We start from the raw sequence: 461,373 nt of genomic DNA, 5'->3' as shown, positions 1-461,373 counted from the left end.
GGCGATCGCCGAATCGTTGCCGACGGCCGCCGTCATCGGCGATATCGACGGGCTGGCGCGCCGGTTGCAGGCCATCGCCGAACACTCCGAGGAAGCGGCCGCGCACGCCAAGGAGGAAAAGGAGCGCGCCCGCCACGAGCACACCGAGCGCAAGGAGGCGCTCGCCGCCGAGGCCGAGCGCATCGCCGCCGAATCCACCCAGTGGAAGGCGGCAGGTGATCGGCTGCGCGAAATCCTCGAGGAGTGGAAGTCCATCCGCGGGGTGGATCGCAAGGTCGACGACGCGCTCTGGAAGCGGTACTCGAAGGCTCGGGAGGCGTTCAATCGCCGTCGCGGCGCCCACTTCGCCGAACTCGACCGCGAACGCGCCGCCGCCAAAACCCGCAAGGAAGAGCTCTGCGCACGAGCCGAGGAGCTGTCCGGGTCCACCGATTGGGCAGGCACCGCCGCGGTGTTCCGGGATCTGCTGGCCGAATGGAAGGCCGCGGGCCGCGCGCCACGCGAGGCCGATGAAGCGCTGTGGCGCCGGTTCAAGAGCGCCCAGGACGTGTTCTTCGCCGCCCGCAATGCCGCCGCCTCCGAACGGGACGCGGAATTCGAGCAGAACGCCGCCGCCAAGGAAGAGCTGCTCGCCGCCTACGCCCATATCGATCCCGCACACGGGCTCGACAACGCCCGCGCCGCGCTACGCGAACTGCAGGACAAATGGGACGCCATCGGCAAGGTGCCGCGTGAGCGGATGCAGGAGCTGGAGGGCAAGCTGCGCGCCATCGAGAAGCGCGTACGTGAGGCCGCCGACGCGCAGTGGCGGCGCACCGATCCCGAGGCCATGGCGCGGGCCGCGCAGTTCCGCGAACGCGTCGCACAGTTCGAGGAGCAGGCCGCCAAGGCGACGGCAGCAGGGAAGACCCGAGATGCCGAGAAGGCACTCGAGCAGGCCAAACAGTGGCGGGAATGGGCCGAAGCGGCCGAGGGCGCGGTCAGCAACCGCTGACGGCGAGAGCTAGGACAAGGCGCACCCGGGCAAAGTTCCGGGTGCGCCTTCTCGTTGAGGGGCGCCGGGTGACACCGGCGTTTCCAATCTGACGGTGAAGGGCGAATCGAGCGGAGCTGCGATGGCGTCGCAGAGGCCGGCGGCGCCGATCAAACCCGCATGGCCGCTTGACGCTGAGCCGATCTCAGGAGTCGTCGCCCTGCAACCGGCGCCGCTCCCGCTCCTCCTCGGCGGCGGCCGCGATACGGCGCTGTTCCTCGGCGGCCAACTGCAAGGCCGTGCGGCTCCAGACCACGCGGACCCAGTGGAAGGTCAGCACCACCGCGGCGATAGTGCCGATCACCAGGCCGATACCCGGACCGGCACCGATGTAGTTGTTGAGGCCCGGGGTCTGCCGGTGCCAGATCGAGAACACGCCGAACGCGCTGGCGATCGCCGAGCCGGCCACCGCGATCCAGGCCAGCACCCAGCGCCGGGTCATCAGCGCCAGCAGCGAGAACCCGATGCCGAACACCACCACGAACCAGACGAAGATGCGCGAAGGCAGACCGATGTGCTCGGTCGAGGCGACATCCGAGCCGAGCAACACATCGAACCCGCGCGCCGCGCCCGCATGCGAGAGCACCAGCGATACCAGCAGGGCGAACACGGCACCGGCCACCACCATGGCGCGCACACCCGGATCGATCTCGCCGGCGATCCGGCGCTCGACGGCGTCGAGATCGTCGCGGAACTGTTCGAATTCGTCAGTCTGCTCGACCGAGCTCACGGGATCCTCGTTTCCTTCGGCTGCGTCTTCGGGTTCGGGGGTCGGTTCGGCGGCGCCGTCGCCGGGCCGTTCGGAGGCGGATCGGGACGAGACGCTGGCGGATGCACCAGGGGCACTGGCATCGTTGTCGACCGACCTTGCTGACTCGCTGGGCGCAGCCGCCCCGGCACCGTCGCCGCGCGCTCCGGTCGAGTCGTCGCCACGCGCTCCGGTCGAATCGTCGCCGCGCGCTCCGGTCGAATCGTCGCCGCGCGCTCTTGTCGAGTCGTCGTCGCGCGGACCGGCCTGGTCCCCGCTGGGCGGGCTGTTATCCGGGCCGTTCCCGGTCTCGCCGGAACGGTCCGCGTCGCCGGGATCGCGAGGGTCCTGGCTCATGTCCCGCATCCGGTGGCGCAGCCTGCGGCCGCGACCGGTTCCGGGGCGGGGGCGCCGATCCGCGGCAGGCCGAGGCCGACGCCGATGGGTTCGGTCTTGGGGGTGGTACCGCGTTCGTGGGCGTCGCCCGCCCGGGTGCGGCGGTGGGTGCGCAGGGGGGCGTCGGCGATCAGGTGGTGCGGTGCCGCGCCGGTGATGTCGACGGTGACGATGTCGCCGGGGCGGATCGGATCGGCGGATTCGGGCCGGAAATGCACCAGCCGGCCGTCGCGGGCCCGTCCGCTCATCCGCGCGGTCGCCGCGTTCTTCTTGCCCGCGCCCTCGGCGACCAGCAACTCCACTTCGGTGCCGATCAGCGCACGGTTGGCCTCGAGCGAGATCTCTTCCTGCAGGGCGATCAGCCGGTCGTAGCGTTCCTGTACGACCTGCTTGGGCAGCTGATCGGGCATATCGGCGGCCGGGGTGCCGGGCCGCTTGGAGTACTGGAAGGTGAACGCGCTGGTGAACCGCGCCTGCCGGACCACCTCGAGGGTCTGTTCGAAATCTTCCTCGGTCTCGCCGGGGAAGCCGACGATGATGTCGGTGGTGATGGCGGCGTGCGGCATCGCGGCCCGGACCTTCTCGATGATGCCGAGGAAGCGGGCCTGGCGGTAGGAGCGGCGCATCGCCTTGAGCACCCGGTCCGAACCGGATTGCAGCGGCATGTGCAGCTGCGGGCAGACGTTCGGGGTCTGCGCCATCGCCTCGATGACGTCGTCGGTGAACTCGGCCGGATGCGGCGAGGTGAACCGCACCCGCTCCAAGCCCTCGATGCCGCCGCAGGCGCGCAGCAGTTTGGCGAACGCGCCACGATCGCGCGGCTGCTCCGGGTCGGCGAACGAGGCACCGTAGGAGTTGACGTTCTGGCCGAGCAGCGTCACCTCGAGCACACCCTGATCGACCAGCGCCTGCACTTCGGCGAGCACGTCACCGGGTCGGCGGTCGACCTCTTTGCCGCGCAGCGAGGGCACGATGCAGAAGGTGCAGGTGTTGTTGCAACCGACCGAGATCGACACCCAGCCCGCGTAGGCCGATTCCCGCTTGGCGGGCAGCGTCGACGGAAACGCCTCGAGCGATTCGAGGATCTCCACCTGGGCCTCGTCGTTGTGCCGGGCGCGTTCCAGCAGCACCGGCAGCGAGCCGATGTTGTGTGTGCCGAACACCACATCCACCCAGGGCGCCTTGCGCACCACGGTGTCGCGGTCCTTCTGGGCCAGGCAGCCGCCGACGGCGATCTGCATGCCCGGACGCCCGGCCTTGATCGGCGCCAGATGGCCGAGAGTGCCGTAGAGCTTGTTGTCGGCGTTCTCGCGCACCGCGCAGGTGTTGAACACCACCAGGTCGGCCGTCTCACCCGCGGCCGCTTTTACATAACCAGCATCCTCGAGCAGGCCGGACAAGCGCTCGGAATCGTGCACGTTCATCTGGCAGCCGAAGGTGCGGACCTCGTAACTGCGTGCGTCCGTCTGCGCCGGGACCAGGGCGGGATGCGCTACTGCCTGTCCGATCGAATCCACCCGTCCAGGGTACGGGCTGGGCCGCGACGAGTTACCGCCGCATCGGCCCCACCCGGCCACCGTGCCGCAGGTCACCGGCCGCGCGCCGAGTCCTGCGGTCCGGGGTGCGCGCGATGACCGCACCGGCTGACCGCCAGGTTACGGCGACATGTCGATTCGGCGTGGCGACTCGGTGTGTCACGGAAAGCCGGGCAAATCCCGGATTTCCGCTTAAGGTCATGGACCATGACCGACGCCACCGACGCGCCCGGAACGACCGGGGCCGCCGACAGCGGGGACGCCACCGCGCCACCGATGATCTCGATGCGCAACGTCAACAAGCACTTCGGTGCTCTGCACGTGTTGCGTGATATCAACCTCGAGGTGCCCAAAGGGCAGGTCGTGATCGTGCTCGGCCCCTCGGGGTCCGGCAAATCGACGCTGTGCCGCACCATCAATCGGCTCGAGCCGATCGACACCGGCGACATCAGCATCGACGGGATCCCGCTGCCCGCCGAGGGTCGCGGGCTGGCCGCGCTGCGCGCCGACGTCGGCATGGTCTTCCAGTCGTTCAACCTGTTCGCGCACAAGACGATCCTGGAGAACGTCATGCTCGCGCCGATCAAGGTGCGCAAACTGAAGAAGGACGAAGCCCGCACCAGGGCGATGGGACTGCTGGAACGCGTCGGCATCGCCAACCAGGCCGACAAGTACCCGGCCCAGCTCTCCGGCGGCCAGCAGCAGCGCGTGGCCATCGCGCGCGCACTGGCGATGAACCCGAAGGTGATGCTGTTCGACGAGCCGACCTCCGCACTCGACCCCGAGATGGTCAACGAGGTCCTCGACGTCATGGTGTCGCTCGCCAAAGAAGGCATGACCATGCTGGTGGTCACCCATGAGATGGGCTTCGCGCGCAAGGCGGGCAACCGGGTGCTGTTCATGGCCGACGGTCAGGTGGTCGAAGACGCCACGCCGGAAACGTTCTTCACCACACCGAAGTCCGAACGGGCCAAGGACTTCCTCGGCAAGATTCTCAGCCACTGATTTCGCCGAGCTGCACCGCCCACCGACCACGGCCATCGAAAACCAGAATGAGGGAAGAAGGAAATCGATGAGGATCAACCGTGCGCTCCGTCTCGGAGTCGGGGCCATCGCCCTGGCCCTGACCGCCGCCACCACCGCGGGCTGCGGCAGCGGAGACGACAAGACCGCTCTCGACCATGCCAAGGAAGGCAAGCTGACCATCGGCATCAAGTTCGACCAGCCGGGTCTGGGTCAGCGCAACACCGACGGCACCTACAGCGGCTTCGATGTCGAGGTGGCCCGCTTCGTCGCGGCCAAGCTCGGCGTGCAGCCCGACGGCATCACCTTCAAGGAAGCTCCGTCGGCGCAGCGCGAAACGCTGATCGAGAACGGCCAGGTGGACTTCATCGTCGCCACCTACTCGATCACCGACCAGCGCAAGGAGAAGGTCGATTTCGCCGGGCCGTACTACGTGGCGGGTCAGAGCCTGCTGGTGAACGCCGACAACACCGACATCACCGGCCCGGAGACCATCGCGGGCAAGACGGTCTGCTCGGTCAAGGGTTCCACCCCGGCCCAGAACATCGAGAAGAACTTCCCCGACACCCAGTTGCAGACCTACGACACCTACTCGCTGTGCCTCGAGGGTCTCAACAGCGGCGCGGTCGACGCGATGACCACTGACGACATCATCCTCGCCGGTTACGCCGCGCAGACCCCGGGCCGCTACAAGCTGGTCGGCAAGCCGTTCACCACCGAGAACTACGGCATCGGCCTGAAGAAGGGCGATCAGGAAAGCCGCGACAAGATCAACGACGCCATCGAGGCGATGATCACCGAAGGCGCCTGGGACAAGGCCTTCCAGGATTCGGTCGGGCGCGCCGCGAACTACCAGACTCCGCCGGCTCCGCAGGTGGACCGGTACTGATCCGATGATCGATCGCGGTGGGCGCCGGTGATGCGCCCACCGCGCGGTCATCCGATCGCCGGCCCTGCCCTCACTTCATGATCGGAGGCGCGCACCCACCGTGTTCGATTTGATCTCTGAGTACGATGACCAACTGCTCGACGCGTTCTGGGTCACCATCAAGCTGACCGTGCTGTCCGCGATCGGCGCGCTGGTGCTCGGCACCATCGTGGCCGCCATGCGGGTCTCGCCGGTCCCGGTGGCGCGCTGGGTCGGCACCGTCTACGTCACCGTTTTCCGCAACACCCCGCTGACGCTGATCCTGGTGTTCTGCTCGCTCGGCCTGTATTCGACGCTGCGCGTCAAACTTGCCGCCGACGGGCCGAATTCGCTGGCCGAGAACAACTTCCGGTGGGCGGTCGTCGGCCTGAGCGTCTACACCGCGGCGTTCGTCTGCGAGTCGCTGCGCGCGGGCATCAACACCGTGCCGCTGGGCCAGTCCGAGGCCGGGCGCTCGCTCGGCTTGGGTTTCCTGCAGAACCTGCGGCTGATCGTGTTGCCGCAGGCGTTCCGCTCGGTGATCGCGCCGCTGGGCAGTGTGCTGATCGCGTTGACCAAGAACTCCACCGTCGCCTCCGCCATCGGTGTGGCCGAGGCCTCGTTCCTGATGGCTAAGATGCTCGACACCGAGGCGGCACTGCTGTCGATCGGTGCGATCTTCGCGCTCGGCTTCGTGGTCCTGACGCTGCCGACGGGTCTGCTGTTCGGTTACATCGCCAAACGATTCGAGGTGGCCCGATGAGGCGGGAACCGTCGGTTCTCTTCGACGCACCCGGCCCCGCCGCACGGGTGCGCAACATGATCTATTCGGTGATCGTGCTCGCCGTGGTGCTGCTGGCGGCGTGGTTCGTCTACCGCGGCTTCGACAGTCAGGGCCAGTTCGACGCCGAGAAGTGGAAGCCGTTCCTGGAAGCCGACGTCTGGACGACGTATCTGCTGCCCGGTCTGCGCGGCACCATCGTGGCCGCGGTGCTGTCGATCGTCTTCGCGATGGTGCTCGGCATGATCTTCGGCATCGCCCGGCTCTCCGATCATCGCCCGGTGCGATGGGTGGCCGGTGCGGTCGTCGAGATCGCTCGCGCGATTCCGGTGCTGATCCTGATGATCTTCCTGTTCGCGCTCTACTCCGAGTACAACGTCTTCGAGTCCGAGTATCTGGCGCTCGGTGCGGTGGTCACGGCGCTGACCATCTACAACGGGTCGGTCATCGCCGAGATCGTGCGCGCGGGTATCCGCTCGCTGCCCAAGGGGCAGACCGAGGCCGCGGCCGCGCTGGGTATGCGCAAGGGCCAGTTGATGCGGTTGATCCTGCTGCCGCAGGCCATCACCGCCATGCTGCCCGCGCTGATCTCGCAGATGGTCGTGGCGTTGAAGGACTCCGCGCTGGGTTATGTCATCACCTACGAAGAGGTGGTCCGCAACGGCTTGCAGCTGGGTGCCGCCGATTCCAACACCATTCCGGCGTTGATCGTGGTCGCGATCATCATGATCGTGCTGAACATGACGCTGTCGCAGGTCGCGACCTGGCTGGAGCGGCGTCTGCGCGCCGGCCGCCGCAAGGGTGGCGGTGCGGTGGTGGCCGCCGATTCCATCGTCACCGATGGTGCGCCCGGGGTGGATATCACCAAAGCCCCGTAGCCGTAGCGTCTTTCGGCGCGCAGATCGCTGAATCGGCGATCTGCGCGCCGTTGTCGTTTCCATCCTTGTTCACGGGCATCGGCGGTGGGTATTCCATCGGCGAACTTCCGACATTGAGGAGCAGGTGATGACCGGTCGCGAAGAAGCTCGACGGTGTTACGCCTTGGCCCGCAAGGAATCACGGACGCCACCGCTGCGGACTGAACCCGATACCGCGGCGATCGCCCGGCTCACCAGGGCGCGCAACGAGTTATGGGCAGCGTTTCACGCCGCGGAGGAGCAGGGCCGGTCGCGCGCACAGGAGGAATTCCTGGCTTGGCACCCGGGCCCGATGCGGCTGCATCCGGCGACCTGGGCGCTCGGGAAACGCTGTGCCATGCTGCTGATCCCCCGACGCTATACGTGGTCGGAAGACAGACAGCGTTCGGCTCGGTTGGCGGCGCGGCATGAATTCGAGCAAGACTATTTCCGCCGTCACGGCCAGTCCTTCTACGCCCGGTCCGAACAGATCGACGCCGAGCTGGAGCGGGCCCGTGAGCCGGAGACGCGGCCGCACGCGTGGGAACAGATGCGGGAAGCGGTGGCTGTGCTGTACCGAGACGAGGAGATGAGCGTCGAGGAGATCGCCGACTATCTGGGCGAGGATCCGCTTCATGTCGGAAACCTGCTGCAGCTGGTACGGGTGCCTGGCCCGCTCGGCAAAGGCCATGAATGGCTTCCCTCCTCGTCCTTCGGGCACTTTCTCCCCTATTCCGCAGGCAGGTACTCCGGCGGCCGAGGAGGTAGCAGCATCGGCGGCAACCTCGGCGGCGGTTTCAGTGGCGGTGTCTGAACGTCGCGGTTCGGCGTGGCAGTTGAGGCGGGCCCGTACGAGCACTACTGCGGCGCCGCGTCGGTGTCGTCCAGGGCATGCTCTGCACCAGCGGCGTCGAGTTCGGCTTTGACGACGGCGTAGGCCGTGGAGGAACTGTAGCCGCGGCGGGCGAGCATGCCGACGAGGCGGCGGATCGTCTTGTCGCGGTCGAGGTTCGCGGGCAGGGAACGCAGTTTGCGGCGGACCAGTTCGGTGGCGCGCTCGTGTTCGTCGTCGGTGGTGACGGCAGCGAGGGCAGAGTCGGCGTCGTCCTTGGATACACCTTTGCGGCGCAGTTCCTGAGCAAGGGCTTGGCGACCCTTGCCGGAATAGGTGTGCCTGGACTGCACCCACTGCTGGGCGAAGGCGGCATCGTCGATGAGCCCGACCTCGGCGAGCCGGTCGAGAGCCTGCTCGCTCACCTCGGCCGTATATCCCTTGGCGGCCAAACGTTGTGCGAGTTCGGCGCGGCTGCGGGCGCGGACGGCGAGCAGCCGCAGGCACGCGTCCTTCGCCTGCTCGAGGGTGCCGCCACCGGGCTCGGCTCCCGCCGACCCGGATCCGCCGTCGACGCGCGACCCGGCACGAGTGCCCCTGGCGGAACGCTTTCGCTTCGGCGCGGATCGCTGCTGCGAGTCGTTACCAGATGTTGCCCAAGGCCTATCGCTGTCGGATGGGTGCCGCCGGTCGCCCGGCACACCCTGGTCGGCATCCGCGCCGGGCTCATCCCACGATCGGTTCTGAGCCGGCGAGTAGTCATCGGAGGCGAACCGGGGGCTTTCAGCGCTCCGCCGGCGGCGTTTGCTGTTCGCCCGAAGAACGCCTCTTCCGGTGTCGTCGCCGTCGCGATCGTTGCTCGATCGCCGACGACGAGTCCCGGAGAACTCGGCCGGACGTGTCCGCTGCGGATCGGACGCGTCCGACCGAGTACCCGCTGTGTTCGCCTCGGCCGAACCACCATCGGCCGGGCGAACCGGGGCCGGCTCCTGACCGTCGGGCCGGAAGCCGGTGGTACTGGTGACCTCGACGCCGAGGCGGGCCAGCTGCTGCCGCATCGCTGCGACCGGATCAGCGGGCGCCGCCTCCGCTACCTCGCCGGGTGCGGGGCGCCGGGGTGGCCGCGGATCAGAAATCGGCGGGGACCTCTTCGCTCGCCGTCACGTCGGCGCCGATGCCGAGCTTCTCCTTGATCTTCTTCTCGATCTCGTCGCGGACGTCGGTGTTGTCCAGCAAGAACTTGCGGGCGTTCTCCTTGCCCTGCCCCAGCTGGTCGCCCTCGTAGGTGTACCAGGAGCCGGACTTGCGGATGAAGCCCTGTTCGACGCCCATATCGATGAGCGAGCCCTCCTTGGAGATGCCGTGGCCGTACAGGATGTCGAACTCGGCCTGCTTGAACGGCGGCGAGACCTTGTTCTTGACGACCTTGACCCGGGTGCGGTTGCCGACCGCGTCGCTGCCGTCCTTGAGGGTCTCGATGCGCCGCACGTCCAGGCGCACCGACGCGTAGAACTTCAACGCCTTACCACCGGTCGTGGTCTCCGGCGAGCCGAACATGACGCCGATCTTCTCGCGCAGCTGGTTGATGAAGATGGCGGTGGTACCGGAGTTGTTGAGCGCGCTGGTCATCTTGCGCAGCGCCTGGCTCATCAGGCGGGCCTGCAGGCCGACGTGGCTGTCGCCCATTTCGCCCTCGATCTCCGCGCGCGGCACCAGGGCGGCCACCGAGTCGATGACGATGATGTCGATGGCACCGGAGCGCACCAGCATGTCGGCGATCTCCAGCGCCTGCTCACCGGTGTCGGGCTGGGAGACCAGCAGCGCGTCGGTATCGACACCGAGCTTGCGGGCATAGTCCGGGTCGAGCGCGTGCTCGGCGTCGATGAACGCCGCGACGCCGCCTGCGGCCTGGGCATTGGCCACCGCGTGCAGGGCGACGGTGGTCTTACCCGAGGATTCCGGGCCGTAGATCTCCACCACGCGCCCGCGCGGCAGACCACCGATGCCCAAGGCCACATCCAGCGCGATCGAGCCGGTCGGGATCACCGACACGGGCTGGCGGGCCTCCTCGCCGAGCCGCATCACCGCGCCCTTGCCGAAGCTCTTCTCCACCTGAGCCAGGGCGAGCTCGAGCGCCTTGTCGCGGTCGTACGCCTGTGGTGCCATGTCCTGATCCCCTTTTCGACGGGTGAGTCTCGTTCTGTGGTTGGCGCCCACATTAGAGGGCGGCACCGACAAGTTCTGGCGACAAGGTTAGCCGAACAGATGTTCGAGTCAAGCGACGCGCCCGAAGGTGGTCACCACTGCGGCAGTGGTGTCCGGTCCCCCGCCGGGCGCGGCCCGAAGATGCGCCGCTCGCCGGCGTCGATGCGGACATCGTTGATGCTCGCCTCACGGCGCGCCATCAGCCCGTCGCCGGCGAATTCCCACTGCTCGTTGCCGTAGCTGCGCCACCACCGGTGGTCTTCGTCGTGCCATTCGTACTGGAATCGCACGGCGATGCGATTGCCGTCGAACGCCCACAGTTCTTTGCGCAGCGCGTACCCATTCTCCTTCGCCCATTTGCGGGTCAGGAACTCGACGATGGCCGCGCGCCCGGTGAAGTGTTCGTCACGGTTACGCCAGACCGAATCCGGCGTGTAGGCAGCGGCGACCCGCTCGGGGTCGCGGGTGTTCCAGGCGTCCTCGGCGGCGCGCACCTTGGCCTCGGCGGTGCTGCGGTCGAACGGGGGCAGTGGGGGTCGCATGGACCATTCCTTTCGTGGAGTCGGATCAGGGATTGACGGGTGAGAGTTCGGCGGGCCCCCAGCGCAGCGGGCCCGTCGCCGAGGTGTCGACGACCTCGGTGACGGTGAATTCGATCGAGCACTGGGCGCCGGCAGTGAATGCGGTTTCCTCCCATACCAATTCCGCGGTGCCGGTGAGCTGGAGGCTGCCGCCGGTAGCCCAGTCCGGGATGAGAATGCCGCAGCGGGGGTTCACCGCGATATTGCCCAGGGTCATGAACATCGAGTTGCCGCGATAGTCCGGCCAGCGCAGCCGATCGGGTGCGAGCACTTCGAGAAATCCGGGATTGCCGCCGCGATGGGAGGCATCGGCATGGCCGTCGGTGTCGGCGGTGGCAAGGAAGAACGTATCGGCGGCGGTGATGGCGGCGCATTGCCGCTCATCCAGCGCGACGCTCCGGCGCGGCTCGGCCCGCACCGTCGGGTCGTAGGAGCGAATCTCTCTGCGCGAGATGTATTTCGGGCAGTTCGAATACACCTGGTCGGTGACGATGCGCAGGCCGTCGTCCTCGGGTGTCGCGGTGCCGTTGACGCGCATGCGCCTGCGTCGCTGGGGTTGCAGCGCGATCATGCCGACACCGATCTCATGCGCGCTCGCCTCGTGCAGCGGGTCGCCGGGCGCGGGTCGCGCGTCGACCAGCACGGTGTCCGCCCCGGCCGCCCGCAGGAACCCCGGCGGCCCGGACAGCTGACTCGCCCACATCCGGCCGTAGGTGTCGGCGGCGCCGAGCACCACCATCGACTGTTCGGCCAGGAAATCCGCGGCGACCGCGGGGATGTCGCGGCGGATCATCCGGCCGACCCGGCCGGCGATATCGGCCTGACCCATCCGCTGTTGCACCATGCGCTCGCCGGCATGGAAGGGCGTAGTCATGTGTGTCTACCTCACTGCCCGGACCGTCGGCGGCCGTGGATCAGAAGAATCCGCAGGTGGGTGCGGCGCCGCTGGGGGCGGGTGCGGATTCGGCGCCACTGGGGGCGTAGACCTCGAGCCGGATGCCGTCCGGGTCGGCGAAGAAGATCCCGCCGGAGGACGCTCCTTCGCCGTGCGCCACCACACCGTCGTAGGCGAATTCCACCGAGAGCTCACGCAGGGTCGCCTCGACCGACCGCACCTGCTCGAGGGTGTCGACCTGGAAGGAGAGGTGGTGCAGTCCCGGGCTCGAGGTGGTGAACACGCCGTCGCTCTGCTGCCACAGGGTCAGCACCAGTGCGCCGTCGGCGCCGAGGAAGGCCCATTTCCGGTTGTCATCGGTGCTGGCCACCAGTTGCTGGAAGCCGAGCGCGCGGCAGTAGAAGTCGACCGATCGGGTCAGGTCGGTGACGTTGAGACCGACGTGGCCGGTGGCGAGCTGGGGTGTGGTCATGGTTCCTCCTCGGGATTGTCAAACCGTCATAGTTTGTTTGACTGGTTAGAACGTAGAGATACGGCTACACATCTGTCAACCGTCTAAAATGATTTAACTGGTTAGAAGGAGGTGGTTGTCACGCCTCGCGGCATGGAGCCGTTACCCTCAGGCATGCTCGATCCACGTCCTCACCTCGGTGAACCCCTGGCCCTGGATCTGCTGAACACGCGGTGGATGAGCGACGGCCCGCAGGATCTGCTCACCGATGTGGCCGGGCTGCGGATCTGGCTGGAGACTGCCGAACTGACCGGCCGCGCCCGCGCCGACGCCGCGACCTTGGACGCTGTGCGGGCCGCGCGCGCCGCCATCTACGACACCGTCCGCCACGGCCGCCGCGACGCGCTCAACGAGGTGCTCGACCACGGCCGGATCCGCCGCTCACTCGCCGACGCCGGCCCCCTCGACACCCCCGAAATCGCCGATCCGGCCTGGCTGCCGGGCTGGCTGGCCGCCGACAACCTGCTGAACCTGCTGGCCACCGCCCCCGACCGCATCCGCCAGTGCGCCCACCCCGACTGCGTGCTGTTCTTCTACGACACCTCCAAGAACGGCACCCGCCGCTGGCACTCCATGGCCACCTGCGGCAACCGCACCAAGGCCGCGCGCCACTACGCCAAGAAGTCCTGACCGCCCCGAAAGCCGCCCGGCTCAGAACAGTTCGTCGAGCAGCCGGTAGTAGTCGAGCTTGCGCTGATCCGGCTCACCCAGCCCGTAGGCGTCGAAGAACTCCCTGACCTCGCCCGCCCCGAAGTCCTCGCGCAGATCCCGCGCGGCCAGCGCGAGATCACGGTAGCGATCGGCCACCCCGAGCGCCCCGACGTCGATCAGGATGCCACCCTCGAGCACATTCGCCGGCGTGAAATCACCATGCGCGACAACCAGATCCTCGTCCTCCGGCCGCTCGTCGACCAACCGCCGCAGCACCTGCTCGGGCGTCAGCGGGTTGTCGTCGTCGAAATCCTCCGCATCGACCAGCCCTTCCAGCACCCGCCTGCGCGCCTGCGGCAGCATCACCTCCAGCCGCCCGTCGAACGGGCACTGAGCAGTCGGCACCTCATGCAACACCCGCAATGCCTCCCCCATCACAGCCCCGACCCGACCACCCCGCCGCGCCAGACTCGACACCCCCACATCCGCGAGCACCAGCACGTCCTCGTCGAACGCCGCCACTTCGGGTACGGAAATCCCGCGCCCGGCCAGCCAGCGCAGCCGTTCGCACTCCGCAATGGCCTCCGGGCCCCGCTTGACCCAATACCCGCCGGCGAAAACGACGCCGCCGCTCATCCCCTCGTGCTCATCCGACCAGCTCGGCGAATCACCGAGGAGAGCCGCGACGGCCGGCGGCAGCGGCGCATCCCACCCTGCCGGTGCGGCGTTCACCAGCGGGAGCGGGGGACGTCGAATTCGGCGCAGAGGGCGCGCCAGACGTCGCGGGGGTCGACGCCGGCTTCGATGGCGGCGGCGCCGGTGCGGCCGCCGAGGGCGGGGATGACGTGGTCGGTGAGGAGGGCGTCACCGCGGGACACACCGAACTCGGTGTGCAACAGCTCCTGGAATTCGGTCAATCGCACTGTGTCGAAGATACCCGCGTCGGGCGGCAGCGTCAGCGGGCGGTGGCTAGGACCGTGTGGCAGACCTCGACCGGGTCGGTCACCTCCGACACGCCAGCGGCGGCCTGGGCGGCGGCTGCGGCGAAACCGGGTTCGGCGAGGATACGCAGCACCGCCTCGCGGACGGCGTCCGCGCTCAGCGGACGCACCAGCAGCGAACTTCCCTGGCGCGCGGCGCGATTGGCCAGCTCCCATTGGTCGCCGCCGCCGGGCACGGTCACCACGGGCACGCCGGCCGTCAGCGATTTCGCGAGCAGCCCGTGGCCGCCACCACCGACGACGACCGAGGCGTGCCGCAGCAGTTCGTCCTGGCGGCCGAGCCCCGCGGTGGCCCAGGACGGCAGGTCCGCGGGCGGCTCGTCCAGCATCGAGACCGCGACTCGCACACCGGTGCCGTCCAGCCCGGCCAGCACCGTCTCCACCATCCCGGCCACACCGGTGTGCGCGGTGGACGGCGCCACCATGACCAGCGGACCGTCACCCGGCGGGGGTTCCAGCACGGAGTCGGTCGGCTCCCACAGCAGCGGCCCGATCAGATGCGCGATCTCCGGCCAATCGGGTCGCGGCACCTCCAGGGCGGGCAGGGTCGCGATCAGCCGGGCGATCGGGCCGGGATCTTCCCCCGGCAGCCCGACACTTTCCCGTGCGCGTGCGCGCTGGCGGCGTCCCTGTTCGATGGCACGGGCGGTCATCGTCCGCAAGAACCCGTCACGGATCCGGCCACGCAGCCCGGTACCGGGTGCGAGCCCACTACCGATGGGCGGCAAGGCCTTCGAGGGCAGATACAGCGGGTGCGGCGACAGTTCCACCCACGGCACGCCGAGCCGCTCGGCCGCCATCCCGCCGCCTGCGGTCAGCACATCGGAGACCACCAGTTCCGGCAGCATCGCGCTGAGTTCGGGCAGGATCTCGGTCGAAATGTGCGCGGCGCGTTCATGGATCCGCTGCCCGGCGTCGCGGTCGTCATCGATCTCGCGCGGCGCCAGCCCTTTGAGCCTGCGCACACCGATGCCGGCCGCGCGGGCGGCGTCGAACCAGCGCGGCCCGGTGAACAGCACCGGCTCGTCACCGGCGGCGGCGAAGCGCAGGCACAGCGCGATAGCGGGAAACGCGTGGCCCGGGTCCGGGCCTGCGACGACGGCTACTCGCATCCGCCCAGCCTGCCACACCGCTCATCGACGCCGACGGCGCACGGCGGGCTCAGCCGCGGAAATGGAACAGCTCGAAGCCCACCGCGCGTTCGGCCGGGAAACCCTCGATGGGGCCGGTGGTCATGTCAAGGACGGCCCGCACCTGGTCGGCGACCGGTTCGTCGCTCAGCGCCTCCAGGTAGCGTCGGTGCTCGGCCAGCGAGGCCTCGGCCTTGCCGATGGTGTCGGTGACGTCGACGGCGTGGGTGACCTTCGGCCCGGCCACCGCAGCCCAGCGCGCCGTCCACGGCTCGAGCTCGGCCAGTTCACGGAAGATCCATTCGTTGCCCGCATCCGAGACCGCGTCCAGCGCCGCCCGGCCGACAGCGCGGTGATCGGCGCTGTTGACGTATCCGGGCGCCCACACGTCGCCGAAGTTGAACAGCACCACCATCTCCGGGCGGTGGCGCCGGATCGCGGCGGCCAGGTCGCGCCGCAGGGCCAGGCTCTCCTCGACCCGTCCGTCGGGGTAACCGAGGAACTCGACCTCGCTGACGCCGACCACGGCGGCCGAGGCGATCTCCTCACCTTCCCGCAGCGGCCCGGCATCGGCGGGTGGCATCCCGGCGATCCCGGCCTCCCCCGAGGTCGCCAGGACGTAGCGGATGTCCTTGCCCTGGCCGGTCCAGCGGGCGACGGCCGCGGCGGCGCCGTATTCGATGTCGTCGGGATGCGCGACGATCACCAAACCGCGCTGCCAGTCTTCCGGTAGCTGCTCCATACCCGCCATTCAAACACGAGCCCGAGACGACAACGGGCCGTGCGTCTTCCGTATCGGGAAGGCGTACGGCCCGTTCGGCGCGTGGTGGGTCAGAGTTTGCTCACGGTGTTGTTGTCCGAACCCGACACCGCCTTGTACAGCAGGTAGAGGCCGAACACCACGGCGCTGATCATCAGGATCGGAAACAGGCCCTTGATCAACGCACCGATGACGGCCAGTGCGATCCAGACAACGGCGACCACGCCAATGATCTTCCACAGCATTTCGTGCCTCCCAGCAATTCGTCGTCCCCCCGAGCATGACACCGGGTAGCCGATAAATCACCAGGTGAGAGCCGATATCGGGGTGAAGTTCAGGGTTCACCCCTAGCCGTGGCGGCCCGCGCATCGACCGTCAGAATCATCGCGAACACAAACCTCGCCCGCGGGCCCGCACGCCCTTACCGTCGCGGTCATGACTACTTCCCCGGCGCGGACGGCCACCGCACTCAACGACATCGCCGACGCCACCGCCACCGCGGTCGCCGAGGATTCCCGCAACGCACAGGTGGTGTTCCGGGCGGCGGCGGTTCCGCAGGGCCAGGTCGCCAGCTCGATCACCGCGCGCTCGCACACACTGGTGGTCGATGAGCCGCCGACGCTCGGCGGAGACGACACGGCCGCCAATCCGGTGGAGGTGTATCTGGCTGCACTGCTGTCCTGCCAGGTGGTGACCTACCGGTTCTGGGCGCAGCGGCTCGGCCTCACCGTCGACGAGCTGTCGCTGACGGCCGAAGGCGATCTGGATGTCCGCGGCTTCTTCGGCCTGGACGAATCGGTGCGCCCGGGTTTCCAGCAGGTCCGGGTCCAGGTGCGGGTGCGCGGCCCGGAGACCGATGAGCGTTACGCCGAACTCCAGCAGGCGGTGGAGGCGCACTGCCCGGTCCTGGATCTGACCACCGGCGTCACCCCGGTGCATTCGACGTTGGAGATCACTCGCTGAGCGTTGCGCTCCGCTCCAGCGGCGAATTCGGGTCCAGGACCACGCCCACGGTCCGCAGATGGTGGTCGATCAGCAGCCAGGCCTGGGTGGTGAGCAGTTCCACCAGCTCCGCACGTGAGGTGTCGCGGTAGGACAGCCACCACTGCACCGTGGCGTCGATGAGGCCGAGCAGGGCGACGACCAGCCGGTCCGCGGCGACCGGGTCGGCGTCGAAACGCGGAATGTATCGGACCGCCGCCGCGGAGATCTCGGCGGCGAACGCGCTGCCGCCGATGCGCGGCATGTCCTTGCCCCGGTAGTAGTTGCGCCCCAACAGGAACCGGTACAGGTTGGGATGTTCGTCGGCCCAGCCGACATGCGCCACGATCGGGGCGCGGATGGCGTCGAGCGGCGTGCCGTCGACCACGAGCGCCGCGCGGATCCGCTCGGTGATATCCAGGTGCGCACGCTTGGCCACCGCCCAATCCAGCTCCGCCTTACTGGCGAAATGGCGATAGAAGTGGGTGCGATTGAGACCGGCGCGGTCGGCGATCTGCCCGGTCAGCGCGTCGGGGCCGTGTTCGGCGATCGCGGCGATGGCGGCGTCGACGATCGCGGCGCGCCGTTCGTCGCGCGCCGAGGAGTCCGCACCCGAACGTCGGGTTTCTGCGGTGTCGGTCCATCGCTGTCGTTCCACGTCGGGCCACGCTATCGCAGTTCGGGGCCGTCCCCGAGACGGTGGGGCTTGTCACACCGGCCGGTGTGGGACACACTGTACCCGTTATTCCCGGTAACGAATACCGTCCCCGGGGCCGCTCAACGGGAGGACACCCGATGACCACCTACCGGTCGTGTTGGATGAACGAGGACCTCGACGCGCTGCGCGAGCTCGCGCGGGCCTTCTTCGAGAAGGAGGTCGCGCCCAACGTCGACAAGTACATCGAGCAGCACCACGTCGACCGCGACCTGTGGAACAAGGCCGGTGAGCTCGGGCTGTTGTGCCTGTCGATCCCGGAGGAATACGGCGGTGGCGGCGGCACCTTCGCCCACGAGGCCGTGCTGATCGAGGAGCAGGCCCGCGTCGTGGACACCGCGTGGGGGCAGAGCCTGCACAACGGCATCGTGGCGCACTACCTGCTGGCCTACGGCACCGAGGAGCAGAAAAAGCACTGGCTGCCGAAGATGGCCAGCGGTGAGGTCGTCGGCGCGATCGCGATGACCGAGCCGGGCACCGGATCGGACCTGCAGAACGTCAAGACCAAGGCGATCCGCGACGGCGACGAGTACATCGTCAACGGGTCGAAGACCTTCATCACCAACGGCGCGCAGGCCGATCTGATCATCGTGGTGGTCAAGACCGACACCAGCCAGGGCGCCTCCGGCATCAGCCTGGTGCTGGTCGAGGCCGACCGTCCCGGTTTCCGGCGCGGGCGGGTGCTGGACAAGATCGGCCAGAAGGGCCAGGACACCTCGGAGCTGTTCTTCGAGGACGTGCGCATCCCGGTGAGCAATCTGCTCGGCACCGCGGAGGGCCAGGGCTTCATCCAGCTGATGCAGCAGCTGCCGCAGGAACGGCTCATCATCGCCGTCGGCTCGGTGGCGGGCATGGAGGTCGCGCTCGAGCACACCCTGCGCTACACCAAGGAGCGTGAAGCGTTCGGCCGCTCGGTGTTCGGTTTCCAGAACACCAAGTTCAAGCTGGCCGAGGTCGCCACCGAAGCCAATATCGCCCGGGTGTTCACCGATGACTGCATCGCCAAGCACATCGCGGGCGAGCTCGACATCCCGACGGTCGCGATGGCCAAGTGGTGGACCACCGAGCGCGCGATGTCGGTGGCCAGCGAATGCTTGCAGCTGCACGGCGGCTACGGCTACATGACCGAGTACCCGATCTCGCGCATGTGGGTCGACAACCGCGTGCAGATGATCTACGCGGGCACCAACGAGATCATGAAGGAAATCATCGCGCGCTCCCTGTGAGCGGGGCGTCGGAGATCGCGATGATCTGGGGCGCCGGGTTAGTCACTCCCGGCGCCCCCACCGCATTCCGGTGACGATCACCGCCCGTGCGGAGGTAGCGGGGCCGGGGCCTGCTTGTCGGCGATTTCGGTGAGCGCCTGGGCCCAGCCGTCGAGGCGGTCGGCGGCGTGCTGGAGTTCGGCGACGATGCCGTTGAACTGGTAGGCGACGACGGCGCTGTCGGGCACCGCGAGCACGCGGCCCGCGGCGGCGACGAGTTGTTCGTATTCGGCGACACCGGATTCCAGCCGCTGGACCGCCGCGCCGACGTTGGCCGTGAGCGAAGCGCCTGCCTGCGGGTTCGTGCGGCCGACGGTGGCCGCGGCGCGCTCCATGGCGACGATATCGGCGGCCAGCGCGTGCAGCGCGGCCGCGCCGGAGCGGGCGGTGTCGAGCAGGTCATCGAGTTCGTCGGGCGGAAGCCGCCGCGATCGCGCGATCTGCGCCCCGAGATCGTGCATGGCCCGCTCGGCTTGTATCAGTGCGACGATCGGGGCGCGCGCCGCCGAACGCACTCCCGGCGCCTTACGAGCGATGAAGGCCGCCTGGGGCAGCGGCTTTCCGCGCAGCCGCAGATAGCGGCGCGCGCTGAGCGCGGTGCCCGTGACCAGGGCCACGGCGCCACCGCCGACGACCACCACTGCCCAGGCGGGAGCCGAAAGAATCACCAGCCCAACGGTTCCCACCGTAGTGAGACCGGAGACGGTGCCGAGTTGCATGCTGCGCCTGCGGGCGCGGCGGCGTTTGCGTAGTTCGCGTTCGCGCGGATCGGCCCAGCGGCGCACCGCCACGAGTGCGTGCTCGCCCACATCGCGCAAGGTGTCGGGGAGATTGGCCTGCCCAGTCCCGAAGGCCGGTGATCCGAAGATGTTCATGCCGTCGACGCGGCCGCGGGAACCGTTGCGGCTCATGTCAATCCTTCCGCCGACACCACTACGACCGCCCCGCCGGGCGGCCGGCATTCGGGGCGGGTGCGGGCGCCGATCGGTCTACCGGACGCCCGCACGCTCGCCACCATTATTCTTCCCCGCCGCTACTGCTGGGCGGTCTGGCCCTTGTTCATCTGCGGTTGCGGCTGCGCCGGATCGGCCTGCGCCTGCGCCGGGTTGATCGCCGGTGCGGCGCCACCGGAGGGCAGCGCATCCCCGCGCATCGAGGCGCGGATCTGCTCGAGCTTGCTGTGCCCGGCCATCTGGATGCTGGCCTGCTGCACCTCGAGCATGCGGCCCTGCACGGAGTTCTGGGCGAGTTCGGCCGAGCCGAGCGCGGTCGCGTAGCGGCGTTCGATCTTCTCGCGCACCGCGTCCAGGCTCGGCGTGGAGCCGGGGGCCGACAGCGTGGAGTCCATCTGCTGTAGCGAGGCGCTGACCTGCTCCTGCATCTTGGCCTGCTCGAGCTGGCTGAGCAGCTTGGTGCGCTCGGCGACCTTCTGCTGTAGCAGCATGGCGTTCTGCTCGACCGCCTTCTTGGCCTGCGCGGCGGCCTGCAACGACTGATCGTGGAGCACCTTCAGGTCTTCCACCGACTGCTCGGCGGTGACCAGCTGCGCGGCGAAGGCCTCGGCCGCGTTGGTGTACTGGATCGCCTTCTCGGTATCGCCCGCGGCGGTCGCCTGATCGGCCAGGGTGACGGCCTGACGGGCGTTGGCGTTGAGCTTCTCGACCTCGTCGAGCTGACGGTTCAGCTTCATCTCCAGCTGACGCTGGTTGCCGATGACCGACGCGGCCTGCTGCGAGAGGGCCTGGTGCTGGCGCTGCGCTTCCTCGATAGCCTGCTGAATCTGGACCTTCGGATCCGCGTGCTCTTCGATCTTGGAGTCGAAGAGGGCCATCATGTATTTCCAGGCCTTGACGAACGGATTAGCCATCGATTGATCCCGCCTCCATCTGCTGCGCCGCTGTGCGCGACTCCAGTGCGCGACCGTCACGCACCCGATATGTGCCTATCCTCCACCATGAGGCGCCTGGACCGGGCCAACCCCGCGAGTAGGGTCGGCCACGGTCCGCTTCCGCCGCCTATGACGAATCTATCCGCTCTTGCCGGTGGGCCGCAGCGTTGCCACGGCACACCGCCGATTTCCGGCTCACGCGCTCCTCACCAGAACCAGGGTGTCCGAACGCGGCGCGGGGATGACGATCCTGGTGTCGCCATCGATGTACGGGCGCACCTCGGCACCGGCCACCGACATCGTGGCGGTGGCGGGCTCGGCGGGCGCGGCATCGGCCTCGTCGGCGGCCGCCGGGGCCTGCGCCGCACCCGGGCCCGCGGGCACCGCGACGGCGGGCTCACGCACATCGTCCACACCGGCCATGATCGTGCTCACGTCCCACAGCACTCGCGACAACGGAACATCGAGGGCCTCGCAGATCGCGGCCAGCAGCTCGCTCGAGGCCTCTTTGCGGCCTCGTTCGACCTCCGACAGGTAGCCCAGGCTCACCCGTGCGGATGTGGACACCTCCCGCAGAGTTCGCTGCTGGGCGAGACGCGCACGCCGCAGACTGTCACCGATCGCTTCTCGCAGCAGCGTCATCTCGGTCTCCTCACTCCCTGTCTCCAGGCGTCGGCGCGCATGCGCCGCTTTCTGGCACAACGTCCAGGTGCGTGCGGTTGGTTCCCGAGCGAGAGATCTCGCCGCGAATCAGTCCGCCGCCGCCGGAGCCCGCACACATCGCAGCAGCTCGGCGACCGCGGCCCGCGCCGCACCGAGTCTGATGTTCCACCGGTCGCCGGACAGTTTCAACCGCATCACCTCGGTATGCCCGGGACCAGCCAGTCCGAGGAACACTGTGCCGACCGGGTATCCGCCCTGCCGGTCCGGCCCGGCGACGCCGGTCAGGCCCACACCCCAGTCGGCGCCGCAGCGGGTGCGCGCGCCGACGGCGAGCTGTTCGGCGGTGCTGGCGGCCACCGGCCCTTCGGTGTCGAGCACGTCCGAGCCGACTCCGGCCAGGCTGTGTTTGAGGTCGGTGGCGTAGACCACCAGGCCGCCGCGCAGCACCGCGCTGGCACCGGGAACGCCCGCGATGGTGGCGCTGAGCAGGCCGGCGGTCAATGATTCGGCGGTGGCGACGGTCTGGCCGGCTTCGGCCAGCGCGGCCACCAGTTCGGCGGCGGGCACCTGCGGGGTGAGCGGATCGCTCATCCGTTGCGGTGACGGGGAGATCCGGCGAACCACACGCGCGCCGCCTGGCCGACGTAATCGAGTCCGGTGGCCACCGTGAGCACCAGCGCCAGCCACATCAGCGCCATCCCCGCGGTGGCGAATCCGCCGGACAGCGGCAGCACGAGCACCGCGATGGCCAGCGACTGCACCAGGGTCTTCAGCTTGCCGCCGCGACCGGCCGGGATGACGCCGCGGCGCACCACCACCAGCCGCAACAGCGTGACGCTCAGTTCGCGACCGCAGATCACGATCGTCATCCACCAGGCCAGATCACCCAGGACCGACAATCCGATCAGCGCGGAACCGATCAGCGCCTTGTCGGCGATGGGATCGGCGAGTTTGCCGAAGTCGGTGACCAGGCCGTATTTGCGGGCCAGTTGCCCATCGAATCGGTCGGTGATCGCGGCCAGCCCGAACAGCGCCGCGGCGGTGATCCGCCAGGCGGTGTCATGACCGCCGTCGGCGAACAGCGCGAGCACGAACAGCGGCACGAGCGCGATCCTGGCCATGGTCAGCACGTTCGCGATGTTCAACAGCGGAACGGCGGGCTCGGCGGGCGGCGGCACCAGACCCGGGCGCAGCGGCGCCGGGCCGGACCAGCCGCGATCCATTTCCTCGGGCTGCACGCTCATAGCCGCCTCTGAATCCAGTCGCGCTGCCCGGCGCGATGCGTTGAGCGGTACGACTGGGTGTGCGGCACATCTCCAGCCTATCGGTAGCGGGGCCGACTACTGTGCACCCCATGACCTCACGGGGACCACTGAGTGGTTCGACCAGCGACGCACCCGCCGCGGTGCCCGCCGATCCCGCAGGCGCGGCGCCGCCCGACGCGCCCGCCACCGCATCGGCAGGCACGCATGATCGTGTCCCGACGGTGCGCCGTGCCCGAACCTCGGACGTCCCGGCGATCAAAGCCCTGGTGGACGTCTATTCGGGCCGGATCCTGCTGGAGAAGAATCTGGTCAACCTCTACGAGGCCGTGCAGGAATTCTGGGTCGCCGAACAAGACGGCAGGCTGGTCGGTTGCGGCGCGCTGCACGTGCTGTGGGCCGATCTGGGTGAGGTCCGCACGGTCGCGGTGCACCCGGATGTGAAGGGCCAGGGTGTGGGCAAGCTCATCGTGCGCCGGCTGATCGAGGTGGCCAGGGAGCTGGAGCTGAGCCGGGTGTTCGTGCTGACCTTCGAGGTGGAGTTCTTCTCCCGGCACGGGTTCGTCGAGATCGACGGCACGCCGGTGACGGCCGAGGTGTACGCCGAGATGTGCCGGTCCTACGACACCGGTGTCGCCGAATTCCTCGACCTCAGCTACGTCAAGCCGAACACTCTCGGCAACACTCGGATGCTGCTCACCCTCTGAGCGGCTCCTGCCCACCTTCGACAGAAAGCGATCCGACGTGCCGCTGTTCGCCGTCCACTACACCTACACCGCCGACACCGTGCCCGGGCGCGACGAGTATCGCCCCGAGCACCGTGGCTGGCTGGCCGACCGGCTGGCCGAGGGCGCGCTGCTGACCTGCGGCCCGTACCCGGACGGTTCGGGTGCCCTGCTGGTGTTCCGGGCCGACGACGAGCCAGCGCTGCGCACCCTGCTGGCCGAAGACCCGTTCGCCCGCGAGAACCTGATCACCGAGGTCCGGGTGCAGGAGTGGCTGCCCATTTTCGGGGCCATGAGCCAGGTGTGAGCACCGGCGGTGCCGGCCGGGACACCGGCCGGCACCGCCGGGTTGCCACTACTTTGCCGCCTTGTTCGTCTGTTTGGTGCGCACCAGACTGGCCACCGTCGCGATCACCAGGATGCCGATGATGACCGACAGCGAGAACGCGGTGGAGATCTCCGGCACCGAGACGTGTTCACCGCCGTTGATGAACGGCAGCGTGTTCTCGTGCAGGGCGTGCAGCACCAGCTTCACGCCGATGAAGGCCAGGATCGCCGACAGGCCGTAGGACAGGTACACCAGCCGGTCGAGCAGGCCGCCGATCAGGAAGTACAGCTGACGCAGGCCCATCAGCGCGAACGCGTTGGCCACGAACACGATGTAGGGCTGTTCGGTCAGGCCGTAGATGGCGGGGATGGAGTCCAGCGCGAACAGCAGATCGGCGAAGCCGATCGCCAGCAGCGCCAGCAGCATCGGGGTGACGGCGCGACGGCCGTTGATCTTGGTGATCAGCTTGTCGCCGTCGTATTCGTCGGTCGTCGGCACCATCTTCTTGGTCAGCGCGACGATGCGGCTGTCGCGTTTCTGTTCCTCCTCGACCTCGTGGCCGCTCTCACGCAGCAGTTTGACCGCGGTGTAGACCAGGAACAGGCCGAACAGGTAGAACACCCAGCTGAACGCGCTGATCGCGGCGGCACCGACGGCGATGAACACACCGCGCATGACCAAGGCCACCACGATGCCGATGAGCAGCACCTTCTGCTGGTACATCCGGGGCACCGCGAAGGTGGACATGATGATCAGGAACACGAACAGGTTGTCCACCGAGAGCGCCTTCTCGGTGACGAAGCCCGCGTAGTACTCCCCGGCGAAGGTTCCGCCCCACTTCCAGGCGATGAAACCACCGAAGGCCAGCGCGAGGCCGATGTAGACCGCCGACCAGAAGGCGGACTCACGGAAGGTCGGCTCGTGCGGGGTGCGTACGTGGGCGAAGAAGTCGAAGACGAACAAACCGAGGATCACCGCGATGGTGATCCCCCACTCCAGCGCGGTCACCTGCATGGTGCGCTCCGATCGGCAGTAAGACTCATGGCGTCAATCATGCCCGATTTGCCCGATTCACTCGGCTTGCGGGTTGGTTGCTCACCATGATTTCACATCCCGCGCAGGTCACCGCGCGGCGTGATGTCCGTCTCGTCGGGGTGGGTTGCAATGGACCCGACGCGATCCGCACACCGACGGCCGTGCCGACGGTGTGCGGATCGCCGAGCGGGCTGGCGCCCAGGTGTTCGACGACCCACCGCTGCACCAGCATTCCCGACTCGACAATTATTCACCGCCGAAAAACTCTTTTCTGGAACGTTATTCGGCTGCTACCGTGGAACCCGTCATCGAAACACCTACCTGAGACGAAAGGCCGGACCATGAACGTGCAGCGCATTCACGAGCGGCAGATGCGCCGTCTCGGCGTCGCACGCCGACTCGGTGAATTCGTCATGCCCGAGGCCACGCTGAACTGCGACAGCCTCGCTCGCGCCCGGAGCAGCCCCTAGCCAGACCTTTTCGGATCCGGCAGGGGTCATTCCAGGGCGACAGCCAGGAATGGCCCCTTTTTCGTGCGCATTTATATTCGCATGAAGAATTGCGGGGCGCCTGGGTCCGCAAAACGGCCCAATTGTTCCGGTTCGTTGATTCCGGAATTGTCATGCCATTTCGCGCTCGTAGCTCAACGGACAGAGCGTCTGACTACGACTCAGAAGGCTGGAGGTTCGAATCCTCCCGAGCGCACGCGGGCCGAGCGCCGTCCAGCGCTCGGCCCATGGCTCACGCAGGTTGCCGCCGGGGTCTCATAAGCCCCGGTCGCGTGGTTCGACTCCACGGTGAGCCTCGACGGAGGTCACTCCTCGTCCGATCCCGCCCGCGCCCAGCGAGCGGATCGGCCAGAGCAAACCTTCCGGACAAGAGCCGACCGGTCAGTCCTCCGGCTCCGGCGGCGGCTCGTCACCACCGCCGCGGATCGACCACAGCAGCCCTTCGAGCTCATCCGGTTTCACCAGCACATCACGCGCTTTGGAACCCTCGCTGGGACCCACCACATTGCGGGTCTCCATCAGGTCCATGAGCCGGCCGGCTTTCGCAAATCCGACCCGCAGTTTGCGCTGCAACATCGAGGTGGAACCGAACTGTGAGGTGACCACCAACTCCACCGCCTGCAAGAACAGGTCCAGATCGTCGCCGATATCGGGATCGACGTCCTTCTTCTCGCCCGCCTTGGCCGCGGTGACGCCCTCGGTGTACTCGGGTTCGGCCTGGTTCTTGGTGAATTCGACGACGGCGTGGATCTCTTCGTCGCTGATATAGGCGCCCTGCAAGCGGGTCGGTTTGCCCGCACCCATCGGCAGGAACAGGCCATCGCCCATACCGATGAGCTTCTCCGCGCCCGGCTGGTCCAGGATGACGCGCGAATCGGTGAGCGACGACGTCGCGAACGCCAGCCGCGAGGGCACATTGGTCTTGATCAGGCCCGTTACCACGTCCACCGACGGACGCTGCGTCGCCAGCACCAGGTGAATGCCCGCGGCGCGCGCCTTCTGGGTGATCCGCACGATGGCGTCCTCGACGTCACGCGGTGCGGTCATCATCAGGTCGGCCAGCTCGTCCACGATGGCCAGGATGTAGGGATACGGCCGGTAGACCCGCTCGCTGCCCAGCGGCGCGGTGATCGCGCCCGACTTCACCTTCTTGTTGAAGTCGTCGATATGGCGGACCTTGTTGGCCTGCATGTCCTGATAGCGCTGTTCCATCTCCTCCACCAGCCAGGCCAGCGCGGCCGCCGCCTTCTTCGGCTGGGTGATGATGGGCGTGATCAGGTGCGGAATGCCCTCGTAAGGGGTCAGTTCCACCATCTTCGGGTCGATCAGGATCATCCTGACCTCCTCCGGGGTGGCCCGCTGTAGCAGCGACACCAGCATCGAGTTCACGAAGCTCGATTTACCGGAACCAGTGGAACCGGCGACCAGCAGATGCGGCATCTTGGCCAGGTTCGCCGCCAGGAACTCGCCTTCGATGTTCTTGCCGAGGCCGATCACCAGCGGATGGTGATCATTGCGGGTCGAGGGCGCCTTGAGCACATCGGCGAGGCGCACGAGTTCGCGATCGGAGTTGGGCACCTCGATACCGACCGCCGACTTGCCGGGGATCGGCGCGAGCAGCCGGACATTCTCGGTGGCCACCGCGTAGGCGATATTGCGAGCCAGCGCGGTGATCTTCTCGACCTTCACACCAGGGCCGAGTTCGACCTCGTACCGGGTGACCGTCGGCCCGCGCACGAACCCGGTGACCGCGGCGTCGATCTTGAACTGCACCAGCACCTCGGTGATCGCCTCGATCATCGATTCATTGGCGGCACTGCGCTTCTTGGGCGGATCACCATCGGTGAGCAGGCTCATCGGCGGCAGCGTGTAATCGCCTTCGATGACCCGGTCGGTGACGAACTCCGGTTCCTTCGGCGGCGGCGGAGTCTGGTCGACGGCCTTGGCCGGCTTCGGCTTGGCCCTGGGCTTCGGTGGTTCGGCCGGGGCTTCGGTGGCGATCGGCTTGGCGTCACGCAGCGGCGGTTCGCCCAGCGATTCGGTGATGGCGTCGGATCCGGCGAACTCGTCGGCCGGGTAGTTCTCCTCGGGCGTGCGTCCGCGGCGACGGGAACCGCTGCGGGTGAGCGGGAATCCGTCCGCGTCATAGCCGCCGGAGGCGAATTCTGGGTCGTAATCGTCGTATTCGTCGCCGCCGCTTGCGGTGCCGAAGTAGTGCCGGAACAGCGCGGGCAGCTCACGCACGGTGGTGCCGGTGACCAGCAGCACACCGAAGACGATGGCCAGCAACAGGATCGGCACCGACAGCCAGGCCGTCAGCCCGTCGGTGAGCGGGCCACCGACCACGAACCCGACGAAACCGGCCGCGCGCGACCGCCCGTGCGCATCGGTCGGGGCGCCCGCGGCGATATGCCAGAGCCCGAGCATCGGCAGCCCGACGAGCAAACCGCCTAGGACCAGCCGGGGCCGGATCTCCGGATGCGGTTCGGTGCGCATCAGCACCAGCGCGATTCCGGCCGCGACGAACGGCAGTGCGGCCGAGGCCGACCCCGATACCGCACGGATCGCGTCGTCGACGAAGTGCCCGATCGGGCCGCCCGCCGAGAGCCAGACCGCCGCCGCGATGACGCCGCTGAGGGCGATCAACGCCAGCGCGATCCCATCGCGACGGTGCCCGTGCTCGATCTCCCCCGCCCGGCTCAGCGTGCGGGTGGTGGCGCCGAGCCCGCGGGCCAGCATGGTCCAGCCGCCGCTGATCCCGCGCCCGATGACGGCCAGTGGTGCGGTCTGTGACCGGCGCGCCGGGCGGCGCGACCCCGTCCCGCGGACCCGGCCTGCCGAAGCGCGGCCGCGGGCCGCCGAGGTGCGGCCGCGGGCGGCCGAACCGGTGCGAGTCGCCGAACGAGATGGGTTCGTCGCCGAACGAGTGGAGGCTGCCGTTGTCCGCCCCCGTGCCGATCCCGCCCGCGCACGTGCCGTAGTGGTGCTGCGGGACTTACCTGCCATGAACTCAGGCTAGCCGTAAACGCACCATCAGGACCATCCGCAACACTGGTATCGCCTGTAACTTGTGCTGATGAGCGGGGCGAATGCCCAGGTGATGGGGTTCATCATGCACCGGACCGCGACGCCGGACACGCCGACACACCGGTGCCGCCATGCGTGCGGCAACAGAAAACCCGCCGGACGACTGCTCGTCCGGCGGGTTGCCCGCGAGATTTCAGACCCCGATGACCGTCGGCACGATCATCGGCCGACGCCGGTAGGTGTCGGCCACCCAGCGCCCGACCACCCGGCGCACGCCCTGGGCGATGCGATGAGTATCGGTGATGCCCTCGCCGGCCAGGCGCAGCAGCTCGGACTCGACCAGCTGCGCGGCATCCGACAGTGCGGTGGGATCGTCGGAGAAGCCGCGACCGCTGACCTCCGGCGTGCTCACCGCCTTGCCGGTGGTCTCGTCGATCGCGACGGTGATGGCGATGAAACCGCCCTCCCCCAGCACCAGACGGTCCGACAGGGTGGATTCGCCGACATCGCCGACCGACAGGCCGTCGACGTAGACGTGACCCACGGGGACTCGGCCCACGATCGAGGCGATGCCGTCGACCAGGTCGACCACGACGCCGTCTTCGGCCAGCACCACCCGGTCCTCGGGCACACCGGTGGCCACCGCGAGCGCGGCATTGGCGCGCAGATGCCGCCATTCGCCGTGCACGGGCATGGCATTGGTGGGCCGGACCGCGTTGTACAGGTAGAGCAGCTCGCCCGCGGACGCGTGCCCGGAGACGTGCACCTTCGCGCTCTGCTGGGTGATCACCGAGGCGCCGAGCCGGGCCAGGCCGTTGACCACGGTGAACACCGAGTTCTCGTTGCCGGGGATCAGCGACGACGCCAGCACCACCAGGTCGTCGGCGCGGATATTGATCTGGCGGTGGTCGCCGCGCGCCATCCGCGACAGCGCCGACAACGGTTCGCCTTGCGAGCCGGTCGAGATCAGCACCAGCTTGTCGCTGGGCAGGGTGGCGGCCTGATCCAGTTCGACGACCAGGCCGTCGGGCACCGTCAGATAGCCGAGATCCTGGGCGATCTGCATATTGCGGACCATGGACCGGCCGACGAAGCAGATGCGGCGCCCGTACTTCTGGGCGACGTCGACCACCTGCTGGATGCGGTGCACATGGCTGGCGAAGGAGGCGACGATCACCCGGCCCTTGGCCTTGCCGATCACCGTGTCGAGGACGCCGCCGATCTCGCGTTCGGGGGTGACGAAGCCGGGGACCTCGGCATTGGTGGAGTCGACCAGGAACAGGTCGACGCCTTCGTCGCCGAGGCGGGAGAATCCGGCCAGGTCGGTGAGCCTGCCGTCCAGCGGCAGCTGGTCGAGCTTGATATCGCCGGTGTGCAGCGCGACGCCGGCCGGGGTGCGGATGGCGACGGCGAGTGCGTCCGGGATCGAATGGTTGACCGCGAAGTATTCACAGCCGAACGGGCCGTGCGTGGTGTGCTGGCCTTCGGTGACCTCCACCAGCTTCGGATGCTGGCGGTGCTCCCGGCATTTCGCCGCCACCAGGGCCAGGGTGAACTTCGAGCCGATGACCGGGATGTCGGGCCGCAACCGCAGCAGGAACGGCACGGCGCCGATGTGGTCCTCGTGGCCGTGGGTGAGCACGACCGCGACCACGTCGTCCATCCGATCCTCGATCGGGCGGAAGTCGGGCAGGATCAGGTCGACGCCGGGCTGCTGGTCCTCGGGGAACAGCACGCCGCAGTCGACGATGAGCAGCTTGCCGCCGTACTCGAAAACGGTCATGTTGCGGCCGATTTCGCCGATACCGCCGAGCGCGAAGACCCGCAGGCCGTTGCTCGGCGCCTTCGGCGGAGTGCCGAGGCGGTCCTGCGGTGCGACCGCGGCCCGCGGATCGGGCTGCGGCGCGGACTGATCGCCGCGGCCGCGGCCACTTTGCCGGGACCTGCTCTGCTTACGCGGGCGGTCCTGGCCGGTGCGGGATTCGGTGGCCTTCGCAGGCGCGGCGGCTTTCGCGGGCGCGGTTTTCTCCGACGCGGTCTTCTCCGGCGCGGCCGGCTGCACGGGCGCGGCGGGAGCCTCGGCCTCGCTCGGCGCGGGAGGCGTTGTGTCAGCGGGCTTTTCCGGTGCGGCGGGCGGCTGCGGCGGACGCGGCGCGGCCGGGCCGGCACCGCGGCTGGCGGAACGGCGGGGACGACGGCCTAGCGGGGCCGTCATCCGAGCACTCCGGCCGCGCGCAGATCGGCGCTGAGCAGGTCGAGCTGATCGGGGCCGGGCATGAGCTGGGGCAAGCGCGGCTCGCCGACGTCGATGCCGAGCAGACGCAGGCCCGCCTTCGACATGGCCACCCCGCCCAGACGCGCCATCGCGGCGTTCAACGGCACCAGGCCGGCATTGATCTCCCGGGCGCGCACCACGTCACCGGCGGTGTAGGCGTCGACGAGTTCGCGCAGTCGTTCCGGCACCAGATGGCCGATGACGCTGATGAATCCGGTCGCGCCGATCGACAACCACGGCAGGTTCAGCGTGTCGTCGCCGGAGTAGAAGGCCAGGCCGGTGGTCGCGATGAGTTCGGCGCCGGCATTGAGATCGCCCTTGGCGTCCTTGACCGCGACGATGCGCGGGTGCTCGGCCAGGCGGCGGATGGTGTCGGAGGCGATCGGCACGATCGAGCGCGGCGGAATGTCGTAGAGGGTCACCGGAAGATCGGTGGCGTCGGCGACCGCGGTGAAGTGGGCGATCAGCCCTTCCTGCGTGGGCCGCGAGTAGTACGGCGTCACGACCAGCAAACCGTGGGCACCCGCCCGCTGCGCGTTGCGCGCCAGCTCCACCGAATGCGCGGTGTCGTAGGTTCCGGCGCCGGCGATCACGGTGGCGCGCGAGCCGACGGCGTCGACGACGGCGCGCAGCAGATCGGCCTTCTCCGACTCGGTGGTGGTCGGCGATTCACCGGTGGTGCCGGAGATCGCGAGCAGGTCGACGCCGCGGTCGACCAGGCGGGCCGCCAGCGCGACACCGGTATCGATGTCGAGCTTGCCCTCGGCACTGAAGGGGGTCACCATCGCGACGCCGACGGTGCCGGAGGCACGCAGCCGACTCGAATCGCCGGCGCTGCCGGGCCCTGGGTGGTTACGCATACTGCCGCCTCCGGGCCTGCGCCTCGCACCGCGGTGTCGGCGTCGATTCACCGTTCGTCATGGTCAGAAAGGCTACCCGGTCCGGGACACACCCTCGACACCCTCGTCGCCGTTCGGGGGCGGCGGGCACATGATACCCGTCTCATGGCATCGCGGTGACGCCAAAACGTTGCTTGAAAGACATCATCGATGGCGTCACACTGATGTCATGGATCTGGACACCTACACCGCCCGCCTGCGCGCGGATCTGATCGCCGCGGCTGCCCTCGGCGACGAGAAAACCCAGGCCACGGCCGCCGCCCTGGCCGCGGCCGTGGAGAGTTCAACACGGCTGGTGCTGCTGTCGGCGCTGTCGGATATGGCCGCCGAGGTCAGCGCGGCACTCGGTGACCGCACCGTGCATGTATCGATGGACGGCACGAACGTCGCCGTCGATGTGCGCAACAATTCGGCCACCGACTCCGAGCACCCCACTTTCGAAGAGATGACCGGCGATATCAGCCGGGTCACCCTGCGTCTGGTGGAGCAGCTGAAATCCCGGGCCGAGGAGGCCGCGGCACAGAGCGGGCAATCGCTGAATTCGTGGATGTCGGGCGTGGTGTCGGGAGCGTTGCGCGATCAGATGCGCGGATACGGTGGATACGGTGGCGGGCCCAAGCGGCATACGAGCAGTTCTCGCGATGCCGGCGGTTCCGGTGGTGAGTCCAGGGGCTCCGACTCCGACCGCGATGCCGGTGACGGCCGGGATTCCGACCGAAGCACCGGTAGTTCCGACTGAAAGCGGCGGGGACGGGCCCCGCGGCTGTTGCGTCGCCGAGAACACAACGCCGGCGACGCCCATCCCACGGCGCCGGGCCACAGCCCGGGCGACGACCGGGACAAGCGCCCGCGTCGGTCGTGTCAGCCGGCCCTGTGCAACAGCGGTGCGAGGTCGCCCCGCTCACCGATGACGATGTCGTCGAGTTCCAGCCAATCGGCCATCTCCCGCAGCGCCGTCCACAACGCCTGCGCCGTGTGCGCGTCGCAGCGGCCCGGTTCGGCGAACGCGCCGGGCACCAGCAGCCGTCCGGCGCCGCGTTCGGCGCGCAGATCGACGCGGCCGACGAGTTCGCCGTCCAGCAGGAACGGGAACACGTAATACCCGTGCACCCGTTTGTGTTCCGGGGTGTAGATCTCGATCCGGTAGTGGAAGCCGAAGACGCGTTCGGTGCGGGCCCGGAAGAAGATCAGCGGGTCGAACGGACACAGCAGGGCGGCACCGCCGATCCGGCGCGGCGTGGTGACGCCGGCGCGCAGATAGGCCGGTGCTCCCCACTCGGCGATATCGACCGGGATCAGCTCACCCGCGTCCACGAGATCGGCGATGGCGGGTTTGGTCTGCGCACCGGCCAGCCGGTAGTAGTCGCGCAGGTCGGGCTCGGTGGCGACGCCGAGGGCGGTGGCCGCGCGCAGCACCAGTTCCCGGACGGCCTCGTCTTCGGGGACCGATCGCTCGAACACCGACGCGGGCAGCACCCGTTCGGCGAGGTCGTAGTGACGGGTGAAGCCCACCCGGCGGCCCACCGAGAGCTCGCCGGCGGCGAAGAGTTGCTCGCAGATCATCTTGGTGTCGCTGAGGTTCCACCACGATCCCGGCGGACGCGGTTTGTCCAGCTCCAGATGGCGTTCCACCTCACCGGCGCTGGCCGCACCGACCTCGGCGATGACGTCGAGGATGTCCTTGCCCAGTGTGGGGTTGCGTTCGAGCACAGCGCGCGCACCACCCCAGCGACCGTGCCGGTAGCGCTGCATGCGCCAGCGCATCAGCGGCCAGTCCTCGACCGGGATCAGCGCCGCCTCGTGCGCCCAGTACTCGACCAGCGTGCGCGGCCGACGCGTGCCGGTGTGCCAGGCAGCCTCGTCCAGTAGCCCGCGGTCGTAAGCGCCGATACGGCTGAACACCGGTGCGTAATGCGCCCGGACCACCGCCGAGACCGAATCCAGTTGCAGCAGTTGGGTTCTGCCCAGCACTCCGGCAATGGTGCGCCGGGTCGCCTTGGCCGGCCTCGGTTTACCGAAGCCTTGCGCCGCCAGCACCGTTCGCCGCGCCGCCGCCGCACTCATCGTCCGCATACCCGCACCCTGCCATGGGGGTGTGACAGATACCGACTGCGCGCCACCCACCGATGGACACTTTCGGCCTCCAGCAGCAACGATGCGGTCGGCCCGCCCGAGCACCACCGGACCGGATCAGGTGGAGACGGTGACCTGCCCGGCCAGATCGATCTCGGTGCGACGGTCCTCCTCGGGCGCGTTCGCCAGCACCGTCGCCAGGATGCGGCGACCGGTCGGCAGGATCCGCACGGTGACCGAGCCCGCGTTGGCCGCGTCCAGTTCGCGGATGGCGGCCTCGATCACGCGACGACGCACCGAGCGCGGCACTCCGTCGAATCCGCCGTCGTCGAGCAACACCACCTCGACGCCCCGTGCGCGTGCCCCTCGGGCTGCGCTGTTGAGTTCGTCGGTGGCCAGCTGGGGTGCCCGCAGGCCATCGCGCAGTTCGGCCTCGAGCAACCGGCATTGTTCGCGCTCGTAAGGGGTGAGTTCGACACCGTCGGCGATGCGCTCCAGGATCGGGCGCGCCACTTTGTCCAGCCGGGCCAGCTGACGATCGCGTTCGCCGTTCTCGGCGGCCATCGTGGCTTCGGCGGCCGCGCGCATGGTGGCCTCCTCGCGCAGCAGCCGCAGCGACCGCTGGGTGGGCCGCATGATCAACGCGCACACCGAAACCCCCGCGACGGTGGCGACCGGCACGATCGAGCCGACGATCACCCCTGCCGAGAGCCCGGCGACCGCGCCCACCACCGCCACGACGACGGCTACCCCGGCGACGCCGAGCCAGGCCGCACCCATACGCCCGCGCAGCACCAGCACCGCGAGCACATACGACGACGCGAAGGCCGTCCACACCTGGTTCGATGCGTACTCCTGCACATCGAAGGTGGTCAAAGCGGTGGCCAGCGGTCCGGCGATCACGACATAGGAGGTTGCGGGCCAGGGCAGCGGTTCGTGCGGCGCCATCAGCACCACCACGCCCGCCACCACCAGCAGCACCAGCGCGGCCGTGGCGGGCACGGGCGAGGCCTCGCTGAAGTTGCGCGCCATGTACAGCACGATGGTCAGCTCCAGAATGGCCAGGAACAGCCAGCCCGCGGCACCGCGCAGGCCGAGCAGATCACGCAATCCGAAATCCGCGCTCGTCTCAGCCATCGCCACCCCAGACCAAGGTCACCGTGGTCCCCTCGCCCGGCTGCGATTCCACGAACGCGGCGCCGCCGGCGAGCTGACGCATCCGGCCGAGAATGCTCACCGAAATGCCGAGCCGGTCCACCGGCACCACGTTCTGATCGAATCCGGCGCCGTCATCGCGCATTTCGGTGCGGATGCCGCCGGCGCTGACCGTCACGGTGACGCTGCGGTGCACCTCGCGGCCGGGCACCGTGGCATGGCGCAGGCTGTTGCGCGCGGCCTCGGCCAGGGCTGCGGCGATCGTGCTCGCGGCGGGCACCGGCAGGCGTAGGTCATCGAAACCGGCGGTGCGGCGGGCGGTGAATTCGATACCTGGATTCACCTCGTGCACCGCCGATCGCAGGAAACCGATCGCCGACTGCGCGTCCAGATGGTCGGGATCGGTGCTGCCTGCCCGCGATTCGTCGAGCTGTTCCAGCGTGCGTTCGGCCTGACGGCGCAGCACCGGCGATTCGGTGCCGCCGCGCGAGGCGTCCAGCAGGGTGGACAGCACCGCATCGTGGATGAGGGCGGCGAACCGGGCGCGTTCCCGGTCCCGCGCGGCGGCGCCGGCGACGGCGGCGGCCCGGCGGCCGGCAACCTCCGATTCCCGGTCGACCCGGATGCCCGCCTCCCTGGCGTAGACCACACACCAGAGGAACAGCGCGCACAGTCCGGCCGCCCGCGCGAAATCGCCCGCCGTGGTCAACGCGGAGACATCGGGCACGACGAACAGGTTGACCACGGCCGACAGCGCCGAACCGACGAACAGATAACCGATCGCGGGCCCGGTGGGCCATGCCAGGGCAGCCGCGAGCACACCGAGGGCGAGCACGCGATACACCCACACCGAGCCCGCGGCGTCGGTGGGCTGGGAGTAGGCCAGAATGATCACCACCATCGCGCCCAGGAAACTGATCGCGGCCGCACCGCTGACCAGGCGAATGGTCCGTGGACGCGCACCGATGGAGACGAAGGCCAGCACTGGGAACATGCCGAACGCCAGCAGCACCGCGGTGATCGTCCAGCCGGGCGCGATATCGCGGCTCTGATCGGCGATCTCGGGCAACTCGACCAGGGCGGCGATCACCCCGGCCAGGCCCACGACCAGCCCGAAGCGGCGCAGGATGCGTTCGGAGGCACCGTCGGCTGCTTGGTCTCGCGACACCGCGGCCAGCCCACGCCACCAGCGGGTCGCGCGAACTCGGTCGAGCGGGGTGGGCGAGGTCGGGGCGGTGTCCAGCAAGCCGGACGCGGTCACGGGCGCGGATGCCGCTCGGGGACCGGCAGCCATCCGTCCTCCACCGCACGCTTGTACAGGTCCGTCTTGGTGGGCGCGGGCCGGCCCGCATCGGCGTACTTCTGCCGGATCCGGCCCAGATAGTCGTTGACGGTCTGTTCCGACAGACCGGTGAGCCGAGCCACCCGCGAGGCCTTCTCCCCCGACGCGTAGAGAGTGAGCACCTCTTCCTGGCGCGGGCTCAAACCCACACTCGACAACTGCGGGTCACCATCGATCGCGGCAGCCCAGTCGGTGGTGACGACCTGCTCACCGGAGGCCGCCCGGCGCACCGCGGCCACCACGGTGGGCACATCCTCGGATTTGCGCACCACCCCGAGCACACCCGCACGCGCCGCCGAACGCACCAGGAAAGCGTTGTCGGCGCCGGTGAACACCAGCACTTCCATGCCGCGCTCACGCAGCGCGCGCACATTGTCTTCCGGGGTCGACCCGTCGGCCAGCCGCAGATCCAGCACCACCAGATCCACCGGCTCGGCCAACGCCGGATCGGCGAGCAGCTCGGCTACCGTGCCCGCCGTCGCCACCAGGTCGAGATCAGGATGCGGGGCGAGCATCGCCGCCAAGCCGATCGCGACCGATTCATGGTCTTCGACCAGCCCTATCCGGCGTGGAGTGCTTTCGACCCCTTCGGCCCACGTCACCTCGACAACTCCCATCCCGAGCAACCCGGCCCACCGCGGACCGCCAACTTGTTCTCCAGCAGTATGCCCGCCGAAGCCGCGCGTGGTCAGCCACCAATATTCGGGGGCGCGTCAGGGCGCCAAGCCCGCCGCGAGCGTCGCGCCGAGTTCCCAGCAGGCCTCCAGGTTCTCTTTGCTCGGCTTGCCCGAGACCACCAGGTAATCGGCCGCCTTCACCCAACCGAGCCCGGTCGTGATCGACGTGACGCCCTTTTCCGCGCCCTCGGTGCCCTCGTTGCCGTGGAAATACGCACCGAATGGCCGTCCGCGCGTGGAATCGAGGCACGGGTAGTAGATGACGTCGAACGCGTGCTTGAGGGCCCCGCTCATGTAGCCGAGGTTGGCCGGGGTGCCGAGTAGATAGCCGTCGGCGTCGAGGACGTCGGACGGGGAGACCGCGAGTGCGGCGCGGCGCACGACCTCCACGCCCTCGATCTCCGGATCGGTCGCGCCGGAGACCACGGCCTCGAACATCGCCTGCATGAACGGCGACGGGGTGTGATGGATGATCAACAGTCGCGACACGACGACGAGGGTATCCCGGTGTTACCCGCGCTGCTCGCGTTCGTGACGTTCCAGCTCCACCGCGCGGCGCATGGTGGCCCTGGCGCGGCCGCGGTCACCCGCGTAGTCGTAGGCGCGGGCCAGCCGGTAGGAGACCCGCCAGTTGTCAGGGTCGGCTTCCCATTCCTGTTTGACCTTCAGGAATAGCTCGTCGGCCGCAGCGCGTTCGATGCGCCCGGACGGCCGGCGCGGCAGCTCCGACACATCGAGTTCGAGGCCTTCCTCGTGGATGCGCCGGGCCAGATGCTGGTGCGCGAGCGCGGCCCGCACGGTGGCGTAGACGATCCAGACGCCGAGCACCGGCAGGATCAGCACGCCGATGCCGATGGCGACCGCGGCGCCGTCGCCGGAGCCGATCAGGCTGATCGCGATCTTGCCGAGCAGCAGGAAATAGAAGACGAGCACCAGCACGAGCGCCGCCACCATGGCGACGACCTTCACCACATCCCGGCTCGGCCCGGCGCCTGCCGATTCGGCCGGATCCTGCGCGCTCACAGGTCCAGCAGCGGATCGAGCCCGACGGTGAGTCCGGGACGGTCGGCGATGCGGCGCACCCCGAGCAGGACACCGGGCGCGAAGGAGGACCGGTCGATGGAGTCGTGGCGGATGGTCAGCGTTTCGCCCTGGGTGCCGAAGAGCACCTCCTGGTGGGCGACGAGCCCGGCCAGGCGCACCGAATGCACCCGCACACCGTCGACGTCGGCGCCGCGCGCGCCCTCGAGTTCGGTGCTGGTCGCGTCGGGGCTGCGGCCCACTCCCGCCTTTTGCCTGGCCTCGGCGATCAGCCCGGCGGTGCGGTAGGCGGTGCCCGAGGGCGCGTCGGCCTTGTTCGGGTGATGCAGTTCGATGACCTCGACCGACTCGAAGAACCGGGCCGCCTGCTCGGCGAACCGCATCGACAGCACCGCGCCGATGGCGAAGTTCGGCGCGATCAGCACGCCGACGTGCGGTTTGCCGACCAGCCAGCCACGCACCTCGTCGAGCCGGGCGGCGTCGAAACCGGTGGTGCCGACCACGGCGTGGATGCCGTGCTCGACGAGGAACTTCAGATTGCCCATCACCACGTCGGGGTGGGTGAAGTCGACCACGACCTGGGTGCCGGTCTCCAGGAACTTCTCCAGCGGATCACCCTTGTCGACGCCCGCGACCAGCTCCAGATCGGCGGCGGCCTCGACCGCCGCGCAGATCGCCTGTCCGACCTTGCCCTGCGCGCCGAGCACACCCACCCGAATCGGTGCGGTCACGATTGGTCTCCCTACTTCTCGTCCGGCTGTTTCCGCCGAGCCTAACGCTCCGGAGCGGCGCGTTCGGCGGCCCCACCTGCGGGCCTGGTCACAGTCTCCGGATGCGGCCGGGGCGCAAGCGAAATCGGGGCTTGGCAGCCGAGCGGAACAAACGTTAATGTGATCTGTCGTGACGGTGCTCCCGTTGGCCGCCTTGTACCGAGCCCGGGGTCGGGACCGTCACTACTCGAGGAGAAACTCCCCTGTCAGTACAGTTCAATCACACCATTGTCGGATGTCAGGACAATCGCGTATCCGCCGAATTCTGGGCGGACATTCTGGGTGTGGACATCGGCACCGAATGGGGCCCGTTCATTCCGGTCACCACCGGTAACGGCGTCACCTTCGATTTCGCCAATGTCCCGCCGGGTACCAACGAAATCCAGCCTCAGCACTATGCGTTCCTGGTGTCGGAAGCCGAATTCGACGCGGCCTACGACAAGATCCAGCGCTACGAGCTCGAGTACTGGGCCGATCCGCATCAGCATCATCCGGGCGAGATCAACCACAACGACGGTGGCCGAGGCATCTACTTCCTCGACCCCAGCGGGCACTACATGGAGCTGATCACCGTCCCGTACGGCGGCTGGCCCCAGTAGCGGATGGGGCCGGGTGGCGACACCCGGCCCTTTCGCGTACTACTCGCACGGCAACATCTCACGGCGGCAGCGAGGCACCGTGGGCGAACCAGTACGCGAAGAATGGATAGCGATGGGCACCGATATCGAGTCCGCAGTCGAAGAATTGCACGACGACCTCGCCACCTGGCTGGGGTCCGAAGCGGACGTTTCGGTTTTCGAGCGTTTCGCCGCCGCCCAGCACCGATCGTTCTCGATGGTGACGACGACAGGCGAAATCCTGCGGCGAACCGAACTGCTGGACCGGCTGCGCGGCGCGCGCAATGCCAGCCCCGGACTGCGCATCGATATCAGCGAATTCGAAGAACTCGCCGACGAATCCGGAATGGCGGTGGTGCGATTCCTGGAATCGCACCACCACGCCGGACAGATCGCCCGTCGCCGGGTGACGGCGGTGCTGGCGCCCGCCGACGGTGAGCCCGGCCTGCAATGGCTGGCCGTCCACGAAACACCGGCCGACTGATCGGCACCGCCGCGTGCGCCGGCTCAGGCCGCGGCTTTCACCTCGGCCCGCCCACGGCGCACGCCGAGACCCGCGGCGATCAGGCAGGCCACCGCCACCGCACCGACGAACCACGGAAACACCGTGCTCAACCCCCAGGTCGTCGCGGCCCAGCCGGCGACGACCGTGGGTAGCGCCATCGCCGAGTACGCCAGCAGGTAGTACGCCGACATGGTCTCGCCGCGCTTGTGCTGCGGCACGACGTTGGACAGGTGTCGCAGGGACCCGCCGAAACCGAGTCCGAAGGTGGCGCCGAGGGCCAGCCCGATCCCGATGACGGCCACCCAGTTGTGCGTGGCGAGGGCGGGGACGGTCAGCAGCAGGGTGATCGCCATGCCGATATCGCCGATGATGGCCGCCGCCCTGGCGGGCACCCCGGTGGCGAACAGCTGCGCCAGCGCCGCCGACAGCGCGGTCGAGGCGACGACCAGCCCACCGAACACCAGGTTGTGGATGCCGGTCTTCTCCGCGGCCAGCGACGGATACAGCGACAGCAGCACACCGAGCACCGACCAGGCCGCCATCACCCCGATCGCGGAGAACCAGAAATCACCGCGAATCTCCTGCGGCACCGCGGGTTTGGCGATCCGGATCCGGCCGGCGACCCGCGCGACATGCGGTTCACGCAATGCCAGCACCCCGACGCCGATGATCAAGCAGATCACGCTGATCACCACATACGGCGTGCGCAGCGGATTCGGCGCGTACTGCGCGAGCAACGCCGACCCTAGAATCGCCACCGCCATCCCGACGTTGAAGGCGACGCCGGTGAGCTGCCCCGAGCGCGCGCCGCGATGCGGCCGCAGATCCAGCAGGGCGGCCGCCCCCGCCACCACCGTCGCGCCGACAGCGAAGCCGTGCAGCGCCCGCGCCAGCAACAGCATCGGCACCGTATCGGCCAGCACGAAGACGATCAGCCCGACGATCATCGTGGCGAACGCACCGAGCAGCACGGGCTTGCGCCCGACCACATCGGAGATCCGGCCGGAGACCAGCACCGCACCCAGCGCCGCGACCGCGTAGACGGCGAACACGATCGTGGTGGTGAGCGGCGACAGATGCCATTCCCGCTCGTAGATGCCGTACAGCGGGGCCGGTACCCCGGAGACCCCGAGCGCGACGCCGCTGGCGGCCAGCACCAGAGCGTATGCCCACGACTGCGCGGCCCGCTCCTGGCCGGGCACTGCCGTTGTCGCTGCCATCGAAACCCCGATCAGGTAAGTTTGATAATGATCGAACCAAATCGACCATAACGCACGGTACGACGATCATCAAACCCCCCAGTGAGGTAGATCATGACGGACACCACAGCGGTCACCGGCGCCGAGGTCCACCCCGTGGCCGCGCTCCCCGTTGTGCTCGGCGCACTCCAGGATCCGGTGCGCCTCGAGATGGTGCGCCGGCTGAGCAATGCGGGCACCGCGGTGCGCTGCGGCGCGCTCTACGACGTGATCAACAAGTCCACCGCCACCCACCATTTCAAGATCCTGCGCGAGGCCGGCGTCATCGAACGGCTGGTGATCGACGGCCAGACCTGCCAGCGCTTGCGCACCGACGCCCTCGACGAGGCGCTGCCCGGGTTGCTGGCCTCGGTGGTCGAGGCGGCCAACCGGGCTCAGGGCGACGCTGTGGCCGACCATCAGCCGCCCGAGGGCTCGCACCATCAGCAGCACGCATCCGGCCGCCGGTAGCAACAGAACCGGCAGCGCCACCGCCCGGCCCATCCGGTCTGTGCCCGCCACGAACGGCAGCGCCGTCGAGCGCGGCCGGCGCATCGCTCCGTGATCCGGTGGGACGACGATCCACGTTGCCGGCCGAGCGGATCGGCGCGCTGCTCGTCCGTGATCAGCCCTCGACGAGCCGCCGCACCGAAGCAGGCAATTCCCGGGTGCGTCGATACGGCCCCGCCACCGATGCACCGAACGGCCGCGCCAGCAGCGTGCGGGCGATCTCGCTGACTTCCTCGGTGGTGACCGCGTCGATGCGGGCCAGCGTCTCGGAGACGCTGCGGTGGTTGCCGTAGCTGAGTTCGCTGCGCCCGATGCGGTTCATCCGGGACGAGGAATCCTCGAGCCCGAGCACCAGTCCCCCGCGCAGTGAGCCCTTGGCGCGGGCGCATTCGGCGTCGGTGATGCCGTTCGCCGCGACCTCTTCCAGCACGCCGCGCGCGAGGGCGGCGACCTCGGCCAGGTTCTCCGGCTGGCACCCGATGTACACCGAGAAGGCGCCGGTGTCGGCGAAGGTGTCCACACTCGAATACACCGAGTACGCCAGGCCGCGTTCTTCCCGGATGCGTTGGAACAGCCGCGAACTCAGTCCGCCGCCGATCACGGTGTTGAGTACCGACAGCGGCCAGCGGCGTTCACCCTCATGCCTGCCGAAGGCGCGCACTCCGAACACCAGATGCGATTGTTCGCTGTCGCGGTGGCTCCAGTGCAGTTGCGGCGCCGACCGCGTGCGGAACCGGCCCTCGCGCCGCGGCATCGGCTCGGCGGTGGGGTCGAGCCGGTCGGCGAAGGCGCGGTGCACCAGCTCCACGGTGTGCTCGTGCTCCACATTGCCCGCGACCGCGACCACCATGCGGTCGGGGCGGTAGCGGCGCTGATGGAACGAACGCAGCTGGGTGGCGCGCATCCCCTCGATGGACTCCACCGAGCCGATCACCGGACGCCCGATCGGATGATCGCCGAACAGCGCGGTCAAGAACGCGTCGCCGACCAGGTCTTCCGGGTCGTCGTCGCGCATGGCGATCTCTTCGAGCACCACCTGCCGCTCGATATCCACATCCTCGGACCTGCACAGCCCGTTGAGCACCACATCGGAAACCAGTTCCACCGCCAGCGGTAGATCCTCGTCCAGCACATGGGCGTAGTAGCAGGTCTGCTCCTTGGCGGTGAACGCGTTCAACTCACCGCCCACCGCGTCCATCGCCTCGGCGATATCGAGCGCGGTCCGGGTGGGTGTGGCCTTGAACAGCAGGTGCTCGAGGAAGTGCGCGGCGCCGGCGACGGTCGGGCCCTCATCACGCGAGCCGACACCCACCCAGACGCCGATCGAGGCCGAACGCACCCCGGGAAGATGCTCGGTCACCACCCGCAACCCACCGGGCAGCACCGTGCGCCGGACTCCGGTCTCAGTCGCCGTCTCCGTTTTGCTCACCCGCCAATTCGATGACGAACCCCCTTGCCCGTTCAGGAGCAAGGGGGTTGCCGAGTTCTGCTTCGTCACACCGTCAAGTACTACTCGCCCGCGGGCGCGTCCGCATCGCCGGAGGGCTCTTCGGTGGTCTCCTCGACCGGGATCAGCGAGATCTTGCCGCGGTTGTCGATATCGGCGATCTCCACGCGCAGCTTGTCACCGACGTTGACCACGTCTTCGACCTTGGCCACCCGCTTGCCGTTGCCCAGCTTGGAGATGTGCACCAGACCGTCACGGCCCGGCAGCAGCGAGACGAACGCGCCGAAGGCGGTGGTCTTGACGACCGTGCCGAGGAAACGCTCGCCCACCTTGGGCAGCTGCGGGTTGGCGATGGCGTTGATCTGGTCGATCGCGGCCTGCGCCGAGGGGCCGTCGGTGGCGCCGACGAACACGGTGCCGTCGTCCTCGATGGAGATGTTGGCGCCGGTCTCCTCGGTGATCTGGTTGATCACCTTGCCCTTGGGCCCGATCACCTCGCCGATCTTGTCGACCGGGATCTTGATCGCGGTGACGCGCGGGGCGTAGGGGCTCATCTCGTCCGGGGTGGCGATGGCCTCGGCCATCACGTCCAGGATGGTGTTGCGCGCGTCGTGCGCCTGGCTCAGCGCGCCGGCCAGCACCTTCGACGGGATGCCGTCGAGCTTGGTGTCCAGCTGCAGCGCGGTGACGAAGTCGCGGGTACCGGCGACCTTGAAGTCCATGTCGCCGAAGGCGTCTTCGGCGCCGAGGATGTCGGTCAGCGCGACGTAGCGGACCTCGTCCTCACCCTTGTCGTTGGTGACGGTGTCCGACACCAGGCCCATGGCGATACCGGCGACCGGCGCCTTGAGCGGCACACCGGCGTTGAGCAGCGCCAGGGTGGAGGCACACACCGAACCCATCGAGGTGGAGCCGTTGGAACCCAGCGCCTCCGACACCTGACGGATGGCGTAGGGGAACTCTTCCTGGCTGGGCAGCACCGGGATCAGCGCACGCTCGGCGAGTGCACCGTGGCCGATCTCGCGCCGCTTGGGCGAGCCGACGCGGCCGGTCTCACCGGTGGAGAACGGCGGGAAGTTGTAGTGGTGCATGTAGCGCTTGCTGGTCTCGGGGCCCAGCGAGTCGACCTGCTGGGCCATCTTGACCATGTCGAGGGTGGTGATGCCGAGGATCTGGGTCTCACCGCGCTCGAACAGCGCCGAACCGTGCGCCCGCGGCACCACGGCGACCTCCGCGGACAGCGCGCGGATATCGGCGAGGCCACGGCCGTCGATGCGGAAGCCGTCGGTGAGGATGCGCTGACGCACCAGCTTCTTGGTGACCGAGCGGAACGCCGCGCCCAGCTCCTTCTCCCGGCCCACGAAGTCCTCGCCGAGACGCGAGAGCACATCGAGCTTGATCTCGTCGATCTTCGCCTCGCGCTCCTGCTTGTCGGCGATGCTGAGCGCCTCGTTCAGCTCACGTTTGGCGGTGCCCTCCACGGCCTCGAAGACATCGGCCTCATACGGCGGGAACAGCGGGAACTCGCCGGTCGGCTTGGCGGCCAGCGCGGCCAGATCGGCCTGCGCGCGGCACAGCCGGGCGATGAACGGCTTGGCGGCCTCGAGGCCCTCGGCCACGACGGCCTCGGTGGGCGCCTGGGCGCCGCCGTCGATCAGCTCGATGACCTTGTCGGTGGCCTCGGCCTCGACCATCATGATGGCGACGTCACCGGAGTCGACCACGCGACCGGCGACGACCATGTCGAACACCGCGCCCTCGAGCTGCTCGACGGTCGGGAACGCGACCCACTGGCCCTCGATCAGCGCCACGCGCACGCCGCCGACGGGGCCGGAGAACGGCAGTCCGGCGATCTGGGTGGACGCCGAGGCCGCGTTGATCGCGACCACGTCGTAGAGGTCGTTGGGGTCGAGGCTCATCACCGTGACCACGACCTGGATCTCGTTGCGCAGGCCGTCGACGAACGACGGGCGCAGCGGCCGGTCGATCAGGCGGCAGGTGAGGATCGCGTCGGTGGAGGGGCGGCCCTCACGACGGAAGAACGAGCCGGGGATGCGGCCCGCGGCGTACATGCGCTCTTCGACGTCGACCGTCAGCGGGAAGAAGTCGAACTGGTCTTTGGGGTGCTTGCCGGCGGTGGTGGCCGACAGCAGCATGGTCTCGTCGTCGAGGTAGGCCACGACCGAGCCGGCGGCCTGACGGGCCAGACGGCCGGTCTCGAAGCGAATGGTGCGGGTGCCGTAGCTCCCGTTGTCGATCAGCGCGACGGATTCGAAGACTCCGGGCTCGACCTCGACGGCCGTGCTGTGCGCGCGTTCGGTGGTTTCGGACATTTTTCTTCTCTCAACCTCTCGTCTCGCCGGACCCGGCGCCCATTGGCGCGATCCGGCTGTGTCAGCCGTACCTGACGGGGCACGCGGCAGCCCTCCTGGCTGCGACGCGCACACCCGGCCGGTATCCCCTTGGATACGGCGACGCGGAGGCGGTCATCGATCGAAGCCCTCCGGCGGTATGCCACCGGCCGAAAAGCCACTACCGAAGACCGACGCCACGGGGACGGGTGCATACGGCTGTGTTGTCGTGCAGGGGTTATTCCTCCCCCGGGCACGAAAAAGCCAACGGGGAGATTGTAAGCCTCCACGTTGGCGGGGTCGTCGACCGGCTTGCAAAACAGCGTGTCGGTCCGCAGAACACGGTCGACGAGATTGGTCAGGCGACCATAGACAACGGCGGGTCCGACGCTCGTTTTCGAGCGAAGCGAGACCGAGCATCTCAGTTCGCGGCCCGTCTCGTGTTTCCGCTGCCGCTGCGCACGCCGAAGGCAAGCAGCGGTAGCGGAAACACGAGACACAAAGGGGCCGCGAACACGCGGTGCCGCAGGCGCCGCCAAATATTACCGACGCAGACCGAGGCGTTCGATCAGCGTGCGGTAGCGGGTGATGTCCTTGTCCGCGAGGTACTTCGACAGACGCTTGCGGCGACCGATCAGCGCCATCAGGCCGTGGCGGGTGTGGTGGTCGTGCTTGTGCGTCTTGAGGTGCTCGGTGATGTCGGAGATGCGCTTGGACAGCAGCGCGATCTGCGCCTCCGGCGAACCGGTGTCGGTCTCGTGCAGGCCGTACTCGGCGAGAATCGCCTTCTTCTGCTCGGTGGTCAACGCCATGGGGCATCCACTCCTGTTTCTCAGTTCCGCGCTCGAGGATCCGGCGAACCGGTGGGGTGCCACCGCGGACCGCAGCAAACCCGAGGATCCACCTTACCCGACCAGGCGCGCCGGACCGAATCGCGTGGTCGCCGGGCTCAGGTCTCGGCGCCGCCGAGCACTTTGCGCGCATTCGCGACGTCGCGGCGCATGGCCTCGATCAGGTCGTCGAGCGTGTCGAATTTCTGCATGCCGCGCAGGTGCTCGACGAAGTCGACCGCCACGTGCTGGCCGTAGAGATCGGCTTCGCCGTCGAGCACATAGGCCTCGACGGTGCGGGCGCGGCCGGAGAAGGTGGGGTTGGTGCCGACCGAGATGGCGGCCATGGCGCGTTCACCCGGGGTGACGGTGCCGATGGACGGTCCCGGACCGAGCACGGTGAACCAGCCGGCGTACACGCCGTCGGCCGGGATGGCGGCGTGCATCGGCGGTGCGACGTTGGCGGTGGGGAAACCGAGTTCGCGGCCGCGCCCGTCACCGTGCACCACCACGCCCTCGACCCGGTGCGGGCGCCCCAGCGCCTCGGCGGCCGCGGCCATATCACCGGCGTCGACGCAGGCCCGGATGTAGGTGGAGGAGAAGGTGACGGCGTGCTCGCCGAGCAGGGTCACCGCGTCGACCTCGAAGCCGAAGCGGCGGCCGAGTTCGCGCATGGTCTCGACGGTGCCCGCGGCCTTCTTGCCGAAGGTGAAGTTGTCGCCGACCACGACCTCGGCCACGTGCAGGCGTTCGACCAGCAGGTCGTGCACGTAGCGGGCGGGGGTCAGTTTCATGAATTCCTGGGTGAACGGCATGACGCAGAAGACGTCGACGCCGAGTTCCTCGGCCAGTTCGGCGCGGCGGGTCAGCGTGGTGAGCTGGGCGGGATGCGAACCGGGACGCACCACTTCCATCGGGTGCGGGTCGAAGGTCATCAGCACCGCCGGAACTCCGCGTGCGGCAGCCGACTTGACGGCACGGCTGATCAGCTGAGCGTGCCCGCGGTGGACCCCGTCGAACACGCCGATCGTGAGCACGCACCGGCCCCAGTCCGCGGGAACTTCGTCGAGACTTCGCCATCTCTGCACAGTGCGCAGCCTACGCAAATCCGGTGTCGAACAGTATTCCGGCATGCCCGTCGCACCGCCTCGGTGCCGCCGCGGTGAGGCGCCGGCGAACGGCGGGTTTCTCGCGCATGGCGTGATGTGTGTATCGGTGCTCCTATGCCTAAGCTCGATGATGTGCCCGGTAAACGAGATATCGCCACCCGGCGGGAACTGGCCGATGCCCTCACCGGCAACCCCGACGCGAGCCACGCCGGTGCGACCACGATCGCACCGGTGCTGTCGTCGGTGGCTCAGGACTACCTGAAGGTCATCTGGACCGCGCAGGAGTGGTCGCAGGAGAAGGTGTCGACCAAACTGCTCGCCGAGCGCATCGGGGTGTCGGCCTCGACGGTGTCGGAGGCGGTGCGCAAGCTGGCCGATCAGGGTCTGGTCGAGCACGCCCGTTACGGCGCGATCACACTCACCGAGCACGGCAGGCTGGCGGCGGTCGCGATGGTGCGCAGGCATCGGTTGATCGAGACGTTCCTGGTGAACGAGCTCGGGTACGGCTGGGACGAGGTGCACGACGAGGCCGAGGTGCTCGAGCACGCGGTCTCGGATCTGCTGATGGCCCGCATCGACGCGAAACTCGGGTATCCGGACCGCGATCCGCACGGTGATCCGATTCCGTCGGTCGATGGCGCGGTGCCCACTCCCCCGGCCCGTCAGCTCAGCGATTTCGGTGACGGCGAAGGCGGCCGGGTGGCGCGCATCTCCGATTCCGATCCGGCCATGCTGCGCTATTTCGACGAGGTCGGCATCGCCTTGGACACCCCGATCACGGTGGTGGAGCGGCGCGATTTCGCCGGAACCATCGCCATCCGGGTGGGTGCGGACGATCAGCCGGTGGATCTGGGCACCCCGGCCGCGGATGCCATCTGGTTGACCGCGCTCTGAGGCTACCCGCGGCCGAGTGCGCTGCCGCGGCAAGGGACGCGCCGAGCGCGCTCTCGCTCTGTGAACTACCCCCGGGACAGGGCAGCCGCCGCTGTCGCGGCGATGGCCGCGCCGAGCTCACCGGTGGTCGCGGTGCCGCCCAGATCCGGCGTCAGCACGGTCCCGGCGCCGAGGACCTCGCATACCGCCCGGTCCATCGCGGCGGCCGCCGAATGCTCCCCCAGGTGCTCGAGCATCATCGCTGCCGCCAGGATCTGCGCCACCGGGTTCGCGATGCCCTGTCCTGCGATATCGGGGGCGCTGCCGTGCACGGCTTCGAACATCGACGGCGCCGTGCCGTCGGGGTTGAGATTGCCCGAGGGTGCGAGGCCGAGTCCGCCGGTGACCGCGGCGGCGAGGTCGGAGAGGATGTCGCCGAACAGATTCGACCCGACGATGACGTCGAGCCGGTCCGGATGCAGCACGATTTCCGCCGCGAGGGCGTCGACGTGCATATGCCGCACCGGTACCTCCGGATAGTCGGTCGCGACCTGCTCGACGATGCTGTCCCAGTACGGCATCGAATGGATGAGCCCGTTGGACTTGGTGGCCGAGCACAGTCCTCTGCCGCGCTCGCGGGCCCGGTCGAAGGCGTAGCGGATGATGCGTTCGCAGCCGACGCGGGTGAACACCGATTCCTGGAGCACGAATTCGCCGGGGCGCCCGCGCTGGTGCACGCCGCCGATCTCGGAGTATTCGCCCTCGGAGTTCTCCCGGACGATCAGCAGGTCCAGATCGGCGGCGCTGCGATCACGCAGCGCGGAGGTGGTGCCGGGCAGCAGCCGCACCGGCCGCAGGTTGACGTATTGGCCGAAGGCACGCCGCAGCGGAATCAGCAGGCCCCACAGCGAAATATGGTCGGGCACACCGGGAAACCCGACGGCGCCGAGCAGGATTGCGTCGAACGCGGCCAGCTGGTCGACGCCGTCGGCGGGCATCATCGCGCCGGTGCGCAGGTATTGCTCGCAGGACCAGTCGAATTCGGTCCATTCGACGCCGGGCAGCACGGCGTCGACCACCTTCACCGCTTCCGCGGTGACGTCGACGCCGATCCCGTCGCCGGGGATGGTCGCGATCCGGTAGGTCACAGGTCGACTCCGATGTATTTGGTTTCCAGGAATTCGTCGATGCCGCTGGTGCCGCCCTCGCGGCCGAGCCCGGATTCCTTGACCCCGCCGAACGGGGCGGCAGGATCCGACACCACCCCGCGATTGAGTCCGACCATGCCGGTCTCCAAAGCCTCGCAGACCCGCAGCCCGCGCCGCAGGTTCTCGGTGAAGACGTAGCCGACCAGGCCGTAGGGGGTGTCGTTGGCCCGGGTGATCGCCTCGTCCTCGGTGTCGAACACCGAGATCGCCGCTACCGGGCCGAAGATTTCGGTGCGGGTGAGCAGTGCGTCGTCGCCGACGTCGGTCAGGACCGTCGCCGGGTAGAAGGTGCCGGGTCCCTGGCTCGGCGTCCCGCCGGTGCGCACGGTGGCGCCGCGGCCGACGGCGTCGTCGACCAGTGCTTGCACCTTCGCGACAGCGGCCTCGTCGACCAACGGGCCGACCACCACGCCCGGTTCGGTGCCCGCGCCCATGGGCAGCGCCGCCATCCGAGCGGTGAGCCGATCGGCGAACTCGACAGCGATACCGCGGTGCACCAGAAAACGATTCGCGGCGGTGCAGGCCTGGCCGATATTGCGCATCTTGGCCGCGATCGCGCCGTCGACCGCGGCATCGAGGTCGGCGTCGTCGAAGACGAGGAAGGCCGCATTGCCGCCGAGTTCCATCGAGGTTCGCATGACGGTGCCGGCGCACTGCTCCAGCAGTTTCTTGCCCACAGCGGTGGAGCCGGTGAAGGAGAGTTTGCGGGAGCGGCTGTCGCGGATCATCGGTTCCATCACCGCGCCGGGATCGGAGGTGGTGACCACATTGACCACGCCGTCGGGCAGGCCGGCCGTGCGCAGGATTTCGGCGAGCGCCAGCGTCGACAGGGGCGTCTGCGCGGCCGGTTTGATCACGCAGGTGCAGCCGGCGGCCAGCGCAGGGCCGATCTTGCGGGTGCCCATGGCCATCGGGAAGTTCCACGGGGTGATGAGCAGGCTCGGGCCGACCGGCTGGCGGGTCACCAGGAATCGGGAGCCGCCGCGTGGTGCCGGCCGGTAGCCGCCTTCGATGCGGACGGCCTCTTCGGCGAACCAGCGGAAGAACTCTGCGGCGTAGGCGATTTCGCCGCGCGCCTCGGACAGCGGTTTGCCCATTTCCAGGGTCATGATCAGGGCCAGGCGCTCGGTGTCGTCGAGCAGGGCCTGGTGAGCACGCATGAGCAGGTCGGCACGGTCACGAGCGGGAGTGGCGGCCCATTCCGCCTGCGCGTCGGCTGCGGCTGCGAGCGCGTCGAGGCCGTCGGCGGGGCTCGCATCGGCCACAGTGCATAAAACCTCGCCCGATGCGGGATTGGTGACGGGCAGTTCGGCGACGGTCGTGCGCCACTGGCCGCCGATGAACAGGCCGGTGGGCACCGACCCGATAGCGGTGCGTTGCGCCTGGTCGGGACTGATCTCGGTGAGCATCGACGCGAACTCCCTTGTTCGGGCGGATTCAGATCATCGCGAAGAACGAGGCCGCCCGATCCATTGCTGCGACCCCGGCGACCATGTTATGCATATTGTCAACAATCCTACAACCCGACGATCATCGGACGCGGGCCTCGCCCGCACGCCCGGGAGGCCGAGCACCATGACCGCGTTATCGCCCATCCTCAAACAAGCCACTCCGGTGACCGTCGACCACGGCGCGGGCTGCTACCTCTACGACACCGACGGCCGCCGCTACCTGGATTTCACCGCGGGCATCGGCGTCACCAGCACCGGCCACTGCCACCCGCATGTGGTGGCGGCCGCGCAGGCCCAGGTCGCGCGGCTCATCCACGGCCAGTACACGACCGTCATGCACCGTCCGCTGCTCGAACTCACCGAGCGGCTCGGGGCGGTGCTGCCCGAAGGGCTGGATTCGCTGTTCTTCGCCAACTCGGGCAGCGAGGCGATCGAAGCGGCGCTGCGGCTGGCGCGGCAGGCCACCGGTCGGCCGAATGTCATCGTCTTCCACGGCGGATTCCACGGCCGCACGGTCGCCGCCGCCTCCATGACCACCTCGGGTACCCGGTTCTCCGCGGGTTTCAGCCCGTTGATGGCGGGCGTGCACGTGGCGCCGTTCCCCACGGCCTATCGCTACGGGTGGACCGAGGAGGAGGCGACGGCCTTCGCGCTGCGTGAACTCGACTACCTGTTCGCGACGCTCAGCGCACCGGAGGAGACCGCGGCCTTCATCGTCGAACCGGTGCTCGGCGAGGGCGGCTACGTGCCCGGCAACCGGGCGTTCTTCCGCGGCCTGCGCGAGCGCGCCGACCGGCACGGCATCGTGCTGGTGTTCGACGAGATCCAGACCGGTTTCGGCCGGACCGGAAAGTTCTTCGGCCACCAGCATTTCGACGTCGCACCCGATGTGATCACCATTGCCAAGGGGTTGGCCAGCGGGTTCCCGCTGTCGGGGATCGCAGCCTCCCGCGAGCTGATGGCCAAGGCCTGGCCGGGGTCGCAGGGCGGCACCTACGGCGGCAATGCGGTGGCCTGCGCCGCCGCCATCGCCACGCTGGAGGTCATCGAATCGGAGGGTCTGGTGCACAACGCCGCCGAGCGCGGCGCGCAGCTGCTGGCCGGGATGCGTGAGCTGGAGAGCAAGGCGATCGGCGATGTGCGTGGGCTCGGCCTGCTCGTCGGCGCGGAATTCGTCACGGCGGCAGGCGAACCCGATCGGGAGACCACCACCAGGGCGCAGCAGCTGGCGGTGCGGAAGGGCCTGCTGCTGCTCACCTGCGGCGCGCACATGAACGTGGTGCGCATGATTCCGCCGCTGGTGGTGAGCCGGGAACAGATCGACGACGCGCTGGAGATCTGGGCCCAGGTGCTGGCCGAGCTCCCAGGCACCTCCCAGCCCTAGCCGGTACCGCGCGATCGGAGAGCAGACTTCATGAACCGCTACATCACCATCACCCTCACCAAGGCCGGCGTCGGCTGCCGGGCCCGGCTGCTCGACGCCGAGGCGCCGCTGACCTGCGCGGCGGTCTGGGATGCGTTACCCCAGACCGGCGACGCCTACCACGCGAAGTACGCACGCAACGAGGTCTACACGCTGGTCCCCCGGATCACCGCGGCGCCGCATCGCGAGAACCCGACCGTCACCCCCATTCCCGGTGACGTCTGCCTGTTCGATTTCGAGCCGTGGGAGATCGGCAACCCCGCCTACGGCTACGAACCCGGCTCCACCGCCCACCACAACCAGGGCGCGACCGATCTGGCGATCTTCTACGGGCGCAACAACCTGCTGATCAACGGCGACCTCGGCTGGGTCCCCGGCAATGTCTTCGCCACCATCGAGGATGGGCTCGCCGAGATCGCCGCCGCCTGCAACGACCTGTGGCGCTACGGCGTCGAGGGAGAAACGCTCGCCTTCGCGAGGGCGTAGCCACGGCAACGGTTCGCGGAGAGTGGCTCGGGTCCCGAGGGCCGGCGCTCAGGACCCGAGCACGTACTCCGCGTAGCGAGCGACGGCGAGCACGAGGTCGTCGGAATGGCGTGGGCCCACGATCTGCAACCCGACCGGCAGCCCGTCAGCGGTGGTTCCCGCCGGGATGCTGATGGCGGGCTGCTGGCTGAGGTTGAACGGGTAGGTGAACGGCGTCCACTGCGGCCAGCCGGTCAACCCGCTCCCGGGCGGAACGTCGTGGCCCGCGGGGAAGGCGGTGATCGGCATGGTCGGGGTGATCAGCACGTCGTAGGCGGTGTGGAACAACCCCATGGCGATGCCGACGGACGCGGCGACATCGCGGGCCGCGAGATAGTCGACGCCGCTCACGGATTCACCACGTTCCCACACTTCCCGCAAACCGGGATCGACCTTCTCCCGCGCACCCGGCGGGAACGAGGCGAGCATGGCCGCCGCACCCACCGACCACAGCACCTCGAATGCCTCGCGCGGATCGCCGAAGCCGGGATCGGCGGGCACGACCCGCAATTCGGCCTCGCCCAGGCGCATCACCGCGCGTTCTACGATCGCCGCCACCTCCGGGTCCACCTCGGCGAATCCGAGCGTCGGCGACCACGCCACGGTGATGCCACGCACGTCGCGCTGCATCTGGCTGCGGAAGGTGGTCAGCGTCGGGGCCAGCGCGGTGGGGTCGCGGGGATCGGGCAGCGACAGGATGTCCATCAGCAGCGCGGCGTCTTCCACGGTGCGCGCCATCGGCCCGGCGTGGGCCAGCGGCCCGAACGGGCTGGCCGGGTAGAGCGGAATGCGTCCGTGCGTCGGCTTGAATCCGACGATCCCGCAGAACGACGCCGGAATGCGCACGCTGCCACCGCCGTCGGTGCCCACCGAGACCGGGCCGAGTCCGGCGGCGACCGCGGCCGCGCTGCCGCCGGAGGAGCCGCCCGCGGTGAGTGCGGGATCCACCGGATTGCGGGTGACGCCGGTGAGCGGGCTGTCGGTGACCGCCTTCCAGGCGATCTCGGGCGTGGTGGTCTTTCCGAGCAGCACCATCCCGTCCTCGCGCAGCCGCGCGGCCACGGGGCTGTCCACCGGCCACGGACCCGCCGCACCGATACAGGTGGAACCGCGCCGGGTCGGCCAACCCTCGGTGAGGAACACGTCCTTGATCGAGATCGGCACGCCGTCGAGCAGCCCGCGCGCGTACCCGGACTGCCAGCGGCCCTCCGATTCCTTCGCTTGCACCAGCGCACGGTCTGGATCCAGCAGGCAGTAGGCGTTGAGCGCGCCGTCGCGTTCGGCGATCGCGGCCAGGATCGCCTCGGTGGCCTCCACCGGCGACAGGGCGCCCGAGGTGTAGGCGGAGACCAGTTGCACCGCCGTCATCGCGGCGGGATCGGTGGGACGGTTGATATCGGGGTAGCTCATGGCTTGGCCCTCCTTCAGCCGGGCACGTACCCCAGCGTCTTGTCGACCACGTTGTGCAGCGGACGGCCATCCATCCACCGATCGAAGTTCTCGGTGAACGCCCGGACGACCTCGGTGCGCCAGCCGATGACGTCACCCGAATTGTGCGGGGTGATCTGCACATTCGGCATATCCCACAGCGGATGTCCCGGCGGCAGCGGCTCCGGGTCCACCACATCCAGCGCCGCCCCGGCGATCGCCCCGTTCGCGAGAGCGCCGACCAGATCATCGGTAACCACGAGTTCCCCGCGCCCGACATTGACAAACCTGGCATGCGGTTTCATCGCGGCGAAGGCCCTGGCGTCGAACATCTTCCTGGTCTGTTCGGTCAGCGGCGCGATCGCGACGACGTAGTCGGCCCACGGCAGTTCCGCGTGCAGGTCCACCCCGACGCTGCCGAAATCCGGGTCCTCGCCGCGCGCTCGCCTGCCGACCCCGCGCACCCGCATCCCCACCGCCCGCAGCAAGCGCGCGATGGTGCGTCCGATGGCGCCGGTGCCGACGATCAGTACGGTGGCACCCGCGACTCGCTCCGATTCGCGGTGCCGCCAGTCGTGGTGCTGTTGCAGCCGCACCGAGGCGGGCAGGTCCTTGGCGAAGGCGAGAATCTGGCCGAGCACGTATTCGGCGATGGCCGCGTCGAAGACGCCACGGGTATTGGTGACCACGACCTCGCTCGCTCTCAGCTCGGGAAACATCACCGGATCCACGCCGGTGGCGCCCATATGCAGCCAGCGCAGCCGGTCGGCCGCATGCCAGGCGCCGGGCAGCGCCCGGGTCAGGAAGTCGTAGACGAACAGCGCCTCTGCCCCGCGCAGTGCTTCGGCCAGCCCGGATGCCTCCGTGTAGCGCACTGTGGCCCGGGCGCTCACCCCGGCCATCAATTCCGAGTCGGGCACACTGTCACTGTGCAAGACGGCGACAATAGGGCCCTCTTTCACATTGACACCGTAAGATCACATCGTATGATTGTCAACAATCCGATCGGGTTCGGAGGTCTATCCAGCTGAGCGCGAGAGGGGCCGCAGTGGACATCGGTTTCCCCGATATCGAAGGCCCGGTCGCACAACGGGGAATCGGCATCATCGCACCGTTCGACCTCGCACTCGAACGCGAACTGTGGCGCTGGGCTCCGCTCGAGGTGAGCCTGCACCTGGCTCGCACACCCTACGAACCGGTCCCGGTATCGCTGGCCATGGCCGAATTGGTCTCCAACCCGGCACATCTGACCGCCGCCACCCGCGACGTGCTGCATGTGGAGCCCGAAGTCGTTGCCTACCTGTGCACTTCGGGCAGCTTCATCAAGGGACTAGCGCACGAGCGGATGCTGCGGGAGATCATCTGCCGGGCCGGCGCGCAGGACGCGGTCACCACCTCCGGTGCGCTGGTGGAGGCGATCCGGCATCTGGGGGTCTCGCGCATCTCGGTCATCACCCCCTACGACGAGGTGCTGACCGGCAAACTGCACGAGTTCCTCGGCGAAGCCGGCTGCACCGTGGTGCGTTCGGATCACCTCGGGCTCGGCGGCGGGATCTGGAAGGTCAACTACCGCACCATCGCCGAGCGCATCTTCGGCGCCGACCATCCCGAGGCCGAGGCGATCTTCGTCAGCTGCACCAACCTGCCGACCTACGACATCATCGAGCCGCTCGAAATGGCGCTCGGCAAACCGGTGTTGACCGCGAATCAACTCACCATGTGGGCCTGCCTCGGCCGGATGAAGCTGCCGATGATGGGCCCGGGAAAGTGGTTGCTCGATGTGTTCTGAAGACCGATCTCCGGCCCGAAAGAGGTGGCAGATGCGCACTCCGACGGTAGGTTTCATCTACCCCGACCATGCGGCCGAGGACGACTACGCGCTGGCCGCCCGCGCGCTGGACGTGCGGCTCGAGGTCGCCCACATCTACGGCACCGACCTGCACGCGGTGCCGGAACTGCTGGATCTGGGTAGTCCGGCCAAGCTGCGTCACGGCGCGCGCCTGCTCGCCTGGCACCGGCCGGCCGCGCTGATCTGGGCGTGCACCTCGGGCAGTTTCGTCTACGGCCCGGAGGGTGCGCGCGAGCAGGTTCGGCAGTTGTCGGCGTACGCGGGGGTGCCTGCCTCGAGCACCAGCATCGCGTTCGTCGAGGCGGCGCGGGCGCTCGGGGTGCGCACGGTCGCGGTGGCCGCCAGCTACCCCGACGAGGTGGCGCGGCTGTTCGTGGAGTTCCTCGCCGATGCGGGCATCACCGTGGCCGCGATGGCGAGTGCGGGGATCGACACCGCCGCCGAAGTCGGCACCCTGACCACCGACCAGGTCCTGGATCTGGCGGTGCGCAATGATCACCCCGACGCACAGGCACTGCTGATCCCCGACACCGCCATGCACACGCTGGCCGTCGTCGCGCAACTGGAAGCGGCGCTGGGTAAACCGGTGCTCACCGCGAACCAGGTCACCGTCTGGGAGGGTCTGCGATTGAGCGGCGGCCTGCGCAGCAGCACCCAGTTCGGCGCACTGTTCACCGGCATGTCCCGGACGGATACCGAAAGGCCGCGTTATGCCCGTCATTGATTTCGAGCCGGTCAACCGGCAGTCGACCGCCGAGATGATCGCCGACCGGCTGCGTGAGGCGATCATGCGCGGTGGGCTGGCGCCGGGCGATCAGCTCGGTGAGGCCGAGCTGGCCGCCCGCTTCGGGGTATCCCGCGGCCCGGTGCGCGAGGCCATGCAGCGGCTGGTGTCGGAGGGTCTGGCCACCAGTATCCGCAATCGCGGCATCTTCGTCGTCGACCTGACTCTCGACGATCTGGTCGACATCTACCGCGCGAGGTCCGCCCTCGAAGGTGGCGCGCTCACGCTGATCCTCGACGGCCGCCGCGAGATCGCCTATCAGGCTTTGGAACCCAGCGTCACCGCCATGCTCGCGCACGCCGAACAGGGCGAGGCGACCGCCGTCTCCGATGCCGACCAGGCTTTCCACGAAGCGCTCGTCGAGAGTTCGGGCAGCCCGCGCCTGGTGCGCGCCGCCCGCACCCTGCTCATCGAGACCCGCATGTGCCTGGGCGCCCTCCAAACCACCTATCCCGACCTGCTCGAACAGGCCCGCGAACACATCGAACTGCGCGAAGCCATCGGTTCCGCGCCCGCCACCACCGCGCAGGCGATGCTCGCCGAGCACATGGACGACGCGGTCCGCAGGTTGCGTGATCGATACGCGGACTGAGACAGCGAGTCCGATAAGCGACGCCGCTTCCGGCACGGAATGGCCGCCAGACCGGGCAGTCACGCTCGAAGCGAGCGGGCACGCCGCCCGATCACACGAGTGCGGGCATCAGCTGCTGCCGGCGCTCGACGGCCGCCGCCAGCGCGAAGAACACCGGCGGCAGCACGAGCTCGATGACGGTGAGCACGATCTGGAACCAGTGCGGCCACCCGTGCACCGCCAGCGAGATCAACCGCCCGACCGCGCCGAGGGCGAAGATCGCGGCCAGCCAGCGCACCGCCCACAGGTTGAGCGGCGACTGGCGTACCGCCCAGATCCAGGCCAGCCCGTAGCCGACGAAGATCGCGCCGAAGAACCGGCTCTGGCTGTCGGCGGTCACCCCGTTCCACTCCATGTCGGGCACCGAATCCTTGCCGAGGCCCAGGTGGTAGCAGCCGATGGCGACGCACGCGACGCCCATCGTCCAGGTGAGCCAGGTGAGTGCGCGAGTCATGGGGACCCTCCGATCAGCATGCCGTCGCCGGCGTGAATTCGGTTGCCGCGCCATGGGCTTCCGGCCCGGCGGCTTAGTAGACGTGCGTCTACTAAGACCATACGATCGTTGGTAGACACGCGTCAACTAAGGTGTGTGGATGAGCACCCGCCGCCGACTCGCCCCGGAGCAACGCCGCCGCCTGCTCGTGGACGCCGGTGCCCGCCTGTTCGCCGAACGGCCCTACGACGCGGTGCTGATGGAAGACGTCGCCGCGGCGGCAGGGGTGTCGCGCGCATTGCTCTACCGGCACTTCCCCACCAAGCGTGAGCTGTTCGCAGCCGTCTACGAGCAGGCGTCCGCAGACCTGCTGGTAGCCACCGAACTCGATCCCGCCAGACCGTTCGCCGAGCAGCTGGCCGCCGGTTTGGACGCCCACTTCGACTACTTCGAGGCCAATGCCCATTCGGTGATCGCCGCCAACCGGGTGCTCGCGACCGACCCGACCATTCAGGCGATCATCTCCGGTGAGCTGGGCGAACTGCGCAGGCGGTTGCTCGATGTCCTCGGCGTCGAGGGCCGGCTTCGTGAGGCCACCTCGGCGGTGCTGATGTCCTGGCTGACCTATGTGCGGGTGCTGACGATCGACTGGCTGGACAACGGCAGCCTGACCCGGGAGCAGATGCGTCAGGTGAGCGTCGGCGCACTACTCGGCGCCCTCCAGCCACTCCTGGGCACGGCCGAACGCCCGCCGGGCTGACGTGCTGCGACCGCCGAGCGGTTCAGACCAGTCCGCGTGGACGGACCACCATCACCGGCGCGGCGCGTTTGCCCTTCTCCTCCAGCAACGCGATGGCGGCGCCGTCCTCGGTCAGCGCCGCGTACACCCCGGTCAGGCCGATCGGATCGAGCCAGCGACCGTCGCGCAGGGATTCGGCCTGGGCCGCATCGATGCCGCGGTGCGGGAAGGCGGTGCGGACCGCGGCGTCGATATCGAGGCTCAGCCCGGGATCATCGGCGAGCTGATCGAGGGTGCGGGCATGGTCGAGAGTGAACGGCCCGACGCGGGTGCGGCGCAGTGCGGTCAGGTGGCCGCCGACGCCGAGTGCGGTGCCCAGGTCGCGGGCCAGCGCGCGCACGTAGGTGCCCGAGGAGCATTCCACGACCACGTCCAGGTCGACGAAATCCCCGACCGCCCGCCGAGCCAGCAGCTCGAAGCGGTGCACGGTGACCGGCCGGGCCGCCAGCCGCACCTCCTCGCCGGCGCGGTGGCGGGCGTAGGCGCGTTCACCGTCGACCTTGATGGCGCTGACGGTCGCGGGGATCTGCTGGATCTCGCCGGTGAGCGCGGCGATCCCGGCGGCGATATCGGCGTCGGTGACCGTGCCCGCCGGCGCGGTGGAGACGATCTCGCCTTCGGCGTCGTCGGTGGTGGTGGCCTGGCCGAGCCGGATGGTGGCGGTGTAGGCCTTGGTGGTCAAGGTGAGCAGGCCGAGCAGTTTGGTGGCGCGTTCGACCCCGAGTACCAGCACACCGGTCGCCATCGGGTCGAGGGTGCCCGCATGGCCGACCTTCTTGGTGCGCAACAGCTTCCGGCAGCGCGCGACCACGTCGTGGCTGGTCAGGCCGCCGTCCTTGTCGACGATCAGCAGACCACCGAGCCCGTCCGGGCCGAGCACCGGCTTGTCGGCGGCCATCAGGCGTGCACGATCGCGGTGAGGATGAGACCGTCGGCGATCTGCCAGCGGCCGTCGAACGAGGTGAGCGGCACTCCGCCGTCGGTGACCTGACCGGGGACGAGCAGTTCGCTGCGGAAGGTGCCCGAGGCCTTGTCGGAGGAATCGTCGACGGTGAAGGTGATGTGGGCGTCCTCGAAACCCAGCCAGCGCCCGGTCAACGGGAACCACGCCTTGTAGGTGGCCTCTTTCGCGCAGAACAGCAGCCGGTCCAGGTGCAGGCCGGAATCGTTGGCCCGCAGCCATTCTCGCTCCGCGGGCAGGCTCACCGAATCGAGGACGCCGTCGGGCAGGGCGTCATGCGGTTCGGCGTCGATGCCGATCGAACGGAAGCGCAGCTTGTGCGCCAGCGCGGCGGCCCGATAGCCGTCACAGTGGGTGAGGCTGCCGACGATCCCGCGCGGCCACACCGGCGCACCCCGCTCCCCCTTGCCGATCGCGACCTCCGGCTCCCCCAGCTGCGCCAGTGCCAGCCGGGCACAGTGCCGCGCCCCGATGAAGTCGCGGCGGCGCTTGTCCACCGACTTCGCGATCAGATGCTCTTCGGCCGGATGCGCCCGCAGGCCCTCCGGGTAGGTCAGCAGCTCGGCCGACGCGACCCCGGCGGGCAGAATGTTCTCGATCATCGCGACCGAGCCTAGTAGGTGCGCCGAGCGCTTCCGTCGCAGCCCGGGGCACCCCGCGTATCCGGCGAACCGATCGCCCTGCGGCGCTATATCCCCCGGCGGCGTTGCGCCTTGCTGCGCATCTCGGCGGCGGCCGCCTCCATCTCCGGGGTGACCTTGAAATGCCCGCCCCAGGAGTTGAGCGTGCCAGGCGGGTACTCCGGCTCGGGCAGGATCTGGCGCAGCAGACGTTCGGGCATGCCGCGCCGCTGCCATTCGCGCGGATAGCCCAGCGACACCTCTTCGAAGCGCACACCCTCGTAGTAGGTGGTGCGGGGAATGTGCAGGTGGCCGTAGACCGAGCAGACCACGTTGTAGCGGATATGCCAGTCGGCGGTCAGGTCGGTGCCGCACCAGAGCGCGAATTCGGGGTAGAACAGCACATCGGTGGGTTCGCGGACCAGCGGGAAATGGTTGATCAGCACCAGCGGCGTGCCCTCGGGCAGCGCGTTGAGCTTGCGCTCGGTCACCTGCACACGCGCATGGCACCAGGCGTCGCGGGTGAGGTACGGGTCGGGCGAGAGCAGGAATTCGTCGGTGGCCACGACATTGCGTTCCCTGGCCAGGGCCAGGCCCTCGGCCTTGGTCTTGGTGCCCTCGGGCAGGAACGAATAGTCGTAGAGCAGAAACATCGGCGCCAGCGTCACCGCGCCGCCGTAGGGCTCCGAACCCGCGCCACGCCACACCGGGAACGGGTCTTCCGGGGTCAGCACGTCCAGATCCCGGCAGATCGACACCAGGTACTCGTAGCGCGCGACGCCATGCATCTGCACCGGATCCTTGGCCGTGGTCCACAGTTCATGGTTGCCCGGCACCCAGATCACCGTCTTGAAGCGGCTGCGCAGCAGTTCCAGCGCCCACCGGATGTCGTCGGACTTCTCGGCGACGTCACCGGCGACGATCAGCCAGTCCTCCGGCGAGTCGGGCCGGATCTGTTCGACGACGGGACGATTGCCCTGGTGCCCGACATGAATGTCGCTCACCGCCATCAACTTGGGTATCACCACACCCACCTTGGCATACCGGCGCGGCTCGGGCGTGCGGGGACCACCGTGGCCGCAACGCGGCGACCGGTCGGCACGGCAGGAAGGCGCCGGATCAGGTCGGATTCCAGCGGGTCGATCTCAGCGTTCGGCACGCGGCACCTCGGCGCCGACCCTCGCCCAGCGCCCGGACAGCGCGCGCCAGACGACGGCAATCAGCCGCAACACCATGAACGCCACCAAACCGGACCAGATACCGGCGATCCCCCAGTCGAAGGCCAGCGACAGCCAGATGGCGGGCAGGAAGCCGAGCAGCGCCGCACCGAGGGTGGTGGTGCGCAGGTAGGCGGCGTCACCGGCACCCAGCAATACGCCGTCGAGCGCGAAGACGATGCCCGCCACCGGGATCAGCGCGACGAAGAACCACCACACGACGCCGGTGCGGTCCAGCACGGCGGCGTCGTCGGTGAACAGCGGCGGAATCACCGCGGCACCGGCGGCGAAGATCGCGGCCAGCCCGAGCGCGAAGATCTCCGACCACCCGGTGATCCGGCGGGCCAGGCCCCGCGCGCCCGAGGCGTTGCCCGCGCCGAGCGCCGCACCGACCAGCGTTTGCGCCGCGATGGCCAGCGAATCCAAGGTCAGCGCGAGGAAATTCCAGAGCTGCAACACCAGCTGATGGGCGGCGACCGACGCCGCACCGAACCGCGCGGCCACCGCGGCCGCCGAGACGAAGCAGGCCTGGAACGCGAGGCTGCGGGCGATGAGGTCGCGGCCGAGCACCAGCTGCGCCCGCATCACCGACGGATGCGGTCGCAGCTCGACCCGTTCGCGCACCAGCGCCGACACGAACAGGCCCGCGGTCACCGCCTGACCGACGACGTTGGCCACCGCCGAACCGGGCAATTCCATCCGTGGCGCGCCGACGAGCCCGTGCACCAGCACCGGGCACAGCATCGCCGACAACGCCAGCCCGGCAACGACATACGTCAGCGGGCGCCGCGTCTGCTGCACCCCGCGCATCCACCCGTTGCCCGCCATCGACAGCAGGATCAACGGCACACCGAACAGCGCGATGCGCACCCAGTCCAGTGCCTCGTCCGCGATATCGCCGCCCCCGGAGATCGCCCCGACGATCGGCGCGGCGAACAGCTGCACCACCGCCACGATCACCAGGCCGATCCCGGCCGCCAGCCAACTGGCCTGCACCCCTTCGGCTACCGCCCCGCGCTCGTCACCGGCCCCGTGCCGTCGCGCCGCCCGCGCCGTGGTGCCGTAGGCGAGGAAGGTCAGCTGCGAACTCACCTGCGCCAGAATCAATCCGCCGACGGCCAGACCCGCCAGCGCCAACGCACCCAGCCTGCCGACCACCGCTAAATCGAACAGCAGATAGAGAGGTTCGGCGACGAGTACACCCAGCGTCGGCAACGCCAGCCCGAGAATGCGGCGTGGCCCGGCAGCAGCGGCCGAATCGGTCGCGGGCGTCGCGTTGCGGCCGGCACGCCCGGCCTCGGCACCCGGATCGGGGCTCGGGTTCGCGGGATCGGTACTCGACCGGGTGCGTGCCGCCGTCTGCCCACCCGGACTCTCGGCGGAGCCCGCCCCGGTGCCGGAACCCGTGGGCATCGCGGTGCTCCCACGTCGGGTGCGATCCGCGCGTGCGCCGCTTTCCGGTGTATCCGCCGCGTTCACCGTGTCTCCGGTGGGGTTGTTCGCATGCCATGGCCGCAAGCCTCGGCCCGCCTCCGCCTCGGCGCACTCACCCCAGACCCGCCAGCAGTTCGGCGACGATCTCCTCCGGTGTCCCGTGCGCGGTGTAGCCCGCGGCGTAGCGGTGCCCGCCGCCGCCGAGCGCGGTGGCGACGGCGGAGACATCGAGGCCGTCGTGACGGTCGGGGCCGCTGTCCTTGGACCGCAGCGACACCGTCCAGCGGCCGGGCTCGGGTGATTCCTTGAACACCGCCGCCACCCCGGCCTCGGCGGTGGTGCGCACGATATCGACGACGCTTTCGGCTTCCTCCTGCGTCACACCGTCCAGGTCATCGCGCCGGACGAACGCGTACACCAGACCCACACCGCCGTGTACCTCCGGTACCAGCCGGGCCGAGCCGAGCACCCGCGAAAGCATCGGCAGCCAGCCGAACGGATGGGTATCGAGCAGGGTTTGCGCGATCTCGGCGCCGTCGATGCCGGTGGCGAGCAGCCGTTCGGCCAGTTCATGGGTGCCGGGGCGGACCCAGCGGAACGATCCGGTATCGGTCACCAGCCCCGCGTACAGGCAGTGCGCGACGGGCCGGTCGATGGGCTCACCCCAGGCATCGAGCAGCCGAGTGAGCACGCTGGTGGTGGATTCGGCCGACGGATCGATGAGATTGATCGTGCCGAAACGGGTGTTGGACCGATGATGGTCGATGACGAGCGTGCTACGAGCACCGGCGAGCCGGTCGGCCAACCCACCCAGCCGCGCGGCACTGCCGCAGTCGACGGCAACGAGCAGGTCTGTCTCGTCGGGGACCTCGGCCGGCGCCACCAGATGCTGCGCACCGGGTAGCGAACGCATCGACACCGGCAGCTGCGCAGGTTCGGCGAACGACACCCGCACCGCGACCCCACGCCGATGCAGCACCTGCGCCAGCGCCAGCCCGCTGCCGATGGTGTCGGCGTCGGGCTGCACATGGCACAGGATGGTGACCGACTCGGCGGCCGCCAAGGCCCGCGCCGCCGCCGTGAAATCGGCGGCACCGGGCCGCGCGTCATCCGAGCCGTCGACCGGTTCGGGGGGCTGTCCGGCCGCTCCCGCTCGCTGTCCAGTTGTCGTCATCGACTACCGCGAGTCCGGGTCATCCCCGCAGGCGCGCGGAGCGCTGACGACGATTGGCGCGCGAGGACCTAGTCCTCATCGGAATCCACCTTGTACGGGTCCGGCTCACCGGCGTGGGTGGCGTTGGCCGCAACCTTCGCCACCTCGTCGTCGGCGGCCCTGGCCTTGGCCAGCAGGTCCTCCATCTGCCGCGCCGCATCCGGCACGGTGTCGAGGACGAACGCCAGCGTCGGCGTGAACTTCACCCCGGTGCCGGCACCCACCTTCGAGCGCAGTACGCCCTTGGCCTTCTCCAGACCGGCCGCCGCGGCGGTGTAATCCGGTTCGGCGTCGACGGTTTCGCCCATCACCGTGTAGTACACGGTGGCGTCACGTAGATCGCCGGTCACCTTCGCATCGGTCACGGTCACGAACCGCAGCCGCGGATCCTTCACCTCGTATTCGATCGCGGTGGCCACGATCGCCGAGATCCGCTTGGCGAGTCGGCGTGCCCTGGCTTGATCCGCCATGGCCGCTCCTTCCTCACTGAAAAATTAAGATCAATCTTCGGGCCCGAAGACCCGGCGGCGTACCGCCAGCAACTGTAACTCCGGACGTGCCGCGACATGCCGTTCACACTTGTCGAGCACCTCGGTCAGATGGTCCATACCGGCACTGACCATGGCTACTCCGAGCAACGAGCGGCGGTAGCGATCATGTTCCCCGCCCTCGGCGGCACTCACCCCGAAGCGCTGCAACTCGGCCAGGATGGGCCGGATCACCGAGCGCTTCTCTTTCAGCGAATGCACGTCTCCGAGCAGGATGTCGAACTCGAGTGCACCGAGGTACACACAACCTCCAGTTTCGAGCGACGCGACCGGGTGAGGCGGCGGATTGTCGAATCCGCCGCCTCACCCGATGTTCGTCACGATCAGTCGCGCGGCTTCTCGCGCAACTCGTATGCCTCGATGACGTCGCCTTCCTTGATGTCGGAGTAGGTGAGCGTCATACCGCATTCGAAGCCCTCGCGGACCTCGGTGGCGTCGTCCTTCTCCCGCTTGAGCGAGGAGATGGTGACGGTCTCGGCGATGACCACGTTGTCGCGGAGCAGGCGCGCCTTGGCGTTGCGCTTGACCGAACCCGAGGTGACCATGCAGCCGGCGATGTTGCCGACCTTCGAGGACCGGAAGATCGCCCGGATCTCCGCGCGGCCCAGCTCGACCTCTTCGTAGATCGGCTTGAGCATGCCCTTGAGGGCCTTCTCGATCTCGTCGATGGCCTGGTAGATCACCGAGTAGTACCGGATGTCGACACCCTCGCGGTTGGCCAGCTCGGTGGCCTTGCCCTCGGCACGGACGTTGAACCCGATGATGATCGCGTTCGACGCCGAGGCCAGGTTGACGTTGGTCTCGGTGACGCCACCGACACCGCGGTCGATGACCCGCAGACGCACCTCGTCGTCGACCTCGATACCGAGCAGCGCCTCTTCGAGGGCCTCGACGGTACCGGAGTTGTCGCCCTTGAGGATCAGGTTCAGCTCCGAAGTCTCCTTCAGCGCGGCATCCAGATCTTCCAGGCTGATCCGCTTACGGCTGCGTGCGGCCAGCGCGTTGCGCTTGCGCGCGTTGCGCCGGTCGGCGATCTGACGGGCGATGCGGTCCTCGTCGACGACGAGCAGGTTGTCACCGGCGCCGGGCACCGAGGTGAAACCGACGACCTGGACCGGCCGCGACGGCAGCGCCTCGGTGACGTCCTCGCCGTGCTCGTCGACCATGCGGCGCACGCGACCGTAGGCGTCGCCTGCCACGATCGAATCGCCGACGCGCAGCGTGCCGCGCTGGATCAGCACCGTCGCGACCGGGCCGCGACCGCGGTCCAGATGCGCTTCGATGGCGACACCCTGGGCGTCCATGTCCGGGTTGGCCCGCAGGTCCAGCGCCGCGTCCGCGGTGAGCAGCACCGCTTCCAGCAGGGCGTCGATATTGGTGCCCTGCTTGGCGGAGATGTCGACGAACATGGTGTCGCCGCCGTACTCCTCGGCCACCAGGTTGTACTCGGTCAGCTGCTGCCGGATCTTCTCCGGGTTCGCGCCTTCCTTGTCGATCTTGTTGACCGCGACCACGATCGGCACGTCGGCCGCCTGGGCGTGGTTGATCGCCTCCACCGTCTGCGGCATGACGCCGTCGTCGGCGGCGACCACCAGGATCGCGATGTCGGTGGCCTTGGCACCACGGGCACGCATGGCGGTGAACGCCTCGTGACCCGGGGTGTCGATGAAGGTGATCAGGCGATCGTCCTCACCGAGGTGGGTCATCACCTGGTAGGCACCGATGTGCTGGGTGATACCGCCGGCCTCGCCCTCACGGACGTTGGCCTTGCGGATGGTGTCCAGCAGTCGGGTCTTACCGTGGTCGACGTGACCCATGACGGTCACCACCGGCGGACGCTGCTCGAGGTCTTCCTCGCCGCCTTCGTCCTCGCCGTAGCTGAGGTCGAACGACTCCAGCAGCTCGCGGTCCTCGTCCTCGGGGCTGACCACGTGCACGACGTAGTTCATCTCGCTGCCGAGCAGCTCGAGGGTCTCGTCGTTCACCGACTGGGTGGCGGTGACCATCTCACCGAGGTTGAACAGGGCCTGCACCAGCGAGGCCGGGTTCGCGTCGATCTTCTCGGCGAAGTCCGACAGCGAGGCGCCGCGGGCGAGCCGGATGATCTCGCCGTTGCCGCGCGGGAGCCGCACACCACCGACGGCGGGCGCCTGCATGTTCTCGTATTCGGCGCGCTTCGCCCGCTTCGACTTGCGGCCACGACGCGGAGCGCCACCGGGACGGCCGAACGCACCGGCCGCACCGCCGCGACCGCCGGGACCACCCGGACGACCGCCGCCGCCACCGGGACGACCACGGAAACCACCGGCCGCGGGTGCACCGGCACCGGCACCGGGGGCACCGCCACCGCCACCGCGGTAGCCGCCACCGCCGCCGCCACCGGGACGACCGCCGGGTCCACCCGGGCGACCGCCGCCGCCACCGGGACGACCCGCGCCGCCGCCGGGGCCGGGACGCGCGGAACGCGCGGGCATGGCACCGGGGCTGGGACGCGGAGGCATGGAGCCGGGGCTCGGACGCGGACCGCCGGGACGCGGACCGCCGCCCTGCGCGGCAGCCGGACGCGGACCACCCTGACCGGGACCCGGGCGCGGACCGCCCTGAGCCGGTCCGGGACGCGGACCACCCTGACCGGGTGCCGGACGGCCCCCGGCCTGGCCGGGAGTGGGACGGGGTGCCGGGCGCTCACGCTCGGGCGCCGACGAGAACGGGTTGTTGCCGACCCGCGGGGTCTTCGGACCGGGCTTGGGGCCGGCCGGACGCGGCGCGGCCTGCGCGGGAGCGCCGGGACGCTGCTGCGGCTGACCGGGACGCGGCGCACCCGGCGTGGGCCGGGTACCGGGCTGGGCCTGCGGGGCGGCCTTGGCGGCCGGGGCCGGGCTGGGCGCCTGCGCTGCCGCTTCCTTGGCGGGAGCGGGCGCGGGACCGGGCTTGGCGGCCGGGCCGGGACGCGGAGCCGGAGTCGCGGGCGCCTCGGGAGCGGCGGCCTGCGCCGGAGCCGGGGTACGCGGACCCGGACGCGGACCACCCGCGGCGGGTTTGGCGGCCGGACGGGCCGCGGTCGACGGACCGGGCTTCGCCCCGGCCTTGGCACCGTTCGCGGGTGCGGATTTCGATGCGAACGATTCACGCAGACGGCGCGCGACGGGTGCTTCCACCGTCGACGACGCCGACTTCACGAACTCGCCTTGCTCCTTGAGCGTTGCGAGTAGTTCCTTGCTCGTGACACCGAGTTCTTTGGCCAACTCGTGCACGCGGGCCTTGCCTGCCACTGCTCTCCTCACTGAGAGGTCGAGCAGCGCCACCGTTGTTCAGGGGACGGCGGCCCGCACGACCTCGGGTTATCTCCGATGGACGTTCATCGTTGGTACTTCACGGTGTGCTCATGAGTGCTCGTGCCTGTTCTCGAGGTAATGCTCCAGGGCTGAGATATCCAGATGTCCGGACACTCGTAGTGCTCTGCCGATCGCTCGGCGCCGAACCGCGAGGCTCAGACAAGCCGAAAAGGGGTGCAACCAGGCACCCCGTCCGGGAAGTCTGCGCCGCGGGTCGGGCACGATCTCGACAACGTCTCCGCTGCCGTTCCGGGCCACGATCCGCAACAGATCGGCGGCCAGCTCGCGCTTACGGCATCCGATACACGTTCGCACCGGAGCTGCCGGGCGCTGGGGCGCCTGGGGATGCTCGGTGGTGCGTTCGGGCGGGGAAGCCGGTGGCTCGTGCTGAACCTTGGACCACTCTACCGCTGCCACGGTCCGATCACCGAACCCCGCCCCTGCCGAAGTTACCAACATGTCATCCCGGCCGGTTGTTCCCCGCGGCGCCGCGCCGGGCCGCACGCGTCGCGAGTGGGTCAACTGTGCTGGGCCTCCGTGCGCACGCCACCACCGGTGTCGGGGGCCGCGTCGCTGCGGATATCGATGCGCCAGCCGGTCAGCCGGGCGGCCAGGCGGGCGTTCTGGCCCTCCTTGCCGATGGCCAGCGAGAGCTGGAAATCGGGGACGACGACGCGCGCGGCCCGCGCGTCCGGGTCCACGATTGTGACCGACACCACCTTCGACGGCGAGAGCGCATTACCGACGAAGGTCGCCGGATCCTCGGCGTAATCGATGATGTCGATCTTCTCCCCGGCCAGCTCGCTCATCACGTTGCGCACGCGCTGGCCCATCGGGCCGATGCACGCGCCCTTGGCGTTGACCCCGGCGACGGTGGAGCGGACCGCGATCTTGGAGCGGTGCCCGGCCTCCCTGGCGACGGCGACGATCTCGACCGACCCGTCGGCGATCTCGGGCACCTCGAGCGCGAACAGCCGCCGCACCAGGTTCGGGTGCGTGCGCGAGAGCGTGATCTGCGGGCCACGCGGGCCGCGCGAGACGCCGACGACATAACACTTGATCCGGTCGCCGTGCTCGTAGCTCTCGCCCGGCACCTGCTCGGCGGGCGGGATCAGGCCCTCGGCGCCGTGTAGTTCGCTGCCGATGCGCACCACGACGGTGCCGCGGGCGTTGGCGCGCGCATCGCGCTGCACGACACCGCCGACGATATCGCCCTCGTGGGTGGAGAATTCGCCGAAGGACTTCTCGTTCTCGGCGTCACGCAGCCGCTGCAACACCACCTGGCGGGCGGTGGTGGCGGCGATGCGGCCGAAACCCTCCGGAGTGTCGTCCCATTCGGAGATGACGTTGCCGTCGGCGTCGAGTTCGCGCGCCATCACCCGGACCACGCCGGTCTTCTGGTTGATGTCGATGCGCGCGTTCGGCTGATGGCCCTCGGTATGCCGGTAGGCGGTCAGCAGCGCGGACTCGATCGCGGAGATCACGGTCTCGATCGAGATCCCCTTGTCGGCGACGATCGCGCGCAAGGCTTCGATTTCGATGTTCATTCCACGGTCCCTTCGATCGAATCGGACGCTGCTACAGGCTGGGGCGACGCCCCGCTGGTTCCTCTGGTGTCCGCGGCGTCCTCTCCCGCGGGAACAGTTGTGGCCGGCTCGCTGCCGGGGATCGGCCTGCCCGGCGCGACGCCGCCGGCGAGTTCGAGTTCGCGGGGGCTCGGCGGGGAGAACTCGACTTGGACGACGGCGGTGGCGATATCGGCGAGCGGGACGTTCACCCGGTGCGGTTTGGCCTTGCCGCCGAGAACCAGCGCGATGGTGTCGCCGGACAGCTTGCCGACGCGCGCGTCGAACGTCGCCTTTCCGCCCGGATCCGGGGGTTCGGCGCCGGGGCGCAGCGTTACTCGCGCCTTGCGGCCCTGGGCGCGCCGCCAATGCCGTTCGGTGCTCAGCGGGCGGTCGATGCCCGGCGTGGAGACCTCGAGCAGGTAGGGCGATTCGCCGAAATCGCCGGCGTCGTCGAGCTGGGCCGAGAGTTCGTTGCTGAGTTCGGCGATGGCGTCGAGGTCGGCCGGGTCGTCGCTGTCCACGATCACCCGAACCCGAGCCTGGGCATCGGCATGCCGTCCGGCCGTCGAGATCTCGACGCCCTCGAGATCGAATCCCCGGCGTTCGACGGGGCCAGCAACGAGCTGGCTCACCCTTTCCTCGGTCGGCATGGGCATGTGGGGCGGCTCCTGGTTCAGTTGTGGCGCGAGCGGAAATTTCTGTACCGAAGGTCTAGCGTAACGCGCCCGGAGAGTGTAAAGGACGATCGGCTACAAGCAAGTTTCCCCAGCGCGTGGCGTCGCCGCCGGGGCGCGCAGCGGTGGAAGGGGTGGCGGCGACGGACCGGGCGCCGTCCGTGCGCGGTCGACACCCGCGCGTCTGGCACGATAGTGCGGTGCCCAACCGCCTTCCCATCCGGTCCGAGGCCGGGTGCATTTCCGGCATACCGATCGATCGGCACGATTCCCGCTTCCGCCCGGTGAACCGGCGCACCGCGCTACGGCTGGCCGGTGCGGGCGCGGCCGGTGCCGCCGCGCTCGCCGCGGCCACCGGATGCGCGCAGGAATCGGAGCTCGAACCCGATCCGCTTCTCACCCAAGAACTTCTGGCGCGCACCGATGCCGCCGCCGCGACCGCGGCCATCGCCCTGGATCCGCAGCGGCACGGTGCGCTGACGCTGATCGCCTCCGAGCGCACCGCCCACGCCGAGGCGCTGCGGACCGAGATCGACCGCCTCGTCGGCGTCTACGGCGACGGCACACTGCCCAGCCGTCGCCAGCCTCAGGTGACCGTCGCACCCGCGGCGCCGGTCGACGTCGCCACGCTGCGCGACCAACTGGCCGCCTCCCAGCGCTCGGCCGCCGATCTGGCCGCGACCCTCGCCGACTACCGGGCCGGGTTGCTCGCCTCGATCAGCGCCGCCTGCGCGGTGCACGCCGGAGTGCTGCTGGCATGAAGCCGCTACCCGCACCCGCCATGAAGGACGCCGCATGACCGAGTCCGAACGCCGCGCACTGCTCGACGCCTTGAGCGCCGAACACGCGGCCGTGTACGCCTACGGCCTGATCGCCGCCTACGCCTCCCCGGAGCGAGGCCGGCTGGTGGCCGAGAACACCGCCGCCCATCGGGCCCGCCGCGACACCACCATCGACGCCGTCGAGGCGGCGGGCATCACGGCGCCACCACCGGATGCCGCCTATACGGTGCCGTTCCCGGTGACCGATCCGGTCGCCGCCGCCCAACTCGCCGCAACCGTCGAGTCCGATACCGCGGTGGCGTGGCGTTCGGTGGTCGAACAGGGCGAGTCGGAACTCACCCGCCGCATGGGCACCGACGCGCTGACCGAATGCGCTCTGCGCCTTGCGGTCTGGCAGTCGATTCTCGGCGTCTCGCCGCCCACCACACCGTTCCCCGGTCAGCCGTAACACCGGCGGCGGACCAAGCGCGTTCCACATCGCATCGGTGCGCGACTACAGGTCGAAGGCAGCGGCGTTCTCCTTCGCCCACTGGGCGAAGGTGGTGGCGGGACGCCCGGTGAGCTGTTCGACGCTGCCGGTCGGGGCGGTCGGATTCTCTTCGCCGCCGCCGAGCACATTGTCGACGTACCATTCGGCGTTCTCGCCCATGCTCGGCGTCAGCGCGACCACCGCTTCGTCGCGAGAGACCCGCAGGAACTCGATCTCGCGGCCGAGGGCCGTACCGAGCTGACGCACCAGCTCCCGCCTGGACAGGATTTCGGGGCCGGCCAGCCAGTGGGCCTTGTCGATGTGGGCGTCGCTGTCCAGCAGCGCCACCGCGGCGACGGACGCGATATCGTCCATCGCGATCGGCGCGCTGGCGATGTCGGGGTAGGGTTCCCGCACCGCGCCGGTATCGCGGATCTGCTGTGCCCAGGTCTGGGTGTTCTCCATGAAGTCGCCTGGCCACAGGTGCGTCCACGCCAGCCCGCTGCCCTCGACCGCGGCTGTCACACTCCCCCACCAGCTCTCCGGCTCGCCCGACAGGTCGACCACGTGTCGCACGCCCGCCGCCCGGGCCAGCGCCAATACCTCGCCTACGGTATCGGGGGCCGGCGCGAGGTACATACTGTCCACGCCCTCCAAGGCGGCGGGCAGAGTTTCGATCCACCGTACATATCCGTGGGCCACTTCGACTTCCGGAGGCAAGGCCGCCTTGGCCGGGTTGTTGGTCAGGGCGCGCACCCCGGTCGCACCGCGAGCCAGCAGCTGATCCACGACCTTCCGGCCGATGTTTCCGGTCGCGCCGGTCACCAATATCGTCACCGCGAATTCTCCCTGATCGAATGAGCCTGCTCCGCCATTGTTGCCAGGGTTCACCGGCGCGCGCACATGGCGATTTTCGCCCGAGACACCAGCACGCCCCCACCGAGTCGGTGGGGGCGTGCTGGGACCTGTTCGGCTGCCCTATCGCCTGATCCGGCGTGATAGGACTCGGATCCGCGTTCAGGGGCGCATCGCGTAGGCCCCGTCGTAGGAGGCGACCTCGCTCCACACCCGGTCGAAACGGTCCCGGTCGGCCGCGGGCGTGCGCAAGGCGCCGAGTGCCCACTGCTGCTGGGTCTCGGTGGCCGACGGCTTGCCGTAGAGAGTGGTGGCGTAGGTGTTGAAGTCGCGGATCTGGAAGTCGAAGATCTGGGCGAGCAGGTCCGGGTTCAGGCCGGTGATGGCGGCTTGCTCCAGGATCAGCTGGCCGTAGACCACCAGGGAGAACAGGTGGCCGATGGTGAGCATGAAGTCCAGGTCGCGCTGCTGATCGTCGTCGGGAGCGGCGGTGGTGAGCAGGGTGCGCAGCGCCTGGGCCTGCTCGTAGAAGCGGGCGACGTTGGGGATGTCGGTGTGCTTGTCGTAGACCTGGGTCCAGTCCGCGAACTGCACCTTGCCCGCACCGCGCGCGGGGCCCTGACGCCAGAAGAACTCGTCGTCGGCGGCGTCGAGGCGAGTGCCGATCTCCGGGTATTCCTTCGGGTTGAACAGGTAGTTCGGCATGAACTTCAGGATCTGGCCGACATTGACGTGCACGGTGCCCTCGAGCCGGGGCAGCGTGTTGATCAGCCGGGCGACCTGCGCGAAGTAGGTGGTGTTCTCGAAACCCTTGGCCGCGAGCACATCCAGCAGCAGGGTCATCACGACCTCGCCCTCGGAGGTCACCTTCGACTTGGTCATCGGGTTGAACAGCAGGTAGCGGCGGTCGTCGAGGCTCGCGCTGCGGAAGTAGTCGACGGCGCGGTCACTGAACAGCTTCATCGCGACGATGCGGGCGTAGGCGTCGACGAAGTTGGTGCGCACATGCGGGAAGTCGGTGACCGGGTTGCCGTAGAGGATGCGGTTGTTGGCGTGCGTGATCGCCTCGTAGAACGAATGCTCGACCATGCCGATGCCGCCGTGGCAGAGGTTGAACTTGCCGACGTTGACGGTGTTGAGCGCGGCGCTGAAGGCTTCCGGGCCGGTGTGCAGGATGTCCTCGGCGCGCACCGGGTAGTTCTCCAGCCGGAAGGTGCTCACGTACATCTGCTCATGAACCACGTTGCGGATCAGGTGGTAGTTCTCGTGCCTGCTGTCGGCGGCGAACCAGACGTAGCCGTCGGCGCCCTCGATATCGGCGCGGCGGGAGAACACCGACACCATGCTCGCGACATTGCCGTTGCCGATGTAGTACTTCTCGCCGTTGGCGCGGAACAGGATGCCGGCCTCGGCGTCGGCGCTGCCCGGCTCGGTCGGGGTGAGCACCAGGTCGGTGTTGTAGATGTCGGCGCCGTGCTCACGTTCGGACAGCGCGAACGCCATCACCTCACCGGCGGCCAGATCCCGGGCCGCGCGCTGCTTGGCGGCCTCGTTGTCGCTCTGCCAGATCGGGCCGAGCCCGAGGATGGTGACCTGCTCGGCGTACCAGTAGGCCAGCCCGTAGAAGCCGAAGATCTCCGACAGCGCCGCATTGCGCGCGGCGTCCCAGCGGCGGTTCGGGTCGCCGTCGGCGTAGGCGGACGGGGTGAGGAAGGTCGCGAACAGCTTCTCCTGCTTGACGAACTCCAGGAAGTCGGCGGTGAACACCGCCTCGTCGTCGTCGGCGAGCAGCCGCGTCTTCCCGCGCTGCTCGAACCACTCGATGGTCGCCCGCAGCAGTCGCCGGGTCTCGGCATCGAAGTGCTGCGGATCGTAGGTGGCCGGATTGAACAACAACGCCTCAGAGCTCGTCATGAGCGTCAACCTACCAGTGGGTAGCGCGCTTTCACCGGCCTGACCAGCCCATTCCCCTACGTAACCGTAGGTTCGGCATTGCCCGGGTGCGGTTGCCCGGGTGCCGCTGCCGTTGTGACCGGCGGTCCCGGCCCCGCGACCCGGCCGAAGGCCAAGGCGTCGGCAATGTGGAATCCGGCCGTCCTCGGCCGATCGGGAGCGACCGAGAACGATCCCCTGGTGCGCCGACGCCCGCGGTCCGAGTGGGCGGAGCCGGGGGCGCGGGCAACCCATCACATTCAGGCGCGGATCTTGGCGATCACCGCGTCGACGGCGGAATCGGCGGGGATGTCCTCGGATTCGCCGGTGAACCGGTTGCGCAATTCGACCTTGCCGTCGGCCCAGCCGCGGCCGATGACGAGCACCCACGGCATGCCGAGCAGTTCGGCGTCCTTGAACTTGACGCCGGGCGAGGCGGTGCGGTCGTCGAAGAGGACGTCGAGCCCCTGAGCGTCGAGACCGGCGACGACGGCTTCGGCGCCTTCGCGGGCGGCGGCGTCCTTGTTGGCGATGACGACGTGGACGTCGAACGGCGCGGCCGCGGCCGGCCAGCGCAGGCCCTTGTCGTCGTGCTGCTGTTCGGCGATCACCGCGACCATCCGGGAGACGCCGATGCCGTAGGAGCCCATGACCAGGCGGACCGGCTTGCCGTTCTCGCCGAGCACATCGACCTCGAAGGCGTCGGTGTATTTGTAGCCGAGCTGGAAGATGTGGCCGATCTCGATGCCACGCGCGGACACCAGCGTGCCGCGCCCGTCGGGCGAGGGATCGCCGTCGCGGACCTCGGCGGCTTCGATGGTGCCGTCGGGGGTGAAATCACGTCCGGCGACCAGGCCGACCACATGCTTGCCCGGCTCGTCGGCGCCGGTGATCCACGAGGTGCCTGCCACCACGCGCGGGTCGACCAGGTAGCGGATGCCGTTGGCTTGCAGCGCCTTCGGGCCGATGTAGCCCTTGACCAGGAAGGGGTTGGCGGCGAAGTCGGCGTCGGTGAGCAGCTCGACCTCGGCCGGCTCCACCGACGCACCCAGGCGTTTGTCGTCGACCTCGCGGTCACCGGGGACGCCGATGCCGACGATCTCGGACTTGCCGTCCGGATGCCGCAGCTTCACCATGACGTTCTTCAAGGTGTCGGCCGCGGTCACCGGCCGCCCGTAGCGCTCGGCCAGGCCCGCGTTGTTGGCCCAGTCGACCAGGGTCGCGATGGCCGGGGTGTCGGGGGTGTCGTGGACAACGGCTTCGGGCTGTCCCTCGATGGGCAGCGCGGGCGGCGCGGGGGTGACCACGGCCTCGACATTGGCGGCGTAACCGGATTCGGGGCAGCGCACGTAGGTGTCCTCACCGACGGGGCTGTCGGCGAGGAACTCCTCGGACGCGCTGCCGCCCATGGCGCCGGAGGTGGCAGCCACGATGACGTAGGAGACGCCGAGCCGGTCGAAGATGCGCTGGTAGGCCTCGCGGTGGGCGTTGTAGCTGGCCTTCAGGCCCGCCTCGTCGAGGTCGAAGGAGTAGGAGTCCTTCATCACGAACTCGCGCCCGCGCAGGATGCCCGCCCGCGGACGTTCCTCGTCGCGGTACTTGTCCTGGATCTGATAGAGCGTGACCGGCAGATCCTTGTAGGAGTTGTATTCCCCCTTGACGGTGAGCGCGAACAGCTCCTCGTGGGTGGGGCCGAGCAGATAGTCCGCGCCCTTGCGGTCCTTGAGCCGGAACAGCGCGTCGCCGTATTCGGTCCACCGGTTGGTGGTCTCGTAGGGGTCGCGGGGCAGCAGCGCGGGCAGCGAGATCTCCTGGGCGCCGATGGCGTCCATTTCCTCGCGCACCACCTGTTCCACCTTGCGCAGCACCCGCAGCCCCAGCGGCAGCCAGGAGTAGACGCCGGGCGCGACGCGGCGCACGTAGCCGGCGCGCACCAATAGCTTGTGGCTCGGCACCTCGGCGTCGGCGGGATCGTCTCGCAGGGTGCGCAGGAACAGGCGGGAGAGGCGGGTGATCACGGATGCACAGGGTAGTCGCTGGTCCGCGGCCGATGACACCGGATTAGGGGTTCACGCCCCGACCGCGATCCGGGCGGCCACCGAAACGATCTCGGCACACGAACAGGAAATTGAATTACCCATATGCGGATACCATCAAACTTTAGATCACAAAAATATCAATTCTGCCATGCGAATTAAGGTTTCTGAATACTGTTGAGGAGTCGAAATACCGGGACATACAACCACATAACGGGCCGCTGACCTGCGGGGGTGTCGATAATTCGGGCCGCCCGATCTCCTCCGCGAAATAATGGCCAGCCACCCCTGTCGAAAGGTGAGGCAGTGGTCGACACACACCGGAGAATGATTCGCTGGGCCGCGGCGTTCGCGGCGGCGTCGTTGTCGGCGGCGATGCTGGCCGGCTGCACCAAGACCGATACCGCCGCCGAAGGCGAGCTACTGCGAACGCTGCAAGACCGCGGCGCCATCACCGTCGGGTTCGCCGGCGAGGCGCCGTACTCGTTCGAACAGGACGGGCAGTTGACGGGCGCGACGGTCGCCCTGCACCGGGAGATCTTCAAGAATCTGGGCATCGACACCGTCGACGGCGTGCAGACCGAGTTCGGCGCGCTCATCCCCGGTTTGCAGGCCCAGCGCTTCGACGCGGTGAGCGCGGGCATGTCGATCCTGCCCAAACGCTGTGAGCAGGCCGCGTTCAGCGAACCCGAATTCATGTACACGACCGCGCTGATGGTGAAGTCCGGCAATCCGCTGAATCTGTCGGATATGCAGTCGGTCAAGGACAGCGGCGCGCGCATGGCGGCCATGACCGGTGCCATCGAATCCGATTACGCCGCCTCGCTCGGCATCGACGCCATGCTGGTCGGCAGCCCGCAGGACGGGCTGGACGCGGTCACCTCCGGCCGCGCGGACGTGTTCGCGCTGACCGCGATCTCGTTGAACTGGTTGAAGAACCACTCCCCCGGCGCCGAGGTGGAGGTGACGCCGTCGTTCGTGGCGGTGATCGATGGCAAACCGCAGATCGGGGCGGGTGGCACCGTCTTCCGTACCGGCGACAGGGACCTGCTGGATGCCTATAACGCCGAGTTGAAGAAGATCACCTCCGACAAGGAGCGCTATCTGGCGATCGTCGGGCCGTTCGGATTCACCGAGCGAGAACTGCCCGACCCGAATCTGACCACCGAACAGTTGTGCAAGGGCGAGGTCTGATCGAGCGGTTCGCGCGATGAACAACGTGGACGCCTTGCGCGAGGCGCTGCCGGGCATCTGGGACGGCATCCTCGTGACATTGCAGCTCACCCTCGGCGGCGCCGCGCTGGGCTTCGTCATCGCGCTGCTGCTCGGCACCGTGGTGCGGGTGCGCAACCTCGCGCTGCGCGGCACCTCCCGGGTGTTGATCGAGTTCTTCCGCGGCACCTCGCTGCTGGTGCAGATCTTCTGGCTGTTCTATGTGCTGCCGCTGTTCGGCTATCAACTCGAGCCGGTGTTCTGCGGAATCCTGGCGCTGGGCCTCAACTACGGCGCCTACGGGGCGGAGGTGGTGCGGGGTGCGCTCAACGCGGTGCCGCGCACCCAGTGGGAGGCGGCGGTCGCGCTGAATTTCAGCCCGTGGCAGCGGTTGCACCGGGTGTTGTTCCCGCAGGCGTGGGCGCTGATGGTGCCGCCGCTGACGAACCTGCTGATCCACCTGCTCAAGGGCACGGCGGTGGCGTCGTACATCACGTTGCAGGACTTGACCTTCGAGATCGGCAAGCTGCGCCAGTCCACCGGTGACACGTTGTTCGCCTTCGGCGTCGGCCTGCTGATCTATTTCGTGCTCGCCTATGTGCTGACCGTGGTGATGAACCTGGTGGAGACCCGCGCCAAGGCCAAGCTCGGGCGCGGGCCGACGTTGCGGGAGATGTTGCGGCTGGCGCCGGACGAGCCGGTCGAGGCGGTGGCGCGATGACCGTCGAGTGGAGTTGGGAACGCGCCAGGGAATCGCTGCCGGTGCTGTGGGACGGGTTCCAGATCACGCTGCTGGCCACTGTCGTCGGGTTCGCGATCGCGGCGGTGATCGGGCTGGTGATCGCGATCGTGCGGCGGTCGTTCCCGCGCTGGGTGGCGGCGCCGGTGCACGCGCTGGCCGAATTCGTCCGGCTCACACCGCTGGTGGTGCAGCTGCTGTTCGCCTACAACCTGCTGCCGCAGTTCTCCGCATTGCAGATCGGCATCACCGTGCTCGGCATCCACTATTCGAGTTATCTGGCCGAGGTGTATCGGGCCGGGATCGAGTCGGTGCCGACCGGGCAGTGGGAGGCGGCGCGGGCGTTGTCGCTGCCGCCGTACCGCACCTGGCGCGCCGTTGTCCTGCCACAGGCCATCCGTGCCAGTGTGCCCGCGCTGGGCACGAATGCGGTGTCGATGTTCAAGGACACCCCGTTCCTGTTCGCCATCTCCGTGGTCGAGCTGGTCACCGCGGCCCAGCAGTTCGGGGCCCGCAACTTCCAGTATCTGGAGCCGCTGACCTTGGCGGGCGTGTTCTTCCTCATCGCGAGTTACCCGACGTCTGTGCTGATCAGAAGACTGGAGAAGCGCCTTGCCTACTACTGACGGCCCCGGCCTCGACAAGGACGTGATGATCCGTTTCGACAAGGTGGTCAAGCGGTTCGGCACGCTGGTGGTGCTCGACGACCTCGATTTCAGCGTCGGGCGCGGCGAGAAGGTCACGCTGATCGGCCCTTCCGGTTCCGGAAAGACCACGATCCTGCGGCTGCTGATGACGCTCGAGCGGGTCAGCGGTGGCGTGATCTGGGTGGACGGGCAGCCGCTGACCCATGAGCAGCGCGGCGCGAAGCTGGTGCCCGCCAAGGAAAAACATCTGCGTGCGGTACGCAAGAAGATCGGCATGGTGTTCCAGCAGTTCAATCTGTTCCCGAATATGACGGTGCTGGAGAACATCACCGAGGCGCCCATTCATGTGCTCGGCAGGTCGAAAGACCAGGCCAACGGCCGCGCGATGGAGCTGCTGGAGATGATCGGGCTCACCGACAAGGCGCACGCGCATCCATCGCAGCTGTCCGGCGGCCAGCAGCAGCGCGTCGCGATCGCGCGGTGCCTGGCGATGGACCCGAAGGTGATGTTGCTCGACGAGGTGACCTCGGCGCTGGACCCGGAACTGGTGGGCGATGTGCTCGACGTGCTGCGCGATATCGCCGAATCCACCGATATCACCATGCTCATCGTCACCCATGAGATGCGTTTCGCCCGCGACGTCTCCGACCGGGTGATGATGTTCGACGGTGGTCGCGTGGTGGAACAGGGTCCGCCGCAGCAGCTGTTCGAGGATCCGCGCAGCGAGCGGACGCGGGCCTTCCTGCGGGCCGTGCGCTAGCAGCCGGGGTGGTCGCCGTGCGGTAGCCGGGCGCCGATTACCGTTGTCGGTCGTGCTGGTGCTGCTGCCTCCTTCCGAAACCAAGTCCGATGGTGGCTCCGGTGCGCCGCTCGAGCTGGGCGAGCTGGCGATGCCGCAGCTCACCGCGGTGCGGGAGCGGCTGCTGGACGAACTGGTGCGGCTGGCCGGCGATCCACAGGCCTCGCGGACCGCGCTGGGGCTCGGCAAGGGCGCCGACGCCGAGATCGCGCGCAATGCCGCCGTGCGCACCTCCCCCACCCGGCCGGCCCTCGAGCGCTACACCGGCGTCCTCTACGACGCACTCGACGCGCGCTCGTTCACCAAGGTGCAGCGGGCCAAGGCCTATGCCCGCCTCGGCATCGGTTCGGCCCTGTTCGGCGCGGTGCGCGCCGGTGACCCGATCCCGGCCTACCGCCTCTCCGGCGGCTCCAAGCTGCCCGGCCTGCCCACCTTGTCGGCGGTGTGGCGCGATCACCTGCCCGAGGCGCTGCGGGCCGAGGCGGGCGAAGAGCTGGTGATCGACCTGCGTTCGGGCACTTACCAGCAGCTGGGCCGCGTGCCCGGCGCCATCACCGCGAACGTGCTCACCGAACATCCCGACGGTTCCCGCACCGTCGTCTCGCATTTCAACAAGCACCACAAGGGCCTGCTGGCCCGCGCGCTGGTACTCACCCGCGCCGAGCCCACCGACATCCGGTCCGTCGCCCGGATCGCGACCAAGGCGGGGCTGCGCACCGAGATCGCCTCGGCCACCGAACTTCTCATCATCACCTGATCCTCGCGGTTGGAATGCGCCGCAGACCCGAGGTGTTGGCGAGTGTTGTGAGCACAACTACAGCCGTTTTGTCCGATGACCTGAAGAAGTACGTGGACCAGGAGCGCGTCTACGCCACCGTCGCGACCGTAGGCACAGACGGGCATCCGCATCTGACCGTCGTCTGGATCAAGCGCGACGGTGAGGACCTGGTGTTCTCCACCACCGTCGACCGGGTGCAGGGCCGCAATGTCCTGCGCGATCCGCGGGTGACGGTGATGATCAACCCGCCCGATCGGCCTTTCCTGTACGCCGAGATCAAGGGTTCGGCCACGGTCACCCCGGATCCGGAGCGGGCGCTGCCGGACGAGCTGTCGCTGAAGTACACCGGCAAGACCTACCGGGACTTCAATCCCGCCTGGGTGAACGACGGCGAGCGGATCATCGTCCGCGTGACGCCGCACAAAGTAGCGGGACGACTCTGAGCCGGCGCCGCTGCCGGACTCAGGCCTGCTGGGCTTCTTCCTGAGCGTGCTGAGCCTGCGCGACTTCCTGCGGGGTGTAGCGCAGGGTCAGCGCGAGCAGCCCGACCAGCAGTGCGCCGATGGCCGCCACGAACAGCACCAGGGTGTATCCGCTGCCGAGCGCGACGAGTTCGGCCGCGGTCATATCCGCGGGCTTACCGGTGCGGCCGCCTTCGGACAGCGTGCGCGAGGCCGCCAGCGGTGTCAGCAGACCGATCGCGATCGGGGTGCCGAGGCTCAGGAACATCTGGCCGATCGCCGAGAGCGGACCGATCTCGTCCTGCGGCACCCCGACGAGCACGCACAGCGGGATGAGCACGATGGCCAGGCCCATGCCGAAACCGATCACCAGGAACAGCCCGAGCAGGGTCGGCACATAGCTGACGTCGCCGTCGAGTGTGGAGCCGAAGCCCAGCCCCGCCACCAGGATCACGGCGGCGCCGCTGAGCAGCCAGCGCGGCGCGACCATCATCGCCAGCTTCGACGACAGCGCACCGCCGATACCGATGCCGACGGTGAACGGGATGAACGACAATCCCGCCACCAGCGGGCTGTAGCCGACCACGTTCTGCACGAACAGTCCGGCGAAGTAGGTGGTGGCGCCGAGCACGCCGCTGGCGAGCAGGATGATGACGAAGGTGGCGTTGCGGTCGCGGTGATCGAACAGCGACCACGGCAGCAGCGGGTTGGTCACCGCGCGTTCGGCGAGGACGAACACCACCAGCAGCACCACACCGCCGATCAAGGAGCCGATGACGTAGGGGCTGTCCCAGCCGAACTCCGGCCCCTCGGTCGCGCCGAACACGATCAGCGCGCAGGCCAGGGTGCCGAGGATCGCGCCGCGCACGTCGAGGGTGAGCCGCTGATGGGTGGTGTCGCGCAGGGCGATCACGGCGCCGAGGATGATGAGCGCGCCGATGGGCACATTGATCAGGAAGATCCACCGCCAGCTCACCTCGGTGAGAGCGCCGCCGATCACCAGGCCGCCGACCGAGCCGAGCGCCGCCATCGACCCGAAGATCGCGAAGGCCTGGTTGCGCACCGGCCCCGGTGCGAACGTGCTGGCCACCAAGGCGAACGCGGTGGGGGCCGCGAGCGCGGCGCCGGTGCCCTGGAAGGCGCGGGCCGCGATCAGCATGCCTTCGTTCTGCGCCAGCCCGCACAGCAGCGAGGCCAGCGTGAACAGCGAGACACCGAGCAGGAACATCCGCCGCCGCCCGAAGGAATCGCCGATCCGGCCGCCGAGCAGCATCAGCCCCGCGAAGGGCAGGCCGTAGGCGGTGACCATCCAGGCGCTGCCGGAGCTGGACAGCCCCATCTCCTCCTGCAACCGCGGCAGCGCCAGGATCACCACGGTGCCGTCGAGCACCACCATGAGCTGGAGTCCGCTCAGGACGAGGATCGCGAGCCCGAAGGCCCGCCGCGTCACGGGGTACTGCGTCGTAGCAGCGGCTTTGTCGAGCACAGGGAGTCACTGTAATCGACGGTCACAAGCATGCCGCCCGGTACGTCGGGCGGGGCTGCTCGCGCGTCCGGTCGTTGCGGTCGGCCACCTGTCCTGCCGAGGGCGCCGGCCGTGGCCCGGACGACTATCGGCGGGCGGCCGATACCGCTCAGTCGCGGGCGGCGGAGTCCACGGAGAAGCCCGCGGTGGGTCCGATCACCACGATCGCGGGCGGGCGGATGCCCTCGGCGCGCACCCGCTCGGCGACGGTCGCCAGATCGGCGCGCAGCACCCGCTGAGTGCGCAGCGTGCCCTCCTGGATGACGGTGGCCGGGGTGTCGGCGGGCCGCCCGCCCGCGAGCAGCACATCGGCGAACTGTTCGATCCGCTCCACGGCCATCATCAGCACCAGGGTGCCGCGCAGCCGCGCCAGCGCGGGCCAGTCCACCAGCGAGTCCGGGTGATCCGGCGCCACATGCCCGCTGACCACCACGAATTCATGGGTGACCCCGCGATGGGTGACCGGGATACCGGCGGCCGAGGGCACCGCGATGGGGCTGGTGATGCCCGGCACCACGGTGACCGGTACACCGGCGGCCACACACGCCTCGACCTCTTCGAAACCGCGGCCGAACACATACGGGTCGCCGCCCTTGAGCCGCACCACGAACTTGCCCGCCTTGGCGCCCTCCACCAGCGTGGTGTTGATCGCCTCCTGCGCCATGGCCCGCCCGTACGGGATCTTGGCGGCGTCGACGACCTCGACGTCGGGGCCGAGTTCGGCCAGCAGTTCCGGCGGTGCGAGCCGGTCGGCGACGACGAGATCGGCGCGCGCGAGCAACCTCCGGCCACGCACGGTGATCAGGTCCGGATCGCCGGGCCCACCGCCGACCAGTGCGACGCCCGGCGCGACCGGGGTCGAATCATCGGTCACCACACCCGATTGCAGCGCTTCCAGCAGCGCGTTGCGCACCGCCGCCGAACGCTTGTGCCTGCCGCCGGCCAGCACACCGAGGGTGAGGCCGTCGAAGCGGGCGGTGGCGGGGGTGACGGCGGTGCCGAGCCGGGCGTTGTCGGCGCGCACACAGAAGACGCGGCGGCGTTCGGCCTCGGCGACCACGGCCGCATTGGTCTCGGGTTCGTCGGTGCAGGCGATCGCGTACCAGGCGCCGTCGAGATCGCCGTCGGTGTAGGCGCGCAGGGTGAGCGTCAGCTGACCGGAGGTGGCCATGCCTTCGACCGCCGGGGTGGCCTCGCGGCTGATGACGTGCACGTCCGCACCAGAGGCGATGAGCAGCCCGAGCCTGCGCTGGGCGACGGTCCCGCCGCCGACGACGACAACCCTTCGCCCGTTCAGATCGAGCCCGACCAGGTAGTTCGGGTCGCCCGCTGGCTGGTCCTCGGTATCGGCTGACGTGTTCGGCACAAGTGTCGAGATTACGGGGCGCGTCCGGCACCGGCCGCAGGTACCCGGGCGGACCGCACCCGAAGCGCCTCGCACCCCTGCCGCTCGGCGTATCGTCGAGCCGTTCCGACGGTCACACCCCGGGTCAGGTGGTGCACGATGAGCGACGACGAGAACATGGGTACCGGCGATCTACCGGCACCGGTGGAGCGCGCCCGCAATCCGTTCATTCATTCCCCGCGAGGCGGTCGCACGTTGAGTGCGTTGCAAGCACCGCTGTTCCGGCTGCGGACACCCGCCAACTTCGGGATCCTCACGACAACCGGGCGCAAGTCCGGCAAGCCGCGCAGCCGCTGCGTGCGGGCGGTCCTCGACGGCGACCGGGCCTATCTGGTGATGCTCGGCCCGATCATGACCGGCCTGCCCAAGGAACAATCGATCGCCGCCTGGCTGCGCAATATCCGCGCCGACCCGAAGGTGCGGCTGAAGATCCCCGGCGGGACCAGGACCGGCGTCGCCAGGGAGATCACCGACCCGGTCGAGGCCGCGCATGCGCGACAGATCTACACCACCGCGGTGAAGCCGTTCGACTACGCCGAGTATCGCTTTCATGTCGCGGGCAGACCGACGCGCGCCAAGATCCAACGCCTGCATCAGCATTGGTTCGACAACGGGATTCCGGTCGTCATCGACCTGACGCCGGTGTAGCGGCGGGTCGGCGCGCCGCGCTCAGGGCGCCACGGACAGGAAGTCCGCGAATCCGGTCGGGTCGTGCCGTCCGATGCTCGCGTGCTCGAACAGTCCCCAGCCTTCGGCCTCGCCGCAGCGGGCGTGCGCGACATGGTCGATGACGCCGTACGGGATGCGCCCGGCGACGGCGGGGTCGGTGAGGTCGTAGCGGTCGCTCGAGCTCCAGTCGCGGCCCTTCCACTGCCCGTGCTGCCAGTCCGGGTCGCCGCCGTAGCCGCAGCCCACGTGCAGCGGGATATCGGTCACCGTCCGGACTTCCACGTCGAGCGGTTTGCCGTCCGGTGTGGTCAGTTCGATACGGGCCGCGGTGGGCAACCGGGTGCCGGAGCGGTAGTCGATCGAGACGCGCGGCCAGCCGAGCTGCTCGATGCGTCCATCCGGCCAGACCCGGGTGGCGTCGTTGAGGGTGCGCCTGCCGTCGGGTTCTTCCTGCACGATGACGACGATCGCGAAATCGTCGAAGCGCAACGGCATGTACAACCACCAGAATCCGCCCGACGGTTCCGCGGCCGCCCGCCCCGGCGGTTCGGATTCGCCGACGGGCCGGATGCCCCAGGACCGGTCCCTGGTGCCGGTCCAGACCGCGGGATCGACGGTGACCTCGCGGCCGTCGAGATGCAGGGTGCCCGACCAGGACCCGACCTGCGCGAACCGCGAGGCCTCGATGATCGGCCGGTTGCCGTTGAGGATCAGATGCGGCTGCTCCTGCACGGTGGGGAAGGCGCCGGTCCAGGTCAGGTCGGCGGCGAGCTCCTCGTGCTCGCACACCAGCCGCAGCCGCCGCAACGGTTCGAGCACCTCGATGCGGTAGCCGCCGACCCGCATGTCCAGGCTGCGGTCGCCGAGGGCGTCCGAGAAACGCACCGTGCGTACCGTATTCCCGTCGCGCAGCGCGAGATACGCGTCGGTGACACCGAGGTTCGGGTAGACGCCGAACCCGGTGACCAGCATCGTGCCGCCGTCGCGGTCGTGGGCGTTGAAGTAGCTGCGGTCGTAGAAATTGCGGTCGCTGCTGGCCACCCGGGCCAACGACAGCGGCGTCTGGTGGATGGGAAATTCGTCCAGGGGTGCCGGAGACGAGCCGGGGACGCGGGAGGAATCGGTCATGGTGTCGCTCAATCCCATTCGTAGGTTCCGTCGAGCAGCGCTTCCAGGCTCGCCCGGTGCATCACGTAGTCGTCGCGGTCGTCGGTGTCGGTGTCCTCGCCGAAATGGATCATCCGGCGCTTGATCCTGGCCATCACGATGGCGTGCCGCAGCGCGGTGTAGACCAGGTAGAAGTCGAGATCGCGCACGGTATGGCCGCTGACAGCCTCGTATTTCGCCACCACGTCCGACCGCCGCAGGAAATCGGGCAACCCGGGCTGGTCGAAGCGGGTGGCGATGTCCTGGAAGAACCGGTGCAGGAAGATGATCCAGGCCACGTCGAGTTCGCGCGGGCCGATGGCGGCCATCTCCCAGTCGAGCACCGCGGCGGGCTCGAATCCGTGGTAGATGATATTGCCGGGGCGGGCATCGCCCCAGGTCAGCACGTCGGGGCCGGGATCGGCGGGCCAGTGCGCCTCGAGCCACTCGAAGCCGCGCTCGATGATCGGGATCCGGTAGCCGTCATCGGCGAGGGCCCAGCGGTACCAGGCGCGCTGGGCGTCGACGTGGCGGCGCAGCGCGTCGCCGGGCCCGGCCAGCATCGGGAACCGCCGCACCGGATCGGGAATGGCGTGCACCTTCGCGATGACCTCGACCGTGGCATCGGTCAACCGCGCCCGCTCCTCGACGGTGGCGTCGAAGAGCCAGCCGACGAAGACATACGGCGGGTTATCCGTCGGCACCCGGCCCTCGACCCGGTCCATCACGAAGAACGGGGTGCCCAGTACGCCGGGATCGTTCTCCAGCCAGCGCAGCCGCGGCACCGGCAGATCCGTCGCTTCCGCGACAGCGGCCATCACCTGGTATTGCGTTGCCAGATCGTAGGTTTCGAACACCGGGAACGATTCGTCCTCCGGCGCCATCCTGGCCACGAACGATCCGCCCTCGCGCTGACCGGACACGGTCCACTCGGCGTCGAAGAGCACCGTCGAACTCGACATCCCGCCCGCCTGCGGCCGGGACAGACCGGAGATCGACGGTGGCGCGTCGGCGCCGACGCGTTCGCCGAGCCAGCGCGCCAGGTCGGCGGCGAACGAGTCGAGATCACGATCGCTGGTGGTCAGCCGACGCTGTTCGGTGGGTGCGGGATCGTCGGCCATCATCGTCCTCCTGATGCCGTACAGCCGGGCGCGCGAGCCGGCGCCTCCGGCGTCATGCCGTGGATGCGGAAACTGTAACGCGTTTCAAGTTTGCCTTCGGCGAAAGCGGGAAATAGGTGCGCGGCCACCGATCGCACAGGCGGCATACGCCGAAAGGATGACGCCACATACATCCCATGAATGACTCGAAAATGGGGGTTTCACTCGGGGTTTCTCCGGTGGTGGACCGCGCCCGGTTGTCGATACGTTCGGCACACGCATCGGATCGGCACAGTAAGGGGCTGCCAGTGGTCGGCGTCGAAGTTCTCGAGCGGCAAGATGGTGCGGCTCCCGCCGAGGCGGCCGAGCCTCGCCCGTGGCATCCGCTCACGCGCATCGCGTTCCGGTTCTGCTTCGCCTATTTCGGGTTGTTCTGCCTGTTGTTCGCCCAGATCACCTTCGCGTTCACCGGCATCGTCGCTCAGTGGCTGCCGGAGCGGGCGGTCATGTGGCAGATGGATCTGCTGTCGCCGGCGCTCGAGTGGGTCGGGCGCGAGGTGTTCGGCGTCGATGCGGTGTTGCACGAGGATTCGGGTAGCGGCGACCAGACCGTCATCTGGTTGATGATGTTCTGCATTCTGATGGTCGCGGTGGCGGCGACGCTGATCTGGTCGGTGCTCGACCGGCGCCGCACCGGCTACCCACGGCTGAGTGCCTGGTTCTTCACCGTCATCCGGCTGTGCCTGGCCGGTCAGATGCTGTTCTACGGCATGGCCAAGGCCATCCCGACGCAGATGCCCGAGCCGCCGCTGACCGCACTGCTGCGGCCCTACGGCGATTTCAGCATCACCTCGGTGCTGTGGTTGCAGGTCGGCTCATCGCCGGCCTATCAGGTGCTGCTCGGGATCGCCGAGGTGCTGGCGGGCCTGCTGCTGTTCTGGCCGCGGACCGCCACCCTCGGCGCGATGCTGAGCGTGGTGAGCATGGCGCAGGTGTTCGTGCTGAACATGACCTTCGACGTGCCGGTCAAGATCCTGTCGTTCCATTTGCTGTTGCTGTCGTTGCTGCTGCTCGCACCGCAAGCGCGGCGGCTGGCCGACATCCTGGTCCTGGAGCGGCCCTCGGAGCCCGCGACGCAGCCGCGCCTGTTCGGCAGCGCCAAGGCCAACCGGATCGCCGCCCTGGTTCAGGTATTGATCGGTGTCTGGATGCTGATCGGTGTGGTGGACACGACCTGGCGGGCCTGGGACGAGTTCGGCGGTGGCCGGGAGAAATCACCGCTGTACGGGATCTGGAACGTCAGCGAGTTCAGCACCGCGGGCCAGCCGGTACCGCCCATGCTGACCGATGAGACCCGCTGGCAGCGCGCGGTTTTCGAAGATCCCGGAGTGATGTTCATCCAGGGAATGGACGGTGAGTTGACGCCCGTCTCGGCCACCATCGATACCGGGGCGCACACCCTCACTCTCACCGCGCCGCCGACGCCGGATACGCCGCCGGCGCCGATCGCCACCTTCACCTTCGACCGCCCGGCTCCCGAGCAGTTGCGCTTGACCGGCGAGCTGAACGGCGCCCCGACCAGCATTGTGCTGAACCAGATGGACCTGGAATCTTTCCCGTTGCGCAGCGGCGGATTCCGCTGGGTCCAGGAATACCCCGACTTCCGCTGAGACCCCCGAAGACCTGTGCACCCGACGATGGGGGCACAGGTTTTCCCGGGCGCGGCGCACCCCCGATCTGACATAGCGTGCCAGGGCGACCTCATGTGAGGTGCGGAGTCGGGAAAGGTGAACAGTGGCAACCCTGGTCGAGTCGCAGGCACCGGTGCGAGAACAGGATGACGGTCCCCCGGCCGCGCCCGCGTGGCATCCGGCGACCCGCGTGCTGTTCCGGTTCGTGTTCGTCTATCTCGGGATCGGCACCGCCGCCCAGTGGCTGCTCGCGCAACTGCTGCGCTCGGTCGGCGTTGAGGAAACAGCGGTGCTCACCCTCGGCCGGTGGTGGTCGCTGCCGCCGCTGACCGACTGGTTCGCCGCGCACCTGTTCGGGATCGAGGAACCGCTCGGGTACGCACCGACCGGCAGCGGCGACACCGTCACGCTGTGGGTGGCCGCGTTCAGCTGGCTGGTCGTGGCGGCCGTCGCGACAGCGATCTGGAGCGTGCTCGACCGGCGACGCACCGATTACCGCCGCCTGGACGGCTGGTTCCGGGTGCTGCTGCGGTTCGCGCTGGCCGGGGCATTGATGCTGTACGGGATGGTCAAGGTCATGCCGTCGCAGATGACCTTCGCACTGCACCGGCTGATCGAACCGTTCGGCGATATGACCCCGATGGGTGTGCTGTGGTCGCAGACCGCGGCGTCCGAGCCCTATGAGATCGCGCTCGGCTGCGCGGAGATCGGCGCCGGGCTGCTGCTGATCCTGCCCGCGACGGTCACCGCGGGGGCGCTGCTGTCGACCGTCGCGATGGCGCAGGTGTTCCTGCTCAATATGACCTTCGATGTGCCGGTGAAGTTGTTCAGCTTCCACATGCTGCTGCTTTCGCTGGCGTTGCTCGCTCCCGAAAGCCGGCGTCTGGCAACGGTGTTGTTCTCCGGCCGGGCAGTCGCGCCGTCCACCCCTGCGCCCCTGTTCGGTACCGTGCGAGCGAATCGCTTCGCCACGGCCGCACAGGTGCTGTTGGGCCTGTGGCTGCTGGTGACGACGGCGCTCGAAGGCTGGGATGCCTGGCATGCCTATGGTTCGGCACGACCGCGATCACCGCTGTACGGCATCTGGACGGTCACCGAGTACTCCGTCGCCGGTCAGCCGGTGCCGCCGCTGCTCACCGAGCCGAATCCCTTCGCCGACCCGACCGCCGGCCGGCTGCGCCGCATCGTCTTCGACACCGTCGACGGCGTCCACCTGCAAGGCATGGACGACGCGCTCACCTGGGTGCCCGCAGAAGTGGACCCCGGACAGCGCACCATCACCTTGTTCCGCGACCCCGCCGGCCAGTGGCAGCTCGGCAGATTCACCTATGAGCAACCGGCGCCGGACCGGCTGATCCTCGACGGCACCTTGGGAATTCGGCAGGTGCATATGGTGCTGGACGAGATTCCGCTCGAGCGGTTCGCACTGATCGAACGCGGATTCCACTGGACTCAGCGGGCGCCGCATCTGGAATAGGACGGGGCTCTGCGCGAACAGCGCGCGCAGGCCGGTGCCGCCTTCGCCCCCCGGGACAGCTTCGTGGCGAGCACCGGTGCCGGTGAGCAGCGACCATCTGCGCAACCCGGCGGCTGATGGTCAGTGCCCAACCGCGGGGACGCCGTTCGGCCTCGGCGCGGCTACGCGTCGGGCACCTGTGAACCGTCAGCGGCCGCGGCAATCACCACACCGGCGACGATCCGACGGCTGAACACCAGTCCCCCGGTCCCCGCCAGCAACGCCGCCGCCTCGGCCACGCCGGGGATACCCAGCGCATCCATCGCGTGGGCGGACGGATTCGGTACCTGCACAGCGGCAAGCTCGGCGGGCGTGAACGAATAAAGGGGGACGCCGAATTCGGCGGCGGCGGCCCGAAGCCCCGGCTCGGCCGCACGCCGGTCGACGGTGGCGAGGCAGGCGATCGGGTGTGCGCCGAGCACGGTTCGGACCGCGGCGATGATTCGCTCGGCCGTCGTCCCTGGGCGCAGCCCCAGCCCGACGGCCAGCTCGAGCCGACCAGCAGGTGCGCTGTCACTGGCCCCGCTGCTCCGCTCGGGTAACGGAATCGGTGCGGGCGAATTCGGCGGCGGCACCGATCCGTCGCCGATGTCACGATCCAGTCGGGCTGACGCCGGCGCGGGCGATGCCGGCACCTGCCTCTCGCCGATGCCGCTAGTCGACCCGTGTGACGGCATCGGCGCGGGCGAAATCAGCGGTGGCGGTGACGAATCGGAGGACCGATTCGGGGTTTCCGGCCGGGTGGGTGTGCAGGTAGGAGGCGTGGACCCGGTGCACGACGGCGCCTTCGCGGAGCCGGGCACCGGCGGTGTGCCAGCCCCAGGCCGGTTCGTCGGCCCCGGTGCCGATCAGCCGGGTGCGGTGGAATTCGTGGCCTCGTACGCGTTCGCCGGCGCGCCACAACGGCGAGTCGACCAGGGCGACGGCGTCGCGGTAGCCGAGGGTCAGGCGTGGGCCGAATTCGGCTGTGGCATCGATGACTCCGGCCATGGCATGCCCGTCCAGCGAGCGGGTGAGATACAGCAGTCCCGCACATTCGGCGTGGATCGGCATCCCCCGCTGCGCCGCTGCCGCCACCGCCGCGAGCAGTCGGGTGTTCGCGGCGAGGTCGGCGGCATGCTCTTCCGGGAACCCTCCGGGCAAAACCAACCCCGCCGTGCCCGCGGGAAGTTCGTCGTGCAGCGGGTCGAACACCGCCACGCGTGCGCCCGCCGCGTCTAGCAACTCCCGGTGCTCGGCGTACCCGAACGTGAACGCCGCTCCCCCGGCCATCGCGATCACCGGGCCGTCGCCGGTCATCGCGATCAGCCCGCCGTCACTGGTCGTCGCGATCAGCCGACCGCCGGGTGAGGCGATCGCGCGGTCGGGATCGGCCGGGCTCGCGGTGCCGAACGCTGCCGGTTCCTGGGCGGATCCAGCGACTGCGCGGCTGCTATCTGACCCATCCGCCGCCTCTTCGTGAATCGCAGGACCACGGGACCTCCCGTGCACTGGACCAGAGCTGCGGCCATCGTCGCCGCTCTCGGCGCTCCGGTCGAGCTCGTTCGCTCCTTCGGGGTGAGGCACACGGCGGAATTCGCTTGTCGCCCCGGCATACAGGGCCGCTTCCGGGCTCCACGCCGGACCGGCCGCCGAGGACGCGGCCAGGGCCGCAATCGCGCCCAGATCGACGTGGGCCGCGACCAGATCGGTCATCGCGGACACCGCGGCGGTCGCGGCAGCCCCGTGTTCGACGGCCGGGATCAGCCCGAGGTGGCGGGACGGGACTTCGAGTTCGGCCATGCGCGGCAACGAGCCGAGCACGGGTAGTCCCACCCGATCGCAGGCCGCGCGCAGCACCTGCTCATGGCGTTCGCTGCCGACCCGGTTGAGGATCACCCCGCCGAGCCGGATGGAGCTGTCGTAGGTGGCGAATCCGTGCAGCAGCGCGGCCAGGCTCTGGCTGTGGCCCCTGGCGTCGACCACCAGCACCACGGGCGCGCCGAGCATCGCCGCGACCTGAGCCGTCGACCCCTCGGCCACCGGACTGACGTCGGCGGCGTCGATGCGGCCGTCGAACAGGCCCATCACGCCCTCGACCACCGCGAGATCACATCCGGCCGACCCGTGCCGGTACAGCGGCACCACCCGCTCGGCGCCGCACAGCACCGGGTCCAGGTTGCGTCCAGGACGCCCGGCCGCGAGCCCGTGATAGCCGGGGTCGATGTAGTCGGGGCCGACTTTGAACGGCGCCACCCGATGCCCGGCGCGCCGCAACGCACCGACGAGGCCCGTCGCCACGGTCGTCTTGCCGCTGCCCGAGGCGGGAGCGGCGATCACGATTGCGGGTGCGCTCATCGCGGGCTCCGAGAAGTCGCGCCGACCGCAGCAGCGATATCAGCGGCGGCGGGAACAGCGCCGACACCGGCATCAGGAACCGCGCCGGCACAGGCCCCGGCGGCTGCGGCTGCGGCTCCGGCTGCGGCTCCGGCTCCGGCTCCGGCTCCGGCTCCGGCTCCGGCTCCGGGACGATACCGGTGCTCGAGCCGGATCGGCTCAGCGACGGCGGCGCGTAACTGTGTGGGACGCCGGCGTGGATTGCCGCCCCGATCCTCGCGCCCCCACCGCGCCGAACGGCACCGGCCCCCGCGTCCGGCTCTCACCATTCGATCCCGCGCTGGCCCTTGCGCCCGGCGTCCATCGGGTGCTTGATCTTCGTCATCTCCGTCACCAGGTCGGCGGCCTCGATCAGAGCGGGCGGGGCGTCGCGGCCGGTGATCACGACGTGCTGGTTGCCCGGGCGGTTACGCAGCGTCTCGACCACCTCGTCCACCTCCACCCAGCCCCATTTGAGCGGGTAGGTGAACTCGTCCAGCACGTAGAACCGGTGCTGTTCGGCGGACAGGCGCCGGGCGATCTCCTGCCATCCGGCCAGTGCGGCGGCGGCGTGATCTTCCTCGGTGCCGTGCTTGCGGGTCCAGGACCAGCCCTCACCCATCTTGTGCCATTCCACCGCGCCACCGGCGCCGGTCTCCTCGTGCAGGCGGCCGAGGGTGCGGAAGGCCGCCTCCTCGCCGACCTTCCATTTGGCGCTCTTCACGAACTGGAACACCGCGATATCGAAGCCCTGGTTCCAGGCCCGCAGCGCCATCCCGAACGCGGCGGTGGACTTGCCCTTGCCCGGACCGGTGTGCACGGCGAGCACCGGCTGGTTACGGCGCTGTCGCGTGGTCAGACCGTCGTCGGGAACCGTCTCCGGCACACCCTTGGGCATCGAATCTCCTCACTGATTCCTGTATTTCGCAGTCGCACACGCGTAGCCGGTCAGCTGCGCAGCGTCTGCCAGGCGCATCCCGCTCCGCACCGCTGACTCGGCCTGGTGCGAATCCGATCGCACGCCGGCTCACGACGTCCATGACGGTCGAGCCGCGGCCCTGGGACTGCGCGCCACGTGCTCACGCCGCCCGGATCGCCCCGCCGACTCGCGCGGACTCTCGCACCACCCCGGCCACCGCCTCGCCGGTCAGCTCACCCAGGCGCACGCAGTCACCGCGCAGTTCGCGGGCCAGTTCAGCGGCCAGGCCGAGCCGGATCATGCCGCGCTCGCAATCGACGACCATCGCCGTCACCGCCTCGGCCGCGAGCAACCTTGCCGCGGCACGCGCCCGGAGGACCGGATCGGTGCCGCCGGTGGCGCGACCGTCGGTCAGCAGCACGAGCATCGGGCGGCGGCGCGGATCGCGCACTCGCTCGCGCAACACCACCTCGCGCGCCTTCAGCAGCCCGGCGGCGAGCGGAGTCTTTCCGCCGGTACGCATTCCGGCCAGCCGCCGCACCGCGATATCGACCGATGACGTCGGCGGCAGCACCAGCTCCGCCTCGGCCCCGCGCACGGTGATCACCGCGACCTTGTCCCGCCGCTGATACGCATCGCGCAGCAACGCGACCACCGCGCCGGTCACCGCCGAGAGCCGATCACGCGCCGCCATGGATCCGGAGGCATCGACCACGAAGACCACCAGATTGCCTTCGCGCCCTTCGCGATAGGCGCCGCGCAGATCCTCGGCCGCCAACCTCAGCGGCCCGCCGGCCCGGCCGCGCGCATGCTGATGTGGCGCGGCGGCGAAAACAGTCCCGAGCAGATGCAAACCACCGGTGGTGTCGGTGTCCGGGCGGACCATCCGGCCCTGTCTGGTCTGTGCGCGCGAGCGACGGCCCGGAGCGCCTTCGCCGACGCCGGGCACCTCCCAGCGCGGTGGCTTGGCCGACGTCGTTGCGGGGGTACCGGTGCGGCCCTGCTTCGACTGCCCGCCCTCGCCGCTCTTCGGCGAATCCTGGCCGCCGCCAGGGGGATCCGGCGGGCCCTCGGGATCGTCGTCGGGCTCTTCGGTGTCGGGGGCGTTGCCTGCGGCAGGGTCGTTCTCGGCGGGCGCGTGCTCGGACTCGGGTTCGGTTTCCGGCTCGGGCGCCCGCTCGGCTTCTTCGCCGGCCTCGCGCATGGCCTCGTCGAGCTGGTCGTCGCTGATCCCCGGCTCGTCGAACGGGTCGCGCCTGCGCCGGTGCGGCAGCGCGAGTTCGGCGGCCACCCGCACATCGTCCTCGGTGACGGTGTCACTGCCGCGCCAAGCGGCGTGCGCCGTGGCGGTGCGCGCGACCACCAGATCCGCCCGCATACCGTCGACGTCGAAGGCGGCACACAGGGCCGCGATCCGCCGCAGCTCCACATCATCGAGCGCGACCTCGGGCAGCCGGTCGCGGGCGGTGAGAATGCGCTCGGCGACCTCGCGGTCGGCGGCGGCGTAGCGGGCGGCGAACCCGTCGGGATCGGCCTCGTAGTCCAGGCGGCGGCGTACCACCGCCATCCGCACGTCGACGTCGCGGGAGGCGGCCACGTCGACGGTCAGCCCGAACCGGTCCAGCAGCTGCGGCCGCAGCTCGCCCTCTTCCGGGTTCATGGTGCCGACCAGCACGAAACGCGCGGGATGCGAATGCGAGACGCCGTCGCGTTCGATGTGCACCCGGCCCATGGCGGCGGCGTCGAGCAGCACATCCACGAGGTGGTCATGCAGCAGGTTCACCTCGTCGACGTAGAGCACGCCGTGATGGGCGGCCGCCAGCAGTCCGGGCCGGAAGGCCTGCTCGCCGTCGCGCAGCACCCGTTCCAGGTCGAGCGAGCCGACCACGCGGTCCTCGGTGGCGCCGACCGGCAGTTCCACCAGCCGGGCCGGGCGTGCGCCGGTCTCGTCCACGACCGGCGGCAGCAGCTGGGCCAGCGCCCGCACCACCGTCGATTTGGCGGTGCCCTTCTCGCCGCGCACCAGCACTCCGCCGATGCCGGGGTGCACCGCGCACAGGATCAGCGCCAGTTGCAGCCGTTCCTGCCCGACGACCGCGGAGAACGGGAACCCGGCCTCGTCACCGTTACCGGTTCCGCTCTGCGGGCGGCCTGCGGCGGACGACGACTCTGCGGTTTCGACATGCGACACGGACACACATCGACTCTAGGCGGGCCGACCGGCCGGTCCGACGCCGACCTCCGGAACCGCCGCACGCCTGTCGATGCCCCGGCACGGTGATCGGGGCATGGCTTTCGCTGTCCCGATCTGCGCCGGTGCCGACTCGCGTTCGCGAACTGATCGATACCGGCGCAGACGATCGGGCGTCAGCCCTTGCGCATGGGAACGTGCGGGACCCCGTCGTCGACGAACTCCTCGCCGTCGACCTCGAACCCGTGCTTGCTGTACAGGTCGATCAAATAGGTCTGCGCGTTGATGCGCACGGTGTCCGAACCCACTTCGGCCAGCGCGGCTTGCAACAGCCGGGTCGTGTAGCCGTGCCCGCGGGCGGGGACCGCGGTGCACAGCCGTCCGATGCGGAAGGACTTCACGCCGTCGTGGTGCTCTTCGAGCAGCCGAAGGGTCGCGATGACCTCGCCTTCGTCATCGAGCCAGAAGTGGCGCGTTTCCGGTAGCAGGTCGAGTCCGTCCAGCTCCGGGTACGCGCATTTCTGTTCTACGACAAAGACTTCGACGCGAAGTTTCAACAGCTGGTACAGGGTGGCGGTATCGAGATCCTGTGCCCATGACCGTTTGAGAGCAACCGTTGACATCATCGCGTCTTGCTATCACACCTACGCCGTCGGCGCGACCCCCACGGTCCCCGGCGTGGCGGTGGAATCGAGCTGCAGGGCCTTGGAGGTCCAGTCCCAGACCTCCTGGAACAGCGCCTGGTTCTCCGACAGCTTCACCCCGAGCGAGGGCACCATTTCCTTCAGCTTCGGCGTCCAGTCGGCGTACTCGCGGGGGAAGCAGCGCTGCAGCACATCGAGCATCGCGGTGACACAGGTCGAGGCGCCGGGCGAGGCGCCGAGCAGACCGGCGATGGTGCCGTCCTGGGCCGCGATGACGGCGGTGCCCAGTTCGAGCACGCCGCCGATGCCCTTGCGGCGAATGATCTGCACGCGCTGACCGGCGGTGATGATCTCCCAGTCCTTGGCCTCGGCGCGGGGGATGAACTCCTCCATGGTGTAGACCTTGCCCGCCTCCGACTTCAGCAGCTCGGACACCAGGTACTTCACCAGGCCCAGTTCGGTGACGCCGACGCCGAGCATGGGGGCGATATTGCCCGGGCGGATCGACTTGAACAGGTCGGTGTACTTGCCGTCCTTGAGGAACATCGGGGTCCAGCCGGCGTACGGGCCGAACAGCAGGCCGGGCTTGCCGTTGATGACGCGGGTGTCCAGGTGCGGCACCGACATCGGCGGGGCGCCGACCGCGGCCTTGCCGTAGACCTTGGCGTCGTGGCGGGCGATCAGCTCGGGGTTGGTGCAGCGCAGGAACTGACCGCTGACCGGGAAGCCGGCGAAGCCCTTGATCTCCTTGATGCCCGACTTCTGCAGCAGCGGCAGCGCACCGCCACCGGCGCCGACGAAGACGAACTTCGACACCACGGTGCGGGACTTGCCGGTGCGCAGGTTGCGCACCTTGACCCGCCAGGTGCCGTCGGACTGCTTGCTGAGGTCGCGCACCTCGTGGCCGAAGGCGATATCGGCGCCGGCGGAGCCGATGTAGGCCAGCAGCTGCTTGGTCAGCGAGCCGAAGTCGATATCGGTGCCGCCATTGGTCCAGTTCAGCGCGATCGGTTCGGAGAAGTCGCGGCCACGCGCCATCAGCGGCAGGCGGCGGGAGAACTCGTCGGGGCTGTCGATGAACTCCATGCCCGCGAACAGCGGATGCGGGGCCAGCGCCTCGTAGCGCTTGCGCAGGTACTGCACATCGTCGGCGCCGTGGGTGAAGCTGACGTGCGGGATCGGGTTGATGAACTGCGACGGATCGCCGAGCACACCGTTCTCCACGGCGTAGGCCCAGAACTGGCGCGAAACCTGGAACCGCTCGTTGATGTCGACGGCCTTGCTCACGTCGACCGAGCCGTCCGGCTTCTGCGGGCTGTAGTTGAGTTCACACAGCGCCGAGTGGCCGGTGCCCGCGTTGTTCCAGGGGTCGCTGCTCTCGGCCGCGGCGGCGTCGAGGCGCTCGAACACCGTGATCGACCAGTCCGGCTGCAGCTGACGAAGCAGCGCACCCAGGGTGGCGCTCATGATGCCGGCACCGATGAGTACTACATCGGTCTTTTCAGTCAGGTCAGCGTTCGGCACGGGTAGATCGACTTCCTTGTCCTGGTGCGCGGCCCCACCGGCTGAGGTGGCTCCGCCTGGGCACGGGCACTATGCGGTTGTAACGACATCCCGTGTCGTCACCGACACGGGCGTCGGCGGGATGTAGGTTACCCGCCGTTCACCTACCGCCAATTGTGCACCTCACCACCGCGCAGACCAGCAACGAACCCGGCGAATGTGACAAAGATTCCTCCCGGCGCGTCGCTGCGCCCGGTCGGCGGGGCGGCCGCTCGCCCGCGATCGCGGTGTCGCTTAGATTGAGGTGGTGACGAACGAGACCTCGGTCGATTCCCGCACCGGCACCCGGACCGCCGACTGGCAGCCCGATATCCTCGGCGCCGATTACGAGCAGCGCACCCTCGACTTCGGTGCCGACCCCGACGGTGAGGGCCGGGCCGTCGCCACCCTGGTGCGCCACGTCCCCGCCGGTGGCGACGCCGCGGCGAGTACCGAGAGCGCGGTGCTCTACGTCCACGGGTTCACCGACTACTTCTTCCAGCGGCATCTGGCCGAGCATTTCGCCGACCGCGGGCACCAGTTCTATGCCCTCGACCTGCGCAAGTGCGGCCGGTCGCTGCGCGAGGGGCAGACGCCGCACTATGTCAGCGATCTGGCGCTCTACGACGCCGAACTCGACGAGGCATTGCGCATCATCCGCGCCGAGACCGGTAAGGAAGTGCTGCTGGTGGCCCACTCGACCGGTGGGCTGGTCGTGCCGCTGTGGCTGGACCGGTTGAACCGGGCCGGTGGCACGGCGGCCGCCGGGATCACCGGGCTGGTGCTCAACAGTCCCTGGTTCGATTTGCAGGGCCCGTCCTACTACCGCACGGTCGGCACCCCGATCATCCACGCGCTCGGCCGTTTCCGGTCCCGCGACGAGCTGCCGCTGGCCAAGACCGACGCCTACGGCGCCAGCCTGCACCACACCGCGTCCGGCGAGTGGGACTACAACCTCGATTGGAAGCCGCTGCACGGTTTCCCGGTGCGCTTCGGCTGGTTGCGTGCCATCCGCCGCGGACACGCGCAACTGCACGCCGGTCTCGATATCGGGGTGCCGTCGCTGCTGCTGCGGTCCCGGTTGACGAAGTTCGCCCGCAAGTACGGCCCGGCCGTGGACGTGGCCGACGCGGTGCTCGATGTCAGGCAGATCCAGCGCTGGGCCGGCTGCCTGGGTGATCGCACCTCGATCGTGCCGATCGACGGCGCGCGCCACGATGTGTTCCTGTCCTCGGCGCAGCCGCTGGCCAAGGCATTCGAGGAACTCGATGCCTGGCTGGACTGGCTGACGAGCTACCGGCGCAGCCTGGCCGCCTCACCAGAGGCTGGTGCGTAGCACGATCTCGGTGGCCAGCTCGTGGTCGGCTTCGAGGGCGACATTGTCGACATCGAGGGCGACCACCCGGTACTCGCCGTAGACGTAGCGGCCCGAGGTGTCGGCCACCGACCGCGGCAGCGACTTGGTGACCAGCACCGTGGTGGGCAGTTCGACCGCACGGCACTCCGGGTCCAGCACCGCGCCGTCGGCGTCCGGCACGGCGGGATGGCCGCGGTCGGCGACGACCAGGCTGATGAACCGGCCGAATCCGGTGGCGCACACCTGCCAGGCGACGCTGGCGCCCGCACCGCGCCCCGCGACGTTCACCCAGGGCACGCCGAGCTCGTCCAGGATGGCGTAGACGCCGGTGGTGTCGAGCCGATCGATCGTCTCCACCGCGATGGTGCGCAGATCGGAATTGTGCAGCCGCGCGCACACCCGGTCGAAGACATCGGGCGGGTCCCCGGCGTCGGGCAACAGCAGGACGCTGTGCTGAGTTTCCGGGCCGTCGACCCGTACCGTCCATTCCCGGTCGCCGACCGCAATCCGCCGAGACTTCATGCCGAAGGACGCTACACCGCGGGCGCGAACCGTAGGGAGTTGTCAGCTGAAACCGCTGGTCCGGGCGGGTTTCAGGAGATGAGCGCGCACCGGCGGTCCCGTGCGCGGGCGCGAGGTCAGCCAGTCCGATCGACGGCCAGCCGCGGCTGCCGGATCAGCGCACGGCGCCGACCGGCTCGCGCACGGGTGCCGACTGGGTCGCGCACGGGTACCGACCGGATCAGCGCCCGGTACCGACCGCGTCGATCCTGGTAGCCGCGACGGTCAGCAGGTCCGCCGGTGCTCCGGTCGCGATCAAACGCTCGAGCGCGTCCGGGTCGAGATGCCGCTCCACCAGATCGGCGAGCAGATCCAGTTGCGCGAGCCGCACGGCGGCGACCGAGGTGTCGGGCGCGACCCGGAATCCGGTGCGGCCGGCGCGGGCGGCGACCTCGGTGAGCCAGGACCGGCGGAAGGCGTCGGATTCCATCAGTCCGTGCACGTGGGTGCCCCACACGGCGTCTCGGACACTGCCTTCCGGTGTTCCCGGCCGCAGACCATCCGCGTCGGCGAGACGGATACCCGCGGCGCCGGACCCGCCCGCTGCGGCGCGCGGTTCCGGTGTCCCCGCGTCACTCGGGGCAGGTTCGGCAGCCTGTCGCGGCCCCGGCCCGTGGCCGTCCTCCGGCAGCAACCGCAGCCAGTGATGTTCGCCGTTGCGCCGGACCCGCCCGTGATGGATCTCGTAGCCGTGCACCGCGATTCCGGCCGATTCGCCCGCCACCTGCCGCAGCACCTTCGGTTCGCCGAATTCCACCTGGAGGTCGAGCAGCCCGAGCCCGTCGACCGTCCCGGCCCTCGACTCCACGTCGTCCACGATGCGCGTGCCGAGCATCTGATAGCCCCCGCAGATGCCGAGGATCGGCCCGCCCGCCGCAGCCCGCTCACGCAGCGCGTCGGCCAATCCGGTGCGGCGCAGCCAGCGCAGATCGTCCACGGTCGACTTGCTGCCCGGCAGCACCACCAGGTCGGCGCCGGTCAATCGCGACGGCTCGCTCACCCACCGCACGGAGACGCCCGGCTCGCAGGCCAGGGCCTCCACGTCGGTGGAGTTGGAGATGCGCGGCAACCGGATGGCGGCGACGGTCAGCCATTCGCTGCCGATGGGCGGGCGCGGACGCCCGACCGGGGCGTCGGCGACGGTGCCGAGCGAGTCCTCGGCGTCGATCCACAGCTCGTCGCTGTAGGGGATGACGCCGAGCGTCGGGCGGCCGGTGAGCGCGGTCAGCTGATCCAGTCCCGGGCGCAGCAGCTCGACGTCGCCGCGGAACTTGTTGATCACGAACCCCGAGATCAGCTGCTGGTCTTCCGGTTCCAGGATCGCCAGCGTGCCGAACAGGTGCGCCAGCACCCCACCGCGGTCGATATCGCCGACCACCAGCACCGGCAGCCCGGCCGCACGCGCGAGTCCCATATTCGCCAGATCGGTCGCGCGCAGGTTGATTTCGGCGGGTGAGCCCGCACCCTCGCAGATCACCACGTCGAATTCGGCTTTCAGCGCGGCGAGTTCGTCGGCGACGACGCCACGCAGCCACTGCCGATGCCGGAAATAGTCGCCCGCGCCGACGGTATCGACGGCCTGTCCGCGCACCACCAGTTGGGAGCGCCGGTCGCTGCCCGGCTTGAGCAGGACCGGATTGAACCGCACGCTCGGCTCGAGCCCGCAGGCCCGCGCCTGCAAGGCCTGGGCGCGCCCGATCTCTCCGCCGTCGAGGGTGACGACCGAGTTGTTCGACATGTTCTGCGCCTTGAACGGCGCCACCCGCACCCCGCGCCGGGCCAGCATCCGGCAGATACCGGCCACCAGCACGCTCTTACCCGCGTCCGAGGTGGTGCCCGCGACCAGCAGCGCGCCCTTCACGGCCGGCCCGCTCACGTTCGCGGCCGCCTGTGCGCGGCGGGCACCGCACGCACGGCCGACCCCGATCCGCGCGCGGCGGAACTCGCGCCGACCGCCGCGTTCACGGCAGGGTCAGGATTTCCGCGCCGGCATCGGTGACGACGAGAGTGTGCTCGAACTGCGCGGTCCACTTGCGGTCCTTGGTGACCACGGTCCAGCCGTCGTCCCAGATCTCGTAGTCGATGCCGCCGAGGTTGATCATCGGCTCGATGGTGAAGGTCATGCCCGGCTCGATCACCGAATCCACCGCGGGCTGGTCGTAGTGCAGGATCACCAGGCCGCTGTGGAAGGTGGGACCGACGCCGTGGCCGGTGAAGTCGCGGACCACGCCGTAGCCGAAGCGGTTGGCGTAGGACTCGATGACGCGGCCGATGACATTGAGCGCACGCCCGGGCCGCACCGCCTTGATGGCGCGCATGGTGGCCTCTTCGGTGCGCTCGACCAGCAGCCGCACCTCCTCGTCGACATCGCCGGCGAGGAAGGTCTTGTTGGTGTCGCCGTGTACGCCGTCGATGTAGGCGGTGACGTCGATATTGACGATGTCACCGTCCTCGATGACGGTCGAGTCCGGGATGCCGTGGCAGATGACCTCGTTCAGCGAGGTGCAGCAGGATTTCGGGAAACCCTTGTAGCCCAGCGTCGACGGGTAGGCGCCGTGATCGCACAGGTACTCGTGCACGATCCGGTCCAGCTCATCGGTGGTCACGCCGGGCGCGACGGCCTTACCGGCCTCCTCCAGCGCCCGCGCCGCGATCCGGCCGGCGACCCGCATCTTCTCGATCGTCTCCGGCGTCTGCACCCACGGCTCGTGGCCTTCGTTGACGGTCTTCTTCCACGCGTATTCCGGGCGCTCGATGGCGCGCGGAACCTCCCGGATCGGCGATTGCGTACCGGGAACTAGCGGCTGACGGGTGCGCACGGACATGGGTCCACCCTAGCGGCCCGCACTGCCGGCGGGCCGTCGCCCACCCGCGCTCGACCTCGTCCCCTGGTGGATCGTGCCACCGCTACCGGTACTGCTCGCACCGCCCGAGCGGCAGGGCGCGGCGAACGTCGTCCTGCTCGGGCGGCCAGCTGAGCAGCGAGCGTTCCTCGGCGATGGTGGCGAGCAGTTCGGCCCCGGCGAGCACCGACTCCACCCCGGCGACGCCATGGGGCTGGTGCGCGGCAAGCGCCGCGCACAGCCCTTCGGTGCCCATGCGCACCACGGCCGCGGGGAACATCTTCCGCACCGCCGCGACCATCCCGAATCCGCCGCAACGGCCGGAGATTCCGGTCCACACGACCGTGCGGGCCGGTCCGTCGATCCGCCCGGCGCACGCGATCCCGACTGCGGTGACCTCGTCGTCGCCGGCGACATCGAGCAGCAGCTCGCGGCAGGACCACCACGCCGGCGTCGCGGGTAGCGGCTTGTAGCGGATGGCGTGGACGCCTCCGGCGCGCACCCGGCCCGCCGCGAGAACGTCCGGGCCGATCGCCAGCGCCAGCACCGTCATGATTCGGCCTCCAGGGCAGCGAGGCCCGCCACGAACCAGTGGTGGGCCACCGGCGACGCCGCAACGATCATCCGAGCAGGTGGGCGGCGAGGAAGGCGCGTGCCGCGCCCGCGGCCCGGTCGAATTGTTCGCCGTAGACCGAGAAGTGACCGCCCGGAATGAGTTCCAGCTGTTTGGGTTCGAGCGCTTCCTGGTAGCGAGCCAGCGCGATATCGGTCGGTGTGAGGGTGTCGCGATCGGCGACGATCATGAGCAACGGAGTAGGCGATACCCGTCGGATGAACGCTTCCGGAGCATAGGACTGGAACTTGTCGACGCTGGACAGCGTCACCTCATTGCGCCAGGTGGCGACGCGCGGGCCGTTGTCCATCAGCCACTGGTACACCTCGAGGCCGGGCATGGCGACCATCTCGGTGGGGTCGTCGGAGGCCGCCTTGATCGTCTGATGCGGTTTACCGGCCGCGACGGCGAGGCGGTCCGCGGCGATGGCCTCGTGCAGGACCGGGATCATGTGCGGCGGCACGAGGCGGCTGAAGGTGGACCAGCCATCGGTCAGCGGCACCTGGGAGACCACGGCGCGCACCCGCCGGTCGGTGGCGGCGACGACCAGCACATGAGCGCCGGCGTAGCTGGTGCCCCACACCGCGATCCGATCCGGGTCGATACCGTCGAGGTTCTGCGCGAAGGTGATCGCGTCGCGGTATCCGTCGATCTGGGCCTGCGGGTCCACCTCGTATCTGGGCGCGCCGTCCGACGTCCCGAAGCCGGGATGGTCGTACACCAGGCATGCCAGGCCCGCGGCGGCCAGGACCTCGGCGAACGGCGCCACCCATTCCTTGACACCGGCGAACCCATGCGTCATGACCACCAGTGGTGCGCCGGTCGGCGGGCTGGTCTGCGGCCGGTACAACCAGCCGCGCAGGGTCACGCCATTGCTGAGGAATTCGGTATCGACCCGCATCACGCCTCCAAATAAATTACGTGTCGTAACGTAATTGAGAGTAGAGGCAGGAAAATGTGGCGTCAACCACATCGACGGATCAGTTACGCCCACCCCGGTAGCCGAGCGCATCCAACGCGGATCGGACGGTCAGCCGCACCAGCTCGTCATCGATCGGGCCGAGCGATGGCACCAGCGCCCGCATCAACATCGGACCGGTGATCAGATCGCAGATCCATTCCGGGTCCACGCCCGGCGCGATCTCCCCGCGGGCAACCGCGCGTTCCAGAATCGAGGCGGTGGAGACGCGGCGAGGAGTGAGGAACTGCTCCTGGAAACGACGGGCCGCCTCGGGATTGCTCGCCAGATCGGCCAGCAACCCGGGCAGCGCCTTGCACAGCACCGGTTCGGTGAACAGGTCCCGTTGATGCCGCTGGATCGCCAGCAATTCCGCTTCGAGGCCACCGAGATCCAGCCCGCCCGGCTGCAAACCGAAGCGATCGATCAGCACGGCCATGACGAGCTCGGCACGGTCGGCGTAGCGGCGATACAGGGCCGGTCGGCTCGTCTCCGCCTCGTCAGCGACCGCCTGAAGCGACAACGCGGCATAGCCACGCTCGACAACCAACCGTGCGGCGGCCTCGAGCAATGCCGCATCCACATCACGATCGCGGGGGCGGCCCACTCGAGGCGAGGTCGTTCCTGGCATATCTGCACGGTACCGATTCATCCTGCGAACTCCCGCGCTCGATCAGCGCGCCGGAGGTAGCGGCTCCCGACCAGCGCGGCGCCGGACATCACCGCTCCAGTCGCGCCTCGAACGCGATGCGGTCACCGCGATACAGCGACCGCACCCGCTCGATGGGCCGCCCCTGCGGATCCACGCTGCGCCGGTTGAGCAGGATCAGCGGCAGCGCGGTGCTGCATTCGAGCAGGGCGGCCTCACGGGGGGAGGCGGGCACGGTTTCGATGCGCTCGGTGGCGGCGGCGAATTCCACGCCCGCGGCGCGGATGGCCGCGTACAGCGACGTGGTCGGGTCATAGCTGCCGCGCAAGCCGGCGAAGCGGTCCAGCGGCAGATAGGTGCTTTCCAGGCCGATGCGTTCACCGTCGGCCAGCAGCACCCGTTCCAGATGCATCACCTCGGTGCCGGGCTCGAGGCCGAGGTCGCGGGCGGTATCGGCGTCGGCGGGCACGTCGCGCCAGTCGACCACCAAGCGCCCCGGTACCCGCCCCAGGCTCAGCGCCGCCTCGGTGTAGGACTGTAAGGCCAACGGCTGCACCATCTTCGGCCGCGACACCACCGTGCCCCGGCCCTGCCGTCGAATGCGGCCCTCCACCAGCAGATCGCGCAGCGCTTGGCGCACCGTCTCGCGCGCGACCTCGAACCGGGTGGCGAGTTCACGCTCCGAGGGCACCGGATCGCCGACATCGAGGTCGTCGAGGATCCGCTCGATCTCGGTGCGCACCTGGTAGGCCTTGCCGACGACCTTGGGCATCGCCGTCGGAAAAGCCTTGGGCCACCGGGAATCCACGCCTGCCACATCCGTCGTGTCCATGCCCTCAGCGTACCCGCAATTGGTCTATACCAATTGTTAACCCAGCGTTCGCCCGACCCACACCCATCGGTCTAGACCAATGTGCACGATGGGCTCATGCGATTGGTCATCATCGGCGGCGGCATCCTCGGCACCGCGCACGCCCTTGCCGCGATCGGGCGCGGCCACCAGGTCGTGCAGCTGGAGCGCGAACCCGAGGCCCGCGGCGCCACGGTACGCAACTTCGGCCTGGTCTGGGTCTCCGGGCGCTCGGAAGCGGAGCTCGAGCTGACGCTGCGGTCGCGGCAACTGTGGGAAGAGATCGGCGGCCGGGTTCCCGGTGTCGGCTTCCGGCCGTCCGGTTCGCTGACCCTGGTGCGCACGCCCGCCGAACTGGCCGTGGCCGAGGCCGCCGCCGCGGGCCCGACCGCCGGGCAGCGCGGTTTCGAACTGCTCGAGCCCGAGCAGGTGCGTGCGCTCAATCCCGCGCTGCGCGGCAAGTTCCTTGCCGGACTGCATTGTTCGGCCGACGCGGCGGTGGAGTCGCGCCAAGCGCTGCCCGCGATGCGCGCCTATATGGAAGCCACGGGCCGCTATACCTTCCACGCAGCCACCGAGGCCAGGACCGTCGAGAACACCGCGGGCGGCGCGATCGTGCGCGACGACCAGGGCCGGACGTTCGAGGCCGATCTGGCGCTGGTGTGCGCCGGTGCCGCCCACACCGGCCTGACCCGTGATCTCGCCGGTGAGCTGCCGGTGCGCCGGGTGCGTTTGCAGATGATGCAGACCGCGCCGCTGGGCGAGGCGCTCACCACCGCCATCGCCGACGGCGACAGTTTCCGCTACTACCCCGGTTTCGCCGGTCCGCAGGTCGAGGCACTCGAACGCGAGCAGTCCCAAACCGCCACGGCCGCCGAGCACAAGATGCAGTTGCTGTGTGTGCAGCGCCTGCACGGCGGCCTGACCATCGGCGACACCCACGAGTACACCGAACCGTTCCCCTTCGATGTCGACGAGGCGCCCTACGAGCACCTCACCGCCGTCACCGAGGAATTGCTCGGCCGCAAGCTGCCGCCGATCGTGCGCCGCTGGGCCGGGGTGTACAGCCAGAGCGTCGACCCGGACGCGATCGTCACCCGCGCCCGCGCCGACCAGCACATCTGGGTGGTGACCGGGCCCGGCGGGCGCGGCATGACCCTCGGACCCGCGCTCGGCGAAGAGACCGCCGACCTGCTGAACCTGTGAGGATCACCATGCCGGACACCACCATTCAGCTCGCCGTCCTGGATATGGCGGGCACCACCGTCGCCGATGGCGGACTGGTGCTGCGCGCCTTCGAGGAGGCCGCAACCGCCGCCGGGATCCCCGCCCACGGCCCCGAACGCGACCGCGCCCGCAGCTACGTGCTCGACACCATGGGGCAGTCGAAGATCGCCGTCTTCCGCGCCCTGCTCGGCGACGAGGACAAGGCGCACCAGGCCAACCGCGCCTTCGAAACCGCCTACGACGCACTGATCGCCGACTCCGACGTCGCCCCGATACCCGGCGCCGTCGAAACCATCCGGTCCCTGCGCGCCGCCGGGGTGAAGGTCGCGCTGACCACCGGATTCAGCCGCAGCACCCAGGACCGCCTGCTCGACACCCTCGGCTGGCACGAACTCGCCGACCTGACGCTGGCGCCCTCGGACGCCGGTCGCGGCCGCCCCTACCCCGATCTGGTGCTCACCGCGCTGCTGCGCCTCGGCGCCGACGCCGTCGACCGGGTGGCGGTGCTCGGCGACACCACCAGCGATATCGCCACCGGTCTGGCCGCCGGCGCCCGGATCGTGGCCGGCACCCTCACCGGCGCCCACGACGCGGACGCACTGCGCGGCGCCGGTGCCACCCACGTGGTGGCGTCGGTCAGCGAGTTCGCCGACCTGATCCTGCACTGATCCCTCCTCCGTCCCTTCGACTCCTCACTCGCTTCGAACGAAAGTTGCAGTCATCGTGCGTACTTCGAATACACCGGGCCGACGCCTGGCACGCACCCTGTCCCGGACCGCGCTGCTGGTCGCCGCCGCCACCACCGTCGCGTTCACGGCAGCCTGCGGCGGAACCGGCGCCGAGGCCACCGGCGGGAAATCGGTCACCGTCTACTCCGCCGACGGCCTGGCCGGTTGGTACGGCAAGCGGTTCGCCGAGTTCACCGAGCAGACCGGCATCGCGGTGAATCTGGTCGAGGCCGGCTCCGGCGAGGTGGTCAACCGGGTGACCATGGAGCAGAACAACCCGCAGGCCGACGTCCTGGTGACGCTGCCGCCGTTCATCCAGAAGGCGAAGAGCTCGGGCCTGCTCGCCGCCAGCGGCATCGATACCGCCGCCGTACCGGACGCCGACAAGGACCCCGACGGCCAGTACGTCACCCTCGCCGAGAACTACCTGTGCTTCATCGCCAACCCGTCGGTCCAGACCGCCGGACTGACCTGGGACGACCTGCTGAAGCCGGAATACAAGGGCAAGCTGCAATATTCGACACCCGGCCAAGCCGGTGACGGCACCGCCGTGCTGATCCTGTTGCAGCAGTTGCTCGGCAAGCAGGGCGCGCTCGACTACCTGGCGAAGTTGCAGGCCAACAATGTGGGCCCGTCGTCGTCGACCGGCAAACTACAGGCCAAAGTCGACAAGGCCGAGCTGCTCATCGCCAACGGCGATATCCAGATGAACCTGGCCACCATCGCCGACAAGGGTTCGAAGTTCTCCATCTTCTTCCCCGCCGCCGCCGACGGGAAGCGTTCCACGGTCGCGGTTCCGTATGTCATGGGGCTGAGCAAGACCGCACCGCACCAGGCCGAGGCGAAGCAGCTGATGGAGTTCCTGCTGTCGGCTCCCGCGCAGCAGACCCTGGCACCGGAGGCGTTCGCGGTGTCGGCGCGCGCCGAGTTGCGCAACGCACCAACAGGTACCGAACCCTCGCCGAGCAGCCTGCTGGCCGGTGTCGAGGTGGTGCCGGTCGATTGGAACACGGTGCTGACCGAGCTGGACGGCGATATCGCCGCCTACCAGCGGGCCACCGGCAGTTGAGATCGCCGACGACGACAGGAGCCGACAATGTCCGCCGGTGACGCGCTCACGACCACTACCACCACGAAGGCCACGACTGGCACGGCCGAACCCGCGATCGTGTTCGACCGGGTGGGCGTCAGTTACGGCCGCGGCCGCACCGCGACCGTCGCCCTGACCGACTTCTCGCTGCGGGTGGCGGCGGGTGAGACCGTCGCGCTGCTCGGGCCGAGCGGTTCCGGCAAGTCCACCGCGCTCAAGGCCCTGGCCGGTTTCGTCCGGCCGACCTCGGGCGCGGTGCGGCTGGCCGGACGCGAGGTCACCGGCCTGTCGCCGGCCAAACGCGGCATCGGCGTCGTCGTCCAGTCCTACGCGCTGTTCCCGCATATGACGGTGCACGGCAATGTGGCCTTCGGGCTGAAGGCGCATCGGGTGCCGCGCCGGGAGATCGGTACCCGAGTGACCGAAGCCCTGGAGATGGTCGGCATGGCCGGCTACGCGAAGCGGCTGCCGCGCGAACTGTCCGGTGGCCAGCAGCAGCGGGTGGCCATCGCCCGCGCGCTGGCCATCCGGCCGCCGGTGCTGCTACTGGACGAGCCGCTGGCCGCCCTCGACGCACAGCTGCGCCAGTCCATGCTCGGTGAACTGCAACAACTTCGGCAAGCGCTGCCCGATACGGCGATGCTGTACGTCACCCATGACCAGACCGAGGCGCTGGCGCTGGCCGACCGCATCGCCGTGATGCGGGACGCTCGCCTGGTCGATATCGACACCGCGGCGAACCTGTGGCAGCGCCCGCCATCGGAATTCACCGCAGCCTTCCTGGGTGGTGCGAACCTGCTGCCCTGCACCGTGAACCGGGTTTCCGGCGGCAGCGCGCTGGTCACCGCGGGCACCGCGACCCTGCGTGCCCAGGCGCCGGAACCGGGTGTCGGGCGACCGGCGTGGGCTCCGGATTCCGAGGCGCTGCTGTGCGTTCGGCCGCACACCATCCGCCTGATCGGGCCCGGCGAACGCGGCGCACTGCGCGCCACGGTGCTCAGTGCGGTCTGGCGCGGCGCGTCCACGCGGGTGCGGATGAGCGTCGACGAGCTGTCCGGTGAACTCACCGCCGACGTCCCGGGACAACTGGAGACGCAGCCGGGCGCGGTGGTCGGCGTCGGGCTGCCCGATCCGGCGGGCGTCCTCATTCCGCCGCCGATGGGCGGCACCGGCGGGAGCCGGTCATGACGATATCGCCGAAACAACCACCAGCATCGGAGCTTCCGGTTCGCATACCGATGGCGACGGGGAGCGCTCCGTGGACGCCGCCGAGCTCGGCCGGCGTCCCGGAACCGGGCGAGGAGACGACCGCGCGGACCACGCCGCTCCCCGGCGCCGACGCACAGGACCAGGCGCACCGATCGCTGTTCGCCGCTCTCGGAACGAGGCGAGCCCGATGAGCGCGCCGGTCCTCGATCGCCCTGCCGCCGAGACCATCCCACCGCGGTGGTCCCGGCGACACCTCCGCCCGATCCTCTGGGGCCTGCCACCCGTACTGGTGGTGCTGGTCATCGCGGTGTACCCGATCCTGCGGGTGCTGACCGAATCGACGGTCACCCCCGACGGTCGCGGCACCGGCACCTGGTCGCAGGTCCTCGGATCCGCGGCCTTCCGGGACGCGTTGTGGCGCACGATATCCATCGCGGTCTGCTCGACGGCGGGCTGTCTGGTGCTCGGCACCTTCCTGGCGATCGTGCTGGCGTTCGTCCCGTTCCCCGGCGCGTCCGTGGTCGGCCGTCTCATCGATACAGTGCTGACGCTGCCGTCGTTCCTGATCACGCTCGCCTTCACCTTCCTCTACGGCACGGCCGGCGCTGTCAACGCGCTCATCGGCCGTATCACCGGACGTGACGGCCCGGCACTGGACTTCCTCACCACACCCACCGGGGTGATCCTGGCCGAGATCACCTTCTTCACCCCGTTCGTGGTGCGTCCGCTGCTGGCCGCGTTCGCCCAGCTGCCGCGGGAACAACTCGACGTCGCCGCGAGCCTGGGTGCGAGCCCATGGCGGGTGCTGCGTCAAGTGGTATTGCCCGAGGCGTGGCCCGCGCTCGCCGCCGGCGGCAGCCTGGTACTGCTGTTGACGCTCAACGAATTCGGCATCGTGCTGTTCACCGGCGCGAAAGGGGTGATCACCCTGCCCGCGCTGATCTACACCCGCGGCATCGTCACCTTCGATCTGCCCGGTGCCGCGGTGCTGGCCACCGTCCAGGTCGCGCTGTCGCTGACCCTGTATCTCGGGTATCGGCTGATCTTCGCCAAGGTCACCGGTCCGTCCCGGAAGGAGCGCTGAGCATGCTGGTGTGGACCGGGCGCGGACGTGCGCTGGTACTCGCGGTGTTCGCGGTGGTGGTGCTGGTGGTCTTCGCCGCCCCCATCGCGACGGTGTTCGCGGCGGCGCTGGCCGGCAGCTGGACCGGGCCGCTGCCCTCGAATCTCGGCACGGCCAACCTCGAACGAGCGCTGTCGGGTGAGCAATTGGCCAGTCTGTCGGTCAGCGTGCAAACCGCGCTGCTGGCGGGCGCGGTGTCCCTGGTGCTCGGCACCTGGGCGGCCCTGGCGGGACGGGAGGCGCCGCGGTGGTGGCGGCGGCTGACCGACGCGGTGTTCCACCTGCCGGTCGCGGTGCCGTCGGTGGCGATCGGCCTCGGCGTGCTGATCGCGTTCAACGAGCGGCCGCTGTTGCTGGGCGGCACCAAATGGATTGTCATCGTGGCGCATTCGGTGCTGGTGCTGGCATACGCGTTCAGCGCGGTGTCGGCCGCCCTCGACCGCCTCGATCCGGCCTACCGGCAGGCCGCCGAATCGCTCGGCGCGGGCCCGGTCCGGGTGCTGTGCCAGGTGACGCTGCCACTGCTGCTGCCCGCTCTCGGCGCCGCCGCGGGCCTGGCCGTCGCACTGTCCATGGGTGAACTCGGCGCCACCATCATGGTGTACCCGGCCACCTGGAAAACGCTGCCGGTCAGTATCTTCGCGCTCACCGATCGCGGCGAGGTCTTCGACGCCGCAGCGGGCACCACCGTGCTCGTGCTGATCACCCTGCTCGCGCTCATCCTGCTCGGCCGGATCAAGGGCCGCGCCGCACTGCGCTGAACAACGACAGCGGCCGGTGGAGGTCCGTCGGGACCTCCACCGGCCGACCGAGCAACTGTCCAGAGGGCTGGACGCGGCCGCGGTGTTACTGCTCCGGCAGCCGCCGACGCCCGCCGGTCACCTCGGCGATCAAATCGGTGTAACCGTCGACCAGCTCGGCCAGGTGATACCAGTGCTTGTGCGTGTTGTCGCTGCGCGCACCATTGATATCGATGGCCTGGTTGGCGTTGACCCAGCTGCGCGCCATCCGGTCGATCACCGCCCCGAGGCTCTCGGTGTGCAGTGTGGCGCCGTTGCGATGCTGCGGCACCTCCTGGGTGATCCACTCGTTGATGTCATCGACGAGTTCCACCCTGCGACAGTCGATTTCGGCGACCAACGCCGTATCACGCAGTTGGGCGCGGCGCTCATGCAGCTCGACCAGCGCATGCGCCGAACGCAACATCTCGCGGTCCTGGAACCGCCGCCCCTGGAAGGCACACAACAATTGCGGCGCTGTCGGCAGAACCCCCACCGTCGGCGCGCTCATCCCCACACCCCGAACTCACCCGACACCATCACACTTTGTACCAACATGATTGGCTCTCTGTTCGGTTATCCGGATCGGATCGCTTGTTCACAACAAGGATAGGAGGATTTTGCACTTACGGATGCAAGAACACAAGACCTCAGAACGCAATATTGCGAACTACTTTGTGCGTACCGGACGGTCGGTCTGCCCCACTGGCGGGAGGCAGTTCAGCTGCCCGTCTCCGAGTCGGTGAGTATGATCAGCGCTGCTCCGGGCCAGCGCACGGACCCGCCCGGATTCAGGCAGCACGTTCGTCGTATTCGTGTTCTACACATGGAGTCACCTCATTGACCACACCACACGAACCACGCACCCGGTCCTCCGCCATGTGGCATGAGACCCCGGCCCCGACCTCTACCGAGCTCTTCCGATTCCCGATGTACTCCGAGGAGTTCGCCGCCGACCCGCACCGGGTCTACGCCGAGATGCGCCGTCGATACGGTTCGCTGGTGCCGGTGGAGCTGTCTCCCGGCATTCCCGCCACGCTGGTGATCGGTTACAGCACCGCTGTCCGAATCTGCAACGACGAGGCGCACTTTCCGGCAGACCCACGGGCCTGGCAGAAAGACGTGCCGAACGACTGCCCGGTCAAGCCGATGATGGAATACCGCCCGAACGCGCTGCGCAGTTCGGGGCAGGAGCACCGGCGCTTCCGTAAGGCGAGCGTTGACGGCATCGAGGCGATCAATCTGTTCAGTCTGCACAACGACATCGAGCAGATCGCCATCCCGCTGATCAACGCCTTCTGCGGTGACGGCGAAGCCGATCTGCTGAGCCAGTACGCCTTCCCGCTCACCTTCGCTGTACTCAACGCGATGGTCGGGTGCCCGGCCGATATCGGGCAGCAGGTCGCCCAGGGCATGGCGATGATGTTCGAGGGCAACGACGCCGAGGAGGGCAACGCCCTGTTCGCCAACGCCCTTGCACACCTGGTGGCACTCAAACGCCGCGAACCAGGCGACGACGTCACCACCCGGCTGGTGCATCATTCGGCAGAGCTGACCGACGAAGAACTCGTGCACCAGCTGGTGACGATCTACGGTGCCGGCATCGAGCCGCTGACCAACCTGATCACCAACACGCTGCTGCTGATGCTCAGCGACGACCGGTTCTCCGGATTCCCGGCGCTGACCACCCGCGACGCACTCAACGAGCTGTTGTTCAAGGATCCACCGCTGGCGAACTTCGGGATCACCTATCCCGCCCAGCCGATCCTGATCGATGAAACCTGGTTGCCCGCCAAGCAGCCGGTGGTCACCAGCATGGCGGCCTGCAACAACGACCCGGCGATCGTCGGCGAATTCACCGACAACAACTCACATCTGGCCTGGGGAACCGGTCCGCACACCTGCCCCGCGCAGGACGTCGCCTATCCGGTGGCACAGAACGCCATCGACCAGCTCTTGGACGCGCTGCCCGAGATGGCGCTCGCCTGCCCGCCCGACCAACTGACCTGGCGCCCAGGACCTTTCCACCGGTCGCTGGCCGCGCTGCCGGTGCGGTTCACCCCGTCGCCGCCGCTCAACTTCCGCTGACGAGCGACGGCCCCGGGATGTCGTTCGGACATCCCGGGGCCGGTGTCAGGGCAGCTCGGCTGTCCGATCGGCTATTCGGCTGCCGCGCCCAGCGCGGTGGCGTACTGGGCGATGTAGGTATCGACACCGAAGGCGGTGCGCAGCAACCCGCTCGGCAGCTCGAACGCGTCGACGAGGTCGGTGAGGTGCGGAGCGAGCAGGTCGTGCAGCTCGCGGCGCATCTCCGTCAGCGACTTCGACGTCTTCGGCAGCGGACCGTCCGGGAGCAGCTCGGCGGCGTGCGCCTGGTACTGACGCAGCGCGAACAGCACGATGAGGTTCTCCACCACCTTGCGCGGTCCGTCGGCCAGTCCGCGGGCCCGCTCGGCGAGTTCCCGGATCGACAGGTTGACGATATGCGCCTCTGCCGCCGCGAGCGCCAGGTCGTACATGCTGTCCCAGCGAGCCTGCCGGTCACCGGTGGCCTTGGCGTAGGCCTCCAAGGCCTGATGCTGCAGGTAGGCCTCACGCGCCGACAGCCACGCCAACCAGTTGTCAGGGGTGTCGACACCGCACGGTTCGAGGCTGTCCCCGAGACCCGGCGTCCACTCGTCCGGCGCGGACAGGCGCCGGTAGGCCGCTTGCAACGCGATGACGTAGCTGTCGCCTTCGGCCGTTGCGGCAGCGTCGCGGAGCGCGCGGTATTCCACGATCTTGTTGTGCGCGAAGACGCCCTGGGCACCGAGGCGATCGCGCACTTCGCTGGTGACCCGCAGTGCGGTGTTGGTGGTGAGGTACTTGGTCAGCGAGACGAGGTCGGTGATCTGCGGCGCCTGCTCGTCGGCCGCCTCCGGGAACGCCCGCAGCGCCACCTCCACCGCCATGCCCGCCACGTAGGTGTCGGCCACTGCGTCCAGCAACCGGCTGCGGTGCGCGGGCACATCGGCCAGTCGGAGGCGTCCGCCCGCCATGCCGGCGATATCGCGCTGGGTGGCGTGCTCGACCGCGGTGGCCAGGGCCGCCCTCGACACGGCCGCGGCCATGGCCGAGATGCACATCCTGCCGAGCCGGACCCGGCTGATCGCGCGCCACACCTGGTTGTCGGCGGGAATCGGTGAGACCAGCTCACCGTCGTCGTCGATGTAGGTGCCGGTATGCGACAGCAGGCATTCCCGGCTCAACCGCACATTGTCGAAGCGCGTGATCGCGTTGTCCATACCCAGGCCGGGCTTTTCGGGCAGCGGGCGGATGCTGATGCCGGGTCGCAGCGTGCCGTCGGCGTCGGCCATCCGGACCAGGAACGGGTAGTTGCCGCGGCTGGTCCCGTTCAGGATCAGCCGAGCGAACACGATGCCGAACCGGGCGATCCCCTCCACCGGCGGCGGTGCGGTGGTCGGCATGAACTTCACCGCCGAGTCCGTCGGGGTGTGCAGCACGAAGCTGCCACCGTCTGCCGGGTCGTATGTTGCCGTTGTCTCCAGGTTCGGTAGGTCGCTGCCGTGGCCGACCTCGGTGAGCACGTAGGCACCCACCGCCGTACCGTCCAGAAGTTCCTGCAGCGCCTTCTCGACCTCACCGGTGCGCGTGTGCTGCTCGAGCAGCGTTCCGAGCACGAGGTTCACCTGCACCGTGAGCAGGGCACCCAGGTGCGGATCGACAACGGTGGCCTGTTCGTGCAGCGCCACCAGGTCGAGCAGTTCGGTCGCGGTTTCGGTGGCCGAAAGTTGAGGCAGCAGTTGCAGATAGCGTTCGTAAGCCCGCTTTCCCGGGTTCTGCGTGGCCCCCCACCAATCCTGGTCGAACGCGTCCGCACCGAACATCTTGTTGTACCGCTGAGCGTCAGCTCGGCGGTCGCCGAACAACAGATCCGCGAAGTCGCTTGCATACGCATTGTCGTGCGAAACCATAACTCTGCCTTCTTCTCATTTCCGATCCCAAGCGCCCCTGTCTACGCCGCTGGGCATGAAACAGGCCGCCTGCCGGATACAGGCCCTGACCGGCGCCTCTCGCGAACGCGCTGTCACCGCGCGCGAAAGCCACCGGTCACAGCGAGCGCAGCGTCCGGAAGATCGACCTGTGGAAAGTTCAATGCACTACGGGCCTTCGGCGCGAGATCACCGAGAGGCCGGTTACGCTACCCACCCCCAAGCCGTGTCGGCGGGCGAGACCAAGGCGTGGTAACGCACCGATAGTGTTGGGCCGCAGGAGTTTCGGCCTTTCACAGCTCCGAGTCCCGGGGAGCTATCCGCTCCGTCCGGGGGTTCCGGTTCGGCAAGCTCGGTATCGGAGGGCTGCACCGGTGCGTTCTGCTCGACTGTCCGGATACTCACGGCAACTTGCAACACCGCCGGTGCTGCAAGGTTGCTATGGCCAGACTGAGACACGAAAGATATTGTGCCACAAACTCACCCCTTCGGCGCGTGATCTGCGGGGTCCGCAGGCACCAGAATTCTGCTACTCGGCAGTAGCCGAGCGCGACCAGCAGGAACTATCCGGCAGCGTCGAGAGTTCCTGCAAACCAATGGCTTCGGCGAATCCGACCGATGTTCATCTCGGTGTCACCGAACCACATGCGACCGCCGGACGACCACCTGCCGGGGCCACGCGTCCTCGATCGCGGCACCACCACCCGAACGACGTTCTACCTACAGAACGGCGGTGACTCACACACTCCGATCACACGTCAACGCCGCCTCGACCGCCACCGTCTCACCGGCTGCTTCGATCCGCACCCGATCACGCCCGAAGGCATGCAGCAGCAGTTCGGCGGGTTCGCCGCACAGCACGACCTCGTCGCTGCCCGCGCGGGCGGTGATTCTGCGGCCGTCGGGGGTTTCCAGGACGACGGCGACAGGGCAGTTGCGGTAGGACATGCGCGCGGTGCGGGTGAGCAGTTTCCAGAGCTGGTCCTGGTCGGCGGCGGCGAGTTCGCGGGGTTCCCATTCGTCGCCGGCGCGGCGGACGTCCTCGTGATGGATGAACATCTCGGACAGGTTCACCAGGGCATCGACCGGGCGCAGCGGCGACCACCACGGGGGTCCCGTACGGACCTGGTCGATGAGTTCCGGGAACGGGCGGATGGCGGCTTTGGCCTGGACGCGGTCGGTGTAGCCGGCCAGCCGCTTGATCAGGATGCCGGGCGCCGCGTCCGGGCGGCGTTCGCGAACGACCAGATGGGCGGCCAGATCTCGGACGGTCCATTCCCCGCACAGGGTCGGCGCCTCGGGTCCGGCGGCGATCATCGCCTCGGCCAGGGCCTGTCGTTCGCGGCGAGCCATGCTCATGTGTCGACCCTAACACCGGGCATCGGGCGGCCAGGGGCGTCGTCGGGGGCGCCCTCGGGCGGTGAGAGGGCGATTCGACGGGCGGCCCGACAGCAGCGGTCGACCGCATGCGCGGGCCGTACAGCGCCGGGGAATAGCCCGGCTACCGGCCGCGTTCCCTTGGTTGCCATGTCCACCAACTCGGTGGACGAGAGGAGGAGGGCATCGTGCAGTTCGGAATCTTCACTGTCGGGGACGTCACCGTCGACCCAACGACCGGTCGCGCCCCGAGCGAGGCCGAACGGATCAAGGCCATGGTGGCGATCGCCCTGAAGGCCGAGGAGGCCGGGCTCGACGTCTTCGCCACCGGTGAGCACCACAATCCGCCGTTCGTGCCGTCCTCGCCGACGACGATGCTCGGCTATGTGGCCGCCCGCACCCAGAACCTGCAGCTGTCCACCGCGACCACCCTGATCACCACCAACGATCCGGTGAAGATCGCCGAGGACTACGCCATGCTGCAGCACCTGGCCGACGGCCGAGTGGACCTGATCCTCGGCCGCGGCAACACCGGGCCTGTCTATCCGTGGTTCGGCAAGGACATCCGCGACGGCATCGCGCTGGCCGTGGAGAACTACCACCTGCTGCGCAGGCTGTGGCGGGAACCGAAGGTCGACTGGCAGGGCAAGTTCCGCACGCCCCTGCAGGGCTTCACCTCGACGCCGGCTCCGCTGGATCGGACCCCGCCGTTCGTCTGGCACGGCTCGATCCGCTCCCCCGAGATCGCCGAGCAGGCCGCCTACTACGGTGACGGCTTCTTCCACAACAACATCTTCTGGAACAAGGAGCACACCGCGCAGATGGTGGCGTTGTACCGGCAGCGCTTCGAGCACTACGGCCACGGCGGCGCCGATCAGGCCATCGTCGGGCTCGGCGGTCAGGTGTTCATGGCCGAGACCCAGGCCGCGGCCAAGAAGTTCTTCCGCCCCTATTTCGACAACGCACCGGTCTACGGGCACGGCCCGTCGCTGGAGGAGTTCACCGAACTGACTCCGTTGACCGTCGGCACCCCCGAGCAGGTCATCGAGCGGACCCTCGGGTTCGCCGACAACGTCGGCGACTATCAACGTCAGCTGTTCCTGCTCGACCATGCCGGGCTGCCGCTCGAGGTGGTGCTGGAGCAGATCGACATCCTGGGTCGCGAGGTGGTGCCCACGCTGCGCCGGGAGTTCGAGGCGCGCCGTCCCGCGCACGTGCCCAGCGATCCGCCCACCCACGCGAGCCTGGTGGCGGCCGGTCCGCAGGCACCGCATCACCTGGTCGAGCCCGCGCGCGAACGCGTGCTCGCCGCCGCGAGCGAGGAGTGAAGCGATGACACGACGAGTCGTGGTGCTCACCGCCGGGCTGTCGCAGCCGTCGTCGAGCAGGCTGCTGGCCGATCAGCTGGCCGACGCCGTCGCGGCCGCGGTGACCGCGCGCGGTGAGGCCGTCGAGTTCGAGGTGGTCGAACTGCGTGAGCTGGCCACCGAGTTGGCGACCACCACCATCACCGGTGGACTGCCGACGGCCGCGATCGCCGAGGTCAGGGCGAAGGTGTCGGCCGCCGACGGCGTCATCGCCGTCACGCCGGTATTCGCCGCGAGCTACAGCGGCCTGTTCAAGATGTTCATCGACGTCCTCGATCCGGAAGCGCTCAACGGCATGCCGGTGCTGATCGCGGCCACAGCGGGCACCCCGCGGCATTCGCTGGTGCTCGACCACGCCATGCGCCCGCTGTTCACCTATCTGCGCGCCGTTGTCACGCCCACCGGAATCTTCGCGGCCACCGAGGATTTCGGATCGACCGGGCTCGCCGAGCGGGTGCGCCGGGCGGCGGTGGAATTCGCGACGCTCGTCGTCGCCGAACAGAACGCCGTCGCCGGATTCGTGCCGGAGCAACCACGCAGGCAACGCCACTCGGGGAACACTCTCGCCACACCCGCGCCGTTCGCCGAGCTGCTGGCCGGCCATACCGGCGACGTGGCGGCGCCGAATCACCGGCCCGGCCTGGTGCCGCGCAGCTGAACCCGACACTGCCGCAGCAGCGGGCCGCCTCGCGGATCCGTACGCCGTATCTTCCCCATCCGCTCGTAGAACCGCTTCCGACGTCGTAGATTCGAGACAATACGCGTCTGGTATCGGCGGCGGACGGGCTGAGCCCGGTGGGTGCCGGACGCGCCACGAGCCGGGAACGATGACGCGACCGCGGGCGGCCGCGCAGTGAAGGGGTTGTCATGGCGGGCAAGCGCACCATCCTCACCGCGGGCCTGCGGCGGCTGTCGGTGCTGCTGACCGAGATGCGTGAGCAGGCGAATCTCACCAAGGAAGAGGTCAGCGCCAAGACCGGGATCAACGTGACCACGCTGTACCGGATCGAGCGCGCGCAGGCGCGGCCGCAACGGCGCACCCTGCTGACGATGCTCGACCTGTACGGCGTCGACGAGGCTCGCCGCAAGGACGCGCTGGAATTGCTGAGCGATGCGCAGAAGCCGGGGATGTCGCGGCCGTACGAGGCCAGTCTCACCGAAGTCTATGCGGCCTATATCAATTTCGAGTCCGTGGCGCTGTCGGCGCGGCACTACCAGACCTCCTATGTGCCGGGACTGTTGCAGACCGAGCAGTACGCGCTGGCGGTCATCGACACGACCATGCCCAAGGTCGACGCCGCGGTGATGGAGCGCCGGGCCCGCGCCCGGATGGACCGTGCCGCGGTCCTCACCAAGGACGATCCGCTGGAGCTGTGGGTGGTGCTGGACGAGGCCGCGATCCGGCGGGTGGTCGGCGGACCGGAGATCATGCGCGGGCAGCTGCACCGGCTGCTGGAAGAAGTGTTGAAGAAGAACGTGATCCTGCAGATCCTGCCGTTCGACGCGGGCGCCCATCCGGGCATGGCCGGTGCGTTCACCCTGCTGGACTTCCACGATCCGGCCGATCCGGAACTGGTGTATGTCGAGGGCATCGCGGGCGACGCGCTGATCGAGGGGCACAACGAGATCCGGCGCTTCGGCGTCATCTTCGATCAGCTGCGCGCCATGGCGTTGAGCCCACGCGATTCGGCCGCGCTGATCTCCGAGGCCGCGAGCGCCCTGAGCTAACGCCTGCTGGCCCGGCGGTAGCCGATCGCCGCGGGGATCGCGAACACCACGATCGCGCCCACCGACCAGGCCAGCGTCGCCAGCAGTGGTTCGCGCACCGGCCCGCCCAGCGACAGCCCGCGCATCGCGTTGATGGCGTGGCTCATCGGCTGGTACTCGACGATCGGGCGCGCCCAGCCGGGATAGGCGGCCAACGGCACGAAACCGGTGCTGAAGAACATCATCATCGACGAGCCCAGCGAGATCGCCTCCACCACCGCCGTTCTCGCACCGAACACCGCGACGGTGGTGACCACGGTGGCGAAGGCGAGCCCGAACAACAGCGGCACCCCCAGCAGCGCCACCGCCGCCGCGAAGCCCTGCTCGAACCGGAATCCCAGCGCCACCCCCACCGCGAACAGCACCACCGTGCAGGTCAGGATGCGAACACCTTCGGCAACGATGCGGGCCGCGAGACCGGAGGCCCGGTGCACCGGAAGCACCCAGAATCGGGCCAGCAGCCCGGCGTCGCGTTCGCGGCCGAGAGTGATCGCCCCGGCCAGCGAACCCGACATCACCCCGACCAGCGCCACCATCGGCACCGAGCCGTAGAGCGCGCTGGCACCGGAGAACGCCGAGATCTGGCGTCCGAGCACGGTCTGCAATATCACCAGCAGCAACGCCGGGAACAGCAGCGACTGCATGAGCGTGAGCGGATCACGCCACCAGCGCAGCAGCAGCCGCTGGGTCTGGATCAGCGTTTGCGGCACCACCCGGCGCAGCGACTCGGTGGATTCGCTGATCCTGGGCAGCTCGTGTACCCGGGTGGGCTCCGGCGTCGCGGTGGTCATCGCCTGCGCACCGATTCCGCGACGGCCAGGCTGCCGAAGACCAGCATCAACCCGCAAACCCAGGCCAGCGCCGGCCCCATGGTCGGCCAGTCCACCGCGCCCGCGTTGGCGGTGGAGTCACCCGCGAGGGCGCGCAGGGCGTCGATGAACCGGGAGATCGGCTGGTAGGTGGCGAAACCCTGGATCCAGGACGGGAATTGCTCGGCCGGGGCGAATCCCGTCGACACCATCCCCAGGATCAACTGCGGCAACACCAGGAACTGAGTGGTCGCCTCCGGGTTGCGGGTGAGCCGGCCCAGCCAGTCCGCGCCGAGCGCGAACGCCGCCGCGATCAGCAGGGCCAGCACGACGAAACCTGCCGTGTGCCACCAGCTGCCGTAGAACCGGAACCCGATCACCGTGCCACACACCACCGCCGCGGCCAGCGACACCGCGGTGCGGTACAGCGCCGCCGCCATCCGCGCGGCCAGCGGCACCGCCGCGGCGATCGGCATGGAACCGAATCGGGCGTCCAAACCGTCACGGGCATCGGTGGCCGCCCGCAGTGCCGCCGAGCCGGCGCAGAAGGCCACCGACTGCATCACGATCATCGGCATCAGGAACTGCGCGTAACTGCTGAGTCCGTGGCCGTAGAAGCTCATCACCAGGTTCAGCGGGACATAGAAGCCGAGGGTGAACACCGTCGGCGCGAGCACCGCGGTCAGCAGCTCGCCGTTGCGCCAGGACGGCCGGATCAGGCGGCGGGTGAGCACCCACCACTGCCGGACGGCGCCCGGATGCGCCGCCGTCCGGATCCCGGTCGGCGCGCTCACCAGCACGGTCCTGTGCTCGACACTCGCTCATCGTCCTCCGTTCGGGCGCCCGCGGCCATCACTTCGCGGTCACGGCGTGGTGGACGCATCGGTCCGGGCGTGTGAATTCCCACTGCCCGCGTGCCGACGACGGCCTGCACGACGCTTCGGCGCAGTGTGATCACCACCCGAAATCCGCTTCTGCCCAGCGGTTTCGAAGCCGCAGATGTTCGGCGTGCCAGACGTGCGCGAGCCCGCCACGAAGGTGACGGGACAAGTCCGGATCGGTAACGTGTTCGGCGATGAACAGCATGGAAGCCCGGTTGGGTGAGGCGGCGCGGACGGTACCGCTGCCGCACCCGTGGGACCTGAACGCCTACCTCGCTCAGGTGGCCGCCTACCGGAGCAGGCCGCTGTCGTTGCAGCCCGTCCATCGGTCGGCCCTGGCCGATATCGGTTGCGGCGGCAACGGGCTGTGGATCGCGCGCAAATACGACGACATCATCGTCTACGACGCGGCGGCATCGGGGCGCAATGCCGAGCACATCGTGTTGCACGCCGTCGGTCATATGCTGCTCGGGCACGGCGACCTGGACGGGCCCGCCGCGGAACTGTCCCCGGCGCTGGCCTCGGTGGTGTCGTCGATGTCGCCCGGCGCCGTCGCGCATGTGCTCGGCCGCGACGATTTCGGCCCCGAGCGCGAACGCGACGCCGGGGTGTTCGCGGAAATGACCATGGTGTACGCGACGCTGCCGCGTCGCAAGCAACGCTCGTTCCGGTTGTTCGGCCGCGGTCGTTAGCTGCGGCCTCCGCTCACCACTCCCCCGCCGCGTCGGGCAGTCGGCGGTTGCCGTCGAGCACTTCGATGATGAGGTCCTGGTAGCTGTCGGCCACCTCGTGCAGACGCACCCACGCGTCGTAGTACACGGTGTCGGGAGCGTGCGCCGAGGCCACGAAGGCCTGGACGGTCAGCTGCGCCATGCGGTCGACGATGCTGCCGACGGTCTCCGAATGCAGCCGGGCCGAACCGTGCGGGATCGGCGTCGCCAGCGTCACCCAGCGGTCGATGGCCCGCACCAGCTGACCGCGCCTGCGGTCCAGCTTCGCCAGGGCGCTCACGGGGGTGCGCTCGCGTTGCTCGTGCAGTTGAGTGAGCTCGCCTGCGGCGTCGAGCATCGGGTGATCAGCGTGCGGCAGCCCGCGGCAGGCGGCGAGCACCAGCTCTTTACTCGGGATCACCACGACCACCGCACCCTCGCGCCCGCGCGGCGCAGTAGCGAGCCGGGCCCCGGCTGTCGCCGCTGCCCCGGACCCGCTGCACCGTTCACCCCGATAGCGTCCACCACTTCCCGGCAGCCGTCACCGTTTTCCGCAACTCTCGGTGTCACCGAACCGCGAGCCGCCCGATTCGCCGGTTTCCGGCAGCGGTTCAGGCGGACACGCGCTCCGGTCCGCCGGTCAGGTAGTCCGGTCCGCCGACGTAGGTGGTGGTCCCGGACGTCGCGGTGCTCGAGGCCGCCGCCGCGACCGCCTCGGCGAATTCGGCGATCGTCGGCAGCTCGGCCTGATCTCGGCGCGCCGAGACCGCCGCCGGGTCGCGCCGCTCCAGCAGCCGCACGATGATGGTGCCGTCGATCATGTCCCCGGACACCACCAGCAGCCGGATCCCGCGCTCGGCCAGTTCCGGGATCATCGCGCGCAACGCGTCCTCACCGGCGCGTTTGCTCGCCGCGATGGGCTCGTAGTCGGCCGGCACCGGCTTACGGCCATGGAAGTGCGCCTGATGGCTGGTGACGAACACGATCCGGGACCCGGCGGGCATATGCGGTAGCGCCGAGCGCACCAGTCGCACTTGCGCGTCACGGTTGATGGTCATCGGGTAGTCCGGTGCGGCACCGCGTTCGAGCCCGCCCGAGGCATTGAGCACCAGCACGTCCACCTGCCCGTGCCGCCGCACCACCTCATCGATCATGGCCTGCGCGGACGCCTCATCGCAGATGTCGGCGCCCACGGTCGAGGCGGAACCACCGGCGGCGATGATCTCGGCCGCGAGGGCGTCGGCCCGCTTGCGCTTCTCACGGAAATTGATGACGACGTGGTCACCGCCCGCGGCCAGCACCCGGGCCGTCTCGGCGCCGATGCCACGCGACGCGCCGGTGATCACAACCGTGCGCCGTCCGGCCTTCGCCTCGGTCTCGCCCACCTCGCCTGCCTTCCGTCCGCGCCGCATCCCGGCCCAGTGCTTCTGATTTAGAATCACTATCGTAGTTCTGAATGAGAAGCGCAAGTGAGCCGACGCCGTCGCGCGGCCAGCACGATCCTGCCGACGCGCCGATGCTGGCCGCCATGGACCTGCTCGGGCAACGCTGGGTGCTGCGGGTGATCTGGGAGCTGGAACCGGGCAGGCTCGGGTTCCTCGAATTGCGCAGGCGGATGGGCAATTGCTCGTCCAGCATGTTGTCGACCCGTCTGCAGAATCTGCAGGCCGCGGGGCTGGTGACCAAGAACGCGGACAAGTCCTATGAGCTCACCGACGCGGGCGTCGAACTCGGTGAGGCGCTGGAACCGCTGTGGCGCTGGGCCGAACGCAGGCAACCCACGGTCCCCGACTCGCCGAGTGGGACCTGAGGTCCACTCGGCGAGTCGACGGCTCACTTGAGGCGAATGCTGGAGAAGTGCGCCGTCTTCGGCGTCGGCGCGGCGGTCAGGTACAGGGCGTCGGAATCTCCGAGCGACGCGCCGTCGCCGAACTCGAGCCCGCGCAGGCCCGGCACCCACAGCGGGGCACCACCGGTGTCGCGGAGGTAGTCGACGAACTCGCCGGTGGTGTCGTCGTAGGCCAGGATGTGGCCGGCACCAGCGGTATTGCCGATCAGCAACTTGCCGCTGAGCGGGCCGAAGGTGGACGGAGTCACGGTGACCGCCCACGGCGCGTTGAGCCTGCCACCGTCGTCGAGGATGCGCACCAGCGAACCGTCGGCCGCGAACTCGGCGACCTTGCCCTTACCGGGCTTGCCCGCGGCCGCGCTTTCACCGTCGGCGTCGGCCACCTCCCGCTCGCCCACCGCGAACTGCTCGGCGTCATCGGAATCGGGCCTGGTCACCGCGTACGAGACGAATACCCGGTCGCCGATGGTGGTGATATTGAACGGCGCCGGATCGCCCGGCACCGCCTTGCGGCCGAGTTCAGGCTTGTCCGCGTCGACCGCCTCGCCGGTGGCGAAGGGGTTGGCGAATCCGGACGTCGGCACCAGCTGCCAGTTCTTGTCGAAGGTGCGCACCTGGGGTTCGGCACCGAAATCGGCGGCCAGCAGCTTGTCACCGGAGGGCGCGAGCGCGATGCCATAGAACGCCATCTTCTGCGCCGACCCGTCGAAGACCAGGTTGGCCGGACCGTCGTGCCGGATGACGGCGCCATCGGGTGCGATATCGGTCCAGGCCGACAGCGTGCCCGAATCGGTGGCGATGATGTTGCGCGCCGAGCCCGTCAGCAGCAGCGGCGGCACACCCTCGAACGGCACCGGCTGATCGCGCACGACGAACGCATCCGAGTTCGGCGGCGCCGGATTCGCCACCACACCGGTCACGGTGCCGCCGCTCTTGTCGGAGGTATCGGCATCGGCGCCGGGCACGGTCATGGCCACGAAGCCGTCCTGGGACAGCGTGTGCAGCTCGGGCTTCGCCGCCGAGCGCACGTCACCGAGGAAACCGAAGGCCTTGCCGCCCGCGCCGACGAGGAAATGGCCGCCGGGACGATCGCTGAAACCCCACGCGTTCACCAGGTCGGACACGGTGACCGCGGCGTGGGCGTCCTTGTCGCCGGATGCCAACGCGGTGACGACGTACCGGTTGCCATCCAACGCGACCTCTCCGGTCGCGGCATCGGAGTCCGAGCAGGCCGCGGCGATCACGACCGCGGCGGCGAGCGCCGACACCCGCAGCAGGGTCGTGCGCGAGCGCCAGTTACCGGAATCGGCCCGGTGTCCGTACAGCATTCTTGTCCCTTCCGACAACACAGCCCCTCACCCATCGGGCGTCGCTCACCTTAGCGTGTAAGAAACCGGGGAGCCGGGAAACATCGTCTCGGCCATGGGTTTAAGCTGACCGCCGTGGTCGAACCCCAGCCGCCCGTCGCACCCCACCCCGCTATCGCCCCGCTGGCCCCACTGCTCGGCACCTGGCGCGGCGAAGGACATGGCGAGTATCCGACGATCGAGCCGTTCGACTACCTCGAGGAAATCCACTTCGGTCATATCGGCCGGCCATTCCTGACCTATCGGCAACGCACCCGCGCCGCCGACGACAACCGCCCGCTACACGCCGAAACCGGATATCTGCGGTGTCCGCAGCCCGATCGCGTCGAGCTGATTCTGGCCCATCCCACGGGTATCACCGAAATCTGTGAAGGCACGCTGAGCGTCACCTCCGACGAGATCCGCTTCGAATTCGAATCGACGAATATCGGCCTCAGCGGCACGGCGAAATCGGTCACCGCTCTCGGGCGCTCGATTCGGCAATCAGGCGACGTCATCGACTACACGCTGCGCATGGCGGCGGTGGGCGAACCGCTGCAACATCATCTGTCCGCCACATTGCGTCGCGCGTGAATCTTTCCCGAAACAACGTACTCGATAACAAGGCGGTCACGAATCGGCCGTGCCTCGAGTAACGATTTCCGGTCCGGCACACGGTCGCTCCACATTTTTCTTGTCTGCGCCTGCGCCGAGCGCTTAGGTTGGCCTCAACAGCAAACATTCGGTCACCATCTGGCGAATTCACTTGCCGCAACGAGGCTGCGACACGAGCTCTTCCCGCACACCCTGATTCGAGGGAGCCGGCCATGAAGCGTTCCACCCTTGTTCTCATCACTGCCGGAATGATTTTGGGCGGCGCCGGCGTCGTCGAAATCCTCGGCACCGACACGGCGGCTTCCGGTGGTGCCGTGCACCCGGCCGTGGTCCGTGACATTCAACCGGCCGGCGAATCCCCGCGAAGTTACCCGAACGCGACCGTCCAGCCGGACACCGCGACGCAACTGTTCTCCGTTGCCCATCATTTCGCCGCCCAGCAACCGGCAGGCTCGGCCGCGGACACAGCGCCCGCCGACGGCGCGCTCAGTACCCCGTGGGTAGCGCCGCGAACATATCCCGGGTAACGGCGACCGCGTTATCGGAGCTTCCGCCCTTCACCAGCAGCGTCGCGAACGCGAGGTCGCCGCGATAGCCCACGAACCACGAATGTGAACCACCCTCGACCTCGGCTTCACCGGTTTTGCCGTACACCTCGCCCTGATCGGCGATGCGGCCCGCCGTACCACCGGTGACGACCTTGCGCATCATCATTCGCAGGCCGTCGATCACCTCCGGATCGATCGATGGCCGCTCACCGTCCACGGTGGTCTCGCGCCCGGCGATCAGATACGGCACCGGCACCGAACCATTGGCCACAGTCGCCGCGACCAGCGCCATCGCGAACGGGCTCACCACCACCCGGCCCTGCCCGATACCGTCCTCGGCGCGCTGGACCTCGTCCTCGGCCGGTGGCACCGAACCGGACGCCGTCGGCAAACCCGCCACGGTGTATGTCGGCCCGATCCCGAAGGCCGCGGACATATCGTGCAGCGCCGAGGCCGGCAGCCCGCTGGCCAGTTTCGCGAACGTGGTGTTGCAGGAACGCTCGTAGGCGGTGGCCATCGGCACGCTGCCCACCGTGAACAGGTTGTAGTTGGGGATGGTGCGTTCACCGATCACGGTCTGGCTCGGGCACGGCAGCACGGTGTCGGGGGTGGCCAGGCCTTCGTCGATGGCGGCCGCCGCGGTGACGGTCTTGAACACCGACCCCGGCGGGTACTGGCCGATGGTCGCGATCGGTCCGTCCCGGTCGGCGGCCTCGTTCTGCGCGACGGCCAGAATCGCGCCGGTCGACGGCTGAATCACCACCATCATGGTCTGCTCGGTGCGCAGCGACACCGCGCGCTGGGCGGCGTTCTGCACATTGCGGTCGACGCTGAGCGAGAACGACGGCGCCGGCTGCGCGGCCACCTCGGTCAGCACCCCGACCTGCGCACCGTTGGCGTTCTCGAGCACGACGCTCCAGCCCGCCTTGCCGTCGACCTCGTCGATCACGGTCTGGCGGACCTGCGTCATCAGGTCGGGTGCGAACTCACGCTGGGTGGGGACCAGATCCCACTCCTGGGTCAGCGTCACTCCCGGCAGGCCGATGAGTTCGATGCTCACCTGGTCGAATTCGAACTCGCTCAGCTTCGCGACGGTGTAGGCACCCTGCGCCTGCCGCGCCGCGTCGAGGATGGCCGACGCGGTGAGGTCTTTGTCGAAACGGATCAGCGCGGCCGAGAGCGCCTGCGCCACCGAACCCGGGTCGGTGGCGTCGGCGGTGCGGAACACCACCCGCGACACCTTGCCGGGCACCAGCACATCGCTGCCGGATTGTTCGTTGACCCTGGCCCGTGGCGCCGGTTCGGCGCGCAGCTCCATCTTCTGGGTGTCGCCGAGTTCGGGGTGGATGTTCGACGAGGTCCAGCGCACCGTCCAGCGTCCGTCGGTGCGGGCCATCTGCAATGTGCCGGAGTAGGTCCACACCCGGTTCTTCGGCAGCACCCATTCGTAGGTGTAGTCGACGGTCGCGGTGTCGCCGGTGACGCGGGCAGCGCCGGTACGTGCGCTCAGCTGTTCGGCCTGCAAACCCTCCCACGCCGAAGCCAAGGCCTGCCGTGCCGGTTCGGGTCGGCTGGTGTGCGCGGCGGCCGCGTCGACATCGTGGGCGGCGAAAGCGCTGACGAAGGCCTCGGCTGCCGCGGCCGGCCCCTGCGGGCCCGCCGTGCAGCCGGTTGCGGCGACCGCGAGCGCGGCGACGGCAAGCACGAGGAACACGCGAATCGACATCGGCACCGATGGTAGCGGCCATCAGCGGGCAAACACCTGTGGCGCACCGCAGTTCGGGCCGGGCGACCTCAGTCGAGCAGCACGGTGGTGAAGGTGGCGATCTGCCGGAACCCCACCCGGCGGTAGGCCTTGCGCGCGATCTCGTTGTAGTCGTTGACATACAGGCTGGCAGTGCGCCCGGAGGCGATCACCGCATTGGCGACAGCAGCGGTCCCCGCGGTGCCGAGGCCGTTGCCGCGCCGATCGGGATGCACCCACACACCCTGGATCTGGCCGGTGCGCCGCGACAGCGAACCCACCTCCGCCTTGTACACCACACGCCCGTCCTCGAACCTGGCCCAGGCGCGGCCGGATTCGATCAAACCCGCGACTCGGCGACGGTAGCCGCGGCCGCCGTCACCGGCACGCGGGTCGACGCCGACCTCCTCGATGAACATGGCGATGGCGGCTTGCAGATAGCGGTCGAGTTCCTCCACCCGTACCCGGCGCACCTGCGGATCGGGTGCGGCCGCGGGCGGCTCGTCCAACGCGAGCAACGGCTGGTCGGCCCGCAGTTCGCGTGCGGGACCCCAGTGCTGGGCCAGCATCTCCCACAGCGGCAGCGCCAGCTCTTGCCTGCCGACCACCGAGGAGCAGACGCGGGGCCAGCGGATGGCCCGTTCGGCGAAGGCGCGCAACGCGTCCTGATCGCCGAGCAACGGAACCAGGTTGACCCCGGAGAAGCACAGCGACTCGGCCGGCCCGCCGCGACTCCACAGCTCACCCAGCCCGCCGCTGCTATCGATACCGAATTCCTGCAACCGGGCCGCGACCATACAGCAGGCCACGGGATCGGCATCCAGCACTCGCAGGACCTGCGCCAGGTCCCGCTTGGCGAGCTGACGCGCGGGGAGATTCTTCGCGCGTCGCGTCGGCTCCAGCAGACTCCGCACGTCTCACAGCCTGCCATGAACCGGGGCCGCGCGCCCCGGGTATGCCGAAACCCCTGGTCCGGTGCGGGGTTCAGCCGACGGTGACGACCGGTTCCCCGGCGCCGACATCCTCGCCCATCTCCTCGGCGATGCGCATGGCCTCTTCGATCAGGGTCTCCACGATCTGCGCTTCCGGCACGGTCTTGATGACCTCGCCCTTGACGAAGATCTGTCCCTTGCCGTTGCCGGAGGCGACCCCGAGATCGGCTTCGCGCGCCTCACCCGGCCCGTTGACGACGCAGCCCATCACGGCCACCCGCAGCGGCACCTCCATGCCCTCCAGTCCGGCGGTCACCTCGTTGGCGAGGGTGTACACGTCGACCTGGGCGCGCCCGCAGGACGGGCACGAGACGATCTCGAGCTTGCGCGGGCGCAGGTTCAGCGATTGCAGGATCTGGCTGCCGACCTTGATCTCCTCCGCCGGCGGCGCCGACAGCGACACCCGGATGGTGTCGCCGATGCCCTCGCTCAGCAACGCACCGAAGGCCACCGCCGACTTGATGGTGCCCTGGAAGGCCGGACCCGCCTCGGTGACGCCGAGGTGCAGCGGGTAATCGCATTGCGCGGCCAGCTGCCGGTAGGCCTCCACCATGATCACCGGGTCGTTGTGCTTGACCGAGATCTTGATGTCGCCGAAGCCGTGCTCCTCGAACAGGCTCGCCTCCCACAGCGCCGACTCCACCAGCGCCTCGGGGGTGGCCTTGCCGTACTTCTCCAGCATCCGCTTGTCCAGCGAACCGGCGTTCACGCCGATGCGGATCGGGATGCCCGCGTCACCGGCCGCCTTGGCGACCTCCTTGACGCGGCCGTCGAATTCCTTGATGTTGCCGGGGTTCACCCGCACCGCGGCGCATCCGGCGTCGATCGCGGCGAAGATGTAGCGCGGCTGGAAGTGGATGTCGGCGATCACCGGGATCTGCGACTTGCGGGCGATGGTGGCGAGCGCGTCGGCGTCTTCCTGGCGCGGACAGGCCACCCGCACGATGTCGCAGCCGGACGCGGTCAGCTCGGCGATCTGCTGCAATGTCGCGTTGACGTCGTGGGTCTTGGTGGTCGTCATCGACTGCACCGAGATCGGGTGATCGCTACCCACACCGACGTTGCCCACCATCAGCTGACGGGTCTTGCGGCGGGGAGCCAGCACGGCCGCGGGCGCGGTCGGCATCCCCAATCCGATTGTGCTGGTCACCTTCGGCTGCCTGCTTTCGTCTGGTTCGGGCCTACTCGCCTGCGAGTCTAGTCGCGCACCGGCGACGTTCTCGTGTGACCACCGTGACAGCGCGACGGCCATCCGCCGAACATCCGGCGCGCCGGTCAGGGGAATAGTTCGATCGGGTTGACGATGTCGGCGACCAGCGTCAACACCATGTACGCACCACCGATCACCACCGCCACATAGGTCACCGGTAGCAACTTCAGATAGTCGACCGGCGCACCAGGCGCCAGCCCCTTCCAGCCGCGGACGGTGTTGCGCAGCTTCTCGTAGAGCACCACCGCGATATGCCCGCCGTCCAGCGGAAGCAGCGGCAGCAGGTTGAAGGCGCCGAGGAAGAAGTTCAGGCTGGCCAGCACCAGGATGAACAGGCCCCACAGGCCGCGCTCTGCGGTCTCGCCACCGATCTTCGAGGCACCGTACACGCTCACCGGGGTTTCCGGGTCGCGCTCGCCGCCGGTGACAGCGGTCCACAGGTCGGCCACCTTGGCCGGCATCTTGGCCAGCGATTCGAAGGTGCGCACGAACATGTCGCCGGTGAAGGCCCCGGCCGCCGGGATGGCGGCCAGCACGTTGTACTTGACCGGCTCGTAGTAGTCGGAGCCGACGCCGACCGCGCTCACCTCACGTCCGGGCCCACCGTCGGACGGGTAGCGGATGACGCGTTCGGGGGTGACCGGAATCGTCAGGATCTGGCCGTCACGCTCGATGGTGTAGGTGAACGGCCCGGTCTGGTTCTGGGTCTCGGTCTGGAACTCCCGCCAGGTCTCGACCTCGACACCGTTGACGGCCTTCACCACGTCACCGCGCTGTAGCCCGGCCCGCTGCGCCGGTCCGGTGCCGGTGCACTCGGCCAGCGTGCCGTCCGGATTCTGCGGGGCGACGCAGCTCATCTCGCCAAGCGCGGTGGCCGGTGGCTGGTTGAAGTTGGGCAGCCCCCAGCCGACGGCGAGCACCACCACCAGCAGGAAGCCGAGCAGGAAGTTCATCGCGATGCCGCCGAACATGACGACCAGGCGCTTCCAGGTGGCCTGGCGATACATCGCCCGGTCCAGCTCCTCGGGTTCGAGCTCGTCGAGCGCGGTCATACCCGCGATATCGCAGAACCCGCCCAGCGGCAGCGCCTTCAGGCCGTACTCGGTCTCACCGCGCCGGAACGAGAAAATGCGCGGCCCGAAGCCGATGAAGTAGCGGCGCACCTTCATCCCGGTCGCTTGTGCGGCCCACATATGCCCGCACTCGTGTAGTGCGATCGAGATCGTGATGCCGAGGGCGAACAGCGCGAAACCGAACGCGAACACCATTTGCTCTACAGCCCTCCTGCGTTGCGCAGCTCGTCAGTTCCCGGCACGCACGCGTCCTTGGTCGGCCGCGAGCACGCGTCCACAGTACCGGCAGCGTTCGGCGGTGACCGGACGCGACTACCTGGCGGCACTCGGTCCCGGCGGTGCGAGCCGAGCCGGGACGGCGATCTTCGGCAGCGGAGCGCGCGTGCCGACTAGGTGAGCACCAGTTTCCGCGCGTACTCACGCGCCCAGGCGTCGGCGGCGAGCACTTCCTCGAGGCTGGTCGGTTCGGCGCGCCAGTCGTCGGCGGCGGCGACCGCGAGGCCGACGGTGCGCACGATCTCGGGGAACCGGATCGCACCGTCGAGGAAGGCCTGCACCGCGACCTCGTTGGCCGCGTTGTACACCGCCGTCACGCAGCCGCCCGCGGTACCGGCCTGCCTGGCCAGCTCCACCGCGGGGAAGACCTCGTTGTCCACCGGCTCGAATTCCCAGGTCGTGGCGGTCGAGAAATCGCAGGCCGTCGCGGCGCCGGGCACCCGGTCGGGCCAGCCCAGCGCCAGCGCGATCGGCAGCTTCATATCGGGCGGGCTGGCCTGGGCCAGGGTCGAGCCGTCGGTGAAGGTGACCATCGAGTGCACGATCGACTGCGGATGCACGGTGACGTCGATGCGGTCGTACGGAATGCCGAACAGCAGATGGGTTTCGATCAATTCGAGGCCCTTGTTCACCAGCGAGGCCGAATTGAGCGTGTTCATCGGGCCCATCGACCAGGTGGGATGGGTTTTCGCCTCGGCCGGGTTCACCGCTTCCAGCATCTCGGTGGTCCAGCCACGGAACGGGCCACCGGAGGCGGTGAGGATGAGCCGGTCCACTTCCTCGGCGCGCCCGCCGCGCAGGCATTGCGCCAGCGCCGAATGCTCCGAATCCACCGGGACGATCTGCCCGGGCGCCGCGGCTCTCGTCACCAGCGAGCCACCGGCGACCAGGGATTCCTTGTTGGCCAAGGCAAGCCGGGCACCCGACTGCAACGTCGCCAGCGTCGGTTCCAGGCCCAGCGAGCCGACCAGCGCGTTCAGCACCACATCGGCCTCGGTGCGGCGCACCAGTTCGGTCACCGCGCCCGGACCGCCGAGTTCGACACCGAGCCGCTGGGCCGCGGCCGGATCGGCGACCGCCACATTGGCGGTGCCGGTGGCCGCCATCTGCGCGGCCAGCAGATCGGCACTACCGCCGCGCGCGGCCAGGCCGACCACCTCGAACTTGCCGGGGTTGGCGGCGATCACCTCCAGCGCCTGGGTTCCGATGGAACCGGTGCTGCCGAGCAGGAGAACTCTTACGACGTCGGACACCCGCACATTCTGACCGACACCGCACCCTGCTGGCTACGACGACCGGTCGTATGCCACGATATCGGGCAGTATCCGATTCTCGAGCTGAGGAGCGATCGTGGCCGCCACGGAACTCGAAACCACCACCAGTGACCGCGCCGTCACCACCGTGGATCCCGCTGAGGTTCCGTCGGCCGCATGGGGCTGGAGCGGCGAGTCGCGGCGCACCTTCCGGGTCGCGGGCTGGATCGTCGTGCTCGCGCTGCTGGCGATGCTGTTCGAGGGCCCGCAGGGCGCCTCCTCGGGTACCGGCAACGTCGGCTACATCTTCCTCATCGCCTCCGCCGTCGGCCTGGCCATCATCCTCATCCGCGACAGCATCCTGCGCCGCAAGCCGCGCTAGTCCCAGCGAGCGCGTACTCGATCACCGGTGCCCCGGCGGCGCGGTCTCCCGACCGCCACCCGGGGCACAGTCCACTTCGAACGGCTCAGCCTTCGGCTGCCAGCTGCCCGCAGGCCGCCGCGATCTCCTGACCACGGGTATCGCGCACCGTGCACGGCACACCCTTGGCATTGACTCGCCGCACGAATTCCTGTTCCACCGGCTTCGGGCTGGCATCCCACTTGCTGCCCGGAGTCGGGTTCAGCGGGATCACATTGACGTGCACGCGCGAGCCCAGCGCCTTGTGCAGCTTCTCCCCCAGCATGTCCGCCCGCCACGGCTGATCGTTGATGTCGCGAATCAGCGCGTACTCCACCGACACTCGGCGACCGGTCTTGTCGGCGTAGTAGCGGGCGGCGTCGAGCACCTCGGCCACCGGCCAGCGGTTGTTCACCGGCACGAGTGTGTCGCGCAATTCGTCGTCGGGGGTGTGCAGCGAGACCGCCAGCGTCACCGACAGGCCTTCATCGGCCAGTTTGCGGATCGCGGGTGCGAGGCCGACGGTGGAGACCACCACGTTGCGTTGGGAGATGCCGAGACCGTCCGGCGCCGGTGAGGTGATGCGACGCACCGCGTTCAGCACCCGCTTGTAGTTGGCGAGCGGCTCGCCCATACCCATGAAGACGATGTTCGACAGCCGGCCCGGACCGCCGTGCACCTCGCCGTCCCGCAGTGCGGCGGCCGCGGCCCGCACCTGGTCGACGATTTCGGCCGTCGACAGGTTCCGGGTCAGCCCGCCCTGACCGGTCGCGCAGAACGGGCACGCCATACCGCAGCCGGCCTGGCTGGAGATGCACAGGGTGGCCCGGTCCGGGTAGCGCATGAGCACGCTCTCCAGCAGGGTGCCGTCACCGGCCCGCCACAGCGTCTTGCGGGTATCGCCGCCGTCGCAGGCGACATGCTTGACCGGGGTCAGCAGCGGCGGGAACAAGGCCTCGCCGACCTTCGCGCGCAGCGGCGCGGGCAGGTCGGTCATCTGCTCCGGGTCGGCCTGCAACCGCCCGTAGTACTGGCGGGCGATCTGGTCGGCGCGGAAGGCGGGCAGCCCGAGTTCGGCCATCGCGGCGCGGCGGCCGTCGGCATCCAGATCGGCCAGGTGGCGCGGCGGCATCCCACGGCGCGGGGCATCGAAAACCAGGGGCAGGGAGACGGTCATAGTTTCTCCAGTGTCCCATCCCCTGGGCCGTCGACCACATCACATCCCCTCGACGGACCCGCTGAGGCGGTAGGAGCGCGCCGTAAGGCGGGAAATCCGTGCGTTGGCGATAGCTATCGGGAATGATCGATATATGTCGACCCACGCCGCTGACCAGGTGCCCGAGCCGGAGCCGATCCCGAAGACGGAACCGGCCGTCACGCCTCGCCCCCGCCGCAGGCTGGAGAAGTCGAAAGCGGGATACACCTGGGTCGGCCTCGTCGTGGCCGCGCTGCTGGGTATCGTGCTGATGATCTTCATCCTGCAGAACCTGGAACGGGTGGAGGTCGACCTGCTGTTCTGGACCTTCGGGATGCCGCTCGGGGTGTCGGTGCTGCTGTCGGTGATCGCCGGTGCGCTGGTGATGGCGCTGGTCGGCGGCGTGCGCATCATGCAGTTGCGCCGCGCCGCCAAACGACCCTGACGCCGGCCTCAGAGCAGGGTGCTGAGTACCAGCCACGACACGAACGCCGAAGGCAGCATCGAGTCGAGCCGGTCCATGATGCCGCCGTGGCCCGGCAGCAGCGTGCCCATGTCCTTGATGCCGAGTTCACGCTTGATCTGCGATTCGATGAGATCGCCGATGGTCGCCACCAGCACCAGGCCGACGCCGAGCACCACACCGATCATCGAATTGGCGTCCAGCAACAACGTCACGGTGAGCAGGCCGCCGATGACGCTGAACACCAGCGAACCGCAGAAGCCCTCCCACGACTTCTTCGGGCTGATCGACGGCACCATCGGATGCCTGCCGAACAGCACCCCGGCGACGTAGCCGCCGACGTCGGAGCAGACCACCAGGATCATGAACGTCAGCACCCGCAGGTTGCCGTCCGGCTCCAGCAGCAGCAGGACCGCGAACGAAGCGAGCAGCGGAATCCAGGCGAGGGTGAAGATCGCGATCGAGGTGTCGCGCAGGAAGTTGCGCGGGGCCGTGGTCAGGCCGTGGTCGAACAAGCGCCACACCATGCAGACCAGCGCCGTCGCCGCAAAGGCCCCGGCCACCCCCTCGGACCCGAACGGCCAACCCAGCCAGAACACCGCCTGACCACCGACGATCAACGGAATCCGCGGCACCAGGACATCGGCCTCACGCAGCCGCTTGGCGACCTCCCAGGTGGCCACCGCGATCGCCGCGCCCGCCACCCCGATGAACACCTTCGGCACGAACAGCAGGATCGCGATGAGCGAGAGCCCGAGACCGAAGCCGACGATCAACGCCGCCGGTAGATTGCGACCGGCCCGCGACTTGGGCGCGGCCGGTTCCGGCGCGGGCGATTCGCTCACGCCCGGCGTCGCGTCCGCCGCACCGGTGGTAGCGGCGTCATAGGGGCCGTCATCCGGTGCCTGTTGTCCCGCCGCACCGGCCGCAGCGGTGTTCTCGGCCACGATTGTCCCGTCGCTCAACTCGTCGTTTCCGTTTCGTCCCCCGCCCGGGCGGGCCCGCCAGATCTGGGTCAGACCTCGAGCAGTTCGGCTTCCTTGTGCTTGACCAGCTCATCGACCTGGCCGACATATTTGGCGGTGGTCTTGTCGAGTTCCTTCTCGGCCCGCCCGACCTCGTCCTCGCCCGCCTCGCCATCCTTCTGGATGCGCCCGAGTTCCTCCATCGCCTTGCGGCGCACGTTGCGGATCGCGACCTTGGCGTCCTCCCCCTTGGACTTGGCCTGCTTGACCATCTCGCGGCGGCGCTCCTCGGTGAGCTGCGGAATCGAAATCCGCAGGATGTCACCGTTGTTGGTCGGGTTCACGCCGAGATCGGAGTTGCGGATCGCGGTCTCGATCGCACCCAGCTGCGACTGCTCATAGGGCTTGATCACCACCATCCGGGGCTCCGGCACGGTGATACTCGACATCTGGGTGACCGGGGTAGGCGATCCGTAGTAGTCGACCAGCACCCGGGAGAACATGCCCGGATTCGCCCGACCGGTGCGGATGGTGCCGAGATCGTCCTTCGCCACCGAGACGGCCTTCTCCATCTTCTCCTCGGCGTCGAAGAGCGCTTCTTCAATCACGACCGTTTCCTCCACAGCGTCGTCATCGTCATGATCCGCGGGCTCGCGGGGTCAGGAACGAACCAATGTGCCGATCTTCTCACCGGCGACAGCCCGGGCGATATTGCCCTTGGTCAACAAATTGAACACCAGGATCGGCATCTGGTTGTCCATGCACAGGCTGAACGCCGTGGCGTCGGCGACCTTCAGGTCGCGTTCGATCGCCTCTTTATGGGTGATCTCGGTGTACATCGTGGCCGCCGGATCGACCCGCGGGTCGGCGGTGAACACACCGTCGACGGCCTTGGCCATCAGCACCACATCGGCGCCGATCTCGAGCGCGCGCTGCGCCGCGGTGGTGTCGGTGGAGAAGTACGGCATGCCCATACCGGCGCCGAAGATCACCACGCGGCCCTTCTCCAGATGCCGCTTGGCCCGCAACGGCAGATACGGCTCGGCGACCTGGCCCATGGTGATCGCCGTCTGCACCCGGGTGTCGATGCCCTGCTTCTGCAGGAAGTCCTGCAGCGCAAGGCTGTTCATCACGGTGCCGAGCATGCCCATGTAATCCGAGCGTGCCCGTTCCATGCCGCGCTCTTCGAGTTCGGCACCGCGGAAGAAGTTGCCGCCGCCGATCACCACGGCCACCTGCACACCGGTCGCGACGATCTCGGCGATCTGCTCGGCCACCGTCTGGACGACGTCCGGATCGAGCCCCACCTTGCCGCCGCCGAACATCTCACCGCCGAGTTTCAGCAGTACCCGGCGATATCCTGGGCGGTCGGTCCCCGGGTCGGTCATCGGTCTGGGTCTCCTTCGGCGATCGGCATGTTCTCGGCTGGCGCCTGCCCGAGATCCGGGCCCGGCGGCATCAGACAGTCGGCAACGCAGAGCGTCCCTATCCTGCCCTATTCGGTTGGAGCGGCAGCAGAAGGCCCCCCGTCGACCGGATGATCGGTGCGACGAGGGGCCTTCTCGCTCTTCGCGCGAGGGCTCTAGCTCGCGCCGACCTCGAACCGGGCGAAGCGGGTCACGGTGACACCGGCCTCGTCCAGCAGGGCCTTGACGGTCTTCTTCGAATCGGTGACCGACGCCTGCTCGAGCAGGACGACATCCTTGAAGAAGCCGTTGACGCGGCCCTCGGTGATCTTCGGCAGCGCGGCCTCGGGCTTGCCTTCCTCGCGAGCGGTCTGCTCGGCGATGCGGCGCTCGTTCTCCACGATGTCGGCCGGAACCTCGTCGCGGGTCACGTACTTGGCCTTGAGGGCGGCGACCTGCATGGCGGCGGCACGCGCGGCCTCGGCGGCGGCGTCACCGGAACCGGTGTACTCGACCAGCACGCCGACGGCCGGCGGCAGGTCCGAGGCCCGCTTGTGCAGGTAGGTGGCGACCGGGCCGTCAAAGGAGACCACGCGGCGCAGCTCCAGCTTCTCGCCGATCTTGGCGGCCAGTTCCTGCACCGCGGCGTCGACGGTCTTGCCGCCCAGGTCCAGCGCCTTCAGCGCCTCCAGGTCGGCCGGCTTGGCGGCCGCGGCGGCGGTGACGATCTGGTCGGCCAGCCCCTGGAACTCGGCGTTCTTGGCGACGAAGTCGGTCTCGGAGTTGATCTCGACCATGACGCCGTCCTTGGCGACGACCAGGCCTTCGGCGGTGGTGCGCTCGGCACGCTTGCCGACGTCCTTGGCGCCCTTGATGCGCAGCAGCTCGACGGCCTTGTCGAAATCACCGTCGGTCTCGGCCAGCGCGTTCTTGCAGTCCATCATCCCGGAGCCGGTCAGCTCCCGGAGCCGCTTCACGTCAGCGGCGGTGTAGTTCGCCATCGGGGGCGAGCCTCCTTCGAAAAGGTTGAGGTACCGGGCAGTGGTGGCCACGATGGCAGTGCCAGGTGGCCACCACTGGAACAGCGGATGACGCCGAAACTCAGGCCTCGGCCGGGGTCTCGGTCGGAGCGGCCTCGGCGGCGGGAGCCTCGGCGGCGGGGGCGGCCTGCGCCAGCAGCTCCTGCTCCCACTCGGCCAGCGGCTCGCCTGCGCCCGCCTCGGGCTTGTCGTCACCGGCGGCGCGGCCGGCGCGGGCCTGCACGCCCTCGGCGACGGCGGAGGCGACCACCTTGGTCAGCAGCGCGGCCGACCGGATCGCGTCGTCGTTACCCGGGATCGGGTAGTCGACCAGGTCGGGGTCGCAGTTGGTGTCCAGGATCGCGATGACCGGGATGTTCAGCTTGCGGGCCTCGCCGACGGCGATGTGCTCCTTGTTGGTGTCGACGACCCAGATGGCCGAGGGCACCTTCTGCATGTCGCGGATACCGCCGAGGGTGCGGTCCAGCTTGTTCATCTCACGCGTGAGCATGAGGATTTCCTTCTTGGTGCGACCCTCGAAGCCACCGGTCTGCTCCATGGCCTCGAGCTCCTTGAGGCGCTGCAGGCGCTTGTGCACGGTGGAGAAGTTGGTGAGCATGCCACCCAGCCAGCGCTGGTTGACATACGGCATCCCGACGCGAGTGGCCTCGGCCGCGATCGACTCCTGGGCCTGCTTCTTGGTGCCGACGAAGAGCACGGTGCCGCCGTGGGCGACGGTCTCCTTGACGAACTCGTAGGCCTTGTCGATGTAGGTCAGCGTCTGCTGCAGGTCGATGATGTAGATGCCGTTGCGGTCGGTGAAGATGAACCGCTTCATCTTCGGGTTCCAGCGGCGGGTCTGGTGCCCGAAGTGTGCGCCGCTGTCGAGCAGCTGCTTCATTGTTACGACAGCCATAGCTCCCGTATCTCTCTTTCGTTGCCGGTTGACGCAGCACGCCGGCGGCCTGCTGCCCTGGCGCCCCGAACCGCCGGACCCGATCTCGTGATCGGGACCAGCCGACGATTCCCCGTCCATTGCTGCGCTGGCGCGACCGGGCACACTTCTCGCGAAGTGCGGCCGGATCGATCAGCGCCATACGAACGAGCACGGTGGCGCGCGAAGTCGGTCCATGGGAAACACAGACCGCGCGATCAGTCTACGGCGTGGATCACCACCATTGAAATCGCCCTGGTGAAAGAGGGTTTATCCACATCAGTCGGGGTTGTCCACAGGCGGTGGATCGGGGCCGTTCGGCGGCTCCCGGGCACGCCACAGTTGAGCCATGACACCTCCCTGTGACTCCTCATCCGCACCATCGATTCGGCCCGCCCAGCCGCTGGCCGCAGTCGCATCACCGCCCGGCGACAGGGCGTTGGACGGCGGTAGCGCGTCGGGCGGCGGTAGCCCGTTGGCCAGCAGTAGCGGCATGGCCAGCAGTAGCCGCGTGGCCAGCCGTAGCGGCACGGCCAGCAGTAGCCGCGCGGCCAGCCGTAGCGCCGAACGCAGCGCCGCGCCGGGCCGATGGTCCGTCGGCGGCTCGCGCGGCGCCGGTGGTGCCCGAATCGTGCGCAGGCTGCTGTCGGGCCTGCTGCCGTTGGGGCTGCTGGTCGGGCTGTTCGTCGCGACCGGACCAGACGGTGAGGTGGCCGCCGCGCCACGACACCGCCAACCCGAAGGGTGTGCGGCGCTCAGTAGCGGATCGGCCTGTGTACTCGGGCCGTTGCTGCGGGGCTTGGTGCGAACTGCGCCGCTGCCCCGCACGCCGTCCGGATCACGATGAGCGCCGGTGAGTGGTACAGGTGGGCCGGTCTCGTCAGGGGTAGCCGGGCTACCGGGTTCCCGGGTGGCGGCCGGGCGGCTGGCTTGTCTGCTGCTGGCCGGGGCGCTACTGGCGGCGGGTGGGCAGGTTGCCGGGGCGGCGCCGGCCACGCGATTCGATTGGCCGTTGCGGCCGCGGCCCGCGGTGGAGCGGCGGTTCGAGAAGCCGCCGCAGAACTGGCTCCCCGGGCATCGTGGCGTAGATCTGGCGGGTTCGCCCGGGCAGCCGGTGCTCGCTGCGGGCGACGGGATCGTTGTTTTCGCGGGGTCGGTGGCGGGCAAGCCGGTGGTCTCGATCGATCATGCGGGCGGGCTGCGCACCACCTACGAGCCGGTGACGGCCGAGGTTTCGGTCGGTCGTCGGGTGGTGCGGGGCAGCCGGATCGGGGTGTTGGAGGCCGGGCACGAAGGCTGCGCGGCGGCGGCATGTCTGCATTGGGGGCTGCGGCGCGAGTCGACCGGCCGGGGTGGGCGCGAATACCTGGATCCGCTCGGACTGTTGCAGCTGGGCCCGATGCGGTTGAAGCCGTTGCGTGGAACTTCCCCGCCGGCAGTGCACAGGCCATGATCGAGGCATGCAGAACCCGGAAGACGCGCCGTTTACCTACGCCGAGGTCGGTGCCACGAAAGGCCCGCTGCCGGCCGGCTATCACCAGTTCTCGCTGCGCAGGCGCATCGGCCACGGCCGGGAGCTGTTCGATCTCGCCGGTGACGCGGTCATCGCGTATCGCATGCAGCGCGGCACCGGCATCTTCCGCACCGCGAGCACCCTGACCGCCGAGCCGGGCACCCTGCTCACCGTGCGCCTCGGTGTCGGGCCGCTGGCGATCACCGCGCCGTGCCGAGTCGTCTATGTGCTGGACGAGCCGAACCGCCGTGGCTTCGCCTACGGCACCCTGCCCGGCCACCCGGAGTCCGGGGAGGAACTGTTCGCCGTCGAATACGACCCCGCCGACGACAGCGTCTACGGCCTCGTCACCGCCTTCTCCCGCGCAGCCGCCTGGTACACCCGCCTCGGCGGCCCGGTGGCCCGCCTCGTCCAACGCGTCATCGCGGGCAAATACATCGACGCACTACCGAGTTCCGCCTAGCGCCATGCCCAGTCGCACGCGTGGATGTGAACTGCGTGCGTCGGAGTGAGCCCGATCCCACGGTCACCGCCGGCGCACCCCACTCGGTGCAGCGCATCGGCGCAGGGGCGCGTCGCACGAGATGGCGCGGTACAGCAAAGCCCTGCGCGACCTGGTGGGCTGCGTGCGGCGCGGCGCGGTCCGATGTGGGGTGGTGCGGTTCGATCCGGTGCGGACTAGGTGTCGGTCGCTAGCGGAGCGGATGCGTCATGCCGATCACTACCGCGACCAGCGCAGTGAGAGCGGTGGAGGCCATTGCCAGGCGGATGGCGAGGGTGCCGTGCCGGTTACGGCCGTGGCGCAGATCGTGGCTGCGCAGGGTGCCGACCACTGCGAGTACGGCCATGGTGAGTGCGGCGGCGAGCGGGGCGATCGAGGTGGCGCGCCAGCCGTCGGCGACAGCGGCGTTCAGCAGCAGCATCGTCACCGCGGTGGCGCCGAGGGCACTGCGACGCCACGCCAGTGCCGTGCGCTCGGCGGCCAGGCCCGGGCGCGTCATCGCAGGAGCACCGCAATGCAGGCGAGCAGCGCGATGACGGTGATCCCTGCGGACAGGATCGGCACCAGAACGGTGCCCGGCAGCGGGCCTCCCCGTCGCATGGCTTCACCGACGCGACGCCAATGACTGTAGGCGCCGACGGCGAGCACGAAGGCCAAAACAAGACAGCACAGCACGATCGCGCGCCGGAATCCGGCCAGGTGGAACGGTTCCACCAGGGTGTGCACGGCGACGCCGCCCGCGAGCAGGCCGAGCGAAGTGCGCATCCAGGCCAGAAAGGTTCGTTCGTTGGCGAGGGTGAATCGGTAGTCGATCTCCTCCTCGTCATCGTCGGATTCGGCGTCCGGGTTCGGCAGGGTCATGACTGCCCTCTCACGCGCGGGGATGCGCCTGGTCGTGCACCTTTTTCAGCCGCTCGACCGAGACGTGGGTGTACAGCTGTGTGGTAGCCATACTGGCGTGGCCGAGCAGTTCCTGGACGACGCGCAGATCGGCTCCGCCTTCGAGCAGGTGTGTGGCGGCGGTGTGGCGCAGGCCGTGCGGCGCCATGTCGGGTGCACCGGGAATGGCCGAAATCACCTCGTGGACCGCCGTTCTGGCCTGGCGGGGGTCGAGACGGCGGCCGCGCCGGCCCAGTAAGAGGGCGCGGCCGGATTCGGCGGTGGCGAGATCCGGGCGGCCGAAACGCAGCCAGTTGCCGATCGCATCGTCGGCCGGGGCGCCGAAGGGGGCAGACCGTTCTTTGTTGCCTTTGCCCAGGACCCGCACCAGCCGGCGTTCCCGGTCCACGTCGTCGATATCGAGCCCGCAGAGTTCGCTGACCCGTATCCCGGTCGAATACAGCAGCTCGACGATGAGCCGGTCCCGCAGCGCCATCGGATCACGCTGTAGCGCACCCGATTCCGCGGCGTCCATCACGGCGGCGGCCTGCTGTTTGCCCAAGACAGCCGGAAGTACGCGATGCGCTTTCGGCGAACCGAGCCGCAGTCCGGGGTCGACACCCAACCGTCCGGTCCTGGTGAGCCACGCGGTGAAGGTGCGGGCCGACGACGAGCGGCGCGCCATCGTGGTCCTGGCGGCACCCGCGGCGGACTGTGCGGCGAGCCAGGAGCGCAATAACGCCAGATCCAGTTCCCGCACCGACGAATCCGGCGAGCGCGCCACCAGATGCGTCAGCAAGGACCGCGCGTCGGCGACATAGGCGCGCACAGTGTGCGGTGAGCGGTTGCTTCCCAGCCGCAGCGTCCGCCCGTATTCGGCCAGCAATTCCTCCAGGTCCTCGGGCAGCGCGTCCATCTGTCCACCGTCACCCGCCACACCGCTGTTGGCAAGTCGCCGCGCCGCCTCCCCGCTCACAACCCGTTTTGCCTGCTCGGAGTGCCAGTTACCACAACTCTGGCGTCCGAACTGCGAAGATTGCCCGGTTCGATCAGTCGATTCACCGATGCTCACAGAAAGGGACTACCCGTGCGTCATATCGCAACTGTGTGTGCTGTCGCAGGAACACTGATCCTCACCGCGGCCGGGACCGCCTCCGGTGCCGAGGGATTCCTCGTCATCAATGGCACCGAGCATGAGAATCCCACCGGCTGCATCCGGGTCCACGATCGGCCCACCCGTTTCCACATTGGCAATGAAACCGACAGCCTGGCCGTCGTCTATATGAATGCCGGCTGCAACGGCCGGATCACCGAAGAGGTGGAACCCGGCACGAATATCGAGACATACGGTTCCTCGGTCCGGATCGAGTGAGGCGGACTCGCCGATTCGTACCGGCAAGCGATCTCGTGGCGGTGTTCCTTGGCTCCGGGGACACCGCCGCATTCGTCAGGACTGGCCTTGCCCGCGGGCACCTGACCGCTGCCGCCGATCGGCGGGCTGCCCGGCAAACCATTTCGGCGCCGAAAGTACGAATCGGGCCGATGCCCGGCTCCGCTGCACAGCGGAAACCGCTGGCGCCCACCGTATCGTCGGTTCCGGCGCGGCAGCATACGACACAAGCGTCGTCGCGCACGAGGCCAGCGCCTTGTCAAAGGTGGCGGTGAAGTCGATATCCAGGTGCGCGGTGAGGGCGTTGTACTCACCGCGCGGCCGACACCTCGCATCAGGAGACCGCCTGGCCCGCGATGCCGAGCAACCTTCGTGGGGCCGAGCGCTGACAGATCATCCGACTCCCGGCCCCGGCTCGAAGCCGACCCGATACCACCCCTCTCCCCCGAGCCCCACCAGCCCCGCCAGCTCGAGTTCGGCCAGCACCGCTCGCACCGTGTGCACCGGCAGCGAGGTGCACGTTGCCAGCTCGTGCGGGACGCGTGAACCGGCGGCCGGTAGCGCGGCGTACACCAGCTGTTGGTCGCCGGCGAGTTCGTCGCCCGGATCGGTGGCTCGCGTGGTCGGTAGCGAAAGACGCAGAGGTCCGGCCTCATCGATGACCTCCTCGGGCCCCGTGACCAGCAGGGCCTCGCCCTCACGGATCATCCGGTGACAGCCCACCGAGGATGCCGAGGTGATCGGGCCGGGCACGGCCAGCGCCGGACGCCCCAGGCGGCGAGCCCATTTGACGGTGTTGCGCGCACCGCTGCGCAGCCCGGCTTCGACCACCAGTACGCCGTCGGCCAGCGACGCCACCAGCCGGTTGCGGGCCAGGAAGTGATGCTTGCGCGCGACGGTGCCGGGCGGATATTCGCTGACCACCAGCCCGGTTTCGGCGATCTGGGCGATCAGCCGGTCGTGCTGGGCCGGATACGGCCGGTCCACGCCGCAGGCGAGCACCGCGATCGTCGCCCCGCCGACCGCGAGGGCGGCTCGGTGGGCCATGGCATCGATACCGAAGGCCGCGCCGGAGACGATGGTCCAGCCCTTGGCGGCGAGTTCGCCGGCGATCTCGCCCGTCGCGCGATCGCCGTAGCCGGTACTGCACCGCGCGCCGACCACGGCCAGCGCTCGTTCGCTGGCGCCGAGCAGAGATAGGGGCCCGCGGACCCACAGCACCAGCGGCACCGCCCCATCGGCGTCGCGCCCGGGTTCGAGCTGACGAAGACCCAGTAACCGCCACGCCGGCCACTCCGGGTCCTCGGGCGTCACCACCCGCCCGCCCAGCCGCCGGATACGGTCGATGTCCTCGGCCGCCACATCGACCGCACGCCGAGTCTCCGTCGCCGCCCGCAGCACCTGCGGCAGGCGGCATTCCCGCACGGCCCGGGCAGCTTCCAGCACACCCACTGAATCGATCAAGGCCGTCAAAGGTGCGCAGGGGCCGAGCACGACGCGCGACAGGTACACCCAGGCCAGCAACCGTTGCTCGGCCTCGTCGCGGCTTCCGGCGCCGAACCCGGCATAGCAGGATGTGCCCGCGACGCCGGGCTCGTCGCCACCATCCACGTCATCGGCCACCGAGCACAAGGCAACCGCCACGCCGGCCCCGTCGCATGTCTCCGGCGCCACAGAACTCGCCATGACGGCACCACCGGCCTCATTGCCACCATCCACACCGACGGCCTCAGATGACGACGTAACTGCCACGCCGACCCCTTCGCAGCTTTCTCGACGGAGCGCCACAGAACCGTGCGCAACCACAACACCGACTCCATCACCACGACCCGCCGCAGTACACGGCGTAATCTCCACGCCGGCCTCGTCGCCGCTTTCCGGACGGAGCGCCACAGAACACGGCGCGGCCGCATTTCCGGCCCCGTCACCACCATCCGGACCGACCGCCGCAGCACACGGCGCGGCTGCACCTCCGGCCTCATCACCACCATCCGGACCGACCACCGCAGCACACGACGTGGCCGCAGTGACGGCCTTATCGAGACCTTCCTGGCCGAACGCCGGAGAGCAGGGCGCGACCACACTGCATGCTTCGTCGCTGTGCGCACCGGAGCCTGCCGCGCTCACTGCGCGCCCCGCTGCCGGAAGTTCAACGCCTGCATGACATCCTGCGCACTCGGCACCTCCCCGCCACGTAGATCGCAGATCGTCCAGGCCACTCTGATCGCGCGGTCCGCGCCGCGCGCCGACAGTCGGCCCATCCGCAACCCGGCTTCGACCGGCGCCGTGACCTCTGGCGGTAGCCGAAAACGTTGCCGCAGCACATGTCCGGGGACCTCGGCATTGGTGAGCCAGCCGAATTCCCGCCACCGGTGTGCGGCGGCCCGGCGCGCGAGGGTCACTCGTTCGCGGACCGTGGCACTGCTCTCGGATTCCTCGGCGCCGAAGGTACCGCCCGCCATCCCGTACATCTGCACCCAGATATCGATTCGATCCATCAACGGCCCGGACAGTTTGCCCAGGTACCGCCGCCGGGCCAGCGGCGCGCAGATGCAGTCGACGTCACGAGCCGGCGCACAAGGACACGGGTTCGCTGCCAGCATCAGCTGAAACCGCGCCGGATATCGTGCGACCCCATCGCGGCGGGCGATGCGCACCTCGCCTTCTTCCAGCGGGGTCCGCATGGCTTCGAGCACCTTCGTGCCGATCTCGGCGCATTCGTCGAGGAACAGCACCCCGCGGTGGGCTCGGCTCACGGCACCGGGACGAGCCGAGCCGGACCCGCCGCCGACCATCGCGGTGGCGGAGGTGGAGTGGTGGGGAGCGACGAACGGCGGCATCGTGATCAGCGGATGGTCGCCGGACAGTGTGCCCGCGACGGAATGGATCGCGGTCACCTCGAGCGCCTCGGCCTCCGACAGCGGCGGCAGCAATCCCGGCAGGCGCTGTGCCAGCATCGTTTTGCCGATGCCCGGCGGCCCAGTCAACAGGATGTGATGCCCGCCGGCCGCGGCCACCTCCAGCGCCCAGCGCGCCTCGTGCTGCCCGACGACCTCGCTGAGATCCCCGATGACGCGCGGCTGCTCGGGCAGGTCGCGATCGGGTTCGGTGAGATCGGCTTCGCCGCGCAGCCAGGCCAGCGCACTGCGCAGCGTCGCCGCTCCGAGCACCTCGATACCGTCGACCAGGCCGGCTTCCGCCAGGGCCGCTTCCGGGACCACGACCGTCGCACAGCCCGCTTTCCTGGCGGCGAGCACCGCGGGCAGGATGCCGCGCACCCGCCGGATGCGCCCGTCCAGGGCGAGTTCGCCCAGCAGCACGGTGCGTTCGAGCTTCTTGGACGGGATGGCATCGGAGGCATCCATGACGGCCGCGGCCAATGCCAGGTCGTACACCGAACCGACCTTCGGAAGCGTTGCGGGCGATAGGGCGAGGATCACCCGTCCGTCGGGCCATTTCTCACCGGAGTTGGCGACCGCCGCGCGAACCCGGTCGCGAGACTCCTGAAGCGAGGTATCCGGTAGCCCGACCAGATGCACCGACGGCAGCCCCTGGCCGATGTCGGCCTCGATCTCCACCAGCTGCCCGTCCACGCCGCTCACCGCGACCGAACAGGCCCGCCCCAGCGCCATCAGAACACCGCTTTCAGGTGTTCGATCACCGGTTCGCTCTCGCGGGACACCAGGACCGAGACCACGTCGAAGCGGATGCGCTGCCAGGGACCGTCCTGTTCGGACAGCCACAGCAGCGCCAGTCTGCGGATGCGTTGCCGTTTGGTGAAGGTCACCGCTTCGGCGGGCGTGCCGAACCCGAGCCCGGCTCTGGTTTTCACCTCGATGAACGCGGTGATGTCGCCTTCGCGGGCGATCAGGTCCAGTTCGCCGTAGCGGCATCGCCAGTTCCGGCAGACGATATCCATGCCCGCGGCTTCCAGGAATCGTGCCGCCAGGTCTTCCCCGTGTGCGCCGAGCGCCAAGTTGTGTGCCACCCGGTCAGCTTGCGGTGCCGGCCGTCCCGCGCCGGACCGCTCACCTGGGGAAACAGAAACCCTGGGGATAACCCGGGCTTGTGGATAACTATGGCAGCGCTACTCCGGCAACCGCAGGTCCGGCTTCTCCAGCTCTTCGATATTGACGTCCTTGAAGGTGATCACCCGGACGTGCTTGACGAAGCGGGCGGGCCGGTACATGTCCCAGACCCAGGCATCGCTCATCCGGACCTCGAAATACACCTCGCCATCGGCGTTCTGCGGTCGCAATTCCACGGAATTGGCCAGGTAGAAGCGACGCTCCGTCTCCACCACGTACGAGAACTGCCCGACGATGTCCTTGTACTCGCGGTACAGGGACAACTCCATCTCGGTTTCGTACTTCTCGAGGTCCTCGGCGCTCATCGGGTGGGACGTCCTCCTTCTCGCGGCACTGCGTGTGCTGACATCATCGCGTATGTAACGCTTCGGTAGCCAGTCGGTCGGACGTGACCTGATCCACGATGACCGAACCGGAGGACACCACCACCTCGTGCCGCACCGGCCTCCCGCCCGCCCCCGCGGGCTCGTGCTCGCGCACATTGCGCCACGAACGCCGGTGTTCGACACACGGTCCGAGCTGCCGCAATGCGGCATTGTGCTCGGGCGTGTTGTAGCCCTTGTGGGCCGCGAAACCGTAGCCGGGCAGCCGCTGATCCAGCTCGACCATCATCCGGTCGCGGGTGACCTTGGCGAGCACGCTGGCCGCCGCGATGCAGGCCGCGGTGGCGTCGCCACCGACCACCGGCAGCGACGGCACCGGGATGCCGGGCACCCGGAACCCGTCGGTGAGCACATAGCCGGGTGTGCGCCCCAGCCCGGCGACCGCGCGGCGCATCCCTTCGAGGTTGGCGACGTGGATGCCGATCGCGTCGATCTCCCAGGCCGGGATGACCACCACATGCCAGGCCAGCGCCAGCCGGGTGATCACCGGATACAGCTCCTCGCGGGCCGCCTCGGTGAGTTTCTTCGAGTCGTCGAGCCCGGCCAGCGCATCATGCGCCTTGGGCGACAGCATGCACGCCGCGACCACCAGCGGACCCGCGCTCGGACCGCGTCCGGCCTCGTCGACGCCGGCGACCGGGCCCAGACCGCTGCGGTTCAGGGCCGCCTCGAGGGTGCGTAGCCCACCGGCCCTACGCATGACCACCCGTGGCGGCCAGCTGACACGCTCCACGCTCGGCAGGCGACGCTGAGTTCGGGCCATCGGCGTCACCGCCGTCCAGTCGTGCAGGTCGAACCGGTCCACACAGCCCACAGACCGATTATCGCGCGAACAGCCATCAGTTGGTTTGCGGATCCTGTGCTCGGACCGGGCCGATGCGCCCGGGCGGCCAGATCTTGAACACCGCCTTGCCGCGGACGTTGTCCACGGGGACGGTGCCCTGGAGTTCGTCGCCGACGTGGGCGCGGGAGTCGGCGGATTCGTTGCGGTTGTCGCCCATCACCCACAGGTGCCCCTCGGGCACGGTGACCGGGCCGAACACCCGCCCCACCGGGTAGGAGGCGTTCTTCTCGCCGGGGACCCACGGGAAGTCGTCCTCGACGTAGGGCTCGTCGAGCGGTTTGCCGTCGACCATCACCCGGCCTTGCGCATCGCAGCATTCGACCGTCTGTCCGCCGACCGCGATGACGCGCTTGACGAGGTCGTTCTCATCGGGCGGGACGAGGCCGAAGAAGGAGAAGAAATTCTGCACCCCGCGCACCACCGGGTTGTCCGAGCGGATGGAGCGGTAGTGGGTGTTCCAGGAATCGGGGCCGACGAACACCACGACGTCGCCGGGTTGCGGCTCACCCCAGTAGTAGCTGAGTTTCTGCACGTAGATGCGGTCACCGGTGCAGCCGGCGCAGCCGTGCAGGGTGGGTTCCATCGATTGCGACGGGATGACGTACGGGCGTCCGACGAAGGTCACCATCAGTGCGGCGATGACGGCCGCGATGACCAGCAGGATCGGCAGTTCCTGCCAGAAGGGCCGCTGCTTCTTGTCTTTGCGTCCGCGTCGGTCGCGCCGTGCGCGACGTCCCTGCGGTTGCCCGTCGTCTGCACCGGGCACGGTCACCGGCCCACTCTCGTCTGCCACGCCGAACAGATTAGCCCGGCACCGCGAGAAAGCGTGCGGTGCCGGGCTATCCGGGAATTTCTGTGCGCTACTACCGCTCCGGGCTGGACCGGTGTAGCGGCGCGGAGCAGCAGCTCAGCGCTTTTCCTTGATCTTGGCGGCCTTGCCACGCAGGTCGCGCAGGTAGTACAGCTTGGCGCGGCGGACATCACCACGGGTCACCACGTCGATGTGGTCGATGTTGGGGCTGTGCACCGGGAAAGTGCGCTCCACGCCGACACCGAACGACACCTTGCGGACGGTGAAGGTCTCGCGGATACCGCCACCCTGGCGCCGGATGACGACGCCCTTGAAGACCTGGATGCGCTCCTTCGAGCCTTCGATGACCTTCACGTGCACATTGAGGGTGTCACCGGGCCGGAACTCGGGGACATCGCTGCGCAGCGACTTCTCGTCGACGAAGTCAAGGGTGTTCATGTTCATCCTTCTGGAGTTCGCGCGAACAGAGGAACCTGGCGGCACGTGCTCTACCGGTTCATGCTCCGAATAAGGGGTGCGCCGGGGCAGATATCACCCAGGGCAACCTGTGCATTGTGCCAGATGGGCGCGGCGGGTCGGAAATCGGCCGGTGCGCCCTGGCCGGACTACACCCTACCTGCCCCGTTCAGCGCGGTGTGTCGTGCTCGTGCGGCCACAGCGCGTGGTGCCGGTGCGGCGCCGGTGGCGCGGGGACGACGGTGCGCTGGAGTTCCGCCTCGGCGGCCGAGCGCACGTGTTCGACGTCGGGTTTGCCTGCCACCAGGTCCTGGACGAAGATCTTGGCGCGGATCACCGGACGCCGATAGCGCCGTTCCCGCACGATGGCCCGGTACATCAGCCTGCGCCGGTCGCCGTAGCGCCACCGGGCCCACGGCGCGCCCGGCCGGCTCAACCGCAGTGCGCCCACGACCAGCAACGGCAAGAAGAACATGCCGAACAGCCCGGTCCAGATCTTGCCCTTGGCGATCACGATGGCGGCCAGGATCAGGTTCACCACCGCGAACGCCACCACGAGCGCTCTGGCCGCGATGCTGGGGTCGTGGCGGAAATCGTTGATGTCGAGCAGCCACAGCGGATGGAAGCCCAGCAGCAGCAGTCCGGTGACGGCCAGCGCGACGAACACCGCGTCGACCGAGGTGCGTCCCTGTTCCTCCCAGTACACATCGCGCAGGTAGTAGATCAACGCGAATTCGTCGAGTACCAGCGCCGCGCCCACGCCGAACAGGGCCGCCAGCAAGGCGCCGGTCGCGCTGCTGCCGTCGTCGAAGGTGCTGATCATCCCGAGGCCAGAGGTGAGCACCAGGATGACCCCGAACACCATGTGGTGGATGTGGGTGTCGCCCGCGCGTAGATTGCCCGGCCACCAGCGAACCTGGGCCCGGATCAGCCGCACGCTGACCCGGATCACCAGGAAGCCGAGGATGAAGCCGAGCAGGAAGCACAGCAGCGGGAGCCGGCCCTGCGCGATCACATCGTCGTCGAGCCATCGCCGCATACCTGCCCCCGCTCCCGTAGTCGGTCGCTACTTCCCGAAACCGGCCCGGCGCAGCGCATCGGCCATGGCGCCGTTGGCCGGTGCGGCCTCGCGGCGCTGATTGCGGCCCTGGCCTTGGCCCTGACGTCCTTGACCCTGACCTTGACGCCCCTGGCCCCGGTTCTGCCCCTGACGGTTCTGCCCCTGACTGCGGTTACCACCCTGGCCACGACCCTGCGCGGACTGCCCGTCGGCACCGCCACGACCGCGTTCGCCCGTCCCGCGACCACGTTCGGGCTTACCCGCACCGGGTTCGTCGTCCAGCCGCAGCGACAGCCCGATGCGCTGACGGGCGACGTCGACCTCGAGCACCTTCACCTTGACCACGTCCCCCGATTTCACCACCTCGCGCGGGTCCTTCACGAAATTGTGCGACATGGCCGAGACGTGCACCAGGCCGTCCTGATGCACGCCGACGTCGACGAACGCGCCGAAGGCCGCGACATTGGTGACCACGCCCTCGAGCACCATGCCCGGTTCCAGATCGGCGACCTTCTCCACGCCCGCGGCGAATTCGGCGGTCTTGAACTCCGGGCGCGGGTCGCGGCCGGGCTTCTCCAGCTCGCTGATGATGTCGGTGACGGTGGGGACACCGAAGCGCTCATCGGTGAACTCCGCCGGGCGCAACGCCCGCAGCGCGCTGGTGTTGCCGATGATCTCGGTGATGGGACGTCCGGTGGTGGTGAGGATCCGCCGCACCACCGGGTAGGCCTCCGGGTGCACGGCGGAGTTGTCGAGCGGGTCGTCGCCGTCGCGGATGCGCAGGAAGCCCGCGCACTGTTCGAAGGCCTTCGGGCCCAGTCGCGCCACATCAAGCAGCGCGCTGCGGCTGCGGAAGGGACCGTGCTGATCGCGGTGGGCGACAATGCTTTCGGCCAGGGATCCGGCGATGCCGGAGACCCGCGACAGCAGCGGCACCGAGGCAGTGTTCACGTCCACGCCGACGGCGTTCACCGCGTCTTCGACGACGGCGCCGAGCGAGCGGGCCAGCAGCGTCTCGGAGACGTCGTGCTGGTACTGGCCGACGCCGATGGACTTCGGGTCGATCTTCACCAGTTCGGCCAGCGGATCTTGCAGCCTGCGCGCGATCGAGACCGCGCCGCGCAGCGACACATCCAGGTCGGGCAGCTCCTGGGAGGCGTAGGCCGAGGCCGAATACACCGAGGCGCCCGCCTCGGAGACCACGATCTTGGTCGGCTTGTTCTCCGGGATGCGGGAGATGAGTTCGGCGGCGAGAGCGTCGGTTTCGCGGGAGGCGGTGCCGTTGCCGATGGCGATCAGTTCCACCCCGAACCGGGCGACCAGCGCGGCGAGCACCGCCAGCGACTTCTCGGTCTGACCTTGCGGTTTGTGCGGGTAGATGACCTCGGTGGCGACCACTTTGCCGGTGCCGTCGACCACGGCGACCTTGACGCCGGTGCGGTAGCCCGGGTCCAGGCCCATGGTGGTGCGGGTGCCGGCCGGTGCGGCGAGCAGCAGATCGCGAAGGTTGGCGGCGAAGACCTCGACGGCGTCCTTCTCGGCCGACTGCCGCAATCGCATCCTGGTGTCGATGCCCAGACTCACCTGGAGCTTGGTGCGCCAGGCCCAGCGCACGGTGTCCAGCAGCCAGCTGTCGGCGGGACGGCCCTGGTCGGCGATGCCGAAGCGCACCGCGATGCGGCCTTCGTAGATGGTGCGCTCACCCGGCTGCGGCTCCTCGGTGTCGGGATCGAGGTGCAGGGTGAGCACCTCTTCCTTCTCACCGCGCAGCAGCGCGAGGATGCGATGGGAGGGCAGCTTGCTGAACGGCTCGCTGAACTCGAAGTAGTCGGCGAATTTGGCGCCGGCCTCTTCCTTACCCGCTCGCACGGTGGAGCGGATCTGGCCGCGCTCCCACATGAGTTCGCGCAGCTCACCGACCAGGTCGGCATCCTCGGCGAAGCGTTCGACCAGGATGGCGCGGGCGCCGTCGAGCTGCTCGGCGGTGTACTGCGCCGGATCGGTGGATGGGTCGCCGATCAGCGCGTCGGCGACGGGTTCGTGACCGGCTTCGCGGGCGATCTGGGCCTTGGTGCGCCGCTTGGGCTTGTAGGGCAGGTAGATGTCTTCGAGGCGGGCCTTGGTCTCGGCCAGCATGATCTGGCGGTGCAGTTCGTCGTCGAGTTTGCCCTGCGCGCGAATCGATTCCACGATCGCGGCGCGGCGCTCGTCGAGTTCGCGCAGGTAGTGCAGCCGCTCTTCGAGCGTGCGCAGCTGGGCGTCGTCCAGGCCGCCGGTGACTTCCTTGCGATAGCGGGCGATGAACGGGACGGTCGAGCCGGCGTCGAGCAGTTCGACGGCGGCACGGACCTGATTCTCACGCACCGCCAGCTCGTCGGCGATGCGACGGCTGACGGTAGCGGACACCACCGGGCCTGCCCCGGTGGCTGTGGTCTGGTCGGTGCGGGTCGTCGTCTCGGGACTCGAGGTCTCAGGCGCTGTCGTCACGACCCGCACACTACCGTCGCCGGGCGACAGGTGACCGGCGCCGGGGCCGTCGGACCGCGCTCGACCTATTCCGGCGGTGTCACGGTGGTGATGCAGAACGGGTGACCCGACGGGTCGAGCAGCACCCGCCACCGGTCGCCCGGCTGCATGGGCGCCACGGTGGCACCCAATTCCACGGCGCGGTCGACACATTCGTCGAGATCGCGTTCGTCGTCGGCGGCCAGGTCCAGGTGCACGATCGACGAGCCGGGCCAGACCGGCCGTTGATGGTCGGGGACGCGGTGCGCGATGAGGGCGAGGCCGGACGAGATCCGCACCCCCACGCTGCTTTCCTTGCGCCACAGCGTCTTTCCGCCGAGCAGATCCAGGTAGAACTGGGCAAGGGTTTCGGGGTCGGCACTGTCGAGGGACAGTCCGACTACTCGCAACGGCGGCACGGCGGTGAGTATAGAGGCGCGGCGCGCGCTGGTCCGAACGCGGGCCGGACAGTGCGGAGAACGCGAATTCTGCGGCGCCTCAGGGGATCAGGCCGAGTCGGCGGGCGGTCACGACGGCCTCGTGCCGGGAGTGTGCGTCGAGCTTGTTCATGGCGCTGCGCAGATAGCTCTTGACCGTTTCCGGACCGACGGACAGGCGCTGAGCCACCTCCTGATTGGAGCAACCCAGCGCGACCTGGACCAGCACGTCGAGTTCGCGGCGCGACAGCTTCGGCGCGTCCGGAGCGGGCCCGCCGGACAGTGCCCTGGTCAACCGGGCGCCCACGGCGTGCAACCGGTCGCGCAGCTCCTGGTCGGCCGCCGAATGCGCGATGTCACGCAGTTCGGCGTGGATATCGCGCAGCTCTTCGACGACGACGCCGGTGTTCGCCTGTGCCGGGGTCGAGGCGGCTTCCAGCAGTCGCAGCCGGCGGTCCACTTCATCGCGGATGGTGATCTCGGTGGCGAGTCTGCGTCCGGCCTGTAGCAGCGCGTCGGCGGTGCGGTCGCCGAGGGCGCCGTTGCCGCGGGTGGCCGCGTACAGCACCGCTCGCGGGTTGTCGTCGACCACCACGGGCACAGCGACGACCGAGTGGATGCCTTCGCTCATCACCGGGCCGTCGTAGTGATGGGTGATCGTCGGCGCGTTCCGGTAGTCGGCGACCAGTCCCGGCCGCCCGGAGTCCATCACCTGCCCGCCGAGCCCGGAGGTCCGCAGGACCGACAAGCCGCGCAGGCCGTTGGTGCGGACTCCGAAGAACTCGCTCAGCAGCAGCGTGTCGGCGTGCACCTCGCCGCCGAACAGCACCGGGACCCCGGTCACGCTCGCGACCCGCCGGATCTCGGCGCGCAGTGCGTCGCCGTCGCGTGGACGTAGCAGCGGTGACGGGTCGGTCATGGGAGTCACCCCTTTTCGGGGGTAGTGCCGGGTCAGGTGTGACCTACATCCTATGGCAACAGCCCGGTGAGCTGGATCATGACCGAGGAGATGCGAGATGGGGATCGACCCGAACGCGCGGGTGCGCGAGCTGCTGGATTGTTACGACCGCGCCGATGCGAGTGCGGCCTGGCTGCTGTGTGACCGGCATCCGGCCGACGCCGTCGCCTTCACGATCATCGACAGCGATCTGTCGTCGACGGATCTGACCTACGGTGAGCTGCGCGCGAAGTCCGAGCGCTTCGCGGCCGCGCTGGCTCGGCTCGGGGTCGAGCCGGGTGATCGGGTCGCCACGCTCATGGCGAAGTCGGAAGACCTGGTGGTGGCCTTGCTCGGGATCTGGCGGCGCGGTGCGGTGCACGTGCCGCTGTTCACCGCGTTCGCGCCGCCGGCGATCGCGTTCCGGCTGGCGGCCAGCGGCGCATCCGTCGTGATCGCCGACCCGGATCAGGCGGGCAAACTCGCTCCCGGCGACGACATCCCGGCCGATCCGCCGTGGCGCACCATCGTCACCGGCGACGAGCCGGCCCCTGGCGGGCTGCGCATGCGCGACCTCATGGCCGACGACGCGGACGTCGAGCCCGCGGTGGCGGTCGGCGGCGACGGTCTGCTGGTCCAGTTGTTCACCAGCGGTACCACGGGCACGCCGAAGGGTGTGCCGATTCCGGTGCGCGCGCTCGCGTCCTTCCACGCCTATCAGGAGTTCGCGCTCGACGTCCGCCCCGACGACGTGTTCTGGAACGCCGCCGACCCGGGCTGGGCCTATGGCCTCTACTACGCGATCCTCGGGCCCCTGGCCAGCGGTACCCGCAGCCTGCTGCTGCATGCCGGCTTCTCCCCCGCGCTCACCTGGCAGGTCATGGACAGGTTCGGCGTCACGAACTTCGCGGCCGCACCGACGGTCTACCGCGCCCTGCGCGCCGACAGTGCGGCAGCGCCGAAGGTGCGGTTGCGGCGGGCTTCCTCGGCCGGTGAGCCGCTCACCCCCGAAGTAGTGGCCTGGTCCGCCGACACCCTCGGCGTCGCGGTTCGTGATCACTACGGTCAGACCGAGCACGGCATGGTGATCTGCAATGCCTGGCACGACGATCTGAACACCGAGGCCCCGGCGGGCTCGATGGGCCGGTCGCTGCCCGGTTGGGCGTGCGCGGTGCTCGCCGACGACGCCGATACCGAGGCCCCGACCGGACAGCTCGGCCGCATCGCCATCGACACCGAGCGCAGCCCGCTGCTGTGGTTCCTCGGCTACCTCGACGCACCCGAACGCACCGCGCAGCGCTACACCCCCGACGGCCGCTGGTACCTCACCGGTGACGCCGGCTCGCAGGATGCCGACGGGTTCTTCCATTTCTCGGCCCGCGACGACGACGTGATCATCATGGCCGGCTATCGGATCGGCCCCTTCGAGGTGGAAAGCGTGCTGGTGCTGCACGAGGACGTCGCCGAAGCCGCGGTGGTCGGCATGCCCGACGAGCTGCGCGGTGAGGTGCTGGAGGCGTTCGTCGTGGTGCGCGAGGGCGTCGAGGGCAGCGCTGAACTGGAGGCCGAACTCCAGACCCTGGTGAAGAAGAAGTTCGCCGCGCACGCGTACCCACGCCGGGTGCATTTCGTACCGAGTCTGCCCAAGACGCCCAGCGGTAAGGTGCAGCGGTTCCTGCTGCGTCAGCAGGGGGTGCGGTGATGACGACTCCCCTGCCCAGCTACACCTCGGGGATCTCCGAAACACCACTGCTCGGTGACACCATCGGCGCGAACCTCGACCGGACCGCGGCCGCGTTCGGCGACCGGGAAGCCTTGGTGGACTGCCCTTCCGGGCGTCGCTGGACCTACCACGAGTTGCGCGCCGCGGTCGACTCGCTGGCCACCGGGCTGGCCGGGCGTGGCATCGCCGCCGGTGACCGGGTGGGCATCTGGGCGCCGAACTGCCCGGAGTGGTTTCTCATCCAGTACGCGACCGCGAAGATCGGCGCGATCCTGGTGAATATCAATCCCGCCTACCGCACCAGCGAATTGCAGTATGTGCTCGAACAGGCGGGCGTACGAATGCTGGTGTCGGCGCCGGAGTTCAAGACCTCGAACTATGTGGCGATGATCGAACAGGTCCGTCCGGCTTGCCCCGGCCTGGAGCAGGTGCTGATCCTGGACACGCCGGCATGGGAAACGCTGGCGCGCACCACCGCCGACCAGGAACTGCTGGCGGCGCGGGCGGCGCAGCTGTCCATGGACGACCCGATCAATATCCAGTACACCTCAGGCACAACGGGTTTCCCGAAGGGCGCCACCCTCAGTCACCACAACATCCTCAACAACGGCTATTTCGTCGGGGAATTGTGCGGATACACCGAACAGGACCGGATCTGTGTTCCGGTGCCGTTCTATCACTGCTTCGGCATGGTGATGGGCAATCTGGCGGCCACCAGTCACGGTGCGGCGATCGTGATTCCGGCGCCCTCGTTCGCACCCGCCGCAACCCTCGCAGCCGTCGCCGCCGAACGCTGCACCTCGCTCTACGGCGTGCCCACCATGTTCATCGACATGCTGGCGCACCTCGACGAGCAGGAGGCGGATCTGTCGACGTTGCGCACCGGCATCATGGCCGGATCGCCGTGCCCGGTCGAAGTGATGAAACGCGTCATCGATCGGATGGGCATGCGCGAGGTGTGCATCTGCTACGGCATGACCGAGACCTCACCGGTGTCCACCCAGACCCGCCGCGACGACAGCCTCGACCGCCGTACCGCCACCGTCGGCCGGGTGGGCCCGCACCTCGAGATCAAGATCGTCGATCCGGTGACCGGACGCACCGTCCCACGCGGTGAGCCCGGTGAGCTGTGTACCCGCGGCTATTCGGTGATGCTCGGGTACTGGAACGATCCCGAGCGCACCGCCGAATCCATCGACGCCGCCCGCTGGATGCACACCGGAGATATCGGGGTCATGGACGAGGACGGATATGTCGCCGTCACCGGACGGATCAAAGACATGGTCATCCGCGGTGGGGAGAACATCTATCCCCGCGAAATCGAGGAATTCCTCTACACCCACCCCGATATTCTCGACGCCCAGGTGATCGGTGTTCCCGACCCGAAATACGGTGAGGAACTGATGGCCTGGGTTCGCCTGCGCGAGGGCGCGGCCCCGCTCGACGCCGACGCCCTCCGCGTGTTCTGCGCGGGCAAGCTCGCGCATTTCAAGGTCCCGCGTTATGTGCACGTCGTGGACGAGTTCCCGATGACGGTCACCGGGAAGGTGCGCAAGGCCGAAATGCGGGAGATGGCACGGTCATTGCTCGGGCTCGCTGAATGAGGTCTGCGGGCCGGGCTTACCCCGGCCCGCAGATCACGCGACACGTTTCAGGGTTGCTCCAGAACCGCGAACGGGATCGTCGCCTCCACCGGTTCGTCGAGTAGCAACACCCGCCGGTGCACCGCATGGGCACGGTAGCGGCGCCCCGACCAATCGAGCCGGTACTCCTCGATCTCCTCGATCCGTTCCTCTTTCTGATCGAGCCGGACGATCAGGTACCGGGGAATACCAGCGGCGGCGTACTGGATTCGCTTGTCGGTGATATCGGTGTCGATCGTCGACTCGGATGTCACCTCGACCACCAGGAGCAGGTGGTCACGTACGGTGTTGACGTCGTAGAGCTCGCAATCGCGAATCCACACGTCGGGGTACCGGATGTTCAGACGCCGATCCGCGGCAGCCGAATCCGCATCCGCGAACCGGGCGGCCACGTCGGAATCCACCACCATGCACGGCCCACCGTCCCGCCTGGCTGCCTCGAGCAGCCCCGCCAGCCGCCGCACCACCCGGCTGTGCAGCGGACTCTGGGCCATCAGACGCACAACGCGCCCGTCGACGATCTCGATATCGCCGAGCTCTGCGGCCGCACCCTCGGCGAATTCGTCAGCCGTCAGGCGCAGCTCATTCGGCGGATTCGGATCGCTCATACGACAGATCGTTACAGGAAGAATCCCGAGTCGTCACTACGGACCCCTGCGGTTCCCGGCATGCGCCGAATTCAGCTGGCTACTCCGAACCTGGCTCGTCGGTCTCGCGCAGCAGATCCGGTCGACGCTCACGAGTCCGGATCAGCGACTGCTCGCGCCGCCACGCGGCCACCTTCGCATGGTCACCCGACAGCAGCACCGGCGGGACGTCGAGGCCGCGCCAGCTCACCGGACGGGTGTAGCTCGGGCCCTCCAGCAGTCCGAGACCTTCGGACCCCGGCTCGACGGAAAACGAATCCTCTTGGTGGGATTGCTGATTGCCCAGCACGCCGGGAATCAGGCGGACCACGGCCTCGGTCATCACCAGCACCGCGGCCTCACCGCCGATCAGCACGTAATCGCCGATGCTGACTTCCTCGACGCGGACCCGGCGGGCGGCGTCATCGAAGACGCGCTGGTCGATGCCCTCGTAGCGACCGCAGGCGAAGACCAGATGCTTTTCCTTCGCCCAGCGGTGGGCGGTGGCCTGGGTGAAGGGCACGCCCGCCGGGGTGGGGACCACCAGCAGGGCGTCGTCGGGGCAGACCTCGTCGAGGGCATCGCCCCACACGGTGGGTTTCATGACCATGCCCGGGCCGCCGCCATAGGGGGAATCGTCGACGGATTTGTGCACGTCATGGGTCCAGCGACGCAGATCGTGCACATCGACGGAGATCAGGCCCTTATCGATGGCCTTGCCGAGTAGCGCGGTGCGCAGCGGCTCCAGATACTCCGGAAAGATGGTGACCACGTCGATCTTCATGGCCTCGACCGCCTCATTCGGGATCCAGCAGGCCCTCGGGCGGATCGATCACGACCAGTCCGTCGGCCACCGACACGGTGGGCACGATGGCCATCACGAACGGGATCAGGATCTCGCGGCCATCGTCGGCGGCGCGCACCGACAGCAATTCCCCTGCCGCCGAATGCAATACCTCGGTGACGGTGCCGACCGCGGTGCCGTCGGCGAGTTCGACGCGCAGGCCTTCGAGTTCGTGGTCGTAGTACTCGTCGGGGTCCTGCGAGGGCCCGAGGTCGTCGCTGTCGACCAGGAACAGCGTGCCGCGCAACGCGTCGGCGGCGGTGCGGTCCTCGACGCCGCTCACTTGCACGAGAAGCCGGCCCGAGTGCTCCCGGGCCGACTCCACCGTGAATTCACGAACTTCCTTCGACCGCGCCAACCGGCCGCGCAACGTCGAACCGGGCGCGAACCGCGCCTCCGGTTCGTCGGTGCGCACCTCGACGACCAACTCACCGCGCACGCCGTGCGACTTGGCGACACGACCTACGACGAGTTCCATCAGGCGTCGGTGTCCACCACGTCGACCCGGATGCCCCGGCCGCCGATACCGGCGACGAGGGTGCGAAGGGCGGTCGCGGTACGTCCACCGCGGCCGATCACCTTGCCCAGGTCATCGGGGTGGACGTGCACCTCGACCGTCCGTCCGCGCCGGCCGGTGATCAGCTCGACGCGCACGTCATCGGGGTTGGCGACGATGCCGCGAACCAAGTGTTCGACGGCATCGGCGACGACTGCACTCACGACTCCACCTCGCTGGCGCTCGGCTCCGTCGTGAGCGCAGGGCGCGCTGTGTCTTCGGTTCGCTCGCTGCGCTCGCTCACGATTACTCGGCAGCCTCAGCCGACTCGGCGCCCTCAGCGGCGTCGTCCTTCTTGGCGGCCTTCTTCTTCGGGGTGACGGCCTCGGCGACGGGCTCGTTGTCGGCGGCGGCGAGCGCGGCGTTGAACAGGTCCAGCTTGGACGGCTTGGCTTCCTTGACCTTCAGGGTGCCCTCGGCGCCGGGCAGGCCCTTGAACTTCTGCCAGTCACCGGTGATCTCCAGCAGGCGCTGCACCGGCTCGGTCGGCTGCGCGCCGACACCCAGCCAGTACTGCACGCGCTCGGAGTCGATCTCGATCAGCGAGGGCTCTTCCTTGGGGTGGTACTTGCCGATGGACTCGATGGCCCGGCCGTCACGACGGGTGCGGGCGTCCGCGACGACGACGCGGTACTGCGGGTTGCGGATCTTGCCCATGCGGGTGAGCTTGATGCGAACAGCCATGTGCTGATCTACCTTTCGGGGTTGGTCACGGCGCAATTCGGCGACCCGCATGGTCTGCGAGCCCGGTTTTGCGGTTGAAGTGTGTGACCGCCGCGCGGTGCGTAACCGGAGACGGGCTGACACTGTCCATACGGACGATCGATCATTGTGCCAGACGGCCCGCCCGCGCCAGAAATCGGTCCTGCGCGCACGCGAGCCGGCGACGTGCTTTCCTACTTGTTCGGGAACTTCAGCTTCGACAGATCGAAGCCCTCGAGACCCGGCGGGAGCTGGTCGAGGCCGGCGGGCATGCCGGACAGGTCGGGCATGCCCGCGGGCATACCGGGCATGCCGCCGGGGAAACCGCCGCGCACCTTCGGTGGGGTGGGGCCGCGGCCGCCCTTCTTGCCCTTCTTGCCCTTCTTGTTGCTGCGGCGGTTCGCGCCGGGCATGCCCATCTGGCGGCCCATCGCGGCCATCATCTTCTTGGCCTCGAAGAACCGGTCGACCAGCTGGTTGACCTCGGAGACCTGCACGCCGGAACCGTTGGCGATGCGCAGCCTGCGGGAGGCGTTGATGATCTTGGGGTTCTCCCGTTCGGCCGGGGTCATACCGCGGATGATGGCCTGCACGCGGTCGAGCTGCTTGTCATCGACCTGGGCCAGCACATCTTTCATCTGCCCGGCGCCGGGCAGCATGCCGAGCAGGTTGCCGATCGGGCCCATCTTGCGGATGGCCAGCATCTGGTCGAGGAAGTCCTCGAGGGTGAGTTCGCCGCTGCCGATCTTGCGCGCGGCTTCTTCGGCCTGCTGCTGGTCGTAGACCTGTTCGGCCTGCTCGATGAGGGTGAGCACATCGCCCATGCCGAGGATCCGGCTGGCCATGCGGTCGGGGTGGAAGACGTCGAAGTCCTCGAGCTTCTCACCGGTGGAGGCGAACATGATCGGCGCGCCGGTGACATTGCGGACGCTGAGCGCGGCACCACCGCGGGCGTCGCCGTCGAGCTTGGTGAGCACCACGCCGGTGAAACCGACACCGTCACGGAACGCCTCGGCGGTGGTGACGGCGTCCTGACCGATCATGGCGTCGAGCACGAACAGCGTCTCGTCCGGCTGCACCGCGTCGCGGATGCCGGCGGCCTGGGCCATCAGCTCGGCGTCGATACCGAGGCGACCGGCGGTGTCGACGATCACCACGTCGTACTGCTTCTGCCTGGCTTCGGCCACGCCGGCCTCGGCCACGGCGACCGGATCGGCGGCGCTGACACCGAGGGCATTGTCGCCACCGCCGATGGACGTGCCCGGATGCGGTGCGAACACCGGAACGCCCGCGCGTTCGCCGACGACCTGAAGCTGGGTGACGGCGCCGGGGCGCTGTAGGTCACAGGCCACCAGCAGCGGCTGATGCCCTTGCCCCCTGAGCCATTTGGCGAGCTTGCCGGCGAGGGTGGTCTTACCCGCACCCTGCAGACCGGCGAGCATGATCACCGTCGGCGGTGTCTTGGCCAGGGTGATGCGGCGGGTCTCACCGCCGAGGATGCCGACGAGTTCCTCGTTGACGATCTTGACGACCTGCTGGGCCGGATTCAGCGCCGCGGAGACCTCGGCGCCCTTGGCCCGCTCCTTGATCTTGGCGATGAATTCGCGCACCACCGGCAGCGCGACATCGGCTTCCAGCAGCGCGAGGCGGATCTCACGGCAGGTGGCGTCGATGTCAGCCGGCGACAGACGTCCCTTACCGCGTAGGTCCTTGAGGGCACCGGTAAGCCGGTCGGACAGGGATTCGAACACCGATCGCGCTCCTGATCTCGAGTGACGTCACTGCATCCCAGCGTAATGGGATCACCGGACTGCGCATGCAGCCGGTGTGTGCCGGGTGGGCGAGGTTACTCCGGAGTGCGCCGGCGCGGGGTGCGGATGCGCCGATAGTCGTGGTTTTCCCTGGCCACCATGAACGCGGCCTCGCGACCGGTCAACCCGAGCTCGAGAGCGAGACCGTCCAGCGCGGTACAGTCCCCCTCCACCGGCAGACCGGAGGTGGCCACGGTAGCCGCGATGGTCATCGCGGTGACGGCCTGGCGGCCGGTCAGGGTGCGGCCCGGTAACCAGGACACCACCCAGAGATCACCGCCGACGCAGCGGGCCACGTGCGGGGTCACATCACTGGTCATGATCGACGAGGCGACGACTTCGATTGCCACCGACCTGCTCCCCTCGTGTGCGAGCCCGACCCACCGATCCTAAGGGCCGCCGACCATGCCGTAGGGATTTCCAGCAAATCATGCGCAAAGGACTGATTTTCGGATAACGGCGAGGTCACAGCGCTGTTCGCCGCCGGAATCACGAAAACCGCCGTGGCTCAGGAACCTTCGTGCGTCCCGTTGTCTCCGGGTTTCTTCGGCGCGGGTCGCGGCACCACCGCCATGATCGCCTCTTCGATCCGCGCGCGACGGGCAGGCCCGGTATTGGGGCCTAGATCCAGACAGAACGCGTCGACCACGGCGGTGCCCATCGTCACGACCTTGGCCCAGCGCACATCCGCACCGCACTCGGCCAGCGCGGCGGCGAGCCTGCTCAACAGCCCGATCCGGTCCTCGGCGCGCAGCTGCATGATCACCTGACCGGGGGTGGCGGTCTCGGTCCACAGCAGCCGCGGCTGCGCCTTGGCGTACGGACTCAGCTGGGCGCCGACGGCCTCGCGTTCGCGTTTGGCGAGTTGACCGCGTAGATCCAGATCACCGGCGATGGCCCGGATCAGCTCCTGGCGTAGCAGGCCGGGGTCCGGCGGATCGCCGAATTTCGGCGACACCACGAAGGTGTTGATCGCCGAGGCCCCGGCACTGCCGAGCGCCGCCGACAGCACACGCAGCGAATGCAGCGCCAGCACTCCCGCGGCCTCGGACAGCAGCCCGGGCGTGTCGGGCGCGATGACGGTGACGACGTGGGTGTGTTTGCCCTCGCCGGGCGCGAGCGTCACATGCACGCCCCCGGCGGCGGCCTTGTCCAGCAGTTCCGGCGCGATGGGTTCGGGTTCGGGCAGTTCGTCGCCGGCCATGACCATGCGGCAGCGCCGCACCAGCTCACCGATCAGCGAGGCCTTCCACTCACCCCACACGCCGGGCCCGGTGGCCAGCGAATCCGCTTCGGCGAGGGTGTGCAGCAGTTCCAGCAGCTGCGCGTCGCCGTCGAGCGCGTCGACGACCAGCTGGACGGTGGCGGGATCGTCGAGGTCGCGGCGGGTCGCGGTATCGGGCAGCAGCAGATGGTGGCGCACGATCGCGCTGAGCGTGCGCACATCCGAGGGCCAGAGTCCGAGCCTGCGCCCGATGTGGGTGGCCAGTTCCGCGCCGACCACGCTGTGATCGCCCGCGCGGCCCTTGCCGATGTCGTGCAGCAGGGCACCGAGCGCGAGCAGATCCGGCCGGGCCACCCTGGTGCTCAGCGCGCTCGCGTACGCCACCGTCTCCATCAGGTGCCGGTCCACGGTCCAGGTGTGCAGCACATCGCGCGGCGGCAGATCGCGGACCGCGCCCCACTCCGGCAGCAGCCTGCCCCACAACCCGGTGCGGTCCAGCGCCTCGATCGCGTCGATGGTGCCCCGGCCCGCGCCCAGCAGCACCAGCAGATCGTTCAGCGCGTCCTTCGGCCAGGGTTCGCGCAGTTCCGGCGCGTCCTCGGAGAGCCGGTTGAGCGTATTCGCCGACATCGGCAGCCCGGTCTGCGCCGAGGCCGCGGCCACCCGCAGGATCAGGCCCGGATCGCGTTGCGGGCGCGCGTCGCGCGCCAGCACCACCTCACCGGCGTGCTCGACCACCCCCTCATCGAGTGGTCGGCGCACCGGCATCCGGCGCAGCCGGGCCAGGCCGCGCCGCGGCAGCGCGTTGGCGGCGGTCCGCAGCCCGACGTCCACCGAGTAGCTGACCGTGCGGGCGCAATCGCTGAGCGTGCGCGCCAGATCGAAGCGATCGCCGATCCGCAGCGCGGCACCGATCTCGTCGGCGTCCTGGGCCATCAGCTGATCGCGCGAGCGTCCGGCCACCCGATGCAGTTCGGTGCGCACATCCAGCAGCCTGCGATGAGCCTGGCGGACCCCGCCGCCGGGCACATCCGGACCGAGCCCCGGCATGGCATCGGTGAGCTGGGCGATGGCGAGGGCGTCGAGCAACTGGATGTCGCGCAGTCCGCCGCGGCCGTTCTTCAGATCCGGTTCGGCGCGGTGGGCGATCTCGCCGCTGCGCTCCCAGCGGGCCTTGGCCTGGGCGATCAGATCGTCGAACCGGGACCGGATGCCGGTCCGCCACTCCCGGCGCACCCCGCCGATGAGCAGGTTGCACAATTCGGCGTCGCCGACGATATGCCTGGCCTCGAGCATGCCGAGCGCGGCGATCATGTCGTCATTGGCCACCCGCAACGCCTGCGGGACGGTGCGCACACTGTGGTCGAGCTTGATGTGGGCGTCCCACAGCGGATACCAGAGCTGGTCGGCCACCTCGGCCACCCGCGCGGGGTCGACGTCGTCGTGCAGCAGCACCAGGTCCAGGTCGGAGTAGGGCAACATCTCCTTGCGCCCGAGCCCGCCCACCGCGACGACCGCGAGCCCGCTGTCGGCGGTGATCCCGAGTTCGGCGCCCTTGCTGGTCAGCCACAGTTCGTACAGGTCGACCAGCGCCGAGCGCAGCGATTCGGCGTCCAGGCGCGGATTGCGCGGCTGCCCGCCCTCGAGCAAGCGCCGCCGGGCCTTGACCAGATCGGCCGCGCCATTGGACACCACTGTGTTCTCGGCGGCCGGCTTGCCGCCATCGCCGTGCTCTCGCCGACTGCTTCCCACTGGCCCACACCACCCATTCACGCGGGCGGCCCCGCCCCGGCCGGAGGTCCGGCGGGAGCGGGGCCGCCGCTCGATTCGACTTCCCGCTACAGCGCGTCGGTGCCGCGCTCGCCGGTACGGACCCGGATGATCGTCTCGACCGGGGTCACCCAGACCTTGCCGTCGCCGATCTTGCCGGTGCGCGACGCCTCGACGATCACCTCGACGACCTTGTCCACCGAGGCATCATCGACGACGACCTCGACTCGAACCTTCGGTACGAAATCCACCGAGTACTCCGCACCGCGGTAGACCTCGGTGTGCCCCTTCTGCCGGCCGTAACCCTGCACCTCGCTGACGGTCATGCCCAGCACGCCCGCCTGCTCGAGACCGGTCTTCACGTCCTCCAGCGTGAACGGTTTCACGATTGCGGTGATCAGTTTCATGTCGTCATGCCTCCTTGACGGCCGAACGTGCCGTGCCACCCACAGCAGCGAAATCGTATGCGGTTTCCGCGTGCTCGGACTCGTCCATGCCGACGGACTCGCCCTCGGCGTCGGCGCGCAGGCCGATCGTGAACTTGATCAGGTAGGCGATGACGGCCGTGGCGACCAGCGAGTAGGCCAGCACCGTGAACGCACCGACGGCCTGCAGCTTCAACTGCTCGATGCCACCACCGTAGAACAGACCCTTCACCGCCGCGGGCGCTTCCGGCGCCGCGACCAGGCCGACCATCAGCGTGCCGAGCAGACCGCCGACCAGATGCACGCCGACCACGTCGAGCGAGTCGTCGAAGCCGAAGCGGAACTTCAGCCCGACAGCCAGGGCGCACAGCGCGCCGGCGACGATGCCGATGGCGAGGGCACCGACGACGTTGACCGAATGGCAGGCGGGGGTGATAGCGACCAGACCGGCCACGATGCCCGAGGCCGCACCCAGCGAGGTGGGCTTGCCGTCACGGAACTTCTCCACCACCAGCCAGGCCAGCAGCGCGGCACCGGTGGCGACGACCGTGGTCAGGAAGGCGGCACCGGCGATGCCGTTGGAGCCCACCGCGGATCCGGCGTTGAAGCCGAACCAGCCGAACCACAGCAGACCGGCGCCGAGCATGACGAAGGGCAGGTTGTGCGGACGGAACGGGGTCTTGGGCCAGCCGTTGCGCTTGCCGAGCACGATGGCGAGCACCAGGCCCGCGGCACCGGCGTTGATGTGCACGGCGGTACCACCGGCGAAGTCGATCGCCTTCAGGTTGTTGGCGATCCAGCCACCGGCCTCGGCGGTGACGCCGTCGAAGGCGAAGACCCAGTGCGCGACCGGGAAGTAGACGACGGTGGCCCAGACGCCGGCGAAGATCAGCCAGGCACTGAACTTCATGCGGTCGGCGACCGCACCCGAGATGAGGGCGACGGTGATGATCGCGAACATGGCCTGGAAGGCGACGAACACCGTCAGCGGGATGGTGCCCGCCAGCGGGATCGCGGCCTCGGCGCCGGACTCGGCGTCGGCCAGATACGCGCCACCGAAGATCTGCTTCAGCCCGAAGTACTGACCGGGATCACCGATGAGGTTGGCCTTGTCGTCACCGAAGGTGAGCGAGAAGCCGTAGAGCGCCCATAGGACGGCGACCAGGCCCATGGCGCTGATGCTCATCATGATCATGTTCAGCACGTTCTTGGAGCGGACCATGCCGCCGTAGAAGAACGCGAGTCCGGGTGTCATCAGCAGCACGAGTGCTGAACTGGCCAGCATCCATGCGGTGTCACCGGCGTCCGGCGCGCCGATTACGGGAAATGCCACCTTAATGTCCTCCTCATCTCGGGCCCCGCCGATTCCGGCGAAATGGACCTGCACAGAAGGTTGCTCATTCGGTGTTTCATCCGTGCCGCCCCCGTGTTTCACCTACGTGAACGGATGGCGCCCCCGTGTTGCTACCACGTTTCCAACTGTGCACAGGAGGTTTCCCCGAGGCTGTGAGCGGCGTGTCGTAACAGCGAACCCGCAGCTAACAGGGGTTCTCGGAGCGAGAAGGTGGAATCGGCGCGGCTCGCGGCGCGCCGCGCACGGCCCGGATCGGTGAGGTGCTCGATCCGGGCCGCGGCGCGGGGTCTCAGCCGAGCAGTGCGTCGACGAACGCGCCGGGCTCGAAGGGCGCCAGATCATCGGCCCCTTCACCCAGGCCGACGAGCTTGACCGGCACGCCGAGCTCGTGCTGCACCTGGAAGACGATGCCGCCCTTGGCGGTGCCGTCGAGTTTGGTGAGCACCACGCCGGTGATGTCGACGACCTCGGCGAACACCCTGGCCTGCATAAGGCCGTTCTGGCCGACGGTGGCGTCGAGGACCAGCAGCACTTCGTCGACCGCGGCCTTCTTCTCCACCACCCGTTTGACCTTGCCGAGCTCATCCATCAGGCCGGTCTTGGTGTGCAGGCGGCCTGCGGTGTCGATGAGCACGGCGTCCACGCCACGTTCGATACCGGCGGCGACGGCGTCGAACGCGACGGCCGCGGGGTCGGCGCCTTCTTTACCGCGCACCGTGTCCGCGCCGACGCGTTCGCCCCAGGTCTGCAACTGGTCGGCGGCGGCGGCGCGGAAGGTGTCGGCGGCGCCGAGCAGCACCCGGCGCCCGTCGGCCACCAGCACCCGGGCCAGCTTGCCGGTGGTGGTGGTCTTCCCGGTGCCGTTGACACCGACGACCAGCAGGATCGACGGATGATCGGGATGCGGCAGCGCCCGCACCGAACGGTCGAGCTCCGGACGCAGCGCCTCCACCAGCACGTCACGCAGCACCGCGCGCGCCTGGTCGGTGGTGCGCACGCTGCGCGCGGCCATCTCCTCGCGCAGCCGTTCAACGACGGCCGCCGTGCTCGCGGTGCCGAGATCGGCCAGCACCAGAGTGTCTTCGACCTCTTCCCAGGAGTCCTCGTCCAGATCGCCGCCGCCGAGCAGGCCGAGCAGGCTCTTGCCGACCGCGTTCTGCGAGCGCGACAGGCGCCCGCGCAGCCGGACCAAACGGCCCGCGGTGGGTTCGATCTCCTCGAGTGCGGGAGCGGGTTCGGCCTCGGCGATGGTGTGGGGCACGGCCGGAGCCGCGGGTGCCGTGTCGGCGGGCGGGGCGGTGTCCGCGGGGACGGTGTCTGCCGGTGCGGCACCGGTCGGTGACGTGTCGGTCGGTGCGGTCTCGGGGGCGGTCTCCGGGACGGCGGTCTCCGGTGCGGTCTGCTCGGCAGGCGCGGCCGTCACGTCGGTGGTGCCGGTAGCTGTCTCGGCCTGCTCCGCCTCGGGAGCGACCGTCTCGGGCGCCTCGGCGGTGGTCGTGTCCCCCGCGGGCGCTTCGGCCAGGTCGGTCGGTTCGGGCAGCGGCACATTGGTGATCCCGCGCCGCGGCGCGTCGCGCGGAATCGCCGCGTCGTCGCCGATATGCGGCTGGCCCTCGGTGTCGGTGCGTTCGGCGGGCAGCGGCTCGGGCCGGGTGGCGGTGGCCGTACCGCCCTGACTGAAATTGAAGCCCCCTGAGGCCTTATAACCGCCGGACTTGTCAGTCAGCTCCTTGTCTTCGGTCGGCGCCGTCAGCGATACCCGCCCGCTGCGATACCGGACGAATCCGACAACGAGCGCGACGAGTAGGACGGCGGCGATAGCCGCGATCAGAATCCAGGCTTCGGAACTCACGCCGACCATCCTTGCAGAACGAGTTCTCGCCGGTCATCGACCCGCCCGGAGCAGGACAGGCGTCCAGACACAGCCCGTGAGATTTCTTGTCCTGCGGAACTTCTCGCGGCGTGCCAATAGGATCGGCGACGTGACCGATCGAAACGTGCTTGGGGGTCCGCTCGAAGAGTGCGGCACCGATCCTCTGACCGGCTTCTACCGTGACGGCTGCTGCAGCACCGGCCCGGAGGATCTGGGCAGTCACACCGTGTGCACGGTCGTCACGACCGAGTTTCTGGAACACCAGGCTTCGATCGGCAACGACCTGAGCACCCCGCGCCCGGAGAACAATTTCCCCGGACTGCAGCCCGGGGACCGGTGGTGTGTCGTGGCGGTGCGCTGGTTGCACGCGCACGAGGACGGTGTCGCCGCACCGGTGGTGCTCGCGGCGACCCATGAGAACGCCCTGGAAGTGATCTCGATGGACATCTTGCGCAAATACGCCGTCGATGTCCCCGACGACGTCAGCGATCTGCTGTGAACAGTTGAGTACAGGTCCGGCGACCCGCCGCATGCGGGTCGCCGGTGTGGTCGATGCGTACCGAAGTGCTAGCAGTCCTCGAATTCGCGCCGCAGATCCTCCACGACCTGGTCCGGGTTCTCCCCCGGCAGCGGGTTGGCGGCGAGTGCCTTGCGGATGTCTTCGAGTGCTTCGACGCGGTACTGCCTGCGCGCCGAGGCGATCAACTGCTCGCGAATGTGTTCTTCCAGTGACAGCCCGGCGGCCGCCGCCCGCTGTCGGAGTACCTCGGCATCGTCGTCGGGAATGTCGCGCACTTCGATGGTGACCATGCCGACGACGATAGTGGCGCGAACACCCCCGCGCCGATCTTGTCCCGTCCGCCCCGCGGGCGCTCGGTGTCGGCCGGCTCAGCCCGACGCCGCGCCCACCGGAGCCAGGTTCTGCCCGCGCATCCGCTGCGAGATCACCTGGGTGATGCCGTCACCGCGCATGCTGACGCCGTAGAGGGCGTCGGCGATCTCCATGGTGGGCTTCTGGTGGGTGATGACGATCAGCTGGCTCTTCTCCCGCAGCTGTTCGAACAACCCGATGAGCCGGCGCAGGTTGGTGTCGTCGAGGGCGGCCTCCACCTCGTCCATCACATAGAACGGCGAGGGGCGCGCCCGGAAGATCGACACCAGCAGCGCGACCGCCGTCAGCGACTTCTCACCACCGGACAGCAGCGACAGCCGCTTGACCTTCTTGCCCGGCGGTCGGGCCTCCACCTCGATGCCGGTGGTCAGCATGTCGGAGGGGTCGGTGAGCAGCAGCCTGCCCTCGCCGCCGGGGAAGAGTTTGGCGAATACCTGCACGAACTCGCGTTCCACGTCGGCGTAGGCGTCGGTGAAGACCTGGAGGATGCGGGCGTCGACCTCGGCCACCACATCGAGCAGGTCCTTGCGCGCGCTCTTGACGTCCTCGAGCTGGGTGGCCAGGAAGTTGTAGCGTTCCTCGAGCGCCGCGAATTCTTCCAGCGCAAGCGGATTCACCTTGCCGAGGGTGGCCAGATCCTTTTCCGCCCGCTTGGCCCTGCGCTCCTGGCTCGCGCGGTCGAACGGCATCGGCGCGGGCGGTGTCACGTCCTCGCCGCGTTCCTTGGCCTGTTCGTATTCCTGCCATTCCAGCGCCGATGGCGGCAGCGGGACGTCGGGACCGTACTCGGCGATGAGGTCACCGAGGGCGATGCCGAACTGTTCGGCAATGGTGGCCTCGAGCTGTTCGATCCGCAGCGCCGCCTGCGCCTTGGCCACTTCGTCGCGGTGCACGGCGTCGGTGAGCTGGGCCAACTGGGCGGTCAGGGCGCGCACCCGCTCCTTGATCTGATCCACCTGGGCGGCGCATTCGGTGCGGCGACGCACCAGCTGATCGCGACGGGCGGCGGCCTCGGCGACCACCACCTCCAGTTCGGCGGCCACCTTCGCCCCCGATTCGGCGACGGCGGCGGCCACCGCGGCGGCCTGCTTGCGGGCGGCCTGGGCACGTTCGGCCCTGGCGCGCGTCTCACGTTCGGCGCGGGCAGCGCGACGCAGCCCGTCGGCCTTACCGCGCACCGATTCGGCGCGTTCCTCGGCGGTGCGCACGGCCAGCCGCGCCTCGACCTCCATGGAGCGGGCTTCGGCGAGCGCTGCGGCGGCTTCCTCGCGGGCCCGGCCTGCCGCCTCGGTGCTCGCGGCGCCGAGTCCGTCGTCGTCGATGCCGGATTGTTCGAGTTCGGCGTGGCGCAGCCGGTCCTCGAGTTCGGCGAGGGCGGCCAGCGCCTGCTCCCGGCCGTCCTCGGCTTCGGCGCGCTGGGCGGTGAGCCGGTCGATATCGGCGTGCGCGCTGCGTGCGGTGTGGCCGAGCCTGCCGAGCCGCTCGTAGATCGCGACCAGGGCCTGGTCGGATTCATGCAACGCCATCAGGGCGTGGTCGACGGCGTCCTTGCGATCGGTTTGTTCGGCGAGGGCACCGGCCAAGGCGGCCTCCAGCTCCTCGGCACGGCGTTTGGCCGCGACCAATTCGGCTTCGGCGGCGTCGATATCGGCCTGGATCTCGAGCTGGCTGGGTGCCCGGTCGGAGCCGCCGAGCACCCAGCCGGTGCCGGCGAGATCACCGTCGACGGTCACCGCCCGCAGCTGCGGGCGCGCCGCGAGTAGGTCGGCCGCGGCAGCGAGGTCGTCGACCACGACGACGTCGGCCGTGAGCGCGGCGACGGCGGCATGCACGGTATCGGCACAGTCGACCACCGCCCCGAGCCAGCGCGCGCCCGCGGGGAGAGCCCCACCGTCGGCTTCCGCGGCGCCGCGAGCGGGCCTGCGCTCACCGGTCGATCCAGCGCCCGCTGCGGTCGCACCGGCCTCGGTGGTCGCATCGCCCGCCCCGGCCGTGCCGAAGACGAGCGCGGCCCGGCCCCCGTCGGCGGCCTTGAGCGCGTGGACGGCGGCATAGGCGGTGTCGCCTGAAGCAGCCGCGACGGCATCGGCGAGCGGACCGAGCACCGCGGCCACGGCGGCCTCGAATCCGGGATGCACCCGGATCAACGTCGACAGCGGGCCGAGCAGGTCCTGCCCGTGATGTTCGGTGAGCCAGCCCGCACCGTCACGACGGGCCAGGTTCATGCCGAGCGCTTCGATCCTGGCGGTCAGCGAGGCGACCCGCTTACCGGCGTCGCGATCCTGCTCGCGCAGTTCGTCGACGCGCTGGTCGGCCAGTTTCAACGCCTGCACGGCGTGTTCGTGCTGTGCGTCCAGGCCCGCTTCACCGGCGTCGAGATCATCGAGTTCGGCTTGGACCGCATCGAATTCCTCCTGGGCCGCCTCGCCGCGCTGCCTGGCCTCGGCGATGGCGACCGACAGCCGGGAGATCTCGGCGTCCACCGATTGCGCGCGGGTGCGCAGGGTGTCCACCTGCCCGGACAGCCGCGCCAGACCCTCGCGCCGGTCGGCGATGGCGCGCACGGCGGCGAGGTGGGCCTGCTCGGCGGCCTTGGCGGCGTGTTCGCGTTCGGCCAGCGCATCGCGGGCGGCTTCGAGGGTCTCGGTCGCCATCTCCACCGCTTCGCGCAGTTCGGCCTCTTCGGCCTCGACCCGATCGGCTTCGGCTTCGAGCTGGTCGGGGTCGCGGCCGGTGCCCACGGGGGTGCTGGTGTCCAGGTGACGGGCGCGGTCGCCGGCGATGCGGATGGTCGCGTTGACCCGTTCGGCCAGCGCCGAGAGCTGGAACCACAGCTGGGCGGCGGCCTCGGCGCTCGGGGTGAGTTTGCCGAGCTGGAATTCCTGCTGGGCCAGCGCGGCATTGGCGGCGTCCAGTTCGGACTGCACGGTGATCTGTTGTTCGCGGGCGTAGGCCTCTTTGCTCTGCTGACTTTCCAGCTCGCGGCGCCTGGTCACCAGGTCGTCGGCGGCCAGGCGCAGCCGGGCATCGCGCAGGTCGGCCTGCACGGTCTGCGCGCGGCGGGCGACCTCGGCCTGCCTGCCGAGCGGTTTGAGCTGACGGCGCAGTTCGGTGGTGAGGTCGGTGAGCCGGGCCAGATTGGCCTGCATGGCGTCGAGTTTGCGGACCGCCTTTTCCTTGCGTTTGCGGTGCTTGAGCACGCCCGCGGCCTCTTCGATGAACGCGCGACGGTCTTCCGGGCGCGATTCCAGGATCGCCGAGAGCTGGCCCTGTCCCACGATGACGTGCATTTCCCGGCCGATACCGGAGTCGCTGAGCAGTTCCTGCACGTCCATCAGCCGGCAGGAGCTGCCGTTGATCTCGTATTCACCCGCGCCGTCGCGGAACATCCGCCGGGTGATGGAGACCTCGGCGTAGTCGATGGGCAGCGCGCCGTCGGAATTGTCGATGGTCAGCGTGACCTCGGCGCGCCCGAGCGCGGCCCGGCCCGCGGTGCCGGCGAAGATGACGTCCTGCATCTTGCCGCCGCGCAGCGCCTTGGCGCCCTGCTCGCCCATCACCCAGGTGAGCGCGTCGACGACGTTGGACTTTCCGGATCCGTTCGGCCCGACCACACAGGTGATCCCCGGCTCGAACCGCAGCGTCGTCGCGGACGCGAAGGACTTGAACCCCTTCAACGTCAAGCTCTTCAGATGCAAATCCGGCGACCTTTCCCGTGTACTGCCGTGGAGAGCACTGGCCCGGCACCGCCCCGTCGTATCCGGCGACCAGTCATGGTAGCCGCCCGCGACGGGGCGCGGTCCACCCCAGGCTAATGACCGGCCGCCGAATCCCCGGCATTTCACCGGCGGCGCGGGGCCACCGAAGCGGTGGTACAGCACACCGGCAGCATCCGCCGCCGGATCAGGCCGAGCGGCAGGACCGCCCGGATTCGAAGCCGGTGAGTGCGCGGAAGGCCAGCACCGCGCCCCAGGGCCCGATCACCCAGATCGGCCACGGGTAGGTGAATTCGCCTGCCGCCAGCGAGATGGTGCCCCAGATGACCAGCACCAGCACGCTGACCGACACCCAGGAAGCGGCTTCGATGCGCTGCCAGACCGGGATGCGCGGCCGCTGCGACTTGTCGGCGGGCGCCTTCGGCAGTTTCGGCAGGTCCGACAGCACGAGGCCGAGGTCGTCGCGGGTGGTGGTGGCCCACACCGTCGCCACGCGCTGGTCGTATTCGGCGAGGTCGAGCCGGCCGTCGGCGAGGTGCCTGCTCAGCAACTCCACGGTTTGGGCGCGTTCGGCGTCGGAAGCGCGGGTACCCGGCGAGATGTCCATGGCTGCTCCTAATACAACAGGGCCCGGGGTGCGAACGATCGAGCCACATTCCACAGTGGAATACGGAACAAGAATGCGCCTTCCACAGTGGAATGTCAAGAGGTGCTGCGACGGCCCGAGCCACCGCGACCGCGAGCGATCAGAGAATGGCGAACGCGACGACCAGGCCCAGCGCGAAATGCGCGGCCGCGACGATCAGGGCCTCGATGGCGAACCGCTCCGCGTGGATGACCGCACCGATATCGATGCCGATCGCCTTCTCCACCACCCGCACCGAGACGATCTGCGCGATGATGCCGACCAGCCCGAAGACCGCGGCCGCGATCAGGCCCTCCAGCAGCCGACCACCGGCGGAGAAGATCGCGAGCACCACGATGAACGCCATGCTGATCATGCCCGCGGCGGTGACCACGATGGCATTGGGCCGCCCCTGCGCCACCAGCGCTCGCAGCCGCCCTGGAGTGGTCAGATCGATGCCGTAGAAGCCGATCACCATCAGCACCAACCCGACGACGGCGTAGAGCAAAATGGCCCCCACGCCGTCCGCCAGCGAACTCCAGTAGCTCGAATCGAGGGCCAGAGCGGTCATCGTGATCCTTCCCAGGGACGTCGAATGCGGCGCGGTGCGCCCACGCAATCTATTCGGTGATGATCCGATGCGGTACGAAGGCGGCGCCGTCGTCGGTGATCAGGCCCGCGGTCTCCCGGATACCCAGTCCCGCCGCTTCCTCGCCGACCACCCAGGTTCCGAGCACCGGACGCATGTCGTCGAACACGGGCAGCGGATCGAGCAGCTGGTAGACGTAGCCTTCCTCGCCGTACACCCCGCCGGTGGCGGTTTCCAGGCCGGCACCGACGATCGTCATATTCGCGCCTTCGCGGCCGAGCTTGGGTTTGCGGATGTATTCGGTGAGCTCGTTCGGCTGATCGAGATAGGCGGGCAACAGATTCGGGTGACCGGGATACATTTCCCACAGCACCGCGAGGATCGCCTTGTTGCTGAGCAGGGTCTTCCACAGCGGTTCGATCCAAGCGGTCTCGGGCAGCGAGTCGACCACCCGCTTACCGAATTCGTCGTCGAGCACCCACTCCCACGGATACAGCTTGAAGATCGCACCGATCGGCGCCTCGGCCAGATCGACGAACCGGTCCAGTTCGGTGTCGTAGCCCACTTCCTCGATCGGCAGCGCGATGGTGTCGAAGCCGGCCTCGGCAGCGGTTTCCTGCATGTAGGCGGTGGTGACGTTGTCCTCGCCGGTGGCGTCGGCACCGGACCAGGTGAAGTGCAGATGCGCACCGGGCAGCGCGCCGCGCAGATCCGACCAGCGCTGCACCAGCTTCTCGTGCAGCGAATTCCATTGATCCCCACCGGGATAGCGGTCGGTGAGCCAATGCCACTGCACGATCGCCGCTTCCAGCAGGGAGGTCGGGGTGTCGGCGTTGTATTCGAGCAGCTTGGCCGGGCGCCGGGCGTCGTAGCGCAGATCGAAGCGGCCGTACACGTACGGGTCACCGCGACGCCAGGATTCGGCGATCGGCCCCCAACTCCATTCGGGCAGCCCGAAATCGCCGAAACGCTCGGTGAGTACGACATGCTCGACGGCGTTCAGACACATCGAATGCAGCAGTTCGACATCGGCTTCCAGGGCGAGGATCTCGTCCATCTCGAACTCGTAGTGCACCGATTCGTCCCAGTACGGTCGCGGATTACCGCTGGCGTCGCGGCCGGGCGCACCGTAGACCAGGCCCTGGTCCTCGGTGATCTGCTGCCAGCCCGGACGGGGGGTGTCGCGGACCCGCCGCATCAGGAACCTCCGCCGGATTTGCTGCCGAGCCCGCCGCGCTGGATGACGGTGCCGCTCTTGGTCGTGATCTCCGCGCCCTTGGGTTTGACCGTGGTCCCGCCGGTGGGCGTTTGGCCGACGGTGTTGTTGCCGCCGTAGTAGTAGCGGTACTGCATGCCGTTGTAGATGAAGATGCCGCCGACGCCGGCATGCCCCGACGAACTGGCCCGGCTGCACCTGTCGTCCTCGACCACGGTCTCTTTACCGTTCTCGTCGATGACAGTGCAGTAGGCGGTGACCCGGTCCGGCGCGGCAATCGCCCGGTAGGCCAGATAGCCACCGCCGACCAGCGCCGCCACGCCCACCACGGCCGCGCCGCCGATCATGACGCGCTTGCGGGTGCGGCGAGCGGCTTCCTCGCGTGCGGCGGCCGCCTGCGCCTCGGCTTCGGCCTTCCTCCGGGCCTTGTCCCTGGCCCGCGCCTCGGCGACCGTCGGCGGACGCGGCTGGGTCAGGCCGGGTTCCTGGCGATGGATGCTGCCGGGCCGAGGAGGCTGGTCGGGCTGCGCGGGTTCCCGCGGTTGCGACGGCTTCGACCGGGACGGACGACCCGGCTCCGGCTGAGGCTCCGGTCGACCGGATTCCGGCTCGCCTGGCACCGGCTGACCGGGCGGCCGCGCAGTCCCCGCCGCCGAACCGCTGTCGGCGTCACCCGAGTTCTCCGGTGGGCCGCCGGTATTCGGAGTCTCGCTCATCTGTGCTCTCCTCCCCGCCCGGTCGGTGGATCTAGCGCTCCTCGAATCCGTTCAGATCGCCGCGCGCGGGCTCCCAGTTCTCCACCACCAGGGTGACACGACCGGGCGTCTCGCCGCCGCGCAGCAGGGCCAGCAGACGTTCGCACGCGGCCCGCGGCCCCTCCGCGACGACGTGCACGCGGCCGTCGCGAGCATTGGTGGCGTGCCCGGTGAGGCCGAGTTCCAGTGCGCGCGACCGGGTCCACCAGCGAAAGCCCACGCCCTGCACCAGACCGTGCACCCAGGCGCTGAGCCGAACCGGCTGCGTGGCCTGCGACATCAGTCGGCGGTGTCGATATCGAAGGACAGGGTGACGTTGGTGCCCGCCTTCAGAGTGCGTCCGACGGTGCACACCTTGTCGATGGCGCGCTGCACGGTCACCAGCAGCCGCTCGCGGGCCTCGGGGTCGAGTTCGCTGAGGTCGAGTTCGAAGACCTCGTCGAGCTGCGGGTAGACCTCGTTCTCGCGGTCGGCGGCACCGGAGACGCGGATCGTCGCGTCGTAGTTGTCGCCGAGGCGGCGCGAGAGCGGGAAGTCCGAGCTGAGCCCGGAGCACGCGGCGAGTGCGATCTTGAGCAGCTCACCGGGGGTGAACACGCCCGGCACGTTCTCCGATCCGATCAAGACCTCGGCTCCGCGCGAGCTGCGTCCGGTGTAGCGCCGGGTCCCGGTGCGCTCCACCCACAGGGTGGTCGATCCGGGTGCGGCATTGTTCGTGGACGTGGTGGTGCCCGCGGGTGCGGCGGTGTCGGTCACGGGTGCGGCGGTGTGTTCAGCCATGGGCTCGATCCTGCCATCTCGGTTCGGCGGCGATGCACGCCTGCCAACATCGCGGCCGGCGCGCTCATTCCTGGAAGCGGTAACCCATGCCCGCTTCGGTGAGCAGATGCTTGGGCCGCGAGGGATCGTCTTCGAGCTTGCGACGCAGCTGAGCCAGGTAGACGCGCAGGTAGTGGGTCTCGGTGGCGTAGGCCGGACCCCACACCTCGCGCAGCAGCTCCCGGCGCCCGACCAGCTTGCCGCGGTGGCGCACCAGCATCTCGAGCATGCCCCATTCGGTGGGCGTCAGATGCACGTCGGCGCCGTTCTTGGTGACCTTCTTCGCGGCGAGGTCGACGGTGAACGAGGCCGTCACCACCACCGGGTCGCCGGAGTCGCCGTCGACGGCGCCGCGCCGCACGGCCGCGCGCAGCCGGGCCAGCAGTTCGTCCATCCCGAACGGCTTGGTGACGTAGTCGTCGGCGCCGGCGTCGAGGGCTTCGACCTTGTCGGAGGAGTCGGTGCGCGCCGACAGCACGATCACCGGCGCCGAGGTCCAGCCGCGCAGGCCGGCCAGCACCTCGATGCCGTCCATATCCGGCAGCCCGAGGTCGAGGATCACCACATCCGGATGCCGGTCCGCGGCCACCCGCAGCGCGGCCGTCCCGGTGCCCGCGGTGAAGACCTCGTATCCGCGCACGGACAGGTTGATCCGCAGGGCGCGCACGATCTGCGGTTCGTCGTCGACCACCAGCACCTTGGTGGCGATCGCGTCGGGCGACTTGTCGGTCATCGCGGCTTCCTGGTCGAGTCGGAGGCACCGGATGTCCCGGTGCGTGCGGTCGGCGGCGGCGGTGCTGGTCATGTGACTTCGGCGTGGTCGGTGCCCTGGGCCGGATCGTCGCCGCGTGTTCGGCCCGCCGCATCCATTGTCGCCGCAGGTTCGCCGGCAGCGTCGCCGTCACGCACCGGGTCCTGCGCTGGGGCCGCGTCCTCGCCGGCCGGCAGTTCCACCAGCATGGTCAGCCCACCGCCGGGCGTCGGTTCGGCATGCACCGTGCCGCCCATCGCCTCGACGAATCCGCGCACCACCGACAAACCGAGCCCGACGCCGGTGGTGTTGTCCCGGTCGCCGAGCCGCTGGAACGGTTCGAACAGCTGTTCTTCGGCACCGGCCGGGATGCCGGGCCCGATATCGACCACGGCGATGGCGACCTTGCCGCCGTCGCGTTCGGCGGTGATCCGGATCGGCGTGCCAGGGGTGGAATGGCGCAGCGCGTTGTCGATGAGATTGGCCAGGACGCGTTCGAGCAGCCCGCCGTCGGCGCGCACCGACAGCGCGTCCACCTCGACCTCCACCCGGTCCATCGCCGCCCGCCGCAGCCCGCGCGCGCCCATCCCGACGCCGACCAGCGCGCGATGCACCACCTCGTCCAGGTAGACCTGCCGCAGCTGCGGCGACACCACCCCGACCGCCAGCCGCGACGAATCCAGCAGGTTGCCCACCAGTGCGGTGAGCTGGTCCACCGATTCCTCCACCGTCTCCAGCAGTTCGGCGGTGTCCTCGGGCGAGAACTCGACGTCATCGCTGCGCAGGCTCGACACCGCCGCCTTCGCCCCCGCCAACGGGGTGCGCAGATCATGGCTGACCGCCGACAGCAGTGCTCGCCGCAGCCGGTCGGCTTCCAGCAGCGCCGCCGCCGCGCCCGCTTCCTCGGCCAGCCGCGCCTGCCGCACCAGCCCGACGGCCTGGTTGGCCACCGCGGTCAGCACCGGACGGTCCCCGGCCGCCAGTGGATGCCCGGCCAGCAACAACCGGTGCACCGTGTCGCCGGCTTCGATGGTGGTGTCGGCCTGATCCGGCTGGGCGGGCGGCTCGGCACCCACGGCGGCCAGCACGTGCTCCCCCGCGACCAGCGCCACCGCCCGCATGCCGTAGGTCTCCCTGACCTGTTCGAGCAGCTTCAGCAGATCGGCACCGTGCAGCACCGCGCCGGCGAAGACGGTCAGCAGCTCGGCCTGCCGGGAAGCCTTGCGCGCCTGCCTGCTTCGCGCGGCGGCCCGGTCCACCAGCGCGGCCATCGCCACCGCGACGATGAGCAGTACCGCGATGGTGAAAATACTGTCGGGTTCGTTGACGGTGAGGCTGTAGCGCGGCTCGACGAAAAACCAGTTCAGCAGCACACCCGACAGCAACGCCGACATCGCCGCGGGCAACACGCCACCCAGCAGCGACACCAGCACCACCGCGACGAAGAACATCGCGCTGAGCCCGCCCAACTCGAGCGCGCCGTCGAGGAACCAGGCACCGATCGCGCACACCAGCACCGGCACGACCAGCGCCGCGAGCCAGGCCCAGACCGGGCGCCGCAGTATCGCCCAGGACCTGCGCAGTCCGCGGTTGGCTTCCTCGTGGGTGACCATGTGGACGTCGATCTTGCCGGACTGCTGCACCACCGCGGAGCCGATGCCCTCGTCGAAGATGCGCGCCCAGCGGGAACGCCGTGAGGTGCCGAGCACGAGCTGGGTGGCATTGACCTCGCGGGCGAATTCCAGCAGCGCCGCGGGCACGTCCTCCCCGGTCACGGTGTGCAGTGACGCGTCAAGGCTGGCGGCGAGTTCGCGCAATCGGGCCAGCCGCGCGGTGGACACCCCGGCCAGGCCGTCACCGCGCACCACATGCACCACGACCAGATCGGCGCTGGACTTGGTCGCGATGCGGCTGGCCCGGCGCACGATCGTCTCCGATTCCGGGCCGCCGGTCACCGCGACCACCACCCGTTCGCGGGCCTCCCACAATTCGGTGATCCGGTGATCGGCCCGGTATTTCGCCAGCGCCGCGTCGACCTGGTCGGCCAGCCACAGCAGGGCCAGTTCCCGCAGGGCGGTGAGGTTGCCGGGCCGGAAGTAGTTGCGCAGCGCGGCGTCGACCTTCTCGGCGGCGTAGACGTTGCCGTGCGACATCCTGCGCCGCAGCGCCTCCGGGGTGATGTCGACCAGTTCGACCTGTTCGGCGCCGCGCACCACCGCGTCCGGCACGGTTTCGCGCTGCTGGATGCCGGTGATCTGCTCGACCACGTCGTTGAGACTTTCCAGGTGCTGCACATTGACCGTGGAGATCACGTCGATGCCGGCGTCGAGCAGTTCCTCGATGTCCTGCCAGCGTTTTTCGTTCTTGCTGCCCGGCGCGTTGGTGTGGGCGAGTTCGTCGACCAGCACCACCGCGGGTGCGCGGCGCAGCACCGCCGCGACGTCGAGTTCCTGGAATGCCGTGCCGCGGTATTCGATGATCTTCGGCGGAATCCGCTCGATGCCGTCCAGCAGGGCGGCGGTCTTGGCGCGGCCATGCGTTTCGACGACGGCGGCCACCACATCGCGGCCGCGTTCGAGCCGCCGGTGCGCTTCGCCGAGCATGGCGTAGGTCTTGCCGACTCCCGGCGCGGCGCCCAGGTAGATCCGCAGATGCCCGCGCTTCACTCGTCCATCATCGCGCGTCGCGCCTGCGCTGCTCGGGCGGGGCGCACGGGCAGCACCCGCAGGTGGCGGCGTTCCTGTCGCAGGCTGATCATGCGAAGGATCAGCGCGCAACAGAGGAAGCCGAAAACGACCACAAGGGTCACAGCCGACACGAGGAGCTCCTTCCACAACCTGTGCACCGGTCGCGTGCGGGATTCCGACTGGCCGGCGTCCCACTTCTACCGCGCGTTTCGGGCGCGAGCCGCGTCTTTACGGTCTCCTTACGGCCTGGCCGTCGTCTTTGACAGCTTCCTTCCGGATGACCGGATGAGGTGTCAACGAAACGCAAATGCCGCGCCCGGCGGCGCCAAGAAGTCGTAAGGAAAGGCCTCGACTGCCCTTCTGGGCGCTTGACTCGATCTCCGGCGCGCTTCACCTGACGAAGCGCGAAGGAGGTTGGAACTGATGTCTGTGGTGGTGTACGCCGTGCTGACGATCGCGTTGTTCGCGATTCTCGGCCTGATCCAGCGCGGGGTGGAGCGGCTGTGATCGCCAATCTCGTCGGCCTGGTGCTCGCTGTCGCGGTGGCCGGGTTCATGGTGGCCGCGCTGCTGTTCCCGGAGAGGTTCTAGTGAGTACCACTACCGCGGGGATCGTGTTCGTCGTCTCCCTGATCGTCGCGCTGGCCCTGGTGCACGTGCCGTTCGGCGATTTCATGTATCGCGTCTACAACGGCACCAGGCATTCGCGGGTCGAGCGGATGGTGTATCGCCTGATCGGTGTGCAGCCGGAGGTCGAGCAGACCTGGCCGGTGTACGCGCGCAGTGTGCTCGCGTTCTCCGCGGTCGGCGTGCTGCTGCTGTTCGGATTCCAGCTGGTCCAGGGTGTGCTGCCGTGGCATCTGAACGATCCGGGCACCGAGATGACACCGGCGCTGGCCTGGAACACCGCGGTCAGCTTCGTCACCAATACCAACTGGCAGAACTACTCCGGTGAATCCACCCAGGGCCATCTGGTGCAGATGGCGGGCCTGGCGGTGCAGAACTTCGTCTCCGCGGCCGTCGGCATGGCGGTGGCGGTGGCGCTGGTGCGCGGTTTCGCCCGCAGGCACACCGGTGATCTGGGCAATTTCTGGGTCGATCTGGTGCGCGGGACCCTGCGCATCCTGCTGCCGATCGCGTTCGTCGCGGCGATCGTGTTGATCGCCGGCGGTGCGATCCAGAACTTTCACCTGCACGATCAGCTCGCGCAGACCGTCGTCGGCGGCGAGCAGACCATTCCCGGTGGGCCCGTGGCCAGCCAGGAGGTCATCAAGGAACTGGGCACCAACGGCGGCGGCTTCTACAACGCCAATTCCTCGCATCCGTTCGAGAATCCGGCGACCTGGACCAACTGGCTGGAGATCTTCCTGATCCTGGTGATCAGCTTCTCGCTGCCGCGCACCTTCGGGCGCATGGTCGGCAGCCGCAAGCAGGGTTACGCGATCGTGGCGGTGATGGGCACGATCGCGCTCGCGAGCGTGACGCTGACCAACCTGTTCCAGCTCCAGCACCATGGCACCGTCCCGACCGCGATCGGCGCGTCGATGGAGGGCGTGGAACAGCGCTTCGGCGTGGCGCATTCGGCCACCTTCGCGGCCTCGACCACGTTGACCTCGACCGGCGCGGTGAATTCCTTCCACGATTCCTACACCAGCCTCGGCGGCCTGATGACCATGTTCAACATGCAGCTCGGCGAGGTCGCGCCCGGCGGTGTGGGCGCGGGCCTGTACGGCATGCTCATCCTGGCGGTGATCACCGTGTTCGTCGCGGGCCTGATGGTCGGGCGCACACCGGAATACCTCGGCAAGAAGATCACGCCACGCGAAATCAAGCTGGCCGCAGCGTATTTCCTGGTCAGTCCGCTGATCGTGCTGGTAGGCACGGCGGTCGCGATGGCGATGCCCGGACAACGAGCGAGCATGCTCAACTCCGGCCCGCACGGCTTCTCGGAAGTGCTCTACGCCTTCACCTCCGCCGCCAACAACAACGGCTCCGCCTTCGCCGGGCTCACCGGCAACACCGAGTGGTACAACACCGCGCTCGGTCTGGCCATGCTGTTCGGCCGGTTCCTGCCGATCATTCTCGTTCTCGCGCTCGCCGGTTCACTGGCCCGCCAGGGCAGCACCCCCGCCTCGATCGGCACGCTGCCGACCCACCGCCCGCAGTTCGTCGGGATGGTCGTCGGGGTGACGGTGATCCTGGTCGCGCTCACCTTCCTGCCCGCGCTGGCGCTCGGGCCGCTCGCCGAAGGAATCCACTGATGACCACCTCTGTCACCGAAACACCCGGCCCCGCCCCGGCGCCGACCGCCAAACGCGCGGTGCCGCGCGGGGTGCTGGACCCGGCGTTGCTGCTGGCCTCGCTGCCCGAGGCGCTGCGCAAGCTCGATCCGCGCACGCTGTGGCGCAATCCGGTCATGCTCATCGTCGAGGTGGGCGCGGTCTGGTCGACAGTGCTCGCGCTCGCCGATCCGAGCTTCTTCGGCTGGGCGATCGTGGTGTGGTTGTGGCTGACCGTGCTGTTCGCCAATCTCGCCGAGGCCGTCGCCGAGGGCCGCGGCAAGGCACAGGCCGACACCCTGCGCAAGGCCAAGACCGATACCGTCGCCCGCAGGCTGCCCGGCTGGGCGCCCGGCGCGCGGGTCACCGAGGAGCGGGTCGCCGCACCCCAGCTGCGACGCGGCGATTACGTGGTGGTCGAGGCGGGCGAGGTGATCCCCGGCGACGGTGACGTGGTCGAGGGCATCGCCTCGGTCGACGAATCGGCCATCACCGGTGAATCCGCGCCCGTCATCCGGGAATCCGGCGGCGATCGTTCGGCGGTCACCGGCGGCACCACCGTGCTCTCCGATCGCATCGTCGTCGAGATCACCCAGGAACCGGGTGCCAGCTTCATCGACAAGATGATCGCGCTGGTCGAGGGTGCGAGCAGGCAGAAGACGCCGAATGAGATCGCGCTGAACATCCTGCTCGCCGCGCTGACGATCATCTTCGTGTTCGGGGTGGTGACCTTGCAGCCGATGGCGATCTTCGCCAAGTCGAACAATCCCGGCGTACCCGACAGTGCCGCGCTGGACGCGCACGGGATCACCGGGATCGTGCTGGTGTCGCTGCTGGTCTGCCTGATCCCCACCACCATCGGCGCGCTGCTGTCGGCCATCGGCATCGCGGGCATGGACCGGCTGGTGCAACGCAATGTGCTGGCCATGTCCGGCCGCGCGGTCGAGGCGGCCGGTGATGTGAACACGCTGCTGCTCGACAAGACCGGCACCATCACCCTCGGCAATCGACAGGCCGCGGACTTCGTGGCCATGCCGGGCATCTCCGCCGACGCGCTCGCCGACGCGGCGCAACTGTCCAGCCTGGCCGACGAGACGCCCGAGGGCCGCTCCATCGTCGTCTTCGCCAAACAGGCCTACGGCAAACGCGAGCGCACCCCCGGCGAGCTGACCGGGGCGAGCTGGGTGGAGTTCACCGCGCAGACCCGCATGTCGGGCGTGGATCTGGCCGACGGACGCAGTCTGCGCAAGGGCGCGGCGTCGGCGGTGACCGAATGGGTTCGCGGCCATGGTGGTTCGGTACCCGACGAGGTCGGCGCGATCGTCGACGGCATCTCCGCCTCCGGTGGCACACCGCTGGTGGTGGGCGAGCTCGTCGACGGGCAGGCCGAGTTGCTCGGCGTGATCCACCTCAAGGACGTCGTCAAGCACGGCATGCGGGAACGGTTCGACGAGATGCGCCGGATGGGCATCCGCACCGTGATGATCACCGGCGACAATCCGCTCACCGCCAAGGCCATCGCCGACGAAGCCGGCGTGGACGATTTCCTGGCCGAGGCCACCCCGGAAGACAAACTGGAGCTGATCAAAAAGGAGCAGGACGGCGGCCGTCTGGTGGCCATGACCGGTGACGGCACCAATGACGCACCGGCGCTGGCGCAGGCCGACGTGGGTGTCGCCATGAACACCGGCACCTCGGCCGCCAAGGAGGCCGGCAATATGGTCGATCTGGATTCGGATCCGACCAAGCTGATCGAGATCGTGGAGATCGGCAAACAGCTGCTCATCACCCGCGGCGCGCTGACGACCTTCTCCATCTCCAACGACATCGCCAAGTACTTCGCGATCATCCCGGCGCTGTTCGTCTCGCTGTTCCCCGGCCTGGACGCGCTGAATGTCATGCGGCTGGCGAGCCCGCAGTCGGCGATCCTGTCGGCGGTCATCTTCAACGCCCTGGTGATCGTGGCGTTGATTCCGCTGGCCCTGCGCGGGGTGAAGTACCGGCCGAGCAACGCTTCGGCGCTGCTGAGCCGCAACCTGCTGGTCTACGGCCTCGGCGGCATCATAGCGCCGTTCGCCGGCATCAAACTCATCGACCTCGTGGTCCACCTCTTCCCCGGGATGTCCTGATATGTCTGTGTTCTCGATGCGGAAATCCACCTGGATCCGCCAGCACCTGGCCGCGGTACGGGCGCTGCTCATGCTGACCGCCATCACCGGAATCGCCTATCCACTCGCGGTCTTCGCGGCGGGCCAGTTGCCCGGATTGAACGACAAAGCCGAGGGTTCCCTGCTGCACGCCGACGGAAAACTGGTCGGCTCCAGCCTGATCGGCCAAGCGTTCACCGACGCCGACGGCCATGCGCTGCCGCAGTATTTCCAGTCCCGCCCGTCCGCCGCGGGCGACGGCTACGACCCCCTGTCGACCTCCGCGAGCAACCTCGGCCCCGAGGACATCGTGGACACCGCCGACCGCACCAGCCTGCTCACCACCGTCTGCACCCGCAGCAAGGAGATCGCCGACCGTGAGGGGGTCGACGGTTCCCGCCCGTTCTGCACGAAAGACGGGGTAGGCGCGGTGCTCTCGGTGATCGGGCCGCGCGACGGCACCGGTGAGGTGAGCGCACCGGTGCGGGTGGTCAGTGTGAACGAGCTGTGCCCAGTCGAGCCGTTCGTCAGCAGCTACCTGGGTGTCCCGGTCGAATGTGCCGAACCCGGCGCCGATTACTCCACCGGCCGCATCGTCCCGATCCGAGGTGACGCACCCGAGGCCCCCGCCGTCCCCGCGGACGCGGTGACAGCGAGCGGCAGCGGCCTGGACCCGCACATCTCCCCCGCTTACGCCGCGATCCAGATCCGCCGGATCGCCGCCGCCCGGCACATCACCGAGGACCAGGTGCGCACGCTGGTCGAGACCCACACCGACGGCCGGACCCTCGGCTTCCTGGGCGAACCGCGAGTGAACGTCGTCGAACTCAACCTGGACCTGGACCGCACCTATCCGTTCCGGACCTGATCGGCACCCGCCGGTGGCCGTCCGGCGATACCGACCACTGCGCCGCCCGCCCGGTTCGTCCGGGCGGGCGGCGCTCACCTGCCGAGGCTCACGAGCCGTTCAGCTCGGACCGGTCGATGACGATCTCGCCCTCCTCCCCCGGCAGGATGAACGCAACCAGCGCCGCGGCCTCGTCAAGCACCGCCTGCTCGATGGCGGCCGTGAGTGGATGCCACGGCAGGATCCGGATCGTGGTGCCGTCCAGCAGCCACCGTCCGTGCACGAATCCGTCGACCAGATACGCCGGTATCCCGGCGGACGCTTCCTTGGCGGTGCGTTGCCGGTCCGGTTCGGAGATCACGCGGCGACGGTCCTTGTGGCCGAGCAGCGCGTTGTCGAAGGCGGGCAGGAAGCGCACCGGGACGGGGAGCTCGCCCGCGGCGATGGGCGCGTCCGGGACGTCGAAGAGTTCGCGGCCCTCCTCGTCACGGAAGACCCGCAGCTGCGGGCGCAGCCGGGCGATCACGGCGGCGAGGCGGGTGGTGCCGGACCAGGCTTGGATATCGGCGACCGTGGCGGGCCCGAAGCCGGCGAGATAGCGCAGCACGAGGGTGTCGAGATCGGCCTCGGCCAGCGGTGCGCCGATCCATTCCTCGGCGAGCCCCACGGTGACGTAGCGATTGCGCCAGCGCCCCCACGCCGCCGTATCGGCACTGTGCGCCAGCGGCACCAGCACCTCGACGGTGTCGGCGAGGCGGCGGGTGTGCCGGTCGGGGAAGTGCTCGGCGAGCATCTTGCCCAGTTCACCGCGCGCGAGCATCCGGCCGGTGAGCAGGCGCCTGCCGTGCGCGGCGAGCGCGGTGAGGTCGACGCCCTCGATCTCGTCGCGGTAGTAGGCCGCTTTCAGCAGCGAATCGACCCACGGCTGGAGGGTCGGGCGCAGCCACCGGTAGTCCTCGGCGGTGGCCAGATGCATGGTGCGGCGGATCAGAGTGGAACGCACCACCTTCTGTGCCCGCAGCAGTTCTTCGAGATCGGCATGCCGGAACCCGTTCACCCGCGCCCACAGCCCCACATAAGGCCAGTTCGGATCCTGCCCCTGTACCGCCACCAGATGCCGGATCACCTCGAGCGGCGCGTCGTCGACACGTTCGGCCAGCCGCTGGCGCACCAGCAACGTCCGATTCAACTCACGTAACGACAACTCCCGCATGGTCGTCGATTATGGCCGAACCCACCGACAGGTTCGGCCACCGAACTCATGGGAACGGACGGCACATCGACGGGTAGGCCAGATCCCGGCACGGCATGTTCCCGGCGGCCCGGATCACGTCTTCCCCACCGGCCTCGGTGAGGAACCGCAGGAAGCTCGCACCCAGCGAGCCGGGCGCGAAATCGCCGTAGCTGTAGGCGTACTCGATGCCCCAGAACGGATAGATGCGGTTGGCGGCCGCTTCCCTTGTGGCCCGCTGACCGTTGATGGTCACCGTCGCGACCTGCGTGGATTCGGCGGCGTCGGCGTGCTCGGCGTAGCCGATCGCGCCGGGTGTCTCGGCCACCGCGGCCAGCATGTCCTTGGTGACGGCCACATCGCAGCGGCCCGGTCCCGGCTCGCGGCGGATCTCCCGGCAGGTGGCATCGCGCGCGGGCGGCTGCTCACCATCGAGCAGCCTGGCCTCGAAGGTGCGGCGCGTACCGGACCCCGGATGCCGGTTGATCAGCCGCACCGGCAGATCCGCGCCGCCCAACTGGCTCCAGTTCTGCACCCGCCCGGCGTACAGATCGCGGATCTGCTCGACGGTCAGGTGCCGGATTTTCGTTCCGGGGTGCACGATGACGCTGAACAGCGACAGGGCCAGCGGCCGCTCCACCAGCTCCGGATAGTCCACACCCATCGGACCGTCGGCGATGGCGAGCAGTGCGGGATTGTCGTTACCCTCGGATTCCAGCCGGTTCATGCCCGGCTCGCTGCCCTCGAAGGCGAATTCGAATCGGGCGCCGCGGCAGCTGTGCTTGTAGACGTCGGCCGCCTGCCGTATCACCTCTTCGAAGGCTGTCGACCCGACCACGGTCAGCTTCCCGTCGGCGCATCCGAGCGGCGCCTTCCCGCGCTCGACCGCCGCGACGATGAATTGCGCGACGATCACCACCACCAGAAACGCGATGAGCGCGATCATGAACAACGGAATACCGGTCTGGCTGCGGGTTTCGGTGACCCGGCCGCCCTTGATCATGCCTTGCAACCGCGGCGGCGGATACTCCCCCGTACCCGCCGACCGTTGCAGGATGGCCAGGATCTTGTAATGGTCGGCCCGATTCAGGGGCACCCGGGGCAGGTCGATGATCCCGACATTGTCGGAGGTCTCCCGCACCGCGATGCCAGAGTCGGGTTCGAGCAGATCGCCGAGCGCGGGATCGCTGAGTTCGGTGACGGCCATACCGATCACCCGCCGCTGCGGGAACCGCAGGTGCAGCCCGGCGCGGCCGTTGTCGGGGACGCCGTAGTCGGCGCTGTCGAGCGAGGTGGCGCCGCTGTTCTCGATCCGCATCAGGACCACCGACAGGTCCTTCAGATCGGGGCTGGCCCCGTCGGCCTGCGGCCGCAGCTGCGGCAGCACACCGGGAAACACCGATTCGATCTCACCGGTGACCGGTGTATCCATCTGCACCCGGTAGCCGAGCTGTTTACGCCCGACGAAGACGAACTCCCACAGGAAGGCCCCGACCGGCACCGCGATACCGATGAGCGCGAGCACGATCTCTAGCGGAAAGCCGCCCACTGGATGTCCCTCCCCAACGAAAATGCGTGGCAATCATTTTCGGCCACGCCCGGCGCAATTCACCAGCGTCGGCCGGATTGTTCGCCAACAGTTAATCAAACTCCGCGCGCGATCAAGCCCCGGATTGTCGCGTCCAGGCCAGCAATTCGTCCACCGGACGGGTATTGATGACACGTTCGGGCGGCACTTCGTTGGCGACGGCGCGGGCACAACCATAGCCTTGCCAATCCAGTTGGCCGGGAGCGTGCGCATCGGTGTCGACGGCGAATTCACAACCGATCTCGACCGCGAGCCGCATCAACCGGCTCGGCGGGTCCTGCCGTTCGGGCCTGCTGTTGATCTCGACCGCGGTGCCGAAGCGCCGGCACGCCTCGAAGACCAGCTCGGCGTCGAAATCCGATTCCGGCCGGGTGCCGCGCCCACCGAGCACCAGCCGCCCTGTGCAGTGCCCGAGCACATCGACCAGCGGATTGGCCACCGCGTAGACCATCCGCTTGGTCATGGTCTCGCGGTCGTCGCGCAGCCGCGAATGCACGCTGGCCACCACGATATCCAGCTCCTTGAGCAGGTCGGGGTCCTGATCGAGGCTGCCGTCGTCGAGGATGTCGACCTCGATGCCGGTGAGGATGCGAAACGGCGCGAGTTCGGCATTCAGCTCCGCGACCACGTCGAGCTGACGCCGCAGCCGCTCTGCCGAGAGCCCGTTGGCCACGGTCAGTCGCGGCGAATGATCGGTCAGCGCACAGTATTCGTGGCCCAGCGCGGCCGCGGTGCGCATCATCTCCGCGATCGGGCTGCCGCCGTCGGACCAGTCGGAGTGGGTGTGCAGGTCACCGCGCAGCAGCCGCCGCAACGACCTGCCTTCGATGCCGATCGGTTCGGCGGCGGCGCGCAGCTCGGTCAGATACCGCGGCACCACACCGGAATACGCCTGCTCGATGACGGCGGCGGTCTTCGGCCCGATCCCCGCCAGCTCCTGCCAGCTGCCCGCCGCCTGCCTGGCGGCGCGTTCGTCCTCGCTGAGCCCGTCGACGATATCGGCGGCCCGTCGGTAGGCCTGCACCCGATGCGTCTTCGCCCGCTCCCGCTCGAGCCAGAATCCGATCTCGCGCAGTGCCGCCACCGGCCCCGGCACTGTAGCCGGGTCCGGTGTTCCGGTCGGATCGCCGTCCACCCCGGCCTATCGGATCCTGGCGTACTTCACGAAGGCCACCCCGTCCTCGAAGACCTGGCTGGTGATGACCCGGAACCGGGTCGGCTCGGGCAGCTTGGGGCCATCGCCGAAGAGCGAGCGGCCGCGGCCGAGCACGATCGGATAGAGCTTGAGGAAGATCTGGTCGATCTCCGGCAGCAGCACCTGGGCCAGTTCGCCGCCGCCGCACAGCCAGATGCCGAGCCCCTTGTCGCGTTTGAGTTCGCGCACCCTGGCCAGCGGGTCGGCCGAGATCAGCTCGACGGCCGGGTCCGGGCTTTCGGTCATGGTCGTGGAGACCACGAACTGACGCAGATGCGCGTACGGGCTGGAGGTGCCGGTGCGCACCCCGAAATCGTGGGTCTTGCGGCCCATCAGCACCGTATCGAAGTTGGCGTTGCGCTTATCGATCCCGAGCGCCTCGCGCACTTTGGTCGGCAGCGTCTCGGGGTACTGCGCCGTGATCGCCGGGCCGTGGTCGCCGCCGACCGGGAAGAAGTCGACCGACCCGTCCTCGGTGGCGATGAACCCGTCGATGGTGGATGCGACGTAGTAGGTGAGCTTGCGCATGTGTCCTTCCTGCACGGCCGGTGTCTCGGTAGAGCCGTATGCAGAAACGGTAGCTCGCTATCGGGTGCCGCGGCGAGGCTTCGGCTGGCATCGCGGACACGAATACGAGGAGCGGTTCATGAACTTCTCCCGCACGATCGGCGCACCGCAGCGTGGACACGGCCGGTCGGCGCGGCCGTAGACGGCCAGGGAGCGCTCGAAGTAGCCGGAATCGCCGTTGACGTCGACATACAGCGCGTCGAACGAGGTACCGCCGGCCGCGAGAGCATCACGCATGACGGCCGCGGCCTCGGTGAGCAGCGTACGCAGCACCGGTCTGGTGAGCCCGGTGGCGAGGCGGCAGCCGTGGATCTTCGCCCGCCACAGCGCCTCGTCGGCGTAGATGTTGCCGACGCCGGAGATGACCGTCTGGTCGAGCAGCACCCGTTTGATCTCGGTGCGCTTGGCCCGGATCGCGGCCACCACCGCCTCGGCATCGAAGCGCGGATCCAGCGGATCGCGGGCGATATGGGCGACCGGTTCGGGGATGCGGGTGCCGTCCACCTCCACCAGATCGGCCAGTGCCCAGCCGCCGAAGGTGCGCTGGTCGACGAAACGCAGCTCGGAGCCGTTATCGAGGGTGGCGCGGATGTGGGCGTGCTTTTCCACCGGCGCGTCGGCCGGGCGGATCAGCATCTGGCCGCTCATCCCGAGATGGACCACCAGCGCGAGGTCGGGGTCGTCGAAGGTCAGCCACAGGTATTTGCCGCGCCGTTCGGCGGCGGTGACGCGCAGGCCGGACAGTCGTGCGGCGAGGTCGGCGGCGCCTTCGAGATGACGGCGGACCGAGCGCGGATGGCTGACGGCCACCGCGTCGATGACATGGCCGGCCACATGGCCGGCCAGCCCACGCCGCACGACCTCGACTTCGGGGAGTTCGGGCACGTCAGGATTCTGCGGTGAGCGCCTGGTAGGCGGCTCCCGCGGCCTTCTGCTCGGCTTCCTTCTTGGATCGGCCGACGCCCTGACCGTAGGCCTGACCGCCGATCACCGTGGTCGCGGTGAATTCCTTGTCGTGGTCGGGCCCGGTCGAGGTGATCTCGTAGCTGGGCACGCCGAGACCGCGTTCGGCGGTGAGCTCCTGCAGGCTGGTCTTCCAGTCGAGCCCGGCACCCATCCGGGGGCCACGCTCGAGCAGGTCGGCGAACAGCCGCAGCACCACGCCGCGGGCGACCTCGATGCCGTGCTCGAGATGCACGGCACCCAGCAGTGACTCCATGCCGTCGGCGAGGATGCTCGGCTTGTCCCGGCCGCCGGTGAGTTCTTCACCCTTGCCGAGCAGCAGGTGCGCGCCGAGCCCGCCCTCGCCGAGACCGCGGGCGACCTCGGCGAGCGCGTGCATATTGACCACGCTGGCGCGCAGCTTGGCGAGCTCGCCCTCGGATTTGTCCGGGTGCTCGTGGTAGAGCCGTTCGGTGATGCTCAGCCCGAGCACCGAGTCGCCCAGGAATTCCAGGCGCTCGTTGGTCGGGAGTCCACCGTTCTCGTACGCGTACGAGCGGTGGGTGAGCGCGAGCGTCAGCAGCTCCGGCCGTATCTCGACACCGAGTGCGGCGAGCAGGCTCGCGTGGTCACCGGAGGGGCCGAGTTCGTCCTTACCGGCGGTCACGGCTGATCTGGTGCTCAGACCGCAGAGGTGACCTGGCGGCCCTTGTAGGTGCCGCAGGACGGGCAGGCGATGTGCGGCAGGGTCTTCTCGCCGCAGGCCCGGTTCGGGCAGGTGACGAGGGTAGGCGCGACAGCCTTCCACTGGCTGCGCCGCGACCTGGTGTTGGAACGGGACATCCGGCGCTTGGGAACGGCCACGACTACTTCTCCTCTGTCTGTGTCTCTGCCCGGTCGGCAGTGTCTGCCTGTTCGGCGGAACGGTCTGGGGTGGCGGCACCCTCATCGGGGCTGCCGGTGCTGGGTGAATCGGCGGCGAACTTCGCCAGCCCGGCCCAGCGAGGGTCAAGTATCTCATGCCCATGATCAGAACCCGCAATCGCCATCCGCACGCCGCATTCCGGGCACAGTCCGGCGCAGTCGGGCGTGCACAGCGGTTGCAGCGGGAGCTCGACGCCGAGGGCGTCGACGATAACGGGCTCGAGGTCGATGAGATCGTCGGCCATCCGGTACACCTCGTCCTCGGAGGTGGTCTGCTCGGTGGTGCTGTCGGGGTAGGCGAACAGCTCGGTCAGCGACAGCGCGATCTCGTCGTCGAACGATTCGAGGCAGCGCGAGCATTCGCCGACCAGCGACGCCGACACCGTTCCGGTGATCAGCACACCCTCGGAGACCGACTGCAAGCGCAGATCGAGCTCGACTTCGGTGCCGACGGGGACGGCGATCAGGTCGAGTCCGAGACGATCGGTCGTGGTCACCGTGCGGCGCAGCTCGCGCATCGACCCGGCGCCACGGCCGAGATTACGGATGTCGAGCACGAAACCCGCGTCGGACACCGGGTGTGAGCCGGTACGCGAACGCGAGGCGGAACCGGAACCGGCGGGCATAACGAATTCACCTTCACGATCAGGGGGAATGGGCAACCACTCCACAATACGCGACGGCATGCATCAGGCCAAAGTCGAGCCGATCAGCGCACCGTGCGGAACCGCGGCCCGCTCCGTCGAATGTGTCGCGGGGCTCAGCGGCGGTAGTCGGAGGCGTAGTCGGGCATGCCCATCCCGGTACGCAGCTGCTGACGGCCGCGGCCGACGATGCGCAGCGTGCCGTTGAGGGTCTCCTCGAATTCGGCGAGCTTGGAGTCGACGTAGTGATCGCACTCCTCGCGCATCCGGTCCGAATCGGCCTGCGCGGCGTCGATGAGCCGCGCCGATTCGGCGTGCGCGGCGCGCACCACTTCGGTCTGCGCGACCAGCCGATCCCGCTCGGCCTGGCCCTCGGCGACCGAGCGCTCGTAGGCGGCCTTGCCCGCCTCGATCATCCGCTCGGACTCCGCGCGGGCCCGTCCGGTGAGGGCCTCGTATTCGGCATTGCCGTCGGCGACCACCCGGGCGGCCTCGGCCTCTGCGGTGTCGACCAGATGATCGGCGTGCGCGGTAGCCTCGGCGACCATGCGGTCGGCGTGCGCTTTCGCGTCGGCGAGGATTCGGTCGGCCTCGGCTCGCGCGTTCTCGATGGTCTCGGCGGCCTGTTCGTTGGCGCCGGTCACCGCCGTTTCGGCGGCGTTGCGGGCATCGGTGACGATCTTGTCGCGGTGATCGAGAACGTCCTGGGCGTCGTCGAGTTCGCCGGGCAGGGCGTCCCTGACGTCGTCGAGCAGTTCCAGCACATCACCGCGCGGCACGATGCAGTTGCGCGTCGGAGGGATCCCGCGCGCCTCTTCGACGATGGCGACCAACTCGTCGAGTGCTTCGAATACGCGATACATGCTCACTTACCCCGCTCTCCAGATCGACGGCGAACTTCCGTCGTCGCCCAGTGTGCCCTTCGCCACGGCCTGTGCCGAGTCCCTTTCCGGTGTGTCGTGCCAGTGTCTCGCAGACCACAGAAATCAAGTGGAGTAAGGGCCTCCGCTTCGTGCTAAATTCGTTCCCGAAGCCACAAGATCTTCATAAGCGGACCGCAGGCACACCCTGCGACCGTGCAGTGAAGCAGGCCGACGAGCAGGACACCTCGACATCGACGTTGACAGGTTTCGTTTGTTCAGTACACACTGAACATGCCGTACACGAAGCCTGGCGTTCACGCCGGCGGGAAGGAATGCGAAGACCCTCGCAGTTGTCTTACCTGTTGGCTCACGTTCGATCGGAATGACCATGACCGTCCTGGAACTACCGCGACCGGCACTGCCCACCGCGCGCGTTCTCACGCCGCTGGCCGGGCCGTACCCGGATATGCGGGAAGCGTCGAGCAGGCGGCTGGGCCGCGCGCTCGGATACCTGCGCGGCGATCGGGCATTCCCCCAGCTCATCCGGTTCGCCCTGGTCGGCGGCTGTAGCAATATCGCCTACGTGCTGCTGTTCTTCGGGATGCTCGGCATCGGGCCGCTGGTGGCCAACGTCGTCGGCTCGGTCGTCAGCACGATCATCGCCAACGAACTGCATCGTCAGCTCACCTTCCACGCCGCCGATCGTGTCGGCTGGTTCACCGCCCAGTGGGAAGGCGGCGGGCTCGCGCTGGCCGGGCTCGGCATCTCCACCGCGGGTCTGGCCGCGCTCGATTTCTGGGCGCCCGGCCTCGACAGCACCTTCCAGGCGGCCGCTGTCCTCGGCATCACCGCCGCGGTCGGCGGACTGCGCTTCCTGGCGCTACGCGGTTTGGTCTTCTGAGTTCACACGTCCCACAGATTCGCCCCGGTGCACGCGAGTGGACCGGGGCGAATCCGTGAATGCGGTCAGCTCGCGCGTTCGGCGATCCGTTCCATGAGCCGCTTGTGCACCGCGGGCGGCAGCATGTCGCTGACGTCGCCGCCGTAGGTCGCGACTTCCTTGACCAGCGAGCTGGACAGGTAGCTCAGCGACGGGTTGGTGGCGATGAAGAAGGTGTCGACGCCGGCCAGCTTATGGTTCATCTGGGCCATCTGGAGTTCGTACCCGAAGTCGCCCGCGTCGCGCAGGCCCTTGACGATCGCGGTGATGCCCTCTTGCTTAGCGAAGTCGACCGTCAGGCCCTGCCACGACGCGACGCGCACGTTGGGCAGGTGGGCGACCGATTCGCGCAGCAGTTCCATGCGCTCGTCGACAGTGAACATGCCCTGTTTCTTGGGGTTCACGTTGACCGTGACGACCACCTCGTCGAACTGCGCGGCCGCGCGGGCGAACACGTCGAGGTGACCGTTGGTGACCGGGTCGAAGGATCCTGGGCACAGTGCTGCAGCCATGGTCAAACGCTAGCACCGAACTCGGCGAGCTCGATTCTGGTCTCCCCGTACTTGCGCAGCTTCACCGGCGCATAGCCTGCGGGCCAGGCGATTTCGGGTGTGCGAATGGATCGCTCCACGATCACCAGCGCCATCGGGGCGAGCCAGCCGTTGGCCGCCAGTGCCGTGAAATCGGCAATCACGTCCTCGACGGGCACGTCGTATGGCGGGTCGGAGAAGACCAGATCGTAGGGACCGGGCGCGGTGTGCGCGAGCACGCTCGCCACCGACCCGACCCGCAGCTCGGCACCGGGCAGTCCGAGATCGGCGATATTTCCACGCACCACCGCGGCGGCCTTGCGATCGGATTCGATCAGCAGCGCCCGCGCCGCACCACGCGAGAGCGCTTCCAGCCCGAGCGCACCGGACCCGGCGTACAGGTCCAGCACCCGGGCGCCGTCCAGGTCCAGCCGGGCGTCGATCGCGCTGAACAACGCCTCGCGCACCCGGTCCGAGGTGGGCCGGGTGCCCGCGGGCGGGACGCGCAGGCGGCGCCCGCCCGCGGTCCCGGCGACGATGCGGGTCATTCGGATTCGCGCACGGCCAGCTCGATCAGCAGGTCACCACCCTCTACCTGCTGCACCTTGCCGATGGCGACGCGGCCGACCAGGCCGGCGCGCGGCGCGGTGATGGCGGCCTCCATCTTCATGGCTTCGATGGTGCCGATGGTGTCGCCGGCTGCCACGGTGTCGCCCTCGGCGACCGCGAGGGTCACCACACCGGCGAACGGCGCGGCGATATGGCCGGCGTTGTTCTTGTCGGCCTTCTCCGCGGCCGGGATCTCGCTGGCCACCGAGCGGTCGCGCACCGACACCGGCCGCAGCTGGCCGTTGAGGATGCACATGACCGTGCGCATACCGCGTTCGTCGGGCTCGGAGATGGCCTCCAGGCCGATGAGCAGGGTGACGCCCTTCTCCAGCTGCACGCGATGTTCTTCGCCGCGGCGCAGGCCGTAGAAGAACTGGTTGGCCGACAGGCCGGTGGTGTCGCCGTATTTGTCGCGGTGGGCGAGGAATTCGGCGGTGGGCCCGGGGAACAGCAGCCGGTTGAGGGTGGCGCGCCGCTGCTCGGAGGTGCCCGCCAGGCCGGCCTCGTCCTCGGGGGTGAGCGGGGTTTCCGGTTTGGCGTTTCCGCGGCCGGCCAGCGCCTTGGTGCGGAACGGCTCGGGCCAGCCACCGGCCGGAGTGCCGAGTTCACCGCGCAGGAATCCGATCACCGAATCCGGGATGTCGTAGCGGCCGGGGTCGGCGGCGAAGTCCTCGATGTCGACGCCGGTGCCGACCAGCGCCAGCGCCAGATCGCCGACGACCTTCGACGACGGCGTCACCTTCACCAGCCGGCCCAGCAGCCGGTCGGCGGCGGCGTATTTCGCCTCGACCTCTTCGAAACGATCGCCGAGGCCCAGCGCGATCGCCTGCTGACGCAGATTCGACAGCTGACCGCCGGGGATCTCGTGGGTGTAGACGCGGCCGGTCGGGGCGGGCAGCCCGGACTCGAACGGCGCGTACACCTTGCGCAGCGCCTCCCAGTACGGCTCCAGATCGCAGACGTTCTGCAGGTTCAGGCCGGTGTCGTGCGGGCTGTTGGCCGCGGCCGCCACGATCGCCGACAGCGCGGGCTGGCTGGTGGTGCCCGCCATCGCGGCACTGGCGCCGTCGACGGCGTCGGCGCCGGCCTGCCAGGCCGCCAGATAGGTGGCCAGCTGACCACCGGGGGTGTCGTGGGTGTGCACGTGCACCGGCAGGTCGAAGTTGCTGCGCAGCGCCGAGACCAGGGTCGCGGCGGCGGGCGCGCGCAGCAGGCCCGCCATGTCCTTGATCGCGAGCACGTGGGCGCCCGCGTCGACGATCTGCTCGGCCAGCTTGAGGTAGTAGTCGAGGGTGTAGATGTTCTCGTCCGGGTTGGACAGGTCGCCGGTGTAGCTCATCGCGACTTCGGCGACCGCCGTACCGGTTTCGCGTACCGCGTCGATGGCCGGACGCATCTGGTCGACGTTGTTGAGGGCGTCGAAGATGCGGAAGATGTCGATGCCGGTGGCGGTCGCCTCGGAGACGAACGCCCTGGTCACCTTCTCCGGATACGGCGTGTAGCCGACGGTGTTGCGGCCGCGCAGCAGCATCTGCAAGCAGATGTTGGGCACCGCCTCACGCAAGGCCGCCAGCCGCTCCCACGGGTCCTCATAGAGGAAGCGCAAAGCGACGTCATAGGTCGCGCCGCCCCAGCACTCGATCGACAGCAGCTCCGGGGTCAGCCGGGCGACGTGGCCCGCGACCGCGAGCAGTCCGCCGGTGCGTACCCGAGTGGCCAGCAGGGACTGGTGCGCGTCGCGGAAGGTGGTGTCGGTGACCGCGACCGCGTCCTGTTCGCGCAGCGCCCGCGCGAAACCTTCGGGGCCCAGCGTCAGCAGCCGCTGGCGCGAGCCGTCCGGCGGCGGCACCGACAGGTCGATGGCGGGCAGCTTGTCGTGCGGGTAGACCGCAGTCGGGCGCTCACCGTGCGGCTTGTTGACGGTGACGTCGGCCAGGTATTCGAGGATCTTGGTGCCGCGGTCGGCGGAGCGACGCAGATCCAGCAGCTGCGGCCGTTCGTCGATGAACGAGGTGGTGACCTTGCCCGCCCGGAAATCCGGGTCGTCGAGCACCGCGAGCAGGAACGGGATGTTGGTCGTGACGCCGCGGATGCGGAACTCGGCCAGCGCGCGCCTGGACCGCGCGACCGCGGTGGAGAAATCGCGGCCGCGGCAGGTGAGCTTGACCAGCATGGAGTCGAAGTAGGCGCCGATCTCGGCACCCAGGTTCGCGCCGCCGTCCAGCCGGATGCCCGCGCCGCCCGGGGTGCGGTAGGCGGTAATACGGCCGGTGTCGGGGCGGAAGCCGTTGGCCGGGTCCTCGGTGGTGATCCGGCACTGCATGGCCGCGCCGCGAATGGCGACGGTGTCCTGGCTCAGGCCCAGATCGGCCAGCGATTCACCGGCGGCGATGCGCAGCTGCGACTGCACCAGATCGACATCGGTGATCTCCTCGGTCACCGTGTGCTCGACCTGGATGCGCGGGTTCATCTCGATGAAGACGTGCTTGCCGCGCTCGTCGAGCAGGAACTCCACGGTGCCGGCGCAGCTGTAGCCGATCTCGCGGGCGAACGCCACGGCGTCGGCGCAGATGCGTTCGCGCAGTTCGGGATCGAGGTTCGGTGCGGGCGCCAGCTCGATCACCTTCTGATGCCGTCGCTGCACCGAACAGTCGCGCTCGAACAGGTGCATGACGTTGCCCTGCGTGTCGGCCAGGATCTGCACCTCGATGTGGCGCGGATTCACCACCGCCTGCTCGAGGAAGACGGTCGGATCGCCGAAGGCCGACTCGGCCTCGCGGGAGGCGGCTTCGATGGATTCACGCAGCTGCGCGGGCGCGGCCACCCGGCGCATACCGCGGCCACCGCCACCGGCGACGGCCTTGACGAAGACCGGGAACTCCATTGATTCGGCTGCCGCCAGCAGCTCGTCGACGTTTGCCGACGGTTCGCTCGATTTCAGTACCGGCAGCCCCGCGGCTTTGGCCGCCGCGATGGCGCGCGCCTTGTTACCGGCGAGCTCGAGCACCTCCGCGGAGGGGCCGATGAAGGTGATCCCCTCGCGCGCGCAGGCGGCCGCGAGGTCGGGGTTCTCGGACAGGAAGCCGTACCCCGGGTAGATGGCGTCGGCCCCGGCTGTCTTGGCCGCCTCGATGATGGCGTCGATGGACAGGTATGCCCGGACCGGGTGGCCTTCCTCGCCGATCTGATAGGCCTCGTCCGCCTTCAGGCGGTGCACCGAGTTGCGGTCCTCATGCGGGAAGACAGCCACGGTCCCGATGCCGAGTTCGTAGGCCGCACGGAAGGCGCGGATGGCGATTTCGCCGCGGTTGGCAACCAAGACTTTCGAGAACATTGACCTAAGGTACCCGCCCCCGCACCGTGGGCCGACAGGGAAGTCCCCTTCGCAGTAATCTTCACAACCGGTCCTTGCACGGTTGCGAAGTTGCGTTCATCCGGCCGTCATATCTCACCGCGGGGCCCGGCGGATCGTGCGGTGAACTCCACGCCATAGCTACCGGCGGGTTACCTACTGGCGAGTCACCACCAGTGCAGGGTGCGATGCCGCAGGCCACCGCGCAGCTGGCCCACCCCGACGCCCATCAGCAGGCCACGCTCCTCGCCGGTCAGTCCGCGCGTGAACGCGAGCCGCACCAGACGGATCAGCACCTCGGGCAGGTGGATCCGCGGCAGGCCGTTGTCCGGGAACTCCGCGTTGAGCCGGGCCAGTCCGATGCCGCGTGCGCGGCCCTGCCGCAATCCCGGGCCGAAGCCACGGCGATAGCGGTAGGCGACCAGCGCTTCGGGTAGGAACCCGGTGCGGAATCCTTCGCGGTGGGCTTTCCAGCCGAAGGCGAGATCTTCGTTGGCGGCGTAGGTGACATCGATGCCGCCGAGCTTGCGGTAGACATTCGCCCGGCACGCCATCGCGCAGCCGACGATCACCGGGGCGAACACTCCGGCCGGCTGGAACTGGTCCGGTGCGGGCACTTCCGCGATGCCCCGCCGGTTGCCGGCATTGAGCGAGTGGCCCTCGACCGCGCAGCTGACGAGGTCGTAGCCCTCGTCGAGGAAGGACAGCATGCGGCGCATCCAGTCCGGATGCACGCGGTCGTCGTGGTCGCAGAACAGCAGGACGTCGCCGGTGGCGTGCTCGGCGCCGATATTGCGGGCGTGGGCCGCGCCCACCGTTTCCGAGGCGGGGACACAGCGCAGGTTCAGCCGCGTGCGCAGTGGGTGGTTCGCGAGGTGAGCCTCCAGGCCGGGCGCGCTGCGATTGTCGGCGACGACGACCTCGAATTCGCCGTCGTGATCCTGTTCGGCGAGCGCGGCCAGCTGCTCGTCGAGATGGCTTCGATCGGCGTCGGTGACGATGTGTGCGGGAATGACGACCGAGGTCATCGTAGGTTCGGTTGCCGGCACAACCCCTCCTCCTGCCGTTGTGTGAAAGACCAGTGTTTAGGTTAAGTCAGGCCCGGGTGGCTCACCACCGGAGCGCCGCCCCGACTATCGTGGGCACCGCAGCTGGTTCGCCGGCAGGACGACAAGGAGCCCCGAACGTCCGCCCCGGCGTCGAAGCCCGCCCCCTGGCGGGTGAGAGGGAACCCGGTGGAAATCCGGGACTGTCCCGCAGCGGTGAGTGGGAACGACCGCCGTCATCAGCACTGGGCACACCGCCTGGGAAGCGACGGCCAGTAGGTCGGCCGTATCGGCCGGTGCCCGCGAGTCCGAAGACCTGCCCGTTGTGCCGGATACGCCGTATCCGGCGGCCATCGCCTCGTGGACCGGGCGCTCGCCACCAGTGGTGCCAATACGACCCGTCTGCCGGGTCGTTCGGGGTCTCATCGGTGCCGTGCGTTTTCCGAAACGGCGATTGCTGTCGAACTTCAGCACTGGAGAAACACCGTGACTGTTCATACGCACAACCCGTTCACCGCAACGGTTCTCGGACTTCCCCGGGTGGGGCCACGCCGGGAACTCAAGCGCGCCATCGAGTCCTACTGGGCCGGGCGCATCGACGCGGCGCGGCTGCACGAAGTAGCTCGCGAGCTGCGCCGCGCGCAGTACACCGAATTACGCGCCGCCGGAATGGATTCGATTCCGGTCGGCACCTTCTCCTATTACGACCAGATGCTCGATACCGCCGTGCTGCTGGGCGCGCTGCCGCCGCGGGTGGCCGGTATCGCGGACCCGCTGGACCGCTATTTCGCCGCCGCGCGCGGTACCGACGCGGTCGAACCGCTGGAGATGACGAAGTGGTTCGACACCAACTATCACTACCTGGTGCCGGAGATCGGGCCGCAGACGTCGTTCACCCTGCACCCGGAGACTGTCCTGGACCAGCTGCGCGAGGCGATCGACCTCGGGGTGCCCGCGCGGCCGGTGATCATCGGGCCGGTCACCTTCTTGAAGCTGGCCAAGTCGGCCGGTCCGGCCGCGCTCGAACGCATCGACGAACTGGTGCCGCTGTATCGCGAACTGCTGCGCCTGCTTGCCGAAGCCGGCGCCGGCTGGGTGCAGATCGATGAGCCGGTGCTGGTCACCGATCTGACCGAGGACGAGCTGGCCGTGGTGCGGCGGGTCTACACCGAGCTCACCGCCTCCGGTGATCGCCCGGCTGTGCTGGTGGCCACCTACTTCGGCACCCCCGGCCCCGCGCTCGCGGCGCTGGCCGATACCGACGTCGAGGGTGTCGCGGTCGATCTGGTCTCGGGCACCGCGGTCGACGAGGTGGCCGGTGTACCGGCCCTGGCGAACAAACTGCTGGTGGCCGGTGTTGTCGACGGACGCAATGTGTGGCGCACCGACCTCGACGCCGCGCTCACCACTCTCGGCACTCTGCTCGGCTGCGCGAGGTCGGTGGCGGTATCGACCTCGTGCTCGCTGCTGCATGTGCCGTATTCGCTCGCGGTCGAGACCGGGCTCGACGACGCGCTGCGTTCCTGGCTGGCCTTCGGTGCGGAAAAGGTCGGCGAGGTGCGGGTGCTCGCCACCGGCCTGAGCGCGGGCACCGACGCGATCGCCGATGAATTGTCCGCCGCCCGTGCGGCTTCGGCGAGCCGTGCCGCCGACCCGCGCATCCGTAACAGCCGGGTGCGAGCCCGGCTGGCAGCTCTCGGCCCCGACGCGCTCCGCCGCGCTCCGGCCGAACAGCGCAGGCAGGTGCAGCGCGAACGTCTCCAGCTGCCACCGCTGCCCACCACCACCATCGGTTCCTATCCGCAGACCTCGGCGATCCGGTTGGCCCGCGCGGCACTGCGTTCCGGTGAGATCGACCGCGCCGATTACGAGCAGCGGATGCGCGACGAGATCGCCGACGTCATCGCGTTGCAGGAGAAACTGGAGCTCGATGTGCTGGTGCACGGCGAGCCGGAACGCAACGACATGGTGCAGTACTTCGCCGAGCAGCTCGACGGTTTCGCCGCGACCGAGCTGGGGTGGGTGCAGTCCTACGGCACCCGCTGTGTGCGTCCGCCGATCCTGTTCGGCGATGTGGTGCGCCGCGCGCCGATGACCGTCGAATGGATCACCTTCGCGCAGTCGCTGACCGATAAGCCGGTCAAGGGCATGCTGACCGGTCCGGTGACCATCCTGGCGTGGTCGTTCGTCCGTGACGATCAGCCGCTGGCGGATTCGGCCCGGCAGGTCGCGCTGGCCATCCGGGATGAGACGGTGGATCTACAGCACGCCGGCATCCGGATCATTCAGGTGGACGAGCCGGCGCTGCGAGAGTTGTTGCCGCTGCGGGCCGCCGAGCAGCCCGCCTACTTGGACTGGTCGGTGCATGCGTTCCGTTTGGCGACTTCCGGCGTCGCCGACGCCACCCAGATCCACACCCATCTGTGCTACTCGGAATTCGGTGAGGTGATCGACGCGATCGCCGGCCTCGACGCCGACGTGACCTCGATCGAAGCGGCGCGCTCGCACATGGAGGTGCTCGACGATCTGAACGCCGCCGGTTTCGATCTCGGTGTCGGGCCCGGCGTCTACGACATCCACTCGCCCCGCGTGCCCAGCGTCGAGGAGATCACTTCGTCGCTGCGCGCCGCACTGAAAGCCGTTCCCGCCGAACGGCTCTGGGTCAATCCCGATTGCGGATTGAAAACCCGTGGCCCTGCCGAGGTAGAAGCATCACTGCGCAATTTGGTCGCCGCAGCGCGCGCCTTGCGGTGATCGGCCAAACCGAGTGAACAAGCTGGGCCACGCCCCAACAGCGTGACCCAGCCTCCGGTCGGCCACATCCTGTGGCACGTCCCTCAGCCCTCCGTCTCTCCTGTCGCCCCCGTTTCCCGCCGTCGGCCGCGCTTGACCACGCACCCCTGGCATCTACGCCCGGCCCGCAACACCGGTCGCTCCCGAGAATCGGGCGCCACAACCCCGCGCCACACCGCCCGGCATCCATGATTCCGCTCCATGCGCCTGCCCCTCCTCACACATCTGTTTCATCGTTTCGCCAGGTTGGACGGGCCGACGACGGCTTTGGTTCCCTTCGCCACCAACAATTTTCGACGCGCCGTACGACACGCCGACAAGTTGCGAAACTGTCAGTGCCCTGCCGTAGCTTCGCCGCCATGCCGTCACAGGTGCACGAGGTCTTCGTCGATATGTTTCGCACGGATCCGGAGCTGGCCGCCGGACTACTCGCCGACGTCTTCGACATCGACCTACCCGACTACCGGCACGCTCGCGCTTCCTCGTGCGACTTCACCGACGTTTCGCCGGCCGAGTTCCGCGGCGATACGGCGCTGGTATTCGCCGACGCCGCAGGCGACCCTGTGCTCGGGATCATCGTCGAGGTCCAACTACGAAAGGACCGCAGCCGCCAGTGGAGCTGGCCGGTGTACCTCGCCACCCTGCGCGCCCGTCTTCGCTGCCCCACGTACTTGATGGTGTTCTGTCCAGACCGTGGAGTTGCGGCTTGGTCCGGGCGTCCCATAGATCTCGGGCATCCCGGCATGATCCTGCGACCCCTGGTTCTTGGTCCCGAGGTCATACCAGCCGTCACTGATCCAGAGTTCGCCAAAGCCGCGCCTGAACGCGCGGTACTGTCGGCCATCGCCCATGCGGACGGCCCCAACTCCGCCGCGGTATTCGAATCCCTGGCCGCAGGCCTGGACAAAGCTGCCGACGACGTCGGCAAAATGTACTATGACCTGGTACTCGCGTTGCTTTCGCCGGCAGCCAGGCACCGTCTGGAGGAATACATGAAGACCGTAGCCGCCAAGTACGAATACCAGAGCGACTTCGCCCGCAAGTACGTGGCCGAAGGCCGGGCCGAAGGCCGGGCCGAAGGCCGGGCCGAAGGCCGGGCCGAAGCGCACGCGGAGGCGGTCGCGGCGCGAGTCGATGCCCTGCTGACGATCCTCGAAGTTCGGTGGGGCACGATTCCCGCCGACGTTCGGGCCCGTGTCGCCGCCAGCACAGATCTGGACCAGCTCAAGGCCTGGACAGAACGCGCGAAGACCGCGAACAGCTCCGATGAGCTGTTCGCGGATCGCTAGCGAAAGCACGCCTCACGCGACGACTAGTTGACGCTGGTCGACGCCCACATACTCCGACAGCGGGCGAATCAAGGCGTTCGACTGCGCCTGTTCGACGATGTGGGCGGTCCAGCCGGTGATGCGGCTCAGGACGAAGATGGGGGTGAACATCGCTATGTCGAAGCCCATCAGGTGGTAGGTGGGGCCGGCGGGGAAATCCAGGTTGGGTTTGATGCCGGTGGCTTCGGCCATGGCGTTTTCGAGTTCGGTGTAGATGCGCAGCCAGCGGTGGTCGCCGGTTGCTGCGCTCACCTCGTCGAGGGCGGCTTTCATGGTGGGGACGCGGGAGTCGCCGTTCTTGTAGACGCGGTGGCCGAAACCCATCACCTTCTCTTTGTTCGCCAGCTTGGTGCGCAACCAGGACGCGGCGCGTTCGGGGGCGCCGATGGCGAGCATGTCGTGCATGACGGCCTCGTTGGCGCCGCCGTGCAGTGGGCCCTTCAGAGCACCGATCGCGGCGGTCACCGCGCTGTAGATATCGGACCGGGTGGAGGTCACCACGCGCGCGGCGAAGGTCGAGGCGTTGAAGCTGTGCTCGGCGTAGAGGATGAGCGAGGTTTCGAAGGCTTTCACGATCCGCTGGTCGGGCACGGTCCCGAAGCACATGTGCAGGAAGTTCTCCGCGAACCCCAGATGTGAGTGCGGCGCAACGGGTTCCAGTCCGCGCCTGCGCCGCATGTCGGCGGCGACGACGGTGGGTAGCACCGCCGTCAGCCGCAGCGCCTTCGCGAGCAAAACCTTGGCATCGGGAGCTCCGGATAGGTCGTCGGCCGGATCCTCGGCCCCGAGATAGCTGACCACGGTGCGCACCACATCCATCGGATGGCAGCTGTCGGGCATCTTCTGCACCAGCGACAGCAGCGACCGGTCGGCGCGCCGCTGCGCCCGTCCACGCTGACACAACAGTTCCAGCTGTCCGGCATTCGGCAGCTCGCCGTACCACAGCAAATAGGCGACCTCTTCGAAGCAGCAGTGCCGCGCCAGATCCTGCACGGCGTACCCGCGGTAAGTCAGCGAATTGGTCTCGGGCACCACTTTCGAAATGCTGGTGGTATCCACCACCACACCGGCGAGGCCCTTCTTGATCTCGGTCATATCGATCACTCACTCACGGTGAAATTGAAGATTCCGGAATCGAAGTCGTTGTAGCGCTGGTACTCCAGCAGTTCGTATAGCCGCGATCGGTGCTGCATGACATCGAGCAGACCGGTTTGCGTTCCGGCGGAGTCAATTTCACGCAGGCCGTGTTCGACAGCGAACATCGCCAGCCGCAGAGTTGTCACCGGATAGATCACGGCGTCGAAGCCGATCGCCTCGAGTGTTCCCGCCGAGATCAGCTGCGATTTGCCGAATTCGGTCATATTGGCCAGCAGCGGCACATCCACCGCCGCACGGAATTTCGCGAACTCGCTCTCGCCGGCCAGCGCCTCGGTGAAGATCAGGTCCGCGCCCGCGTCGGCATAGGCTTTGGCCCGGTCGATGGCCGCGTCCAGCCCCTCGACAGCCCTGGCGTCGGTGCGAGCGCAGATGACGAAGTTCGGATCCCGGCGCGCCGAGACCGCGGCCCGCAGCCTGCGCACCATCGCGTCGCGGTCGACCACAGCCTTGCCGTCGAGATGCCCGCAACGCTTCGGGTTCACCTGGTCTTCGATATGGCAGGCCGCCAGCCCGGCGTCTTCGAGCAGCGTGACGGTGCGCGCGGCATTCATCGGTTCACCGAATCCGGTGTCGGCATCGATCAACACCGGCAGATCGGTCACGCGCGCGATCTGGCAGCCACGCTCGGCCACCTCCGTCAGCGTGGTCAACCCGATATCGGGCAGCCCCAGCTCGGCCGAAACCACCGCACCCGACACATAGACACCCTCGAACCCCAATTCCTGGATCAGCTTCGCCACCAGCGGGTTGAACGCGCCAGGCAGCCGCAGAATCCGGTCAGAGGCCAGCCCGTCCCGCAACGCGATCCGCTTCTCGGCCGCACCGGTGGCGGCCGCGAGCAGGCCCGTCATCAGAACACGCCCTCGGGGATCGCGGGTGCGGCGGCGAGCACCTGTTCGGACACGGTGAAGGTGAGCTGGTCGAGTTCGCCGGCGGCCAGTTCGGGTGCCCGTTGCGCGACGTCGAGGAAGCGGCGCTGTTCGGCGTCATCCAGCACGCCCTCGGTCAGGATCGTGAACTTCTCGATGTACTGCTCACGGGCGAACGGCCGCGCCCCCAGCGGGTGGGCGTCGGCGACGGCCAGTTCATCGGTGATGGTCTCGCCACTCTTCAACGTCACCACGGCCCTGGCGCCGAAGGCCTTCTCGCCAGGATCGCTGGAGTGGTAGCGCCGGGTCCATTCCGGATCCTCGACCGTGGAGATCTTGCGCCACAGCGCGATGGTGTCGGGCCGCTGTGCCCGTTCGGGCGCGTACGAGCGCTCGTGATGCCAGCTGCCGTCCTGCAAGGCGACCGCGAAGATATAGGGCACCGAGTGGTCGAGGGTTTCCCGGCTGGCGTGCGGATCGAACTTCTGCGGATCGCCGGATCCGGTGCCGATCACGACATGGGTGTGGTGGCTGGTGTGCAGCACGATCGAAGCGATTTGATCGAGATCGCCGATCCGTGAACGCATCCGGCGAGCAAGATCGATCGGCGCCTGGCTCTGGTACTCGGCCGAATGCTCCTTGGTGTAGCTGTCCAGGATGGCGAGTTTCGGCTCGCCGGGACCGGGCAGCGGGACCTCGTACTCGGCATCGGGCCCGCCGAGCAGCCAGGCGATCACGCCGTCGGCGCCCTCCCAGATCGGCGACGGCGCACCCTCCCCGCGCATCGCGCGATCGACCGCTTCGATACCCATCTTCCCGGCGAAGGCCGGCGCGTACGCCTTCCAACTCGAGATCTCGCCCTTGCGGGATTGCCGGGTGGCGGTCGTGGTGTGCAACGCCTGGCCGATGGCCTGGTAGATCGTCTCGCCGTCCAGGCCGAGCAGGGTGCCGAGACCGGCGGCGACGGACGGTCCCAGATGGGCGACATGGTCGATCTTGTGCTCGTGCAGGCAGATACCGCGCACCAGATCCATCTGGATCTCGTATCCGGTAGCCAGCCCGCGGATCAGCTCGGCGCCGCTGCGGCCGGTGTGCTGGGCCACGGCCAGAATCGGCGGAATGTTGTCGCCCGGATGGGAGTACTCGGCGGCCAGAAAGGTGTCGTGGAAATCGAGTTCGCGCACCGCGACGCCATTGGCCCACGCCGCCCACTCCGGCGATACCACTCGCTCCGTCGGCAGCCCGAACACCGTGGCTCCCGCACGTCCGGCCCGCGGCAGACAGCCCGCCGCCAGGGCCTGCGCCCGGGCCGCGGCCACCGGCCTGCGCACCAGTGACGCCGCCGCCACCGCGGCATTGTCGATGATCCGGTTGACGATCATCTCCCGCACCGCGTCGGTCACCTCGACCGGATCGGTGGCGACCTCGGCGATCTTGGTGGCCAGATGCTCGGCCCGCGGGAAGTCTTCCGCGGCTCCGCGGGCACGTACGATGTGGGTCTTCATGCGTCCTCCGCACTGTGGGTGTTCTCTACCGATACTTCGCACGCTACGCAGCGCACGCCTAGCGCAAAACATCTTGCACGCGTGGATTTTTGTGGGTAACAACCGGCGTTTTTGCGATGTTTGCGAAGAACCGGGGGTACGATCGCTCGCCGTGCGGAAGATGTACGCCGGGGCCCGGCTGCGACGGTTGCGCGAAGAGCGGCGCATGACCCAGGCCGCGCTCGCGAAAGCGCTCGACCTCTCGCCCTCCTATCTCAATCAGCTCGAGCGCGACCAACGCCCGCTCACCATCCCGGTCCTGCTCAAGCTGAACTCCACCTTCGACCTCGATGTGCAGTTCTTCGCCGCCGATTCCGATGCCAGGCTGGTGTCGGATCTGCACGAGGTCCTCGTCGACGCGGCGGGCGGCGAGAGCGCGCCGCTGACCGAGATCGAGGAGCTGGCCACCCGGCAGCCGGAGATCGCGCGCCTGGTGGTGGCCATGCACCGGCGGTTGCGCACCGCCACCGACCAGCTCGATCTGTTCTCGGCGCGGGTCGCGGCGCCGGCGGGCGCGGCCGGCATGCCCGCGCCCTACGAGGATGTGCGCGACTTCTTCTACGACCATCACAACCACATCGGCCGCCTGGATCTGGCCGCGGAACGACTGTTCGACGAATGCGGGCTGTCGATCGGGTCGCTGGACCGGCAACTGGCCAGGGTGGCCGAAGAGCGGGCTGGTGTGACGGTGCTGGTGCGCGGCGACGGCGCCGATTCCTCGGTCCCGAAGCGCCGCTACGACCCCGACAGCCGCACTCTCACCTTGGCCCGCCGGTTGCGGCCGGGGCAGCGTGCGTTCCAGATCGCGACCACCCTGGCCTTCCTGCTCTACGGACAGGAACTCGACGCGGTGCTCGGCGAGGCGCCGTCGCTGGTCGGTGAATCGCGCACGCTGGCACGGATCGGGCTGGCCAACTACTTCGCCGGTGCGCTGGTCCTGCCGTACGGTCGGTTCCTGCGGTCGGCGGAGGAGCTGCGCTACGACATCGACCTGCTCGGCCTGCGTTTCGAGGTCGGCTTCGAAACCATCTGCCATCGGCTGAGCACCCTGCAACGCCAGGGTCAGCGCGGCGTACCGTTCTTCTTCGTGCGCACCGACCGGGCGGGCAATATCTCGAAACGCCAGTCCGCCACCGCCTTCCACTTCTCCCGGGTCGGCGGAAGCTGTCCGCTGTGGGTGGTGCACGAGGCGTTCGCCCATCCCGGCCGCATCCTCACCCAGGTCTCCGAAATGCCCGACGGGCGGCGCTACTTCTGGATCGCGCGCACCGCGATGATGGCGCCGCAGGGATTCGGCACCATGGCCAAGAACTTCGCCATAGGCCTCGGCTGCGATATCGAATACGCCGACCGGCTGGTGTATTCCAAAGGCATCCAACTCGACGATCCGGCCAACGCCGTGCCGATCGGCGCCGGCTGCAAGGTCTGCGACCGGCCCGCCTGCCCACAACGGGCGTTCCCGCAGATCGGCAGCCCGCTGGCGGTCACCGAGGAGGTGTCGGCCGATCTGCCGTACCCGCGGGTGCGGGCCTGACCGCGATCAGGACTTGGCCAGGTACTCCAGGCGTTCGGAGTCGACGGCGGCGTGCATCATCGCCGCCAGACCCGGGTGGTGGGTCAGGCCCGGGTCCTGCTCGACCAGTTCACGCGCGAGTTGCTGTGCCGCGGTGATCACTTCGAGGTCGTCGAGCAGCGACAGCAGTCGCAGCGATCGTGCCGTACCCGACTGCGCCGAGCCGAGCACATCGCCTTCGCGGCGTTGGCGCAGATCGAGGACTGCCAGCTCGAACCCGTCGGTGGTCGCGGCGACCGCCTCCAGCCGGGTCATCGCCGGACCGCCCGGGGCGGCGTCGGTGACCAGCAGACACAAACCCGGATGCTTGCCGCGGCCGATCCGCCCGCGCAACTGATGCAGCTGGCTGACGCCGAACCGGTCGGCATCGACGATCACCATCACCGTGGCATTCGGCACGTCCACACCGACCTCGACCACGGTGGTGCACACCAGCACATCGATGCTGCCCTCGTTGAACTCGCGCATCACCTGGTCCTTGTCATCCGATGGCAGGCGCCCGTGCAGCAACCCCACCCGCAGCTCGGACAGCGGACCGGTGCGCAGCTGATCGAAGACGTCGAGCACGGCCTGCGTAGTCGGCCCCTCTTTGCCTTCGGGCTCGGACTTGCCGTTGCGCGATTTGCCGCCGCCGTTGCCGTCCTCGTCGTCGCCGATGCGCGAGCACACCACATACGCCTGCCTGCCCTCGCGCACCTCCTCGGTGATCCGCTCCCAGGCCCGGTCGACCCAGTTCGGATGCACCCGGCGCGGTACCACTTTCGAGGTGATCGGTGAGCGGCCGCGCGGCAGCTCGGTCAGCGTGGAGGTCTCCAGATCGCCGAGGGTGGTCATGGCGATGGTGCGTGGAATCGGGGTCGCGGTCATCACCAGCAGATGCGGTGTGGAGCCGGCCTTGGCCTTCGCGCGCAACGCGTCTCGCTGTTCCACGCCGAAACGGTGCTGTTCGTCGACGACGACCATCCCCAGATCGAAGAACTCCACCGCGTCCTGGATCAGGGCGTGGGTGCCGATCACGATGCCTGCCTCACCGGTGACCGCGGCCAGCAGCGCCGCGCGTTTGGCGCCCGCGGACATGGACCCGGTCACCAGCGTCACCTGGGTGGCGTTCTCGGCGGCGCCGAGTTCGCCCGCCTGCCCGAGTTCACCGAGCATCCCGCGCAGCGACCGATAGTGTTGCGCGGCCAGCACTTCGGTGGGTGCGAGCAGCGCGCACTGCTGCGCGGCGTCGATCACCTGCAGCATCGCGTGCAGCGCGACGATGGTCTTACCGGAGCCGACCTCACCTTGCAGCAGCCGATGCATCGGCTGTTCGCGGGACAGGTCGGCGGAGATCTCGTCGATCACCTGCCGCTGCCCGGCGGTGAGCTCGAACGGCAACCGCTGGTCGAAGGCGGCCGCGATGCCGTCGGTGCGCGGCGGGCACGGCTTCGCGGTCCGGGCGGAGACCTCGTGCCTGCGTTCGGCGAGCACCAACTGCAACGCGAGGGCCTCGTCGAAACGCAGCCGCTGCTTCGCCTGTTCGATATCGAGCTTGTGCTCGGGCAGGTGGATCAGCCGCAACGCGTCGGAGACCGCCATCAGCTGATGCTCGTCCCGAACATGTTGCGGCAGTGGATCATCGATCGGGTCGAGCTGATCGAGCACCTGCCGCACACAGGCCAGGATCTCCCAGCTCTGCACCTTGGCCGTGGCCGGGTAGACGGGGATGAATTCGCGTTCGAAGAACGACATGTCCACTCCACCCGCGTCTTTGGCGCTCTGCGCGATGCCACGCAGGTCGCCGCCGCCGCGCACGGTGGTGAGGGTCGGCGTCTCGTCGTCGGCGCCCTCGGGCAGGATCAGGTAACCGGGATGGCTCAGATTCCACTGCCCGGGCCGCCAGTAGTTCACCGTGCCCGACATCATCGCCCGCACGCCCTCGCGGACCACGTATTTCACCTTGTCACCGTTGAAGAAGGTGACGTCGACGCCCTTGCCCGTTCCGGTATCGAGCACCACCTTGAGCAGGGACCCGCGCCGCTGGCGCATCGGTTTGAGTTCGGCCTTGGTCACCCGGCCGATGACAGTGATGTGCGAGCCGTCCTCGGGCTCGTCCTCGGTGAGCGGCTGCCCCTGGGTGGCGTAGCGCAGCGGGTAATGCCGCAGCAGATCCTCGACGGTGTGCATATCGAACGCGTCGGCCAGCGACGCCGCCGCTTTCACGCCGAGTAGATGGTCGAGCCGATCGCTCAGTGTTGCCATGACCTCGTTCCCGCCGTCGCCTGCTTCGTGCCGCGCATCGTCATTCGACTCCGATCTGGATCAGATCGGCATGCTGGCCCCCGGAATACACCATGATCTCCACCCCCGGAAAGCCCGCGGCGACATGGTCGGACAGCTCCTGCGCCAGCCCCTCCGGCGCCGCCGCCCCGACCAGCAGGGTGACCAATTCCCCACCGAGCCCGAGCATCCGATCCAGCAGCGTCTGCCCGGCGGCACGCACGTCACGGTCGATGACGATGACGTCATGGCCGACCAGCCCGAGGCCGTCGCCGGGTTCGCAGGTGCCGACCATGGTCAGCGCGCGCTCGGTGGCCGCACGCAGCGAACCCCACCTGGTCGCGGCGGCCGCCTCGGACATGGCGAACGCGTCGTCGACGGCGATCCGGCCTGCGTCGTGCACGGCCAGCGCGGCCAGCCCCTGCACCATGGAGCCGCTGGGCAGCAGCAGCACGTCACGGTGGTCGTCGCGGGCGGCCACACCGACGGCGACCAATTCCTGCGCCGGCAGCGCGCCGTTGGGCAGCACCAGCACCTCCCGGTGCGGCAGCCGCCGGATCGCGGCGAGCAGCGCGGCCGTGGTGACAGCCGGTTCGCCGGGAACCACCTCCGCACCCGCATCCCGGAACAACGCCATGGCACCGGACCCGGCCGCGACGGCCACGATCGCGCGGTCGGCGGGCTCGGATCGTCCACCGGACTCGCTCGCGCTGTCTACGGGTGACGAATCAGGAAGTCCCGCACCGGATGTCTCACCATCGCGCCCGGCCCCGGAGCCCTCGGCAGCCGCCTCGCCAGGCACTCGACCGTCGAGATCGCCGATCTCGGGCTCGCTGTGCCCCGTACATCCGGGTGCGCGCAGGTCACCGCGCTCGTCGTCGGCGTCGGACGCGAACGACTCGATCCGTACCCCGCTGAGTGTTCCCGCCGCGATCCCGGCCTCGATGGCGGCACCGGCGTCGACACAGTGCACATGCGCCGACCAGCTGTCCGCCCCGTCGCCGACGACCACCACCGAATCCCCCAGCTCGGTCAGCCGGTACCGCAGCGCCGAGATCCGGTCCGGATCCGAGTCGTCGAGCCGGTACATCACCTCGTACCGAGCCGGTGGCGACGGCACCGCCTCCGGTCGCCGCTGCGGCGAATCCCCGGCCGGCCGGTACACCGGCCGCTCGGGCCGTTCGCCGGTCACTACCTCGACCAGACCGTCCAGCAGCACCACCAGTCCCCGCGCGCCCGCGTCGACCACACCGGCCGATCGCAGCACCGTCAACTGGGCGGTGGTCTCGCCGAGCGCCTCGGTCGCACCGTCGGCGGCCGCGCGCACGACCTCGGCCAAGTCGGGGTCCGCGCACTCGGCAGCCGCTGCGGCCGCGCGCTCGAGCACCGTGAGAATCGTGCCTTCCACCGGGACGCTCAGCGCCTCCCGCACCAGCACCGCGGCCCGATCCAACGCTGATCGCATGGTGCCCGCGTCGAGTGGGGCGCCACGGGTCGCCTCCGCGATCCCGCGCAGCACCTGGGAGAGAATGATTCCGGAATTCCCGCGCGCACCCGAGGTCGCTCCACGCGCCATCGCGGCCGCCACCAGCGCAGCCGGAACCGCACCGTCGGGGTCGAGCGCGCCCGGCTTGCCCGCTACCGGCCCAGCTCGCTCCCCTGTCGCCGCCGAGCCGTTCGGCGAGCCGTCCGATCCGCCGACGCCCGCCCTGGTCCGCACGGCGTCGACCACCTCGCGCCACAGACTCTGGGCAGCCGGGATGTCGGCACCCGGTTCCTGATCATGGCTCCACGCGTGCGGTTGCCCGTTTCCCCCCGGGAACGCCCCGCCGTGCGCGGACAACACCGCCACCTCGGCGCACGAGACGGCCGCGCGCATGGTGGCCAGCAGATTGGTACCGGTGTCGGCGTCGGCGACCGGGAAGACGTTGAGGGCGTTGATCTCCTCGCGCCGGTTGGCCAGCTCGTCCAGGCACAGCCGGCCCCAGCGCATCAGCGCCGTGCCGTTGAGCGCCTCCGGCCGCAGGGCCGCGTAACCGCTCGCCTCCCACGATTCCGGCACCGCGCTCCTCCTCTGGCCACCTCGACACCCGACACCACTGCTGGCCAGATTAGCCGGATCGGCCGACATCGCCGCGGCTGCCGGCGAGCACGCCCCGGTGTGGCGCACAGCACCCGATCGGTGCGGCGACGGCGGCCGGTTTGGTGGATCGCGGGGCGGGCGGTTAATCTTGCAGGGTTGCCTCGCGCGGCCGCTTCGGCTTGCGCTCGCCGGTTCATTCCGGCAGGGCACTACGACATTGTTTCCGGACATGCTGTGTTGTGTGCAGCGGTCCCCCTATGACATGAAGGAGTTCGCGACTATGGCTGCCGTCTGCGACGTCTGCGCCAAGGGCCCCGGCTTCGGGAAGTCGGTCTCGCACTCGCACCGGCGCACCAACCGTCGCTGGAACCCGAACATCCAGACCGTGCGTGCGCAGGTCGCGCCGGGCAACACCCGCCGGATGAACGTCTGCACCTCCTGCCTGAAGGCAGGCAAGGTCGTTCGCGGCTGATCCGCCCGACGCACCACCTATAAGTACAGCACCGCGCCCCGGCACCTTTCGGTGATCCGGGGCGCGGCCATGTCCGGACCCGTCCGGATCCGGGACAGAATGGGGACATGACCGCCCCGCGCCCCTACCGCATCGTGCCCGCGGCCGCCGAGCATGCCCGCGGACTCGCGGAATGCCACATCGTGTGCTGGCGCGAGGCCTACCGCGGGCTGGTCCCCGACCATGTGCTCGACGCCTTCGACATCGGTCAACGCACCGACATCTGGACCCGCAGGTTGAACGAGTACCCGGGCCGCACCACCGTCGCCATCGCCGACGACACCGTCATCGGGTTCATCACCCTCGGCCCGTCGGTGTACCGCCCGGTGGTGACGCCGCTCGAGCTGAACGCGCTCTACGTGCGCTCACCGTGGTACGGATCCGGCGTCGCCGACGACCTGGTGCAGACCACGCTCAACCCGGACATCCCCTGCTCGCTGTGGGTGTTCGAACAGAACCCGCGCGCCATCGCCTTCTACCGCAAGTACGGTTTCACCCCCGACGGCGCCACCCGTACCGAGTATTTCGCCGCCGTCACCGAGCTGCGGATGGTGCGTCCGGAGGGCGCGATAGGGTCGTGGCCATGGCCACCACCGAACAAGCCGAGTACGTGAGCACCGTCGACGGCGTCCTGCAGATCACCATTGCCACCGCCGCCAACGGCACCTCACTGGATTTCACCGGTGTCGACGCGGGCACCGCGGCCCTGCGCGAACTCGATCCCCAGGTGGGGGCCGTCCTGCTGACGGGCACCGGCGCGAACTTCTGCGCCGGCGGCAACGTCCGCGGTTTCGCCGCCGCCGATGACCGCTCGGCCCACCTGTACGACCTCGCCGACCGGCTGCACCAGTTCGTGCGCGCGCTGGACGCGACCACCGTCCCGGTGGTGGCGGGCGTGCAGGGCTGGGCGGCGGGGGCCGGCATGAGCCTGGTGTGCGCCACCGACATCGCCCTCGGTGGACCGTCGACCAAGCTGCGGCCCGCCTACCCCGGCGTCGGCCTCAGCCCCGACGGCGGCATGTCCTGGACGCTGCCCCGCATCGTCGGCAGCGGCCGGGCCCGCGAAATCCTGCTCACCGACGCGATCCTGGACGCCGAGGAAGCCGTGCGCCTTGGCATCCTCAGCCGCCTGGTCGCCGACGAATCCGTCCGCGACGAAGCGCTGGCGCTGGCCACGTCGCTGGCCAACGGCCCGCGCAGCACCTACGCGAGCATCAAGACCCTGCTGCACCGCTCCACCACGGCGACGTTGAGTGAGCAGCTCGACGACGAGCGCGACGCCATCTCGGCCGCCGCGGGCACCCCGGCCGGGCGCGAGGGGGTCGACGCTTTCGTCGGCAAACGCGCACCGGACTACCGCGGGCTCGCCTAGCCCGATCTACACCGGAGCGGCCCGGCCCAGCACCCCTCTTTAGGCCATCTTCGACGGGAAAGCGTCCGGTTCCGGCACGGATGCCGGACGCACCCGACCGTTGTGAATGGCGGTGATCCGCCGGCCCGCCGGCGTGCGCACCAGCACCACCGCCTGCCGGGAGAGCCTGCGCTCGGGCAGCCGGGAACACTACTGCGCCCGATGTCCACCAGGTACAGACCAGCCAGTTGGCCGAACGGGATGCGCAGGACCGAGATTCAGTCGCCGAGCGTGAGGATGAATTCGGCGACGGCGTCGGTGAAGGCGTCGTTGTCGTCGCCGGCCGCGGTGTGGGCGGCCCCGCCGATCTCCACGATCCGCGCATGCGGCACCAGTTCCTGGAACGCCGCCGCCCCTTCGGCGCTGACCACATCCGATTGCAATCCGCGCACCAGCAGCACCGGAATGGTGAGCGTGCGGGCAACTTCTTCCATCCGGCCGGTGATCTCGGACGGGTCCTCGGCGCGATCGGCGAGCATGTCCGGATCCCAATGCCAGTACCAGCGGCCGTCGCGCTGACGCAGATTGCGGCGCAGGCCGTCGACGTTGTCGGGACGCGGACGGTGCGGCATGTACTCGGCGACCGCGTCGGCCACCTCGTCCAGGCTGTCGAACCCGTCGCGGTGCTTGCCGAGGAAGTCCAGCACCCGCTGCACGCCCTCGGGCTCGGGGCGGGTGACGATATCGACCAGCACGAGCGCGCTGATCTGCTCGCCGCCTGGCACCGCGGTGGCCAGCAGTCCGGTGACTCCGCCCATGCTGGCTCCGACCACCACGGCCGGACCGCCGAGTTGGCCGAGTACCTCGATCAGATCCTCGACCATGGTTTCGCGCTTGTAATCGCGCTCGGCCGACCATTGACTGTCGCCGTGCCCACGCGCGTCGAGAGTGACCACCCGCATCCCGGTGGCGGCCAGCTTGGCGCCGGTCTGCTTCCACGAGTGCCGGGTCTGCCCGCCGCCGTGCAGGAACACCACGAGCGGGCCGTCGGCGGGCCCGTACTGGTCGGCAGCGAGTTCGATCCCGCCCGAACCGCGCAAGCGCAGCCGGACGGGATCGACGAGATTGTTCGCACTACTCACGATCTGAGGATCGCACAGCCGCCTCGCGGCACCGGAACGAACCCCCAGGATTTCTGGAACGGGTTTCAGCAGCCCAACGTTCCGGTGAAGATCACGCAGGCGAACTTCGCGTGCACCGTCGCCGAAATGGTGGACGATCCGGACGAGGTGTACTGCTCGGAGACCGGCGCGGTGCTGGTCTCGGTGGCCGGTTCCAGCGCCAGCGGCGCCGCACCGGCACTGGCCGCACCGGCGGCGAGCGCGGCACCGACGGCCAGGGTGGCGGTGGTGCCGCGTACGACGCTCCGGACGGTTCTGGTCTGCATGTCTTTAGCTCCTCACTTGTTTCCTATCGACGCCCGGTTCAGGGCAGACGCCAATCCACCGGTTCGGCTCCCAACTCGTCGAGCAGCTCGTTCACCCGCGAGAACGGGCGGGAACCGAAGAAGCCGCGCGACGCCGACAACGGCGAGGGGTGCGCGGATTCGATATAGGGCACCTCGGCCTCGGCCAGGGCGGGCTTCAAGGTCTGGGCATCGCGGCCCCACAGGATCGCCACCAGCGGCTCGTCTCGCGCGACGAGCGCGCGGATGGCCTGCTCGGTGACGATTTCCCACCCCTTGCCGCGATGCGAGGCCGGCTGGCCGGGCGAGACCGTCAGCACTCTGTTCAGCAGCAGCACACCCCGATCCGACCAGGGGCTCAGATCACCACACTTGGGTGTCGGATGGCCGAGATCCTTGCTGTACTCGGCGAAGATGTTGGCCAGGCTGCGCGGGATCGGCGAGACATCCGGCGCGACGGAGAAACTCAGACCCATCGGATGCCCTGGCGTGGGATAGGGGTCCTGGCCGACGATCAGCACCCGCACCGCGTCGAACGGGCGCTGGAAGGCGCGCAGCACGTTCTCACCCGCGGGCAGGTAGCCGCGTCCGGCGGCGTTCTCCGCGCGCAGGAAATCGCCCATGGCGGAGATCTGATCCGACACCGGTTCCAGTGCCTTCGCCCAACCCGGATCCACGATTTCCGACAGTGGTTTCGCGCCCATGACCGGACAACCTATCGCGATCCGGGCCGCTGCGCCGAGTCCGCCCCGGCGAACGATTCCCAGCCACCTCGCCCGGCCGGGCGCACACCGTCGACGGTGACGCCCTGACCAGCGCCGACCACGCCGATTCTGGTCCAGCCCGCGGGCAGTGCCGTCCCGGCGGGCCAGGCGGCGGCGAAGGCGTGGTCCTCCCCGCCGGTCAGAATCCATTGGGCCGCATCGGCATCCAGCGCTTCTGCGAGTTCTTCCAGATAGCCGTCGATGAGCGCGCCACCGTCGAGGTCGATGGCGATGTCGGAGGCGGTGGCGATGTGGCCGAGGTCGGCCAACAGGCCGTCCGAGACGTCGGTGAGTGCGTGCGGGGCGAGCCCCGCCGTCATCGCGTCGAGCACCGCCCGATACGGCGGGCTCGGAACCCGATGTGCGGCAACGGCATCAGCGAATTCCGTGCGCTCCCCCGATCCCGCGCTCAGCGCCGCGAGTCCCGCCGCCGACCAGCCCAGCCGCCCGGCCACCGCGATCACATCGCCGGCCCGCGCACCACTGCGCAGCACCGGCTGCGGCCCGATCGGATCACCGAATGCTGTCACCGAGAGCACCAGATGCGTATCGCGCACCAGGTCACCGCCGGCGATGGACCCGCCGCTGACGGCCGCTTCGGCCCACAGACCGTCGGCCAGGCCGTCGATCACCGCGACCGGTGTTTCGCCCGGGCATCCCAGCGCGACGACGAAGCCGGTCGGCACCGCCCCCATCGCGACCACATCGGCGGCGTTCTGGGCGATGGCCTTCCGGCCTATCTCGTAGGGGCTCGACCAGTCCAGCCGGAAATGGCGATCCTGCACCAGCATGTCGGTGGTGACCACGAACCGGCCACCGGGTGCGGCCAGCAGCGCGGCGTCGTCACCGGGGCCGAGCAGTACCGCGGGCGTCTGGGTGCGTCCGGAGTTGATGCGCTCGATCAGCGCGAACTCGCCGAGTTCGGCCACGGTCCGCGGCTGCGTGCTGCTACTGATGGCCTGCCCTTTCCGTCTGCGGATCCGCGCTGGTCGACGCGGGCGCGCCGCCGAAGCGGATTCGCCCCGACGGTACCCTGTGCACGGGCCGTCGGGTTACCGCCCGGTATCGCGGCCTGCCCGGATCGCCGGGGCGGCGCCGCGAACGGCCGGACCGATGGCGGCACAGTCGGCTACCAGCAGTGAGACCAGGAAGGATCGGTGCGCGCATGGCGAGCACGCCGGACCACGATTCACCCGAATCGCCCGAAGACACCGGCGCATCGGCTGCGTCTGCCGAATCCGGCGGGAGCGAACAGGCCACCACGGCGGACGCGGGCGCGTCGACCTCGGCTGATGAATCGGTAACCGCCGATGACTCGGCGTCTGCTGAGAAGTCCCCCACCACCGACAAGCCTGCACCGGCCGACGAGTCCACAGCCGGCGAACCACGCACGGGCGACGGCACCGCCGGGTCGGATGCGTCCGGGTCCGACACCGACGAACCGGCTGCCGAATCACGCGGCTCCGGCTATCCGCCCGCCCTCATCGCGACCGCCGTCGCCCTCCCGGTGGCTCTGGTGATCGCGGTCCTGGTCGCCGCGATCATGGCCCGCAATATGCCCGTCGATCGCGAACCGCTGGTGCTGGGCCCGGTTCCGGCGCCCGCCGCCGACAGCGAAGCGTGCGCCACGCTGCTGCCAGCGCTGCCCGCCGACCTGGGCGATTTCACGAAGTCCACGCTCGTCGAGCCCGCACCTCCTGCCACCCGCGCCTGGCAGCACCCCGACGGCGGTGAGCCGATCGTGCTGCGCTGCGGATTGGATCGGCCGCTGGAGTTCAATCGCGCCTCCCCCATCCAGATGGTGAACGGGGTGCAGTGGTTCGAGATCCCGGATCCGGATGCCGATGCCAGCACGTGGTTCGCCGTCGACCGCGCCACCTACATCGCGCTGACGATTCCCGGTGGTTCGGGACCGACCCCGTTGCAGGAAGTGTCCGACACCATCACCGCGAATCTGCCCGCCCAGCCGCTGGATCCGGGTCCGCTACCCAACTGAGCCGCCCGCTCAGTCCTTGCGCAGCGTCGCTTTTCCGGATCGCAGATCGACGCCGACGTCGCCGGGTGCGCCCTCGCCCGCGTCTTCCCGGTACATGAGCACCATCTGCTGCTGTTCGAATTGGTGTTGCCGACCCGCGGCGAATACCGCGTCGAATTGTTCCAGTCCGATGGCGCCCGCACTGCGTCCCTCGTCGTCACCACGCATCCACGGCAGGGCCGTTCGGCCGGTGATCCGCCGGTACATCACATCGCCGAAAGCGACCGCGATGATGAGCAGGGCGAGTCCCGGGATGGTCATGGCCATCAGCATGGGACCGAGGGTACGCGCGCTCAGCGCAGTCCGGTGCCGCGTGCCAGCGCCGTCTCGATGAGCGTGGATACCAGCGTGCGGTAGTCGATTCCGGTGGCGTCCCACATGCGCGGGTACATCGAGATCGCGGTGAATCCTGGCATGGTGTTGATCTCGTTGATCACCGGACCGTCGGCGGTGACGAAGAAGTCGACTCGCGCCAGTCCCTGGCAGTCCAGTGCGCGGAAGGCTCGCACCGCCAGCGCCCGGATCTCGTCGCTGACGGCGTCGTCGAGTTTGGCGGGGACGTCGAATTCGCAGACGTCGTCGAGGTATTTGGTCTCGAAGTCGTAGAACTCCGGCGCCGCGGCCTCCACCTCGGGCATCCGGATCTCGGCGATCACGCTGGCTTCGATGCGCCCGTCCGGGAATTCCAGGACACCGCATTCGACTTCGCGGCCGACGATGCCCGCTTCCACGATCACCTTCGGGTCGTGGGCGCGCGCGGCCGCGATGGCCGCATCCAGATCGGCCCAGTCGGTGACCTTGGTGATGCCGATGGAAGATCCACCGCGCGCGGGTTTGACGAAGACCGGCAGCCCGAGCCGTTCCCGGTCGGCCTCGCTCACCGTGACGTCACGCGCGCGCAGCACCACCTGGGTGCCGATCGGCAGGCCCTCGGCGGCCAGCAGTTTCTTGGTGAATTCCTTGTCCATGCCAGCAGCACTGGCCAGAACACCGGGACCGACGTACGGGATGCCCGCCAGTTCGAGCATGCCCTGCACCGTGCCGTCCTCACCGAACGGACCGTGCAGCACCGGGAACACCACATCCACCGAGCCGAGGGCCGCACCGGGATCGCCGACCGGGATCAGATCGCCGGACCGGCTCGGATCGGTGGCCAGCAGCAGTTCGGTGCCGGTGCCGTCGACCTGGGGCAGACTGTGCTCACCGAAGCCGAGCGCGGCCACGTCGGCGCCACCGAGCATCCACGTTCCGTTGGGGGTGATGCCGATCGGGACGGCCTCATAGCGCTGCGGATCCAGGTTGCGCAGCACGGCGCCGGCCGACACACAGGACACGGCGTGCTCGTTACTGCGCCCGCCGAACACCACAGCCACCCTGATCCGGTTCGTCATGCACGGAACCGTACCCGTTGCGGGGCCGGGTACACGCGCCGGACTACTCCGGTTTGATCCGCCGCCCCAGCAATTTGCCGACCGCCTCCGGTACCGGCATTCCCTCATGACAGACCTGGTGCACGGCGTTGGTCAGCGGCATCTCCACATCGTGCGCCGCGGCCAGCGCCCGCACCGATGTGCACGACTTCACACCCTCCGCGACCTGGCCATGAGTCGCTTCCTGGGCGGCCTGCATCGAGCCGCCTTCCCCGAGCACATGACCGAAGGAGCGGTTACGTGACAGCGGCGAGGTGCAGGTTGCCACCAGATCGCCGACACCGGCCAGCCCGGCCAGCGTGACCGGTTCGGCACCGAGAGCTACGCCCAATCGGATGATCTCGGCCAGACCCCTGGTGATGAGGCTGGCGATGGAGTTGTCGCCCAATCCCATGCCGGCGGCGATACCGCAGGCGAGCGCGATGACGTTCTTGCAGGCCCCGCCGATTTCGCAGCCGATGACGTCGGTGTTGGTGTAGGGCCGGAAGTATCCGGTGGCGCAGGCCTGCTGGACAGCGACCGCGCGATCGGCGTCGCTGCACGCCACCACGGTGGCCGCGGGCTGCTCGGCGGCGATCTCCCTGGCCAGGTTCGGTCCCGACAGCACCGCGACCCGGCTCGGTTCGGCGCCGGTGACTTCGGAGATCACCTGGCTCATCCGCAGCAGCGTTCCGGTCTCGATGCCCTTGGCCAGGCTCAGCAGTGTGGTGTCGGGGCCGATGGCGGGCTTGAACACCTCGAGATTGGCGCGCAGCGATTGCGAGGGCACCGCGAGCACGACCAGTTCGGCGCCGTCGAGGGCGAGCTGGAAATCGTCGGTGGCCCGCACCGGCGGCAGCTGGATTCCGGGCAGGTAATCCGGGTTGCGGTGTTCGGTGTTCAGCGTCTGCGCCACCTCTGATCGGCGCGCCCAGATGGTGACCTCCGATCCCGCGTCCGCCAACACCTTCGCGAATGCGGTTCCCCACGATCCCGCACCAAGCACTGCCGCCCTCGTCATCAGCCCAATATGCCATGGAAAGATCGGGGCTATGCGTTCGCACACCGTGCACGCCGTGATCGCGGTGAAGAGTCTCGACCGTGCCAAGTCCCGCCTGGCCGATCGACTGCCGCCGCGCGAGCGCGCGGGCCTGGTGCTGGCCATGTTCACCGATACCGTGCGCACGGCGACGGCAGTCGCGCAGCTTGCCTCGGTCACCGTGGTCACCCCGGATCCGGCCGTCGCCGAACGGGCGGGCAGGCTCGGTGCGCTCGTGCACCCCGAACCCATGACCGGCTCCGGCGGCCCCGGCGATCCCGACGGGCTCAACTCGGCCCTGCGCGCGGCGGCCGACGAGCTGCGGCACCGGCACGGCCCGGTCGATGTGCTGGCGTTGCAGGCGGATCTGCCCGCGCTGCGCCCGGACGAACTCGCCGGCATGCTCGCCACCGCGCCCCGCGATGCCCGCTCGGTCGTGGTCGATCACGCGGGCACCGGCACCGCCGCGCTGCTGGCCCGCGCCGCGGTGGCACTGGATCCGGCCTTCGGTCCCGGGTCGGCGCACCGGCATATCGCCGCGGGCGCGGTGCGGCTCGACGGCGACTGGCCGGGCTTGCGCCTCGACGTCGACACCGCCGCCGATCTCGACCGCGCGATCGCCCTCGGCACCGGTGCCGCGACCCGCTCGGTGCTGCACGACATCGGCTGGTGCGGTCGTGTTCACGACCCGGTTCCGCACGTGTGCTAGCCGGTCGCCACGGCCGGGGTGATTCGCGTGGCAATCACGGTGTCAGGCTGCACACCGCCCGGTTTGTAAGGGATGATCGTTGGCGTGAGCGATACCGAAACCGTCAAGCAGCAGCAGGTGCTTCCCACTCCACCGCCGGCGGCGGCACCCTTGCAGCCCGGTTCGCCGGCCCAGCGGTTGCCGGCCGATCGCTACCTCAATCGCGAATTGAGCTGGCTGGACTTCAACGCCAGGGTGCTGGCCCTCGCCGAGGACGCCTCGCTGCCGTTGCTGGAGCGCGCCAAATTCCTGGCCATCTTCGCCTCCAACCTGGACGAGTTCTACATGGTCCGGGTCGCGGGCCTCAAACGCCGTGCCGAGACGGGGCTTTCGGTGCGTTCGGCCGACGGCCGCTCCCCCAGTGAACAGCTGGAGCTGATCGCGGCACGAGCCCAGGAGATCGCCGACCGCCACGCGCGCGTCTTCCTCGACGACGTGCTGCCCGCGCTCACCGCCGAGGGCATCGCGATCATCGACTGGTCCGATCTCGACGAGGCCGAACGCCGCAGGCTCTCGGCGCACTTCCAGGATCAGGTGTTCCCCGTCCTCACCCCGCTCGCGGTGGACCCGGCGCACCCGTTCCCCTACATCAGCGGCCTGAGCCTCAACCTCGCGGTGACGGTGCAGGACGCGACCACCGGCGGTGAGCATTTCGCCCGCGTCAAGGTGCCCGACAATGTCGACCGGTTCGTGCGGGTGCGCCGCACCGATTCCGGTTCCGGTGCGGTCGCGGCGTTCCTGCCGATGGAGGCGCTCATCGCCGCGCACCTCGACCAACTGTTTCCCGGGATGCGGGTGGTGGAGCACCATTCGTTCCGCATCACCCGCAACGCCGATTTCGAGGTCGACGAGGACCGCGACGAAGATCTGCTGCAAGCCCTGGAACGGGAACTGGCCCGGCGCCGGTTCGGTTCGCCGGTGCGCCTCGAGGTCTCCGACGACATGACCGAGCACATGCTCGAACTGCTGCTGCGGGAATTGGAGGTCGACCCGGGCGACGTCATCCAGGTGCCGGGACTGCTGGACCTGTCGTGCCTGTGGCAGGTGTACGGGGTGGACCGGCCCGGCCTCAAGGACGCGCCCTACGTGCCCGCCACCCCGCCCGCGTTCGGTGAGCGGGAGACCCCGCGCAACGTCTTCGCCGCGCTCCGCGAAGGCGATGTGCTGGTGCATCACCCCTACGATTCGTTCTCCACCAGCGTGCAGCGGTTCATCGAGCAGGCCGCCGCCGACCCGCAGGTGCTGGCGATCAAGCAGACCCTCTACCGCACCTCCGGCGATTCGCCGATCGTCAACGCGCTCATCGACGCCGCCGAGGCGGGCAAGCAGGTCGTCGCGCTGGTGGAGATCAAGGCCCGCTTCGACGAGCAGGCCAACATCAAATGGGCCAGGACGCTGGAGCAGGCGGGCGTGCACGTGGTCTACGGCCTCATCGGCCTCAAGACCCATTGCAAGACCTGCCTGGTGGTCCGCCGCGAAGGTGCGACCATCCGCCGCTACTGCCATATCGGCACCGGCAACTACAACCCGAAGACCGCGCGACTCTACGAAGACGTCGGATTACTCACTGCCGCACCGGAAATCGGCGCCGACCTCACCGATCTGTTCAACTCGCTGACCGGGTATTCGCGCAAGTCCGATTACCGCAATATTCTCGTCGCGCCGACGGGCGTGCGCGCCGGAATCATCGAGCGAATCCAGCGGGAGATCGAACTGGCGCAGAGCGGGCAGCCGGGCCGAATCCGGCTGAAGGCCAATGCGATCGTCGACGAACAGGTCATCGACGCGCTGTATCGCGCCTCGCAGGCCGGGGTGCCGGTGCAGGTGGTGGTGCGCGGAATCTGCGGGCTGCGCCCCGGCGTGCCGGGAATGAGCGACAACATCGAGGTGCGTTCGATTCTCGGCCGGTTCCTCGAGCATTCGCGGATCATGCATTTCCGGGCCCAGGACGAGTACTGGATCGGCAGCGCCGACATGATGCACCGCAATCTGGACCGCCGGGTGGAAGTCATGGCCCAGGTGAAGGATCCGAAACTGCGTGACCGGCTCGATTCGGTATTCGATTCCGCGCTCGATCCGATGACCAGGTGCTGGGTGCTGCAACCGGACGGCAGCTGGCAGGCGTGGCCCGAGCGCACCGGCGCCGACGGCGCGCAGGTCCGCGATCACCAGGCGTATCTGATGCGATTGCGGCGGCCGGATCAGCAGTGAGCGCGACGACCGGTTTCGCCACCAATGGTGGGTTGTTCCGGGATTCCCGGATGCAGGCCAATATCCACGCCGCCGGTGCCGTCGTCTGGCGGCACACACCCGACGGGTCCGGTGCGGTCGAGATCGCGGTGATCCACCGCCCGAAATATCAGGATTGGTCGCTACCGAAAGGCAAACTCGATCCCGGCGAGACTCCGGTGCTCGCCGCGGTGCGCGAGGTCGCCGAGGAGACGGGCCTGCGCTGCCGCCTGGGCCGCTATCTCGGGCACGTCACCTATCCGGTGCCGGGGCATCGCAAGCTCAAGCGCGTCTATTACTGGGCGGCCGAGGTGGTCGACGGCGGCTTCGAAGCCAATGCCGAGGTCGACGAGTTGGTCTGGCTGCGCCTGGATCAGGTGATGGATGAGCTGTCGTATCCGATGGACCGGCAGGTGGTGCGCGCATTCACCCGGCTGCCCGCCGCAACCAGCACGCTACTGCTGGTCCGGCACGCGAAAGCCGGGCGCCGCGACCGGTTCAACGGCCCGGACGATCAGCGCCCGCTCGAACGTGCCGGACGCAAGCAATCGCTGGCCCTGGTGCCGAATTTGCTCGCATTCGGCGCGAACGAAATTTTCTCCGCCGATCCGTTGCGCTGTGTGCAGACGGTGCAGCCGCTGGCCGAGGAATTGGGTGTGGATATCGGAATCGAACCGCTGCTGTCGGAATCCGGTTATGCGGCCGCACCGGACCGGGCCCGCGAACGGGCCCGCGAACTGGTCTCCGATTCCGCCGTGCGGGTGCTGTGCAGCCAGGGGGCGGTCATTCCGGATCTGATGAGCTGGTGGGCCGATCGCGACGGTGTCACGCTGCCACCGGCGCGTAATCGCAAGGGCAGCGTATGGGTCCTGTCGTTCGTCGACGGCCGGTTGGTGGCCGCCGACCATCTGGACCGGTCGCTGTCGATCGATGTGGGTCCCGCCGCCCCTGAGTGAGACGCGCTGTTTGCTGAATACGACGAACGGCCCCGGGGATCTCCCGGGGCCGTTTCGCGTTCGGTATCGCGGGTGGAGGTATCCACCCGTGGGACTGGCGTCCGCGCGCGACGGGCTGAGTTACGCGCCTGACGTCGGATCAGCGTGCGCGGCGGGCCGGAGCCTTCTTCGCCGCGGTCTTCTTGGCGGTGGTCTTCTTGGCCGCCGTGGTGGTCTTCTTGGCGGCGGGAGCCTTCTTGGCGGCGGTCTTCTTCGCGACCGTCGTCTTCTTGGCCGCCGTCGTCTTCTTGGCCGCCGTGGTGGTCTTCTTGGCGGGCGCCTTCTTCGCGGCCGTCTTGGTGGCGGTCGTCTTGCGCGCGGTGGTCTTGGCCGGCGCCTTGGTCGCTGCCTTGCGAGCCGTGGTCTTGGCGGGGGCCTTGGTGGCCGCCTTCTTGGCCGCGGTCTTCTTGGCAGCGGTCTTCTTCGCAGCCGTTTTCTTGGCCGCGACCGGCGCATTCACACCGCGTTTCACCGCGGGCCCGGTGGCCGCCAGCTTTTGCTTTCCGGCAATGACGGCCTTGAACTGGGCACCGGGACGGAACGCGGGCACCGAAGTGGGCTTCACCTTGACGGTTTCGCCGGTGCGCGGGTTCCGCGCGACACGGGCCGCGCGCTTGCGCTGTTCGAATACTCCGAATCCGGTGATGGTGACGCTTTGACCTTTGTGCACCGCGCGCACGATGGTGTCGACCACATGCTCGACTGCCGCGGTGGCCGTGCGCCTGTCAGTACCCAACTTTTCGGTCAGAACGTCGATCAGTTCCGCCTTGTTCATTGAATCCTCCGCAGACTAATGGCCCGTCGTCGGACCGACTAGGTACCACGGTAAACCCACTTTGGGCAAGAGTCTATGTGCCACGCCAAAATTCATGTGGTTTAGCACACGTACAGCTACCGCCCCGGTCGGCGCCCAGCTAACCGCCGCAGGTGATTACGTCTGCGAAATATGCGCCGGAAGGGTTGTGGGTTTCCAACTTGGCCTTGCCTTTTCGAACTCGGCGATCTGCTCGCTGCGCCGCAGGGTCAGCCCGATGTCGTCCAAACCTTCCAGCAGACGCCACCTGGTGTAGTCATCAATATCGAACGGCAACACGATGGTTCCTGCCGTCACCGTGCGCGCCTCGAGGTCCACAACCAATTCCAGTCCGGGCTGTTCCTCGAGCAACTTCCAGAGCATTTCGACATCGTTCTGTGACATCTGCGCGGCCAGCAGACCGCCCTTGCCCGCATTGCCGCGGAAGATGTCGGCGAAACGGGAGGAGATGACCACTCGAAAGCCGTAGTCCGACAGTGCCCATACCGCGTGCTCACGGGAGGATCCGGTACCGAAATCCGGACCGGCCACCAGCACACTGCCCCGATTGAAGGGTTCGGTGTTCAGAATGAAGTCCGGATCCGTTCGCCAGGCCGCGAAGAGTCCGTCCTCGAATCCGGTTCGGCTGACCCGCTTCAGATAGACCGCCGGGATGATCTGATCGGTATCGACATTGGATCGGCGCAGCGGAACCCCGATCCCCTTGTGCACGGTGAAGGCTTGCATCTGATTCTCCTGAGTCTGATTCGGCTTCGACGGGGCGACTTACTGGCGGGTCAGTCCAGATCCGCAGGCGAGGACAGCGTTCCGCGCACCGCGGTGGCGGCGGCGACCAGCGGCGACACCAGGTGGGTCCGGCCGCCCTTGCCCTGCCTGCCCTCGAAGTTCCGATTCGAGGTGGACGCGCAGCGCTGACCGGGCGCGAGCTGATCGGGATTCATTCCCAGGCACATCGAACAACCGGCCTGGCGCCATTCCGCGCCGGCGGCGGTGAAAATCTCGCCGAGTCCTTCTTTTTCCGCCTGCGCTCGCACCCGCATAGAACCCGGTACGACCATCATTCGGACCCCGTCGGCCACCTTGCGGCCCTTCAAAACCTCGGCCACCGCCCGCAAATCCTCGATCCGGCCATTGGTGCACGATCCGACGAATACGGTGTCGACGGCGACCTCACGCAGCGGGGTACCCGGCGCCAAATCCATGTATCGCAGTGCCTTCTCCGCGGACTCACGGGCCGATTCATCGGCGATCTGGGCGGGATCGGGGACCCGGTCGCCCAGCGGTGCGCCCTGACCGGGGTTGGTGCCCCAGGTGACGAACGGGGTCAGCATGTTCGCGTCGATGTGCACCTCGGCGTCGAAAACCGCGTCCTCGTCGGTCTTCAGCGCCTCCCAGGCGGCCACTGCGGCGTCCCAGTCGGCCCCCTGCGGCGCATGCGGGCGGCCTTTGAGGAATTCATAGGTCGTCTCGTCCGGAGCGATCATGCCGGCCCTTGCGCCCGCCTCGATGGACATGTTGCAGATGGTCATCCGCGCTTCCATCGACATGTTCCTGATGGCCTCGCCGCGATATTCCAGCACATAGCCCTGGCCGCCGCCGGTGCCGATCTGGGCGATCACGGCCAGGATCAGGTCCTTGCTCGTGACGCCGGGCGCCAGCGTGCCGTCGACGGTGATGGCCATGGTTTTGAACGGGCGCAGCGACAATGTCTGGGTGGCCAGCACATGTTCGACCTCGCTGGTGCCGATTCCCATGGCCAGCGCGCCGAAAGCACCGTGGGTGGAGGTATGGCTGTCGCCGCACACCACCGTCATTCCCGGCTGGGTCAATCCCAGCTGCGGGCCGACCACGTGCACGATGCCCTGATCGAGATCGCCCATCGGATGCAGGCGTACCCCGAATTCCGCGCAATTACGCCGCAGCGTTTCCACCTGGGTGCGCGAGACCGGATCAGCAATCGGTTTATCGATATCGATCGTCGGGACGTTGTGGTCCTCGGTCGCGATGGTCAGGTCAGGCCTGCGCACCTGGCGTCCCGCGGCGCGCAGACCGTCGAAAGCCTGCGGACTGGTCACTTCGTGCACCAGGTGCAGGTCGATGTAGATCAGGTCGGGTTCACGCGCGGCGCCTTCACCTTCACCACGGGCGACGACGTGCTGTTCCCATACCTTCTCGGCCAGCGTGCGTGCCATGTATCGATCACCTTTCGGGCTGGCATCCGGTGCGCCGCTCTGGGCTGTCGGCGGCGGATGCGCGACATGAGGGACATTCGCATTCAGCGATCCGAGAGCCCGGAATCCCGGTACCTGGAACCCGAGGCTAGGAATCTCAGCATGCGAGACGCTAATATCGTTCTATGAGACAGCATAGCGGTATCGGCGTCCTGGACAAAGCGGTGGCCGTGTTGTATGCGGTGGCCGAGCAACCGTGCGGCCTCAACGAACTGTGCGAGCGCACCGGGCTGCCCCGCGCCACCGCCCACCGGCTGGCCGTGGGCCTGGAGGTGCACCGGCTGCTGAGCAGGGACAACAGCGGTTCCTGGCGGGCCGGTCCGGCGCTGGCCGAGCTGGCCGCGGGCGCCAGCGACCCATTGCACGACGCCGCGTCGGCCATTCTGCCGCGGTTGCGTGAGATCACCGGCGAGAGCGTGCAGCTGTACTGCCGCGACGGCAACGCCCGCGTCTGCGTCGCCGCGCTGGAGCCGCCCGCGGGCCTGCGCGACACCGTCCCCATCGGCGCCCGGCTGCCGCTCACCGCGGGTTCGGCGGCGAAGGTTCTGGTCGCGTGGGCGGATCCGGAATTGCAGCGATCCATCCTCGCCGACGCCGTCTACAGCGAACGTGCCCTGGCCGAGGTCCGCAAGCGTGGCTGGGCGCAGAGCGCGGCCGAACGGGCCAGTGGGGTGGCCAGCGTCTCGGCGCCGGTGCGCGATCCCGGCGGTTCGGTGGTGGCCGCGGTGTCGGTGTCCGGGCCGATCGATCGCATGGGACGCAGGCCCGGAGCCAGGTGGGCGGCGGATCTGGTGGCCGCGGCCGACGCCCTGCACAAGCGGCTCTGAATCGGCTGCCGCACCGCGACAACCGGCCGTCCGGTACGGCTCGCTCTACCCGAGGGCACCCGCCCTCACTACAGTCGACCCATGGGAGTCAACCAACGGTCGCAGATCGTCATGTCCGACAGTGAGATCACCGATTTCTTGACGCGTAGCCGCGTCGCCACGCTGGCCACCCTCGGCGCGAACGGCGCTCCGCATCTGACCGCGATGTGGTACGCGCTGATCGACGCCCCCGATGGCGGCCTGCCGGAGTTGTGGTTCGAGACCAAGGCCAAGTCGCAGAAAGCGGTGAACATGCGCCGCGATCCGCGGGTGACGTGCATGGTGGAGGCCGGCCAGACCTATGACACGTTGCGCGGTGTGTCGATCGAGGGCCACGCGGAGATCATCGATGATCCGGAGAAGCTGTTCGCAGTCGGTGTGAGCGTCTGGGAGCGCTATACGGGCCCCTACAGCGAGGAGATGCGCCCGTTCGTGGAGACCATGCTCAACAAGCGGGTGGCGGTGCGTGTCGTCGCCGACCGGATCCGGAGCTGGGATCACCGCAAGCTCGGCTTGCCCGAGATGCCGTTGGGCGGCACCACCGCGCACGCCCTGGACGACTGAGTTCGCGCGCTGACGCGTTCGGGCAACGGTTAATCCACCTGACAGGACCGCCGCGGCGGGCTAGCGTCGAGGTGTTCGGCACGTTTCGGCCGGGCACCGCCCCGCTCGCCGGGCGCGGCCTCGGCCCGACCACAAGGAGCACACCATGTCGGAATCGAGTGGTTCCCATAGCAGCGCCGATGAAGTGAAGCGCAAATTCCGGGAGGCACTGGAACGCAAGAACGAGCACCACGCCCGCGCCGCCGATCACCTCGACGGCCACTCCAAGGCGACCGCCCCCCACGGCAACGCCAGCCACAAACGCGAGTTCCGCCGCAAGAGCGGATAAGAACCCCCAGCCGCCGGCCTGGCGCAGAACCCAGCCAGGCCGGTCGGCAATCAACCTCGGCCGCGATTCACAAAGCGCGGCAACCACCCGCGGCAACCGGCAACGGCCCAGCCGGCGAAGTCTCGAAATCCAGCTCGCTGCAAGAGCCACCCCAGCTGCGCACACCAGCCACAGAGACCCTCGGCGTGACTGACAGTGGCCGGCTGGAAACGTCCGCCACACCACAGTCACCGTCCACGCGGCTCCCCCACGACGCATCCACCAACTCCCCCGCTACGAAGCACCCCGGGAAGAGTCTCGGGCGAAGCAGCCCAGGAGGGTGTCCGGGAGCGAAGCAACCCAAGAGCGGCTCCAGAAGAGTGGCCGGGGCGTAACAGCCCGAGAGGGGCTCCAGAAAAGGAGCCAGGGCCGAGCAACCCAAGAGCGGCTCCAGATAGGGCGCCGGGGCCGAAGCAACCCGAAAGGGGCTCCAAAGGGGGTCCGGGGGCCGAAGCAGCCCAGGAGCGGCTCCAGAAAGAGGTGCCCGGAGCCGAAGCAACCCGGGAGGGCTTTGGGGAGGGGCTCCGGCGGCGAAGCAACCGAGAGCGGCTCCAAAAGAGGGAGCCGGGGGGCGAAGCAACCCGAGAGGGACTCCAGAAGGGGGTCCGGGGGCGAAGCCCTCCGGGCGGGGTTTGGGGGTTGCACCCCCAAAAAACACGCGAAGCAGAAAAAAGGCTCACGCTCTCCGTGAGCATGAGCCTTCTATTTCTGCGTAGCCCCGACGGGATTCGAACCCGCGCTACCGCCTTGAGAGGGCGGCGTCCTAGGCCGCTAGACGACGGGGCCAGGACTTGGATCAACCTCTGGCTGAGGTGTATCCGGGTGATCTTTCGATCGTTCTGATCTCTCGATCAGGCTCGGCAAGCTTAACCGGCCGAGGCTCGGCGACCAAATCGCCTGGATGAGCGTCCGGCGAACCCGCTCGCCGTCGCGAGGAGGATTCTTCTCGGGCCTTGTGGGCATGAGTCGAAGCTGGAGCTTTCTCCGCTGGGGTACCAGGACTCGAACCTAGAATGGCTGAACCAGAATCAGCTGTGTTGCCAATTACACCATACCCCAATGACCAGCGCTTTCGGCCTCGTGTCTGGGTGACTCCGAGGCCGTGTTCCGGCCGAGAAGAAGAGTACCAAACGATTGCCGGGTGACTACAAATCGCCTGGTCAGAGGCCGGTTTTCGGGCAGTGGGCGGCCTTGTGCGCACATGCCGCCCACTGCCCGAGCCGTTTCCGGGCCCGCGGCTCAGCCGGCCGGGGTCTGCGCCCGCGCGGACCGCAGCCGGGCCATGGTGCGGTCGCGGCCGAGCAGTTCCAGCGATTCGTAGAGTGGTGGGCTGATGTGCGAACCGGTCACCGCGACCCGTACCGGCGCGAAGGCTTTACGCGGTTTCAGGCCCATATCGTCGATCAGCGCGGTTTTCAGCGCTTCCTCGATAGCGGAGGTGGTCCAGGCGCTCAGCGAGTCCAGTGCGGCAATGGCGGCGTCCAATACCGGTGCCGCATCGGCGCCGAGATTCTTCGTGGCCGCGGCCGGGTCGATGGCGAACTGTTCGTCGGGTGCGAACAGGAATCGCAGCAGGTCCCATGCGTCGGCCAGTACGACAATCCTGGTCTGCACGAGTTCGGCCGCCACGGCAAACGTCTTCTCGTCGATTTCGGCGCCGATATGCCCGTGTTCGGTGAGGTACTCACGCAAACGGTGCATGAAATCGCCCACATCCAGCAAACGGATGTGCTCGGCGTTGAGTGCGTCGGCCTTCTTCTGGTCGAAACGGGCCGGATTCGAATTCACGGTCGAAATGTCGAAGGCGGCGACCATCTCCGACATCGAGAACACGTCGCGATCATCGGCGATGCTCCAGCCGAGCAGCGCCAGATAATTCAGCAAACCCTCGGGGATGAAGCCGCGGTCGCGGTGAGCGAACAGGTCGGACTCGGGATCGCGTTTGGACAGTTTCTTGTTTCCGGGGCCCATCACGAATGGCAGATGGCCGAACTCCGGAGTGAATTCCGCGACACCGATCCGTTGCAGCGCGGCATAGAGCGCGAGCTGACGCGGCGTCGAGGACAGCAGGTCCTCGCCGCGCAGCACATGGGTGATGCGCATCATCGCGTCGTCGACGGGGTTGACCAGGGTGTAGAGCGGGGCGCCGTTGCCGCGGGTGAGCGCGAAGTCGGGCACGGTGCCCGCCTTGAAGGTGGTTTCGCCGCGCACCAGGTCGGTCCAGGTGAGGTCGGTGTCGGGCATCCGCAACCGCACCACCGGCGCACGGCCCTCGGCCCGGTAGGCCTCGATCTGCGCGGGGGTGAGATCGCGGTCGTAGTTGTCGTAGCCGAGTTTGGGGTCGCGGCCGGCGGCCAGGTGGCGTGCCTCGACTTCCTCGGGGGTGGAGAAGGACTCGTAGGCCTCCCCCGCCTCCAGCAGCCGCCGCACCACGTCCAGGTGCAGATCCTTGCGCTCGGACTGCCGGTAGGGCCCGTACGGTCCGCCGACCTCGGGACCCTCGTCCCAGGTGAGCCCGAGCCAGCGCAGCGCGTCGAGGATCGCGCGGTAGGACTCTTCGGAATCGCGTGCCGCGTCGGTGTCTTCGATGCGGAAGACGAAGGTGCCGCCGTGATGGCGGGCGTACGCCCAGTTGAACAGCGCCGTCCGAATCAGGCCGACATGGGGCGTCCCGGTGGGCGACGGGCAGAATCGGACCCGTACTTCAGTCATGGCTCTCTTTCGATCAGCGTTTGGCGGCAACGGGATTGGTCAACGTGCCGATACCGGACACGGTGACGGAGACGGTCTGCCCGGCGGTCATCGGACCGACTCCCTCGGGTGTCCCGGTGAGGATGACATCGCCTGGCAGCAGCGTCATCACGGTGGTCACCCATTCGATGAGCTTCGGAATATCGTGCAGCAGAAGCGAAGTACGGCTGCGCTGGCGCACCTCACCGTCGAGTTCGGTGACGATCTCCAGATCCGAGGGGTCGAGCTGGGTTTCGATCCACGGGCCGAGCGGGCAGAAGGTGTCGTACCCCTTGGCCCGTGTCCATTGCCCGTCGTGGCGCTGCTGGTCGCGGGCGGTGACGTCATTGGCGACGGTGTAGCCGAGGATCACATCGAGCGCGCGGGCGGCGGGCACATCTTTACACGGGCGTCCGATGACGATGGCCAGCTCGCCCTCGTAGTCGACCTGAGAGGAGCTGGGCGGCAGGATGATCGGCGCGTTCGGCCCGACGATCGAGGTGCTCGGCTTCATGAAGATGACCGGATCGGCGGGAGCCTCGCCGCCCATTTCGGCGGCGTGCGCGGCGTAGTTCTTGCCGATGCAGATCACCTTGCTGGCCAGGATCGGCGCGAGCAGGCGCACATCGGCCAGCGGCCAGCTGCGCCCGGTGAACGTCGGGGTGCCGAAGGGGTGTTCGGCGATCTCCTTGGCGACGCTGTCGCCACTCTCGCCCTCGATGCTGACGAAGGCGACTCCATCCGGACTGGCAACTCGACCTAGACGCATGGTCGGAGTCTATCGACCCGGCTCCACCTGCCCGAACGCGGCGGGTTGCGCTGCCCGCCGGGTGGGCCACGTCGCATGTGGGCACCGCCGGAGCGCAGGTGGTCTTGTTCACATCGGAGCAGGGTCCGCACCCGGGCAGATGTGAGCCGTCAGACACCGGCCGATGGTTCAGCGGCTCAGGGCGCCGGGTGTACGGTAGCTACGGCTGTTCACTTCATGAGATCAGCGTTCCATATATTGAGATGAGGTGGGGCTACCGATGGCCGTGAACGCTCCCGCAGCGACCACACCGCAGGTCGACGCGTTTCGACGGTGGTCGATGCTCGGTCTCGGCGTCTTCGCCCAAGCCTCCAGCGCGGTCTTCGTGCACGGCGTCCCGTTCCTGCTGCCCGCGCTGACCGATCGGGGAATGCCCTTGGCGACCGCCGGGCTGCTGGTGGCCATGCCGACCGTCGGGCTGGTCTGCACGCTGATCGCGTGGGGCTACGTGGTCGACCGGATCGGCGAGCGCAAGGTGCTGGTCGCCGGGCCGCTGCTGATGTTCGTCGCGGGTGTGGCGGCCGCGACGACGTCGAGTTATCCGGCGCTGGGCGTGCTGCTGTTCCTCGGTGGCGTCGGCGCCGCGAGTACCAATGGCGCCAGCGGCCGGGTGATCGTCGGCTGGTTCCCACCCCATCGGCGCGGACTGGCGATGGGTATCCGGCAGACCGCGCAGCCGTTGGGCGTCGGTGTGGGAGCGGTGGCGATTCCGTTGGTGGCCGGCGCGCATGGTGTCGCGGTGGCGATCCTGGTGCCTGCTCTCATGGCCGCGGTCGCGGCGGTGGGTTGCCTGGCCGGCATCGTCGATCCGCCCCGGCCGAAGGGCTCAGCGGCCGACCGGGCAAACCCCTATCGGGGCAGCACGACCCTGCTGCGCATTCACCTGGTCTCGGTGTTGCTGGTGTTCCCGCAGGCGACGGTGTGGACGTTCGCGTTGCTATGGTTGCATCGCAATATCGGCTGGTCGCTGACGGTGGCGGGGATTCTGGTCACCGCGACTCAACTGCTGGGTGCGGCAGGCCGGATCGGTGCGGGCGCATGGTCGGATCGCGTCGGGAGCCGATTGGGCCCGCTGCGCTCGGTGGCGATCGCCGCGGTCCTGACCATGGCCGCACTGGCCTTGGCGGCCTGGGCGCAGTGGTGGTGGCTGGCCATTCCTCTACTGGTGGTCGCCTCGGTAGTCACCGTGTCCGATAACGGGCTGGCCTTCACCGCGGTGGCCGAGATCGCCGGACCGTACTGGAGTGGGCGCGGATTGGGCATCCAGAACACCGGGCAGAATCTGGTTCTGGCGATGGTGCCGCCGGTCTTCGGCGCGCTGATCACCTATGCCGGATTCCCGGCGACGTATCTGGCCGCTGCCGCGCTCGCCGTCATCGCGATTCCGTTGGTGCCCAAGGAGCCTGCGCCGCGCTGACAGCTCGGCGACGGCACGGGCCAGGCAGCCGTGTGCGGACCTTCTCATGCGGCCACCCGACGCCCGGATCCTCTCCACCGACAGAAGTCACGGAGCCGCGCGGGAACACAGCCACCGCACAACAGCTATTCGACAGTCCCCGGCGGACGAGCAAGCAGCATTGCCGCTCGATGACGAGGCCCCGCGCTCGAAAGAACGCGGGGCCTTCCTGTATTCGTGCGTTAGACCGAGGCAGCGATCCGGTCGCCGATCTCCACGGTCGAGGCCGCCCCGGTGCGCGAGGCCAGATCCTTGGCGACCGCGGCCTCCACACGTGCCGCGGCTTCGGTGTCACCCAGGTGATTCAGCAGCAGCGACAGCGACAGGATCGCGGCGGTCGGGTCGGCCTTGGACTGGCCGGCGATATCGGGGGCGCTGCCGTGCACCGGCTCGAACATGCTCGGGTTGGTGCCGGAGGCATCGATATTGCCGCTGGCGGCCAGGCCGATACCACCGCTGACGGCGGCGGCCAGGTCGGTGATGATGTCGCCGAACAGATTGTCGGTGACGATCACGTCGAAGCGGCCCGGATCGTTGACCATGTGGATGGTGGCCGCATCGATGTGCTGGTAGGCCACCTCGACGTCGGAGAATTCCGCGCCGACCTCGTCAACGGTGCGCTGCCACAGCGATCCGGCGAAGCTCAGCACGTTCGTCTTGTGCACCAGCGTCAGATGCTTGCGGCGCTGCTGCGCGGTGGCGAAGGCGTAGCGCACGACCCGCTCGATGCCGAATCGGGTGTTGGTGCTGACCTCGGTGGCCACCTCGTGCGGGGTATTCACGCGGATCGCGCCACCGGTGCCGGTGTAGGGACCCTCGGTGCCTTCGCGCACCACCACGAAGTCGATCTCCGGGTTACCCGCGAGCGGGCTGGTGACGCCGGGGAACAGCTTCGACGGGCGCAGGTTCACGTGGTGATCGAGCGCGAACCGGGTGTGCAGCAGCAGACCGCGCTCGAGCACGCCGCTGGGCACCGACGGGTCGCCGATCGCGCCGAGCAGGATCGCGTCGTGCTGCTTCAGTTCCGGCAGCACCGATTCGGGCAGGATCTCGCCGGTGCGGTGGTACCGCTTGGCACCCAGGTCGTATTCGGTCTTCTCGACCCCGGGTGCGACCACGTCGAGCACCTTGAGGGCTTCGGCGATGACCTCGGGACCGATACCGTCGCCCGGGATGACAGCGAGTTTCATGAAAGCAGTGCTCCGTTTCCGATGATGGCGCCCGTGAACATCGCAACGATAGCCGGTGCCCCGAACCGGGCCGCGACCAGGGCGAACTCGTCCCGGACACTGGGAAACCGGTGTTGTGCGCAGGCGCCTGCGATGATCGTGGGCGCGGCGCGATCATGCCACCCGGCCGATGCAGTCGAGCCCCGCTCCAGACGGAACGGGGCTCGGCTACACAGTTCGGGCAGTGCCCGGCGACTCAGAACAGGTCGACCTGGACCACCTTGGTGGCGCCGACGGATTCGCCGATCGCGGCCTGCACCTCGGCGGGCACCTCCTTGCCGACCCGCAGCATGACGGTGGCGCCTTCCTTGTCGACGTCCTGGGTCAGCTGCGCGGCCAGGATGTCGATCTCGGCCGCGCCGAGCTTCATGCCGATCTTGCCCAGCGCGCCCGGCTTGTCCTCGTAGTTGAGCACGGCCAGGTTCAGGCCCTCGGCGCGCATGTCGTAGTTGCGGCCGTTGATGTTGACGATCTTCTCCACCTGAGCGGGCTCGGTCAGCGTGCCCGCCACGTTCAGGGTGCGGCCGTCGCCGAACACCGCGCGCAGGTCGACGACGCTGCGGTGGCTCGGGCTCTCCGAGACCGTGGTGACCTCGGTGCTGATCCCGCGTTCCTGGGCCAGCGCGGGCGCGTTCACGAAGGTGACCTGGTCCTCGACGTGCGCGGAGAAGATGCCGCGCAGCGCCGACAGTTCCAGCACGCCGACCTCGCTGGCGGCCAGCTCGCCGCGCACCTGGATCTCCACGCTCACCGGCAGTTCGTCGGCCAGCGCGCCGAGCAGCACACCCTGCTTGCGCACGATGTCGAGCCACGGGGCGACCTCGTCGCCGACGACGCCGCCGGTGACGTTCACCGCGCCGGGCACGAACTCACCGGCCAGGGCCAGCAGCACCGACTTGGCGACATCGGTGCCCGCGCGGTCCTGGGCCTCGGTGGTGGAGGCGCCCAGGTGCGGGGTCACCACGACCTGCGGCAGGTCGAACAGCGGGCTGTCGGTGCACGGCTCGGTCTCGAACACGTCGAGGCCCGCGGCACGCACGTGGCCGGACTTGATGGCGTCGGCCAGGGCCTGCTCGTCGATCAGGCCACCGCGGGCGGCATTGACGATGATGACGCCCGGCTTGGTCAGCGCGAGCTTCTCCTTGCTCAGCAGACCCTTGGTCTCCGGGGTCTTGGGCAGGTGCACCGAGATGAGGTCGGCACGGCCGAGCAGCTCCTCCAACGTCACCAGCTCGATGCCGAGCTGGGCGGCGCGGGCCGGGGAGACGTAGGGGTCGTAGGCGATGACATGGGTCTCGAACGCGGCCAGGCGCGCGGCGAACAGCTGGCCGATGCGGCCCAGGCCGACGACGCCGACGGTCTTGCCGAAGATCTCGACACCGTTGAACTTGCTGCGCTGCCAGGTGCGCTCGCGCAGGGTGGCGTCGGCGGCGGGCACCTGACGGGCCGCGGCGAGCATCAGCGTGACGGCGTGCTCGGCGGCGGTGTGGATATTGGAGGTCGGCGCGTTGACGACCATGACGCCGCGCTCGGTGGCGGCGGGCACGTCGACGTTGTCGAGGCCGACGCCGGCGCGGGCGACGATCTTCAGGTTCTTACCGGCTTCCAGCACTTCGGCGTCGACCGTGGTGGCCGAGCGCACCAGCAGCGCGTCGGCCTCCGGAACGGCGGCCAGCAGCGCCGGACGGTCGGGACCGTCGACCCAGCGGACCTCGACACCGTCACCGAGCGCGTCGACGGTCGACTGGGCGAGCTTGTCGGCGATCAGAACTACAGGACGGCCTGCTTGGCTCACTGTGGGTTACTCCTGGGGAAGAAATGGGGGGTCGGCAGTTACCGGGGACCAGCTTAGTTGGCGCGATTTCCGCACGACCTACCGCCTGGTAGGCGCCCGTCGTCAGTCGGCCTGCCGAGGTCCGAGGCGGTCGTTCCGCCCCGGACACGGACCTGCCCCGGCCTCTACGAGGAAGGCCGGGGCAGGAGTCAGGTCGCGTCCGCGACCGCAGCGTGTGATCAGCCGCCGAACGAGCCCGTCCACAGGGTGTTCACCAGGCCGTGCAGGGCCGCACCCAGGGTGTCGAAAAGACCGTTCACAGCGGCGCTACCGGTGTCGATGATAACGGGGATCATGAAATTACCTCTCGTCGGAATTCATTCCAGTCGAACTGGCTGACACACGGTCCATCGAGGCGCGCACAGAATGGGTTACGGAAAATCACTGATTAGTGACGCAAGCCACATTCGACACGAATCTGTGAGCCAGTGCGCGCCGATGCAGGCCCCCTATCAGCGCAAACGACCGGAACCCGCAGGTCACGGGCCGATTACGGCGCCTACCCATGACGCACCGTGGATAAACTGAGAAATTGCTTAACGCCGCGCCCACAATGTCATGGGCAATTCGCGAAAATCTGCCGCTGCGCTCCTGGTCGCAGTACGGCAGGGCCCGACAAATTAAGCGGATCGTTATTCCGGGAATTCCGTTGTCACTGTCATATTCGCCGCGCCGGCCGCAATGCTCCGATCCGGGCTGTCGCGCACCGGTTTCAGCGTCCGTCGGATGCGCACGCCGCGGATCGGGCTCGTCGCCGCCGAACGATGCCGACTCGTGTGACGGCTCGGGCAGTCGTCGTGCGCCGACATTCCGAATCCGCAGGGCCGGCAGCGAACCTCTCACCCGGCGCATGCGTCCCCTCGCCGATAAGGTGAGCGGCGGATTCCACCCTCGCCCCAGGAGCCGCCGTGCCCCGCCAACCGTCGAACCAGCCGAGCCAGCAACGACTGCACAGACGCCTGGGCCTCGCCGATGCGGTCATGATCGGCCTGGGCGCCATGCTCGGCGCCGGCATTTTCGCCGCGTTGGCCCCGGCCGCGAACGCCGCGGGAAGCGGGCTGCTGCTCGGGCTCGGCGTGGCCGCGGTGGTCGCGTACTGCAATGCGACGTCGTCGGCCCGGCTGGCCGCGCGCTATCCCGACTCCGGCGGCACCTACGTCTACGGCCGCGAAAGGCTCGGCCCGTTCTGGGGTTATCTGGCGGGCTGGAGTTTCGTGGTCGGCAAGACCGCCTCGTGTGCAGCCATGGCGTTGACGGTCGGGGTGTATCTCTGGCCGGGTCATGCGCATGCGGTGGCGGTCGCCGCGGTGGTCGCCTTGACGACGGTGAACTATCTCGGCGTCCAGAAGTCGGCACTACTGACCAGGGTGATCGTTGCCGTCGTCCTCGCGGTCCTGGCGGCGGTGGTCGTCAGTGCCACGACTTCGCCCGAGGCGGATCCCGGCCGCTTGGCATTCGGATCCGACATCACGCTGCTCGGCGTGCTCCAGGCCGCGGGTCTGCTGTTCTTCGCATTCGCCGGCTATGCCCGCATCGCCACCCTCGGCGAGGAGGTGCGCGATCCCGCCCGCACCATTCCGCGCGCCGTCCCGATCGCCTTGGGTATCACCTTGGTGGTCTACGCGGCCGTGGCCGTCGCCGCGCTGCTGGCACTCGGACCGCACCGCCTGGCCGAATCCACCGCGCCGCTGGCGAGTGCGGTCCAGGCCGCGGGCGCCGACTGGCTGTCCCCCATCGTCCGGGCCGGTGCCGCGGTCGCCGCGCTCGGTTCGCTGCTGGCATTGATCCTCGGCGTCTCCCGCACCACCCTCGCCATGGCCCGCGACCATCACCTGCCCCGCACCCTCGCCGCGGTCCATCCGCGCACCGGCGTCCCGCACCACGCCGAAATCGCCGTCGGCGCCGTCGTCGCCCTCGCCGCCGCCACCGCCGACCTGCGCGCCGCCATCGGCTTCTCCTCCTTCGGCGTCCTGCTCTACTACGCCATCGCCAACGCCTCCGCCTTGACCCTGACCCGAGACGAAGGCCGCCCACCCCGCGCCGTCCCGATCGTCGGCCTCATCGGCTGCCTGCTCCTGGCGTTCACACTGCCGGTGGAATCGGTCCGCGCCGGAGCGGTCGTCGCCGCCGTCGGCGCGGTGGCCTACCTCGCCCGACGAGGTGCGGGCCGCTCCGGCACGTGAGCGCCGAGACCGACCCGCTACGCACAACGCCGGAAATGTGCAGCGGCAGCACTGCTTCGGTGCCTAGCATTCGCCCATGTCCCTGCGCACAATTCCCGTCTCGATGGACCCGAAGATCGTCGCGTCCATCGACTCGACGTTGGATCGCGTCGAGCGCGAGCATCACGCACGGGTTCGGCTGGCGATCGAAAGCGGCAGCCGGGCATGGGGATTCCCCTTACCGGATTCCGACTACGACTGCCGGTTCCTGTATGTCGCGAGCCTCGATGCGTATCTGTCACCGTGGCGGACACGGGATGTGATCGAGACGCCGCTGGTCGGGCTGCTCGACGTCAACGGCTGGGATCTCGGTAAAGCGTTGCGGCTGCTGGTGAAGGGCAACGCGGTGCTGATCGAATGGTTGCAGTCACCGATCGTCTACCGCGGGGACGATCGGTTCCGCGCCGAACTGCTCGAGCTGGCCGAGGCCGTCGCCGACCGCAACCGGGTGGCGCGACACTATCTGCATCTCGGCGATCGCCAGTGGAAGCTGTTCGAGCGCAACGGATCGTTGAAGAAAGTGTTCTACTCGCTGCGTCCGGCCATGGCACTGCGGTGGCTGCGCGAGCATCCCGGCGCCGCGGTAGCGCCGATGCATCTGCCGACATTGATGGCGCAGTGCGAGTTGCCCGCCGACCTGGTCGCAGCGATCACCGAACTGACCGAGGTGAAATCGCGGACCCGCGAAATGGGCAGCGGCTCGGCGCCGGAGCCGATCGCCGCCTTCATCGCCGCGGAGTTCGACCTCGCCGACAGCGCGTTCCCGAAGACGATCGACCGCGATATGGCCTCGATCAAGGAGCTCACAGCGGCGTTCTTCCGCCGGGAAGCAGCGGGCGCACCCGCGTAACACACACCTGCCCGCGGCTCAGCCGTTCACGCCTACTGCGGCGGCGTACGCCGCCGCCAACCGTTCGCTCGGCCGTGGCGCCGACGGATCGGGGCGGGGCGTGCCGAGATGTTGTTCCCGCAGCTCGTCCATGAACTCCTCCCACAGCTGCGGACCGCCCTCCTCCAGCAGCTCCGCACGCACCCGCAGCCGGTGGCTGGTCTCGCGGTGACGCAGTCCCCATGACCCCAGATGCGCCATGATCGGCACGAGCTGGATAGCGGACTCGGTCAGCCGGTATTCGGCCTTGCGGCCCGGGCCTGCGTCCTCCCGGCTCAGCAGTCCGGCGGCGACCAGGCGCTTGAGCCGGTCGGACAGGATATTGGAGGCGATACCTTCCTCGGAGCCGGCCAGCAGCTCGCGGAAGTGGCGGCGATTGCCGAACATCACGTCACGCAGCACCAGCAGCGTCCACCGGTCGCCGATCACCTCGATGGTTGCGTTGATCGGGCATCCCGAACGTCCGTCTTCGCGCATGCGGTCCTCCTTCGATCCATCTCCACTGCTTGCAATATACAACCACCTGCCGCTACAGTTCGAGTCAACCGATTGCAAACAGCAACCACATTCCGCGAGGAGGCCATCATGCCCAAGGTCCGAGCCAATATCTCCATCTCCCTGGACGGCTTCGTCGCAGGGCCGAACCAGAGTGTCGAGAACCCCCTCGGCGAGAACGGCGAACGCCTGCACGACTGGATCTTCAGCACCCGCGCCGGCCGCGCGATGATGGGCGAGGAGGGTGGCGGCACCGGTATCGACAACGATCTCGTCGCCACCCAGGAAGACGGCATCGGCGCAACCATCATGGGCCGCAATATGTTCGGGCCAGTCCGCGGCGCCTGGCCCGACCACGACTGGACCGGCTGGTGGGGCGAGAACCCACCGTTCCACCACGACGTCTTCGTGCTCACCCACCACCCGCGCCCCTCGGTGCCGATGGCGGGCGGAACCACCTTCCACTTCGTGGACGCGGCACCGGAAGAGGCCCTACAACAGGCCTTCGCCGCCGCCGGCGGACAGGACGTCCGCATCGGTGGCGGCGCGGCGACCCTGCGCCAATTCTTCCGGGACGGCCTGATCGATGAGATGACCCTGTCGGTGGTGCCGATCCTGCTCGGCGCCGGCGAACGTCTCTTCGACGACCTCGGCACCCTCCCCGGCTACCAGGTCGCCGTGCTCGGCAGTTCGCCCGCCGCATCCCACCTGAGCATCGCCCGGCAGTAGTCGGCCCGGCCCGGAGCACGCACCCGCCCGCTCACGATGATCGGATCGCTCGACCCAATCGCTGTCTCGTTTCCAGCCTGAGGTGCACCCGGTCACGGCGGAGTCCTGGCTTTCCCTGAGCCGGATTCGCCCCGCGCTTCGGCGCGTCGCTGCCGGGGACCCACAGATTGGGTGGGGGGTTCGGTGCCGCCGGCCAATGGTTATCGGGCACACGACCATGCCACGACCGGATTTTGTCCGCGCTGCCGGTCATCGGATGCGGCCTGGTCGTCAAACGTGAACTGCAACAACAGAAATGGCGGAGTAGCGATGCCGTCTACCGCTGGGAGTCCGGCCTCTACCACTTGATGTCCGAATCGGATAAGGCCGCATTCGAGCACGAGTTCGTCGTCCACGACCGGCAGCGACTGCTCTGACACCCGCCCCCAGAAAGGGGCAAGCCCCGCACCGTACGGTGCGGGGCTTGCGAAAGTCACGCTGTTCAGATAGCGCGGACGTCCTGAGCCTGCGGACCCTTCTGGCCCTGCCCGATCTCGAACTCCACACGCTGACCCTCTTCGAGGGTCCGGAAACCCGACCCGGAAACTGCCGAGTAATGCACGAAGACGTCAGGGCCGCCTCCGTCTTGCGCGATAAAGCCGAAGCCCTTTTCGCTGTTGAACCACTTCACGCTGCCTTGAGCCATGTTCTGTACTTCATACTTCCTGTAGATGAGCCGAGCAAATGTCAAGCCCGGTCTCGCCTACAACGATGCCATGCTTTGCGATATTCCTCCACCTCTAGAGCACGTGACTGTGAGGTAACTATCCCTCGGCGCATTCCACTATGGAGTGTGGACGATTGCCCAGGTTACGAGCGTGTCACGGCCGGACGCGGCCACAGCGCCCCTGCACCGATGAATTTCGGTCCCGGCCGCCGTCCCTATCCCTGTGGGCCGACAGACAGGAGCGCAGGCATGACGAGGCCGTTTCGATTCGGGGTCGTAGCCCCGCTCAGAACCGATCCGAGCACGTGGCGAGATCGGGTACGCCGCATCGCCGACTACGGCTACTCGACGCTGCTGGTGCCCGACTTCCCGCAGACGCAACCGGCACCCGGCCCGATGCTCGCCACCGCCGCTGCCCTGACCGACATGCGCGTCGGCACCTGGGTGTATGCCTCTCCCCTGCGTCCCGCGTGGCTGACCGCATGGGAAGCGCACTCCCTGACACTGCTCACCGATGGCCGATTCGAGATGGGCATCGGCACCGGCAGGCCGGGAATCGAGGACGAACTCCGCGACAAGGGCGTACACGCCACCCCACCGACCGAGCGACTGAGCGAGATCCGAAAAACAGTCGACACGCTGCGCGATCTCGACGGACACGATCATCACACCCCCGTGGCGATGGCAGTGTACGGCCCGAAGGCACAAGCGCTGGCCGCCGAGGTCGCCGACATCGTCACCTTCACGCTCGGTGATCAGCCTCGCAGCGAAGTCGCCCGCATAGCACGGGATTTCCGCACCGCCCGGGACATCGAGCTCGCCCTCCACGTGCCGGTCATCGGCGACACAGTCGCGCCCCATATGGCCCACCCGGCCACCGACCCCGCAGCCCTCCGCGCGGCGGACGCGCTGACCGTCCTACCGGAGGACCCAGTGGCAGCCAAAGATGAGATCCAGCGACGCCGAGAGGAAATCGGCTTCTCCTATTTCGTCATCGGCGCCGACTTCGCAGACCGATTCGCTTCGGTCGTCGCGGAGCTCGACGGACACTAGCGTGGGAGCCTGGATCCTTAGGCGTTGCAGTAGCGCCGCGTGATCTCACTCCCCGTCGTGCGGCCACCAGATCGCAGCGGCTATCACAAGAACCGGGAGTCCCACAGCGATGGTGTATACGGCAGGAAGTACCCAGCCGCTCACGTCCGCGTCCCATGGATCGAAGGATCGGCCGCGTCCCGGCAGCGGGGCCGGTCAGCAGCTTTGTCGAGGGAGAGAGCTTGTGGCTATGGCACTTTCAGCTCGTACTCGTCGGAAATGCCACGTCAATACTCGAGCCTGACCACTTCGGCAAGGTCGCGCATCTGCGGTGTGAGCGTGCGCCGCTTGGTGATGATGCGGCTCAGGATTTCTCGCGCCAATCGCTGTTCCACGAACCACGGCCGTGCTTCGTCCGACAGCTTCGCCAGCACATCGACCGCCCGGTCGTAGCGCCGCAAATCGACCTGCGCCGCGGCGACGTCGAGCAGATGGCGGTTGCGGTTGTCCGAGGTCGGGCGCAGATCTGGCGGTATGTCACGCGCGAGACGCAGCGCGATGTCCGGCCGGTCATCGATCACGGCGTTCTCGACCCGTTTCATCGCGACCGTTGCGGGGTCGAAGGTGGTCCAGTACTGGTGGTACGGGCTGCGTTCGGGCCGGATCGCAACCGCTCCCGCCGCGGCCAGCCGCATCATGTCCTCGGCCTCGTCCGGCCGATTGTCGCGGACAGCTGCCGCCGAACCACGCAGCAGGAGCCAGCCCCAGGTGGATATTTCACGCGTCGTTGCCGCTGACAACCGTGGCTCGATCCGGTCGGCCCACTCCGTGGAGAGTCGACGCACCTGGTCGAACCGCCGTTCCACGATCAGCGACCAGCACAGTGTGACGACAGCGGACGCCGCATCCAGCACGTTGCCGGTGGCTTCTGCGTCCGACACCGCAGACTCCAAGGCCAGTCGCGCAGGTTCCAGCTGACGCGTTTGGACCAGCACCGACCCGGCGAGTTGATGCACCCGCGATCGCAGCAGCGGTGGAGCACCGTTCCCGTCCTGAATCAAGCGCGGCAGAATTCGGGCGAGCTGTTCGTACTCGTTGTCGTGATACAGCCGCGTGGCATGCGCGAGCACGGCCTCCAGCCCAGGTGCCGGCGCGGCCACATCCTCTGCCGGTAGCCGCAGCGCTGCCAGGGTCGGCGCCCACCGCGCATCGGCGGAGTCGCTCTCCGGAAGGTCGGGAGCGGGCCCGAGCAGCGCCGTCAACGGACAGCCGAGCGCGACAGCCAGTCGGCGTAGCGTATCGATCCGGGCATCGTCGCGCTCCCCTTGCTCGACCTTCCGAACAAGCGACAACGACACCTTGGCGGATTCCGCCAGCTCACGCTGAGTGAGCCCCCGCCGCTTCCGGATACTCTGGAGCCGCTCCCCGAGGTCCATGTGTTCCAGGCTAGCGGCAAGGACGACTCCCGCAATCGTGAATCTCGCAGACTCTCATGTCATTCGAACGTGTTCCTTGTACCAGCTCGAGCCGTAATCCCATGGCACACTGTGCATGTGAGGCTGGATCAGGAGCATGCGCTGCGGTTGGAGATATTCGATGCATTAAGCGAGCTGGTCGACGCAAGAGGCGGTTTCGTTTCGCGTTCCGATTTGGCAGAGTTTTCGATCAGAGGAGCCAGACTCCCGCTGATCGATCGCAATCGAGGCATCCGCAATCCGGCGGATTTCACCGCCACGCTATCCATCTTGTCCAAGCCGGATAGTCCCTACGCCGATGCCGAGGTCGGTGACTCGCTGTTCAGCTACGACTACCGCGCCGGACACATCGACAAGGGCGACAACGTCAAGCTTCGCAAGACCGCGGAAACCGAGCTCCCATTCATCCTGCTCCGATGGATCAACGTAGGAAAGATCATCCGGTACGTTCCGATCTTTCCGGTCTACACCATCGACGACGACTCGGTGAACCGACGGATCCTCATCGCACTGGACGAATCATTGCGGAAGGTCAGCAATCCGCGCGACCTCACACCGGTCGAGCGCAAGTACGCCCAACAGGTCACCAACAAGCGCTTGCACCAACCCCAGTTCCGTAGCCAGGTGTTGATCGCGTATGCGAACCGGTGCGCGATGTGCCGGCTGGGCCGACCGCGGTTGCTGGAGGCCGCACATATCGTTCCGGACGCACATGAGCACGGAGCCGCCGATATCTCGAACGGTCTGAGCCTGTGCCGCATCCACCATGCCGCCTACGATCACAACCTCATCGGTGTGTCCCCAGACATGAAAATTCACGTCGGTCCGGAGATCATGTCGGCCACGAATGAAGGGCCGATTCTCGAGCACGGCCTACAGGACCTGCACCAGGTCGAGCTCCAGCCGCCGATATCCGAGGACTACCGCCCGTCAAGACAAGGGTTGGAGCTGCGTTTCGAGGAGTTCAAGAATGCGGGCGGCACCCTCGGACAGGACACCGATATCGCCCTGCCGCGCTCCACTGCGGACATCAAGGTGACCAAAACGATGATCACGCAGAAGGAATTCGCGGCTGACCGCTGACACTCGGCCGCGTCCTTGCCGTAACGGCGCACCGACGAGCACGGCTCTAGCCGTCGGCTCCCTCGCCGACCTCCACGATTGCCGAATCATCACCGGAGTCCACAGCGGTGAACCGAATGACGTGCCCGTCTCGACCTGTCGCCGAGGCAGGTGCGACGAAGCCGAATGCCATTACCAGCTTCCCGGGATCGATCTGCATGTCCGCCGTGATATCGCTGCGATGCCGTGGCTCGACGACCGGATGCACCATGACCGCACCCCGTCGTGGGCGCACCAGCGCCTCGGTAGCGGGATCGCCACATGACGGGAGGCCTCCCGCGATGCGGATCGCGATCGACCGATGACGGTTCGTACTGATGGCACCGAAGAGCGGGTCGCGGCGACGAACCCGCTCCCACCGGGTGAACAGGCGAGAACCGACACGGAGTTCCTTGTCGCGCTGGGGCCGTTGCGGTGCCAGCACCACCCAGTCGTCCACCTGCCGCGCTGCGCCAGTCGAGATGCTGCGCAGGTACTCGAGATGCGGCGCGAATTGTGCCGGCGCACGCCACCGATTGCTTTCGACAATGGCCAAGAACTCGTCGGCGTTAAGGAGGCCGATCAGTGCAGATAGCCGATGTACTCGGCCTTGGTCTGCGAAGTGGTAGGCGAAATCTGTCGTCGAGGCGGAAAGCCGTTCGAACACCGGCTCCCACAACGCAGTGTTGTGCCGCAGATCGGCCGATGACGTCGGGTAGGCAAACGGTTCTCGCCACCGCCCCGGAGACCGGATCTCGATCAGCTGTGCGTTGTACATCTTGTTCGGGCTGGTCGGTCTGAGCAGTGGCAGGTGCTGCGAAACCAGCGGGGGCACCTTCGCCGGCGTCAGTTGCGGCGAACCGTCGACCGGCGCCGCATACTGCACGAGCTCGGCGCGGAAGGCGTCTTCGTCCATGCATACGGCCTCGAACGCCCGATACAGGTCGATCCCTTTCGACCCGCTCCCCTGTTCCTCCCGACCGATATACAACCGCACCAGATCCCGGTAACCCTCGCGGAATCCGAACCAGCGCCCCATCTGCATCAGGGCGGAAACGTTGGCGGCTCGGCGGCGGAAGTAGGAGATGGTGAGGCCTTCGACAGTGAAGCCGCGCGAGAGTTTTTGGCCGCCGATGAGGATTTTCCAGATGCGGCGCTTGTCGAAATCGGCCTCCCCGGTTTCGATGTCCTTGTCGCCGTTGACGACGATGATCGGTTTGTTGTCCTGGCCGATCTCCATGACGGCGGGGCCGATGTAGGGCATGAGCTCGTCGTAGGACTGCAGTACCGAGTACCTGCCGGCGCGGGCGGCGGAGACGGGAGCCAGGTCGGTGTCGAACAGGGCGCGGAGACGGCGGTGGCCGGCTTCGCCGAGATAGCCTGCGTTCCACCAGAGTTTGGTGACGCGGGCCAGCAGTTCTCGATGACTGTGCACCCAATTCGCCTCGTGGATGAGCATGGTGTGATGCTTGAATTTTTCCTCGCCCAGACCGTCGGCCTCGGCGCGGAAGAGCTTCATCGCCGCGGTCAAGACGAACATGTCCATGGCCTGTTCTAGGCAGGCGACATCGTCATCGTCGGAGACCACGACGTCACGCACATGGGCGAGCTCATTGGAGTTGGCGACAGTGCGCTCTTCCTCCGGAATATCGGAATCGAGATCGTGGAAGTCGCTGGCGCCCATATAGCCCGCGGGGCGCGGGAGCGAGATGATGAAGTCCTTGGGGAAGATGTCGGCGGTATCGCTGGGATCAATGAAGACGTTCGCGTACGGGGTTGCCGTGTAGCCGACGTACTGCGCTCTCGGCAGCATGGTGAGCAGTTCGGAGATCTTCTGATTGATCGCGGTGCGCTCGGCATCCGGTTTAGGGCGCGAGGTGTTGACCGAGGCCTCGTCGGATTCGTCGTCGATGATCAGGACCGGGATCTCCGACAGCGGTGTCTTGATTTTGTTCAGGTCCTTGACGAGCTTGGACAGCACGGTCTTGTTCTTCTTGACGACCATGAGTCGGGCCGAGGAGCGGTACAGATTGCGCTCGTCGTAGAGCGGAAGCGCCGGCTCTTGCTTCTCGAACTCGAGTGCCACGATGCCTTGCAGCAGGCTCTTGTAGTCGTTGTCGCGCGTTGTCATGCGCACGATATCGAAGGCGCCGAGGGCTGACGGCAGGCCGCCGAATTCCACGAAACGACCACGGGCCCAATCCGGGTCGTCGGCGTAATCGGAATCGAATTCACTGGCTCCGCGCAGGATGTTCTCTCGGCCGACCAATTCCATGTCCAACCTACGTTGGGTCTGAGCCCGCAGGAGGTTCAAGGTGCCGCCGAGCACGATGATCAGGCGATATCCGGCGTCGACAGCCTTGGCGATGACGCCGGTGAAGTTGGCGGTTTTACCCGACTGGACGTAGCCGACGACCAGACCCTTGGACTGGTACGCCATTGCACTCGCGGGATCGGCAAGCCGCTCGACGACGTTATCGGTAGCGACATTGAGGTCTTCAATCGCTTCGTCCGACCAGCCCTTGGTTCGGAGCAGCTGACGGTAGGCGGGCCAGTACCACGGACGTCCACGTTGTCCCACGGAGTCGTACCAGGGCACGAATTCCTCGCTGATCACCACCGGAAGTTCCGCCTTCGAGACCGGAACCAGCGCTTCCAGCAGTTTGGCGGTGGAGGTGTCGATTTCCAGCAGTCGATAGATATCGGCGCGGCGCCCATCGGTTCGTGCCGGCTCGGACGACCACGCAGGCGCGTCCGTGAAATCCCATTGCGTCAGCTGTTTGCGCCACATGTCGACGATCGGATCGCCGGGCTGCGCGTTCAGCAGGGTCTCACGGAAGTCTGTCTCGTCGGCGAACGGTGCGGCTGCGTCCGGAAGGTCCTCCGCCTGGTAGGCCATCGCACGCGCCAGTCGCTTGGGTCGACTGCCTGCCATATCGGCCAGCACAGCCGTATGCAACTCGATACGCAGGGCGGGTTCACTGTTCATTGCTGCCCTCCGGATTCCGAGATTTCCGCCAGCTCGGTCCGGGCTGCCGCGACCAGCACCGCCTGCCACAACTGCAAGTTGTCCTTGACTCGCCGCCCGCTGTACTCCTTCTGGAAAACCTCGTGCACCAGCAGGTACAGCAAGGCCTTCATGGTGGGAGCATCGTTCAGGCTGCCTGCCCTGCCGCCGAGGATCGCGGGGCGGTAGCGGCGGTTCAGCGCAATGACCCGGTTCTCGCGATCGATGTCGAAGAACTCGTCGCCGGCTAGCTTCTGCCACAGGATCGAAATCGGCTCCTCGCCCGGGATGAGTGGCAATTCCTCCTCGATCGTCTCGCGCACTTCGGGTCCGAACCCGCGGCCGGGCGGGATGACCGCCTTACGCGTCGCGCCCGCTCTTTTCCGGGCCTCCCGGTAGGTCTGCTGGGCATCGGCGAGATAGTCGACGAAAAGATTTCCACTGGCGTCGGCAGCGGATTCCAAGGCGGTAAGGAATTCCGGTGAGGACTCCACGCCCTCCTTCTTTACGCTGAGCCGGAACACATCGCCAGGTTGGTCAGGCACATCGATGGCCACCCGCGCAAGCGAAAGATGCTGTTCCGGCTGCCGAAAGTTGTTCCAGCCGCCGGCCTGGACGACCCGACCGTTGCGACAAAAGTAGAAGCCCTGACGGTCGATGACGCTGCCGACCGCCCGGTACTGGTCGACGTTCGATTTCGGCGGCCAGATATGGGCAGTCAGAAATACCGGTCCGAGCGACGGGACCTCGGCCACGAACTTGCGCGGATAGTCGGCGTGGCCGGTGACCGGGTAGCCGAACGGATCCAGCGGCTGCACACCGAAGTTCATGTAGATCGCACCGGTACGGATGTCCTCGACCGCGATCGTGATGTTGAAGTCCGCCCGCGCAAGGAAGCGATGCAGTTGCAGGCCCAGGTGCAGCCCCAGTTTATTGATGGTGCGGTGCAGGTAGCGGTCGGTCTGACCGCCCCCACCTCGGGTCGGGAAGTTCTTCACCCCATCCCATCGAATCACGGTGCCGTTCCACCGGATCGGACACTGGTCATAGCGATCGATCAATGACATCGCGTATTCAGGCGCAACGATATCGCACTGGAAACCGGCCAATGCGTGTTCCATCACCCAGCGCCGACCGGCAGGGCGCGTTGTTTTGGTGCGGCTGACGACCGTGACGGCACTCGCGTGGCTAAGGGAGGCGGATTTGAGGCCGGTGCCGAACATGCCGAGAGCGCCGGGCTGGTAATTCCGGCGGCCGCCGACGGTCATGGCGATATCGAGCTCGTCCTCGGACATGCCGCGCCCGTCATCGATGACCAACAGGCTGACCAGGCTGTCCCCGTCGCGCAGGAAGTGAATGACCACATCCTTGGCGCCTGCGTCGATGGAGTTGTCGACGAGGTCGGCGATTGCGGCTTCGAAACCGTAGCCCTGGCTGCTCAAGGCCTCCATATATCGCGGGTCCGGCGGAAGATGCTTGGTCCCCGTCGTCGGGACGTCGAAACTCCACTCCTGCGCATTGTCCACCCTGCCCGCCTCACTACACCCGCGCCGCTGCTTTTTCGAGGAAACTCGTGCGTGAAATCTTCCCCGACTCGGGTGGTGTTACAGGCGGGCCGACGCCCGCGCTCACGCGGGCAGGAGTCTGCCCACTACCTCAGCCAACTGCACCACGTTCCGGCACTCATGCATCGTGACGTGCTCCGCGTAGAGATGGGCCGCGGAATCCCCGGTGTTCCAGGAGCGGGCCGGTTCGGGGTTCAACCAGTAGGCGTGTTTGGCCTTGTCGAGCATGAGGGTCAACGCGGCGAGATTCGGGTCGGTGCGGTTGGTGCGGGCGTCGCCGAGGATGAGGAGGGAGGTGCGGGGGCCTAGGGCGTCGAGGTGGTTGGTGACGAAGCCGGCGAGGGCTTCGCCGTAGTTGCTGCTGCCGAAGCGGGTGACGCCGGATTCGCGGATGATGCGGGCGGTGAGGTCGGGGGTGGGTGGGGTGCCGGGGGTGAACCAGGGGGTGATTTCGGCGCAGGTGTCGATGAAGCCGAAGCTGCGGACGCGGCTGAACTGGTCTTGCAGGGCGGACACCAGCAGGAGGGTGAATTCGGCGAAGCCGGTGACGGAGCCGGAGAGGTCGGCGAGCACGACGAGGTCGGGGCGGCCGTGTTTGCGGGCGCGCAGGACGGGGGTGACGGGGACGCCGCCGGTGGACATGGAGGCGCGCAGGGTGCGGCGCAGGTCGATCTGGCCGCGGACGGCCTTGCGGCGGCGGGCGGCCAGTCGGGTGGCGAGCTTGCGGGCCAGCGGGTGGACGAGGCGGCGCATCTCGGCGAGGTCCTGTTCGCGGGCGCCGAGGAAATCGATGCGGTCGCTGCTGGATTCGACGCCGCGGCGGGCGATGTAGTCGGTGCCGCGCAGCTCGGCGGACCGGATGCGGGCCTCGGTTTGCAGGGCGGCGCGGAAGGCGCGCAGGCGGCGGTCGGCTTCGATGGTGTGCACCGCGGTGTCGAATTCGCTGGTGGCGCTGCCCATTCGGGAGACGATGCGTTCGGCGAGGTCGTCGGGTCGCAGCGCCTTCAAGGTCAAGTACGACGACCAACCTGCGCCGGAGGCTGTCGTGACAACACCCGATGCGCCTGCGCCCTGTCCCCCGCTGCCATAGCCGCCGAGTTCAGTGAGGGCGCGGCGGGCGAGTTCTGTTGTGGCATCAAGGTTGTTGGCGGCGAGGGTGGTGACGAGTTCGTCACGCAGGGTTTCTATGGCGTTGGAATTCGGTTCGCGCACTTCGCCGAATCCGGCTCGGCCGAGGAAGTAGAGGTCGAAGAGCTGATCGAACACCGAACGTTGGCCGTTGCGGCGCAGCAGGGTTGCGGCCAGGCCGGAGCGTAACTGATCAGGGTTGTCGGTGCCGAGGGCGACGATGGCTTCGGCGGCGTCGATGGTTTCGCTGGGGCCTGCGGTGATGCCGTGCTCGCGGAGCAGGGTGACGAAGGCGACCAGGCGGTCGGTCATCGATTCGTGGCGTGATCCGGCCGTGTGATCACCGGTTCGCTGTGTCGACGGCGTCACCTATCGGCCCTACCCTGCGAAACGCGGCGCCGCGCACGAGTGCGAACAGGCCACCCACAGGTCGCCCTCACGCCGGCTCTCCCGTCGTACCTGACTCATCCAGCTCGAGCCGCTCCACCGCGACCCGATGATCGGACTGATGCTTCAACAACACACCCAGTGTCGACCGCACCATCGTGCCGGTGAGCCGGCGCGCCCCCAGCGCGACGAGAGTCCTTGCCCAATCGACGGTTTCGGCGACCGACGGCGCCTTGCGCAGCGGGAGTTGGCGGAGCGCGCCGACCGTGCGCACGACAGGTTCGGTCAGTGCCGCATCGAGTTCGGGAACCCGCAGCCGGACGATGGCGCGTTCCAATTCGGCGGTTGGATAGTCGATGTGCAGATAGAGGCAGCGGCGCTTCAATGCCTCCGACAGCTCGCGATTGGCGTTGGAGGTCAGGATGACGAACGGCTTGCGGACCGCGCGAATGGTGCCGAGCTCGGGGATGCTGACCTGGTAGTCGCCGAGCACCTCGAGCAGCAGGCCTTCGAGTTCGACGTCGGCCTTGTCGAGTTCGTCGATCAGCAACACCGTCGGCTCCGGGTTGCGGATGGCGGCCAGCAGCGGGCGCGAGAGCAGGAACTCTTCGGTGAAGACATGCTCGCGGGTGCTGTCCCAGCCGTCACCCTCGGTGGCGGTGATGCGCAGCAACTGCTTGGCGTGGTTCCACTCGTAGAGGGCGCGCGCTTCGTCGATGCCTTCGTAGCACTGCAAACGGATCAGCTCGGCCGCGGCGGTGGCGGCGATGGCCTTGGCCAGTTCGGTCTTGCCGACGCCGGCGGGGCCTTCGATGAGCAGCGGTTTGCCCAGATGGCCCGCCAGGAACACGGCGGTGGCGATATCGGTGGACGGCAGATAGCCGGCGGCGGTGAGCCTGCGGGTCACCTCGTCCACCGAGGCAAAGAAGTTACTCATCGGTAGACAGTGTAAAACGCCTCGGTCAGGGCCCAGACGTCACCATGCGAGCGGAGACGAACGCAGCTCGGCGATCGAGACCCCCCGGCGCCGCTTCACCAGGCCCCGCAAGGTCCCCGCGTTCAGGTACCCGACCCGCGAGGCGACCGCGTCCAACGTCAGATCGGTGGTGCGTAGCAGCTGCGCGGCACGTTCCAGCCGGATGTCGTTGACGAAGTCGCGTGGTGACATGCCCAGTTCGGCCTGGGTGGCGCGCTGCAAGCTGCGTTCGGTGACGCCGATCGCCTGCGCGGCGGTGGAGATCAGGAACTGCTCGGCCAGATGGTCGCGCACCCAGCGTTCGAAGGCCGCAGTGACCGAATTGCCGCGGGCGATGATCTCGGGCAGCACGAAGTCGCTCTGCTTGCGCCCGTTGCCGGCGACCATGTACCGGCTGGTGAGTTCGGCCAGCGCGGGACTCACCGATTGCACAAGCGACAGCGCGAGATACATGTGCGACAGCGCGGCGCCCGCGGTGCTGACGCGCGGGCCGCGGCAGAGGATGCGGCTCTCGTCGAGCGCGATCTGCGGGTACCGGCGCCGGAACGTCGGGCCGAGCCACCAGCTGGTGGTCGCCGCGGATCCGTCGAGCACACCGGCCTCGGCCAGGAAGAAGGTTCCCGAGCAGGCGCCCGCCACATGCGTGCCGTTCTGGTGGACCTGCCGGATCCGATCCAGCACAGGCTTGCTGCGGGCCGAGGCCACCAGCTCTACCAACGGTTCGGGATCGAGCACCTGCACCGCGGGCACGATCATCATGTCGGGTTCGGCCGCACCGTCGGCCAGCGCTGTCGTGGCGATGGTGTGCCCATGTCCGGAGGTGACGCTGTCGCCGAACGATACGGTGCGCACCCGCCACGGGGCGGGCGGCGTCTCGAGCTGGTCGCGAGCGGCATTGGCGGTGTTGAACGTTTCCTGCAATGCCGCCAAACCGAAGTCGGCCACACCATCCATCACGAACACCCCGACATCCATGTCGGGAATAGTACTGAACATGTCGTTTCCGACACTCGGTAATGGCGGACAGGCCGCATAGTGTCGATTCCAGTGACGGCCCGCACAGTTGTTCGGCCCCCTCACCTCGGCAGCCCCGAGCCGTCGTCCGCCGATCGATCACCCCCTCGGAGTCCCGCATGTCGCTTGCCACCAGCCTCGTCCACCACATCCGTTTGACCGTCACCGATCTCCAACGCTCGCGTGAGTTCTACGAAGACGTGCTCGGCTTCGAGGTGGCGGCCGAGTCGCCCGGAAACCCGGCCGACCCACTCGTCCGCGCCGACCCCTTCCAGCTCTACGGCGGCGTCGTCTTCCAGACCCCCGGCGGAATGCTGCTCGGGCTGCGACCGGTCGCCGACCCGGACGATCACTTCGATTCCGAGCGCGTCGGTCTCGACCACCTCAGCTTCACCGTCGATTCCCGCGAGGACCTGATCAAGGCCATCGCCCGCTTCGACGAGGCGGGTGTGGAGCACGGGGACATCGTCGAGATGGACCAATTCGGCATCGCGATTCTCGGCTTCAACGATCCCGACAGTATCCACCTCGAACTGACCGCGGCGATCTGATGAGCCTACGGACACGCACCTGTACCGACGTCGATCTACCGCCGTTTCCGCAGCTCTGGGCCCGATGGGCGGCGATGTCGGCTGCCTTCGCCGCCTCGGGGTCGCAGTGGGGGCCGCGCATGTTGCCGTCGCTGGCATGGTTCGAAAGCTCCGGCAACAGCGGCTCTACGCTGTACGCCCTGCCCGGCGGCCGCGCGGTGCTCTCCGGTGGCGTGTGGACATCGGACGCTCTGCGATTCGACGACGATGCACCGCCACCGGTGCACCCCGAGCCGCCGGACTGGGCCGTCGACCCGATGCTCAATCCACACGCCGACACCGGTCTCACCGCGTTCTGCTACTGGTGGGATGCCGGGCGTTGGTGCCGCGCCGACTCTCCCTCGGTGGCGCAGTCGGCTTCGGCGCTGCCCGGCCTGTGGACCACCGATTCGGTCGCCGAGCTGATCACCTGCCTGGCCACCGGCCGCCCCAACGACGAACAACGCGCGCACGCGATCACCCTGATCTGTGCCGCCGAGATCGGCGCGGTCACCCATGACACGGTGGCGAATGTCTTCGGCGACAACGACATATTCGATCTGGACGCCGCCATGGATCAGTTCGAGATGGCGGGACTCACCGCGCATCAGACCGCGACCCGCGCGGTCACGCAATGCCTGCGCGGCCCGGCCACCCCGCGGTTCAGTACGGGTTCGCCGCAGCTTCGACGCGTCCGGATTCGATGGCCTCGACCAGCGCTCGGTGATCGCTGACGGTCTGATCGGCGTAGGCGAGGGCGAAGGCGGCCATGGCTCGGTCGAACGCATCGCCGGACCCGAGATAGTCGGCGATGGCGATGCGGTCGCCCGAGCGGGCATGGGCCCGGGCGAGGGTGTGCCCGCACAGTGCGGCGTACTGGCGCAGGCCCGCGCGTGACATCGCGTCGATCTCGGCGGAGCCCTTCATATCGCGCAGCTGCCGCCAGTAGAAGTGGCGGCCCTGCGGTCCGGCGATCCAGCCGAGGAAGATATCGCTCGCGGTCTGCATCAACCGCTGCCCGTGCACCACGCGGTGGCCGTGATTGTGGAACACACTCGGCGCCAGATGCGCTGCGAGCACCGATTCCTCGGCCTCCTTCACCTGCAGAAACAGCGGGCCGCCGGTATCGCGGTCGATGAGCAGCACCACGAAACAGCGGGTGCCGACGCTGCCGACGCCAACTACTTTGCGCGCGAAATCCACGATCCGGTACCGGTTCACCAGCACCCGGCGTTCCTCGGGCAGCGAACGCCGATAGGCGGCGAAGACCTCCTCGACGGCATCGGCGTCGGCGTCGGCGACCGGGGTGAGCAGTGACGGTTGCTGCCGGATGCGCAGACGACCGTCCGGACCGAGCTCGGTGAGCTTGTGCAGCGCCTGGAGGCTGGTACGGCGACGGGCGGCATCCAGGCTCTTCTCGACGTTCTTGCGGCGCTTCGGTTTACGCACCAGATCGACTAGGGTGTCGGCGTCGACCTGCTCGTACCAGACCTCGAGGGAGTCGAGTCCGGCCAGCCGTCGCATGCCTTCGCGGTAGGCCGCTGCCGCAGTGCGCGCCGACCCGGCGGCCTCGTCATCGGTGCTGCCGTTGGCTCGTGCGGCGACCGCGATGCTGGCCACCAGCCGTTTCACGTCCCATTCGAAGGGACCGGGCAGCGTTTCGTCGAAATCGTTGAGGTCGAAGACGAGCGAGCGTTCCGGCGAGGCGAAGACACCGAAGTTGGACAGGTGGGCGTCGCCGCACAGTTGCACCGTCAGGCCGGTGTTCGGGGTGGCCGCCAGGTCGGCGGCCATGATCGCGGGCGCGCCGCGCAGGAACGGGAAGTGACCGGCGGCCATCCGGGCATAGCGGATCGGCACCAGCTCGGGGACCCGGGTGGCCGCCTGCCGTTCCAGGATGGCGATCGGGTCGCGATCGGCGGGCAGGCGCACCTCGCCCAACGCGGAACGCGGCACCTGCGCACGCACCGCGCGACCATCGTGCTCGCGTATCGACGGCGGAGCATCGACCACCGTATTCGTCATCCACACAGTCTTGCCCGCCACCTGCGACAACACAATGACACCGCGAAATCCGGTGTGTCCCCTATTGCCCCCGACCCGTCCGGCGTGCCCGGATGGGTGGCGTCTCATCCATTCGAATGATCCTCGAACACAAACCTGCCCACACCCGTGACCTTTGCGCTGAAGTGCGCAAGAGTAGGACATGTGTCACCGCTGCTCGGCCCTCTCGTCGACCTCGTCGGCCGGCCGGGATCCGGTGTCATCCGAGCCCGAACCGCCTCGGCCCGCGTGCGCGCTCACGCCTCGTCCGCGCGAACCACGCACATCCCGGACATACGGTCAGGGTCTCGAGTCACGGCGAAGGGCTGCGATCGGCAAGCATCGCGGCCGGCTGGAAAGGAAACGACAGTGTTCACGACTACCTCGTCCACGGCGGTACGCCGGACGGCGGCCCGCGTCGCCATCGCAGGCGCTATCACGGTGTTTCCGCTGGCAGCGGTTGCGGCCCCGGCCGCGGCCGACCCCGCGACGGCGCCTCCGGGTGTGACCCAGGTCGACCGGCCGCATCACGGCTGGGACAACCCATGGGAGCACGACCGCAAGTGGGACCATGACCGCAAGTGTGGTCACGACAAGTGGGACCACGACCGCAAGTGCGATCACGACCGGAACTGGGATTGGGATCGCGGCCGCGGCAACGACCCACTGTGGCGGCTGCTGCAGCAGCTGCTGCCGAGCGGATCGTTCGGCCGGTGATCTGATCACCCCATGCGAAAGGGCCCGTCCGCCATCGGCGAACGGGCCCTTTCTCGCGAGCGGAACTTACGCGGTCTCGGTGATCGGGCGATCGACCCAGCTCATCAGGCCGCGCAGCTTGGCGCCGGTGACCTCGATCGGGTGCTCGGCGTTCTTCTTACGCAGCGCCTCGAGCTCCTTGTTGCCGCCCTCGACGTTGGCGACCAGGCGCTTGACGAAGGTGCCGTCCTGGATGTCCTTGAGGATGTCCTGCATCCGCTTCTTGGTGTCGGCGTCGATGACCCGCGGGCCCGACAGGTAGCCACCGAACTCGGCGGTGTCGGAGACCGAGTAGTTCATCCGCGCGATGCCGCCCTCGTACATCAGGTCGACGATCAACTTCAGCTCGTGCAGCACCTCGAAGTAGGCCATCTCCGGCGCGTAACCGGCCTCGACCATGACCTCGAAACCGGTCTTGACCAGTTCCTCGGTGCCACCGCAGAGCACGGCCTGCTCACCGAACAGGTCGGTCTCGGTCTCTTCCTTGAAGGTGGTCTTGATGACGCCCGCGCGGGTGCCACCGATCGCCTTGGCGTAGGACAGCGCCAGCGCCTGGCCCTCACCCTTCGGGTCCTGATCGACCGCGATCAGCGCCGGAACACCCTTGCCGTCGACGAACTGACGACGCACCAGGTGGCCGGGGCCCTTCGGCGCCACCATGCCGATGGTGACGTTGGCCGGCGGCTTGATCAGGCCGAAGTGGATGTTGAGGCCGTGGCCGAAGAACAGCGCGTCGCCGTCCTTCAGGTTCGGCTCGATGTCATTGGTGAAGATCGACGCCTGGGCGGTGTCGGGGGCCAGCACCATGATCACGTCGGCCCACGCGGAAACCTCGGCGGGGGTGCCGACGGTCAGCCCGGCCTCCTCGGCCTTCGGCCGCGACTTCGAGCCCTCGGCGAGGCCGACGCGGACCTCGACACCCGAGTCGCGCAGGCTCAGCGAGTGCGCGTGGCCCTGGCTGCCGTAACCGATCACCGCGACCTTGCGGCCCTGGATGATCGACAGATCGGCATCGTCGTCGTAGAACATCTCGACTGCCACTGTTGTGGTTCCCTTCGGATCATCCCCGCAGACGCGGGGAACACGATGTGCGCGACGTGCGCGCTTGTACAACGGTTTGTGTTCGAAACCCCGCCTGCGCGGGGAGCAGCGACGAGGCCGAGCCGTCGATCGCCACCAACTTTAGCGGGTTGCCGTGATCGACTTCGGCCCGCGTCCGACCGCCACCACACCGGACTGCACGATCTCACGGATGCCGTACGGTTCCAGCATCCGCAGCAGCGCGTCGAGCTTGGACCGGGTTCCGGTCGCCTCGACGGTGAGCGCGTCCGGGGACACGTCGATGACCTTCGCCCGGAAGAGCGTAACGGCCTCGATCACCTGGGTGCGCACGCTGGCGTCGGCGCGCACTTTCACCAGGATCAGCTCGCGGGCCACCGAGGCCTCGGCGTCCTGCTCGACGATCTTGATGACGTTGACCAGCTTGTTGAGCTGCTTGGTCACCTGCTCGAGCGGCAGATCCTCGACGGTGACGACGATCGTCATCCGGGAGATGTCGGGAACCTCGGTGCCGCCGACCGCCAGCGATTCGATGTTGAAGCCGCGGCGAGAGAACAGGCTCGCCACTCGCGCCAGCACGCCCGGTTTGTCCTCGACGAGGACGCTGAGGGTGTGGGTGCTGCTCATTCTTGGTTCCCCTCGCTGGTCTGTGCGCCCGCGTCGGCGGGACGGCCGGCCTGGCTGCGGTCATGGGACAGGGCCTCGTGGATGACGGCGGGCTCGGCGGCGGTCTCGTCCTCGTCGAACAGCGGACGGATGCCGCGGGCGGCCATGATCTCGTCGTTGCTGGTGCCCGCGGCGACCATCGGCCACACCTGGGCGTCCTTGCCGACGATGAAGTCGATGACGACCGGGCGGTCGTTGATCGACTGCGCCTCCCGGATCGCGGCCTCGACGTCTTCTTCCTTCTCCACCCGGATGCCGTGGCAGCCCAGCGCTTCGGCGAGCTTCACGAAGTCCGGGATGCGCAGGGTGTGGGTGCCGAGGTCGGTGTTGGAGTAGCGCTCCTCGTAGAACAGGGTCTGCCACTGGCGGACCATGCCGAGGTTGCCGTTGTTGATCAGCGCGACCTTGATCGGCACGCCCTCCACCGCGCAGGTGGCCAGCTCCTGGTTGGTCATCTGGAAGCAGCCGTCACCGTCGACCGCCCAGACCTCCTTGTCCGGTGCGCCCATCTTGGCGCCCATGGCGGCCGGGACGGCGTAGCCCATGGTGCCGAGGCCACCGGAGTTGAGCCAGGTGCGCGGCTTCTCGTACTTGATGAACTGGGCGGCCCACATCTGGTGCTGGCCGACGCCGGCGCAGTAGATCGCGTCGGGTCCGGCCAGGCGGCCCAGCGCGTCGATGACGAACTCCGGCGACAGCGAGCCGTCGCTTGGCGCGGTCCAGCCCAGCGGGTAGGCGTCGCGGATGCCGTCGAGGTAGGTCCACCATTCGGTCAGCTCGAACGGCATGGTCTGGGCCGGATCGGACTTCAGGGTCTCGATCAGCTCGATGATCACCTCGCGGCAGTCGCCGACGATCGGGACGTCGGCGTGCCGGTTCTTGCCGATCTCGGCGGGGTCGATATCGGCGTGGATGACCTTGGCGCCGGGCGCGAAGGAGTCCAGTTGACCGGTCACCCGGTCGTCGAACCGGGCGCCGAGGGTGATCAGCAGATCCGACTTCTGCAACGCCGCCACCGCGGCCACCGACCCGTGCATGCCGGGCATGCCGCAGTGCAGGCGGTGGCTGTCGGGGAACGCGCCGCGCGCCATCAGCGTGGTCACCACCGGGATGCCGGTCAGTTCCGCCAGCTCCAGCAGCTCGGCCGAGGCGTCGGCCTTGATCACACCACCGCCGACGTAGAGCACCGGAGCCTTGGCCTCGGCGATCAGCCGGGCGGCCTCACGCACCTGCTTGCCGTGCGGCTTGGTAACCGGGCGGTAGCCGGGCAGCCGCATCTCCGGCGGCCAGCTGAAGGTGGTCTGCGCCTGCAGCACGTCCTTGGGGATGTCGACCAGCACCGCGCCCGGACGGCCGCTGGAGGCCAGGTAGAACGCCTCGGCGATCATGCGCGGGATGTCGGCGCCGTCGGTGATCAGGAAGTTGTGCTTGGTGATCGGCATGGTGATGCCGGAGATGTCGGCTTCCTGGAAGGCATCGGTGCCGATGAGCCCGCGACCGACCTGACCGGTGATCGCGACGATCGGCACCGAGTCCATCTGGGCGTCGGCGATCGGGGTGACCAGGTTGGTGGCGCCGGGACCGGAGGTCGCCATGCAGACACCGACCTTGCCGGTGGCCTGGGCGTACCCGGTGGCGGCGTGACCGGCGCCCTGCTCGTGGCGCACCAGGACGTGACGCACCTTGGTCGAGTCGAACAGCGGGTCGTAGACGGGCAGGATGGCGCCGCCGGGAATGCCGAATACGGTGTCGACGCCGAGCTCCTCGAGCGAGCGGACGACCGACTGCGCGCCGGCGACCCGCTCGGGCGGGAGCTGGCGGCGGTTGGCCGTGGTCGTCGCGGGAGTACCGGCAGCTGCCGGCTGGTTCGCCGAAGGCGCTGGCCTGCGGGCCGAGGGCCCGGGCCGGGCGGTTGGTGCGCTCACCGTCTTGGTTCCTTACCTCTTGTCGTTATGACCCCGGGCGAGCCGCGAGTGGCGGTGCCTGCCCGTCCGGACAGCGGTCATGGTCCGAACACAAAAAAGCCCCCGACAGCACATGGCTGTTCGAGGGTGGCGCGTCGCAGTGCGAGCTGACGTATCAGGTAGTCGGGCTCAACGCTGGACGCGCCGGCCGATTACGAGCAACTCGTTTCGATTCACGCGCATGACGGTATTTGTGCGTGAGGTGAAGAGTCAAACTGCTGGCCTACGCCGTCCCATTATGTGGGACGACAGTGGGTGCTCGAGTCCGTCCACCATGATGCGAGGATGGTGGTGTGTCATCACCGCATCAGTCCGTGCCACCGGCTAAATCGTCCCACACGTCCGACGCGGCGCCGGATACGGGTGGTCAGGCGAGCGAGGGCACACCGGCCCGTGTCATCCGCATCACACGACTGAACTTCATCGGCGTGTTGGTGCTGGTGCTGTGCGTGTTCTTCCCGTTCGTCGGCTGGCCCGCCGCGCTGTGGTGGCTGTTCGCGCTGCCGATCGCGGTGTCGGTGTGGATTCTGCGCACCCAGACCACGGTCTCCGGCGCCGGACTGGATCTGCGCACGGTCTTCGGCTCCCGCCATATCGACTGGGCGCAGGTGCGCGGCATCCGTATTCCCAAGCGTGGGTATGTCCGGGTGCACCTCGACGACGACAGTGAGGTCAAATTGCCGGCGGTAAGCTACGACCGGTTGCGCGAACTGGTGGACGCTTCGGGCGGACGAATCCCCGACCCGTTCGCCGGGCCCGCGGAGCCGATCGAATCGGCGGAGGCCACTACCGATGGCACCACCGAGCCCAGTTCGGGCGCCGACCCGACCACGGGCGGCGACACACCGACCCCCAGCGAGGCCGATACCGCGGCCGCACGCGACACCGACACCACCCCGGGCAGCTGATCCCCGCTCCCCCACCGGCACACAGCCCGTGCCAGGTGCGGGAGTAACGTCGAGGAAACGCCGAGCAGTGCGTCGGCCGGACCGCCGGGCATCCCCGGCTGATCCGCCGAGCCGCTCGACGTCGTCGCATCCCAGCCCCCGCGACCCACCGAGGACCCACCCATGCCACCGCTTCGTTCACGAACCACCACCATCGGCCGCAATGCCGCAGGCGCCCGCGCCCTGTGGCGGGCCACCGGTATGACCGACTCCGATTTCGGTAAGCCGATCGTCGCCATCGCCAACTCCTACACCCAGTTCGTGCCAGGGCACGTGCACCTCAAGGACGTCGGCGAGATCGTCGCCGACGCGGTGCGCGAAGCCGGCGGTGTGCCGCGCGAGTTCCACACCATCGCCGTCGACGACGGCATCGCCATGGGCCACGGCGGCATGCTGTACTCGCTGCCCAGCCGCGAGATCATCGCCGACTCGGTGGAATACATGGTGAACGCGCACACCGCCGACGCGCTGGTGTGCATCTCCAACTGCGACAAGATCACCCCCGGCATGCTCAATGCCGCCATGCGGCTCAACATCCCCGCGGTGTTCGTTTCCGGCGGCCCGATGGAGGCCGGCAAGGCCGTCGTGGTCGGCGGTGTCGCGCAGGCCCCGACCGACCTCGTCACCGCGATCTCGGCGAGCGCCAACTCCGCGGTCACCGATGAGGGACTCGACGAGGTCGAGCGCAGCGCCTGCCCGACCTGCGGTTCATGCTCGGGCATGTTCACCGCGAACTCGATGAACTGCCTCACCGAAGCACTCGGACTCGCCCTGCCCGGCAACGGATCCACCCTCGCCACCCACGCCGCACGCCGTGCCCTGTTCGAGAAGGCGGGGCGCGTCATCATCGACATCGCCACCCGCTGGTACCGCGACGACGACGCCTCGGTGCTGCCGCGCAATGTCGCCAATGCCAAGGCTTTCCGCAATGCGATGGCCCTCGACGTCGCGATGGGCGGTTCCACCAACACCGTGCTGCACACCCTGGCCGCCGCGCAGGAGGGTGAGATCGACTTCGACCTGAACACCATCGAAGAGATCAGCCGCCGGGTGCCCACCCTGTCGAAGGTGGCGCCGAACTCCGACTACCACATGGAAGACGTGCACCGCGCCGGCGGCATCCCCGCGCTGCTGGGCGAGCTGCGGCGGGCGAACCTGCTGGAAACCGATGTGACCACGGTGCACACCGCGAGCTTCGACGAATGGCTCGACACCTGGGACATCCGCTCCGGCAAGGCCTCCGAGGAGGCCATCGAACTGTTCCACGCCGCGCCGGGCGGGGTGCGCACCACCGAGCCGTTCTCCACCGACAACCGCTGGTCCTCGCTCGACACCGACGCCGCCAACGGCTGCATCCGCGACCTCGAGCACGCCTACACCGCCGAGGGCGGACTGGTCGTGCTGCGCGGCAATATCGCCCCCGACGGCGCGATCCTCAAGACCGCGGGCATCGACGAGGAACTGTTCACCTTCCAGGGGCCGGCCGTGGTGGTCGAATCCCAAGAGGAGGCCGTGTCGGTGATCCTGGCCAAGAAGATCAAGCCCGGCGATGTGATCGTGGTGCGCTACGAGGGTCCGGCCGGCGGCCCCGGCATGCAGGAGATGCTGCACCCCACCGCGTTCCTCAAGGGCTCGGGCCTCGGTAAGGAATGCGCGCTGATCACCGATGGCCGCTTCTCCGGCGGCACCTCGGGCCTGTCGATCGGCCACATCTCCCCCGAGGCGGCCAGTGGCGGCGTCATCGGTCTGGTGGAGGACGGCGATCAGATCCGCATCGACGTCGCCAGCCGCACCCTCGAGGTGCTGGTCGACGACGCCGTGCTGGCCGACCGTCGCGCCAAGATGGAGGCGCGGGAGAACCCGTGGCAGCCGGTCAACCGGGACCGGCCGGTGACCACCGCGCTGCGCGCGTACGCCGCGATGGCGACCTCGGCCGACAAGGGTGCGGTGCGGTACGTGAAGTAGGCGCGCGACTTCGGCCATGAAGAAGGGCGCTCCCGTCAGCTGACGGGAGCGCCCTTCTTGTTGCTTCGCGCGTTCGCTCAGTCGAAGGGGCCGATGCCGACCAGAGGGTTGCCGCCGTGCAGGTACCAGTAGGCGCCCGCGGCCGCGGCGATCGCGAGCAGCAGCACGACGAACGAGCCCCAGGCGGGACGGGTGGCCCAGCCGCGGTTGCGGTCGAGGGCCCAGCGGCCGGGACCGGTCAGGATGATGACCGCGGCGGTGCCGGCGAGGATGGTCTCCAGCTCGACCGCGCCGGTGCCCTGCGTGTACTGGAAGTCTGGGTGCATGCCCTGCTTCCAAGCCCAGGCGTCCAGAATGACGGCCAGCACGGCGCCAGCGGCCAGCGGCGTGGCCAAGCCGAGGATGAGCAGGATGCCGCCGCCGACCTCACCGGCGATGAGCATCGCGGCCGACAGCGACGGATGATCCCAGCCGCCCTTCTCCATCATCTGGCGGGTGCCGTCGATGCCGGGGCCGTCGAACCACCCCGCCAGCTTCTGCATGCCGTGATAGAGGAAGGTGCCGCCGACGACCAGCCGCAGCAGGAACAGACCGAGATCGAGGGTGCCGCGCCGGTTGTCGCCATTGCGGCGACGCACTCGGTTGGCCGCGGCGCCGGTGGGCGGCGCAGCGGCGGGCGGAATGCTGGCATAGGCGTAGGTGGCGTCCGGGTCGGTGCTCTTCGCATCGGAGTCGTTCGCGGCGGCGTCCTTCGCGGAGGCGGCGCCGGAGCCGGGGGCGTCGACCTCGGGGTCTAGCCCCAGCTCCTCTTCGGTGCGCGGGATCTGCTTGGTCATCTTCGGGCGCTCGTCGCCCACCGCGGGGAACTCACCGGTCGGTGAATCGTAGGGGCTGCCGACGCCGCCCTCCGACGATGACACCGCACGCTGCTCCGCCGTGCTCGCAGCGGATTCGGGCTCGTCTTTCGACTTGTCGCTCACCCGTTCAGCCTAAGCCGCGCGCGCCCGCCGGTTAACCCTCTCGAGCGACGGCGTGTCCGGTTGACCTGTTTCGGCCACGCGGGTGGGCAGGCGCGCGGGCGGAGGTTTCCGTTACGTTTGGGGGTATGAAGTCGGTTGGCGCGAGGCGCTTGGTGGTGGGGGTGGTGCTCGGCTCGATGCTGCTGGGTGGCTGCGCGCGGTTCGACGATTCCGCGTCCAGTCCGTTCACGCCCGAGCCGACGCTGCACGGCGCGAATATCGAGCCGAAGAAGCCCGATCGGCCGCCGACCTCGACAACCCGCCCGAGCGGACCGTGCATCGACCCCGATCCGGCGGTGGTGGCGACGTGTCTGGACACCACCGGCGGCCTGGTCTCGCTCGGCGGGTCCGCGCTGGTCACCGAGCGGCGCACCGGACGGATCATGAAGGTGGTGCCCGAGCAGCCGCCGGTGGAGATCGCGCGCGTCGAGGTCGACGGTTCCGGCGACGGCGGACTCACCGATCTCGCGCTCTCGCCCACCTACGGCGAGGACGGCCTGCTCTACGCCTACATCACCACCGGCAGCGATAACCGGGTGGTGCGGATCGCCGAGGGCGGCGGCGCGCCCAAGCCGGTGCTGACCGGAATCCCGAAGGGCGCCACCGGTAATCGCGGGGCCATCGAGTTCACCGCACCGGACCGGATGCTGGTGCTCACCGGCGACGCGGGCAATCCCGGCGCGGCGGCGGCGCAGTCGTCGCTGGCGGGCAAGCTGCTGCGGGTGAATTCGCCCAGCCCCAACGGTTCGGCGTCACCGGAGGTGGTGATCTCCGGGATCGGCACCGCGGGCGATATCTGCCTCGACAGCACCCAAGGTGTCTGGATCACCGACCGCACCGCCACCGAGGACCGGTTGCAACGGCTGGCACCCGACGGCGCCGTCAGCACGGCGTGGACCTGGCCGGATCGTCCCGGTGTCGCGGGCTGCGCGGCGGCGGCCGACGGAGTGGCGATCGCACTGACCGGCGCGAAGGCGCTGGCGCTGGCCGTCACCGATCCGGATACACACGCGGTGACCGCGGCGCCCACGCTGGTGGCGCAGGACAAGTACGGACAGCTCAGCGGTGCGGCCTCCGGCGGCGACGGGACGATCTGGGTGTCCACCGTCAACAAGAACGAGGGCGGCACGCCGGGGCCGTTCGACGACCGCGTCGTGCGAATCCCGCCGCCGGCCGCAGGAGGCGGCGGGCCGGACTGATCCCGCTCGCCGGTCCGATCATCGCGAATGGTCGCGGTGATCGGACGGCTCAGGAAGTGAATCGGGCGCAGCGGAGGTAGCCGGCCCAGCAGGTGCACGGCACGCCAGATGAAGCCGCAAGCCCGGAAGATGCGGCCCACAACGCAGAAACGCCCTGCCCGCTGATCCAGCGGACAGGGCGTTTTCGGCTGCGATAGATCAGGCGCCGCAGGCGGCCAGCACGAGTTCGCGGACGCGGGCCGCGTCGGCCTGGCCGCGGGTGGCCTTCATGACGTCACCGACGATCTTGCCCGCGGCCTGCACCTTGCCCGAGCGGATCTTGTCGGCGATATCGGGGTTGGCGGCCAGGGCCTTGTCGACCTCGGCCTGCAGGGCGCCCTCATCGCTGACCATGCCGAGGCCCTTGGCCTCCACGATCTGCGCCGGATCGCCCTCACCGGCCAGTACGAAGTCCACGACCTGCTTGGCGACCTTGTTGTTCACCGTCTTGGCCTCGACCAGCGTGATCACCTCCGCCACCTGTGCGGGGGTGATCGGCAGATCCTCAAGCGCGACCTCGCGTTCCTTGGCCTTCTCGGTCAGGTAGGCCACCCACCAGGAGCGGGCCTCGTTGGCGGGTGCGCCCGCGTCGACGGTGGCGATGATCAGGTCGAGGGCGCCGGCGTTGACCAGATCGCGCATCACCTCATCCGACAGGCCCCAGTCGGACTGGATACGGGCGCGGCGCAGCCACGGGTATTCCGGAATCGTGGTGCGCAACTGCTCGATCCACTCGGCATCCGGGGCGACCGGACGCAGATCCGGCTCGGGGAAATAGCGGTAGTCCTCGGCGGTCTCCTTGCGGCGCCCGGGCGAGGTCGAGCCGTCGGACTCGTGGAAATGCCTGGTCTCCTGCACGATCGAACCGCCGGAGGCGAGTACCGCTGCCTGGCGGCGCATCTCGTAGCGGACCGCCACCTCGACGCTGCGCAGCGAGTTGACGTTCTTGGTCTCGGTGCGGGTGCCGAATTCGGTGGCGCCGACCGGCATCAGCGAGACATTGGCGTCACAGCGCAGCGAGCCCTGCTCCATCTTCACGTCGGAGACGTGCAGCGACTTCAGCAGATCACGCAGCGCCGTCACATACGCGCGGGCCACCTCCGGCGCCCGCTCCCCCGCACCGGTGATCGGCTTGGTGACGATCTCGATCAGCGGCACCCCGGCCCGGTTGTAATCGAGCAGCGAATGGCTGGCGCCGTGGATGCGGCCGGTCGCGCCACCGATGTGCACCGACTTGCCGGTGTCTTCTTCCATATGCGCGCGCTCGATGTCGACGCGGAAGGTGCTGCCGTCGTCGAGCACCACATCCAGGTGCCCGTCGGTGGCGATGGGCTCGTCGTACTGGCTGATCTGGTAGTTCTTCGGCTGGTCCGGGTAGAAGTAGTTCTTGCGCGCGAACCGGCCCCACGGGGTGATCGAACAGTTGAGCGCCAGACCGATGCGGATGGCCGACTCGACGGCCTTCTCGTTCACCACCGGCAGCGAGCCGGGCAGGCCGAGGCACACCGGGCACACCTGAGTATTCGGTTCGGCGCCGAACTCGGTGGGGCACCCGCAGAACATCTTGGTCGCGGTGGACAGCTCGACGTGAACCTCCATGCCGAGCACCGGCTCGTACCGGGTCACGACATCGGCGTAATCCATCAGCTCGACGGTAGGTGCGCTCATGGCGAACAGTCTATGTAAGGGCTACCGGCGGGCGCGCCGACGGTCCACGCACGCGCGGCACGCGGTTATTTCGCCGGCACCCGCTGGATGAGCCAGTCCTGCACGTAGTCGAGCACCTCCGGCGCGATGGTGGTCTCGATGGTCGAATATTCGCTGGGCAACCCGGTTCCGGCGGGCTGCATCAGGTGGTTGAGTCCCGGGAAGGTGTGCACGGTGGCGTCCGGGTTGCCCGCGAGCAGATCGCGCATGGGCTGTTCGTTCTGGCTCGGCAGCACCTGCAGATCCTTCTCGCCGAAGAAGGCGAGCACCGGCACCCGCAGCGCCGACAGCGCGGGCGCGGGGTCGTAGCTCATGAACGACGTCATCGACGGGGTGAGCAGCGCATCGATCTGTTCGTCGGTCATCCGCTGGCCTTCCGGCAGCGTCTCGTTGTGCTCGCGCGCCACCTGCCTGGCCTTGTCGAGATCGCCTGCCCGCATCGCGTCGGCCAGCGCGGTGATGTAGTCGACCTGCGCGTCGGTCTCCTCCGGCGACGCCCCGCCCGCCGCGAACAGTGCGCGGTTCTGTTCGATCAGCACATCCCCGCCGGGGACGGAGGGGCCGGCCATCAGGATGGCGAACGCCACCCCGCTGTCGGGCTTCGAGGCGACCAGCGGGGCGAGGTAGCCTCCCTCGCTGTGCCCGAACAGGCCGACGCGCGCCGGGTCGATATCGCCGCGGCTACGCAGATAGTCCACGCCGGCCGCGGCATCGCCCGCCAGGTCGTCGTAGGTGGCCTGGTCCAGGTTGCCGCTGGTGCCGCCGACACCACGGTCATCGGTGCGCAGCACGGCGTACCCGGCGCGGGTGAGGGTATCGGCGATCAGCAGAAACGGCTTGTGCCCGAACAGTTCCTCGTTGCGATCCTGCGGGCCGCTGCCGGTCAGCATCAGCACCGCCGGAAACGGGCCCTCGCCGTCCGGCTTGGTGAGCGTGCCCGCGATGGTGATGTCGCCGTTGGAGTAGGTGACGTCCTCGGAGACGTACGGGAACGGCGGTTTCGGTTCCTGCGGCCGGGCGGCGGCGGCAATCGCGCCCCTGTCCATCACCAGCTTGAACGTCTGCCCGGACTGGGTGAAGTCACCGGTGATCTGTCCGGCGGCGGAATCGAGACGGCCGTGGAAGGTGGGATCACCCGGTATGTCGGGAATGGTGAACTCCACCTGGTCGGCCTTCGCGGTGACCGCCGACAGCGGGGCATCGGCGACGCCCTGGGACGGGATGTCGATCGTCGCGCTGTCGACGGCGCTGAAGTTCACCCCGACCTCGAGCGGCTGCCCGGGCACGTCGATCTTGCCGTGCCAGTCGCCGAGCACCGGGTTCTCCACACTCGAGCCGGGATCGGAGCCCGACCCCGAATCCTCCGAGCAGCCGGCCACGAACATCGCGGCCACCACGGACAGCACCAGTACCGCCACTCGTCGCGCACGCATGATCTTCACAGTACTGATCGCGCACGCGTTTCCGGGGAAGGTTCGCGGCGATGCGGCGCCGGGCGGATCGCTCAGCCGAAGAACGCCTCGGCTTCCCGATACCGCTCGGCCGGGACCCGCTTGAGCTGCTTGGTGGCCTCCGACAGCGGCACAAGGCCGATCTCGGTACCGCGCAGCGCGACCATCTGCCCGAAATGCCCGGCGTGCACGGCCTCGGCGGCATGCAGGCCGAAACGCGTGGCCAGCACCCGGTCGTAGGGGGTGGGGCTGCCGCCGCGCTGCACGTGCCCGAGCACCGTGGTGCGGACTTCCTTGCCGATCCGGCGCTCGATCTCCACACCCAATTGCTGGGCGACGCCGGTGAACCGCTCGTGCCCGAACTCGTCGATTCCACCTTCACGCAGGGTGAATCCGGAATCCGGCGCGGGATGCGATCCTTCGGCCACCACACAGATGAAATGCTTGTCGCCGCGCTGGAAACGGCGCTTGATCATCGCGCACACCTGCTGCACGTCGAACGGAACCTCCGGTACGAGCGTGAGGTGTGCGCCCGCGGCCATGCCGGCGTGGATCGCGATCCAGCCCGCGTGCCTGCCCATGACCTCGACCAGCATGACCCGCTGATGCGATTCCGCGGTGGTGTGCAACCGGTCGATCGCCTCGGTGGCGATGGCCAGCGCGGTGTCGTGGCCGAATGTGACGTCGGTGCAGTCGATGTCGTTATCGATGGTTTTGGGCACGCCGACGACCGGCACACCCTCGTCGGACAGCCAGCTGGCCGCGGTGAGGGTGCCTTCGCCGCCGATCGGGATGAGGGCCTCGATGCCGTTGTCGTCGAGGGTCTGCTGGATCCGGCCGAGCCCGTCGCGCAGCACGTCGGGATTGGTGCGTGCGGTTCCGAGCATGGTGCCGCCCTTGTTGAGCAGCCGGTCGGTTCGGTCGTCGTTCAAGATCTGGATCTTGCGATCCTCGAGTAGGCCGCGCCAGCCGTCCTGGAAACCGACGATCGCGTCACCGTAACGCCCGTTCGCGGTGCGTACGACGGCGCGGATCACAGCATTCAGCCCTGGGCAGTCTCCGCCTCCGGTCAAGACTCCGATGCGCATGGCCGCTATCTTGCCTCGCATCGGGCCTCGATGGAGCCCCGCCCCCGTGAACGATGAGTAACAGTGACCGCCGGACTCAGGCCGGGCACTGCCCGCCGCTGAGTTCGCGCAGATGCTGCGAAATCAACGTCGCCATCTTGTTCAGCATGGTCATCCCGTCGGAGAAGTTGCCCGACGCGGGCTGGGCGGCGAACGCGACCGCGATCTGCCCGCCCGCCGCCGGGACCAGGCCGAATTGGCGCACCAGATAGGCGCCTTCGGCATCGGGGCCCCAGCCGCCCTTGAAATCGGCGGTCTCGAAGACCGAACCCAGCCCCCACTGGTGATTCGGAATGATCTGTCCCATCAAGGCGACGACCTCCGCCGAGTCCGGCAGGCACGGCAGCCGCGAGGCGAAGCGCACCTGATCGGCCAGTGCCCATTCGGCCTGGCCGAAGGCCGAGAACTCCGCCCTGGCCTTGGTGGCGGGAACGGTGGTGACCGCGTCACCGCCCTCGCGCAACACCGACTGCACCGCCTGCGCCGCCTCCTGCGGGGTGCCCAGCGACTGCCACAGCGCGTCGGCCGCGGAGTTGTCGGAGGCGGTGATGGCGGCGGTCGTCGAATACGACGGGCTGCCCTGGCTCTTGCGCAGCGCGGCAATGGCCAACGGCACCTTCATCGTCGACCACGCCGGACCGGTGGTCCAATCACCGAAGGTCACCAGCTTTTCCCCGCCGACCGGCATGATCGCCAGGCCGAGCCGCCCCTGCTGGCTCTTGCTCAGCTCGGCGATGTCGGCGGCCAGCGTCCCGGGGACGACGATCGACAGGCCCTCGTGCTCGGCCTTGGCCGCAGCCTCGGTGACACTCGGCATGGCCGGGGTCTCGGGCTCGGTCTCGCTGCCGCACGAGACCACCAGTAGCGCGGTCAGCACGGCGACGACCAGGGCCGTCCGCTGTCGCATCTTCGGGAAGCGTCCCGCTTGTTCAGTTGGCATGTTTCGACACATTCTGGTTGCGATCTCCCCCCGGTCTCGGTGTCGGTGCAGCATCCGAAAACCGTACTCGTCCGGCGCCCGGGCCGCCTGTTGCGTTGCTGCGGCAACGGCCCGGGGCGCCGAGAATACCCGATGGCTCGCGACCGAACCCGGTTACGCACAACCGATCTCGCCGTCGCGACTGCTGGACAATCGACCGGATTCGCCTGACCTCAGTACACGTACACCACGGCGTTGTCCCCGCCGGTGCAAGTGACGAGCCGATCCTGCTCCGAACAGCTCATGGTGTAGGTCCGGCCGGTGATAGGGCTGGCGGCGACGACCGACGCGGGCGCGCTACCGCGTCCGCCGCCGGCTGCCGCGGCGTAGGCCTTGCGGACCTCCTCGGCGAACTCGCAGCTGGTCACCTGGGTGCCTGCCGCGGCATTGGCGAAGGCGACCGTCTGCGGCGGACCGCATGGACGGGCGCCCGGTGGCAGCGCGATCGGTGTCGGCCGGGCCGAGGTGGTCGAGGTCCTGGCCGAGCCCGTGGCACCGCCGGTGCGCGCCGCTGCCGACGTGGGCGCGGCGGCGGTGGTCTGCGCGGTGGTCGATTCGGAGTCATCGGAGCCGAACATCTGCAGGCCGACCACGGCGCCGATGGCGATGACGGCGACCACCAGCACGCCGATCACGATCGGCAGCACCACGGAACGGCGGCGGCCCTGTGGTGCGTACGGGTCGTGCGCGTAGGGGTCGGGTGCGTAGGGATCGGGCTGGTATCCGGCGGGCGGGTAGCCGCCGGGTGGGTAGCCACCCTGGTCGGCGGCGTATTCCTCGCCGTAGCCGCCGCCGGCAGGTCGATCGGGCGTCCCGTATCCGGCGGGCTCGCCGTACGACGGAGGCGGAGGTGCGCCGTAGCCGGCGGGCTGGGGGTAGCCCGGCGACGATCCGTAACCGGGAGCCGGTTCCACGGGTGCGCCGTAGATTCGGGTTTCCTGATCGGCGGGGTAGCCGCCCGAGGGCCGGTCGTCCGGGCGATCGTCGTCAGGGCCGGTACCGAAGCCACCGGCACCGAAGACGCGGGTCTCACGATCTGCCGGATAGCCACCGCGATCGGGTTCGTCACGGTAGTCGCCTGCGCCAGGATGGCGGGCGGTGGGCGCGGATTCGGCGGCGCCGTAGACGCGCGTCGTCTCACTGGGCGGATATGGCGCATCGCTGCCGCCGCGGCCGCGCATTCCGGCACCCGACTCGTCGCCGGCGCCGGTGGATGCCGCGGCGGCGAGCCCGCCGAGCAGGGTGGGGGCGGCCGGGCTCGCATAGTCGTTCATATCCGCTCGCGCGGCGGGATCGACCGCGGGATGCAGTTGCGCGCCCTCGTACAGGTGTGCGTCGGGGAACGGGCGCACCTGCGGCACCGGGCCGGTTCCCGGCGCCACCCCGATCTCCTGGGTCGGCAGGGTGAACTGGGTTTCGGTGGGGCTCACCTCGGTCGGTCCGCTCGGGCGGATGACGGGCAACGACACTTCGCCGGTCGACTCCGGTGCCACCGCGCTGAGCTCACCGGTCCGCGACGGGTCCGGAGGGCGCACCACCAACCTCGCGAAACCGCCTGTCGCGGGAGCCGATCCGGCGGCAGGCGCACCGGCCGCGGCAGGCAGCGCGGCCCGCGCGGCGCGAGCGAGTTCGGTCGCGGTGGGGAACCGATCGTTCGGGTCCTTGGCCATGCCGCGCGCGATCACCGCGTCCAGTGCGGCGGGCACGCCCGGACGTTGCACGCTCGGGCGGGGAGGTGGTTCGGCCAGATGCGATCGGATCAGCACGCTCATGCTGGCCGCCGGGAACGGCGAGGCGCCGGTGAGGCATTCGTGCAGCACGCAGGCCAGCGAATAGATATCGGCGCGGCTGGTGACCGGGCCGATGTCGAATCGTTCCGGGGCCATGTAGGTGTAGGAACCGATGGCGACGCCGACCATGGTGATGGCGCTGTCGCCTTCGGTGTGGGCGATGCCGAAATCGGCGAGGTAGGCGAAGCCGGCCTCGGTGACCAGGATGTTGGCGGGTTTGACGTCGCGGTGCACGAGCCCGTCGGCGTGCGCGGCGTCGAGGGCGGCGGCGATCTGCTCGATGACCGACACCGCGCGATGCGGGCTCAGCGCGCCGCTGGTCTGCAGGATGGTGCGCAGATCCGAGCCCGGCACCAGCCGCATGTCGATGAACAGCCTGCCGTCGATCACGCCCCAGTCGTGAATGGGGATGATGTGCGGTTCGGCCAGCCGCGCCGCGGCCTGCGATTCGCGCCGGAACCGGACCTGGTACTCCGGATCCTGGGCCAGCTCGTCGGAGAGCAGTTTGAGCGCGACTACCCGGTCCTTGACCGTGTCGTAGGCCTCGTAGACCTCACCCATACCCCCCTTGCCCAGCAACGACCGCAACTCGTACGGCCCGAACCGTTTTCCCACGTCGGACCCAGGTGCCACCACCGGTGTCAATCCTCCACTCCCGGGCGCTGGTCGCGGCCGCCTGCGACCGTGCGGTCTGGACGCCGAACCTGCCCGTCAGACAGTGGATTGTCCTGGTGAGACCACCCCGTGGTCAAACGCGAACACGATCGCGGCGGCCCGGTCGCGCAGATCCAGCTTGCCGAATATGTGTCCGACATGGCTTTTCACGGTGACCTCGGAGATGCCGAGTTCACGTGCGATTTCGGAGTTGACTCGGCCGCGGCCGATGAGCTCGAGGACTTCGTACTCGCGGGCGGTCAGCTCGGCCAGCCTGGCATCGGTCGGTGTCGCCGGGCGCACCGTGCGGTAGGCCGATAGCACCCGGCCGGTCACCGCCGGGTCGAGCCAGGCGCCGCCGCCGGCCACGGTGCGCACGGCGCGGATGAGATCTTCGGCCGGGGAATCCTTGAGGATGAATCCGGCCGCACCGGCGCGCAGCGCCCCGGACAGCAGTTGATCGTCGTCGAAGGTCGTCAGTACCAGCACCGGCGGTGCGTCGGGGCGCATGCGGACCAGCCGGGTGGCCTCGATGCCGCCGACCCGCTTCATCCGCAGATCCATCAGGATGACGTCGGGAGGTTCGGCCGAGATGGCAGGAACGACCTCGTCGCCGTCAGCGCATTCGGTGATGAGGAAACCGTCGCGGCGGCGCAGGATCCGGCGCAGACCACCGCGCACCAACTCCTGGTCGTCGACCACCAGTACCGCGATCGTGGTCTCCGTTGCCGCAGTGGTCACGCGTTCTCCTGCCTGATGGGCTCACTCGGCCCGAAGGCCACATCATGATCGCGCCGCTGCTTCGGCCCAAGGGTGACCGGCAGCCCGCCGGTCAACCACCCGCAGAGGGCGCTCGTCCGTGGCGGGGCGTGCGGAAATCGCGCCTCGACCGACCAGCCGTCGCCGTCGGGGCCCGCGGTCATCCGGCCGCCGAGCAGTTCGGCCCGGTGGCGCATCCCGGTCAGCCCCATTCCTGTCCCGACGGTGAGTGAGCCCGCGGGCAAGGTGTTGGCGATCGCCAGGGTGACCGTCGCGGGATCGACCGTCAGCCGGAAGCGGACGTCGGCGCCGGGCGCGTGCTTGGCGATATTGGCCAGCGACTCCTGGCCGATGCGGAAGAGCGCGAGGCCGACGGCGGCGGAGACCGAGTCGAGGTCGCCGGTGATCTTCGCGTCGATGGACAGCCCGGCCCGCGCGAAATCATCGATCAGGGCGGCGAGGTCGTCGGCGCTCGGTTCGGCCAGGTGTTTGGACGGCCCGTCCAGCAACCCGACGGTGCGGCGGATATCGGCCATGGCCTGCCGGCCGAGACGTTCGGCGTCGGTCAGCGCGTCGACTGCCTCGTCGACATCGCGGTCGGTCTGGAGCGAGTGCCGTGCGGCGGTGAGATGCAACAGGGTGACGCTGAGCGAATGCGCGATGACGTCGTGCACCTCGCGGGCGATGCGCCTGCGTTCCTCGGCGGCCGCCTGAGCAGCGCGGATGCCCTGGTATTCGCGTTCCTGATAGAGGAACCGTCGCTGTGATTGCAGCATCACGCCGACCATCCAGCCGAGCACGATGCCCAGCGCGTACATCGGCATGCCCTCGAAGGGCACCGAATCCTCGAGCCAGGGCAGCTTGCCGAAGCTGTCGAACACCACGAGCATGCCGATCGAGGCCACCACGAAAGGCACGCTGACCCGTTTCGAGGAGATCGCCGCGACCTCGCCTGCCGCGACGACCAGCACGAAGGGCGCGAAATCGGCGGGAACGGGCTGTGCGAGATACATCCCGGTGGCGACCAGCGAGGTCACCATCAGCTGGGCCGGTGTGGGGACCACGCCGAGGAACGCGAACAGCGGCAGCGAGGCGAACAACAACACCAGCGCCAGCAGCGGCAGCGCCGAAGGGAAGTATTCGTGCCGCTGGATGGTGGCCGCGATGCCGGTGAGCAGGAACGCCAGGTCGGCGATGATGACCACGCCGGGCGGATAGTCGAACGGCAGTTCGTCGAGATTGCGCCGGAACACCGCCCGCGGACTGCGCACGAACGCCACGATCCGATCGCGGATGCGCCCGCTCTCGCGGAACGGCGCCACCGGGCCGACGAACCCCGGCTCGGGTGTGACGCTGCTCGCACTCATCCTGTCAGGATATTCGCCCCGCCGGCTCCGGCACATCGTCCCGGGAACGGCCCGGCCTCCACCCACGGTAGGAGAAGGATTCGCGTCCCTGGCACGACGACAACGCCACGGCCGCGTTTGTAGCGTGAATTCCACGCACTCGAGTGTCGTGGATCCCCACACAAACCCGAAGGCCCAGCTCACGAAAGGCCAGAAGCCATGACCTGGGAAGACCAGCACACCCGCATCGACATCATGCACACCGTGCTCGCTCGCGCTGCGATCGATCCGCACCGCCCGGACCTCTTCGACGGCCTGCCCGACCTCGACCGCCTCTTCGGCGGGCAGGCGGGGCTGCTGCTGGCTCTGCGCAACAGGTGGAACGTGCACCTGGAAGCCAAGCTGGACGAGGCATACGAGCAGGGCAGGCCCGAACTCGAGGCCTACCTCGAACTGTGCGCGGAGCAACCCGAACTGCACGCCCTGCTCGAGGGCCCGAACAGACGCCACCCGAGCGCATCCGAGGCGATGGCACGGTAGCGTCGCACCGGCCGATCCCGGAGGCGTGTTCGAACACGCGCCTACCCAACGAAATACACGCTAGAGAGAGGGCGGGGAACGCGATGACGCAACCAGCCGTGCTGGAACTGTCGAACGTCAACAAGGAGTATCTGGTCGGCGACCAGGTGGTACGCGCCCTCGACGGGATCAGCCTGAACATCGCGGCGGGCGAGTTCACCTCGATCATCGGTCCGTCCGGCTCGGGCAAGAGCACGCTGCTGCATCTGCTCGGCGCGCTCGACAGTCCCGACTCGGGCTCGATCCGATTCCAGGGTGAGGAGATCGGCAGCCTCGACGAGGAGCGTCAATCCGAATTCCGCAGGCACCGGGTCGGTTTCGTGTTCCAGTTCTTCAATCTGCTCCCTACGCTGTCGGCCTGGGAGAACGTCGCTATCCCGAAGTTGCTCGACGGCACCGGACTACGCAAGGCCAAGCCGCGAGCCCTGGAGCTGCTGGAGCGGGTCGGTTTGGCCGAGCGGGCCGAGCACCGGCCCGCGGAATTGTCCGGTGGCCAGATGCAGCGCGTGGCGGTGGCGCGGTCGCTGATCATGGACCCACCGCTGATCCTGGCCGACGAGCCCACCGGCAACCTCGATTCAAAAACCGGCGCCTCGATCCTCGAATTGCTCGGTGAGGTAGCCGGATCCGGCAATTCGGTGGTGATGGTGACCCACGATATGGGTGCGGTCCGCTACTGCGACCGGGTGATCACCCTGCGCGACGGCAAGATCGGCTCCGACGAGCGCGCCGAGCGGACGGTCAACGCATGATCCGCGCCGCCTGGGACCGGCTACGGCTGTTCAATATCGGCGAACTACTCGCCCACCGTGGGCGCACCATGATGTCGCTCACGGTCATGGGTGTCTCGGCCGGCCTGCTGGTGTCGGTACTGAGCATTTCGGGCTCGGTCACCGGATCGGTCGACCGGCTCACCCGCGGACTCGGCGGCGACGCGGTCCTCGAGATCACCGGCGTCACCGACGCGGGCTTCGAGCAGGCGCTGCTGGCGCCGATAGCCACCACACCGGGCGTCGACCGTGCGGTGCCGATGTTGCGCGCCCAGGTCGGCACGGGCGACGACCGCGCGTTGCTGATCGGCGCCGACGCCTCCGTGGCCGCCCTCGGCAGCGAACTGGCCGGGCCGATGAGCGCCCAGGCCGGGAAACTGCTCTCGGTGCCCAACGGGGTACTGGTCGGCGACGGGCTCGGCCGCGCCGAAGGTGAACGGTTCCAGCTGGGATCGGCCACCGTCACCGTCGCCGGGGTGCTCGACCCCGAGACCTCCGGCAAACTCAACTCCGGCCATATCGTGGCCGCGCCGTTGCCGCTGGCACAGCAGATCACCGATCGGGCGGGGCGGCTGGATTCGGTGCAGATCCTCGCCGCACCCGGCGCCGATATCGATGCGTTGCGCGCCGCGCTGACCGATGCGGTCGGCGGGCGAGCAGTGGTCGCCGATCCGGGATTGCGCACCGCGCAGGCCGGCGGCGCGATCATGATCGTGCGGTATTCGACGCTGATGGCCTCGGCCGCCGCGCTGATCGTGTCGGCGTTCCTCATCTACAACGCGATGAGCATGGCGGTGGCCCAGCGCAGGCCCACCCTGTCGCTGCTGCGCGCGATCGGCGGCAAACGCGGGCCGATGGTGCGCGATCTGCTGGTCGAGGCCGCCCTGCTCGGCTTGTTCGGCGGTGCGGTGGGCGCGGTGGTCGGCATGTTCATGGGCCGGGTCTCGATCGAACAGTTGCCCGCGGCGATCGTGCAATCGGTCGAGGCGCGCACCGAGTACATGGTTCCCGGTTACGCGGTGCCGCTGGCGATCGCGGCGTGTGTGCTGGCCAGTGTCGCCGCCGCGAGTATCGCCGCACGTCAGGTGTACAAGGTGCAGCCGATCGAGGCGCTGGTGCCGATCGGGGTCGGCCGCAGCGATGCCGCGAGCCCGGTGCTGCGCTGGGCCGCGGCCGTTCTCGGTACCGGGCTGGCCGTCGCGGCGGTCGTCATCGCACGCACCGATCTCGGTCGCTATTCGCTGGCCGCCATCTCGCTGTCGTTCGCCGCCGCGGTCGCGCTGTGTTTCGCCGCGACCGGTCCGATCGTGCGCGCGTCGGCCGTGGTGGCACGCTGGTTCGGCGCACCCGGTGCGTTGGGCGCGACCACGCTCGAACGGGCGCCGCGCCGGGTGTGGGCGACGATGATGACGGTGATGATCGGTGTCGCGGCCACCGTCGCGATGGGTGGGGCGTCGAGCAATATGGTCGACTCGGCGACCGCCTCGTTCGAGGATCTCGGCGATACCGATCTCTACGTGAGCCCGGTGTCGATGGAACAGTTCCCGACCGGCCCGCTGCTACCGGACGGCCTGGTGGACAAGATCGCCGCCCTCCCCGAGGTGGAGCAGGCGCGGGCGGGACAGATGGCGTTCGCGACCCTCGGCACCGGACGGGTGATGTTGCAGGGATACCCCTCCGACGTCGTCACCCAGGTGCAGGGCTCGATCACGCCGTCCAGCGCCGAGCAAATGGGCACCGGCGCGGGTGTAGTACTCTCCCGCGATGTTTCGCGCTCGCTCGGCGCCGAGGTGGGCGACGAGTTGACGCTGCCGACCCCGACCGGCGACCACACGGTGCGGGTGGTGCAGGTGATCCCGTACTTCTCGGTGATCTCCGGCATTGTGGTGATGGACATTTCACGACTGCACGAGTGGTATCAGCGGCCCGGTGAAACGATCATCGGCATCGATCTGAAACCGGGCGTGGACGTCGCAGCGGCGAAAGCCACGATCCGGGAACTGGCCGGGCCGGATGTGAGTATCCAGACCGGAGGCGAAGCCGTGGACGCGATTTCGGCGAGCCTGCGGCAGGGCACGTCGATGAGCAATGCCATCCTCTGGATCGTGGTGCTGGTGGCGACGGTGGCGCTGCTGAACACCTTGATGCTGTCGGTGCTGGACCGGCGCCGCGAACTCGGTGTGCTGCGGGCCATGGGCACCGGACGCAAGTTCCTGCTGCGCTCGGTGCTGGCCGAGGCGGCGGGCATCGGCATCACCGGCGCGGCCATCGGTCTGGTGGTCGGCGTGGTGGTGCAGTACCTGTCCACCACCGCCATCGGCCATGCGATGACCATCGACATCGTGTGGGAACCGAGCCCGCTGCTGCTGGTCTACGGCATCATCGCCCTGCTGCTCGCCCTGCTCGGCTCCATCCCGCCCGCACTGCGCGCGGCGCGGATGCCGATCGTGGAGGCATTGGCCGTCGACTGATCCGAAACCCGAACGGCCCGGTGCGCACATCACCGCGCTCCGGGCCGTTTGCTTTCGAAGCGGCCCGCGGCTTACAGCGGCGCGTCCGCCCACCACCGCATGACGGCGTTCTCCGAGGACAGGCGGCCGAATTCGTCAGCGATCGGCCCCGAATAACCCACCGAGATCAGGGCATTCGCGCGGACCGGGTCACTGCCGCCGAAGCCGACCACCAGATGCGTGGTGGTGAGCGGCCCGGGCGGATCCGGCTCGATCCAGTGGTAGGCGGTATACGGTGCACCGCTCTTGGCGCCGGTGCTGCGGGAGTTGGGCGGGAGTTCCCCGAGCACGGCACGGGCGTCGTCGGCGTCCTCGTACACCACGATGGTGTAATCCATATACGCATCGGATTCGACGCGGCGGCGGCACTCCCACACCGCCTGCCAGGGGCGCGACGACAGCGCGCGATCGTCGATGCGCACCTGATCATCGGGTTCGTAGGCCGTGCACATGGCACCCTGATAGCCCTGGCCGCTGTCGGCGGTCCCCTGCGGCAGCAGGCTCGGGAAGATGCGGCGGCTGCGTTCGACCGGATCCTCCTGCGGGGTGATGTCTTTCGCCGGAGTGAACGTCGAAGTGGGCCCCTCCGAGGCGGCCGCTTCGTCGCCGTCGTCGTCGCCCACGACGATCATCACGACCGCGAGCACCAGCAGCACCACGAGCAGGCCGACGATGGTGAACACCGCGATCAGCACCGGGCTACTGCCGCGCTTGACCGGAAAGCGAGGCCCGGCACCGTGATTCGGGGGGTATGGCGGCATGCCGCCGTAGCCTTGGCCCTGATTGGGCGCGGCCGGTTGTTGTTGTCCTTGCGCGGGCGCCGAGGCCGGGCCGCCGGATGCGCCTGCACCATTGTCCGACGGGACAGGTTGTGCGGGTTCATCTTTGAGCACCAGCGAAGACGTGCCCCGGGTACCCGCATAGGCGGTCACGGTGGTCGGATGGTTGCTGTTGTCGTCGGTGCCGCCGGCGGCGTCGCTCGCACCGTCGGATCCACCCGGATGGCCGGAGCCACTGCTCGAGTCGTCCGCGGTCACCGGGCCGGAAACGGCGCCAGAGTCCCCGGCGCTGCCCCCCGCAGTCGACGCGCTGCCTGCCTCCTGCCGATTCGGCTCGGCTTCAGCCACCCCGGCCACGGGATCGGGCTGCCCGCCGAGGGCGGATGCCGACGCCGAACCAGATTGTTGTCCACCGCTTTCCGCAGGCACCGGCGGGCCGTCCGGGTGCGCCGGACCTGTCGGCGCATACGTGGCACCGGCCTGCCCGGAGGGTGCGGCGACTCCCGGCGACTGCGCGGGAAGTCCCGGCGGCATCGATCCGGTCGGCTGCGCAGGATGAGCGGCCGGGGCGACGGCCCCCGGATGCGCCGGCGGCCCCGCCGGACCGCCCGCGTGGACGGCCTGATTGGGCATGCCCTGCGGCGCCGGATACGCGGGCGGTGGCACAGCCGGCGCCGGTGGCACAGCCGCCGGATACTGCGGCACCGGCGCGCCGGCCGGTGCCTGGGCTATCGGCGGATACCCCGCGACGGGCGGCGGCGGGTAGGCCGCCGGTGGCGCATTGCGCGCGGGCACGGGCTGATACCCCGGGTTGCTCAACGCGTGACGGGCGGCGGCAGCGAATTCCACGCAGGTGCCGAAACGCTGGCTCGGATGCTTGGCCATCGCGACCGCGAGCACCGCGTCGAGGGACAGCGGCAGCCCGCGCCGTTTGACCGCCAACGGCGGGGCGGCCAGCTGCAAATTGCCGTGGATGATGTCGGCCGGGTTCGGCGAATCGAACGGGGCCATGCCGGTGAGCAGCCAATACAGCGTGCACGCCAGCGAATACTGGTCGGAGCGGCCGTCGAGTTCGGAGCCGGTCATCTGTTCCGGCGAGGCGAACGCCAGGGTCGCGGTGAACATGCCCTGCTGGGTGAGCTGGGTGGTCTGCGCACGCAACCGGGCCAGGCCGAAATCGGTGAGGAACACCCGTTCGCCGTGGCCGGCGCTGGAGCGGGCCAGCAAGATGTTGCCCGGCTTCACATCCCGGTGCAGCACGCCGATGCCGTGCGCGTAGTCGAGGGCGTCGGCGACCCCTTCGATGATCTGCACCGCACGCTCCGGCGGCAGCGTCAGCGCGGTCACCGACGACGCGTCGGCGCCGTCGATGTACTGCATGCTGATCCACTGCTGGTCGGCTTCGGTGCCACGGTCGTAGACCGCGACGATGCTCGGATGGTCGAGCTGGGCGGCCAGATCGGCCTCGCGTTCGAAACGCGCGCGCACCGAGGCGTCGGCGAACAGATCCCGGTTCAGCAGTTTGAGCGCGGTCTGCTTGTCCAGCCGGGGATGACGGGCCAGGTACACCGATCCCATGCCCCCTTGGCCGAGCAGTCGCTCGATGGTGAACCCGGCGAAAACGTCACCGCTGTTGAGCAACGCGACCCCCTTCTGGTGACAGACGGCCCCGTGAGCCTACCGGGCCGCGGGGCGGATGCGGCCAAGGCATCAACCAGGAGTGACGAGCCCGGATTCGTAGGCGAGCACCACCGCCTGGGCGCGGTCGCGCAGGTCCAGTTTGGCGAACACTTTCGACACGTGCGTCTTGACGGTCTGCTCGGCGACGAACAGGGCCTCGGCGATCTCGGTATTAGACATGCCCTTGGCGATCAGCTCGAGCACTTCCCGTTCGCGCGGGGTCAGCGCGGCCAGGGCGGGGGCGGGTTTGGCGCGGGCGGCGGCGCGGCGGCTGGTGACGTCGGCGATGAGCCGGCGGGTGACGGTCGGCGCGAGCAATGCCTGGCCGTCGGCGACCACCCGGACCGCGCGCACCAGCTCCTCGGCCGGTGCGTCCTTGAGCAGGAACCCGCTGGCGCCGATGCTCAGCGCCTCGTAGACGTAGTCGTCGATGTCGAAGGTGGTGAGCATGAGCACCCGGACCGGCGGATCGAAGCCGGCCGCGAGGATGGCGCGGGTGGCGTCGAGACCGTTCATCTCGGGCATGCGCACATCCATCAGCACCACATCGGGCCGCAGCCGTTTGGCCTCCGCCACCGCGACCTTCCCGTCGGGCGCGTCACCGATCACGCTGATATCGGGTTGCGCGGCGAGCAGGGCGCCGAAGCCTTGGCGCACCATCGCCTGGTCGTCGGCGATCAGAACCGTTATAGCCACGCGCCCACCCTAATTGCCGCCGGGACACGCGAACCGCCCAGCGCCCTCCATGGTCGGGCGCGACGACGGGCACGGGCAGTACCGCAAACGCCCGCCGATCACAGCCCCGGTGGTGATCCGGTCTCAGCCCACCGACTCGACGCTCGTCGAATCCAGGACGCCCACCGCCGGACCGGGGCCGATCGGCAGCCGGGCGTGCACCTCGAAGCCGCCGTCCTCGCGCGGACTCGCGGTCAGCTCACCACCCGCGGCCAGTGCCCTGGCCCGCATACCGGTGATGCCGTGCCCGCCGTTGCCGACCGGGCGGGCCGCGGTGGCGCCGGGGTCGTTGCTCACCACGATCTCCACATCGGCGGACACGGTGATCCGGACATGGACGGCGGCACCCGGCGCGTGCCGGGAGGCGTTGGACAGCGATTCCTGCACGATCCGGTACAGCGCGAGGCCGGTGGTGTCCGAGACCGCCGACAGCGGCCCGTCCACGGTCCAGTCGATCGCGACGCCGGCGCGGCTGGCGCCGAGGAACAGCGTCTCGACGTCGGCGGCGGTGGGCTGCGGCGCGTGTTCGGGCAGCTGGCCGTCGCTGCGCAGCACGCCGAGCATGCCGCGGATCTCGTTCAGCGCTTCGCGGGCGGTGGACCCGATGGATTCGAATTCGGCGCGGGCGGCCGGGGTGACGCCCTCCACCCGGTAGGGCGCGGTCTGGGCCTGCACCACCACCAGCGACATGTGGTGAGCCACCACATCGTGCAGGTCGCGGGCGATGCGCGCCTTCTCCTCGAGGATCGCTCGGCGCGCCCGTTCCAGTTCGTTGGCCTCCTCCTGCTGGGTGAGCAGCTGGCGCGACTGCACCAGCCACCGGATCAGCAGCGCGAACAGCACGATGGCGCCGAAGGACACCGGCCACGCCCACACCGACTCGGAGAACGCGCTGTCACCGCCCATGGTGGTACCGAGCAGCAGCGACGTCGCGCCCCACACCACCGCGATCATCGGCATCGGCGCGCGCAGCGCCACCGCGAACAGCAGTACGTGCAGGGTGATGATGTGCACCACCTGGAACGGGATGTCGTTACCCGGTGTGTGCGGGATGGCAAGGGCGATCACCAGCGCCGAACCCGCCGAGATGGCCCAGCCCAGCGACGGGTTGAGCCGCACCAGCAGGATCGGGAAGGCGGCGAGCGCGGCGAGGAACGGCTGCACGGCCGCCGGCACATCATGGGTCAGGTGCAGCGTCGGCCAGGCCACGGTGAACAGCACCACGGCGGCCAGCACGGTGAACAGGTCGAACCACATCCGGGCGTTCAGCTGCCGCAGCCGGGCGCGGCGCCGGGCGGCGGGGGTGCTGAGGTCGGTGGTCGCGACAGTCTGGTCCGTCATAGCTACGACAGTAGGAACTCCGGCCCGCCGCGGCCTCATACCGGCGGGTGAATTCCGACCCCCTACCCAGGTCCTAGCCCGGGTGGCCGCTCCCCCGCAGGCACGGCCCGCGAACCGCTCCACGGCGGGACGCCCCGGTAGACCGCGCATTCCTAGCGTCGATGATCATGAGCACACCGACCAGCGCCCGTCGCGGTGTCCGCCCGTCGACGCCGGCCGAGCACGCCCATCCGGGCCGCCCACGCCCGCACCGTGGCCGCGTCGCCGCCCTGACCGCGGCCGCGCTGACGACCATGGCGGCCACCGTCATGCTCGCCCCCGCGACACAGGCCGCGAGCCTCACGCCTGCACCCCAGGACCCTTCGGCAGGTGCCGCGGTCACCGACCTCACCTCCGGTGGTCCCGGTTCGCCCGCCGCTGTCCCCGCTGATTTCGCCGACGTCATGGGCTACCGGCCCGCACTGGTCGACGGACTGCTGGTCAACCCGTACGGCGACTGTTCGTCACCGGTGCCGCTGCCCGCCGAGTTCGACACCGCCTGCAAGGCCCACGATCTCGGCTACGACCTGCTGCGCTACGCCGACCGGCAGGGCGCGCCGCTGGGCTCGTGGGCGCGGCAGGCGATCGACCGGACGCTGGGCGAGCGGATGCACTTGGCCTGCGATACCCGCGATGAGGCCTTCGCGAGGGGACGCTGCCAGGTCATGGCGGCCGTCGCGGACACCTTCGTCGATCTGAACTCGCGCCGCCAGGACTACGGCGTCCCGGTCACCGAAGCCTTCCTCGGCGCCGCGGCCGCGGATACACCCGCGCAGCCCTGGTTGTTCGGCGGGGCCGCGATCGGCGCCACCGCGGTCACCGGTGCCGTGGTCCTCACCCGTGCACGTCGCGGCGCCACGCGCACCCGGTCGATCGGTCGGCCGTCGTGGACCGCAGTGCCCGTTCCGGCGACGTGACCACGGCAGCGCCCGTACCGCCGACGTGACCACCGCCGCGCCCGTTCCGCCGACGTGACCACGGCAGCGCCCGTTCCGCCGACGTGACCACGGCGGTGCCCGTACCGCCGACGTGACGTGACCAGGCGCAGAAACCCCGACGCACCCAACAGCCCCTTCCGCCACCGACGCCATTCCTTTCAGCACAGCAGAGGTTGCCCGATGAGCGATTCCACGACCACGGCCACACGAGACGGCAGGGCTTCCGCGCCCACAGATACCGCACTGCACGGCCGGCGTGTTTCCGCGCGAACGTCCTCCTTGGAACCGGACACCGATGCCGGCAGCCTCGCTCCGGACGACGCTCGGCGACCGGCGCGCGCGGTACCGTGCACCCGTCCGGCGACCGGGCCCAGCGAACCGGCACCAGCTCCCGCCGCGACACCGGGTGCCCTCGACCCGATGAAGAGCGGCGGCGATCGACAGCCGAGCAGCCGAACGCCGGTAAGCGAGCCCCACCATCCTCCGTCGAAAGCCCTCGTCGTCCAGGATGCTTCCAGAGGAGTGTCCGGACGCGGACGTGAGCCGGCTGCCCGACAGCCCGCGAGTGCACATGTCACACGACAGGGTGCTGATCCGGCAGCGGATCTTCGTGACGAGATCGACTGTCCGTCACGACAATCCCGGGCTACCGATCTCACGCGCGATCGAGAGAACCGCAGCCGGCTCGGGCGGTTCCTTCACCCACCACGGAGCGCCACCACGCTCGCCATCGGCACCGGAGTACTGGTCTCGCTCGCGCCCGGCCTGCTACCGCGCACCCCGATGGCGCAGGCGGTGCTGACGGGTCTACTGGTGGCGATCACGCTGGGGATCACCGGCATCGCCCGGTTCGTGCTGCGCAAGTGCGGCGTGCTCCGGGATCGGTCGCGCTGGCGGATGCCAGTACTCGGCGCGACAGCACTGCTGATCACCGGCGCGGCCGTCCACGCGAGCCACTGGCAGAACCGGCTGCGCGCCGCGATGGGTACCCCGGCGATCGGACCGGACTACTGGCTGTGGTGCGCGCTCGGAGCGACGATGATCGCGGGTCTACTGTATGGCCTGGCGCGCGGAATCGGCTGGGTGGTGCGCACTCTCGGGCGTACCCGCGCGGTCGCCGTCGGCGTGGTGGCGGCCGCGGTGCTCGGTCTGGTCGGCGTGCCGTCGATCGTCGACTGGCGGCGCGGCGCCTACGCCACCGCCAACGCCGCGATGGACCCCGAGGTGCCGCGCCCGGTCTCGGCGACGCGTTCGGGCAGCGCCGATTCCGTCATCAGCTGGCCGTCGCTGGGCGCGGAGGGCAGGCGGTTCGTCTCCGGGGAGCCGCTCGGGCCGGTACGGGTGTATGTCGGGCTGGAGTCAGCGCCCGATCTGGAATCCCGTGTCGCCCTTGCCGTTCAGGAATTGGAGCGCTCCGGCGGGCTGACGCGATCGCATGTGGTGATCGCAGTCCCCACCGGGTCGGGCTGGATCGACGCCAATGCGATCAAGGGTCTCGACCAACGCTTCCACGGCGACGTCGCACTGGTCGGGCTTCAGTACTCCTATGCGCCGAGCTGGGCGACGTTCCTGTTCGGGCGCGACGCCGCCGCCGAATCCGCGCGGGCCCTGTTCACCGCCGTCGAACAGCGCATCGCCACCCTCGCGACGAAGCCGCGCCTGCATGTCTACGGCCAGAGCCTCGGTGCTCTCGGTGGCAGCGCGATCTTCGCCGACGCCGCCGAGCAGGACCGCCGCACCTGCTCGGTGCTGTGGGCCGGGCCGCCTGTCGGGTCCGTGCACCGTACCGGCGCGACCGTGCTGGCCAATACGTCCGATCCGGTGGTGCACTGGTCGCCGTCGCTGCTGTGGCGGGCGCCGGATCTGCGCGACGCGCGCGTGGACGCCCCGGTGCCGGGCTGGCTGCCGGTGGTGAGCTTCGTGCAGACCACCGCCGATCTGCTCGCCGCCCTGGACGCCCCGCCCGGGCACGGTCACCGCTACGGCGCCGATCAGGGCACCGCCCTGCCCGACTGCTGAGCCCGGGGGTTGACCCCGCTATGAAACAGGTTCTAGTTTTGGGTGTGTTTGTCGTGGACGGAACAGTCGAGATAGCCGCACCCGCCGATGTCGTGTGGGGTGTGATCACCGGATTCGAGCGGTACGGCGAATGGAACCCCTTCGTCAGCGAATGCCGCTCCACCCTGGAGGTCGGCGCGCCGATCGACATGGTCGTCCACCTGACCGGGTCGAAGCCGCGGCGCCAGCGCGAATTCATCACCAGCCACACTCCCGGCGAGGAGTTCAGCTATTCGATGAAGCCGGTGCCGTTCGGCGCGCTGCACAGCAGGCGCACCCACACCGTCACCGCGCTCGGCCCCGACCGCACCCGCTACGAATCGCATTTCGAACTCGGCGGCTGGCTGCAGCCGGTGGTCGAACTCGCGCTCGGCAAGGCGCTGCGGCGCGGGTTCACCGGGATGACCGAAGGTGTTGCGCGGCAAGCCGAGAGCTTGCACGCGGCCTGATCGGTGAGACCCGCACCGGGGAACGCGCCGGTGCGGGAAGCTCCGAACTCAGGCGATCGGCCCCCGCGCGGCCTCGTACGCCGCACCCACCCGGTACAGCCGGTCGTCGGCCAGCGCCGGCGCCATGATCTGCAGGCCGACGGGCATGCCGTCGTCCTTGCTCAGCCCCGACGGCACCGACATGGCCGGATGCCCGGCCAGGTTGGTGGGCAGGGTGCACAGGTCCGACAGGTACATCGCCAGCGGATCGTCGACCTTCTCGCCCAGCTTCCACGGGGTGAACGGGCTGGTCGGCGAGACCAGCACGTCGACCTGCTCGTAGGCAGCGTCGAAATCGCGGGCGATCAGGGTGCGGACCTTGAGCGCCTGGCCGTAGTACTCGTCGTAGTAACCGGCCGACAGCGCGTAGGTGCCGATCATGATGCGGCGCTTGACCTCGGGGCCGAAACCGGCGGCGCGGGTCGCGGCCATCACCTGCTCGGCGCTGTGCGTGCCGTCGTCGTCGACGCGCAGGCCGTAGCGCATGGCATCGAAGCGCGCCAGGTTCGACGACACCTCACTCGGCATGACCAGGTAGTACGAGGACAGCGCGTATTCGAAGTGCGGGCACGACACCTCGATCACCTCGGCGCCGAGTTCCTTCAGCACCGCGACGGCGGCGTCGAAGGATTCCAGCACACCGGGCTGGTAGCTGTCGGAATGCAGTTCCTTGACCACACCGATCTTCACCCCGCGCAGATCACCGCTCGCACCGGCGCGCGCGGCGGCGACCACCGGCGGGACGGGCACGTCACGGGAGGTGGAGTCGCGCGGATCGTGGCCGGCGATCACCTCGTGCAGCAGCGCGGTGTCGAGCACCGTGCGCCCGCACGGACCGCCCTGATCCAGCGACGACGCGCAGGCCACCAGGCCGAAACGCGAAACGGTGCCGTAGGTGGGCTTGGTACCGACGGTCGCGGTCACCGCGGCGGGCTGACGGATCGAGCCACCGGTATCGGTGCCGATCGCCAGCGGCGCCTGATACGAGGCCAGCGCCGCGGCCGAACCGCCACCGGATCCACCCGGAATGCGGGAGGTGTCCCACGGGTTCTTGGTCGGCCCGTAGGCGGAGTTCTCGGTGGACGACCCCATCGCGAACTCGTCCATGTTGGTCTTGCCGAGGATCGGGATACCCGCCTCGCGCAACCGCGTGGTCAGCGTGGCGTCATACGGCGAGACCCAGCCTTCCAGGATCTTCGACGCGCAGGTGGTGGGCATATCGGTCGTGGTGAACACGTCCTTGAGCGCCAATGGAACTCCGGCCAGCGGGGAGACCGGCGCCTGCCCCGCGTCCAGCGCGGTGTCCACGGCCGCGGCTGCCGCGAGCGCCTGTTCACCGGCGACGTGCAGGAAGGCGTTGTACTCGCCGTCGACCTCGGCGATGCGGTCCAGATGCGCCTGGGTGACCTGCGTGGAGGTGACCTCGCGGGAGTGGATCTTGTCGGCCAGCTCCGCCGCCGACAGCTGCGTCAACTCACGCCCACCCGTCGCCCGGCCGCCACCCCTCATGGAATCGCCTTGCGATGCTGAACTCATTCTGCTTCTCCCAGGATCTGCGGCACCATGAACCGCTGCTCTTCGACCGCGGGCGCACCCGAGAGCGCCTCGTTCGGGGTCAGGCCGGGCACCACCACGTCCGGGCGGGTGACATTGGTCGCCGGGTTGGGCGAGGCGGTGGCGGGGACGTCGGCGGCGGCGACCTCGGAGATGGTCCGCACATGGCTGAGGATCGAATCCAGCTGACCGGCGAACTGATCCAGTTCGTCGTCGGTCAGGGCGAGCCTGGACAGCCGGGCGAGGTGGGCGACCTCGTCGCGGGAGATGGCGGGCACCGCGGACCCCTTTCGAAAGTTGCGCGTGGACGGGCTTGCGTTGCGTGTATGTACATCTACTGCGCTATACGCAACGGCACGCATAGCCTAGCGACCTGCCCGCACCGCATCGCCGCTGCCCGGCACCGAGCCGCGACCGTTCCGCCGGCGGGCCCGCTCGATGCGACCGCCGTTCCGGCCGGCCCGCCCTCGATTCGGTCGGCTCCGCAACCGCCGCGCCGCGCCGCGGGCGGCATCCACAGCTCCGGCTACTCGACCGATCCCGCGTCGTTCACTACTGGTTCATGTTCGATACACCTATGAGACATCGAGCCGACATGCTGAAATCACCGGAAGCATCGGCAAACCGAGTGGATTCCGGAAACTTTCGACTCGATAACCGGCGCTCGAGGGTGTAAGGATTGCCAGACCGGGTATACGTTCGCCAGGCTCGGCCGCCAAGGAAAGGACAGCACGTGTCTTACCTGCTCCGCGTGCAACTTCCGGATCGTCCGGGAAGCCTCGGTGCACTCGCACTCGCACTCGGCTCCGTGGGCGCCGACATCCTCTCGCTGGATGTCGTGGAACGCGGGGCAGGCTTCGCGGTCGACGATCTGGTTGTGGAGGTGTCGCCAGGGGCATTGCCCGACACCTTGATCACCGCCGCAGAATCGATCAGCGATGTGCACGTCGATTCGATCCGGCCGTACTCCGGAGTACTGGACACCCACCGTGAGCTCGAGCTGATCGACCAGGTCGCCAGCGCCCGCGATGACCGATTACAGGTGCTGGTCGACGGCGCGCCCCGGGTGCTGCGCGTCGGCTGGAGCACCATTCTCGATCTCGGCCCGCAGGGCGCCTACCGCGTCGTCGGCAGCCAGAGCGCCCCGGAAACCCAGGCGTCCTCGGCGCCGTGGATGCCGTTGAACAAGCCGACCGTGCTCGACCCCGAGGCCGACTGGGTGCCCGAGATCTGGCGCGATATGGACACCAAACTCGCCGCGGCCCCGCTGGGCGATTCCAGCAAGGTGCTGCTGCTCGGACGCCCCGGCGGGCCCGACTTCCGGCCGTCGGAGGTCGCGCGGCTCGGCTATCTGGCCGGCATCGTGGCGACGGTCCTCGGCTGATTCGCGACTCGGCTCGACGGCCGGACTCGCTGCTCAGCCGGCAAGCGGCAGACGCAACACCGTGAGAGGCTGGCCGTCCTCGGTGCGCCAATCCCGTTCCGGCACCGCGACGAAACCGAACCGGTCGTAGATACGCCGGGCGTCGACCATCGGCGCCATCGTGGTCAACACCACCGCCTCGAAACCCTGCGCCGAGGCCATCTCGATCACCGTACGCACCAGCGTCGTCCCCACGCCGAGCCCGCGGGCCCGCTTACTGACGGCGAGCATCCGAAACTCCAGCTCACCGGCGCGCGCGATCTCCGCATACGGCGTGCCGGGGCGGGCGACGGTCAACGAGCCGACCACCCGATCCTCATGCACGGCCACCAGCACCTGCGCCGACGCCGCGCGGTGCTCCACGTCGGCCAGCTCGTGCACATACGGGTTGCCTGCGGGAACGTAGCCCTCGCCGACGTAGACCTCGACGGTCAGCTCCGACACCGCCGCGTACTCCGTCGGCAGCGCGTCCCGGACGATCAGATCGGCGTTCACACCCATGCCCGCATCCTGCCATCGCGGGCGCCACCGATGCCTGGTCAGGCGCCGGGCCCCGCCGCACCCGGGCTGTACAGCTGCCATTTGTCCGGTTTGCCCGGCGGGTAGGCGACGGTGAAGGTGTCGCCGATGGACGGCCAATTGTTCACGTCCCAGGCGAAGCGGCCGTAGACGACCGCACCCTCGACCATCGGTCCGGTCAGGTTGCCGGTGATGGTGACATACTGCTCGCCGGTGAGGTCGTCGGGGCGCGGACTCACCCCGGTGACGTAGAGCGTGCCCACCTCGGGCTCGGACAACCGGACGCCGCGACGGCCGCGCAGGTACAGCGCGATCATCCCGGCCAGGGCGCCGATCATGATCACCAGCATCGCGAATTCCAGCATGAGCACAGCCTAGTGGCGGTTCGAGCGGCGGCCGCGCTCAGCGCGGGGCGAGTTCGCTGGTGCCGTGTTCGGTGCGGCGCAGCTGCCAGACCGAGGAGCGGGTCCGGCTGGAACGGCCGTTTCCGCGATCGATGAGGGTGCGGTTGTTGGTGGTGAAGATCAATTGGGCGCCACGGGCATTGGTTTCCGGGTTCTGGAACAGCTGGATGAGCCGGTCGGTCTCCTCGGCGGGAAGCTGCCCGCCGATATCGTCGACGGCCAGCACCTTGCCCGAGTCGAGCGCGTCGAGCATCGTCGGCAGCAGCCGCAGCAGGGTGAGTGTGGCGGTGGATTCGTCGCCGATGTGGAACGGGACGTCGATGCCCTCGTGCACCAGCCGCAGCCCGACACCGCGCCGGTCCACCATCCGCTCGTAGAGGGCGTCGCGGGCGTTCTTCAGGTTGGTCAGCTCGCGTTCGAGCAGCACCGGGGTGACGCCGTTATCGCTGAGCAGCGTCTCCGCGTAGGCGGGTGAGGACGCCGCGCGCTCGGCCTGCTCGGTGAGCCCGGCGATGTCGACGTCGAGTTCGCGCAGGTAGTCGGCGTAGAGCGGATCGTTCTCGGCGATCAGCAGATCGGTGATGCCGAGGTCGACGGTGCGCAGCAGGGTCAGCAACCGGGCGGCGTTCTCGGCGGAGCGGGAGATGTGGCTGCCCACCAGATATTCGACCCGCGCCGGCTCGGCCGGCCCGCACTGCACCTCGAGCATCGATTCGAACCACCGATAGGCCGGCACCAGCGCCTCGGCATACATCTGGCCCGCCAGGCTCAGCAGCAGCGAGTTCGGGCGCACCAACGGAGCGAGCGCGGCGATCCCGTAGCGCGCCGCCTCGAACATCGGCCCGATCTTGATCTGCTCACCGGTCCGCTCGAACACGATCCGCTTACGCGAACGCGGGTGCGCGTACAGCCATTCCGCGATGACGTCGGCATTGTCGAGCGCGAAGCCGTAGGTGTACGGGCACCCCTCGGCCACGAACGAGGCCACGAACTCCGTCGGCCGATCGGCGAACCCGAGATGCGGTGAACGCACCGGCCCCGCATACGGATCCCAGCCGGTCACCGAATGCAGCACCGCGTCGCGCATCTGGCCGAGCGCGTCGATCAGGCTGGTCTTGCCCGCACCCACGGCGCCGTGGACCGCAGTCACCGGCACCGCGACCGGGCCCGACCCGCGACTCAACCGCAACTCCTGCCGGTCGGCCAGCGATTTGTGATTGGTCACCTGAAAACTGCGCAGCATGCGGGTCATCCTTCCCGCTCCGCGCGGTTATCGCGACATCGGCTCGCGGCAGGCGCCGTTAGTGTCCTGCGGCGGCCCGGCCCGCGCGGCGACCGAAGAAGGTGCCGTCGCCGAGAGACGTTCCGCTGATATAACCCCACGAGTGCAGGCCGGAGGTGGCGCGACCGGCGGCGAAAAGGCCGATGATGGGTTCGCCGTCGAGATCGAGAACGTGTCCGTCGACGCTGGTGCGCAGCCCGCCGATGGTGAACACCTCCGCGCCACCGCCCGCGGTCCCGCCGTCACCGTATTCGGGTGGGGCCATGCCGCGGCGCACGTCGATCGCGGCGAACGGCGATCGCAACGGCCGCAGCCAGCGCGCCGACTTGTGGAAGTAGGGGTCCTCGCCGCGTTCGGCGTGCCGGTTGTACTCGCCGACGGTCGTTTGCAGGGCGCCTGTCGGCATGCCGATCTCCTGTTCGAGTTCGGCGAGGGTCTCGGCGACGAAATGCGGCCGCACGCCCCAGCGTTCGTCTTCCGGCACTTCCTCGTAGGCCTGTTCGTCGAGAATCACCCACACCCGCAGGTTGTGCTTGAACAGTGCCGCCTGTCCGACCAGACCCGGGTAGACATCCTCGTTGATGAACCGCTGCCCCACATCGTTGACGATCATGCCGCGCACCATCATCCCCGGCACCAGCGAGATACCGACCTGACCGGCCGACATATGCTTGACCGCCGCACCGACAGCTTGCGCGATGACGATGCCGCGGCCGTCGTCGCCGCCGTCACTGTTGACGCCGAGCCCCACCAGTTGCGGTGCGTGCTGGGCGAGCATCTCCGCGTTGTCGGCGAACCCGCCGGTGGTGAGGACGACCCCGCGGCGCGCCCGGTAGGTCATCGTGTCACCGAAATGCCGTGCCACCACGCCGACCACGCGGTTGCCGTCGACGATCAGCCGCAGCGCGGCGGTATCGGTGTGCACTGCGATATTCGTGCGGTCCACGGCCTCGCTCAGTACCGCCATGAGCACCTTGCCGCCGAAACCGTCGGAGGTGACGCGGTGCCCGCGCGGGGCCGGGGTGGCGATCTCGTTGAACGGGTAGGCGTTCTCCCCCATCCACATCAGGCCGTCATCGGTGGGCGGCACCCACGTCGGCGAATCCCACAGCGAAGGCTTGAACGGCACGCCGTGGCCGGTCAGCCACTGATAGTGCGCGACGCTCTCGCGGCTGTAGAGCCCCACCTTCTCCTGGTCGGCGTCGGGCCCGAGCGCGGCGAGCAGGAATTTCTCCATCTCCTCTGCGGTGTCGTCGAATCCGCAGGCCTGCTGGATGGGTGTGCCGCCGCCGAGATACATCTCACCGCCCGACAACGCCGACGATCCACCGCCGCCGCTCTGCCGTTCCAGCAGAATCACCTCGGCTCCTGCGGCCTCGGCATCGAGTGCCGCAGCGGCTCCCGCGCAGCCGTAACCGACCACAAGCACATCGGTTTCGTGGTCGTAGGCCGCGATATCGGCGGCGGCGATCGGGGTGACGGGGACGCGGGCGCTCATCCGGTTCTCCTGTGCTCGGCAACAACCTCATCGGCGTGGTGCAGGTCACAGTAGGGTCGGCGGATCGGCGGAGGCTGTGAGGCGTCCGGTCAGTGGGAGGTCGGGTTCGGTGGCAGGCACGCCACTTGGCACCGACGCGGCGGCCGCCGGCGGGCGTCGAAGCACCAATACGGAGTTCCTCGAACCCGGGTCTCGGATCGGCAGGCCGGGTGCGGGCCCGAAGGCGGCGATCAGTGCGGCTGGTCGAGCTTGTCCAGGTCTGCCAAGACTTTTTCGTGCCAGTCGATCTCGCTGCGGATGCGCATGCGGGCGTGCTCGGCGATGAGGTCGTCGGCCGCGCTCTGATCCGGCCAGCGGCGGTCGAGGAGGTGTTCGATATGCGAGGCGCGAGCCTTCAGGGCTGCGATGCGGTCTTCGAGATAGCCGCGCAGCAACTCCCGGTCGAGATCGGCGCTGACGGCCAGGGCGAGATCGACCGGGTCGGGCCGGATATCGATCTCGGTGAACGCTTCATCGCGGAGCGCGCGCAGCTCCCGCAAGCCCTCGTCGGTGACCTCGTAGACGGTGCGGGCCGGTAGGGCCCCGGGCTGCTCGGTGCGCAGCGCGCGGATCAGGCCCTCGTCGGCCATCCGGTGCAGCGCGCTGTAGAGCGAGCCGGGTTTGACCCGCGACCACAGGTCGGCGCGGTCGAGCCGGGCATCGCGACGCAGTTGGTGGCCGTGCATGGGTCCGCGTTTGGCCAGGGCGGCCAGGACGAACAGCCGAGTCTCGTTCACGAAGCCAGTCTGCCACGAGTACTCGGTTTTGAGTACTCTGCGATGTATGACTGTGCGACCCATCCTCATCGCGGGCGATCCCCGGCTGACCACACCCGCCACCCCGGTCACCGTGTTCGACGACGAACTGCGCGCGTTCATCGACGACCTGTTCGAGACCAATACCGCGGCCAACGGCGCCGGTCTCGCCGCGAACCAGGTCGGCGATCCACGCGCGGTGTTCGTCTACGACCTGGTCGACGAGGGCGTCCATCACCGCGGACATGTGATCAACCCGGTTCTGGAAACCTCCGCGCTGCCCGAGACCATGCCCGACCCCGACGACGACCTCGAAGGCTGTCTGTCGGTCCCCGGCGAATGGTTCCCCACCGGCCGCGCCGGGTACGCGAAGGTCAGCGGCGTCGACGTCGCGGGCAATCCGATCACCGTCGAAGCAACCACCGCCTACCTGGCCCGCTGCTTCCAGCACGAAACAGATCACCTCGGCGGTCATCTCTACCTCGATCGCCTGATCGGGCGTAACCAGCGCGCCGCGCGCCGGATGATCAAGGCCAACAAGTGGACCGAGCCCGGCCGTTCATGGCTGCCGTCTGAGCAGGTCCGCTGAGATTCTCGCTCGCACATCGGCTGGAACCGCGCGCCTCATTCGGAGTGGCAGGCAGGCGGAAACGGCCACTGCCGCCGGGTGATCTGGTCCGGGAACGGCAGATGGTCGTACCGCCGATACTGCGATCCGCGCCGATACTCCGCTCCAGCAGCGGACTACACGACATTTCCCGGTCCGTGCCCCTGCGCGGTCGGCATGTAACGCCAGGGAAGCAGTAGCGAACTCGCGACGACGACGATCGCGGCGACAGCGGCGGCGAACCGAAGTCCGGCCGCGGCCGCGAGCAGGCCGCCGACGGCGATGAACACCGGCCGCATACATCGCGGAGTGGCGGTACCGAGGCAGGACTCACCCCGCCGAGCCGCGTGCCGCGCAGTCGGGGCCGGGTCGCATCCGACCCCAGGGCAGCAGCAGTGAACTCGCGACGATGATGGTCGCGGCGACACCGATCGCGAACCGGAGCCCGGCAGCGGCGGCGAGCAATCCACCGGCGGCGATGAACAGCGGCTGCGCGCATTTTGAGCTGATCGACCAAGCGGTGCCGACTCGCGCCATGTGCCCGTCGGCGGTGTTGTTCATGCGGAAGGTGATGAACACCGGGTTGAATACGCCCGCACAGAACAGCAGCAGTGTTTCGGTGGCGATGATGACGACCAGGCCGATCGTGTTCGGCCCCGCGAGCAGCAGCGGCGCGAGCCAGCAGGTACGCAGAACGCCGAACCCGAGCAGCACGGCACGCTCCCCGAACGCACCCACAAGTTTCGGCGCGCACACCGACCCGATCAACCCGCCCAGGCACGGCAATCCGAGCGAGAGCGCGTATTGCCAAGGCGCGAAACCCAGTTCGCGCAGCATGAGCAGCGCCATCAGCGGTGTGGTCATCAGGATGGTCCCACCGAAGACCATCGCATTCCAGAACAGGCGGTGCAGCGCGGGATGTCCGAAGATATAGGACCAACCGCTGCGCAGGTCGGCCAGGCGTGCCCGTTCCGGGCGACGTCCGGGCGGATCCGGTTCGGGGGTGCGGATGCTGCGGATTCCGACGGCGGCAAGCAGATAGCTGACGGCGTCGATGAGCACGGTGAGGGTGAGGCCGAAGGTCGCGATGAGCGCACCGCCGACCGGAGCACCGAGGGTGGAGGCGGTCCAGAACGTCGTCTCGAAGCGGCTGTTGGCGGTGATTCGCTGATGCTGCGGCACAAGCGATTTCAGATGGGCACCGTTGGCCGCGTTGAAGACGATCGCGCACACCGTCTGCACCGCGACGACCACGCACAGCTGCGCGTAGGTGAGCACACCTAGCCAGGCGGCCGCGGGCACACTGGCCAATGCGGCGAAGACGAGCAGGTCCGCCCACACCATGATCGGGCGTTTGCGATGGAATTCGATGAACGGGCCCATCGGCAAGGCGATGGCCGCGCTCGCGACACCCGCCATGGCCGCCATCAGCGACACCTGGAGATTCGAGGCCCCGAGCACCAGGATCGCCACCATCGGAAGCGCGCCCGCACCGAACGCGCTACCTATCTGACTGACGGTGAATGCGCCCCACAGCCGGTAGAAATCCGGTGCGAGCCGGTCGGCCGGTGCCGTGACAGCGCCGATCGACCGGCCTCGCTGATCGAGTTGTCCCCCCATTCCGTGTGCTACTCGGCGGGCGTTTCGATCTCACTCGGGGCGGGGCGGACCGCGTCCGGACCTGATTCCAGCAGGGTGCGGAAACCGTCTTCGTCGAGGATGGGGACGCCCAGTTCCTCGGCCTTGGCGGCCTTGGAGCCGGGGGAATCGCCGACTACCACGAAGGCCGTCTTCTTCGACACCGAGCCGGCGGCCTTACCGCCGCGCACCATGATCGCTTCTTTGGCGCCGTCGCGGGAAAAGCCTTCCAGCGAACCGGTGACGACGATGGACAGGCCCTCCAGATTGCGTTCGATGGATTCGTCGCGTTCGTCTTCCATCCGCACTCCGGCGGCCCGCCATTTGTCGACGATGGCGCGATGCCAGTCGACGGTGAACCATTGCGCGACCGCGACGGCGATGGTGGGGCCGACGCCGTCGGTGGCCGACAACTCCTCGACCGAGGCCTGGCTGATGCGCTCGAGGCTGCCGAATTCGGCGGCGAGCGCGCGGGCGGCGGTGGGGCCGACGTGGCGGATGGACAGCCCGACCAGCACCCGCCACAGCGGGCGGTTCTTGGCCGCGGAGAGATTGTCGAGCAGCCGGCGCCCGTTGGTGGACAGCGTGCCGTTCTTGTTGACGAACAGCGAGGTGGTGAGCAGACGCTCCTCGGTGAGATCGAACAGGTCGCCCTCGTCGGTGATGGCTCCGGATTTGAGCAGGTCGACGGCCGCTTCGTAGCCGAGCGCCTCGATATCGAAGGCGCCGCGCCCGGCCATATGGAACACCCGCTCCCGCAGCTGCGCCGGGCAGTACTGCTGGTTCGGGCAGCGGATATCGGCGTCGCCTTCCTTTTCCGGTGCGAGTTCGGTGCCGCATTCGGGACAGTGGGTGGGCATCACGAAGGCGCGTTCGTCGCCGGTGCGGGCGTCGACCACTGGGCCGAGCACCTCGGGGATCACATCGCCCGCCTTGCGGATGGTGACGGTGTCGCCGATGAGCACACCCTTGCGCTGCACCTCCGAGGCGTTGTGCAGGGTCGCCATCGCGACGGTCGACCCGGCGATGGTCACCGGCGCCATCACCGCGAACGGGGTGACCCGGCCGGTGCGGCCGACATTGACCTGGATATCGAGCAGCTTGGTGGTGGCCTCTTCGGGCGGATATTTGTACGCGATCGCCCAGCGCGGGGCCCGCGAGGTGGAGCCGAGGCGGCGCTGCAACGCCATCTCGTCGACCTTGACCACGAGGCCGTCGATCTCGTGCTCGATATCGTGGCGGTGCTCACCCCAGTACGCCACCCGTTCCAGCACCGCATCGACGCCCTGCACCAGCTTGGTGTGCGTGGACACCGGAAGCCCCCAGGCGGCCAGCGCGTTGTAGGCCTCGTGCTGGGAGCTGGGCGTGTACCCCTCGATGCGGCCGAAGCCGTGGCAGATCATCCGCAGCCGCCGCCGCGCGGTGACCGAGGGGTCCTTCTGGCGCAGCGAACCGGCGGCGGTATTGCGCGGATTCGCGTACGGCGGTTTGCCTTCGGCGACGATGGCGGCATTGAGGGTCTCGAAATCCTCGAGCCGGAAATACACCTCGCCGCGTACCTCGAGCAGATCCGGTACCGGGTAGTCGGGGTGCGGGGTGAGTTCGCCCGGAATGTCGTCGATGGTGCGGGCATTGAGGGTGACGTCCTCACCGGTGCGGCCGTCGCCGCGGGTGGCGCCGCGCACCAGCCTGCCCTTCTCGTAGACCAGGTTCAGCGCGACACCGTCGATCTTCACCTCGCACAGGTAGTGCAGGCCCGACCCCGTCTCGGCCTCCACGCGCGCGGCCCAGGAGCGCAGCTCGTCGAAATCGAACGCATTGTCCAGCGACAACATGCGTTCGAGATGGTCGACCGCGGTGAAATCGGTGGCGAAACCGCCGCCCACCAGCTGGGTCGGCGAATCGGGTGTGCGCAGATCCGGATGCGCCTCCTCCATGGCCAGCAGCCGCTGGAACAGCGCGTCGAATTCGCCGTCGGAGATGATCGGAGCGTCACGCACGTAGTAGCGGAACTGGTGCTCGCGCACCTCGTCGGCCAGCCGCTGCCATTCCTGGCGCTGCTGCGAGCTCGCGGACTCGGCAGCCGGCGCGGCGGCATCCATGGCTGGCACGGTCTCCTCGGGCGCTGAGGTGGCGGGGCTTCCGGTGTCACTCACGAGTCGAACATTAGCCGAGCCCACCGACAATTCCCGCTACGTTCGCGCACGTCCACGCGCTGCCGACGCCGCGAATCGGCCTCGTTTCCGGCCATGCGAGCGGCTTCGGCGCGATCCCGCCTAACCCTCGAACGTCAGCGACTCCGGTTCGTCGGCGTAGGCGGTGGCGACGTCGCGGGCCAGGGCCAACGCGCGCCTGGCCCAGTCCAGCGGCGCGGTTGCCAGCCCGCAGGCCGGCGACACCAGGATCTGGTCGGCGAGGGTGCGCCGGGGGAAGCCGAGCCGGTCGATCAGCCGCACGCCCGGTTCGGCGATCTCGCGCCAGCCGGGCGGCGTGGGCGGCGCGCTGGTCGGGACCAGGCCGAGCACGAGCTGTTTGCCGCCGTCGAGGAATTCGCCGACGGCATCGAGTTCGGCGGTCGCGATGGTGGTCAGATCGAAGCCGACGGCGGTGGCCGCGCAGCGCCGCAGCAACGGCAGGGCCGGCGGGACGGCGCAGGTGTGGATCAGCACCGGGACGCCCTGCGCACCGATGACGTCGTCGAGCAGCGCGAGCGCTTCCGGCTCCGGCAGTGCGCGCACAGTGTTGAGCACGCTGGCACCGCGCAGCGATCCGTTCAGCACGGCGGTCAGATCGGGTTCGTCCAGTTGCAGCACGACCTCGGCGTCGAGGCGTTTGCCCACCTCGGCCACGTGCTGGGCCAGGCCCTCGGCCAGCGAGGCGGACAGATCGCGCAGGGCGCCCGAATCGGTGAGCGCGCGGTGCCCGGACCGCAATTCGACCTCGGCGGCCAGCGTGAGCGGGCCGACGGCCTGCACCTTCACCGCGCGACCCGAGCCGCGCAGGCCCGCGATCTCCCAGGCTTCGTCGAGCGCGTCGATATCGGTGCGCAGCAGATCCGTGGCGCGGCGCGAGGTCGCGCCCGGCCGGTCCGCGAGCCGGTAACCGCGGGGTGTGGTGTCGAACCGCAGGTCGACCAGCAGTGCCGAGGCCCGGCCGATCATGTCGGCGCCCACCCCGCGGGCGGGCAGCTCGATCAGGTGCGGCAGACCTGGCAGTTCGCCGACCGATATGGCGGCGGCCTCGCGCGGGTCTGTGCCCGGCCACGAGCCGACCGCGGTGGCGATCCCGGCCGGCAGGCCGCCTCGCGTTTCAGTGCTCACAGTTCACCCTCATCGACGACATCGCAGCTCACGACAACCAGTCCCGGCCCGCGGGCGAAGACGGTATCGATCACCGATGCGCGCCGGACGCAACCGCGCGCGCGGTCGCGGCGATGGTGCCGCTGCCGATCACCCGATCGCCGTCGGCGTCGGGCTGATACAGCACCGCGGCCTGGCCGCGGGCGACACCCGTGAGCGGCTCACGCAGCCGCACCGTCAGGCCGGAACCGGTGGCCTCGGCGACCGCGGGGGCGGTGCCGCCGTGCGCGCGCACCTGCACCACGCACTCGATCGGCCCGTCCGGCGCCGAACCCGAAGTCCAGATCGCGCGGTCGGCCTCGATCGTCCAGACCTGCAACTCCTCGGCCGAACCGACCGTCACGGTGCCCGAATCGGGGTCGATCCCGGTGACGTAGCGCGGCTTGCCGTCGGCGGCCGGGCCGGGCAGCCCGAGGCCCTTGCGCTGGCCGATGGTGAAGCCGTGCACACCGTCGTGGGTGGCCAGCTCGGTGCCGTCGGAATCGACGACGGCGCCGGGCCGGATACCGATCTTGGCGCCGAGGAACGCGCGGGTATCGCCGGAGGGGATGAAGCAGATGTCGTGGCTGTCGGGCTTGTTCGCGACGGCCAGTCCGCGTTCGGCGGCCTCCGCGCGGATCTGCGGCTTCGGAGTGTCGCCGACCGGGAACATCGCACGCGACAGCTGCTCGGCGGTCAGCACGGCCAGCACATAGGACTGGTCCTTGTCGGCGTCCACCGCGCGGCGCAGCACGCCGTCGGACAGGCGCGCGTAGTGGCCGGTGACGACGGCGTCGAAACCGAGGGCGATCGCGCGATCGGCGAGTGCGGAGAACTTGATCTTCTCGTTGCAGCGCAGGCACGGGTTCGGGGTCTCCCCCGCCGCGTAGGCCGCGACGAAATCGTCGATGACGTCTTCCTTGAAGCGGTCGGCGAAATCCCAGACGTAGAAGGGGATACCGAGCACATCCGCGGCCCGGCGGGCGTCACCGGCGTCTTCCTTGGAGCAGCAGCCCCTGGAACCGGTGCGCAGCGTGCCCGGTGTGGCCGACAGCGCCAGATGGACGCCGACCACCTCGTGGCCGGCGTCGACGGCGCGCGCGGCGGCCACCGCCGAATCCACACCACCGCTCATCGCGGCGAGTACTCGCATCAGAGGCCTCCCTTCGCACCGGCCAGGCCCGCGGCCCTGGCTCGTTCGACGACTTGCGGCAGCACTTCCAGCAGCGCGTGCACATCGGCGCCGGTACTGGTGTGCCCCAGCGAAAAACGCAATGACCCGCGCGCCTGCCACGGCTCGACGCCCATCGCGATCAGCACGTGACTCGGCGAGGCGACCCCCGCATTGCAGGCCGAGCCGGTGGAGCATTCGATGCCGGCGGCGTCGAGCAGCATCAGCAGCGAATCGCCCTCGCAACCGGCGAAGGTGAAGTGCGCGTTACCCGCGAGCCTGCGCTCGTCGTGCGGGCCGTTCAGCACGGCGTCGGGGATCAGCCGCTGCACGCCCGCGATCAGCTCGTCCCGCAAGCGCGCCAATTCGACGGTGCGCGTGGGCAATTCGGTGACGGCCGCGTGCAGCGCGGCGGCAAGACCGACCGCACCGGCCACATCGACCGTGCCCGACCGCAGGTCCCGCTCGTGCCCGCCGCCGTGCAGCAGCGGCACACACGGCACCTGCCTGCCCAGCAGCAGCACGCCGACCCCGTGCGGCCCGCCGACCTTGTGCCCGGCGAAACTCGCCGCCGCCAGCCCGCTGGCACCGAAGTCGATCGGCACCTGGCCCGCCGCCTGCACCGCGTCGCTGTGCATGGGCACTCCGAATTCGTTTGCCACCGCGGCGAGTTCGGCGATCGGCTGGATCGTGCCGACCTCGTTGTTGGCCCACATCACGCTCACCAGCGCGACCTCGTCGGCATGCGCGGTCAGCTCCGCGCGCAGCGCGGTCACCGACACCACACCGTCGGCGTCGACGGGCAACCACGTCACCCGGGCGCCCTCGTGCTGTTCCAGCCACTCGACCGTATCGACCACCGCATGGTGCTCGACCGCGCTCGCGATGAGGCGGGTGCGGCGCGGATCCTCATCGCGGCGAGCCCAGTAGATCCCCTTGACCGCGAGATTGTCGCTCTCGGTACCGCCGGCGGTGAAGATCACCTCCGACGGCCGCGCGCCGAGGTCGGCGGCGATCGATTCGCGCGCCTCCTCCACCCGCCGCCGCGCCGCCCGCCCCGATCCGTGCAGTGACGACGCGTTCCCGACCAGGCCGAGCGCAGCCGTCATCGCCTCGATGGCGGCAGGAACCATGGGTGTGGTCGCCGCATGATCGAGGTAGACCGTCGTGGGCGCAGCGTTGACCGGACCCGGGAAACCCGACTTCATGACCAGTAAAGGATAGCCGTCACCGGCATGCGGTTATTCCCGGCCGCTCGACGCCGGACTCGGGTGAGCCGGGCCACCGCATCGAATCCAGATCGTGTACCTATTGATCGTACCGTTATTTATCGGTACATTACTCGTCGATAGATGGTTGCGGCTCGGCCGATCGGGCCAGCGATCACCACCGCCGGGCCGTTCCCGCTCGGCGACCGTATCGAACGAGGTAAATCCGATGAGCCGAAACACTCACCTGAACAGCCGTACCCGGCGCGCGCTCGCCCGCGTCGCAGTGGCCTCCGCCCTGGTCCTCGCGCCGGTCACCGCGCTCGCGGTGCCCGCGTTCGCCGCACCCGTTGCGCTGGAACCGGCCGACGGACTCGACGCCGTCGAACGGCCCGGTCACGGGCGTCATGGTCACGGACACGGACACGGTCGGGGCCACGGGCACGGTGGGCATGGGAGCTGGAATCGCGGTCACGACCATGATCACGACTGGGACCGGGATCGCGGTCGGCACGGCAGGCACGACTGGGATCGCGGGCATCACGGTCGCGGGCACTTCCCGTTGCCTTCCACCGGTAGCGCGTTCTGATCCCGCCGTTCACCAGCGGTCCCGCCTGCACCGAGCATCGTTCAATCAATGCTTGAATCACTGATTGAACCGTGCTCTACTCGGTGTCATGAGTCGAGTCGACACCGACACCCGGGAGCGGCTGCTCTCGGCCGCCGAGCGCCTGCTGCTCGAGTCGGGCTATGAGCGGGTATCCATTCGCGCGGTGTGCGCCGCGGCGGAGGTGAATCCGGCCGCGGTGCACTACCACTTCGGGTCGAAACAGGCGCTGGTGGCAGCGCTGTTGCAGAGCAGGCTGGGCCCGCTGTGGGAGGCGTCGCTGGACGATCTGGCCGGGCGCGCGGCCACGGTGGCCGAATGCGTGGACGCGGTGATCGACCCGTTGGTGCGGCTGGCCGATGATCCGATCGGCCGGCTGCACATCCGGCTGCTCGCGCGGCTGGTACTGAGTCGCCAGGACATCGCCTGGACCGCACGGTGGTTCACCCTCGACCCGTTCGCCGACCTGCTGCGTCAGCGGTATCCGGCGCTGTCCGCGCAGGAGGCGCGGGCCCGCTGGATGCTGGCCTTCGACCTCGTTCTCGGCCAGTTCGGTTCGCCGCTGGCCGAGGATCGCGATCTGTCCCCGCAAGCGGTCGCCACCCTGCGGGCGTTCGTGACCGCGGGCCTGTGTGCACCGGCAGAGGCGCGATGACCACGGTGTTCGCCCCCGCCCGGCTCGGTCCGATCACCCTGCGCAACAGGGTGATCAAGGCGGCGACCTTCGAGGGACGCACGCCGGACGCGCTCGTGACCGACGATCTGATCGACTACCACCGCGCACCTGCCGCGGGCGGCGTCGGGATGACGACGGTCGCCTACTGTGCCGTCTCCCCCGAGGGCCGCACCGACCGGCACCAGATCTGGATGCGGCCGGAGGCGGTGCCGGGCCTGCGCAGGCTCACCGACGCCATCCACGCCGAGGGCGCGGCCGCGAGCGCGCAGATCGGGCATGCGGGTCCGGTCGCCAATGCCGCGTCCAACCGCCTGCCCGCGCTCGCGCCGGGGCGGATGTTCAGTCCGCTCGGCATGGCGCGCACGGTGCGCCCGGACGCGGCCGAATTGCGGCGCGTGGTGCGCGCCTTCGCCGATGCCGCCCGCACCGCCGAGGAATCCGGATTCGACGCCGTCGAACTGCATTTCGGGCACAACTACCTGATCAGCTCCTTCTTCAGCCCGCTGCTCAACCGCCGCCGCGACGCGTACGGCGGCAGCCTCGTCAACCGCGCACGGCTGGCGCGCGAGGTCGCCGAAGCGGTGCGCGAGGCGGTCGGCGGACGGATCGCGGTGCTGGCGAAACTGAACATGGACGACGGTGTGGTCGGCGGGCTGCGCCTCGAGGAGAGTTTGCAGATCGGGCGCTGGCTCGAGGAGGACGGCACCCTCGACGCTCTGGAGCTCACCATCGGCAGCTCGCTGCTCAACCCGATGTACCTGTTCCACGGCGACGCCCCACGCATGGAGTTCGCGAAGGCCTTCCCCGGTGCGATGAGCTGGGGCATGCGACTGGGCGGACGATTCTTCCTGCGCGAATACCCCTATCGCGAGGCCTACATGCTGGATATGGCGCGCCAGTTCCGGTACGAGCTGAAGCTGCCGCTGGTCCTGCTGGGTGGCATCGCCAATGCCGAGACGATGCAGCGGGCGATGGATGAGGGATTCGAGTTCGTCGCGATGGCGCGGGCCCTGCTGCGTCAACCGGATCTGATGCTGCGGATTCAGCAGGACGCGAACACGCCGTCGCTGTGCACGCACTGCAACAAGTGCATGCCGTCGATTTTCAGCCGGACCACCTGCGTGCTGACCGGGCCGGACCTGCCTGCGTCGAGATGAATCACCTACTGGCGGTTATCAACTGACCAAGCATCGGCCGCACCGCACCTTCTCGGCTGGCACCCGGTCGATCCTGGCTTCAGCGTTGGCCCACCAATACCACCCGCCGCCTGAACCAGCTGCGTGCCGATCCCATTGCGTCGCCTCCGCGCCGGTGTGGCCTGATGCGTCCCCTGCCGGGTAGCCTGCTGCCTGCCGGCGCCACAGCGTGTCTGTGACGGTCTCCCCGGCGAGTCCACTGCACCCTCCCGCAACGGCGTTCATCTGCTGCGCCCTCGCGCCTCGCGCGCCTGCCGCTTCAGCACGACGTGCGCCCGCTATACCCCCATGTCAGCGTGCGCCCGCTCCGTCCGCGCGACAGCGTCGGCCAAGTGCGAGGTCGCCGCCGCGAGGGCCGAGCGCGCGCCATCCGACAGCTCCGGTGCGCGCATCAACTCTTCGCACCGCCGCGCGAGTTCGCGCCGGTCGGTACCGGGCTGCTGGACCGGCTCGAGCACGACCTCGGCGACGATGCCGCGCGAGCGCAGGATGCGCCGCGCCGAGGTAGCGAAGGTGTCGTCGCCGACGAAACCCGTTGCGGTGCATGGCTCCCCGTGCGCGTCGAGGTAGCGCAACCGGATCGGCTGGACCGGCGTGCCGGTGTCGACGGCAGCCTGGAACAGCGCGGGGCGCAGCTTTCCGTAGGCGCGCCCACACCACGTGGTGCCCTCCGGGAAGGCCGCGACCCGTTCTCCCGCGGCGAGACGTTCGGAGATCTGCGCGACCACGCCCGGTAGTGCCCGCAATCGCTCACGTTCGATGGGAATGATCCGCATCAGCTGGGCCAGCTTGCCGAGCATCGGCCAATCGATCAGATCGGCCCGCGCGACAAAGCTCAGCGGCTGGACAGCGGCCAGCACCACGACATCGGACCAGCCGATATGTCCGGCGACCACCAGGACGCCTTGCCCAGGCGCCGCATAACGTGCCTCGCGCCCCGCGTCGGGCGCCTGCGCTCGGCCCGGCGATGAGCGATCCACCGCGACAGCTCCCGGCACTGCCGCCGCGCCCCGGTTGTCGATCACGCGAAGCTCGATACCGCAGCTGCGCAGTACTGCGCGCGCGTACTCGCGCTGCAACCGCTCCCGGCGCCCGGCGGCGGTGAGCATATGCGCGGCCGGATAGCTGGCCAGCAGTCCGGCCAATCGAAGGGCGCGGCCCACCACCCGGGCCGTACCCGCGGCGTCGACCGGCTGGACACAGCCCGTGCTACAGGGACTGATCGGCATCCAGGAGTGCGCGGCGGTCGCGGGCGGAGCGTCGAAGACCATGACCGCTCACCGCCCGCTGTCGAATCCGGCGGCGGCGCCCTGCAACCGCTCCAGGTACCGGGTGTTGATGGTGTCGAGGCCGAGCAGCGCGACGAAGTCGGCGACCGCGAAATCGGGATCGTGGGCCGGTTCACCGCAGATCTCGGCGCCGAGGCGCAGATAGCCGCGCAGCAGCGGCGGCAGCTTGGGGCGCGCGGGCGGGGTGAGCTCGTCGAGCGACTTGCCGTCGACCACGACCGGGCGGTACGGGTCCACCCGGCGTTCGGGATCGCAGGCGTGGCGGCCGAGCAGCAGGTCACGCACGCCGCGCACGTTCACGCCGGCCGGGTCCTCCGGGGTGTCGCGCATCGGCACCGACACGCAGCCCATCACCCATTCGTATCCGGTGAGCTGGATGTAGTGCAGGATGCCCGCCCACATGAGGGTCAGCACCGAGCCGTTGCGGTGGTCGGGCACCACGCAGGCGCGGCCCATTTCCACGATCCGGTGGCCGGTGGGATCGAGGCGGGTGAGGTCGAACTCAGTGGCGGTGTAGTAGCCACCGGCGGCGGCGACCTTGTCCGGCGGCAGCATCCGGTAGCAGCCGACGAACTGTTCGGTCAGCTCGTCGCGGACCAGTAGATGATCGCAGTGCTCGTCGAAGCGGTCGGCGTCGAGACCGGTTCCGTCATCGGGTATCTCGAAGCCGGGTTCGGCGGCGAAGACGTCGTAACGCAGGCGCTGGGCGGCCGTGCGGTGCTCGGCATCGGAGGAGACGACCAGTGCATACCGGGACCGTTCCACCCCGGTGTCCGTCGGTCGAGCCGGGGCTGTCAACACGGACGTAATAGTCATAGCCGTTATGAGGCCAGCCGCAGACTGCGCCGGGGCGTCCGCCGAGTGTCGCGTGTATGCCCGTTCGGTGAACGAGACGGCCGTCACACCCGGTGTTCACCGCGACGTCGGCGGGCGTTCCCTGCGACGTCGGCCGCACACAACCGATCGCGTTGTCCCGCTGCGGGACAACGCGATCGTGGCACGGTATAGAGCCTGGTCAGGCGGCTATGGGTGGCTGTTGCCCGGCGGCGGGGCGGCCCCTGTCGATCTCGGCGAATCCGGGGCGGCCGTTGCCGGTGAAGGCGACCAGCCAGCCCATCACCGCCATGAACCGGTTGCGGAAGCCGACCAGGTAGAACAGGTGCACCGCCAGCCACATGTACCAGGCGATCAGGCCCTTGAACTTGATCTTGTCGCTCACCTTGGCGATGGCGCTGCGCCGGCGGATGACCGCCATGCTGCCCTTGTCCCAGTACTCGAACTCGGTGCCGGGCAGCTTCTTGCGGCGGATGATGTCGGCGGCGTGCCTGCCCTCCTGCATGGCGACCGGCGACTGGCCCGGGTAGCCCTTCAGCGAGGTCATATCGCCGATGGCGTAGATGTCGGCGTAACCGCCGACGGTCAGGTCCGGGTTGATCAGCAGTCGTCCGGCGCGGTCGGTCTCGGCGCCGGTGGCCTCGGCGAGGATCTTGGTGAAACCGCTGGCCTGCACACCGGCCGACCAGACGACGGTCTCCGCGGCGATCCGGTGCTCGACGCCCTGCTTGTCCTTGACGGTCGCCTTGCCGGGTTCGATATCGGTGACGAAGGTGCCGAGCAGCACCTCGACCCCGCCCTTGGTCAGCGACTGCTTCGCGTACTCCGACAGCCCGCCACCGAACGGGGGCAGCACCTCACCGGCACCCTCGACCAGGGTGACCGACACGTCCTGGTGGTAGTAGCGCTTGGCGAGTTCGGCCAGCTGGCCCGCCACCTCGACACCCGTCGCACCCGCTCCGACGACGACGAAGCTGAGCAGCCGTTCGCGGGTCTCCCTGTCGGCATGCTTGGCCTGGGTGAAGACATGGTCGATCTGGGCGCGCAGCCGCTTGGCGTCGTCGATGGTCTTGAGCGCGAAGGTCTTCTCGGCGAAATCGTCGCGACCGAAATACGACTGGTTGGCGCCGGTGGCGGCGATCAGCGAGCCGTAACGGATGCGGCGCGGGCCATCGGCGGTCTCGTAGACGAGTTCGGCGGCGTCGGGATCGATGGCGGTGACCTTACCCAGCCGGACATCGCCCTTCTCGTGCCTGCGCAGAATCGAGGCGATGGGCGGCGCGATCTCGTCGGCGGCCAGCACGCCGGTGGCGACCTGGTACAGCAGCGGCTGGAACAGATGTTCCGGCGTGCTCGAGATCAGCACATAGGGCACCCCCGATTTGGCCAGCTGCTTGGCGGCGGCCAGGCCACCGAAGCCCGATCCGACGATGACGACTTCGACGAACTCCGGTTCCGCGGCCCGTACGGCTTCCGTATTACGCATCCTCACAACACCCCTGTTGATCATGACAGCCTGTTCATCATGAAGAACCGTTATCAGGAGTCGAGATATTTCACCCGTCAGGGCGCATAATTCAGATGACTCTTATCTGAATCACTAATTAATGGAGGTAACGGTGGAGCTGCGCCAGCTCACCTACTTCGTCGCGGTGTGCGAGGAGCTCAGCTTCAGCAGAGCCGCGACCCGCTGCTTCATCTCGCAGTCCGCGATCAGTCATCAGATCGCCCGGCTCGAACACGACCTCGGCGTCCAGCTCTTCGAGCGATCCACCCGATCGGTCGTCCCCACCGACGCGAGCACCAGGCTACTTCCACTGGCCAAGCAAATGCTCAGTTTGGAGTCTGCCATCCGCGCCGCGGTGCGCACCTCGCGACCGCGCATCCGGCTGGCGGCGAACATGTCGTTCGCGACGCGCTCGCTCTCGGCGATCGCCGGCGCCCGCGACGCCCACCCCGGCGCCGAGATCGAGTTCGTCATCAAACCCTTCCGCCAGCGTATCGCCGCGGTCGCCGACGGCGACTGCGACCTCGCTCTGATCCGCGGCAGCGTCGACCAGCCCGGGCTGACGGTCGAACAGCTCTGGGTGGAGGACCTGATGATCGCCACCGCGCCATCGCATCCGCTGGCCGGCCGCACCGACGTGACACTGACCGAACTCAGCGCCTATCCCCTGCTGCTGCCGCCGGAATCCGAACAGGTGCTGCTGCACAACGTGGTGCGCGCAGCCTTCGCCGACCAGCCCGCCGGGCCCACCTACGGCCCGCCCATCCCGCCGGACCACACGGCGACCATGGAGCTGATCAACCATCCGGACGCATGGACGATCCTGTACGCCAATAGCCCCACCGAAGGCATCGCGACGTTGGAGTTGGCCGGTCATCCGTTGCGGGTGCCGGTGTCAGCGGTGTTGCGCACGGGTGCGCGCCGATCGCCAATCCTGACCACGCTGCTGGCGGCGCTGCACTGTGCGTGAGCGGTCGGGCGCGGTGCGATGTCCCGCGGGCTCACCGACTACGAATGGGGGCTGCCACCGAACGGCGCGCCGATCAGCTCGAGGTCCCAGTCGCGGCAGCGCGCCGCCACGAGTTCTGGGAGAGCCGCCAGCCAGCGTTCACCCGCCTGGTCGAAGAAATCGCGGATCGATTCGGCGACCTCCGGCGGCAGTGCGATCGTCACGCTGTCAGCCTGCGGCTCGGCGCCGCGCCGGGCAAGCGAATTCCGCGTGCGAGTCCGGCGAAGTCGGGTTGCCGCGGTGGATTCGGCTGTTGCCGAGCCATGGAACGCTGAGCCGCGCCAACTCCAGCGACATTCCACCGCTGCTCGGTGGCACCGGTGCTCAGCGCCAGCGGGGAGCCGCGCGCTGAGCGACCCGATAGGCGATCCACCGTTTGGTGGACGGGGATATCGCACAGATCAATGCGGTGCCAACGATAACCAAGATCGGGAAGTATCCGAGCAGCGCGGGCCATACCCCGGTGACGGCGATCGCGATGCACGCGATGACGCCGAGTAACGTCGCGATCGCCGAACATATGATCGTCAGGATCCGGCCCGCGGGTCTGCCCCCGAGTAGGAGCAGACCGGCGGCATTCCACAGCAGGGCGATGATGGTCACCAGGCCGAGCGCCAGGAGATTCTCCTGCAACAGATGGTCGCGGCCGTCGCCGAGCGCCTTCACAGTTTCCACCACGCCGAGGACGAAAATGCCTGCCGCGAGCACGCCGAACAGCTGCGTGATGATTCCCGCGGTCAGCGCGGTCTTCATCGACGGTTTCGCGCCGTACGCCGGATTCCAGGCTGCCGGGCCGTAGCCGGGCGCGGCGAACCGTGCGTCGGGTCCCGGCACCGGGGCACCGCTGTGCGGCGCCCACCCGGCGGGAGGGCCGGCGACGCGCGCGCCGCCGACCGGCTCGATCGGCCCGGCCTGCACAATCGTCGGCGACGACGGCAGCACCGGCATTGCCATATGCTTCCCCTCGAGCGCATCGCGCATCGCGGCGGTGAATTCCCCACAGCTACCGAACCGTTCATCGCGCCGCTTGGCCATGGCGCGGCCGAGCACGACGTCGACGGCCGGCGGCAGATCCTTGCGGAAATCGGTGAGCCGCGGCACCGGCTGGGAGATGTGTCCCATCACCACCTGGCCCGGGTTGGTCGACTCGTACGGCGAGCGGCCGCCGAGGATCGCGAACAGGGTGCAGGCCAGCGAGTACTGGTCGCTGCGCGCGTCGACCACTTCACCGGAGAGCTGTTCGGGTGACCCGAAGGCGATGGTGGCGGTGAAGGTTCCGGTAGCGGTGAGTTTGGTGTTGGCGTCGGTGAGCCGGGCGATCCCGAAATCGGTGAGTACCGCGTGTGATTCACGGTTGGCGTCGGCGGCGGCGAAGAGAATGTTGGCGGGCTTGATATCCCGGTGCAGCACACCCTGACCGTGCGCGTAGTCCAGCGCGGCCGCCGTATCGCCGATCAGCCGCACCGCCTCGGTCGCCGGCTGCGCCCGGCCGTCCCACGATGCCGCGTCGGTGCCGCGAATGTACTGCATGGCGATCCACAGATGCCCATCGTCGACGCCACGATCGTAGACCCCGACAATCCCCGGATGATCCAGCCGCGCAACCACATCGGCTTCCAGTTCGAACCGCCGCACCAGCTCCGGATCGTCGGACACCGCCCGGTTCAGCAGTTTCAGCGCCACACTGCGCGGCAGCCGCGGATGCCTGGCCAGATACACCGTGCCCATTCCGCCCTGTCCGAGCACACCTTCCAGCTGATACCCGGCGAAGGTCGTACCCACCCCCAGCACGCCTGCTCCTTCCGATCGCGGTCGAACACCGCGACGCTACCGGACAGGCCTGGAAGAACCGGAGCCCGCAGCGCGTAGTTCAGAAGGCGAGCGCCACCCAAGGGATTTCGATCGGGAAGGGATATCTGAACGACACGCCAGCTTCGTCGCCATGATCCCATTCGCCGACCAAGCGATAATCGGCACGGTGCAGCGGACGCACACCCTCCGGCAAGGTGGCAACGCCGGTTTCCAGACCATAGGCGCGGATCTTCGCGATTGCGCTGACATCCGGCTGCAGGGTCACCTCCCAGTACCACGGAATGCCCGCACCCGCATACCGCGACTTCTTGGCCTCGATGTCGGTCTGCTTGTTCGACGGCGAAAGAATCTCACCCACCAGCAAGGTGTCGGACGCGCGCACATCCTGATACGCCGAACCGAGACAGCGATGGACGAGGAAATCCGGGGTAAGGAAGTCCGACTTTCCGTTTCTCCCCAGGAAGATGTTGGTTTCGAGGTTGACGCGCCAGCAGCGTTCACCATCAGCTGCCATATCGTCGCGCGCACAACGTTCGAGCTCATTGGTCAACCTGCGCATGAAGACCTGATGCTCGCCGGGCCCCCGCCGGACCCATACCACCCGGCCCTCCCATAGCTCGATCTGATCGGCAATCTCCTCGGGTAGACGCTCCAACTCCTCCCACGTCATGTATTCGGGGAGTTCAGGGCGCTCGATGCGAGGCAGGGACATGCGGCCATGATAGCCCGGAAAACACCCGTGGCCTCGACTGTTTCCAGCCGAGGCCACGGGCGATGCGCTCAGGCGCGGGCGTTCAGCCCTTGTGCGACTTCACGGCTTCGGTCAGCTGCGGCGCGACGTTGAACAGGTCGCCCACGATGCCGTAGTCCGCGATCTCGAAGATCGGGGCCTCTTCGTCCTTGTTGACCGCGACGATGGTCTTCGAGGTCTGCATACCGGCGCGGTGCTGGATGGCGCCGGAGATGCCGAGGGCGATGTAGAGCTGCGGGGAGACCGTCTTACCGGTCTGGCCGACCTGGAACTGGCCCGGGTAGTAGCCGGAGTCGACGGCGGCACGCGAGGCACCGACGGCGGCGCCGAGCGAGTCGGCCAGCGCCTCGACGACCGAGAAGTTGTCGGCCGAACCGACACCGCGGCCACCGGAGACCACGATGGCGGCCTCGGTGAGCTCCGGACGGTCACCGGCGACGACGGGCTCGCGCGAGGTCACCTTGACCACGCCCTCTTCCTGCGCCGGAACCTCGACGGTCACCTTCTCGCCGGCACCGGCCTGCGGGGCGGCCTCGATGGCGCCGGGACGCACCGAGATCACCGGCACATCGCCGGTGGCCTTGGCGTCGACGGTGAAGGCGCCACCGAAGATGGAGTGCACGGCCGAGCCGTCGGCGTTGATGCCGATGACGTCGACGAGCAGGCCGGAGCCGATGCGCGCGGCGAGGCGGCCCGACACCTCCTTGCCTTCAGCGGAGGCGGCGACGATGACGGCGGCGGGCGAAGCGGCCTCGACCAGACCGGCCAGCACGTCGACCTTCGGGGTCACCAGGTAGTTCTCGACATCGTCGGACTCGGCGATGTAGATCTTCTCGGCGCCGGCCGCGGCGAGCGCGTCGGCCAGCTTCTCACCGGTGCCCGCGGTGCCGAGCACCACGGCGGACGGCGAGCCAAGGGTACGGGCGGCGGTGATCAGTTCGGTGCTGACCTTCTTGACCGCACCGTCGGCGTGCTCGACGAGCACAAGTACTTCTGCCATTTGTTCTGTCTCCTAAGCAGTCTCGTACGAGCGGGATCAGATGATCTTCTGACCGATGAGGTACTGGGCGATCTTGGTGCCGCCGTCGCCCTCGTCGGCGATCTTCTCGCCCGCGGTACGCGGGGGCTTCGGGGTCGACGCGGTGACCACGGTGCCGGCGTTGGCCACACCAACGGTGGAGGGGTCGATGCCCAGGTCGGCCAGGGTGAAGGTCTGCACTTCCTTCTTCTTGGCGGCCATGATGCCCTTGAAGGACGGGAAGCGCGGCTCGTTGATCTTCTCGGTGACCGAGACGATGGCCGGGAGGGTGGCCTCGAGCTTGAACACGCCTTCGTCGGTCTCGCGCTCGCCGGTGATCTTGTCGCCGTCGACGGTCAGCTTGCGCAGGTGGGTGAGCTGCGGGATGCCCAGGTACTCGGCGATGATCGCGGGCACGGCACCGGCGCGGCCGTCGGTGGCCTCGTTACCGGCGATGACCAGCTCCACGCCTTCCACCTGGCCGAGCGCGCCGGCCAGCACCCACGCGGTCTGCACGGCGTCGGAGCCGTGGATCGCCGGGTCGTTGATGTGGATGGCCTTGTCGGCGCCCATGGACAGCGCCTTGCGGATGGCCTCGGTGGCGCGGTCGGGTCCGGCCGACAGCACGGTGACCTCGCCGCCCTGCGCCTCCTTGATCAGCAGCGCTTCCTCGACGGCGCGCTCGTTGATCTCGTCGAGCACCGCGTCGGCGGCCTCGCGGTCGAGGGTGAAGTCACCATCGGAGAGCTTGCGCTCGGACCAGGTGTCGGGAACCTGCTTGATGAGTACGACGATGTTCGGCATCGGTCTTCGTCGACCTCCTGTTCTGGGTACACGGGGTATGGGCGGTCGGTCGCACGATCCGGCGGGCCGTACGTCCATGTGAGTCGCTCAGGGCGTGACACTACCCTACGTTAAGTTACTCGTGGGTAACTTACTCCGCGAGGGTCCTGAACACCAGACCGGAAACAAGTTCACCCAGCCGTACCAGTAACGTCGGACCGATGAGTGAGGCTGTGATTCCTGCCGCAGTAGGCGAACCGGCACCCATGACCGCCGCGACGCCGGGCGCACTCGACCCGCTGCCGTTGACCGGCGAGCGCACCGTGCCTGGAATCGCCGAGGAGAACTACTGGTTCCGCAGGCACGAGATCGTCTACGCGCGGCTGCTGGAGCGCTGCGTCGGCAAGACCGTGCTCGAGGCCGGTTCCGGCGAGGGCTACGGCGCCGACATGATCGCCGGGGTCGCCACCCGCGTGATCGGGCTGGACTATGACGCGAGCGCGGTCGAGCACGTGCGCGCGCGCTACCCGCGTGTGGAGATGATCCAGGGCAATCTCGCCGACCTGCCGCTGGACGACTCCTCGGTCGACGTCGTGGTGAATTTCCAAGTGATCGAACACCTTTGGGATCAAGCACAGTTCCTGCGCGAATGCCTGCGGGTGCTGCGTCCCGGCGGCGAACTGCTGATCAGCACGCCGAACCGGATCACCTTCTCCCCCGGCCGCGATACCCCGCTCAACCCGTTCCACACCCGGGAACTCAACGCGGCCGAACTCACCGAGCTGCTGGTCGAGGCCGGTTTCGAGGTATCGCTGATGACCGGTGTGCACCACGGCGAGACGCTGAAAGCGTTGGACGCCAAGCACGGCGGCTCGTTCATCGACGCGCAGATCGAGCGCGCGCTGGCCGGCGAGCCGTGGCCGGCCGAGCTCACCGCCGACGTCGCCGCGGTGACCATCGACGACTTCGCCCTGACCACCGACGACATCGATGCGAGCCTGGATCTGGTGGCCATCGCGGTGAAGCCTTGACCGGCAGCACCGCACCCGTGCCGGGCCAGTTCACCCTGGTCCTGCATTCGCACCTGCCCTGGCTGGCCCATCACGGGCGCTGGCCGGTGGGCGAGGAATGGCTCTACCAGTCCTGGGCGGCGTCCTACCTTCCGGTCGTCGAGGTTTTGAGAACCCTTGCCGCCGAAGGACGTTCGCATCTGCTGACACTCGGCATCACGCCGGTGCTGGCCGCCCAGCTCGACGATCCGCACTGCCTGGCCGGCATGCATCACTGGCTGGGCAATTGGCAGTTGCGCGCCGACGAGGCCGCGATGGCGGGCAATATCGCGCTCGGCAGGCATGAGCACCGGCTGGCCGCGGCCGCGCTGGCGGAGTTCGAACAGCATTGGCGTCACGGCGCCGCACCGGTGTGGCGGCAGCTGATCGACGCCGAGGCGATCGAGCTGCTCGGCGGCCCGCTGGCACATCCGTTCCAGCCGCTGCTCGATGCGCGGCTGCGCGAATTCCAGCTCACCGAAGGGCTCGCCGACGCCCGGCTGCGCTGGGGCCACACCCCGTCCGGAATCTGGGCGCCCGAATGCGGTTACACGCCCGGCATGGAGGTCGGCTACGACGCCGCCGGTGTGACGCATTTCATGGTGGATGGGCCCGCGCTGCGCGGCGATTCCAGCCTCGGACGGCCGGTTCGCGAGTCCGAGGTGGTGGCCTTCGGGCGCGATCTCCAGGTCAGTTACCGGGTCTGGTCGCCCAAGTCCGGCTACCCGGGCCACAGTGCCTACCGAGATTTTCATCACTACGACCACGCCACCGGTCTCAAACCGGCCCGGGTGACCGGCAAATCGGTCGCCGGACCGGACAAGGCGCCCTACGACCCGGAGCTGGCCGCGGCCGCGGTGCGCGCCGACGTCGACGATTTCGTCGCCACCGTGCGCGAACGGCTGATCGGCGAGTCCGAGCGGATCGGCAGGCCCGCGCTGGTGGTGGCCGCCTTCGACACCGAGCTGTTCGGGCACTGGTGGCATGAGGGTCCGCAGTGGCTGGCCCAGGTGCTGCGGGCGCTGCCGGAAGCGGGCGTCACGGTCGGCACGCTGGCCGACGCGCGGGCGAACGGGTACGTCGGCGAGCCGGTGCAGCTGACCGATTCGTCCTGGGGCTCGGGCAAGGACTGGCGGGTGTGGGCCGGCGATCAGGTGCGTGACCTGGTGGAACTCAACGACGACATCGTCGCCCTGGCCCTGGACACGGTGGACAAGATGCGCGCGGAATCCTCGGCGACCGGTCGCGACCAGGTGGCCGACCAACTCCTGCGGGAAGCGATCCTGACCGTGTCCAGCGACTGGGCGTTCATGGTCAGCAAGGACTCCGCCGCCGGGTACGCCCGCGAACGCGCACATCAGCACGCGCACGCCGTTCGCGAGATCGCGGCGGCCGTCGGGGCCGGTCAGCTCGCCAAAGCACGGCAGTTGGCGGCAGGATGGGGGGCGGCCGACGGATTCTTCCCGGCCCTGGACGCGCGCCGATTGCGCGCTGCCACCTCAGAAGGACATACATGAAGATCTTGATGGTGTCGTGGGAGTACCCGCCGGTGGTCGTCGGCGGGCTGGGCAGGCACGTCCATCACCTGGCCACCGAGCTCGCCGCCGCGGGCCACGAGGTGGTCGTGCTGGCGCGCCGCCCCACCGGCACCGACCCGTCGACGCATCCCACGCACTCCTACATCGCCGATGGCGTGCTGGTGGTCGCGGTCGCCGAGGACCCGCCGTTCTTCGATTTCGGCGAGGACATGCTCGCGTGGACGCTGGCGATGGGCCACGCCATGGTGCGCGCGGGCGTCGCACTCAACAAGCCCGGCATAGGCGAGGGCTGGACACCCGATGTGGTGCACGCCCACGACTGGCTGGTGGCGCATCCGGCCATCGCGCTGGCCGAGTACTACGACGTGCCGCTGGTCTCGACCATCCACGCCACCGAGGCCGGACGGCACAGCGGCTGGGTCTCGGGCCGGGTGAATCGTCAGGTGCATTCGGTGGAGTGGTGGCTGGCCAACGAATCCGACGCGCTCATCACCTGTTCGGCGTCGATGCAGGACGAGGTGGAGCGGCTCTACAACCCCGACCGCATCCCGCTGACCGTCATCCGCAACGGTATCGACGTCGGCGCCTGGACCTTCCGTCCGCGCCCGCCGCGCACCGGACCGCCGCGGCTGCTGTATGTAGGCAGGCTCGAATACGAGAAGGGTGTGCAGGACGCGATCGCGGCGCTGCCGCGGATCCGGCGCGCCCATCCCGGCACCACCCTCACCGTCGCCGGGGTCGGCACCCAGTTCGAATGGTTGCGTGAACGGGCCCGGGTGCACCGGGTGGCGCGTGCGGTGAATTTCGCCGGCCAGCTCGACCATGCCGAACTGCTCGGCTGGTTGCACGGTGCCGATGCGATCGTGCTGCCCAGCCGCTACGAACCCTTCGGAATCGTCGCGCTGGAGGCGGCCGCGGCGGGGACCCCGCTGGTCACCTCCACCGCCGGTGGGCTCGGTGAGGCCGTGATCGACGGCGTCACCGGTGCGTCGTTCGAACCGGCCGACGTGGACGGACTCGTCCAGGCGGTGCGCGCAGTGCTCGACGATCCGGCCGCCGCCCAGGAACGCGCCTACGCCGCCCGGGAACGCCTGACCGCCGATTTCTCCTGGGACGTGGTGGCCGCCGAGACCGCGCAGGTGTACCAGTCCGCCAAGCGGCGGGTGCGGACCCCGCTCGGGCGTCCGGTGATCACCATGCGCCCGCTGCCCGAGCGCGATCCGAATCAGCCGGTCTGACCGGCCGGTTCACTCCTGCGGCGCGAAGACGAAGATCTCGCCGATCCGGGTGGCCACGACCACCTCGCCGTCGGCGCTGACCGACGTTCCGGTGGTGGTGCCGCTCGCGCCGGGCAGCACGTCGGAGTCGAGGGTCTGCCCGGTCTCGGTGTCGAAGGTGATCAGGTTGAGGCCTTCGCCGATCGCCGCGACCGTGTAGCCGGTGTGGCCCGCCGTTTGTGCGGGCGTGCCGCGGTGGGCGAGATCCTTACGCTCCCAGACCTGTTCGACGCTGTCGCCGTTGTCGCGCAGGGCCAGCAGATAGCCGTCGTCGCCGGCCGGGATGATCAGCCCGTCGCCGGAGACGGAGATGCCGCGACGCGGGGTCCACGCCAGCGGGTGCACCCATTTGGTGCTGCCCTCCACGGCGTCGACGGCGATCAGCCGGTCGCTGTTGTCGCCGACGTAGACGGTGCTGCCATCCGCCGACAGGGCCGGGCTGGTGGCGCTGCCGCCCTCGAGCATCTCGGCGCTCCACAGTTGCTCGATCTCGCCATCGGCGTATCGCAGGGCCACCAGCGAGGCCCTGGCGTCGCCCGGACGCCAGACGGTCGCGTAGAAGCGCCCGGAATCGGTGTCGATGGGCGAGACATTGGCGATCGCGCACTGCGGACCGCCGGTGGGGCAGTCGGCGAGGCCGTCACCGGACGGCGGCCAGCTGAGGGCGGGAAGTTCGAGCGGATCGGGCTGGCCGAGCAGCTGCATGGTGGGCACCAGCCGCTGACCGGTCTGCCGTGACAGCACATCGATCTGGCCGGCCTGGGTGATGGTGAGCAGATTGCTGTCGCCGGTGAACTGCAACGAGACCGGCACGCCCGCCACCGCGGTGCGCCAGCGCGGCTGGCCCAGATAATTCATCGATGTCACGCCGCTGTCGTCGCCGACGTAGACGTTGCTGAGGCCGTCGATGAGCGTCGGGGAGGAGACGGCGTTCGGCCCCATCGGATTACAGAACCGTTTGCGGCCGGTGGGCATCTGGAAGGAGAAGATATTGCAGCCCGACGGCGTGCGGGTGGTGACGAACATCTGGCCCTCGGCCGCGACGCCGACCGGCGTCGCGATCGGCCCGCCCACCGGACGCGACCATTTCAGCTCCAGTGCGTGGGCACCGGTGACCGGGCTGGTGCCGCTGTTGCGGGCGTCGTGATGAGCGCCGGGCCAGCCGAGACCGGGGCCGACGGTGATGTCGTCGACGTCGGTGCCGCAGCCGGTGAGCATCACCGCGCCCACCGCCAGTAGCGCCGCCGCCGTATTCACTCGCAGCCGTGGCCGCCCGGATACAGCTCGTACGCTGCCGATTCGCACCTGCTGCTCTCCTTCACACGCGATCTGCCGTGATCATCTCCCCGCGCGCCCGCGCGTGCCAGTGAGGTTAGCCGACGGGTATCGATCCGTTCGGGGCAGCACGTCAGTAGGCTGTGTGCGCGATAGGCGGACACACGACGGGAGAACAGTTCGTGACGAGCATGTGGGGCGCACCGTTGCGTTCACGGTGGCGGGGATCGCGGCGCCGCGATCCGCAGCAGGCACGCTTTCTCACCCTGGCCTCGCTGCGCTGGGTGATCGCCAACCGTGCCTACACCCCGTGGTACCTGGTGCGCTACTACCGGCTGTTCAAGTTCCGGCTCACCAACCCGCATATCGTGTTGCGCGGCATGGTGTTCCTGGGCCGCCGGGTGGAGATCCACGCGACCCCGGAGCTGGGCCGGATGGAGATCGGCCGCTGGGTGCACATCGGCGACGGCAATGCCATCCGCTGTCACGAGGGTTCGCTGCGCATCGGCGACAAGGTGGTCTTCGGCAAGGACAACGTCGTCAACACCTACCTCGATATCGAGATCGGTGAATCGACGCTGGTCGCGGACTGGTGCTACATCTGCGACTTCGACCACAAGATGGACGACATCACCATGCCGATCAAGGATCAGGGCATCGTGAAGAGCCCGGTCCGCATCGGCCCGGACACCTGGATCGCGGCCAAGGTGACGGTGCTGCGCGAGACCCGCGTCGGCCGCGGCTGTGTGCTCGGCGCGCACGCCGTGGTGAAGGGCGAGATCCCCGATTACTCCATCGCCGTCGGCGCCCCGGCCAAGGTGGTCAAGAACCGCAAGGCGGCCTGGGAGTCCGGCGCCGAGCAGCGCGCCGCCTACCTGGCCGCGCTCGAGGACATCGAGCGTAAGAAGAACGGCGCCACCGCCCAGGCCTGAGCGGCCGGGCCCGCCACCTGCGCGGGCCCGTGTCAGCGGCGCGAGCAGCATCCGGTTGTCGGCCCGGTCTACTACGGTCTGCCTCATGACGAGGTACGCGGCGCTGTTGCGCGGGATCATGCCGAGCAATCCGAACATGAGCAACGAGAAGCTGCGGGGCGAATGCACCGGGCTCGGTTTCGACGCGGTCGCCTCGGTGCTGTCCAGCGGCAATATCGTCTTCCGCACCGATGAGACCGATCCCGCGCAACTCGAGGACCGGATCCAGGAAGCGCTGAACCGGGAACTGGGTATACCGGGCGGCACCATCATCCGCGACTACGACGAGCTGCGCACCCTGCTGGACTCCGACCCGTTCGAGGGCCTCACCCATGGCCGCGGCACCTACCTGACCGCGACCTTCCTGAAGAGCACCAGTCACGAGCCGATCGAGCTGCCCGAGGATCCCGATCCGCTCACCCGCGTCGTCGGCTACGACCCGGCCGCCCGGGTCTTCCTGTTCGTCGTCGACAACAGCACGCCGCGGACACCCGATTTCATGGCGTGGCTGGAACGCACCTACGGCAAGGACATCACCACCCGCACCTGGCTGACGGTGCAGCGGGTGGTGAAGAAGATGGAAGCGATCGCCTGACGCGGACCCGAGGCCTGCGGCGGTCTGGGACGAATCCCGCGTTCGCTGCCTGATCGAACGGTTCACCGAGCGGCGACCGTCGGGCCGGACCGGCACGTGCTCGCCGTCGGCGACCGCGCCGACAGTTATCGAGCGGATGCGGCCTCGCACAGGAATACCGTCGCGTCGCGTCCGATCCGGGTGATCACGAGTGAATAGGGCTGGGAGCCGGACGGTTTCAGGCGGCGGCGCAGTTGGTCGGGGTCGACGTCGACGCCGCGCACCAGGATTTCCAATGCGCCGCAATCGCGGCGGCGCAGCTCGGAGCGCAGTGACTTCTCCCGGAAGGCGAGCTGGTCGAGCACCCGGAAGCCGCGCACACCCTCGGGCACCCGGTCGCCGGTGAGGTAGGCGATGCGCGGGTCCAACTGCCACAGACCGTGTTTCGCCGCGTAGTGGCGGACCAGGCCGGCCCGGACGATGGCGCCGTCGGGGTCGATGATCCATTCGCCGGGGGCGCGCTCGGGGATGTCGTCGGGTTCGGCATCGGTGAGGGTGCTGGATCGGCCAGAGGTCGTCAGCACCGTCGCACGGCGGGTGACGCCGGAATCGGTCAGTCCGGCCGACCACAGGCAGGCTTCCCGGACCGAACCGTCCAGGGATACCACTTCGATCTCCCCGGTCCAGTCGAGGCTGTCGAAATCCAGTCCGGGAGCACACTTCACGGCCATATCGCGACCGGAGTAGGCCGCGAGCAGATCGGGCAGCGGTGGTTGTAGCTGCGCCGGATCGTGGGTGCGTTTGCCGACGGCACGGCGCGCGGGGTCGGCGATGATCACCGTGTCACGGCTGCACGGAACCAGCGCATCTGCCCGGGCCAGCACCACATTCCGGGTGCGGGCATTGTGCCGCGCCATCGCGAGGCGAACCTCATCCAGGTCGCTGCCGATCACGGCCGGGCACACCCGTGCCAGCTCGGCCAGCTCCGCGCCGATCGAGCAGGTGACGTCGTGTACCGCGCGACCGGCCAGCCTGGCGGCCCGACGCCGCGCGACCAGCGTCGGTGTGGCCTGTTGCAATGCGTCGTCGGTGAACAGCCACTCCCCCGCACCGATGAGCTTGGCGGCGGCCCGGCGGCGCAAGCGCACCGTGTCGATCAGTGCCGCCGCCTGGTCGCCATGCGCGCGGCGCACCCGCGCGAGATCGCGCAGGTGCGTCGCCGGGGTCAGCTCCAGCCGGTCCACGTCGGCCAGTGCGGCGGCGCCCGCCGCACCGGCCAGGAAGACGACGTCCTCGTGGCTGAAGCCGTAGCCCACTACTGGCCCGGAGCGCCCGGCTTCACACCGGTGATCATGGCGTTGTAGAAGAACTGGCGCGGCACCACCCGGCGCATCACGTTCTCGTCCACCCAGCTCAGGCCCAGCCACGCCTTGTACATGGCCATGCGGTAGCGCCAGGTGAGCTTTTCGGCGGGCACGGCGGCCTCGAAGGTGCGCACCGGCCAGCCCCACAGCGCGGCGGCGAATTCCTCGGTGTGCGCGGCGACCTCGACCGCACCGGCCGAGCGGGCCATCGCCTCGAGCTGATCGGGGGTGAAGGTGTGCAGGTCGACGACGGCCTCGAGGGCGGCGGCGCGGGAGGACTCGTCCAGCTCCTCCTGCGGACGGCGCCAGCTCGCCAGACCGGGCAGCTTGGTGAGGTTGGTGGTGGCGCCCCAGGTGATGCGCCCGAGCCAGCGCGCGTAGAAATTGCCCGCGGTGGTGGGCTCGCCGGCGAAGACCAGGCGCCCGCCCGGCTTGAGCACGCGCAGGCATTCCTTCAGCGCGAGTTCGACATCCGGGATGTGGTGCAGCACGGCGTGGCCGACGACCAGATCGAAGGTGTTGTCCTCATACGGGATGGTCTCGGCGTCGGCGACGCGACCGTCGACGTCCAGGCCGAGGTTCTGCGCGTTGCGCAGCGCGACCTTCACCATGCCCGGCGACAGGTCGGTCACCGAACCGCTCTTGGCCACCCCGGCCTGCATCAGGTTCAGCAGGAAGAAGCCGGTGCCGCAGCCGAGTTCCAGCGCCCGGCCGTAGGGCAGCGCCACCGGCCCGACCGCGGCGTCGAAGCGGCCGCGCGCGTACTCGATACACCGTTCGTCATAGGAGATCGACCACTTGTCGTCGTAGGTCTCGGCTTCCCAGTCGTGGTAGAGGACCTGGGCGAGTTTGGTGTCCTTGAGCGCGGCTTCGACCTCGGCCTCGGTGGCATGCGGGTTCGGCGCGGGGTCGTCGTGGCGTACCGTCATGGTGGCCTAGCCTAAACCCTCGCTGTAGGTCGTCTCATACCAGTGGGTGGGATCGCGCGCGAGCCGGCGGATCAGCGTCCGACGAACTCCGCGGAGCCGGGCCCGTCGGCCAAATAAGAACGTGTTCCTATCAGGCGATCTTCGGTGCCGAACAGCTCCGACCACGCGATTCGGGCCCGATCGTGGCCGTGCGGGCCGGCCTCGAAGACCGCTTTCGCCGCCGCCAAGGCACGGGCCGGGCCGTCGAGGAAACCGCGCGCCCAGGCCACCGCCGCGGTGTAGACGTCGTCGGGTGCGACGACCTCGTCGACCAGTCCGAGGGCGCGCGCCTCGTCCGGCTCCACGAAGCGGCCGGTGTACACCAGATCCTTGGCCGCGCCGGGTCCGATGAGCGCGGTGAGCCTGCGGATCCCCCCCAGCGGGATCAGGCCCGCCTTGATCTGCGGCAGCCCGAGCTTGACGTTGTCGCCGATGACGCGGCGGTCGGCGCCGAGCGCGAGTTCAAGGCCGGATCCGAGCGCGTAGCCACTGATCGCGGCCACCGTCGGCTGCGGCAGCCGGGCCAGGCAACCGAGCGCGTGCTGGAAATCGGCGGCGACGGCGGCGGCCTGTTCCGCCGAGAGCGCGGCCAGTTCGGCGAGGTCGTCGCCGGCGCAGAAGACGCGCTCGTCGCCGTAGACGACCACCGCGCCGATTCGCCGATCCTCGCCGATCGCGTGGGCCGCGGCGGCCAGCTCCCGCACCACCTGGATGTTCAGCAGGTTCATCGGCGCACGGGCGATACGCAGTACCGCCACCCTGCGTTCGGTGTCGCCGTCCAGCTCGTCCACGGTCACGAATTCGGCCATGGCTGGCAACCTACCGGGTGCGCGCCGGATCTCTTATTCGCGCGTGGAGCCCTGGAGTTTGCGCTGATCGGGCAGGTCGTCGAAGTAGCGGTCGCAGTCGGGGAAACTGAGCGCATTCTTGCCCTGCGCCGCGCTGAACACCGGTTCGATCGGGTCGATGTCGCGGTCGGCCGCCAGGATCTCGGCGGTGGAGGCGTAGCCGGCCAGCGCGTCGAGTTGGGCCCAGGTGGGCGGCAGCAGGATGTCGGCCCCGGCCCGCCAGCGATCCAGCGCGTCGGCGGGGGTGCGCCACTGGACCTCGGCGGCTTCGGAGGTGGCGCCGTCGGCGCGCTGGCCGTCCGGCAGCACCGCGACGAAGAACCGGGTGTCATAGCGGCGCTGCTCCACCTCGGGGGTGATCCAGTTGGCCCACGGGCGCAGCAGGTCGGCGCGCAGCACCAGGTTCTGCTCGACCAGGAATTGCGCCAGCGACAGCTCGCGCCGCTCCAGCTTGCCCCTGGCCTCGCGATATCCGGCGGTGTCGGCGACGACCTGATCGGCGGCCGGGCCGGCCAGCAGTACCCCGCACTCTTCGAAGGTTTCCCGCACCGCCGCACAGACCAGGGCCTGCGCGCGCGGTTCGGTAGTGCGGAAGCGTTCGGCCCACCAGGCCGGTTCCGGTCCGGCCCAGGCGATGTCGGCGGTCGCGTCGGAGGGGTCGACGCCGCCGCCGGGGAATACGGTCATGCCCGCGGCGAAGGCCATGGCCCCGACGCGGCGCTGGAGGAACACCTCGGGCCCGGTGGCCCCGTCGCGCACCAGCATCACCGTCGAAGCGTCCTTGGGCAGCACCACATCACTCATTCCTGCACCCTAACGCTCGCTTGGGGACGGGCGATCCGACGGCGTCGGGTTCAGCGGAGCCGAGCACCGGTACCGGCGTCTGTTCGGCGGCAGGAACGAACGGAGGCCGGTCGCCTCATGGCACGCGGTGTCCGCCTCGCAGGTGCCGGGCGGCCTTACTCGGTGCGACTCAGCGGGAGCGGTGCTTGCCGAAGCGGCGGGCCCGGCGGGCGAAGTACCGTCCGTCGACGCGATCGAGGGCGATGGACTGGCTGAACGCTTCGCTGAGGTTCTCGGCCGTCAGCACATCCGACAGCAGTCCCTGGGCGACCACCGAGCCCTCGTTGAGCAGCAGACCGTGGGTGAACCCGGGCGGAATCTCCTCGACATGGTGGGTGACCAGCACGATCGCGGGCGCATCCGGATCGGCGGCCAGATCACCCAGGCGTTCCACCAGTTCCTCGCGGCCGCCGAGGTCGAGGCCGGCGGCGGGTTCGTCGAGTAGGAGTAGCTCGGGATCGGTCATCAGGGCGCGGGCGATGAGCACGCGTTTGCGTTCGCCCTCCGAGAGCGTTCCGTAGGTGCGGTCGGCCAGGTGTTCGGCGCCGAGGCTTTCCAGCATGTCGATGGCGCGGTCGGTGTCGACGTCGTCGTAGCGTTCGCGCCAGCGGCCCAGCACCGCGTAGCCGGCCGAGACCACCAGATCGCTGACCTTCTCCTCGCGCGGCACCCGGCCCGCGACCGCGGCCGAGGACAAGCCGATGCGCGGGCGCAGTTCGCCGACGTCGACCTTGCCCAGCACCTCGCCCAGCAGATGCGCGGTGCCCGAGGTGGGATGCACTTCGGCGGCGGCCATCCGCAGCAGCGAGGTCTTGCCCGCGCCGTTGGGGCCGAGCACGACCCAGCGTTCGTCGAGCTCCACCTGCCAGGTGACCGGGCCGACGAGGGTGTGGCCCGAGCGGCGGATGGTGACGTCGGTGAAATCGATGAGCAGATCGGGATCCGGTTGCGGCACGCGCTCCATCTTGGCCCAAAACGCGGACGCGCGTACGACCGGCCCGCGTACCGGCGGTGACAGATACCGGCGGATTCAGCGAGTGAGCAGGCCGGGTGTGGCGATCACCGTCATCGAACCCGGTGCCACTTCGGTGAATCCGGCATCGCGCACCGCGACCGCCGTGCCCGCCGCCACCGCACGGCTGAGCTCGGCCCAGTGCTCGGGACCCGATTCGCGCACCGCGCAGTCGAACTCGCGCTCGGCCCAGGCCAGCGCGGCACGCTCGGGCAGCGCGCCCGCGAGCAGCATGCTCGCGTGCCCCACCTGGGCCGCGGCTTTGCCGAGGGTCATGCCGAGGGCCGAATTCACCCACAGCACGGGCAGTTCGGGGTCCGGCGGGCCCGGGTCGTCGTGGTCGAGGTCGGTGCCGCCGATCTGTAGCTTCCTGATCCGGGGGTCGATCGCGCCGACCGGACCGGGGACGAGCGCGCGGGCCTTGGCGCCGCCCAACTCCACGGTGACGCCGTCGACCTCGTTCGCCGCGTCCCACTGCGCCCCACGCGCACGCCGGGCGACCTTGCGGATCCGGGACCGCTTCCAGGCCAGGTACCGATCGGCCCATTCCCCGCCCGGACCGACCCGCGGATCCAGGCACAGCGCCACCGCGGATGCCGCCGCGGCCGCCAGCAGCGCACTGCGGGCGGGCGGGTCGGCCTTGGGCAGGTACAGCACCATCTGCATGGCCTGCACCATCGCCGGATCGTCGGGGTCGCCCGCACCGCCGTATCCGGCGGCGAGTTCGGCGTGCCTGGCGGCGAAATCGCCATCGGTCGGGCGTGGCCGGGCGGGCGCCGGGTCCTCGATCTCCTCGACCGGGGAGACCGGCTCCGGGATGTTGGTCATCGCCTCAGCCCAGCGGAACCCGGCGCAGCAGCCCGTCCTTGGCGTCGGCCGCCTCCACCTCGTCCCTGGTGACGCCGAGGATGAACAGCACCGCGTCCAGGTAGGGGTGCGACAGCGCCGCGTCGGCGATCTCGCGCAATGCCGGCTTGGCATTGAAGGCGACGCCGAGTCCGGCGGCATTGAGCATGTCGATGTCGTTGGCACCGTCGCCCACCGCGACGGTCTGCTCCATCGGCACCCCGGCTTCGGCGGCGAACTTGCGCAGCGCGGTGGCCTTGGCGGCCCGGTCGACGATATCGCCGACGACGCGTCCGGTGAGCTTGCCGTCGACGATCTCGAGGGTGTTGGCCTGCACGAAATCCAATTCCAGATCGTGGGCCAGCGGTTCGATCACCTGACGGAAGCCGCCGGAGACCACACCGCAGCGGAAGCCGAGCCTGCGCAGGGTGCGGATGGTGGTGCGGGCACCGGGGGTGAGTTCGATCCGTTCGGCGACCTCCTCGATCACCGACTCGTCGAGGCCCTCCAGGGTTGCCACCCGCTGACGCAGCGATTCGCCGAAGTCGATCTCGCCGCGCATCGCCGATTCGGTGACCCGGCGGACCTCGTCCTCGACGCCGGCGTGCGCGGCCAGCATCTCGATGACTTCGCCCTGGATCAGCGTGGAGTCGACGTCGAAGACGATCAGCCGCTTGGCCCGGCGCGCCAGCCCGGCCCGCTCCACCGCGACGTCGACCTCCTCGGCCACCGCGACGTCGGCCAGTGCGGTGCGCAGCCGGGAATCGGTGTCCTCGCCGGTATCGACGGCGCTGACCATCAGCTCCATGCCGGTCACCGGGTAGTCGGCGACGCCGCGGATGGCGTCGATATTGGCGCCGAGCGCCGCGAGCTGGCGGGAGACGGCGCTGAACGCGCGGGCGGTCACCGGCGCGCCGAGGATCACCACGGCGTGGGTGGGTACCGGCGCGCGGACCGGCTCGGCATCGATGTCGACGTCGACGTGCATGCCGACGGTGTTCATCGCCTCTTCGAGCTCGTCCTGCAGTTCTTCGGGATCGTTCGGGCAGGTCACCAGCACACCGAGGGTCAGCCGACCCCGGATGACGACCTGCTCCACATCCAGCAGGCTGACCTGATGTCGCGACATCGCCGTGAGTAGCACCGACGTCACACCGGGCCGGTCGGGGCCGGTGACGGTGACGAGAACCGTGGTGTCTGCCAAATCCCTGCGCTCCAGTCTGTGTGCCTGATCAGGCGGGACCACCGCCCTCACCAAACGAGTGTGCACCCGCTGGTCACCCCAGCAGGTGCACACTCATCCGGAATGCTGTCTTCCGCCGTCTACTTGGTCAGCGCGCCTTCATGCACCTCGGTGGCATGCTTGCCCGAACCCCAGCCGACGTGGGCCTCGGCCCGCATCCGCTCGACCATGTGCGGGTAGTGGAGCTCGAAGGCCGGACGCTCGGACCGGATGCGCGGCAGCTCGTAGAAGTTGTGCCGCGGCGGCGGGCAGGTGGTGGCCCACTCCAGCGAGTTGCCGTAGCCCCACGGATCGTCCACGGTGACGACCTCGCCGTAACGGTAGCTCTTGAAGACGTTCCACAGGAACGGCAGCATCGAGGCGCCCAGCACGAACGCGCCGATGGTCGACACCGTGTTCAGCGTGGTGAAGCCGTCGCTGGGCAGGTAGTCGGCGTAGCGACGCGGCATGCCCTCCGCACCCAGCCAGTGCTGCACCAGGAAGGTGGTGTGGAAGCCGATGAAGGTGGTCCAGAAGTGCCACTTGGCCAGGCGCTCGTCCATCATGCGTCCGGTCATCTTCGGGAACCAGAAGTAGATGCCGGCGTAGGTGGCGAACACGATGGTGCCGAAGAGCACGTAGTGGAAGTGCGCGACCACGAAGTAGGAGTCGGTGACGTGGAAGTCCAGCGGCGGGCTGGCCAGGATGACGCCGGACAGACCACCGAAGAGGAAGGTGACGATGAAGCCGATGGAGAACAGCATCGGCGATTCGAACGTCAGCTGACCCTTCCACATGGTGCCGATCCAGTTGAAGAACTTCACACCGGTCGGGACCGCGATCAGGAAGGTCATGAACGAGAAGTACGGCAGCAGCACCGCGCCGGTGGCGTACATGTGGTGCGCCCACACCGCGATCGACAGGGCGGCGATACCGAGGGTGGCGTAGACCAGCGTGGTGTAACCGAAGATCGGCTTACGGCTGAAGACCGGGAAGATCTCGGAGACGATGCCGAAGAACGGCAGTGCGATGATGTACACCTCGGGGTGGCCGAAGAACCAGAACAGGTGCTGGTAGAGCAGGATGCCGCCGGTGGCCGGGTCGTAGATGTGGCCACCGAGGTGGCGGTCGTAGGCCAGGCCGAACAGGGCGGCGGTCAGCAGCGGGAAGGCGAGCAGGACCAGGACGCTGGTGACAGCGATGTTCCAGGTGAAGATCGGCATCCGGAACATGGTCATACCGGGGGCACGCAGGCAGACCACGGTGGTGAGCATGTTGACGCCACCGAGGATGGTGCCCAGACCCGAGACCGCCAGGCCCAGGATCCACAGGTCGGTGCCGACGCCCGGCGAGTGCAGGATGTCGGTCAGCGGGACGTAGGCGGTCCAGCCGAAGTCGGCGGCGCCGCCGGGGGTGATGAAGCCCGCGGTCGCCATGGTGGCGCCGAACGCATACAGCCAGTAGCTGAAGGCGTTCAGTCGCGGGAAGGCGACGTCGGGGGCGCCGATCTGCAGCGGCAGGATGATGTTGGCGAAGCCGAACACGATCGCGGTCGCATAGAACAGCAGCATGATCGTGCCGTGCATGGTGAACAGCTGGTTGAACTGTTCGGGCGAGAGGAACTGCAGACCCGGGCGCGCCAGCTCGCCACGCATCATCAGCGCCATCAGGCCACCGATGAGGAAGAAGACCATCGACGTCGTCAGGTACATGACGCCGAGGACCTTCGGGTCGGTCGTGGTGACCATCTTGTAGATGAACGACCCCTTGGGACCGGTCCGCGCCGGAAAAGGCCTAGTCGCTTCTAATTGAGGGACTGGCTGGGGCTCTACGGCAGTCACTGATCCTCCTGAAGGTGCCTTTAGGTCGCTCCGCAGGCTCCACTGTCAGCATGTGTCCGGTGGCGCCCGGGCACACGACGGTTAGCTTGCGCTCTTCGAATCGTAAACCGTGCTGCCGCAGGCGACCGAGCGGGTCCTACTCTGTGTCGTATTCGCGGCCCGTCGGGACCTGTTTCCGCTGCCCCGGCGTGGTGTGTCGGCCTCGCGGGCAGCGCTGAGTCCGGGACGCGGCCTACGCCGGTCGGCCGGCCGCGCCGACCCCAACGGTGCTCGTCGCGGCCTCGGCGGCGACAAGGGCTGAGCACCGGCCGACCTCACCTGCGGATCGAGGGCGCGCGCATGTACCCTCACCGGCATGCCGGTGAGCGCGAAGGGTCATGGACGCACCCGAATCCGCACGATCATGGGCGCCGTCGTCGTCGGCTGCGCCGCGGTGCTCGGCGCGGGTTGCGCGACGCCCGCCGATGATTCGGCCTCGATCATCCGCACCACCACCAATATCGCCGGTGCGGGCGTGGTCGGGCTCGAGCGCGACACCGCGCACGCGTGCAGCCTGCCCACCGCGCCCGACCCGGCCGCCGGCGCCACCCGCACCGTCACCCATCCGTTCGGCGTCACCGAGGTGCCCGCCGACCCGCAGCGCATCGTGGTGTTGAGCACCGCGGCGCTGGACGCGGTGTGCGCGGTGGGCCTGTGGGAGCGGGTGGTCGGCGCCGCGACCGTCGATGGGCCGAGCCCGCAGCCGAGCTACCTGGGCACCGGCATCTCCGAGATTCCCGGCGTCGGCACGGTGGCCCACCCTGATCCGGCCCTGATCGCGGCCATGAACCCCGATCTCATCATCGGTGACGTGCCCGCCCCCGGCGCCGATTTCGGTGCGCTGTCGGGGATCGCGCCGACGGTGCTGATCGGCGACAAGACCGACTGGCAGGACCAGTTCACCACCCTCGCGGCGGCCATGGGACGGTCCGGGGCCGCGGAGACCGCGTTGGCGAACTTCCGCACCGAGGCGGCCGACGCCGGAAACGCCGTGGCCGCCAATCTCACTCAGGCCTCCATCGTCCGCTTCACCGCCGACGGCACCCGGGTGCTCGGCAACGAGACCATGCCCGCGCAGGTGCTCGCCGCCACCGGCGCCCACCGGCCGACCGCCCAGCGCGGTGGGTCGTTCGACGTCGACGAATCGGACCTGACGCCGGTGGAAGGCGATCTGATCTACGTCATGTTCGCCGGCCCCGAAGGCCGCGAACACGGCGAGGCGGTGCTGCGTTCGGACGAGTGGAAGGCGCTCGGCGCCGCCACCGACCGGCGGGTCTTCGCGGTGGACGACACGATCTGGCACACCCAGGGCCTGACCGCGGCCCGCGCCGTCCTCACCGACCTGCGCAACACCCTCAACGCCTACGTCAACGACTGATCCCGGCCTGCCGTGCCCACCCTGGGTGGGCAAACCTCCACCCTGAGAGGGTGTGAGCCCGCGCCTTGGGGTGCTGCCGCCGCGGCCTCGCGACGGCCAGAGTGGAAGACAACGAACAGCGCCTTCCATTCCTCCGAGGGGAACACCATGCACACTCCAGTCGAATCGCACACCGGCAACGTCACCGTGCTGCCGACCGCCCGGCCCGCCGCGGTCGACCCGCAGGCGGTCGTGCTGGCCGCCGCGGATGTCGCGCTGTCCTACGCCGAGCTGGACAGCTGGTCGAACCGACTGGCCAGGCTGCTGCTCGAGATCGGGGCGGGCCCGGGTATCCGCGTCGCGATCGCCGTCGACGAGCCGGTGGAGGCCGTGGTCGCCGAACGCGCCATCGTCAAGATCGGGGCGATCCCTATGACGATGCGCGAGGGCGAGTCCACTGTTTTCGGCACCGGTATCGGTGTCACCACCAAGCAGGAACGTCCGCATCTCGACGATCGGATCAGCTGGCTGGTGCTCGATGACCGGTCGACGTTGCGGCGCTACCTGGCCGGCTCGGACGCCCCGCTGACCGCGGCGGATTTCGCGGTCATCGCGCGCTCGGCCTGATCTGCGCTTTCCTTCGCACCACGCCACGCGGCCAGGACCGGAAATTCGGGTCGCGCAGTGTGGCCGATACGCCCACGGCGCACCCCGCGCCGGTTCACACTGGACTTGTCGTGTCGATGCTGCGCGGCGAGTACTACCACCACCGGGGTCGCTCGGGGGCGACTGCCCCGGTCGGCTACAGCGCGGTCGGAACGTAGGACTTCCATGACACAGCTATCCTCCGCACCCACCGACTCCGCACCCGCTCTCCCGACGGGCGCGTTCCCGCTCTCTGCCGCCCAGCGCGGTATCTGGTTCGCCCAGCACGTCGCGGGCGACATCCCGATCTCCATCGCCCAGTACATCGAACTGGCCGGGCCGATCGACGCGAAGGCTCTTGCGGCGGCCGCGCGGCAGGCCGGACGCGAGTTCGGCACCGGGTATCTGCGGCTGATCGACGTCGACGGACATCCGTTCCAGGTTGTCGATCCCACCCTGGACGACAGCATCCTCGAGCTGGACCTGCGCGGGGAGCCGGACCCGGAGGCCGCGGCGCACACCTGGATGCGTGCCGAATACTCCGCGCCGCTGGAGCTGACCCGGGATCGGCTGGTGCGGATGGCGATGCTGCGGCTCGGCGACGATCGCTGGTTCTGGTACTCGCGCATCCACCACATCGTGCTCGACGGCATGGGCGCGCTGGCCATGGTGCAGCGCACCGCCGAGCTGTACAACGCGGCCGTCGAGGGCAGGCAGGCGCCGCCGTGCAAGGCCGAGGACCTGCGCCGCATCGTCGACGCCGATCTGGCCTATCGCAGCTCCGACCGGTTCTCCGCCGACCGTGAGTACTGGCGTGAGCACCTGGCCGGGATGGCCGATCCGGTAAATCTGGCCGGGCGCACCGCCGAGGTCGACGCGCATCCGGCCCGCGTCGCGGGTGCGCTGCCCGCCGAGACGGCAGCCCTGCTGGACGAGGTGGCCGAGGCGGCGGGTTCCGGGATGGCGCCGACGGTGGTGGCCGCGTTCGCCGCCTATCTGTCGGCGATGACCGGGGCGGGCGAGGTGGTGCTGAGCCTGCCGGTGTCGGCGCGGATCACCGCGACGCTGCGGCGTTCGGGCGGGATGATCGCCAATGTGGTGCCGCTGCGGCTGAGCCTGTCGCCGGCCATGACGGTGGGTGCGACGATCCTGGCTGCGCAGAGCGAGCTGACCGGTGCGCTGCGGCGCCAGCGCTATCGGCAGGAGGACATCGTCCGTGATCTCGGCTGGTCCATGGACGAGGCCGCCTCCTTCGGCCCGACGGTGAATCTGATGATGGCCGATACCAGGATCGCGCTCGGCTCGGTCGTGGGCCGCCTGAACGTGCTCACCTCCGGGTTGATCGACGACCTGTTCGTCAACCTGTATCCGGGCGTCGGCGGGGAGAGCACCCATATCGACTTCCAGGCCAACGCCAACCTCTACAGCGACACCGAACTCGCGGCCCACCACGAACGGTTCCTGCACTTTCTGCACCAGTTCCTGGCGGCCGGCATCGACGCACCGCTGGCCGCCATCGAGCCACTGACCCACGCCGAGCAGGGCGAGCTGGTGCCAGCGCATGGCCCGGCCGGTGGTGCTACACATACGCTGCCCGAACTGCTTGCCGCGGTGCGCGACCCGGAGGCTGTCGCGCTAGTCGGCGGCGCGGCGCGCCTGACCTATCGTGAGGTCGACGAATACACCAACCGGCTCGCCCGCGTGCTGATCGCGGCCGGGGCCGGACCCGAACGCGGTGTCGCCGCGGCCATCCCGCGTTCGGTGGAATCGGTGCTGGCGATGTTCGCGATCGCCAAGACCGGCGCGGCGTTCGTGCCCATCGATCCGACGTATCCGACCGACCGTATCGAGCACATGCTCGACGACAGCGGTGTGGTCGCCGGCGTCACGGTGGCCGACGCGCGCGAGGCGCTACCGGAGTATGTGGATTGGCTGGTGCTCGACGATTTCGCCACCGCCGAATCGGTGGCCGCGCAGGATCCGGCGCCGGTGCGGGACGCCGACCGCCGCGCACCCGTCCGGCTGGATCAGGTCGCCTACATCATCTACACCTCCGGATCCACCGGTTTGCCCAAAGGTGTGCTGGTCACCCATCGTGGGCTCGCCGATCTGGCCGCGGGCTCCGGTGCGGGTTTCGGGGTGGACGCCGATGCTGTTGTCGCACATGCCGTCTCGCCCAGCTTCGACATCTCGGTCGAGGAGATTCTGATCGCCTACACCGCCGGTGCCACGCTGGTGGTGGTGCCGCCCGCCGCGTTCGCGGGCGAGGAGCTGGCCGAGGTGCTGCGCACCTTCGAGGTCACCCATCTCAATGTGACGCCGACGGTGGTGGGATCGCTGGATCCGGCGACGCTGCCGCGGCTGCGGACGGTGGTCGTCGGCGGTGACGCCTGCCCGCCGGAACTGGTGACCACCTGGGCGGGCCGCGCGCTCATCAACGGCTACGGGCCGACCGAGACCACCGTCACCGCCACCCTCACCGCGCCGATGACGCCCGGCGCCCCGGTCACCATCGGCAGCCCCGCGCGCGCGGTCCGTGCGGTGGTGCTGGATTCGTGGCTGCGCCCGGTGGCGCCGGGCGCCGTCGGCGAGTTGTATCTCGCGGGCCCCGGGGTGGCGCGCGGCTATCACCGGCGGACCGGGCTGACGGCGAGCAGGTTCGTCGCCGACCCCTACTCCCCCGGCGAGCGCATGTACCGCACCGGCGATTTGGTGCGCTGGATCGCGGCGCACGGGCGGCACGAGCTGGAATACCAGGGCCGCAGCGACTTCCAGGTCAAGATCCGTGGTTTCCGGATCGAGCTCGGCGAGATCGACGATGCGCTGCAACGGCAACCGGGGGTCGAGTTCGCCTTGACCATCGGCGCCGAAACACCTGCTGGGTCAACGGCTCTGGTGTCGTATGTACTGGCCGCCGAGGACGTCCATCCGGAGGCTCTGCGCGCGGCGGTGGGCCGGAGCCTGCCCGCCTACATGGTGCCTTCGGTGATCATGATGCTCGACCGGGTGCCGCTCACCCCGCTGGGCAAGGTGGACCGCAAGGCGCTGCCCGCACCGGATTTCACCCCGGCCCCGACCACCGGGCGGGCCCCGTCCACTCCCACCGAGCACACGCTCGCCGCCCTGTTCGCCGAGGTCCTCGGCCTGGACGCGGTGGGCGTCGACGACAGCTTCTTCGCACTCGGCGGTGACAGCATCGTCTCCATCCAGCTGGTGTCGCGGGCCAAGGCGGCCGGATTGGCCTTCAGCGCGCGCGATGTGTTCGAGCGAAAGACGGTGGCCGCCTTGGCCGCTGTCGCCACCGAGGTGGCGTCGGAGGAAATCCGTGAACTGCCCGGCGGTGGGGTCGGAAGCATCGACCTCACACCGATCGTGTGGGCGATGGTGGAGCAGGGACGCCCGTGGCATCGGTTCGCCCAAGCCGTGCTGATCGGGCTGCCGGACGGGTTCACGCGGGATCGGCTGAGTGCCGCGCTGGGGACTGTCATCGACCACCACGATGTGCTGCGGTCGACATTGCGGCCGGTGGGCGATGAGTGGGAATGGGTTGTCGCGGCACCGGGTTCGGTCGACGTCGACGCGCTGATCGACGTCATCGACGCGGGACCCGACCCCGAAACCATTTGTGAGCGCGCCCTCCAGGACGCCGCCGACCGACTCGATCCCGAGGCCGGTGTCGTGGCCCGCTTCGTTGTCATCGAGCACGCCGACGCCGAACCGCTGTGCTGGCTGGTGCTGCATCATCTGGTCACCGACGGCATCTCCTGGCGCATCCTCCTGCCGGATCTGGCCATCGCGGCCACCGGCGGCGCACTCGCGCCCGTGGGCACCTCGTTCCGGCGCTGGGCACGCGCCCAGACCGAGCAGGCCGCGGCCCGCGCGGCCGAACTGCCGGTGTGGCAGCGCATCCTGTCGACCGACGATCCCGCGATCGGCCGCCGCCGACTCGATCCCGCGGTCGACGTGGTCGCCACCATGGGCCGCCATCAGATGACGATCCCGGCCGAGACCGCCGACGCCGCGGTGAGCACGGTGCCCGATCGTTTCCATTGCGGCGCCGACGATGTGCTGCTCGCCGCACTGACGATGGCGCTGTGCCGCTGGCGGTCCCGCACCGTCGCGCTGATCACCCTCGAAGGGCACGGGCGGGCCGAGCAGATACTGCCCGGCGCCGATATCGCGCGCACCGTCGGCTGGTTCACCAGCGTGTACCCGGTCGCGATCGACCTGACCGGCATCGACCTCGACGACGCGTTCGCCGGTGGGGACGCCGCGGGCGCCGCGGTGAAGGCGGCCAAGGAACAGTTGCGCGCGGTCCCGGACAGGGGCGTCGGCTACGGCATGCTGCGCTACCTCGCCCCCGACACCGCCGCGGCCCTGGCCGATGCACCGCAACCGCAGCTCGGATTCAACTACCTCGGCCGGGCCGGCACCGCTACCTCCGGCGCCTGGCTGCCCCGCCGCTTCGCCGCCACCCAGGACGAGCGCGCACCGCTGCCCGCCGTGGTCGATATCAACGCCGTGCTGACCGCGGACGGGTTGGAGGTGACCTGGGACTACGCGGGCCACCTGCTCGACGCCGACGAGGTGAGTGAACTCGCCGAGCTGTGGGGTGAAGCCCTGCGAGCACTGGTCGCGCATGCCGGCACACCGGGCGCCGGTGGACGCTCGCCGTCGGACTTCGACCTCGTCACGGTCACCCAGGCCCAGATCGACGACTGGGAGCGGCGCTACCCCGATCTGGTGGACGTGTGGCCGCTGTCGCCGTTGCAGTACGGGCTGCTGTTCCATGCCCGCTACGACTCCGACACCGCCGACGGTTACACGGTGCAGTCGCTGCTCACCCTCGCCGGCGTCGTCGACGCGGACCGGCTGCGCAGCGCCGCGCAAGCGCTGGTGGACCGGCACGAGAATCTGCGGGTGGCGTTCACCGAAACCGAGGACGGTCCACGTCAAGTGGTGCTCGGGGCAGCCGAGGTCGGCTGGCAGGAGATCGATCTCACCGCTGCGGGCGACACCGAACGCGATCGTGAACTGAACAAGCTGATCGCCCTGGACGCGAACACCCGATTCGATCTGACCCGACCGCCGCTGCTGCGGTTCACCCTGATCCACACCGGGCCCGACACCTACCGGCTGATCATGACCAACCACCACCTGGTGCTGGACGGCTGGTCGACGCCACTGCTGGTGCGTGAACTGCTCACCCTCTACGTCACCGCGGGCGACACCAGCGCGTTCGCACCCGCCCGGTCCTACCGCGAATTCCTGGCCTGGCTGGCCGAACAAGACCAGGACGCGTCGATCCAGGCGTGGTCGCGGTATCTGGCCGGCGTCGACACGCCCACCCGAGCGGTCGCGTCGCTGGCCGATATCGAATCCCCGCAGACCGCCGAGATCTCCGCCGAACTCACCGCGCAGACCCTCGCCCGGCTGGAATCGGCGGCCCGTGACTGTGGGGCCACGGTCAACACGCTGGTGCAGGCGGCGTGGGCCATGCTGCTGGCCATGCTCACCGGCCGCACCGACGTGGTGTTCGGCGGCACGGTGTCGGGCAGGCCGCCCGAACTCGCCGGCGTCGAGGACATGGTGGGGCTGTTCATCAACACGCTGCCGGTGCGGGTGCGGTTCGAGCCGGGTGAGTCGATCGCGGACCTGCTCGCCCGCATCCAGGCCGATCAGGCCCGGCTGCTCGACCATCAGCATGTCGGACTCGCCGCCATCCACCAGGCCGTCGGGCTGCCGGAACTGTTCGACACACTCGCGGTGTTCGAGTCGTATCCGATCGATCGGGAAGCACTGTCGCAGGCCCTCGACATCGCCGGGATGCGGGTGCTCGATGTGGCAGGTACCGATGCCACGCCGTATCCACTGAACCTCATGGTGATTCCGCTGCGCGGGCTCGACGGCCGCGATTGCCTGCGGATCACGCTGAAATACCTCGCCGACCACTTCGACGCGAGCGAAGCGGGCCCGCTGCTGGATCGTTTCGTCCGGCTGCTCGTCCAGCTCGCCGACGATCCCCAGCGCCCGGTGGCCCGGCTGCGCTACTGCGACGACGTCGAAGTGGCCGCACTCGCACCGGTGCAGGGCCCGCCGTCGGCGCCGCAGCGGCCGCTGCCCGACATCCTCGCCGACGGCGCCCGCCTCGACAGCGCCGCCATCGCGGTGGACGCCGGCGAACTCACCATGACCTACGGCGATCTCGACGCCTGGTCGAACCGGTTCGCCCGGGTGCTGCTGCGGCGCGGCGTGGGCCGCGAGGTGTTCGTGGTGCTGGCCTTGACCCGATCGCTGGAATCGGTGGTGGCGGTGTGGGCGCTGGCCAAGACGGGCGCGGCGTTCGTGCCACTGGATCCGAGTCATCCGGTGGAGCGGATCGAGCACATGCTCACCGATTCGAAGGCCCCCATCGGCGTGACCGTGACCGAGATCGGCGCGACCTTGCCCGGCACCATCGACTGGCTGCTGCTCGACGACCTGCCCACCATGCGCCGCGCCATGACCGTCTCGGCCGAGCCGATCACCGACGACGAACGCGGCGGCCCGATCGACCTGGACCAGACCGCGTATCTGATCTACACCTCCGGTTCGACCGGCAAGCCGAAGGCCGTCCTGGTGAGCCACCGCGGTATCGCGAATCTGGCTGCGGGCAAACGGGAATCGCTCGGCATCGATGCGTGGGCCGCGGTGTTGCAGGTGGCCTCGCCGAGTTTCGACGCGTCGGTGTCGGAGCTGGTGATGGCGCACAGCGCGGGCGCGCGGCTGGTGGTTTCCCCGCCGGAGGTATACGGCGGCAGCGAACTCCAGCAGCTACTGCGCAGTCGGCGGGTCACGCACGCGGTGATCACGCCGTCGGCGCTGGCCACCATGGAACCGACCGATCTGTCGGACCTGCGGGTGCTCGCCGTCGCCGGTGAGGCCGCGACCCCGGAGCTGATCGCGCGCTGGGCCCCGGGCAGGCGCATGGTGAACGTGTACGGCCCCACCGAGTTCAGTGTGTGGGCCACCGGACCCGCCGAACTCACCGCGGGTGCGCCGATCACCATCGGCGGCCCGATCCGCGGGGCGTCGGCGCTGGTGCTCGACACCTGGTTGCGTCCGGTTCCGGTCGGTGTCGCGGGCGAGCTGTACCTGGCCGGCCCGGCGCTGGCCCGCGGCTACTTCAACCGGCCCGCCTTGACCGCAGGGCGTTTCGTCGCCTATCCATCGGGCGACCCCGGCGAGCGGATGTACCGCACCGGCGACATGGTGCGGTGGGTGCGCGACGGCGACTCCGGCCTGGCGCTGGAGTATCTGGGGCGCAGCGACTTCCAGGTGAAGATCCGTGGCCTGCGCATCGAACTCGGCGAGATCGACGCGGTGCTGTCGGCGGCCGGCGACGTCGAGTACGCGGTCACCATCGGCCGGGCCGGACCGGCCGGGGCGACGGTGCTGGTGTCGTATGTGCTGCCCGTCGCGGGAGCGACGCTCGACCCGGAACAGCTGCGCGCCAGGGTCGCCGCCGAACTGCCCGGCTACATGGTGCCCGCCTATCTGGTGGTGCTGGACGAGATCCCGTTGACGCCGGTCGGCAAGCTGGATCGCGCCGCCCTGCCGGTGCCGGATTTCGCCGCGGCCCGCCGCCCCTACCTCGCCCCGCGCGGACCGGTGGAGCAGGCCGTCGCCGAGGTCTTCGCCGACGTGCTCGGCAGCGAACGGGTCGGCGCGGACGAGTCGTTCTTCGAACTCGGCGGCAATTCCCTCAGCGCGACCAGGGTGGTGGCACGGGTCAACGCGGCACTCGGCTCGACCATCGCGCTGCGCGATCTGTTCGACGCGCTGACCGTCGCCCAGCTGTCGGCCCGGATCGTGCCCGCCACCGACGGCGCGCGCGGCCGGTTCGTGCTCGCGCCACGGGTGCGCCCGGACCGGGTACCGCTCTCGCCAGCCCAGCAGCGCATGTGGGTGCTCAACCGGATGGACCCGGCGTCGCCGGCCTACAACATCGCCGTCGCGCTGCGCCTGACCGGCGAACTCGATCTCGCCGCCCTGCGCCGGGCACTGCGCGATGTGGTGGCCCGGCACGAAAGCCTGCGCACGGTCTATCCCGCCGACGCCGAGGGGCCGCGTCAGGTGGTGATCGGCGCCGAGGTCGCCACGCCGGCACTCGAGATCACCAATACCGATGACGGTGCGGCGCTGCGGGTCCGGATCGCGGAGCTGACCGGGGCCGGTTTCGACATCACCGAGCAGCCGCCGCTGCGGCTTGGCCTGTTCCGCCTCATCGGCACGCCCGAACCGACGCATGTGCTGGTCCTGGTGGTACATCACATCAGTGCCGACGGATTCTCCATGGCGCCGCTGGCCACCGATCTGATGGCCGCCTACTCCCGGCATCGGTCCGTGGCAGTGGGTGGGCCGTCGACGGAGACCGAGGTCGAAGAGGCGCCGCTGCCGGTGCAGTACGCCGACTTCGCCCTGTGGCACCGGGAGCTGCTCGGCAACGAGTCCGATCCGGAATCCCTGGCGGCCCAGCAGATCCGGTACTGGACCGACACCCTCGCCGGCGCCCCCGATGTGCTCGATCTGCCCGCCGACCGGCCGCGGCCCGCGGTGCAGTCGATGCGCAGCGCGGATGTGCCGCTCACCATCGACGCCGCACTGCATCGCCGCCTCACCGAACTCGCCGCCACCACCGAGACCAGCGTGTTCATGGTGCTGCACGCGACGCTGGCGGCCGTGCTCGCCCGGCTCGGCAGCACCGACGACATCGTCATCGGCACGCCCGTGGCCGGTCGCGGCGATCAAGCGCTGGACCGGCTGGTCGGCATGTTCGTCAATACTCTTGCCCTGCGCACACCGGTGGATCCACGCCGGGGTTTCGCCGAGTTCCTCGCCTCGGTGCGTGGGCGAGATCTGGACGCGTTCGCCGCGGCCGATGTGCCCTTCGAACGGCTGGTGCAGATCCTGGACCCGCCGCGCTCGACCGCGCACCACCCGATCTTCCAGGTGTCGCTGTCGTTGCAGAACTTCGTCGAACCGGTGCTCGAACTGCCCGGCCTGCGGGTGGAGGTGCAGGACTTCCAGCGCGACACCGCGCAATTCGATCTCATTCTCGACCTGCGCGAACGCTTCGGCCCCGGCGGGCCGGAGGGTGTGCAGGGACTGTTGACCTACGCCACCGACCTGTTCGAGCCCGAGACCGCGGCGACGCTGGCCCGGCGGTGGGTGCGGCTGCTGGCCGCCGTCGTCGCCGATCCCGAAGTGGCGCTTGCCGAGATCGATCTTCTCGATGATGCCGAACGCGCCGAGCTGGTGCCGGTGTGCGGGCCCGACAGCGCGGGAACCTCCACGCTCGCGCAGATCCTCACCCGGGCCGCCCGGCAGTATCCGGACCGTCCCGCGATCATCGCCGACGGGCGGATGCGGACCTATCGCGAGCTCGACGCCGACGCCGACCGGCTCGCCGCGCAACTGACCGAGGCGGGCGCGGGCCCGGAAACCGTTGTCGCCCTCGGCATGCCACGCTCGGCCGCGCTGCTCACCGCCGTCTGGGCGACCGCGAAGACCGGTGCGGCGTTCCTGCCGGTCGACCCGAAACATCCGGTGGACCGGATCGAGCACATGCTCAGCGATTCCCGCGCCCGGCTCGGCGTCACCGTCTCCCCCCACCGGTCCGCCCTGCCCGACAGCACACAGTGGATAGTCCTGGACGAGATGACCACGTCGCAGCAGCCGACACCGGGTCCCGTCGCGCAGCCCCACCCGGATCAGCCCGCCTGGCTGATCTACACCTCCGGCTCGACCGGCACCCCGAAAGGCGTCACCGTCACCCACCGCGGGCTCGCCGATCTCGTTGCTGCACAAGGAGAGCAGCTCGGGCTGGACGCGCGGGCCCGTGTCCTTCAGGTGGCGTCGCCGAGCTTCGACGCCTCGATCTTCGAGGCGCTGATGGCGTTCGGTTCGGGTGCGGCGGCGGTCGTCGCGCCGCCGGAGGTCTACGGCGGCAGCCCGCTGGCCGAGTTGATCGCCACCGAGCAGGTCACCCACCTGGTGATCACGCCCTCGGCGCTGGCCACCGTCGACGCCGACGCGGTATCGAGTGTGCGGATGCTGGCGGTGGCGGGCGAGGCGGTGGGCGCCGAGCTGGTCGAGCGCTGGTGCAGCGGACCCCATCGGCGGATGCTCAACCTGTACGGGCCCGCCGAATTCACCATTTGGGCGACGGCGTCGCGGCCGCTGCTGCCGAACTCGCCCGTCACCATCGGCACGCCGATTCGCGGGGCTGCGGTGCTGGTGCTCGACGATCATCTGCGCCCGGTCCCGGTGGGCGTCGCGGGCGAGCTGTATCTGACCGGATCCGCGTTGGCGCGCGGCTATCACAACCGGCCCGGGCTCACCGCCGCGCGATTCGTCGCCGACCCGTTCGGCGCGCCCGGCACCCGCCTGTATCGCACCGGCGACCTGGCCCGCTGGGTGCGGACGAGCACGGGCACGGTGGAGCTGGAATATCTGGGGCGCACCGACTTCCAGATCAAGGTGCGCGGCCAGCGGGTCGAGCTCGGCGAGATCGACGCTGTGCTGGGACGCGCCGATGGCGTCGACTTCGCCGTCACCCTCGGCGTCCCCGGCCCCACCGGATCCACCGCGCTCGCGGCCTACCTGGTGCGCGCGCCGGGCGCCGAGATCGACCTGGCCGCGGTGCGGGCATTCGCCGCCGACATCCTGCCGTCGTACATGGTGCCCGCGGCATTCGTCGTGCTGGACGAGATACCGCGCACCGCCGTCGGCAAATTGGATCGCGACGCGCTGCCTCCGCCCGTCTTCACCACCGAACAGACCGCCTACCGCGCGCCGCGCACGCCGACCGAGCAGGCCCTCGCCGAGATCTTCGCCGAACTGCTCGGGCGGGACCGGGTGGGCGCCGACGATTCGTTCTTCGCGCTGGGCGGCGACAGCATCCTGGCCATCCAGCTGGTGTCGCGGGCGAAACTGCGCGGCATCGCCTGTACGCCGTTGCAGGTGTTCGAACATCGCACCGTCGCGGCGCTGGCCGCGGCCGCCGACGCGGCAGGGCCCGCGGTCACGCTGGAGGAGCTGCCCGGCGGCGGTGTCGGCGAACTGCCGCTCACCCCGATCGTGCGCTACATGATCGAGCGGGGCGGCGATTTCGCCCGGTTCGCCCAGACCGCGGTGCTCGAACTGCCGCCGGGCATCGACCGCGAGCAGCTGGTCACGACCCTCACCGCCGTGGTCGACCGGCACGACATGCTGCGCTCACGACTGCACCATGACGGTACGGACTGGCAGTGGAGCGTCGCGGCCCCTGGCGCGGTCGACGTCGGCGCTCTACTGCACCGGATCACCTTCGACGCCGGGGCGGATACTGTCGAGCTGCACGAATTCGCGGTGACCGAACTGGATTCGGCGCTGCACCGGCTCGACCCGGCCGAGGGCGTCCTCGCGCAGTTCCTCTGGCTGGATCCGGTCGGCGCGGCCGGCAGCCGGACCGCATCCGGCCGGTTGATCGTGGTGCTGCACCATCTCGCCGTCGACGCGGTGTCCTGGCGCATCCTGGTGCCCGACCTGATCGCGGCGTGGGCGCAGGTCAGCACCGGATCCGCGCCGGTGCTCGCCGAGACCGGCACCTCCATGCGCCGCTGGTCGTACGCGCTGACCGAGCAGGCCCGCACCGAGCACCGCATGGCCGAACTGGACTACTGGCGTGCGATCGTGGACGGCCCTGATCCGCTGCTCGGACCGCGCGCACTGGATCCGGCGATCGACCTGTCCGACACCCTGCGCACCGTCGACATCGACGTCTCCGCCGACGTCACCGCCACCCTGCTCACGAATCTGCCGCGACTGTCGGGCGGCGGCGTCAACGACGGCCTGCTCGCCGCGCTCGCCCTGGCCCTGATGCGCTGGCGCGCCCGCCGCGGCACCACCGAATCCACCGCGCTGATCCGGCTCGAAGGCCACGGCCGTCAGGAGGAGGTCGTTCCCGGGGCCGATCTGTCGCGGACCGTCGGCTGGTTCACCAGCCTCTACCCGGTGCGGCTGACCCTCACCGGCATCGATACCGACGAGGCGTTCGCCGGCGGCCACGCGATGGGCGCCGCGCTGCGGGCGGTCGAACGCACGCTGCGCGCGGTGCCGGACAAGGGCATCGGCTTCGGCCTGCTGCGCTACCTGAATCCCGAGACCGCGCAGCGGCTTCCGCGTGAGCTGCCGGGACAGATCGCGTTCAACTATCTCGGCCGCTACTCCACCGGCGACATCCCGGCCGGCCTGGAGGGCCTCGGCTGGCTGCCGACCGACGACCTCGGGGAGCTGCCCGCCCCCGAACATCCCGATGTCCCGCTGATGTCGGCGCTCGCGGTGGATTCGGTGGTCATCGGCGACCGGTTGCACGCGACATTCGGCTATCCACGCACCCTGCTGGACGGCGCCGACGTCACCGAACTGGCCGATCTGTGGGTAGAGGCGCTCGGCGCACTCGCCACCTACGCGCGCTCACCCGAAGCCCAACTCACCGAGGCCGCACCGCAGGCACCCGCCCCGACATCGGGTCTCGGCCTCGACGTGCTGCTGCCGATCCGCCCCGACGGCAGCGAACCGGCCCTGTTCTGTGTCCACCCGTCCTCCGGCATGGCCTGGAGTTACCTCGGTCTGGCCGAACGGCTGCGCCCCGGCCGCCCCATCTACGGGCTGCAAGCACCCGATCTATCCGGTCGCGAACCCTCGGCCCGCTCCATCGACGAGTTCGCCGACCGCTATATCCGCGAGATCCGCGCCCTTCAGCCCGACGGGCCCTACCACCTGCTCGGCTGGTCCTTCGGCGGACTGATCGCCCACAACATGGCGGCGAAACTGCGCGCGCAGGGCGCGACGGTCGGCGTGGTCGCACTGCTGGACGCCGACACCGCCGATATCGACGGCGACAGCATCGAGCGGCTCACCCCCGGCGGATTCGTCAACAGCTTCGGCACCGTCTTCGGCATCGACAACGTGCCCGCCGACGCCACCGCACAGGAGGCGGCCGAGCTGATCCGCGAACGATTCGGCGGCGTCACGATCATCGATGCCCCCACCATCGAACGCATGGCGGCCTCCTACAACGCCTCCGCCCGCACCCGCACCGGCTACCAGCGCCCGCGCTACGACGGCGACCTGCTGTATTTCAGCGCCACCGTCGACAGCTCCGACATCTTCGGGCCCGAGGGCTGGCGGCCGTATGTGACCGGGGCCATCACCAACCACGACGTCGACGTCACCCACGACGAAATGACCACCCCCTACGCGCTCTCGATCATCGCGCAGGAGCTCGATACCCATCTGGGAGGCCCGCAATGAGTCCCGACCACGGCGTTCTCGTCGAAGGCATCGAGAAATCGTTCGGCGCCGTCCACGCCCTGCGCGGCGTCGACTTCCACGCCGCACCCGGCGAGGTGCTCGGCATCCTCGGCCCCAACGGCGCGGGGAAGACGACGATGGTGAACATCCTGTCCACCCTGATCCCGCCGGATCGCGGACGCGCGGTGGTCGCCGGGCACGATGTGGTCGCCGACCCGGCCGCGGTGCGCCGGTCCATCATGCTGACCGGCCAGTACGCGGCGCTGGACGACATGCTCAGCGGCTACGAGAACCTGGTCATGTTCGGCAGGCTGATGGGTTTGCGCAAACGCGCCGCCCGCGCCCGCGCCGACGAACTGATCGCCGCCTTCGACCTGGTCGCTGCGGCGGGACGGCGGGTCGGCACCTATTCCGGCGGTATGCGGCGCCGCATCGATATCGCCTGCGGGCTGGTCGTGCGCCCGGATGTGGTGTTCCTGGACGAGCCGACCACCGGCCTCGATCCGCGCAGCAGGCAGGGGGTCTGGGATCTGGTCGGCGGATTCCAGCGGGCGGGCATCACCACCCTGCTCACCACCCAGTACCTGGAGGAGGCCGACGCGCTCAGCGACCGGATCATCGTCATCGATCACGGTGTGGTGATCGCGGCGGGCACCGCCGACGAACTCAAGGCCCGCACCGGCGGCAGCTACTGCGAGGTGGTGCCGCTGGATCTCGGTGATCTGCCCGCCATCGCCGACGCGCTCGGTGCGCTGCTGCCGGAAGGGAATCGGGCGATGTTCACCACCGAATCCGACCGCATCGCGATCCCGGCCCCGGACGGTGCGAGAACGCTGGCGGAGGCGCTGCGGCGGCTGGACGCGGCCGGGGTCGAACTGGTCGATATCGCGTTGCGCCGCCCGTCACTCGACGATGTGTTCCTCCAGCTCACCGGGCACCTCGCCTCCACCGAGCCGACGGCCGAGCCGGAACCCGCTGCGGCACAGGCGCTGCCATGACCGCCGCCGTCTGGTCGACGGGCGCGCGGGCCCGGCCGGTCACGACCGCGCAGTGGTGGGTGCTCACCGCCCGGTTCATCGTGCCGTCGGTGAAATCCGGTGAAATCCTGTCCTCGATCCTCGCACCGGCCGCCTTCACCGCCAGCTTCTACCTGCCGCTGAAGACGGTGATGATGTTCGCCGGCACCGGATTCAGCAGCTACGCCCAGTTCATGATGCCGATAGTGATCCTGCAAGCGGCCGCGTTCACCGCCATCTCGGCGGCGTTCCGGTCGGCCACCGATGCCGTCGCCGGACTCAACCGGCGCTTCGGCGCCATGCCGATCAACCCGTTCGTCCCGGTCGCCGCGCGCATGTCGGGCAATGTCTTCCGGTTGATCATCTCGCTCACCACGGCGCTGGTGTGCGGGTACGTCATCGGGTTCCGGTTCCGCCTCGATGCCGCGCATACACTCGGATTCCTGCTGTTCGCGCTGCTCGTCGGCATCGCGTTGACGCTGGCGGCCGACGTCATCGGCACGCTGTCGAAGAGCCCGGAAGCCACCACGCAGGCGCTGGTGCTGCCGCCGTTGATCCTCGGCATGCTCTCCACCGGACTCGCCCCCGCGGCCCAATTCCCCGAGTGGGTGCAACCGTTCGTGCGTAACCAGCCGGTCTCCCAGTTCGTCATCGCCTTGCGCGCCCTGGCCGGCGACACCCTCGGCAACGCAGGCGAAGTGTCGTGGTCGCTGATGGGGCCGCCGCTGGCCTGGGCCTTCGGCATCCTGACGGTCTGCGCGCCGGTGGCGGTGCGACTGAGTGCGCGGAGGCGATGATGACCCTGCCCGCCGCCCGCCCCATCGACCTGCTCGCCGCACCGGAAACCTCGGCGGCCGCGTTGATCCGGCACACCGTCATCCAGACCCAGCGGCTGCTGCTGCGCTGGGCCCGCAACCCGATCACCCTGCTGGAAACCCTGCTCATCCCCTGCCTGCTGCTGCTCATGCTCGACATCGTGGTGGGCGGGCAGATCCAGAAGTTCACCGGCCAGGACGCGCTCTACGGATCGGTGCCGATGGTCGCCGTCGTCGGCGCGCTGTCGGGTGCGGTCGCCGGCGGGGTGCTGCTCGGACGCGAACGCGATGCCGGGCTGCTCGCCCGGTTCTGGGTGCTTCCGGTGCACCGCGCGTCCGGTCTGGCGTCGCGGATCCTCGCCGAGGGCTGCCGGATCTTCGCCGGAACCATCACCGTGGTCCTCGTCGGCTACCTGCTCGGCTTCCGCTTCCAGCAGGGCCTCGCCGCGACGGTCGCGTTCCTGCTCGTGCCGACCCTGTTCGGCCTGGCCTTCGCCACCGTGGTCACCGCCGTCGCCGTCTACACCGCCAAAGCCACCCTGGTGGAGGCCATTACGATCCTCACCTCGCTGATGATGTTCTTCAGCACCGGCTTCGTCCCGCTGGCCGCCTACCCGCAGTGGCTGCAACCGATCGTGCGCAACCAGCCGATGTCGACCGCCGTGGACACCATGCGCGCCCTGGCCCAGGGCGGTGAACTGGCCCGGCCACTCACCCTGACGCTGCTGTGGTCGGCCGCCGCGATCGTGCTGTTCGCGGTGCCCGCCACCATCGGATACCGGCGGGCCAGCAGGCGGTAACAAGCACCGATGAACATCGGATCATCAGATCAGAATCATCAAATCATCACACCTTCTAGCATTGATGTATGCGAACTACGGTGACCTTGGATGACGACCTGGCACTCCGCCTAGAACGCTGGCGAATACAGCGCGGGTCTACGTTCAAGGACGTACTCAACGAGGTGATCCGGCGCGGACTCGATGCCCTGGACGCTCCGGCACCGCAACGCGCCGACATCGACATCCGGCCACTGCCGCTCGGCCGCCGCGTTGTCGATATCGACAATGTCTCCGAAGCCCTGGCCATAGCCGACGGCGAGGACTTTCACTGATGTACCTGGTCGACGCGAACATCCTCATCTATGCCACCGATGAGCAAGCGCCGCACCACGAACAGGCCCGTGACTGGCTCGCCGAGGCACTGGCCGGCCCGAGCCAGTCGGTCGCACTGCCGTGGCCGAGCCTGTTGGCCTACTTGCGGATCACTACCAATCCGCGAATCTACTCGCCGCCGGCACCCATCACCGAGGTGTGGGATCGCATCACGACATTCCTCGCCGCACCAGCGGCGTGGACTCCCGCGGCCGGCCCGAGGCACCAGCAGCTGATCGATCAATTGATCGGCGAGGCGCGGCCGACCGGAAACCTCATCCCAGACATGCACCTTGCCGCACTGGCGATGGAACACGGCCTGACCGTGGTCTCCACCGACTCCGACTTTGCCAAATTCATCAATGTTCGCTGGCTCAACCCCTTCCGGGAGTCCTGAGGACCGGCCCCGGACTCACGGCAAACCTCTCCCGGCGAGTCCCGCACATCCCCGCGAAGGGCAGCGGCTCTCCCGACGGCGGAATCACCGCGGCCCGCACCATCGGCGTCGCGGAACGACACGCCAACACCTACCCGGACAGCGGCGCCCCCGGCGGGATGCCGCTGGGCGCCGGTAACGGCCGGCCCGCGGGATCCCACCCAGCGGCACCCGCCCGCAGCCGGGGCAACTGAGTAGTCCGCACGGGTCCGGGCATGCCCCGAAACACCCCCACCTGCGGGTCCGGCAAATCCTCCGCGATCGTGCGCGACGCACCCGGCACCGATGCACGCCCCGGCCCGGCGATGGCGGACAATGGGCGAACGGCAGCGGCCGTCACAGCTCCTCACCGCATCGGTGGGGATGGTCGCTCGACACAAGGTGTTGTGTTGTCTGGAGTTGTCACCCACAAGGAGTAGTGTTCTGGGTGTAGGGAATTCCGTGACAGCAGCGTGCTCGGATGTGCGCGGGAAAGGCGTGGAGGCAGGATGAAACTGATCGATCGGGTGTCGGCCATCAACTGGAATCGGGTGCCCGACGAGAAGGATGCCGAGGTCTGGGACCGGCTGACCGGCAACTTCTGGCTGCCGGAGAAGGTGCCGGTGTCCAACGACATCCCGTCGTGGAACACCTTGACCGCCGACGAGAAGCAACTGACGATGCGGGTCTTCACCGGCCTCACCCTGCTCGACACCATTCAGGGCACGGTCGGTGCGGTGAGCCTGATCCCCGATGCGCTCACCCCGCACGAAGAGGCGGTGCTCACCAATATCGCGTTCATGGAGTCGGTGCACGCGAAGAGCTACAGCTCGATCTTCTCCACGCTGTGCTCGACCCGCGAGATCGACGACGCCTTCCGCTGGTCGGAGGAGAACCGCAACCTCCAGCGCAAGGCCGAGATCGTGCTCGACTACTACCGCGGCGACGAACCGCTCAAGCGCAAGGTGGCCTCCACGCTGCTGGAGAGCTTCCTGTTCTACTCCGGTTTCTACCTGCCGATGCACTGGTCCTCGCGGGCCAAGCTCACCAACACCGCCGACATGATCCGGCTGATCATCCGCGACGAGGCGGTGCACGGCTATTACATCGGCTACAAGTACCAGAAGGGCCTCGAGCAGGTCACCCAGGCCGAACGCGACGAGCTCAAGAACTACACCTTCGAGCTGCTGTTCGAGCTCTACGACAACGAGGTCGAATACACCCAGGACCTCTACGACGAGGTCGGCCTCACCGAGGATGTCAAGAAGTTCCTGCGCTACAACGCGAACAAGGCGCTGATGAACCTCGGCTACGAGGGCCTGTTCCCCAAGGACGAGTGCGAGGTGAACCCGGCGATCCTGTCGGCGCTCTCGCCGAACGCCGACGAGAACCACGACTTCTTCTCCGGATCCGGTTCCAGCTACGTCATCGGCAAGGCCGTCAACACCGAAGACGAAGACTGGGAGTTCTAGACCCGGCGGTCTGCTCGAGCCCGGCGTCCACGATTCGATCGTGGCGTCGGGCTCGAGTTATTTTGTCCTCGAGACCGGTCCCCCTCGGTGGGTCGGCGTCCACCCGAGGGAGTTTCGTTGTTGCGTCGCCTGGCAATCGTTGCCGCAGTAGTGATCGGCGGCGCCGGCTGTCAGCAGCAGAGCGCGTCGAGCCCGGTCGATGAGATCTGGTTCACTCCCGCCGTTTCCGAGGCGCAGGTCTCCGAGGTGTTCCAGCGGATTCGCACCGTCGATGCCTGTGCGCTGGTGCCGCGGTCGGCGCTGGAAGAACACGGGGCCGTCAGCGAGGTGCACGTCGGCGGGCAGACGATCCACGGCTGCCGAGCCCGCCTCGACGCCGCCGGATCGCCCGTCGAAGCCACCTGGTCGCTGGCGTGGGCGCCGGCCGCCAGCGCCGTGCAGGAGACCCGGCGGGTCGGTGAGGTCAAGGTCGAGGTGATCTCGCCGGAGGATCTCGGATCCACCGCGGACCCGAAACAGTGCTGGGTGACCGCCGAATTCCCGTCGATGGCGCAGATCGTGCTGACGGTCCAGGCACCGACGCCGGTCGACACCTGCGCGATCGGCAACGCGGTAATCGACACCGCGATCGAGCAGCTGCCGGAAAGCCCCGGCTACGGCTCGTCTCCGGATTCGGTGCGCACCGTGCTCACCGGCGCCGACCCGTGCGAGGCGCTGCCCAAGCTCGCCGCCACCCCGCTGCCGGTGCACGACTACCAGACCGCCCAGACCTGCCGCTTCGGCACCGCGTACGCGCCCACCGCCATCGAGTACGGCTATCAGGCCGAAGCCGAGATCCCCCGCGACCAGACCATCACGATCGATAACCGCACCGTCTACGTGGGCCGCGTCGGCGGCGGCCAATTCATCGGCTACACCTTCGCGGTCGGCCCGGAGTTGCCCGGCGGCGCGCTGCCCGTCATCACCGTGCTCGGCACGAACCAGCCGGAGGTCGAGCGGGCCCGCGACCAGCTGATGACGATGTACCCGCTGCCCTGAGCGCGGCGGCCCGGCTCAGATGCCGAGCACCAGCTTCGCGGTGGTGAAGTAGATGATCAGGCCGGTCGCGTCGACCAGCGTGGTCACCATCGGCGCCGACACCACCGCCGGGTCGATCCGCAACCGCTTGGCCAGCAGCGGCATGGTGCCGCCGATGGTCGCCGCCCACCCGCAGATGATGATGAGCGTGACGCCGACGACCACCGCGATGCGCGGGCCGACGAAGAAGGCGCCGATCACCACACCCGCCCCGGCCAGCATGGACCCGAGCACCAGCCCCACCCGGCATTCGCGCCAGATCACCTTCAGCAGGTCGCTGCCGCGCACTTCGCCGACCGCCAGCGCACGCACACACGCGGTGGCGGCCTGCGCACCTGCATTGCCACCCGCGCCGATGAGCAGCGGGATGAACAGCGCCAGCTGCGCGGCCTGTTCGAGGGTGCCCTCGAAGAAATCGGTCACGCTGACGGTCAGGGTCGCGGCCAGCAGCAACAGCAGCAACCACAGCGCCCGATACCGTGCGAGCTGAAACACCCCGGCGGCCATGTAGTGGCCTTCCCACGGCGAGGAACCGGACTGCTTGGCGACGTCCTCGGTGTCGGCGGCCTCGATGACCTCCACCGCGTCGTCGAAGGTCAGCAGCCCGACCAGGCGGTCCTCACTGTCGACGACGGGGAGGTTGAGGTCGTTGGTCTCGCGCATCAACCGGGCGGCCTTCTCCGCGGAGTCGGTGGCGCGCACGAACGCGGGCGCGGTGACGACCAGATCGGCCACCATCGTCTCGGGGCTGCTGAGCACCAGCTCCCGCAGTTCCACGATGCCGCGCAACCGGCGTCCGTTGTCGACCACCGGCAGGGTGTAGACGGTTTCGGCGCCCGCGCCCTTGAGCTGCACGGTGCGCAGCGCTTCGGCGACGGTCAGATTGCCCGGCAGCGCAACGACTTCCGGCGTCATGTAGCGACCGACCGAGCCCTCCGGGTAGCCGAGCAGGGCGGCGGTCATGCGGCGTTCGCGCGGGCTGAGCCCGGCCAGCGCCTTCTTGGCGACCTTGGCCGGCGCCTCGCGCAGCATGCGGGCGCGGTCGTCGGGCGCCATGGCCTCGACCAGTTCACGGAAACTCTGATCCCGCATGCCCTGCAGGATCTGCTGCTGGTCGACCGGCTCGAGCTCTTCGAACACCGCCAGCGCGAGGTCCTTGTCGAGCAGCCGGAACGCGACACCGGCGCCGACGGCGTCCATGCGGGCGATCTCATCGGCGATGACGTGCGGTGGGTGGGTGTCGAGCCAGTGCAGGGCGGCGTCGACGCGGTGGCGTTCGACGACATCCTGCAGGGATTCCGACAGCGTGGGACGCTCGTGGATCAGTTCGGTCTGCGACATGGCAAAGTCCTCGGCACAGCAGTGAGTTGGCGAGTGAATCGGAAAATCGACATCACACCGCGGGCGCTCACGCCAGTCGCTACCGCCGGAAGAACCTGCTACCGGGAATGCGAAGGCGCGGCGCCGCGCGGCCTTCGACTGGGAGGTTCGCTGCGCATCGCAACACCACCTCCTCCGGAATTCGCCGCCGCGTCACATCGCGGCCGGTCCCCTCTACCGGCGGACGGTCGCCCACCGGTTCTGATGCAAACGCATTCCCGTGCAGGATACATCCCATCTGTCCCGCCCGCGCACCGACTCGTTCGTCACACGGCGTTTCTCCTCCCGGGCGTGTCGGACGAGCTGTTCCCGACTCCGGCCGTCACATCCGCTGGGCACCTGTGGACACCGCACCGGGTAAGGCACTGGTCGGGTTCGGATTACGGCGCTGCGGCGCCGCCCCGCCGAGCCGGTGGGATCTTTGTCACGGCGTGGTCGCTCGGGTACTTGCGGTTGCCGGGACCTCCGGCGATCGCGATGGGTCTCACACCTGTGGCAGGTAGCTGATCTGCACCAGCTCGGGTGGGCGGGAGCGGGTGACGTAGGTGCCGCGGCCGGGGGGCTGGGTGGTGGGTCGGACGTTGGCGAGCAGGGCGCCTTCTTCGGGGGAACCGCTCAGCACCACGCCGTCGGCGCCGAGGTCGCGGAGCCGGCCGAGGACGGGGTCGTGCAGGGCCAATGCGGCGCCGGCGCTGGCGCGCGCGATGATCACGTGCAGGCCGATGTCGTGGCCTTGGGCGAGGTATTCGGCCAGCGGCGCCAGCGGATTGCCGGTGGAGGCGGCGCAGACCCGCTCGTAATCATCGACGATGACGAACAATTCCGGCCCGCGCCACCAGCTGCGGTCACGCAACTGCTGCGGCGAGACATCCGGACCGGCCGTGCGTTTCTCGATGAACTGCACCACGGTGTCGACGGCCTCGGTGATCGTCTGCGGCGTGGGCGAATAGCGCGCCACCTGCGGCAGCCCGGAGGATATCTCCAGCAACCTGCGCGCCGGGTCGATGACGACGAGCGCCGCCTCGTCCTTGGTGGCCGCGCGGCCGAGGCCGTCGACGATATTGGCCAGCAGCGTCGTTTTCCCGGATTCGGCGTCCCCGAAGACCACGAAATGCGGCTGTTTGGCGAAATCCAGGGACAGCGGGGCGAGGTCGGTCGCGCGCAGGCCGATCACCACATGGCGGGCGCTCTGCTCGATGCCCTCCGCATCGGCGATGGCCAGCAGATTCTCCCGCGCCACCCGCATCGGCAGCGCCCGCACCTCGGGTGCGCGCCTGCCCGGGTAGCGCTGGGCGAGCATGCGACCCGACGACAGCAGATCACCGGCGGGGGCACTCAGCTCGGCGCCCGACTCCAGCCGCGGCATCGCGATCATCATCGATTTGATCCTGTTCCCGGCGCGGACCAACCCGCGGCCCGGCGTGCCCGGCACTCGCGCGGCATCGTTCTTGTTGAACTCCGATTCGCCCGGATCGTCGAGTCGCAGTTCGAGTTTGGTGCCGAAACGTTCACGGAACACCGGACGCAGATGGGCCCACCGCACCGCCGACACGATGACGTGCACCCCGTAGCCGAGGCCGTCGGCGGTGAGATCGATCAGATGCTGTTCGAGCGCCTCGTCGTGGCGGCGGGCGTAGCCCCAGTCGTCGACGACGAGGAAGACATCACCGAACGCGTCGGCCCGCGCCGGATCCGGCATCGTCGCGCGCCGTCGCCGGTACTCCGCCATCGAGGCAATCCCCAATTCCTGGAACAGCTGCCGCCGCCGGCTCAGCACCGCGGCGACTTCGGCGACGGTGCGGCGCATCCGGTCCGGCTCGCCGCGCCCGACCACCGCACCCACATGCGGCACCTGCTCGAGGTCGGCCAGCACCCCGCCGATATCGAGCACATAGAACTGCACTTGCTCGGGTGTGTGGGTGGCCGCCGCCGACAGCACGATCGTGGCCAAGGTGGTGGACTTGCCCGATCGCGTCCCACCTACGACCGCGACGTTGCCGTCTTCGCCGCCCAGCGAGAGCACCAGGGCGCGTTGCAGCTGCTCGAACGGATCGTCCACCACACCCACCGGCAGTTCCAGCATGCCGAAGCCACCCGGCGCCCAGCGGTGGTCGGTGATCAGTTCGTCGATGGTGGCAGGCTCCGACAGCGGCGGCAACCAGATCCGGCGCGCGGGCACACCGGCCGCACGCACCTGCGATACCAGCGAATCCAGCAGGGTTCGTTGCACACCGCGCGCCTCGGCGTCCTGGTCGTGGCGCCGCTCGGGCCGCGCCAGGTAGGCGGTTTTGAACCGGATGGGTGCGGCCGCATCGGCTTTCAGATACGCGAAGCCGGGCGTACTCGGCAACTCGTAGGCATCCGGTACCCCGAGCACCATGCGCGATTCGGCCGCCGAGAACATGCGCAACCCGATCCGGAAGGACAGGTAGGCCTCGAACGGGCCCAGCCGATAGCCCTCGAGACGCGCCGAGGACAGCAGCAGATGCAGACCGAGCGCCCGCCCACGGCGGGCGATGGCGACCAGCGTGTCGCCGAAATCCGGCTTCTGGGCGAGTAATTCGGTGAACTCATCGATCACCAGGACCAGCGCGGGCAGGGGCTCGAGGTCGCGCCCGCGCCTGCGGGCGGAATCGTAGGCGGCGATGTCGGCGTAGTTGTGCCTGCGCAGCACCTGCCTGCGCCGTTCGATCTCACCGGCGAGGGTGGCCATCAGCCGATCGACCAGCGGCAGCTCCGCGGCCAGGTCGTTCACCACGGCCGAGACATGCGGCAGCGGCTGGAGTCCGTCGAAGGTTTCGCTGCCGCGGAAGTCCACGAGCAGGAAGTTCACCGCGTCCGGCGGATGGGTGACGGCCAATCCGAGCACGATGTCTTTGAGCAGCATCGATTTACCGGATCCGGCCGCGCCGACGATCAGCCCGTACTGGCCCATCCCCGATTCGCCGACCTGCTTGAGGTCCAGCTCCACCGTCTCCCCCAGATGGGTGACGCCGATCGGGATGCGCAGCCGCTCGTGTTTGGAGCGGTGCTGCCAGGCCACTTCGAGGTCGAGCCGGTCGTCGGCGCCGATACCGAACAGGTCGGCGAAATCGACATTGCCGTCGAAGGAGGGGCGGCGGATCTCACCGTCGGCCGGGCGCGCCGGCCAGGCCGCAGCGACCCGGCTGACCAGTTCGGCGGCGCCGTCGGCCAGATCCGGCAGCACCATCTTGTCCGGCGGCAGTTCCCGCAGGTCGGGCATGGCGATGCGGAACGGGCGGCCACGGTACAGCGCCCAGCCCGGCCCGTCGGGCAGGCGGGCGGCCCGTTCGGGGTGGATCCGCGATTCGTGCGGACGGTGCAGCCGCAACTCGATATGAGACGGCAGCAGATCCGCCAGCCAGTCCGGCGCCTCGCTCCAATCGCGCACCGTCGCCACCACGTGCACGCCGTATTCGGGTCCGGCGCTGGCCACTTGACGCAGTATGGCGGCGAAATCCGGGATCTGCTCGCAGAAATCGCCCCACCGGTCCAGCAGCAGGAAGATGTCGGCGGCGGGCCCGCCGACCAGCACCGACCGCGCCGCGCGCAGGCTGGCGGGTGAGTCGATGTTGTTGGCGCGGTACATCTTCTTGCGGGAACGGATCTCGGCCACGATGGTTTGCAGCAGCGACAGCACCTGCTCGGGTTCGTCGTCGCCCGCGACGCCGGCGATATGCGGCAGCGCGCCCATCGATCCGAGCCGGTTGCTCGATTCCAGGACGTAGATCTGCGCTTCGTCGGGGGCGTGGGTGAGCGCGAGCGAGCCGGTGAGGGTGCGCAGCAGCGTGCTCTTGCCCGCACCGGCGCGTCCGACGACGAGCAGGTTGCCGTCGGGTCCCGCGAGGTCCAGCCAGACCGTCTCCCCCGCCGCGCCGTCGGTGCGGCGTTCCTGACCGACCGGGACCTTCAATCGCCCGGTGCCCCACCAGGCCTCGGCCCGCAGACCGAGGGTCGCGTCCTGTTCGAGGCGCCCGAGCAGCCCGCCGAGCTGCACCCGGTCGCCCACCTCGACCGCGCCGGGATGCCTGCGCCGCACCTTGGCGATATACACCTCGTCCTTGAGCAGGCCGTAGTGGTTCGGCGTCTGCCTGCTCGTGCGGGCACGCACTTCGGCGAGGGTGTAGGTCCACAGGTCGTGGGCGCTGATGCGGCCGCTGCCGTTGTCGGCCAGGCCGGTGCCGATGCCTTTCACCATGGCGGCGGTGAAGATCGATAGCGGCGCCGACTGGTCGGCGCCGCCGCGCCCGTCCTCGGCGGTTTCCACCGCGCTGGTCGCGGTGAGCACGCAGATGCCCTCGCCCGCGGCGAGTTCCTGGCCGACGTCGTCGATGGTCGGGGTCGACTTCATCACGTCGGCACCGAGGAAGGCGCCGCTGTAGCAGCAGTCGAGCAAGATGACCTTCGCCGCGGCCGCGGAATCCTTGATCAGCTCCCGGATGAAGGTGGCCGAGATGCCGGTGCTCGACAGCAGTTGCGGATCGGTGTTGCTGGTGGCCAGGTACAGGTTCTGCCGGGTGCGCAGGCCGTGGCCGGAAAAATAGAGCAGCACCACGTCGTCGGGCCCGGCGCCGCGGAACAGGCGCTCGATACTGCGCTCGATTTCGGCCTTGGATTCGTTGATCAGCAGGTCGGTGGGCCGGAAGCCGCCGATTTCCGGATCGCGCAACAACTCTCGCAGTTGCTCGGCGTCGGAGACCGGCGCGTAGAGCCGCGACAGCCCGTCGAAATGGTAGGTGTCGTTGGCGATGAACAGCGCGATGCGTTGTCCGGCCGGACTATTCATCGGTCAGCAGGTCCAGCAGCCGGTCGATCTGTTCGGCCGAGGCGGCGGTGATGGTGACCTCGCGCTTGCCCTTCTTGACGGTGATCGACCGCGCCTGGGCCCGGTCGATGAACTTGGCGACGATATCGCGCACCACCCACGCGGCCGTGCCGAGCGCGCCGCCGGAGACCGCGAGCTGGCCGATCTGTTCCACCACACCGGATTTCGCGCCTTCGGGAGCCGGTGCGGGCACGGTGCTCACCCGCACACCACGAATCTCCTCGAGGTCGGCCCGCAGCTCGCCAGTGACCTGGTCGAGCCAGTCCGGCCCGCGGCGACCCCCGCCATCGATCACGAATACGACATCACCCATGGCCGCCGCCCCTCTGGTCACACACTCCCTATGCGACCACAATAGCGCCGGCCACCGACAACGTCGCCAAAAGAAATGGCGCGGACCGGTGTTCACCGATCCGCGCCACCGGCGTGCGGGGGTTATCTCACAGCATGCAGCTGACGCAGCCCTCGACCTCGGTGCCCTCCAACGCCATCTGCCGCAGCCGGATGTAGTACAGGGTCTTGATGCCCTTGCGCCAGGCGTAGATCTGGGCCCGGTTCAGATCGCGGGTGGTGGCGGTGTCCTTGAAGAACAACGTCAGCGACAGGCCCTGGTCCACGTGCTGGGTGGCCGCGGCGTAGGTGTCGATGATCTTCTCGTAGCCGATCTCGTAGGCGTCCTCGTAGTACTCGAGGTTGTCGTTGGTCATGTAGGGCGCCGGGTAGTAGACGCGCCCGATCTTGCCTTCCTTGCGGATCTCGATCTTCGACGCCACCGGGTGGATGGAGCTGGTGGAGTGGTTGATGTAGGAGATCGAGCCGGTGGGCGGCACGGCCTGCAGATTCTGGTTGTAGATGCCGTGCTCCATGACCGAGGCCTTCAGCTCACGCCAATCGTCCTGGGTGGGGATGTGCACGCCGGCCTCGTCGAAGAGCTGACGCACCCGATCGGTCTTGGGCTCCCACACCTGGTCGGTGTACTTGTCGAAGTACTCGCCGCTGGCGTACTTCGATTCCGGGAAACCGCCGAAGTAGCTGCCGCGCTCGATGGCGATCCGGTTCGACGCCCGCAGCGCGTGGTAGACCACGGTGTAGAAGTAGATGTTGGTGAAGTCGATGCCCTCTTCGGACCCGTAGTGGATCCGCTCGCGCGCCAGAAATCCGTGCAGGTTCATCTGCCCGAGACCGATCGCGTGCGACTGGTTGTTGCCCTGCTCGATGGAGGGCACCGAGTAGATGTGGGTCTGGTCCGAGACCGCCGTCAACGCCCGGATCGCGGTCTCGATGGTCTTGGCGAAGTCCGGCGAGTCCATCGTCTTGGCGATATTGAGCGAGCCGAGGTTGCAGGAGATGTCCTTGCCGACCTTCGAGTAGGACAGATCGTCGTTGAACTCCGACGGGGTGGAGACCTGAAGGATCTCCGAGCACAGGTTGGAGTGGGTGATCTTGCCCGCGATCGGGTTGGCCCGGTTCACCGTGTCCTCGAACATGATGTACGGGTAGCCCGATTCGAACTGCAGCTCGGCGATGGTCTGGAAGAACTCGCGCGCCTTGATCTTCGACTTGCGGATGCGCTTGTCGTCGACCATCTCGTAGTACTTCTCGGTGACGTCGATATCGGCGAACGGCTTGCCGTAGATGCGTTCCACGTCGTACGGCGAGAACAGGTACATGTCCTCGTTCTTCTTCGCCAGTTCGAAGGTGATGTCGGGGATCACCACACCGAGCGAGAGGGTCTTGATGCGGATCTTCTCGTCGGCGTTCTCCCGCTTGGTGTCGAGGAAGCGGTAGATGTCGGGGTGGTGGGCGTGCAGGTACACCGCGCCCGCACCCTGGCGCGCACCCAGCTGGTTGGCGTAGGAGAAGGAGTCCTCGAGCAGCTTCATGATCGGGATGACGCCGGAGGACTGGTTCTCGATCTTCTTGATCGGCGCGCCGTGCTCACGGATATTGCTGAGCAGCAGCGCCACCCCGCCGCCGCGCTTGGACAGCTGCAACGCGGAGTTGATGGAGCGCCCGATGGACTCCATGTTGTCCTCGATGCGCAGCAGGAAGCACGACACCGGCTCGCCGCGCTGCTTCTTGCCCGAGTTGAGGAAGGTGGGGGTGGCCGGCTGGAAGCGGCCGTCGATGATCTCCTCGACCAGCTCGCGGGCCAGCTGCTCATCGCCGGCGGCCAGCGTCAGCGCGACCATGCACACGCGGTCCTCGAACCGCTCCAGGTAGCGCTTACCGTCGAAGGTCTTGAGCGTGTAGGAGGTGTAGTACTTGAACGCGCCGAGGAAGGTCGGGAACCGGAACTTCTTGGCGTAGGCCTGCTGGAACAGGCTCTTGATGAACTCGCGGCTGTACTGGTCGAGTACCTCGCGCTCGTAGTAGTTCTCGTCGATCAGATAGTCCAGCTTCTCGTCCAGGTTGTGGAAGAAGACGGTGTTCTGATTGACGTGCTGCAAGAAGTACTGGTGGGCGGCCTCGCGGTCCTTGTCGAACTGGATCTCGCCGTTCGGGCCGTACAGGTTCAGCATCGCGTTGAGGGCGTGGTAGTCGAGTACCTCGCCGCCCTCGGCGCCCCGGATCGGGGCCTGCTCTAGGCGGGCCGTCTTACCGGTCGGTGCTGTCGTTGTTGCTGCCAAAACAATCCCAATCCCTCTCGGACGCGCTCGACGTCCTCCGCGGTTCCCATGAGTTCGAAGCGATACAGGTACGGCACCCCGCATTTGCGCGAGATCACCTCTCCCGCATAGCAGAAGGTCTCGCCGAAGTTCGTGTTGCCGGCCGCGATGACCCCGCGCAGCAGGGCGCGGTTGTGCGGATCGTTGAGGAACTTGGCGACCTGCCGCGGTACGAAGTCCTTGTCGGACCGGCTCCCCCCGAGTACGTGCCGACCGCCCCCGTAGGTGGGGACGATCAGCACGTAGGGTTCGTCGACGCGCAGCGAATCGGCGGTGTGCAGTGGTATGCGAGTCGCCGGGAGACCCAGCTTCTCGACGAAACGATGTGTGTTCTCCGACGCGCTGGAGAAGTAGACCAGCGCGTTGCCCGAGGATTCGGAAGTCCCGGACATGGCCACCTCCCTCTCACATCGGAAGGACGGATGCGTCGGATCAGGCCGCGACGGCCAGCGACTTGATGCGGTCGGGCCGGAAACCGGACCAGTGCTGCTCGCCCGCGACGACCACGGGGGCCTGCAGGTAACCCAGCGCCATGACGTAGTCACGCGCCTCGGCGTTCTCGGAGATGTCGATGACTTCGTAGTCCACCCCGGCCTTGTCGAGGGCCTTGTAGGTGGCATTGCACTGGACGCAAGCGGGCTTGGTGTACACGGTGATGGTCATTGATGATGTCCCTCTCTCCTATGCCTGATCCACAGCCGGTGATCCGTATGCAGTGCCTGTGACAGCAAGATCCTGTGTTGCTGCGCAAACTCCTGGATCTGGCCCGAAATCCCCTGCTCGGGCCGGTCCTCACTGGGTCGGGCTAGGTGCTCTCGCTTGCCCCGCTCCAGTACCGAAGACACTACACCTAGTGGCCGACACTTTGGAACAACACGACATGTTGCGAGTCACAAGAATGAAATTTCGTCGCCGTAAGTCCCAGGACAGTCGATTCGCAAGCCGACACGACCGTGGCGCAGATCACAATTCGATACCTCGGCGCTTCCCCAGCAAACCCTTCCATCACGCCGGTCACAAGCGTCTCGATGGCCTCTCTGCGTCCATCACGCCCCATCGCCACCACCCTAGAAGGGCGCTCGCGCGACCCGGAGACGACAGCGCCGCCCGCCTCCCCGAGAGGATGCGGACGGCGCTGTCGGCAGTCGGGTGATCAGGCCGAGACGAGCTCGTCTCGCGCGGCACCGAGCAGCTCGGTGAGCGTGGCCGACAACTGGGTCAGCGCTTCGGCGTCCTCACGCGGATGCGTGTCGGCGAAGCGCTCGCCGATGGTGGCGAAGTGCAGATGCGCGGTCTCGACGACTCGCCCGCCCGCGACACCGACCGACTTGACCGCGTCGCCGTGCGCCCAGCGCGCCGCGTTGGGGCTGATGGAGGCGCTCACCACCGCGACCGGCTTGTCCTTGATGGCGCCGGCACCGTAGGGCCGCGAGAGCCAGTCGATGGCGTTCTTCAGCACGGCGGGCAGGGTGCCATTGTACTCGGGGGTCACCAGCAGCAGCGCGTCGGCCTCGACCGCGGCGGCGCGCAAGGCCTGTGCGGCGGCGGGCACCGCACCCTCGACGTCGAGATCCTCGTTGTAGAACGGGATCTCGGCGAGGCCCTGGTAGATCGAGATCGCGGCGCCCTCGGGCGCGATCTGCACCGCGGCTTCGGCGAGCCGGCGGTTGATCGAGCCGGCGCGGAGGCTGCCGACGAGGGTGAGAATACGGGTCTGGCTCATGGTTTCTCCTGGTCTACTGGTAGCGACTACCGATGTAAGCTATGGTTTCGATAACCGGACCACGGTCCGAATAATTCCTACCGGAGTAGGCGAGCCACCCGTGAGCTACAACACCTCTGTGCCCGAACCCCTCGCACCAGGTGCCACCCCGCCCGCCGACCGCGCCCACCCCCGCGCGCGGGCGGGCGTCGCCGGACCGCTGCTCGACCTCGGCGCGCCGCTACCGGGAGCTGCCGAGCCCACCGAGCGCGCCGACGCCGCGCGCAACCGTCAGCTCCTGCTCGACGCCGCCCAGCAGCTGGTGCGCGAGCACGGCGTCGACGGCCTCACCATGGATGCCCTCGCCAAACGCGCCGGCGTCGGCAAAGGGACGGTGTTCCGCCGCTTCGGCAACCGGACCGGGCTGATGCTGGCCCTGCTCGACCACTCCGAACGCAAGTTCCAGGAAGCGTTCATGTTCGGGCCGCCCCCGCTGGGCCCCGGCGCTTCGCCCGTGCAGCGGCTGGTGGCGTTCGGGCGGGCTCGACTGCTCGATATCGAGGTCGAGGGCGAGGGCGAGCTGCACCGGGCGGCGGAGATGGGTTCGGCCGACGAACACTACGGTGGACGGCCCTACAACCTGCGCAAAACCCATGTCTCGATGCTGCTGCGCGAGGCCGGAACCCCCGGCGACATCCCGCTGCTGGCCGATTCGCTGCTCGCCGCGTTGAGCGCCGCGCTGGTGCTGCACCAGATCCGGGCTCAGGGCTACACCAGAGACCGGATCGGCGATCACTGGGAAGGTCTCGTTCGGCGTGTGGCGGGCCCGCTCCCGCCAGTAGAGTGAGCGGCTATGGGGAACCTGCGTGCACAGATCATCGCCGAGCTCGGCGTCCAGCCGTCCATCGAGCCGAAAACCGAGGTCCGGCGCCGGATCGATTTCCTCAAGGACTACCTGCGCGCCACACCGGCCACGGGCTATGTCCTCGGTATCAGTGGCGGCCAGGACAGTGCGCTGGCAGGGCGGCTGTGCCAGCTCGCCACCGAGGAGCTGGTGGCCGAGGGTGTCGAGGCCACCTTCATCGCGGTGCGGCTGCCCTACGGCGTGCAGGCCGATGAGGCGGACGCGCGGATCGCGATGAATTTCGTCTCGCCGCAGCGCTCGGTCGTGGTCAATGTGCGGCCGGGCGCGAATGCCGTTGCCGCCGAGGTCGCCTCGAGCTTGCAGGTGCCGAAGCTGCGCGATTTCGTGCGCGGCAATATCAAGGCCAGGGAGCGGATGGTGATCCAGTACGCCATCGCCGGCCAGGAGAACCTGCTGGTGGTCGGCACCGATCACGCGGCCGAGGCGGTCACCGGCTTCTTCACCAAGTTCGGTGACGGCGGCGTCGACCTGACCCCGCTCACCGGCCTCACCAAGCGTCAGGGCGCGGCGCTGCTGCAGGAGCTCGGCGCACCGGCCTCCATCTGGTCCAAGGTGCCGACCGCCGATCTGGAAGACGACCGCCCGGCCCTGCCCGACGAGGAAGCACTCGGCCTGCGCTACAGCGAGATCGACGACTACCTCGAGGGCAAAGAGGTCAGCGCCGAGGTGGCCGAGCGGGTGGAGGACATCTTCCTGAAGACCCGGCACAAGCGCACGGTGCCGGTCACCCCGCTCGACGACTGGTGGCGCTGAGCCGCGCGGCCTGACGGCTCCGCCGGATCGCCGAATGCGCGCGGCGCGGCTGCGGTGAGCGACTCCGATTGCGCCGTTCGGGCGTGCGTCCGACCTCGCTGAATCGTCGTCAGTCCGACGCCTCCGTTTGCTCGACGGCGGTCACCTCGGCGAGGCGGCGGCGCAGGAACCGCGCCGCCGGATCATTGCCGACCCGCGCCAGGGCCTCGCGATAGTGTTGCGCCGCTTCGCGATGGCGTCCGGCCCGGCGCAACAGATCCGCACGGGTGGCCGGCACCAGGTGGCTGCCCGCGAGTCTCGGATGGTCTGCCACCTCGTCCAGAGCCGCGAGCCCGGCCTCGGGACCGTCCCGGAAGCCGATGGCGACGGCGCGGTTCACCGCGACCGCGGGCGTCCAGGCCTCGGCTGTCAGGTCGTCATAGGCGGAAACGATGGCGCCCCAATCGGTCTGTTCCCAGCTCGGCGCCACGGCGTGCGCGGCGGCGATCCGCGCCTGCGCGAGGTATTTTCCGCCGCCGCCGTCCTCGGCGGCCGCGACCAGGCAGGACAGTCCGGCGCGGATCTTCGACCGGTTCCAGCGGCGGCGATCCTGCTCCTCGAGCGGAATCAGCTCGCCGTCCGCGGTTCGGCGTCGGTCGCGGCGGCTGTCGGTGAGCAGCATCAGCGCCAGCAGCGCCCGCGCCTGCGGTTCCCGGGGCATCAGCTCGCACAGCAGGGTGCCGAGCCGAATCGCCTCATCGCACAGCTCATCTCGCACCGCCTGCGGCCCCGAGGTGGCGAAGTAGCCCTCGGTGAACACCAGATAGATGCAGGCCAGCACGGCCGCAGTGCGTTCGGGCAGCAGCTGCGCGGACGGCACGCGCAGCGGGATGCCCGCGTCACGGATCTTGGCCTTGGCCCGGCTGAGGCGTTGCGCGACCGTGGATTCCGGTTGCAGGAAGGCCCGCGCGATCTCGGCCGTGCGCAGCCCGCACACCAGCCGCAACGTCAGCGCGACGCGCGACTCCGGGGCCAGCGCCGGATGGCAGCAGGTGAAGATCATCCGCAGCTGATCGTCAGCGATCGACACCACTTCCGGCTCCTCGTCCTCGGGTGCGAGTCGGGCGGCGGCGTATTCCTTGGCCTCGCGGGAAGATTCGCGCCGCAGCCGATCGAGGGCCCGATGCCGGGCAGCGGTGGTGATCCAGGCGCCCGGGTTGTCGGGTCTACCGCGCTCGGGCCAGGTGCGCAGCGCGTCGGCGAACGCCTCCTGCACGGCGTCCTCGGCGGCACCGATATCGCCGGTCAACCGGGCCAGCGTGGCGACCGCCCGGCCGAACTCGGCGCGGTAGACGCGATCGAATTCGGCCGGATCAGTCGTCATCGAGCGCCGCTACTGCCCGAGGTCGACGATCTGGCGCAGTTCGGTGCGGCCCTTGGCACCCAGCGGGATCTGGGCGGCGATCTCCGAGGCCGCCTGCCGGTCGGGGGCCGCGAACAGGTACAGCCCGTCGACGACCTCAGCGGTCTCACCGAAGGGACCGTCGGTGATGGACAGTTCACCCTCACGCATGCGCAAGGTGGTCGCCGACGACGGCGGCCGCAGCGCACCACCACCGCGGATCGCGTCACCGACACGCTCCGCGAAGCGCTCGTGCTCGGCCAGCGCGGCCGCCCATTCCGGGGTGTCCGGCGCGATCACCGCGTCGGCGCGATCCCAGAGCAGCGCCATCCACCAATCGGCGCCTGGGACGTCGTGCGGATTCCACTGCACCAGCGGGCGCAGCTCGATCGCACCGGTCTCGACCGCGGGAAGCTGCCGGGCCAGTCCGATGGCCTCGTCGAGGTCGGCCACATCGAAGACGTAGAACCCGCCGACCACCTCGGCGCCCTCGGCGAACGGGCCGTCGGTGATCAGCGTGGTGTCGCCGTCGCGGGTGACGTTCACCGCCGTACTGGATGGATACAGGGCCGCGCCGCCCGCGATGGCCGCGGTGACCCGCTCCTCGAATTCCGCATACCGCTGGACCTCCGCGTCGAACTCCGCGCTGCCCGGAAGGGCTTCCGGATCGTCATCGCGCCCGACGAGCAATGCCAGGTACTGCATGGCGTCATCCTTCCTCGAATCGGAGGAGCCCGATACCCCTCTCATCTGCACGACGGTCGGAGTTCGCGGTTCTCGACATCGCTGGCGGAAATTTTCGTCGGATCAGGCTCGCCAGCGGCCCGAGCGGGCGGACAGCGAGATCAGCCGCCGGCGAACGGCGGCAGCACGTCGACGCGCGGGGTCAAGGCCGTGGCGGCGTCGCGGGTGAGTTCGTCACCGACGAGGTAGGCGCAGACATCGAGCATCTTGTCCAGGTCGGGGCCGTACTCGCGGGCCAGGGCGGTGCGCAGATCGCCGACGGTGGCGCCGGCGGGGAGGTCGAGCGTTTCGGTGTCCTTGCCGACCGCGTCGGCGATGGCGGCGAAATAGCGGACCTCAACCACCGATGGCTCCCATCGTCCGTTCGGGTGGGACGAAACCGGCCGCGTCGATACCGTGGCCCGCCCACTTCTGCCACATCGCGCCGCGCCACAGCTGCGCGATCTCGGCGTCGTCGGCCCCCGAGCGCAGCACCGCGCGCAGGTCGAACTCCTGATCGCTGAACAGGCACGAGCGCAGCATGCCGTCGGCGGTGAGCCGGGTGCGGTCACAGGTGTCGCAGAACTTCCTGGTCACCGACGCGATGATGCCGACGGTCGCGGGGCCGCCGTCGACCAGCCAGCGTTCCGCCGGCGCCGACGGATCGGATCGTCCGGCGGCGGTGAGTTCGAATCGGGTGCCGAGCACGTCGAGCAGTTCGGCCGCGGTCACCATATTCGCGCGCGCCCACTCGTGGTCGGCGTCCAGCGGCATTTCCTCGATGAACCGCAGCTCACAGCCCTCGTCCAGACACCAGCGCAGCAGATCCGGCGCACCGGCGAGCGTCTGGCGCATGAGCACCGCGTTGACCTTCATCGGGGCCAGGCCCGCGTCGCGGGCGGCGCGGATCCCCGCGAGCACCGAGTCGAGCCGGTCACGACGGGTGAGGGTGGCGAAGCCGAATCGGTCGACGGTGTCCAGCGAGACATTGACCCGGCCCAGCCCGGCGCGCGCCAACCCGTGCGCCCGATGCTCCAATCCGACCCCGTTGGTGGTCATGGCCAGCGGCGTCCCGGGCACCTGTTCGTGGCAGCCCGCGATGATCTCTTCCAGGTCGCGGCGCATGAGCGGCTCGCCGCCGGTGAAGCGGACCTCCCATATGCCCAGCTCACGCACGGCGAGGGTGACCAAGCGCACGATCTCGGGGGCGGTCAGCAATTCCTCACGTGGAATCGCGGGCAGGCCCTCTTCGGGCATGCAGTAGGTGCAGCGCAGCGAGCATTTCTCGGTGATGGAGACCCGCAGATCGCGGGCGACGCGGCCGAATCGGTCCACCAGCAGCGGTGTTTCGGGGCGGCCGTCGAGCGAGGGACGCCCGGACCGCACGGCGGGGATGCCCATCTCGACCAGCGTCACCCCTCCATTATGACCCGTCGGCCGCTGGGCACCACGGCGCCGTCACCGTCACCGCACCTCACAATCGCCGCCTTCCGCAGGTGAGGCGATGGCCGCGACCATGCCCGCGACCTGCGATTAGGCTGATCGCATGACTTCCCGGTCCGCTACCGTCGCCGTCCGGTCCGTCGACGATTACCGCGACAGCATCGAGGCGCTGCTGCGTCCGCTCGCGGCGCGACCGGTCGAGACCGTCGCCGTGTCCGCCGCGCTCGGCAGGCAGCTGGCCGACACCGTGCACGCCCCCGTCGACCTGCCGGTATTCCGCAACTCCGCGATGGACGGGTACGCGGTGCGCGCGGCCGACGTGGCCGTCACACCGGTGACGCTGCCGCTGTCGGGTGTGGTCGCGGCCGGCGATCCCGGCCTGGAGCCGCTGGCGCCCGGCACCGCGCGGAAGGTGATGACCGGCGCGCCGGTGCCGCCGGGCGCCGACTGCGTGGTTCCGGTGGAAGACGCGCGCGGCGAGGCGGGCGCCGTCGTCGTCGAGCGTGGGCGCAGCCGCGGCGAATTCGTGCGGGAACCGGGCACCGATGTGCGCGCCGGTGACGAACTGGTCGCCGCGGGCACCCTGCTGGCGCCCCGGCATATCGCGGCGCTGGCGGCGGTCGGACTGGCGAGCGTGCGGGTGTTCGAGCCGATCCGGGCGGTGGTGATCACCAGCGGTGACGAACTGGTCCCCGCGGGCACCGCGCTGGCGCCGGGCCAGATCTACGATTCCAATGGCATCGCGCTGGCCGCCGCGCTCACCGCCAACGGCGTCACCGTCACCGGCGTCGAGCACAGCGGCGACCAGCCCGCCCAGTTCCGCCGGATACTCTCGGCCGCAACGCGTTCGGCGGACGTGGTGTTCACCACCGGCGGGGTGTCCAAGGGCGATTTCGAGGTGGTCAAGGATGTGCTGGAACCGATGGGCGGGCAGTTCGGCTCGGTCGCGGTGCAACCGGGCGGCCCGCAGGGGCTGACCGTGGTCGACGGCGTCCCGGTGCTCAGCTTCCCCGGTAATCCGGTCAGCGCGATGGTGTCGTTCGAGGTGTTCGCGCGGCCGATGCTGCGCCGGCTGGCCGGGCTGCCCGACGTGGAGGTCTTCGAACTGCCGCTGCTGAGCGCCCTCCGCTCGCCGCAGGGCCGCCGCCAGTTCCTGCGTGGCCGGCTGGCCCATAGCGCGGGCGGGCCGCGGGCGGTGGAGGTGGTGTCCGGGCCCGGCTCGCATCTGGTGGCGAGCATGGCGGCCGCCGATGTGCTCATCGATGTGCCCGCCGAGGTCGGTGCCCTGCCGGTCGGCGCGACTGTGCGAGTGTGGTCGCTGTGAACGAGCTGTCGCATGTGGACGCCGAGGGCCGCGCCCATATGGTTGATGTGAGCGCCAAGGCCGAGACCACCAGGGTCGCGGTCGCGGCGGGTGAGCTGCGCACCACCGCCGAAGTGGTCGCATTGGTGCGCGCCGACGATATGCCGAAGGCCGATGTGCTCTCGACCGCGCGGATCGCGGGGATCGCGGGTGCGAAGAAGACCTCCGAGCTGATTCCGCTGTGCCATCAGCTGGCGTTGTCGTCGGTCAAGGTGGCGTTCGGGTTCACCGAGGATTCGATCACCATCGAGGCCACCGCGAAGACCAAGGGTCCCACCGGTGTCGAGATGGAGGCGCTGACGGCCGTCGCGGTCGCCGGGCTCACGCTGCACGACATGGTCAAGGCCGTCGATCCGGCGGCCGTGCTGACCGGGGTCAGGCTGCTCACCAAAGACGGTGGTAAGCACGGGCATTGGCAGCGGCCCGGGGCGGAGTCCGATGGTGTCGATCAGGCAGCGCCGGTCAGCGCACCCGAAATGCGGGCGGCCGAGGTGTCCGCCGATTCCGCGCAGCCGGGCAAGTCGGCCGTCGTGCTGGTCGCCTCGACCGGTGCGGCCGCCGGAACCCGGACCGACACCACCGGGCCCGCACTCACCGAATGGCTTCGCGGCCTCGGGTTCTCGGTGCGCGGACCGCTGATCCACGCCGACGCCGATATCGCGGCTGGTCTCGCCGAGGCGCTGCGCGAGGCGCCCGCGCTGGTCGTCACCACCGGCGGCACCGGCGCCTCCCCCACCGACGCCACCCCGGAAGCCACCCTGGCCGTGCTGGATCGGGAGCTGCCCGGCGTCGCCGAGGCCATCCGGCAGCGCGGCACCGCGAAGTTCCCGCTCGCCGCGTTGAGCCGCGGGGTGGCCGGGCTGGCCGGCCGGACGGTGATCGTGAATTTGCCGGGCTCTCCCGGCGGGGTCAAGGACGGTATCGCGGTGCTCGAGCCGTTGCTCGGGCATCTGCTGGCTCAGGTCGCAGGAGGCGGTGACCATGACAACGGGTGATCTGGTGCGGCTGGCCGAGATCAGCGATCGGCCACTGGATCCGGCGGTCGCCGACGCCGCCGTGGCGGGCCCCGAACACGGCGCGGTGGTCGTGTTCACCGGGGTGGTGCGCAATCACGATGGCGGGCAGGCGGTGTCGGCGCTGGAGTATTCGGCGCATCCGGAGGCGCAACGCTTTCTGCGCCGCTGCTGCGCAGCGCAGGCCGAATCCTCGGGATTGCCGGTGGCCGCGGTGCATCGGGTGGGCAGCCTGACGATCGGCGATCTCGCCATCGTGGTGGCCGTCGCCGCACCGCATCGGGCCGAAGCGTTCGCCGCCTGCGCCGAACTGGTGGACCGGATCAAACACGAAGTGCCGATCTGGAAGCGGCAAATGTTCGCCGACGGGCTCTCGGAGTGGGTCAACGCCTGCGGCTGAGCGTTCGACCTGCGGCGGAGCATGCGTGGTCGCGGCCGGACTGTCGTTGCCGGGACAGCTCGGCGCACTCGCGAGATGTCGCACACGGGACAGATTTTCCGCATTTACTCGGGAATTCCATCGGGTAAACTCTCGCCGCATTCAGTGACGAGTCATGGGATGTCCGTATACGGTGGCCGTCAGGTGCTTCCAGATCTCCCGCAGGAGAGGGCATGCGTACTGACCAGGTCACGTTGCATCGGTTCGTCATCGGCGAGCTCACCGCGGCCGGATTGGACCGGAACAAGCTGATCCGGGATATCGGACTCCCCTCATGGGCCCTGGCCAGCCCCGAGGCCTACGTGCCGAGCGAGATCTTCGCCCGCCTGTGGGAGGTCGCCGAACACGAGCTCGGCGATCCGGCCGTTCCGCTGCGGGTGGCAGGCAGATACAGCATGGGCGCACTCGGCCTCTACGACTACTTGTTCTCCACAGTGCCCGATCTCGGCTCCGGACTACAGACCCTCGGACCCTATGTCACCGCCGTGACCACCAACCACCGCTGGGGACTGGCCGCCGAGAACGACGACGAAGTCACGCTGTCGATCGAGATGGTCGACCCTAATGGCCACAGCCGGGACCGGATTCACCTGTGGGGGTTGGCCGCCGTGGTGGCGCGCAGCCGGCTGGTGATCGCCGCACCGGTGGTCCCGGTGCGGGTGCGGTTGACCCAGGCTCCGCCGAAGTCACTGGACGCCTATATCGAACTCTTCGGCACCACCGATATCGAATTCCGGGCGCCGATCGACGCGGTCACCTTCCGTGCCACCGATATGAATCTGCCGCTCACCTCGACCGATCCGACCCTTGCCACGGTGCTCAAGCCCTTGGCCGACGCCCTGCCCCCGCCTCCGCCGCTGGCCACTACCTGGGCGGATCAGGTGGCCACGGCCTTGGCCAAGGCCCTGGAAGTCGGTGAGGTGTCTCTGGAAGCGGTGGCGCGCCGAATGGCGACCAGCCCGCGGACCTTGCAGCGACGACTCATGGAGGCAGGCACCACCTGGCGCCAGGAGGTGGACCGGGCACGCGCCGCGCGACTGGCCGAGGCCGCCGCGACCGGTCCGATCACGCGGGCCAGGCAGGCGCAGCTGCTCGGCTATACCGATCCGGGTTCGCTGCGGCGTGCGGCGCGGCGCTGGTCGATCACCGCCGCGCACCGCCGGTGCGAGCAGTTGGACTGAACGTCGCCGGCCCGACCCGAGGCCGGCGACGTCCGGTCGATGCGGGTGTTACTTCAGGAATCTAGCGGCGATGCGCCAGAAGGTTCCGCCCTCGATGGACCGGAAGTCCCAGCTTCTGGCGGCCGCGTGGGAGGCGGCGACGATCGCGGGAACGTCGAAATCGTAGCGGGTGGCGGTTCCTTTGGCCTCCAACGCGGCGATCACATAGGCAGTGGCAGTTTCCCTGGTCGCGTACATGACCCTCTCCCCTCGTCGAGCGAACTTCGAAACTGTCCGCAGTGCGCCGGGGGCCCACAGAGGCGACACGCCTAGTGCGGCGACACGACGAACATGTTTACGAGTTTTGTGCGACGGGTACGGTCGCGCCAGCGCCTATTGCGCCACTTTGGTGATAAACGCGCCAATTTCGGATTATGCGGAACGCGACTCAATGCGGAACGCATCGCCAGACCGGCAGCATCGAGGGCTCGTCCAGCAATTCCTCGCCGGTGTGCACCGTCTCGTTCAGGCGTTTCAGTGCCAGTTCGGTATCCAGGCCCGACCCGATGAGAACCAGTCTGCTGCTGCGATCCTCGCCGCGCCGCCACGTGGCGGGCTCGCACACGAGATGTCTTCCTACCATGTGCAGTACGAATTTGCGATGTTCACCGGCGACGGCGAAGGCGGCGAACCCCTTGGCGCGGAACAATCCCGGCGGCGGATCCTCGAAGAACCCGATCAGCTGCCTCGGATCGAGATCGCGGGAACTGGTGAACGACACAGTCACGTATTCATCGTGCAGATGACGATGACCGTCGCCGGGATCATGCTGATGCTCGGCGAGCAATTCGTCGAAACTCAATTGCTGCGCCACCCGCGGCGCTTCGCGCAGCGGTTCGTCGAACAGCAGCCCCGGCTCGATCCGGCCGTGGCTGGTCGCGTACACCGGAGCCGGCTCGATGAGCCCGGCGATCTCCGCGCGCAGCGCCGCGAGCTGCGCGGGTTCGACCCGATCCGCCTTGTTGACCACCACGAGATCGGCCAGCCGCAGATGATCGGCCAGTTCCGGATGACGCTGCCGGTGCGCCGGAAACTGTTCGGCGTCGACCACTTCCACCAGCCCGCCGTAGCGGATGCGCGGGTTCTCGCTGGCGGCCACCATGCGAATCAGGTTGCGCGGTTCGGCCAGGCCGCTGGCCTCGACCACGATGACGTCGATGCGAGCACTGGGCTGGGCGAGCCGGTCGAAGAGTTCATCCAATTCGCTGACGTCGACCGCGCAGCACACACAGCCGTTGCCGAGCGAGACCATGGCGTCGACCTGGCCCGCGACCAGCATCGCGTCGATATTGATCGCGCCGAAATCGTTGACGACGACCCCGATCCGGGTGCCGCGGTTATCGCGGAGCAGATGGTTGAGCAATGTCGTCTTGCCGGACCCGAGGAACCCGGCGACGATCACGACAGGAATCGACTGGGCCACCCCGACACCCTACTGGCATCCGCCGACGCCCTCTCCCCACGGCCGGTGCGGGCCGCCGGTCAGTCGGTCGGCGCGAACAGGGCGGCGGCCAGCGTGTAGGCCAGGTTGATCAGCTCCGCGGTGATCGCGGTGTCGTCCATGCCGAGTGCCTTCGCCAGCGGCATCAGCAATTCCATCACCGTGCCGACGATGCCGTCCTCGGAGTCCTTGGTGCCCGCCTCCGGGGAAGTGCTGCTGGACCCGCTCGGCGGCTTGGTGGTGCTCGGCGTCGACTTCGGTGTGGTCGTCGGCGCGGACCGGTCCTGCGGCGCGTTGGCGCCCGGAGCCGTCCTGGAGCTGTTCACACCCGGCCGTTGCGCCGGAGCCGCCGGGGTGGTCGTGGTGGTCGGCGCCGGGGAGGTTGTCTGCGCGGGAGTCGGCGACCCGGCCGGTGCCGGCGCCGGCGCCGGTGCAGTCGTCGTCGGAGCGGCGGTCGTCGTCGGGGCAGTCGTCGCCTGATCCTGCGGTGCGGGCGCCGCCGCCGGGGTATCGGCGCCGGTACCAGGCGCCGCGGCCGGGGTATCGGCCGACGGCGGTGCGCCGAGCAGGAAGCTCACCAGTCCGGTGGTGATGGCGATGGCGTGCTTCAGCTGCCCGTCGCCGGATTCCAGCAGCGCGGCATCCTCGGGGTTGGCGCCGTTGCCCATCTCGACGAACACATCGGGCACGGTCGTCAACGCGGGCCCGGCGACGTCGGCGCGGGTCTGCAAGCCGTCCACCACGCCCGCGTAGTTCGCCGCCGGGAAGCCCGAGGACACGTAGGCATCGCGCATCGCCTTCGATGCCGCCAGCCCGGCCGTGGACTGCACCTGATCGGCGGTGGGATCGGGGATCGGCAACTGCGGCACGATGACGTGGAAGCCTCGATACTGCGCGGGCGCGCCGTCGGCGTGGATGCTGACCGCGACGGCGGCACCGGAGGCGTTGGCGGCCGCGGCGCGTTCGTCGATGCATCCGCCCCAGCCGCTGTCGTCCTGGCGGCTCAGCACCACCCGGGCGCCGAGACTTTCCAGCGAGGCCTTGACCAGCTGGGCGACATTCCAGTTGATGGTGTGCTCGGCGACGCCGTTGAGCGTGGTCATGCCGGTGGTCTGGCAGTCCTTTGTGCCGCCGCGACCGTCGCTGACCTGCCGCGACAGGTTCTCGGTGTGATTGGGGCCCTGATGGCCGGGATCGAGGAAGACGATCTTGCCCGCCAGCTTGGTGGCCATCTCCGGCGATATCGGTTCCGCGGATGCGAGGAGGCCGGATGGGGCGAGCGCCATGGCCGTGCTGACGACGGCGCAGAGACCAGCCTTGACGAAGTTCGGCTTCATATGCGGTCGGCGCTCCGGGACGGAGCGCCCCTCCCTTCCCACTAGCTTCCCACTAGCAACACCAAACCCAGTGGTTCACTCTGGTCACAGCGGCAACCGCGGCGCAACCCTCGTTATGGAAGTGTGATCTGAGTCACGGACGTTTCTCGCCGTCACCGCAGGAAGGGATGTCAGTGCAGGTCAGGCCGCATCCGGAAGCTGCCGCAGGGTCCGCAGCGCGTAGTGCACCCTGGTCTTGACCGTGCCCACCGGGACGCCGAACTCGGCCGCGACCTCCTGATAGGCGCGATCGCGCAAGATCACTTCGACCACCGCGGCCCGCTGCGGATCGGTCAATCGGGCCAGCAGATCGTCGACCAGCAAACCGTCGACGAGGCCGTCGGCGAAGTCCGGATGCGAATAGCGGACATCGCTGAGTTCGGAGACCTCTTCCCAGCCGGTGTCGCCGGGCCTGCTCGCGCGCGCCCGTGCCATATCGATGAGGACGTTGCGCTCGATGGCCAGCAACCAGGTCCGCAGGCTGCCCTTGCGCTCATCGAACCGGGCACAGGACCGCCAGGCCCGCAGCAGCGTCTCCTGCACGGCCTGCTCGGCCAGGCCCTGATCGCCGAGCGCGTGCATGGCGCGCCAATGCAGTAGTGCGCGGTCCTCGGCCAGCACAGACGCCAGGCCGTCGTCGGTGCACAATCGAGCGCACCGTGTCCCACACGCGGATCCGGAAACCATTCGAGCCGAGCGACAACCTGTCATGTAAGAGATATCGCGCATGAACGCCTCGGTGACATCACTCACACCGATGAATTTGTGCGAATCGATGAGAAATCCCCGATTCGCCCGAATGGGATGCGCCGTTCTGGTAGATCTGCCGGGGGAGATTCGGGGATCTCAGACCGGCCGCCCAGGGCGGCGATCATGCGGGATTCGAGGAGACATCGTCATGCGTGCAGGCACGCTGGTCATCGCCGGAGCCATCGCTTCGGTCACCACATTGCTCGGCAGTGGGACCGCCGCTGCGGCACCGGCCACCGAGATGCCACACGACGGCGTCTATATCGTCGGCGTCGATATCAGTCCAGGACTGTGGGAAGCCCCGGGTACCCCCGACCCGGCGCACGGCTGCGATTGGCGGCGGCTGTGGAAGGTCGAAGGCGACAACACCGATATGCGCTATGTCCGGGCCAATAATTACACCCGCGAGCGCCCGGTCCGGGTCTTGATCGAGGCACACGATGTGGCCTTCCGGACGGTGAATTGCGGCCCGTGGCGACAATTGCCGACGCCGCCGAACAGTGGATCCGCCGGCGCACTCCCGACTCGCGGCTGATCGAACCGCACGGGCCCACCGGGCCGCTATCGAGCACCGTTCAACAGCGCTAGGGTCGGGTCATGACGAGGACCAAGATTCTGATCACCGGCGCCAGCGCGGGACTCGGCGCGGGCATGGCGCGGGAATTCGCCGCCAAGGGCCGTGATCTCGCGCTGTGCGCGCGCCGACTGGACGCGCTGGAGGCCTTGCGCGACGAACTGACCGCCGCCCACCCTGGCATCACCGTCGCGGTGCGCGCGCTCGACGTCGACGATCATGCGGCGATCCCTGGCGTCTTCGGCGAACTCCGCGAGGAGCTCGGCGGACTCGACCGGGTGATCGTGAACGCCGGGATCGGCAAGGGCGCCAAGATCGGTACCGGCCGCCCGGATGCCAATCTCGCCACCGCCACCACCAATTTCGTCAGCGCGCTGGCGCAGACCGAGGCGGCGCTGGCGATATTCCGCGAGCAGAACGCCGGCCATCTGGTCCTGGTCTCCTCGATGAGCGCGGTGCGTGGACTGCCCGGCAAGAAGGCCGCCTACGCGGCGAGCAAGGCGGGTCTGGCCGCACTCGGCGAAGGTCTCACCGTCGAACTGGCGAAGACACCGATCGCGGTGACGACCCTGCTGCCCGGTTTCATCGCCACCGATATGGCCGCCAAGGCGGGCGACGCGAAGATGGTGGCGCCGCTGGAGAAGGGTGTCGCCGCGATGGTCTCGGCGATCGAAGCCGAGCGGGTGCGAGCCTGCGTCCCCGGATGGCCGTGGCGGCTGGTCGATCTCGTGATGCCGCGACTCCCACGTGCGGTGATCGCCAAGTTCGGCTGACCGGTTTCGGGCACACTCGTGATCATGATCGATACCGAAGGCACCAAGCTGTTCCACCAGACCATGCCGTTCACCGAACGGCTCGGCGTCGAAGTACTCGAACACGGTCCCGCCCTGGTCCGCAGCAGGCTCGCCTGGGACGAGTCGCTGTGCACGCTCGGCGGGGCGATGCACGGCGGCGTGCTCATGTCGCTGGCGGATGCGACCGCGGCGGTGTGTGCGTTCCTCAACCTGCCCGAGGGCGCGAGCGGTACCACCACCGTCGAGTCCAAGACGAACTTCGTGCGCGCGATCCGGTCCGGACACGCGGTGGCCTCCAGCACCGTGCTGCATCCGGGCCGGAAGTTCATCGTGGTGGAAACCGAAATCCGCGACGACGCCGACAAACTCGTCGCGAAGGTGACCCAGACCCAAGCCGTGCTGTGATCGCGCCGATCAGCCCTTAAGCCGGCCTTAAGCCCGCCTCGAGGGTCCGGCGGCATCGTCATCGGTGCCGGCCGGACCTGTTCCGAGAGGGGGGAGCAGGTCCGGGCGGTGCGCAAAATCGCACGGCGGCAACCTTTCCGCGAACTCCACCGGGCTCCGCTCGCCCAGCTCGACGGGTTGCGGGGGGCTCGCCCGGCATCCTACGATCCCGCTCGGCCCACCGAACACCAGCAGAGACGGGATTGTCTTGCCGAACGCGCATCCGGGACCCCACAGTCCGCGCCGTCGCTTCACCGGCCGCCGCCTCCTCGGCGCACCCGCTGCCGCATTGCTCGCGGTCGCTGCCGGTTTCCTGGCACCGGCTCCCGCCCTCGCCGACCCCGCCTCGTGCCCGCCCGCCGCGGTATCGACGGCGACGGCCGCGCGGATCCCGCTGCTGGACTGGTCGGAGAACGTCGGCTTCGACGCCAACGGAAACCTTTGGGTTTCGCGCATCTTCCGCAATGTCGTGGAGCGCTACGACCGGGCGGGCAACCTCACCGCCACCGTGCCGGTCACCTTCCCCGGCGCCGTCCGGCCGGGCCCGGACGGGCTGATGTATGTCAACTTCGGCAACATCACCACCAGCACGATCATGAAGACCGGCGGCGTGGTGCGTTTCGACCCCGCCGCGGCGAACCCGGTGCCCGAGGTCTTCGTCGACAACATCGGCATGGCCAATGGCGCCGCCTTCGACGACGACGGCTACCTCTACATCACCGACACCGGCGGCGGCATCATCCGGGTGCGCCGCGACGGCAACATCGACCGTGAGTGGACCGCCGCCGCACCACAGGATTTCGGTCTCAACGGCCTCGTGGCGCACGGTGACGCGCTGTATGTGACGCTGCTGTCCAGCCCGACCGCACGGGTGCTGCGCGTGCCGATCGCCGATCCGGCGCATCCGAGCGTGGTGGCCGATCTATCGCCGCACTCGAATCCGCCCGCGCTGCCCGACGATCTCACCATCGCCCCGGACGGCATGCTCTACGTGAGCACCGCGACCGGCAGGCTGGTCCGCGTGGACGCGACCACCGGCGCCACCTGCACCGTGGCCACCACCCAGCCGATCACCGCGCTCGCGGTGTCCCCCGGTCCGGACGCAACGGTATTCGCCGGGACCGAAGGCGGCGACGTGCTGCGCATCCGGTTGAACCAGGGGAACTGACGGCGACGGGCGGCCGGCCATCAGCCGCCGCCCGCCTGCACGCTACTTGCCGTGTGCCCGAAGCTGGTAGAGCCCTTCGGTTTCCGCGACCACCACCCCGTCGGCGTCGGTGACCACCGCCTTCAGGGTGAAATCGGACTTACCCGCCGCGGTGGCCTCCGCGACGATCCGGTCGATCTCGGCATCCGGCAGCGTCGCCTCTGCCCGCACATCGGTCTTGGCCGGCTTACGGAAGTAGATGTGCAGATCCTTGACCAGCGGATAGAACTCCGAGTTGTCGAAGGTGGCGACGGCGATCGCGCCGCCGAGGATCTCGGCGACGGTGAACAGCACGCCCGCGTACATCACCCCGAAGTGGTTGCCGTTGCCCGCGACGGGCACCGTGGTGGCCGCGTAGCCGCGGCGCACCTCGACCGCCTGCACGCCCATGGTGTGCGCGATCGGGATGGTGTGCTCCATCGCCGCGTTCACGATCTCGGCGAAGGGAGGGGTGGCGTCGTCGCTCATGCGCAACAGTCCTTTCGACAGACTCGAACGTCCGGGCATCGCGTCCGGACCGGTGAGCGCCCTCGGATCATCCGATATTGGCACTGCGCCAATACTGGCACGGCGGAGCCGCCCGCGGTAGGTGGTCATCATGAGAAACAAGGCCGCCGGTCCCGCGGCCGACCGGACGATCGAAACCGTACCCGGGCAGCGACAAGACGGTATTCCCTGAAAGGAACACCGCCATGGCATGGGCAGTACTGGTCGTTTCCGGCGTCCTCGAAGCCGTCTGGGCCACCGCGCTCGGCAAATCCGAAGGCTTCACCCGCCTCGCGCCCTCGGCGGTCTTCGCCGTCGCGCTCATCCTGTCGATGGCGGGGCTCGCCTTCGCGATGCGCACCCTGCCGGTGGGCACCTCGTACGCGGTGTGGGTGGGCATCGGCGCCGCCCTCACCGTCGTGTACGCGATGGCCACCGGCAGCGAAAGCGTCTCCGTTATGAAGATCGGGCTGCTGGTGCTGATCGTCGGCGGCGTGGTGGGCCTGAAACTGGCCCACTGACGCCGCGCGACGACCGCTAAGCGACGGCAGCCTTCACCGTCACCGGGATCTCGTCGGTGCTCGCGTCGGGCACCTCGGTACCGCGGATCGAGGTGCCCGCCGTCTCCCGCAGGAACGCCCAGGCCACCAGGCCGATCAGGGTGGCGCCGATCATATAGAACGCCGGGAACAGCGACCAGCCGGTCGATTCGATGACGGCCTCGTTCACCAGCGGCGCGGTACCGCCGAACACCGCCGTCGACACGTTGTAGCCGAGCGCGAAACCGGCATAGCGCACGTGGGTCGGGAAGATGGCGGGGAAGGTCGCGCTGATGGTGGCCAGCTGCGGGATGTAGAACAGCCCGAGCACCACGAAGCCGAGCACCGCCCAGCCGGTGCCCACCCCCATCAGCCAGTACATCGGCACCGCCAGCACCGCCAACCCGACCAGCGAGACCAGCCACAACGGGCGACGGCCGACCCGGTCGGACAGGCCACCGAAGAACGGGATGCACACCATCATCACCAGCTGGCCGATCAGCATCATCGTGGTGGTGGTCGACTCGTCGAGACCGATCGTCTTCTGCAGGTAGGTGGGCTGGTAGGTGAGCAGGGTGTAGTTGACCACGTTCAGCGCGACCACCAGTCCGGCGAGGGTGAGCAGCTCACGCGGGTAGTTGCTGATCAGCTCGCGCAGCCCGGTCGGCGGGTGCGGGTTCTCGGCGACCTCGGTGAAGACCGGGGACTCGTCGAGCTTGGCGCGCAGGTACCACCCGATCAGGCCGAGCGGGATGGCCAGCAGGAACGGGATGCGCCAGCCCCAGTCGTGCATGGCCTCCGAGCCGACGGCGAGCTGGCAGGCCAGCACCACGGCCGAGCCGCCGACGAATCCGCCGAGGGTGCCGAATTCCAGGAAACTGCCGAGGAAACCGCGCTTGCGATCGGTGGCGCATTCGGCCAGGTAGGTCGCGGCGCCGCCGTATTCACCGCCGGTGGAGAACCCCTGGATCACCCGCAGCAGGATCAGCAGGATCGGCGCGATCACCCCCACCTGCCCGTGCGTGGGCAGCACGCCGATCAGGCCGGTGGCGGCGGCCATCAACAGAATGGTGGTGGCCAGCACCGCCTTGCGGCCGATGCGGTCGCCGAGCGGGCCCCACACCATGCCGCCCAGCGGGCGCAGCACGAAGGAGATGGCGAAGCCGAGCATGGTCCCGAGCGTTCCCAGGTCGCCGGGGAAGAACGCGTCGGTGAGATAGGTGGCCGTCGCGGCGTAGACGCCGTAGTCGAACCACTCGGTGGCATTGCCCATCGCCGACGCGGCGACCGACCTCTTGATTCGCCCGGCTTCCGGTGTTCGGTCCGTCACGAGCACGTCCTCTCCGGCCGCCGAACCACCCCTGCTGGCTCGACCGGCACTGATCCGATCAGCCCATCGGCGGCAGTGGTGGCCGAGGGCGCGATACGAAGAACTTCGTTACCCGCTTCGAATTGGCAGTAAACACCCCGCTACCCGGATCGGGTGGGCGAACCGCCGCACCGACCTGCATATCTGTCACGAAATATGACGCCGGTCACAGACGCTCGAAATGGGGCGTGTCACAGTGCATCACCCATCCTGGGGACGGCGCGCTCCACCGCGATATGGCACCATCGGCGAGCGGCCGACGGGCCGGCTTCGGAAGGACGCGCATGGGCTCAACTGTTTTCGCGGTCGCGCTGCCGATCGCGCTCGGCATCGTCATGTTCGGCCTCGGGTTGACGCTGACCGTCGCCGATTTCGCCCGGGTGGCGAAGTACCCGAAGGCGGCGATCATCGCATTGACCTGCCAGCTGGTGGTGATGCCGATCATCTGTTTCGGGCTGGTGCGCGCCTTCGGGCTCGACGGCGCCCTGGCCGTCGGCATGATGCTGCTCGCCGCCTCGCCCGGCGGTTCGTCGGCCAATCTGTTCAGCCATCTCGCGGGCGGGAACGTGGCGTTGAATGTGACGCTCACCGCGATCAATTCGATGCTCGCGGTGTTCACGCTGCCGGTCGTGGTCGGCCTGTCGTATTCGGTCTTCCTCGATGACGGTGCCGGCCTCGGGCTGCAACCGGCCAAATTCCTCCAGGTCTTCGCCATCGTGCTGGTGCCCGTCGCGCTCGGTATGTGGGTGCGCGACCGGTGGACCCCGTGGGCGCTGCGCAGGCAGGGCGCGGTCAAGATCGGCTCGGGAGTGGTGCTGGTACTGGTGGTCTGCGCCGCGCTGTTCTCCGAATTCGACGCCTTCACCGACCATGTCGGCGAACTCGGCGCGATCGCGCTCCTGCTGTGCACGATCGGGCTCGGCGTCGGCTACGGCGTGCCGCGACTGTTCGGGGTTCGCCACGAGGATGCCATCGCCTCCAGCATGGAAATCGGGGTGCACAACGCGGCCCTTGCCATCGCGGTCGCGGCGACGGTCCTGAACAACGACACGATGGCCGTGCCCGCCGCGGTGTACGGGTTCCTGATGAATATCCCGGCCGGCATCGCGACCGTGGCGTTCGCGCGGTCGCGCCGGGAGACGGGCGCGAAAGAAACCGGCGTCGAATCGCCGACGGCCGATCGCACCGCCTGAGCGCTCGGCGGCCGACCGGCAAACCGCCGCGGCCGGCTAGCTCGACGCCTGCTCGACCTGCTGAGGCTCTGGCAGCACACCATCCGCGCGGAAGGCGGCCAGGTAGCGGTCGATGACCTCAGAGGTGATCGGCGGGCAGCTGATTCCCGCCGGCTCCAGGGCGCGTCGAGCACAGCTGTCGTCGAGGATCACGTCCGCGACGCCCGAATCGCCGAGGTCGGCGTAGTTGCCGATCAGCAGGGTCGCGCGCATCAGGTCGTCGTGGTCGACGGCCTGTTCGGCCAGTCGCCGCTTCGCCTCGTCCAGGTCGACGGTGTCGATGCGGTAGCCCATGCGAACGAGCCCGTCGAGGATGTCGGCCACTCGGGTCGGGGTGGTGTTGACCAGGTGGTAGCGGCCCGAGTCCGGCAGCCCGGTGTTGGCGATGGCGACCAGCGCGCGGGCCACGTAATCGACCGGGGCGAGTGAGACGGCGGTATCGCCGAGGTCGGGCGCCACGCCGAGCAGGGCGGCCGCGCGCACCATCGTCCACATCGAGTCGTCGGCGCTCATTACGCCGGTCTCGACCGAGCCCGTGATGAGCCCGGGCCGGTATACCGCGACCGGTACGCCGCGTTCACCCGCCGCCAGCACCAGCTGCTCGGCCACCCATTTGGCGGCGACATAGCCGTGCCTGGTGACCTCGGCGGCGGGGATATCGCTGTCCTCCAGCACGACTCCGCTGGTTTCGGTGCCGAGGACGGCATTGAGGGTGGAGACGAAGTGCACCGGTTTGATCCGGACGGTCGTCGCGAGCCGCAGCACCTCGGTGGTACCGCCGACATTGGCCGCGCGCAGATCCGCGTAGGACTCCAGATGATTGACCCGGGCGCCGTTGTGGTGGATGACGCTGATCCGGGCGGCCAGATCGGCGAAATCGGCCTCGCTCAGGCCCAGTCGCGGCTGTTCCAGATCGCCGGGCACCGGAACCACCCGTTCGGCCAGGTCGTGGTGGGGCAGCTGATAACGGGCCAATGCGGCGGTGATGCGGCGTAATCCGTCGGCGTGGTCGCGGCCGCGCACCAGGCACCAGATGCGGGAATCGGTGCGGTCGAGCAGTTCCCGCAGCAGATGCACGCCGAGGAAGCCGGTGGCTCCGGTGAGCAGGACGTCGCCGGTGTCGACCGGCGGTACCAGGCCCGCGATATCGATCGCGGGATCGAGCCGGGTGTCGGCGGTCAGCTCGGCGACCCAGCGGTCGTCACGGTCGGCGGCCGGTTCCAGTGCGGCCAGCGCCCGCACCGTCGGCTGTTCGAACACCGTGCGCGGGTCGACGTCGAGCCCGAGCCGTTCGGCCAGCCGCGTTCGCAGGGTGAATACCAGCAGTGAGGTGCCGCCGAGATCGAAGAAGGTGTCGTCGAGGGTGATCTCGTCGGTGCCGAGGACCTCGGCGAACACTGCGGCGACGGCGATTTCACGGTCGGTCGACGGCTTGTCGCCGGATGTCCCGGCCGCGCCTGCCTGCTCACGCACCGCAGCGGGGCGGGCAATGGAGTCACCGAGTGTCGGCGGCTGCCCGGCGACCATCCGCTGATCCGACGCACCGGCCTGCCCGTGCTCCGCGCCTCGCGATTCCGTCCCGCCGATCGCGCACGCCGGATCACCGATGATCCGCGCCACCATATCTTGGAACCGCAGCGCGATACCGGCAACCGTCGACCGGTCGTAACGTTCGGTGGCATAACGGAATTCGGCGGCGAGACCCTCGCGGCCCGGAACCTGGCGAACGGTGAGCGCGAGTTCGAAATGGGTGCTCTCCCGCGGCAGGTCGAGCACTTCCACCCGCAGGCCGTCCAGTTCGAGGGCTGGCAGCGCGGGCAGGTTCTCGAAGGAGAACACGGTCTGGAACAGCGGCGAACGGCCCTCGGCGCGTGGCGGATTCACCGCGTCGACGATGTGGTGGAACGGGACGTCGGCATTGTCGAAGGCCGCGAGCGTGGCCTCACGGACCCGGGCCAGCAGCGCGGTGAACGGCTCCCCCGGCTCGACCGCGACCCGCACCGGCAGGGTATTGACGAACATGCCGACCAGAGGGTCCAAGGCGGGATGGCCGCGGCCCGCGACCGGAGTGCCGACCGTGAGATCGGTGCTGCCGCACAGTTCGTGCAGCACCGCGAGGTAGGCGGCGTAGGTGACCATGAAAACGGTGGCGTCGTGGCGTCGGGCCAGCTCGGCCAGGGCGGAGTCCGCCGCCGGGAGCTCGATATCGACGGTGGCGCCGGGGCCCTCGCTCGCGCCCGCGCGGTCCGCGGGAAGCGGCAGGTAGGCGGGCGCCCCGGCCAGCGTGTGCGTCCAGTATGTGAGCTGGCGGGCCGCGATCGAGTCGGCGTCGGTGCGCTCGCCGAGCCGATCCTGCTGCCACAGCGCGTAATCGGCGTACTGCACCGGCAGCGGTGACCAGGCGGGGCGGGTACCGGCGGCGTGCGCGGCGTAGGCGGTCGTCAGGTCGGCGATCAAGGGGCCGAACGACCAGCCGTCGGCGGCGATGTGGTGGGCGACGAGCGCGAGCACATGCTCCTCGGCGCCCAGCCGCAGCAACCGCACCCGCACCGGGAGATCGCGGGTGAGGTCGAAAGGTGCGGCTGCGAGGTCGGACAACTGCTGATCGAGGTCGGTGCGTTCGACGTCGCTCGGGGCGAGGTCGATCAGTTCGGCGGCCCGTGCGGTGGCCAGGATCCGCTGGTAAGGCCCCGTCGCGGTCTCCGGGTAGACCGTGCGCAGCACCTCGTGCCGGTCCAGCACGGCGGTGACGGCGGCCGCGAGCACCATCGGATCCAGCGGACCGTTCAGGCCGAGCGCGACCGGCAGATGGTAGGCCGACGATTCCGGCATCAGCTGGTTGAGCAGCCACAGCCGCAGTTGGGCGGGCGCGGGCGGGATGCGGTCCGGGCGCGGGCGGACCGGGAGCTCGGGTGCGTCATCGGCGCGGGTGTCCAGGCGCGCGGCCAGGCTCGCCACCGTAGGAGCGTCGAAGATCGTCCGCACCCCGGTGCCCAGCCGGGCGGCGAGCTGCGTCGCGGTCAGCGAGGTGCCGCCGAGGGCGAAGAAATCCGCTGTCGCGCCGACGGATTCGAGGCCGAGCACCTCGGCGAAGACTGCCGCGACCCGGCGCTCGGCGGGGGTGGCCGGTGCGCGGAATCCGGTGCGGCCGAAGACCGGTGCGGGCAGCCTGCGGGTGTCGAGCTTGCCGTTGGCGGTCAACGGCAGCGCGTCGAGCACGGTGTAGGCGGCCGGGCGCAGATAGGCGGGCAGCGCCTCGGCCAGATCGTTGCGCAGCGCGTCGAGGTCGATGCTCGCGCCGTTTGCCGGGACCAGGTACGCGACGAGATGTGCTCCGGTGCGCTCATCGGTGTGCACGGTGACGGCGGCCCTGGCGATCTCCGCGCGCGCGGTCAGCACGGTCTCGATCTCGCCCGGTTCGATCCGGTGCCCACGCACTTTGATCTGAAAGTCGGTGCGGCCGTGGTAGATCAGCGCAGGATCGGGACCAGCGGTGATGGTCACCAGATCGCCGGTGCGGTAGAGCCGGTCACCCCGGCCGTAGGGGTCGGCGACGAAACGGGTCGCCGTCAGCCCCGGCTTGCCGTGATAGCCGCGCGCCAGCGCGGGACCGCCGATGTACAGCTCGCCCGGGGTGCCCGGCGGCACCGGCCGCAGCAGCGCGTCGAGCACCACCGCGCGGAAACCGCGCAGCGGAGCGCCGATGGTGACCGGCCGACCGGCCACCAGCTCGCCGATGGTGGCGATATCGGTGGCCTCGGTGGGGCCGTAGCCGTTGCGCATCAGCCGTCCCGGCGCCCAGGCCTCGACCAGATCGGCGCGGATTGCCTCGCCTCCGACCCCGAGCACCCGCAGTGACGGCAGCTGCGCCGGATCCAGGGTTGCGAGCACGGCCGGGGTGATGATCGCGTTGGTCACCGCCTCGCGGCGCATGAGCTCGGCCAGATCCGCCCCGGCCACCACATAGCGCGGTGCGACGACGAGGGTGGACGCACCGGCCAGCGCGCACAACTGCTCGCCGACCGCCATATCGAACCCGGGCGAGGCGTGATGCAGTGTGCGCGCTCCCGGATGCAGGTCGTAGCGGTCCCGGCGTTCGGCGGCCAGATTGGCCAGGCCGCCGTGGGTGACCAGGACGCCCTTCGGGGTGCCGGTCGAGCCGGAGGTGTAGATGAGGTACGCCGGATGGGCGGGGTTGAGCCGGGCGCGGCGCTCGGCGTCGGTGACCGGTCCCGCCGCGAATCCGGCGGTGGTCGCGGGATCGTCCAGCAGCAGCCAGGTGGTGGTGTCGGGCAGGCCGTCCCGCAAGGCAGCGGTGCTCACGCCGAGCCGCGCGGCGCTGTCGCCGAGAATGTGCGCGATGCGCTCGGCCGGATACCCGGGATCGATCGGCACGAACGCGGCGCCGGCCTTACTGATCGCCCACACCGCCGCCACCGATTCCGCCGAACGTTCCAGCACCATCGCGACCAGCGTCTCCGGTCCGGCGCCCGCAGCGATCAGGGCCCGCGCGAGCCGGTCGGTCCAGGCGTCGAATTCCGCGTAGGTCCAGCGCCGGTCGCCGTGCACGACGGCCGTGCCCTGCGGATTACGCGCGACCGCCGCCGCGATCAACTCCGCCAGCGGCACCGCGGGCACCGCCTCGGGCCCCGGCCAGGGCACCAGCTGCTCGCGTTCTTCCGGCCGCAGCACCTCGAGGGCGTGCACAGCGGTGCTTGCGGGTGCGGTGACGAACTCGCCAAGGAAATCCAGGAAACGCCCGTGCTGGGCGATCAACTCCGCCTGGGTGTACCGATTCGGGTTGGCCTCCCACTCCATTCGCAAACCGGAATCGGCGGGATAGATATTGACGGCGAGGTCGGCCACCGGCCCGGTGGACAGCAGGTGCAGGGTGCCGGTCGCGGCACCGAGGTCGACGCCGGCGCGGAAGTTCATGATGTTGACCGCCGGACCGAAGCCGCCGGCGTCCGGGCCGCGCTGCGCGATCCTGGCGACCTCTTCGCCACGGAAACGCTGATGACGTAGCGCCCCGTTCAACTCCCCGCGCGCGGCGGCGAGCAGCTCGGCGATGGAGGTCGCGGGCCCGGTGCGCACGCGCAGCGGTACGACATTGGTCACCATGCCGGCGGCGCGGCGCAGCAGCGCTGTGGTGCGTGCGGTCACCGGCAGGCTCAGCGTCACCTCGGGCGCGCCCGTCATCCGGGCGAGATAACCGGCCAGCGCGGCCACCAGCACAGCGGCGGTGCCGGTGTCGCCCGCAGCCCGCTCCAGCGCCGCGTGCAGCCGCGGCTCGAGCGGGCCACCCACGACGATGGCCTGGGCGGCGGGAGGTCCCGGCCGCGTCGCGAGCGTCACCGGGTCGGGCAGACCGTCGACCTTGTCGGTCCAGTACCGGCGATCGGTGTCGTGCCGGGTGGAGTGCAGGTAGGCGATATCGGCGTCGACCAGGTCGGCGGGCGAATGCTCGGGCCCGGCAGGCGGTTGCTCACCGCGCGTCATCGCCGCGTACAGCTCGGCGTGGCGCTGCTGCAACCGCATGGCGCCGTAGCCGTCGAGGGCGATGTGGTGGGCGCAGCCGTAGATGAAGTGGCGGTCGCGGGCGATGTGCAGGATCGTCGTCCGCAACGGTGGGTCGTTGCGCAGGTCGAATGGGGCGCACTGGTCCGCGCGCATCCAGGCGTGGGCGGCCGCTTCGGGATCGGGTTCGGCGCGCAGATCGAGATAGCCGATCTCGTCGTCCTGGTCGTAGTCGATCCACTGCCGCACCTGGCCGTCGAACTCGACGTCGAAGCGCAGGTAGGCGCCCAGCTCGCGGGCCGCCCGCCGCGCGGCCTCCTGATAGGTGTCGCGGTCGAGCGGGCCGGCGACGTCGATGTACTGGGTGGTCGTCAACGGAACCTCGCCCAGCAGCTGCTGGGCAAACCACACTTCCCGCTGCGCCGACGTCAACGGCAGGGACTCACCGACTTCGCCGGACGATCTCATCGCGCTCTACCTTGCAACTAGCGGACCAAAACCACGAGGTTAGCCTAGCCTTTGCCCATTGGCCACCTGAGCGTTACGGGCAGATGAGTTTGCTACAAATTAGCCATAGGCTCATCGTCGGGTGATTTTCCTGGCGGGTGCCGCATGAGAGTACTGTCCGAAGCACCGGCCCGATCGCCCGTCCCCAGCCGTTTCCGAGGGCGCCATGAACAACCGAACCCATTCGGCCGCACCCGAACCCGCACCGGTCGCGCAGGCACCGGCAGCGACGGCGGTCGCCGCGGCGGTGGCGGGCATCCTGGCGGGCGCGATGGTCCTCGGTGCCGGGCATCTGGTTGCCGCGTTCGTCGCCCCGGACGCCTCCCCGGTCTACGTCATCGGCGCGACCGTCGTCGACACCACACCGCGGCCGGTGAAGGAATGGGCGATCCGGGAGTTCGGCAGCGCCGACAAGGCGGTGCTGTTCCTGGCGATGGCGGTGGTGATGACCGTCGCCGCGGCCTGCGCGGGCCTGCTCGATCGCAGGCATCGTTACGGCAGCGCACTGCTCGCTATCGCCGGCGCGGGCGTCATGTGGGCGGCGGTGCGACGCCCGGAGGCCACCATCGGCTGGGCCCTGCCGACCCTGCTCGGCCTGATCGCGGGAATCGGCACGCTGCGGTTGCTGCTGAATCGAGCACCCGGCCTCCCCGGCGACGACGCAGTGTTCACGCGCAGGCGGTTCCTCGGCCTGGCGGTGACGGCGGGGGCGCTCGCCGCAGGTTCGGCGGCGCTGGGCCAGTGGATCGGGGCGCGGCTGCGCGATGTCACCGCGGACCGGGCCGGCTTCGCGGTGCCCTCCCCCGCCTTCCCGGCTCCGCCGATCGCCGAGGGCACCGATCTGCCGATCGACGGTCTCACCGATTTCGTCACCTCCAACCACGCCTTCTACCGGGTCGACACGGCCCTGCGGCTGCCCGCACTCACCAGCGAGGATTGGCGCCTGCGCATCCACGGCATGGTGGCGCGGCCGGTCGAGTACACCTTCGCCGACCTGCGGCGCCGGGCGGCCGTCGCCAGGATGATCACGCTGACCTGCGTGTCCAACGAAGTCGGCGGCGAGCTGGCGGGCAACGCTCTGTGGACGGGCTACCCGCTGGCCGATCTGCTGTCCGAGGCGGGGCCAGCGCCCGGCGCGGATATGGTGCTGTCGCGCAGTATCGACGGCTTCACCGCGAGCACACCGCTGGCCGCACTCACCGACGGCCGCGACGCGCTGCTCGCCGTCGGGATGAACGACGCACCGCTGCCGGTGGCGCACGGCTATCCGGCCCGGCTGGTGGTGCCCGGACTGTACGGCTACGTCTCGGCGACGAAATGGGTGGTGGAGCTCGAGGTCACCAGATTCGATGCCGCCCAAGCGTATTGGACCCGCCGCGGCTGGGCCGAACGCGCACCGGTGAAGACGGCGTCGCGGATCGATGTACCGCGCGAGCGAGCCACGCTGCCTGCCGGGCCGATCATCGTGGCGGGCGTCGCCTGGGCACAGCGGTCCGGGATCGATCTGGTCGAAGTCCAGGTGGACGATCAGCCGTGGCAGGCGGCCACCCTCGCCGCCGAATACTCGATCGACACCTGGCGGCAGTGGTGGTGGCGGTGGCAGGCCGAACCCGGCACCCACACCGTGCGGGTCCGCGCGACCGACCGCACCGGCTACCGGCAAACCGACCGGCGCACACCACCGTTCCCGGACGGGGCCACCGGCTGGCACAACCGCACCATCATCGTGCGCTGACCCGGCTCAGACCCGCCGCATCACCGACACCACCTTGCCGAGCACCACCGCGCGATCACCGTCGATGACCTCGTAGGCGGGGTTGCGCGGTTCCAGATACACGTGCCCGTTGCGGCGGCGGTACACCTTCACCGTGGCCTCGTCGTCGATCATCGCGGCGACGATATCGCCGGAATGCGCCTCCTGCTGCTGACGCACCACCACGATGTCGCCGTCGCAGATGGCCGCGTCGATCATCGAATCGCCGCGCACCCGCAGCCCGAATACCGTGCCGCGCCCGACCAATTCACGCGAGACGGTGAGCATGTCGTCGGTGTGTTCCTCGGCCAGGATCGGCGTGCCCGCCGCGATATCGCCGACCACCGGCACCGCGACGGTGCCCTCGGCCGCGACCCGCTGTTCGGTCTCGCGCAGGAACAGCCGCACATCGATCGGTCGCGCCATCGCCTCGCCGCGGCGCAGAAAACCCTTCTCCTCCAGGGCCTTCAGATGCCGCGACACCGACGACGCCGACCGCAGCCCTACCGCGTCGCCGAGCTGGCGGGTGCTGGGCGGATAGCCGCGCTCGAGCACCCACCGCTGAATGGTGGCGAGGATGTCACGCTGCCGCGGCGGCAGCGTCGAAGTGTCGAGGTGCTCGTATCCGCTCACCCGGGGAATGGTAAACGGACGGCGTTTGGGCAGATGCACAAGCCGCCCGGGCGAAGACTTCGACTTTGCGAATAGCGGGCAGATACCCCCGCGCGGTGTGCTGAGAGTCGACGACGAATGGAGTTTCCCATGCTGCACCCCTCTCGCGGCCGTCGCGTCGCTCGATGCCTGGCGCTGGCCGCGCTGGCGGCGACCTGCACCGTCGCGGCGCCCGCGACCGCCGATATCCCGCTGCCGCCGTTGCCCAATGAAGCCGAGGTGTATCCGGCGATTCCGGTGCCGACACCGCAGCAGGATCCGTGGTACGCCGATCCGGCCGATCTGGCCGGTTACCGCAACGGCGACGTCATCCGGTCGCGGGTCGTGCAGACCTATCTGCTCGGCGTGCCCATTCCGGTGCACGCGACACAGCTGCTGGTGCGTTCGTCCGACGCGCAGGGCGAGCCGCTGGCGACGGCGTCGACGGTGCTGATGCCTGGCATTCCGTGGCTGGGTCCCGGTCCGCGCCCGCTGATCTCGTATCAGGAGGCGATCGACAGCCTCGGCCAGCAGTGCAACCCCTCCTATACGCTGCGGGCCGGGTTGATGAAGGAGACGACGCTGCTCGGCCAGTTCCTCGCGGCCGGTACGGCGGTGGTGATCACCGATTTCGACGGTAAGAACAACGCCATCCTGTCGCCGGCGGAGGGCCGGATGGTGCTCGACGGTATCCGCGCCGCCCAGCGCGCCGGACTCGGCCTGGAGGCGGCGCCGGTCGGCCTGTGGGGCTACTCCGGTGGCGGCAATGCCTCAGCGGCCGCGGCCGAACAGCACCGCGGATACGCACCCGAATTGACTATCCGGGCGAGCGCCCAGGGCGGTATCCCGGGCGACAAGGTCGCGATCGCGCCGTTCGCGATTTCGGGTACGCAGCCGCAGGCCAACTTCACCGGCTGGCTGGCCGTCCTCGGGCTGGCCCGCGAATATCCGGAAATGGCGGCCTTGCTGGACCGGTATCTCACCCCCGACGGCAAGAAGGTCGCCGAGGATCTGTCCGACCGCTGCCTCTACACCACCTTCGCCACCACCCTGTTGCGGCCGATGCGCGAATACCTCACCACCCCGGATGCCCTGTCCGACCCCGTGGTGCACCGGGTGCTGGTCGAAGCGAGTTTCGGCCATCCCGAGAACACCCCGGATATGCCGCTGCTGATGTGGCATTCGTGGACCGATCAGCTGCTGCCCGCCGAACTGGCCATCGACGATGTGGTGCGCCGATACTGCGAGCGCGGAGTGAACCTGCGCTATCACAAGGTTCCGGCCTCCGAGCACATCAGCGCCGAGCTGGTGCCGGAACTGGCCACCGTCGCCTGGTTGGTGGCGGTCACCGCGGGCGCCGATCCAGGGCCGACCACCTGCTGAGCGTGCGAGGTCCGCGGCCCGGCCGTCGCGCCGCTCAGACGCCGATCCGGTCCAGCAGAGCGGTTTTCGCGGCGGCCCAGGCCGCGGAACGCGCATCACCGAAGTCGGCGTGGCCGCCGCCGGGTACCAGACGCAGGGTGACCGGATCGCCTGCCGCGCGGGCGGCCGCGGCGTAATTGCGGCTCTGGTCGGGCGAGACGGTGCCGTCGTTGTCACCGTGGACGACGGTCACCGGCAGCCCGACGGGCAGATGCTCGATGGGCGAGGCGATCCGGTAGCGGTCGGGCTGCTCGTCCGGCAGCCCGCCGAGCAGATCGCGCACGAACCGGTCGTGGCCGTTGGTCGCGGCCAGCCGCAGATCCAGCACACCGGCCATGACGGTCGCGCCGGCCAACCGCACTCGCGGGTCGGCGCCGGGAGCGTCGGGGTCGTGGATGGTGTGCCGTCCGGCCAGCCAGGCCGCCAGATGCCCGCCCGCCGAATGCCCGGCCACATGCACCCGATGCAGGTCGAGCCGCCCGCCGGCGCGATCCTGGACGACGGTCGCCAGCGATTCGGTCGCATCGTCGACGTCGGCGAGCGTCGTCGGCCAACCGCCCACCCCACCGACCCTGCGGTACTCCACATTCCACACCGCCACACCGTGGGCGACCAGATCTTCGGCCAGGACCGCCGTATAACTCAGGTCGTGCACCTGCTCCCAGCCGCCACCGTGCACGAGCACGACCACCGGAAGACCACCGGAGTCGCCCGCGGGGAGATAGAGATCGCCGAAGTTGTCGGCGGTCTTCCCGTAACTGATCCGGAGGGGACCGGGTGAGGTGCCGGCCGGCGCCGTCGTCCCGGCATCACCGCATCCGCACATCACCGCGACCAGTACAGCGAGGAAAAGGGACGAAAGCTTCCGCACCGCGACCTCCACCTTGCGCCCGATCAGGACCCGTCTCCCGCATTCAAACAGGAGTCGGGCCCGTCGCGGGCGCATCCTCGCGTGGCCCGGCCGGATCCATCCCGCCGGTTTCCGGCAGTACGTCGACGGGATGGATGCCGGGATCGGTTGCCCGCGAGTACCTCAGACCGCCACACCAGCACCGGCCGGTGACGCGCCGGTCCCCTCACCAACCGGCACGCGATACGGGTCTGCGTGAGCGGATTCGATGGAACCGAATCCCCGCGCGTGACCTACCGAGCCGCGTCGAACCCGGCCCGCAGGTCGGTGAGGATGTCGTTGATGCCTTCGATGCCGACGGCGAGGCGGACCAGGCCGGGGGTGACGCCTGCGGCGAGTTGTTGGTCGGGGGTGAGTTGGGAGTGGGTGGTGGAGGCGGGGTGGATGACCAGGGAGCGGACGTCGCCGATGTTGGCGACGTGGGAGTGCAGGGTGAGCGCGTCGACGAATTTCTTGCCCGCGTCGACCCCGCCCGCCAGTTCGAACGACACGATCGCACCCACCCCCTTCGGCGCGAGGTGCCGGCCGCGCTCGTACCACGGCGAGGACGGCAGTCCGGCGTAGGCGACCGACTCCACCTGCGGTTGCTCGGTGAGGAACTGCGCGACCGCGACGGCGTTGGCGACATGGCGTTCGATGCGCAGGCTCAGGGTTTCGATGCCCTGGGCGATGAGGAAGGCATTGAACGGCGACACCGCCGACCCCAGATCCCGCAACAGTTGCACCCGCGCCTTCAACGCATACGCGGGGGCGCCGAGGTCGGCGAACACCGCCCCGTGATAGCTGGGGTCGGGGGTGGTGAACCCCGGGAACCGGGACTGGCCGGTCGCGTCGGTGACGGTCCAGTCGAAGTGGCCGCCGTCGACGATGACCCCGGCCACCGCGGCGCCGTGGCCGCCGAGGTATTTGGTGGCCGAGTGCACCACGATGTCGGCGCCGTGGGCGAGGGGTTGGATCAGGTAGGGGGTGGCGACGGTGTTGTCCACGATCAACGGCACCCCCGCCGCATGCGCGATGCCGGCGATGCCGGGGATGTCGAAGACCGCGCTGGAGGGGTTGGCGATGGTCTCCCCGAAGAACGCCTTGGTGTTCGGGCGCACCGCCGCCCGCCACTGCTCCAGATCATCCGGATCCTCGACGAACGACACTTCGATACCGAGTTTGGGCAGGCTGTAGCGGAACAGGTTGTAGGTGCCGCCGTACAGGTGCGGGCTGGACACGATGTGATCCCCCGCCCCGGCCAGGTTCAAGATCGCATAGGTTTCCGCGGCCTGCCCCGACGCCACCAGCAGTGCCGCGACCCCGCCCTCCAATGCGGCGATGCGCTGCTCGACCGCGTCCTGGGTCGGGTTCATGATCCGGGTATAAATGTTGCCCGGCTCGGCCAAACCGAACAACGCCGCCGCGTGATCGGTATCGCGGAACGCATACGACGTCGTCTGATAGATCGGCAAGGCCCTGGCATTGGTCGTGGTGTCCGGCGACTGCCCGACGTGGATCTGCTTGGTCTCGAAGCTCCACGCGGCGGTCGGGTCGGGTTCTGTCATCGGGGCGATGCTCCTCGGGTTGCGGTGGCCGGTCAGGGAAAAGCTGGTGATCCGGGCATCACGCTAAGAAGGCCCGGCGCCGATGGCGAGGGTTGTGTTCAGCTCGAGCCCAACCGTGGTCAGGGCACCGCACCTGTCCCCCGGGCACGGGGCAAGAGTGTTAGGGTCGCCGAGGAGTTCGGACCGGGAGGGGTTGTCATCACCGCATTCTTGATCGTCGCGCTGATCGTGGTCATCGTCCTGGCGTGCGTCTCGTTCTACATGGTGTACAAGCTCACCAAGGACAAGCGCGCACAGGAACAGGCCCGGCCGTCCGCGCCGGTGGACCCGTTCGCCGACAAGGACGCCGATGCCCTGCGCGGTGACCCGCGCGCCCTGAAGGCCGGCGACATCGTCGACATCTTCGGCCAGACCTACACCGTGCGCGGCACCCTCCGCCTGAAAGAGGGCGGCTACCAGTGGGCCGAGCACCTCCTCGACACCGGCAACGACATCCAGCACTGGCTGTCGGTGGAGGAAGACCCCGACCTGGAACTGGTGCTGTGGACCGAAACCGCGGGGCTGCCCGCGCCGGGCCCGGCCGAACTCGAGCACGAGGGCAAACGGTTCCGCCTGGAGGAGACCGGCACCGCGCGCTTCGCCAGTGAAGCCACCACCGGCCTCGCCCCCAGCGGCGTGCTGACCTACCACGATTACCGCGCCGACGACGGCACCCGCCTGTCGTTCGAGGAGTTCGGCGACGCGGGCCGCAAAGAAGGCACCCTCGGCCAGGTGCTCAACCGCAGTGCCGTCATGATCTACCCCCAGCAGCAATCGTGAACCGAACTGCCTGGCTGGTCACCGGCATCATCTCGGTGATCGTGGCCATCGCGCTGGTCATCGCCCTCATCGCCCGCGTCGGCGACAGTGACGATCCACGCGATTACATCGCCGACAACTACACCAGGGCGGCCGCGCTCGACGAACCGAACAACGGCATGGTCTACACCGCCGCCGCGGCGGCGCCGATCGTCGCGAACCAGATCGCCGGTGCGGTGCGGCCGCTGGACAAGCGCAGCACCGAGGACAAGATCTTCCTGCAATACCGCGACGACATCGTCGCCGTCACCCCGTATCAGGGCGGAGCCAAGATCCTGGTCGACGACTACCGCACCGGCCACCGCAGGCACAGCCACTACGTCAGCAGCTACGGCTGGTCCAGCAGCGGGGGCGGCGGATCCGGTGGCGGCTTCCGCGGCGGCGGCAGCGGCGACGGCAAATAGCGCCCATCCGCCCAGCACCAGCCCATCCGCCCAGGACAACCGACGGACAATTCCGGCTCAGGAGGACAACATGCTCGAAGATCTCCCCGCGGACGCGGGCGCCGCGCTCGCGTACTGCGGGGTCGGGATCGCGCTGATGGCGCTCGGTTTCGTCATCGTCGACATCCTCACCCCCGGCAACCTGCGCAGGCAGATCTGGATCGAACGCAACCGCAACGCGGCGCTGCTGGTCTCAGCGAATCTGCTGGGCGTCGGCATCATCGTGGCCACCGCCATCTGGACCTCACAGGGCGCGATCGGCGCGGCCCTGGCCTCCAGCGCGGTGTACGGCGTGATCGGGCTGGCCGCGATGGCGCTGGCGTTCCTGCTGCTGGATCTGGTCACCCCGGGTGAGTTCCGTGGCGTGGTCGCCGAGAAGGAGCTGCATCCCGGCGTGTGGGTCAGCGCGGCCCTGCATCTCGCCGTCGCCGGTGTGGTGGCGGCCGGCCTGACCTAGTGTCCGCTCCGGCGCAGACCGAACATCCGACCGATACCGGCGTCGCCGATACCGGCGGGACGGTCGGCTCCGGTCCGCGTCGCCGGTTCGCCCGGATCGCGCTGCTGATCACCGTCTTCATCTGCGCCGCCTGCGGTCTGGTCTACGAGCTGTCGCTGGTCACTCTCGGCAGCTATCTGATCGGCGATACCGCCGCGCAGGCCTCGATCACCTTGAGTGTGATGGTGTGCGCGATGGGGCTCGGTGCGCTGGCGGCCAAACCGTTGCGCCATCGCGCGGCGGCCGCGTTCGTCGGGGTGGAGCTGGCGCTGGCGACGGTCGGCGGGCTGTCGGTGCTCGCCCTGTACGCCGCCTACGCCTGGCTCGACCTCTACACCGCGGCGCTGGTGCTGATCTCGATCGTCATCGGGGCGTTGATCGGCGCGGAGATCCCGCTGCTGATGGAGCTGCTGCAACGGATCCGCCGCCAGGCCGCTGGCAGCGCGGTGGCCGACCTGTTCGCCGCCGACTATGTGGGTGCGCTGCTGGGCGGCTTGGCTTTTCCGTTCCTGCTGCTGCCGGTATTCGGCCAGATCCGCGGCAGCCTCATCGTCGGCGTGGTGAACGCGCTGGCCGGGCTGGCATTGATCTTCGTGTGGTTCCGCGACGATCTGCGCCGGGCCACCCGCTGGCTGCTGGGTTCGCTCACCGTGCTGGTGGCGGCGGTGCTGGTGGGCAGCTACCTCTACGCCGACCGGTTCGAGGCCACCGCACAGCAGGCGTTGTTCGCGCATCCGATCGTGTGGCGGGAGCAGACGCCGTATCAGCAGATCGTCCTCACCGAATCCTTGTCGCCGTTCGGCACCACCGACACCCGGCTGTTCCTCAACGGCGATCTGCAATTCTCCTCGGTCGACGAATACCGCTATCACGAGGCGCTGGTGCATCCGGCGCTGGCGGGTGCCCGCGCGAACGTCCTGGTGCTCGGCGGCGGTGACGGACTGGCGTTGCGCGAGATCCTGAAGTATCCGGATGTGGCGGCGGTGACACTGGTCGAACTGGATCCGGAGATGATCCACCTGGCCCGCACCGATGCGCGGATCACCGCGTTGAATCGGCATTCCTTCGACGATCCGCGGGTCACCGTGGTCACCGCCGACGCGTTCTCCTGGCTGCGCGCGGCGCCCGGGCAGTTCGACGCGGTGCTCATCGATCTGCCGGACCCCGATCAGACCTCGATCGCCAAGCTGTACTCCACCGAGTTCTACGCGCTGGCCGCGGGCGCGCTCGCACCTCACGGCACGATGGTGGTGCAGGCCGGTTCCCCGTTCTTCGCGCCGCGCTCGTTCTGGTGCATCGATGCCACCGTGCGCGCCGCCGGGTTGCGCACCCTGCCCTATCACGTCGACGTGCCGAGTTTCGGCGATTGGGGTTTCGTGCTGGCCACCCGCGACACCGCGCCCCGGCTGCGGCTGGACCCGCCGGCACCGCTGCGTTCGATCGACGAGTCGAGTCTGGCCGCGGCCGCGGTGTTCGCGCCGGACCGCCGCGATACCGGCGAACGTCCGTCGACGCTGATGCATCCGCGGATTCTCGACCTCGAACGCGGCGAATGGCAGTGAACCGGGCTCGCGCCCGCGGCGTGTAGATCTCGCGGCCACCCGCCGCGGGGCGGTACAACGGAAGAGTGAAGGCTTCGAAGCTCTTGGCCGCAGTCGTCTGCGCCGTCGCCGCTTCCGCCGTTCTCACCGGCCCGGCGGCGGCCGCTCCTTCGGGTTCGCGCGTGGTGGCCGAATCTCCCATCGCGCCCCGGGTTTCGCAGATCGACGTGTACTCGCCGTCGATGGACAAGGTCGTCACCAACCGGGTGATCCGGGCCGCGGGCGCGGGTGCGCCGACGTTGTACCTGCTGACCGGCGCGGGTGGCGGTTCCGACGGCATCTCCTGGTGGAACGACACCGATGTGGCCCAGTTCTTTGCCGACAAGTACGTCAATGTGGTGATGCCGGTCGGTGGCGGCTACAGCCTCTACACCGATTGGATGGCCGACGATCCGCTGATGGGCCGCAACAAGTGGCAGACGTATCTGACCCGGGAGCTGCCCGGAGTGATGGACGCGCGGCTGGGCGCCAGCGGCCGCAATGCCATCGCCGGAGTGTCGATGAGCGGCGCCTCCGCCATCGATCTCGCCATCCAAGGTGGTCCGCTCTACAGTGCCGTCGCCTCGTACAGCGGTTGCCCCTGGGCGACCGATCCGGTGGGTGTGTCGCTGGCCGGTGCGCAGGTGCTTCGTGGTGGCGGCAATCCGGGCAATGTCTGGGGTATGCCGGGCGGTCCGGGGTGGCAGGCGCATGACGCGTTCCTGAACGCGCATCGCCTCGCGGGTAAGTCGATCTTCTTGTCGGCGGCGTCGGGTATTCCGGGCGGGATCGATAAGGGCGGCTTGCCGATGCCTCCGGTCGAGGCCATCGCGAGCGCGTGCACGGGTGCCTTCGCGGGCCGGTTGGCGTCGCTGGGTATTGCTGCGACGCATATCAATCGGCCGTCTGGTTCACATACGTGGGGGCAGTTCGAAACGGACCTGCACGATTCGTGGCCGCACTTGGCTCGCGCGATCGGCGCATGAAGTAGGTGTGCTGGGATCAGCTGGTGAAAACCCCCTGAACAGAGCAGTCCCCGGTAGTCTCCATCGAATCCATGAACCTCAGTCGTCGCTGATGGCTCCGGTTATTCGACTGGCTTGCCGGGGGCCTAGCCGGATCTTGAAGAAATGTGACCACCGTTTTCTGGACGTCTCCATCGAACGCGTCACACCCTTCGGTGTTCCGGTATATGTCCAGTATGGCCCTGATTCGGCGCCAGTCAAGACCCCTGGCGCCTCGATCCGGCGTCTCTTCGAAGCCTTCTGCCCAGCGCGGAGTCCGCGCTCATCCGCCCGGTCGTGGCAGCCCCTCGACCTGCTGCTGAATGCGGTCGAGCGCGTCGCGGATGGCGTCGATCTGGGCATTGAGTTCGGCGATGGTCGCCTCATCGATCGCGGGAGCCTGCACGGGCGGCCCGGACGGCGGCGCGGGTCGAGGCCGGCCCGGTGGTGGCGGTGCGGCGGGCCCGCCGCCCGGCGCGGTGGCGAGGTTGCCGGTCTCCGGGCCGAAGACCTGATCCAGTGCCTCGGCGAGGGTCGGCGCGTACCCCACGCGGACGCCGCCGGTGCCGGGGTCGCGGTAGCTCACCAGCATCCGCGCCAGCTGCGGGAACGTCGACCCGTTGGGCGTGGTGGAGATCCGCTCGGTGAACAGCGGTTCGACATACAGCACGCCGCCTTCGGCGATCGGCAGGGTGAGCAGATTGCCGTACTGGATGCGGTTGGAACGTTCGAGCAGGGTGCGTTCGGAGGCCACCCTGGTGTCGGAGATCATCGAGTTCTGGATCTGCTGCGGCCCCTGGGTGAGGGTGTCGGTGGGCAGTTGCAGCACCGTGAATCTGCCGTAGCCGTCCGGATCGCATTCGACGGAAATGTAGGCGGACAGGAACTCCCGATTGAACCCGACCATCGCGCTGGCCAGCCGGAACGACGGATCGGCGGTGTCCGGATCGCCCATCAGCACGTAGAACGGCGGCTGGTGCGGGTTGGTCTCGACGGTCGGATCGCTGGGCACCGACCAGAACGCGTTGGTGGTGAAGAACTCTCGCGGTTCGTCCACGTGATACTTGGCCAGCATCTCGCGCTGGATGGAGAACAGGTCCTCCGGATACCGGAAGTGGGCGCGCAGTTCTTCGCTGACCGCCTCCGGAGGTTCCACGGTCCCGGGGAAGACGTTCATCCACGCCGCCAGCACCGGATCGTCGCGATCGACCTGATAGAGGGTCACCGTGCCGTCGTAGGCGTCGACGGTGGCCTTGATCGAGTTGCGCACATAGGAGATCTCGTCGAACGGCCCGCCCTCGGCCTCGTTGCCGGGAGCCAGCGCCTCGAGCGAGCTGCGCTTGGCGTACGGATACCCGTCGACGGTGGTGTAGGCGTCGACGATCCACACGATCCGCCCGTCGACCACCGCGGGATAGGGGTCGTTGTCGGTGGTCAGCCACGGCGCGACGAGTTCGACCCGGTGGCGGGGATCGCGGTTGAAGATGATCTTGGAATCGGCGTCGATGGCATCGGAGAAGATGATGTTGCGTTCGGCGTAGTTCACCGCGAACGCCAGCCGGTTGACCCAGTTGCCGATCGGCACGCCGCCCGCGCCGTCGTAGGTGTACTTGGTCGTGTCGGTGTCGTATTCGCGGGGTTCGGTGCCACCGCCGACCATGGCGTAATCCGGGTCGGCCGCGGCGATCACTTCGCCGAAATAGATGCGCGGCTGGTCGACCGGGATCACCTGCTGCCCGGACGCGGCGCTGGCGATATCGCTGACGGTGTAGATGGGATAGCCGCTGTTGCTGCTCTCCGCGTCCCCGGCCGCGTCACGCACCGCGGCATTGACCCGGTTGGCCGGTGCGGCGACGAAGCCGTTGCCGTGGGTGTAGACGGTGTGCCGGTTGACCCAGTGCCGCTGGTTGGCGCTGAGCGCGCTCGGCGTCAGCTCCCTGGCGGCGACCACGTAATCGCGCAGCTGCCCGTCGATGCGGTAGCGGTCGAGGTCGAGCTTGTCGGGGAAGCTGTAGAAGTTCTTCAGCTGCTGCTGCTGGGTGAAGGTGCGCGAGAGCACGTTCGGGTCGAGCAGGCGCACATTGGCGATGGTGGTGGCGTCGGCCGGGACCTGCGGCGGCGGTTTGGTCCCGATCCCCGGATAGGGCTGATAGTCCACCCGGTCGCTGCCGATCCCGTAGGCCTGCCGGGTGGCGGCGATATTGCGTTCGATGTAGACGCGTTCCTTGTCGGCGGCATTGGGCCGGACCGAGAGCTGCTCGACCGCCAGCGGCCACACCCCGCCCAACAGAATCGAGGACAGCAACAGCAGCGCCGCCGCCATCGCCGGAATGCGCAGATCGCGCACCACCACCGCGGAGAACACCGCGGCCGCGCAGATGATCGCGATGGCGAACATGATCAGCCGGGCGGGCAGCACCGCGTTGATGTCGGTATAGCCGGCCCCGGCGAAGGTGGGTTCGCGGCTGTGGCTCGACAGCAGCGCGTACCGGTCCAGCCAATACGCGACGGCCTTCAGCAGGATGAACGAACCGGCCAGCACCGCGAGCTGCACCCGGGCCGCCGTGGTGAGACCGGGGAACTTGCCGGTCAGCCTGATGCCGCCGAGCAGATAATGCGCGGCGAGGGCGGCCAGGAAGGCGAGCACGACGGTGGCGAACAGCCAGCTCACCACCAGCCGGTAGAACGGCAGATCGAAGACGAAGAAGCCGATGTCGTGCCCGAATTCGGGGTCGTCGATGCCGAAGGCCCCGCCGTGCAGGAACAGCTGCACCGTCGTCCAGCGCGACTGCCCGATCAGCCCGCAGAGCAGCCCGAGCGCGCCGCCGATGCCGAGCCCGAACCACAGCGGCTTGCGCAGCAGCACGCTGCGATAGGGCAGCAGATAGTCCTCACGCTCGTCGTCGGTGATGAGCAGCGGCCGGTAGCGGTAGGCCAGCCACATCGCCGCGAACAGCACACCGCCGACGAACAGCCCGATCAGCACGAACATCGCTACCCGGGTGAGCAGGACGGTGCGCCAGACCTCGCGGTAGCCCACCTCGCCGAACCACAGCCAGCCGATATAGACCCCGATCAGCCGCGGCACGACCAGCAGCAGCACGACGAGCATCGCCACGGTGATCACCAGCAGCCGTACGCTGCCCGGTAACCGCCGCCAGCTGGGAATCTCGCGTGTGCTCATCACCGGCTCTCCCGTGGCTGCACCGGCCGAGGGGTGGGAGGCCGGCGCTGGCCGTGTGACCCGATACTACCGGCGCGGCCCGGCGGCGGGCTCGGCTCAACGGGCGCGGGCGGGTACCTCGCTGAGCTGTTCGAGCAGATCAGCGGTGCTCAGCACGGCACCGCAGCGGCGCGCGGTGTAGTTCAACGCCATGAGGTGTTCGTCGCGGCTGAAATCGGCGGTGGCATCCAGGGCCAGGAACGGGCGCACATCGCTCATGAACGCCTCCGCGGCGCTGAGCATGCAGCCCATATGGGTGTAGACGCCGGTGATCATCAGCTGATCGCGGTTGTAGAAGGCGAGCAGCTCGCGCAGGTCGGTGCGCTGGAAGGCCGAATACCGCCATTTGGTGACCTGGATATCGCCGGCATGCGGGCGCAATGCGGGCACCACCTCGGTGTCGGGGCCCTGCGACATGCCGGTGCCCCAGAAGTCGGCAAGGATGCCGCGGCGCGAGGGGTGCTGGTTGCCCGGCTGCATGGTGTAGACGACCGGGACGCCGAGTTCGTGGCAGCGATCGCGCAGCCGGGCGATATTGGCGAGCAGGGTGCGGGCCGGATCCCGCTCGACGTCGTAGGCGGACAGGAAATACTGCTGCATATCGTGGATCAGCAGGGCGCTGCGCTCCGGTGTGACGGTCCAGGCCACCTCGTTCGGTGCGATCTCGTCCGCGGTGGGTAGCTCGTAGGGCGCGATCGGGGGTATGGGCATGAGATCTCTCCGGTTGGTCGTATCAGTGCTGACGGCAGGGCGCTGGGCCCGGGGATTTCACATGTCGAGCGTGGCGCCGCCGTCGACTCGCAGGTCGTGCATGGTGATGTGGCGGGCGTCCGCGGAGGCGAGGAAACGCACCGCCGCGGCGATATCGTCGGCGGTGGCGATGCGGCGCAAGGGAATACCGAGGCGGTAGGCGTGCGCGTCGCCGTCGAGCAGCGCGGCGCGGGCGGTGTCGTCGAGCGGGCGATCGTCGTCGGCGTAGAGCCCGCGCAGCATGGCGGTATCGGTGGAGCCCGGCGAGACCAGGTTCACCCGGACGCCGTGCGGGGCGACCTGGAGGGCGAGCGCGCGGGTGAAGGCCGTGGCGGCGGCCTTCGAGGCGCAGTAGGCGGCCATCCCGACGCGCGGTGTGGCGGCCGCGTTGGACGACACCACCACGATCGAACCCCTTCCGGCCGCGACCATCTCGCGCGCGGCGCGCTGGGTGACCAGCATGGTGGCGGTGGCATTGGCCGCCAGGCTGGTGTCCCAGTCCTGCGCGGTGATCTCCAGAGCGCTGCCCGCGCGCATGACGCCCGCGGCGTGCGCGACCACATCGGGGGCGCCGTGCTCGGCGACGAGCGCGTCGAACGCGGCGTCGACGGCCTTCGCGTCGGTCAGGTCGACTTCGGTCGCGATCACCGAACACGCTGCGGCAGTGGCGAGGTCGCCGGCGACCTGGTGGACGCGCGGATCACGGTCCCAGAGGGCGAGGACGTGGGATTCCGGTGCGAACCGCTGCGCTACTGCCGCGCCGATTCCGGCGGCGGCCCCGGTGACGACGACCACGCGCTGTCCCGAAACGTTCATGAACATGAGGTTAGCCTAACCTGATAAGAATGGGGAGCTTCCGCTCGCGATGTCTCCCGAGCGGGGCATCCGAACGATCCGAATCACTGAAACGAGGTGGCCCGCAATGCCTTCCGATCTCCTGCCCGGCTTCACACCATGGCCGGAGGCCGACGCGCACCGGTACCGCGCGCAGCAACTGTGGGCGGGTGAGACCTTCGGTGATGTGCTGTCCGCCCGCGCCGCCGCGACCCCCGACGCGCTCGCCGTCGTCGACGACGCCCACCGGTGGACCTACCGTGAACTCGACCATCGCTCCCGCAGCCTGGCCACCGGCCTGGCCCGGCTCGGAATCGGTTGCCGCGACCGGGTTCTGGTGCAGTTGCCCAATCGGGCCGAGTTCGTCGAGGTGATCTTCGCGCTGTTCCGGCTCGGCGCGCTGCCGGTGTTCTGCCTGCCCGCCCACCGCGCGGCCGAGTTGACGCCGATCGCGACGGCGGCCGCCGCGAAGGCCGTCATCACCTGTGCGCAGCATCAGCGTTTCGACCACGCGGCACTGGCCGATTCGATCCGCGAGCAGGTCGACTCCGTCGAGCATGTGCTCATCGTGGGCGAGGACGGCGCGGCCCTTCCCGAACACGCGCGCGCACTGGACGAGTTCCGGGACGAACCGGTCGAGCTGCCCGCACCGGACCCGTCCGATGTGGCGTTCCTCCAGTTGTCCGGCGGCAGCACCGGTATCCCGAAGCTCATCCCCCGCACCCACGACGACTACCTCTACAGCGTGCGCCGCAGCGCCGAGATCTGCGAACTCGACAGCGACACCGTGTATTTGGCGACGCTGCCGGTGGCGCACAACTTCCCGATGAGCTCGCCGGGCATTCTCGGCGCGCTGTGGTCCGGGGGCACCATCGCCCTGACACCCGATCCCACGCCCGCCACCGCTTTCGCCGCGATCGAACGGTTCGGCGTCACCATCACCGGACTGGTGCCGCCGCTGGCGCGGCTGTGGGTGGAGCGGGCCGAGGCCGGCGCGACGCCTGATCTGTCCAGCTTGCGGGTGGTGCAGGTGGGTGGTGCGCGCTGTCAGGAGGAGCTGGCCCGGCGCATCGGCCCGGCGCTCGGCGTCACCTTGCAGCAGGTGTTCGGGATGGCCGAGGGCCTGGTCTGCTACACCCGGCTCGACGACCCGCTGGACGTGGTCATCGGCACCCAGGGCCGCCCCATGTCGGAGCACGACCGGATCGCCGTCGTCGACGATGACGGCAACCCGGTACCGCCGGGCGCCGACGGCAATCTGATCACTCAGGGGCCCTATACGATTCGCGGCTACTACGACAACCCGGACGCCGACGCCCGCAGCTTCACTCCCGACGGCTGGTACCGCACCGGCGACGTGGTGAGCGTGCGACCCGACGGCAATATCGTCGTCAAGGGCCGCGCCGGCGACTGGGTCAATCGCGGTGGGGAGAAGGTCTCGGCCGAGGAACTCGAGGCCCACCTGCTCGAACATCCCGCGGTGCGTGACGCGGTGATCATCGGCACGCCGGATCCTGTACTCGGCCAACGTATCTGCGCCTTCGTTCAGCCCATGGACGACGCCGAGCGGCCGACGCTGACCGCGGTGCGCACCTTCGTCCGGGAGCGCGGCGTGGCGGCCTGGAAGATGCCCGACGCGGTGGTGATCGTCGAGCAGTTCCCGGAGACCGGGGTCGGCAAGACCAGCCGCCGCGAACTGCGGCAGTTGCTGGCCGAGGGCACGCACACCGTATGAGCGAGCCGGTGGCGCGGCCGGTGCCGCGCCACCGCTCACGACAGGGCGTCCAGCCAGGAGCCGAGCACCGGGTCCGAGGCGAGGGTGGCGAAGTCGATCTGCTCGTGCCCGGCGGCACGCCACTTCTCCACCAGGGACATGATCCGCACCGAATCCAGCCCGGCGTCCAGCAGATTGGTGTCGATCGCCAGTTCATCGGCCGACACCCCGAGTGCCGCGGCGATATCGTCGACGATGAAACGCCGGTCTGCGGGGATGGTCTGTTCGTCGCTCATGAAGCTCATTCCTCTCGGTCGAAATCGGCCACGCCGCGCTTCCAGTAGCCGGCGATCAGGTAGTCCTTCGGGTCCACGCCGAGGTCGGTGCGCACCCAGCGCCGCAGCGGGCGCAACACACCGGCCTCGGCGGCCAGCCACACGTACACCCGTTCGCCGGGCGGGACGGTCACCGTGCGCACGGCCTGTTCGAGGGCGTCACCGTGGCCAGGTGCGAGATCGCCGCGATGCACCCAGCGCACCCGCACCCCCGGCGGGGCATCCAGCGCTATCTCCTGGTCGGGGCCGGTGACCTCGACGAACACCCACCCGGAGGCGGTGCGCGGCAACCACTCCAGCCAGCGCGCGATCGCGGGCAGCGCGGTGATGTCACCGGCGAGCAGATATTTGTCGTAGTCGCGCGGGACGACGACGCCGCCCGGCGGGCCCGCGATGTGGATGCGGGTGCCCGGTGTCGCCGCCAGTGCCCAGTCCGAGGCGAGGCCGCCGGGGTGCAGCGCGAAGTCGATGTCGAGTTCCAGCGCTTCGCGGTCGTAGCGACGCACCGTGTACTCCCGCGACACCGGGCGCGGACTGCCCCATTCCAGCGACAATCCGTCGCGGCGCGGCAGCCGCAGCACACCGTCGTCGCCGGGAAAGACCAGGCGCACATGTTCGTCCGGCACGTAGCTGTGGAACCCGGCCAGCTCGGCACCACCGAAGGTGAGGCGCAGCAGTCCGGCGCCCACCGGTTCGCTGCGCAGGACCTCGACCTCGCACAGCCCGATCGGATAGCCCACCTTCTCGCCGTGATCTCCCGCCAGCACCTCGGTGATGCGTTCGGCATAGGCGGCGCGATCCACCATTACTGCTCCTTCTTCTCGTACAACGGTCTCGACAGGGCGGCGGTCACCGCGGTGAGCACCAGCACCGCCGCGCCGTAGATCACCAATGCCGCGGCGGGTGCGAACAATTGGCCCACCACGCCGGCCACCATCGACCCGATGGCGGTTCCGGTGACGGCCTGCACCATGAGCAGCCCCGAGATCCGCCCGCGCAGCTCCTCCGGCGCGTGTCGCTGGAGCACGGTGTAGCGCAGCACCATGTTCACCGCCCTCGCCACACCGAAACCGGCCAGGCCGAGGAACACGCCGGCCGCGTGCGGGGACAGCCCGGCCGCGATGACGCCGAGCGGCATGACCGCCATGGCGGCGATCAGGTCCCGGCCGGGGTTGCGGCTGCGGCCGATCCACCCGCTGGTCAGCGACCCGATCACCGCGCCGGCGCCGGGCGCGGCGTAGAGCAGGCCCAAGGTCGTCGGCCCGGCGCCCAGTTCGACATCGGCGAATGCCGGCAGCAGCACCAATGGCCCGCTGACCAGCATGGCGATCAGGCCGGTCAACAGGGCCGCACGGATCACGCGATGGTTCATCGCGAACCCGATCCCGATCGCCAGCTCCCGCAACGGATGTTGCGCGACGCGTGCCGGTGGCGGCGCCGGGCCGATCGCGCGAATCAAACCGACGGTCGCGGCGGTGGCGCCCGCAGCGATGAAGAACGCCGGGGCGACGCCGGTCTGCGCGATGAGAAGGCCGGCGAACGCCGGGGTGATCATGGTGCCGAGATCGGAGGTGAGCGCGGTCAACGCACCGGCGGCGGCGACCTTCTCCCGGCCGACCAGCACCGGCACCAGCGCCATCATGGCGGTGCCACTGACACCGCCTGCCACCCCGTCCAGGGCGGCGGCGGCATAGATGACGGCCAGCTGCGGATCCGGCAGCAGCGCATTGGCGCCCAAGGCGAGGAACCCCGCGCCCGCGGCGGTCCGCGACCACTGGATCACGGTGCGGCGATCGAACCGGTCGGCGATCACGCCACCGGCCAGGCTGCCGGTGAACAGCGCGATCGCCGTCACGGTGGTGACTCCGGCGACGTGCAGTGTCGAACCGGACAGCTGATAGACCTGCACCGGCAGGGCCACCATCAGCAGTCCGATACCGAGCACCGACACCAGCCGTGCGGCGAACGCGGCCCGGAAGGGCCGGCTCGTCCGCAACGGCGAGATGTCGATCAGCAGTCCGGAGACCGCTGTCACTTGAAGCGCTCCGCGATCAGGTCGAGGGTGTCCATGACACTGCGGTAATCGGGCCGCGCGCTGGAGGCGGGCAGCTCGAAGACGTTGCCGGACTTGAACGCGGGCAGCTGCGCGTACAGCGGATCCTCGGCCAGCTGCGCCGCGTCGCGGCCACCGGACAACGCCACCACGAACACCACCGGCGCGTCGACGACGGTGCTCAGCAGCTCGGGGCTGAAGTGGAACCAGTCGGCGGCCTCCGGCTTGGCCGGGTTACCCGCCTTCTCCGCGACCTTGTCGTCGATGGTGAAACCGACCTCGGCCAGCAGCCGGGGCAGCGCCGCCGACGGCAGGAACAGGGTGGGCTCCTGGCTCTTCACCGACTGCACGAACGCGACCGCGCCCGCCGGAGCCTTGACCGACTCCTTCACCTTGGCCACCTTGTCCTGGTAGGCGGTGATCAGGCCGTCGACCTTGTCGGGGCGGCCGACCACCTCGGCCACCAGCCGCAGCTGATCGGCCCAGTCGGTGGTGGTCGCGGGCACCAGCACGGTCGGCGCGATGGCCGAGAGCTGGTCGTAGGCGTTGATGGACTGCTGGGCCGGGAAGCCCTGACCACCGCCGATGATCAGATCGGGCCGCTGGTTGGCGATGAACTCCAGATTGATGTTGTCGCCGATCGGGAGTTCCACGGTGCCTTGGGCTTTCGCGTCCTCGGCCCAGGCGGCCGGGAAGCCGCCGGTGCGGGTGTTGACGCCGAGCAGCCGCGGGTCGGCGGCCGCGACCGGGGCCTCGAGGTCGTAGAGGTAGCCGGCCAGCGCGCCGTTGAGGACGACGATGCGCTGCGGATCAGCGGGCACCTGGACGGGGCCGCGTTCGGTCTGCACCTCGCGGGTGCCCGCGGATTCGGTGGCCTCGGAGTCGGCGCCACAGCCCGCGACGAGCGCGGTGAGGGCGAGGATCAGCAGGGCGACGGCGGCACGTAACCGCGCGGTCGATCGGATGACGAACATGGATGGGTTGCTCTCTTCTTTCTCGTGGTGGGGAAGTTTCAGTGGCGCAACGCCGGATCGGCGTCGAGCAGCGCGGCGACCTCGGCCCAGCCCTGCGGCGAGACGATGTCGAAGTGCGAGTACGGCAGCCGCCGGACCACCAGCCGCGCCCCGGCGGCCCGCCATCCGGCGAGCTGGGCGTCGGTGCGGGCGGAGTCGCCGCCCGGGTCGGCGGCGTAGAGGGCCATCGGACCGCGGTATCGCGGTGTGGTCGAGGCGGGGACCAGCACGAGCAACGACCTCGCGGCGGCACGGATGGCGTCGGCGAGTTCCGGTGCGTCCTCGGGCAATTCGGGCAGCAGCCGGTCGAGCTCGGCCTGGTCGGCCAGCGAGCGGCCGGCCTGTTCGGCGAGGTTCGCCAGCGGGTGGGAGTCGATCAGGCCGACGAACGCGATGTCCTCCCCCGCCGCTTCCAGCGCCGCGGCGATCGCGTGCACGATATTGCCGCCGAGGGAGTACCCGAGCAGCCGGTACGGGCCGTGCGGCTGGATCCGGCGCACCGTCTCCAGATAGCGCGCGGCCAGCTCGTCGAGGGTCCGGGCGCCGATGTGCTGCCCGCTCAAGGTCGGTGCTTGCAACCCGACCAACGGCCGGTCCGCCCGCAACAACCGGGCCAGCGGCGCGAACTGCCACGCCGTGCCGCCGACTGGATGCACGCAGAAGATCGGTGCGGCCGAGCCCGCCGGACGTAGGTCCAGGACGTGGTCGAGGCGGCGGCCGTACATGGCGAGGGCGTCGGCCGCGGAGTTCGGCGAGGTGGCGGCCGACGGCGCTGGTGTGGCAGGAGTCGCTTCCAGCGTGCTGGACACCGCCTCCCGCGAGAGTGTCTGCGCGCCCGGCAACGTGGTTGCCGCGACTTCCCGCGCCGATGTGCTCGGGTCTCGCGATATGGAAGTGGTGCCCGCAGCGCCGACCGCTGTCTCCAGCGACGACGTCCTCGCGTTCAACGACAGGGCTCGTTCGTTCGGAGCGCTGGTAGCTGTCCCCTGCGCAGGTGTGTGCGCGCCTGCCGGCGCCGTGGTTGCGCGCGCGAGGGCGCTCGCCGCGTCCGGCAAGACTGTGGTGGGATGCGCGGCCGCGATGCCCGGGGCCGATGACGGGGTGGTGGTGCTGGGCGAGCCCGCTGCGGCAGTGATCGCTCGCGCAAGCGATCGGGCAGTCGGGGCCGCGAACACATCGTCGAGGACCATTGCCAAGCCTGCTCGTCGTAGCCGTCCGGTCAGGCGCACGGCTGTCAGGGAATGGCCGCCGGCGGCGAAGAAATCATCGTCGGGCCCGAGGTCCGGGGACGACAGCACTGCCGACATCGCGTCGAGCACCGTGCGCACAAGGTCGGGCGATCCCGAGCCAGGCTGGCCGCTCGAGGCCGTCTCCCCGACGCAAGCGTCCGCACGCTCGATCCGATCGCCTGCGTTGGGTGCCGGATCGAGCGACAAAACGCCACCGTCTCGCGTGTCGGCCGGCGTACCGTTCGGGCCTGTCCGTTTACGCTCGGGGGTCTGGTCGGCGCGCGGCGACCCGGCACCGGCGACCTGAGCGGGCGGCTGCTCGTCCGGCGCGGGCAGGGCCTTGCGGTCGATCTTCTCGCTGGTGGTGCGCGGGATCTCGTCGAGGACGACGAACGCGGCGGGAACCATATACGCGGGCAGGGCCTTTCGCACCTGTTCCTGTACTCGGCCCGTATCGATGACCGCACCGCCCTTGGCGATCAGGTACCCCACCAGCCGTTGATCGCCCGGCCGGTCTTCGCGCAGCAGCACCACCGCTTGGGCGACGTCATCGCAGGCCAGCAGCGCCGATTCGATCTCGCCGAGTTCGATGCGCTGCCCGCGCAGCTTCACCTGGCTGTCGGCGCGGCCCGCATAGTCGAGTTCGCCGTCGGCGGTCCATTTCACCAGGTCGCCGGTGCGGTACATGCGTTCGCCGGCGCCGTCGGGGTCCGCGACGAACGCGGCGGCGGTCAGGTCGGGGCGGGCGAAATAGCCGCGCGCCAACTGGATGCCGGTGAGGTAGAGCTCGCCGACCGCGCCGACGGGTACGGGCCGCAGCCGGTCGTCGAGCACGCGCACACCCGAGCGTTCGGCGGGGCGGCCGATCGGCACCGACGTCGTGTCGGCGTCGGTGGTCTCGTGGAAGGTGATGCAGACCGCGGCCTCGGTGGGGCCGTACAGGTTGTAGACCTGTGTGCCGGTCAACGCCCGCATGCGATGGGCGGTGGCGGGTGGCAGCGCCTCGCCGCCGGTCACCACGCACCGCAGGTCGGTATAGCCGGACAGGTCGGCTTCCTCGGCGAGCACGGTGAGCATCGAGGTGGTCATCTGCAAGACCGTCACGCGCTCATCGCGCATCAGCTGCGCCTGATAGTAGGGGTCGCGGTGACCATCAGGGCGGGTGAGCACGATCCGCGCACCCACCAGCAGCGGCAGGAACAGCTCGAGCAGCGAGGCGTCGAACGTCGGCGGGGTGCGGTACAGCACGGTGTCGTGCGCACCGACACCCTGATGGCGCCGCAACCATTCGAAGGTGTTGATGATGGCGGCGTGCGAGACCGTCACACCCTTGGGCACGCCGGTGGAGCCGGAGGTGAACAGCAGGTAGGCCGAGTTGTCCGGACGCAGGGGTGCGCGACGGTCGTCATCGGTGAGAGCAGCGTCGTCGAATGCGCTGGTATCCAGCTCGTCGACGGCGACGACCACCGCGCGGTCCGTCACGAACCCGGTCCGCGAGGTACTGAGAACCAGCGCCGGCTCGGCGGTCGCGAAAATCAGATCCACTCGCTGCGCCGGCTGGGTGACGTCGACCGGCAGATACACCCCACCGGCCCGGCAGATCGCATGCGCGGCGACGACCGAATCGAGATCACGCGCCATCGCCACCGCGACCACCGTTTCCGGGCCGATGCCGTAGGCGATCAGCCAGCGCGCCAGGCGATTCGCCCGCGCCTCGAAGTCGGCGTAGGTCAGAGTCGTGCCCTCGAGCGTGACGGCGGGAGTGTTCGGATCGATGCTGACCACGCCCCAGTCGGCGAGTGTGGAACCGGTGGTTTCGGCAGCGGCCACACCGGTGCCGGAGCACATCGCCGCGACTGAGTGCGCCGGATCGGTGACCAACCCGGCCAGCACATCGGCCAACCGCTGAGCCAGGTGGCCTGCCAGCGCTTCGGGCACGGTCGCCGGGTCGTGATGCAGCATCAGCCGGAACCGGTCGCCGGGCAGCGCCGTCACCGTCATCGGGTAGTGCGTGAGGCTGTGCACGGCGACGTCGGCCACCCGCAGCTGATGCGAATCCGGTTGGTGCAGGCCGGTCTTGGGGAAGTTCTCGAAGACGACCAGGGTGTCGAACAGCCGGCCGAGTCCGACGGCGCGTTCCACCGTGGCGAGCCCGAGGAAGCCGATCTCCCGCAATTCGAGTGCGGTGCGCTGGAATTCGGGCAGTTGATCGAGGAGTGGACGGCCGGCATCGATTCGCAAGCGTGCGGGCACGGTATTGCTGAACAGGCCGACCGTGGATTCCACGCCGCCGAGTTCGGCCGGACGGCCGGAGATGACGGTGCCGAAGACGACGTCGGTGTGCCCGAGATGTTCGGCCAGTACCACCGCCCAGGCACCCTGTAGGAGCGTGTTCATGGTGACGCCGTGTTCGCGGCCGAGCGCTTCCAGCGCCTCCGCCACGGCCTCCGGCAACGGAACAGACATTCCGATCGTCCGTGCGCGCTGCGACCCGGATTCACGCTCAGGTGCGGCGGAGCTCGGGACCCCGCCGACGAGCGAAGGCCGTTTCACCCCGCGCAGATACTCACGCCATCGATCCAGCGCCGCACCGGCATCCCGTTCGGCCAGCCAGGCGAGGTAATCGCCGTAGTATCCGCCGCGCGCAGGCTCGTCGCCGTGATACAGCGCGAGCGTCTCGCGCAGCATGATGGGGATCGACCAGCCGTCGGCGAGCAGGTGGTGGGCGGTGAGGATCAGGCGGGAGGCGGTATCGGTCAGCCGGAGGACGAGGATCCGCAGCAGCGGCGGCTCGCTGATGTCGAAGTGCGTCGCGCCCGCATCGCGCTCGAGTTCGTCGGCCAGGAGTTCAGGGTCCGCGTCCGCGCGCAGGTCTTCCACCCGCCAGTCCAGCCGCGGCGATGCGGGCACCACCTGCACCGGCTGGTCGAACTCGTAGCAGAAGGCGGCACCGAGGTTCGGGTGCCGGTTCAGCATGGCCCGTACCGCGACGGCCAGCTGGGCCGGGTCCAATGGGCCGGCGAGATCGAACCGCGCGGTCATGGTGTAGACGTCGTCGGCGCCGTCGCGCAATGCGTGGTAGAGCAGGCCTTCCTGCAACGGCGACAGGGGCAGCACGTCGGCTATCGGGCCGTAGCGCGCGGTCAGCTCGTCGAGTTCGGATGGCGGCAGCTCGACCAGGACGCGCCGCGACGTCGAACGCTCGGGCGCCCGCGCCGCGACCTGCTCGGCGGTCAGCGCCAGTTCACCGAATCCTCTGCGGCTCAGCAGATCCTGCGGCGCGAGCACGAGCCCGCGCTCGCGCAACCTGGTGCTGACGGTGATGGCGGTGATGCTGTCCCCACCCACGCCGAAGAAGTCGTCGTCCACGCTCACGCCGTCGTGGCCGAGCGCCGCCGACACGATCTCGCAGAGCGCACGCTCGGCCTCCGTCGACGGTGCCCGTCCCGCCGACTCGGACGCCGGATCGGGTAGTGCGGCTCGATCGATCTTGCCGTTCACCGTCATCGGCAGCTCGGTGAGGACGACGATGCGCGCGGGCACCATATGGTCGGGGACCAGATCCGCGAGGCGATTGCGCAGCCGTGTGGAATCGATGGCCGCGCCGTCGGATTCGGCGACGACGTAGCCGACGAGTGTCGCCCGGTCGCCGATGGTCCGGATATCGGCGGCCGCCGCGCGCACCTGCGCCAATCCGCTCAGTGCCGCCTCGACCTCACCCAGTTCGACCCGGTGCCCGCGGATCTTGACCTGGGCATCGACCCGGCCCGCGTATTCGTATCCCCGCCCCGGCACCCACCGCGCCCGGTCGCCCGTGCGGTACATCCGCGCTCCGGGCGGACCGTACGGGTCGGCGACGAAACGGTGCGCGGTGGTCCCCGGCTGGTCCCGGTAGCCACGGGCCAGCTGCGGACCGGCTAGGTACAGTTCGCCGATCCGATTGTCGGGAACCACCTGTAAACCGTTGTCCAGCAGATACACCCGAAGCCCCGGCAGCGAAACGCCGATGTACGGATCCGCCCCACGCACTGTGGTGGCGATGGCGTCGACCGTCGCCTCGGTCGGACCGTACAGGTTGATCGCCGGAATGTTCGCCCGCTGCAGCTCCCGCCACAGCTGCGGCGGGCAGGCCTCACCACCGAGCGCGAGCAGTTGTGGCCGGGTGTCGGTGAGTCCATGCTCGAGCAGAGCCGCGACCAGCGTGGGCGTGCCGTCGACGATATCGATGCCGTCGCGCCGGAACGCCCGCACCAACGCCTCCGGGTCACGCCGGATCACACTGTCGTACAGGTGCACACAGTGCCCATCCAGCAGCCACAGCAGCGGATCGAGGGAGGCGTCGAAGGCGAACGACGTCGTATGCGCGACGCGCAGCGACCTGTCCGCGGTGGGTGCGGCGAACAGGCCACCGCGGTGAGCAGCCAGTAGGTGCGCGAGGGCGCCATGGTCCACCAGCACGCCCTTGGGCCGTCCGGTGGAGCCGGAGGTGTAGATCAGGTACGCGCCCTGGTCGAGCCGGGGTCCGACGGTGGTCAACGGCGCCGGGTCGAGGACGTCGATCGTGGCCCGGACCTCGCGGTCGTCCAGCGCGACGGCGCACTCGCCCAACTCCCCGGCAAGCTCGCCGGTGCCGAGCACCAGCACCGGCGCCGCATCCTCGAGCGTCGCCCGCAGCCGGCTCACCGGATGCTCCGGATCGAGCGGCAGATACACCCCACCGGCACGCCAGATCGCGAAGATCGACACCACGAACCGCGCGGTCCGCGGCAGCGCGACACCGACCACCGATTCCGAGCCCACACCCCTGTCGCGAAGGTAGCGGGCCAGCCGGTTCACCGCTGCGGCGAATTCCGCTGCCGTCCACTCTTTTCCGTCGACGGCGAGCACACCGCACTCCGGCGTCCGCGCGACCAACCCATCCAGAGCCTCCGGCACCGTTTCGACACGTGACGGCACGGCGGGTCCGGATCGGGCCGCGAGCAACTCTCCGCGCGCGGCGCGATCGACCACCTCGAGCGCACCGACCGGCGGCTTATCGCTGCCGATGAACGCCTCGATCACCCGCACCAATCCGTCCACCCGCGCGCGCACGGTCGCTGGATCGTTGGTTCGCGCATCGGATTCGAATCCGAGCAGCACGGTGCCATCGGACAGCGGAGTCACCGTCAGCCCGAGGTCCTCCGGCGGCCCGCCGGCCACATTGCGCAGCACGCCCTTGGCGCCGTCGAAATCGAGCGCGAAATCGAAGACCTTGAGGTTGATGCCGACACCGTGTAGCAGCTCACCGGCCCCGAAGCCATGGAAGTCGCGGGCCAGATCGTCGCCGCTGTAGCGCTGGTGGGCGCGCACCGCACGCAAGGTTTCCGCCACGCGCGGCCCCAGCTCGCCCAGCCGATCGCCGGAGTTCACCCGGATCCGCAATGGCAGCACATTGACCGCCATCGCCGGTGTGGTGAGCGCGGCGCGGCCGACCCGGCCCATCAGCAGCATGGAGATCACCACGTCGGAGGTGCCGAGCTGCCGGTTCAGGAATGCGGCATAGCAGGCCACCAGCGCATCCGCCCAGGTGATGCCGTAGCTTTCGGCGCTGTCGCGCAGCGTCGCCAGCGTCCGCGCGGACAGGACGGCCTCCGCGCGCAGCGTGCGCTCGACCGCACCGCCGACATGGCGACCGCGTCCGTCCAGGTCGGGCCACGGCGTGAGCTGATCACGCCAGAACTGCCGATCCTGTGCGAAGGCATCGCTGTCGCGGTAGGAACGTTCCTCGGCAACCAGGTCCGCGATGGTGCCGAATGTCGGCTTCGGCGCGTCCTTTCCGCGTCGCAGCGCGGTGTAGTGCGCGGCGACCCGCCGGGAGAGCAGCGCAGCACTGTAGCCGTCGACGATCAGATGGTGATAGAGCTGCACGCACCAGACCTGGCAGTCGGTGACGCGGATCAGGGTGTAGATGTAGAGCTGCCGGTCCACCATCCCGCGGCAATGCTCGGCGGCCCGATGACGTTCCACCGCGACGGCTTCGTGCGCCAGCCCGAGCGGGTCGGCGACGGCGCGCAGGTCGATGGTCGGACGCAACTCAGCGCGTGCCCTGCTGACGAATTGTCGTGGCCCCTCCGGTGTTTCACAGAAGCGCAAGCGCATGTTCTCGGCCTCGTCGACGGTGCGCCGAATGGCCTCGGCCAGCAGCTCGACGTCGATCGGGGATGCACCGGTGATCTCGAGGACCTCGCCGACCAGGTAACGCCCGGATTCGGGATCGAAACGCTGAGCGTTCCAGATTCCCAGCTGCGGCCCGGTCAGCGGCAGCAATGCCGCTCCGCCCTCGCCCTTCACCGGCAACTCCCTTCACCCTCAACGCTTTTGCGTGCTGGACAACGCTCCGGCACGACGATCATCAGAGCAGTTTGCTTAGGTTAGCCTATCTTTAGTTCACGGTGTGGAGCTACGTCAGCGCACCGTGACGGCGTTCTCCGCCAGCGGGATGACCAGTGGCGCTCCGGTTTCGGGATCCTCGATCACCCGGCAACCCAGATCGAATACCGAACGCACCAGCTCGGCGGTCACGATCTCCCCCGGCGGGCCCGCGGCACTGATCTGTCCGTCCCGCATGGCGATCAGATGGTCGGCATAGCGGAACGCGTGATTGAGGTCGTGCAGCACCGCGACCACGGTCCGCCCGGATTCGCGGTTCAGCGTCCGGCACAGCTCGAGCAGCTGGATCTGGTGTGCGATATCGAGATAGGTGGTGGGCTCATCGAGCAGAATCACCCGGGTGTCCTGGGCCAGCACCATGGCGATCCACACCCGCTGACGCTGTCCACCGGACAGTTCGTCGACCGAGCGCGCCGACAACTCGGTCACCCCGGTGGACGCCATAGCGGTGGCCACCGCCTCCGCATCGGCCTGCGACCACTGCCGCAGCAGCGACTGATGCGGATACCGACCGCGCGCGACCAGGTCGGCGACTCGGATGCCGTCGGGCGCGGTGGAGGTCTGCGGCAGCAGCCCGATCCGCCGCGCCACCTCTTTGGCCGGATAGCTGTTGATCGCTTTGCCGTCCAACAGCACCGTCCCGGAATCCGGTGTCAGCAATCGCGCCAGCGCTCGCAGCAGCGTGGACTTGCCGCAGGCATTCGGGCCGATGATCACGGTGAACGAACCGTCCGGGATGTCGGCGGACAGATCCTCGCTGATCGTGCGGCCGCGATATCCCAGCCGCAGCCCGTCCGCGCGCAGCCGCGGCGGACTCGACGCAGCCTGGTCTGATGTGTCCTTCATCGTCGCTCCCCTAGTTCCTTCTCGCCTCGGCGACCAGCACATACGCCAGATACAGCCCACCGATAGAGACGGTGACCACGCCCACCGGCAGGGTGGTCGGCGCGAACAGCCGCTGCGCCAGCCAGTCCGAGGTGATCAGCAGCAATGCGCCCATCGCGGCGGCCGGGACGAGCGCGGTGGACGGCGTGCGCGCCAGCCTGCGCGCCAATTGCGGCGCGGCCAGTGCGATGAACGCGATCGGCCCAGTGACGGCCGTGGCCACGGCGGTCAGCGCCACGCTGAGAAAGATCAGCTGCAGCCTGGTCCGCCGTACCGGGATACCGACGGCACTGGCCAGGTCGTCACCGAGTTCCAGCATGCGCAGCCGCGCGGCCAGCGGAATCACGGCCAGGCTCAGCACCGTCAGCAGCACCATCGCGGGCATGACCTGCGCCCAGGTGAGCCCGCTCAACGACCCCATCCCCCACGCGGCGGCGCCCATCGCCGACAGCAGATCGGCGCGCAGGATCAGCCAGGCATTGACCGAGGCCAGCATGGCGCTCACCCCGATGCCGACGAGGATCAACCGGAACCCGCTGACGTTGTGCCGCAGCGCGAGCAGCTGAATCGCCACCGCCGCGGCCAGCCCGCCCACCAGCGCACCGGCCGCGGTCTGGAACTCACCGCCGCCGAGCACCAGCATGACGATCAGCGCGCCGGTGTAGGCGCCGGTGCCGAAGCCGACGATATCGGGGCTGCCCAGCGGATTCCTGGTCACCGATTGCAGGATCGCACCGCTCACCCCAAGCGCGGCGCCGAGCACCAGCGCCAGCAACACCCGGGGAAAACGCCACTTCCACACCACGAGCCGATCGAACCGCTGATCGCCGACGAAGATCGCGCGCAGCACCCGGTCCGGCGGAATCGGCGCGTCACCGCTGCCCAAGGCCAGCACCGCGACCAGCAGCGCCACCGCCACCAGCGCCACGCAGACGATCACCGCCCGGACGCCGATCATGGCGGTGAACCCGGCGGCCCTGGCGCGGACCAGCACCGTCGCGCGGCCGAAGTCGATCCGTGCGCTCATGTCGCCGTCTCCCTGGCTCGCCGGGCCAGCCAGATCAGCGCGGGCGCACCGAGGAACGCCGCCACCAGCCCGGCCGGCACCTCGTCCGGCCACAACACCACCCGGCCGAGCACATCGGCTCCGATCAGCAGAATCGGTGCGAGCACCATCGAATACGCGACGATCCAGCGTTGGTCGGGTCCGACGATCCAGCGCGCCACATGCGGCACCGCCAGCCCGACGAAGGTGATCGGGCCGACGGCCGCGGTGGCCGTTCCGCACAGCAGGGTCAAGGCCAGCACGGTCAGCAGCCGGGTGCGGCCGACGCGGACGCCGAGCGCGCGGGCCAGGTCGTCACCGAGCGCGACCCCGTTCAGCGACCTGGCCGCCACCACCGCCGCGATCAGGCCGATCAGGATGAACGGCGCGGCACCGGCGATCACGTCATAGCCGCGTCCGGTGAGCGAACCCGCATCCCAGTCGCGCATCTGATCGAAAGCGTTCGCGTTCACCAGGATCAGGCCCTTGGTGATCCCCGACAGCACCGCGGTCACCGCGACGCCGGCCAAGGTGAGCCGCACCGGATCGGCGCCCTGCCTGCCCGCGGTGCCCAAGCGGTACACCACCAGCGAGACGACGGCCGCACCGGCGAATCCGAACCAGACGTAAGCGGTGATCTGCTCGACCCCGAGGAACGCCACCGCCATGGCGATGGCGAAGGCCGCACCCGCGTTGATCCCGAGCAGGCCGGGATCGGCCAGCGGATTGCGGGTCAGCCCCTGCATCAGGCAGCCGGCGACGCCGAGTGCGAGCCCGGCGAGCAGTCCGAGCAGCGTGCGCGGCAGCCGGTAGTCGGTAACGATCAGCGCGTCGGGTGAACTCTGCGCGCCCCACAGCGCCGACCAGACCTCGTGCACCGGAATGGCTTTGGCTCCGACGAGCAGGCTGAGCACGCTGACAACGGTCAGCGCGGCCACCGCGAGCAGCCACCCCGGCCACCGCCAGGAGAGCACCGATCCTCGCGTGCCTGCCGGCAGGTGGGTCATCGGCCGGCTCCACGACGGGCACCGCATTCCGGTGCGGGTAGGGCACTGTCCATCGGGGTGTCGTTCTCCAGATTTCGGCAGGTCGGACGATGTTTAGGTAAGGTAACTACAGGTTTGTAAAGGTTAGCCTAACCTATGCATATCGGATTTGCCCGGCCTTCCTTCGGCTCCCCACGCGACCGCCCGAACCCCCTCGACACCGCAACGAGGCGTTTACTCGTGCCCCCATCGCCGCGCAGCCGACTCGAACCACCATGACACAGAAGGCCTTTGCAGGGAAGTCGCTGGAACGCGCTTTCGGCACCGAAAGGCCTTATGAGCGGCGTTGATTCACCCTCTGATCCACATCGGCGAGCGGTCCCCCGCCCCGTCCGGGGCGCACCGCCGGAATCCGGCCGACCTTCTATCGTTAGCGAACTTCACTGCACACCACGAGGATTCACGTGAGGATTGTGACCCTTCCCTCATTTTTACGGTGTACGAGTCCATTCGGTGTTCCCAGGCGTGATAGGTCTTCCCCCTGTCCGATACGAGTCCCGCTCGCGGTCGCCGAGAGTTGCCTACGAGCGCCTCCGACTCACCCCCTGCTGATGAGGAATCCCCCAACGATGCGAAAAATCCTTGCTGCCTCCGCGCTGGCCACGGCCGCTCTCGGTCTCGCGAGCGGCACGGCCACCGCGGACACCTTCGTTCCGCTGCCCGACGGCGAGAAGGCCGGACCGGACGTCACCATCAAGCGGGTCGCGGAGAGCGCGCTGATCTCGCCGTCGATGGCGGCCAACGGCGCGGGCCGCGTCGCGTGGGTGAGCGGCACCGTGATCGCCGACGTCGCCGCCACCCCCAAGGGCGATCCGAAGCCCTTCGTCGGCGGTAGCGGCGCGCCCGGCACCAACAACTCCTCGACCCACGGCGCATCCAGAATCAACACCGGCTACATCGTCGGCTGCCAGGTCAGCATCGCCGACAACGCCATCTCCGCGGGCGTGTCCGGCGGCATCACCACCACCGGGGTGAACGCCAGCGGCACGGTCGGGGTGAAGATCGGGCCCGGCGAGGTGAAGTTCGTCGGCGTCGAGGGCTTCGACATCGTCGAGAAGGGCACCTACCACGTCAGCTACAAGGACGTCGAACTCCAGATCCAGGGCTGCGGCGGATACGCGCAGGCACGCGCCTACACCGTCGTCGAGATCATCGGCACGAACTACTCCAAGACCACCCTGTACGGCCAGCCGTTCAGCATCGGCTGAACCCGCTGACCCGTTCTCGCGCAACCGATCACAGCCCTGAAAGGCAACCCCATCATGACCAGCCTGAAGAAGGCCGCCGCCCGCCTGGCCGGTGCCGCGGCGACCGCCACCCTCGCCCTCGGCCTGTTCTCCACCGGCGCCGCCAACGCCGACACCTTCATTCCGCTGCCCGGCGGTGAGATCACCCAGACCCTGCCCGACGGCACCGCCGTCACCATCCGGCTCACCAACGAGTCGGTCAACATCAGCCCGTCGATGGGCTCGACACCGCTGCACCGCAATGTCTGGGCCTCCGGGCGCGCCGAAGTGCAGATCCACGGCTCGCACCAGTACTCCAAGATCTACCCCGGCTACGTAGTCGGCTGCCAGGTCGACATCAGCGGCGGCACCGGAACCGGCGGCGCCAACGGCGCCACCACCTGGGAAGGCAAGGGCAGCGGCGGCGTCACCTCCGGCGCCAACCTCACCCTCGGCCCCGGCCAGGCCGAAACCTTCTGGCTGCTCGACCTCGAAGGCCCCGACGCCTACGGCGAGAAGAGCTACCTGCGCGGCTACAGCTTCAAGGAGCAGCAGGCCTCGGTCACCTGGGCCGATTCCACCCTCGGCCTCGACGGCTGCGCCGGCTACGCCCAGGCCCGCGCCTTCGTCGGCGTCGAAGTCACCACCAAGACCGGCCGCTCCGAACTGCGCCTGTGGGGCCAGCCCTTCAGCCTCGGCTGATCGCGCGGTCCCTCTCCCGCGACCGGCGGACTCGGCTCACCGGCCGAGTCCGCAACGGCCGTGAGGCGAATTCCGCTGTAGCAGTGCGGATCCGGGTTCCGGTGCCGCGCCGCGCCAGACGATTCAATCGCTCGAGGCCGATGCGGCGAACAGTCCGGTCAGGTCATCCAGCAGGTGCCGGCCGCGCTCGGGTCCGCCCTTGATACGACCGTCGAGCACTAGTCCGACCAGGCCGTGCAGGTGGGCCCATAACAGGTCGGCCGCCGCGTCGGCGTCGTAGGTGATGGCGGGCAGCTGCGGCGCCTCTTCGGTCACGGCGGTGCGCAGGACTTCGAAGCAGGTTCGCGCGGAGCCGGGTGTTTCGGCGCTACCGAAGGCCACCCCCGGCAACGTGTGCATCAGCCGGTACAGGTGGGGATCGGCCATCGCGAAATCCCAGTACGCCGCCGCCACCGCCGCCAGCGGTCCACCCCGCTCGGTCTGCGCGTCCGGACACAGCGCCGAGCCCAATTGCGTGGCCAGCTCGGCGAATCCAGTATCGACCAGCTCGAACAACAACGCCCCCTTGTTGGCGAAGTACTGGTAGACGATCGGCACGGTGTAGCCCACCCGATCGGCGACCGAGCGCACCGTGACGCTGTCGTATCCGCCGTTTTCCGAGGCGATCGAGCGGGCCGCCGACAGTAGCTCGGCGCGCAGCCGCTCGCGCGCCTCGGCGCGCTCACACGCCGTGCCCTTGATCCGCTTTCCCGCTCGCGGCACTGGTTCTCCTCGGTCGTCCACGATTTCTAACAACGGTAGACAATCTCACGCCGACAAGTCTATCGTCATTTTCTAACGCCGATAGAAATTGATGCGGCGGGAACTTTCGCGTGAAAACAACGTGGGGACAAGGAGTGTGCGATGCGAGTTCTGGTGACCGGAGCCTCCGGCACGATCGGCGGCGCGGTGGCGCGGGCCCTGATCGGCCGCGGTCACACCGTGGTCGGAACCGTCACCGCGGCCGACCGGCCGGTGCCCGCCGGCGTCGAGCCGCTGGTGGCCGACCTGTTCGATCCCGCTGCGCTCAACGCCGCGGCTGCGTCGGTGGACGCCGCGGTGCACGCGGCGTCCAGCAATGACGAGCGGGCCGGTGAGCTCGACACCACCGTCGTCACCGGTCTCATCGAGGCTTTCGCCGGGACCGGCAAGGCCCTCGCCTACACCAGCGGACTGTGGCTGCACGGCAACAGCGGCGATACCGTCATCACCGAGGAGTCACCATTCGACCCGCCGCTGGTGGTCTCCTGGCGGCCCGCGGTCGAGAAGCTGCTCGAGGATGCGTCCGCGCGCGACGTGCGCACCATCCGCATCCGTCCGGGCCTGGTCTACGGCGGCGGCCGCGGCTATGTGCCGATGCTGCTGAGCCCACAGCACGACGACGACGGCGCGGTCGTCCGCCACTTCGGCGACGGCAGCAACCGCTGGTCGGTCATCCACGCCGACGACCTGGGCGAGCTGTACGCGCTCGCAGTGGAATCCGCGCCCGCCGGGTCGGCGTATCTGGGCACGCTCGACGAGTCGGTTCAGATCGAGGAGGCCGCGCGGGTCGTCGCGGATAAACACGATGCGCGCGTGCAGGATTGGGACCCCGCGGAGGCACAGCACAACTGGGGTGTGATGGTCGAAGCGTTCCTGCTCGACCAGGTGGCCACCAGCGCCAAGGCCCGTGAGGAACTGGGCTGGACGCCGTCGCGGCCGGGCCTGCTGGACGAACTCGCCACCGCGAGCCTCATTTCATGACGGCCGCGAGCCATTCCACCAACGGCCGCTGCGCCTCCCACGCCGCGCGGATCTCCGTGGCGGCGCGGGGTGTGGGTAGCCAGTCCGGTGCGCCGAAGTCGCGGTGAGTGCTGAGTGTTTTGTGGCGTAGCAGCTCGATGCGTGGGTGGTCGGCGGGGTAGCCCTTGGGTTTGGTCTTCAGGCGCTCGCCGCCGATCTCGTATCCGGCGTTGCCGAGTTCGGTGAGGATGGCGGCCAGTTCCTCGCCTCGGACGTCGTCGTCGATGGTGGTGCGTAGCCGGGCCAGCTGTTCGGGCGATCCGCTGTAGTACCCGGCGGCGACGAACAGGCCGGCCGCGCCGATCTGCACGTACCAGCCGACGCCGGGGGCGGCGCCGACGACCACACCCTGGTGGGTCTTGTACGGCGATTTGTCCTTGGAGAAGCGCACGTCGCGGTAGGGCCGGAAGAGTTTCGCGGTCCCGAAGTCGGCCTCGAGTTCCTCGATCAACGCCAGCATCGGCGCCTTCACGGATTCCTCGTAGACCTGCTTGTGCGCGGCCCAGAACGTCTTCGAATTGTCGGCCTCGAGATCTTCGTAGAAATCCAGACCGGCGAACGGGAACCCACCGAAACGACCCATGGGTAGAAGATATGCCTTCGGTCCGACAGCGCTCTCAGAACTTGCCGCTGTGGTGGTCGACGCGGTGGCCGAGCCGCGCGGCGAACTCGGCGACGAAGTCGTCGGTCAGCGGCGGCCAGCCCCAGAAGTCGAAAGCCAGTGCGCCGAGGGCGAAACCGGACGGCCACGACCATTCGGTGATGGCGCTCGAGACACCGCAGCGGCCGCAGCGAGCGGTGCCGGTGCCGGTGCGTTTCCACTGGTCGATGGCCGCACCGAAGGGACGCCATACGTCGGGGTCGGCTTCCCAGCGCTGCGGGTAATCGATGATCACCGTCGTGGCGGCGCAGTTCGGGCAGGTGGCCGACTCCGGCTCGATCTCGCCTTGTCCACCGTGGTGGTCCTCGCGTCCGACGACGACGGCGACCGGGCCCGGCTGCCAATCGTCGCCCCATTCCCGAGTGACCTGCTGCCAGTCCGGGCCGGGGAGATACCCCTCGTCGACGTCGAGGCTGTACACGCCGTCACCGGAGGTCTCCCGCGACAACAGCCCGCGCGAGACCATCCAGTCGACCATCCGCGTCGCCGTGGCACCGGCCTCGTCGGCACTCACCTCGACGTCCACGATGCGCTCGAAATAGTCACCCATCGGGACGAAGCTACCGAACGTGCCGCCTTCGCGCCGCGCGGTTCAGTGCGCGCCCAACGCGTCGAGGATCATCGGCCGGGCGTTGGCGAGGGCCTGCTGCCAGTAGGGCCAGTGGTGGGTGCCGTTGACGATGTCCACGCGCGCCGGGACGCCGAGGGCGTTGGCGCGGTCGCGGAAGATCTGCGCGGCGATCATGGTGAGCACTTCCAGGCCCATCGCGTTCACCGTGTTGCCCACCCCGTGCGGCAGGTCCGGTGCGCCGGGCACGCCGTTGCCGCTGGTGACGTAGATCGGCAGGCCACGCAGACGTCCGGCCTGCACGGTGGCGTCGTTGCGAGCCCAGGCCGGATCGCCCGGCGGGCCCCACATGTCGTCCGGGTTGAACTGTCCTTCGTCCCACATGGCGGCGCGCATCGCCTCGCTCCACATCGGGAACGTCGGGTTGATGAAGCCGGAGAACGATCCGGCGAAACGGAACTGGTCGCGGTGGTAGGCGGCCAGGATGAGCGCGGCGTTGCCGCCCATCGAGGCGCCGACGATGGCGTTGTTGGTGCGCGAGACGCCGTACCCGGCGAGGAAGGCGGGGAGTTCCTGGGTGAGGAAAGTTTCCCATTTGTAGGTGATCTGCTGGCCGTTGGTGCGGCTGGGCCGGTACCAGTCGGTGTAGAAGCTCGACCGGCCGCCGACCGGGAACACCAGCGTGACGTTGTCGCCGGCGAATTGCCGCAGCGCATCGGTGTCGCTGGTCCATTGGCTGTGATCGTGTGGTGCCCGCAGCCCGTCGAGGACGTAGAGCGCCGCACTACCACCGCGCGCCGCCCCCTGCACCTGGACCTTGATCGGCCCCATGCTCGACGGCACCCACAGTTCTTCGAATCCGCCGGCCGGCGCCCGTAGCGCGGGCGAGCGGACCGGTGCGGCAGCGGCGACCGCCGCCACCGACGACATCACCAGCACCGCAATGACCACGACGACGGCTCTGCGAAGCCATCCGCCGGCTACCCGTTCGTCTGCTGATCGTGCCACCCCGGCCACTCGCATACCTCCCACCACATCGACTGGAAGTTACCGAAGATAACCAATTTACGCTGTCAGAGCTGGTGGAGATGTCGCCGACGCGCCGCTGGCGTGTCGGGGATCGCGGCCGGCGAGCGGTGGGGAACGGGTCGGTGCCGGTCGGACTCGAGCATCGTCGCACGCGGGTCGAGCACTGCCGCGGTCGAACACAGCCGCTTGATCGCGGCACTCGGACTCTGCCGAATGTTCACCGAATTAGCAGCACAGCCGCATTCCCCCCCGTCAGACGCAGAAAAACACAGGGTCGCATCCTGTGCATTCTTCGCAATATTTCTCAAATGTCCGTTTTGATACGCAAGAGAATTTCGTCAGCCTTTTACGGACCAGGAGTCCGAATTGATCTCTTTATCGGCATGATAACGAATACCCGGTCGATCTTGCTCCGAATCACTCTGGAAGTTGGTAGATTTCGATCGTGGTGGCCCGGCGTCGTGCCGCCTCGGGGGTTTCATCGTTGTGATTCGGGGATGTTTTCAACTATGACCTCAGAATTTGTTCTCGGAAATCCACTTCGGTGGCGATGACCGTATGACCGCCGCCGTCACCGCTTTCTCCGGTCGCGGAGGAGCAACGACGTCGATCACACTGCAACGATTTTCGGATCTGGTCGCCGCGATCTACGAGGCCGGCGCCGACCCGAACCGATGGGACAGCGTGATCGGCGAGATCACCGCTGCCTTCGGCGCCACCCGCGGACTGCTCGTCATCCCGGAACCGGCGGGCGGCGGGTTCGTCGTCGAAGCCGCGGGAGCCGAGCTCGGACCGGCGATCCATGAGCGCATCGTCCGGGTCGCCGACCGGATCCAGCAGCTGCCCTGCGGCGCACCCGTCACCAGCGATGAGGTGCTGCCCCCGCCCGACGGCGGCAACGGCGGGCGCGGTGATCCGAACAGCCTGGCCAACAGTTTCCTGGCGCGGCTCGACCGGGACGTGCCGCCCGCCTGGATCTGCCTGACCATGCCGCGCCAGGTCGACGCCGCCCGGCATTCGGCCGGCCGCGCGCTGCTGCGAGTCCTGGTGCCCCACCTCGGCCAGGCACTGCGCAACCAGTCGAAGTTGATCGAGTTGACGCGTGAGCGCGCCGTCGCCCTCGCGACGCTGGAGAAGGCGCACTACGGGATCATGATCGTCACCGCCGACGCCGCGGTGATCTTCGCCAACTCGGCGGCCATGGACATCACCGGTGACAGCGACGGGCTCGCCGCCGACAGTTCGGGACGGCTGCGCGCCACCCCCTCGGCCAATCAGGCCCGGTTGAGCCGGCTCATCCGCGACGCCGCGGGCCCCGAAGGTTCGAGCGGCAATATCGCGATCACCCGGCCGTCCGGCAGGCGGCCGCTCATCGTCCGCGTCACCCCGCTGGACGCGATCCCCGGCGACGCCTCGCCCCGGCCGCGCGCGGTCCTGCTGCTGGTGGTCGATCCCGATCACGATCTGGAGCCGCAGCCGCGGGCGCTGCACGATCTGTACGGGCTGACCGACGCCGAGACGCTGGTCGCCATGGGCGTGATCCGCGGCGACGGCTTGCCCGCCGTCGCCGATCAGCTCTCGGTCTCGTTGTTCACCGCGCGCACGCACCTACAGCACATCTTCGTCAAGACCGGAACGCACCGTCAGGCGGAGCTGGTGCGCCTGTTGTTGGCAAGCGCTATCGCCGCGCAGTGATAGTTGTTGCCGCGTAGTTGTTTCCGGGCCGTTCACACCGGCCGGAAGCCTGTTCCCGCGCCGCCGCGCATGGCGACGTCGTCGAGAATTCTGGTGAAGTTGACACCCACATGCGGGCCGAGGCACGGAACCGAAACATATCCGTTGACCAAGGCCACCAAGGTCGTGCCGACGACCACGGGCCCACCGGAATCACCGACGAGCACACAGATCTGAGTGAGCGTCCACGTCGCGGTATCGAAGACATCCCCGTACACCAGTCCGCACGTCTGCCCGGTCGTGCGGCCCTGTTTGCACGCGATCGCCGGGAATTGCGCGGGTAGACCGACCTCGGTGATCGTGGTCGCGCCGACCCGGTTCACCGGGATCACCTTGTCCGCGTCGAAGCGGATCACGGCGTAGTCGAGTTCTTTGTTGACGTAGTCGACGGTGCCGACCGGTCCCGCTTCCTGGTCCGCCTCGGCTGAGACGCGGGCCCCTGGCTGGTTGCAGTGGCCTGCGGTGAAGCCGACCATGCGACCGGTGTCGTCCCAGCCGATAGTGGCGAGCGAACAGGTCGCTCCGTCGTCGAAGACGATGCCCGACCCACCGCCCAGTACTACCGGGGGCGCCGCCTGGGCACTCCCGATCGTCGTGCCCACCAGGCCGAGGATGGCGGCCGCGAGCACGAGAAGGATTTTGCCGAACATGGTTCTCCCAAGGTGGTCGGCCGAGGATCAGGGGGCACTCCCGAACGGAGTACGAGAGTGCCCTCGTTTCCCCTCGGTCCTGGCATCGGTCGGATCAGACGACACACACCGGGAAGAGGATCGGCACCGTGATCAGCACGATCCCGCACGTCAGCAGTGCGCCGGGAATCGTGAGGAACGGTGACAGCACGGCCGGCTGGACTTCGACCGGAACCGGTGCGACTGGTGCGGGAGCGGGCTCTGCGGCCGGTGCCGCGCTTGCTACCCCGGCGCCCATCGCGATCAACGGCGCGCACGCCGCTACTGCTATGGCAGAGCGAACCTTGGTGCTAGTCATGACATTTCCCTTACTGTCAGCAATCGTGGTCATGGTCGACCCGGCTCCCCGGGTTGCCACAATGTTCAGCACAGCACCGTTGCCGCGGAATGTCCTCACGCGAACAGATGAGATGAGTTCTCCGAGACCGAAAAAGTCACCGAGTCCGAAAATGACACACGTTCACCCTCGCCAAGCTATTTGAACGATGGTACTACTTGTACTATCGTTCAAACATCTACCGCGGAGGGTGCTGTGTCAGAGGTCGTCACCAGGGGCGCTGGCGCCCGCGAGTGGGCAGGTCTTGCCGTGCTCGCGCTACCGACAGTGCTGCTCGGACTCGATGTCACCGTGCTGTATCTGGCCCTGCCGAGCATGGCCGAAGCCCTGAATCCCTCAGCGACACAGACGCTGTGGATCATGGACGCCTACGGGTTCTTCATCGCCGGATTCCTGCTCACCATGGGCACTCTCGGCGACCGGATCGGCCGGCGGCGGCTGTTGATGATCGGCATGACGGCCTTCGCGGCGGTGTCGGTGTTCGCGGCCCTCGCTCCGAATGCCGGGCTGCTGATTCTCGCTCGCAGCCTGCTCGGGGTCGCCGGGGCAACGCTGATGCCCTCCACCCTGTCGCTGATTTCGAACCTGTTCCGCGATCCGCGTCAGCGCGCGGTCGCGATCGGGATCTGGGCGACGATGTTCGCCCTCGGCATGGCCGCCGGACCGGTGATCGGCGGCGCGCTCGTGGATTCGTTCTGGTGGGGCGCGGCGTTCCTGCCCGCCGTTCCCGTCGCCGTCATCGTGCTCGGCCTGGCACCGGCGGTGCTTCCCGAGCATGCCGACCCCGACGGTGGCCCGCTCGATCCGGTCAGCGTCGCGCTGTCACTGGCCGCGATCGTGCCGGTGATCTACGCGGTCAAACACGCCGCCGCGCATCGGCCCGGCCTCAGCACGGTGCTCCTGGCGATCATCGGCGTCGTCGCCGGAGCTGCTTTCGTGCGTCGTCAACGGAGCCTGACCGCTCCGCTGCTGGACGTCACGCTCTTCGCGAACCGGACCTTCTCCGCTGCGCTGGCGGTGCTGCTGATCGGACTGATCGGCGTCGGCGGAACCATGTACCTGGTCACCCAGTACCTCCAGTTCGTCGAGGGCATGACGCCGTTCGCTGCGGGCCTGTGGATGGGCCCGCCCGCGCTGGCGATGTTCGTCGCCGCGATCGGCGCGCCACTACTGGCCCGCCGGATTCGGCCCGGCCTGGTCATGGCGAGCACGCTCGGCCTGTCGGCGATCGGATACGCGATGCTGGCCGGCGCGGACACCGGCGATCCCGTGCTGGTGGTCGCCGGCTTCGCCTTCGTCTACCTCGGTCTCGGCGCGATCGCCGCCCTCGGCACCGATATGGTCGTCGGTGTCACTCCGGCGGCGCAATCCGGTTCGGCCGCGGCGATGTCGGAAACCGTGCAAGAACTCGGCCTCGCCGTCGGCGTCGCGGTGCTCGGCACCCTCACCACCGCGCTCTACACCGCGCGCATGGTCGCGCCGCCCGACGTCGCGCCCGCGGTCGGACAGCGCGTCACCGACAGCCTCTCCGGCGCCTTGTCGGTCGCCGATCAGGTGCCGGCCGAGACGGTGCAGACGGCGCGGGAGGTGTTCACCAGCGGCGTGAACGCCGCCGCCGTCGTCGCCGGTGTCGCCATCGTGGCGGCGACCGTAGTCTGTCTGGCGACATTGGGGCGGCTTCGTCCGCTCGGCGATGATCAGGACGACGAGGCGGCCGAGGTGTTGTGCCCGATCGGCCCGGAGCCCGCAGGAGGGGAGCATGAACGAGGCGAGCGAGCCCGTCGACGGGCGCAGGGCCAGGGGCAGTAGGCGGCGCGCCGAGATCATCGATGCCACCCTCGCCGTCATCACCCGCGACGGCGCCGCCGGCGTCACCCACCGCACGGTCGCCAAACAGGCGGGCATCACCACCAGCCTGAGCACCTACTATTTCGCCACCCTCGACGACCTGCTCGTCGCGGCGCTGTCCACCGTCGCCGACACCTACACCGCGCGCATCCGCGAGATCATGGACGGGCCGGGCGACAAGCTGCGCGGGCTGGCCGAGCTGATCGTCGAATCCGCGGGTCCCGGCCGCGAATGGGCGCTGGCCGAACGCGAACTGTCCACCCTCGCCGCCCGCAGGCCCGCGCTCGCTCCCGTCGCCCTGCGCTGGCGCACCGACGTCGCCGAACTCGCCGCCACCCTCACCGACGATCCCGAGGCCATCGCGGCTGTCGTCGCCGCGACGGACGGGCTGTGCACGGCGCTGCTGCTCGACAACGCCCCCGCCGACTCCGACTTCGTCCACCGTATTCTGACTCGGGCACTGGCACGGTGAACGTCGACAGCGGCCGCCTCCCGGCGAGCTCACAAGCCTGGGAACCCCGGCGCGCGTCGGCTCCGGGTACGGTGTCAAAGCCCCCGATCACGGTGCGGTGTTCCTGCTGAAAAAACTGGATGACTATCGATGAGTACTACCGCCGACAAACTTGCCGACCTGCGTAAGAAGCTCGAGGTCGCGCAGGAACCGGCCGGCGAGGCGGGGGCCGCCAAGCGCGCGCGCAAGGGCATTCCGTCGGCCCGCGACCGCATCGACATGCTGCTGGATCCGGGCACCTTCGTCGAGCTCGGTGCCCTGGTGCGCAACCCCAACGACAAGAACGCCCTCTACGGCGACGGCGTGGTCACCGGACGCGGTCTGGTCGACGGCCGCCCGGTCGCGGTGTTCTCCCATGATCAGACGGTGTACGGCGGCACCATCGGCGAGATGTTCGGCCGCAAGGTCGCCGCGATCATGGAGCTGGCGGGCAAGATGGGCTGCCCGCTGATCGGCATCAACGACTCCGGCGGCGCGCGCGTCCAAGAGGCCGTCACCTCGCTGCGCTGGTACGGCGAGCTGGCGACCAAAATGGAACCGCTCTCGGGTGCGGTGCCGATGGTCTCGCTCATCCTCGGCAACTGCGCGGCCGGTGCGGTGTACCAGCCGATCTGCACCGACGTCGTGGTCGCCACCGAGAGCGCGCACATGTTCGTCACCGGCCCCAAGATCATCGAGGACGCCATCGGCGAAAAGGTCGACATGGAGGAGCTGGGCGGCGCCTACAACCAGGCCGCCTACGGCAATATCCACCACATCGCCAAGGACGAGGCCGCCGCCTTCGCGTGGGTCCGCAATTACCTGAGCTACCTGCCGTCGAGTGCGGTCGAGCAGCCGCCGATCGTGAACCCGGGCCTGGAGCCGGAGGTCACCGAGTCCGATCTCTCGCTGAACACACTCGTCCCCGACTCCGACAACGCCGTGTACGACATGCACGACGTGCTGGTGCGAATCTTCGACGACGGCGAGTTCCACGAGATCGGCGCGGCCGCCACCAAGAACATCATCACCGGTTTCGCCCGCGTCGACGGGCGACCGGTCGGCGTGGTCGCCAATCAGCCGACCGTGCTCGCCGGCGCCCTCGACGCCAAGGCCAGCGATAAGGCCTCGCACTTCATCCACATCTGCAACGCCTTCGAGATCCCGCTGGTGCTGGTCGTCGACACCCCCGGCTTCCTGCCCGGTGTGGAACAGGAGAAGGTGGGCGTCATCAAGCGCGGCGGACGCTTCCTGTTCGCGTACGTGGAGGCCACCGTCCCGAAGGTGACGGTCGTGGTCCGCAAGGCGTACGGCGGTGGCTGGGCCGTGATGGGTGCCAAGGCGCTCGGCTGCGATGTGTATCTGGCCTGGCCCACCGCCCGCATCGCGGTCATGGGCGCCGAGAGTGCCGTCGGCCTGACCCAGCGCAAGATTCTCGACGCCACCCCCGAGGATCAGCGCGCCGCGGTCCGGCAGCAGATGATCGATTTCTACAACGCGACCATCGCGACCCCGTGGATCGCGGCCGAGCGCGGCTATATCGACGCCGTGATCGAGCCGTCGGCCACCCGGCTCGAGCTGCGCAAGGCGCTGCATCTGCTGCGCGACAAGCAGGTCATCCGGTACCCGCGCAAGCATCACCTACTGCCGCTGTGAGGTTCGGTCCGCCGGTGTCGATCGAGTGATGCGGCGCCGGCGGATCAGGCTTCGAGCCTGGCCCGGACGGCTTCGAGGCGCTGCTGGAGTTCCGCCTCGTCGATGACGCCACGGGCGACCAGGGTGTGCGCCAGCGCGACGAGCTGGTTCTCGGGGTAGGGCAGGTCGGCGTAGAGGGTCGAAGTCAGCCGGTCCTCCTCGTCACGGCGCTCCTCGAGGCCGGGCACGGCCGCTGTGCCCTCGGCGCGGTCGAGGGCATCGCACATGCCGTCCAGGCTCGTCTTCCACGGGGGAACCAGGTTCGTGACGCCGTACTCCGCCGCCATGCGCGGCCATACCTGGTTGCGCGCCACGATATTTCGCAAGGGTGCGATCTCGTCTGCCGTACTCACGCTCGGGTCTCCCCTCAGTCGACCGGATGGATCGCAGGCCGGGTATCGGTGATGACATTGCTGGTGACGCCCGGCTTGGGCAGCGCGACGCCGATCAGGCAATCGCGGGTGACGATCTCGGCGAGCTGGTCCTCATCCCAGCCGTCGGTGCCTTCCGGGCGCACCGGCATCACCATGAAGCGGTGCTTCTGGTTGGAGTCCTGCACCCGGATGGCCACCTCGTCGCTCAGATACAGCCCGAACTCCGCGAGGACCTGGCGCGGCCAGCGCACCAAGCGGCGGCGATAGTTCGGGGTGCGGTACCACTCGGGCGAATTGCCGAGGATGGGTCGCGGATAGCAGGAGCACAGGGCGCAGACGATCACGTGGTGCAGGGTCGGGGTGTCTTCGAGGATCTCGAATGCCGTGAAATCGCTTGGTGTTCCGAAGCCGGTGGGTTCGAGCCAGTCCACCCCGACTTCCTTGCTGGCCGTCATCGGTTCGGTGAGCGCGAGCGCCTTGAAATCGGGATCGAGCCAGGCGCGGGCGACCAGATGCGCGGCAGGCGTCGGTCCGATCTGTTCGGCGAACTCGGTGAAGCGGCGGTGCTCCTCGGCGGTGAAAATGCCCTTTTCGATACACAATTCGCGTAACGCGATCTCCAGCACTTCGAAGTCGGTGACTTCGTCCACCATGGGCGCCACCGTGCGTTCGTGGTCGTGATCGTGTTCGGACATGGAATCCCTTTCTGGCACATGGCCGATCACCGGCGGTTATGCCGCGCGCTTCAGCCAGCGTTCCGGCAGTTCGGTCTGCAAGGTGTCGTTGGCCGTACCGGTGTAGCCGTCCCACAGTTCTGCGAGGTCGAACCGAACGACGTAGAACCATTCGGGTGTCGCGTCGGGCCGATCCCACGTCTCGTCCTCGGCGGCCGGGCTTTCGTAGGCGACCGAGGTTATCTCGCCGGTAGCGCCGCGGACGTATTCCGGTGTGCGCGTGTAGAGCAGCGCGGGCATATCCCGCACGGTCACCGCATCGCCGACTCGGAAACCGGGCTCACCCGCCTGGCCGGCGAACACTTGCGGATCACCCTTACCGACGGCGCGAATGTGATGGTGATTGCGTGGCACCTGCGCACCGTCACCTTCGAATTTCGGCTGCGCCGCCAACGTCTTCCCGGCGAGCCCGCCCTCATACCGCGCCCGAACTTCCTCCATCCGCTCACTCAACTCACCGAGCGCGATGTGATGCTTCTCGACCAGTACACGCGCGACCGCAAGCAGCCAGCGCCCGTAATACGGCAGCCCGAGATAGATGGCCCGCCCGACGTCCACGTTGCCCATCCGGCGCCGCTCCTCCGACAGCCAGATCCCCCGCCAGGCGAGCACCTCACAGATCACGTAGGTGTTGTGCTCCCACACCTCGTACTGCTTGTTCTCGAACTTCATCGGCGTGTCCGGCTCGCCACCGACGTCGTGCACGGGCTTCATGTACGCCTGGAAACGCGCGTGATCGATCAGATCGGGCGGCGGCGCATCGGGCAGTTCGGGATAGGACGAATGCAGCCGAGCCACAAGGTCGAGCTGAGCGGCCCGCTCCGCAGCGGTACTCATGAAGGCTCCCTTCGTAGCGGCCTGGTCGACCTACTGGGCAGCGCACCTCCCCTCGAATGTATGCCTGATCATTGCTGGTGAATAGCCCCCGCCGTGAAACCTCGGCGAGTGGCACCTGACGCAGCCGACACGCCGAGCATGTACCACTCGTTGGCGGGTCAGGGGATGGGGAGGGAGCTGAGGATGGGGAGGAAGCCCCAGTTCATGATGCGTTCGGCGTCGGCGGTGGCGGCGTCGAGATCGTAGGGGGAGCTGTGCAGGACCACCCCGATCAGCCGCTGGGCACCCCGGCGCGCCTCGAACAGCAGGCAGGTGCCTGCGGCGTTCGTCGATCCGGTCTTGATCCCCGTTGTGCCCGGATACCGGTGCAACAGGTCGTTGGTGTTCTCCCAGACATGAGCGCGAGTCGCCGGGCCCGCCGGCTGATGAAAGACCCGCGTGCCGACAATCTCGCGGAACACCGGATTACCCATGGCGTGATGGCCGAGCCGCACCATATCCGCCGGCGTGGAATAGGTGGCGAAGTCGTCGGGAACCGGCAACCCGCTCGGGTCGGTGAAATGACTGTTCCCCATCCCCAGCCGCCGCGCCGTCGCGTTCATCTTCCCGATGAACGCCTCCCGCCCCGGCCCGAACGCCTCCGCCAGCGCATACGCGGCATCACAGCCCGAAGGCAGCATCATCGCGTACAACAACTGGCGCGCGGTGAGCACCTCCCCCGCCACCAGCCCCGCAGAACTCCCACCGTGCGCCGCCGACGCATCAATGGCCGATTGCGGCACCGTAACCGGCCGCTCGAGATCCCCCGACTCCAGCACGACCACCGCCGTCATGACTTTGGTAAGGCTGGCAACCGGAACCCGAACATCCGCCTGCCGAGACCACACGACCACCCCCGTATTCCCCTCCGCCAACGCCGCCCCCCGCGCCCGAATATCGTCGGGTTGCAGCGCCACCGGAAACGGAGCCTGATCATTCGAGCCGCCGGCCACCGGAGCCGCCGCGACAGTAGGCGCGAAGAACACGAGCGCTCCGGCGATCGCCGCCGGGAACGCGCGGACATAGGTTCGCATCAGGTTATTGTGCAGTCGGATTGTTCCCAATGGTGGGATTTGGCGTCCTGACGTGACCCGCGTCTTTGCTGGTCGTAGCGATACCTGACGGCCGTGTCCTGCTATCCGGCACTACTACGGGACATCGCGAGAACCACACACCTACAAACCCAGCATGCGGCGGATCTCCTCGTCCGGATACGGGGTGCTCCCCCTCGCTTGCTGAAACGCATCCATGAACCCGGACATCGACGCGGCGATCGGCGCGTGCCGAGTGATGACCGCGGCAGCCGCCTCGCTGATGCCTTCGGGCCGCTCGCCCGCCGCGAAAGCGTGCACCATCGCGGAGCGGGCATGCCGATCGTCCCGCCGGAGCCCGTACAGGGCAGTGATCAACCAGTGCACCAGGTAGGTGACGGTGTAGCACCTGTCGTAGCTCTGGTTCCGGTCGAAGAATGCGGATTCCTCGGGCGTGAGGTCGAATTCGGACGAGAGCGCGAGACCGTAATCAGCGAAGTAGAGGCGTCGACCGTCGGTCAGGATGTTCCCGAAATGAGCATCGAGATGCAGTAGCCCGCGGCTGTTCATGAACGCGGTACCGGCAATCAGTTCCCGCTCCACCATGGCGCAGGCCTGGTTGGCGGCCTCGTCACCCGCCTCGATCCGGTTGTTCAGCCACACGTGGAGGTTCTGTGGGATGTACTCCAGGAACAGCGCGACACTCGCCGACGAGTCCCGGAGGGCCTCGATCCGTTGGCGAACCTGAGGTCGGCCGTCCCAGTAGGCGACGGCGCGATCGATGTCGGCTAGCTCCTCGGCCAGCGGAGTCGTGTCCGGCAGCACCCGCCAGTGATACATCTGCGGGAAGCCGTCGTACTCGGCTGCGAGCACCCAGTTCGTCGTCATGACGTGCACGGCCAACTCGCGCCAAGCCCCGAAACCCGGCGCACCGATGAGCCCGACGCCGTACTGGCAGAACAGCGGCAGGTCGAACAAATTTGCGGTGGACCCGACGTGCCCCGGCTGCCGTTCCAGGTCGGTGAGGGGCACCCGCTTCACGAACACCGGAACTCCGGCGACCTCCAACAGCGCCGCCTTCCCGCCGATACCGGCACCGATCGGCCTGGCCGTATCCACGAGCTCGCGCAACGCGTGATCGCTGTGCAGCGCCAGGGCCGTGGAGACGGCGCTGTGGGTGTGCAGGCGCGCTGGGCGTGACATGTCGCGGATCGTCACCACATCAGGTGAGCAGGACGTCACTGCCTCACGTGAGTTCACTGAAGCCTCCAAGTGCGCGCCGACCTCGATTCAGACGTGGCCACACGGTCGTGCGGGCGGTTGGTCGAACTTTCGACTGGACAACACATTACGACTCTTCCGGTAATGCTCTCCGCAGCCGAGTACCTGCCATCACCAGCGATGAGGAGGCACTCTGCAGGAACGACACCGTTGGCCGGGTGAGCAGACCGAACCCGGGCGATGAACTGCCCTTCGTGGCCGGATTCATCCCATCGCGCTAGACTGAATCACGAAAGCCGATTGTGATTCAGTACCGGATAGAGGTGATGGCGGTGACTACCGATATCGGTGCGCTGATCGAACGCGCTCGGGTTGCCGCGGGGCTCAGCCAGCGCGCCCTGGCGGACGCGACCGGGATCTCGCAGCCGACCTTGTCACGGATCATCTCGGGGGACAGGCAGGCGAAAATGCCGGAGATCGTGGCAATCGCCTGGGCGACCGGGCACACAGTCGCCCAACTCTCCGGGACCGAAACAGTGTCCGACCGGATCCAATGCGTGGCGCGAGCAACGAACGATTGCGACATGGAACGCATGCGGCAGGCACTGCTGCATTTTGTGGAATTGAACGACTACCTCGACGACCAAGCCATCCCCGCAACAGTCGACCCAGCGTAGGAACCGTGAACAACGAGACAGAAGGACGCGACGCCGCCGCGCGGTTCCGCCGCGAACACCGCCTCGGCGTACACCCACTGGGCGACCTTGTCGCGATCATCGAACAAGCCACCGCGATCGACGTCGCCGTCCTCGATGTCGGCCCGGACGAACACGGCCTGACGGTGCGAGATCCCGTACGAGACGCCATATTCATCGGCGTCGCGCGCACCCGCAATCCGATGCGGCAGCGGAGCACGCTGGCCCACGAGCTCGGCCACGTCGTGTTCTCGGACTGGGCTGATGGTCATTCGGGCAACTGGAGTGACCGATCTCCCGTGGAAATTCGTGCGGATGCCTTCGCCCGCCACCTACTCATACCCGTGGACGGGGTGCACGAGTTTCTCGGAGACCGCGAGTCGGTAACCCAATCCACCCTCTCCGAGGTCGTCCAGCGGTTCCTGGTGTCACCGGCCATCGCAGCCATCGCTCTGCGCCAGGCCGGTTACATCGACGAAGCCACCAAACATGAGTGGATGACGTTGACCGCGCCGCAATTGGCGGTCCGCTACGGATGGAGCGACCAGTACCGCGCCCTGCAGGCCGACTCCGAACAGCGCAGGGCACCCCAGCGGCTACTCGCCCGCGCAATCAGGGCGTACGAGGAGGATGTGCTTTCCGCACAGGCAATTGCCACTCTGCGCGGCATCACATTGGAAGACGCGCACAAGGAGCTGCGCGAAGCAGGTGTCGAGCCGGTTCAGCGTGCTACTCCCTGGGCCGACGCCGCCGACTTGCCTGATGCCGACGTGGACCTGTCAGCCCTGGATGAAGCGCTCGACGCACCAGACGACACGTCCGGCGGCCCACCGCTCGAAGGGGACAGGACGAGGTGAGCCACCCGCCCATCATCGACGCCGGCCCCGGGCTCAATTTCTTTTCCATCAACAAGGAGCGTCTGCTTATCGGCGTACTCGGGCGTCTCAGCGCCCCGGAGACAGTGCAAGACGAAATCTTTCGCAAAGCGAGGCAGGACCCGCGATTCCACACCGCGGCTTCTGTCTGGCGCAAGCTGACACCGGGATGGATCGACGTACTCTCCGACGACGAGACACCCGAACTCGCCGCCGCGGTCCACCGGATCACCCGGCAATCCATGGAACAACGCCTGCAATCTCCGAAAGACCTGGGCGAGACCATGGTCATCGCACACGCAGTCGTCGCCGCAGAAGCCGGGGACACTGTCACCATCCTCATCGACGACGGTCCCGGAACCCGAATCGCCACAGCAGAAATCAATCGGCTTCGCCGCCTTCAGGCCGGCGGACGGCCGGTCGGCTCGATCCGCCTGGTCGGCACGTTGACGATCCTGGAGCGTGCGGCGGGCGGCCAACACATTCCCGACAAGGCGGCAATGCGCACCACCTACACCCGGCTACGCCACCTGGACGATGGGTTACCGCCGATTGAGAAGACCAACCTCCTTCGGCTGCCACCCTGGTCCTCCGGCAACACAGCGGGTCAGACGAAATCATGACCACAACAGCCACCGGTCAGGCTGTATTACCCCTGTCACCTGGCCATGCAAGTCCCCGATGCCGCTACCGTCGAGAGCGTGAGCGATACCCAGTGGACGATCCTCGGTGAGCAACTGATCGACGAGAACCGACATATCCGGCTGTCGACAGCAGACATTCGCCTCCCCGATGGAGTGGAGTTCACCCAGTACGTGGCTCGGATGCCCCGGTCCGCGATGACCCTGGTGCTCAACGACAACCGCGAGGTTCTGCTGATGTATCGGCACCGGTGGATCATCGACCAGTGGGTGTGGGAGCTGCCGGATGGATACGTCGACCATGCCGAAGATGTCGCCGCGGCGGCTGCCCGTGAGGTCGAAGAGGAGACGGGCTGGCGTCCGCTCACGATGGAACACCTGGTGACCTTTCAGCCTGCGATCGGGACCTTGGACCATCCCCAGGAGATCTACCTCGCGAGCGGTGCCGAACTCACCGAAACCCAGCCGGATATCAACGAAGCCGAGACAACTCGGTGGGTGCCGCTCGACGAGGCGGTCGAGATGATTGCCCGCGGAGAGATCGTCGGCGCAGCAACCGTAGTCGGCGTGTACCGGGCGCTCACACTGACTTAGTGCGATGGTCATGGTTCAACCGACACCTCTACGAGGTACCGCGCGTACCATAGCGGCCGTGAATCCCGCCGTGGCAGACCTAATGGCTCCGCTGACTGAATCACGTCGGGCGCACTCGGTCGCGGTGGGGCGCCGGATGCAGTCCATAGCGAAGCTACTGCCGGGCGACCTACGTGGAGATGCGGTTACGGCTGCCTACCTGCATGATGTCGGTTACGGTCATCCTGAACTCGGGTTTCACCCGATCGATGGTGCCAGGCTGCTGCGATCGCTCGGCTACTCGCCGGTCGTGTGCCATTTGGTCGCGTTTCACACGGCAGCGGAGGTCGAGGCTGGAGTGCGAGGTCTGGACGCGGGGGTATTCGATGAGTTCCGACTCTCGGGTGTGGCCGGGCTCGAGAAGGCCGGAGATTTCCTGTGGTGGTCCGACCTGTCGACGGGCCCGAACGGCGAGGATTTCACGGTGGACGAGCGGCTGGGTGAAATCTTGCGGCGTTACGAACCGGGCAGTGTCGTTCACACCGCGATAACGAAGGCGGAGCCGCTACTGCGAGCAGCGGCTCAGCGCGCATCGGGATCGATATAAGGCTCGCTCTCGTTCAGCGCCAGTCGATGCGCTTTCGCTGGCTGCGGTCCATCGCTGCAATCTCCGAAAAACCTGGGCGAGACCATCGTCATCGCACACGCAGTCGTCGCCGCAGAAGCCGGGGACACTGTCACCATCCTCATCGACGACGGTCCCGGAACCCGAATCGCCACAGCAGAAATCAATCGGCTTCGCCGCCTTCAGGCCGGCGGGCGCCCCGTCGGGTCGATCCGGCCGGTCGGCACATTGACGATCCTGGAGCGTGCGGCAAGCGGTCTCCTTGCATCCCTTATGCTTTCGAGGTACAGGTGGAATCTGATCCATTCGGCGTGAGGGGAAGTAATGTCCGAGGAGCCCGGAGAATCGCTGGCGGGGCGGGTGTCGTTGTCGGCAGCCATCGATGCGCTACGCGCGGAGTTGACCCGCGCGTGGGAGGGTGCACAGTCGGAGTCTGTGCGTTTCAAGCCAACGGCGGTTGAATTGACACTGCAAGTTGCGGTGACGTCGGCCGGTAAGGCACACGGCGGAATCAAGTGGTGGCTGGTCGATGCGGGTGCGGAGGTGTCCAGGCAGTCGGTGGCCACCCAGACCGTGACGATGACGCTCGAGCCGGTCGTGTACACGGAGAACGGGCAACGGACCACCGAGGTATACATCGACGCGGTGCGCAAGAGTTCGCCGCTTCATACGACCGATCCACGATAGCGGGGCGCCGGAGGCGTGCTGACAGTTGATCGCGCGGTTTTGATCGCCTACTTCAAGGATGGCGAACCACATACGGGGTCGGGCTTTCGCATTGACGGCGAGTATGTGCTCACGGCAGATCATTGCGCGGCGGGTGAAAACTATCGCGTGCTGATCGATGGCCGAAATGCGTCGGCACGGGTACATCTACGAACAGGTCGACGGGATATCGATCTGGCGATACTGAAGGTCGACGAATACCATCCGATCGAGCGGGCATCCTACGCGCGAATACGCACCTCGCACGCGGCAAGACTCGATGAGTGCCGAGTATTGGCATTCCCGAACTGGAAAGAGAATGGGCGAGCCCAGCTCGACGGCTACGTACCGACCGGTGAAACGACCCTGCTACGAGGCCTGAAAGAGGATGCAGATAACTCGAAGCTCACGTTCAAGTGCCTGACACCGCCGCCGGCTGCCGCGTCCCGGTTGGCTGAACTGACCGGAGATATGACACAGAGGTTCTCGAGTCAGTGGCGTGGCGCATCTGGTGGGGCAATCGTGCATGACGGGCATATTATCGGCGTGCTCAGCAATCATGTGCTGCCAGAAGGAGATTCATCACTAGCCTTCACGCCGATAGCGGCTGTCGAAGACCTGAGTGCAGAAAGGCGCGACCGGTTCCTGGCGGTACTCGGCAGTCCATCCACTGCGAGTTGGGCCATCGTACCGAGCGATCGGGCGCCACAAGGTAATAGAACTTCCGAAGCCGGATCCGATTCCCCACCACTGGTCGATCCGCGTGCCCGTCCCGACGCCGATTCCGAATCACTGTTTCATGGCGGCCAGCTCTTCGCAGAACAAGACCAACTCGCCCAAGCCGAGGATTTGTGGCGCCGTGCCGCCAGGCAGGGACATACCGGCGCCATGAACAACCTCGCCAACCTCCTGCACACCCAGCGAAAACTCGGCGACGCCCACGACTGGTACCGAGAGGCCGCGGAGCGGGGAAACGTCGAGGCTATGGGAAATCTTGCCGGTCTATTACTCGCCGCACGAAAGTTTCGCGACGCCGAGCATTGGTGGTCCACATCGGCGGAGGCTGGTAGCACCGACTCGATGTACAACCTCGCCATCCTGCTCGACAAGACTCAGCGTTTCGACGAGGCACTCATCTGGTATCGGCGCGCGGCCGATGCAGGTCATCGCGATGCCATGCATAACCTCGCCATTCGACTGCGTTACCGGGGCCAGATCGACGAGGCCGCGGACTGGTGGCAGCGTGCCGGACACAAGCGAGCACAGAGTCCCCGTGAGAAACTGCATGGGCTGGTCTTGCGAACGTCATCGCGATGACCTCGCCATCACTCCGGTGAAGTGTTCTCAGCTGCTTCGAGGCTGCGACGATAATCCACGGCTTCGGCAAGTTCAGCGAACTCCAGGGCCTTGCCCGGCGCCACCTCCTGCAGAAGATCACGCACCTCGGCGGGTGTGGCGTAGAAGAACTCGCGTCGCAGATTGACCCGGTTTACGCGCCTATGCGCAAGTCGGCGATGCAGTTCCGCTTCGATTCCGGCGGCGTCTTCGTCATAGAACTTGAGGTGAACATCAAAGGGAAAAGGCACCGCTGTATTGTTCAGATCGTCGATGCGGTCCTCCGGATCGAACCGTCGAGTAAAGCCGATGTGGATCATATCCTCTCGGAATGCACCGATATTGGAGAGAATATACAAGTGACCGGCAGTCGTGTTCGCCGTCTGGAAGTCGACCCGCTGCCGACGGAACTCTAGTTCTCGCAGCTTTTCGCGCACCTCGTCCGCTTCGGATGCACTTCCTTGCCCGGCGCGCTCGAATTCGGCGAGTGCACTGCGATACCGCTTTTCCTCTCGGTCGATTCTCGTCCGCTCGCGTGCCATCTCCTGCTGCGCCTTGTGCTCTTCCCGTTGGCGGTCACGCTCTTCGCGCTCGAGCTGTTTAAGCTGCGCGACTTGCTCGAGGTGGGCCGCCGTCATCTCCAGTTCGCGATAGCGAAGCCGGTGGTACGCGGGCGCAATGCGCAACTTCATCGTCTTGCCCAGACGTTCGATGGTGAATGCGATCTTGTCGAGCCGCTCCAGCGCCGTGCGCAACTTGTACGGTTTGAGACCACGGACGAGGTTGTCGGCCTCGACGTTGTAGGCGCGAAGCATCAACCTCGAGCATTCGCGGACCAGCTTGCGACCCTCGGTAACCGACCCCTCGACAGCCCAGGTCGTCGAGGCTTCGATCGCACCAGCGTCACTTCGCGCCAACGCCTTTATTTCCCCCCGCAGTATCCGCAGTTGGTCGCGGTAGACTACCGAGTCCGACAGCGGGTGGTGGAATTCGTAGATGCCTATCTCTTGGAGGATCTGATCTTCCCGGGTCTGAACTACTTGTTTGCGAAGCTCGTCCAGTTGCGCTTGCTCACCGGCGACCTGTCTGGCGTACTCGTCGCGCAGCCGCTGTAGCTCGGCGATTTCCAAGCTACCTGTCCGGTTCAATTCGTCGCGTAACCGACGAACTTCGGCCTGCGCCTGCGCGAGCTCCTGCGCCAGCTGTTTTGCGTGTCCACGGACGCCGAACATCGGAACCTTCGCCTCTTGCACGAGACCTTGGTTGCCCTGCCCGCCGTCGGCAGTAGTGCCGGGTTGACCATCAGCAGCCCACTCTGTGCCATTCCCATAGCCGATACCTCGACGGTCCCCAGCATCGGGATTCCAGGCTGGTCGTGTGGAATTCATGGTCCCCCTGCCTATAGATGACGGTTAGTTCTCAGTCGTCAGCTGAGCGCCGCGGCCCGGGCTATTGTAGCTCTGGAGAGCGAATCATGTTCGTTTACTTCATGATTCATCCAGGTCACAGATACGCCAAGCTAGGGGCGCGTGCCGGACCGAAAGGGCGGGTGGACTGCGGGGCGCATGCCCAGCCCAGCAGGTACACGGTAAGAGGGCCATGCGCTACGTCGATCCGATCAGCTCGCCAGCTCGCGTATCAGTACGTCGAATATGGGCGCCCCTTCCCAGTCGGGTCGTAGCACCCCGACCCGGAACCAGCCCCATTTCCGGTACCGCGCGTAGGCGTTCTCGTTCCTCGGATCCACCAGCAGTGTCGCTCGCTGCTCGCGTCGACCACCCAGAAGCTCGTCGTGCAAGGCCCGCGCGTGACCTCGTCCGGTGTGCTCACCTACCACCATGATCTCCGACAGCGCAAATGTCCGTGTCCCGTCCTCCGTCGTGAACTCCGGCTCCTCGTCGTCGAGGTGCAGACCGTTCCACCAGCGGGAACTCGCATTGAGCGGCCATCCCCACGCCTGCCCGACAGCCTCGCCCTCGGAGTACAGCACCACCAGATCGAATCCGGCGCGGCTCGTGTAGGCGTCGAATCGCTGCATGGCCGCTTCCAGTGACTCGAACGGGTCGCCACTCACGATGGATTCCGCATATGCACGCGCGTATACGTCCTGCACCGTGTCACGGATCTCGCGGGCACCCAAGTGGTCGAACCGACGGAATTCATTCAACTGCTGCGCCTTTCGTCGTGACAAGCGCGTCGTAGCGAACCCGGAACTCCTGGCCGTCGGGAACCGCGTCAGCCGAGGCTCGCACCGGCTCGAGCACCTTGAGTGCGCGCGGCGAAGCCAGCCATGTTTCCAGCGCCCCGAGCACTGGGTCCCCCGCCTCGATCGCTGCCTGCACATCACCGGTACGAGCGAGCGACGCCGACCACCACGCTGCTGCGTGCATAGTATTGCTGGGGCTAGCAGGCTCGCCCGCTACGACTTCGAACAGGTTCAGCGCCCGGCCGTGATTTCCGATATCGGTGCAAGCCCTCGCCTCGTGGAACCGAACCTCGGAATGGCTGACGAACCGCAGCCATGTGGGGCACTCGTCCTCCGGTTCGTCGTCGATTGCGTTGTCGATCTCCCGCCAAGCCACCGACATCGCCCGGGCTGCACTACCCGCGTCACACGCTGTCCCGTGGGCCGCAGCCTCGCGTGCAGCGATAAGCGCGTGTATTCGCCCCGCCGGCCGCCGCCGCACCAGATCTCCGGCGCGGCGGGTCAGCGCAAGTGCGTATGACGGGGATACTCGACCGATTCGCGCCAGCGTGATGCTTTGCAGTGCAGCGTTCATGCATGCGTGAACGGTCAGATCATCATCGTCAGCTGTGAAGGCCAGCGACAGTGCGTCGGAGTAGCAACGCCATGCAAGCTGCGTGCGATCCGCATCGTAGGCAAGCCAGCCAGTTTGGACGGCGAGCTCGCCGACCGCGGACATCCATGCTTTCCCGGTCGTATCGTCGAAAACACAACTGTGCAACAAACCTCGAGTGCGCTCCAGCGCCTCAACAGCGGTGGGCAAGAGCCCCGCCCCTCCGACCCTCTGCTGAGTGGCCTCCAGTTCTGCCGTGAAGGCGTTGAGCCGGTCCACATCCGCCATTCCGATGCGGGACGGTGTCCACTGCGGAAACGTCGCGACGGTAAGCGCGGCGGCCTTGCTGAATTCGCGGCGATTCACGTCTGCCTCATCCTCTACGCCTCCAGATGGCGAGTGTCGCGGGGCTACGGCCCGCGGAGCCGACACGGCGAGCGCGAACCGACGCATCTGCTCCGGGCTCAGTTTGGCGAGCCAACTATCGAGGTCGGCAGCACGTTGCGCGCGCACCGGCCTCGATTCGGTGGCACGTTCCCATTTTCGCACGGTGGCAACCGACCACCCGATCTGTTCGGCGAACTGCTCCTGCGTCATGCGGAGTGCAGCGTCGCGCAGAGCTCGTACTTCGACCCTCGTCCAAGTCTCAACGATCATTCGATTCCCCCTGTCCCTGCGATCTAGCGGAAGAGTAGCGGTTCCCTATCACTGCTGTCCCTGGGATTGCGATTGCCGGTCGATGACGCTGGAACCGGCCCTGGCGCCGGGTCGAACCACCCGATTGGGCAGCACATTACGTACCTGACTCGAGCGGACTTCCCCGGCGCCGGGTGCCTGCCATGACACGTATTGAGGAGGCAGTGTGCGCGTACAACCACCTTTGCCCAGGCGAGCAGCACATAACCGGGATATGGACGCTCCGGTCCGGCTGTTTCGGCATCAATACTCGGTCAACATATCGACGTTGGAGCGAGTAGCGGTCGGACTTCGGACCACTCCCAATGTCTTGCCTGCCTACGCCGACTTCGCGCCATGAGCGATTCGATCGCATTCGGCTGGATCGACTACGACACCAGCCGCGCACCCGAATGGGATCGCGCCCAAATCCACCGCCTCTCGCGCCACCTCGGATATCACCTCGTATGGCCGGACACACGGTCGGTGCTCCGAGTGGCCGACCAAGCACGCAACGCCGGGGCCGACCTGGTGATCCTGCCGGCACCCGACCACCTGAGTCCGCTCGAACTCAACGCGGTGATGGGCTTCGCCGACGTGGAAACCGTTGTCCCACGACTCAGCTTCGCCCGCTGGGCTTTTGCGCAGGTGGGACGGTGAGCGCCCTGGTGATGGTGGGTTTCGCCATCGCGATAGGACTACCGCTGCTGGTGATCGCGGCGACGATCTGGTGGCCGCGATGACGGTGCGTGTGTGATGCACGCAACCGTGGACCTCGAGTCGACTCGAGGTTGCACGATGGTTCCCGACACCATATCCGAGAAGGGAAGCGAACCGTGCCGAAACTTGACCGGATCATCGAGTCCGCGTTGTACGTCGACGACCTCGAACGTGCCCGCACGTTCTATACCGATGTGCTGCAGCTGAAACCGATTCTGGACGCGGATCCGTTGTGCGCGTTCGACGTCGGCGGTGACAATGTGCTGCTGCTGTTCCGCCGCGGCGGATCGCTCGAGCCGAAAGTGCTGCCAGGACCGGGTCTGCCGAACGGTGAGATCCCGCCCCACGACGGCAGTGGTCGGCTGCATGTGTGCTTCGCCGTCTCCGAGGACGAATTGGCCGAATGGGAAGCTCACCTGAGCGCGAACGGCATCCCGATCGGAGGCCGGACCAACTGGGCGCGTGGCGGACGCAGCATCTACTTCCGCGATCCCGACGAGCATCTTCTCGAACTCATGACGCCGGGTAACTGGCCGACCTACTGAACCTCCTGAACAGCGCAAGAGCCCATGGTCAGACGACGGGTCCGCCGGCCTGGGACGCTCCAGACCGGCGGACCCGCGGACCTCACGCAGGCCCGCCGAGCGGCGGGTGCTCGAGCACCCGGGGCTTGTACTCGACCAACTGAATGCGGCCGTCGAACGTGCGGTGCTCCGTCATCTCGAGGGCGACGTCGGGATAGCCGTCATAGATGCGTTCCTCGCCCGTCGCCCCGGTGATCACCGGGAACATCACGACGCGGAAGCGGTCGACGAGTCCGGCTCGAAGCAGGGATCGGCTCAGGCTGAGGCTGCCGATCGTGCTGAGGATCCCCGAGCCGTTCGCCTTCATGGCGCGGACCGTCTCAACGGCGTCGTCGCGGATCAGCGTGGAGTTGGCCCACGTCAGCGGCTCCTCGAGCGACGAGGAGAACACCACCTTCGAGGCTTGCGTGAGCTCATCGACCGACGCCTCTTCCTCGGGCCTGAACTCGTCTTGACCATCCGGGACCTGACCGGCGGCGAAGCCGGACATCAGTCGGTAGGTGTTCGCCCCCATCAGGTAGGTGACCTTGGGCTGCTCGCCGAGCCACGCGAGATACTCCGGGCCCTCGAGCCCCCAGAACCCGGGCCATCCCTGACCCGATGCATAGCCGTCGAGCGAGGTGATGAAGTCGACGACAAGCTCTGCCATGGTGGTGTCCTTTCTATCGTGTCACGAGCTTTGACGGACCGGGAACCGCAAACTCATCGGTACTTCTGAGGGGTAGCGAGAACCCTTCACTCTCCCATCCATCAGCATGGCGTTCCATTGCCAAGATCATGGGAGCGCTGGCCGCCATATCTGTCCGACCAGCTCCAGCTCAGCATGAGTAGTGCTTACGCTGCTATGTCTCGATTCGCCACACATACCCCCGACCGAACGTCTGAGTTCACCCTGATCAGCCCGAGCGACCCAGCCACGTTGCCGATGGCTACGAATCTCTCAACGATGCCGCCGCGGCAATACTGACTGCTCTACCGACAAAGGAGTAGCTATGCATCTGCGTCGCACTATTTCAAGCCTGTCGGTCATGGCATTAGGCGTGTCTGGTGCGCTCTTCACGGCAACACCGGCTCGGGCGGAGGAAGGCTACGACCGGTGCCCTGCTGGCTACTACTGCATGTTCTCGGGCCTCGACGGCACCGGCGACATGATCAAGCTGACAAGAAGCACGCCAGACCTCGCGGTCTTCGGTATGAATGACTTGGCCAAGTCCGATTGGAACCGGACGAGCTCGAAGATCCACCTCTGGTCAGATGCGCGATACACCGGCTGCACGGCCGTGACCGATTCGGGCCCCACGGGCAAAGGTAACTTCTTCCCCGCCTACCGAGATTTCTTCAGCTCGGTGGGGTTCGGTGGCCCAGCCGGCCCGCCATGCGGCGGTCCAGTGGATAGTTCGGAATAGCGGCGCACCTCAGCGATCCTCAGTTCCATGCTGCAGCAGCTCGGCGAGTTCGCGTGGGACTGCAGTCCGATCGCCGGATTCTCCTGTGGTCGAGGCAGATCGCCACGATCACAGGATACGGCCGACGCACTGCTGAAACTCATCAATCGGAATCGACGTCGGCTCGAAACCTGCTCTCATCGAGGTGGAGGCCATGGAGCGGGCGCCGGCCCCTACTCCGGAGGTCTTGTGGCACAAGCCGTCCGTGCTCGGGTCAGCCTGGCTGCGAGGAACATCCCTCGGCAGGCTCGGTGAAACATTGAGCGCGGCGGCGGGCTTCAGCTCAGAGTTCGGCCCCGGTCTCACGATCTCCCCGCAGCGGCGCACCGACGTGATGCATATGCCTGAGCGCCTCACGATAGGACGCGATCAACCCCGTCTCGTGATACGGCACGCCGATTTCCGCGCAGTAATCACGCACGATGACTTGGGCGTGGCGCAGGTTCGGAGTCGGCATGCTGGGGAACAGGTGGTGTTCGATCTGATAGTTCAGACCGCCGAGGGCGACGTCGGTCAGGGTGCCGCCCTTGATGTTTCGTGAGGTCAGGACCTGGCGGCGCAGGTAGTCGGGGCGGTCGTCGCCGGTCAACGTCGGCATGCCCTTATGGTTCGGGGCGAAGATGCAGCCCATGTACACGCCGAACAGTGCTTGATGGACCGCGAAGAATGCCAAGGCCTTATCGACGGGCAGGACCAGGAACAGAGCGGCCAGGTACGCGGCGAAGTGGCCGACGAGCAGGGCGCCCTCGAGAGCGCGGTGTTTGATCGAACGGCTTCGCAGTGCCCGCAGCCCCGCGACGTGCAGGTTGACGCCTTCCAGCATCAGCAGTGGGAAGAAGAGGAAGGCCTGCGCCCGCCCGATGAGGCGCGGCAGACCACGGCTGGCCCGCGCCTGCCGTTGCGACCAGACGAGAATGTCGGGTGCGACATCCGGGTCGAGTTCCTCGTGATTGGGGTTGGCGTGGTGACGGGTGTGCTTGTCCTGCCACCAGCCGTAACCCAAACCGATCCCGGCATTGCCGACGACCCGGCCCACGATTTCGGCCGGCCGGCGCAGCCGGAAGACCTGCCGGTGCGCGACATCATGCATGACGAGCGCTACCTGAGCGAACGTCACGGCCATGAAGCCCGCGACCGCCATCGTCCACCACGAGTCTCCGACCAGCACGAACACCACCCACCCGGCCACGAAGGCGACCCCGACGAGACTGAGCCGCGCCACGTAGTAGCCGGGACGCCGGTCCATCAGACCGGCCTCGGAGATGCGTCGCAGCAGCGGGCCGTAGTCGCCTCCGGCACCGCGCCGCGATGAGGATGGGGAGGTCTCCTGGATCAGCGCCGGTGTCGTCATAGCTCTCCTGAGAGTCGAACGGAACTCACCGCCAACCGCTGCTCGAGCCAGCCGCTTTATCAACCGGAGCCCTGATCCCGGTTCGCGCCTCGAGTGGATTCTGGTGCGGGTGGTGATGTCGATACCCCGACGCTATGCGCGTAATTCTCGTTCGACGTAATCCCCTGGTATGACGACGGATCGCACCGCAGAGTGAGATCGCGCCACCGGTAGACCTTCGCCCGAGCGACAACTACTTCACGACAGCAGCTGTTCGATCCGGGTGGTGCAGAAGCCGGTGATGTCCATCTCCGGCGGCAACCGCACGCGATGGGCCATGCGCAGCAGCGGAATCGACAGGAGCACCGCGGCAAGTATTTCGTTGTAGCGCAGGTTGTGCACACGCATGCCGCTGCGCTGCTCGTAGTAGGCGATGGTCTCCTCGCGTGTGGGTGTTCCCGTGAGCCGCGGGTGGCCCTCGTACTCGCTGGACGCCCAGTCCAGAAACAGCATCCAGGCCAGGTCGGCTTCATGGTTGCCCAGATAGGCGATCTCCCAGTCGAGCACGCCGGAAACGCGATACTCGGTGTCGTAGAGGATATTCGACATACGAGCATCACCCCAGCACAGGGTGAGCTGCTCGGGTTCGTACGCGTGCACCCGCAGATGGTCGATCGCGCGACGGTAGGTTTCGGGCTGTGGGCCGCCACACGCCCACGTCAGAGCCGTGTCCAGGTAGTCGACCAGGTGTTGCGTGGAGGCGGTGCCACGATCCGGGCAGCCGAGGAAATCCAGCCGCAGCTTCTGCCAATCCAGTCGGTGGATCGCGGCAATGGTGTCCACACAGCCCCACCACATGCGGGCACGATCGGCGGGACTCGCCTCGAAATAGTTTCCCGCGACATGGTAGGAGGGGAAGTCGCTGGGCGCCTCACCGCCGAGACGGCTCATCACGAAATACGGGCTACCCAGGGCGGCGGTGCCGCGATCGAGCCAAGCCACCGCCGGGACCGGGATCTCGGTGTCCGCCAACCGCTGCATGACGAGCACCTGGCGCAGCAGATCGTAGTCCGGGAACAGGGGCTCCTCCGGTGGACGGCGCAGTACGAGGGGAACGGTCCGGTCGCCGCTGTCGGCCTCGAACAAATAGGTCTCGGTCGCGAATCCTCTGGTGGTGCGCGCGAATTGCCCGATGCGTGCCTGGGCGCTGCCCGGTAGCTGCTGCCGGAGTATCGGTTCGAGCAGTGCCGGAATGCCTTCCGGCTCCGGTCGTGCCATGGCTGTCATCAGTACCCTTCGTATCCGTAGAGGGCGTTGCGACCCAGGAACACCATCTCGACCAGCCCGTAGCCGACCTTGCCCTCGGTCTCGACGCGGCAGAACGTCTCGCTGAGCATGCTCGCCTGTTTCAGGTCCGTAGTGTCGGTGAGGTCGACGACGAAATGGTCGCTCCAGGACTCACCCCGCCACATGCCGGAGGCGTAGCCGCGATAGGTGTCGTAGCCGGCGACACCAGGCCAGAAGTCCGATAACGGCGTGATCGTGTACTCGGCCTTGCGCCCATCGGCGCCGCGGACGATGAAGGAGCCGCCGCTGACGATGCGGAAATCGTCACAGAAGGTCAATGCGTGCTCGACGTCGACAACCGCGACGACCGGATTGCCGGAGTCCGGCTTCGGCAGAATAGTGCCTTCGAAGTGCCAGCGTTGTCCGTCGGCGGTCTCCCGTTGTGCGAAGTGCACCAGCTCGTCATCGAACTCGAAGATGCCCATGTAGTAGAGCACGCCGTCGGGGATCTCGCTGGGCTGCAGGTTGTCCCCCTCGCCGAGACTGCCGCCGCCACCGCCGTGGCGGGTGCCCCAGGAGTGGTCGCGACCGAACCACCAGGTCTCCGGATCGATCTCATATCGGCGGCCGTCGGCCTCCAGCCAGCCGCTGATCCGGCCGTTCTGGTAGTACCGGCGGGCATCCTCGCGGACCCGGCCACGGCTGCGGAAGAACGCGGGTTCTTGTTCGTAGGCGGCGAATTCGCCCTCGAAGTCGAGTTGCAGTGCGATACCGGAGTCGTTGTCATCGAGGGTGGCGCGTACCTTGCGCAGCGGTTCGACAACCTCATAGCGGTAGGGCCCGACCTGCCAGGCGCCGAGGCCATCGTGGCGGCCGCCGATCTCGCGGGACATCCGCACGACGTGCGCCTTCTCGTTGCCGACGGTGATCATGGCATAGGCGTCGATGACATTGCGGTTGGGGTAGCGCGCCATTCCGGTCATGACGCTCACCGATCCGGTGGTGTCGAATCCGTACATGACCACTCGTTCGGTCCAGCGCAGGTCGCTTTGCAGGACATGGTCGAATGTGGTGGGCAGTTGGTGACAGAGCAGCTCGTCCTGGGGAGTCAGCATGTCGGTGACTTTCTCTCGGATGGGTGCGCCGCGCCGGGTGGGCGATGTGGCGTATCGGGCGTGAAATTCACTGCAGGTGAAGACCGTTCGGATCAGATGATCGGCAGGCCGACGCGGTATGCGACCGCGCCGACCGGGCACGGATCAATCCACGAGTTTGGCGCGCAGCTTCGACACGGTGTCGTCGCTGAGCCCGAGGCCGTCGGTGAGATATTTCTCGACCGAGCCGTAGGACTGATCCATTTGCGCCAGTCCGGCTTCCAGGAATCCGGCTTCGACTCCGAAGATCGGATCGAAGATCTTCGCCGCCTCTTCGCCGTATCGGGCCACGATCGCGTCCCGGCGTGCCTTGATCGATGCCGCCGCGTATTCGTTCGACAGCAGGAAGTCCGACATGATCGTCTCGCGCGAGACGCCCGCCAGTCCGAGCAGGGTGGCCGATACCCAGCCGGTGCGATCCTTGCCCATTTCGCAGTGGAAGATCTGGCGGCCGTCGGTGTGTGCCAACTCGGTGAGCAACTGCCCGATCGCTGCTCGCTCGGACGCGCCGGTCACGAACGTTCGATACACCCGCTGTGCGAGTGCACGGGCTTCGTCCGGTGTGCGCAGACCGGACGCTTCTTCCTCGATATTGCCACCGAGGATGGGGATATTGCGATAGGTGACGCCGGGCGGCAGCCGATCGGGCGCCTTCTCGATCTCGGACGGGCCTCGCAGATCGTAAACGACCTGCACGCCAAGCGATGTCAGGGTGGCCAGGTCGGCGTCGTCCGGATCGACGATATTGGAACGATAAACGACCCCCCGATTCACCCGCTTTCCATTCGCCGCCGCGTACCCGGCGCCGGTACCACCGACATCACGGAAGTTGTCCACCGATTTCAGCCGGGGCGCCTCGGGGACGAGCGGGCCATCGGAACTACCTGAGCTACTCGCTGATCCGGTATCCAGACCCGGTATCAGCGGCTCGGCGCTCGCGCCGGCGTACCCGCCGAGTAGTAGCGCCCCTGCCAGGAAAACGGAACAGGACGTTCGTGCGCGCTGGTGGATGCGATGTGCCATGAGGATCCCTTCGGCTCAACGGTCCGGGCAAGCACCGACCGGGCGGAGCGTGTGCGCGGCATCGGACATGCGTGACTCCACGGCTCGCGACAGCGGTCGGGCGGTACCCGGATGACACGACGTGAGCGCCGTGCCGCAGACCCCAAATTGCCGTTACAGAGTGTAACGACGGGGTCGTGACACAATGTAACGACGAACACAGTCCAACGCAAGGGGTACCGGTGACGAAACGACGGACAGACGGACATCGACTCGGCTCCAAACGCGATTCCGCGGTCGACTCCGCCGTGCTGGACGCAACCCGGCGCCTTCTCGTCGAACGGGGATACAACGGCACGTCGATCGACGCCATCGCCAAGCTCGCCGGCGTCGGCCGGCCGAGCATCTATCGACGCTGGCCGTCCAAGGCCCACATCGTCAACGACACCATCTACCCGTCCGTCCTCCCGGAACTGGACCCATCCGATGACTTCACCACCGAGATCACCCGGTTGATCACCGGCGCGGTGACGGTATTCGCCGACCCCGCGGCCAGGGAGGCCGCGCCGGGACTCATGAACGAGGTACGGACCGACACGGCCTTGCACGATGCCCTGATCACCGGCCAGTTGGCATCGTTTCGCGGCGAACTCGCGCGCCGGATGGAAGCGGCCGCGCAGCGGGGCGAGGTCCGCGCGGGACTCGACGTGGACATCCTCATCGACGTCATCGTCGGCGCCGCGGTCTTCGCGCTGTCGGTCCGCGATGTCGAGGATCTCGACGCCCTGGCCTCCGGCCTGACACAGGTGCTGCTGCACGGCATCCTGACCGACGGACCGGGAGGCGACACCGCTCCCTGATCCGCGGTGATCGCCGGGCCCGGCGGTTGTGATCAGACGCGCCGCATGGCCTCGGGAGTGAGCTGGGCCAGGCTCGGGTATCCGTCGACGGCCATGATCAAATCAGCTTCGGCGAGGATGCTGCGCAGCACATGCACGATGCCGGCCTCCCCGCCCAGCGCGAGCCCATAGGCGTACGGGCGGCCGATGCCGACAGCGGACGCGCCGAGCGCGAGAGCCTTGATGACGTCGGCCCCGCTGCGCACGCCCGAATCGAACAGCACGGGCAGCCCGTCGGCGGCGTCGACGATCTCGGGCAGCACATCGAGCGCGGGCAGCCCGCCATTGGCTTGGCGCCCACCATGATTGGAGCAGTAGATGCCGTCGACACCGCCGTCCTTGGCGCGGCGGACGTCCTCGGGGTGGCAGATGCCCTTCACGATCAACGGCAGATCGGTCAGCGACCGCAACCACGGCAGGTCCGCCCAGGTGAGCGGATTGCCGAAGACCTGGACCCAGCGCAGCACGGCGCCTCGCGGGTCTTCTTCGGGCGTGCGATCGAGCGAGGCGCGGAAGACCGGATCGGAGGTGTAATTGGTCAGGCAGTGGCCACGCAGCTGCGGGAAATTGCTGGTCGAGAGGTCGCGCGGGCGCCAACCGGTGATCCAGGTGTCGAGGGTGACCACGATGCCCCGGAAGCCCGCCGCTTCGGCGCGGCGCACCAGGCTCTCGGCCAGGTCGCGATCGGTCGGGGTATAGAGCTGGAACAGGCCGGGCGTATCGCCGAGTTCGGCGGCCACCTGTTCCATGGGGTCGACCGACAGGGTCGAGGCGACCATCGGCACGCCGGTGCGAGCGGCGGCCCGCGCCGTGGCGAGATCGCCGTGCCCATCCTGCGCGCACAGCCCGATCACGCCGATGGGTGCCATGAATACCGGTGCGTCCCAAGTCATTCCGAACAGCTCGATCGAGAGATCGCGCTCGCTGGCGCCGACGAACATGCGTGGCACGAGTCCCCACCGCTCGAAGGCCTCGACATTGGCTCGCTGAGTGCGCTCGTCGCCGGCACCACCCGCCACATAGGACGACAGCGAGGGCGGCAGGACCGCCTGCGCCTTGGCCTCCCATTCGGCGAAGGTCATCGGGAAGTCCGGCATGATGCCGCCGAGCCCGCCGAAGTAGATCTCGTTCTGATAGGTGCCGTAGGCCTGCCGCATGTCGCGATTCCTTTCCGTTCGATACGCTGCCGAGCACGCAGTGCCCGCGACAACAGTGCGATACTCCGCAAGACGACGTTTCAGATCGCAGGAATCAGGTCTAGATGGACAGCAGAACGCAGGATTCGTACCGATTGCTGAGTGAGAGCGATCTGGAGCTCATCCATGCCCTGCAACTGCGGCCCCGCGCGTCGTGGACGGAATTGGGCAGCGCGCTCGGCGTCGATCCGGTCACCGTCGCCCGCCGCTGGCAGCGCCTGTCCGATCGGGGCGAGGCGTGGGTGTCGATGTCGCCGGGGCCGCGACTGCTCGACCAGATCTGCGTCGCCTACCTCGAGATCGACTGCGCGGGCAGTCCCGCCACCGTCGCACGCACGCTGAGCCGGCACCCGCACATCGTGACGCTCGAGCATTCCGGCGGCGATCACGACCTGCTGGCGACGGTGGCCATGCCGGATCTGCATGCCATGTCGCAGTATGTGCTCGATGTCCTGCCCGCCGTCCCCGGCGTGGTCGCCCTGCGGCACCGGATCGCCACCCACATGTTCGCCGAGGGCGGCAGCTGGCGCATCGACGCGCTCACTCCCCGGCAGCGCGCCCAACTCGCCGCGGGCGATGAGCCACGACCGGCCAGACGCGCGCAGCCGGCGATCACGCAGGCCGACCGCGCACTGCTGGCCCTGCTGGCGCGTGACGGCAGAGCCTCGTTCCAGTCGCTGGCCACCGCCCTCGACACCAACGCCGCCACCGTCAAACGGCGCCTCGATCAGCTGCTGCGCCTCGGACTCCTGCGGTTTCGTTGCGATTTCGCCCGTCCGCTCGGCGGATGGCCGGTGGCGGTGACCCTGTGGGCGCGAGTGCCGCCCGCCCAGCTCCCCGACATCGGTCAAGCCCTCATCCAGCTGCCGGAAACCCGCAACTGCGCCGCCGTCAGCGGAGCACACAACCTCATCGTCCAAGCCGGCCTGCACAGCATCGCCGACGTGCTGCGCTGGGAAACCCAGCTCGCCACCACCCATCCCGCCCTCGACATCGCCCAGCGCGCCATCACCCTGCGCCACGAGAAGCTGCTCGGCCGGCTCCTCGACCCGCTCGGGCGCTCGATCGGCACGGTCGCGCCGGATATCTGGCTTCCGCCCGCCGAAGTCGGCCCATGAGCGGGCTCGGAACGCCGGCGTGCCGATCGACAACCCGAGGCCCGGTGTCGCATCGAATGCGCCTCGCGCCCAACCATCGGATTTCCTCGCAACCGGCAGATACCGCTAACGATGTCAGGAGAAAGCAGTGAGTCCAGCCGAACCCAGGCGACCGATCGGCGAGTTCCGCACCGTCGCAGCCGGAACCATCCACCTTCGCCAGGACGGCCCCGCCGACGGCAGGCCGGTGCTGCTGCTGCACGGTTTCGAAGGATCACTGCACTGGTGGGATGCGGTGACGCCATTGCTCGCCGATACCCATCGCGTGATCCGCGTCGATCTGCTCGGATTCGGTTGCACCGGAGGCGATTCCGGTTTCGATCAGGTTTCGCAGGGCCGGATGCTGGCCGCGGTGCTCGATGATCTCGACGTCGACGATGTCATCGCCGTCGGGCATTCCTGGGGCGCGGACGCCGCGCTCGGCCTGGCCGAGCTGTCCGAACGGGTCGGCGGAATCGTCATCGTCGACCAGGCTCCCGACTACGACGGCATCCGGCTCCCGGCCGGACTACAGCTGGTGGTGTGGGAGCCGATCGTGCGGCTGGTGCAACGATTCGCACCGGACGCGGTCCTGCGATATATGTTCGCCCAGGGATTCGCGCCCGGTTTCGACCTCGACACCGCGGTGCCCGACTTCGGCCAATGCCGCCGCGACTTCCGCGACATGTCGGCGCGCACCGCCCGTGCCGCGCTGATCGACCGCCGCCGGGCATTGACCAGCCGGCCCCTCGACGTCCGGATACGCACACTCGACCTGCCCACCCTGGTGATCCACGGAGCCCTGGACCAGCTCTACGACGTCGACCGCACCCGCGCCCGATACGTCGCCGCCGGGGCGTCATTCGCCGTCATCGATTCCGCCGGGCACTCCCCGAATATCGAGACCCCCGGCGAAGTAGCGACATTGATCCGCGACTTCGCCGCCGAGGTCGAACCGAACGCCGAGGAAACCGTGCCGGCCGAGTAAGGCGAGAACCGCCGCCCCTGCCTGTCGCACCGCGGACGCACACCGCACACCCGACAGTAGCCCGCCACGTGCTGTCGCCCGGCTCGGATCTCGCGAGGCGATCGGCATCACGCGGGGCCGGGATAGCGCGGACGTCGAATCCATCCGTCGCGAACTCGCGGCCGCCCGTTCCGCCGCCGGGTGAGCGGCATCGGGCAACACCGCCCGCCCGCGGTGAGAATCCGCTGGCCCCCTCGCCGCGCCCCGACCACGACGCATCGCCACAATGGCACGTCGATCGAGGTTTGATAGGTTACACATCTTGTGGGATCTACAGCGCCCTGGTGGGGGACAAGCATCATCGCGCTCGGCGGGTCCGCCTTCGGCGTTGTCGTGACGAGCCTGCTCGCCATGCTGAGCAGGAGTACCGAGAGGCGACGGCTGTCCAGAGACGACAAGCTCGCTGTTTATCCCCGATTGGCCGGAGCGAGTCGCGCGCTGGCGAACATCCCGGTCTGGCCGCGCGACAGCGAAGCCGTGGACCGAGAATGGCACAGCGTACTCGAGTACGCCGAGCAGGTCGCGTTCCTCGGATCAGCGCGCGTCAATGCTGCCGTGGAAACCCTCATGGAAGCGGCGAAGAACCATCGCAACCTTGTTGCCGAAATTCAGCACGACAGCAGACCCGGTCACCGTGACAGCGTCGACCGACGTTTTCAGGAGCAGTACACGACCTCGGTTGCCGGCCTGCGGGCGGCGATCGACAATTTCGTGCGAGCGGGCCGTAACGAACTCGAGATCCGCGGCACCTACCGGCCCATCGAAGGCGAGGCAGAACAACTCGGCGTCAGCGCACCATGACCGCTGACCAGCCCATGGCGAAAAACGCTGAGCCCCAACAGTTCCCCGCCGCTCATGATATGATTCGGCGCCAGCAAGCCAGCAAGCCAGCAAGCCAGCAAGCCAGCAAGCCA

The 461,373-nt window shown here is 68.6% G+C and carries 419 protein-coding genes, 3 tRNA genes, 1 pseudogene and 2 riboswitches (1 of these 425 only partly in view); of the genes and pseudogenes, 158 read left to right on the top strand and 265 right to left on the bottom strand.

The annotated features are described in order from the left end of the window. Positions 1-994, top strand: partial view of a DUF349 domain-containing protein gene (locus FEK34_RS08680; RefSeq protein WP_138447309.1) — the 3' portion only. It extends 380 nt beyond the left edge of the window; only the last 994 of its 1,374 coding nucleotides appear in the window; the start codon falls outside the window, past its left edge; it ends in the stop codon at positions 992-994. A gap of 184 nt (positions 995-1,178) precedes the next feature. On the opposite strand, the gene FEK34_RS08675 is transcribed toward FEK34_RS08680, so the two are convergent. Next, positions 1,179-1,763 carry an Rv2732c family membrane protein gene (locus tag FEK34_RS08675; protein ID WP_138447557.1) on the bottom strand — a complete coding sequence of 195 codons (585 nt, stop codon included), beginning with the start codon at positions 1,761-1,763 and terminating at the stop codon, positions 1,179-1,181. A 371-nt stretch (positions 1,764-2,134) separates the two neighbouring features. Next, on the bottom strand, positions 2,135-3,694 hold the full coding sequence (gene miaB / locus FEK34_RS08670) for a tRNA (N6-isopentenyl adenosine(37)-C2)-methylthiotransferase MiaB (protein WP_171048094.1): 1,560 nt from the start codon (positions 3,692-3,694) through the stop codon (positions 2,135-2,137). A gap of 294 nt (positions 3,695-3,988) precedes the next feature. On the opposite strand from miaB, the gene FEK34_RS08665 reads away from it, so the two are divergent. The 5 genes from FEK34_RS08665 to FEK34_RS08645 all read left to right on the top strand — a co-directional run bounded on the left by FEK34_RS08665 (position 3,989) and on the right by FEK34_RS08645 (position 8,133). Next, positions 3,989-4,717 (top strand): amino acid ABC transporter ATP-binding protein, encoded by a 729-nt coding sequence (locus FEK34_RS08665; protein ID WP_138447555.1) that lies wholly within the window; start codon positions 3,989-3,991, stop codon positions 4,715-4,717. 67 nt (positions 4,718-4,784) lie between these two features. Then, on the top strand, positions 4,785-5,624 hold the full coding sequence (locus FEK34_RS08660) for a glutamate ABC transporter substrate-binding protein (RefSeq protein WP_138447308.1): 840 nt from the start codon (positions 4,785-4,787) through the stop codon (positions 5,622-5,624). A 100-nt stretch (positions 5,625-5,724) separates the two neighbouring features. After that, on the top strand, positions 5,725-6,405 hold the full coding sequence (locus tag FEK34_RS08655) for an amino acid ABC transporter permease (RefSeq protein WP_138447307.1): 681 nt from the start codon (positions 5,725-5,727) through the stop codon (positions 6,403-6,405). After that, entirely contained in the window at positions 6,402-7,301 is a 900-nt protein-coding gene (locus FEK34_RS08650; RefSeq protein ID WP_138447306.1) for an amino acid ABC transporter permease, read from the top strand. The genes FEK34_RS08655 and FEK34_RS08650 overlap by 4 nt, the downstream gene beginning before the upstream one ends. Positions 7,302-7,428: 127 nt before the next feature. Then, positions 7,429-8,133, top strand: a complete 705-nt coding sequence (locus tag FEK34_RS08645) for a hypothetical protein (RefSeq protein ID WP_138447305.1) — start codon at positions 7,429-7,431, stop codon at positions 8,131-8,133. Between the two features lie 44 nt (positions 8,134-8,177). Here FEK34_RS08645 and recX read toward each other — a convergent pair whose 3' ends face one another. The 5 genes from recX to FEK34_RS08620 all read right to left on the bottom strand — a co-directional run bounded on the left by recX (position 8,178) and on the right by FEK34_RS08620 (position 12,304). Beyond that, complete coding sequence (recX, locus tag FEK34_RS08640; protein ID WP_138447554.1) at positions 8,178-8,852, bottom strand: recombination regulator RecX; 675 nt, start codon at positions 8,850-8,852, stop codon at positions 8,178-8,180. 427 nt (positions 8,853-9,279) lie between these two features. Next, a complete protein-coding gene (recA, locus tag FEK34_RS08635) occupies positions 9,280-10,317 on the bottom strand; it encodes a recombinase RecA (RefSeq protein ID WP_036538104.1) in 1,038 nt (345 codons plus the stop codon). A 131-nt stretch (positions 10,318-10,448) separates the two neighbouring features. After that, positions 10,449-10,898 (bottom strand): nuclear transport factor 2 family protein, encoded by a 450-nt coding sequence (locus FEK34_RS08630; protein ID WP_138447304.1) that lies wholly within the window; start codon positions 10,896-10,898, stop codon positions 10,449-10,451. 25 nt (positions 10,899-10,923) lie between these two features. Continuing rightward, the gene (locus FEK34_RS08625) at positions 10,924-11,811 is read right to left on the bottom strand and encodes a pyridoxamine 5'-phosphate oxidase family protein (protein ID WP_138447303.1); all 888 of its coding nucleotides are present in this window, start codon (positions 11,809-11,811) and stop codon (positions 10,924-10,926) included. 40 nt (positions 11,812-11,851) lie between these two features. After that, on the bottom strand, positions 11,852-12,304 hold the full coding sequence (locus tag FEK34_RS08620; protein WP_138447302.1) for a VOC family protein: 453 nt from the start codon (positions 12,302-12,304) through the stop codon (positions 11,852-11,854). A 153-nt stretch (positions 12,305-12,457) separates the two neighbouring features. On the opposite strand from FEK34_RS08620, the gene FEK34_RS08615 reads away from it, so the two are divergent. Further along, entirely contained in the window at positions 12,458-12,973 is a 516-nt protein-coding gene (locus FEK34_RS08615) for a CGNR zinc finger domain-containing protein (protein WP_138447301.1), read from the top strand. A 21-nt stretch (positions 12,974-12,994) separates the two neighbouring features. Here FEK34_RS08615 and FEK34_RS08610 read toward each other — a convergent pair whose 3' ends face one another. The 5 genes from FEK34_RS08610 to FEK34_RS29930 form a co-directional block, all read right to left on the bottom strand. Further along, entirely contained in the window at positions 12,995-13,726 is a 732-nt protein-coding gene (locus FEK34_RS08610) for an aminoglycoside 3'-phosphotransferase (protein ID WP_138447300.1), read from the bottom strand. Next, on the bottom strand, positions 13,723-13,917 hold the full coding sequence (locus FEK34_RS08605; protein WP_138447299.1) for a DUF3046 domain-containing protein: 195 nt from the start codon (positions 13,915-13,917) through the stop codon (positions 13,723-13,725). The genes FEK34_RS08610 and FEK34_RS08605 overlap by 4 nt, the downstream gene beginning before the upstream one ends. A gap of 32 nt (positions 13,918-13,949) precedes the next feature. After that, the gene (locus FEK34_RS08600; RefSeq protein WP_138447298.1) at positions 13,950-15,107 is read right to left on the bottom strand and encodes a glycosyltransferase; all 1,158 of its coding nucleotides are present in this window, start codon (positions 15,105-15,107) and stop codon (positions 13,950-13,952) included. Between the two features lie 49 nt (positions 15,108-15,156). Continuing rightward, positions 15,157-15,867 carry a PIG-L deacetylase family protein gene (locus tag FEK34_RS08595; RefSeq protein ID WP_138447297.1) on the bottom strand — a complete coding sequence of 237 codons (711 nt, stop codon included), beginning with the start codon at positions 15,865-15,867 and terminating at the stop codon, positions 15,157-15,159. Between the two features lie 89 nt (positions 15,868-15,956). Beyond that, the gene (locus tag FEK34_RS29930; RefSeq protein ID WP_165448873.1) at positions 15,957-16,130 is read right to left on the bottom strand and encodes a hypothetical protein; all 174 of its coding nucleotides are present in this window, start codon (positions 16,128-16,130) and stop codon (positions 15,957-15,959) included. Between the two features lie 190 nt (positions 16,131-16,320). On the opposite strand from FEK34_RS29930, the gene FEK34_RS08590 reads away from it, so the two are divergent. Further along, positions 16,321-16,848 (top strand): OsmC family protein, encoded by a 528-nt coding sequence (locus tag FEK34_RS08590; protein ID WP_138447296.1) that lies wholly within the window; start codon positions 16,321-16,323, stop codon positions 16,846-16,848. Here the strand turns inward: FEK34_RS08590 and FEK34_RS08585 are convergent. After that, positions 16,838-17,524, bottom strand: coding sequence for a TetR/AcrR family transcriptional regulator (locus FEK34_RS08585; protein ID WP_138447295.1), 687 nt, complete (start codon positions 17,522-17,524; stop codon positions 16,838-16,840). The genes FEK34_RS08590 and FEK34_RS08585 overlap by 11 nt on opposite strands. 137 nt (positions 17,525-17,661) lie before the next feature. Between FEK34_RS08585 and FEK34_RS08580 the strand changes: the two genes are divergently transcribed. After that, complete coding sequence (locus tag FEK34_RS08580; RefSeq protein ID WP_138447294.1) at positions 17,662-18,807, top strand: acyl-CoA dehydrogenase family protein; 1,146 nt, start codon at positions 17,662-17,664, stop codon at positions 18,805-18,807. 77 nt (positions 18,808-18,884) lie between these two features. Here the strand turns inward: FEK34_RS08580 and pspM are convergent, their stop codons facing one another. From pspM to pgsA, 5 genes are all read right to left on the bottom strand, one after another. After that, on the bottom strand, positions 18,885-19,757 hold the full coding sequence (pspM, locus tag FEK34_RS08575) for a phage shock envelope stress response protein PspM (protein WP_138447293.1): 873 nt from the start codon (positions 19,755-19,757) through the stop codon (positions 18,885-18,887). 122 nt (positions 19,758-19,879) lie between these two features. Next, complete coding sequence (gene pspA, locus FEK34_RS08570; RefSeq protein ID WP_104359183.1) at positions 19,880-20,713, bottom strand: phage shock protein PspA; 834 nt, start codon at positions 20,711-20,713, stop codon at positions 19,880-19,882. 216 nt (positions 20,714-20,929) lie between these two features. Next, positions 20,930-21,376, bottom strand: coding sequence for a helix-turn-helix domain-containing protein (locus FEK34_RS08565; protein ID WP_138447292.1), 447 nt, complete (start codon positions 21,374-21,376; stop codon positions 20,930-20,932). Positions 21,377-21,484: 108 nt separating this feature from the next. Further along, positions 21,485-21,988 (bottom strand): CinA family protein, encoded by a 504-nt coding sequence (locus tag FEK34_RS08560; RefSeq protein WP_138447291.1) that lies wholly within the window; start codon positions 21,986-21,988, stop codon positions 21,485-21,487. Further along, positions 21,985-22,641 (bottom strand): CDP-diacylglycerol--glycerol-3-phosphate 3-phosphatidyltransferase, encoded by a 657-nt coding sequence (pgsA, locus tag FEK34_RS08555; protein ID WP_249358880.1) that lies wholly within the window; start codon positions 22,639-22,641, stop codon positions 21,985-21,987. Before pgsA ends, FEK34_RS08560 begins: the two co-directional genes overlap by 4 nt. Positions 22,642-22,751: 110 nt before the next feature. Between pgsA and FEK34_RS08550 the strand changes: the two genes are divergently transcribed. Both FEK34_RS08550 and FEK34_RS08545 read left to right on the top strand, forming a co-directional pair. Beyond that, the gene (locus FEK34_RS08550; protein WP_249357840.1) at positions 22,752-23,366 is read left to right on the top strand and encodes an amino-acid N-acetyltransferase; all 615 of its coding nucleotides are present in this window, start codon (positions 22,752-22,754) and stop codon (positions 23,364-23,366) included. Positions 23,367-23,403: 37 nt separating this feature from the next. Beyond that, entirely contained in the window at positions 23,404-23,691 is a 288-nt protein-coding gene (locus FEK34_RS08545) for a YciI family protein (RefSeq protein ID WP_138447290.1), read from the top strand. A 48-nt stretch (positions 23,692-23,739) separates the two neighbouring features. On the opposite strand, the gene FEK34_RS08540 is transcribed toward FEK34_RS08545, so the two are convergent. Further along, entirely contained in the window at positions 23,740-24,726 is a 987-nt protein-coding gene (locus FEK34_RS08540; protein ID WP_138447289.1) for a TerC family protein, read from the bottom strand. 86 nt (positions 24,727-24,812) lie between these two features. Here FEK34_RS08540 and FEK34_RS08535 point away from each other — a divergent pair, with 86 nt between their 5' ends. After that, positions 24,813-25,217 carry a hypothetical protein gene (locus FEK34_RS08535; RefSeq protein ID WP_138447288.1) on the top strand — a complete coding sequence of 135 codons (405 nt, stop codon included), beginning with the start codon at positions 24,813-24,815 and terminating at the stop codon, positions 25,215-25,217. A 162-nt stretch (positions 25,218-25,379) separates the two neighbouring features. Further along, a tRNA-Arg gene (locus FEK34_RS08530) sits at positions 25,380-25,452 on the top strand. A 185-nt stretch (positions 25,453-25,637) separates the two neighbouring features. On the opposite strand, the gene FEK34_RS08525 is transcribed toward FEK34_RS08530, so the two are convergent. The 3 genes from FEK34_RS08525 to dapA all read right to left on the bottom strand — a co-directional run bounded on the left by FEK34_RS08525 (position 25,638) and on the right by dapA (position 31,418). After that, a complete protein-coding gene (locus FEK34_RS08525; RefSeq protein WP_138447287.1) occupies positions 25,638-28,262 on the bottom strand; it encodes a DNA translocase FtsK in 2,625 nt (874 codons plus the stop codon). 214 nt (positions 28,263-28,476) lie between these two features. Continuing rightward, positions 28,477-30,498, bottom strand: a complete 2,022-nt coding sequence (locus tag FEK34_RS08520) for a ribonuclease J (RefSeq protein ID WP_138447286.1) — start codon at positions 30,496-30,498, stop codon at positions 28,477-28,479. Then, on the bottom strand, positions 30,495-31,418 hold the full coding sequence (gene dapA / locus FEK34_RS08515) for a 4-hydroxy-tetrahydrodipicolinate synthase (RefSeq protein ID WP_138447285.1): 924 nt from the start codon (positions 31,416-31,418) through the stop codon (positions 30,495-30,497). Before dapA ends, FEK34_RS08520 begins: the two co-directional genes overlap by 4 nt. Positions 31,419-31,626: 208 nt before the next feature. On the opposite strand from dapA, the gene FEK34_RS08510 reads away from it, so the two are divergent. Then, complete coding sequence (locus FEK34_RS08510) at positions 31,627-32,196, top strand: hypothetical protein (RefSeq protein ID WP_138447284.1); 570 nt, start codon at positions 31,627-31,629, stop codon at positions 32,194-32,196. Between the two features lie 122 nt (positions 32,197-32,318). On the opposite strand, the gene FEK34_RS08505 is transcribed toward FEK34_RS08510, so the two are convergent. The 7 genes from FEK34_RS08505 to dapB all read right to left on the bottom strand — a co-directional run bounded on the left by FEK34_RS08505 (position 32,319) and on the right by dapB (position 38,476). Beyond that, complete coding sequence (locus FEK34_RS08505) at positions 32,319-33,530, bottom strand: winged helix-turn-helix domain-containing protein (RefSeq protein ID WP_138447283.1); 1,212 nt, start codon at positions 33,528-33,530, stop codon at positions 32,319-32,321. A gap of 117 nt (positions 33,531-33,647) precedes the next feature. Beyond that, positions 33,648-34,667: a hypothetical protein gene (locus FEK34_RS08500; RefSeq protein ID WP_138447282.1), complete on the bottom strand. Its 1,020-nt coding sequence runs from the start codon at positions 34,665-34,667 to the stop codon at positions 33,648-33,650. Next, positions 34,660-35,979 carry an ATP-binding protein gene (locus FEK34_RS08495; protein WP_249358878.1) on the bottom strand — a complete coding sequence of 440 codons (1,320 nt, stop codon included), beginning with the start codon at positions 35,977-35,979 and terminating at the stop codon, positions 34,660-34,662. Before FEK34_RS08495 ends, FEK34_RS08500 begins: the two co-directional genes overlap by 8 nt. After that, positions 35,943-36,644, bottom strand: a complete 702-nt coding sequence (locus tag FEK34_RS08490) for a response regulator transcription factor (protein WP_138447281.1) — start codon at positions 36,642-36,644, stop codon at positions 35,943-35,945. The genes FEK34_RS08495 and FEK34_RS08490 overlap by 37 nt, the downstream gene beginning before the upstream one ends. A 96-nt stretch (positions 36,645-36,740) precedes the next feature. Further along, the gene (locus FEK34_RS08485; RefSeq protein WP_249358876.1) at positions 36,741-37,193 is read right to left on the bottom strand and encodes a flavodoxin family protein; all 453 of its coding nucleotides are present in this window, start codon (positions 37,191-37,193) and stop codon (positions 36,741-36,743) included. Positions 37,194-37,214: 21 nt separating this feature from the next. Further along, entirely contained in the window at positions 37,215-37,658 is a 444-nt protein-coding gene (locus FEK34_RS08480; RefSeq protein ID WP_036538216.1) for a hypothetical protein, read from the bottom strand. Positions 37,659-37,723: 65 nt separating this feature from the next. Beyond that, positions 37,724-38,476 carry a 4-hydroxy-tetrahydrodipicolinate reductase gene (gene dapB / locus FEK34_RS08475; protein ID WP_171048093.1) on the bottom strand — a complete coding sequence of 251 codons (753 nt, stop codon included), beginning with the start codon at positions 38,474-38,476 and terminating at the stop codon, positions 37,724-37,726. Positions 38,477-38,718: 242 nt separating this feature from the next. Between dapB and FEK34_RS08470 the strand changes: the two genes are divergently transcribed. Further along, entirely contained in the window at positions 38,719-39,114 is a 396-nt protein-coding gene (locus tag FEK34_RS08470; RefSeq protein WP_138447280.1) for a VOC family protein, read from the top strand. 112 nt (positions 39,115-39,226) lie between these two features. Next, entirely contained in the window at positions 39,227-39,616 is a 390-nt protein-coding gene (locus FEK34_RS08465) for a hypothetical protein (protein WP_138447279.1), read from the top strand. Positions 39,617-39,639: 23 nt separating this feature from the next. Here the strand turns inward: FEK34_RS08465 and FEK34_RS08460 are convergent, their stop codons facing one another. Continuing rightward, on the bottom strand, positions 39,640-40,857 hold the full coding sequence (locus tag FEK34_RS08460) for an MFS transporter (RefSeq protein ID WP_138447278.1): 1,218 nt from the start codon (positions 40,855-40,857) through the stop codon (positions 39,640-39,642). A gap of 93 nt (positions 40,858-40,950) precedes the next feature. Here FEK34_RS08460 and FEK34_RS08455 point away from each other — a divergent pair, with 93 nt between their 5' ends. Next, a complete protein-coding gene (locus FEK34_RS08455; RefSeq protein ID WP_138447277.1) occupies positions 40,951-41,346 on the top strand; it encodes an ArsR/SmtB family transcription factor in 396 nt (131 codons plus the stop codon). A gap of 154 nt (positions 41,347-41,500) precedes the next feature. Here FEK34_RS08455 and FEK34_RS08450 read toward each other — a convergent pair whose 3' ends face one another. The 4 genes from FEK34_RS08450 to FEK34_RS08435 all read right to left on the bottom strand — a co-directional run bounded on the left by FEK34_RS08450 (position 41,501) and on the right by FEK34_RS08435 (position 47,101). After that, entirely contained in the window at positions 41,501-42,814 is a 1,314-nt protein-coding gene (locus FEK34_RS08450; RefSeq protein WP_138447276.1) for a M16 family metallopeptidase, read from the bottom strand. Positions 42,815-42,894: 80 nt separating this feature from the next. Continuing rightward, on the bottom strand, positions 42,895-45,165 hold the full coding sequence (locus FEK34_RS08445; RefSeq protein ID WP_138447275.1) for a polyribonucleotide nucleotidyltransferase: 2,271 nt from the start codon (positions 45,163-45,165) through the stop codon (positions 42,895-42,897). Between the two features lie 560 nt (positions 45,166-45,725). Continuing rightward, the gene (gene rpsO / locus FEK34_RS08440) at positions 45,726-45,995 is read right to left on the bottom strand and encodes a 30S ribosomal protein S15 (RefSeq protein ID WP_138447274.1); all 270 of its coding nucleotides are present in this window, start codon (positions 45,993-45,995) and stop codon (positions 45,726-45,728) included. Positions 45,996-46,132: 137 nt separating this feature from the next. After that, positions 46,133-47,101 (bottom strand): bifunctional riboflavin kinase/FAD synthetase, encoded by a 969-nt coding sequence (locus FEK34_RS08435; RefSeq protein WP_171048091.1) that lies wholly within the window; start codon positions 47,099-47,101, stop codon positions 46,133-46,135. A 135-nt stretch (positions 47,102-47,236) separates the two neighbouring features. Between FEK34_RS08435 and FEK34_RS08430 the strand changes: the two genes are divergently transcribed. Next, a complete protein-coding gene (locus tag FEK34_RS08430) occupies positions 47,237-48,016 on the top strand; it encodes a metal-dependent transcriptional regulator (protein WP_249357842.1) in 780 nt (259 codons plus the stop codon). A gap of 65 nt (positions 48,017-48,081) precedes the next feature. Here FEK34_RS08430 and FEK34_RS08425 read toward each other — a convergent pair whose 3' ends face one another. After that, positions 48,082-49,143, bottom strand: a complete 1,062-nt coding sequence (locus FEK34_RS08425; RefSeq protein ID WP_138447272.1) for a tartrate dehydrogenase — start codon at positions 49,141-49,143, stop codon at positions 48,082-48,084. After that, positions 49,140-50,612 carry an NAD-dependent succinate-semialdehyde dehydrogenase gene (locus FEK34_RS08420; protein ID WP_171048090.1) on the bottom strand — a complete coding sequence of 491 codons (1,473 nt, stop codon included), beginning with the start codon at positions 50,610-50,612 and terminating at the stop codon, positions 49,140-49,142. The genes FEK34_RS08425 and FEK34_RS08420 overlap by 4 nt, the downstream gene beginning before the upstream one ends. A gap of 166 nt (positions 50,613-50,778) precedes the next feature. Between FEK34_RS08420 and FEK34_RS08415 the strand changes: the two genes are divergently transcribed. Next, positions 50,779-52,038 (top strand): aspartate aminotransferase family protein, encoded by a 1,260-nt coding sequence (locus tag FEK34_RS08415; RefSeq protein ID WP_138447271.1) that lies wholly within the window; start codon positions 50,779-50,781, stop codon positions 52,036-52,038. Positions 52,039-52,068: 30 nt separating this feature from the next. Then, positions 52,069-52,563 (top strand): DUF3830 family protein, encoded by a 495-nt coding sequence (locus tag FEK34_RS08410; protein WP_138447270.1) that lies wholly within the window; start codon positions 52,069-52,071, stop codon positions 52,561-52,563. Between the two features lie 48 nt (positions 52,564-52,611). Here FEK34_RS08410 and FEK34_RS08405 read toward each other — a convergent pair whose 3' ends face one another. Both FEK34_RS08405 and FEK34_RS08400 read right to left on the bottom strand, forming a co-directional pair. Further along, on the bottom strand, positions 52,612-53,997 hold the full coding sequence (locus tag FEK34_RS08405) for an amidase (protein ID WP_212748734.1): 1,386 nt from the start codon (positions 53,995-53,997) through the stop codon (positions 52,612-52,614). 29 nt (positions 53,998-54,026) lie between these two features. Further along, positions 54,027-54,992: a D-2-hydroxyacid dehydrogenase gene (locus FEK34_RS08400; RefSeq protein ID WP_171048089.1), complete on the bottom strand. Its 966-nt coding sequence runs from the start codon at positions 54,990-54,992 to the stop codon at positions 54,027-54,029. Between the two features lie 86 nt (positions 54,993-55,078). Between FEK34_RS08400 and FEK34_RS08395 the strand changes: the two genes are divergently transcribed. Genes FEK34_RS08395 through FEK34_RS08385 form a run of 3 tightly spaced genes read left to right on the top strand, consistent with a single transcriptional unit; the run spans position 55,079 to position 57,255 of the window. After that, the gene (locus FEK34_RS08395) at positions 55,079-55,819 is read left to right on the top strand and encodes a maleate cis-trans isomerase family protein (RefSeq protein ID WP_138447268.1); all 741 of its coding nucleotides are present in this window, start codon (positions 55,079-55,081) and stop codon (positions 55,817-55,819) included. Between the two features lie 31 nt (positions 55,820-55,850). Continuing rightward, positions 55,851-56,603 (top strand): maleate cis-trans isomerase family protein, encoded by a 753-nt coding sequence (locus FEK34_RS08390; RefSeq protein ID WP_138447267.1) that lies wholly within the window; start codon positions 55,851-55,853, stop codon positions 56,601-56,603. After that, positions 56,590-57,255: a GntR family transcriptional regulator gene (locus tag FEK34_RS08385; protein WP_138447266.1), complete on the top strand. Its 666-nt coding sequence runs from the start codon at positions 56,590-56,592 to the stop codon at positions 57,253-57,255. The genes FEK34_RS08390 and FEK34_RS08385 overlap by 14 nt, the downstream gene beginning before the upstream one ends. A 91-nt stretch (positions 57,256-57,346) precedes the next feature. On the opposite strand, the gene FEK34_RS08380 is transcribed toward FEK34_RS08385, so the two are convergent. Next, on the bottom strand, positions 57,347-57,748 hold the full coding sequence (locus FEK34_RS08380; RefSeq protein ID WP_138447265.1) for a DUF4345 domain-containing protein: 402 nt from the start codon (positions 57,746-57,748) through the stop codon (positions 57,347-57,349). A gap of 139 nt (positions 57,749-57,887) precedes the next feature. Here FEK34_RS08380 and FEK34_RS08375 point away from each other — a divergent pair, with 139 nt between their 5' ends. After that, entirely contained in the window at positions 57,888-58,487 is a 600-nt protein-coding gene (locus FEK34_RS08375; protein WP_138447264.1) for a TetR/AcrR family transcriptional regulator, read from the top strand. 22 nt (positions 58,488-58,509) lie between these two features. Here FEK34_RS08375 and truB read toward each other — a convergent pair whose 3' ends face one another. From truB to rimP, 11 genes are all read right to left on the bottom strand, one after another. Then, positions 58,510-59,424 (bottom strand): tRNA pseudouridine(55) synthase TruB, encoded by a 915-nt coding sequence (truB, locus tag FEK34_RS08370; protein WP_138447263.1) that lies wholly within the window; start codon positions 59,422-59,424, stop codon positions 58,510-58,512. Further along, positions 59,424-60,089, bottom strand: coding sequence for a 4'-phosphopantetheinyl transferase Npt (gene npt, locus FEK34_RS08365; protein ID WP_138447262.1), 666 nt, complete (start codon positions 60,087-60,089; stop codon positions 59,424-59,426). The genes truB and npt overlap by 1 nt, the downstream gene beginning before the upstream one ends. 86 nt (positions 60,090-60,175) lie before the next feature. Beyond that, positions 60,176-61,132 carry a metallophosphoesterase family protein gene (locus FEK34_RS08360; RefSeq protein WP_138447545.1) on the bottom strand — a complete coding sequence of 319 codons (957 nt, stop codon included), beginning with the start codon at positions 61,130-61,132 and terminating at the stop codon, positions 60,176-60,178. Positions 61,133-61,252: 120 nt separating this feature from the next. Further along, a complete protein-coding gene (locus FEK34_RS08355) occupies positions 61,253-62,737 on the bottom strand; it encodes an MATE family efflux transporter (RefSeq protein ID WP_249358874.1) in 1,485 nt (494 codons plus the stop codon). A 133-nt stretch (positions 62,738-62,870) separates the two neighbouring features. Continuing rightward, positions 62,871-63,932 carry a DHH family phosphoesterase gene (locus FEK34_RS08350; protein WP_138447261.1) on the bottom strand — a complete coding sequence of 354 codons (1,062 nt, stop codon included), beginning with the start codon at positions 63,930-63,932 and terminating at the stop codon, positions 62,871-62,873. Positions 63,933-64,000: 68 nt separating this feature from the next. After that, positions 64,001-64,441, bottom strand: coding sequence for a 30S ribosome-binding factor RbfA (gene rbfA / locus FEK34_RS08345; RefSeq protein ID WP_138447260.1), 441 nt, complete (start codon positions 64,439-64,441; stop codon positions 64,001-64,003). Positions 64,442-64,471: 30 nt separating this feature from the next. Then, entirely contained in the window at positions 64,472-64,762 is a 291-nt protein-coding gene (locus FEK34_RS08340) for a DUF503 domain-containing protein (RefSeq protein WP_014351998.1), read from the bottom strand. 80 nt (positions 64,763-64,842) lie between these two features. Then, positions 64,843-67,791: a translation initiation factor IF-2 gene (infB, locus tag FEK34_RS08335; RefSeq protein WP_138447259.1), complete on the bottom strand. Its 2,949-nt coding sequence runs from the start codon at positions 67,789-67,791 to the stop codon at positions 64,843-64,845. A gap of 111 nt (positions 67,792-67,902) precedes the next feature. Next, on the bottom strand, positions 67,903-68,271 hold the full coding sequence (locus FEK34_RS30675) for a YlxR family protein (protein ID WP_432760938.1): 369 nt from the start codon (positions 68,269-68,271) through the stop codon (positions 67,903-67,905). A 101-nt stretch (positions 68,272-68,372) separates the two neighbouring features. Beyond that, positions 68,373-69,401, bottom strand: a complete 1,029-nt coding sequence (nusA, locus tag FEK34_RS08325; protein WP_138447257.1) for a transcription termination factor NusA — start codon at positions 69,399-69,401, stop codon at positions 68,373-68,375. Then, positions 69,398-70,078: a ribosome maturation factor RimP gene (gene rimP / locus FEK34_RS08320; RefSeq protein WP_138447256.1), complete on the bottom strand. Its 681-nt coding sequence runs from the start codon at positions 70,076-70,078 to the stop codon at positions 69,398-69,400. Before rimP ends, nusA begins: the two co-directional genes overlap by 4 nt. A 302-nt stretch (positions 70,079-70,380) precedes the next feature. Here rimP and FEK34_RS08315 point away from each other — a divergent pair, with 302 nt between their 5' ends. Both FEK34_RS08315 and FEK34_RS08310 read left to right on the top strand, forming a co-directional pair. Further along, a complete protein-coding gene (locus tag FEK34_RS08315; protein ID WP_138447543.1) occupies positions 70,381-70,857 on the top strand; it encodes a hypothetical protein in 477 nt (158 codons plus the stop codon). Between the two features lie 34 nt (positions 70,858-70,891). Continuing rightward, on the top strand, positions 70,892-71,326 hold the full coding sequence (locus FEK34_RS08310; RefSeq protein ID WP_138447255.1) for a ferritin-like domain-containing protein: 435 nt from the start codon (positions 70,892-70,894) through the stop codon (positions 71,324-71,326). A gap of 45 nt (positions 71,327-71,371) precedes the next feature. On the opposite strand, the gene FEK34_RS08305 is transcribed toward FEK34_RS08310, so the two are convergent. The 3 genes from FEK34_RS08305 to FEK34_RS08295 all read right to left on the bottom strand — a co-directional run bounded on the left by FEK34_RS08305 (position 71,372) and on the right by FEK34_RS08295 (position 76,152). Further along, positions 71,372-72,184, bottom strand: coding sequence for an NAD(P)H-binding protein (locus FEK34_RS08305; RefSeq protein ID WP_138447254.1), 813 nt, complete (start codon positions 72,182-72,184; stop codon positions 71,372-71,374). 180 nt (positions 72,185-72,364) lie between these two features. Next, on the bottom strand, positions 72,365-74,116 hold the full coding sequence (locus FEK34_RS08300; protein ID WP_138447253.1) for an acyl-CoA dehydrogenase family protein: 1,752 nt from the start codon (positions 74,114-74,116) through the stop codon (positions 72,365-72,367). A gap of 278 nt (positions 74,117-74,394) precedes the next feature. Continuing rightward, a complete protein-coding gene (locus FEK34_RS08295; protein ID WP_138447252.1) occupies positions 74,395-76,152 on the bottom strand; it encodes a proline--tRNA ligase in 1,758 nt (585 codons plus the stop codon). Between the two features lie 345 nt (positions 76,153-76,497). Between FEK34_RS08295 and ehuB the strand changes: the two genes are divergently transcribed. From ehuB to FEK34_RS08265, 6 genes are read left to right on the top strand one after another with little or no spacing between them, the layout of a single operon-like run. Then, positions 76,498-77,364 (top strand): ectoine/hydroxyectoine ABC transporter substrate-binding protein EhuB, encoded by an 867-nt coding sequence (gene ehuB / locus FEK34_RS08290; RefSeq protein WP_138447542.1) that lies wholly within the window; start codon positions 76,498-76,500, stop codon positions 77,362-77,364. Positions 77,365-77,380: 16 nt separating this feature from the next. Then, complete coding sequence (gene ehuC / locus FEK34_RS08285; protein ID WP_138447251.1) at positions 77,381-78,103, top strand: ectoine/hydroxyectoine ABC transporter permease subunit EhuC; 723 nt, start codon at positions 77,381-77,383, stop codon at positions 78,101-78,103. Continuing rightward, positions 78,100-78,747 carry an ectoine/hydroxyectoine ABC transporter permease subunit EhuD gene (gene ehuD, locus FEK34_RS08280; protein ID WP_138447250.1) on the top strand — a complete coding sequence of 216 codons (648 nt, stop codon included), beginning with the start codon at positions 78,100-78,102 and terminating at the stop codon, positions 78,745-78,747. Before ehuC ends, ehuD begins: the two co-directional genes overlap by 4 nt. Positions 78,748-78,772: 25 nt before the next feature. Beyond that, positions 78,773-79,528: an ectoine/hydroxyectoine ABC transporter ATP-binding protein EhuA gene (gene ehuA / locus FEK34_RS08275; RefSeq protein WP_138447541.1), complete on the top strand. Its 756-nt coding sequence runs from the start codon at positions 78,773-78,775 to the stop codon at positions 79,526-79,528. A 52-nt stretch (positions 79,529-79,580) separates the two neighbouring features. Beyond that, a complete protein-coding gene (gene yaaA, locus FEK34_RS08270; protein WP_138447249.1) occupies positions 79,581-80,324 on the top strand; it encodes a peroxide stress protein YaaA in 744 nt (247 codons plus the stop codon). A 47-nt stretch (positions 80,325-80,371) separates the two neighbouring features. Next, on the top strand, positions 80,372-80,788 hold the full coding sequence (locus FEK34_RS08265) for a PPOX class F420-dependent oxidoreductase (RefSeq protein ID WP_249358872.1): 417 nt from the start codon (positions 80,372-80,374) through the stop codon (positions 80,786-80,788). Positions 80,789-80,807: 19 nt separating this feature from the next. On the opposite strand, the gene FEK34_RS08260 is transcribed toward FEK34_RS08265, so the two are convergent. Then, positions 80,808-82,292, bottom strand: a complete 1,485-nt coding sequence (locus tag FEK34_RS08260; protein WP_249357847.1) for an MFS transporter — start codon at positions 82,290-82,292, stop codon at positions 80,808-80,810. A gap of 148 nt (positions 82,293-82,440) precedes the next feature. Next, a complete protein-coding gene (cobA, locus tag FEK34_RS08255; RefSeq protein WP_138447247.1) occupies positions 82,441-83,697 on the bottom strand; it encodes a uroporphyrinogen-III C-methyltransferase in 1,257 nt (418 codons plus the stop codon). Between the two features lie 138 nt (positions 83,698-83,835). Here cobA and FEK34_RS08250 point away from each other — a divergent pair, with 138 nt between their 5' ends. Continuing rightward, positions 83,836-84,384: a nitroreductase family deazaflavin-dependent oxidoreductase gene (locus FEK34_RS08250; protein WP_249358870.1), complete on the top strand. Its 549-nt coding sequence runs from the start codon at positions 83,836-83,838 to the stop codon at positions 84,382-84,384. Positions 84,385-84,405: 21 nt separating this feature from the next. On the opposite strand, the gene FEK34_RS08245 is transcribed toward FEK34_RS08250, so the two are convergent. After that, positions 84,406-85,533, bottom strand: coding sequence for a DUF7064 domain-containing protein (locus FEK34_RS08245; protein ID WP_249358869.1), 1,128 nt, complete (start codon positions 85,531-85,533; stop codon positions 84,406-84,408). Between the two features lie 8 nt (positions 85,534-85,541). Further along, positions 85,542-86,672, bottom strand: coding sequence for a phosphotransferase family protein (locus FEK34_RS08240; protein ID WP_138447245.1), 1,131 nt, complete (start codon positions 86,670-86,672; stop codon positions 85,542-85,544). A gap of 287 nt (positions 86,673-86,959) precedes the next feature. Between FEK34_RS08240 and FEK34_RS08235 the strand changes: the two genes are divergently transcribed. Together FEK34_RS08235 and FEK34_RS08230 are read left to right on the top strand one after the other, a co-directional pair. Then, complete coding sequence (locus FEK34_RS08235; RefSeq protein WP_138447244.1) at positions 86,960-88,321, top strand: DoxX family protein; 1,362 nt, start codon at positions 86,960-86,962, stop codon at positions 88,319-88,321. Positions 88,322-88,445: 124 nt separating this feature from the next. Then, positions 88,446-89,819: a DoxX family protein gene (locus FEK34_RS08230; RefSeq protein WP_249358866.1), complete on the top strand. Its 1,374-nt coding sequence runs from the start codon at positions 88,446-88,448 to the stop codon at positions 89,817-89,819. Between the two features lie 161 nt (positions 89,820-89,980). Here the strand turns inward: FEK34_RS08230 and FEK34_RS08225 are convergent, their stop codons facing one another. The 6 genes from FEK34_RS08225 to mqo all read right to left on the bottom strand — a co-directional run bounded on the left by FEK34_RS08225 (position 89,981) and on the right by mqo (position 97,491). After that, positions 89,981-90,433, bottom strand: a complete 453-nt coding sequence (locus FEK34_RS08225) for a cobalamin biosynthesis protein (protein ID WP_249358865.1) — start codon at positions 90,431-90,433, stop codon at positions 89,981-89,983. Positions 90,434-90,512: 79 nt separating this feature from the next. Next, positions 90,513-92,195, bottom strand: a complete 1,683-nt coding sequence (locus FEK34_RS08220; RefSeq protein ID WP_138447242.1) for a cobyrinate a,c-diamide synthase — start codon at positions 92,193-92,195, stop codon at positions 90,513-90,515. Between the two features lie 301 nt (positions 92,196-92,496). Beyond that, positions 92,497-93,111 (bottom strand): cob(I)yrinic acid a,c-diamide adenosyltransferase, encoded by a 615-nt coding sequence (gene cobO, locus FEK34_RS08210; RefSeq protein WP_138447241.1) that lies wholly within the window; start codon positions 93,109-93,111, stop codon positions 92,497-92,499. Between the two features lie 181 nt (positions 93,112-93,292). Then, positions 93,293-95,209 (bottom strand): magnesium chelatase subunit D family protein, encoded by a 1,917-nt coding sequence (locus tag FEK34_RS08205; protein ID WP_249358928.1) that lies wholly within the window; start codon positions 95,207-95,209, stop codon positions 93,293-93,295. Positions 95,210-95,499: 290 nt separating this feature from the next. Next, positions 95,500-95,949 (bottom strand): GNAT family N-acetyltransferase, encoded by a 450-nt coding sequence (locus FEK34_RS08200; protein ID WP_138447240.1) that lies wholly within the window; start codon positions 95,947-95,949, stop codon positions 95,500-95,502. 18 nt (positions 95,950-95,967) lie between these two features. Beyond that, a complete protein-coding gene (mqo, locus tag FEK34_RS08195) occupies positions 95,968-97,491 on the bottom strand; it encodes a malate dehydrogenase (quinone) (protein WP_138447239.1) in 1,524 nt (507 codons plus the stop codon). A gap of 286 nt (positions 97,492-97,777) precedes the next feature. Here mqo and FEK34_RS08190 point away from each other — a divergent pair, with 286 nt between their 5' ends. Beyond that, a complete protein-coding gene (locus tag FEK34_RS08190; protein ID WP_432760937.1) occupies positions 97,778-98,845 on the top strand; it encodes an alpha/beta hydrolase in 1,068 nt (355 codons plus the stop codon). On the opposite strand, the gene FEK34_RS08185 is transcribed toward FEK34_RS08190, so the two are convergent. The 7 genes from FEK34_RS08185 to FEK34_RS08155 form a co-directional block, all read right to left on the bottom strand. Next, entirely contained in the window at positions 98,825-99,388 is a 564-nt protein-coding gene (locus FEK34_RS08185) for an alpha/beta hydrolase (RefSeq protein WP_138447237.1), read from the bottom strand. The genes FEK34_RS08190 and FEK34_RS08185 overlap by 21 nt on opposite strands. Positions 99,389-99,608: 220 nt before the next feature. Then, complete coding sequence (locus FEK34_RS08180; RefSeq protein WP_432760936.1) at positions 99,609-101,303, bottom strand: cobyric acid synthase; 1,695 nt, start codon at positions 101,301-101,303, stop codon at positions 99,609-99,611. An 85-nt stretch (positions 101,304-101,388) separates the two neighbouring features. Beyond that, the gene (gene map, locus FEK34_RS08175) at positions 101,389-102,252 is read right to left on the bottom strand and encodes a type I methionyl aminopeptidase (RefSeq protein WP_138447236.1); all 864 of its coding nucleotides are present in this window, start codon (positions 102,250-102,252) and stop codon (positions 101,389-101,391) included. An 82-nt stretch (positions 102,253-102,334) separates the two neighbouring features. Beyond that, positions 102,335-102,823: a hypothetical protein gene (locus FEK34_RS08170; protein ID WP_138447235.1), complete on the bottom strand. Its 489-nt coding sequence runs from the start codon at positions 102,821-102,823 to the stop codon at positions 102,335-102,337. A 67-nt stretch (positions 102,824-102,890) separates the two neighbouring features. Beyond that, positions 102,891-103,784, bottom strand: a complete 894-nt coding sequence (locus FEK34_RS08165; RefSeq protein ID WP_138447234.1) for an alpha/beta hydrolase — start codon at positions 103,782-103,784, stop codon at positions 102,891-102,893. Between the two features lie 79 nt (positions 103,785-103,863). Then, positions 103,864-104,472, bottom strand: coding sequence for a TetR/AcrR family transcriptional regulator (locus FEK34_RS08160; RefSeq protein ID WP_171048088.1), 609 nt, complete (start codon positions 104,470-104,472; stop codon positions 103,864-103,866). A gap of 88 nt (positions 104,473-104,560) precedes the next feature. Continuing rightward, a complete protein-coding gene (locus tag FEK34_RS08155; protein ID WP_138447535.1) occupies positions 104,561-105,262 on the bottom strand; it encodes a GntR family transcriptional regulator in 702 nt (233 codons plus the stop codon). A 156-nt stretch (positions 105,263-105,418) separates the two neighbouring features. Between FEK34_RS08155 and FEK34_RS08150 the strand changes: the two genes are divergently transcribed. The 6 genes from FEK34_RS08150 (at position 105,419) to FEK34_RS08125 (ending at position 111,478) form a co-directional block, all read left to right on the top strand. Beyond that, on the top strand, positions 105,419-106,546 hold the full coding sequence (locus FEK34_RS08150; RefSeq protein WP_138447232.1) for a TIGR03364 family FAD-dependent oxidoreductase: 1,128 nt from the start codon (positions 105,419-105,421) through the stop codon (positions 106,544-106,546). Between the two features lie 8 nt (positions 106,547-106,554). Further along, positions 106,555-107,235, top strand: a complete 681-nt coding sequence (locus FEK34_RS08145) for a phosphonatase-like hydrolase (RefSeq protein ID WP_138447231.1) — start codon at positions 106,555-106,557, stop codon at positions 107,233-107,235. Between the two features lie 55 nt (positions 107,236-107,290). Further along, positions 107,291-108,364 (top strand): 2-aminoethylphosphonate ABC transporter substrate-binding protein, encoded by a 1,074-nt coding sequence (locus tag FEK34_RS08140; RefSeq protein ID WP_171048087.1) that lies wholly within the window; start codon positions 107,291-107,293, stop codon positions 108,362-108,364. Positions 108,365-108,391: 27 nt separating this feature from the next. Continuing rightward, complete coding sequence (locus FEK34_RS08135) at positions 108,392-109,573, top strand: ABC transporter ATP-binding protein (protein WP_138447230.1); 1,182 nt, start codon at positions 108,392-108,394, stop codon at positions 109,571-109,573. Positions 109,574-109,781: 208 nt separating this feature from the next. Then, entirely contained in the window at positions 109,782-110,678 is an 897-nt protein-coding gene (locus tag FEK34_RS08130) for a 2-aminoethylphosphonate ABC transporter permease subunit (RefSeq protein WP_138447229.1), read from the top strand. Between the two features lie 2 nt (positions 110,679-110,680). Continuing rightward, positions 110,681-111,478 carry an ABC transporter permease gene (locus FEK34_RS08125; protein WP_138447228.1) on the top strand — a complete coding sequence of 266 codons (798 nt, stop codon included), beginning with the start codon at positions 110,681-110,683 and terminating at the stop codon, positions 111,476-111,478. Between the two features lie 85 nt (positions 111,479-111,563). Here FEK34_RS08125 and FEK34_RS08120 read toward each other — a convergent pair whose 3' ends face one another. Then, positions 111,564-111,923, bottom strand: coding sequence for a DUF4254 domain-containing protein (locus FEK34_RS08120; protein ID WP_138447533.1), 360 nt, complete (start codon positions 111,921-111,923; stop codon positions 111,564-111,566). Positions 111,924-112,375: 452 nt separating this feature from the next. On the opposite strand from FEK34_RS08120, the gene FEK34_RS08115 reads away from it, so the two are divergent. Next, entirely contained in the window at positions 112,376-113,584 is a 1,209-nt protein-coding gene (locus FEK34_RS08115; protein ID WP_138447532.1) for a cytochrome P450, read from the top strand. A 71-nt stretch (positions 113,585-113,655) separates the two neighbouring features. Here the strand turns inward: FEK34_RS08115 and FEK34_RS08110 are convergent, their stop codons facing one another. Together FEK34_RS08110 and FEK34_RS08105 are read right to left on the bottom strand one after the other, a co-directional pair. Further along, positions 113,656-115,470 carry an acyl-CoA dehydrogenase gene (locus tag FEK34_RS08110; RefSeq protein WP_138447227.1) on the bottom strand — a complete coding sequence of 605 codons (1,815 nt, stop codon included), beginning with the start codon at positions 115,468-115,470 and terminating at the stop codon, positions 113,656-113,658. Between the two features lie 756 nt (positions 115,471-116,226). Next, positions 116,227-116,847 (bottom strand): TIGR03085 family metal-binding protein, encoded by a 621-nt coding sequence (locus FEK34_RS08105; protein ID WP_138447226.1) that lies wholly within the window; start codon positions 116,845-116,847, stop codon positions 116,227-116,229. Between the two features lie 206 nt (positions 116,848-117,053). On the opposite strand from FEK34_RS08105, the gene FEK34_RS08100 reads away from it, so the two are divergent. The 3 genes from FEK34_RS08100 to FEK34_RS08090 all read left to right on the top strand — a co-directional run bounded on the left by FEK34_RS08100 (position 117,054) and on the right by FEK34_RS08090 (position 119,960). Further along, entirely contained in the window at positions 117,054-118,193 is a 1,140-nt protein-coding gene (locus tag FEK34_RS08100) for an LLM class flavin-dependent oxidoreductase (protein WP_138447225.1), read from the top strand. Between the two features lie 4 nt (positions 118,194-118,197). Then, positions 118,198-118,890, top strand: a complete 693-nt coding sequence (locus FEK34_RS08095; RefSeq protein WP_138447224.1) for a CE1759 family FMN reductase — start codon at positions 118,198-118,200, stop codon at positions 118,888-118,890. 209 nt (positions 118,891-119,099) lie between these two features. Further along, positions 119,100-119,960, top strand: a complete 861-nt coding sequence (locus tag FEK34_RS08090) for a helix-turn-helix domain-containing protein (protein ID WP_138447223.1) — start codon at positions 119,100-119,102, stop codon at positions 119,958-119,960. Here the strand turns inward: FEK34_RS08090 and FEK34_RS08085 are convergent. Both FEK34_RS08085 and FEK34_RS08080 read right to left on the bottom strand, forming a co-directional pair. Next, entirely contained in the window at positions 119,957-120,790 is an 834-nt protein-coding gene (locus tag FEK34_RS08085) for an ABC transporter permease (protein ID WP_138447222.1), read from the bottom strand. The two genes, FEK34_RS08090 and FEK34_RS08085, sit on opposite strands and share 4 nt — an antisense overlap. Next, positions 120,787-121,602 carry an ABC transporter permease gene (locus FEK34_RS08080; RefSeq protein WP_138447221.1) on the bottom strand — a complete coding sequence of 272 codons (816 nt, stop codon included), beginning with the start codon at positions 121,600-121,602 and terminating at the stop codon, positions 120,787-120,789. The genes FEK34_RS08085 and FEK34_RS08080 overlap by 4 nt, the downstream gene beginning before the upstream one ends. A gap of 281 nt (positions 121,603-121,883) precedes the next feature. Between FEK34_RS08080 and FEK34_RS08075 the strand changes: the two genes are divergently transcribed. Continuing rightward, positions 121,884-122,381: a hypothetical protein gene (locus FEK34_RS08075; RefSeq protein WP_249358861.1), complete on the top strand. Its 498-nt coding sequence runs from the start codon at positions 121,884-121,886 to the stop codon at positions 122,379-122,381. 13 nt (positions 122,382-122,394) lie between these two features. On the opposite strand, the gene FEK34_RS08070 is transcribed toward FEK34_RS08075, so the two are convergent. Next, positions 122,395-122,823, bottom strand: a complete 429-nt coding sequence (locus FEK34_RS08070; protein ID WP_249358859.1) for a DUF4254 domain-containing protein — start codon at positions 122,821-122,823, stop codon at positions 122,395-122,397. A gap of 187 nt (positions 122,824-123,010) precedes the next feature. Further along, positions 123,011-123,784 carry an SDR family oxidoreductase gene (locus tag FEK34_RS08065; RefSeq protein WP_138447220.1) on the bottom strand — a complete coding sequence of 258 codons (774 nt, stop codon included), beginning with the start codon at positions 123,782-123,784 and terminating at the stop codon, positions 123,011-123,013. Between the two features lie 71 nt (positions 123,785-123,855). Between FEK34_RS08065 and FEK34_RS08060 the strand changes: the two genes are divergently transcribed. Further along, the gene (locus tag FEK34_RS08060; RefSeq protein WP_249358857.1) at positions 123,856-124,209 is read left to right on the top strand and encodes a winged helix-turn-helix transcriptional regulator; all 354 of its coding nucleotides are present in this window, start codon (positions 123,856-123,858) and stop codon (positions 124,207-124,209) included. A gap of 23 nt (positions 124,210-124,232) precedes the next feature. Here FEK34_RS08060 and FEK34_RS08055 read toward each other — a convergent pair whose 3' ends face one another. Next, the gene (locus FEK34_RS08055; protein ID WP_138447219.1) at positions 124,233-125,576 is read right to left on the bottom strand and encodes a TIGR03118 family protein; all 1,344 of its coding nucleotides are present in this window, start codon (positions 125,574-125,576) and stop codon (positions 124,233-124,235) included. Between the two features lie 114 nt (positions 125,577-125,690). Here FEK34_RS08055 and FEK34_RS08050 point away from each other — a divergent pair, with 114 nt between their 5' ends. Together FEK34_RS08050 and FEK34_RS08045 are read left to right on the top strand one after the other, a co-directional pair. Next, positions 125,691-126,188 (top strand): peroxynitrite isomerase, encoded by a 498-nt coding sequence (locus tag FEK34_RS08050; protein ID WP_138447218.1) that lies wholly within the window; start codon positions 125,691-125,693, stop codon positions 126,186-126,188. Positions 126,189-126,421: 233 nt separating this feature from the next. Continuing rightward, on the top strand, positions 126,422-126,736 hold the full coding sequence (locus tag FEK34_RS08045) for a hypothetical protein (RefSeq protein ID WP_138447217.1): 315 nt from the start codon (positions 126,422-126,424) through the stop codon (positions 126,734-126,736). Here FEK34_RS08045 and FEK34_RS08040 read toward each other — a convergent pair. The 5 genes from FEK34_RS08040 to dxr form a co-directional block, all read right to left on the bottom strand. Then, positions 126,696-128,483, bottom strand: a complete 1,788-nt coding sequence (locus FEK34_RS08040; protein WP_138447216.1) for a penicillin-binding transpeptidase domain-containing protein — start codon at positions 128,481-128,483, stop codon at positions 126,696-126,698. The two genes, FEK34_RS08045 and FEK34_RS08040, sit on opposite strands and share 41 nt — an antisense overlap. A 68-nt stretch (positions 128,484-128,551) precedes the next feature. Beyond that, on the bottom strand, positions 128,552-129,415 hold the full coding sequence (locus FEK34_RS08035) for a GNAT family N-acetyltransferase (protein WP_138447215.1): 864 nt from the start codon (positions 129,413-129,415) through the stop codon (positions 128,552-128,554). Between the two features lie 70 nt (positions 129,416-129,485). Continuing rightward, positions 129,486-130,643 carry a flavodoxin-dependent (E)-4-hydroxy-3-methylbut-2-enyl-diphosphate synthase gene (gene ispG / locus FEK34_RS08030; RefSeq protein ID WP_138447214.1) on the bottom strand — a complete coding sequence of 386 codons (1,158 nt, stop codon included), beginning with the start codon at positions 130,641-130,643 and terminating at the stop codon, positions 129,486-129,488. Positions 130,644-130,768: 125 nt separating this feature from the next. Beyond that, positions 130,769-131,971 carry a M50 family metallopeptidase gene (locus FEK34_RS08025; protein WP_138447213.1) on the bottom strand — a complete coding sequence of 401 codons (1,203 nt, stop codon included), beginning with the start codon at positions 131,969-131,971 and terminating at the stop codon, positions 130,769-130,771. 194 nt (positions 131,972-132,165) lie between these two features. Continuing rightward, on the bottom strand, positions 132,166-133,305 hold the full coding sequence (gene dxr / locus FEK34_RS08020; RefSeq protein WP_138447212.1) for a 1-deoxy-D-xylulose-5-phosphate reductoisomerase: 1,140 nt from the start codon (positions 133,303-133,305) through the stop codon (positions 132,166-132,168). Positions 133,306-133,402: 97 nt separating this feature from the next. On the opposite strand from dxr, the gene FEK34_RS08015 reads away from it, so the two are divergent. Then, positions 133,403-133,687, top strand: coding sequence for a DUF2631 domain-containing protein (locus tag FEK34_RS08015; RefSeq protein ID WP_138447211.1), 285 nt, complete (start codon positions 133,403-133,405; stop codon positions 133,685-133,687). Positions 133,688-133,772: 85 nt separating this feature from the next. On the opposite strand, the gene rlmN is transcribed toward FEK34_RS08015, so the two are convergent. Beyond that, a complete protein-coding gene (rlmN, locus tag FEK34_RS08010) occupies positions 133,773-134,882 on the bottom strand; it encodes a 23S rRNA (adenine(2503)-C(2))-methyltransferase RlmN (RefSeq protein WP_138447210.1) in 1,110 nt (369 codons plus the stop codon). Between the two features lie 133 nt (positions 134,883-135,015). Between rlmN and FEK34_RS08005 the strand changes: the two genes are divergently transcribed. Continuing rightward, positions 135,016-135,345: a LapA family protein gene (locus FEK34_RS08005; RefSeq protein WP_138447209.1), complete on the top strand. Its 330-nt coding sequence runs from the start codon at positions 135,016-135,018 to the stop codon at positions 135,343-135,345. An 8-nt stretch (positions 135,346-135,353) separates the two neighbouring features. On the opposite strand, the gene FEK34_RS08000 is transcribed toward FEK34_RS08005, so the two are convergent. The 6 genes from FEK34_RS08000 to FEK34_RS29925 all read right to left on the bottom strand — a co-directional run bounded on the left by FEK34_RS08000 (position 135,354) and on the right by FEK34_RS29925 (position 140,515). Then, positions 135,354-136,328, bottom strand: a complete 975-nt coding sequence (locus FEK34_RS08000; protein ID WP_432760935.1) for a phosphatidate cytidylyltransferase — start codon at positions 136,326-136,328, stop codon at positions 135,354-135,356. Between the two features lie 50 nt (positions 136,329-136,378). Then, entirely contained in the window at positions 136,379-136,936 is a 558-nt protein-coding gene (gene frr, locus FEK34_RS07995) for a ribosome recycling factor (RefSeq protein ID WP_138445499.1), read from the bottom strand. Positions 136,937-136,987: 51 nt separating this feature from the next. Continuing rightward, complete coding sequence (gene pyrH, locus FEK34_RS07990) at positions 136,988-137,716, bottom strand: UMP kinase (RefSeq protein WP_036538330.1); 729 nt, start codon at positions 137,714-137,716, stop codon at positions 136,988-136,990. A 194-nt stretch (positions 137,717-137,910) separates the two neighbouring features. Next, complete coding sequence (gene tsf / locus FEK34_RS07985) at positions 137,911-138,735, bottom strand: translation elongation factor Ts (protein WP_138447208.1); 825 nt, start codon at positions 138,733-138,735, stop codon at positions 137,911-137,913. 100 nt (positions 138,736-138,835) lie between these two features. After that, a complete protein-coding gene (gene rpsB / locus FEK34_RS07980; RefSeq protein WP_138447207.1) occupies positions 138,836-139,669 on the bottom strand; it encodes a 30S ribosomal protein S2 in 834 nt (277 codons plus the stop codon). A 297-nt stretch (positions 139,670-139,966) separates the two neighbouring features. Continuing rightward, positions 139,967-140,515 carry a hypothetical protein gene (locus FEK34_RS29925; RefSeq protein WP_171048086.1) on the bottom strand — a complete coding sequence of 183 codons (549 nt, stop codon included), beginning with the start codon at positions 140,513-140,515 and terminating at the stop codon, positions 139,967-139,969. Positions 140,516-140,627: 112 nt separating this feature from the next. Here FEK34_RS29925 and FEK34_RS07970 point away from each other — a divergent pair, with 112 nt between their 5' ends. Together FEK34_RS07970 and FEK34_RS07965 are read left to right on the top strand one after the other, a co-directional pair. Further along, the gene (locus tag FEK34_RS07970; protein WP_249358924.1) at positions 140,628-141,140 is read left to right on the top strand and encodes a M23 family metallopeptidase; all 513 of its coding nucleotides are present in this window, start codon (positions 140,628-140,630) and stop codon (positions 141,138-141,140) included. 7 nt (positions 141,141-141,147) lie between these two features. After that, entirely contained in the window at positions 141,148-141,663 is a 516-nt protein-coding gene (locus FEK34_RS07965; protein ID WP_138447205.1) for a DUF1990 family protein, read from the top strand. 229 nt (positions 141,664-141,892) lie between these two features. On the opposite strand, the gene FEK34_RS07960 is transcribed toward FEK34_RS07965, so the two are convergent. From FEK34_RS07960 to FEK34_RS07950, 3 genes are read right to left on the bottom strand one after another with little or no spacing between them, the layout of a single operon-like run. Beyond that, positions 141,893-142,201 carry a DUF202 domain-containing protein gene (locus FEK34_RS07960; protein WP_138447204.1) on the bottom strand — a complete coding sequence of 103 codons (309 nt, stop codon included), beginning with the start codon at positions 142,199-142,201 and terminating at the stop codon, positions 141,893-141,895. Continuing rightward, positions 142,198-142,563, bottom strand: a complete 366-nt coding sequence (locus tag FEK34_RS07955) for a YidH family protein (protein ID WP_138447203.1) — start codon at positions 142,561-142,563, stop codon at positions 142,198-142,200. The genes FEK34_RS07960 and FEK34_RS07955 overlap by 4 nt, the downstream gene beginning before the upstream one ends. Before the next feature lie 10 nt (positions 142,564-142,573). Next, complete coding sequence (locus FEK34_RS07950; protein ID WP_171048085.1) at positions 142,574-143,497, bottom strand: tyrosine recombinase XerC; 924 nt, start codon at positions 143,495-143,497, stop codon at positions 142,574-142,576. 81 nt (positions 143,498-143,578) lie between these two features. Between FEK34_RS07950 and FEK34_RS07945 the strand changes: the two genes are divergently transcribed. Continuing rightward, entirely contained in the window at positions 143,579-143,953 is a 375-nt protein-coding gene (locus tag FEK34_RS07945; protein WP_138447202.1) for a hypothetical protein, read from the top strand. A gap of 411 nt (positions 143,954-144,364) precedes the next feature. On the opposite strand, the gene dprA is transcribed toward FEK34_RS07945, so the two are convergent. The 11 genes from dprA to FEK34_RS07890 all read right to left on the bottom strand — a co-directional run bounded on the left by dprA (position 144,365) and on the right by FEK34_RS07890 (position 155,474). Then, positions 144,365-145,492 (bottom strand): DNA-processing protein DprA, encoded by a 1,128-nt coding sequence (gene dprA / locus FEK34_RS07940; RefSeq protein WP_138447525.1) that lies wholly within the window; start codon positions 145,490-145,492, stop codon positions 144,365-144,367. Between the two features lie 602 nt (positions 145,493-146,094). Then, on the bottom strand, positions 146,095-147,603 hold the full coding sequence (locus FEK34_RS07935) for a YifB family Mg chelatase-like AAA ATPase (RefSeq protein ID WP_138447201.1): 1,509 nt from the start codon (positions 147,601-147,603) through the stop codon (positions 146,095-146,097). Beyond that, entirely contained in the window at positions 147,603-147,959 is a 357-nt protein-coding gene (locus FEK34_RS07930; RefSeq protein WP_138447200.1) for a YraN family protein, read from the bottom strand. The genes FEK34_RS07935 and FEK34_RS07930 overlap by 1 nt, the downstream gene beginning before the upstream one ends. Before the next feature lie 99 nt (positions 147,960-148,058). Further along, the gene (locus FEK34_RS07925) at positions 148,059-148,364 is read right to left on the bottom strand and encodes a DUF2469 domain-containing protein (RefSeq protein WP_011210678.1); all 306 of its coding nucleotides are present in this window, start codon (positions 148,362-148,364) and stop codon (positions 148,059-148,061) included. A 43-nt stretch (positions 148,365-148,407) separates the two neighbouring features. Continuing rightward, complete coding sequence (locus tag FEK34_RS07920; RefSeq protein WP_138447524.1) at positions 148,408-149,205, bottom strand: ribonuclease HII; 798 nt, start codon at positions 149,203-149,205, stop codon at positions 148,408-148,410. Positions 149,206-149,281: 76 nt separating this feature from the next. Further along, positions 149,282-150,079 carry a signal peptidase I gene (gene lepB, locus FEK34_RS07915; RefSeq protein WP_249358855.1) on the bottom strand — a complete coding sequence of 266 codons (798 nt, stop codon included), beginning with the start codon at positions 150,077-150,079 and terminating at the stop codon, positions 149,282-149,284. 114 nt (positions 150,080-150,193) lie between these two features. Then, on the bottom strand, positions 150,194-150,535 hold the full coding sequence (gene rplS / locus FEK34_RS07910; RefSeq protein ID WP_014352079.1) for a 50S ribosomal protein L19: 342 nt from the start codon (positions 150,533-150,535) through the stop codon (positions 150,194-150,196). Positions 150,536-150,722: 187 nt separating this feature from the next. Next, a complete protein-coding gene (locus tag FEK34_RS07905) occupies positions 150,723-151,592 on the bottom strand; it encodes a hypothetical protein (protein WP_138447199.1) in 870 nt (289 codons plus the stop codon). A 27-nt stretch (positions 151,593-151,619) separates the two neighbouring features. Further along, positions 151,620-154,022 carry a Tex family protein gene (locus FEK34_RS07900; protein WP_138447522.1) on the bottom strand — a complete coding sequence of 801 codons (2,403 nt, stop codon included), beginning with the start codon at positions 154,020-154,022 and terminating at the stop codon, positions 151,620-151,622. Between the two features lie 143 nt (positions 154,023-154,165). Further along, the gene (locus FEK34_RS07895) at positions 154,166-154,537 is read right to left on the bottom strand and encodes a VOC family protein (protein ID WP_171048084.1); all 372 of its coding nucleotides are present in this window, start codon (positions 154,535-154,537) and stop codon (positions 154,166-154,168) included. 79 nt (positions 154,538-154,616) lie between these two features. Next, the gene (locus FEK34_RS07890; protein WP_138447197.1) at positions 154,617-155,474 is read right to left on the bottom strand and encodes a helix-turn-helix transcriptional regulator; all 858 of its coding nucleotides are present in this window, start codon (positions 155,472-155,474) and stop codon (positions 154,617-154,619) included. Positions 155,475-155,571: 97 nt separating this feature from the next. Here FEK34_RS07890 and FEK34_RS07885 point away from each other — a divergent pair, with 97 nt between their 5' ends. Together FEK34_RS07885 and FEK34_RS07880 are read left to right on the top strand one after the other, a co-directional pair. After that, positions 155,572-157,194 carry an AMP-binding protein gene (locus FEK34_RS07885; protein ID WP_138447196.1) on the top strand — a complete coding sequence of 541 codons (1,623 nt, stop codon included), beginning with the start codon at positions 155,572-155,574 and terminating at the stop codon, positions 157,192-157,194. Continuing rightward, positions 157,194-158,819: an AMP-binding protein gene (locus FEK34_RS07880; RefSeq protein ID WP_138447195.1), complete on the top strand. Its 1,626-nt coding sequence runs from the start codon at positions 157,194-157,196 to the stop codon at positions 158,817-158,819. The genes FEK34_RS07885 and FEK34_RS07880 overlap by 1 nt, the downstream gene beginning before the upstream one ends. A gap of 47 nt (positions 158,820-158,866) precedes the next feature. On the opposite strand, the gene FEK34_RS07875 is transcribed toward FEK34_RS07880, so the two are convergent. The 11 genes from FEK34_RS07875 to ftsY form a co-directional block, all read right to left on the bottom strand. Next, complete coding sequence (locus FEK34_RS07875; protein ID WP_138447194.1) at positions 158,867-159,466, bottom strand: Uma2 family endonuclease; 600 nt, start codon at positions 159,464-159,466, stop codon at positions 158,867-158,869. 79 nt (positions 159,467-159,545) lie between these two features. Then, positions 159,546-160,268 carry a tRNA (guanosine(37)-N1)-methyltransferase TrmD gene (gene trmD, locus FEK34_RS07870; RefSeq protein ID WP_138447193.1) on the bottom strand — a complete coding sequence of 241 codons (723 nt, stop codon included), beginning with the start codon at positions 160,266-160,268 and terminating at the stop codon, positions 159,546-159,548. Between the two features lie 13 nt (positions 160,269-160,281). Continuing rightward, positions 160,282-160,806, bottom strand: a complete 525-nt coding sequence (gene rimM, locus FEK34_RS07865) for a ribosome maturation factor RimM (protein WP_138447192.1) — start codon at positions 160,804-160,806, stop codon at positions 160,282-160,284. After that, positions 160,806-161,048 carry an RNA-binding protein gene (locus FEK34_RS07860; protein ID WP_014352088.1) on the bottom strand — a complete coding sequence of 81 codons (243 nt, stop codon included), beginning with the start codon at positions 161,046-161,048 and terminating at the stop codon, positions 160,806-160,808. The genes rimM and FEK34_RS07860 overlap by 1 nt, the downstream gene beginning before the upstream one ends. An 82-nt stretch (positions 161,049-161,130) precedes the next feature. Further along, positions 161,131-161,568 carry a 30S ribosomal protein S16 gene (rpsP, locus tag FEK34_RS07855; RefSeq protein ID WP_138447191.1) on the bottom strand — a complete coding sequence of 146 codons (438 nt, stop codon included), beginning with the start codon at positions 161,566-161,568 and terminating at the stop codon, positions 161,131-161,133. 212 nt (positions 161,569-161,780) lie between these two features. After that, positions 161,781-163,337: a signal recognition particle protein gene (ffh, locus tag FEK34_RS07850; protein ID WP_138447190.1), complete on the bottom strand. Its 1,557-nt coding sequence runs from the start codon at positions 163,335-163,337 to the stop codon at positions 161,781-161,783. A 95-nt stretch (positions 163,338-163,432) separates the two neighbouring features. Beyond that, the gene (locus tag FEK34_RS07845) at positions 163,433-163,747 is read right to left on the bottom strand and encodes a hypothetical protein (RefSeq protein WP_138447189.1); all 315 of its coding nucleotides are present in this window, start codon (positions 163,745-163,747) and stop codon (positions 163,433-163,435) included. A gap of 158 nt (positions 163,748-163,905) precedes the next feature. Further along, positions 163,906-166,374 carry a [protein-PII] uridylyltransferase gene (locus FEK34_RS07840; RefSeq protein ID WP_138447188.1) on the bottom strand — a complete coding sequence of 823 codons (2,469 nt, stop codon included), beginning with the start codon at positions 166,372-166,374 and terminating at the stop codon, positions 163,906-163,908. Between the two features lie 86 nt (positions 166,375-166,460). Continuing rightward, positions 166,461-166,799, bottom strand: a complete 339-nt coding sequence (locus FEK34_RS07835) for a P-II family nitrogen regulator (RefSeq protein WP_014352094.1) — start codon at positions 166,797-166,799, stop codon at positions 166,461-166,463. Positions 166,800-166,803: 4 nt separating this feature from the next. After that, complete coding sequence (locus tag FEK34_RS07830) at positions 166,804-168,102, bottom strand: ammonium transporter (protein ID WP_432760940.1); 1,299 nt, start codon at positions 168,100-168,102, stop codon at positions 166,804-166,806. Positions 168,103-168,460: 358 nt separating this feature from the next. Then, a complete protein-coding gene (gene ftsY / locus FEK34_RS07825) occupies positions 168,461-170,023 on the bottom strand; it encodes a signal recognition particle-docking protein FtsY (protein WP_138447186.1) in 1,563 nt (520 codons plus the stop codon). A gap of 130 nt (positions 170,024-170,153) precedes the next feature. Here ftsY and FEK34_RS07820 point away from each other — a divergent pair, with 130 nt between their 5' ends. After that, positions 170,154-170,543, top strand: coding sequence for a DUF2237 family protein (locus tag FEK34_RS07820; protein WP_036538374.1), 390 nt, complete (start codon positions 170,154-170,156; stop codon positions 170,541-170,543). Positions 170,544-170,611: 68 nt separating this feature from the next. On the opposite strand, the gene FEK34_RS07815 is transcribed toward FEK34_RS07820, so the two are convergent. From FEK34_RS07815 to FEK34_RS29920, 11 genes are all read right to left on the bottom strand, one after another. Continuing rightward, on the bottom strand, positions 170,612-170,854 hold the full coding sequence (locus tag FEK34_RS07815) for a FitA-like ribbon-helix-helix domain-containing protein (protein ID WP_014352098.1): 243 nt from the start codon (positions 170,852-170,854) through the stop codon (positions 170,612-170,614). A 78-nt stretch (positions 170,855-170,932) separates the two neighbouring features. Further along, positions 170,933-174,634, bottom strand: coding sequence for a chromosome segregation protein SMC (gene smc, locus FEK34_RS07810; RefSeq protein WP_138447185.1), 3,702 nt, complete (start codon positions 174,632-174,634; stop codon positions 170,933-170,935). A 205-nt stretch (positions 174,635-174,839) separates the two neighbouring features. Continuing rightward, a complete protein-coding gene (locus FEK34_RS07805; protein ID WP_138447184.1) occupies positions 174,840-175,259 on the bottom strand; it encodes a DUF1707 SHOCT-like domain-containing protein in 420 nt (139 codons plus the stop codon). Between the two features lie 139 nt (positions 175,260-175,398). Then, positions 175,399-175,848, bottom strand: a complete 450-nt coding sequence (locus FEK34_RS07800; protein WP_138447183.1) for a DUF350 domain-containing protein — start codon at positions 175,846-175,848, stop codon at positions 175,399-175,401. Positions 175,849-175,897: 49 nt separating this feature from the next. After that, complete coding sequence (locus FEK34_RS07795) at positions 175,898-177,064, bottom strand: glutathionylspermidine synthase family protein (RefSeq protein ID WP_138447182.1); 1,167 nt, start codon at positions 177,062-177,064, stop codon at positions 175,898-175,900. Continuing rightward, a complete protein-coding gene (locus FEK34_RS07790; protein ID WP_212748733.1) occupies positions 177,064-177,579 on the bottom strand; it encodes a hypothetical protein in 516 nt (171 codons plus the stop codon). Before FEK34_RS07790 ends, FEK34_RS07795 begins: the two co-directional genes overlap by 1 nt. 250 nt (positions 177,580-177,829) lie before the next feature. Beyond that, the gene (locus FEK34_RS07785; protein WP_138447181.1) at positions 177,830-178,117 is read right to left on the bottom strand and encodes an acylphosphatase; all 288 of its coding nucleotides are present in this window, start codon (positions 178,115-178,117) and stop codon (positions 177,830-177,832) included. Next, positions 178,117-178,617, bottom strand: a complete 501-nt coding sequence (locus FEK34_RS07780) for an OsmC family protein (protein WP_138447180.1) — start codon at positions 178,615-178,617, stop codon at positions 178,117-178,119. Before FEK34_RS07780 ends, FEK34_RS07785 begins: the two co-directional genes overlap by 1 nt. 64 nt (positions 178,618-178,681) lie before the next feature. Next, complete coding sequence (locus FEK34_RS07775; protein WP_138447179.1) at positions 178,682-179,389, bottom strand: response regulator; 708 nt, start codon at positions 179,387-179,389, stop codon at positions 178,682-178,684. A gap of 68 nt (positions 179,390-179,457) precedes the next feature. Continuing rightward, positions 179,458-182,073 (bottom strand): sensor histidine kinase, encoded by a 2,616-nt coding sequence (locus tag FEK34_RS07770; RefSeq protein ID WP_138447178.1) that lies wholly within the window; start codon positions 182,071-182,073, stop codon positions 179,458-179,460. Continuing rightward, positions 182,070-182,225, bottom strand: coding sequence for a hypothetical protein (locus FEK34_RS29920; protein ID WP_171048083.1), 156 nt, complete (start codon positions 182,223-182,225; stop codon positions 182,070-182,072). Before FEK34_RS29920 ends, FEK34_RS07770 begins: the two co-directional genes overlap by 4 nt. A 292-nt stretch (positions 182,226-182,517) precedes the next feature. Here FEK34_RS29920 and FEK34_RS07765 point away from each other — a divergent pair, with 292 nt between their 5' ends. From FEK34_RS07765 to FEK34_RS07745, 5 genes are read left to right on the top strand one after another with little or no spacing between them, the layout of a single operon-like run. Beyond that, complete coding sequence (locus FEK34_RS07765; RefSeq protein ID WP_081597376.1) at positions 182,518-182,601, top strand: potassium-transporting ATPase; 84 nt, start codon at positions 182,518-182,520, stop codon at positions 182,599-182,601. After that, positions 182,598-182,684, top strand: a complete 87-nt coding sequence (locus tag FEK34_RS31360) for a potassium-transporting ATPase subunit F (RefSeq protein ID WP_081597377.1) — start codon at positions 182,598-182,600, stop codon at positions 182,682-182,684. The genes FEK34_RS07765 and FEK34_RS31360 overlap by 4 nt, the downstream gene beginning before the upstream one ends. Continuing rightward, the gene (gene kdpA / locus FEK34_RS07755) at positions 182,684-184,354 is read left to right on the top strand and encodes a potassium-transporting ATPase subunit KdpA (protein ID WP_138447177.1); all 1,671 of its coding nucleotides are present in this window, start codon (positions 182,684-182,686) and stop codon (positions 184,352-184,354) included. Before FEK34_RS31360 ends, kdpA begins: the two co-directional genes overlap by 1 nt. Beyond that, on the top strand, positions 184,354-186,501 hold the full coding sequence (kdpB, locus tag FEK34_RS07750) for a potassium-transporting ATPase subunit KdpB (RefSeq protein WP_138447176.1): 2,148 nt from the start codon (positions 184,354-184,356) through the stop codon (positions 186,499-186,501). Before kdpA ends, kdpB begins: the two co-directional genes overlap by 1 nt. A 16-nt stretch (positions 186,502-186,517) precedes the next feature. Beyond that, positions 186,518-187,387 (top strand): potassium-transporting ATPase subunit C, encoded by an 870-nt coding sequence (locus FEK34_RS07745; protein ID WP_138447520.1) that lies wholly within the window; start codon positions 186,518-186,520, stop codon positions 187,385-187,387. Between the two features lie 88 nt (positions 187,388-187,475). On the opposite strand, the gene FEK34_RS07740 is transcribed toward FEK34_RS07745, so the two are convergent. The 9 genes from FEK34_RS07740 to FEK34_RS07700 all read right to left on the bottom strand — a co-directional run bounded on the left by FEK34_RS07740 (position 187,476) and on the right by FEK34_RS07700 (position 195,320). Next, positions 187,476-188,579, bottom strand: coding sequence for a winged helix DNA-binding domain-containing protein (locus tag FEK34_RS07740; protein WP_138447175.1), 1,104 nt, complete (start codon positions 188,577-188,579; stop codon positions 187,476-187,478). A 46-nt stretch (positions 188,580-188,625) separates the two neighbouring features. Further along, complete coding sequence (locus tag FEK34_RS07735) at positions 188,626-190,122, bottom strand: substrate-binding domain-containing protein (RefSeq protein ID WP_249358852.1); 1,497 nt, start codon at positions 190,120-190,122, stop codon at positions 188,626-188,628. Positions 190,123-190,258: 136 nt separating this feature from the next. Then, positions 190,259-191,269, bottom strand: coding sequence for a PHP domain-containing protein (locus FEK34_RS07730; RefSeq protein WP_249358850.1), 1,011 nt, complete (start codon positions 191,267-191,269; stop codon positions 190,259-190,261). Positions 191,270-191,326: 57 nt separating this feature from the next. Beyond that, a complete protein-coding gene (locus FEK34_RS07725) occupies positions 191,327-191,908 on the bottom strand; it encodes a dihydrofolate reductase family protein (protein WP_138447173.1) in 582 nt (193 codons plus the stop codon). A 57-nt stretch (positions 191,909-191,965) separates the two neighbouring features. Beyond that, entirely contained in the window at positions 191,966-192,832 is an 867-nt protein-coding gene (gene mutM / locus FEK34_RS07720; RefSeq protein WP_138447172.1) for a bifunctional DNA-formamidopyrimidine glycosylase/DNA-(apurinic or apyrimidinic site) lyase, read from the bottom strand. 1 nt (position 192,833) lies between these two features. Further along, positions 192,834-193,556 (bottom strand): ribonuclease III, encoded by a 723-nt coding sequence (gene rnc, locus FEK34_RS07715; protein ID WP_014352117.1) that lies wholly within the window; start codon positions 193,554-193,556, stop codon positions 192,834-192,836. Positions 193,557-193,570: 14 nt separating this feature from the next. Continuing rightward, positions 193,571-193,753 (bottom strand): 50S ribosomal protein L32, encoded by a 183-nt coding sequence (gene rpmF, locus FEK34_RS07710; RefSeq protein WP_138447171.1) that lies wholly within the window; start codon positions 193,751-193,753, stop codon positions 193,571-193,573. Positions 193,754-193,755: 2 nt separating this feature from the next. Then, positions 193,756-194,439 carry a YceD family protein gene (locus FEK34_RS07705; protein WP_138447170.1) on the bottom strand — a complete coding sequence of 228 codons (684 nt, stop codon included), beginning with the start codon at positions 194,437-194,439 and terminating at the stop codon, positions 193,756-193,758. Between the two features lie 134 nt (positions 194,440-194,573). Then, a complete protein-coding gene (locus FEK34_RS07700) occupies positions 194,574-195,320 on the bottom strand; it encodes a DivIVA domain-containing protein (RefSeq protein ID WP_130919605.1) in 747 nt (248 codons plus the stop codon). A 388-nt stretch (positions 195,321-195,708) separates the two neighbouring features. Between FEK34_RS07700 and FEK34_RS07695 the strand changes: the two genes are divergently transcribed. Then, positions 195,709-196,221 (top strand): GtrA family protein, encoded by a 513-nt coding sequence (locus FEK34_RS07695; protein WP_171048119.1) that lies wholly within the window; start codon positions 195,709-195,711, stop codon positions 196,219-196,221. 65 nt (positions 196,222-196,286) lie between these two features. Here FEK34_RS07695 and coaD read toward each other — a convergent pair whose 3' ends face one another. The 4 genes from coaD to FEK34_RS07675 all read right to left on the bottom strand — a co-directional run bounded on the left by coaD (position 196,287) and on the right by FEK34_RS07675 (position 201,800). After that, a complete protein-coding gene (gene coaD, locus FEK34_RS07690) occupies positions 196,287-196,772 on the bottom strand; it encodes a pantetheine-phosphate adenylyltransferase (protein ID WP_138447168.1) in 486 nt (161 codons plus the stop codon). A gap of 2 nt (positions 196,773-196,774) precedes the next feature. Then, positions 196,775-197,338, bottom strand: a complete 564-nt coding sequence (gene rsmD / locus FEK34_RS07685; protein WP_138447167.1) for a 16S rRNA (guanine(966)-N(2))-methyltransferase RsmD — start codon at positions 197,336-197,338, stop codon at positions 196,775-196,777. After that, positions 197,335-200,733, bottom strand: coding sequence for a pyruvate carboxylase (locus FEK34_RS07680; RefSeq protein WP_138447166.1), 3,399 nt, complete (start codon positions 200,731-200,733; stop codon positions 197,335-197,337). Before FEK34_RS07680 ends, rsmD begins: the two co-directional genes overlap by 4 nt. A gap of 185 nt (positions 200,734-200,918) precedes the next feature. After that, on the bottom strand, positions 200,919-201,800 hold the full coding sequence (locus tag FEK34_RS07675; RefSeq protein ID WP_212748726.1) for a glycosyltransferase: 882 nt from the start codon (positions 201,798-201,800) through the stop codon (positions 200,919-200,921). Positions 201,801-201,952: 152 nt separating this feature from the next. Beyond that, positions 201,953-202,135, top strand: a riboswitch (cobalamin riboswitch). A 148-nt stretch (positions 202,136-202,283) separates the two neighbouring features. Here FEK34_RS07675 and metE point away from each other — a divergent pair. Together metE and FEK34_RS29915 are read left to right on the top strand one after the other, a co-directional pair. Next, positions 202,284-204,551, top strand: a complete 2,268-nt coding sequence (gene metE / locus FEK34_RS07670; RefSeq protein WP_138447164.1) for a 5-methyltetrahydropteroyltriglutamate--homocysteine S-methyltransferase — start codon at positions 202,284-202,286, stop codon at positions 204,549-204,551. A 227-nt stretch (positions 204,552-204,778) separates the two neighbouring features. Then, positions 204,779-205,879 carry a hypothetical protein gene (locus FEK34_RS29915; RefSeq protein ID WP_171048082.1) on the top strand — a complete coding sequence of 367 codons (1,101 nt, stop codon included), beginning with the start codon at positions 204,779-204,781 and terminating at the stop codon, positions 205,877-205,879. Positions 205,880-205,891: 12 nt separating this feature from the next. Here the strand turns inward: FEK34_RS29915 and FEK34_RS07660 are convergent, their stop codons facing one another. The 3 genes from FEK34_RS07660 to prpD are packed head-to-tail and all read right to left on the bottom strand — an operon-like array spanning position 205,892 to position 209,450. Beyond that, positions 205,892-207,013, bottom strand: coding sequence for a bifunctional 2-methylcitrate synthase/citrate synthase (locus FEK34_RS07660; protein WP_138447518.1), 1,122 nt, complete (start codon positions 207,011-207,013; stop codon positions 205,892-205,894). Between the two features lie 5 nt (positions 207,014-207,018). Beyond that, positions 207,019-207,927 (bottom strand): methylisocitrate lyase, encoded by a 909-nt coding sequence (prpB, locus tag FEK34_RS07655; RefSeq protein WP_138447162.1) that lies wholly within the window; start codon positions 207,925-207,927, stop codon positions 207,019-207,021. Beyond that, positions 207,927-209,450, bottom strand: a complete 1,524-nt coding sequence (prpD, locus tag FEK34_RS07650; protein ID WP_138447161.1) for a 2-methylcitrate dehydratase PrpD — start codon at positions 209,448-209,450, stop codon at positions 207,927-207,929. The genes prpB and prpD overlap by 1 nt, the downstream gene beginning before the upstream one ends. Positions 209,451-209,601: 151 nt before the next feature. On the opposite strand from prpD, the gene FEK34_RS07645 reads away from it, so the two are divergent. Beyond that, complete coding sequence (locus FEK34_RS07645; RefSeq protein ID WP_212748725.1) at positions 209,602-211,023, top strand: short-chain fatty acyl-CoA regulator family protein; 1,422 nt, start codon at positions 209,602-209,604, stop codon at positions 211,021-211,023. Between the two features lie 6 nt (positions 211,024-211,029). On the opposite strand, the gene recG is transcribed toward FEK34_RS07645, so the two are convergent. Both recG and FEK34_RS07635 read right to left on the bottom strand, forming a co-directional pair. Then, positions 211,030-213,306 carry an ATP-dependent DNA helicase RecG gene (gene recG / locus FEK34_RS07640; protein ID WP_138447160.1) on the bottom strand — a complete coding sequence of 759 codons (2,277 nt, stop codon included), beginning with the start codon at positions 213,304-213,306 and terminating at the stop codon, positions 211,030-211,032. A gap of 40 nt (positions 213,307-213,346) precedes the next feature. Further along, positions 213,347-215,317: a DAK2 domain-containing protein gene (locus tag FEK34_RS07635; protein ID WP_138447516.1), complete on the bottom strand. Its 1,971-nt coding sequence runs from the start codon at positions 215,315-215,317 to the stop codon at positions 213,347-213,349. Between the two features lie 370 nt (positions 215,318-215,687). Between FEK34_RS07635 and rpmB the strand changes: the two genes are divergently transcribed. The 3 genes from rpmB (at position 215,688) to FEK34_RS07620 (ending at position 217,290) form a co-directional block, all read left to right on the top strand. Then, positions 215,688-215,879 carry a 50S ribosomal protein L28 gene (rpmB, locus tag FEK34_RS07630; RefSeq protein WP_011210730.1) on the top strand — a complete coding sequence of 64 codons (192 nt, stop codon included), beginning with the start codon at positions 215,688-215,690 and terminating at the stop codon, positions 215,877-215,879. 107 nt (positions 215,880-215,986) lie between these two features. Next, the gene (locus FEK34_RS07625; protein ID WP_138447159.1) at positions 215,987-216,532 is read left to right on the top strand and encodes a GNAT family N-acetyltransferase; all 546 of its coding nucleotides are present in this window, start codon (positions 215,987-215,989) and stop codon (positions 216,530-216,532) included. After that, a complete protein-coding gene (locus tag FEK34_RS07620) occupies positions 216,502-217,290 on the top strand; it encodes an enoyl-CoA hydratase/isomerase family protein (protein WP_138447158.1) in 789 nt (262 codons plus the stop codon). The genes FEK34_RS07625 and FEK34_RS07620 overlap by 31 nt, the downstream gene beginning before the upstream one ends. Before the next feature lie 257 nt (positions 217,291-217,547). Here the strand turns inward: FEK34_RS07620 and FEK34_RS07615 are convergent, their stop codons facing one another. The 4 genes from FEK34_RS07615 to FEK34_RS07600 all read right to left on the bottom strand — a co-directional run bounded on the left by FEK34_RS07615 (position 217,548) and on the right by FEK34_RS07600 (position 220,454). Continuing rightward, on the bottom strand, positions 217,548-218,411 hold the full coding sequence (locus FEK34_RS07615) for an alpha/beta fold hydrolase (protein ID WP_138447157.1): 864 nt from the start codon (positions 218,409-218,411) through the stop codon (positions 217,548-217,550). A 65-nt stretch (positions 218,412-218,476) separates the two neighbouring features. Next, complete coding sequence (locus FEK34_RS07610) at positions 218,477-218,716, bottom strand: hypothetical protein (RefSeq protein WP_014352134.1); 240 nt, start codon at positions 218,714-218,716, stop codon at positions 218,477-218,479. Positions 218,717-218,754: 38 nt separating this feature from the next. Beyond that, a complete protein-coding gene (locus FEK34_RS07605; protein WP_138447156.1) occupies positions 218,755-219,438 on the bottom strand; it encodes a uracil-DNA glycosylase in 684 nt (227 codons plus the stop codon). A gap of 11 nt (positions 219,439-219,449) precedes the next feature. Then, a complete protein-coding gene (locus FEK34_RS07600) occupies positions 219,450-220,454 on the bottom strand; it encodes a thiamine-phosphate kinase (RefSeq protein WP_138447155.1) in 1,005 nt (334 codons plus the stop codon). A 473-nt stretch (positions 220,455-220,927) separates the two neighbouring features. On the opposite strand from FEK34_RS07600, the pseudogene FEK34_RS07595 reads away from it, so the two are divergent. Then, positions 220,928-221,494, top strand: a pseudogene (locus FEK34_RS07595) (DUF3515 domain-containing protein); the annotation flags it as partial. Between the two features lie 9 nt (positions 221,495-221,503). Here the strand turns inward: FEK34_RS07595 and FEK34_RS07590 are convergent. From FEK34_RS07590 to FEK34_RS07580, 3 genes are read right to left on the bottom strand one after another with little or no spacing between them, the layout of a single operon-like run. After that, positions 221,504-221,806, bottom strand: coding sequence for a DUF6191 domain-containing protein (locus FEK34_RS07590; protein WP_138447153.1), 303 nt, complete (start codon positions 221,804-221,806; stop codon positions 221,504-221,506). A gap of 20 nt (positions 221,807-221,826) precedes the next feature. Further along, positions 221,827-222,924: a D-alanine--D-alanine ligase family protein gene (locus tag FEK34_RS07585; protein ID WP_138447152.1), complete on the bottom strand. Its 1,098-nt coding sequence runs from the start codon at positions 222,922-222,924 to the stop codon at positions 221,827-221,829. A 43-nt stretch (positions 222,925-222,967) separates the two neighbouring features. Then, a complete protein-coding gene (locus FEK34_RS07580; RefSeq protein ID WP_138447151.1) occupies positions 222,968-223,963 on the bottom strand; it encodes an NAD(P)H-dependent glycerol-3-phosphate dehydrogenase in 996 nt (331 codons plus the stop codon). Positions 223,964-223,994: 31 nt separating this feature from the next. Here FEK34_RS07580 and cofC point away from each other — a divergent pair, with 31 nt between their 5' ends. The 3 genes from cofC to FEK34_RS07565 all read left to right on the top strand — a co-directional run bounded on the left by cofC (position 223,995) and on the right by FEK34_RS07565 (position 227,914). Next, positions 223,995-224,690 carry a 2-phospho-L-lactate guanylyltransferase gene (cofC, locus tag FEK34_RS07575; RefSeq protein WP_138447150.1) on the top strand — a complete coding sequence of 232 codons (696 nt, stop codon included), beginning with the start codon at positions 223,995-223,997 and terminating at the stop codon, positions 224,688-224,690. A gap of 72 nt (positions 224,691-224,762) precedes the next feature. Beyond that, positions 224,763-226,940: an RNA degradosome polyphosphate kinase gene (locus tag FEK34_RS07570; RefSeq protein ID WP_138447149.1), complete on the top strand. Its 2,178-nt coding sequence runs from the start codon at positions 224,763-224,765 to the stop codon at positions 226,938-226,940. Between the two features lie 50 nt (positions 226,941-226,990). After that, on the top strand, positions 226,991-227,914 hold the full coding sequence (locus FEK34_RS07565) for an NUDIX hydrolase (protein ID WP_138447515.1): 924 nt from the start codon (positions 226,991-226,993) through the stop codon (positions 227,912-227,914). Positions 227,915-228,053: 139 nt separating this feature from the next. Here FEK34_RS07565 and FEK34_RS07560 read toward each other — a convergent pair whose 3' ends face one another. The 3 genes from FEK34_RS07560 to leuC all read right to left on the bottom strand — a co-directional run bounded on the left by FEK34_RS07560 (position 228,054) and on the right by leuC (position 230,959). After that, positions 228,054-228,728, bottom strand: a complete 675-nt coding sequence (locus tag FEK34_RS07560; RefSeq protein ID WP_138447148.1) for an HU family DNA-binding protein — start codon at positions 228,726-228,728, stop codon at positions 228,054-228,056. Between the two features lie 156 nt (positions 228,729-228,884). Next, positions 228,885-229,493 carry a 3-isopropylmalate dehydratase small subunit gene (gene leuD / locus FEK34_RS07555; RefSeq protein ID WP_036538454.1) on the bottom strand — a complete coding sequence of 203 codons (609 nt, stop codon included), beginning with the start codon at positions 229,491-229,493 and terminating at the stop codon, positions 228,885-228,887. A 50-nt stretch (positions 229,494-229,543) separates the two neighbouring features. Continuing rightward, entirely contained in the window at positions 229,544-230,959 is a 1,416-nt protein-coding gene (gene leuC / locus FEK34_RS07550) for a 3-isopropylmalate dehydratase large subunit (protein ID WP_138447147.1), read from the bottom strand. Positions 230,960-231,123: 164 nt separating this feature from the next. On the opposite strand from leuC, the gene FEK34_RS07545 reads away from it, so the two are divergent. The 3 genes from FEK34_RS07545 to FEK34_RS07535 all read left to right on the top strand — a co-directional run bounded on the left by FEK34_RS07545 (position 231,124) and on the right by FEK34_RS07535 (position 232,756). Beyond that, the gene (locus FEK34_RS07545) at positions 231,124-231,825 is read left to right on the top strand and encodes an IclR family transcriptional regulator (RefSeq protein ID WP_138447146.1); all 702 of its coding nucleotides are present in this window, start codon (positions 231,124-231,126) and stop codon (positions 231,823-231,825) included. Positions 231,826-231,906: 81 nt separating this feature from the next. Then, entirely contained in the window at positions 231,907-232,428 is a 522-nt protein-coding gene (locus FEK34_RS07540) for a pyridoxamine 5'-phosphate oxidase family protein (protein WP_138447145.1), read from the top strand. 145 nt (positions 232,429-232,573) lie between these two features. After that, the gene (locus tag FEK34_RS07535; RefSeq protein WP_138447144.1) at positions 232,574-232,756 is read left to right on the top strand and encodes a DUF5302 domain-containing protein; all 183 of its coding nucleotides are present in this window, start codon (positions 232,574-232,576) and stop codon (positions 232,754-232,756) included. 752 nt (positions 232,757-233,508) lie between these two features. Here the strand turns inward: FEK34_RS07535 and FEK34_RS07530 are convergent. From FEK34_RS07530 to FEK34_RS07515, 4 genes are all read right to left on the bottom strand, one after another. Further along, positions 233,509-233,581: transfer RNA gene (locus tag FEK34_RS07530), tRNA-Glu, on the bottom strand. Positions 233,582-233,782: 201 nt separating this feature from the next. Beyond that, positions 233,783-233,854, bottom strand: a tRNA-Gln gene (locus tag FEK34_RS07525). A 180-nt stretch (positions 233,855-234,034) separates the two neighbouring features. After that, complete coding sequence (gltX, locus tag FEK34_RS07520) at positions 234,035-235,507, bottom strand: glutamate--tRNA ligase (RefSeq protein WP_138447143.1); 1,473 nt, start codon at positions 235,505-235,507, stop codon at positions 234,035-234,037. A gap of 13 nt (positions 235,508-235,520) precedes the next feature. Then, positions 235,521-236,294, bottom strand: coding sequence for a fumarylacetoacetate hydrolase family protein (locus tag FEK34_RS07515; RefSeq protein WP_138447142.1), 774 nt, complete (start codon positions 236,292-236,294; stop codon positions 235,521-235,523). A gap of 259 nt (positions 236,295-236,553) precedes the next feature. On the opposite strand from FEK34_RS07515, the gene FEK34_RS07510 reads away from it, so the two are divergent. Then, complete coding sequence (locus tag FEK34_RS07510; protein ID WP_212748724.1) at positions 236,554-237,750, top strand: MFS transporter; 1,197 nt, start codon at positions 236,554-236,556, stop codon at positions 237,748-237,750. A gap of 221 nt (positions 237,751-237,971) precedes the next feature. Here the strand turns inward: FEK34_RS07510 and FEK34_RS07505 are convergent, their stop codons facing one another. Both FEK34_RS07505 and serA read right to left on the bottom strand, forming a co-directional pair. Further along, the gene (locus FEK34_RS07505; RefSeq protein ID WP_138447141.1) at positions 237,972-238,979 is read right to left on the bottom strand and encodes a 3-isopropylmalate dehydrogenase; all 1,008 of its coding nucleotides are present in this window, start codon (positions 238,977-238,979) and stop codon (positions 237,972-237,974) included. A 235-nt stretch (positions 238,980-239,214) separates the two neighbouring features. Further along, positions 239,215-240,813, bottom strand: coding sequence for a phosphoglycerate dehydrogenase (gene serA, locus FEK34_RS07500; protein ID WP_138447140.1), 1,599 nt, complete (start codon positions 240,811-240,813; stop codon positions 239,215-239,217). 947 nt (positions 240,814-241,760) lie between these two features. On the opposite strand from serA, the gene FEK34_RS07495 reads away from it, so the two are divergent. Together FEK34_RS07495 and FEK34_RS07490 are read left to right on the top strand one after the other, a co-directional pair. Beyond that, on the top strand, positions 241,761-243,035 hold the full coding sequence (locus FEK34_RS07495; RefSeq protein ID WP_283206587.1) for an APC family permease: 1,275 nt from the start codon (positions 241,761-241,763) through the stop codon (positions 243,033-243,035). A 76-nt stretch (positions 243,036-243,111) separates the two neighbouring features. Next, positions 243,112-243,924, top strand: a complete 813-nt coding sequence (locus tag FEK34_RS07490) for a nucleotidyltransferase domain-containing protein (protein ID WP_138447139.1) — start codon at positions 243,112-243,114, stop codon at positions 243,922-243,924. Positions 243,925-243,942: 18 nt separating this feature from the next. Here FEK34_RS07490 and FEK34_RS07485 read toward each other — a convergent pair whose 3' ends face one another. Next, positions 243,943-244,440 (bottom strand): winged helix-turn-helix transcriptional regulator, encoded by a 498-nt coding sequence (locus FEK34_RS07485; RefSeq protein ID WP_138447138.1) that lies wholly within the window; start codon positions 244,438-244,440, stop codon positions 243,943-243,945. Between the two features lie 108 nt (positions 244,441-244,548). Between FEK34_RS07485 and FEK34_RS07480 the strand changes: the two genes are divergently transcribed. Both FEK34_RS07480 and FEK34_RS07475 read left to right on the top strand, forming a co-directional pair. Continuing rightward, the gene (locus FEK34_RS07480) at positions 244,549-245,187 is read left to right on the top strand and encodes a dihydrofolate reductase family protein (RefSeq protein ID WP_138447137.1); all 639 of its coding nucleotides are present in this window, start codon (positions 244,549-244,551) and stop codon (positions 245,185-245,187) included. 233 nt (positions 245,188-245,420) lie between these two features. Next, on the top strand, positions 245,421-245,603 hold the full coding sequence (locus FEK34_RS07475) for a hypothetical protein (protein WP_212748723.1): 183 nt from the start codon (positions 245,421-245,423) through the stop codon (positions 245,601-245,603). Positions 245,604-245,668: 65 nt separating this feature from the next. Here FEK34_RS07475 and FEK34_RS07470 read toward each other — a convergent pair whose 3' ends face one another. Next, a complete protein-coding gene (locus FEK34_RS07470; RefSeq protein WP_030521844.1) occupies positions 245,669-245,872 on the bottom strand; it encodes a cold-shock protein in 204 nt (67 codons plus the stop codon). Positions 245,873-246,142: 270 nt separating this feature from the next. Here FEK34_RS07470 and FEK34_RS07465 point away from each other — a divergent pair, with 270 nt between their 5' ends. Then, positions 246,143-246,946 (top strand): LLM class flavin-dependent oxidoreductase, encoded by an 804-nt coding sequence (locus FEK34_RS07465; protein WP_138447136.1) that lies wholly within the window; start codon positions 246,143-246,145, stop codon positions 246,944-246,946. A gap of 266 nt (positions 246,947-247,212) precedes the next feature. Here FEK34_RS07465 and FEK34_RS07460 read toward each other — a convergent pair whose 3' ends face one another. Further along, a complete protein-coding gene (locus tag FEK34_RS07460) occupies positions 247,213-248,361 on the bottom strand; it encodes a helix-turn-helix domain-containing protein (RefSeq protein WP_138447135.1) in 1,149 nt (382 codons plus the stop codon). Positions 248,362-248,478: 117 nt separating this feature from the next. Here FEK34_RS07460 and FEK34_RS07455 point away from each other — a divergent pair, with 117 nt between their 5' ends. Then, entirely contained in the window at positions 248,479-249,483 is a 1,005-nt protein-coding gene (locus tag FEK34_RS07455) for an HNH endonuclease (RefSeq protein WP_138447134.1), read from the top strand. Between the two features lie 46 nt (positions 249,484-249,529). Here the strand turns inward: FEK34_RS07455 and FEK34_RS07450 are convergent, their stop codons facing one another. The 5 genes from FEK34_RS07450 to FEK34_RS07430 all read right to left on the bottom strand — a co-directional run bounded on the left by FEK34_RS07450 (position 249,530) and on the right by FEK34_RS07430 (position 257,539). Continuing rightward, positions 249,530-252,448, bottom strand: a complete 2,919-nt coding sequence (locus tag FEK34_RS07450) for a Z1 domain-containing protein (protein WP_249358845.1) — start codon at positions 252,446-252,448, stop codon at positions 249,530-249,532. Between the two features lie 38 nt (positions 252,449-252,486). Then, positions 252,487-254,034: an ATP-binding protein gene (locus FEK34_RS07445; protein WP_249358844.1), complete on the bottom strand. Its 1,548-nt coding sequence runs from the start codon at positions 254,032-254,034 to the stop codon at positions 252,487-252,489. A gap of 102 nt (positions 254,035-254,136) precedes the next feature. Beyond that, on the bottom strand, positions 254,137-255,513 hold the full coding sequence (locus tag FEK34_RS31105; RefSeq protein ID WP_138447133.1) for a vWA domain-containing protein: 1,377 nt from the start codon (positions 255,511-255,513) through the stop codon (positions 254,137-254,139). 124 nt (positions 255,514-255,637) lie between these two features. Beyond that, the gene (locus tag FEK34_RS07435; protein ID WP_138447132.1) at positions 255,638-256,525 is read right to left on the bottom strand and encodes an AAA family ATPase; all 888 of its coding nucleotides are present in this window, start codon (positions 256,523-256,525) and stop codon (positions 255,638-255,640) included. A 39-nt stretch (positions 256,526-256,564) separates the two neighbouring features. Next, entirely contained in the window at positions 256,565-257,539 is a 975-nt protein-coding gene (locus FEK34_RS07430; protein ID WP_138447131.1) for a GlxA family transcriptional regulator, read from the bottom strand. A 158-nt stretch (positions 257,540-257,697) separates the two neighbouring features. Between FEK34_RS07430 and FEK34_RS07425 the strand changes: the two genes are divergently transcribed. Continuing rightward, a complete protein-coding gene (locus tag FEK34_RS07425) occupies positions 257,698-258,129 on the top strand; it encodes a VOC family protein (RefSeq protein ID WP_138447130.1) in 432 nt (143 codons plus the stop codon). Continuing rightward, positions 258,129-258,881 carry a hypothetical protein gene (locus FEK34_RS07420; RefSeq protein ID WP_138447129.1) on the top strand — a complete coding sequence of 251 codons (753 nt, stop codon included), beginning with the start codon at positions 258,129-258,131 and terminating at the stop codon, positions 258,879-258,881. Before FEK34_RS07425 ends, FEK34_RS07420 begins: the two co-directional genes overlap by 1 nt. Here FEK34_RS07420 and FEK34_RS07415 read toward each other — a convergent pair. Then, a complete protein-coding gene (locus FEK34_RS07415) occupies positions 258,811-260,172 on the bottom strand; it encodes a DUF2252 domain-containing protein (RefSeq protein ID WP_138447128.1) in 1,362 nt (453 codons plus the stop codon). The two genes, FEK34_RS07420 and FEK34_RS07415, sit on opposite strands and share 71 nt — an antisense overlap. Before the next feature lie 387 nt (positions 260,173-260,559). Here FEK34_RS07415 and FEK34_RS07410 point away from each other — a divergent pair, with 387 nt between their 5' ends. Next, positions 260,560-260,907 (top strand): hypothetical protein, encoded by a 348-nt coding sequence (locus FEK34_RS07410; protein WP_138447127.1) that lies wholly within the window; start codon positions 260,560-260,562, stop codon positions 260,905-260,907. 66 nt (positions 260,908-260,973) lie between these two features. On the opposite strand, the gene ilvC is transcribed toward FEK34_RS07410, so the two are convergent. The 3 genes from ilvC to FEK34_RS07395 form a co-directional block, all read right to left on the bottom strand. Next, the gene (gene ilvC, locus FEK34_RS07405) at positions 260,974-261,975 is read right to left on the bottom strand and encodes a ketol-acid reductoisomerase (RefSeq protein WP_171048118.1); all 1,002 of its coding nucleotides are present in this window, start codon (positions 261,973-261,975) and stop codon (positions 260,974-260,976) included. 153 nt (positions 261,976-262,128) lie between these two features. Next, positions 262,129-262,632: an acetolactate synthase small subunit gene (ilvN, locus tag FEK34_RS07400; protein WP_014352179.1), complete on the bottom strand. Its 504-nt coding sequence runs from the start codon at positions 262,630-262,632 to the stop codon at positions 262,129-262,131. Then, a complete protein-coding gene (locus tag FEK34_RS07395; protein WP_138447125.1) occupies positions 262,629-264,596 on the bottom strand; it encodes an acetolactate synthase large subunit in 1,968 nt (655 codons plus the stop codon). Before FEK34_RS07395 ends, ilvN begins: the two co-directional genes overlap by 4 nt. A gap of 332 nt (positions 264,597-264,928) precedes the next feature. On the opposite strand from FEK34_RS07395, the gene FEK34_RS07390 reads away from it, so the two are divergent. Next, the gene (locus FEK34_RS07390) at positions 264,929-265,543 is read left to right on the top strand and encodes a PH domain-containing protein (protein ID WP_212748722.1); all 615 of its coding nucleotides are present in this window, start codon (positions 264,929-264,931) and stop codon (positions 265,541-265,543) included. A gap of 162 nt (positions 265,544-265,705) precedes the next feature. Beyond that, positions 265,706-267,547: a dihydroxy-acid dehydratase gene (gene ilvD / locus FEK34_RS07385; protein ID WP_138447124.1), complete on the top strand. Its 1,842-nt coding sequence runs from the start codon at positions 265,706-265,708 to the stop codon at positions 267,545-267,547. A gap of 77 nt (positions 267,548-267,624) precedes the next feature. Here the strand turns inward: ilvD and FEK34_RS07380 are convergent, their stop codons facing one another. Further along, positions 267,625-268,527: a DoxX family protein gene (locus tag FEK34_RS07380; protein ID WP_138447123.1), complete on the bottom strand. Its 903-nt coding sequence runs from the start codon at positions 268,525-268,527 to the stop codon at positions 267,625-267,627. Positions 268,528-268,652: 125 nt separating this feature from the next. Between FEK34_RS07380 and FEK34_RS07375 the strand changes: the two genes are divergently transcribed. Then, the gene (locus FEK34_RS07375; RefSeq protein ID WP_138447122.1) at positions 268,653-269,765 is read left to right on the top strand and encodes a PQQ-dependent sugar dehydrogenase; all 1,113 of its coding nucleotides are present in this window, start codon (positions 268,653-268,655) and stop codon (positions 269,763-269,765) included. A gap of 198 nt (positions 269,766-269,963) precedes the next feature. On the opposite strand, the gene gatB is transcribed toward FEK34_RS07375, so the two are convergent. The 7 genes from gatB to FEK34_RS07340 form a co-directional block, all read right to left on the bottom strand. Beyond that, a complete protein-coding gene (gene gatB, locus FEK34_RS07370; protein WP_138447121.1) occupies positions 269,964-271,472 on the bottom strand; it encodes an Asp-tRNA(Asn)/Glu-tRNA(Gln) amidotransferase subunit GatB in 1,509 nt (502 codons plus the stop codon). Positions 271,473-271,537: 65 nt separating this feature from the next. Next, entirely contained in the window at positions 271,538-272,944 is a 1,407-nt protein-coding gene (locus tag FEK34_RS07365) for an alpha/beta hydrolase family protein (RefSeq protein ID WP_171048081.1), read from the bottom strand. 71 nt (positions 272,945-273,015) lie between these two features. After that, a complete protein-coding gene (locus FEK34_RS07360) occupies positions 273,016-274,050 on the bottom strand; it encodes an ATP-dependent 6-phosphofructokinase (RefSeq protein ID WP_138447120.1) in 1,035 nt (344 codons plus the stop codon). 76 nt (positions 274,051-274,126) lie between these two features. Continuing rightward, positions 274,127-275,029, bottom strand: a complete 903-nt coding sequence (locus tag FEK34_RS07355) for a hypothetical protein (RefSeq protein WP_249358842.1) — start codon at positions 275,027-275,029, stop codon at positions 274,127-274,129. 212 nt (positions 275,030-275,241) lie between these two features. Then, positions 275,242-277,491 carry a serine/threonine-protein kinase gene (locus FEK34_RS30390; RefSeq protein ID WP_212748730.1) on the bottom strand — a complete coding sequence of 750 codons (2,250 nt, stop codon included), beginning with the start codon at positions 277,489-277,491 and terminating at the stop codon, positions 275,242-275,244. A gap of 78 nt (positions 277,492-277,569) precedes the next feature. Then, entirely contained in the window at positions 277,570-278,253 is a 684-nt protein-coding gene (locus FEK34_RS07345) for a response regulator (protein ID WP_138447119.1), read from the bottom strand. Then, a complete protein-coding gene (locus tag FEK34_RS07340) occupies positions 278,250-279,638 on the bottom strand; it encodes a sensor histidine kinase (protein WP_138447118.1) in 1,389 nt (462 codons plus the stop codon). The genes FEK34_RS07345 and FEK34_RS07340 overlap by 4 nt, the downstream gene beginning before the upstream one ends. A gap of 198 nt (positions 279,639-279,836) precedes the next feature. On the opposite strand from FEK34_RS07340, the gene FEK34_RS07335 reads away from it, so the two are divergent. The 3 genes from FEK34_RS07335 to FEK34_RS07325 all read left to right on the top strand — a co-directional run bounded on the left by FEK34_RS07335 (position 279,837) and on the right by FEK34_RS07325 (position 283,437). Continuing rightward, a complete protein-coding gene (locus FEK34_RS07335) occupies positions 279,837-280,157 on the top strand; it encodes a hypothetical protein (protein ID WP_138447117.1) in 321 nt (106 codons plus the stop codon). Positions 280,158-280,240: 83 nt separating this feature from the next. Next, complete coding sequence (locus FEK34_RS07330) at positions 280,241-280,948, top strand: ABC transporter ATP-binding protein (protein WP_138447116.1); 708 nt, start codon at positions 280,241-280,243, stop codon at positions 280,946-280,948. Continuing rightward, complete coding sequence (locus FEK34_RS07325; RefSeq protein WP_138447115.1) at positions 280,945-283,437, top strand: FtsX-like permease family protein; 2,493 nt, start codon at positions 280,945-280,947, stop codon at positions 283,435-283,437. The genes FEK34_RS07330 and FEK34_RS07325 overlap by 4 nt, the downstream gene beginning before the upstream one ends. 71 nt (positions 283,438-283,508) lie before the next feature. On the opposite strand, the gene FEK34_RS30665 is transcribed toward FEK34_RS07325, so the two are convergent. The 3 genes from FEK34_RS30665 to FEK34_RS07310 all read right to left on the bottom strand — a co-directional run bounded on the left by FEK34_RS30665 (position 283,509) and on the right by FEK34_RS07310 (position 288,011). Further along, complete coding sequence (locus FEK34_RS30665; RefSeq protein ID WP_138447114.1) at positions 283,509-285,896, bottom strand: serine/threonine-protein kinase; 2,388 nt, start codon at positions 285,894-285,896, stop codon at positions 283,509-283,511. A 69-nt stretch (positions 285,897-285,965) separates the two neighbouring features. Continuing rightward, positions 285,966-286,631, bottom strand: coding sequence for a response regulator (locus FEK34_RS07315; RefSeq protein ID WP_138447113.1), 666 nt, complete (start codon positions 286,629-286,631; stop codon positions 285,966-285,968). Positions 286,632-286,754: 123 nt separating this feature from the next. Then, positions 286,755-288,011, bottom strand: coding sequence for a sensor histidine kinase (locus FEK34_RS07310; RefSeq protein WP_138447112.1), 1,257 nt, complete (start codon positions 288,009-288,011; stop codon positions 286,755-286,757). 161 nt (positions 288,012-288,172) lie between these two features. Here FEK34_RS07310 and FEK34_RS07305 point away from each other — a divergent pair, with 161 nt between their 5' ends. From FEK34_RS07305 to FEK34_RS07295, 3 genes are all read left to right on the top strand, one after another. Next, positions 288,173-288,967, top strand: coding sequence for a hypothetical protein (locus FEK34_RS07305; protein ID WP_249358841.1), 795 nt, complete (start codon positions 288,173-288,175; stop codon positions 288,965-288,967). A 750-nt stretch (positions 288,968-289,717) separates the two neighbouring features. Beyond that, the gene (locus FEK34_RS07300) at positions 289,718-291,007 is read left to right on the top strand and encodes an alpha/beta-hydrolase family protein (RefSeq protein WP_138447507.1); all 1,290 of its coding nucleotides are present in this window, start codon (positions 289,718-289,720) and stop codon (positions 291,005-291,007) included. Between the two features lie 53 nt (positions 291,008-291,060). Further along, the gene (locus tag FEK34_RS07295; protein WP_283206586.1) at positions 291,061-291,495 is read left to right on the top strand and encodes an SRPBCC domain-containing protein; all 435 of its coding nucleotides are present in this window, start codon (positions 291,061-291,063) and stop codon (positions 291,493-291,495) included. Between the two features lie 48 nt (positions 291,496-291,543). On the opposite strand, the gene gatA is transcribed toward FEK34_RS07295, so the two are convergent. Both gatA and gatC read right to left on the bottom strand, forming a co-directional pair. After that, positions 291,544-293,043: an Asp-tRNA(Asn)/Glu-tRNA(Gln) amidotransferase subunit GatA gene (gene gatA, locus FEK34_RS07290; RefSeq protein ID WP_138447110.1), complete on the bottom strand. Its 1,500-nt coding sequence runs from the start codon at positions 293,041-293,043 to the stop codon at positions 291,544-291,546. Positions 293,044-293,066: 23 nt separating this feature from the next. After that, positions 293,067-293,366, bottom strand: a complete 300-nt coding sequence (gatC, locus tag FEK34_RS07285; protein ID WP_014352202.1) for an Asp-tRNA(Asn)/Glu-tRNA(Gln) amidotransferase subunit GatC — start codon at positions 293,364-293,366, stop codon at positions 293,067-293,069. Positions 293,367-293,821: 455 nt separating this feature from the next. Between gatC and FEK34_RS07280 the strand changes: the two genes are divergently transcribed. After that, the gene (locus tag FEK34_RS07280; RefSeq protein WP_014352203.1) at positions 293,822-294,472 is read left to right on the top strand and encodes an amino acid-binding protein; all 651 of its coding nucleotides are present in this window, start codon (positions 293,822-293,824) and stop codon (positions 294,470-294,472) included. A 33-nt stretch (positions 294,473-294,505) separates the two neighbouring features. On the opposite strand, the gene FEK34_RS07275 is transcribed toward FEK34_RS07280, so the two are convergent. From FEK34_RS07275 to FEK34_RS07255, 5 genes are all read right to left on the bottom strand, one after another. Continuing rightward, complete coding sequence (locus FEK34_RS07275; protein ID WP_138447109.1) at positions 294,506-295,012, bottom strand: GNAT family N-acetyltransferase; 507 nt, start codon at positions 295,010-295,012, stop codon at positions 294,506-294,508. Between the two features lie 38 nt (positions 295,013-295,050). After that, positions 295,051-295,395, bottom strand: coding sequence for a hypothetical protein (locus tag FEK34_RS07270; protein WP_081597389.1), 345 nt, complete (start codon positions 295,393-295,395; stop codon positions 295,051-295,053). 37 nt (positions 295,396-295,432) lie between these two features. Further along, the gene (locus FEK34_RS07265; RefSeq protein WP_138447108.1) at positions 295,433-296,677 is read right to left on the bottom strand and encodes an AAA family ATPase; all 1,245 of its coding nucleotides are present in this window, start codon (positions 296,675-296,677) and stop codon (positions 295,433-295,435) included. A 58-nt stretch (positions 296,678-296,735) separates the two neighbouring features. Continuing rightward, positions 296,736-298,214, bottom strand: coding sequence for an FAD-dependent oxidoreductase (locus FEK34_RS07260; protein ID WP_138447107.1), 1,479 nt, complete (start codon positions 298,212-298,214; stop codon positions 296,736-296,738). Positions 298,215-298,444: 230 nt separating this feature from the next. After that, the gene (locus FEK34_RS07255) at positions 298,445-298,990 is read right to left on the bottom strand and encodes a PadR family transcriptional regulator (RefSeq protein ID WP_138447106.1); all 546 of its coding nucleotides are present in this window, start codon (positions 298,988-298,990) and stop codon (positions 298,445-298,447) included. Between the two features lie 46 nt (positions 298,991-299,036). Between FEK34_RS07255 and FEK34_RS07250 the strand changes: the two genes are divergently transcribed. Next, complete coding sequence (locus FEK34_RS07250; RefSeq protein ID WP_138447105.1) at positions 299,037-299,597, top strand: peptide deformylase; 561 nt, start codon at positions 299,037-299,039, stop codon at positions 299,595-299,597. Between the two features lie 155 nt (positions 299,598-299,752). Here the strand turns inward: FEK34_RS07250 and FEK34_RS07245 are convergent, their stop codons facing one another. From FEK34_RS07245 to FEK34_RS07220, 6 genes are all read right to left on the bottom strand, one after another. Beyond that, a complete protein-coding gene (locus tag FEK34_RS07245; protein ID WP_212748720.1) occupies positions 299,753-299,914 on the bottom strand; it encodes a hypothetical protein in 162 nt (53 codons plus the stop codon). Positions 299,915-299,945: 31 nt separating this feature from the next. Further along, positions 299,946-301,235, bottom strand: a complete 1,290-nt coding sequence (locus FEK34_RS07240; RefSeq protein WP_138447104.1) for an MFS transporter — start codon at positions 301,233-301,235, stop codon at positions 299,946-299,948. An 8-nt stretch (positions 301,236-301,243) separates the two neighbouring features. Next, entirely contained in the window at positions 301,244-303,355 is a 2,112-nt protein-coding gene (gene ligA, locus FEK34_RS07235) for an NAD-dependent DNA ligase LigA (protein WP_138447506.1), read from the bottom strand. Positions 303,356-303,529: 174 nt separating this feature from the next. After that, positions 303,530-304,573 carry a methionine synthase gene (locus FEK34_RS07230; protein WP_171048080.1) on the bottom strand — a complete coding sequence of 348 codons (1,044 nt, stop codon included), beginning with the start codon at positions 304,571-304,573 and terminating at the stop codon, positions 303,530-303,532. 70 nt (positions 304,574-304,643) lie between these two features. Continuing rightward, positions 304,644-305,744 (bottom strand): tRNA 2-thiouridine(34) synthase MnmA, encoded by a 1,101-nt coding sequence (gene mnmA / locus FEK34_RS07225; protein WP_138447103.1) that lies wholly within the window; start codon positions 305,742-305,744, stop codon positions 304,644-304,646. Then, positions 305,744-306,970, bottom strand: coding sequence for a cysteine desulfurase family protein (locus FEK34_RS07220; RefSeq protein ID WP_138447102.1), 1,227 nt, complete (start codon positions 306,968-306,970; stop codon positions 305,744-305,746). The genes mnmA and FEK34_RS07220 overlap by 1 nt, the downstream gene beginning before the upstream one ends. Positions 306,971-307,199: 229 nt before the next feature. Between FEK34_RS07220 and FEK34_RS07215 the strand changes: the two genes are divergently transcribed. From FEK34_RS07215 to FEK34_RS07205, 3 genes are all read left to right on the top strand, one after another. Then, positions 307,200-307,559 carry a hypothetical protein gene (locus tag FEK34_RS07215; RefSeq protein ID WP_138447101.1) on the top strand — a complete coding sequence of 120 codons (360 nt, stop codon included), beginning with the start codon at positions 307,200-307,202 and terminating at the stop codon, positions 307,557-307,559. Between the two features lie 88 nt (positions 307,560-307,647). After that, entirely contained in the window at positions 307,648-308,232 is a 585-nt protein-coding gene (locus tag FEK34_RS07210) for a TetR/AcrR family transcriptional regulator (protein WP_138447100.1), read from the top strand. After that, positions 308,229-309,410: an NADH:flavin oxidoreductase gene (locus FEK34_RS07205; protein WP_138447099.1), complete on the top strand. Its 1,182-nt coding sequence runs from the start codon at positions 308,229-308,231 to the stop codon at positions 309,408-309,410. The genes FEK34_RS07210 and FEK34_RS07205 overlap by 4 nt, the downstream gene beginning before the upstream one ends. A gap of 317 nt (positions 309,411-309,727) precedes the next feature. Here the strand turns inward: FEK34_RS07205 and FEK34_RS07200 are convergent, their stop codons facing one another. From FEK34_RS07200 to FEK34_RS07190, 3 genes are all read right to left on the bottom strand, one after another. Further along, positions 309,728-310,720, bottom strand: coding sequence for a lysophospholipid acyltransferase family protein (locus tag FEK34_RS07200; protein ID WP_138447098.1), 993 nt, complete (start codon positions 310,718-310,720; stop codon positions 309,728-309,730). A gap of 6 nt (positions 310,721-310,726) precedes the next feature. Next, the gene (locus FEK34_RS07195) at positions 310,727-311,554 is read right to left on the bottom strand and encodes a GNAT family N-acetyltransferase (protein ID WP_138447097.1); all 828 of its coding nucleotides are present in this window, start codon (positions 311,552-311,554) and stop codon (positions 310,727-310,729) included. 199 nt (positions 311,555-311,753) lie between these two features. Next, the gene (locus tag FEK34_RS07190) at positions 311,754-313,058 is read right to left on the bottom strand and encodes an NAD(P)/FAD-dependent oxidoreductase (protein ID WP_138447096.1); all 1,305 of its coding nucleotides are present in this window, start codon (positions 313,056-313,058) and stop codon (positions 311,754-311,756) included. Between the two features lie 133 nt (positions 313,059-313,191). On the opposite strand from FEK34_RS07190, the gene FEK34_RS07185 reads away from it, so the two are divergent. After that, positions 313,192-314,049, top strand: a complete 858-nt coding sequence (locus FEK34_RS07185; RefSeq protein ID WP_249358107.1) for a LysR family transcriptional regulator — start codon at positions 313,192-313,194, stop codon at positions 314,047-314,049. A gap of 38 nt (positions 314,050-314,087) precedes the next feature. Here FEK34_RS07185 and FEK34_RS07180 read toward each other — a convergent pair whose 3' ends face one another. The 5 genes from FEK34_RS07180 to FEK34_RS07160 form a co-directional block, all read right to left on the bottom strand. Next, positions 314,088-314,252 carry a hypothetical protein gene (locus tag FEK34_RS07180; RefSeq protein ID WP_212748719.1) on the bottom strand — a complete coding sequence of 55 codons (165 nt, stop codon included), beginning with the start codon at positions 314,250-314,252 and terminating at the stop codon, positions 314,088-314,090. A gap of 160 nt (positions 314,253-314,412) precedes the next feature. Further along, positions 314,413-315,879: a serine/threonine-protein kinase gene (locus tag FEK34_RS07175; protein ID WP_249358839.1), complete on the bottom strand. Its 1,467-nt coding sequence runs from the start codon at positions 315,877-315,879 to the stop codon at positions 314,413-314,415. Positions 315,880-315,958: 79 nt separating this feature from the next. Continuing rightward, the gene (locus FEK34_RS07170; protein ID WP_249358838.1) at positions 315,959-316,612 is read right to left on the bottom strand and encodes a Uma2 family endonuclease; all 654 of its coding nucleotides are present in this window, start codon (positions 316,610-316,612) and stop codon (positions 315,959-315,961) included. 82 nt (positions 316,613-316,694) lie between these two features. Continuing rightward, positions 316,695-317,651, bottom strand: coding sequence for an electron transfer flavoprotein subunit alpha/FixB family protein (locus FEK34_RS07165; protein ID WP_138447094.1), 957 nt, complete (start codon positions 317,649-317,651; stop codon positions 316,695-316,697). A 36-nt stretch (positions 317,652-317,687) separates the two neighbouring features. Then, positions 317,688-318,473 carry an electron transfer flavoprotein subunit beta/FixA family protein gene (locus FEK34_RS07160; RefSeq protein ID WP_138447093.1) on the bottom strand — a complete coding sequence of 262 codons (786 nt, stop codon included), beginning with the start codon at positions 318,471-318,473 and terminating at the stop codon, positions 317,688-317,690. A 245-nt stretch (positions 318,474-318,718) separates the two neighbouring features. Between FEK34_RS07160 and FEK34_RS07155 the strand changes: the two genes are divergently transcribed. The 3 genes from FEK34_RS07155 to FEK34_RS07145 are packed head-to-tail and all read left to right on the top strand — an operon-like array spanning position 318,719 to position 322,277. Further along, positions 318,719-319,483: a class I SAM-dependent methyltransferase gene (locus FEK34_RS07155; protein ID WP_138447502.1), complete on the top strand. Its 765-nt coding sequence runs from the start codon at positions 318,719-318,721 to the stop codon at positions 319,481-319,483. Further along, a complete protein-coding gene (locus FEK34_RS07150) occupies positions 319,480-321,018 on the top strand; it encodes a 1,4-alpha-glucan branching protein domain-containing protein (RefSeq protein ID WP_138447092.1) in 1,539 nt (512 codons plus the stop codon). Before FEK34_RS07155 ends, FEK34_RS07150 begins: the two co-directional genes overlap by 4 nt. After that, entirely contained in the window at positions 321,015-322,277 is a 1,263-nt protein-coding gene (locus FEK34_RS07145; protein ID WP_138447091.1) for a glycosyltransferase family 4 protein, read from the top strand. Before FEK34_RS07150 ends, FEK34_RS07145 begins: the two co-directional genes overlap by 4 nt. A 9-nt stretch (positions 322,278-322,286) precedes the next feature. Here the strand turns inward: FEK34_RS07145 and FEK34_RS07140 are convergent, their stop codons facing one another. Further along, positions 322,287-323,621, bottom strand: a complete 1,335-nt coding sequence (locus FEK34_RS07140) for a PQQ-binding-like beta-propeller repeat protein (protein WP_349292418.1) — start codon at positions 323,619-323,621, stop codon at positions 322,287-322,289. A gap of 152 nt (positions 323,622-323,773) precedes the next feature. On the opposite strand from FEK34_RS07140, the gene FEK34_RS07135 reads away from it, so the two are divergent. Together FEK34_RS07135 and FEK34_RS07130 are read left to right on the top strand one after the other, a co-directional pair. Beyond that, a complete protein-coding gene (locus tag FEK34_RS07135) occupies positions 323,774-324,523 on the top strand; it encodes an acyltransferase (RefSeq protein WP_138447090.1) in 750 nt (249 codons plus the stop codon). Between the two features lie 85 nt (positions 324,524-324,608). Beyond that, positions 324,609-325,157 carry a DUF1697 domain-containing protein gene (locus tag FEK34_RS07130; protein WP_138447089.1) on the top strand — a complete coding sequence of 183 codons (549 nt, stop codon included), beginning with the start codon at positions 324,609-324,611 and terminating at the stop codon, positions 325,155-325,157. 125 nt (positions 325,158-325,282) lie between these two features. Here FEK34_RS07130 and FEK34_RS07125 read toward each other — a convergent pair whose 3' ends face one another. The 8 genes from FEK34_RS07125 to ctaD all read right to left on the bottom strand — a co-directional run bounded on the left by FEK34_RS07125 (position 325,283) and on the right by ctaD (position 334,080). Further along, positions 325,283-326,452 carry a class I SAM-dependent methyltransferase gene (locus FEK34_RS07125; protein ID WP_138447088.1) on the bottom strand — a complete coding sequence of 390 codons (1,170 nt, stop codon included), beginning with the start codon at positions 326,450-326,452 and terminating at the stop codon, positions 325,283-325,285. Next, on the bottom strand, positions 326,452-327,429 hold the full coding sequence (locus FEK34_RS07120; RefSeq protein ID WP_014352264.1) for a class I SAM-dependent methyltransferase: 978 nt from the start codon (positions 327,427-327,429) through the stop codon (positions 326,452-326,454). The genes FEK34_RS07125 and FEK34_RS07120 overlap by 1 nt, the downstream gene beginning before the upstream one ends. Before the next feature lie 71 nt (positions 327,430-327,500). Then, a complete protein-coding gene (locus tag FEK34_RS07115) occupies positions 327,501-328,277 on the bottom strand; it encodes an enoyl-CoA hydratase-related protein (RefSeq protein WP_138447087.1) in 777 nt (258 codons plus the stop codon). 33 nt (positions 328,278-328,310) lie between these two features. Further along, positions 328,311-329,120: an NUDIX hydrolase gene (locus tag FEK34_RS07110; protein ID WP_138447086.1), complete on the bottom strand. Its 810-nt coding sequence runs from the start codon at positions 329,118-329,120 to the stop codon at positions 328,311-328,313. A gap of 169 nt (positions 329,121-329,289) precedes the next feature. Then, complete coding sequence (locus FEK34_RS07105; protein ID WP_138447085.1) at positions 329,290-330,123, bottom strand: ABC transporter ATP-binding protein; 834 nt, start codon at positions 330,121-330,123, stop codon at positions 329,290-329,292. Between the two features lie 66 nt (positions 330,124-330,189). Continuing rightward, positions 330,190-330,999 (bottom strand): peptidyl-tRNA hydrolase, encoded by an 810-nt coding sequence (locus FEK34_RS07100; RefSeq protein WP_138447084.1) that lies wholly within the window; start codon positions 330,997-330,999, stop codon positions 330,190-330,192. 4 nt (positions 331,000-331,003) lie between these two features. Further along, positions 331,004-332,221 carry a phosphoserine phosphatase SerB gene (gene serB / locus FEK34_RS07095; protein WP_138447083.1) on the bottom strand — a complete coding sequence of 406 codons (1,218 nt, stop codon included), beginning with the start codon at positions 332,219-332,221 and terminating at the stop codon, positions 331,004-331,006. Between the two features lie 119 nt (positions 332,222-332,340). Next, positions 332,341-334,080 carry an aa3-type cytochrome oxidase subunit I gene (gene ctaD / locus FEK34_RS07090; protein WP_138447082.1) on the bottom strand — a complete coding sequence of 580 codons (1,740 nt, stop codon included), beginning with the start codon at positions 334,078-334,080 and terminating at the stop codon, positions 332,341-332,343. Between the two features lie 355 nt (positions 334,081-334,435). Between ctaD and FEK34_RS07085 the strand changes: the two genes are divergently transcribed. The 10 genes from FEK34_RS07085 (at position 334,436) to FEK34_RS07040 (ending at position 355,369) form a co-directional block, all read left to right on the top strand. Beyond that, the gene (locus tag FEK34_RS07085) at positions 334,436-335,497 is read left to right on the top strand and encodes an ABC transporter substrate-binding protein (protein WP_249358837.1); all 1,062 of its coding nucleotides are present in this window, start codon (positions 334,436-334,438) and stop codon (positions 335,495-335,497) included. A gap of 147 nt (positions 335,498-335,644) precedes the next feature. Continuing rightward, positions 335,645-336,103: an AMP-binding protein gene (locus tag FEK34_RS07080; RefSeq protein WP_138447081.1), complete on the top strand. Its 459-nt coding sequence runs from the start codon at positions 335,645-335,647 to the stop codon at positions 336,101-336,103. Between the two features lie 204 nt (positions 336,104-336,307). Beyond that, a complete protein-coding gene (locus FEK34_RS07075) occupies positions 336,308-349,459 on the top strand; it encodes a non-ribosomal peptide synthetase (RefSeq protein ID WP_138447080.1) in 13,152 nt (4,383 codons plus the stop codon). Continuing rightward, entirely contained in the window at positions 349,456-350,457 is a 1,002-nt protein-coding gene (locus FEK34_RS07070; RefSeq protein WP_138447079.1) for an ATP-binding cassette domain-containing protein, read from the top strand. Before FEK34_RS07075 ends, FEK34_RS07070 begins: the two co-directional genes overlap by 4 nt. After that, positions 350,454-351,272 (top strand): ABC transporter permease, encoded by an 819-nt coding sequence (locus tag FEK34_RS07065; protein ID WP_138447078.1) that lies wholly within the window; start codon positions 350,454-350,456, stop codon positions 351,270-351,272. The genes FEK34_RS07070 and FEK34_RS07065 overlap by 4 nt, the downstream gene beginning before the upstream one ends. After that, complete coding sequence (locus tag FEK34_RS07060) at positions 351,269-352,090, top strand: ABC transporter permease (RefSeq protein WP_138447077.1); 822 nt, start codon at positions 351,269-351,271, stop codon at positions 352,088-352,090. The genes FEK34_RS07065 and FEK34_RS07060 overlap by 4 nt, the downstream gene beginning before the upstream one ends. A 68-nt stretch (positions 352,091-352,158) precedes the next feature. Beyond that, complete coding sequence (locus FEK34_RS07055) at positions 352,159-352,404, top strand: DUF2191 domain-containing protein (RefSeq protein WP_138447076.1); 246 nt, start codon at positions 352,159-352,161, stop codon at positions 352,402-352,404. After that, positions 352,404-352,841, top strand: a complete 438-nt coding sequence (locus FEK34_RS07050) for a TA system VapC family ribonuclease toxin (RefSeq protein ID WP_138447075.1) — start codon at positions 352,404-352,406, stop codon at positions 352,839-352,841. The genes FEK34_RS07055 and FEK34_RS07050 overlap by 1 nt, the downstream gene beginning before the upstream one ends. A gap of 527 nt (positions 352,842-353,368) precedes the next feature. After that, positions 353,369-354,331 (top strand): class 1b ribonucleoside-diphosphate reductase subunit beta, encoded by a 963-nt coding sequence (nrdF, locus tag FEK34_RS07045; protein ID WP_138447074.1) that lies wholly within the window; start codon positions 353,369-353,371, stop codon positions 354,329-354,331. A 120-nt stretch (positions 354,332-354,451) separates the two neighbouring features. Then, on the top strand, positions 354,452-355,369 hold the full coding sequence (locus FEK34_RS07040; RefSeq protein WP_138447073.1) for a hypothetical protein: 918 nt from the start codon (positions 354,452-354,454) through the stop codon (positions 355,367-355,369). A gap of 15 nt (positions 355,370-355,384) precedes the next feature. Here the strand turns inward: FEK34_RS07040 and mgtE are convergent, their stop codons facing one another. The 7 genes from mgtE to FEK34_RS07005 all read right to left on the bottom strand — a co-directional run bounded on the left by mgtE (position 355,385) and on the right by FEK34_RS07005 (position 366,026). Then, positions 355,385-356,749 carry a magnesium transporter gene (gene mgtE, locus FEK34_RS07035; protein ID WP_138447072.1) on the bottom strand — a complete coding sequence of 455 codons (1,365 nt, stop codon included), beginning with the start codon at positions 356,747-356,749 and terminating at the stop codon, positions 355,385-355,387. 523 nt (positions 356,750-357,272) lie between these two features. Further along, positions 357,273-361,595, bottom strand: coding sequence for a type VII secretion protein EccCb (gene eccCb, locus FEK34_RS07030; RefSeq protein WP_138447071.1), 4,323 nt, complete (start codon positions 361,593-361,595; stop codon positions 357,273-357,275). Then, a complete protein-coding gene (locus tag FEK34_RS07025; protein ID WP_138447070.1) occupies positions 361,588-361,947 on the bottom strand; it encodes an effector-associated constant component EACC1 in 360 nt (119 codons plus the stop codon). The genes eccCb and FEK34_RS07025 overlap by 8 nt, the downstream gene beginning before the upstream one ends. Before the next feature lie 127 nt (positions 361,948-362,074). Then, entirely contained in the window at positions 362,075-364,156 is a 2,082-nt protein-coding gene (gene nrdE / locus FEK34_RS07020) for a class 1b ribonucleoside-diphosphate reductase subunit alpha (protein WP_249358919.1), read from the bottom strand. A gap of 62 nt (positions 364,157-364,218) precedes the next feature. Next, positions 364,219-364,695, bottom strand: coding sequence for a class Ib ribonucleoside-diphosphate reductase assembly flavoprotein NrdI (gene nrdI, locus FEK34_RS07015; protein ID WP_138447069.1), 477 nt, complete (start codon positions 364,693-364,695; stop codon positions 364,219-364,221). 40 nt (positions 364,696-364,735) lie between these two features. Continuing rightward, positions 364,736-364,966, bottom strand: a complete 231-nt coding sequence (gene nrdH, locus FEK34_RS07010; RefSeq protein ID WP_138447068.1) for a glutaredoxin-like protein NrdH — start codon at positions 364,964-364,966, stop codon at positions 364,736-364,738. 490 nt (positions 364,967-365,456) lie between these two features. Beyond that, the gene (locus tag FEK34_RS07005; protein WP_138447067.1) at positions 365,457-366,026 is read right to left on the bottom strand and encodes an NAD(P)H-dependent oxidoreductase; all 570 of its coding nucleotides are present in this window, start codon (positions 366,024-366,026) and stop codon (positions 365,457-365,459) included. Positions 366,027-366,225: 199 nt separating this feature from the next. Here FEK34_RS07005 and FEK34_RS07000 point away from each other — a divergent pair, with 199 nt between their 5' ends. Continuing rightward, positions 366,226-366,852 carry a TetR/AcrR family transcriptional regulator gene (locus tag FEK34_RS07000; RefSeq protein WP_249358917.1) on the top strand — a complete coding sequence of 209 codons (627 nt, stop codon included), beginning with the start codon at positions 366,226-366,228 and terminating at the stop codon, positions 366,850-366,852. Positions 366,853-366,858: 6 nt separating this feature from the next. Next, positions 366,859-367,683 (top strand): ammonia-dependent NAD(+) synthetase, encoded by an 825-nt coding sequence (gene nadE, locus FEK34_RS06995; RefSeq protein ID WP_138447065.1) that lies wholly within the window; start codon positions 366,859-366,861, stop codon positions 367,681-367,683. Between the two features lie 109 nt (positions 367,684-367,792). Here the strand turns inward: nadE and FEK34_RS06990 are convergent, their stop codons facing one another. From FEK34_RS06990 to moaA, 4 genes are all read right to left on the bottom strand, one after another. Next, entirely contained in the window at positions 367,793-369,046 is a 1,254-nt protein-coding gene (locus FEK34_RS06990; RefSeq protein ID WP_138447064.1) for an RNA polymerase sigma factor, read from the bottom strand. Between the two features lie 9 nt (positions 369,047-369,055). Beyond that, entirely contained in the window at positions 369,056-369,769 is a 714-nt protein-coding gene (locus FEK34_RS06985; protein WP_138447063.1) for a YciI family protein, read from the bottom strand. A 140-nt stretch (positions 369,770-369,909) separates the two neighbouring features. Continuing rightward, entirely contained in the window at positions 369,910-370,152 is a 243-nt protein-coding gene (locus FEK34_RS06980) for a MoaD/ThiS family protein (protein WP_138447062.1), read from the bottom strand. Next, a complete protein-coding gene (gene moaA / locus FEK34_RS06975; protein ID WP_249358836.1) occupies positions 370,145-371,203 on the bottom strand; it encodes a GTP 3',8-cyclase MoaA in 1,059 nt (352 codons plus the stop codon). Before moaA ends, FEK34_RS06980 begins: the two co-directional genes overlap by 8 nt. Before the next feature lie 130 nt (positions 371,204-371,333). On the opposite strand from moaA, the gene FEK34_RS06970 reads away from it, so the two are divergent. The 4 genes from FEK34_RS06970 to FEK34_RS06955 all read left to right on the top strand — a co-directional run bounded on the left by FEK34_RS06970 (position 371,334) and on the right by FEK34_RS06955 (position 375,226). Beyond that, complete coding sequence (locus tag FEK34_RS06970; RefSeq protein WP_138447061.1) at positions 371,334-372,554, top strand: molybdopterin molybdotransferase MoeA; 1,221 nt, start codon at positions 371,334-371,336, stop codon at positions 372,552-372,554. Positions 372,555-372,592: 38 nt separating this feature from the next. After that, positions 372,593-373,588: a bifunctional molybdenum cofactor biosynthesis protein MoaC/MoaB gene (gene moaCB, locus FEK34_RS06965; RefSeq protein ID WP_432760939.1), complete on the top strand. Its 996-nt coding sequence runs from the start codon at positions 372,593-372,595 to the stop codon at positions 373,586-373,588. Next, positions 373,575-374,006 (top strand): molybdenum cofactor biosynthesis protein MoaE, encoded by a 432-nt coding sequence (locus FEK34_RS06960; RefSeq protein WP_138447060.1) that lies wholly within the window; start codon positions 373,575-373,577, stop codon positions 374,004-374,006. Before moaCB ends, FEK34_RS06960 begins: the two co-directional genes overlap by 14 nt. A gap of 212 nt (positions 374,007-374,218) precedes the next feature. After that, on the top strand, positions 374,219-375,226 hold the full coding sequence (locus tag FEK34_RS06955; protein WP_138447059.1) for an AraC family transcriptional regulator ligand-binding domain-containing protein: 1,008 nt from the start codon (positions 374,219-374,221) through the stop codon (positions 375,224-375,226). Positions 375,227-375,274: 48 nt separating this feature from the next. Here the strand turns inward: FEK34_RS06955 and FEK34_RS06950 are convergent, their stop codons facing one another. The 4 genes from FEK34_RS06950 to FEK34_RS06935 form a co-directional block, all read right to left on the bottom strand. Continuing rightward, positions 375,275-375,463 carry a hypothetical protein gene (locus FEK34_RS06950; RefSeq protein WP_036538696.1) on the bottom strand — a complete coding sequence of 63 codons (189 nt, stop codon included), beginning with the start codon at positions 375,461-375,463 and terminating at the stop codon, positions 375,275-375,277. Positions 375,464-375,653: 190 nt separating this feature from the next. Continuing rightward, a complete protein-coding gene (locus tag FEK34_RS06945; RefSeq protein WP_138447058.1) occupies positions 375,654-376,688 on the bottom strand; it encodes a CobW family GTP-binding protein in 1,035 nt (344 codons plus the stop codon). A 59-nt stretch (positions 376,689-376,747) separates the two neighbouring features. Continuing rightward, on the bottom strand, positions 376,748-377,938 hold the full coding sequence (locus tag FEK34_RS06940; RefSeq protein WP_432760934.1) for an N-acetylmuramoyl-L-alanine amidase: 1,191 nt from the start codon (positions 377,936-377,938) through the stop codon (positions 376,748-376,750). A gap of 285 nt (positions 377,939-378,223) precedes the next feature. Beyond that, entirely contained in the window at positions 378,224-378,730 is a 507-nt protein-coding gene (locus FEK34_RS06935) for a sigma-70 family RNA polymerase sigma factor (protein ID WP_249358102.1), read from the bottom strand. Positions 378,731-378,980: 250 nt separating this feature from the next. On the opposite strand from FEK34_RS06935, the gene FEK34_RS06930 reads away from it, so the two are divergent. From FEK34_RS06930 to FEK34_RS06915, 4 genes are all read left to right on the top strand, one after another. After that, positions 378,981-379,367, top strand: a complete 387-nt coding sequence (locus FEK34_RS06930) for a hypothetical protein (RefSeq protein ID WP_138447055.1) — start codon at positions 378,981-378,983, stop codon at positions 379,365-379,367. Between the two features lie 62 nt (positions 379,368-379,429). Next, entirely contained in the window at positions 379,430-380,179 is a 750-nt protein-coding gene (locus FEK34_RS06925; RefSeq protein WP_138447054.1) for an SDR family oxidoreductase, read from the top strand. 24 nt (positions 380,180-380,203) lie between these two features. Then, a complete protein-coding gene (locus tag FEK34_RS06920; RefSeq protein WP_138447053.1) occupies positions 380,204-380,605 on the top strand; it encodes a PaaI family thioesterase in 402 nt (133 codons plus the stop codon). 247 nt (positions 380,606-380,852) lie between these two features. Next, positions 380,853-381,812, top strand: a complete 960-nt coding sequence (locus FEK34_RS06915) for an SMP-30/gluconolactonase/LRE family protein (RefSeq protein ID WP_138447052.1) — start codon at positions 380,853-380,855, stop codon at positions 381,810-381,812. 42 nt (positions 381,813-381,854) lie between these two features. On the opposite strand, the gene FEK34_RS06910 is transcribed toward FEK34_RS06915, so the two are convergent. Continuing rightward, positions 381,855-382,319 (bottom strand): PaaI family thioesterase, encoded by a 465-nt coding sequence (locus tag FEK34_RS06910; RefSeq protein WP_138447051.1) that lies wholly within the window; start codon positions 382,317-382,319, stop codon positions 381,855-381,857. A 137-nt stretch (positions 382,320-382,456) separates the two neighbouring features. Continuing rightward, positions 382,457-382,526, top strand: a riboswitch (guanidine-III (ykkC-III) riboswitch). Positions 382,527-382,543: 17 nt separating this feature from the next. Between FEK34_RS06910 and FEK34_RS06905 the strand changes: the two genes are divergently transcribed. Then, the gene (locus tag FEK34_RS06905; protein ID WP_138447050.1) at positions 382,544-382,858 is read left to right on the top strand and encodes a DMT family transporter; all 315 of its coding nucleotides are present in this window, start codon (positions 382,544-382,546) and stop codon (positions 382,856-382,858) included. Positions 382,859-382,874: 16 nt separating this feature from the next. Here the strand turns inward: FEK34_RS06905 and FEK34_RS06900 are convergent, their stop codons facing one another. Beyond that, on the bottom strand, positions 382,875-384,206 hold the full coding sequence (locus FEK34_RS06900; protein WP_432760933.1) for an MFS transporter: 1,332 nt from the start codon (positions 384,204-384,206) through the stop codon (positions 382,875-382,877). Between the two features lie 323 nt (positions 384,207-384,529). Between FEK34_RS06900 and FEK34_RS06895 the strand changes: the two genes are divergently transcribed. Then, positions 384,530-385,438: a bile acid:sodium symporter family protein gene (locus FEK34_RS06895; protein ID WP_138447049.1), complete on the top strand. Its 909-nt coding sequence runs from the start codon at positions 384,530-384,532 to the stop codon at positions 385,436-385,438. A 36-nt stretch (positions 385,439-385,474) separates the two neighbouring features. Here FEK34_RS06895 and FEK34_RS06890 read toward each other — a convergent pair whose 3' ends face one another. After that, positions 385,475-391,462, bottom strand: a complete 5,988-nt coding sequence (locus FEK34_RS06890) for a non-ribosomal peptide synthetase (RefSeq protein WP_138447048.1) — start codon at positions 391,460-391,462, stop codon at positions 385,475-385,477. A gap of 205 nt (positions 391,463-391,667) precedes the next feature. On the opposite strand from FEK34_RS06890, the gene FEK34_RS06885 reads away from it, so the two are divergent. Continuing rightward, complete coding sequence (locus tag FEK34_RS06885) at positions 391,668-393,236, top strand: molybdopterin-dependent oxidoreductase (protein ID WP_138447047.1); 1,569 nt, start codon at positions 391,668-391,670, stop codon at positions 393,234-393,236. Between the two features lie 6 nt (positions 393,237-393,242). On the opposite strand, the gene lexA is transcribed toward FEK34_RS06885, so the two are convergent. Beyond that, entirely contained in the window at positions 393,243-393,887 is a 645-nt protein-coding gene (lexA, locus tag FEK34_RS06880; RefSeq protein WP_138447046.1) for a transcriptional repressor LexA, read from the bottom strand. 129 nt (positions 393,888-394,016) lie between these two features. Between lexA and FEK34_RS06875 the strand changes: the two genes are divergently transcribed. Beyond that, on the top strand, positions 394,017-395,288 hold the full coding sequence (locus tag FEK34_RS06875; protein WP_138447045.1) for a lipase family protein: 1,272 nt from the start codon (positions 394,017-394,019) through the stop codon (positions 395,286-395,288). 34 nt (positions 395,289-395,322) lie between these two features. Here the strand turns inward: FEK34_RS06875 and FEK34_RS06870 are convergent, their stop codons facing one another. Beyond that, the gene (locus FEK34_RS06870) at positions 395,323-396,153 is read right to left on the bottom strand and encodes an alpha/beta hydrolase family protein (RefSeq protein WP_138447495.1); all 831 of its coding nucleotides are present in this window, start codon (positions 396,151-396,153) and stop codon (positions 395,323-395,325) included. 317 nt (positions 396,154-396,470) lie between these two features. Continuing rightward, the gene (locus tag FEK34_RS06865) at positions 396,471-397,784 is read right to left on the bottom strand and encodes a bifunctional o-acetylhomoserine/o-acetylserine sulfhydrylase (protein WP_138447044.1); all 1,314 of its coding nucleotides are present in this window, start codon (positions 397,782-397,784) and stop codon (positions 396,471-396,473) included. 210 nt (positions 397,785-397,994) lie between these two features. Here FEK34_RS06865 and FEK34_RS06860 point away from each other — a divergent pair, with 210 nt between their 5' ends. The 5 genes from FEK34_RS06860 (at position 397,995) to FEK34_RS06840 (ending at position 402,147) form a co-directional block, all read left to right on the top strand. Next, positions 397,995-398,603, top strand: coding sequence for a DUF4178 domain-containing protein (locus tag FEK34_RS06860; protein ID WP_249358835.1), 609 nt, complete (start codon positions 397,995-397,997; stop codon positions 398,601-398,603). Further along, the gene (locus FEK34_RS06855; protein WP_171048079.1) at positions 398,600-399,046 is read left to right on the top strand and encodes a DUF4247 domain-containing protein; all 447 of its coding nucleotides are present in this window, start codon (positions 398,600-398,602) and stop codon (positions 399,044-399,046) included. Before FEK34_RS06860 ends, FEK34_RS06855 begins: the two co-directional genes overlap by 4 nt. 70 nt (positions 399,047-399,116) lie before the next feature. Next, the gene (locus tag FEK34_RS06850; protein WP_138447042.1) at positions 399,117-399,542 is read left to right on the top strand and encodes a DUF350 domain-containing protein; all 426 of its coding nucleotides are present in this window, start codon (positions 399,117-399,119) and stop codon (positions 399,540-399,542) included. Beyond that, a complete protein-coding gene (locus FEK34_RS06845; protein WP_138447041.1) occupies positions 399,542-401,143 on the top strand; it encodes a polyamine aminopropyltransferase in 1,602 nt (533 codons plus the stop codon). The genes FEK34_RS06850 and FEK34_RS06845 overlap by 1 nt, the downstream gene beginning before the upstream one ends. A gap of 65 nt (positions 401,144-401,208) precedes the next feature. Further along, on the top strand, positions 401,209-402,147 hold the full coding sequence (locus tag FEK34_RS06840) for an alpha/beta hydrolase (RefSeq protein WP_138447040.1): 939 nt from the start codon (positions 401,209-401,211) through the stop codon (positions 402,145-402,147). Between the two features lie 301 nt (positions 402,148-402,448). On the opposite strand, the gene FEK34_RS06835 is transcribed toward FEK34_RS06840, so the two are convergent. From FEK34_RS06835 to FEK34_RS06825, 3 genes are all read right to left on the bottom strand, one after another. Beyond that, complete coding sequence (locus tag FEK34_RS06835) at positions 402,449-405,349, bottom strand: UPF0182 family protein (RefSeq protein WP_138447039.1); 2,901 nt, start codon at positions 405,347-405,349, stop codon at positions 402,449-402,451. Between the two features lie 96 nt (positions 405,350-405,445). Beyond that, positions 405,446-406,099 (bottom strand): isochorismatase family protein, encoded by a 654-nt coding sequence (locus FEK34_RS06830; RefSeq protein WP_138447038.1) that lies wholly within the window; start codon positions 406,097-406,099, stop codon positions 405,446-405,448. A gap of 57 nt (positions 406,100-406,156) precedes the next feature. Next, positions 406,157-406,960, bottom strand: a complete 804-nt coding sequence (locus FEK34_RS06825; protein ID WP_138447037.1) for an SDR family oxidoreductase — start codon at positions 406,958-406,960, stop codon at positions 406,157-406,159. A 100-nt stretch (positions 406,961-407,060) separates the two neighbouring features. On the opposite strand from FEK34_RS06825, the gene FEK34_RS06820 reads away from it, so the two are divergent. Further along, positions 407,061-408,707 carry a (2,3-dihydroxybenzoyl)adenylate synthase gene (locus FEK34_RS06820; protein WP_138447036.1) on the top strand — a complete coding sequence of 549 codons (1,647 nt, stop codon included), beginning with the start codon at positions 407,061-407,063 and terminating at the stop codon, positions 408,705-408,707. A gap of 35 nt (positions 408,708-408,742) precedes the next feature. Here FEK34_RS06820 and FEK34_RS06815 read toward each other — a convergent pair whose 3' ends face one another. The 8 genes from FEK34_RS06815 to FEK34_RS06780 form a co-directional block, all read right to left on the bottom strand. After that, positions 408,743-408,982: a phosphopantetheine-binding protein gene (locus FEK34_RS06815; RefSeq protein WP_138447035.1), complete on the bottom strand. Its 240-nt coding sequence runs from the start codon at positions 408,980-408,982 to the stop codon at positions 408,743-408,745. Between the two features lie 5 nt (positions 408,983-408,987). Next, on the bottom strand, positions 408,988-409,827 hold the full coding sequence (locus tag FEK34_RS06810) for a siderophore-interacting protein (protein WP_138447034.1): 840 nt from the start codon (positions 409,825-409,827) through the stop codon (positions 408,988-408,990). Further along, a complete protein-coding gene (entS, locus tag FEK34_RS06805; protein ID WP_138447033.1) occupies positions 409,827-411,056 on the bottom strand; it encodes an enterobactin transporter EntS in 1,230 nt (409 codons plus the stop codon). The genes FEK34_RS06810 and entS overlap by 1 nt, the downstream gene beginning before the upstream one ends. Further along, positions 411,053-412,048 carry an ABC transporter substrate-binding protein gene (locus tag FEK34_RS06800; protein ID WP_138447032.1) on the bottom strand — a complete coding sequence of 332 codons (996 nt, stop codon included), beginning with the start codon at positions 412,046-412,048 and terminating at the stop codon, positions 411,053-411,055. The genes entS and FEK34_RS06800 overlap by 4 nt, the downstream gene beginning before the upstream one ends. 38 nt (positions 412,049-412,086) lie before the next feature. Further along, positions 412,087-419,646 (bottom strand): non-ribosomal peptide synthetase, encoded by a 7,560-nt coding sequence (locus FEK34_RS06795; protein WP_171048078.1) that lies wholly within the window; start codon positions 419,644-419,646, stop codon positions 412,087-412,089. A 114-nt stretch (positions 419,647-419,760) separates the two neighbouring features. Further along, positions 419,761-420,591 carry an ABC transporter ATP-binding protein gene (locus FEK34_RS06790; RefSeq protein ID WP_138447030.1) on the bottom strand — a complete coding sequence of 277 codons (831 nt, stop codon included), beginning with the start codon at positions 420,589-420,591 and terminating at the stop codon, positions 419,761-419,763. A gap of 10 nt (positions 420,592-420,601) precedes the next feature. After that, complete coding sequence (locus FEK34_RS06785; protein ID WP_138447029.1) at positions 420,602-421,657, bottom strand: FecCD family ABC transporter permease; 1,056 nt, start codon at positions 421,655-421,657, stop codon at positions 420,602-420,604. After that, positions 421,654-422,682: an iron chelate uptake ABC transporter family permease subunit gene (locus tag FEK34_RS06780; RefSeq protein WP_138447028.1), complete on the bottom strand. Its 1,029-nt coding sequence runs from the start codon at positions 422,680-422,682 to the stop codon at positions 421,654-421,656. The genes FEK34_RS06785 and FEK34_RS06780 overlap by 4 nt, the downstream gene beginning before the upstream one ends. A 608-nt stretch (positions 422,683-423,290) precedes the next feature. Here FEK34_RS06780 and FEK34_RS06775 point away from each other — a divergent pair. Both FEK34_RS06775 and FEK34_RS06770 read left to right on the top strand, forming a co-directional pair. Beyond that, positions 423,291-423,929 carry an MspA family porin gene (locus FEK34_RS06775; protein WP_036540350.1) on the top strand — a complete coding sequence of 213 codons (639 nt, stop codon included), beginning with the start codon at positions 423,291-423,293 and terminating at the stop codon, positions 423,927-423,929. A 54-nt stretch (positions 423,930-423,983) separates the two neighbouring features. Further along, complete coding sequence (locus tag FEK34_RS06770) at positions 423,984-424,649, top strand: MspA family porin (RefSeq protein WP_104361842.1); 666 nt, start codon at positions 423,984-423,986, stop codon at positions 424,647-424,649. 123 nt (positions 424,650-424,772) lie between these two features. Here FEK34_RS06770 and FEK34_RS06765 read toward each other — a convergent pair whose 3' ends face one another. Continuing rightward, positions 424,773-425,411 (bottom strand): TetR/AcrR family transcriptional regulator, encoded by a 639-nt coding sequence (locus FEK34_RS06765; RefSeq protein ID WP_171048077.1) that lies wholly within the window; start codon positions 425,409-425,411, stop codon positions 424,773-424,775. A gap of 141 nt (positions 425,412-425,552) precedes the next feature. On the opposite strand from FEK34_RS06765, the gene FEK34_RS06760 reads away from it, so the two are divergent. Then, positions 425,553-426,431 carry an NAD-dependent epimerase/dehydratase family protein gene (locus FEK34_RS06760; RefSeq protein WP_138447025.1) on the top strand — a complete coding sequence of 293 codons (879 nt, stop codon included), beginning with the start codon at positions 425,553-425,555 and terminating at the stop codon, positions 426,429-426,431. Here the strand turns inward: FEK34_RS06760 and FEK34_RS06755 are convergent. The 3 genes from FEK34_RS06755 to FEK34_RS06745 are packed head-to-tail and all read right to left on the bottom strand — an operon-like array spanning position 426,421 to position 428,629. After that, positions 426,421-427,053 (bottom strand): DUF2461 domain-containing protein, encoded by a 633-nt coding sequence (locus FEK34_RS06755; RefSeq protein WP_138447024.1) that lies wholly within the window; start codon positions 427,051-427,053, stop codon positions 426,421-426,423. The genes FEK34_RS06760 and FEK34_RS06755 overlap by 11 nt on opposite strands. 34 nt (positions 427,054-427,087) lie before the next feature. After that, positions 427,088-427,681: a hypothetical protein gene (locus FEK34_RS06750; protein WP_138447023.1), complete on the bottom strand. Its 594-nt coding sequence runs from the start codon at positions 427,679-427,681 to the stop codon at positions 427,088-427,090. Positions 427,682-427,723: 42 nt separating this feature from the next. Next, positions 427,724-428,629 carry an alpha/beta hydrolase gene (locus FEK34_RS06745; RefSeq protein ID WP_249358915.1) on the bottom strand — a complete coding sequence of 302 codons (906 nt, stop codon included), beginning with the start codon at positions 428,627-428,629 and terminating at the stop codon, positions 427,724-427,726. A gap of 657 nt (positions 428,630-429,286) precedes the next feature. Between FEK34_RS06745 and FEK34_RS06740 the strand changes: the two genes are divergently transcribed. Beyond that, entirely contained in the window at positions 429,287-430,423 is a 1,137-nt protein-coding gene (locus FEK34_RS06740; protein WP_138447022.1) for a helix-turn-helix transcriptional regulator, read from the top strand. 32 nt (positions 430,424-430,455) lie between these two features. Here the strand turns inward: FEK34_RS06740 and FEK34_RS06735 are convergent, their stop codons facing one another. Both FEK34_RS06735 and FEK34_RS06730 read right to left on the bottom strand, forming a co-directional pair. After that, positions 430,456-431,112, bottom strand: a complete 657-nt coding sequence (locus tag FEK34_RS06735) for a serine protease (protein WP_138447021.1) — start codon at positions 431,110-431,112, stop codon at positions 430,456-430,458. A 94-nt stretch (positions 431,113-431,206) separates the two neighbouring features. After that, complete coding sequence (locus tag FEK34_RS06730; RefSeq protein ID WP_138447020.1) at positions 431,207-431,449, bottom strand: hypothetical protein; 243 nt, start codon at positions 431,447-431,449, stop codon at positions 431,207-431,209. Between the two features lie 234 nt (positions 431,450-431,683). On the opposite strand from FEK34_RS06730, the gene FEK34_RS06725 reads away from it, so the two are divergent. The 3 genes from FEK34_RS06725 (at position 431,684) to FEK34_RS06715 (ending at position 435,482) form a co-directional block, all read left to right on the top strand. Continuing rightward, entirely contained in the window at positions 431,684-433,297 is a 1,614-nt protein-coding gene (locus FEK34_RS06725) for an MFS transporter (protein ID WP_138447019.1), read from the top strand. Beyond that, positions 433,248-433,808 (top strand): TetR/AcrR family transcriptional regulator, encoded by a 561-nt coding sequence (locus FEK34_RS06720; RefSeq protein ID WP_138447018.1) that lies wholly within the window; start codon positions 433,248-433,250, stop codon positions 433,806-433,808. Before FEK34_RS06725 ends, FEK34_RS06720 begins: the two co-directional genes overlap by 50 nt. A 129-nt stretch (positions 433,809-433,937) precedes the next feature. Continuing rightward, the gene (locus FEK34_RS06715; RefSeq protein WP_138447017.1) at positions 433,938-435,482 is read left to right on the top strand and encodes an acyl-CoA carboxylase subunit beta; all 1,545 of its coding nucleotides are present in this window, start codon (positions 433,938-433,940) and stop codon (positions 435,480-435,482) included. Positions 435,483-435,526: 44 nt separating this feature from the next. Here the strand turns inward: FEK34_RS06715 and FEK34_RS06710 are convergent, their stop codons facing one another. The 5 genes from FEK34_RS06710 to FEK34_RS06690 form a co-directional block, all read right to left on the bottom strand. Beyond that, positions 435,527-435,808 (bottom strand): SH3-like domain-containing protein, encoded by a 282-nt coding sequence (locus tag FEK34_RS06710; RefSeq protein ID WP_249358913.1) that lies wholly within the window; start codon positions 435,806-435,808, stop codon positions 435,527-435,529. Between the two features lie 80 nt (positions 435,809-435,888). Further along, positions 435,889-436,590, bottom strand: a complete 702-nt coding sequence (gene scnC, locus FEK34_RS06705) for a thiocyanate hydrolase subunit gamma (protein ID WP_138447015.1) — start codon at positions 436,588-436,590, stop codon at positions 435,889-435,891. A gap of 36 nt (positions 436,591-436,626) precedes the next feature. Continuing rightward, the gene (locus FEK34_RS06700) at positions 436,627-437,466 is read right to left on the bottom strand and encodes an SH3-like domain-containing protein (RefSeq protein ID WP_138447014.1); all 840 of its coding nucleotides are present in this window, start codon (positions 437,464-437,466) and stop codon (positions 436,627-436,629) included. Positions 437,467-437,624: 158 nt separating this feature from the next. Continuing rightward, the gene (locus tag FEK34_RS06695; protein WP_138447013.1) at positions 437,625-438,539 is read right to left on the bottom strand and encodes a D-alanyl-D-alanine carboxypeptidase family protein; all 915 of its coding nucleotides are present in this window, start codon (positions 438,537-438,539) and stop codon (positions 437,625-437,627) included. Between the two features lie 141 nt (positions 438,540-438,680). Next, complete coding sequence (locus tag FEK34_RS06690; RefSeq protein ID WP_138447012.1) at positions 438,681-439,739, bottom strand: protein kinase family protein; 1,059 nt, start codon at positions 439,737-439,739, stop codon at positions 438,681-438,683. 350 nt (positions 439,740-440,089) lie between these two features. Between FEK34_RS06690 and FEK34_RS06685 the strand changes: the two genes are divergently transcribed. The 7 genes from FEK34_RS06685 to FEK34_RS06650 all read left to right on the top strand — a co-directional run bounded on the left by FEK34_RS06685 (position 440,090) and on the right by FEK34_RS06650 (position 445,188). Further along, positions 440,090-440,434: a helix-turn-helix domain-containing protein gene (locus FEK34_RS06685; RefSeq protein WP_138447011.1), complete on the top strand. Its 345-nt coding sequence runs from the start codon at positions 440,090-440,092 to the stop codon at positions 440,432-440,434. 5 nt (positions 440,435-440,439) lie between these two features. After that, positions 440,440-441,309 carry an ImmA/IrrE family metallo-endopeptidase gene (locus FEK34_RS06680; RefSeq protein ID WP_138447010.1) on the top strand — a complete coding sequence of 290 codons (870 nt, stop codon included), beginning with the start codon at positions 440,440-440,442 and terminating at the stop codon, positions 441,307-441,309. Next, positions 441,306-441,950 carry a hypothetical protein gene (locus FEK34_RS06675; protein WP_138447009.1) on the top strand — a complete coding sequence of 215 codons (645 nt, stop codon included), beginning with the start codon at positions 441,306-441,308 and terminating at the stop codon, positions 441,948-441,950. Before FEK34_RS06680 ends, FEK34_RS06675 begins: the two co-directional genes overlap by 4 nt. Positions 441,951-442,028: 78 nt before the next feature. After that, the gene (locus FEK34_RS06670) at positions 442,029-442,562 is read left to right on the top strand and encodes an NUDIX domain-containing protein (protein WP_212748718.1); all 534 of its coding nucleotides are present in this window, start codon (positions 442,029-442,031) and stop codon (positions 442,560-442,562) included. A gap of 58 nt (positions 442,563-442,620) precedes the next feature. Beyond that, a complete protein-coding gene (locus FEK34_RS06665; RefSeq protein WP_171048075.1) occupies positions 442,621-443,148 on the top strand; it encodes an HD domain-containing protein in 528 nt (175 codons plus the stop codon). A gap of 342 nt (positions 443,149-443,490) precedes the next feature. After that, a complete protein-coding gene (locus FEK34_RS06655) occupies positions 443,491-443,853 on the top strand; it encodes a trypco2 family protein (RefSeq protein WP_138447006.1) in 363 nt (120 codons plus the stop codon). A gap of 15 nt (positions 443,854-443,868) precedes the next feature. After that, a complete protein-coding gene (locus FEK34_RS06650) occupies positions 443,869-445,188 on the top strand; it encodes a bifunctional trypsin-like peptidase domain-containing/SEL1-like repeat protein (protein ID WP_138447005.1) in 1,320 nt (439 codons plus the stop codon). An 8-nt stretch (positions 445,189-445,196) separates the two neighbouring features. On the opposite strand, the gene FEK34_RS06645 is transcribed toward FEK34_RS06650, so the two are convergent. The 3 genes from FEK34_RS06645 to FEK34_RS06635 all read right to left on the bottom strand — a co-directional run bounded on the left by FEK34_RS06645 (position 445,197) and on the right by FEK34_RS06635 (position 448,661). Next, positions 445,197-446,594, bottom strand: a complete 1,398-nt coding sequence (locus FEK34_RS06645; protein ID WP_212748717.1) for a DUF4041 domain-containing protein — start codon at positions 446,592-446,594, stop codon at positions 445,197-445,199. Between the two features lie 230 nt (positions 446,595-446,824). Further along, a complete protein-coding gene (locus tag FEK34_RS06640) occupies positions 446,825-447,373 on the bottom strand; it encodes a GNAT family N-acetyltransferase (RefSeq protein ID WP_138447004.1) in 549 nt (182 codons plus the stop codon). Further along, positions 447,366-448,661 carry a helix-turn-helix domain-containing protein gene (locus FEK34_RS06635; protein ID WP_138447003.1) on the bottom strand — a complete coding sequence of 432 codons (1,296 nt, stop codon included), beginning with the start codon at positions 448,659-448,661 and terminating at the stop codon, positions 447,366-447,368. The genes FEK34_RS06640 and FEK34_RS06635 overlap by 8 nt, the downstream gene beginning before the upstream one ends. A 375-nt stretch (positions 448,662-449,036) precedes the next feature. Here FEK34_RS06635 and FEK34_RS06630 point away from each other — a divergent pair, with 375 nt between their 5' ends. Both FEK34_RS06630 and FEK34_RS06625 read left to right on the top strand, forming a co-directional pair. After that, complete coding sequence (locus FEK34_RS06630) at positions 449,037-449,339, top strand: hypothetical protein (protein ID WP_138447002.1); 303 nt, start codon at positions 449,037-449,039, stop codon at positions 449,337-449,339. Positions 449,340-449,515: 176 nt separating this feature from the next. Next, complete coding sequence (locus FEK34_RS06625) at positions 449,516-449,944, top strand: VOC family protein (protein WP_138447001.1); 429 nt, start codon at positions 449,516-449,518, stop codon at positions 449,942-449,944. Positions 449,945-450,026: 82 nt separating this feature from the next. On the opposite strand, the gene FEK34_RS06620 is transcribed toward FEK34_RS06625, so the two are convergent. After that, positions 450,027-450,632 (bottom strand): dihydrofolate reductase family protein, encoded by a 606-nt coding sequence (locus FEK34_RS06620; RefSeq protein ID WP_138447000.1) that lies wholly within the window; start codon positions 450,630-450,632, stop codon positions 450,027-450,029. Between the two features lie 343 nt (positions 450,633-450,975). On the opposite strand from FEK34_RS06620, the gene FEK34_RS06615 reads away from it, so the two are divergent. Then, positions 450,976-451,389: a peptidase inhibitor family I36 protein gene (locus FEK34_RS06615; protein ID WP_138446999.1), complete on the top strand. Its 414-nt coding sequence runs from the start codon at positions 450,976-450,978 to the stop codon at positions 451,387-451,389. A 322-nt stretch (positions 451,390-451,711) separates the two neighbouring features. On the opposite strand, the gene FEK34_RS06605 is transcribed toward FEK34_RS06615, so the two are convergent. The 4 genes from FEK34_RS06605 to FEK34_RS06590 form a co-directional block, all read right to left on the bottom strand. Further along, positions 451,712-452,779 carry a fatty acid desaturase family protein gene (locus tag FEK34_RS06605; protein ID WP_138446998.1) on the bottom strand — a complete coding sequence of 356 codons (1,068 nt, stop codon included), beginning with the start codon at positions 452,777-452,779 and terminating at the stop codon, positions 451,712-451,714. A 237-nt stretch (positions 452,780-453,016) separates the two neighbouring features. Further along, positions 453,017-454,036: a phosphotransferase family protein gene (locus FEK34_RS06600; RefSeq protein WP_138446997.1), complete on the bottom strand. Its 1,020-nt coding sequence runs from the start codon at positions 454,034-454,036 to the stop codon at positions 453,017-453,019. Positions 454,037-454,044: 8 nt separating this feature from the next. Then, complete coding sequence (locus FEK34_RS06595) at positions 454,045-455,160, bottom strand: hypothetical protein (RefSeq protein ID WP_138446996.1); 1,116 nt, start codon at positions 455,158-455,160, stop codon at positions 454,045-454,047. Positions 455,161-455,304: 144 nt separating this feature from the next. Further along, entirely contained in the window at positions 455,305-456,222 is a 918-nt protein-coding gene (locus FEK34_RS06590) for a tyrosine-protein phosphatase (RefSeq protein ID WP_249358834.1), read from the bottom strand. Between the two features lie 221 nt (positions 456,223-456,443). Between FEK34_RS06590 and FEK34_RS06585 the strand changes: the two genes are divergently transcribed. Continuing rightward, on the top strand, positions 456,444-457,061 hold the full coding sequence (locus FEK34_RS06585) for a TetR/AcrR family transcriptional regulator (protein WP_138446995.1): 618 nt from the start codon (positions 456,444-456,446) through the stop codon (positions 457,059-457,061). Between the two features lie 32 nt (positions 457,062-457,093). On the opposite strand, the gene FEK34_RS06580 is transcribed toward FEK34_RS06585, so the two are convergent. Then, positions 457,094-458,257 (bottom strand): lactate 2-monooxygenase, encoded by a 1,164-nt coding sequence (locus FEK34_RS06580; RefSeq protein WP_138446994.1) that lies wholly within the window; start codon positions 458,255-458,257, stop codon positions 457,094-457,096. A 104-nt stretch (positions 458,258-458,361) separates the two neighbouring features. Here FEK34_RS06580 and FEK34_RS06575 point away from each other — a divergent pair, with 104 nt between their 5' ends. The 3 genes from FEK34_RS06575 to FEK34_RS06565 all read left to right on the top strand — a co-directional run bounded on the left by FEK34_RS06575 (position 458,362) and on the right by FEK34_RS06565 (position 461,260). Next, a complete protein-coding gene (locus FEK34_RS06575) occupies positions 458,362-459,414 on the top strand; it encodes an Lrp/AsnC family transcriptional regulator (protein ID WP_138446993.1) in 1,053 nt (350 codons plus the stop codon). Positions 459,415-459,541: 127 nt separating this feature from the next. Then, complete coding sequence (locus tag FEK34_RS06570; RefSeq protein WP_212748716.1) at positions 459,542-460,420, top strand: alpha/beta fold hydrolase; 879 nt, start codon at positions 459,542-459,544, stop codon at positions 460,418-460,420. Between the two features lie 372 nt (positions 460,421-460,792). Beyond that, on the top strand, positions 460,793-461,260 hold the full coding sequence (locus FEK34_RS06565; RefSeq protein ID WP_138446992.1) for a hypothetical protein: 468 nt from the start codon (positions 460,793-460,795) through the stop codon (positions 461,258-461,260). Positions 461,261-461,373 lie beyond the last annotated feature (113 nt).

It is taken from the genome of Nocardia cyriacigeorgica (assembly GCF_005863245.1).
Classification (GTDB): domain Bacteria; phylum Actinomycetota; class Actinomycetes; order Mycobacteriales; family Mycobacteriaceae; genus Nocardia; species Nocardia cyriacigeorgica_C.
The sequence above is the reverse complement of the archived record's forward strand: the minus strand, read 5'-3'. Positions and strand labels throughout refer to the sequence as shown.

Coding starts and splice junctions, on each gene's coding strand:
- FEK34_RS06950 (WP_036538696.1), bottom strand. CDS start 375,463: ATGTACGCGACCAGGGAAACTGCCACTGCCTATGTGATCGCCGCGTTG.
- FEK34_RS07705 (WP_138447170.1), bottom strand. CDS start 194,439: ATGCCCGCCGGTTCCGGTTCCGCCTCGCGTTCGCGTACCGGCTCACAC.
- dapA (WP_138447285.1), bottom strand. CDS start 31,418: ATGCGTAACCACCCAGGGCCCGGCAGCGCCGGCGATTCGAGTCGGCTG.
- FEK34_RS06750 (WP_138447023.1), bottom strand. CDS start 427,681: ATGGGTGACTATTTCGAGCGCATCGTGGACGTCGAGGTGAGTGCCGAC.
- recA (WP_036538104.1), bottom strand. CDS start 10,317: ATGGCACCACAGGCGTACGACCGCGACAAGGCGCTCGAGCTCGCCCTG.
- FEK34_RS07325 (WP_138447115.1), top strand. CDS start 280,945: ATGATCCGCGCCGCCTGGGACCGGCTACGGCTGTTCAATATCGGCGAA.
- rpmB (WP_011210730.1), top strand. CDS start 215,688: ATGGCTGCCGTCTGCGACGTCTGCGCCAAGGGCCCCGGCTTCGGGAAG.
- moaCB (WP_432760939.1), top strand. CDS start 372,593: ATGGTTGATGTGAGCGCCAAGGCCGAGACCACCAGGGTCGCGGTCGCG.
- pgsA (WP_249358880.1), bottom strand. CDS start 22,641: ATGAGCGTGCAGCCCGAGGAAATGGATCGCGGCTGGTCCGGCCCGGCG.
- FEK34_RS08505 (WP_138447283.1), bottom strand. CDS start 33,530: ATGCGGACGATGAGTGCGGCGGCGGCGCGGCGAACGGTGCTGGCGGCG.
- FEK34_RS07065 (WP_138447078.1), top strand. CDS start 350,454: ATGACCGCCGCCGTCTGGTCGACGGGCGCGCGGGCCCGGCCGGTCACG.
- FEK34_RS08145 (WP_138447231.1), top strand. CDS start 106,555: ATGCCGGACACCACCATTCAGCTCGCCGTCCTGGATATGGCGGGCACC.
- leuC (WP_138447147.1), bottom strand. CDS start 230,959: ATGGCACGCACGCTGGCCGAGAAGGTATGGGAACAGCACGTCGTCGCC.
- FEK34_RS06985 (WP_138447063.1), bottom strand. CDS start 369,769: ATGCAGTACCTGGCATTGCTCGTCGGGCGCGATGACGATCCGGAAGCC.
- FEK34_RS06960 (WP_138447060.1), top strand. CDS start 373,575: ATGACAACGGGTGATCTGGTGCGGCTGGCCGAGATCAGCGATCGGCCA.
- FEK34_RS07700 (WP_130919605.1), bottom strand. CDS start 195,320: ATGTATCGCGTATTCGAAGCACTCGACGAGTTGGTCGCCATCGTCGAA.
- FEK34_RS07835 (WP_014352094.1), bottom strand. CDS start 166,799: ATGAAACTGATCACCGCAATCGTGAAACCGTTCACGCTGGAGGACGTG.
- FEK34_RS06955 (WP_138447059.1), top strand. CDS start 374,219: ATGCGTACTGACCAGGTCACGTTGCATCGGTTCGTCATCGGCGAGCTC.
- FEK34_RS08390 (WP_138447267.1), top strand. CDS start 55,851: ATGCGCACTCCGACGGTAGGTTTCATCTACCCCGACCATGCGGCCGAG.
- FEK34_RS06595 (WP_138446996.1), bottom strand. CDS start 455,160: ATGCTGACTCCCCAGGACGAGCTGCTCTGTCACCAACTGCCCACCACA.
- FEK34_RS08535 (WP_138447288.1), top strand. CDS start 24,813: ATGATTTCACATCCCGCGCAGGTCACCGCGCGGCGTGATGTCCGTCTC.
- ligA (WP_138447506.1), bottom strand. CDS start 303,355: ATGGATGCCGCCGCGCCGGCTGCCGAGTCCGCGAGCTCGCAGCAGCGC.
- FEK34_RS06835 (WP_138447039.1), bottom strand. CDS start 405,349: ATGAGCACACGCGAGATTCCCAGCTGGCGGCGGTTACCGGGCAGCGTA.
- pspM (WP_138447293.1), bottom strand. CDS start 19,757: ATGAGCCGCAACGGTTCCCGCGGCCGCGTCGACGGCATGAACATCTTC.
- FEK34_RS08620 (WP_138447302.1), bottom strand. CDS start 12,304: ATGACCACACCCCAGCTCGCCACCGGCCACGTCGGTCTCAACGTCACC.
- FEK34_RS07960 (WP_138447204.1), bottom strand. CDS start 142,201: ATGACGCGCCCGGGCCTGGCCGCCGAGCGCACGGCACTGGCGTGGCGT.
- FEK34_RS06715 (WP_138447017.1), top strand. CDS start 433,938: ATGAGTACTACCGCCGACAAACTTGCCGACCTGCGTAAGAAGCTCGAG.
- rplS (WP_014352079.1), bottom strand. CDS start 150,535: ATGAACACCCTTGACTTCGTCGACGAGAAGTCGCTGCGCAGCGATGTC.
- FEK34_RS07310 (WP_138447112.1), bottom strand. CDS start 288,011: ATGACGGACCAGACTGTCGCGACCACCGACCTCAGCACCCCCGCCGCC.
- FEK34_RS07200 (WP_138447098.1), bottom strand. CDS start 310,720: ATGGTCTTCGACGCTCCGCCCGCGACCGCCGCGCACTCCTGGATGCCG.
- FEK34_RS06885 (WP_138447047.1), top strand. CDS start 391,668: ATGAACAACCGAACCCATTCGGCCGCACCCGAACCCGCACCGGTCGCG.
- FEK34_RS06785 (WP_138447029.1), bottom strand. CDS start 421,657: ATGAGCGCACGGATCGACTTCGGCCGCGCGACGGTGCTGGTCCGCGCC.
- leuD (WP_036538454.1), bottom strand. CDS start 229,493: ATGCAAGCCTTCACCGTGCACAAGGGGATCGGGGTTCCGCTGCGCCGA.
- ilvD (WP_138447124.1), top strand. CDS start 265,706: ATGCCACCGCTTCGTTCACGAACCACCACCATCGGCCGCAATGCCGCA.
- FEK34_RS07815 (WP_014352098.1), bottom strand. CDS start 170,854: ATGGTCACCATCGAAGTGCGCGACATTCCCGACGACGATGCCGAGGTA.
- npt (WP_138447262.1), bottom strand. CDS start 60,089: ATGATCGAGAACATTCTGCCCGCCGGGGTCGCGTCGGCCGAGCTGCTG.
- FEK34_RS08595 (WP_138447297.1), bottom strand. CDS start 15,867: ATGGAGCAGCTACCGGAAGACTGGCAGCGCGGTTTGGTGATCGTCGCG.
- pspA (WP_104359183.1), bottom strand. CDS start 20,713: ATGGCTAATCCGTTCGTCAAGGCCTGGAAATACATGATGGCCCTCTTC.
- FEK34_RS08025 (WP_138447213.1), bottom strand. CDS start 131,971: ATGGTGTTCGCGTTCGGTTTCGCGCTGTTCGCCCTCGGCATCACGATC.
- FEK34_RS07170 (WP_249358838.1), bottom strand. CDS start 316,612: ATGTCCCTGCCTCGCATCGAGCGCCCTGAACTCCCCGAATACATGACG.
- FEK34_RS07055 (WP_138447076.1), top strand. CDS start 352,159: ATGCGAACTACGGTGACCTTGGATGACGACCTGGCACTCCGCCTAGAA.
- FEK34_RS08465 (WP_138447279.1), top strand. CDS start 39,227: ATGGGCACCGATATCGAGTCCGCAGTCGAAGAATTGCACGACGACCTC.
- FEK34_RS06690 (WP_138447012.1), bottom strand. CDS start 439,739: ATGTCACGCCCAGCGCGCCTGCACACCCACAGCGCCGTCTCCACGGCC.
- FEK34_RS07080 (WP_138447081.1), top strand. CDS start 335,645: ATGCACACTCCAGTCGAATCGCACACCGGCAACGTCACCGTGCTGCCG.
- FEK34_RS07425 (WP_138447130.1), top strand. CDS start 257,698: ATGTCGCTTGCCACCAGCCTCGTCCACCACATCCGTTTGACCGTCACC.
- FEK34_RS07920 (WP_138447524.1), bottom strand. CDS start 149,205: ATGGCCCGAACTCAGCGTCGCCTGCCGAGCGTGGAGCGTGTCAGCTGG.
- FEK34_RS06745 (WP_249358915.1), bottom strand. CDS start 428,629: ATGTCGTCGGTGGCGGCGGTCGCCGCTGCCGCACCGGTCCGCTCGCCC.
- FEK34_RS07460 (WP_138447135.1), bottom strand. CDS start 248,361: ATGGACCTCGGGGAGCGGCTCCAGAGTATCCGGAAGCGGCGGGGGCTC.
- FEK34_RS06620 (WP_138447000.1), bottom strand. CDS start 450,632: ATGGCAGAGCTTGTCGTCGACTTCATCACCTCGCTCGACGGCTATGCA.
- FEK34_RS07725 (WP_138447173.1), bottom strand. CDS start 191,908: ATGCGCAAGCTCACCTACTACGTCGCATCCACCATCGACGGGTTCATC.
- FEK34_RS07470 (WP_030521844.1), bottom strand. CDS start 245,872: ATGGCTCAAGGCAGCGTGAAGTGGTTCAACAGCGAAAAGGGCTTCGGC.
- ilvC (WP_171048118.1), bottom strand. CDS start 261,975: ATGTTCTACGACGACGATGCCGATCTGTCGATCATCCAGGGCCGCAAG.
- FEK34_RS07905 (WP_138447199.1), bottom strand. CDS start 151,592: ATGCGGCGATGGCTCGACGACGATGTGATCGCGCAGGGCCGGCTCCCG.
- FEK34_RS07590 (WP_138447153.1), bottom strand. CDS start 221,806: ATGCTGATGGCCATGACCATCCCGGGACTCGCCCTGCTCATCATCGCG.
- FEK34_RS07110 (WP_138447086.1), bottom strand. CDS start 329,120: ATGAGTGATGTGGTGCTGCCCAAGGACGCTTCGACGGTGATGCTGGTG.
- FEK34_RS08110 (WP_138447227.1), bottom strand. CDS start 115,470: ATGGTTTCGCACGACAATGCGTATGCAAGCGACTTCGCGGATCTGTTG.
- FEK34_RS06925 (WP_138447054.1), top strand. CDS start 379,430: ATGACGAGGACCAAGATTCTGATCACCGGCGCCAGCGCGGGACTCGGC.
- FEK34_RS06850 (WP_138447042.1), top strand. CDS start 399,117: ATGCTCGAAGATCTCCCCGCGGACGCGGGCGCCGCGCTCGCGTACTGC.
- FEK34_RS07195 (WP_138447097.1), bottom strand. CDS start 311,554: ATGACTATTACGTCCGTGTTGACAGCCCCGGCTCGACCGACGGACACC.
- FEK34_RS08060 (WP_249358857.1), top strand. CDS start 123,856: ATGAGAAGCGCAAGTGAGCCGACGCCGTCGCGCGGCCAGCACGATCCT.
- FEK34_RS07880 (WP_138447195.1), top strand. CDS start 157,194: ATGACGACTCCCCTGCCCAGCTACACCTCGGGGATCTCCGAAACACCA.
- FEK34_RS07005 (WP_138447067.1), bottom strand. CDS start 366,026: ATGAGCCAGACCCGTATTCTCACCCTCGTCGGCAGCCTCCGCGCCGGC.
- FEK34_RS08565 (WP_138447292.1), bottom strand. CDS start 21,376: ATGACGCTGCTGCGAGAAGCGATCGGTGACAGTCTGCGGCGTGCGCGT.
- FEK34_RS07215 (WP_138447101.1), top strand. CDS start 307,200: ATGAGCCGAAACACTCACCTGAACAGCCGTACCCGGCGCGCGCTCGCC.
- FEK34_RS07340 (WP_138447118.1), bottom strand. CDS start 279,638: ATGAGTGCGAGCAGCGTCACACCCGAGCCGGGGTTCGTCGGCCCGGTG.
- FEK34_RS07560 (WP_138447148.1), bottom strand. CDS start 228,728: ATGAACAAGGCGGAACTGATCGACGTTCTGACCGAAAAGTTGGGTACT.
- FEK34_RS06920 (WP_138447053.1), top strand. CDS start 380,204: ATGATCGATACCGAAGGCACCAAGCTGTTCCACCAGACCATGCCGTTC.
- ehuA (WP_138447541.1), top strand. CDS start 78,773: ATGATCCGTTTCGACAAGGTGGTCAAGCGGTTCGGCACGCTGGTGGTG.
- mgtE (WP_138447072.1), bottom strand. CDS start 356,749: ATGTCGCAGACCGAACTGATCCACGAGCGTCCCACGCTGTCGGAATCC.
- FEK34_RS08665 (WP_138447555.1), top strand. CDS start 3,989: ATGATCTCGATGCGCAACGTCAACAAGCACTTCGGTGCTCTGCACGTG.
- FEK34_RS07775 (WP_138447179.1), bottom strand. CDS start 179,389: ATGACCGACAAGTCGCCCGACGCGATCGCCACCAAGGTGCTGGTGGTC.
- FEK34_RS07260 (WP_138447107.1), bottom strand. CDS start 298,214: ATGAGCGCCCGCGTCCCCGTCACCCCGATCGCCGCCGCCGATATCGCG.
- FEK34_RS06760 (WP_138447025.1), top strand. CDS start 425,553: ATGCGAGTTCTGGTGACCGGAGCCTCCGGCACGATCGGCGGCGCGGTG.
- FEK34_RS08095 (WP_138447224.1), top strand. CDS start 118,198: ATGACACGACGAGTCGTGGTGCTCACCGCCGGGCTGTCGCAGCCGTCG.
- nrdE (WP_249358919.1), bottom strand. CDS start 364,156: ATGCTGAACCTGTACGGCCCGAACGGCGAGATCCAGTTCGACAAGGAC.
- FEK34_RS06815 (WP_138447035.1), bottom strand. CDS start 408,982: ATGAGCGACGAACAGACCATCCCCGCAGACCGGCGTTTCATCGTCGAC.
- FEK34_RS08520 (WP_138447286.1), bottom strand. CDS start 30,498: ATGACGGCCCCGCTAGGCCGTCGTCCCCGCCGTTCCGCCAGCCGCGGT.
- FEK34_RS07250 (WP_138447105.1), top strand. CDS start 299,037: ATGACTGTGCGACCCATCCTCATCGCGGGCGATCCCCGGCTGACCACA.
- FEK34_RS06810 (WP_138447034.1), bottom strand. CDS start 409,827: ATGGTGGATCGCGCCGCCTATGCCGAACGCATCACCGAGGTGCTGGCG.
- FEK34_RS29930 (WP_165448873.1), bottom strand. CDS start 16,130: ATGCTGTGGAAGATCATTGGCGTGGTCGCCGTTGTCTGGATCGCACTG.
- FEK34_RS06970 (WP_138447061.1), top strand. CDS start 371,334: ATGACTTCCCGGTCCGCTACCGTCGCCGTCCGGTCCGTCGACGATTAC.
- rimM (WP_138447192.1), bottom strand. CDS start 160,806: ATGGAACTCGTCGTAGGTCGTGTCGCCAAGTCGCACGGCGTGCGCGGT.
- FEK34_RS06870 (WP_138447495.1), bottom strand. CDS start 396,153: ATGTGCGGATGCGGTGATGCCGGGACGACGGCGCCGGCCGGCACCTCA.
- nrdI (WP_138447069.1), bottom strand. CDS start 364,695: ATGTCCGGGACTTCCGAATCCTCGGGCAACGCGCTGGTCTACTTCTCC.
- FEK34_RS07415 (WP_138447128.1), bottom strand. CDS start 260,172: ATGACGAATACGGTGGTCGATGCTCCGCCGTCGATACGCGAGCACGAT.
- kdpB (WP_138447176.1), top strand. CDS start 184,354: ATGACCACCTCTGTCACCGAAACACCCGGCCCCGCCCCGGCGCCGACC.
- FEK34_RS07365 (WP_171048081.1), bottom strand. CDS start 272,944: ATGCGTGCGCGACGAGTGGCGGTACTGGTGCTGTCCGTGGTGGCCGCG.
- FEK34_RS06910 (WP_138447051.1), bottom strand. CDS start 382,319: ATGAGCGACGACGCCACCCCTCCCTTCGCCGAGATCGTGAACGCGGCG.
- FEK34_RS08055 (WP_138447219.1), bottom strand. CDS start 125,576: ATGCTGTACGGACACCGGGCCGATTCCGGTAACTGGCGCTCGCGCACG.
- FEK34_RS07075 (WP_138447080.1), top strand. CDS start 336,308: ATGACACAGCTATCCTCCGCACCCACCGACTCCGCACCCGCTCTCCCG.
- FEK34_RS07680 (WP_138447166.1), bottom strand. CDS start 200,733: ATGTTCTCGAAAGTCTTGGTTGCCAACCGCGGCGAAATCGCCATCCGC.
- FEK34_RS06615 (WP_138446999.1), top strand. CDS start 450,976: ATGCATCTGCGTCGCACTATTTCAAGCCTGTCGGTCATGGCATTAGGC.
- FEK34_RS06600 (WP_138446997.1), bottom strand. CDS start 454,036: ATGGCACGACCGGAGCCGGAAGGCATTCCGGCACTGCTCGAACCGATA.
- scnC (WP_138447015.1), bottom strand. CDS start 436,590: ATGTCCGAACACGATCACGACCACGAACGCACGGTGGCGCCCATGGTG.
- FEK34_RS08580 (WP_138447294.1), top strand. CDS start 17,662: ATGACCACCTACCGGTCGTGTTGGATGAACGAGGACCTCGACGCGCTG.
- FEK34_RS06720 (WP_138447018.1), top strand. CDS start 433,248: ATGAACGAGGCGAGCGAGCCCGTCGACGGGCGCAGGGCCAGGGGCAGT.
- FEK34_RS07610 (WP_014352134.1), bottom strand. CDS start 218,716: ATGCAGACCAGAACCGTCCGGAGCGTCGTACGCGGCACCACCGCCACC.
- FEK34_RS07355 (WP_249358842.1), bottom strand. CDS start 275,029: ATGCCAACTGAACAAGCGGGACGCTTCCCGAAGATGCGACAGCGGACG.
- FEK34_RS07785 (WP_138447181.1), bottom strand. CDS start 178,117: ATGTCGCAGGCCACGCAGCCGGTTCGGCTCAGCGCCTGGGTGCACGGT.
- FEK34_RS06825 (WP_138447037.1), bottom strand. CDS start 406,960: ATGTTCATGAACGTTTCGGGACAGCGCGTGGTCGTCGTCACCGGGGCC.
- nadE (WP_138447065.1), top strand. CDS start 366,859: ATGGGGAACCTGCGTGCACAGATCATCGCCGAGCTCGGCGTCCAGCCG.
- FEK34_RS06730 (WP_138447020.1), bottom strand. CDS start 431,449: ATGACTAGCACCAAGGTTCGCTCTGCCATAGCAGTAGCGGCGTGCGCG.
- FEK34_RS06700 (WP_138447014.1), bottom strand. CDS start 437,466: ATGAGTACCGCTGCGGAGCGGGCCGCTCAGCTCGACCTTGTGGCTCGG.
- FEK34_RS07875 (WP_138447194.1), bottom strand. CDS start 159,466: ATGAGCGATCCGAATCCGCCGAATGAGCTGCGCCTGACGGCTGACGAA.
- FEK34_RS07620 (WP_138447158.1), top strand. CDS start 216,502: ATGGCCACCACCGAACAAGCCGAGTACGTGAGCACCGTCGACGGCGTC.
- rpsO (WP_138447274.1), bottom strand. CDS start 45,995: ATGGCGTTGACCACCGAGCAGAAGAAGGCGATTCTCGCCGAGTACGGC.
- FEK34_RS07965 (WP_138447205.1), top strand. CDS start 141,148: ATGCAGAACCCGGAAGACGCGCCGTTTACCTACGCCGAGGTCGGTGCC.
- FEK34_RS06800 (WP_138447032.1), bottom strand. CDS start 412,048: ATGTTCGTCATCCGATCGACCGCGCGGTTACGTGCCGCCGTCGCCCTG.
- FEK34_RS07745 (WP_138447520.1), top strand. CDS start 186,518: ATGCGGAAATCCACCTGGATCCGCCAGCACCTGGCCGCGGTACGGGCG.
- gatA (WP_138447110.1), bottom strand. CDS start 293,043: ATGAGGGGTGGCGGCCGGGCGACGGGTGGGCGTGAGTTGACGCAGCTG.
- rsmD (WP_138447167.1), bottom strand. CDS start 197,338: ATGACCCGCATCGTCGCCGGGACCGCGGGCGGGCGCCGCCTGCGCGTC.
- FEK34_RS06580 (WP_138446994.1), bottom strand. CDS start 458,257: ATGCGGCAGGCCTACGGCACCTATCAGAACGAGATCTACTTCGGCGGG.
- FEK34_RS08645 (WP_138447305.1), top strand. CDS start 7,429: ATGACCGGTCGCGAAGAAGCTCGACGGTGTTACGCCTTGGCCCGCAAG.
- FEK34_RS08105 (WP_138447226.1), bottom strand. CDS start 116,847: ATGAGCATGGCTCGCCGCGAACGACAGGCCCTGGCCGAGGCGATGATC.
- FEK34_RS07565 (WP_138447515.1), top strand. CDS start 226,991: ATGCAGGCCAATATCCACGCCGCCGGTGCCGTCGTCTGGCGGCACACA.
- FEK34_RS07925 (WP_011210678.1), bottom strand. CDS start 148,364: ATGAGCGCCGAGGACCTCGAGAAGTACGAAACCGAGATGGAGTTGTCC.
- FEK34_RS08350 (WP_138447261.1), bottom strand. CDS start 63,932: ATGACGACAACTGGACAGCGAGCGGGAGCGGCCGGACAGCCCCCCGAA.
- FEK34_RS07305 (WP_249358841.1), top strand. CDS start 288,173: ATGATCATGAGCACACCGACCAGCGCCCGTCGCGGTGTCCGCCCGTCG.
- FEK34_RS07465 (WP_138447136.1), top strand. CDS start 246,143: ATGACGAGGCCGTTTCGATTCGGGGTCGTAGCCCCGCTCAGAACCGAT.
- rlmN (WP_138447210.1), bottom strand. CDS start 134,882: ATGACCGTCTCCCTGCCCCTGGTTTTCGATGCCCCGCGCCGTGGGATG.
- FEK34_RS07265 (WP_138447108.1), bottom strand. CDS start 296,677: ATGCTGCGCAGTTTTCAGGTGACCAATCACAAATCGCTGGCCGACCGG.
- FEK34_RS07245 (WP_212748720.1), bottom strand. CDS start 299,914: ATGCGGCCGGTGTTCATCGCCGTCGGCGGCCTGCTCGCGGCCGCGGCC.
- FEK34_RS06790 (WP_138447030.1), bottom strand. CDS start 420,591: ATGAAGGACACATCAGACCAGGCTGCGTCGAGTCCGCCGCGGCTGCGC.
- FEK34_RS07585 (WP_138447152.1), bottom strand. CDS start 222,924: ATGACGAACCGGATCAGGGTGGCTGTGGTGTTCGGCGGGCGCAGTAAC.
- FEK34_RS08615 (WP_138447301.1), top strand. CDS start 12,458: ATGCTCGATCCACGTCCTCACCTCGGTGAACCCCTGGCCCTGGATCTG.
- FEK34_RS07635 (WP_138447516.1), bottom strand. CDS start 215,317: ATGCGCTGGGGCCGGCTGTGCCTGGACGAGCTGGCCAACCGGCGCGAG.
- FEK34_RS07070 (WP_138447079.1), top strand. CDS start 349,456: ATGAGTCCCGACCACGGCGTTCTCGTCGAAGGCATCGAGAAATCGTTC.
- FEK34_RS08445 (WP_138447275.1), bottom strand. CDS start 45,165: ATGTCCGAAACCACCGAACGCGCGCACAGCACGGCCGTCGAGGTCGAG.
- FEK34_RS07890 (WP_138447197.1), bottom strand. CDS start 155,474: ATGACCGACCCGTCACCGCTGCTACGTCCACGCGACGGCGACGCACTG.
- FEK34_RS08460 (WP_138447278.1), bottom strand. CDS start 40,857: ATGGCAGCGACAACGGCAGTGCCCGGCCAGGAGCGGGCCGCGCAGTCG.
- FEK34_RS06735 (WP_138447021.1), bottom strand. CDS start 431,112: ATGTTCGGCAAAATCCTTCTCGTGCTCGCGGCCGCCATCCTCGGCCTG.
- mnmA (WP_138447103.1), bottom strand. CDS start 305,744: ATGCGAGTACTCGCCGCGATGAGCGGTGGTGTGGATTCGGCGGTGGCC.
- FEK34_RS08540 (WP_138447289.1), bottom strand. CDS start 24,726: ATGCAGGTGACCGCGCTGGAGTGGGGGATCACCATCGCGGTGATCCTC.
- recG (WP_138447160.1), bottom strand. CDS start 213,306: ATGGCAACACTGAGCGATCGGCTCGACCATCTACTCGGCGTGAAAGCG.
- FEK34_RS08455 (WP_138447277.1), top strand. CDS start 40,951: ATGACGGACACCACAGCGGTCACCGGCGCCGAGGTCCACCCCGTGGCC.
- FEK34_RS06605 (WP_138446998.1), bottom strand. CDS start 452,779: ATGACGACACCGGCGCTGATCCAGGAGACCTCCCCATCCTCATCGCGG.
- FEK34_RS08415 (WP_138447271.1), top strand. CDS start 50,779: ATGACCGCGTTATCGCCCATCCTCAAACAAGCCACTCCGGTGACCGTC.
- FEK34_RS07935 (WP_138447201.1), bottom strand. CDS start 147,603: ATGGCGCTGGGGCGGGCCTGTTCGGTCGCGGTGAGCGGCGTGGACGGG.
- FEK34_RS08135 (WP_138447230.1), top strand. CDS start 108,392: ATGTCCGCCGGTGACGCGCTCACGACCACTACCACCACGAAGGCCACG.
- FEK34_RS07270 (WP_081597389.1), bottom strand. CDS start 295,395: ATGCTGGAATTCGCGATGCTGGTGATCATGATCGGCGCCCTGGCCGGG.
- FEK34_RS07660 (WP_138447518.1), bottom strand. CDS start 207,013: ATGACCGAGATCAAGAAGGGCCTCGCCGGTGTGGTGGTGGATACCACC.
- trmD (WP_138447193.1), bottom strand. CDS start 160,268: ATGAAGATCGACGTGGTCACCATCTTTCCGGAGTATCTGGAGCCGCTG.
- rpsB (WP_138447207.1), bottom strand. CDS start 139,669: ATGGCTGTCGTAACAATGAAGCAGCTGCTCGACAGCGGCGCACACTTC.
- FEK34_RS06645 (WP_212748717.1), bottom strand. CDS start 446,594: ATGAATTCCACACGACCAGCCTGGAATCCCGATGCTGGGGACCGTCGA.
- pyrH (WP_036538330.1), bottom strand. CDS start 137,716: ATGACCGACCCGGGGACCGACCGCCCAGGATATCGCCGGGTACTGCTG.
- nusA (WP_138447257.1), bottom strand. CDS start 69,401: ATGAACATCGAAATCGAAGCCTTGCGCGCGATCGTCGCCGACAAGGGG.
- FEK34_RS08510 (WP_138447284.1), top strand. CDS start 31,627: ATGGATCTGGACACCTACACCGCCCGCCTGCGCGCGGATCTGATCGCC.
- rimP (WP_138447256.1), bottom strand. CDS start 70,078: ATGCCCATGCCGACCGAGGAAAGGGTGAGCCAGCTCGTTGCTGGCCCC.
- FEK34_RS07330 (WP_138447116.1), top strand. CDS start 280,241: ATGACGCAACCAGCCGTGCTGGAACTGTCGAACGTCAACAAGGAGTAT.
- FEK34_RS06575 (WP_138446993.1), top strand. CDS start 458,362: ATGGACAGCAGAACGCAGGATTCGTACCGATTGCTGAGTGAGAGCGAT.
- FEK34_RS08220 (WP_138447242.1), bottom strand. CDS start 92,195: ATGAGCGCACCCGCAATCGTGATCGCCGCTCCCGCCTCGGGCAGCGGC.
- FEK34_RS29915 (WP_171048082.1), top strand. CDS start 204,779: ATGATTCCGCTCCATGCGCCTGCCCCTCCTCACACATCTGTTTCATCG.
- FEK34_RS07145 (WP_138447091.1), top strand. CDS start 321,015: ATGAAGATCTTGATGGTGTCGTGGGAGTACCCGCCGGTGGTCGTCGGC.
- FEK34_RS06830 (WP_138447038.1), bottom strand. CDS start 406,099: ATGCCCATACCCCCGATCGCGCCCTACGAGCTACCCACCGCGGACGAG.
- FEK34_RS06710 (WP_249358913.1), bottom strand. CDS start 435,808: ATGGCGGCGGAGTACGGCGTCACGAACCTGGTTCCCCCGTGGAAGACG.
- FEK34_RS08380 (WP_138447265.1), bottom strand. CDS start 57,748: ATGACTCGCGCACTCACCTGGCTCACCTGGACGATGGGCGTCGCGTGC.
- FEK34_RS08310 (WP_138447255.1), top strand. CDS start 70,892: ATGACCGAGTCCGAACGCCGCGCACTGCTCGACGCCTTGAGCGCCGAA.
- FEK34_RS07420 (WP_138447129.1), top strand. CDS start 258,129: ATGAGCCTACGGACACGCACCTGTACCGACGTCGATCTACCGCCGTTT.
- FEK34_RS08240 (WP_138447245.1), bottom strand. CDS start 86,672: ATGGCCGACGATCCCGCACCCACCGAACAGCGTCGGCTGACCACCAGC.
- FEK34_RS07625 (WP_138447159.1), top strand. CDS start 215,987: ATGACCGCCCCGCGCCCCTACCGCATCGTGCCCGCGGCCGCCGAGCAT.
- FEK34_RS08090 (WP_138447223.1), top strand. CDS start 119,100: ATGGCGGGCAAGCGCACCATCCTCACCGCGGGCCTGCGGCGGCTGTCG.
- FEK34_RS08560 (WP_138447291.1), bottom strand. CDS start 21,988: ATGAGCGATCCGCTCACCCCGCAGGTGCCCGCCGCCGAACTGGTGGCC.
- FEK34_RS07505 (WP_138447141.1), bottom strand. CDS start 238,979: ATGAAACTCGCTGTCATCCCGGGCGACGGTATCGGTCCCGAGGTCATC.
- FEK34_RS07605 (WP_138447156.1), bottom strand. CDS start 219,438: ATGGGCGCGAAACCACTGTCGGAAATCGTGGATCCGGGTTGGGCGAAG.
- FEK34_RS06630 (WP_138447002.1), top strand. CDS start 449,037: ATGAGCGATTCGATCGCATTCGGCTGGATCGACTACGACACCAGCCGC.
- FEK34_RS08250 (WP_249358870.1), top strand. CDS start 83,836: ATGAGCGACGACGAGAACATGGGTACCGGCGATCTACCGGCACCGGTG.
- FEK34_RS08300 (WP_138447253.1), bottom strand. CDS start 74,116: ATGACGAGCTCTGAGGCGTTGTTGTTCAATCCGGCCACCTACGATCCG.
- FEK34_RS07545 (WP_138447146.1), top strand. CDS start 231,124: ATGAGACAGCATAGCGGTATCGGCGTCCTGGACAAAGCGGTGGCCGTG.
- FEK34_RS07205 (WP_138447099.1), top strand. CDS start 308,229: ATGACCACGGTGTTCGCCCCCGCCCGGCTCGGTCCGATCACCCTGCGC.
- FEK34_RS07220 (WP_138447102.1), bottom strand. CDS start 306,970: ATGAAGTCGGGTTTCCCGGGTCCGGTCAACGCTGCGCCCACGACGGTC.
- FEK34_RS06905 (WP_138447050.1), top strand. CDS start 382,544: ATGGCATGGGCAGTACTGGTCGTTTCCGGCGTCCTCGAAGCCGTCTGG.
- FEK34_RS07435 (WP_138447132.1), bottom strand. CDS start 256,525: ATGAGTAACTTCTTTGCCTCGGTGGACGAGGTGACCCGCAGGCTCACC.
- FEK34_RS07100 (WP_138447084.1), bottom strand. CDS start 330,999: ATGACCAACATCCCGGAGCCGGTCTCCCCGGTCGAGGAGATCGAGGAC.
- FEK34_RS07510 (WP_212748724.1), top strand. CDS start 236,554: ATGGCCGTGAACGCTCCCGCAGCGACCACACCGCAGGTCGACGCGTTT.
- FEK34_RS08160 (WP_171048088.1), bottom strand. CDS start 104,472: ATGCCAGGAACGACCTCGCCTCGAGTGGGCCGCCCCCGCGATCGTGAT.
- map (WP_138447236.1), bottom strand. CDS start 102,252: ATGTCCGTGCGCACCCGTCAGCCGCTAGTTCCCGGTACGCAATCGCCG.
- FEK34_RS07570 (WP_138447149.1), top strand. CDS start 224,763: ATGATCGTTGGCGTGAGCGATACCGAAACCGTCAAGCAGCAGCAGGTG.
- cofC (WP_138447150.1), top strand. CDS start 223,995: ATGCGTTCGCACACCGTGCACGCCGTGATCGCGGTGAAGAGTCTCGAC.
- FEK34_RS08495 (WP_249358878.1), bottom strand. CDS start 35,979: ATGGCTGCCGGTCCCCGAGCGGCATCCGCGCCCGTGACCGCGTCCGGC.
- FEK34_RS07490 (WP_138447139.1), top strand. CDS start 243,112: ATGTCCCTGCGCACAATTCCCGTCTCGATGGACCCGAAGATCGTCGCG.
- FEK34_RS08410 (WP_138447270.1), top strand. CDS start 52,069: ATGAACCGCTACATCACCATCACCCTCACCAAGGCCGGCGTCGGCTGC.
- FEK34_RS08355 (WP_249358874.1), bottom strand. CDS start 62,737: ATGCCCACGGGTTCCGGCACCGGGGCGGGCTCCGCCGAGAGTCCGGGT.
- FEK34_RS07190 (WP_138447096.1), bottom strand. CDS start 313,058: ATGCGTAATACGGAAGCCGTACGGGCCGCGGAACCGGAGTTCGTCGAA.
- FEK34_RS07485 (WP_138447138.1), bottom strand. CDS start 244,440: ATGCGCGAAGACGGACGTTCGGGATGCCCGATCAACGCAACCATCGAG.
- FEK34_RS08480 (WP_036538216.1), bottom strand. CDS start 37,658: ATGGTGGCGGCGCTCGTGCTGGTGCTCGTCTTCTATTTCCTGCTGCTC.
- FEK34_RS07050 (WP_138447075.1), top strand. CDS start 352,404: ATGTACCTGGTCGACGCGAACATCCTCATCTATGCCACCGATGAGCAA.
- FEK34_RS08430 (WP_249357842.1), top strand. CDS start 47,237: ATGCCTAAGCTCGATGATGTGCCCGGTAAACGAGATATCGCCACCCGG.
- FEK34_RS08085 (WP_138447222.1), bottom strand. CDS start 120,790: ATGACCACCGCGACGCCGGAGCCCACCCGGGTACACGAGCTGCCCAGG.
- FEK34_RS08185 (WP_138447237.1), bottom strand. CDS start 99,388: ATGAAGTCTCGGCGGATTGCGGTCGGCGACCGGGAATGGACGGTACGG.
- FEK34_RS06755 (WP_138447024.1), bottom strand. CDS start 427,053: ATGGGTCGTTTCGGTGGGTTCCCGTTCGCCGGTCTGGATTTCTACGAA.
- gltX (WP_138447143.1), bottom strand. CDS start 235,507: ATGACTGAAGTACGGGTCCGATTCTGCCCGTCGCCCACCGGGACGCCC.
- FEK34_RS08660 (WP_138447308.1), top strand. CDS start 4,785: ATGAGGATCAACCGTGCGCTCCGTCTCGGAGTCGGGGCCATCGCCCTG.
- FEK34_RS06875 (WP_138447045.1), top strand. CDS start 394,017: ATGCTGCACCCCTCTCGCGGCCGTCGCGTCGCTCGATGCCTGGCGCTG.
- FEK34_RS08165 (WP_138447234.1), bottom strand. CDS start 103,784: ATGCGGGTCGATACCGAATTCCTCAGCAATGGCGTGACCCTGCGCGGC.
- FEK34_RS08130 (WP_138447229.1), top strand. CDS start 109,782: ATGAGCGCGCCGGTCCTCGATCGCCCTGCCGCCGAGACCATCCCACCG.
- FEK34_RS08155 (WP_138447535.1), bottom strand. CDS start 105,262: ATGCCCAAGGTCGTCGGCAAGGCCTACCAGGTGCGCACCGAGATCGAG.
- FEK34_RS06940 (WP_432760934.1), bottom strand. CDS start 377,938: ATGGCCACCAAGCTGGCGGGCAAGATCGTCTTCCTCGATCCCGGCCAT.
- FEK34_RS07805 (WP_138447184.1), bottom strand. CDS start 175,259: ATGGACATCTCGCCGGGTACCCGCGCTTCCGACGCCGAACGCGCCCAA.
- FEK34_RS07950 (WP_171048085.1), bottom strand. CDS start 143,497: ATGGACGCGCTGCCCGAGGACCTGGAGGAATTGCTGGCCGAATACGGG.
- FEK34_RS07210 (WP_138447100.1), top strand. CDS start 307,648: ATGAGTCGAGTCGACACCGACACCCGGGAGCGGCTGCTCTCGGCCGCC.
- FEK34_RS07580 (WP_138447151.1), bottom strand. CDS start 223,963: ATGACGAGGGCGGCAGTGCTTGGTGCGGGATCGTGGGGAACCGCATTC.
- ehuD (WP_138447250.1), top strand. CDS start 78,100: ATGACCGTCGAGTGGAGTTGGGAACGCGCCAGGGAATCGCTGCCGGTG.
- FEK34_RS31105 (WP_138447133.1), bottom strand. CDS start 255,513: ATGACCGACCGCCTGGTCGCCTTCGTCACCCTGCTCCGCGAGCACGGC.
- FEK34_RS06895 (WP_138447049.1), top strand. CDS start 384,530: ATGGGCTCAACTGTTTTCGCGGTCGCGCTGCCGATCGCGCTCGGCATC.
- FEK34_RS07025 (WP_138447070.1), bottom strand. CDS start 361,947: ATGGGTGATGTCGTATTCGTGATCGATGGCGGGGGTCGCCGCGGGCCG.
- nrdF (WP_138447074.1), top strand. CDS start 353,369: ATGAAACTGATCGATCGGGTGTCGGCCATCAACTGGAATCGGGTGCCC.
- FEK34_RS07160 (WP_138447093.1), bottom strand. CDS start 318,473: ATGCCGAACATCGTCGTACTCATCAAGCAGGTTCCCGACACCTGGTCC.
- FEK34_RS07515 (WP_138447142.1), bottom strand. CDS start 236,294: ATGCGTCTAGGTCGAGTTGCCAGTCCGGATGGAGTCGCCTTCGTCAGC.
- tsf (WP_138447208.1), bottom strand. CDS start 138,735: ATGGCGAACTACACCGCCGCTGACGTGAAGCGGCTCCGGGAGCTGACC.
- FEK34_RS06865 (WP_138447044.1), bottom strand. CDS start 397,784: ATGACAGAACCCGACCCGACCGCCGCGTGGAGCTTCGAGACCAAGCAG.
- FEK34_RS06820 (WP_138447036.1), top strand. CDS start 407,061: ATGCCTTCCGATCTCCTGCCCGGCTTCACACCATGGCCGGAGGCCGAC.
- FEK34_RS08420 (WP_171048090.1), bottom strand. CDS start 50,612: ATGCTCACCGAGATCAGTCCCGACCAGGCGCAACGCACCGCTATCGGG.
- truB (WP_138447263.1), bottom strand. CDS start 59,424: ATGGCCGCCGACAAGCCGGTGCTCGGCCCGGACGGGCTCGGTGGTCTG.
- FEK34_RS08200 (WP_138447240.1), bottom strand. CDS start 95,949: ATGATGTCAACGGTTGCTCTCAAACGGTCATGGGCACAGGATCTCGAT.
- FEK34_RS08170 (WP_138447235.1), bottom strand. CDS start 102,823: ATGACGGTGCTGGCGCTGGCGATCGGCCCGGACGTTCTCGCGGCGGGC.
- FEK34_RS07155 (WP_138447502.1), top strand. CDS start 318,719: ATGACCGCCGCGACGCCGGGCGCACTCGACCCGCTGCCGTTGACCGGC.
- FEK34_RS08630 (WP_138447304.1), bottom strand. CDS start 10,898: ATGCGACCCCCACTGCCCCCGTTCGACCGCAGCACCGCCGAGGCCAAG.
- FEK34_RS07800 (WP_138447183.1), bottom strand. CDS start 175,848: ATGACCGCTCTGGCCCTCGATTCGAGCTACTGGAGTTCGCTGGCGGAC.
- FEK34_RS07885 (WP_138447196.1), top strand. CDS start 155,572: ATGGGGATCGACCCGAACGCGCGGGTGCGCGAGCTGCTGGATTGTTAC.
- eccCb (WP_138447071.1), bottom strand. CDS start 361,595: ATGAATAGTCCGGCCGGACAACGCATCGCGCTGTTCATCGCCAACGAC.
- FEK34_RS08005 (WP_138447209.1), top strand. CDS start 135,016: ATGTCGACCCACGCCGCTGACCAGGTGCCCGAGCCGGAGCCGATCCCG.
- prpB (WP_138447162.1), bottom strand. CDS start 207,927: ATGACGGGCCTGCTCGCGGCCGCCACCGGTGCGGCCGAGAAGCGGATC.
- FEK34_RS08500 (WP_138447282.1), bottom strand. CDS start 34,667: ATGGCTGAGACGAGCGCGGATTTCGGATTGCGTGATCTGCTCGGCCTG.
- FEK34_RS07430 (WP_138447131.1), bottom strand. CDS start 257,539: ATGGATGTCGGGGTGTTCGTGATGGATGGTGTGGCCGACTTCGGTTTG.
- FEK34_RS06695 (WP_138447013.1), bottom strand. CDS start 438,539: ATGCGAACCTATGTCCGCGCGTTCCCGGCGGCGATCGCCGGAGCGCTC.
- gatB (WP_138447121.1), bottom strand. CDS start 271,472: ATGAGCGCACCTACCGTCGAGCTGATGGATTACGCCGATGTCGTGACC.
- FEK34_RS06890 (WP_138447048.1), bottom strand. CDS start 391,462: ATGAGATCGTCCGGCGAAGTCGGTGAGTCCCTGCCGTTGACGTCGGCG.
- FEK34_RS08040 (WP_138447216.1), bottom strand. CDS start 128,483: ATGTCGATTCGCGTGTTCCTCGTGCTTGCCGTCGCCGCGCTCGCGGTC.
- FEK34_RS07335 (WP_138447117.1), top strand. CDS start 279,837: ATGACCTGGGAAGACCAGCACACCCGCATCGACATCATGCACACCGTG.
- FEK34_RS07780 (WP_138447180.1), bottom strand. CDS start 178,617: ATGGCTGAACACACCGCCGCACCCGTGACCGACACCGCCGCACCCGCG.
- ilvN (WP_014352179.1), bottom strand. CDS start 262,632: ATGAGCAGCACCCACACCCTCAGCGTCCTCGTCGAGGACAAACCGGGC.
- FEK34_RS08150 (WP_138447232.1), top strand. CDS start 105,419: ATGCGATTGGTCATCATCGGCGGCGGCATCCTCGGCACCGCGCACGCC.
- FEK34_RS08550 (WP_249357840.1), top strand. CDS start 22,752: ATGACCTCACGGGGACCACTGAGTGGTTCGACCAGCGACGCACCCGCC.
- nrdH (WP_138447068.1), bottom strand. CDS start 364,966: ATGACCATCACCGTGTACACCAAGCCCGCTTGCGTCCAGTGCAATGCC.
- FEK34_RS08125 (WP_138447228.1), top strand. CDS start 110,681: ATGCTGGTGTGGACCGGGCGCGGACGTGCGCTGGTACTCGCGGTGTTC.
- FEK34_RS07165 (WP_138447094.1), bottom strand. CDS start 317,651: ATGGCAGAAGTACTTGTGCTCGTCGAGCACGCCGACGGTGCGGTCAAG.
- FEK34_RS08375 (WP_138447264.1), top strand. CDS start 57,888: ATGAGCACCCGCCGCCGACTCGCCCCGGAGCAACGCCGCCGCCTGCTC.
- prpD (WP_138447161.1), bottom strand. CDS start 209,450: ATGAAGACCCACATCGTACGTGCCCGCGGAGCCGCGGAAGACTTCCCG.
- FEK34_RS06990 (WP_138447064.1), bottom strand. CDS start 369,046: ATGACGACTGATCCGGCCGAATTCGATCGCGTCTACCGCGCCGAGTTC.
- FEK34_RS08590 (WP_138447296.1), top strand. CDS start 16,321: ATGACTACTTCCCCGGCGCGGACGGCCACCGCACTCAACGACATCGCC.
- FEK34_RS07360 (WP_138447120.1), bottom strand. CDS start 274,050: ATGCGCATCGGAGTCTTGACCGGAGGCGGAGACTGCCCAGGGCTGAAT.
- FEK34_RS07765 (WP_081597376.1), top strand. CDS start 182,518: ATGTCTGTGGTGGTGTACGCCGTGCTGACGATCGCGTTGTTCGCGATT.
- FEK34_RS08075 (WP_249358861.1), top strand. CDS start 121,884: ATGAACAGCATGGAAGCCCGGTTGGGTGAGGCGGCGCGGACGGTACCG.
- FEK34_RS08045 (WP_138447217.1), top strand. CDS start 126,422: ATGAAGCGTTCCACCCTTGTTCTCATCACTGCCGGAATGATTTTGGGC.
- FEK34_RS08525 (WP_138447287.1), bottom strand. CDS start 28,262: ATGGCAGGTAAGTCCCGCAGCACCACTACGGCACGTGCGCGGGCGGGA.
- FEK34_RS08650 (WP_138447306.1), top strand. CDS start 6,402: ATGAGGCGGGAACCGTCGGTTCTCTTCGACGCACCCGGCCCCGCCGCA.
- FEK34_RS08385 (WP_138447266.1), top strand. CDS start 56,590: ATGCCCGTCATTGATTTCGAGCCGGTCAACCGGCAGTCGACCGCCGAG.
- ehuB (WP_138447542.1), top strand. CDS start 76,498: ATGATTCGCTGGGCCGCGGCGTTCGCGGCGGCGTCGTTGTCGGCGGCG.
- FEK34_RS07085 (WP_249358837.1), top strand. CDS start 334,436: ATGCCGGTGAGCGCGAAGGGTCATGGACGCACCCGAATCCGCACGATC.
- cobO (WP_138447241.1), bottom strand. CDS start 93,111: ATGCCCAAGGGTGTGCCGGAGACGGTTCCCGACGACGGTCTGACCACG.
- ehuC (WP_138447251.1), top strand. CDS start 77,381: ATGAACAACGTGGACGCCTTGCGCGAGGCGCTGCCGGGCATCTGGGAC.
- FEK34_RS07535 (WP_138447144.1), top strand. CDS start 232,574: ATGTCGGAATCGAGTGGTTCCCATAGCAGCGCCGATGAAGTGAAGCGC.
- rpsP (WP_138447191.1), bottom strand. CDS start 161,568: ATGGCTGTTCGCATCAAGCTCACCCGCATGGGCAAGATCCGCAACCCG.
- FEK34_RS08120 (WP_138447533.1), bottom strand. CDS start 111,923: ATGTTGCGTTCGGCGCATGCGCTGGTCGAGCTGCATGAGCGCCGCGCC.
- FEK34_RS06775 (WP_036540350.1), top strand. CDS start 423,291: ATGCGAAAAATCCTTGCTGCCTCCGCGCTGGCCACGGCCGCTCTCGGT.
- FEK34_RS07955 (WP_138447203.1), bottom strand. CDS start 142,563: ATGACCCTGCCGAACCCGGACGCCGAATCCGACGATGACGAGGAGGAG.
- FEK34_RS08115 (WP_138447532.1), top strand. CDS start 112,376: ATGTGGCATGAGACCCCGGCCCCGACCTCTACCGAGCTCTTCCGATTC.
- FEK34_RS07275 (WP_138447109.1), bottom strand. CDS start 295,012: ATGGGTGTGAACGCCGATCTGATCGTCCGGGACGCGCTGCCGACGGAG.
- FEK34_RS07240 (WP_138447104.1), bottom strand. CDS start 301,235: ATGGGGGGACAACTCGATCAGCGAGGCCGGTCGATCGGCGCTGTCACG.
- FEK34_RS06590 (WP_249358834.1), bottom strand. CDS start 456,222: ATGGCACATCGCATCCACCAGCGCGCACGAACGTCCTGTTCCGTTTTC.
- rbfA (WP_138447260.1), bottom strand. CDS start 64,441: ATGGCGGATCAAGCCAGGGCACGCCGACTCGCCAAGCGGATCTCGGCG.
- FEK34_RS07830 (WP_432760940.1), bottom strand. CDS start 168,102: ATGCTGGCCAGTTCAGCACTCGTGCTGCTGATGACACCCGGACTCGCG.
- FEK34_RS06780 (WP_138447028.1), bottom strand. CDS start 422,682: ATGACCCACCTGCCGGCAGGCACGCGAGGATCGGTGCTCTCCTGGCGG.
- FEK34_RS07375 (WP_138447122.1), top strand. CDS start 268,653: ATGAAGTCGGTTGGCGCGAGGCGCTTGGTGGTGGGGGTGGTGCTCGGC.
- FEK34_RS07120 (WP_014352264.1), bottom strand. CDS start 327,429: ATGACGGTACGCCACGACGACCCCGCGCCGAACCCGCATGCCACCGAG.
- FEK34_RS06740 (WP_138447022.1), top strand. CDS start 429,287: ATGACCGCCGCCGTCACCGCTTTCTCCGGTCGCGGAGGAGCAACGACG.
- FEK34_RS08600 (WP_138447298.1), bottom strand. CDS start 15,107: ATGCGAGTAGCCGTCGTCGCAGGCCCGGACCCGGGCCACGCGTTTCCC.
- coaD (WP_138447168.1), bottom strand. CDS start 196,772: ATGGCTGCAGCACTGTGCCCAGGATCCTTCGACCCGGTCACCAACGGT.
- FEK34_RS07795 (WP_138447182.1), bottom strand. CDS start 177,064: ATGCGGCGGGTCCGCGACACCCCCCGTCCGGGCTGGCAGCAGATCACC.
- FEK34_RS08490 (WP_138447281.1), bottom strand. CDS start 36,644: ATGGGAGTTGTCGAGGTGACGTGGGCCGAAGGGGTCGAAAGCACTCCA.
- FEK34_RS07695 (WP_171048119.1), top strand. CDS start 195,709: ATGACCGTCCTGGAACTACCGCGACCGGCACTGCCCACCGCGCGCGTT.
- FEK34_RS07740 (WP_138447175.1), bottom strand. CDS start 188,579: ATGCGGGAGTTGTCGTTACGTGAGTTGAATCGGACGTTGCTGGTGCGC.
- FEK34_RS07130 (WP_138447089.1), top strand. CDS start 324,609: ATGACGAGGTACGCGGCGCTGTTGCGCGGGATCATGCCGAGCAATCCG.
- FEK34_RS07480 (WP_138447137.1), top strand. CDS start 244,549: ATGCCCAAGGTCCGAGCCAATATCTCCATCTCCCTGGACGGCTTCGTC.
- FEK34_RS07060 (WP_138447077.1), top strand. CDS start 351,269: ATGATGACCCTGCCCGCCGCCCGCCCCATCGACCTGCTCGCCGCACCG.
- FEK34_RS06635 (WP_138447003.1), bottom strand. CDS start 448,661: ATGATCGTTGAGACTTGGACGAGGGTCGAAGTACGAGCTCTGCGCGAC.
- FEK34_RS08245 (WP_249358869.1), bottom strand. CDS start 85,533: ATGACCGATTCCTCCCGCGTCCCCGGCTCGTCTCCGGCACCCCTGGAC.
- FEK34_RS06930 (WP_138447055.1), top strand. CDS start 378,981: ATGCGTGCAGGCACGCTGGTCATCGCCGGAGCCATCGCTTCGGTCACC.
- FEK34_RS06655 (WP_138447006.1), top strand. CDS start 443,491: ATGTCCGAGGAGCCCGGAGAATCGCTGGCGGGGCGGGTGTCGTTGTCG.
- FEK34_RS07105 (WP_138447085.1), bottom strand. CDS start 330,123: ATGGAGCGCGTGCCGCAACCGGATCCCGATCTGCTCATCGATTTCACC.
- FEK34_RS07115 (WP_138447087.1), bottom strand. CDS start 328,277: ATGGCCGAATTCGTGACCGTGGACGAGCTGGACGGCGACACCGAACGC.
- FEK34_RS08625 (WP_138447303.1), bottom strand. CDS start 11,811: ATGACTACGCCCTTCCATGCCGGCGAGCGCATGGTGCAACAGCGGATG.
- FEK34_RS07540 (WP_138447145.1), top strand. CDS start 231,907: ATGGGAGTCAACCAACGGTCGCAGATCGTCATGTCCGACAGTGAGATC.
- FEK34_RS06770 (WP_104361842.1), top strand. CDS start 423,984: ATGACCAGCCTGAAGAAGGCCGCCGCCCGCCTGGCCGGTGCCGCGGCG.